Source organism: Ornithinimicrobium sufpigmenti, from assembly GCF_004322775.1.
In the GTDB taxonomy this organism is placed as follows: Bacteria; Actinomycetota; Actinomycetes; order Actinomycetales; family Dermatophilaceae; genus Ornithinicoccus; species Ornithinicoccus sufpigmenti.
The window spans coordinates 1,595,121-2,050,001 of record NZ_CP036403.1; the positions used below are offsets into that span (position 1 = coordinate 1,595,121).

Below are 454,881 nucleotides of genomic sequence, written 5' to 3' on the forward strand. Positions count from 1 at the left end.
TCGGTGTGATCAACCCGGAGACGGGCCTGCCGCTGGAGCTGTCCGGCCGCTCCTGGACCGACGAGGTCAGCGAGGAGATGGTCCGGCTGGGCAAGGAGCGCCCCGACATCGTGGCGATCACCGCCTCGATGCTCATCCCGGTGGGCCTGCAGCCGTTCGCCGAGCGCTTCCCCGAGCGGGTCTTCGACGTCGGGATCGCCGAGCAGCACGCCGTCGCCATGGCCGCCGGGCTGTCCTTCGCCGGCCTGCACCCCGTGGTCTGCATCTACTCCACCTTCCTCAACCGCGCCTTCGACCAGTTGCTGATGGACTGCGCCCTGCACAGGCAGGGGGTCACCTTCGTGCTGGACCGCGCCGGCATCACCGGCACCGACGGCGCGAGCCACAACGGGATGTGGGACCTGACCCTGCTCGGGATGGTCCCCGGCATCCACGTCGCCGCGCCGCGGGACGGGCAGCAGGTCGCCCTGGCCCTGCGCGAGGCGGTGGAGATCGAGGACGCCCCCTCGGTCCTGCGCTTCCCCAAGGGCACCGTCGGGGCGCCCCTGGAGGCGGTGCGCCGGCACGGCACGGTCGACGTGCTGCGGGACGTCGAGCGCAGCCAGGACGCCGACGGCGCCGAGGACCAGGAGATCGACCTGCTCCTCGTCGGCGCGGGCGCCATGGCGGTGACCGCCCTGGAGATCGCGGACAAGCTGTATGCCGAGGGTCGCTCGGTCATGGTCGTCGACCCCCGCTGGGTGCTCCCGGTGAGCCAGGACCTCATCGACCTGGCCCGCGGGGCGCGGCACGTCGGGGTCGTGGAGGACGCCCTGGTCGGCGGCCTGGCGGGGCGGATCGGCGAGGCACTTGCGGCGGCCGACGTCACGGTGCCGGTGCACGCCTACGGCATCCCGCACGAGTTCCTCGACCACGGCTCCCGGGGCCAGGTGCTGGACCGCATCGGTCTCGCGGCCGACCCGATCGCAACCTCGTTGGCCGCCCAGCTGGCGTGACGAGGGTCGCCCTCGTCCTCAACCCGGCCGCGCCGCGGTCCCGCGCGGCGCAGGAGGCGGTCGAGTCGGCGTGCGCGGAGCTGCACCTTCCCGGGCCCGTCCTGCTGCGCACCACCGTCGCTGAGCCGGGCGCGGACCAGGCACGGGAGGCGCTCGCGGGCGGTGCAGACCGGGTCGTGGTGGCCGGCGGGGACGGGACCGTCCGGCTGGTGGCCGGCGTCCTGGGCGAGGGTGTGAGCGAGGGCGTGCGTGGTCGTGGGCCGGCCGTGCTGGGGGTCGTGCCGTCCGGGACCGCCAACCTCTTCGCCCGGGGCCTCGGGCTGCCGCTGCGCGACCTGCGTGCCGCGGCCCGCGTCGCCGTCGGCGGCCACGGCCACCCCGTCGACCTGGGCCGGGCCGAGCTGACCGACGACGCGGGCGTGACCACCCAGCACCCCTTCCTGGTGGTCGTGGGGCTGGGCCACGACGCGGAGACCCTCGCGGCCCTCGACAGGAGGCTCAAGGAGCGGGTGCGCTGGCTGGCCTACTTCGAGCCCGGTCTGCGCCGGTTGGCCCGCCCGGGCCGGCCGGTCGTGCTGAGCCTGGACGGGGAGGTGGAACGCACGGAGCAGCTGTGGAGCGTCCTGGCCGTCAGCAGCGGCCGGCTGCCTCTCCGGGCCAGGCTCGTGCCCGGGGCGCGGCCCGACGACGGGCAGCTGCACGTGGTCCTCGTGGCCCCCAGCGGGCCGGCCGACTGGGTGAGGGTGGCGCGCACCGGTTTCGGCGGGCGGCATACCCCCCACCCGGCGCTGCGCTACCGGCGCGGGCGCGTGCTCGCGGTGCGGCCCGCTGAGCCGGCGCTGGTCCAGGTGGACGGGGACGTGGTGGCCGATATCGTGAGTGCCCGCGTCGCGCTCCTCCCCGGCGCGGTGCTCGTCGCCGTCCCCCCACCCGCCAGGAGCCCAGCCTCATGAACTCCGTCGTGTCCCTGGTCACCAGCCTCAACAACGGGCTGTTGACCCGCCTGAGGGACAGCGCGGCCCTGCTCGACGCGCAGAACCGGGCCCCCGTCGGCTCGCTGGACTCCGTGCTCACCACGGTCGACGTCAACAAGCTGTTCAACGCGCTGCGGGGGTGGCCCCTGGATCACCGGCGCCGGGCCGTCGAGGTGCTGCTGCGCGAGCGGGCTCCGGAGCTCTCGGCGCAGGCGCTGGCCGAGGTGATCTCCGCCCTGCACACAGGGCCGACGCCGCGCTACGCCCAGGAGGCCATCGTGGACCTGCTGACCTCGCGGACCGGCACGGCCTTCCAGGAGCTGAAGTACCGGCTCAACAACACCGGCGACCAGCACGACCTCGAGCACCTCGTCTTCACGGACCTGCAGGAGGACCTGCAGGAACGGCTGCTGGAGCACATCGCCGAGGAGGCGGCGTACGAGGGCAGCTCGGACCTGCGCGTGCTCTGCGACATCGACGACACGCTCAAGAGCGCGATCCACGACCGGCGCTACCCCCGAGGGGTCATCTACCCGGGCGTGATCACGCTGCTGACCCAGCTGGACGAGGGTGCTGCCGCCGAGCCCGGCCGGCCCGGCGACCTCACCTTCGTCACCGCCCGCCCGGGAGGGCCGAGGGGCCTGGTCGAGCAGTACACCCGGGGCGCGCTCGGCGGGCTGGGGCTGCCGCCGCACGCGGTCCTGGGCGGCTCCTTCCTCAACCTGCACACCAAGGCGGTCATCGCCGAGCGCAAGCTGCAGAACATGGACCGTGACCGTCTGCTCTTCCCGGAGTGCCGGATGGTCTTCGTCGGCGACAGCGGGCAGGCTGACGGTGCCGTCGGTGCCGAGATGCACCAGCGCGACCCCGGCCACATCGTCGGCACGCTGCTGCACAACGTGACCGACCTGGACGAGGCGGGCCGGGAGCGGTGGGCGCAGCAGGGCGGGCACGTCTTCGACACGTATGCCGGGGCCGCGGCCCATGCCGCCCGTCTGGGCCTGCTCCGCCCCGACCAGGCGCGGCTGGTGGCCGACGACGTCCGGGTCGGGCTCAACCTGCTCCACCTGTCCCGCGAGCAGCGCGACCGGGTCGAGCAGGACTACGCCGCCGACCTGGCGCTGGTCGAGGCCCTGGAGCGCGAGGCTGCCCAGCCACGGCCTGCGGGCGTCACAGCGCCAGGCTGACCGCCTCGGCGAGCAGGACGTCGGCGTCGGCCGGGTGGCCGCGCGAGATGAACCAGCGGGCGGCGTTGACGCAGTCGCGGTGCAGCAGTTCCGGGCCGCGGGGGTTGGCGACGACGTCCACCACCTGGGGCAGGTCGATCACCAGCACCACCTCGCCGTGCAGCAGCAGGTTGTACGGCGACAGGTCCCCGTGCGCCAGGCCGAGCCCGGCCAGGCCGAGCACGATGGCCCGCACCTGCTGCCAGCAGTGCTCGAGCAGCTCCGGGCCCGGCCGGGTCTCGGCCAGCCGCGGGGCGGCGTGCCCGTCCGGCCCGCCGACGAACTCCATGAGCAGCTCGGTGTCCTGCACCGAGACGGGGTAGGGGACGGCGACACCGGCCGACCAGGCCGTGCACAGGGCCGCCCACTCGGCAGCGGCCCACCGGCCCGCCGCGACCTGGCGGCCGTAGGCGGAGCGGCGCTCCAGGGCCCGTTGGTCGCGGCTGCGCCGCACGCCGCGGCCCTCCACGTAGAGGGAGCTGCGGCGGAAGCTGGTGTGCTCGGGGTCGCGGTAGCGCTTGGCCGCGAGCAGGCAGGACTCCACCGGCGTGACGTGCTCGGCGGCGCGCTCGAGCAGGTGGACGTCGGCCTCCTTGCCGGTCTTGAGGACGCCGAGCTCGGTGTCGACCGCGCCGGCGTCCAGGACCAGCCAGTCCGGGACCGGTCCCGGGCCGCGCGAGCTGCGGTCGACCGACCAGTAGGTGGTGGGGCGACGGTCCCCGGTGGCCGTCTCCGGCGCGTCGACGGGGACGTAGTCGAAGGTGAAGAACGGGTCGAGATCACCCGTGGGGGGAGGTGGTTGTACGTAGGGCACTGGTGCTCCTGAGCGGAAGGGTGGTGGTGCAGTAGCGGGGTGCGCGGTGGTGCATCTGCCTCTCCTTCCGCTCGGGCACGCGGTATGCCGTGCGTCCAGCCGATCGTGGCGGACCGGGCGGTGCGACGGCAAGCGGTTTCCCGGCTGGCCGGCCTCAGGCGTGCTCGGCCTGCTCCCGCTCCGGGATCTGCTCCTCCAGCGGGGTCATCGTCAGCTTCACGACCACGGTGACCACGGCCAGCCCGGCCAGGGCGGTCAGCAGACCCAGGACGCCGTTGCTGGTCAGGGCGAAGACGACATACCCCAGCAGCGCGATGGCGGCGCTGACCAGCGCATACGGCAGCTGCGTGGTGACGTGGGTGATGACGTTGGCCCCGGACCCGGTGCTGGACAGGATGGTGGTGTCGCTGATCGGCGAGCAGTGGTCACCGAAGACCGCGCCGGCCAGCACCGCGCCGAAGGAGGCCAGCAGCAGCTCGTCCCCGCCCTCGACGTTGGCCATGATCTGCCCCGCGATGGGCAGCAGCAGGCCGAAGGAGCCCCAGGACGTGCCTGTGGAGAAGGCCATCGCGCCGGCGACGAGGAACATCACCGGGATCAGCCAGGTGGCCGGGAGGGCGGCGGACTCGACCAGGCTGCCGAGGTACTCCCCGGTGCCGAGCTGGCCGATGAGGTCGCCGAGCATCCAGGCCAGCAGCAGGATCGAGACGGCCGGGAGCATCGACTTGATGCCCTCCCAGAAGCCGCCCGCCAGGGTGGCCGCCCGGAAGCGGGGGTCGCCTGAGGTGTAGCGCAGGTAGTAGTAGAGGGCGGCGGCGAGCCCGAGCCCGCCACCCCACAGCAGAGCGGTGCTGACGTCGGTGCCGGCGAAGACCTCGAGCACGTCCGTGCTCCCCGACTCCCGCCATCCCGTCCAGGCGATCCCCGCGAGCACCCCGGCGACGAGCAGCCCGAACGGGATGACCAGTGCCCGCTTGGCACCCGGATGGTGCACCGGCAGGTCCTCGGCCAGCTCGCCGGGGATGGTCTCCTGCGGGTCGTAGGTGCGTCCCTCGCAGATCGCCCGCCGCTCCTCGGCCCGCATCGGGCCGATCTCGACGTGCAGCACGACGGTGACCCACACGGTGAGCACGGCGACGATCGCGTAGTAGTTCATCGCCGCCGCGCCGAGGAAGGCCAGCACGTCGCTCTGGGTCAGCGTCGACGCCGCGAGCAGCGGCGCCATGATCCCGATGATGCTCGCGCCCCAGCTGGAGAATGGCACCAGCACCGCGACCGGGGCGGAGGTGGAGTCGACGATGTAGGCCAGCTTGGCCCGGGAGACGTTGTGCTTGTCGGTGACCGGGCGGGAGACCTGGCCGACGGCGAGGGCGTTGAAGTAGTCGTCGATGAAGATGACGATGCCCAGGATCGCTGGCAGTGCCTTGGCCCCCCGGCGGGTCCGGATCCGCTGCACGGCCCAGTCCGAGAAGGCCTGGGTGCCGCCGGACATCATGATCAGCGCGGCGATGATGCCCAGCAGCAGGGTGAAGACCAGGATGTAGACGTAGTAGGTGTTCACCGCCCCGTCCGCCCAGAAGATCGCGGCGAACGCGCCCCAGACCAGGCGCAGGGTCTCCATCGGGTTCCAGCCCGCGACCAGGAGTGCGCTGGCCACGACCCCGGTGCCCAGGCTGATCAGCACGCGCCTGGTGAGCAGCACCAGCGCGATCGCCAGCACCGGGGGAGCGATGGTCAGCAGCGGGTAGTCCTCGACCATGACGGGCACCTTCCGTGACAGGTGGCGATCAGCGTAGTGCTCTTCGGGGGGTGCGCGGGAGGGTGGCGACGACAGACGGCCCGACCGAGAGTCTCGGTCGGGCCGTCGGGGCGGCCGGTCAGCGCAGCCAGCTGTCGCCGACGATGCGGCTCCACCACGTGCCCAGTCCGAACGTGTCGCCGGCGCGGGTGGCGGCCACGGTGATCATGGCGGCGGCCTCCAGCCAGTGGGAGGTGGTGATCGGGTTGGTCTGGCCCTCCTGGCCCAGCGGGAAGGAGGCCAGGTACATCATGAACACCAGCAGGGTGCCGGCCACGGCAGCGACCTTGACCCCGGCGCCCAGGACCATCGCCACACCGATGCCCAGGAGACCGGCCATGAAGAGCCAGTCGAAGAAGGGGGCCGCGCCGGCCATCGCCTGGAACATGCCGCCGAAGGCGCCGCTGGCGTTGTCGAGGAAGCCGAACGTCGGGCTGCCGCCGTTGATCCAGGCGCGCTCGCCGGGGGTGGAGTAACCCAGGCCGAACAGCTTGTCCAGGAACGCCCAGAGGAAGATCCAGCCGACGACGATGCGCAGGAACGCCAGTGCCCCACGGGCGAAGGAGCTGCGCACGATGTCGGTCTGCATGGTCACGTGACCGTCCTGGGCCGTCGCAGCCCGGTCGCGCTCACGGGTGGGAGCTGTTCGCTCGCTCATGGCTAGAGCCTCTCTGTGGTGTGCCGAACTAGCACTACTAGGATACGTAGTAATTGCCTTCCCAGGCAAGTCCCAGGAGAGTGATCTTGGTCATCGCGGAGGGGGATGACAGGCTGACCGTCGTGATGACGGATGCGATCGACACGCCGGCCATGCTCACCCTCATGCAGGAGGTCGCCGCCGAGGTGATCGACCCGCGCTTCCGGGCCCTGAAGGAGGGGGAGATCGCCAGCAAGGCCCATCCCCGCGACCTGGTGACCGTGGCTGACCGGGAGGCGGAGGTGCTGCTGACCCGGGCGCTGCGGGCGGCCTACCCCGACGCGATGGTCCTGGGGGAGGAGGCCTCCGCAGAGGATCCCGGCCTGCTCACCGCGTTCCGCGCCGCCAGCGCCGAGCACGCCTTCACGGTCGACCCGGTCGACGGCACCCGCAACTTCGTGGCCGGCTCACCGGACCACGCGGTGATGGTGGGCGAGGTGCGTGGGGGTGAGGTGGTGCGCTCGTGGATCTGGCAGCCGCAGCACGGGATGGCCTACGTGGCCGAGCGGGGTGCCGGGGCCTGGTGCGACGGTCTCCGACTGTCGATCCTGGACGTCGCGCCGGACCCGGCCGGGTGGCGGGTGCGGACCTCCGACCCCCGTCAGGTCGGAAGGTCTCTGGGCCCCACGCCGCCGATGGAGCAGACCTGGATCAGCTGCGGCATCGACTATCCCCAGCTCGCCCGGGGAGCGTGCGACGCCCTCGTCTACCGTGGGACCCGACCCTGGGACCATGTGCCGGGCTCCTTGCTGCTGGCCGAGGTCGGCGGGGCGGTCGGGGACAGCCTGGGACACGGCTACTCAGCGGCGCGCGAGCACCGCGACCTCGTCGCTGCGGCCTCGCCGGCCGTGCTGGAGGTGCTGAGCACCGCAGCCCGGGAGGGGACCGGCTAGGGCGCGTCGGGGGCTGACCCCTTCGCGCGCTCGTCCAGCGCCTCCCGCAGGGCCAGCTCGCGCGCCAGCGTGGTGATCTGCAGGTCGGTGTGGCGGCTGCGGCGGTAGGAGGCCGCCACATACCCGAAGAAGAAGACCACCAGGCCGTAGAGCAGCAGGTCCGCACCGCGGCCTACCCCCAGGACCTGCGCGACCCGGGTGAGCAGGCCAGGGAAGAGGATCGCCAGGACGGCCACCGCGAAGAAGCCGGCCAGCATGAGGCGACGGACGGCCTGGTGCCGCGCCCCGGCGGTGGAACGGGTGAGCATCACCGTGATGCCCACGATCGCCACCAGCAGCACCACCTTGATCAGCGGCTGGTCCAGCATGGCGTCACCTCACTTCAGGATCGAGTCGACCAGGATGTTGACGGAGTTCATCAGCGACTGGCCCTTGGCGCGGCTGTAGTCGGTGTAGAGCACGTGCACGGGGTGCTCGGCCCAGGGCAGGCCCGTGCGGCCGATCTGCAGCACGATCTCGGTGGCGTGCGCCATCCGGTTCTGCCGCAGGTCGATCGCCAGGGCCGCGTCGCGGCGGAGCACCCGCAGCCCGTTGTGGGCGTCGCTGAGCTTCATCCCGGTCTGCTGGTTGGTCAGCCATACCGCCGCCTTGAGCACGACCTTCTTCAGCAGCCCCGGGCGGGTCCGGTCGTCGAGGAAGCGGGAGCCGAAGACCGCGCCCAGGTGCTCCTCGCGGGCCTTGGCCACCATCGCGGCCGCGTCCTCCACCCGGTGCTGGCCGTCCGCGTCGAAGGTGACCAGGTAGGCCGCCTCCGTCGGCTCCGTCGCCCGCAGCACGTAGTCGATGCCGGTCTGCAGCGCCGCCCCCTGGCCCAGGTTGATCGGGTGGCGGACCACCGTCACCCCGACCTCCCGGGCGATCCTCGCCGAGCGGTCGGACGAGGCGTCGTCGACGACCACGATGTGCGGGAAGACCTCCAGCGCCTCGTGCAGCACACCGGCGAGCACCTGCTCCTCCTCGAAAACGGGGATGACCAACCAGGCATCCTCGACGGGGGACGTTAGGCTCATGGCGTGCATTCTCCCGCATCCCGCATCGTCGACTCCGCAGACGTCTCGCCCGAGGCCCAGATCGGGGAGGGCAGTTCCGTCTGGCACCTGGCCCAGGTCCGTGAGGGGGCCGTCCTGGGCACCGGGTGCGTCATCGGCCGCGGCGCCTACATCGGCACCGGCGTGCAGCTCGGTGACCACTGCAAGGTGCAGAACTACGCGCTGGTCTACGAGCCGGCGCGGCTGGGCCAGGGCGTCTTCATCGGCCCGGCGGTCGTGCTGACCAACGACACCTTCCCCCGGGCGGTCAACCCCGACGGCACGCTCAAGAACGCCGACGACTGGCAGCCGGTCGGCGTAACCATCGGCGACGGCGCCTCGATCGGGGCCCGGGCCGTGTGCGTCGCCCCGGTGCGGATCGGCGCGTGGGCCACCGTCGCCGCAGGCGCCGTGGTCACCAAGGACGTGCCCGCCCATGCCCTGGTCGCGGGGGTCCCCGCCCGGCGGATCGGCTGGGTCGGGCACTCCGGCCGGCCGCTCGACGCGACCGGCACCCCGGGGGAGTGGCGCTGCCCGGCCGAGGGCACGACATACCGCGAGCACGGCGACTCCCTGGTGCGGGTGGACGAGGAGACCGGACAGTGAGCGAGTCGATGAGCGACCTCCCGATGATCCCTGCTGCGAAGCCGTTGATCGGTGAGGAGGAGCGGGTGGCGGTGGACCGGGTGCTGCGGTCGGGGATGGTGGCGCAGGGGCCGGAGGTGGCGGCGTTCGAGGAGGAGTTTGCTGCTGAGCTGGTGGGTGGGCGGACGTGTGTGGCGGTGAACTCGGGGACCTCGGGGTTGCACCTGGGGTTGTTGGCGTGCGGGGTGGGGCCGGGGGATGAGGTGATCGTGCCGTCGTTCACGTTCGCGGCGACCGCGAACTCGGTGGCGTTGACGGGTGCCACGCCGGTGTTTGCCGACATCAGCGCGGACACGTTCAACCTGGACCCGGATTCGGTGCGGTCGGTGGTGAGTGAGCGGACGGTGGCGGTGATGCCGGTGCACCTGTACGGGCATCCGGCGGACATGGACGGCCTGGCGGCGGTGGCGGCCCAGCAGGGGCTGGCGCTGTTCGAGGACGCGGCGCAGGCGCACGGTGCGATGTATGGCGGGCGGCCGGTGGGCTCGTTCGGTGCGTTCGGGATGTTCAGCCTGTACCCGACGAAGAACATGACCTCGGGTGAGGGTGGGATGGTCTCGTGCGCGGACGAGGAGATCGCGCGGGGGGTGCGGTTGCTGCGCAACCAGGGGATGGAGCGGCAGTACGCGAACGAGCTGGTGGGGTTGAACAACCGGATGACCGATATCCACGCGGCGATCGGTCGGGTGCAGCTGGGCAAGGTGGGGGCGTGGACGGCGCAGCGGCAGGCGAACGCGGCGGTCCTGGACGAGGGTCTGGGCGCGGTGGCGGGGGTGGTGACGCCGCCGGTGCGTCAGGGGTGCACGCACGTGTACCACCAGTACACGATCCGCATCGACGGGGCGACGGGTGCGGAGCGGGACGAGGTGGTGCGTGCGTTGCGGGAGGAGCACCGGGTGGGGTGCGGGGTGTACTACCCGACGCCGAACCATGAGCTGGTGTCGTTGGCGCGGTATGCCCCGTCCTGGGAGCTGCCGGAGACGGCGCGGGCGGCGCGTGAGGTGATCAGCCTGCCGGTGCATCCCTCGCTGAGCCAGGGTGACCTGGAGCGGGTCGTGGACGCGGTGGCGGCTGTGGTGGGGGCGGGTGCGTGAAGGCTTATGTGGAGGAGGGGCGTCCGGTCCGGATGGGGTTGATCGGGCTGGGGTCGATGGGTCGGCACCATGCGCGGGTGATCCGTGAGGTGGAGGGGATGGAGCTGGTGGCGGTGGCCGACCAGTTCGGCGACCGGCACGGTGTGGCGCAGGGGTTGGAGGTGCTGCCGGATGTGGGGGCGTTGATCGGGGCGGGGATCGATGCGGCGATGGTGGCGGTGCCGACGTACCTGCACGAGGAGGTGGCGTTGGCGTTGGCGGCGGCGGGGGTGCACGCGATGGTGGAGAAGCCGATCGCGGCGACCGCGGCCGAGGGTGAGCGGGTGGCGGAGGCGTTCGCGGCGGCGGGGTTGTTGGGTGCGGTGGGGTATGTGGAGCGGTGCAACCCGGCGTTGTTGGAGATGCGGCGGCGGATCGCGGAGGGGCAGCTGGGGGAGGTGTTCCAGATCACGACCTCGCGGCAGGGGCCGTTCCCGGGCCGGATCGCGGACGTGGGGGTGGTCAAGGACCTGGCCACGCACGATGTCGACCTGACCGCGTGGATCGCGCAGTCGCACTACGCGATGGTCTCGGGGCAGGTGACGCACCGGTCGGGGCGTGAGCACGAGGACATGGTCGTGGTCAGTGGCCGCCTGGAGAACGACATCATCGTGGGGCACGCGGTGAACTGGCTCTCGCCGTTGAAGGTGCGTGAGACGGTGGCGACGGGGGAGAAGGGGGCGTTCATCGCCAACACCCTCACCGGGGACCTGACGTTCGTGGCCAACGGTGACGTGCGCAGCGAGTGGGAGCGGTCCAGCCACTTCCGGGGGGTCTCGGAGGGTGACTCGGTCCGCTACGCCCTCGCGCGACGGGAGCCGTTGCGGGTGGAGCAGGAGAACTTCCGTGACGCCCTGTGGGGACGCCAGACCGAGGTCGTCTCGATGGAGGAGGGCGTGCACACCCTGCGCGTCGTCGAAGCCATCCTCGCCTCCGCGGCCTCCGGGCGCACCATCACCCTGTGACCGGCTCCGGGCCGAGCAGCTCCGGCCGCAGCCGGGTCCTGCTCGCGACCCGGATCTTCGCGCCGGAGGCGGCGGCCGCCACCTTCCGCCTCGGCGCGCTGGTAGGGGGGCTGGCCGAGCGGGCGGACGTGCACGTGCTGACCACGACAGCGCCGCCGGCCCTGCGGGGCGCCGCAGGCATGGAGCGGGAGGTCGATGGCCGGGTCCGGGTCTCGCGCTGGCCGGTGCTGCGCGACGCGACCGGCTACGTGCGCGGGTACCTGCCCTACCTCTCCTTCGACCTGCCGCTGTCGCTCCGGCTGCTGACCGCCCCCCGTCCCGACACCGTGGTGGTCGAGCCACCGCCCACGACCGGCGCGGTGGTGCGGACGGTGGCCGCCCTGCGCCGCATCCCGTACGTCTACTACGCCGCCGACGTCTGGTCCGACGCCACCGCCTCGATGGGTGCCCCGGCCCCCGTGGTGGCGGTGATGCGCGCGGTCGAGCGCTACGCCCTGCGCGGTGCCAGGGACGTCATCGCCGTCTCCGACGGGGTCGCCGACCGTGTCCGGGCCCTGCTCGGGCGCGCCAGCACCGTCCCGGTGACCGTCGTGCCCAACGGGATCGACACCGCCGTCTTCACCCCCGTGGGGAAGCGGCACCCGGAGTCGCCGGAGACGCCATACCTCGTGTATGCCGGGACAGCCTCGGAGTGGCAGGGCGCCGAGGTCTTCGCCGAGGCGATGCGCGAGGTGGTGGCCGCGGAGCCCACGGCTCGGCTGGTCTTCCTGGGCCAGGGCTCGAGCTGGCCCGCGCTCGAACGGCTGCGTGACGAGCTGCCGCTCGGGGCGGTCGAGCTGCGGCCGCTCGTGCCGCCGGCCGAGGCGGCGGCCTGGCTGAGGGGGGCCGCGGCGGCGCTGGTCAGCGTCCGCCCGGGCGTCGGCTACGACTTCGCCTACCCCACCAAGGTGATCGCCGCGCTGGCCACCGGGGCCCCCGTCATCTTCGCCGGCCCCGGACCCGCGGCCAGCGACGTCCGCGAGCACCGGCTGGGGGAGTCGGTGGGCCACGACGTCCCGGAGGTGGCGGCGGCGATGCTGGCAGCGGTGCGGGCGTCGCAGGACGCGGCGCAGAGTGGTCCCTGGTCGCCGCCAGAACGCGAGCGGCGGGTGGCCTGGGTGCGGGCGCACCGCAGCCTCAGCGCGACCGGCCACGCCGCCGCCGCCGTGGTGCTGGGCCAGGACGCGGTCACCGAGCCGGTGGGTTCACCGCTGCCATAGCTGCCAGAAGTGGTGCACGGGCCCCGGCCCCTGCCCCACGGACAGCTCGTGGCCGTGCGCGAGCGCGCCGACCAGCCAGGAACGGGCGTCGGCGACGGCGTCCAGCCAGCTGTCGCGACGGGGCCGCAGCGCGGCGATCGCGGAGGACAGCGAGCATCCGGTGCCGTGGGTATGCGGGGTCGCGACCCTCGGCCCGCCGAGCTCGTGCACCCCGTCCGCGTCGACCAGCAGGTCCAGGACGTGGTCTCCCGAGGCGTGGCCGCCCTTGAGCAGCACCCTCGGGCTGCCGAGCTCCAAGAGCGCGTGCGCCTCCTCCAGCATCCGGGCCGGCCCGTCCGCGGTGTCCTCGGGGTCCCGGCCGAGAAGGACCGCGGCCTCGGGCAGGTTGGGGGTGATGAGGTCGGCGTGGGGCGCCAGCGCGCGCAGCTCCTCGACGGCGTCCTCGTCCAGCAGGCGCGAGCCGGCGGTGGAGACCATGACGGGGTCGAGGACCAGGCCGGGCAGGAGCCCCTCCTGCGCGAGCTCGCGCACGGCCCGGACCACGTCGGCGCTGCCGAGCATCCCGACCTTGACCGCGGCCAGGGCGACGTCGGCGACCAGGGTCTCGACCTGCTCCCGGACGAACTCGGCGGGGATGGGGCGCACCCCGGTGACGCCCAGGGTGCTCTGCGCGGTGAGGGCGGTCAGCACCGCGCAGCCGTGAGCGCCCAGAGCGCCGAAGGTCTTCAGGTCGGCCTGGATGCCGGCCCCGCCGGAGGGGTCGGACCCGGCGACGGACAGGACGTTGGGGACGAGGCCCCGTGCCGGGCTCACCTGACTGGTCACGAGCTGACGGGCTGGTCGTCCCAGACGCCGCGCAGCTGGCGGGACGCCGCCTCGGGGTCGCTCGCCGCGCAGACGGCGCTCACCACGGCGACGCCACCCAGCGCGCTGTCGCGCAGCCGCTCGGCGACCGACACGTCGATGCCCCCGATCGCGACCGACGGAAGGGCCGCCGCGGCGGCGAGGTCGGCGAGGTCGGATACCCCGTCGGTGCCCAGGGGAGCCGCGTGGTCCGGCTTGGTCGCCGTGGCGCGGACCGGGCCGAGGCCGAGGTAGTCCACCGTGCCCGGCGGCAGCGCCGCCGCGGCCTGGACCTCCTGCGCGGTGGTGCAGGACAGGCCGAGGTAGGCGTGGCCACCGAGCTGCTCGCGGGCCACGAGCGGGTCGAGGTCGCCCTGGCCCACGTGGGCACCGTCCGCACCGATCTCCTCGACGAGGTGCACCCGGTCGTTGATGATGAACGGGACCCCGGTGTGCTGCAGGCACACGCGGACCAGCCGCCCCAGCGCGACGAACTCGTCGTCGCTGGCGTCCGGGTCACGCAGCTGGACCACCGTCGCCCCGCCGGCGACCGCGGCCCGGATCGTGGAGGTCAGCCCGTGCTGGGCGGTCATCTCGGTGTCGGTGACCAGGTAGAGCCGCAGGTCGAGGGGTCGCGGCCCGGGACGGGACTGCACGTCGAGCGTCATCGCAGCTCGACCCTCGCCGAGAGGTCCGCGGGTGCCAGGAGCGACAGCTCGTCGAGCAGCGCCGCCGCGAAGGTGCCCGGGCCGGCGGAGGCCTCAGCAGCCGTCTCCGCCGCGAGGGTGAGCGCCGCGGTGGCGGTGGCCGCGCCGACGAGCGGGCTCGGCGCCACGGCGGTGCCGGCCGCGATGAGCGCGCCCAGGGCGCAGCCCATCCCCGTCACCCGCGTCATCCACGGGTGGCCGTGGGACAGGCGCAGCAGAGCCCGTCCGTCGGTGAGGTGGTCGGTCGGTCCGCTCACGGCCACCAGGGCCCCGAGCTCGGTGGCGAGGTCGCCGGCGGCGGTGACGGCGTCCTCCACGGAGTGGGTGCTGTCGACGCCGCGGCCACCACCGGCACCGGTCAGGCCGAGGATCTCCGAGGCGTTGCCGCGGACCACCGTCGGTGGCGCCAGGTCGACGAGCTCCCGGGCCACCTGCGTGCGCCAGGGCAGACCACCGGCCCCGACGGGGTCCAGGACCCACGGGGTGCCGTGGTCGGCCGCCCCGCGGACGGCGGCCCGCATGGCGGCGACGGTGTCGTCGTACGGGGTGCCCAGGTTCACCACGACCGCGGCCGCGACGCCGGCGAACCCCTCTGCCTCGTGCTCGTTGTCCACCATCGCCACCGCCGCCCCCGCGGCGAGCAGGACGTTGGCCACGAACGGCGCCGCCACGATGTTGGTGAGGCAGTGGGTCAGGGGTGACTCCTCGCGCAGCGCCTGCCAGCAGTCGGCCAGCTCGTCGGCGGACACGCGAGCATCGGCTGAGACATCGGCTGGAGCATCGGCCGGAGCATCGGCCGGAGCATCGGCCGGGACATGGTCGGTCATCAGGACGTTCCCTTCGCTAGTGCGACCTAGATCAGGTTCGACGGGTCTGTTCTCAGCCACCCGGTCGGTGGCACCCCGCGTCGTCCTCGACGATATCTGGTCACTCCAGCACCGGCTTTCTCGGTAGCCCCGGTCGGCGGTCGCGGCATCGCAGGGCGGCGTGGCCCGTGCGACAGTGGAGCGAGAGGTAGGTGGAGCGGGAGGTATGACGATGAGCGCGGAGGACAAGCAGGGTCACGCTGGTGGGCCGACCTGGGGCAGGCCCGGTGCGCGGCCCGGTGCGCCCGACGCCGAGGAGCAGCTCGCCGACCAGGGGGTCGTGCAGCGGCGCCCCTCAGCGGCGGTGACGGCCCGGGCGGTGCAGACCTGGGTCGACCAGACGATCGCGCAGGCCGAGCGGCAGGGAGCCTTCGAGAACCTGTCGGGGGCCGGCAAGCCGTTGCGGGACGTCGATGTGCGCAGCGACCCGGACTGGTGGGTCAAGAGCCTCATCGAGCGCGAACGCTTCGACCTGTCCGCCGCACTGCCCGGCGTGATGCAGCTGCGCCGGGAGAAGGCCGCCTTCCCGGACTCGCTCCTCGACCTGCCCGACGAGGCCGCGGTCCGCGAGCGGCTCGAGGACTTCAACGAGCGGGTCCTGGCCGACCGGCGCCGGCCGCACGTCGGTGCCGGCTCACCCCCGGTCGTGGGACGGGTGGACGTCGAGGAGATGGTCGAGACCTGGCGTGACCTGCGTGCGCAGCGCGGGACGGGGGGCGAGGAGACGGCGCCAGGGGAGGAAGCGACCGTCGAGGCACGGGCGGGCGGTCAGGGCGACGGCGACGTCCGAGCGCGCAGACGCCGCTGGTGGCGGCGCAGACCCTGAGCGAAGGTAGGTCAGAGCCCCAGCCACGGCGAGAGCGCCCGGGCGGCGGCGCGGCCGTCGTGGTGCTCGCGGGCCCAGGCCGGGCCGCGGGCGGCCAGGTCGCGGTAGCCGTCGCGGTGGGCCACCACGTCGCGCAGCACCCCCTCCAGGGTGTCCGGCGCCGCCTCGAGCACGGGTAGTCCCGGCGTGCGCGCGCGGACGTGGTCGGGCACGTGCGCCACGACCAGCCGACCGGCGGCCATCGACTCGGCCGCCAGCGTGCCGACGTTGCCCAGCACGACCTGGTCCACCACCACGTCCGCGTCCGCGACGAAGCCCGGCATCTCGGCATGTGGCACGCCGCTGAGACGCCGGTAGACCACCAACCCTTCCTGCTGCAGCCGGGTCAGCACCTCCTCGACCACCGGTGTCCCCTTCAGCCGCGGGTTGCTCGGGGCGTGCAGCACGACCGGGCGGTCCCGCTCCAGCATCGGGCGCTCAGCTCCGGGGGTGAAGCGGTCGACGTCGGCGGTGACCGGCAGCAGGCTCGCACCAGGGACATGGTCGAGCATGTCCGCCGTGGTCACGAAGACCGGTACTTCGGCCCCCTCGAGCCGCCCCAGCACGGACCTCGTGCGCTCGACGGTCGCCTGCATCCGCTCCCACCGCTCGTCCCACTCCCCGCGAAACGGCGAGTGGGGGTATGCCGCGGCGTGCCGGTGCAGGTCCCTCAGCTCCGAGCCGTGGATCAGCACGGCGGCCTCCACCCCGGCTTCCCGCAGCCGCGGCAGGTCGTCGGTCACCCACCGGGTGAACGGGTCGTCCAGCAGGGACCGGGCACCCTCGGCCAGGACGTGCGTGGCGCCCGGCTCGCGACCCGTGCCGAGCACCCGGGCGGCGTGGCGCGGCATACCTCGGACCTGCACCGCACGGGAGAGGTGCCAGTCGCTGGGGAAGCCGAACCCGGCGGAGGAGCGGCGCTCCACCGACATGGCCCGCGCGTCGCACCCGGGCACCGCGCGGGCCGCCCTGGCCCAGCGCTCGCCCTGGCCGGCGGTGTTGAGGGGGCCGATGACGAGCCGGCTGCGGGCCCGGGGGTCGAGGCCGGGCTGCCGGGCGACCTCGCGCTCGGCCCGCAGGCGCAGCACGGTCCCGCCGACCCCGCGTACGGGGGAGGGCAGGGCGGTCCAGGCCTGGTAGGCCCAGCGGCGTGGACCCTGCAGCGACGGCATCCTGCGAGGGTAGTCGCCGTCGGTGGGCGTGAGTGGGACCTCCTCGCGGTTAGGCTGGGCCGCGATGCTCGCTCTGTGGCGCACCGTCCGCCAGCTCATGACGGTCCTGCCGGCCGGCACCCGACGGTTCATCGCCACCTTCGCGGTGCTGCAGAGCCTGCTCGCGGTGCTCGACGTCGCTGCTATCGGGCTGCTCGCCATCGTGCTGGCCCCCATGCTCACGGGCCAGGAGCTGACCCTGCCCGTGGTCGGCATCACGCTGGGCGAGCCGCAGGACTTCGGGATCGTCCTGCTCATCGTGGGCTCCCTCATCGTGCTGAAGTCGGTGCTGGCGATCGGCCTGCAGTGGTGGGCCACCCGGCGCTTCGCCCGGTTCGAGCAGGTGCTCGGGGCCCGGCTGCTGGAGGCCACCTTCAAGGCACCCTGGACCGAGCGGCTGAGCCGCAACTCCACCGACATCATCCGCTCCACCGACGTCGGGGTGGGTTCGACGGTCGCGGGGGTGCTCATCCCGTTCTGCCAGCTCAGCGGCGAGGTGTTCACCTTCGTGGCGGTGCTCACCGTGCTGCTCGTGGCGCAGCCGGTCCTGGCCACGGCGACGATCATCTACTTCGGTTTCGTCGCCTTCCTGCTCTACCGCGTCGTGCTGCGCCGGGCCGTGCGTGCCGGGCAGGACAACCGCAAGTTCTCCGCGCGGGCGATGCGGCTGGTCAGCGAGATGGTGCACTCGCTGAAGGAGGTCACCCTGCGGGACAAGTCGCAGGAGGTGGCCGACACCGTGCTGAAGGTGCGGCGCCGCGCCTCGATGGCACGGGCGAACCAGAACTTCCTCGGCGTCATCCCGCGCTACGTGCTGGAGGCCGGTCTGGTCGGCGGGCTGGTCATCGGCGGCCTCATCGGCTACCTGCAGAACGGTGTCACCGGCGCGGTCACCGCGATCGCGCTCTTCGGGGTGGCGGGCTTCCGGCTGGTGCCGTCGCTGACCCGGTTCCAGACGATCATGGGGCAGACCGGGGCCAACATGCCGTTCGCCGAGCAGGTGCTCGAGGAGATCGAGCGGGGCAAGGAGTATGTGGACGCCGAGCTCACCGGGGGGAACGAGCCGCTGCCGGAGGGGGCACGCACTCTCCGCCTCGAGTCGGTCACCTTCACCTACCCCGGCGCGGCCACCCCTGCGGTGAGGGACGTCAGCCTCACCCTGCCGTTCGGCCAGACCCTGGCCCTGGTGGGGGCCTCCGGCTCCGGGAAGTCGACGCTGGTGGACCTGATCCTCGGGCTGCTCCACCCCGACTCCGGCCAGATCCTCGTCGAGGACCGTCCGTTGTCGGACGTGCTCAAGGCCTGGCGGGCTCGGGTCGGCTACGTCCCCCAGGAGGTCACGCTCTTCGACGCGTCGGTGGCCCGCAACGTGGCGCTGGCCTGGGACGACGCCAACATCGACGAGGACCGCGTGCGGCGGGCCCTGGACCGGGCGCAGCTGCTCGACGTGGTCGAGGCCCGGCCGGACGGGATCCACGGCAAGGTCGGCGAGCGGGGGCTGCAGCTCTCCGGTGGCCAGCGGCAGCGCCTCGGCGTCGCGCGGGCCCTCTACACCGACCCCCTCGTGCTCGTGATGGACGAGGCCACGTCCGCGCTCGACACCTCCACCGAGGCGGCCGTCACCTCCGCGATCCGGGAGCTGTCAGGAGAGGTCTCGGTCATCGTCGTCGCGCACCGGCTGGCCACGATCCGGCACAGCGAGCAGGTGTGCTTCATGCGCGACGGCGAGCTGGTCGCCAGCGGCAGCTTCGCCGAGGTCGTCGCCGCGCAGCCGGACTTCGCCGCGCAGGCGGCCCTGGCGGGGCTGACGTGAGCGCGCTACCCACGGTCGCCGGCCGGGCACCCCGTGTGGTGAGCCTTGTCTACAACGACGCCAGCCGGGACTCGCGCGTGCTCAAGACGACCGCGACCCTGCGTGCAGCCGGCGCCGACGCCCGGATCGTGGCCTCGGCCCGTGAGCACGCCGGTCACCCGGCCGGCGTCGGGTGGGTCGGCGACCTGGAGGTGCACCGGGTCGCGGACCTGAGCCTGGTCCGCAGCTTCCCGCGGCTGGCCGCGGCGTGGCGCCGCTACCGGGGGAGGAACGCGGCACCGGTGACGGACGCCGCGCCGGTGACCGACGCGTCCCAGATCGAGCCCCAAGCCGAGGTGGAGGCTCGCGAGGCAACGGGGCCGGACCCGGCACCCAGAACCGGGCTCGAGCCGATGTCGACGGCATCGACGTCCGCCACCCCCGTCACCCAGGCCTCCACCGAGAACCTCCCCACCAAGGCCCTGGCCTTCGCCGCCGACGTGTGGATGCGCACCTACGGCACGGTGCGGCTGGCCTACTGGTGGCGGGGCGCTGTGCAGGAGACCCGCGCACTGGCGCCGGACGTGGTGCACGCCAACGACGCCAACGCCCTGGTCCCCGCGCTGCTCAGCACCGTCGGGACCCCGGCTCGCGTGGTCTACGACTCCCACGAGCTCTGGCGGCACCGCAACATCCTGCGGCGCAACCGCTGGCTGGCGCCCTACGTCGAGGCGACGATCGAGTCGGTCGGGATCCGGCTGGTCGCCGGGGTGATCACGGTCTCGCCCTCGATCGCCGACTGGCTGCAGGGCACCTACTCCCTGCGCGAGCGCCCGACCCTGGTCCGCAACATCCCCACCGCCCGGAAGCTGCCCGACCCCGCGCAGGGACGGTTGCGTGAGCTCGCTGGGCTCGGACCGGACGACAGGGTCGTCTCCTACGTCGGCGGCATCACCACCGGCCGCGGACTGGAGGAGACCGTCGACGCGATGGCGCTGCTGCCCGAGGACACGCACCTCGTCCTCCTCGGCTACGGCGAGCAGCGGTATGTCGACGCTCTGCTCGCGCGTGCCCGGTCAGCTGGGGTGGCGCACCGGGTGCACCTGGCCGGCAGCGTGCCCTCCCCGGAGGTGCCGCAGGCCTTGGCCGACGCCGACGTCGCCGTGGTCTTCGTCCGTCCGATCTGCCTGTCCTACCTCTACTCGTTACCGAACAAGCTCTTCGAGTCCATCCACGCCGGGCTGCCCATCGTGGCGGCCGACCTGCCCGACACCGCGGAGGTGGTCCGCCGGTACGGCGTGGGTGAGGTCTTCGACGCGAACACACCCGAGGACCTCGCGGCGGCGATCCGGCAGGTGCTGGCCGACCCGACCGCATACCGGGACGCGACCCGGGCCGCCGCTGCCGAGCTGACCTGGGAGCACGAGGCCGACCAGCTGGTCGAGTTGTACACCAGGGTCCTGGAAGGACAAGGACGCCGTGGCTGAAGCCGGCGAGGTGCTGGTGATGTCGTTCAGCCTGCTGCGCTCCGACGCGCGGGTGCTGCGCCAGCTCCGGCTGCTCACCGCCGAGGGCCACCGCGTGAGCACGCTCGGCTACGGGGAGGCTCCCGACGGCGTCGTCGAGCACCTGCGGATCCCGGACGACGTGGTGAGCTGGCACAAGGACCGGGCGCGCCTGATGACGCGAAGGTTCCGCGCGGCATACCGGACCGCGCCCGTCGTGCGGGCGGCGACGCGGCTGCTGGCCGGTCGGGAGGCCAGGTATGACGTGGTGCTCGCCAACGACATCGACACGCTGCCGCTGGCGCTCGACGTGGCGCCGCGTGGCGGGGTGCACGCGGACCTGCACGAGTACCACTCCCGGCAGCGCGAGGAGCTGCTGCGGTGGCGGCTCTTCGTGGCGCCGTACTACCGGTGGCTGGTGCGCACCTTCGGGCCGCGCGCGGACTCGGTGACGACGGTGGGGCAGCGGCTGGCCGAGCAGTACGAGCAGGAGTTCGGCCTGCGCTGCGGCGTGGTCTACAACGCGCCGGAGCGGTCCGACCTGCCCGTCGGCGAGGTCGGCGACCCGGTCCGGCTCGTGCACGCCGGCCATGCCACGCCTGGCCGGCTCGGGACGGTGCTGGAGGCGATGGAGCTGGTCACGTCGGGGGCCACCCTCGACCTCTACCTCGTGCAGGGCGGCGGGTATGCCGCAGAGCTGGCGGAGCGGTACGCCGACCACCCGCGGGTGCGGGTGCACGACGCGGTGCCCCCGGCCGACCTGGTGCGCACCCTGAACCGTTACGACGTGGGCATCCACATCCTGGCGCCGGTGTCCTTCAACCACCGCTACGCGATGCCCAACAAGCTCTTCGACTACGTCCAGGCCCGGCTCGGTGTGCTCATCGGGCCGAGCCCGGAGATGGCGGCGATGGTGCGCGAGCACGACGTCGGCTGGGTGACCGAGGATTTCACCGCTTCGGACGTGGCCCGCACGATCGACGGGTTGACCCGCGAGGACGTGGCCCGGGCGAAGGCGGCCAGCGACGTCGCGGCCGGCGTGCTGTGCGCCGAGGAGCAGGTCGCGGGGTGGGCGGAGCCGGTGGGTGAGCTGGTGAGGAAGGCTTACGGCAGTAGTTGACGCAGAGTGGCGTCAGACTGATCGTCCCGGCGCAGGGCTCTTGACGCCATAGGTAACTTAATGGTTACCTATGGAGATGGACGTGTTCTCGGCGATCGCGGACCCGGTGCGGCGCGGGCTGCTCGACCAGCTGGGGAGGTCAGGGCCGGCCCGGGTCGTTGACCTGACGGCCGGGCGCGGCATCTCCCGCCCCGCCGTCAGCCGGCACCTACGGGTCCTCGGGGAGGCCGGGCTGGTGACGGCGACCGACCGTGGACGGGAGCGGCACTACGAGCTGGTGCCCGAGCCGCTCCAGGAGGTCGTCTCCTGGGTCGGCGCGCTGTCCGAGCCGGCTCGACCCCCGGTCGCCGAGCACCACCTCGACGCCCTCGACCTCGAGGTGCGCCGCACCGTCCGGGACCACGGCGGCGACCGTGCCGCCCGACCGGGCGGACCACATACCGGAGCAGACACCCGGACCGCTCCCCGCACGGCAGGAGAGAGCGCATGATCACCGGACGACCCGAGACCCGCGACGGGCAGGACCACCTCGTGCTGACCCGCACCTTCCAGGCCCCCGTGGAGGACGTGTGGGCCGCGATCACCGAGCCGGAGCGGCTCGGCCGGTGGTTCGGCGTCTGGAGCGGAGATCCGGCAACCGGCCAGGTGCAGGTGCGGTGGGACTACGAGGACGACGTCGCGGAGGAGACCTACGTCATCGAGGTCTGCGAGGCGCCGCACCGGCTGCGCCTGCACAACCTGTCCGAGAAGCCGGCAGACGTCTGGACGCTCGACCTGCGGCTGAGTGAGGTCGAGGGCCGGACCGTGCTCGACTTCGCGCAGGTGATGAGCGACGGGCTGCCCGTCACCGAGGTCGGCCCCGGGTGGGAGTACTACCTGGACCGGCTGGCCGACAGCGTGCGCACCGGCGAGGTGAGCCAGGTCGGCTGGGACGGGTACCTCGACCTCGCGCCGGAGTATGCCGAGGCGTTCGGGAAGGCCGGCGGTCAGTCGTCCTGACCCGCGGTGGAGCCTCCAGTCGGCAGTTGCAACGCGGGACGCAGGCGCCCACCAGCTGCACGACGTAGGTCACATGACGGCTCGCTGGAACCCGCCAGGGTCCTGGTCAGACGGTTGCCGTCAGACGGGTTGCAGCGGCCGGTGCTGTCCGTCCGGGAGGCGGACCGAGATGGGCTGGCCGGGACGCACCTCGCCGCTGTGCTCGACCACCGCCATGACCCCGGCCTTGCGGACGACCCGGGCGCTCGCCGCCTCCGGGGAGGCGGTGGAGGGTGCGGGCTCCTCGCGTGGCGTCCCGTCCTGCGTGGTGAGGACCACCTTGATCAGACCCGGCCGGAAGTCGTTGATCTGCGCGCAGGGGTTGCGCAGCCCGGTGAGCCGGACCACGGCGTCGCCGAGGTGCAGCAGGGTCCCCGTGGGTAGGCCGAGAAGATCGATGCCGGCGGTGAGGATGTTCTCGCCGAGGTCGCCGGGGGAGAGCACGTAGCCCATCGCCCTCGCCTCGTCGAAGAGCTCGGCGTGGAGGAGGTGCACCTGGCGGAGGTTGGGCTGGTTCGGGTCGCGTCGGACCCGTGAGCGGTGCTGGACGAGGGTGCCGGCGTGGGCGTCCCCGACGATGCCGAGACCGGCGATGAGCTGGATCTGGTCGACCGGCACCTTGCTGAAGCGGTGCGTCTGGTCACGGCTGACGGCCACGACGCGGGGTGTGGGGAGGTCGGTCATGGTGGCTTCCTGGGGTCGGGCGGCCGGCTTCTGGCCGGCGTTGCTGCTACGGGCGTGAGGGCAGGTGCTCGTGCACCCAGTCGGCGAGCAGGCGGGCGCAGGCGTCGACGCCCTCGGACCAGGAGCGGCCAGCGTCCTCGTCGGCCTGGTCGGAGACGTGCTTGACCAGGCGCACCGGGACCCCTGCGGCCCGGGCCGCCGCGGCGACCGCATACCCCTCCATGTCCACGAAGTCGGCGACCTGGGCGACCCGGTCCCGCTCTGGGCCGCCGGCCACGAACCGGTCGCCGGTGGCCAGCACCAGGCCCTGGCCCGAGCTGACCGGCAGGGCCAGCGGTGGTCCGTCCGCGCGCCCGGTGACTGCCAGCACCGCCTCGCCGTCGTAGTCGTGCTGCACCACTCGGCATACCTCGTGGGTGCCGGCAACCCCGGGTCGAAGGCCGCCGGCTGTGCCGACGTTGACGACCTGCGCCGGAAGGGTCCCGGACGCGAGCACCTGGGTGACCGCGATCGCGGCCCGCACCTTGCCGACACCGGTGACGAGGACGGGGTGGTCGACGACGAAGTGACGGGCCTCCTGCTCCAGCGCCACGACGATCAGGGTCGAGGAGGGGGTGAGGCGTCCGGTGAGCTGCATGGGTCTACCTCGCGGGGTCGGCGCTTGTGGCATCGACGGTGCCGTTGAGGAGGGCGTCGAGGACGGCGTCGGCGGCGTGGCCGTCGCCGTAGGGGGCGGCGTCGGTGGGGGAGGGCTGCGGACGGGATGCGGCGCGGGCGATGTCGTCGGCGGTGGCGGTGCGGGGGTCGATGAGGAGGTTCCAGCCCAGCTCGACGGTCTCGACCCACTCGGTCTCGCTGCGCACGGTGGTGCACGGGGTCCGTAGGGCGAAGGCTTCCTTCTGCAGTCCGCCGGAGTCGGTGACCACGCCGCGGGCTGCACTGACGGCGCCGATGAGCGCGGGGTAGGGCAGGGGGTCGCGCACGGTCAGGGAGCCGCCCTGCAGGTCCAGGCCTTGGGCCTGGGCGCGGGCCCGCAGGCGTGGGTGGGCCAGCAGCACGACGGGGTGGTCGACCTGCTGCAGGCCGTGGATGATCCCGGCGAGCCGGGCCGGGTCGTCGGTGTTCTCGGCCCGGTGGATGGTGGCCACGGAGAAGGTGCCCGGTTCCAGGCGCAGGTCGGCCAGGACGCTGGTGGTGTCGGTGAGCTCGGAGCGGACCTTGAGCAGCACGTCGACCATGACGTCACCGACGAGGACCGAGCGGGTGGCCAGGCCCTCGGCGGCCAGGTGGTCCATCGCGACCTGGGTGGGGGCCAGGAGCAGGTCGGCGGCGTGGTCGGTGAGCACGCGGTTGTGCTCCTCGGGCATGGCCCGGTTGAACGAGCGCAGCCCGGCCTCCAGGTGCGCCACCGGCAGGTGCAGCTTCACCGCGGACAGGGCACCGGCCAGGGTGGAGTTGGTGTCGCCGTAGACGAGCACCCAGTCGGGCCGGTGCTGGGTCAGGACCTCGTCCATCCGAGCCAGGATCGCCCCGGTCTGGGCGCCGTGCCCGGCCGACCCGACGTCCAGGTGGACGTCGGGGTCGGGGATGCCCAGGTCGGTGAAGAACACGTCGGAGAGCATCGGGTCGTAGTGCTGCCCGGTGTGCACGATCACGTGCTCCACCCCGCGCTCACGACAGGCGTCGGCCACCGGGGCCAGCTTGACGAACTGCGGACGGGCACCGACCACGCTCAGGATCTTCACGGGCCCCAGGGTATGCGTCGGCGCCAGCGACTCCTTCAGGGCTCACTCCGTCGCCCCCGGGTCGGCTTGGTCGTCGGTGGGGATGCCCAGGACGTCTTGGGGGGTGGGGGTGTCGGGGTGGGGTCCTGGGTGGGTGTAGCCGGTGTGGGGGTCGGTGTGGGTGAGGTGGACCCAGGCTTCGTCGCGCAGGGCGGTGCGGTCGCCGGCGAGGTAGAGGGTGCGTTGGTGTTGGGTCTCGTGGGCGTAGATGGCTCGGGAGGCGAGGTCGCGGCGTTCGGCGAGGTCGTCGGGGGCATGGGTGCGTAGGTATTGGGTGTAGTTGTGGACGCGGGTGGTGCGGTGCTGGTTGAGCAGGGTGGTGAAGGTCAGGTCGCGGCGGGTGCCGATGTGGATGCGCCAGTGGCCGAGGGTCTTCTCGTGGTGGGGGCGTTTGTGCAGGGCGGCGAGGTTGGTCTCGGTGGTGGTGCCGCCGGGGGTGCCCCAGGGGGTGACGTGGTCGAGCTCGAGGGCTTGGCCGGTGAGGCGGGAGCCGGGGGCTCGGGAGTAGAGGTCGGCGGCCAGGACCTGGCGGCGCATGTCGACATCGGGTCGGTAGGTGGTGATGGTGCGTTCGATGAGGCGCCCGTCGGCGGGGTCGGTGAGGAGGCGGTGCAGGGTGGTGCCGGGCAGCAGGACCAGCTCTTGGGCGTGTCCGGGGGTGAGGAACATCGGGTGGGACCCGGTGAGCTCACCGACCATGCCCCGGCCCGGTGGTTCGCGGTCCAGGGAGGGCGAGCCGGAGCGCCCAGGCCTCGGCGCAGCTGCGGGTCCGGGTAGGCAGGCAGGATCTGATGCTGCTCGTGGGTCCGGACCTGGACCTGGGTCTGGACCTGGGTCGGGATTCGGGCCTGGACCTGGGTCTGGGTCTGGTGGGGTTTCGTCCGGCAGCTCCGGTTCCGGCGGCTCGTGAGCTTCGGGTGGGCTGGCCCAGGGTGGTGGCTTGGTGCTCGGGCCGGTCTGGCTCCACGGGGTAGCTGCGCTGGCATCGCCAGCGTCAAGGTCGGGGTCTAGCTTCAGTCCTTGGTCGGGGTTGTTGCTGTTCTGCAGGTCCGGCCCCGGTCCTGGTGGGTTGGATCTGTTCTGCGCAGGCGGGGCACAGGGGCAGTCCGGTTTTGAGGGCGTCGACGGGGATGATGATCTGGGCGTGGATCTTGGGTTGGGCGTGCAGGACGGCGAGCAGGTCGGTGAGGCGTTCGGGGGTGAGGACCTCATCCAGGGTGTCGGTGTCGGTGGTGGTGAGGTCGAGGATGCCGTGCAGGTGCAGGGCGGCGGCGAGGTCGAACCGCAGCTGGGTCAGGGTGCGTTCTTCGCCGGCGGCGCGTAGGGCGCGGGCGGCGACATCGAGGCGGTGCCGGATCCCGGCGATCATCACTGCTGGGCCGGTCATGGTGAGGGTGCCGGTGCCGTCGTCGTGCAGCCGGATCTCGACCCGCCGGTTCGTATAGGCCCGGCGGCGCCGCGCCGCGTCGGCGTCGGGGTCCTGGCCCAGGCAGGCGGTGATCTCCCGGGCCAGCGCGCCCTGGTAGGGGTGGTGGGCCCAGACCGTGTCGAGGTCGAGGTGGCCGTCGATGTCGAGGCGTTCCTCGCAGGCCAGGGCGGGGTCGGTCCCGAACAGGGCGTAGGCGACCAGGAGTTGTTGGTCGTGGGTGAGGTGGGCGCGGGTGGTGCGTTCCCAGAACGTCTTGACCTGTCCCCACCGTGCCTGGCCGCGGCGTAGCGCGGCGAGCAGCATCGACCGTAGCTCGCCACCGCAGGTGGCGACCGCGGTCAGGGTGGTGGCTTCGGTCGTGCTGGTGCCGGTGGCCAGGTCCAGCTCCATCACCGCGGCCTGGCGGACGGCGGCGTCCACGCTGCGCGCGGCCGCGGGCGAGAGGGACACGCCGGTGAGGCCGCGGCGGTTCAGGATCCGGGCCCGGCACTCATCCACCACCTCCGCGGCGGCCTCGAGCAGGTCCGCCTCCACGCCGCACCGGGCCCGGGCAGCAGCATCGACCGCGACCACCGACACGTGCGGGACCGGCACCGTACCGCCGGCGGCAGCCTGGCCCGCGGTGGAGGACTGGTCCTGGGTGGTCGCCTCGGTATCGACGGGCGGGGCAGCTGACTCGGTGAGATCGACAGGCTCGCTGTCAGCGGAGGGTTCTAAGCCACCGGACGGGGCGGTGTCCTCGCCGCTGCCGGGGCCAGCGTCAGCATCTGCGTCCTCAGGCTCTGGCCCGTCGCCGGCGGTAGGCAGCGGCGAGATCTCGACCTGGATCCTGACCAAGGCCGGCACAGGAGAGACCTGCAGAGCCCACCGCGCACGTCGCTCCGCCAACGCCGCCAGGTCGACCGCCGTGGCACCACGCAGGTCCCCGCGCAGCTCATCGAGCTGGGCGTACCCGATCAACCGCTGCTCAGCCGCTGACCACCCAGCCCCTGGCCCAGGCAGCGCTGCTGCAGGTGGTGCGTCCATCGTGTCCCCCTCCCCGGCGGCTCGACGTTCGATCCTTGCAAGAAGACTAGCACGTAGGTTCGAGGAGAGGAAGGGTTGTGGACAAGTGTCTACATGATTCTTCGTCGTCTGTCCGCCCCGAGCCTGCAGGGGACGGGAAGGTCGACCCGAGGACCACTCGGCTGCCTGAACGATCCCTGCCGCATAGGTTGGGCCTCATGCGCGTCCTCGCTGTCACCACCTGGCTGCCCACCCCCAGCCATCCATCGATGGGCAGCTTCGTGGTCAAGGACGCTCAGGCCATCGCCTCGCTGGGGCATCAGGTGCTGCTGATCCACCTGGTGCCGCCTCACCAAGGTCGGGTCGACAAGCGAGATCGGTCGACGGTGGGACAGCGGGATCAGGCAAGGACTGGTGGCCCGAGACGATCGGGAGAGCCGGTGCGGAGCGACCGCGCCGGGAACGACCGCGCCGGGAGCGAACGCGCCAGGAGCGACCCCGCCGGGAGTAACCCCCTGCCGCGCCGGGATGAGGTCGCGGGCCTCCCCGTCCTCCGCATCCCCATGTCCACGACCCGCCCCGACCACGTGCTCGCCGCGCGTCGGGCGCTGCGGCCGCTGGTGGAGAGTGCCGACCTTCTCCACACGATGGCCTTCTCCTCATTGCTGCCCCTCGCCGGCATGCGCGGCCGCATCCCGGTGCCCTGGGTGCACACCGACCACTGGTCCGGCCTGACCACTCCCGAATCGCTGCCTAAGGCCTGGCGCGTGGCCCTCCCCGGACTGCTACCTCTTCTGCGCGGCCCCGACGTCGCCACCGCGGTCGTCGAACGGCTGGCCGGGCCGATGCGTCACGCCCGAGGTGACCGGCCCACCCTGGTCGTCCCCTGCGTCGTCCCGGCACCGCCAAACGGCCCGCCCCCGAGGAAGGAGCCCGACGGCACCATCGACCTCGTCGACGTCGGCGGGCTCGTGGAGGGTAAGGACCCACTCCTCGCGGTTGATGTGGTGGTTGAGCTCCAGCGCCGCGGCCATCCCACCCGGCTCCGTCTGGTCGGCGACGGACCCCTCGCCGACGCAGTCCGCACCAGGGCCGCCCAGCATGGCGTCGCAGAGCAGGTCACCCTCGTCGGCACCCTGGACCGGCCTGGCGTGCTCGCCGAGCTCGCCCGTGCCGACCTCTTCCTGGGCCCCACCCGCAGCGACAACTTCTACGTCTCCGCCGCCGAGGCCGTCGTCTCCGGTCGGCCCGTTGTCGCCGGCGCCAACGGCGGTCATGCGGAGTACCTCGACCCCACGGTCAGCCGGCTCGTCCCCGTCCAGGACGCCGCCACCTATGCCACCGACATCCTCGATCTCCTCGCCGCCACGCAAGACCTCACCGCCGGTGACATCGCAACCACCCTGGGCGACCGCTTCGAGCCCGACCGCGTCGCCCAGGCCTACCAGCAGGCCTACGACCTCGCCGCCCAGCTGCACGGAGAGCGACGGACACTGTGACGGACCCATATACCCGCCCGGGCGAGGGCCGCACCATGCTCTTCCACGCGCCATACCCGCTCACGGGCGGGACCGGCTCGGCCGTCCGTCCCTTCCGCATGCGGCAGGCGTTCGAGGACCTCGGGTATGACGTGGTGGAGGTGACCGGCCGCGGCACCGACCGCCGCCGCGCGACCAGGCGCCTGGCCGGCCAGCTCGCACACGGCCGGCGCATCGACTTCGCCTACGGCGAGAACCACACCATGCCCACCGTCCTCACCGAGCCCCACCACCTGCCCACCCACCCCCTCGTCGACCTGAGGCTCCTGCACCTGCTGCGGCGGCACGGCATACCGACCGGGCTCTTCTACCGTGACGTCTACTGGCGCTACCCGGAGTATGTCGAGCGCGTGGGCCGCCCCGTCGCGACCGGGATCCGCAACCTCTACCACGCCGAGCTCCTCGCTTACGGCCGCTGGCTGGACCGCGTGTACCTGCCTTCGGAGCAGATCGCCCGCGTGGTCCCGCACCTGCGCCCGGGTCAGACGCAGGCGCTGCCGCCCGGCGGGACGGTCGTCGACCAGCCGCGCGAGGAGGGGCCGTTCACGATCCTCTACGTCGGCAACCTCGGCGCGTACTACCGGATGGACGCACTGATCGAGGCCGTCGACGCCACCCCCGACATCCACCTGATCCTCTGCACGCCGCAGGACTCCTGGGAAGCCACGCGTCCCACCCTCGAGCGCTGGCTCGGCCCCCGCGTCGAGGTCGTCCACGAGCGCGGCGACGGTCTCCTGCCGCTCTTCGCGAGAGCTGACGTGTGCTCGCTGCTGGTCGAGCCGTCGGAGTACCGCGACTTCGCCTCCCCGGTGAAGCTCTACGAGTACCTCGGCCACGGCAAACCCGTCCTCGCCAGCGCCGGCACCCTCGCCGGCCAGGTCGTGCACGAGGACGGTCTGGGCTGGCAGGTCGGGTATGACGTGCCGCAGGTGAGCGCGCTTCTCACCCGCCTGCGGGAGCAGTGGGCACGTCCCGACGGGGGAGAGGTCGCGAGCGTCACCGAGCGAGTCCGTACGGCCCGGCACCAGCACACCTGGGCCGCCCGGGCGCAGCAGGTGGCGCAGGACCTGACGACCCTGGCCCGGTGAGCGGGTGAGAACCGTGCGCTCGGTCGGGTCAGCGGGTGAGAACCTCGTCGATCCAGCCCACCAGGTGGTCCTCGACCTCGTCGCGGTTGACCTCGTTGAAGACCTCGTGCCGCGCCCCCGGCCAGACCTTCGTGTCCACCCGGGTCAGCCCCGCGGTCCGGAAGAGCCCGGCGACCTCCTCGACGGCCTGGGCGCCACCCACCGGGTCGACCTCGCCGGACACGATGAGCACCGGCAGGTCGCGCGGCATCCTGGCCACGGTCGAGGGTTCGCTCACCCAGCGCGTGCCAGTCAGCAGGTCGCGGTAGAAGCCCGCTGTGGCGTGGCCCCCGGAGAGCTCGTCGGCGACGTAGGCGTCCACCTGTCCCTCGTCCCGGGAGAGCCAGTCGAAGGACGTCCGGGCGGGGCGGAAAGGCCGGTTGTAGGGCCCCAGCACCAGCGCCTGCAGCAGGCGGCTGCGCACCCGTGGCCCCCGCAGCCGGCACTCGAGCCGGGCCAGCCGCTCCCCGAGCAAGCCGGCCAGACCCGGGTCGCCAGCCGTCCCGGACAGCACCAGCGCACTCAGCCGGTCGCCGTAGCGCGCCGCGAACGCCCGGGCCAGCAAGCTGCCCATGCTGTGCCCGAGCAGCACCAGCGGCACTCCCGGGTGGCGGGCCTGCGCGTCCTCGACGACCACGAGCAGGTCGTCCACGGCCGCCGCGAACCCGTGCGCGTCACCGAGGTGCGCCAGTCCCCGTGGCCCGCCCCCCGCGAGCGCCGTCCGGCCGTGCCCGCGGTGGTCGGCGGCGGACACGGCATACCCCGCGTTGGCGAGCTGCTCACCCAGGTGCGCGTAGCGCGCCGCGTGCTCCACCATCCCGTGCGCCACCACGACCAACCCCCTGGTCGACCGTGCGCCCTGCGGCTCCCACCGGTGCACGTGCAGGACCGTGTCATCGCTGGTGGTCAGGGTGGTGGTGCTCGCGTCCATCTGGTCAGGGTATGTCGTGCCGCGGCACGTATCCTGGGCCGGACCCCGCCGACCGGAGGGGCCCTCCACCACCGACCAGGACGGACCTGACTGAATGAGGATCGCGGTTGTCGCGCTGGGCAAGATCGGGCTGCCGTTGGCGGTGCAGTTCGCTGATGCCGACCCCTCGCACGAGGTGGTGGGGGTGGACGTGAACCAGCAGGTGGTGGACCTGGTCAACCAGGGGCGGGAGCCGTTCCCGGGGGAGGCCCACCTGGCCGAGAAGCTGGCGGAGCTGGTGCCGGCGGGCCGCCTGCGCGCGACGAGCGACTATGCCGAGGCGATCCCGGACGCGGACGTGGTCGTGCTGGTGGTGCCGCTGTTCGTGGACGAGGCCACCGGCCAGCCCGACTTCGGCTGGATGGACTCCGCGACCCGTTCCCTGGCCCAGCACCTGACCCCGGGCACCCTGGTCTCCTACGAGACCACCCTGCCGGTGGGCACGACGCGGGGTCGGTGGAAGCCGATGAGCGAGGAGATCTCCGGGCTCACCGAGGGCGAGGACTTCCATGTCGTGTTCTCCCCCGAGCGGGTGCTGACCGGGCGGGTGTTCGCCGACCTGCGGGCCTACCCCAAGCTGGTCGGCGGCCTTACCGAGGCCGGCACCGCCCGTGCGGTCGAGTTCTACGAGGCTGTCCTGGGCTTCGACGAGCGCACCGACCTGCCCCGTCCCAACGGGGTGTGGGACATGGGCAGCGCGGAGGCCGCGGAGATGGCCAAGCTGGCCGAGACGACCTACCGCGACGTCAACATCGGCCTGGCCAATCAGTTCGCCCGGTTCGCCGACACCGCCGGCATCGACGTGCACAAGGTCATCGAAGCCTGCAACTCCCAGCCCTACTCCCACATCCACCAACCCGGTATCGCGGTCGGTGGGCACTGCATCCCGGTCTACCCGCGGCTCTACCTGTCCACCGACGCCGACGCGACCGTGGTCCGCACCGCCCGTGAGGCCAACGCCGCCATGCCGGAGTACGCCGTCTCCCGCGCCGAGTCCCTCCTGGGCTCGCTGGAGGGGCTGCGGGTCGTGGTGCTCGGTGCCTCCTACCGAGGCCGGGTCAAGGAGACCGCGTTCTCCGGCGTCTTCGCCACCGTCGACGCCCTGCGCGAGCGGGGTGCGGAGGTGCTGGTCCAGGACCCCATGTACACCGACGAGGAACTGGCCGCCTTCGGCTGGGAGCCCTACACGTGGACCCCCGGCACCGCCGGCGAACCCGTCGATGTGGCCATCGTCCAGGCCGACCACCCCGAGTACGCCGACCTGTCCGCCGCCGACCTGCCCGGCCTGCGCGTCCTGCTCGACGGCCGCCGCATCACCGACCCCACCCGCTTCACCGGCGTCCCCCGCCTCACCATCGGCGGGGGCGAGACACCCACCGCATGAGCGAAGAACTGGGGGGCGGCGCCCGATGAGCTGGTGGCAGGTGCTGCCCGGTGTCCTCGGGACGGCCCTGCTGTGGATGCTGCCGGGGTATGCCGTGCTGCGCCTCCTCGGGGTGCGCGGCCTCCTCGCCTGGGGCGCCGGTCCGGCGGTGACGACCGGGCTGTCCGGCGTGCTGGCGATCGGCTACGACCTCCTCGGCGTGCCGTGGCGGCTGTGGACCCTGCTGCTGGGACTGCTGCTGGTCGTGGGCGTCGCCGCCGTGATCGGGCGGCTGCTCGGCAGCACGAGTGACCCCGCCGGGGTGACGGTGGCTGGCGAGCGGCGACTGCGCCCGGCGGAGCGGCTCTGGCTGGGCCCCACCTGGGCCCTCGGCGGCGGGGTGCTGGCCGCCGCGATGATGACCGGGATGGGCCGCGCCGACCAGCCCGGGCAGGCGTGGGACGCCGTCTTCCACTACAACGCGGTGTGGTTCATCCGGGAGACGGGCAACGCCTCCTCGATGGGCGGGCTCTCGCCGATGTATGCCGACCTCGCCGCACCCTTCTACCCGGCCGTCTGGCACGGCATCGTGGCGGTCGCGCCGGGGTTCGCGGGGGTGACGGAGGCGGCCAACGCCTCGTCGGTGGTCATCGGTGCCGTGATCTGGATCGCGGGGCTGGTCGCGCTGGCCCGCGTCGTCTGGCCGGCGCGGGCCCTGCCGGCCGTCCTCGTCCCGGTCCTGGCGGCCAGCTACGTCACCTTCCCGGCGATCGCGGTCTCGATGCTCGCGGTCTGGCCGTTCGCGCTGTCGACCGCGCTCGTGCCCGGCACGATCGCCCTCCTCATCGCCACCCTGCGCCGGGTGCTGTCCTGGCGGATGCACCTCTCGCTGGGGCTGGGGCTGGCGTGGGCGGTGACCGGGGTGGTGCTGGCGCACCCCTCGGGCCTGTTCAGCCTGCTGCTGCTCGGCCTGCCGCTGGTCACCGTGCTGCTCTTCCGGCAGCTGCGGCGCCAGGCCCGGGCCGGCCGTCAGGTGCGGGCGTGGGTGCTCGGCGTCGGGTGGGTGCTCGCGGTGGTCGCCGTGCTGACCTTCCTGGTGAACTTCGGGCCGGTGCGCTCGATCATGGACTACGAGCGCGGCGGTCAGGAGTCCTACCTGCCCGGGATGGGTTCGCTGGTCATCGACCACCCGCTCGTCTACGTCTACAAGACCACCTCGGTCAACCTCGTGGTGACCCTGCTGGTGTGGCTCGGGATCGCGCTGACCCTGCGCTGGCGGCACGCCCGCTGGCTCGTGGTCGCCCTCGCCGCCGCGGTCGTGCTCACCCTGCTCGCGGCCGGCCCGGAGGACAACCCGCTGCGGGTGCTGGCCGGCTTCTGGTACACCCAGGCCTCGCGGCTGAACCAGCTGGTGCTCGTCCCGGCGATCATGCTGGCCGCCGGCGCGGGGGCCTGGCTGGCCAGCCGCATCGCCCGCACGCTGGCGCTCCCGGTGCAGGTCGGTGCAGCCGTGCTCGTGGTGCTCGTCGTGGTGCTGACCTCCGGCCTGCGCTGGACTAGCCAGGTGCAGGTCATGGCCTCGACCTACACCACCTACCCCATCGCCTGGGGCACCATGCTGGAGCCGGAGGAGATCGAGATGATCGACCGGGCCGCCGAGGCGCTCCCCGACGACGCGGTGGTGCTCGGGGAGCCGGTCGCCGGGTCTCCCTACCTGTTGCACCGCTCAGGTGTGCAGGTGGTGTTCCCCCAGCTCAGCCCCATACCGAACAGCCCGGAGCGGGAGATCCTCGAGCAGCGCTTCGACCAGTGGCGCACCGACCCGGCCGTGTGCGAGGCCGTTCGCGCGCTGGGGGTCACCCACGTCTACGCCGACTCGCTGAGCTTCTACGACGAGGCCAACGCCAAGTACGAGCCGACCACCCAGGGCCTGTACCTGCTCGAACCGACCGAGGGGTCGGACTTCCGTCAGGTCGACGAGGGCGGCAGCGCCTCGCTGTGGGAGTTCCACGGCTGCGCCGGCGAGGACCGCTGAGGGTCCCCGCCGGCGCGTCACCGTGCGGCTCTCGCCGGCTCTCGCCGGGTGAGGCGCCCAGACGCAGAGGTCCCGTGGACATGGTCACGGATGGCCACGTCCACGGGACAACGTCGGCGTCCAGCGCCTCAGGACTGGCTGCCCTGGTCCTTGACCGTCTGTGCGGAGTCCTGCGCGGAGCCCTTCACCTGGTCCGCCTGGCTGGTGGCCTCGTCCTTGACGTGGGCCACGCCCTCCTGGGCGGTGCCCTTGAGGTCCTCGACCGCCTGCTCGGCCTGCGGGCGGACGTCCTCCACGATCTCCTTAGCCACGGACTTGGCCTCGTCCATGACCGGCTGGCTCGCCTCCTGCGCCCGCTCCTTGGCGGTGACGGCGAGCTCGCGCTCCTTGTCGCTGGCCGGGAGCAGCGAGCCGATCAGCCAGCCGACGCCGAGGGCGACCAGGCCGGCCGCCAGCGGGTTGCCCTGGGTCTGGCGGCGGGCCATCGCCGGTGCGTCGGAGACCGCCTGGCGGGCCGAGCCCGCGGCGTCGGTCACCGTGTCGCGGGCGGAGCCAGCAGCGCCGGTGACGGCCTGCTGGGCGTCGGCTGCGGCACCCTGGGCCCGCTCCCCGAGGCCAGGGCTGTTGTCGTACGGGTCGTTGCTGCCCATGATCTTCTCCTTCAGCGAGCGGCCGGCGTCCTTGACGCCGTCGGTCACCTTCTCGGCCTGGCGCTTGGCCACGTTGGACGGGCTCACGGCTTCGCCGAGGGCGTTGACGTCCCGGCTGAGCTCGGCGCGGGTCTGTGCGATTTGCGCCCGCAGCACCTCGGGGTCGTCACTGCTCGGCGGCGTGTTGGGGGTGGTGGTCATCGGTGGTCCTCATTTCCCTTCAGCGCGTCGGGCACCTTCTTGGCGGTCTCGACGGTGTTCGGCATACCTTCGACTTCCTTAAGCCGGTTGCGGCCGATGACGGCCAGCACCGCGGCGATGACGGCCCAGAGCAGGGCCACCACGACGGCGGACCAGCCCAGACCCATGAGGTCTCCGAGGGCCCACCACAGCGCGATGGACAGGAAGAGCAGGGTGAAGTGGCCGGCCACGCCTGCGCCGCCCAGCATCCCGGCTCCCACCCCAGCCTTGGTCGCGCTCTGCTTGAGCTCGGCCTTGGCCAGGGCGACCTCCTGCTGCATGAGGGTCGACAGGTCCTGGCTGATGTCGGAGACCAACGCCCCGACGGAGTCGAAGTCGCCCTTGGTGTAGTCGTCGTGGGCGCCGTGGATCTGCTCCGGGCCGGGCTCGGGGGCACGGTGCGCGCCACCATCACCGGGGAGAGTCACAGTCGGTCCTCCCGCGCGATCAGGTCATCGCCCACGGGCAGCTCGTCCACCGCGTCGACATCGCCGGGGTAGTCGCGGGTGGTGTAGGCCGTGGGGACACCGGTGGAGGCCGCGTAGACGCCGGCATCCGGTGCGTACTCATAGGTGGTGGGGCCCGGGCCTGTGGCGTAGCCGTAGCCGGTGCCGCCCTGCTGGTCCTGCTCGCGGCTGGACTCCTCGCGCAGGCTGCGGGTCAGCCGGCCGCCGACGAGCCCGACCAGGCCGCAGATGGCCAGGAAGGTGCCCGGGTTGCGGCGGGCGTAGCGCTTGACGTCCTCGAGCATGTCGGCCGGCTGGCGGTTCTCCAGCCATCCGGCGACACCGTCGATCCGCTGGGCGGCCTGGCTCACCAGGCCGGAGGCCATCGTGGAGCCCTCGCTGTTGCCCTGGGCGAGCTGGTCGAACTCCTGGGCCAGCCCGTGCAGGCCCTGGGCCGCGCGCTGCTGCTGGCCGTGGGCCTGGTCGGTGACGTCGCCGCGGACCTGCGACAGCAGGCTCTGGACCTGGCTCTTCGCCTCGCCGGCGACCTGCCGGGCCTCCTGGGCTGCGGTCTGGGCCACCTGGCCGGCGCTGTCCTTGACGTCCTGGCCGACGGAGGCGGCCTGTTCCTTGGCCACGTCGGCGGTCGAGGACTCGCCCTCGTCGTCGCCGACCTCGTCCCACGCGGCCGGCGGCGCCGCGGGCACGGGCGGCGGCGCTGGGGTGGTCGTCACCGGGGGTGGGGTGGTCGTCTGCGGGGTCGGCAGACCTGCGTCCAGCGGGTCTGCCGGGTCGCCGCCAAGGTTCTGGTCGAACGGTCGATCGCTCATCTGTGATCTCCCTCGTGTCGGTGATGGAGCGCCATGAAGCAGTTGGCGCACACTGAAACTGCCACGCCCCCCAGAGCCGTACCGGGCGAACCGTCACCACCACCCTTTCGGGTGTAGCGGGTCGAGGAGGGGCCTCGCGAGCGCCCACCAGCAGCTCACAGGCGGTTCAGCACCACTGTCCCCGTGCGACGAGGAGCTCGCGCAGCAGGTCGGCCCGGTCGGTGACGATCCCGTCGACCCCCATGTCCAGCAACCGGGTCATCTCGACAGGGTCGTTGATCGTCCAGACGTGCACGAAGGCGCCCACCTCCTGCGCCGCGGCGATGGTGGTGGGGGTGACGACCTCGATGCCCAGGTGCTCGGCCGGGACCTGCAGCCCGTCCACCCCACGAAGGGTCCGGGCCACGACCGAGGCGCGCACCAGGGGCGGCAGCGCGGCCGCGGCGCGGAAGGCGGTCGTCGAGCCCTGCCCGGCCGAGGTCACCACCGGCCGCGTGAGTCGCATGACGGCCGCCCTGCGCCGCTGGTCGGAGAAGCTGGTCACGCACACCCGGTCGTGCGCCCGCATCCGCTCGATGACGCGCACCAGCGGCACCACCGCGCCCGGGGTCTTGATGTCGATGTTGACGCGGAGGTCGGGCCACTCCTCGAGAAGGTCCTCCAGCCGCGGCACCGACTCCCCGGCCCCCACCCCGGCGCCCACCCGTGCGCGGCTCACCTCCCGCCAGACCAGCTCGGGAATCCGTCCCCGGCGGTCCGTCACCCGGTCCAGCGTCTCGTCGTGGAAGGCGAGCACCACGCCGTCGCGGGTCGCGTGCACGTCGGTCTCCACGTAGCGGTACCCGAGGTCCACGGCAGCCCGGAACGCGGCCATGGTGTTCTCCAGGCCGGTGCCCTCGGCGTCGTAGCCGCGGTGGGCCATCGGGATCGGCCCCGGGTGGTCCAGGTATGCCGTGCGCACGCTCCGAGCCTAGTCGCCCGACCCGGCGCCACGGGCCCTCTGCCAGACTGCGTGCCCATGCAGGGGCTCTACGCGCTCAAGCCGTGGTACACCCGCCGGCTGGGCGGTGCCGTCGGCGCCGCCACGACCCGCGGGCTCTCGCCCGACGTGTTCACGGCGGTCGGCGTCGTGGGCGCCGCCCTCGCCGGTGTCGCGCTGGCGCTCGGCTGGTGGTGGCTCGCGCTGCCGCTGCTCGCGTTGCGCCTGGCCGGCGCCAACCTGGATGGCGCGGTGGCGCGGGCACGAGGGGTCTCCCGTCCCTGGGGCTTCGTGCTCAACGAGATCGGGGACCGGCTCGGCGACCTGCTGATGTGGGCCGGGCTGGCCTGGTGGGCGGCCCAGCACTCGACGACCGCGCTCGTCTGGGTGCTCGTCGCCACCGTGGCCGCCACGCTGCCCACCTTCGCCTCGCTGTCCGCCGCCGGTGCGGGAGCCACCCGCCGCAACGGCGGCCCGCTGGGCAAGACGGAGCGGTGCCTGCTGGCCGTCGTGGGGTGCGCGGTCCCCTCCTGGCTGGTGGGGGTGTCCGCCGTCGTCGTCGCCGGTTCGGTCCTGACGACGGCCCTGCGGCTGCGGTCCGCGCACCGTGAGCTGGCGGCGCCGGCCGGGGCCGCGCAGTGAGTGGCCCGGCGCACTGGTGGGACCAGCTCCTGCACCACGACCGGGTGCTCACCCTGCCCGTCGAGCTGCCCTGGTTCGGCGAGGTCACCGGGCGCGGGGTCTTCAACCTCTACGTGACCCTGGTCGTGCTGGCGGTCGGCGGCCTGGCGGTGGCCGTGCTGCGCCAGCCCGAGCTGCGCACCCGCTGGACCACCTGGGTGCTCATCGCCCCGGTCGTCGGCATCCCCATCTGGCTGGGCCGCGGGTCGACCGCGCTGCTCGCCGTGGTGCTGGCGGTGCTGGCCGTGGTCGAGTTCGCCCGGCTGGTAGCTCTGCCGAAGCCGGAGACCTGGCTGTTGCTGGTCCTGGCGGTGCTCTACCCGGTGGCCGCCTGGCAGTGGCCTGACCTGCTGTTCCTGGCCCCCGCGATCGCGCTCGGCTGCGCGCTGCCCGCCATCCTGCGGGGCGACACCACCCTGGGCGTGGAACGCGCGGCGTTCACCGCCTTCGCCTCGATCTGGCTCTGCTGGTCCCTGGCTCACCTCGTGGTGCTGTGGGAGGACGCCTTCGTGGTGGTCTTCGCCGCGGCCGCGGCCGACGTCGCCGCCTACGTCGGCGGCAAGAGCCTGCGCCGCTTCCGCTGGGCCGCGCGCCCGTTGTCCCCGCTCTCGCCCAACAAGACGGTCGGTGGCCTCGTCGGGGCCGTGCTGGGCGCTGTGCTCATCCTGCTCGTGCTCGGGGAGCTCGGCGTCGGGATGGTGGTCGCGGTGGCCGTCGGCGGAGTGCTCGGCGACCTGCTGGAGTCGATGATGAAGCGGCGCGCCGGGGTCAAGGACGCCGGGGCCTGGCTGCCCGGCTTCGGCGGCCTGCTGGACCGCGTCGACTCCCTGCTCGTCGTGCTGCCGCTCGCGGCTGTGCTGGGATAGGCCCATGACGAGGCCCATGACAAGGGGGATCTGGGCGGCGCGGGCCAGGCACGTGCTGTGGCGGGCGCTGTCCACGCTGGTGGGCGGGGTGCGGATCGGCGGCAGCGTGGCTCCTGGTCCGAAGGTGCTGGTCGCCAACCACACCTCGCACGCGGACACCGCCGCACTGCTCGCCGCTCTCCCGCCGTCCTGCCGGCCGAGGTTCGTCGCAGCGCAGGACTACTGGTTCGACCGACCCTGGCGACGTGCCGTGGTGACCACGCTCGTCGGGGCCCTGCCGGTCGCCCGCACCGGCTCGGGCTATGACGCGCTGCGCGACGCCGCCCGCCCTGTCCTGGCCGACGGGGGGAGCGTGGTGATCTACCCCGAGGGCACGCGCAGCGCCCCCGGCACACCCGTGGGGGAGTTCCGCTCCGGGGCGCTGCGGCTGGCCGCGGACCTCGGCGTGCCCCTCGTCCCCGTCGGCATCAGCGGCACCGGACGGGTGCTGCCCAAGCACGGCCGGCTACGGCCAGAAGGAGTGGTCCTGCGCTTCGGCGAGCCCCTCCCGGCCACGCAGTGCCGGGACACGTCCCCGGAGGTCGTCCGGGCCGCCGTCCAGGCGCTGCGCGACGACAGCGAGGCGGTGCCGAGGCCCGACTCCCGGCTCTACACCTGGCTGGAGCGGCGCAGCGATGCCCAGCTCATGGGCGCCGGCTTCCTCTGGGGCGCGGCCGAGGCGCTGACCTGGCCGGTCATGGCCGAGGTGTATGTGGTGGCGGTCGGCGCGGCGCAGCCCGCACGGGCCGGGCGGGTCGCCGCCTCCGTGGCGGCCGGGTCGGTGGCGGGCGTCGTCGGCCACACGCTGCTGGCCCGGCGCGGGGTCCGCCTGCCCGCTCCGCTGACCCGGCCCCGCATGCACCGCAGGGCCCGCGCGGACCTGCGCCGGTGCGGACCGGCCGGGATCTGGCGGCAGTTGTTCAACGGCGTCCCGGTCAAGGTCTACGCGGCCGCAGCGGGGGAGCTGGGTACACCCTTGGTGCCGTTCGCGCTGCATACCGCCGGCGCCCGGCCCGCACGGATGGCGATGGCGGCTGCCGTGGTCGTGGTGGCCGGGAGGTGGGCGCACCCGCTGATGCGGCGCCGCTACCCCGAGTTCCTCATCGTGGGCTCGGCGTTCTTCGCCGAGGGCCTGCACCAGGTCATCCGGCGCTGGCGGTAGGACGGTAGGGGCGGCAGGGGCGGCGAGGAGCATGCTCAGCGCAGGCGGAGCACGCCGCTGTCCGGCGGTGGTGGGGACGGCTGACCGTCCGGCCCGAACGGTTGCACCCCCGCTTCCGTGCGCGCGGTGTCGGCGCTGGTGCGCCAGGTCGTCGGGAAGGTGGCCCGGGCAGCGACCCGGGTGAGCGAGACGTCGTCGAGGGGACGATCGGAGGCGACCACGACGACGTTGCCATAGCGGCGGCCCTTCGCCACCTCCCGCAGCACCAGCAGCCCCACGTGCGGCAGCGCCGTGCGCAGGGTCGCGGTGAACCGGGCCAGCCAGCGCAGGCCGGGCTCGTCGGCGGCGTTGACGACCAGCAGGCCGCCCGGGGCCAGGATTCGGGCCACCTGCCCGGCCCACCAGGTGCCGGTCAGCCGGGCCGGGACCTGCCCCTCGGCATACGCGTCCTGCACGACCACCTCCGCCGAGCCCTCGCGCAGCGTGGTGATCCCCTCCTCACCGCTGACCGGCCTTACCCGGATCCGGTGGCCGCGCGGCAGCGGAAGCTCGCGGCGGACCAGCTCGGTCAGGGCGACGTCCGGCTCCAGCACGATCTGGGGGGAGCCCGGGTGGACGCGGTGGATCCAGCGGGCCAGGGTCAGCCCGCCGCCGCCCACGTGGGTGGTCGCCAGCGGTGCCGGGTCCGGGCGCAGGGCCTGCAGGACGAGGCCGATCTGCTCGACGTACTCGAAGACGAGCAGCAGCGGGTCGTCGGGATCGACGTAGGACTGGGCGTGGCCGTCCCGCATGACGGTCGCCCCGCCCCGCTCGTCCCAGACGATGGACATCGGCAGGTCAGGAGTCGCGCTCAGATGTCGCGGAAGGTCTGGATCTGGGCGCCGAGGGCGTTGAGCCGCACGGCCAGGTCCTCGTAGCCGCGGTTGATCACGTAGACGTTGCGCAGCACCGAGACCCCGGGGGCGGCCAGCATCGCGAGCAGGATCACCACGCCGGGGCGCAGCGCCGGCGGGCACATGATCTCCCCGGCGCGCCACCGGGTCGGGCCCTCGATCATCACCCGGTGCGGGTCCATCAGGTGGACCTTGGCGCCGAGCGTGGTCAGCTCGGTGAGGTAGATCGCGCGGTTCTCGTAGACCCAGTCGTGGATGAGCGTCGAGCCCTGCGCGCAGGCGGCGATGATGGCGAAGAACGGCAGGTTGTCGATGTTCAGGCCGGGGAAGGGCAGCGGGTGGATCTTGTCCATCGGTGCCTTGAGCGGCCCGGGCCTGGTCGTCAGGTCGACCAGGCGGGTGTGGTCGTTGGCGGAGCGGTACTCCTCGGTGAGGTCGTACTCCATACCCATCGTGTCCAGCACCGCGAGCTCGATCTCCATGAACTCGATCGGCACCCGGCGGATGGTGATCTCGCTGCCGGTCACGACGGCGGCGGCCAGCAGGCTCATCGCCTCGATGGGGTCCTCGGAGGGGGCGTACTCGATGTCCTGCTCGATGTGCTCCACGCCGGTGACGGTCAGGGTGGTGGTGCCCAGGCCCTCGATCTGCACCCCCAGCTCGCGCAGGAAGACGCACAGGTCCTGGACCATGTAGTTGCTGGAGGCGTTGCGGATCACCGTGGTGCCCCGGTAGCGCGCCGCGGCGAGCAGGACGTTCTCGGTGACGGTGTCGCCGCGCTCGGTGAGCACGATCGCGCGGGTCGGCCAGACCGTGGTGTCGACGGTGGCGTGGTAGGACCCGGTGGTGGCGGTGACCTCGAGGCCGAACTGCCGCAGGGCGGTCATGTGCGGCTCGACGGTGCGGGTGCCGAGATCGCAGCCGCCGGCGTAGGGCAGCTCGAAGGTGTCGAACTCGTGCAGCAGCGGGCCGAGGAACATGATGATGGTGCGGGTCCGGCGTGCGGCCGTCTCGTCCATGGCGGCCAGGTCGATCTTCTCCGGCGGCACGATCTCCAGGTCCGAGGAGTCCGGGAGCCAGCGGATCTTGAAGCCGATCGAGGTCAGCACCTCGGTGATCCGGTTGACCTCCTCGATCCGGGCGAGGTTGCGCAGGGTGGTGCGGCCCTTGTTGATCATCGAGGCGCACAGGAGCGCGACCGCGGCGTTCTTGGAGGTGCGCACGTCGATCTCGCCGGAGAGCTTGACGCCGCCGGTGATCCGCAGGTTCTGGGGCACGCCGGAGGAGACCTGGACGATCTCGGAGTCCAGCTTCTCGCCGATGCGGGCGATCATCTCCAGCGAGAGGTTCTGCTTGCCCTGCTCGAAGCGCGCGACCGCGCTCTGGCTGGTCCCCAGCAGCTCGGCCAGCTCGGCCTGGGTGAGGTTCTTGTGGCGGCGGGCGTCACGGATGAGCGCGCCGATCCTGCTGAGGTAGCTTTCGGTCATGGTCGACAACTCTAGATCACATATATGAGATAACCATGTGAACGGGGCCGGGCCGCAGAGGCGTCCGGGCTAGGGGTGGCGCTCCACCGCGCTGACCAGCAGCGGGACCACCAGCTCGCGCTGCCAGGGCCGCGCGCCCTGCTCCGCCGCGGCGGCGTCCAGGCCCTCGGCGTCGCGCTGCGCGGGTGGGCGCCAGAGCAGCCGCCGCACGGTGTCGGGCTGCATGAGGTTCTCCACGGGAATGTCGACCTGTTCGGACAGCTCGACGAGCCCGGCCCTCACCTGGGTCAGTCGCGCGGCGGCCTCGGGGTCCCGGTCCGCCCAGGCCCGTGGCGGTGGTGGGCCTTCTCCGCGCTTCGTCGGCTCCGGCAGCTCCTCCTCCGTGAGTTCCTGGGCGGCGCGGATCGCGCCCAGCCACGCGCGCTGGTGCCGCAGCAGCCCCTGCTCGGCCCGCCGCTGCCGGCTGTGCGAGCGCTCGGCCCGCTCCGGCGCCAGGTCGGTGGCGTGCACCGGCTGGCGCAGCGCGAGGTCGACCAGCGTGCTGTCGGGCAGGACCCGCCCGGGGGAGACGTCGCGCTCGCGGGCGATGGCGTCCCGGACCTGCCAGAGCTCGCGCAACGCCGCCAGCGCGCGGGGCTTGCGCAGCCGGTGCATGCCGGAGGTGCGTCGCCAGGCGTCCGGGTCGTCGGGGCCGGGGGGACCGGTGAACCGGGTCAGCGCGTCGAACTCCTGCCGCGCCCACTCCAGCTTGCCCTGCTCGGCCAGGTCCCGCTCCATCCGGTCGCGCAGGTCGACGAGCAGCTCGACGTCGAGCGCGGCGTACCGCAGCCAGGGCTCGGGCAGCGGTCGGGTCGACCAGTCGACGGCGGAGTGCTCCTTGGCCAGGGTCACGCCGAGGTAGTACTCCAGGACCGCCGAGAGCCCTACGCGGGGCAGGCCGGCCAGCCGCCCGCCGAGCTCGGTGTCGAACAGCTGCGTCGGGCGCATGCCGACCTCGGCCAGGCAGGGGATGTCCTGGGTCGCGGCGTGCAGGACCCACTCGGTGCCCTCGAGCGCGTCGCCGACGGCGGTGAGATCCTCGAAGGCGACCGGGTCGATGAGCAGGGTGCCGGCGCCCTCACGGCGCAGCTGGACGAGGTAGGCACGCTGCCCGTAGCGGTAGCCGGAGGCGCGCTCGGCGTCGACGGCGACCGATCCCGCGCCGGAGCGCAGGGCGCCCAGCGCCTCCTGCAGGGCCGCTTCGGTGTCGACGACGCGGGGGACACCCTCGGCGGGCACGTCCAACGGTTCGAAGTCGCTGCTGGGATCGGCGTCCAGCGCCGGATCGACCGCCATCAGCGGCGCGTCCCGGAGAGCGCGACGACGCCCTCCGGCAACGGGGGCAGGCCGGCGAGCGTGCAGAGTAGGTCGCCCCAGGCCCCCAGGGTCGCAGCCAGCTCGGCGGGCTCGCGGTCGGGGGTCAGGACCGGGGTCCAGGACGCCCGGATCTCCAGCTCCACGCTGGGCTCCCGGTCGGCGAGCGCCCCGAAGCTCTCGGACGTGACGCAGGTGACGGTGCCTGCCGGGGCGGTGTACGCCAGGCCGGCCTCGTCGAGGGCGTCGATCAGCCAGGACCAGCCGGCCTGCCCGGCGAGGGGGTCGTGCCCGACCTCGGGCTCCATCTGGGCCTTGGCGTAGGTCACCGCCCGCCAGGTGCCCTCCCACGGCTCGGGCCCCTCGGGGTCGTGCAGCAGGACGAACCGCCCGGTGGCGGCCGCATCGTCGTCGTCGGTGAGGTGGGAGGGGATGACCTCGCCGGAGAGCGCGACCGCGTGCGGCGCCAGCCGCGAGGGCGCCGGCACCTCCTCCAGCACCAGCTCCGGGCGGACCTGCGCCTCGCGGATCCCGGCCAGGGCCCGGGTGAAGAGGGTGTCCTCCGGCGCGACAGGCGTGCCCGCCGACCGCTGTCGGGGGCGTGCGTCACTGATCCGGCTCACCACGCGTCCCACAGTAGGCCGGTTCGGCGCCCTCCGGCAGGATCGCAACGCCGACACGCGGGCCGGGCGCGAGTGACCCGGTCGGGCCGCCAGGGCCGGGCCGCACGACGCCGGGCTCCCTGCGCGCGACGTGGGATCAACGTTGTGCTGGGGACTCACCCCTGCGCGCGATGTCTCCGCGGCACAAGGTGGGACCCAGGTTGTGCGCGCCGGGGAAGACCCAGGTGATGGGGGGACGGAGGCTCACCCGTCGCTCTGGAGCAGGGACCAGCACTCGTCGTCCCACCAGGCCCCGCCCTCGGGTGCCAGCACCGCCGCGCGGTCCACCCCGTCCAGGTGGAACCCCAGGCGGCGCAGCAGCGCCGACGAGGGCCGGGCCGCCGCGAACACGCGGGCGGTGATCCGACGGACGCCGCCGGCGTCGAGGACCAGCTGCACGACCTCGCCCACCGCCTCCGTCGCCAGCCCCCGGCGCTGATGGTCGGGATGCAGGGCGTAGCCCAGACCGGCGTCGACCTCTTCCGTCACGGCGGGTGACATGGCCGAGGACCGCCGGAACCACAGCCGCATGTCGCCGATCACCTCGCCGCCGAGCTCGAGCGCCACGCTCAGCGCGGCCGGGTCTCCGAGCCACCTGTGGACCAGGTCCCGCGTCCCGTCCGGGTCGAGCGGGGGATGACCGAGGTAGCGCGTCACCTCCGGCAGCGAGCGGTAGGCGTGCACAGCCTCGATGTCAGCCAGGGTCAGCTCGCGCAGGACGAGCCGGGAGGTATGCCGTGGCAGTGCACCCACGATCCGGGCGCGGGCCGCGGCCACCGGTACCGGCGCGGCAGACGAGTCGTCAGAGGCGGAGGAAGGAGACATCGTTCCCAGTGTCGCAAGCGCCCCATGGGAGACTCGAAGGGTGACCATTCCCGTGCAGCAGACCAGCCCGACCTCGCCCGCCGACAGCCCTCTGGTGCGGGCCGCCCGCCGGCAGGAGGTGCCGCATACCCCGGTGTGGTTCATGCGCCAGGCGGGCAGGTCGCTGCCCGAGTACCGCACACTGCGCGAGGGCGTGCCGATGCTCCAGTCCTGCCGCACGCCGGAGCTGGTCACCGAGATCACCCTGCAGCCCGTGCGGCGGCACGGGGTCGATGCGGCGATCTTCTTCTCCGACATCGTCGTGCCGCTGCAGGCGGTGGGTCTGGACCTGGACATCGTCCCCGGCACCGGCCCCGTCGTCGCCGAGCCGGTGCGCACCCGGGCCGACCTCGACCGCATCCCCGAGCTGACGCCGGAGCACATCCCCGACATCGCCGAGTCGGTGCGCCTGCTCGTCGCCGAGCTGGGCGCCACCCCGCTCATCGGCTTCGCCGGGGCGCCGTTCACCCTGGCCTCCTACCTCGTCGAGGGTGGCCCGTCGAAGAACCACGAGCGCACCAAGGCGCTCATGCACGGCGACCCCGAGCTGTGGCACGACCTGTGCGCCCGGCTGGCCCAGATCTCCCTCAGCTTCCTGCAGGTCCAGGCCGCGGCCGGGGCCAGCGCGGTCCAGCTGTTCGACTCCTGGGCGGGGTTCCTGTCCCGGTCCGACTACGAGCGGTACGTCCTGCCGCACTCCCAGCGCGTCCTGCAGGACTTCGCGCAGGCGCACCCGGACGTGCCGCGGATCCACTTCGGCGTGGGCACCGGGGAGCTGCTGCCGCTCATGGCCGACGCCGGCACCGAGGTGATCGGCGTCGACTACCGGGTCAGCCTCACCGACGCGCTGGAGCGCACCGGCAGCCGGTATGCGGTGCAGGGCAACCTTGACCCCGCCCTGCTGTTCGCCCCCTGGGAGGCGCTGGAGCGTCGGGTCCGCGAGATCGTCGCTGAGGGGCAGGCGGCTCCGGGGCACATCTTCAACCTCGGGCACGGCGTCCTGCCGCACACCGACCCCGACGCCCTGACCCGGGTCACGGCGCTGGTGCACGAGCTCACCGGCTGAGGCGGGACTGCTGCGCGGAGGGTCCCGACCGCGCTACGTTGGCGCTCTGCCCAGGCCCGGGAGGCATCGTGAAGCTGCTGCTGACATCCGGTGGCGTGACGAACGCGAGCATCCACGCCGCGCTGGAGGCGCTGCTCGGCAAGGCAGTAGGGGAGGCGCACGCCCTCGTCGTGCCGACGGCCCAGTGGGGGCACCCGCAGTGCGGGCCGGCGTCGGTGCGCGGACTGGTCGCCGCCGAGCCGTCCTGGCAGCACTTCACCGGGTTGGGGTGGGCCTCCCTCGGCGTGCTGGAGCTCACGGCGCTGCCGACCGTGGGCGCCGAGCGCTGGGAGCCCTGGGTCCGGGCGGCGGACGCGCTCCTCGTGGACGGCGGCGACGCGACATACCTGCACCACTGGGTGCGGGAGTCCGGGCTGGCCGAGCTGCTGCCCAGCCTTCAGGACACGGTCTGGGTCGGGGTCAGCGCCGGCAGCATGGTGATGACGCCCCGGATCGGTGACGACTTCGTGGAGTGGGCCGGTGCGCCCGACGACCAGACCCTGGGTGTCGTCGACTTCTCGATCTTCCCGCACCTGGACGCCTGGCCCAGCAACAGCCTGGAGCACGCTCGCCGGTGGGCCGCCGACATCGGCGGGTCGGCCTACGCGATCGACGAGCAGACGGCGATCAGAGTCGTCGACGGCGTCGTCGAGGTCGTCTCGGAGGGCCACTGGGAGCGGTTCGAGGGCGGCCGGCCCGTCGAGTGACGCGGCTGTGCCCACGATCGGACTGGAATCCGGGCACGGCCGCGGCACTCGGTGACTTCGACCACGCACACGGACGTGATCTCCTGGGCCGGGGCCCCTACGCCCTCGTCCTGCTCATCACCGCGGCCGGTCAGCGGCGTCGCCGCACCCGGGCCTCGTCCCAGACCGGTTCGTCCGCCTCGTAGACGGTCCCGTCCGCGCCGAAGACCAGGAAGCGGTCGAAGCCGCGGGCGAACCAGCGGTCGTGCGTCACCGCGAGCACGGTCCCCTCGAAGCCGGCCAGTCCCTCCTCCAGCGCCTCCGCCGAGTGCAGGTCGAGGTTGTCGGTCGGCTCGTCGAGCAGCAGCAGCGTGGCGCCGGAGAGCTCCAGCAGCAGGATCTGGAACCGGGCCTGCTGGCCGCCGGAGAGGCTCTCGAAGGTCTGCTCGGCCGCCCGTGCCAAGCCGTAGCGGTCGAGCACCCGGGCAGCCTCGTCGCGCGTGCGCCCGTGCCGGTGCTCGTCCCCGCGGTGCAGGATCTCGAGCAGGGTCCGGCCCGCCTCGACGGACCGCAGCCCCTCGTGGGTCTGCGCGAACCAGCCCGGCCGCACCCGGGAGCCCAGCCTGGCCACCCCGGTATGCCGTACCGGCGCCGGCTTCCCCGCCTCACCGCCGACCGGCTGGTGCTCGACGTCGGGGTCGGAGCCGCCGGCGGCCAGCAGCCGCAGGAAGTGCGACTTGCCGGAGCCGTTCGAGCCCAGGACGGCGACCCGCTCGCCGTACCAGACCTCCAGGTCGAACGGCCGCATGAGCGCCGTGTCGGCCCTGCCCGCCTCGGCCGCCCTGCCTGTGCCGCGCGGCGCATCGGTCGTCCCCGCATCACCTTCCCCGGGGGCCAGCAGCTCCAGGCGCTCGCAGACGACCGCACGCTTGGCGGTGCGCCCACCGGTCAGCCGCATCCGCACGTTCTGCTCGTGGGCGACCTTCTCCGGCGGGCCGGCCTCCTCGAAGCGGTGCAGCCGGGTCCGGGCCGCCTGGTAGCGCGCGGCCATGTCGGCGTTGTAGGCCGCCTTCTGCTTATACATGAGCATGAGCTTGCGCAGCTTGGCGTGCTCCTCGTCCCAGCGGCGCAGCGCCTCCTCCAGCTTGGCGTTGCGCTCCTCACGCGCCTGGTGCCAGGTCGCGAAGCTGGCCGGGTGGGTCCAGGCGGTGGCGCCGGCCGCGCCGGGCTCGAGGGTGACGATGCGGGTCGCCGCGGTGCTCAGCAGCTCCCGGTCGTGGCTGACCAGCAGCACGGTCTTCGAGGTCTCCCGCAGCGCGGACTCCAGCCACTGCTTGCCGGGGACGTCAAGGAAGTTGTCCGGCTCGTCCAGGAGCAGCACCTCCTCGGGCCCCCGGAGCAGGGCCTCCAGGACGAGGCGCTTCTGCTCCCCGCCGGACAGGGTGGTGACCTTGCGCCACTGCGCCTGCTCGAACGGCATACCCAGGGCGGCGGTCGTCACCTCGTCCCAGCGCGTCTCCTGCTCGTAGCCGCCGACGTCGCCCCAGTCGGCCAGGGCCTGGGCGTAGGCCATCTGGGCCGGTTCGTCGTCGACCTCCATGATCGCGAGCTCGGCGTCGTCCAGCGCACGGGCGGCCTGCGCGATCCGCTCCGGGGCCACCGAGACCAACAGGTCACGGGCGGTGGAGTCGTCGCGGACCGCACCGATGAACTGGCGCATCACCCCGAGCCCGCCGGTGCGGGTGATCGAGCCGCCGTGCGGCTGCAGGTCGCCGGCGATGATCCGCAGCAGCGTGGTCTTGCCGGTGCCGTTGGGTCCGACGAGCGCCACCACGGCGCCCTCCCCGACCCGGAAGCTCACCTCGTCCAGCAGCGGGCGCCCGTCGGGCAGGACGAAGGAGATCTGGCTGAGGTCGACGTGTCCCACGTGGTGCGAGCCTGCCAGTCCCGCAGGTCAGACGTCTACCGGTTTGCCGCCGGCTGGTCTTAGGCGGACGGCCCCTGGGCCTCGGGCTCGTCCTTGATGACCTGCTGCGACATGGCGTCCCGACCGCCGGAGCGACCCAGGAAACCGTCGGGGGTGATCGGCAGCGCCCGCTTGTGGGCGGTACGGCGGTACCAGCCGACGATCGTCGCCTCGTCCTCCTGCGAGACCTCCTTGCCCTCCAGGTAGTCGTCGATGGCGGCGTAGGTCACCCCGAGAGCCTCCTCGTCGGCCAGCATCGGGCGGTCGCTCTCCAGGTCCGCGGTCGGCACCTTGTTGACCAGGGAGTCCGGTGCCCCGAGCCAGCGGCAGATGTCCCGCACGCGGCGCTTGGGCAGGCCGAACAGCGGCACCAGGTCGGCGGCCCCGTCGCCGAACTTGGTGTAGAAGCCGACCATGGCCTCGGCGGCCTGGTCGGTCCCGAGCACGGCCATGCCCCGCACGCCGGCGACGGCGAACTGCGCCACCATCCGCTCGCGCGCCTTGACGTTGCCGCGGTGGTAGTGGGCGGTCTCCTGGTCGCCGCCGATGCCGGCCCGCTCCAGCTCCTCCCACAGGGCGTCGGTCGCGGGGCCGATGTCGACGGTGAGGATCTCGTCGGCGCCGATCCACTCCACCGCGGCCTTCGCGTCGGCCTCGTCCTTCTGCTCGCGGTACGGCAGCCGGATCCCGACGAACCGCGCCTCGCCACCGGCCTCGCGCACCCGCTCCACCGCGAGCTGGGCCAGCCGCCCGGCGGCCGTGGAGTCCACCCCGCCACTGATGCCCAGGACGTAGCCGCGCAGCCCGGTCTCCTGCAGGTAGCGGGCCAGGAAGTCGACCCGGCGCTCGGCCTCGCGGGCGGCGTCGAAGGACTCAGGGTCAGTCACTTCCAGGGCGGTCCGGATCTCCTGCTGCAGCTGCTGGTCGGTCATCCTTGGATGCTAGCCCGGGCCTCGCGACGCCGGCCCGACGGGACGGTCCCTGCGTGGTGGTCGTGCGGGTCGCCGCACCGGACCTGGTCCGGCGGCGCCGCCACAGCAGCAGCGGTATGCCGACCAGCGCGGCGACCGCGAGGAAGGGCAGGAGCGCCCCGGCCGCGGTCAGCAGCACGGTCACCGAGGAGACGAAGGCCTCCCAGCCCGCGCGCAGGCCGGCCATGAAGCCGGTCTCGTCCTCTACCGCGAGCGCCTGCAGGTCATCGCTCTCCTCGGCCAGGTGCAGCGTGATCGTGGAGCGGCTGACGTCGGCCTCCAGCACCTTCATCCGCGCCTTCAGCGCGTCCAGCTCGGCCTCACGCGAGGTCAGCTCGCGCTCCAGGGAGGCGATCGACTCCACCGACGGCGCGTCGGCGATGAGCTCGCGCAGCCGCTCGGCCCCAGCCTCCAGGGTCTCGACCCTGGCCTCCACGTCGCGGTACTCCGCAGTGACGTCCTCGGCGGTGCTGCGGCTGAAGGTCACGTCGCCGAGCTCGCCGAGGGTGGTGATGATGCCGTCCAGGTCAGAGGTCGGCACGCGGAGCACCAGCGACCCGTGTCCCGGTCGGTCCTCGGTGCGGGGGACGACCTCCTCGGACTGCACCCAGCCACCGGCACCCGACACGGTGGCGCGGGCCTGGGTCGCCGCGGCGGCGACGTCCGCCACGAGAACCTTCAGCTCGACGCGGCGCACCATCATCGGCGCATCCTCGGCCGTCACCGCACCGGGCGCGGCGGCCGGGCCACCGGAGACGGTGCCCCCTTCGGCCGCGACCTCGTCCGCCGCGGCGGCGTCGGCTGCGGCGTCGTCGTCCATGTCCATCTCGCCGTCGGACTGCCCCTCGGCCGGCGCAGGGGCGTCCAGGGCGCTGTCGCTGTCCGCGCCGCCCCGGCTGGACACGCCGTCGTCGCCCGAGCTGGCCGAGCACCCCGCCAGCACCAACAGCAGCGCCAACACTGCCGCGATCCACTTCGTCCTCATCGTGCACTCCTCGGTCGGGCGCCGACCGACCCGGCGCGTGTGGGTGCGACCATGTGGGCCGCTGTGGGGTTCCGGGCCGGAGGTCACGAAGTGGTGACGATGCGGCATGAGATTCTGGGGGTATGCCCTCATACCTCGTCGTCGGCGGCGGGATCAGTGGTCTCGCCGCGGCCGTCGCACTTCTCGATGCCGACCCCGAGGCCCAGGTCACGGTGCTGGAGGGCAGCGACCGGGTCGGGGGCAAGCTGCGGGGGGAGGAGGTCGCCGGCCGGAGGGTCGACGTCGGGGCGGAGGCGGTCCTGGCGCGCAGGCCAGAGGCACTGGAGCTGATCGAGCGCGCCGGGCTCAGCGACGAGGTCGTGCACCCGACCGGGGCGTCGGCGCAGGTCTGGAGCCGAGGACGCCTGCACCCGATGCCGCGCCGCACCATGATGGGCGTGCCCGCGGACCCGGGATCGCTGCGCGGGCTGCTCACCGACGACGAGGTGGACCGCGCGCTGGCCGAGGTCGCGAGCCGCACGGATCTCGACGACATCTCGGTCGGCGACCTGGTCGCCGACCGGCTGGGCCCGGCGGTGCTGGACCGCCTGGTCGAGCCGTTGCTGGGCGGGGTCTATGCCGGTCACGCCCGGCTGCTGTCCGCTCGCGCGGCCCTGCCGCAGCTGCTGGCCGTCGCGCGGCAGGGCGGCTCGCTGACCGCGGCCGTGGACCGGATGTTCCCGGCGCCGACCGACGGCACCCAGAGCCAGGGCGCCAAGCCCGTCTTCGCCACCGTCCGCGGGGGTCTGCACCGCCTGCCGGAGGCGCTGGCCGAGCTGCTGACCGAGCGGGGCGTCACCATCCGGACCAGCACCCTGGCCCGGGAGCTGCGCGCGCTGCCCGAGGGTGGCTTCGAGGTGGTGACCGGCCCGCGGCCGGCGCCGACGGCATACCGGGCGGACCGGCTGGTGCTGGCCGTGCCCCCGGCACCCGCCGCGCGCCTGCTGGCCTCCCTCGCACCCGACGCCGCACAGCTGCTGCAGCAGGTGGAGACGGCGTCGATGGCGGTGATCACCCTGGCGCTGCCCAGCGCCGAGCTGGGGGACCTGACCGGACCGTCGCCCGAAGGGCAGTCCGGGGGGTTGTTGGGGGGCGGAGCCCCCCGACCGTCGCCCGAAGGGCAGTCCGGGGGGTTGTTGGGGGGCGGAGCCCCCCGACCGTCGCCCGAAGGGCAGTCCGGGGGGTTGTTGGGGGGCGGAGCCCCCCGACCGTCGCCCGAAGGGCAGTCCGGGGGGTTGTTGGGGGGCGGAGCCCCCCGACCGTCGGGCTTCCTGGTTCCGCCGGTCGAGGACCTGCGGATCAAGGCGGCGACGTTCTCGGCCAACAAGTGGGCCTGGGTCGCCGAGCTCGGCCGGGGTGCAGGGCCGGACGGGCAGGACCTCATCTTCCTGCGCGCCTCGATCGGCCGGCACCGCGAGGAGGCGACGCTCCAGCACCCGGACGACGAGCTCGTCGAGGTCGCGCGGGCAGACCTGGCCCGTGTCCTGGGTCGCGACCTCCCGGCCCACGTCGACGCGCACGTGCAGCGCTGGGGCGGGGGGCTGCCGCAGTACGCCGTCGGTCACGTCGACCTCGTCGCGCAGGTGCGCGCAGCCGTCGACCAGGTGCCCGGCCTCGCCGTCTGCGGCGCCGCCTACGACGGCGTCGGCATCCCCGCCTGCATCGCCTCCGCACGCCGGGCCGCAGATCAGCTCGCCCAGCAGGCCGCGCAGCCCGAGCGCGCGGCATACCCCACAGACCCCGCATCATCACCCGCACACGCAAGGAGCAGCACCCGATGAGCAACTACACCCACCCCACCCCTGAGCAGGTCGAGGAGATCAACACCGAGATCCGGTATGCCGCCTACTCGGTCTTCCGGGCGGCCGCTCCGCTGCCGCAGGACCGGGAGGGTCTGGCGCGGGAGGTGGACCAGCTCTTCGCCGAGCTGTCGGGCCAGGGGCTAGTCGTCCGGGGTGTGTACGACGTCGCCGGCCTGCGGGGGGACGCCGACCTGATGATCTGGTGGCACGCGAAGGAGGTGGAGCTGGTGCAGAAGGCCTACCAGCGCTTCCGCCAGACCCACCTCGGGCAGCACCTGGAGCCGGTGTGGTCCAACGTGGGCCTGCACCGCCCGGCGGAGTTCAACCGCGGGCACGTGCCAGCCTTCCTCTCCGGGCACGACCCGAAGAAGTTCCTGTGCGTCTACCCCTTCGTCCGGTCCTACGAGTGGTACCTCCTGGACCCGGCCGAGCGCGGCCAGATGCTGAGGGACCACGGCATGGCGGCGAAGGACTACAAGGACGTGCTGGCCAACACCATCTCCAGCTTCGCGCTCGGCGACTACGAGTGGCTGCTGGCCTTCGAGGCCGACGAGCTGCACCGGATCGTGGACCTCATGCGCGACCTGCGCAACACCCAGGCCCGGATGCACGTCCGCGAAGAGGTGCCGTTCTTCACCGGTCCGCGCGTGGAGGTCGGCGAGCTGGTGACCCGGCTGCCCTGAGGGTCGAGCCCCGCTGCCCTGAGGGCAGCGGGCTCCGGTCCGCCCGGAGTCAGCCCTCCTGCGGGACCAGCGTCATCGAGATGCTGTTCATGCAGTAACGCAGGTCGGTCGGGGTGTCGAAGCCCTCACCCTCGAAGACGTGGCCCAGGTGGGATCCGCAGGAGGCGCAGCGCACCTCGGTGCGGGTGCGGCCCAGGGAGTCGTCCTGGATGTACTGGACACGGTCCTCGGCGAGCGGGGCGTAGAAGCTCGGCCACCCGCAGTGCGCCTCGAACTTGGTCTCGCTGCGGAACAGCTCGGCGTTGCAGGCGCGGCAGGCGTAGACGCCCTCGGTCGTGGTCGAGTTGTACTCACCGGTGAACGGGCGCTCGGTGCCGGCCTCGCGCAGCACGTGGTACTCCTCGGGGCTGAGCTGCTCGCGCCACTCCTGCTCGCTCTTGGCCTGCGGGTATGCGGCGGCGGTGTCGGTGCGGGCGGAGTCGGTCGCGGGGGTGCTGTGCTGGGTGCTCATACCGTGAGTCAACCACGAGGTCGGCGCGATTGTTTCCGGCCCTCGCGGGGACGGAGCGCCCGACGGAGCGCCGGACGGGCCGGCCCCCACCGGGCTACATTGACGCCATGGCCGACGCCACGATGCTGACCGCGCCCGGACCCGACGGCGAGGACCGGGAGGTGCGGCTGAGCAGCCCGGACAAGGTGGTGTGGCCGGCCACGGACGGGGGTGCGGCGATCACCAAGGCCGCCCTGGCCGCATACCTCACCGTCGTCGCCGAACCCATGCTGCGCGGGCTGGCCGACCGCCCGGTGACCCTGCAGCGGGTGCGCGGCGGGATCGAGGGGGAGGTGTTCTACTCCAAGAACCCGCCCAAGGGGGTGCCGGAGTGGTCGCGGACGACGATGGTGACCTACCCCAGCGGGCGCAGCCACCCGCAGCTGGTGGTCGACGACCTGGCGACTCTGCTGTGGACGGCGCAGATGGGCACGGTGACGTGGCACCCGTGGCCGGTGCTCACCGGGGACAACGACCACCCGGACGAGGTGCGGATCGACCTGGACCCCCAGCCGGGCCGGGTCTTCGCCGACGTCGTCGAGGCGGCCCAGGGGCTGCGCGAGGTGATGCAGGAGGTGGGGCTGACGCCCTATGTGAAGACCACCGGCAACCGCGGCGTGCACGTCTTCGCCGCGATCGAGCCGCGGCTGGAGTTCCTCGACGTGCGGCATGCCGTGATCGGTCTCGCGCGCGAGCTGGAGCGGCGCCTGCCCGATTTGGTGACCACGGCGTGGTGGAAGGAGGAGCGGGGAGAGCGGATCTTCGTCGACTTCAACCAGGCCACCCGGGACCGGACGCTCGCGGCGGCCTGGAGCCCGCGCATCCAGCCGGGCGCGCCGGTGTCGGTGCCGGTCACCTGGGAGCAGCTGGGCGACGTGGTGCCCGGGGAGCTCACCGTGCACACCGTGCCGGAGTGGCTCGCCGAGCACGGTGACCCCTGGGCGGGACTGCACGAGGAGCCAGGCCGGATCGACGGTGCCTACGCCCTGTGGGAGGCCGACCTGGAGCGCGGTCTGGGCGAGCTGAACTTCCCCCCCGACCACCCCAAGATGCCGGGGGAGCCGCCGCGCGTGCAGCCGAGCAAGAAGGTCGCCGAACATTGGGACGAGCACGGCAACCGCGTCGAGGGTTGAGCGGGTCGCCCGTCGTCGAGGCGTGACGGGTGCGACGGGCGTGGCTGTGGTTGAGTGGGTTCCGTGGACCTGCCCGTGATGCCCCCGGTGAGCCCGATGCTGGCCAAGCCGGCGACGAGCCTGCCGGAGGGGTGGCTCTACGACCCCAAGTGGGACGGCTTCCGGTCGATCGTCTTCCGGGACGGCGACGATGTCGAGCTGGGCTCGCGCAACGAGAAGCCGATGACCCGCTACTTCCCCGAGCTCGTCGAGGCGGCCCGGGCCGAGCTGCCCGAGCGCTGCGTCGTGGACGGGGAGATCGTCGTCGCCGACGCGACGGGGGAGCGGCTGGACTTCGAGGCGCTCGGGCAGCGGATCCATCCCGCCGACTCGCGCGTGCAGATGCTGTCCCAGGCCACGCCCGCGGCGTTCGTCGCCTTCGACCTGCTCGCCCTGGGCGACGAGGACCTGACCGGTATGCCGTTCCGCGAGCGCCGCGCGCGCCTCGAGCGGGCGCTCCCAGGGACGTCAGCGGGGTCCTTCCACCTGTCCCCGCTGACCGACGACGCAGAGGTCGCCATGCGGTGGTTCACCGAGTTCGAGGGGGCCGGCCTCGACGGGGTCATCGGCAAGGACCCGGAGGCGACCTACCAGCCGAACAAGCGGGTGCTGACCAAGCTCAAGCACGTCCGCACGACCGACTGCGTCGTCGCCGGTTACCGCACGCACAAGTCCAGCGACGAGGCGATCGGCTCGTTGCTGCTGGGGCTCTACCGGCCGGACGGGCAGCTGGCCCACGTCGGGGTCTCGTCCTCCTTCCCGATGGCCAGGCGCAAGGCGCTGTTCGAGGAGCTGCAGCCGTGGGTGACCGACCTCGAGGGGCACCCCTGGGACTGGGCCCGGCACCTGGAGGGGGAACGCACGCCCAGCAAGAGCTCCGGCTCGCGGTGGGCGGCGGGCAAGGACCTGTCGTTCACGCCCTTGCGGCCGGAACGGGTGGTCGAGGTCCGGTACGACTACCTCGAGGGTGACCGGTTCCGGCACACCGCGCAGTTCGTCCGCTGGCGGCCGGACCGGGAGCCGCAGAGCTGCACCTACGAGCAGCTGGATCTGCCGACGGGCTACCTGTTGAGCCAGGTGCTGGGGGCACCGCTGACCGGGGGAGCGGCCCGATGAGCCGGGTGGCGCAGGTGCTCGCCGGCGCGGGAGGCGGTGCGGCGGGAAAGCTCCCGCGGGGTCGTCAGGGCGGCAGGCAGGCGGCGAAGAAGAACTCCTCGTCCGAGCTGGGCTCCTCCCTGGGCCGGGCCGCGGTGGCCGGCATCAGCGCGGCGGCCGGGGCAGCGGTCGGGGGCGCGGTCTCGATGGGGACCGCGACCTACTTCGCGCACCGCATCATCACGCCGGAGCACGAGAAGAAGGACGACACCGCGATCTTGGACGTCGACGAGGACGCCGGCACGGTGACCTTCCGGGCGACCCCGTGGACGAGTGCGCCGGGACGCTACGGGCTGTGGCTCGACCGGGGAGCTGGGCACGCCCGGGTGGGGCAGGTGCTGGCGGAGGACCACGAGCTCAAGCCGCCGACGGTGACGCGCGAGCTGCTCGGGGTGGACCAGGGGGAGCTCGCGCCTGGTCCGGCCCGCTGGAACAAGTACTTCTTTTGCGGCACACCAGGATCGGCGCTGGGGCTCGACTACGAGGACGTCGTGGTGACCTCCGACATCGGCGACTTGGGCGCGTGGCGGGTGCCGCCGCAGGAGGGCACCGACAACGGCGACTGGGCCGTCCTGGTGCACGGCCGCAGCGCCATGCGGGAGGAGACCCTCCGTGCGGTCCCGGTGCTGCACCGACTCGGTTACACCACCTTGATCCCGATGTACCGCAACGACATCGGCGCCCCCGCGTCCAGCGACGGTCGCTACAGCCTGGGGATGGCCGAGTGGCGGGACGTGGATGCCGCGCTGCGGTACGCCCTGGCCCACGGCGCCAGACGCCTGGTCCTCGTCGGCTGGTCGATGGGCGGCGCCATCGTGCTGCAGGCGCTCAACCGCTCCGACGTGGCACATCGGGTGCACCGGGTCATCCTCAACGGCCCCGTCATCGACTGGGGCAATGTGCTGGCCCACCAGGCCGACCTGCACTTCATCCCGCGCCCCATCGACCACCTCGCCCGGAGCCTGCTGCGCAGCCGGCTGTCCCGGCACCTGCTGGGGATCGCCGAGCCGGTGGACGTCGCAGCGACGAACTGGGTGGACCGGGCCGACGAGGTGACCCACCGCATCTTCATCATCCACTCGGCGACCGACGAGACCGTCCCCTACGGGCCGTCCCAGGACCTGGCCCGCCGCCGGCCCGGCCTGGTGCACACCTTCGTCTGGCCGCGGTCGCGCCACTGCCAGGAGTGGAACACCAACCCCTCGCTCTGGGACGACCTGGTCGCCAGCTTCCTGCGCTGACCCGACGCCACGCAGGCGGTGGGCACACGGCATACCCTGCGCCCGAACGGAACCGCTGGCAGGATGAGCGGATGGCCGAGGACAGACGCACCGTCGACAGCGACCGACCGTTCACCGAGGCGCTGCGCGTGCGCGAGGGCTTCGGGCTCTCTGACCTCGACCCACGGAGCACGCCCGCCTTCACGGGGAGGAAGGCGGACGGGAAGGCGGCGCTCCTGGAGCACGACGACGAGCTGTCAAGCCTGCAGGAGCAGCTGTATGCCGCCAGCGTGGGCGGCGACTCGCGGCGCCGGGTGCTGCTGATCGTGCAGGGGATGGACACCTCGGGCAAGGGCGGCATCATGCGCCACGTCGTCGGCCGGGTCGACCCGCAGGGGGTGCAGATCACCGCCTTCAAGAAACCGACCGAGGAAGAGCTGAGGCACCCGTTCCTGTGGCGCATCCGCAAGCGGCTGCCGGAGCCGGGCAAGATCGGCGTCTTCGACCGCTCGCACTACGAGGACGTGCTGGTGGTGCGGGTGCACGACCTGGTGCCACAGCAGGAGTGGTCCTCCCGCTACGCCACCATCAATGACTTCGAGCAGGAGCTGGTCGAGGACGGGATCACGGTGATCAAGGTGATGCTGCACATCTCCGCCGCCGAGCAGAAGGAGCGGCTGGGGAAGCGGTTGGACCGTCCCGACAAGCACTGGAAGTTCAACCCCGGCGACATCGACGAGCGGGAAAACTGGTCGGACTACCAGGAGGCCTACCAGGCCGCCCTGGAGCGGTGCAACATCGATGCGGCGCCCTGGTTCGTGGTGCCGGCCGACCGCAAGTGGTATGCCCGGCTGGCGGTCCAGCAGCTGTTGCTGGAGCACCTGCGGGCCCTGGACCTGCGGTGGCCGGTCGCCACCTTCGACGTGGAGGAGCAGAAGGCGCGGCTCGCGCGCACCTGAGCCGCGCCTGCGCCCACGTGCGGCGTCAGGCGCGGCGGCCGGACGGCATACCGCTCAGGCGAGTTCCTCGGCGGGGACGCCCTGCAGCACGACCACGGCCCGCGGCGGCATCTCGTAGGTCTTGCCGGTCTCCCACAGCACCCCGTTCTCGCGGGCGGCGCCGCTGGTGTCCACGACGGCGTCCCAGCTCGCGGCGTTGATCCCGATGGGCACGGTGAAGGGCACCGCCTCGTGGTGGCCGTTGAAGAGCAGCAGGAAGTGGTCGTCGATCAGCGGCTGGCCGCGCTCGTCCCGCTCGGTGATGGCCTCGCCGTTGAGGAAGACCGTCACCGCCTGCCTGCGCGAGTGCCAGCCCTCCTCGGTCATCGGGGTGCCGTCGGGGGAGTACCAGAGGATGTCGCCGAGGTCGCTCTGACCACCGTGGTCCGCGTCACCGGCGAAGAACCGGCGACGACGGAAGACGGGATGCTCGCGACGCAAGGTGATGAGGTCGGAGGTGAACTCGAGCAGCTGCTGCTGGTCGGTGGACAGGACCCAGTCCATCCAGGCCAGCTCGTTGTCCTGGGCGTAGACGTTGTTGTTGCCCATCTGGGTGCGGGCGATCTCGTCGCCGTGGGCCATCATCGGCACGCCCTGGCTGAGCATGAGCGTGGCCAGGAAGTTGCGGTGCTGGCGCTCGCGCAGGGCCAGCACCTCGGGGTCGTCCGTGGGGCCCTCGACGCCGCAGTTCCAGGAGCGGTTGTGCTCCTCGCCGTCCGCACCGCCCTCGCCGTTGGCCTCGTTGTGCTTGTGGTTGTAGGAGACGAGGTCGCGCATGGTGAAGCCGTCGTGCGCGGTGACGAAGTTGATCGAGGCGATCGGCCGACGGCCGCTGTGCTCGTAGAGGTCGGAGGAGCCGGTCAGCCGGGAGGCGAACTCGCCCATCGACGCCGGCTCGCCGCGCCAGAAGTCGCGGACGGTGTCGCGGTACTTGCCGTTCCACTCCGTCCACAGCGGGGGGAAGTTGCCGACCTGGTAACCGCCCTCGCCCAGGTCCCAGGGCTCGGCGATGAGCTTGACCTGGGAGATCACCGGGTCCTGCTGGATGATGTCGAAGAAGGCGGACAGCTTGTCCACCTCGTGGAACTGGCGGGCCAGGGTCGCGGCGAGGTCGAAGCGGAAGCCGTCGACGTGCATCTCGGTGACCCAGTAGCGCAGGCTGTCCATGATCAGCTGCAGCACGTGGGGGTGGCGCATCAGCAGGCTGTTGCCGGTGCCCGTGGTGTCGTAGTAGTGGGCCTTGTCGTTGTCGACCAGCCGGTAGTAGCTGGCGTTGTCCAGCCCGCGGAAGGACAGCGTGGGGCCCAGGTGGTTGCCCTCGGCGGTGTGGTTGTAGACGACGTCGAGGATGACCTCGATGCCCGCCTCGTGCAGCGCCTTGACCATCGACTTGAACTCGGTGACCTGCTGACCGCGCTGGCCCGACGCCGAGTAGGCGTTGTGGGGAGCCAGGAAACCGATGGTGTTGTAGCCCCAGTAGTTGGACAGTCCCTGATCCTGCAGGTGGGTGTCGTTGACGAACTGGTGGACCGGCAGCAGCTCGACCGCCGTGATCCCGAGGTCGACGAGGTGCTGCACCACGGCGGGGTGCGCCATCCCGGCATACGTGCCCCGGATGTTCTCCGGCACCTCGGGGTGGGTCATCGTCATACCCTTGACGTGCGCCTCGTAGATGACGCTGTCGTGGTAGTCGTGGTTCGGCGGCCGGTCGTGGCCCCAGTCGAAGTACGGGTTGGTGACGATGCCGAGCATCGTGTGGGGCGCGGAGTCCTCCTCGTTGTAGGAGGCCGGGTCGCCGAAGGTGTAGGAGAACAGCCCCTGGTGCCCCTGGATCTGGCCCTCGATGGCCTTGGCGTACGGGTCGAGCAGCAGCTTGTTCGGGTTGAACCGGTGCCCCTCGTCGGGTTCGTACGGGCCGTGCACCCGGTAGCCGTAGCGCTGGCTGGGCTGGCACGCCGGCAGGTAGGCGTGCCAGACGTAGGCGTCGACCTCGGTCAGCGGGATCCGGGTCTCCTGGCCGTCGTCGTCGATGAGGCACAGGTCCACTCCGGTGGCGTTCTCGGAGAAGACGGCGAAGTTCGTGCCGGTGCCGTCAAAGGTGGCGCCAAGGGGATAGGGGGAGCCGGGCCAAACATCCATGCGTGGGACTTTCAGGTGGGGGACAGGGGGTCGAATGACCCCGTCGTCGGCAACGGTCCATGATACGTCCCTTTCTCCGGTATGCCGCTCCGGTTCGCCTGCCCAGGCCCGCCCGCTACCGTGATCCGGGTGGCGAGTGCACCGGGGGTGAAGGAGCGTCTGCGGCGGCTGCTCGCGCCGGTCCCGGGAGCGCTCCCCGCCGCGCGTCTGGTCGCCGAGACCGCGTCGGTGGCCTTCCGCTACCGGGCGACGGGGCTGGCCGCGGAGGCGGCGTTCTTCCTGCTGCTGTCGCTGCCGCCCCTGCTCCTGGGCCTGGTGGCCGGCGCCGGGTTCTCCTCCCGGTGGCTGGGGGAGGGGACGCTGACCCAGATGCAGGAGGCGGTGGAGACCTGGTCGCTGCGGTTCCTCACGCCGGAGACGGTCGAGGAGGTCATCATGCCGACGCTGCAGCAGACGCTGAGCGCCGGACGGGTCGACGTCCTGTCGGTCAGCTTCGTCGTAGCGCTCTGGTCGGGCTCGCGCGCGTTGAACATCGTCATCGAGGCCATCGCGATCATGTACGGGCAGGGCGGTGACCGCGGCCCGGTGCGGGCCCGGCTGCTCTCCCTGTCCACATACCTGCTGGCGATCCTGGTGATGGGTCTGACGCTGCCCCTGCTGCTGATCGGGCCGGGATACCTGCGCAGCTGGCTGCCGACGCAGGTCGAGCCGCTGATCGGGCTCTACTGGCCGCTGGTGGCGGTGGTGGGCATCCTGAGCCTGACCGGGTTGTTCCACGTCGCCACACCGGACCGGTCCCCCTACTTCCGCGACCTGCCCGGCGCCTTGCTGACCGTGGTGATCTGGGTGGTCAGCTCGACCCTGATCCGGGTCTGGGCCGAGGTGGCCGTCGGGGGTGTCTCCGTCTTCGGCCCGCTGACCGCGCCGATCGTGCTGATGATCTACCTCTACTTCCTGGCCCTGGCCGTTCTCATCGGCGCCGCCCTGAACGCCGCGATCCGCCGCCTGTGGCCGCCGCCGGAGTATCGCGGACCGCGGGCGCGGGTCAACGAGTGGCGGGACGGGCGCCGCGACCGCGACGGGTCCGACCAGCGACGGGGTGGCGCGCACGTGTGGACCGGGGACGAGCAGGACGACGAGGGGCTGGAGCGGGCGGACGTGGACTGGAGGCGAGAGGACGAGGACCGGAGGCGAGAGGACGAACTGCCCGGTCCTCGCTGAGGGACACGCGGATTTGGCCCCGCCCGCACGGTCGGCTAATGTGTCATCTCGCGCCGCTGGTGACAGCGGAGCGACTTGCGGATGTAGCTCAGTTGGTAGAGCGCAACCTTGCCAAGGTTGAGGTCGCCGGTTCGAGGCCGGTCATCCGCTCGGAGGCACATCCACCTTGATGCCTCATGGTGGCGTGGCCGAGAGGCGAGGCAACGGCCTGCAAAGCCGTCTACACGGGTTCAAATCCCGTCGCCACCTCGCAACTCAGCAACGCACAGTTGTTCCGGGCGATTGGCGCAGCGGTAGCGCGCTTCCTTGACACGGAAGAGGTCACTGGTTCGATCCCAGTATCGCCCACCAGTTCGACAGGGCCTTGACCAGCGGAAATGCCGGTCAAGGCCTCTTGTTTTCCCCTCCCGTGGGGAATACGTGGGGAATCAAGTTGGGCGAGCGGGTGCCGGCAACACTGCGCGGGATAACCGGTCGCAGCCGGCGACCCCACCTCTCTGCCGCGTCCAGAATTTCGTGGACCCGGGGCGCGGTCGAGGTGCGCATGAGGGGGTATGACTACCACCACCCGAACCGAGACCAGTGCCCCCCGCCGGTACGAGACCTTGGCGGCAGCCGCTGACCGCACCGGCATCAGTACCAGGACCCTTCGACGACGAATCGCGGATGGCAGCCTGCCGGCGTACCGCACGGGCAGGCGGATCATCCGCGTCTCGCCCCAGGAGGTGGATCAGCTCATGGAACAGATGCCCTCCGGCGCGGAGTGGTCGTAGGGACGTTATCCACAGGCCGCCGCTAACGGGATCCATGAATTGGGGTCTGGCGCTACTGTGCCGAACGGGTGCAAGGTGAGACCCAGAGGACCCGCGACCTGCTTTTGGTCGGTGAGGGAAGGACGCGATGTGACGAGAACGCGATCCACGACGGTGAGCCTGACGGTAGCCACGATGCTGGTCTTGGCTGGGTGCAGCGACAACCCGGAGGGCCAGACGGGCACGCCCGCGCCGACCATCGACCCCGTCACGACGGCAGAGCCCGCCCCCACGGAGCCGGCTGCCACCACGCAGCCACCGGACGACCACCAGATCACGACCGCACCGCCTGAGCTATCGGCCGAGGAGCAGGACCAGGCCGACATCGAAGAGACACTGGTGCGGTACACCCGCGCCCTCGATGACGCCTTCAATGGGGATGCATCGGTGGAGGGGATCTACCCGTTCTCGCGGGACACCGCTCGCGAACAGTGGGTGACTCAGGTGATGTACTCCGAGACTCAGGGCTTCACATCCACGGGCCTCACCGAGCTCGAGATTGTCGAGGTCACCATCGACGGGGACACTGCCGCGGCAACCGCCTGCGCGGATGTCTCAGCCGTCGACGTGTTCGACGAGGACGGACAGTCGATCAACACCGAGGCCCGGCTGGATCAGACGCTCAACGACTTCATCCTGGAGCGAGACGACTCCGCCCAGGTGGGCTGGTACATCGTCGAGGACACGAACCGAGACGAGCCATGCGAGGGCTAACCCTCCTGTGGTGCGCCCTAGCCATGATCATGGGCACAGCCCTGATAACCCTCGCCGGCGCCCCGGCTCAGGCTGAACCGGAGTGCAAGCAACGCGATAGACGTAGCGGTCAGTGCATCATCTACGTTCCGCCGCCGCCGCCTGACTATCCCTCTCTTCCGGGGGAGGGGCCCGGGGACCCAGGCGAACCGGGTGATCCAGTCTGCGCCGATTACCTGACGGGTGAGGAGGTTCCGTGCATCGTCCATGACTGGTACTGGTCTTACGGGTGGGCTTGCTACACCAAGTACGCCGCGCCGCAGCCTGGCTGGACGGATCCGGTGTGGAACGGGCGTACGGATGGGGCGATCTTCTGGTGCTCGCGTGGTGTCACGTTGAGTGACCCGTTCCCGCCAGACACGATCCCGCGGTGGTCACTAGTTCCGCCGTGGGGGGCGCCGCCGGACCCGGCGGAGTTGGCTGCAGAGGCGGTGGAGTCGATGGACCTGCAGGCGATCGAGATCGGGATCGTCCCTGAGCAGGGCCCAGGCCGGGTGGGGTTGATCGGATTGCCGACGTGGATGTGGGTCCAGGACCTGGACGGTTCCACGTGGGGTCCGATCACCCGGACGGCCAGCAGCGGGCCGTGGTCGGTGAGCGCGACCGGGCAGGTGGACCGGATCGAGTGGGACATGGGGGATGGGACGGTCGTGGTCTGCACGACCCCAGGCACACCGTACGAGGACCGGTTCGAGGACCTGGACAGCCCGGACTGCGGCCACCGGTACCAGGAACAGGGCTACTACCCGGTCACGGCGACCTCGTACTGGGTCATCACCTGGGCCGGGATGGGCCAGTCGGGAACGATCGAGCTGGACCTGGTCCGTGAGGGCCAGATCGTGATGGGGGAGGCACAGGTGCTGAGCCAGTAGAGCCCGACAAGGGGCGGCACGCCCCGCTCGGGAAGGTGAGACCTGGAGCCACCAACCACAGTGATGGGGAGCAGGACATGGCCAAGAAGCAGGACACGGCGGACAGTCAGGGCGGCACCAGCGGGTCATCCCCGCCCGCTCTAGGAGCCCCCGGGATGTCGGTCGCTGCAGTCCCGGCGCCTCCGAAGCTGCGGCGCCGGCCGGTGATGGCCCTGGCTGGTCTTGGCCTGGTGGTGATGGGTGCCCTGCTGGTGGTCTGGGTCTACCTGTCCAGCACCGACACCACCAGCGCGGTCGCGGTGCGCGACACGGTGATGCGGGGCGAGACCATCACTGCCGCCGATCTGATGACGGTCCAGGTGACCGCAGATCCTGCGTTGCAGATCGTGCCGGCCGCCGACCTGGACGCTTTCATCGGTCAGCGCGCCGCCCGCGACCTGTCCGCCGGGACGTTGCTGACTCCTGCCGCGGCCGTGCAGGAGGTCCTGCCCGGTGCTGGGGAGTCTGTTGTAGGTCTGGCGTTGACGGCCGAGCTGATGCCGGGGGAACCGCTGGTGGTGGGGGACCGGGTACGGGTGGTCGCCACCCCCGGTCAGGCCGGTGACCCCGCGACCTTCGAGTCGGCCGACACCGTGTTCCCGGCCAACGTGGTCGGGGTGAGCGCCTCTGTGGAGTCCGCGCGGACCGTGGTCTCGGTCCTGGTTGCGGAGCAGGACGCGGCCCAAATCGCGCGGTGGGCCTCGACGGGCCGGGCGGCGCTGGTGCTGGACAGCCGGGAGGGGGACTGAGATGGCGGTCATCGCGCTCGCGTCAGCCTCTGGTTCACCGGGGGTGACGACGACCGCGCTGGGGTGGGCACTGTCGCGGGGGCGCCCTACCGTGCTGGTCGATGCGGACCCGACCGGTGGCGCGGCCATGCTGGCGGGGTACCTGCGTGGTCAGCTGGCGCCGCCGGATGCGCTGCTGGATTTGTGGACCGCTCACCAGCAGGACCAGTTGCGGTCCAGGCTGCCTGGTCTGCTCCTGTCCTTGCCCGGTTCTCAGGTGGGTCTGTTGCCGGGGACCCGGTCGCACGTCCAGGCCCGGAGCCTGGCCGGGCTGTGGGAGCCGCTGCTGGCGGCGTTGAAGGCGCTGGAAGGCACGGGCCAGGACGTCATCGTCGACGTGGGCCGTCTTGGCCTGGCCGGGTCACCGGCGCCGTTGCTGCACGGCGCTGACCTGGCCCTGGTGGTGTGCCGCTCGGACCTGGTGTCCCTGTCCGCGCTGCGTTCCTGGCTGACGAGCCTGCACACCGAGCTGGAGGACGTCGGCGGCGCGTCATCGCTCGGGGTCGTGATCGTGGGCCCGGGGCGGCCCTACAGCCAGGGCGAGGTGGGCAAGGTCCTGGCCCAGGTGTGCGGCGGCCGGTCCCCGGTCCTGGGGTCGGTGGCCTGGGACTCGAAAGCCGCTGCGGCGTTCTCTGCCGGCGCCCAGGTGCGGCGCCTGGAATCCAGCAAGCTCGTTCACAGCCTGGAGACCCTGGACGAGGCCGCCCGCCAACAGATTGTGAGCCATGCCCACGCCCTGACGGGAGCGTCATCGTGAGTATCGAGGACTACGATCCGGAGCCGGGCGGAGCCATCAGTTCTGATCCTGCTGGGCTGCCGCTATTCACCACACCATCCACCCCGGACGGCACGCCGGCGCAGGTGCACGGGCCGTCCCGGGGCCGCCGCCGCGGCGGGTTCACCTTCCCCCAGGCCACAGCCGTGGACGGTGCTCTCGGCGCGGGCGACGTCCTCACTCAGCCGCAGCCGGTCCCGTCGCAGTCGGAGCGGGTGGGCAATGTGGTGTCGTTGCCGGCCCGGGAGGTGCGCCGGTCGGGCGAGCACGGCTGGGGGCAGGACGGGGTGGACTGGGAGCTGGTGGCCAGCCTGCGGCAGCAGACCGCTGACCGGCTCAGCCAGGAAGGCACCCCGACGGGGGAGGATGACCGGCAGGCTCAGCAGGAGCGGGGACGGGCGATCATCACCGAGCTGCTGTCCCGGGAAGGCACTGAGCGGCTGCGGGCCGGCGAAGCCGCCTGGGATCCGCAGACGCAGGATGCCTTGGCCAGGGCCGTCTTCGATGCCGCGTTCGGGCTGGGACGGTTGCAGCCCCTGGTCGATGACCCGCAGGTGGAGAACATCATGATCTTCGGCCACGACCTGGTCACGGTCGAGCTGGTCGGTGGTCGGCAGGTGATGGCGCAGGCGGTGGCTGACTCCGACCAGGAGCTGGTCGACTTCCTGTCTTTCGTGGCCTCCCGCTCCGAGGTCAACGCTCGCCCGTTCTCCCCGTCCCATCCCGAGCTGCACCTGCGCCTGGACAGCGGTGCCCGGCTCGCGGCGCAGGCGTGGGTGACACCGCGCCCGCAGGTGGTGATCCGTCGGCACCGGCTCACCGAGGTGTCCCTGGAGGACCTGGTGGACCTGGGCACGTTGAGCCCCGTGGCGGCGTCGTTCCTGGCCGCGGCCGTCCGCTCCGGTCGCTCGATCGTGGTCTCCGGCGCCCAGGGCGCGGGGAAGACGACGATGGTGCGGGCGCTGTGCGGCGAGATCCCCAAGTACGAGGTGATCGGGACCTTCGAGACCGAGTACGAGCTGCACCTGCACCAGATGCCCGACCGGCACCCGTACGTGTTCGCCTGGGAGGCACGGCCCGGCTCCGGTGAGGTCGGCCCGGACGGCCGGCAGGCCGGTCAGTACAGCCTGGACCAGGCCTTGCACGGCAGCTTCCGGATGAACCTGAACCGGCAGATCGTCGGAGAGGTCCGCGGGCCCGAGGCAGCCGCGATGCTCAAGGCCGTCCAGTCCAGTTCGGGGTCGATCTCCACCACGCACGCCGCCCACGCCGTCGGTGCCCTGGAAAAGCTGGTGACCTGCGTGATGGAGTCCGGGCAGCACGCCACCCACGACTTCGCGCTGCGCGCCGTCGCCGCCGGTATCGATGTCGTGGTCCACGTCACCAAACAGACGCGACCCGCCGCGGACGGGACCGCTCAGGTGTCCCGGTTCGTCTCCGAGATCATCGCCGTCACATCCGGGGAGGAGCAGACCGGGTACGCCGTCACCCACGTGTTCAAGGCCGACGCCGGGGCCACCACGGCTCACCCGCACGTGCTGCCCGATGACTACCGCGACCTGGCCCGGTTCGGGTTCGACCTGGCCGCGTTCACCCAGGAGCAAGACGGGACCGGGGCATGACCACCCTGCTCGTGGCCCTGGCCGGTGCCCTCATCGCCGGCGGAACTCTCACCCTGGTCCTGGGCCTGCTGGCCCGCCCGGCACCACCGGCCCGGCCCCGTCGATCCAGCACGCGGCGTACCCGGGTCAGCCCGCGCACCCGGATGCTGCTGGGCATCGGGCTAGCCGTCGGTGCTGTGGTGGCGGTGTCGACGGGGTGGGTGATCGCCGTGGCGATTGTCCCGTTGGCCCTGGCCGGGATCCCGGTGCTGCTGGCTGCGCCCCCGGCGCAGCGGGAGGTGGCGCGTCTGGAAGCGATGGAGGAGTGGGTGCGCACCGTGGCCGGGACCCTGGGCGCCGGGGTCGGGCTGGAGCAGGCGCTGCTGCGCTCACTGCGCTCCACCCCCGAGCCGATCAAACCGGAAGTCACCCGCCTGACGGCGCGGTTACGGGCCCGGTGGGCCACCGAGGACGCCCTGCGCGCGTTCGCCGACGACCTGGACGACCCCACCGGGGACCTGATCGCCGCGAACCTGGCCCTGGGAGCTCGCCGCCGCGGCGGCGGATTGACCACGGTCCTGGCTGCGCTGGCGGAGTCGGTGGGACAGGACGTGCGGGCCCGCCGCGAGATCGAGTCCGACCGGGCCAAACCACGAGCCAACGCGCGCCTGATCACCGGCATCACCCTGGCCGTGCTGGCCTTCCTCGCCCTGTCCGGGGACTACATCGCCCCCTACGGCAGCCCCGTCGGACAGGTGCTGCTCGGCCTCTTCCTGGCCCTATACGCCGGGATGCTGATCTGGCTGCACACGATGGCCCAGGCCAAAGCCATGCCGCGCTTCATCGGCGCCACGGTCCGCGAAGGGGCGACATGAGCGTCCTGCACCTGTTGCTCACCGCTGGCGGCCTGGTCGGTGCTGGCCTCGCGCTGATCCTGCACCAGCTCACCCCCGCCCACCCGGACCTGGGACAGGCACTGACCCGGCTGTCACCCGCTGGCGCCCCGCAGGCCCAGGCAACGCAGGGCACTACCGCGTCCCGGCAGGTAGGGAGTGGTGACGTCCGTGACGTGCTGGGTTCCTGGGGTGCCCGGCACCTGCCCACCGGTCTGTGGGGCAAGGTCGTCGGTACCGACCTGACCGTGCTGGGGACGACACCGACGCGGTTCTACGGCGAGAAGCTGCTGTACGCCGCCATCGGCATAGTGGCCGGCCCGATCCTGGCCTGGACGCTCATGTTCTCCTTCTCTATCCCGGTGTACGTCCCCGTCCTGGCCACCCTGGTGCTGGTCGTGGTGCTGTGGTTCATCCCGACCTACAACGTCCTCACGGATGCTCGCGAGGCCAGGGTCGAGTTCGCCCGCGCGCTGGGGGCGTTCGTCGACCTGGTCGCCCTGGAGATGGTCTCCGGTTCCGGGCCGCGGCAGGCGATGGAGGCCGCGGCCGCGGCCGGCGACTCCTGGGTGTTTCGGCGGCTGCGGGAAGAGCTGGCCCGCACCCGCTGGTCCGGCATCACCCCCTGGGACGCGCTGCGCCACCTGGGCGATGAGATCGACCTGCCCGACCTGCACGAACTGGCCGACATCATGCGCTCCTCCGGTGAGGACGGAGGCCGGGTCTACCCCCAGCTGAAGGCCCGCGCAGTCAGCATGCGCGCCGCGATCCTGTCCGCGCAGAAGACCCGCGCCAACGAGGTCAGCGAACGGATGACGCTACCGATGACCCTGCTCGGGCTGATCTTCCTGCTCATCCTCATCACCCCACAGCTGCTGCGCATGGTGGGGAGCTGATCGACACGACACCACCGCGCTCGGCCGACCCAGAGAGTCACAACCAACATCAACTCGCCAAGAAGGGGAACACCATGAAGAAGTCCACACTCCAGCTCAGCGTCCAGGCCGCGACCTACCCGCAGCGCGTCCGGGCACAGATCCTGGCCCGCGGGGAACGAGGGGCGATCTCGGTGGAGACCGTCGTCATCGCCCTCGGCCTGTTCGCGCTGGCCACCGTGATCATCGGTCTGCTGACCACGTGGGCCACCGGCAAGCTGGCCGGCCTGAACTGATGACCCACCGGCTCAGGTCGCGGCCCCGACCGGTGGCGCGTGTCCAACGTGCCACCGGCCGGGACCGTGGCTCGAGCTCGGTCGAGGTCGTCGTCCTGCTGCCGCTGGTGCTCCTGCTGCTGTTCGCGATGGTGCAGGGCGGGCTGTGGTTCCACGCCCGCGCGGTCGCCCTCGGCGCGGCCCAGGAAGGAGCCCGCGTCGCCGCCGCCGAGAACTCAACAGCTGGTGCGGGGATCGCGGCAGCCACCTCGTTCGTCGCCGACGCCGGCCCCGGCGTCGTGCTCGACCCGGCCGTGGCCGGGTCCCGGTCAACCACGACCGCGACCATCTCCGTCACCGGCCAGGCCCAGAGCCTCATCCCGTTCCTCAACCCTGCCGTCGTGCAGTCCGCCAGCTTCCCCGTGGAGCGGATCTCGCCATGAGCACACGCAGCGGCAAGGGTGAACGGGGGGCGGTGTCGGTGGAACTGGTGATCCTCGGCCCGGTCCTGCTCCTGTTCGTGCTGGTTGTGTTCTTCGCCGGCCGGTACGCCTTGGCGCAGCAGGCGGTGCAGGCCGCCGCAGCCGAAGCGGCCCGGGCCGCGTCTATCGCCCGCTCCGCCGGCGACGCCTCCGGTGCCGCGACCGCGTCCGCGTCAGCATCGCTGGCCAACCAGGGCGTGCGCTGCGCGACGCAGTCGGTGACGGTGGACACCAGCGCCTTCGCGACCAGCCCCGGCACTCCTGGGCTGGTCACGGTGACCGTGTCCTGCCAGGTCGACATGACGGATCTGGCCTTCCCCGGCATCCCGGGCAACCGCACCCTGCAAGCATCCATGGCCTCGCCGATCGACACCTACCGCTCCCGGCAAGGGTGAGCCGTCCATGACCAGGCACAGACCGAAAGCGACCCGCAGGGACGCCACGGAGCGAGGTTCGGTCAGTGTGTTCGTGATCGTTTTGGCGACCTCGTTCCTGCTCATGGTCGGCCTGGCCGTCGACGTCGCCGGACACCTGCACGCCATGCAGGAGGCCCGCGCCACCGCCCGCGAGGCCGCCCGGGTCGGCGGGCAAGAGGTCCAGACACCGACCGGGGTCCGCGGCCTGGGTGTGGTGGCCGACCCCGGCCGCGCCGCAGCCGCCGCCGAGGCCTACCTCTACCAGGCCGGGGTCGCCGGGTCGGCATCCGTGACCGGCCCGACCAGCATCGCCGTCACCGTCACCTCCACCTACCCGACCAAGTTCTTGTCCATCATCGGCGTCACCAGCTTGAGTGCAACGGGCTCGGCGCAGGCACGGATCACCCGGTCCGTGGAAGGAGTAGAGCAATGAGAACCCGCCAACGCCTCACCGGTCTGGGCGCACTGCTCCTCCTGGCCGGCATCCTGGCCGGGCTACCCGCCCTGCTGCTGACTGTCGGCGGTAACCCGCTACCGGCCAGCGTCCCCAGCATCGACCAGATCCGTGGTGCACTGCTCGCACCCGACGACGGCACCCTGGCCCTGACCGGGGCCATCCTGCTCGGCTGGGTCGTCTGGGCCGCGCTCAGCGTCAGCATCGTCATCGAAGCGCTCTGCGCACTGCGTGGGGTGCGTGCGCCGGCCCTGCCCGTGCTGGCGCTGCCGCAGTTCGGGATGCGACCGGTAGTTATTGCGGCGCTGGCCCTGTTCATCGCCACCCCGACCGGCGTCAGTACAACGCCTGCCGCGGCCAGCATCGCTCGTGTGGCAGCGACCGCCCCCACTACGCCAGCTGCAGCACCGCTGGCCGCTGCCCCGACCCTCACGGACGTGCCCAAGACGCCAGCTCTCACGACAACAACCGCCCCGACAGCAACCGCCCCCGAACAGGAGCGGACGAGCAGGTACGTGGTCTGCCCGGGGGACACTCTCTGGTCGATCGCCGAGCGCCACCTAGGGTCGGGCCACGCCTACCCGCTCATCGTCGAGGCCAACCGGGAGCAGTTGACCCGTGGTGCGGACTGGGTTTTCCCGGGTCAGGTGCTGCAGCTACCGATCCTGTCCCAAGCCGCCGCCGACCAGGCCATGCAGCAACGCCAGCAGGTGGTCGTGCAACCCGGGGACACCCTGAGCGCCTTGGCTGCTGAGCACTTGAGCGAAGCCGCCCGGTGGCCCGAGATCTACCACGCCTCCAGCTCCATCGTGCAACCAGACGGGCGCCGCTTGCAGGACCCTGACCTGATCTACCCCGGATGGCAGCTGAACCTCTCCGCCCCCACCACTGGGTTCAACTTCCCTGACCACGAGGACAAGCTGCGTACCGCCACGGGCGATCAGGACAGGACCACCGGTCAAGACACCACGGGTGCCCCCGCCCGGGCCGGAACCACACCGCCGGCAGCCGCGCACACCGACACAGACCCGGGCGGGCCAGCAAAGGGCCCAGTTCTCACCGCCGCGCGAGCCTCGGCCGTGGCCGGGACGTCCCTTGGCCTGGTCGCACCTGCCGGACACGAAGCACCGTCTCCGTCCACGGATGGGGACGAAAGCGGGGACATGTCCGGGGAAGCGCAGGGGGTGCACCCCTCGTGGGTGCTGGACGGGATCGTGGGTTCCGGAGCGTTACTGGGCGGCGGACTGTTCATGGCCCTGACTCGCGCCCGCCGGACCCAGGCCCGAAAGCGGCGCCCCGGGCGTGCGCTGCCGCCGGCACCAGCGGTGCTGGCCCCGGTGGACAAGACCCTCCAGACCCAGGGCGCGGCCGCCGCACCCACACTGGAGCACCTCGATGAGGTCCTGCGCCGTCTGGGCGCGTCCCGCGCCCACGACGGAGCACCCGCTCTCGCCGCCGCCGAGCTCTCCGCGGCCGGCCTCCTGCTGCACCTGGCCTCCCCGACCAACCTGACCGCCCCGTGGCAGCCCAACGCGCACACCGACGACGACACGGGACTGGGCACCGACCAAGACACAGGGGAGGGTCTGGGGTGGCTCCTGCCGGCCGGCACACCAGTGGCAGAGGTGGGCCCGTTGCCAGCCGACGCGCCAGCGCCCTACCCCCTGCTGGTGACCATCGGCACCGAAGATGACGGAACGACCTGGCTGCTGAACCTAGAGGACTCGGTGGTGACCCTGACCGGGGCGGGTGAGTACGTAGCCGACCTGGCCCGATACCTGGCCGCCGAGATCGCGGTCAACCCCTGGTCGGTCGGGGTACGCCTGGACTGTGTCGGCATCGCCGAGCAGGTCACCGGGATGAACCCGGCCCGTCTGCGGGTGGGCGGCCCAGACGCCGTGGACAAACTGCTGACCGAGGCACTAGGGGTGTTCGACCGTCTCGGGCCCGACTGGAACGTACCCACCGCCCGGGTCCGACAGGAGGCCGAGGACACCTGGCCCGCCCGCGCCGTCCTGATCGAGGCCGCCACGGCTTTGGAACGTCCGGCGGGCCGGCACCTGGCGCAGTTGATCACCACTCACCCGGGACGCACCAGTACCAGCCTGCTGCTCACCGGTGCGACCCCGGTCGTGGCGGGCAGTGCCGGTGGCCTGAGTATCGAGGCGACCGCCACGGGCCGGGTCCTGGTGCCCTCCCTGGGCCTAGACCTCATCGGTGTCGGCCTGACCGATGACGAAGCCGCCGGATGCGCGGCCATGCTGGCCCACGCCCGGGACGAGTCGGACATCCCCATACCCCCAGCCGCACCCGCAAGCGCCGCCCCAGATGCCACGCGCGAGCAAGGATGGCGCACCTGGGCCGACCAGGCTGGCGCGCTGCTGTCCGAGCACACCATCGACCGCCACCGCCCCGACCCCACCAACACGCTCGACGCGGCCATCCTCGCCAACAGTTTCACCAAGGTCGACGACGCCGCCCATCCTGAAGACGCCACCGCCAACGCCGAAACTCACGAGGTGATTGCCGCCGCGCCGGCAGATGAGACCACCCAGATTCAACAGACGGGGGAGCCGCGGTACGAACGGCACGACACAGGGGAGAAAGTGGCGGCCACGTTGCTCGAGGCGGACGACGACACCTACCAGGACGAGGCGGCAACGACCGCCGCGGACCTGGCCGTGCTCTCCCCGGGGGTGCCGGACACGGTAGGTGAACAGCTGCTACAGGCCGACCCTGGGCTAGACGCGGACCTGGCCGCCTGGTGGGACGAAGAAGCACGGGTGCCGCGGCTGCGGCTGCTGGGGCCGGTGCGGGCACGGACGTGGGGCCGGCCGCTGGTTGAGCGCAAGGCCTACGTCACCGAGTTGCTGGCCTACCTGGCGCTGCACCCAGGCGGAGTCACCACCGCCGAGATCGCAGAGGATTTTGGCATCACGCAGGCCAAGACACGGGACTACATCAACCGCTGCCGCGAGTGGTTAGGCACCGACCCGGCTAACGGGACCCTTCACCTGCCGCACGCCCAAGACAGCCCAGCGGCACGAGAACGCGGCGGCAACGTCTACCAGGTCCTGGGGGTACTCGTCGACGTCGACCTTTTCCGCCGGCTGCGAGTCCGGGCCGAAGCCCGCGGCGGTCCCGCAGGGATCGCCGACCTCAAGGAAGCGCTGCGTCTGGTCGAAGGGACCCCGTTCGGCCAGTTGCGCCGCGGCGGGTGGGCCTGGCTGTACGAGGGTGATCGCATCGATCACCATATGGTCTGCGCGGTGGTCGACGTCGCCCATGTCGTTGCCACCCATGACCTCACCATCGGTGACCTGCCCGGTGCCCGAGCCGCAGCCCAGGTCGCGCACCTGGCAGCTCCGTATGAGGAGATCACTACCCTCGACCTGGCCGCCATCACCGCCCGAGAGGGCCACACACACCAGGCCGTCCAGCTTCTGAAGGAGCAGGTGTGCAACCGCACCGACGACCCCGACATGCCACCAGCAGACCTGCCAGAACGCACGCAGCAGATCATCGACCGACGCCGTTGGTTACAAGACCGCAGCCGAGCCGTCTGACGACGCCGACCAGCTCAACCGGCAAGCCGCGGAAGGGCGGTACATCACGACTCCGCCGAATAGAGGATGTGTAGGGCTGCCCTTCGCTACCGCCGGCCTGACCCCTGCGTTGCGCCTTGTGTCGTGCCCGGCTGGCCCGAGGGAGCGGGAGGAACACCTAGGGTTGGAATGGCATCTCCGACCGGTCCTTGCTGCAGGTCGCCTTACCGCCGTACTTAGCCCGTCTGGGCGCTCCGGTCAGGAACTGTGGCGCAGGGTGGACGCGTCGAAGGTGCTGGCCGTTCTTCCGGACGAGACACGGTCCGACGCTGACCTCCTGGCTCTGCATGGCCGTTCGAGCCAGTGGGCGGCGCCCCTGCGTCTACCCTGAAGACATGTTCCTGCTGGATACCAACTTCTTGTCTCCAGAACGGATCCAAGAGCACATCAACGGGCGCTGGTTCACGTCCTCAGTGTCGGCGCAGGAGCTGCTGGGCATGCAGAAGTCTGCCCACGAGACGGGCTACAGATACGCACTTCCTCTACTTATTCACACTCCCGGCCGCAGTTGGATGGTCGATCACGCGAAGAAGTTCCCTGTCTCGAAGGGGGCCGATCGTCTGGTTGTGCCTCGTTCCCTTCTTCGCCCTGAGTCGCTCGAATTGGGTCATGCAGCTCTCGCGATCGCACACGAACGTGGGCACGACGGCCTGCTACGCGTTTATGCCTCGCAGGGGCTCCATCGACGGATGCTGAAACCAGTGCTCGACAAGTGGGAGTTCCTGCGCAATCAAATCGATGCAGTCCTTCCGCTTGACGAGGAAATAGCCGCCCACGGCGTGCTTCTTGCGGACCTATTCGTCAAAGCGCAAATCCACGTTAAAGGGACGAGGCGAAACACCATGAACGATATGTTGGTGGCTGCCACCTCCCAAGTTACGGGGCTACCTCTGGTGACGGACGACAGCCAGCTAGGGAGGTTCTATCAGCAGCACGGCTGGTCGGTCGTCGTACGGAACTCAATCATGACAGCCACTCCGAGCGCGGCGGACATAGCAGGGAACGACTCTCAGGTGCGGCGCTCGGGATCGCGGGGGTACATCAATCGTCCTGTGCACATGAGGAAGCACATCGACTACAATCGACCCCCCGTCCGTTAGGACAGATCTCGGAGCGTCGCTTCCAGTGGGTGATGCAGCGGTTCAGGGGCAGCGGTGCCGGCTATGTTGTCGTGCAACGGAGGACGGGTTGGTCGTGAGATAGCCGCTGCATCTGGACGGACCTCTCTCGCCATCGATACACCCGCGCGCATGACTCGGCCGAGTCGTGCGCGCTCCCAAGCGCATGCCTGTGACCCGCACGGTGCCGTGGGCAGTACGTCTCGCATCCGCCGATGTCCGGAGGGTTGGCGGGCGCCCCAGTAGCGCCCGGCACGCCGAGTACAGGCCGACGGTCGCGTTCCGACGGAGCCCCGACACGGCGATGGGCGAAGGCTTAACGAACTGCTGCTCGCGGTCGGACATGCCAGTTGCAGACGGTGGGCGAGGTCGGTACGTCCCGACGGGTACCGGCGAGAAAGGGATCGACGCGCACGGAAACACGCTTGCCAGCCGACGTTTGGACGGCTGCAGAGTGCTTCTCCCCCCACGTGGCATAGTACGTGTGCAGGCGCACATGGAGCATGCGACCATTAGTGCCTTGCCTCTAAGGAACACACACCCGCCGCTCCACGCGCTTCGAGGGGGAAACTTGCAGAAACTGGAAGTGCCCGCGCCTGGGCAGGACGTCGTCCTACGGCTGCGCGGCAGCCAGCAGCAGTACACAGTCACTGGCCGTCTGAACTCCACATCGATCGATAAGGCATCCGTGACGCTGGAGGACGGGCGCGTGCTCCACATACCGTTCTCGGCGGTCCTCAGTATGCATGTGGCCAGTCGGCCCCCTGCGCCACCACTCCACACCGCTACAGCGAGCCGACCGGCGCTGACCAACATCGCTGGCATTCTCGACCTCCTTGAGAAGCGCACTGGGCGACTCCAGCCGGACTTCTTGCGGAAGGTGAATGAAGCGCTACTGGCTCTGGAGCACGAATCGGGCGGAGCCCTCTCTCCTCAAGTGAACAGCCTTCGCACCACAGTTGAGTTGATGCTTCGCCGTCGCCAAACACAGGGGGTCGAAAGGTCATGGCCGCTGCGCAGCGAGCTCGAACGGCACATAAGCAATTACCAGGGCCAGCGACCGAACCTGACTCCTGGATCCATAGAGGCACGCATTCATGCCATCATGCAGTCCTTAGCTGAAGCTGACGAGACAGCATGGACAAAATTTGCCATGCGATACGAACCTCAACCCCGAATCGTGGTCAAGCACACTGTACATGTGACCGTGGAAGCGGGGGGCGAGTTCGTCCTTCCTATTCGCGTGGCTCTAGACCGAGCGAGCGTTCCGGCACGACAGCTCGCCGTACGAATTGACCGCTGTCGCTCCCTTTCCGTCATCGGCACCTCGCCCGTTCTCGATGAACTACGCCCGGGCGACACCTCCGTGATCGAAATCCGCATGAAAGACAAACGGCGCCAGGGGGCGCGCGGCCAACTGAAAGTCACCGCCCATTTGATATATCAAGGCGTCGTGGCGGATGCGCTGGAAACACCGACCCAGGATCTCGCGATCCACATTCGCACACCTGAAGTGCACAAGCCTATTCATAACCCGTTCAGAGACTACGCGGGGGGCGTACCGGTCGACGACGCTCGCATGTTTTTCGGGCGCGACGGTCTTGTAGACGAGATAACCGATCTACTGAGCGAGCCGACATCTGGCCGCTGCTTCGCGCTCTACGGACAGAAACGCACAGGAAAGACCAGCCTGATGGAGCAGGTCAAGCGCCAGTTGGTAGAGCGCGGAGTCATCGTCGCGGACGTCTCAATGGGGACCATCGACCGGCATGACTTAACTGCGAGCTTCATCGCGGAGGTGCTCGACGAATACCGTCTGCAGGTCGGAGAAAAGCTTCGAGCCGATGTTTTTGAGAACCTGTTGACGCGCTGGCCCTCCCAAAGTGAGGTACAACGAGCACCATTACGGAGTTTCCGTCTAGCAGTCAGAGCGGCCAAGGGCCTGCTTATACAGTCGGGAATGGACTCACCCAAGTTCGCTATCGTTGCTGACGAATTCACGTACCTCTATGAGATTCTGCGGCGGCCGAGAGTCCAAGTCAGCGAGAATAACCAGTTGCGGGACTTCATGCGACAATGGAAGGGCCTCCTCGAGGCTCGCCTTTTCTCAGCGCTTCTTGTGGGCCAGGATACGATGCCGAACTTCCTCAGAGCTTTCCCCAACGAATTCAGTGTCATGCGCACGAGTCGACTGGACTACCTAACGCACGAAGAGACAATGAAACTCGCGGAACTTCCCACCCTCCACGAGGATGGTTCCTCGCGGTTTAACGGATATAGCCTTTCCTACGTTCCTTCCTATACAGATGGGCATCCGTTCTTCACACAGATACTCTGCGATCGGCTCATCGCAATCGCGAATGCCGAGAATCGTGTTGACTTCGCTGAGTCGGACATCGAGCGCGCCGTTGAATCACTGATTGAAGGGCCCCGCGCTTTGGACTATCACATCTTCGACTGTCTTCTATCCGCGGACAACACAGGAGTGCTCCTGGACGACCTCCGCGACGAGTTTTCCAGTCCGGATGAAGATGAAGTGAGCGACACATCCTTCGAGGTGCTCCGACGCATTGCTGTCGTGTCCGGTGGCCAAAACACCCCCGTGCCAGTTGATGAGCTGGCACTGTCGCACGACCAGGAACGGGCCTATAAGGACCTCTGCGTCCGCCATGTCGTCAATGAGAAGGACGGGCGAGCGCAGATTCGCGTGCTGCTCTTCGCCGAATATTTGAGGAGAAACTGCTCATGACTGGACGTCTGGACTCGGTAGAGCGGCTAGCTGGACTTCTACAAGGAGGCAACGTTGCGCTCCATGGTGGACCGGGGTACGGCAAGTCGCGGTTGGCCGACCTTGTCGAGGTGCGGCTGCAGAGCATGGAGCGCCAGGTGGCGCGGTTAGACATGTCTACCTTGACCTCTGGGTGTGCCTTCTTGAGCGAGCTGGCTAGCCATCTGGGGATGACGGTCACCGAAGCAAACGAAGGGCGCAGCTTACACGAAGCCTGGCGAAGTGTGCGCGCGGAGTTGACCCACCGGGAAGCGCTCTGGACTCTCATTCTGGATCAGTTCGATGCGGTTGGGAGATGGCCAGATGCGGCTCAATTCCTGCCTATCATGCGGGAACTTATTCACCGCCCGAGGATTCTCCACTGCAACGCAATGATTGTATCGAGGAGATCGCTCGAATCTATTGAGGTCGGGGTCGTAGGTATATCGACTTTGGCCAGCGTCTGCTTCGTGGAGTACCTGGGCCTTGTGGAGTTTGAAGACCTGACCGCAGATTGGGAGCAGGCGGGTGAGTGCTCACATGAGGATTTGCGAGCATGCCTCGAGTGGTCTGGCGGGCATCCCGTGCTTGTGAATTACTGGCTGGGAGCCCGCCCCGATAAGCATGGTGGACCTGCAGTTGACAATCAAGTGGCGCACGTTATGGGGCGCCTGGTGGGGTATCTAGATGAACTGGAACTGTTGGCACCTGCGGCCCAGTTGATCTTGGGCCCCGTGGTCGAGGATCTATTTCGAGAGCGTTTACGCTTGGAGTCCATGGGGATCGTTGGTACGGGTGAGGGTGGTAGGCCGGCGCTGGCCGAACATGAGGTCTTTTGCGATCTAGTCAGACTCAACACACGTGACATGAATCCGTGGGGCGTACTGGGGGCGGCAGAAGTTCGTGCGCGCTCAATAGTCGAATTCGTGTTCAGTTCTGCCCTGGGTTCAGATTGGGATGATGAGGTCAAAGCCAAGGACGGCATGGTCCGTCAGACCTTTGATCGCGCCGCAGTTCTTATGCAGGAGGACCAGAGGAAGTTTGGTCGGAGTGTGCATTGGTTGGCCTACACCTACCCACATGACTTGTGGGTGATAATCTCCCGGCACTGGGATTTGTTTGCCCCCGTTTTTACGGGAGGAGACAAGAAGTATTGGCAAACTCGGTTCGCCGCGCTGGCTAAATATCGTACCCCAGTGGCACACAATAGAAGCATTGTGTTGTCTTCAGACGAGCGTGTCCAGGGTCGCATTTACTCGAAGGAGATCGTGAGCCGAGTGGATGACTACCTTACTTCTAATTCAGTCAAGACGCTGGAGGTGTGAATTCGACCCACGCGCCAGCAGTCTAGGACGCGGCGTATGGCGAGTTGCCACTTGCAGAACCGTGCCACGGTTGCGGGTGTTCATGTCTACGCACCGGGCGCTCTTCGCAAACGCACGTCTGGCGAGGTGCCCCATCGAAGCGTCCCGGCCCCCTGGGGCCAAGCCTCAGATCAGAGCATCCGCAACTGCCGCGAGGGGTGAAGTGCCTAATTGGGGGGCTTGCCGGCGATGATGACGGCCTGAGGGCCTCCCTCACCTGCTAGAGGCTCGCGCTCCACCCGGGCCACGTGGGTCCGGAGTTCGGCCAATTTAGTGCGCTTGTGAGCGGTCCTTGATGCGGTCGAGGGCCTCGGCGAGGTCGTCGGGGACTGGGTCGACGGCGGTGATGGTGTGCTCGCCAGCGGCGATGGTGAAGGTGCGGTAGCGGCGGGCGGTCTTGACGAAGCGCTTGATGGACCAGCTGGTGGCCTGCTCGACCCAGTGCGCGACGGCCATGGCCGCGAACACGATGGTCAGGTGGGCGTCGATGGAGTCCTGCTTGCGGTGGTAGATCGGTCGGGCGCGCAGGTCGGACTTGGCCATGCGGAAGGACCGCTCGATCTGGAACAGGCGTCGGTAGGAGCCGATGACCTGCTCGGCGTCGGGGTCGGGCAGGTTGGTGACGTAGGCCTTCCAGCCCGCCAGGGCCTTCGCCTTCTCCTCTAGCTCGCGGTTCACCGAGCGGGTGCCACCAGCGAGCTGGACGAACCGGTTGCGCTTGACCGACGCCTTGCCGGCCACGGCTGCCTCAGCCTTGGCGACCTGGGCCTCGATGCCCTTGATCGTGCGCCGGCCACGGTCGTGGGCGTACTGGTAGAACGTCGTCGCGTCCCTCCCCTTGGTCGAGGGGCCGCCGGGCCAGCGGGCGGTCAGCGTGAGCCCGTCCGGGACATCCTGGTCGGCGTGGTCCTTGCGCCACTGCTCGAGCACGTACGGGACGCGGGGCATCTTGGCGCCCAGGATGTAGGACAGCCCGGCGGCTTCGATGGCGTCCATGTTGGACTCGGACACCATGCCGGCGTCGGCGACGATGACGACGTCGTGCAGACCGTGGGTTTCCATGAACGCACGCAGGGTCGGCAGCATCGTCTTCGTCTCTGCCTTGTTGCCCTCGAAGGCGTGCACCATCAGAGGGAAACCGTTGGCGTCGCTGAGGAGTCCGACGGTGATCTGAGGCTCCAGCCGTCGTTCCTTGCTGAACCCTGGCTCGCGAAACCCGTCGCCCTCGTCGGTTTCGAAGTAGAGCGTGGTCACGTCGTACAGCACCAACGTGGCCGGGCCGAGATTCACTTGGGCTGCGCACGCTGCGGCGAGCTGTTCACGAAAACCGATCGCCGAGTACAGGTTCAGCCGGCGGGTGATCGTGCGGTCCGAGGCCGGGGTGATGCCAGCCTCGGCGATCACGCGGGGAGCGTCGGCCTTGGAGGTGGGCTCGATGATCCGGGCCAGCACCAGCTGCCGGAAGACCTCATCCTGAGCCGCGGTGTCAAAGCCGAGCGCGTCGTACGCAGCAGACAGCGAGTCCCACAGGTGACTCATCCGCGAGGACGTGATGTGCAGCGGACCGCCGGCCTGCGGTGGCGGCTGGATCCCCAGGTCCAGCTCGCCCTGCCCGGCGAGCAGCTTCTGCCGCCCCGCGGCCTTGAGCAGCTCGACCTCAGCCTCAGTGGCGGCCGAGCCCAGGTGCTCGATCTGCCTCGAGCCCTTCGTCGAGGACCACACAATCTGCACGGCCGTCTTGCCCGAGGCAGTCTTCACCGTCCGGACGTAGGGCACCGGTCAAGGCTAGCCGCACAATTTAGTGCGCAACTTCCACCGGACCCCGCCCAGAACCTGCAGGTCAGCGCGCCGCCGAGTTCACCCGCCGACAGAAGTGGCCGAAGTCAGGGCTTGCCGGCGATGATGACGGCCTGAGGGCCTCCCTCACCTGCTAGAGGCTCGCGCTCCACCCGGGCCACGTGGGTCAGTCCGGCAGCCTGGAGTCGGCTGTGCAACGTGACGTCGAAGCCTCGGTCGCGAAATCCTTGACTACTTCCCTTCTCTCATCCCCGCACTGGAAAGCCAGCAAGAGGTAACCACCCGGTCGCAGGACCCGGCGAAACTCGCCGACCATCAGTTCCAGATCCTCATCGGGACTGTGAATCGTGGAGTACCAGGAGAAGACACCATCGAACGACGAGTCCCGGTACTTTAGCTTCGTCAGACTGCCGACCGTGGTGACGAAGCCTGGGTGGTCCCTCTGGGCACGACGGATCATCCCTACCGGCAGGTCGACGCCCTGCACCTCGCATCCGTAGGCAGCCAGGTGAGGCATCATGCGACCGGCCCCGCACCCGGCGTCAAGTACCAGCCGCGGCCGCGGAAGCAGGGCCGCGAAGTGCTCGATCATGGCAAGCTCCAGTGGCTGCTCGGCCTCCGTGCCCTTGAAGTGGTCCGCGTACACGTCCGCGACCACGTCGTAGGTCGAACCCGTCTCCAGCTCGTCCACAGCCATTTCCCATTGTGGCCCGTCGTCTCAGTGGCGCGTCCTGTCATGCCGCGGTCGTGTCGCTGCGCGGAGGGCCTGCCGCTGAGCCGGGGCGTGTTGGTGGCCCATTGCCTTGGGGGTGAGGCTCCCAGGTAAAGCAGTGGCTTGAACGACGGCCAGTCCGCGAGGATGCGGACATGAACGACCTCGACGGGGTGAGGAGCTGGTCCACGGAGGACGGAGCGGTCATGAGTGCCCTGCAGCGTCCTGACGGGGCCTGGTCGATCCGGTTGCCGGAAGACCATGTCACGGCATGGGCGGCTCTGCTGTCTATGGTGACCGCGGACCTCAGCGGTGCGCTGCTGGTGTCCCGGCCAGGCGGTCAGAGCGTTGAGGTCGATTCGGTGTTGCGCCGGGCCGGATTCACGCCCGCGAGGTCAGAGACAGTGTGGAGGCTACCGGTGGCGGGACTCCTGGCAAGATTGTCCGTGCGGACGGTGCATCGGATCGTCCCCGTGACCTCGTTGGAAGCGCACTCCGTCGCAGCCCTGGACAACAGCATCCGGCGCGACATTCCCGGAACTGGTGGGTGGGTGGGCACTGGTGCGCAGCTCACCGCATCGCTGGACGACCCAGAGTTCGATCCGGCCCTGTACCTGGTGGCTCAGCACTCGATGAGCGGAAGTCTGGACGGACTCATCCGCGTCTGGAACCGTTCCCCCGAGCCGAGACTAGGGTGCATCGGGGTCACGCGACCCTGGCGCCGCACCCGACTGGCGCTTGCCCTCGTCCAGCAGATCGCCGGGACTTTGCACGCCAGGGGCGTCACCCACATCACGGCCGAGACCGACGCGACCAATCACGATTCACACCTGATGGCCACCCACCACGGGGGTGAGCCCGTTCAGACGACCATCGAGTGGCAGAACACACGTCCCGGCCGCCCAGTCTGAGCGGAAAAGACGCACTACTTTGCCGCTGGTGGTAGGTCGCGCAGGGTTGGGGCGCTCCGCGGAGCACTTCTGCTCGAGCCGGCAATCACGTGTCCTTGGGCCGTGCGTTCTGGCAGGCTCAGTCCATGGGATGGATCTGTGGCCGGGACCTGCAGGTGCCGGAAGCGGCGAAGCGACTTCTGGCGGAGGTGCCTGAGTGGTTCGGTCTCCCGGAAGCGAACGCTGACTACATCGAAGCGGCTCGTACTAAGGAGACCTGGACGGTCCGCGATGACGACGGCAACGTCATCGGGCTCACCTTGGTCGATAGGCACTTCCCGCACGTGGCGGAACTCCACCTCATGGTCGTCGACCGCGACCGTCACGGTCAGGGTGTCGGAACCGCCATGGTCCGGGCCGTCGAGGAAGACGCAAGGGAGCGCGGTGTTCAGTTGCTCGAGGTGAAGACGTTGGGCAGCTCACACCCGGACCCCGGTTACGCGCGCACCCGTCACTTCTACGAGCAGGCTGGGTTCCTCCCGCTCGAGGAGACGAACCTTTGGGGTGAAGCGAATCCGTGCCTCTTCATGGTCAAGCCGGTCTGAGACCTGGGCCCGGCCAACTCGACAGCGGCATCCGGACTTGCCGCTGGTGGCTATAGGCGCAGTTTCAAGAACTCCCCTGCTCCGGTGGTGGATCTCAGCCGTCTGGTGGTGGATCGGTTCTGCCCGGCCTCGACGGAACCTGTGAGCCAATGGGTGCGTCAGAACGCCGAGCGAAGGGAGGGAGCATGGTCTGCTTCAGGGCTGGTGCAGTGCGCTGCTTAGGTGTCCTTCTCATGGCGACCCTCACTGCTGCCTGCGGTACGCAGGGTGGTGATACCGAGCGGTACAGCTCTCCTGAACGAGCTGCCGTCGCGACTGGAGGCGCACCCGCAGAACTGGGGTGCAGCGTCACCCAAACAATGGAGTTGCCAGAAGCTGGATCACCGGGAGCGCCCCTTGGCTATCCCGATCCGGAGCAAGCCGCGCTGGGTTACCTGAGGGAGATGATCCGCGAATTTGAAGAAGATCCTGACTTGCTCACTGCGGTAGAACAGGGCAGGCACCTGCTGGAGGAGCAAGCAGCGGCAGGGGGTCGACTAGAGAGCACGGTAGGGATGGTGGATGGCGTCAGGCTACAGGCCGCGACGCAATACGAAGCCATCAGCGTGTTGTTAGATTCCTTAGAACTAGGGACAGTAATCACGGAGGAGGACGAAGGCATGGTCGCCTTTCGCTCCCCTCACAGGGCTCGGTGGCCGGCCAGCGTGACGGCGACGCACTATGGCCCAGGCCGCTGGATCGTGGACACGTTCGCACACGCCCTGCCCGCCTCCGAGTGTCGCGAATGACGTCCGACTTTGCCGGTGTCGGCCTCTTCTACCCGGGCGGATCGGTGATCAGGCGAAGTCTTGCGGCTCGGCGCTGAGCCTCTTCGCCAGCGCTGTCGTCAGACGAGCCTCCACGTCAAGGGAGCCGTATGCTTGACTGCTGGACTGTGCGAGCCGTGTTTCTGCCGCGGTGTCCTCGCGTTCCCAGACCCCAAGTTGAGCGGAAAAGGTGCTCTCGATCAGGTCGGCTGCTGCGCCGAGGTCGAAGTAGCGGTAGGCCGCTAGTGCTTCGTTCAGGCCAAATTCGGTCTCGGTAGCAACCTGGATGGCTTCGGGAAGGCCGCCGTTCTCGGCGTAGCCATGGAACAGTAGGACGCGCGCCAGTGCGACGTCGCCGACCTTGGCGCTATAGGGGGTGCCGCTCGTTGCCCGGTTCCAGACGTCGAGCGGGTCCGCTTTGGGCTGCCTGGCCGACGCTTGGGCCTGTAAAGGATTCGCAGGCAGGCGGGTCAGGATCTGCAGGAGACGGAAGGAGGGCGAGTCGCTGTAAGAAGTGGTCTTCCGCGCGATCTGCGCCAATGCCCCCACGCGTGCGGCGTACTCCTCGTTCGCGACCAGTTCCACATCAACATGCTCGGACCACACGTCCTCCAACTTGCGGAGCATCGCGGGTCGCACCTTCGGTGACCACACCTCAATGTGCCGAGTGGCGCCAGGGTAGGTCGCGTCCGCATAGGCCTTCACCGACTCAATCTTCGTCCGGAACTTACCCGCGACATTCCCTTGATACCCACCTAAACCACTGGTGTGCGTACTGACCTCGCAGAGCCACACCTCCGTGACACGCCCACCGCTTAACTGAAGCGCGACGACATCGATCTCGCCCTGAGCGACCCCCGTCCGGACGTTGAACTGGATCACGGGACACCCCACGACCTCCCTCAGATAGGCACCAACCAGATCCTCACCGATGTCAATCACGAGGCGAACGGTAGCCGAGGACGGCGCCAACAACATCCGACTCTGCCGCGGTTAGTGAGCGCTCGCGTAGGCCTCGGCAAGCCACGCGGCTACTTGGTGGTCGACCTCCGTCGCCTCGTGGAGTTCGAGGTGGTGCATCCAGATGTTCGCGGAGGGGTGGACGACTTCTTTGAAGCGATCGGACGGCGATTCGTGAGGTAAGGCGATGGAGAGCACGGCAGGCACTTCGCTGTTGATGTACTGCCCCGGACGCCAGACGTAGGCAAAGCCGCGGCGGCGTCGGAACGCGATCTGGCTCTTGGAGACCCGGATGGTCGCGTCGCCAATTGTGGCTACTGCGTCCTGGACCGAGCGGTAGATCACAAGGGTCTCGGGGAAACCCGCAAAGAGCTCATCCGGGGTGACGGCGTCATCGTGCATCAGCCGAGCGTAGATCCACCGCTCATGACGGGCGGCGGCCCGGGCCAACGAGGTGACTGCCCAAGGGTCGGTCGCGACTCGGCAGTCAATCAGACGGCGCTACGAAGGAGCGCTGGCTCCGGGAGGGCGAACTAAGCATCCTGTTCTGCCGCAGCGGGTGGGCGGAGGTCAATCTGTAGTCGGGCACGCCGGCGCTGCGAAGGCGGGATTGCCCCGTCAATGCGATTAGTCTGACCGTGGTCGATGCGCCCGAAGACGCGAGCCGCGGCGGGACGGAGGCACCCTCTTTCGCCATCAGAGGGTGTACGGCTCGGAAGCGGTGTGGAGTGCGAGACACAGCCTGCTGCACCGCGGCCCCGGCCTGCGACGGACCATGGGTCGCTCACGCATCATGTCACCAGCCTCCCGCGACGAACTCCTAGCCAACCTGGGAAGCGAGGTCACGACGCCTCCCGCGGACAGTTGCGCTCTGCGGACACAGGCCGCCGAGGCTCTCAGCGAGCAGAGAGCTAACACGAGAAGAGCCAACACGTGAACGACACCATCGACGACATGTCACCCACGCGCAACATCCACCGGCCCTCGCCGCCCCGCTCCAGATGACAATCAACGTCCGCGTCAAACTCGACCGCGGCATCGCGCGCGGCTTGATCAGCATCGAGAACTACCGCCTCTGGATGCTCCTCATCGGAGCCGGCCTGAAACTATGACCCCACCTCCATCAGGCCCAAAATCGCGACCGTTTCCCCTACCATGAGCACCGTGACCCACAGCAGCGATGGCCTGGCCGGGGACGACGACGACCCAACTGAGAACCACGAGGATCTGGGCGACGGTAACGGCGGTCCAACCGAGTACGACGGTGACTCGGCCGAATACAGTGGCCCTACTGAGCACGACGCTGATCCGGCCGAATGTGATGATCCAACTGGGCACGAGGGTGACAAGAGCAACGGCGCGCAGACCGCGGGTTCACCGCGACTGAGTTCCTTCGCCAAACTCTTCGGCGGGGCCGTCGGTATCACGGCGGTGGCCGCTCTTGTGGTGCAATTTTGGGATTCGGGACTAAACCCCTGGGGTGAAGACGCGTCCGCCGTCAGTCACCCTGTGCACGTAGAAGCACCGGTGAATGTTGACTTGTCTGGGATGTCGGTGGGGCCGCTTACTCTCATGCAAGGACCCGCCCCCTTCGTGCCTAGCGTATACTGCCCCAGCGCACAAGAGGAGACTGAGTCAACCAATGAACAAATAGATGATTCGCAGAGGTTCTCGGTTTCCTGGCGGGATAGTGATTCTGTCCAGGATAGAAAGAAAGCGGTTGTGCATTTTTACGATCGAACTGAAGGCTATCTTCCATACCTGAAAATTCAGGGAGCTATGGGCCTCCGGGACTCATATGACTTCGCGTTCCTGGACGGAGATCCGTTGCCTACAGAAGGATACTGCGGCTCCTGGGGCCGCGCCAACCCCCATTCCTATGGTTGGTTCGCCGACACGATCGACGGATTATATCCTGACACTTTATACTGCTTCACGGGATACATCACTAGTCTAGACAGGGATGTTCCCGTACTCAACAAGGCTGTGGTGAAGACCTGCGAGCGGGCGCCGGTCCTGGGTGCTGAAGAAGGGGACCAGGCAAAGGCTACGAGTTAAGCCTAACTCGCAGAACTTGTCGTGTTGGGATGGGTGCCGTAACAGACCGCAGAGTGGATCGAGGACGCCAACCCGGTTCGCCTGCGGACCGCACTCGGGGCTGGAGTGGCACGAAGAAACCAGCTCAAGTCCGACCTATTGAATGGTACCCAGGGCTGGATGGGGTTGTCCCTTGACGACGTCCGCCGGAAGTGTCTCGACCTCGGCCTGCAACCTGCCGACGCCGACCCCATCCACGGGCTCATTCGGCTCGCCAAGACAGACGGCCATTCAACGTCTGTCACGGCTACAGGAACTTCTACCTCGATGGATAGAGCGACCACGTCGAGTAGTTGGCCTGTGCCGGAGGCCCCGTCCTCAAGAGGAATGGAGCCTGGTGTCGCAGGCCGCCCGAGTCTATTCGGACCTGGCCCTGGCCCACACGGGATTCTCGCACCATGACGGCGAGGCCTGCGTTGAGGCGGGCGATCTGAGGAACGATCGCCATCTCCGCGTCCGGTGCATTGACGCGAGTCCGTGCCAAGATTCAACCGTGGATCAGATGCGGTGGGTTCGGCAAAAGCGTTCCGTGCGCGGAAGCCTCGTTGACTCTGCGACCCTGCTCCTCGCCATCCTAATCGGGGGAATCGCCGCCCTCATACTGCATCTCCCCTGGTGGGGTGCCGGCCTCATCGGCGGGACGTTCTACTTACTGCTGATGGGGGTTACGTGGCTGATCAGCCGAGAGCGCAGTAAGTCGGCACCGCGGGAGTAAGTCGCTTTCAACGCAGTTGAGGGGGTTTGTCGCGCGAGGCGGGTGGCATCCTGCCATGCCAGGGGAGGAGGGCTACGCACGTCCGACTTTGAGTTCCTAAGGGGAAGTCAAGCCACCTGCGGCCTCCTAGAGTGGGTGTTGGCGGGCCGGGCTGTTGGAGCGCTTTGCGACTCCTATGACACCCGGCTCGTCCTATGCTTGAGCCGGGCGCGGTTGCGGCCGCGGGCGTTCTTCTTCCGGATGTCGGGGTCGACCTGGTGGTGGATCTTGACGATGGCCCGCCCTTGCGCCTCGGTGATCGGAGTGCCGCCGATGTCGCGGATGACGTAGTTGGTGCCGGTGCGCAGGCACGCGGCGAGGCGGGTGAGCAGGGTCGTGGCGACGTGGCAGATCGCGGTGTCGTGGTGGTGACCGGCGTTCATCAGCCGCACGTAGGTGGTGGCCAGCTGGGGGTCGGCGCGGCGAGCCATGTCGGCGGCCATCCACAGCGACTGCCGCACTAGCGGGTCACCGGCCTTAGTGCTGCCGCCGTGGTGCTCGGCCTGCCCGGACTGGGAGACCCTGGGCACCAGGCCGGAGTAGGAGCGGATCGCGGCCAGGCTGGCGAACCGGTGCGGGTCGCCCAGGCGGGCGGTGATCGCCGCACCGAGGACGGGCCCAACGCCGGGGGCGGTGCGGGCGATCTGCGCAGGGTCCAGGGCGGCGTAGAGGCCGGCGATCCGGGTGTCGAGGGCGCGGACCTGGCCGGTGAGCATGAGCGCCTGCTCAGCCTCGATCGCCAGGTCCTGGCCGAGCTGGCCCAGGTCGATCCCGTCGCCGTCCCACAGCTCGACCGAGGCGCGGGCGACGGCCAGGAGGTGGTCGGCCTTGTCGTGGCGCCACTGGCCGTGGGAGTGGCGGATCAGGAACTGCGCCAGCCGGCCCCGGCCCAGGCGCAGCAACGAGCGGGGGTCGCCGTAGCTTGCGAGCAGGTGCAGGGAGGCGTTGCCGTAGTCGGTGCCCAGCTCTTCGTACCAGCCCGGGCCCAGCAGCTCCAGCAGCGCGTCGATCCGGGCGAAGATCGCCGAGCGGCGCTTCATGATCGAGGAGCGTTGCTTGGTCGCCCGCCGCAGCGGGTCACCCGGCCCCTCGCCGACGTGGGTGCGCAGCCCTTCGGGGTGCAGCAGCGGCAACCGGGCCAGGACGGCGGAGTCGAGCCGGTCGTTCTTAGTGTGCTTGGAGTAGTAGTCGCGCAGGTCCGCCGACTGGGTCGTGGGCACCAGCACCACCTTGGCGCCGCGCCGCTTGAACCACGCCGCGACGGGCGCCCACGCGTTGCGGGTGGGCTCCATGACCGCGGTCAGCTCGGCCGGGTCGCAGTCCAGGTCCTCCCACAGGGCCTGCAGGTCGATCGCTCTGGTCCAGAACGTGCGCCCGGACCAGACCAACCGGCCCGTCTCATCGGCCAGGCTCGCGACGTGGGGGTGCGGCAGGCTAGGTCGATCCCCAGGGTCACGCTCACGGCGACCACCCTCTTTCCTCTCGAACGGGTGATGGTTGCTCGAGGGAAGAGAGACCGGCTGAGCCCAGACATTCTGCTAAGTAGGAGTCCCAGACGGGCTCCAAGTACCTGAACAGGGACACCGCCCCTTCCATCGGGCGTCCCCGCAGACGGCCCCTGAAAGCAAGGGATCACCAGGTGTCCCGGCCGCTTGGGTCAGACCGCCTACGGGAACACCACCGAACCTAAATGCCGCGTCTCGCGCCTCTCCGCAGTAGACCGCACTGAACGTCATCGGCTCCTTCCCGAACCGCGAGTTCATCATCCGCCTAGCCGCGTCCCGCGCAGCACGTCCACGTGCACGTGGTCGAGGTGGCGCAGGATTTCGTTGTCAGGGTCGGGTGCGTCGTAGGCCTGCCAGTGACCTCGTGAGTTGTGTGCGCTCCAGTACCGGTCATCGAAGATGACGTACTGGATGTCCAGGTCCTCGGCGTGCGCGACCAGCCAGTGGGCCAGCAGCCATCCCTGTCGCCGGTTCTCTTCGGTGACGGGGCGGAAGAAGATGTCGATGGCACGGCCGTCGTAGTGGGTCGACTCCGCCCCGTGCCCCTGGTCGATGCCGCCTGGTGCGAATCCGCCCAGGCTTTGGTCTCCGAACACCTGAGTCATCGCTTCGCGCAGCTGCTCAGCGCGGGGTGTCAGGCCGGTGGCAGTCAGCTGCTGTTCGGCCAGGTCGCGGGCGGCTGAGCCTGGGCAGGTCAGGCTCGGGGCAGCATCCTCGGGGGGCCCGTTGGCCAACCGCTGCAGCACCGCTTCGTCGAGGCCTGAGGTGTCCGGTGGCTCCATGCCGCGGGCCAGGAGCGCCACCGCCGTCGTCGCCAGCTTTGCTTCGTCTCGGTCGAGCTCGATCTCGCCGTCCGCGGTCTGCACCGCGCACTCTGCACCCCACCCCAGCGAAAAGGAGTTCTCTGCGGACAGGCTCCTGAGTAAACCCGGCCCGTAGAGCAACACAAGCACCCCGAGCAGGGCGACGCCCAGAAGCGCCAAGGTGGGTCGGCGCGAGCCACTGTGCTTCATGTGATGAGGCAGCGAAGCATCGTGCGGGTGAGCCCACGACGAACGACGACCGAGTCTTCCGGTACGTCCTTGGTGACCGCGCAGGCCGCGAGAGGGTCCATAGGCCCAGTCTGACTGGTCGGCCAGCTGGCGCACGCTACTGCCGCACTGAGCGTGGCCGCACGCTACTGCCGCGAGTCGCTTGCGCCGATGAGCGGTCGTTGCCCGTTGCGTAGCCGGAGCGTGGGGTGCGGTATCGCGACTGTGGATCGGCCTGCCGACAGACGTACCAGGTGCTTCGAACACGATACCGAGAGGCTGTCGGAGGTCAGTGTCAGGATGAGCGTATGGCAGGCGCAACGATCACCTTCGGCCACCCGGATGATTCGCAGCTCGATCCCGACCGACTCGTAGGTTTCCTCGCGCGGTTAGACGCGGCTGCCGGGCGCGCTCTGCGACGCAACCTGGATGACCGCGATGACTTTCAAGACAGGCTATGCCGCGATTACGGCCGTGGTCTGGATGGTATGGATCTACTCTACTTCTCCGCTTTGGAGGCGGCCGATTGGGCCAAGAACGTCGTCCATGCCCAAGACGAGGAAGACGAACGAGAGGAGTTCGAGGAGTATTACGCCGTCATCCGCGGATTGACTGCGCGTGCCCTATCAGCCTACGCGGAGGTCGCGTGGCTGCTTCGAGGTGGCTTCCCCCACGGATCTCTGACGCGGGTGAGGTTCCTACACGAGCTCTTCGTGACCGCCGGGGTGCTCGCCGAGTACGGGAGTCCAGGAGGGTCCCATCCTGAGCTTATTGAGCGGTACTTAGAGCACCGGGACGTCTTCACGCCTGCCATAGCTGACGACCTAGTGGCAACAGGGGCGCTCGATTCAACTGAGTACTTCGAAAAGGATGTGCTGGATGTCCTAGAGCGGAGGCGCGCAGAGTTGTTGACGCGCTACGGCAAGTCGTTCGCTGGCATGTGGGGATGGGCCGCACCACTCTTTCCAGGCGAGTCCCGTGTAACGATGCGGATGATGGGCAGCCTGGTCGCGCCAGAGGGGCACTACTTCTACGGAATGACCAGCGCACACGTGCATGCCGGGTCCGAAGGTTGGCATGAGACCGTAGTAATACGCGAGCATGAAACGAGCTTGGCGTCTGGGGCCACAAATTTAGGGCTAGCTCTGCCATCCGCCCTTGCGACGGCGTTCCTACTAGAGATAATCCAAATGGCCGTTCCTTCACGCGTTGAGCGCGACGACGTGGTCGAGGAGACGGGTGCGTATTTCCTGGTTGCCCTGGCTCGGATGAGCGGATCCATCAGCGATCACATGTGGCGTGGCGAGGAAACGGTCGAGCAGGCGGAAATCTCGTTTCAGGCAAGGGTACGGCAGGGTGTTGCCGAGGAGCGGCCTCCTGCACCGCGCGTTCGGGGACTTGCGCTGCGGGCGACTCACCGGCTCGAGCGGACATTACGTCGGACTCTATGAGGCGCTGTTCGAGCAAGCAGCGGCATCCGAACTCTGCCGCGGGTAGGTCGTGCGAGCCGTCGACACAGCTTCGTTTCGGGGCCGAGTCGGCGCCGAGGGTGAGTGCGAGCAGGTACGTTTAGTGGGCCCGCCGGCGACTGAACCGCCCCCTAGCAAGATGAGCGAGGACGCACATGCCGATTTTTGAGGTGAAGGCCGGTGGGCTGAACAAGCTCGATCAGACGACGTTGGCTGCTGAGCACCTGTGGGAACGTCGTGACCTACAGACGTTCCTGCGACAGCACCTGCACGAGATCGATGGCACGAAGGACCTGCTTGTCATTGCCGAGGAGTTCGCAGACTGGGCCGATTCGAAACGGCGAATCGACCTGCTGGCTGTTGACCGCCGAGGCAACCTCGTGGTGATCGAGCTCAAGCGTGGCGCCACCGGCGAACACATGGAACTGCAAGCAGTCCGGTACGCGGCGATGGTGTCGACACTGACGCTGGACCAAGCGGCACGAGCCTTCGCCCAGTTTCTTACGCAGACCGGCGAGGCGGTTTCGGTGGACATCGCCCGTGAGCGAATCGTCGAGCATATCGAGGCCGAAGATCCAGAGGAAGAGTTTGGCCGCGACGTGCGCATCGCGTTGGTGTCGGAGGACTTCTCGCTCGAGGTCACCTCAGCGATCATGTGGCTCAGCGCCAAGGGGATCGACATCACAGCGATCCGGCTCGCGGTGCACAGGCTCGAGGACCGGCTTCTGCTCGACTTCCTGCAAGTCATCCCCTTCAAGGGAGCGGAGGACTACCAAGTTCGCGTTCGCAACAAGGAGCAGGCAGAGCAAGAGATCCGCCGCAACAAGGTCGCGTGGAACGGAGAATGGTACATCGCCTACGGCGGTCGCCCGTGGGACGAGGCCCGCGACTACGGCTTCGTGAGCGCGGGTGGTAGGAGCGGGTCAGGTCGTCTGTACAGCCGCGGCCTTCATCGGTTGCCGGTTGGTGCCCGGATATGGGTGCATGCGCCTGGAACGGGCTACCTGGGCGTCGCTGGGGTCCTCGCGCGGCCAGTCTCCTACGACCATTTCGAGGTCACCGTCGACGGCATCAGCAGACGGTTCTCCGAGGTGACGAGCTACAGCTGGAACGGGCCGGAGGAGGGCGACGCGATCGAGCACTTCGTCCCTGTCAGATGGCTCGACAACGTCGCAACCGCGACTGATGCTTTCAACGAAGCGGGGCTCTTTGGGAACCAGAACATTGTGGTGCAACCGCGAGACCCCAAGTGGATCCACACCATAGAGCGTTTGCAGCAACGGTTCCCGTTGTGGGATGTCGGTTCCTGAGACGCGAACTGGCTTCCCATATCGGACCATCGGCCCAGTCACATCATGTCTCGGTCGACGCCCCGAACAGGAGGGGCCGAGCCCTGGGACGCCGCCTGGGACGGCGGAGCGGACATCCGCTCCTGCCGCTGATCGCTCGGAGAACGTGTGCCTCTCAGTGCACCTTTCTTCCGCCGAACGCTCGTTACATGTAACGTGGTAGGAATGACGGTGAAGCATCGAGTCAGTGAGTACCGGCGCCGGATGCGCGCACGCGGCCTGCGGCCGGTGCAGATTTGGGTGCCCGATGTGCGAAGTGAGCGATTCGTACAAGAGGCGCGCCGTCAGGCGGCGCTGGTCGCCAGATCGGACCAGCAGTCCGACGACCAGCAGTTCGTCGAGGCGGTTGCCGTCTCCTGGGATGAGGAGTGAGGCGCGGGGAGCTGTGGACCGTCGCCGGGGATGTGTACGCGTCCAAGCCCAGGCCCGCGCTGATCGTGCAAGACGACCTCTTCGCCGGCACCACATCGGTGACCGTGGCGCCGCTGACGACCACCTTGGTCGACGCCCCTCTGCTACGGGTGCCTGTCTCCGCCGACGACCGCACCGGCCTTCAACATGAAAGCCAGGTGATGATCGACAAGATCACCACAGTGCGCCGCGAGAACGTCGGTACCCGCGTCGGTCGGCTCGCGCCTGAAAACCTTGTGGAGGTCGAGCGAGCCCTTATGGCGTTTCTCGGCCTAGCCAGATAGACGCCGACAGCACCTCTACACGACATCCGCTCTTGCCGCGGGTCGGGCGGCTGCTCACGAAGACCTGACGGGACGTCGGCGGCCCGGCGGGTACCCCCACGCGACCGACCGGCCGGCCGGCCGGCCCGGCTCGGACCGGGGCTGTGCACATGAGTACGGGCGTGCCGGATGATGACCACAGTCCTGTGCACACGATCCCGAAAGCCCAGGTCGTCCGTGCACGCGACTTCGGACATTGACAGCGGAACCTCGACGTCGCCTGGCTCGGAAACGGTCGTCATTGAGTCGCCTACCCCTGGCTCCACTCTCAGCATTTCGGCGGGGTGGTGCCGGTCCAGCCTCGCGCTGGTCCAGGCCTATGCCACCCAGCACGTCAAGGCGTGCCCCGGTGTCGGAACGGTGTCCACCCGGATCGGCCCTGCGGGTTGCGGTCGTGTGTAGTGCAAGCCCGGGGGGACGCGGTCGTGGCGTGAGTGGGGTGCCGCCCTCGGCACGCATCGGGTTCTCGGTCACCCTCTTTGCCAATCCTTGACCAGAAGTTCACCCGAGTAGTTATAGAAGTGGTTGCACTTGAGCGCGCGGGGGTGGACACTCTGTGCTCACAGGAGTCCGATGGGGTCAGAGTCGTGGATCTCCCTGGGTCGGCTTGTGTCTGGCGGGAGACCGCTGCACCCCCTTAGTTCTTAGCCTCGTCAGAACGGATCCCCTCATGAAACGTCCTCACTTCTTCACTCTTGCCGCAGCAGCCCTCTTGGTCAATGGCATTCTGCTACCAGTGCCCGCTGTCGGTGTCGAGACGACGGCCCAAGAGGCGGCCTCCTACGAGATGATGGCGGTTCCCCCCCCGCCTGCGCCGGGGAACTGTGGGGCGCCTTACACCCTCAAGACCTCGGGAGCCGAGGCACAGGTCCGAGAGTGCCGTAAGAGGAGCGGTGACATCCGCGTCGACGGCAATGTCATGGACACCGACAACGACGGTCAGTGCGCCCAGGTGTACGCGACCTACAACGTCTCTACGGCGACTGACTACAGCCCGCGCGCCTGTCCGAAGGGAACGCGCATCTACTTCACGTTCCCTTGGCGAGCTGGCTCGGACGCGTTCATTTATCTGCGTGAGTTCGACGTCTGAGTTGCATGATTCCCAACAGCGGTCGGCAGGGGTCCATTGTCGGGGGGTGTCCAAGGCCTTTCGACACCGGCCCGTGCTGACCGGCATCTCCTTCTCAGTCGAGCCCGGGGAGGTGGTTGCCGTTACCGGCGCCAGTGGTTCGGGCAAGTCGACCCTCCTGCTCGTCTTGGCCGGGTTGCTGGTCCCGGACGGCGGGGAGGTCACCATTGACGGCACCGACATCTGGGGTCTCGGCGCGGACGAGCGCACTTCCTTCCGACTGGGCCACATCGGGCTGGTCTTTCAGTTCGGACAGCTCGTCGGCGAGTTGACGACGCTGGACAACATCCGACTTCCCCTCTTGCTCAGCGGCCGGGATCGGAGCCAGGCCACAGTCGCAGCCCAGGCACTGATCGAAGAACTCGGTATCGCGGAGGTGGCGGGGCACTATCCGCACCAGCTTTCGGGAGGACAAGAACAGCGAGCAGCTATCGCCAGGGCGCTGGTGCTGAACCCCTCGGTGGTCCTGGCCGACGAGCCCACCGGCGCCCTGGACTCCACAGCCTCCCAGGCCGTGCTAGGTCTGCTGTTGGATGCGGCCCGAGCGCGAGGCGCAGCGGTCGTCCTGGTCACCCACGACGACCGCGTTGCCAACACTGCGGACCGTCAGGTGCACCTGCTCGACGGGCGGCTCGTTCCGGTCGGCGGACGAAAATGACTGGCTGGCTGTTAACGCGATTGTGGCGGGGGTCCGGGCCGTGGCAGTGGGTGCTGGCTGGCATGCTCGTGTCGACGGTGGCGCTTGCGACCTTGGTCGTCCTCTTCCTTGCGAGCATCCCGGTGGCCCTGGACCGGCAAGAGAACCGTCTCGCCTGGACCCAGGCCGCGGACTGGACCCAACAGGCAGATCCGCAGCACAACTTGGACTACGTCTTCGTGCACTCCGTGCGGGACCGGGTAGGAGGGGAGGACGTAGTCGTCGTCAACACGGCCGTCCACGGTGCGGGCATACCTCCTCCGCCGGGCGTGGACGCTTTCCCTGCTCCCGGTGAGGTCGTGCTGTCGCCCGCGCTGCAGGGTTTGTTGCGGGAGCAAGACGACCTGGGACGCTACGGCCGCAGTGGCGGGACGCTCGGGCCCGAGGCGCTGGCGGGCCCCACCGCCCTGATGGCTGTCCGTGGCACAGAGACCGGTCAGCTTTCGCCCGTGGCTGTTCCGGTGCTCAGCCTGGCGGTGTCGCGTGCTTCGACTCTGGATGATCCCGTGCTGGCACTGCTGTTGGCGCTGGCCGGCGTGGCGATGCTGGCGCCGCCCCTGCTGCTGGCCTACGTGTCCACCAGGGCTGCGAGCCGGACTCGAAAACGCCAGGCAGCCGCGTTGGTCATCGCAGGAGCATCTCGACGTCTACTGACCCGAGTGGTTGCCATCGAAGCTGCCGTTGGTGCGCTGGTGGGCACACTCTTGGGTTTCGGCGTACTCCTGCTCCTGCGAGGGGCGTTGGCACCCCTTGTCGTCGAGCCGCCCGCGCCCTTCGCCTCCGATCTCAGGCCTCCCTGGGCGGTGGCCGTGCTCACGGTACTCGTCCTTCCGGTGAGCGTTGCGTTCATCGCCGTGCGCACAGCGCGGCGCACCGTCCGAGACCCGCTGGGGGCAACGGTCACCGCCCGCGAGGACGGAGGTACCTGGCGCTGGGCAGCACTGGGAGTGCTCTCCCTGCTCGTCGGCGTCGTAGCGGGCCTGTCAGGTGTGCTGTCAAGAAGCCAGGCCGTCGTAGCGGCGATGGTGACCGGCGCCGTGGCCCTGCTGCTGATAGGCCCTGCTGTGTGCCGCGTGATCGGCGCCGCCCTACTCAAGTCCTCGCGAGGATCGGTGGTGCTCGCGGGCGGGTCCTTGACAGCCGCCCCCCGGGCGGCAGCGAGAATGGTCTCGACCGCTGTGCTGGCCGTGTTCGTGGCAGCGACGTTCGTGATTGCCTTCCCGACGGCTGTCGAGGCGTCGTACCGCGACCAACCGGTGGTCGAGCAGTCGACCGGGGTAGTCGCGGTACGGCTGCCCGCTGCCCCGCCTGCGAAAGTAGAGCAGTTCGCACACCAAATCACCGGTCTGCCTGGTGTCGAGGCCGTGGCGACGGTGCTGACCGGGGAGGTGCAAACGGGCAAATCCGCGCTAACTGTGTGGATCGGCGACTGCCAGGCGATCGTCGATGCCGCGGGCATGGATCCCTCGTCCTGCTCCGGCGGGCACGCGGTCAGCCAGACGTCATTGGCGGAGTCAGAGCTGGCCGGCGCGAGTGAACTGGCGATCACCGGCCTGCAACCTCGAGAGGTAGCGGCTTTCACCGACGCCCCAGACTTCGATGCACCCTCCTCCCTGGTCCTCCCGCAACACCGTGCGGTCACCTTGCGGACATCTCCCGCAGCCATCGACCGACCGCAGATCATCGTGGACGCAGCAGTTTCCGGCTTAGATTCCTCGGCCTTCCGGCCGACGCTCGTCAACGTCAGGGTGAACGCATCCGATGTGGTGGAGGAAGTCAGCGAACTAGCACTTGCCGCGGATCCCACCGCGGAAGTGGCCACACGGGAGAGTTCGCAACAGGGCTTCGATGGTGGACTGAGACGTTATTATTTACTGATGAGCTGGGGGGCTGCGCTCACTCTGCTCACGGCCGCGGCCTCCGTGTTCACCGGCGCTGTCTCGGGCCACCTGGAGCGCGCTCGCACGACATCGGTCCTGTGGGCCGCCGGTGCGCGCGTGGTCACTCTGCGCCGAGCATCTCTGCTGGCCATTCTGACCCCACTCGCCTCGTTGTCCACCCTGGCCTTGCTGCTCGGGGTGCTGAGCGCCCTGCTGATCATCCCGGGTGCGGCCCCTGCCTGGGTGGCCCTCGGAGGGTTGTGGCCGGTACTCCTTGGTCTGGGATTGACTAGCGTGGCTGCCGCGGCAGCCAGTTGGCTGGTCGGCGCCACTTCAACCACGACGCAGATCCGCCACGAGTAAACGGCCCCCGGCCGTCCCCTTGACGCGCTGTGAGAGCCGCAGCCTGGTGAGCGAACCCGACCTGATCAGATTTGCACTTACATCTGTAGGGTGGCACACTTGCAAGCGCAACAGAAGGGAGAGTTCCATGGTTGCAACGCTCCAGCGCACCGACCAGATCGTGGCGCAGCCGGAGGTGACCCACCAGGCGAAGGCTGCCCTCGACCTGAGCCCTAAGAGCAGCTCACCCCTCCAGCCCACCAAGATCGGTGACGAGCTGCGCACTGTCCTTGAGCGTGTGGTCCAGAGCTTGGCCGAAGGGCACGCCGTGACGGTGTCAACGATCCCTGAGGTGCTCACCTCCACGATGGCAGCGGAGATCATCGGGATCTCGCGCCCCACACTGATGCGTCACGCGCACGCAGGAGAGATCCCGAGCCACAAGGTCGGAACCCACACACGGTTTCGGCGTGAGGACGTCCACCGCTTCAAGCGAGAGAAGCTGCAGCGGCAGCGGCAGGCGATGACCGATTTGCTTGCCCTTGAGGACGAGCTCGGCATCACAGACTGACTCGGTCAGCCACGGGGCCTATGGTTGGCCCCGTGGCTTACCGGGTACTAGTGGATGCTTGCGCGCTTGCTCCCAAGACACTTAGGGACTGGCTGCTTCAGCTCCGCCTGCACGGGAACGCGGACTTGTTCTCGCTGCACTACACCGAAGACACCCTCGCCGAAACGATCCATACGGTCCGGCGAATGTACCCTGACCTCCCCGGCGTCGACGTCACCAAGATTCGCGACAAGATTGTCAACATTATGGACGACAGAATCGATGACTACGGGCACGGCCAAGAGGAAACCACCATTAAAGACCCGTTCGACAGGCATGTCCATGCTGCTGCAACGGACGGCCAGGTTGACATCCTGGTAACAGCAGACACCGGCTTCCTCCAGCTCGACGAGGTCATCAGTGATCGGTTCCAGTACGAGATCTACCATCCCGATGACCTCTTTCTCCTCGTCGACGATGCGGATCCCACGCTGGTTCAGGTCGTGCTGCAGGCACAGATCGCACATCGCACGAAGGTCGGCACACCGGACTACGATTTCGCTGGAGCCCTCCGCAAGTCCAACTGTCCACAGTTCGCGGACCGCATCACGCGTAGGCTTCAGCAACTGGCTCTCATCCGCTAGTTGTACGTGGCTTTAACGGGCTCTCCGGGCTCTCGCCGTAGCGAAGTTTGGTTACGGACAGTCGAACATCGGTCACGAGTCGTTTGCCTCCTCCTGGTCAACCGGAGCGCGGTGCTGGCACGGACACGAGTCGTAAGTGCGCCCAGGGTGCTGAGCATCGTCACACTCCTGCGGCCCGTGACCTGGGTTGTTTTTGCATCCGTCGCAGACTGGCATCCTGGGCGCCTCCTCGTCCCTCTCGCGGTGGTTGGATCAGTTGGCGGGACGCCCGCGGGGGACGTCGCCGGCCTCGGCCGGCGGCCATGGCTGGCCGTCGTTGTGCTTGTCCTGGAGATCCTGGACCAGACGGGCCAGGGCGTCGGCCACGAGCTCTGAGACGTTGCGGTACCCGTGCACGGCCACGGGTACGTGCCGGATCGCTGCGCGGGCCTGAGCCGCAGTGTCCGCAGGTACGTAAGCGGTAATCTTCTGCCGATCGGTGGTCGTCTTGACGCTGGTCCGGGGCCTGACCGGAGCCGGTGTGACCGCTGGTGCTGTGTCGTGTGCAGGTCGCGGGGCTGCCGGGTGAACGGCGCTGAGGGTTGAGCGGCGTGGCTGGACGACCTGCGCAAGGGGCGACCCTGACCACGCACCTTCCAACGCGCCGAGACGCGAGTCGCGATCCCGACGCACTCATCTGCCGCGTGGAGGACGGCTACGCTCGTCCGACTTTGCCGCGGGTCGCGCGAGCCGGCGTAAGATCGCCTACTATCGGGCCCATGTTCCGTTCCTGATGACGCCCCGATCAACCTCCATCTACACGAACGGAACAATTATGCCCTCTGACCTCATGACGCTGTCCCTAACCGGGCGCACAACTACCCCCGTCAACATCGAGGCTGTCGAGTTGCGCGCGATCCAGACGTCTGATCGCGACCCCCTCGCCACCGCTTACCTCGCGGCATACCCGCCCGGTGTTGCAGCCTCCAACTTGAGCGATGCCCAACAGGAGGTGGACGATACCTTCGCCGGCGAATTCGGGACGCTTCGGCATGACCTCACCCGGGTCGCCACCCTCCAGGGTCGGCCCGTGGGGGCGATCCTGGTGGTCGAAAAGTCGATATGGGATCCAGAGTTGGATGGGCCCTTCATCATCGACCTCTTCGTCCATCCCGACGTACAAGGGATGGGCGTCGGTCAAGCCCTGCTCGACGAAGCGGTCCATGCCTGCGCCGCGGCCGGGGACGCCACCCTTTCACTGCGCTTCGGCGACGGCACTTCGCCGGCAGCCCATGCCCTCTACACCCGAGCAGGGTTCGAGCAGCACTGACAGCGACGCCCCTGGGTGGCATTCCTTCTTGAGCGTCACCAGGATCCTTCCGCGTTCTACGCTCGCTGGCAACGAGGTCCCTACTCTGCGCGGGCATCGGTCCTCTAGTACCCATCGTGCAAGCGACCCGCACGGACGCCCGCTTCTGCCGCGGGCCGCGATGTTCTGAGGCGCCCTGTGGCAGATTTGGCACATGAGCGCCAGCGAACCGGAGGTCCTACGGGACAGGATCTTCAAGAGCAGGAGCCTGCGGGGATCTCGGTTCGTGGGCTGCGACCTGGGCGACGTTGTCGTACGCGGAAGCGATGTCGCCGGAATGGAGATCGACTCTCCCTGGCTCCTGGAGGGCGACAGCAGGCTCCTCGTCAACGGTGTCGACGTTGTGCCCTTGGTCGACGCCGAGCTGAACCGGCGCTTCCCGGGCCGAGAGCTGCGCACGGCCGAAGATCCTGATGGCCTGCGCGCGGCGTGGGCCGCAATCGAACGGACCTGGGTGGCGACCCTCGACCGCGCCAGCGCGATGCCGGCCGGCGCCATCGACGCCTCCATCGACGGCGAGTGGTCATTGGCCCAGACGCTTCGCCACCTCGTCATGGCAACCGACACCTGGCTCGGTAAGGCCATTCTCGGGCAAGCGCAGCCTTACCACCCGGCAGGCCTGCCCGACGAGGACAACAACAGCGACGCTTACGCCGACGGCGTCTTCTCCGTCCAGGCGCCGTCACTCGCGGAGGTTATGGAGGCGCGCGGCGACCGGCAGAGGATGGTCCGCGAGTTCCTTGCCGCCGCGACTGCGGAGATCCTCGCGCAGCCTCGGAAGAATCCCCACGCACCGGACTACGAGGAGACGGTCCTCTCATGCCTGCGCACCATCCTGGAGGAGGAGTGGGAGCACCACCGCTATGCCGTGCGCGACCTGGACGTGATCTCCACAGCAAGTTCGGCAGACGAGTAGCGCCCCACAATCGCCGAATGCACGCCCTCGCCCCTGATACCTGCGCTGCGGCCATCCGGATCTGCCGCGCCCCGGATCTTGACTGTGGACCGCGGACACTCTCCCCAGCGACGCCGTCGAGGGAATGCGGTGGCGCAGTATCCGCTCCTGTGGGACCTTGGCCGCGTGATGCACGAGGGGCAGGTTCGGGTGCCGATCCCGGAGCTGTCTCGAGCTATCGCGAGCCAGTTTCCCGATCTGGCCGGTCAGCCCGTCTGGGCCGTGCCATCGGCTGGAACTGTCGTCGCACCGTTCCGGGTTGGTGACGACTTCGTGGCGCGCCTTCCTCTCGTCCCAGATGCCGGCCAAGTTCACCACGACCGCATCCGCCGGGAGGGCCGATACGCGCGCGCTCTGGCCGGCGTTCTGCCGGTCTGCGTTCCCGAGCTGGTCGGGGTGGGCAGGCCCTTCTCCGGGTACGAGGGGACGTGGTCCGTCTGGACCTGGCTGCCAGGCCGCTCGCTCGACCACGTCCTGCTCGAGGCACCCGGGTCATTCGACTCGGCGGCCCTCGCCGATGACCTGGCGCAACTGCTCCGCACCATCCGCATGTTGCCCGCCGAGCGGCCAAGATGGAGCGACAACGGTCGTGGTGGCCGGCCGCTCGCCGATTCCGAGTGGGTGCGCGCCTCAATCCAGCGAAGTGCCCACCTGGTCGACCAGGGCGCTGCCACGCACATCTGGGAGAGCGCACTGGCCGCCGCTCCGCACCAGGGGCACCCCGTGCCCATCCACGGCGACCCGATGCCCGGGAACCTCCTCCTTCACGGCGACAGGCTCAGCGGCCTGATCGACGTCTCTGAACCGGTGATGGGCGATCCCGCGGCCGACCTGCAGCCGGCGTGGACTGTCTTCGACGAACCGCAGCGGAGCCGGTTCCACGAAGCAATGGCCGTCGACGAGGACGCACGTCAACGAGGGCGTGGCTGGGCCTTCGAGATGGCCATCGGTGGCCTGCACTACTACGAGCACTCCAACCCGACCTTCTTCCGGCTGGCCCAACGAACCCTCCGCGCGCTGCTGCGCTCGGCGTGAGGCCTGGCTGCAGGAAGGCCAGACAAACGCACGGAAATGCCGCCTTTGGCATGGCTTGGCATACGTGAGCTTGAGCGCGGGTGCGCTCGGGCACGGATGTCCCTCGGGGGCCCGGTCTAGAAGCTTGTCCGGGGCTCGTCGGCTATGGCGAGTCGCTGACGGGCGCCGGCCGAGGTCGTTAGGACTCTCGCCAGATGCTGGACCGGCGAGCGGCCGGATGTCCTCGATAGGGTGCGGTACCGGCCGCGGTTCGTCAGGAGCTGGGCCCACGGCAAGGGAGCGACGATGACCACACGCACCGACACCGATTTCATCAACTTCCAGGAGTGGGCCGACGACGCCTACGAGAGCGGCCTGCTGGACAAGGGCGACGAGGCCTATGGCTACGGCGCGCTCGCGGCACTGCAGCGGTCGATCCGGGACACCGGAGGACTGATCCCGGCGACTTTCGACCTGCTCGGCGCCGGCTTCCACGAGCGCTACGACGACGTCGGCGTCGCGTTGCGCCAGTTTGACCGGCCTGACCTGGCTGCTCTCGTGGAGTTGGCGACCCGCGCCTTCGATGAGCTCGGCCGTGGCGAGGACCCGTCGCCCCGGCAGGAGAGGATGCACCGGGAGCTCGACCAGCGTTGGGTGGCAGAGGGTGGTGACCGGTTCATCGACGAACTCGGCCGCCGCCTGATGGAGCGTTCCGGCTGGGAGCCGGGCTAGGGGTAAGGCCGCACCCAACCACTCCGCGACGAATCACCGACTTGATGGTGGACCGTCCACTCGTTAGGAACTACGGATCGCGATCGCCACCTGGATCGAGCGGACCTACCGCCTCCGCCGACGCAAGGACGCCGGGGGCCAGGCGCCGCGCCTAACCCACCTGCTGAGAACTTAGGATGGCACAGGACTCTGTCGCGTCCCACTGGCCTCATTCGTGCGCTTGAAAAGCACCCTGTATTGCCGCATTGGGTCAGATCCATCACTGCAGTCGTCACCGTTCGGGCTGGGCTTGGCGCGCGGCCTTGTTGGCGGTGCGGACGAGCGGCACGCAGCCCAGCAGCAACCCGCCATAGCCGACCGCGAAGAATGCAACGGATAGCGGGTGGGGAACCTGTGACTTGGAGCCGCCAGCAACGGGCAGGAAGGCCGTGGCCACGAGCGCGACGCCCAGGATCATCCCGAACACTCCGATTCGACGTGCCCATGGGAGCGCGGCTCGGTGGCCAGCAGTCCACGCTTCGGATGACGCCGTGGTGGCTGCCGTGCGGATGCCGGCCACAGGGTTGCTCCCGAGCTGCTCACTAGCGGACCAGCGGGTCAAGACCCACAGAAGTCCGCTGGCCCAGATCAGCCCGAAGCCACCCATCAAACCCATCATCATCGAATCCGTGTTCAAAACTGCTTCCTCCCTACCCGCCCGTCTACGTCTCTCTCCGATGAAGACGACCACTCGCAGGTTCCATCCTGTATTGCCGCTGCGGGTGGTGACTAAACCACTGTCACCTGTCCGTGCAGCAGTCCCCCGGGTGCTCGTTTGGCTGACCGCAGCAGCGGGAGCGGGACAGGATCAACCAAAGGGTTGAGGTCCGCGGGCGGTGGCGGCGCCCACGCGACCGTAGCGTCGAAGACATGCTTCGACTCATCTACCGATTTGCCGTCGTCTGGACCGTGGTCGGGCTGGTCGGGGGCCTGGCCTACCGGGAGGTCACCAAACTCCTGGAGTTCACCGGCCGCACCCAGCTCGCCTTTGTCCACACCCACGCCCTCGTCTGGGGCACGGTCTTCATGTTCGTGCTGCTCGCACTCGCGGTCGTCCTGCCCGGGCTGACCGCCGACCGCCGCATGCGCTGGGGTCTGCACCTGTTCAACGCCGGTCTGGTGCTCACCGTCGGCATGCTTGCATTCAAGGGCGCCCTGCAGGCCATGGAGGTGTCCTGGGCCGACCACGCCGCCCTCGCCGGCGTCTCCGGCCTGGGTCACATGACGCTCACCGCCGCCCTCGTCCTGCTGCTGCTGGCGGTCGGCCGTTCCGTGCGGTCGGCCCAGGCCCGGTCTGAGGCCGGTCCGGCTGGCCGGGTCGAGGAGCCCGACAGCCTGGTCGAGACCCGATGATCGCCCGGCTGCTCACCGGACGCCGCAGCGCATGGATGTCCTTGCTACTCGCCGTCATCGTCGCCGCCGGCATGGTGGGCGGCCTCCAGGGCGCCGAGGTCACCAACGACCACAGCGCCGTCCCGCCCGCATCCGAGTCCGCCCAGGTCGAGGACCTCCTGACCGAGCTTCCCGGCAGCGACGTCCAGCAACTCGTGGTCGTCGTGACGCGCGCAGACGGGCAGGCGCTGACCGACGCGCAGTTCGGCGAGCTTGGTCAGCTGGGTGCCGGCCTGCCCAGAGCCGTCGTCGAGGTCGTCGGCCCGATCCCCAGCGTCGACCGTGAGGCCGCCCTGCTCCAGGTGCCGGTGCAGGTGGCGGGAGACGACAATGCCGCGTTGCGGGCCGTGACCGACGGTGTCCGCGACGCGGTCACAGTCGACCTCCCCGACGGGCTCATCGCCCAGACCACCGGCGGTCCCGCCCTTGGTGCCGACCTCGCCGCCTCCTTCGACGGCGCCGATACGCGCCTCCTGCTCGTCACTATCGGGGTGGTCGGGTTCCTGCTCCTGCTGACCTACCGCTCCCCGGTGCTCTGGCTCGTCTCGATCACCGTCGTCGGCCTGGCGGACCGGGTCGCGGCCGTGCTCACTGCCCAGCTGGGGGAGCGGCTGGGGCTGTCCTTCGACACCGGCATCATCAGCGTCCTAGTCTTCGGCGCAGGCGCCAACTACGCACTGCTGCTCATCTCCAGGTACCGCGAGGAACTGCGCCGACACACCGACCACCGGGACGCTCTCGCCGTCGCCTGGCGAGCCACCCTACCCTCCATCCTGGCCAGCAACCTGTCGGTCGTCGTCGCGCTCGCAACGCTCGTGCTGGCCGTGATCCCGGGCACCCGGGGCCTGGGGGTCGCCGCCGCGGCCGGTCTGCTGGTTGCCCTGGCGTTCGCCCTGTTCGTGCTCCCTCCCGCCCTCGCCGTCGTCGGCCGCGGCGCTTTCTGGCCCTTCGTCCCCCGCCCGGCCGGGTCCATGACCGAGCATTCGACGGACGCCCCGCACCGCCGAGGGGTATGGGGCTCAGTCGCCGCCGGCGTCGTCCGGCACCCGTGGCGCGTGCTCGCCGCCGGGGCAGTCGTGCTTGCAGTGATGGCCACCGGCCTGGTGGGCACCGAGGTTGGGCTCAACCAGACGGAGCGCTTCCGAGTCGCGGCGGAGTCCGGCGAGGCGCTGGAGACCATCTCCGCGCACTTCCCGGCCGGCGCGTCCGCCCCGCTCGTCGTTGTCACGGACGCTGCCCACCTCGAGGAGGTCGAGGCGACGGTCACCGCATACCCCGGAGTCGACCAGGTGCACCCGGGGCCGACCGGGAGGACCAGTGCCGGCGAGATCGCGACCCTGTCCGTGGTCGGCGATGCCACCCCCGGCTCTGACGCCGAGCGGGAGTTGGTGACCGGTCTGCGCGAGGCGGTGCATGCCGTGCCCGGGACGCACGCCCTGGTCGGCGGTGCCCCCGCAGAGGAGGTCGACGTCCAGGACGGGACCTGGCGTGACCTGCTCGTTGTCGCACCGCTCGTGCTGGCCGTGGTCGCCCTCGCGCTCGCCGCGCTGCTGCGATCGTTAGTGGCCCCGCTGGTCCTGCTCGCGATCAACGTGGCCAGCTCCGTGGCCGCCATCGGGGCCGGTGCCTGGGCCAGCCGGGAGATTCTCGGCCACCCCGCGCTCGACACCCCGGTGCCGCTGCTGGCCTTCCTGTTCCTGGTCGCGCTCGGCATCGACTACACGATCTTCCTCGTGCACCGGGTCCGCTCGGAGGTGCCGGTGCACGGCACCCGGGAGGCCACCGTGCTCGGGGTCAGCGCGACGGGCGTGGTCATCACCAGCGCCGGGATCGTCCTGGCCGGCGTCTTCGCCGCCCTCGGCGTACTGCCGCTGGTCACCCTCGGCCAGATCGGCCTGATCGTCGGCATCGGCATCGTCGGGGACACACTGCTGGTGCGGACCCTCATCGTGCCGGCCGTCATCACCCTGCTCGGTGACCGGTTCTGGTGGCCGAGCCACCCGCAGCGGCAAGAGCCCGGGGAGGCCGGCCGGTCAGCGCAGGCGAACCCCCGGCCGGCGCTGGCGCGGTGACTCCGCCATCGCTGGCACGATGATCAGGGTGAGCACCCCGACCATGAAGATCCGCGGCCTCGTGCTCGTGCAGCACGTCCTGCTCGCGGTCCTCGTCGTGGTCGGGATGGTCCGGGCACTCACCACCGGCGCCCCGACGCTGCCGCTCCTGCTCACCGTCCTGCTCCTGCTCGGCTGGTACGCCCTGGGTGCACGACTCGCCTCCGTCCGGCTCGCGTCGGTGGACGGGGGTGCACCTGGTGGTCGCTCCGGGCGGTGGGGTGGCTGGTGGCTGGTCGGGCTGGTGGCCTGCTGGCTGCTCACGGTTGTGGTCTCCGCAGACATGGTCTGGGTGGCCTTCAGCCTGTGGCTGCTCGCCGGTCACCTACTGCCGCTGCGCTGGGCCGTCGCGCTGAGCCTGCTCGTCCTCGGTGTCGTCATCGGGCGCGGCGGGCACGCGGACGGGTGGACGGCAGCCTCGGTCATCGGCCCCAGCGTCGGGGCGGGTTTTGCCCTGGCCCTCTCCCGCGGCATGGGGCAGGTCGTCCGGGACAGCATCGAGCGCCAGGAGCTGGTCGCCTCGCTCGTCGCGGCGCAGGAGGAGACCGAGCAGCTCCAGGCCGAACTGGCGCAGACCCAGCGCACGGCCGGTGTCATCGCCGAGCGGACCCGCCTCTCCCGGGACATCCACGACACCCTCGCCCAGGGCTTCTCCTCGATCCTGCTGCTGGCCCGGGCTGGCCGCGCGACCGACGACCTCGGCGCCCACCGCCGGCTGCTGGGGCAGATCGAGACCAGCGCCGCTGAGCACCTCGAGGAGGCGCGGCGGGTCGTCGGGGCTCTTGCCCCCGCCCCGCTGCAGTCCGGGCTGGCCGAGGCGCTGGAGCGGATCACCGCCCGATTCACCGACGAGACAGGCGTGGATGGGAAGGTGCGGGTCGAGGGTGACCTGACCGCGTTGCCGCCCGTGCTCGAGGTCACGCTGCTGCGGACCGCCCAAGCGGCGCTGGCCAACGTGCGCCAGCACGCCCGGGCCAGGCGCGTCGTGGTGACGCTGGCCGAGGCGGAGGACCTGGTCCGGCTGGACGTCGTCGACGACGGCGTCGGCTTCGACCCGGCCCGGGTCGAGCAGGAGGACGGCCGCGGCGGCGTGGCCCGCGGGGGCTACGGCCTGCGGGCCTCACGCGAGCGGCTCCGGGAGCTGGGCGGCGGTCTCGACGTCGAGTCCGACCCCGGCGCCGGCACCGCGATCAGCGCCTTCCTGCCCAGGGCGGCCGCGTCATGAACACGGTGAGGGTGCTCGTCGTGGACGACCATCCGGTCGTCCGGGCCGGGCTGACCGCCCTGCTCTCAGCGCAGCCCGAGATCGAGGTGGTCGGCGAGGCCGCCGACGGCTACCGTGCAGTGGAGCTAGCGGCAGAGCTGAGGCCGGACGTCGTCCTGTGCGACCTGCGCCTGGGGGACGGTCCAGACGGGGTCGAGGTGGCGCGGACGCTGCCCACCCCCCTGATCATCCTGACCACCTACGACCACGACGCCGACCTCGTCCGGGCGGTGGAGGCCGGCGCAGCCGGCTACCTGCTCAAGGACGCCGACCCGGCCGCCATCGTGGCCGCCATCCAGACCGCCGCGCGGGGCAGGTCGGTGCTCGGCCCGGACCTCCAGCAGCGCGTCGTCGAGACGATGCGCGTGCGCCGCGCAGAGCTCTCGCCCCGAGAGCTGGAGGTGCTGCGCCAGGTGGCCCAGGGGCGGTCCAACCGGGAGGTCGCCCGTGAGCTCATGGTCAGCGAGGCCACCGTCAAGACCCACCTCGTCCATGCCTTCGGCAAGCTCGGGGTGGACAGCCGCACGGCCGCTGTCGCCGCCGCGCGCCGGGCCGGGCTGCTCGACTGAATTCCCTGGAAGGTGCGCCCAGCCCCTTGGCAATCCGGCCCACTGTGGCGCGGTCCGCGATCCGAGGTCAAGCACTCACGTCACCACCGTGAATCATCGAGGCTCGTCCCCCAAGGGCGTCCCTCGGGCGTCCGATTCGCCGGCCTGTGTCACATGCCGCGTCGCAGGCTCCACAGCTCCCACGCCCTACTCATGAGACCCAGGGGATTCGACCAAACGTAGGCAAGCTGCGTCTCCACGCTCGCATCCTCCAGGACGCTGTCCCAGGCCTCCCATACGCCCGTGCGCCGCCTGGACGGGAACCATGCGGCCGCACCGTCCGTGGTTGTACGGGCCTGTGTCGAGGGGTGAATCCAGGGACGTCCAGGGACGCCCTGTGACCTGCGGTGATGTCGGCGTCTCTGGGCGTCGCTGGTGGGGGTAGGGACGTTTCCGGGGACGTTGCCGGGGACGTCCTGGTCCCAGCCTGCTCCTCGTGACCGCACAAAGACAGGAGCACACGATGAGCGTGGCACGACAACTGGGTCTGCAGGCACCCGAGGGCGAGCTGTACCTGCAGGCGTGTTCACGGTGGAACCGGTGGGTGGCGCAGGACCCGGTGCTGGGGGTGGGGGTGGACCTGCCCGGCCTGCGAGCCTGGGCGTTGGACGCGGCCCCGCCTCGGGCGAACGAGGTGTTGCTGGCGCTGGCCCGGCTCGGTGCCCCGGACGGGGGCGGGGACAGAACCGCCACCGGAGCGTTGCTGTGGGTGCTGATGCCGGGCGCGGTGCGGGTGGCCGCCCGGTTGGCGTCGTTCAGTGAGCAGGTCGATGAGCTGGTCGCCGCGCAGTTGTGGATCAGCGCCCGCACCCTGGCCTGGTCCAAGGGCGTGCGGGTCGCGCCCACGGTGCTGAGGAACACCCGCCGGGAGGTGCTGCGTGACCTGGGCATCACCACCACTTGCGCGCAGCGAGAGCGACCCACCCATGACCTGGACCTGCTGGCCGGCCCGTCCGGGGAGGGCACGTGCCCGGCTGCGGTCGACCGGCTGCACGGTCTGCTGGGCCAGGCCCGTCAGGCCGGGGTGGTGACCCCGGAAGAGTGCCACGTGCTGTTGGCCCTGTCCGAGCACGCTTGCACCAGGGCCATCAGCTACGGCCGGGCGGGGCTGCTGTCCCGGGCCTCCACCGCCCGGGTCGCGGCAGACCGGGGCATGTCGCACACCACGGTCGTGCGCCGGGCCCACCGTGCCCTGGAGGCGCTTCGCGCCACCTACGCACCCCAGGGCGTGAGCACGTGAACCCCGCACCCGTTCCCGGGACGCATCCGGAGCACATGGACCTCACCACCATCCCCTCCGGCCAGCACGCCGACCCCCGGAGTTCTCGGGGGGTGGTGTCGGTGCCTGAGCTGCGGGCGGCCTGGCACGCGGCTGCCGACGGATGCTTCCGGCACGTCATCACTACCGCCGGGTCGACCCCTCCTTGGCCCAGTAACCCGCAGGCTCTGATCGAGCCGTATGAGCCGGGGGGTGAGAACGGGACCGGCTGGTGCCCGCCGGTGCTGATCACCGTGCTTGGGTGCCACGGGTCGGCCGGGGCCAGCACGGTGGCCCTGGCGATGGCCACCGCTGCCGGGAGGCCGGTGCGGGTGGTGGACGCCGCCGGCGCCGGGAGCAGCGGACTGTCCGGGGCAGCGACCGCCGAGCTAGGCCCGGTCGGCGCCGGATGGGTCCGCGGTCACCGCGACCACGTCGTCATCGATCGGCTCGTCCAGGACCACCCCGGACCGGCGCACCTGCCGCCGCCGCAGCCCTACCCAGGCCCCGAAGCCGGCACGGGTGGTACGGGTAGCTTGAGGGAGACGGGGCAGGTGCCAGTGGTGCTGGACGCGGGCTGGGGCGTGCACGTGCTGGCCTGGGCGCACGGGTGGCTGACCGCAGCCCTGGCCGGGTCACGGGTGGTGGTGCTAGTCACCACCGCGACCGTACCCGGGATGACCCGCCTGGACGCGGCACTGCACATGCTGCAAGACCTGGGCCCCGGACCGGCGCACCGGCGGCTGGTCGTAGCCGTGCGCGGACCGGCCCGGCGTCGCTGGCCGCGGCAGGTGACCGGTACCCCCGGCCCGCAGGTCCAGGACCTGCTGGCCCGGTCCATGGTGATGGTGCCCCCCTGCTCGGCGTTGGCTGTGCGGGGCCTGGACACCTCACCCCTGCCTGCGTCCCTGGTGGACGCCGGTGCTCGCATTCTCGCCCTGGCAGGGCTAAGCGACACCTGGCCGGATGTCCGGCCCACCCCCCACGCGGCCCCCACGGCCGACGCGGCCGTTGACACCGCCCGCCCCCGTGCGGCACTGGTCGACCGCGAGGGATCCCACCACCACAAGGAAGGCGATAACCATGTTCGTTGAGGCCCCGACCGCCGCGCCGTTGCACGCAGCCACGATCCTCGCGCAGGTCTGCCCTCAGGCACCCCCGGGCGCACAGGTCCACGTCGACAACATCCTTGGCTACGTCCTGTGGGGCGTGGGCATCCTGTTCTTCCTCGGGGTCATCATCGCCGTCGGCGCTATCGCCGGCGGCCGCATGTTCGGTATGCCGCACGCCAGCACCGGCGGCATCATCGGGCTAGTCATCGTCTTCATAGCCGTGATCGCCTACCTGATCCTGCCGGGGATCCTGGACGCGATGATGGGCACCGGGTGCGTCTGAGATGTCCACGACGACACCGCATGGGTGGGGGAGGGGCAGGCTGCTGACCATCCTCGCCGGAGCCCTGGGTACCGGGTTGGCGGTGCTGGCCGGCCTGGGTTTTTTCATCTGGCAGGTCCTGACCGGTGACCAGCCCGAGACGGTGGGGCAGGACACGGCGTCGCTGCCGATCGTGCTGGAGGAGGCCAGCTTGCCGCAGGCCGGGCAGGTCCGGCGCGAGCTGATCGCCGAGGCGCAGATGCTGACCGTGGACGACCCGCGCGCCTACCGCGAAGGACAAGTGGCCACCAGCCTCGTCGAACCCCTGGCCATCCCTTCACCGACAGGGACAGGACCGCTGGGGATCCCGACCGGGTACCCCCAGACCCCGGAGGGTGCGTTGGCGCAGCTGGCCGCGATCGACGTCGCTGTCATCCAGGGCATGTCCGTGCCAGTCACGCATGAGGTCTACCGGTCCTGGTCCACCGGTGAGGCTGACCCAGCCGGTTGGGTGATGACCGGGAACGTCACCGACTTCCTCACCGCCGCCCAGCAGAGCGGACAGGTCAAGGAGAGCGGCCTTGTCGTGACCGCGACCCCGGCGGCCGGTCAGGTCAAAGGGACCGACGGGCAGGACTGGGTCTTGGCCTGCGTCCTGCTGGAACTGTGGGCACGCCTGGTGGAGGAGGCGCGGGTCGCCTACGGGCACTGCGAGGCCATGACCTGGACCGGTGACCGGTGGGTGATCGACCCCACGCACCCGGTCTCACCGGCCCCTTCGACCTGGCCCGGGACCGATCTGGCCGCGCGCGCCGGGTGGCGGCCCTGGGTCCACAACCACTGAGCAGACGACACAAGGAGGTGGGCCATGTTCGGTATCCCGAACCCGTTCGAGTACCTGGCGGGCAAGGCCGTCGGCGAGCTGGTGGCAGACGCCTGGACCTCCATCATGCTTGGGATCTGGATGGGCGGCCTATGGTTCCTGCGCACCGTCCTAGGTTTCGTGGACGCGATCCTCACCCCGGACATCACCGCTGCCGGCCCGGCCGGGGACGTGTACCGGATCACGTTCTGGCTGGCCCTGGCGCTGGTCCTGATCCTGGCTATGGCCCAGCTGGGCCTGGCCGCCTGGCGCCGGGACGGCGCAGACCTCGCCCAGGCCGCGGTCGGGGTCGCGCAGTTCGTCGTCGTTTTCGCCGGCTGGATCGGGTACTGCGTGATGATCCTGGCCGCCGCCCAGGGTCTGACCCGGTCCTTGATGCAGGCCATGTTCGGGGTGGAGCTGTTCGCCCACTGGGAGCCCTCCGAGGTCTTCATCATCGCCACCGAGGACATCACCGACACGGTGCTGGCCACCGTCCTGGGGTTCATGGGCCTGTTCCTGTGGCTGGCCGGGATCGGGTTCCTGCTGGTCATGCTGACCCGGGCCGGGGCCCTGCTGGTGCTGGTCGCCACCGGACCCATCGCCGCGGCAGGCCTGGCCAGCGGGTTCTCACGGTCATGGTTCTGGAAGTCGTTCCGGTGGTTCCACGCGGCCGCGTTCACCCCGGTGCTGGTCGCTCTGGTCCTCGGCCTGGGGATCTCGTTGACCACCGGCATTGTCGAAGGCGAGGCCGATGGGCTGGCCAGGACGATCGGCACCGCGATCCCCGGGGTGTTCCTGATCTGCATTGCCGCGTTCTCCCCCCTCGCACTGTTCAAGCTCCTGGCCTTCGTCGACCCCGGCACCTCCTCCGGGGCCGCGATGCGTGCCGGGTACGAGGCTCAGGGCGGGTTGCGTGGGTTAGCCGGCCGGGCCGTGGGGACGTCCAATGCCGCCTCGAGCGTGGACAGTCACGGCCGTTCGGCCAGCGAGGTCTCCGCCGAAGGAGAGGCCAACCAGCGGGCCGCCAAGGCCACGAGCAACGCGGCCTCCAAGGGCGGCTTCGCCATCGGCCCGGCAGCCGGCGCCGTCGGTACGGCGATCGGTCTCGGCGTCGAGGCGATGGTGTCCGCCGGCACCCGGGGCGCGGCCATCGGCGCGGACGTGTCCAACCAGATGGGTGCCGGGCACAACACCTATGTCCCCGACTTCCAGCCGGCCAGGACGGGCGGTGGCCGCCGACGAGCCAGCCACCCCGAACAACGCGGCGAGGACACCGGCGGTGGCAGCGGTGGCAGCGGTGAAGCCGGTGGGGGAGCAGTCCAGGCGCCACCCCCGGCGCAGACCAACCCGAGCACCGGCGCTGGTCCGCTCCCCCCGCCCAGCGGCGGCGGTGCGGCCGGTGCCGCCGGAGGCGCCGGCGGCACCGGAGCGGCCGGAGCGGCCGCAGGAGCAGCGAAGTGATGAGTCCCTGGTGGCTGCAGCGCCGCTTTAGGAAGCGACCCACCCAAGCCGCCCGCAGGAGGACCCCACGATGACCGTCTACCGCGACCACACCCGCGCCCGCATCGGGTGGTTCTTCGGCCTCACCGGCCTCCAGCTCGGCCTCCTGGCCGCAGCCGTCCTGCCGGTGGCCTGGTCGATCTCCAAGCAGGACTGGGCCGCGGTGGGCCTGTCCATCCTCGGCTGGGGGTTGCTGTTCGGTGTCGTGGCCGTCCCGGTCAGGGGTCGGTCGATGACCGGGTGGATCACCTCGACCGTGTCCCTGGCGGCCGGGACCCTGGCCGGGTGGACCCGGTTCCGGGCGCGGGCCACCACCGGGCAGGCCCAGGAGCAGGAGCAGGCGGACCTGCCGGGGGTCCTGGCCAGCGTCGTGATCCACGAGGGCCCACCGACAGGGCACTCCCACCGTCGGGTCGCGTTGATTCAGAACCACTCGATAAGGACCTGGGCGGTCACCGCCTCGATCGTCCATCCGGGGCTGGGCATGGCCGAGCTCGAGGATCGGCAGGTCTACGGGCAGGGCCTGGCAGAGCTGCTCGACGCGGCCGTGCGGGCCGAGCTGGTCTCCGAGGTCATCTTCATGGTCCGCACCGTTCCTGAGGACGGTGCCGAGCGGACCGACTGGGTGCGTCGCCACCGCACGGGCAACGCCCCAGCCCAGGTCACGGCGATCAACGACGACCTGCACGAGTCGCTGACCGCCGCGACGGTGCGTACCGAGCAGTACGTCACCGTCGTGGTGCCCGAGTCACGGCTGGGCAAGGTGGCCCGGGAGTACGGCGGGGGAGTCAACGGTCGCGCCAGGGCCCTGTACGGCGCGATCGCCGAGGTTGAGTCTCACCTGCGCGGCGGCCTGGGCGTCTCGACCGTGGAGTGGCTGACCAGCCCCCAGCTGGCTCATGCGTGCCGGACGGGGTTCGCCCCGGGGGACCGGGCGACCATCATCGACGCGCTGGCTGCCGGACAGACCGACGACGATGTGAACACCTGCGTGCCGTGGGAGCTGGCCGGCCCTTCCGGTGCTGACGCCGCCGTGCGGCACTACTCCCACGACGCCTGGAACTCGGTCTCCTCCACGATCAAGCTGCCGGTGAAGGGGGCTGCGATGGGGGCGCTGGCCCCGGTCCTGTCGGCGCACCAGGACGGGGAGCGGCGCAGTTTCATGGTCTGTTACCCCCTGGTGCCGCCGGGCCGGGCCGACCGGGCGTCGGCCAACAGCGAGTTCGGTGCCGACCTGGGGCAGTCGTTGCGGGTCGCGGCACGGATGAAGCGGCGCACCAAGAACATCGACGAGAGCGAGAAGGTGCGCCGCCTGGAGTCCAAGCTGGCCCGCGGCAACTCCCTGATCGTCCCCTACGCCGTCGCTACGGTCACGGTGCCTAAGACGGTCCGGGCGGCCGAGGCGGGCCGGCGCCTGGACTCGGCGATCCGGCGCGCCGGGTTCGCCCCGTTGCGCCTGGACCTGGCTCACGACGTGGCCTTCGCCGCCTCGGTGGTGCCGATGGGCATCAGCCTGACCCGGAAAGCGACCTGAGGATGGACACTCCACGCAGTCGCACCCCTCGCGCCCGCCGGGCGAGTACCGGCCGGGACGTAGCCACGCTGTTGGCTGACTTCGGTCACGACGCCCCGCCGGCACCCAGGCCGGTAAAGCCAGGGCGGGAGCCGCGGGTGTTCCGGCCCACCAGTCCCAAGGGGCAACGCGCCAAGGACCGGGGGTGGGCCCCGGCGCGGGCGCCGGTGGCGACCTGGCGGATGACCAGTGACCAGGCACCGGCGTTCTGGCCGTTCATCCCCGCCCCCGCATTGCCGCCGACCGGGGCGCAGATGGGCATCGACGTCGCCTCCGGGGCCGCGTTCCACTGCGACCCGCTCGGTTGGGTGGTCCGCCCCGACGTGCCGATTAGCAACCCCAACATCATGTGCTTTGGCAAACCGGGCATGGGTAAGTCCGGGACCACCAAGGCGTTCATCCTGCGGATGATGGACTTCGGGTACCGGGCCCTGATCCTGGGCGACACCAAGGACGAGTACGAGGGCGTATGCCGCTTCCTGGGGGTGGAGCCGATCGCCCTCGGCGCCGGCCTGGCGGCCCGGGTTAACCCCCTGGCTCTGGGGCCGCTGGGTCACGGATGGGAGCAGTTGGACGCCGTGGAGGCGCAACGTCGCGCCCAGTCCGTGTTCTCCCGGTGGCTGACCCTGATCCGGGCCTTGGTCGGCTCGGCGCAGATCGGAGAGGGCCTGGTCCCGTTCGGGCCCACTGATGAGACGGTGGTCCGCACCGCCTTAGCCGACCTGGTCGGCTACGCCGCTGGCGCCACATCTCTGACCGAGACGACGCTGCCCGGGTTGTGGCATGCCTTGGACAACCCCGCCCCCGAGCTGGTGGCGGCGACCCGGTACGAGACCCGCCGGCAGTTCACGGACGAGACCCGGCTGCTGCGCGATGCCCTGGGCCAGCTGGTCAACGGCGCCCTGGCCGGAATGTTCGACGCGCACACCAACTTCGACATCGACTGGCTCGCACCGATCCAGTCCCTGTCCCTGTCCCGGCTGCCCCAGGAAGCCGTGGGCATCGCCCTGACCTGCCTGGGCTCCTGGGGCGCCGGGCAGCGCGAAGTCGTCTCCCGGGCCGACCAGCGCGTGGTCGTCCGCGACGAGGCGTGGCGGCAGCTGCGGCTAGGCCCAGAAGCCGTCAAGGCCTTCGACGCCGACATGCGCCTGTCTCGCGGCTTCGCCGGCCAGGGCGGGGACATCCAGTACGCGGTCGCGCACAAACCCTCCGACCTGCTCTCCGCCGGTGACGAGGGCTCGGTGGCTCAGATGATCGCCCGGGACATGCTGCACCTGGCAGACATCAAGATCCTGCACGGCCAGGGCCCCAAGGTGGCTAAGGAGCTCGACGAGATCCTGGGCCTGGGCCCGTTGGCCGTGCATGCCATCACCACCTGGGCCCGGCAGGAACCGGGCCGTGCCGTGTGGCAGGTGGGGGACCGCCTCTACAAGGTGCAGACCGTCCTGCACCCCCTCGAGGCCGCACTGGCCAACACCAACACCGGTATCGAATCGACCCGGTGATCCAGCCGTGAAAGGTGCCCTCGCCGTCCTGGCCGCCCTCGCGCTGCTGGCCGGGGTGCCGCTGTCCACCGCGGTGCTCGTGGCCTCGGTGGCCACACCCGCGCTGGCCGAGGAGCACCGCACCCTCTTCTGCGAGGGGACCCTGCCCGTCACCGGGGACTGGCGACCACCGTACGAGACCGCCTATGCCCTGACCCCAGGCTCGGGGTTCGGACAGCGTTTCCACCCGATCCACAAGGAGTGGCTCCTGCACGCCGGGGTCGACATGACCTCCCAACCGGCGGGCGCCCCGGTGGTCGCCGCCGCGGCCGGCACGGTCACCGGATCCGGGTGGACCAGCGGGGGAGGAAACACCGTCACCATCGACCACGGCGGCGCGATCAGCACCCGGTACCTGCACCTGGCCACGCCCAGCCCGCTGACCGTCGGGCAGAGCGTCCACCAGGGTCAGCGGGTCGGCGTCGAGGGGTCCACCGGTGACTCCACCGGCAGCCACCTGCACTTCGAGGTGCGCTCCGCTGGGGAGCCGATCGACCCGGTGCCGTTCATGCTCGAGCGCGGTGCCCCCCTGACCGGTGTCGCCGTGGCTCCCTCCGCCCCGCCCGAGGTGGCCCCGGACCTGCCGCGGGACGGGGAGGGTGGCATCGGGTTCGAGCTCCCCGCCCCCGGGCAGCCTCGCCAGGACTCGCTGCACAACCGGCCGCTGCCGATCCCGCCGGGCATCCAGGAGCTGTACGAGCAGGCCGGGGCCGAGTACGGCATCCCGTGGGCCCTGCTGGCCGGGATCGGGATGGCCGAGACCGCGCACGGGGCCAACACCGGCACCAGCTCGGCGGGTGCGCGGGGCCTCATGCAGTTCATGCCGGCCACCTTCGCCGCCTACGGGGTCGACGGGGACGGGGACGGCTTGGCGCAGATCGACAACGATGCCGACTCGGTCCACTCCGCGGCCAACTACCTGACCGCCTCAGGGGTGCACCGTGGCGAGGAGTGGGTGCGTGTTGCGCTGTTCGCCTACAACCACGCCGACTGGTACGTCAACGACGTCCTGTACTACGCGCAGCAGTACGGGGGTGGTCTGGTCCTGGGAGACCCGCTGCACTGCGACGGCCAGGGTGGCAACCCCGACCTGCCACCGGTCAGCAGCGAGCGGGTCGCTCAGATGCTGTCCTTTGCGGCCGGACAGGAGGGGGACTCCTACATTCTGGGCGCTGCCGGGCCCGATGCCTGGGACTGCTCCTCCCTGGCCCAGACCGCGATGGCCCATGTCGGGATCACCTCCCCCCGCACCGCCCAGGCCCAGCGGGACTGGTTGGCGATGGGTAACGGGTTCCGCGTCCCGGTCGACCAAGCCCAACCAGGGGACCTGTTCTTCTTCGACTCCTACCTCGGACCGCACACGATCGGGCACGTCGGCTTTGTCTGGGACCCGGCCACCTACACGTCGATCGAGGCCGCCAACCCCGCCAAGGGGGTCGGCTTCTTCAGCTACGAGCCGTTGATGGACAACAACATCTTCGAGATCTGGCGTTTGGGCAACATCGACGACAACCCGAAGGCACCCAGTTGAGTCCCTGGGCCGTCCTCGTCCGCTTCAGGACGCAGAACGGTTTCCCCCGGTGAAGAGATGAGAGAAGCGATGCGACAGGACCGACTCAAGAACCCCCACCCGTGGACCTACGAGATCCCCCTGGCGATCGCGGCGACCCTGCTGTTGGCCGCCGTCCTGGGCGTGCACGCCGGGCGGGCCGTAGCCAACTTCTTCGCCGGCGGCGGCTGGGGGTGGCCTCCAGCTACTGAGCTGTTCACCAGCCTGCCCGGCCTCCTGCGCGGAGATGCCGGCGCAGGGCTGACCAATGCCGGCGACCTCGCCGGACCCGGCGCGCTGGCGACCTGGGTGCTCATCACCGGGACGCTCAGCTTGCTCGGCTGGCTGGTCGCCTCCGTGGTGGCCTATCGGCGCTGGGGACCGGGCCGGCTACGTGGCATGGCCTCCCGGTCAGAGGCCGCGGCACTGCTGGGACTACCCCGGCTGCGCAAGCACCGGGCCATCATCCGGCCCGACCTTCACGGAAAGGCGGCACAGTGAACCTCCCCACCAGCGTCTTCGGGCCACGTCGAGTTCGGTCCCCGGACGGGGTAAGTACCGATCCCGGTTCGGTGCGCACCAAGTTCGATCCTCGGGACGTGGGGTGGAACCTGGGACGGTCCACCGCCCCCGCGGGGGTCGACCTGTGGGTGCCGTGGGACCGCACCGCCGGAGTCATCGGACCGCAAGGTTCAGGCAAGACCTTGGACCTGCTTACCCCTGCCCTGCTCGATGCACCCGGGCCGGCGCTGGTCACCCTCACCAAACCGGATGACCTGCTCCTGACCTTCACGTCCCGCTCCATCGACGGGCGGCCCTGTGTCGTGCTCGACCCGTTCGGGCTGGTGCCCGGGCTGCCCGAGCTCGTGTGGGACCCGATCGACGGGTGCGTGGACGCGGTCGTGGCCGAGCGGCGGGCCAAGGCGTTCACCGCCGGGACGATCAAGGGTGCTGTGGCCGAGGGGTACGGGGACCAGGCCGCCCGGTTCTACGCCGCTGAGGCCGCCAAGGTCATCCAGGCCTACTTCCACGCGGCCGCGTTGACCAGCCGCACCCTGGACGACGTGCTGGAGTGGGTCGCCGACCCGCGCTCCACCGTCGAACCGTCGGAGATCCTGCGCACCCACCCCCAGGCTGCACGGTTCTGGCACGGGCTGCTGCACGGGGCCCTCCACGGAGACGAACGGACCGCCGGCAACACGATCACCACGGTGCAGCAGGCCCTGTCGCTGTTCTTCCAGGAACCGATGCGTCAACGGTGCGTCCCCGGACCCGGACGACCAGCGACCAATATCGGGCAGGTCTTGGCCGGCGGCGGCACTATCTACCTGCTCGGTCGGGAAGACCCCTACGCCTCCGCCTCACCGCTGATGACCGCCCTGGCCGAGCACGTCCTGGACACCGCCCTGGCCATGGCCCAGCACTCAGGCTGGGGTCGGCTGTGTCCACCGATGCTTGCCTGTCTGGACGAGCTGCCCTCCACCGCGCCCCTGCCCACCCTGCGCACCCGGATGGCCAACGAACGCGCAATGGGCCTGTCCTTCATCTGGGCCGCGCAGACCCGCGCCCAGCTGGACTCGATCTTCGGCCAGCAGGAGGCCCGCGCCGTGCTCGGCCTGACCAACAACCTGGTCCTGTTCGGCGGCTCCAAGGACGTCGCCTTCAACCAGGAAGTCTCCGACCTCCTCGGCAAGGTCCGCGTCGGCCGCGCCACCTGGAACGCCGGACATCGCAGCGGACGCACCTACACGGGCGAGGACATCCCCGTCCTGACCGGTTCCGAGATCCGCCAGATCAAGGAACGGCACGCCCTGGTCATCTCCGAGAACGGCAAACCGATCATGGCCCGGCTCCACCGCTGCATCGACGGCAAACCCGGTAAGCGGCTCCTGGCCGAGCAAGCCATGCTCCGAGACCAGATCGGTGGCCACCGGCGCGCCACCATCACCCCCGAGGCTCGCACCACCGCCGCCCTGGCCGCGGCCCGCCACCACGGCCTCATCGCAGCGGAGTACGACAGGTGAGCACGCCCACGCAGACAGGAGAACAGGGACGGGGACGCTACCCGCTGGCCAGGCCCTTCCCCACCCCCGGCCGCCTGATCGCCCTTGCCTACCGGGAGCTCGATCTCGCCCTCAACGGGGACGACGCCGAACGCCGGGCGTCCGGCGACCCCAGCAAGCTGCTCCGTCCGTGGGACCCCGGATCCATCGAGGACCCGCCCATGCGGGCCGAACTGTGGCAATGGCTCGAGGCGGTCGTCGAGTGGGTCAACACCGAGCACGTATGGGACCCCTGCCACCTCGTCCCACCGTGCTGGCCCGCCCACCCGCACCTGGTCCACGAGATCGCGGTCCTGGCCGACCAACGCCGGAAAGCCGGCCAGGCCCTCGCCAGCGACGCACTTGAGGAATGGCACCGCTACGCCCTGCCCGCCTTCTTCGACCGCCGCAAGACCAGGCTGCGCGCAGCTTGTGACAACCGCCACCACGACTGGCCAGCCCGCCCCGCCCACGTCCGCTTCCAGAACGACCACGGACACCGGACCCGGCACTACACCGGCGACGTCGATCACCACCGCCGGCTTCTCCAACCGCCCGACCAGACCCAGCCGGTCCCGCGCCTGCACGTCGTCGATGGCCACCAAGTCGACCCTCAAACCGGCGAGGTGTACTAAGTCACTCGAGATCCGCGACTTAGGAGCCGATGGGGGAGCGGGGCGCTGTGACTCGCGACCTGCGGCAGTCCAGGATGGTTCGTGCCTTTGGCGTGGTCGGCCGCCAGTGGCGTCGGCCTGGTCGGTGCCTTATGGCGGTGAGTACAAGTGCTCGGTGGCGCCTTCGCCGAGCTTGCCTGGTCTGCGTAGTTGGACGAGAGCCGCATGAGTGATCAGCAGGGGCAGTCCAGTTGTCAGGTAGTTCTTTGCGGAGATGGCCCACACGATGAGGCCAAGTGTTGCGAGCAGCGTATGCCAGTCCAGGGCTTGTGGACATCGGTTCTCCTCACTCGTTGTCGGCACTGTAGTTGGGCCGTTGGGGAGGCGTCTGATATGGCGCTGGTTATGAGCGCCCTCGCGTATAGCGTTCTCTCCCTCCGACCCGCGACTGGCGGGGTTCAGTTCTAGGGAGTCGTGATTCCGCCTTCGAGCGTCATGGCGGCCGGCCGTTCCTGGCTTTCGTGCTGGACGAGTATGCGCGGGCCGCTGTCCAAGAGGTTCTGCCAGGCGGATGGCTCTTGCCAGGGGAGGTTGGGGCAGTTCTGCTCGGTCTTCGTGTCTTCGGTGCCTGCCGTTGAGTGGATTTCCTCGGTGCTCCATGCGCCGGTGATCCTGACGTTTCCGTCAGCAAGGTCACCCGGGGCGTGCAACTCCTGGCGGCAGAGGTCCACCGTCCACGTGGTGCCGTCGTACTGCAGAACGGGCCCGTCCAGTGCAGGAGTGACGCCGCGTTGATCGAGGAGATACCAGGTGCCTCGTACCAGTTCAGCGGTGCCCGGCACCAGGCTGGCCTGCGGGTTGACGACGGATAGGTCCTCGAGCTGCTCGGGTGGAACGCTGGCAAGGGTCAAGGCGGTCAGCCCGGTTTCCTTCGGAAGGCCGGCGGAGGGAATGACGAGTTCCTCCACCACGGTGCCGGTGACGGCGAGCTGCCCGTCGGCCCAGGCCAGTGTCGGTAGCGAGGCCGCGCGGGCGTTGTCGCTGGAGATGGAGACATCGGGCAGGTTCAGCAGGAGGTCGCCTGGCTGGATCGCCGCTCTCGGCTGGCAATCGCTGCCCCGCTCCCGGGTCGGCAGGCCCATCCCGGACTGCAGCAGACCAGCCGAAAGGGTGGCGTCGGTGTAGGTCTCCACCGAGCAACCGTCGGAGACGACGATCGCCTGGTCGGCGGTGACCGTCACCGGGCCGCCCAGGTCCAGCAGCCCCGGGTTGGCGGCGCTGGCCACGCCGTGCGAGGTGTCGACGGTGAACACCACCGGCTCGAGCCTCCTTACCGACCACGAGAGGACCGGGCCATCGTGCCTGCCGTCCAAGAGCGGCGATAGCGTGACACCAAGCTCGTGGGCGGCATGAGCGTGCACCGCGCAGTGACGGGCGAGGCGCAGGCGACGGCCGTTCTGAGAGGATCGCGTCATGCCTTGGAAGCCACCGCTCGTAGAGGCGGGTGATGCGCGTATTGACCCGTTCCGTAATCGCGCAGGGCTCGTGCTTGAAGATGGCGGAGTGGAGTTCGCACGTCTCTACCTAGAGGCGGAGACGTACTTCGAGCAGGTGAGGGGCCACCTGTGGTGGCGAGCTTGGTCAGCGCCCTACGAGGTTATTCACGGCTACATGTTGTTGGTCGGTGGTCAGTTCACTGACTGGGTCTCAGACCGGGCCGAACTTGAGAAGGACTCTGCTGACTGGCTCAGCGGATGCTTCGAGTACGTAGGGGTCAAGTATCACGTCGTCTGGCTGAGCACGGAAGAGTCTCGACGCGTACGGGACGAGATCTTCGGAGACGGCCCCCTGCCGGACTGACGCAACCACACTCGCGAGCGGCATGTGCGTACTCAGACGCGGGTCCAAAGGCATCAGCTTTATCGGGCCACCTCCAGTGATCGCTATGGCTGGCCCGAGTGCCCCCACTGACCCCTTGCCCAGTGTTGGTTGTCGCCGCGCTGGGGGTGGTCACTTCCAGAGGGATCTCGGGGCTCACCCCGAGATCGCGCCATTCTCTCGCAGTTAGGCCCATGCACTGCCGAATGGCCGCGGCCTCCCGTCCACTATCGTCCCCGCATGGGCACCTGGGATGTAACCAGCGATCGTGGCCGGACCCGCGCCTGGCAAGCCCTATGCCATGAGTTGATCGGTGTCGCCGCGTCCCTCGAACTGCACGTGGATCGGACTCTTGCACTGGTCCACGGTCGAAGCCCCGAGGCGATCGAACGGCTAGAGACTGACGTCTTCGGCCGTGTTCCCGCGGACGTGAAGCTGAGCCTGCTTGAGACGGTTCTCGCGTCGACGACGCACCCGAGCACTCACTTGCCCGCAGAGGCGCACTTGCCGTTCTGCGTACCTGGCCTTCGGTTGATATCTCGCATGCGGAACGCCATGGCCCATGGGGAGGTCGATGCCGACTCCACAGGCGAGACACTAGTCCTCGTGGGCAGACACCGAGGCCGTCACCAGCGACACGAGGTCCCCCTCTCTAGGGTGCGCTACGCCCGCGGTCAGCTGGCGACGGCCTTGGAGCAAGACCTCATCCAGCTTGCTCTCTGGGCCGCCGACCGACGCGTCGCATGGGTCTACTGACGCTCGCACAACCAGCGGCATGAGCGGTGACCAGCATCTGAGATGCAGTGGATGGCAAGCTTGCCGTGGGAGGGTGAACCAGACTGAGGGAAGAGGCTATGAGGTCGGAGCTTATCTACACGGCGATCACCGCGGCAGGGATCATCTGGTTCATCGCCGACAGGTGGGAGGGCTCGCGCGCCGTAGCGGCCAGTCTCGTCCTGGGCGGTGCGCTGGCGCTGGCGCTGAGTGCAGCAACACGGGTGAGCCGATTCGCGTGGGCCCCTCCGCTCCTCGTCTTCAGCACGGTCACCTCCGGCGCTCACCTTCTCTATGTCCGGCTCGCCGAACTGGAAGAACCCGGCTCCACCCTCGGCGGGTCAGGGTCGGACCTGATCGTGCTCCTCCTCATGCCCGCGTGGCTCCTCGCGTTCGTCTTCACCATCGCATCCGTCGTCAAAAGCGGGGGCGCGACCCAAACGCGCGCAGACACGCCACCCTGACAACGCTACCCAGGCGCAACCTGGAGACTTCAGGCCGGAGGTCAGGTGACGCCCTGCGGCATGACAGTGCGTTTTCCCCAGGGTGCCAGGTGACGGGATGGCGTATGCCTTGCCTCGCGGTTCGTGGTCTGATCCAAGCCGCACGCGTCGCTATACACCTCAGGTATATAGCGTGTGTATAGTCAAGTCTCATGAGCGCCTCACACGCCCTTCTTGGGCTCCTGGAGCAGGGTCCGGCCTACGGCTACACCCTCAAGCACGACTACGACGAGCGTTTCGGGTACGAGAAGCCGGTGGCCTTCGGTCAGGTCTACTCCTCGTTGGGGCGATTCGAGCGGCAAGGCTGGGCCGAGGTGCTCGACATAGAGACCGGTGCTGGTCCGGACCGGAAGCGTTACCGGATCACGCCCGACGGGGTCGGGGTTGTCGACGAGTGGGTGCGAGAACCCCAGGCCCCCGGGGTCTTCTCGACCTCGACGCTGTTCGCGCGGGTGTCTGTCGCGCTCATGTCGGGCAGGAACGCGGTGGCGGTCCTGGAGTCGCAACGGCACAGCCACCTGGCGCGGATGCGTGAGCTGACTGCCCAACTGACTAATGCTGACGCTGCCCGGGTGTTGGCCCTGACCTACGAACTGGCTCACCTGGACGCCGACTTACGCTGGATCGAGGAGTCCGGCCAGCGGCTGGATGCTGCCCGTGCGGTGCTAGGTGGTGGCGCGTGAGCGCGGCGGTAGAGGCCCGCGGCCTGGAGCTTGCCTACGGACAGACTCCAGCGCTACGGGGGGTCGACCTGGAGATCGGGCTTGGGGAGAGCGTTGCTCTGATGGGGCCGTCAGGTTCGGGGAAGTCGACACTGCTCCACTGCGCGGCCGGGATCTTAGTTCCGGATGCGGGGACGCTGCAGGTGCTGGGCACCGACGTGGCCTCGATGGGGGAGTCGGCGCGGGCACGCTTCCGGCTGGAGCACCTCGGCCTAATCTTCCAGTTGGGTGAGTTGGTCTCCGAGCTGACCCTGGAGGAGAACGTCATGCTGCCCCTGCAGCTGCTCGGACGCTCACGGCAGGAGGCCCGGACCGAGGCCGCGGAGATGCTCGACCGTCTGGGCGTGGCCGAGGTCGCGGGACGTCGGGCCGGTGAGGTCTCCGGCGGTCAGGCTCAGCGGGGCGCGGTGGCCAGGGCCCTTGCCCCTCGCCCCCAATTGGTGCTGGCAGACGAGCCGACCGGGTCGCTTGACACGGTCGCGGCCGACGCCGTCATGGCCGCGCTGGTTGAGACCTCGCACGACCTGGGCTCCACCTTGTTGGTCGTGACCCATGACCACCGGGTGGCGGCATACTTGGATCGGCACGTGACGATCACTGACGGTCGAGTACTCACCACCGCGGGGACCCGGTGAGCCGGTCGCAGGAAGCCTTCGCCCTGGGGTGGCGCCTGGCGCTGCGCACGTCGGGGCACGCACGCCTACGTGCGGCCGCCCTGGCCGGGGCGGCTGCACTAGGCACGGTACTAACCCTGGCCGTGCTCATGATCGGCCGCGCCGTCCGACTGGCGCCCCCGGGCCCCATTGCTAACGACGGCGCCGGACCGTGGTGGCTGGCTGGTGCCGTGCTGGCCATCCTCCTTCCTGTCGTGGTGCTGGTCGCCACCGTGGCCAGGCTCAGTGCCGCCCTGCGCGAGCAGCGCAACAGCAGGCTGCGCCTGCTCGGTCTCACACCCGGACAGACCAGGCTGGTCAACCTAGGAGAGAGTGGTGTTCTCGCCCTCGCCGGGTGGCTTGCCGGCCTGCCCCTTACGTGGCTGGGTCGGCCTCTCCTGGCGGTCTCCGGGATCGGTGGGCGGCGATATCAGCTGACCGACCTCGGTCCGGGCTGGCTCGAAGTGCTCATCTCCCTGTTCGTGGTACCCGTCCTCGTGGCCGTCATAGCCACGTCCACCAGCACGCGGGGGCGACGGGCGCTCACTACTGCGCGAGGAGCTGGCGGAACGCGGCCCGGCTGGTGGCGGGTCGTGCCCCTGCTCGCCGGGGTGGGCATGCTGGTCATGGCCCGACGCAGTCCGAGGCCTACCGACCTGCAGCCCGGCATGCGGAACGAACTCGTCCTCGGTGGGATCGCCGTGCTGGCCCTGGGCATCATCCTGGTCCTGCCCGTGGTGGTGCGCTACCTGGCCGCCTGGCTGGTGCATCGAGGCGGGCCGGTCAGCACCGTCGCCGGACGTCGACTGCAAGCCCAGCCAGGGGCCCAAACCCGGGTGCTGTCAGCCCTGCTGGTCGCGCTGTTCCTCGCCACCGGCGCCCAAGGGGTCGTCGTGACACTCCAAGACGTGCCCCAATACGCCATACCCCGCCACCACGCGACCGTAGAGGCCAGCACAACACTGCACGTCCCAGCCGGTTCTACCGCAGAGAAGATCGCTGCCAGGGCCAGGACGGTGCCCGGGGTCCGGGACACGGTGGTCACGCACGTTATGACTGCCTCTTGCGACAGTAGCTCGCCGCTGTGCGACTTCCTCCAGGTCAACGTCGCCTCCTGTGAGGCGGTGCAGCAGCTGGCGCCCGGCACCACCGGCTGCCGCGACAACCGAGCAGCCTGGATCGATCAGCCCTTCGACATGCCCGGGCAGCCGGACGCGCTGACGATCAGCCTGCACCGTGAGGATGCCGACGGGTTTCCCACCGGGTCGCCGCTGGCCCAGGTGCCGCTTGCCCGCGCCGACGTGGTCCAACTGCCGGTCGACGCCTCAGACCGGCTCAACGGACCCATCCTCGTCCCCGCGGGACTCCCCGGCGTGCAGGAAGGGTTGGCAGCCGGCGGGTATGCCGAGGTCCACGTGACCTCCGACCCCCGCCGCGACCTCGTGGAGGCGATGAGGGCCGCCGACCTGCAGGTGTCGAGCTTCTGGGACATGGGCGAGATGGATCGGATCCAGCGGACGATCGACACGGTCCGTCTGGTCGGCGCGCTCGTCCTCGTCCTCGGCCTGACCAGCTGCGCGGTCGGTGCGCTGGACCGTGCCCTCGAGCGTCGCCGCGAAGTGGTGCGGCTCCAGCTGCTCGGTGTCCCAGCCCGCACCCTCACGTTGAGCCACTGGCTCGAGGTTGCCGTGCCGATCCTGCTCGGCGCTGGTCTGGCGCTTGGGCTCGGCTGGCTCGCGGGCGACAGCTACTTGCTGCTGGTCGGCGAGGACGAGCGTCTGCGCATCGCCCCCGACTTCATGTGGCCGATGATCGCAGCCGCAGGATTCGGCAGCCTCCTCGTCGCCTGGGCCACATCGCTCGCCGCCAACCCAAGAATCCGCCCCGAACTCATCCGCGCCGCCTGAACACCCCACCACCGAAGTTCCAGAGTCCATGCACCCCTGCTCAGGTAGGCCCTTCGGAAAAGCAGGCTCGCGGATCCCCACGCGCGCACATCGGCACGGCCGCCCGCGCGACCGGCGGCAGATGAGTGCGTCCAAGCAGCCCGCAAGCGCTCCGGCGGTGGGGCCCGGTGGCCATGTATGGCTAACGGGCGGGAGTCGAACCGTGACTGCTGTGTTGGCGAGGTCTGCTGGGCTACGCCCTCCCACCTTGAGGACGAAGTTTCAGGTAACTTAACTTTTCGTGGATCATAGGGCCGAGGTCGACGCGGCCGGGACCAGTCGCCGGGTGGGCGGGGGAGACGCGGGCTGGGTCGGTCGTCAGCCGCTGCCGTGGTTGTTGGGGCCGGCGTTCGTGGCGGCCGTGGCGTACGTGGACCCCGGGAACGTGGCGGCCAACCTCACGGCGGGCGCGCAGTACGGCTACCTGCTGGTGTGGGTGCTGGTGGCCGCGAACGTCATGGCGGTGCTGGTCCAGTACCTGTCAGCGAAGCTGGGTCTGGTCACAGGGTCGAGCTTGCCGGAGATGCTGGGCGAGCGGCTTCCGCGCGGTCGCCGGCTGGCGTTCTGGGCCCAGGCCGAGCTGGTCGCTGCAGCGACCGACCTGGCGGAGGTGATCGGCGGGGCGATCGCGCTGCACATCCTGTTCGGTATACCGCTGCTGGTGGGAGGGGTGATCGTGGGGGTCGTCTCGATGCTGCTGCTGGCCGTGCAGACGTACCGGGGCCCGCGGCACTTCGAGTTCGTCGTGACCGGGCTGCTGGCGGTCATCACGGTCGGGTTCGTGACCGGCCTGTTCTTCGGTCCGGTCGACTGGGGCGAAGCGGCCGCAGGCGTGGCGCCCAGGTTCGAGGGCAGCCAGACGGTGCTGCTGGCCGCCAGCATGCTGGGGGCCACCGTGATGCCCCATGCGATCTACGCCCATTCGGCTCTGGCGCGGGACCGGCACGGCCATCCACCGCCGCGGGCGGCTCTGCCGCAGCTGCTGGTCGCCACCCGGTGGGACGTGCTGCTCTCGTTGCTGGTGGCGGGGTCGGTCAACATCGCGATGCTGCTGCTGGCTGCGGGCAACCTGGCCGGGGTGCCGGGCACGGACACCATCGAGGGGGCCCACGAGGCGATCGTCTCGGCGCTGGGGCCGGGGGTGGGCATCGCGTTCGGCATCGGGCTGCTGGCCTCCGGGCTGGCGTCCACGTCGGTGGGCTGCTACGCCGGCGCGGCGATCATGGGTGGACTGATGCGCGTGCGGCTCAGCGTCTTCACCCGTCGACTCATCACCCTGATCCCGGCACTGGTGATCATCACCGCCGGTGTCGACCCGACCTGGGCGCTGGTGCTATCCCAGGTGCTGCTGAGCCTGGGTATCCCGTTCGCGTTGGTCCCGCTGGTCCGGCTGACCGGCGACCGGGCCGTGATGGGGGCGTTCGTCAACCGTGCGGCGCTGAGCTGGGCCGCCTGGGTCGTGGTCGTCCTGATCGTGGCGCTCAACCTCGCGTTGCTCGTGCTGACCGCGACCGGGTCCGGCTGATCCGGGGGACCGTGACTAGCCTCGTGCCATGCAGCTGAGCGAGATCACCCCGGTGGCCCAGGATTATCTGAAGGTCATCTGGTCGGCGACCGAATGGGCAGATGCGCCGATCACGACGACCGGCCTCGCGCGGCGCATGCGGACCACGGCGCCCAACGTGACCGACACCCTCAAGCGACTGGCTGCTCAGGGGCTGGTGGACTACACGCCGTACAGGCCGGTGGTGCTGACCTCTGTGGGGGAGCGGTATGCGGTCGAGATGGTTCGCCGTCACCGGCTCCTGGAGGCCTTTCTGGTCCGGTGCCTCGGTTACCGCTGGGAGGAGGTGCACGAGGAAGCGGAGCAGCTCGAGCATGCGGTCTCCGACACCATGATCGAGCGGATCTCCGAGCAGCTCGGCCATCCCGAGGTCGACCCGCACGGAGACCCCATCCCGAGCGCCACGGGAGAGGTGCACCGGCCCGCCGGGGCGGCTCCGCTGGCCGAGGTGGAGCAGGGCGAGTACGTCGTCGTCCGCGTCTCCGACAGCGATCCGGGAGTACTGGTCCGGATGCGGGAAAGGGGCATCGTCCCGGGTGCGCACCTGCGCGCGGGGACCGGTGGCGTCGTGCGCGCGGCCCAGCCGGGTCGGCGCCGGGCGGCGCTGGCGGCGGAGGAGGTCCGCGCGATCTGGGTGGTGCCCACCGGCCCGAAAGCTTGATCGGGCTGAGCTGGCCGTGGCCGGCCGGCACCTTGACTGGGCCTGGCTCTGATCAGAGGCTTATCAGCCTGAGCGGGTAAGGTCCGCGGCTGGCGGGTCGTCGGTTGCTCCGGTGCCGCCCTTGACCATGACCGTCGGTCGGTGTCTGTCCTTGGGAGTGTCTTGTGCGCAACGTGGTCGTCTCTGGCGTGTTGATCGCCGTCTTCGCGGCGGTGGTCGGCATCGCTGTTCTCCTCACCGGCTCCTCCGCCGGGTCCGGTGGTGCGGACGCGGCGGGTGCCGGGTCGGTTCCGGTGGTGCGCGAGGACGGCCATGTCGTCGACGATGCCGGTGAGGGGGCGCCGGTGCTGGTGGAGTTCCTGGACTTCGAGTGCGAGGCGTGCCTGGCGGCCTACCCGCTGGTGGAGCAGGTGCGGCAGGAGTACGCCGGGGAGCTGACGTTCGTGGTGCGCTACTTCCCGATCGATGGGCACCCCGCCCAGGCTGGGTGAGACATACAACCGAGTCTCCGGACATCCCGGGGCGGCTCATTCAGCTGCTGCTGGAGGCGCGGTCGGTCAGCTGGCTGGTCGGGATGGCATGGCAGACGTGCTGGGGGAGGCACTGGCCGGGATCCAGTGTGATCGCGCGTTGGCTGAGCCGGTGCACATGCTCGAGCAGGTCACTGAGGGCTGTGATGCGTGCTTGGAGGGCGGTGGCGTGGCTCTCCAGTATGGCAGCGACGTGCTGGCAGGGTGCTCCGCTGGCCTCGCGCGCTGAGATGATATCGCGGATCTGAGCGAGGGTCAGGCCGGCGGCCTGGGCTGCCTTGACGAACGCGAGACGGTCGACCGCACTGGTGTCATACGCCCGGTAGCCCGATGCTGTCCGGTCGGGCGCGGGCAGTACGCCGGCCGTCTCGTAGAACCGAATGGTCTTGGGGCTCACACCGGTGTCCGCGGCCAGCTCTCCGATTCGCATGTCTTGACCGTACGCCCTTGACCTCCCAGTGCGCTGGAAGGCTTACGGTCGAAGCGAGCGGGGTGTCACCGAGAGAGAGGTAGGCCATGGAGTACGACCTGATCGTGATCGGCACCGGAGGTGCGGCCATGGCCGCCGGGATCGAGGCGCGCTCCCGTGGCAGGAGTGTGCTGCTCATCGAGCATGGTCCACTCGGCGGCACCTGCTTGAACGTGGGCTGCATCCCGAGCAAGAACCTGTTGGCCGCCGCCGGTCAGCGACACCGCGCCTTGGCCAGCCGGTTTCGTGGCGTGCCCACCAGCGCTGAAGGCGCGGTGGTGGGCGAGCTGATGACCCAGAAGCAGGAACTCATCGAGCATCTGCGCCAGACGAAGTACGCCGACGTCGCCGAGGCCCACGGGTTTCCGATCATGTACGGGCACGCGCAGTTCCTCGACGAGCAGAGCCTCCAGGTCGGGGACCGGACGTTGCACGCGGGGGCGTACGTCATCGCGACCGGAGCAACCCCGCATGTCCCCGACCTGCCTGGTATCGGTGAGGTTGACTACCTGACCTCGACCACCGCCATGGAGCAACAGGACCTGCCCACCTCCATGGTCGTGCTCGGCGGTGGGTACGTCGGCTTGGAACAGGCCCAGCTGTGGGCACACCTGGGCGTCGACGTCACCCTCGTGGGCCGAGTCGCCCCCTACGCCGAACCCGAGGTCGCTGACGTGCTCCGCACCGCTTTCCAGCAGGAGGGCATCACGGTGCTCGAGGAATACGGGCGGGAAGTGGCGCCTCACGCCGGAGGGGTCATCGTCACCACCGACAGCGGCGTTCGAGTCGATGGCCAGCGGTTGCTGATCGCCACCGGCCGCCGCGCCAGCACCAGCGGTCTTGGGCTGCAGGCCGCCGGGATCGGCACCGACGCACGCGGATTCATCCTCGTGGATGAGAACCTGCGCACGACCAACCACCGCGTGCACGCCGCCGGGGATGTCTGCGGTGCCCCGCAGTACGTTTACGTCGCCGCGAGGACTGGCCGGGTTGCCGCGGCCGGTGCGCTGGGTGAGCCCTCCACGGTGGACTACCGCGGCCTGCCGGGGGTCACCTTCACCACTCCGCAGGTGGCCAGCGCCGGACTGACCGAAGCCCGCGCCCTTGAGCTTGGCCACGACTGCGACTGCCGAATCCTGGGCGCGCAGGACATTCCGCGCGCACTGGTCAACCAGGACACTCGGGGGGTGCTCAAGCTCGTCATCGACGCCCGGACCCGCAAGGTCCTGGGTGTGCACGCCGCACTTGACGGCGCCGGAGAGCTCATGCTCGCCGCGACGTACGCCATCAAGTTCGGGTTGACCGTCGAGGACCTGGCAGACACCTGGGCGCCCTACCTCACGATGAGCGAAGCCCTCCGCATAGCGGCCGGCCTGTTCCGGACCACCATCCCCACCAGCTGCTGCGCCTGAACAACGCTCACGCCGAGCGTGGACCCGTACCCAGGCACGAGTCGCCGGTGCGGGCCTCTTTACGCTGGCACCGTGCCGTTGACCCCCTTGATCCAAGCGATGGAGCGCCACCAGATTGGCCTGTATCTCCTCGCCATCGCAGGTGGAGCGATCCTTGGCTGGTCGCTGCCCGCTGCCGCCGCGCCTCTTGAGAACGCCATCACTCCCGTGCTCGGGCTGTTGCTGTTCGCCACGTTCCTGGGGATCCCGTTCTCGGCGATCGGTCAGGCCGTGCGCGATGTGCGCTTCATGGCCACGATCCTGGTCCTCAACTTCGTCATCGTTCCCGCCGTGGTCTTTGCCCTGTCGCGGTTCGTGGCCGACAGCCCGGCCCTTCTGGTCGGTGTGCTGCTGGTGCTGCACCCCGTGCATCGACTACGTGATCGTCTTCGCCGGGCTGGCCGGCGGCTCCAGTGAGCGCCTGCTCGCGACAGCGCCGCTGCTCATGCTGGCCCAGATGCTGTTGCTGCCCTTCTACCTGCTCCTCTTCGTCGGGCCGGAGCTCGTCTCGGCCATCGAGCCAGGCCCCTTCCTCGAAGCGCTCATCGGGCTCATCATCGTCCCGCTCACCTTGGCGGCTCTGACCCAGTGGTTGTCCCGCAAACAGGCAGCCGGCAAGACCGTGATGACCGTTATGCAGGCGATGATGGTCCCGTTCATGATGGCGACACTGGCCGTGGTGATCGCCTCGCAGATCCACGCAGTTGGGCAAGAGGTCACCGCCCTGTTGGCCGTCGTCCCTCTCTACGTCGCCTTTCTGGTGGTGATGGTTCCCCTCGGGATGGCGTGCGCACGAGTCGCGCGGCTCGACTCGGGAAGCACGAGGGCCGTGATCTTCAGTGGCGCCACCCGCAACTCCCTAGTGGTACTCCCGCTGGCGCTGGCCCTGCCGGCGCCCCTGAGCCTGGTTCCGCTCGTCGTCGTCACCCAAACCATGGTCGAGCTCCTCGGCATGGTGATCTACGTCAAGGCCATTCCACGCCTGGTCGCCTCGGAGCCGATTCTGCGGAACTGATCCAATGGTTGACGCGCCGTGAAAGTCCATGGGCATCCGTACCGCAACCGTTGCCATAGCGTGCTTGTCAGAAGCCAAAGGCTCCGCCACCGACCAGGATGGCGATGCCCAGCCCGATCAGGACAATGGGGAACAGGATGTGCTCCCACCGTTCGAGGACCTCCGCGATCGGGGGGCGGGTGGCCACGAACTTCGCCAGCACGACCAGGACCGCGACCAGCACGAGGAAGACGATGCAGTAAGCCACCACGGCCGCTGGTCTCACGCTGAGGAAGACCGGGACGTAGACGCCGATATTATCCCCGCCGTTGGCGAAGGTAACCCCGGCGACGGTCCACACCGCGACGTTCTTGCCGGCGACTTTCCCGGCGTCATCATCGTCCTCGTTCCCGCGCCAGGCCTCCCATGCGGCCCACAGACCCAGGGCCAACGGGATGAGTCCGAAGTACGGGATGACTGCCGGGGGCAGGAACGCGTCCGCGCCCAGGGTGACGAGCACTGCCGCACCGAGGATGCCGGCGAACCCCAGGTACTGGCCCAGCACGATCCGGGCCGTGGTCCCGGGCCGTCCTGCGCCCCGGGCGAAGAACAGCGAGAGCACGATGATGTCATCAATGTTGGTCGCGATGAACAGGCCGATCGCCTGCAGGACCCAGGACAGGATCATGCGCCTGCCTCGGTGGCGCAGCATCCGGTGATCGAGCAGGCCAGATCGAGACACGGGGCGTTCTCGTCCACTGCGAGGGTGACGTCAATCAGCGCGGTCAGCGCCCGCGCTAGGTGCGGGTCCGCGATCTCATAGCGTGTCCGGCGGCCTTCGGGCTCGGCGACCACGATGCCGCAGTCGCGCAGGCAGGTCAGATGGTTGGACACGTTGGAGCGCGTCAGGCCCAGGTCGCGCGCCAGCTCCGCCGGGTAGGCCGGCTGCTCGAGCAGCACCAGCAGAAGTCGTGACCGGGTGGGATCGGCCAGCGCCCGGCCCAACCGGTTCATCACATCCAGACGAGAAGCAATGGTCAGCACACGCTGAACCATACAGCAGAGACTGAATCGATACGGTGATTGCAGCACCTACCCGATGAAGCCCGAGACGCCGGCCGTCGCCACTGCGGAGTAACGGTGCACAACCGCGTGGTCTGCGTGTCCGCGCCTCGGTACGGGGCCTAAGGTCTGCAAGGGCACGACGGTTGTGCGCCCCTCCTGCAGCCCGAGCCTCACTGTGTGCCGAACCCAGCGCCGCATCGCAGGCGGTCTGATGATCCCCTTCGGTTCTGCCGCATCCGCCGTACGTTCTAGATCTGGGAGACAACGCCAGGCTTGCCGCCAGCCCTAGACGACGTCGACGTGCTGCGGGAAGCCGACGACCAGTGCGAACGCCTTCAGGCGTGGGCTGCATGCTCGCGTTCGGCGTGGCCCGGTGGTTGGAGCTGGAAGGTGGAGTGCTCGATGCTGACGGTGAAATGGGCCGCGACGCAGTCCTGGAGCGAGGCGAGCATCTCGGCGGCGTGACCGTCGGTAAAGCACTCATCGTCCAGGACGACGTGGGCGGTCAGCACGGGCAGACCGGTGGCGATGGTGGAGGCGTGCAGATCGTGCACGTCCTGCACGTGCGGGACGGTGAGCAGGTGTGCGCGCACGTCGTCCAGGTCCAGACCCTTGGGGGTCGACTCCAGCAGGATGTGCCCGGCCTGGCGCAGGATGGTGATCGCCCGGGGCACGATGAGAGCGGCGATGAGCATGCCGGCGATGGCGTCGATGCGGACCCACCCGGTGGTCGCGATGACCACCGCGCTGACGATAACGGCCACCGACCCGAGTGCGTCGTTAACGACCTCCAGGAACGCGGCGCGCATGTTCAGGTTCGCGTTCCGGCCAGAGCTGAGGGCGAGCATCGAGGCGATGTTGCCGGCCAGGCCGACGATGCCGAAGAAGAGCAGTACGCCGGTGGAGCTGATCTCCGGGGGGTCATAGAGCCGGCGGACGCCTTCGACGAAGGCGTAGACCCCGACCCCCAGGAGCACGGTGGCCTGGGCGCCTGCGGCGAGGACCTCGGCCCGGCGGAACCCCCAGGTCCGGGCCGGGGTGGGCGGGCGCAGCGCCAGCGACGCGGCGACCAGGGCCATGAGCAGACCGGCAGCGTCGGTCAGCATGTGCCCGGCGTCGACCAGCAGGGCCAGGGAGCCGGTCCACACCGCTCCGATCACCTCGGCGACCAGGATGGTCACGGTGATCGCGAAGGCGACCGCCAGCCGGCCCCGATGGCTGGCCGCCGACCCGTGGTCGTGACCTGCGCTCATGCGGTCGCTCCTTCCAGTGGGACGGGATCCGCCGGGGAGTGCGCTGGGGTGGCCAGGTGCCTGGCGCGGCCGGCACGGACGCCGTTGGCGATGACCAGGACCTCGGCCAGCTCGTGGATCAGCACCACGGCCGCCAGGCCGAGCACGCCGAGCAGGGCCAGCGGGATCAGGACCGCGATCAGGACCAGGGACAGCACGACGTTCTGCAGCATGATCGCCCGGGTGCGGCGGGCGTGGTCGAACGCGAACGGCAGCAGCCGCAGGTCATCGCCCATCAGGGCCACGTCGGCGGTCTCGATCGCCACGTCGGTGCCCATGGCACCCATCGCGACGCCGACGTCGGCGGTGGCCAGCGCGGGCGCGTCGTTGACGCCGTCGCCGACCATCGCCGTCGCGCCGTGGCCGCGCAGTCCGGTGACGACCTTCGACTTGTCCTCCGGGCGCAGGTCGGCGTGCACCTGCTCGATCCCAGCCTCAGCGGCCAACGCCGCGGCCGTGGCGTGGTTGTCGCCGGTGAGCATGGCCACGGTGTAGCCGCGGTCGCGGAAGCGGGCGATGACCTCGGCCGCCTCGGGCCGCAGCTCGTCCCGGACGGCGATCGCGCCGACCACGTGGCCGTCGACCTCGACCACGACCGCGGTCGCGCCCGCCTGCTGCATACCCCTCACGTGCCCGGTCAGCGCACCGGGGTCGACCCAGTCGGGCTTTCCCAGCCGGACCCGGGCCCCGTCCACGGTGCCGACCAGGCCCGCACCGACGACGGCTTCGACGTCCTGCGCGGCGGGCACCCGGCCGGTGGCGGCCAGGATCGCAGTAGCGAGCGGGTGCTCGCTGCGCGCCTCCAGCGCCGCGGCCCAGGCCAGCACCCGCTCACGGTCGGTCCCGGGGGCGGTGGCGACGTCGATCACGACTGGCTGGTTGCGGGTCAGGGTGCCGGTCTTGTCCAGGGCGACGGTGCGGACCTTGCCCAGGGCCTCCATCGCGGCGCCGCCCTTGACGAGGATCCCGCGGCGGCTGGCGGCGCCGATCGAGGCGACGCTGGTGACCGGCACCGAGATCGCCAGCGCGCACGGGGAGGCCGCGACCACCATGACCAGGGCCCGGTGCACCCAGACCGACGGGTCGTCCAGCAGCGCGCCCAGAACGGCGGTCGACGCCGCGGCGATCAGGATGCCCGGTACGAGCGGGCCGGCGATCCGGTCGGCCAGACGCTGGGTGGTGCCGCGGCGCGACTGCTCGGCCTCCACGACGTGCACGATCCGCGCTAGGGAGTTGTCCTGGGCGGTGGAGGTGACCTCCACCTCCAGTGCCCCGGTGCCGTTGATCGACCCGGCGAAGACGTCCTGGCCCGGCCCGGTCTCCACCGGCATCGACTCACCGGTGATGGCCGAGGTGTCCAGGGTGCTTCGGCCGGTCCGCACGGTCCCGTCGGTCGCCAGCCGCTGCCCGGGCCGCACCACCATCACGTCCCCGAGCACCAGCTGCGCCGGGTCCACCGCGAGTTCCTGACCGCCGCGGAGGACGCTCGCCTCCTTGGGTACCAGGTCCAGCAGGGCCCGCAGACCGTGCCGGGTGCGGGCCAGAGAGTACTCCTCCAGGCCTTCGCTCAGGGAGAACAGGAACGCCAGCGCCGCGGCCTCCTCGACCTGTCCCAGCAGGGTCGCCCCGACCGCGCCGATCGTCATCAGCAGGCCCACGCCGAGCTTGCCGCGCGCCAGGCGGCGCAACGCGCCCGGCACGAACGTGGAGCCACCCACGAGCAGCGCCGCCGCGGCGAGCACGAGACCGACGGTGTCCCATCCCGCGAGCCCGGCAAGAAACCCGGCCAGCAGCAGCGCACCCGAGAGCAGCCCCAGCTGGACCTCCCGCACCTGCCACAGCTTCGTCGCCGGCTCCTCGACCTCTCCTGCCCGAGCCGGCGGACCCGTGACCACCTCGCACCCGCACGCGTCCACCGCCACCTCCCGCTGCGGCGTCTTCGGTCCGCTCACGCCCCCGGCTCCTGCCCGGCGTGGGTGCGCAGCTGCTCGGGGGCCGGGTTCCCCCCGGTCCCCACGCCATAGTTCGGGCACAACGCGACGGCATACCCGGATGCCGCGAGCAACCGCTCCGCCGCGTCGAGCACGCCCAGCAGCTCCGGGGCGCTGGTCAGCGAGAACATCGAGGCCCGACCCTCCGGGCGCGAGACCACCAGGCCGCAGTCCCGCAGGCACGCCAGGTGCGCGCTCACCGTGGACTGCGCCAGCCCCAGGTGCTCCGTCAGGTCCCGCACCCTGTGCTCCCCCAGCGTCAGGTGCTGCAGGATCGCCAACCGCGACGGGTCCGACAGACCGTGGAACAGCGCCGCCGCCACGTCCAGTCCCTCGCCCCGTGAACTATCGTCCGGTATGCGCCCACTCGTTGATGTCATCGTCATAAGCCGATGATAAACCATGGCAACGGTCTGGTTCGGGGATCCGTCGGGCTACTCAGCTCAGATAAGCGTGACCCAGTACTCCCAGAACTGGACGCCTATCAGGGCTGCGATGACCAGCACCCAGGCCACCACGAGGCTGGTCGCATAATCCGCCACCCACCGCGGAAGCGCCCCTGCGCGGGACCACCGGGCCAGCACCGCGACGAACGCGGCCACGGTGACCACCCAGACCACCATGCAGTACGGGCACAGCGCGCCGATGCGGTAGACGCTCTGGAAGATGAGCCAGTGCACGAACACCGCCCCCAGCCCCGTACCCACGGTCAGGCCGACCCAGTACCAGGACGGCAGCCGGGCGCCGCTGAGGATCGTGACGGCGACGGTGACCAGCGCGGCGAAGCCGGCCACGCCCAGGATCGGGTTAGGGAACCCGAACACCTCCGCCTGGGCGGTGCTCATCACCGACCCGCAGCTCAGCAGCGGGCTGATGCTGCAGCTAGGCACGTAGCCCGGATCGGCGACCAGCCGGATCTTCTCCACCAGCAGCACGAACGCGGCCGACAGACCGACCCAGCCGCACACCAGCAGCACCCAGCCGACCGCCGGTGCCACCGGGCCGCCGTGCTCCTGGGGCGGGGCGGTGAGCTCACCCGGCTCAGCCGTTGAGAGCTGCATCGATCTGAGCCCGGAAGTCGTCCTCGGAGGTCGGCCGCAGAAGCTCACCGTCCAGGAAAAAGGTCGGGGTACCCTGCACGCCCAGTGCCATGCCGTCCTGCCGGTCCTGCTCCACGCGCTGCTGGGCCGCCGGGTCCGCGACAGCCGCGTCGTAAGCCTCCATGTCCAGCCCGAGATCCTCGGCGAACTCACGGAACAGCGGCGCCTTGGACTCCTGCTGCTCACCCCACTCGGTCTGCGTCTGGAACATCCGCGCGTACATCTCCTCGAACCGACCCTGCTGCGCCGCAGCCTCGACCGCCACCGCCGCATTCATCGAGTTGGCGTGGCTAGGAATCGGGAAGTACCGCACCACGAACGTCAGCTCCCCGGCGTACTCCTCACGCACCTGCTCCACGAACGGGTACGCGGCCCCACATGCCTCGCACTCGAAGTCGAGGAACTCCACCAGCACCGGCGCCTCTTCACCGGCATCCGAGAGCACGTGGCTGTCCTTCCTCACAACCGACACCGCCGAACTTGTCGAAGCAGCCTCCTCGTTGTTGCCCCCAGGAGAGGTGCGGGTCGCGAGGGCGACGACGACCACCACCAGGGCAAAGGCGGCGATCAGCACGCCGGAAACGACCACGTTGCGTCGCATGAGCACTCCTTCACTGACTGACTTGCTGACACCATCTGTTTGACACTGGCAGGTCCCGACCGGCGGAGTCTCGCGCTGCCAATGCTGGCGCAGACAGTACGGTGAGATCCTGGGAAGGGCCCGATGCGCGTCGGTGGTGCACCGTGCGCGCTTACAGGCCGAAGGCTCCGCCCTCGAGCAGGATCGCCACCCCAGGCCGATCAAGACCAGAGGGAAACAGGACGTGCTCCCAGCGTTCCAACACCTCGGCGACCGGCCGGCGGGTGGCGACAAACCTGGCCAGCATGACAAGCACCATAACCAAGGCCAGGAAGACCACGCAGTAGGCCATGATGGCCCCGGTGCCGACGGTAACGTAGACCGGGACGTAGACCCCGATGTTGTCACCGCCATTGGTGAAGGTGACGCCGGCGACCGTCAGGGCGCTGATCTTCGTGTCCGCTCCGAGGTCATCGTCACCGTCCTCGCTGTCGCGCCAGACCTTCCACGCTGCCAGCAGGCCGAGCAGCAGCGGGATGAGGCCGAAGTAGGCGATCGCCGACTCGGGCAGGAAGGTCACCGCGCCCAGCGCGACGAGCACGAGGCGACGAGTATGCCGCCGAAGCCCAGGTACTGACCCACGACGATCTTCCTGGTCGTTCCGCGCTGACCCGCCCCGCGGGCGAAGAACAGGGAGAGCACGATGATGTCATCGATGTTGGTGGCCATGAACAGCCCAACAGCCTGCAGGACAGAAGTGAACACAGGGGTGACTGTCTTCCGGTCGTGCGCGGTGAGTCAGGGGACGGTGGATCAAGGCGCGGCGGGTCCTGGTCAGGGGTCAGCCACGGGTGTCGGTTCGGACCGGGTGCCGTGGTGGGCGCAGCTCGAGCAGCACCAGCAGGACAGCCCCGGTGACGATCGCGGTGTCAGCCAGGTTGAAGGTGGGCCACCACCCGGTGTGCAGGTAGTCGGTGACCACACCGTCGAGTGCCCGGTCGATGAAGTTTCCGAGCGCGCCGCCAAGAACCGCCGCCACGGCGATGACCCGCCACGGCGTCCATGTCGGCGCGGCCCGCCAGGCCAAGGCCGCGATGGTGGCGATGACCAGGCCGGTGACGGTGAGCACCAGCGCGGCTGGCGCGTCAGCGCCCAGCGAGAACGCCACCCCGGGGTTGTAACCGAGAACCAGGTCCACCGGGCCGGCCTCGAGACGCCGGGTGGCCAACGCCCGCTCAGCCCACGCCTTCCCGCCCAGGTCGAGCACGGCCACAGCGCCCGCACCGACACACAGGGCCGCGCGCGTCCGGGCAGGCGTGCGCGCCGGCAGCTGTGCATCCATGTGCGCGCCGTGATTGCTCGGGGTAGATGTCATGCGGCGGCACCGGTCCGCTGCCAGACAGGGGCCGGTTCGGCGGCCGGTGGAGATAGGGGCTGCGCGTTGGTCCGCCCGCCGCGCGCACCGCTGCCGGGGCGAGGACCCGCAGCACGTAGCACTAGGGAGGGCCCGTCACGCTGCGTGGGCAACATCCCGAGCGGGAGGCCCCGGTAGGGTCGCTCGGGTGCTGGTGCCTGCGCCCGGCAAAGGGCCGCGCACCGACCGGGACGGGACCAGTCGCGCGCCGGGGAGCGGGTGCAAGATGTTCCCTGCCTGGACCGCCCCCCACCCCGCCCCCCGTCGCTCGCTCGCAGCGCCCGGCCCGCGGTCCACCCCATCACGACCGACGCCCGGGCTGCGGCCAGGCTATCGGGGCGGCCCACTGGCGACCGCGTGGTCCAGCCCTCCAGTCGCCGACAAGCAGCAACACCTAGGATCGTCACTGCGCGATTGTAGCGGCAGTACGTGATGACAACGGGAGGTAGGGTGACACCGGTGGCCAGGCGTCGGAGGGCCAATCCGCGCAGCGACAACCCGCGGCCTGAGAGGTGAGAGAAAGTGAGCAGCGTAGGCGACCCGCGGTCGACCGAGGGGATAGACGATCCAGAGAGCCGGAGCCCACAGATCGGCACGCTGCTCGACGTCGGGCATGCCGGTGGCTGCCGTGTTCGCGGCCGCCGCCTGGTGGCGTCCTGCCGCACTCGGAGGGTCGTGGACCGGACGTCCACCGCCTGGACTTCGGCGTGGCTGATCCTCGGCCATCCGCGGGTCCGACCACGGCGCGATGACCTCCCTCGCCGACGGCACCGGCACCGTCCTGCCGCCACCTCTCGCCGGGACGTTGATGCCGGTGGCGCGCCATCGGGCACATGTCGCGACGTGCCCGACGGTGAGGTCGTCCGGTGGCCCGCCCGCGCCTCGTAGCCCTTCTTGCCGCGGCGGCACTGGCCCTGACTGGTTGCAGCGGGGAGGGGTCGAGCATCAACGAGCAGATGCGCCAGGGCGACCAGAAGGGGTATGTCGCCGGTGACGGCACCATCCAGGCCTTGATGCCCGAGCAGCGCGAGACCGTGATCACGCTGGAGGGCACCACGTTGGAGGGTGAGCCGTGGTCCTCGGCGGATCACCGGGGCGAGGTCGTGGTGGTCAACGTGTGGGGTTCCTGGTGCGGCCCGTGCATCGAGGAGGCGCCCGCCCTGGAGCAGGTCGCCTCGGACCTGCGCGAAGCAGGTGAGCCGGTGCGGTTCATCGGCGTCAACAGCCGTGACTCGGTACCGAGCGCTCTCGCGTTCCAGCAGGCTTACGGCGTCTCCTATCCGTCGTTGCAGGACGACGGCGGGCGCACCCGTGCCCAGCTCGGTGGGCTGGCGGTGGCGACCCCGTCGACGATCGTGCTGGACGGGCAGGGTCGGGTGGCGGCCCGCGTCAGCGGCCAGGTGGACGCCTCGACGCTGCGCGGCCTGGTCGACGACGTGCTGGAGAGTGGGTCCGCCCGGTGAGTGAGGTCGTCCTCAGCGGGCCGCTGCTGCTGGCTGCGGCGATCGCGACGCTGGCTGGTCTGGTCTCGTTCGCTTCGCCCTGCGTGCTGCCGTTGGTGCCGGGGTATCTCGGTTACCTCTCGGGGATGACGTCGCCCATGTCGAGCGCTGCCGCGCCGGGGCGGTGGCGCCCGATGGTGGGGGCGGCGCTGTTCGTGGTGGGTTTCTCGGTCGTCTTCATCACGATGAGCGTGGTCATCTCCTCCCTGGGGGTGGCCCTGGCGCAGCATCAGGGCCTGCTGCTGCGGCTCGGTGGTGCGATTGTGCTTGCCCTGGGAGCGGTGATGGTGCTGCAGCCGACAGCGTCGGTGTCGGTGCGGTGGCGCCCAATGGCAGGGCTGCCCGGTGCCCCGCTGCTTGGGGTGGTCTTCGGGCTCGGTTTCTCCGCGTGCACCGGGCCCGCCCTTGCTGCGATCCAGACCCTCGGCACCTCGATCCTGCCCGGCGATGGTGCGGTCGGCCGGGCGGTCGTGCTCGCGATCGCCTACTGCCTCGGTCTGGGGCTGCCGTTCGTGCTGGTCGCCGCCGGCATGGGGTGGGTCAGCCGCGGGTCCTCCTGGCTGCGTGACCACCACCGGTTCGTGCAGCGGGTCGGCGGTGGGCTGTTGGTCCTCCTCGGCCTGCTCATGGTGGCCGGCGTATGGGCCGAAGCGATGGCATGGGTCCAGACCCGGCTGACCAGCAACTTCAGGACGGTGATCTGACATGGGCAGCACGCAGACCCCGCAGCGGATCGAGCCGCCCTACCCCAAGGACCGCACCACCTTGGGTGGTCCCCGGCTCGGCGCGCTCGGCTGGGCACGGTGGGCCTGGCGGCAACTGACGAGTATGCGCACCGCCATCTACCTGCTGCTCCTGCTAGCCGTGGCGGCGTTTCCCGGCTCGATCTTCCCGCAGCGCTCGGTCGACCCGGTGCAGGTGCGCACCTTCTTTGAGAACAACCCCGACGTGGCGCCCTGGCTGGACCGGTTCTTCCTCTTCGACGTCTTCTCCTCCCCGTGGTTCGCCTCCATCTATCTGCTGCTGGTGGTCAGCCTGGTCGGTTGCATCATCCCGCGGATGCGCCAACACTGGCAGTCGATCCGGGCCCAGCCGCCGCCGGCGCCACAGCGTCTTAACCGGTTGCCCGCCAGCGCCGACGGAACCCTCACCGCCGACGGCCCCGAGGCCCTGGCCGCGGCCCGGGCTGCGCTGAAGGCGAAGGGCTACCGGCTGCGCGACGCCGAGGACGGTGATCTGTGGGTATCCGCAGAGAAGGGGTACCTGAAGGAGACCGGTAACCTGCTCTTCCACATGGCCCTGCTGGGCGTGATCGTCGCCTTCGCCAGCGGTAACCTGTTCGGCTGGCGCGGGGAGATCATCATCAAGGAGGGGCAGTCGTGGACGGCCGGTGCCGGCGCCTTCGACACCCTCAACTTCAGTCCGCTGGCCGATGAGGGCGACATCCCCTCCTTCACCGTGGGGCTCAACCAGCTCGATGTGGCCTTCGAGAGCCAGAGCGAGGGTGCCCAGTTCGGGCAACCCCGCAGGTTCGACGGGTTGGCCACCGTCGAGGTCCCCGGCCGAGAACCGGAGCAGCAGGAGTTCGCGGTCAACCACCCGATCTCCGTAGCCGGGGACTCCATCTTCCTGCTCGGCAACGGCTACGCCCCCATCGTGACCGTCCGCGACCCCGACGGAGAAGTCCTCTACTCCGACGCTGTCACCTTCCTGCCGCAAGACAACAACTACGCCAGCGAGGGCGCCATCAAGGTCACCGGCCGCGACCCCGGCCTGGGCCTGGTCGGTGGCTTCCTACCGACCCTGCGGCTAGACCCCGAGCTGGGCATGACCTCCTCCTTCCCCGGTCTGGTCGACCCGGCGCTGGCACTGACCGTCTTCGAGGGAGACCTGTTCCCCGAGGGACGCCCGCAGTCGGTCTTCAGCATCGACACCGACCAGATGACCCAGCTCACCGATGAGGAGAACAACCCCGTCGCGATGCTGATCCGCCCGGGCGAGTACTTCGAGCTACCCGACGGCACCACCGTGGAGTTCGACGGGGTGATCCGCTGGGCCGGGCTACTGGTGCGGCACGACCCGGGCCGGATGCCGGCACTGGGGTTCGCGATCGCCTGCGTCCTCGGGTTGGCCCTGATGCTCGGCATCAAACGGCGCCGGATCTACGTACGGATCGACCCGACCACGGCGACCACAGGGTCGGTGCAAACTGTCGTGCGGGTCGCCGGCCAGCCCAAGGGCAGCGACCCCGGGCTGCAGGCCGTCGTCGACGACATACTTGTCCGGACCACCGCGACCGTAAGCGGCCAGACCCACGCCCCTGAAGCCCACCGTCGAGACAAGGACACAGTATGACCGACCCACAGCTGGCCCTGGCCAGCGACATCGCCATCTGGGCCAGCCTGGCCGTGCTCGCGCTGGCCCTCATCTTCTTCTCGGCGCACCTGGCTGTCACCGGAGCGGCCAGGGGCCACCCCGCCGACCTCAAGGCCCGCGAGAAGGCCCGCGTGAGTGTCGCCGGAGCCGAGGAGGTGACAACGGCCGTCGGGCGTGAGACCGGGCCCGCCGAACCGGCCACGCCGACCACCGCCGCCGTCCAGCCGCCGACCGTCAGCCACCCCACCGACGTCACCCGCCGCTGGGGCGTCATCGGGGTGCAGCTGACCTGGCTGGCTACGTTCGGGGTCGTCGGGGGCACAGTCCTACGTGGGTTGTCGGTACAGCGCTGGCCGCTGGGCAACATGTATGAGTTCGCGATCGTCGCCGCATCCTTCGCCCTGGTTCTCTTCTCCACGTGGAGCCTGAAGCGAGACCGGCTGTGGCTGGGTCCGTTCGTCGTGCTGCCAGTCATGGTTGTCCTCGTCGCGGGCAAGATCTGGTACACCGAGGCCTCCCAGCTCATGCCTGCCCTGGACAACACGATGTGGCTGTCCATCCACGTCACGCTCGCGACGCTGTCCGTGGCGCTGTTCATCATCGGTGCCGCCCTCGGCGTCGCCTTCCTGCTGCGCGACTCGGCCGAGCAGAGAAGCAGCGTGCGGGGCTGGCGGGCGGGCCTGCCCGAGGCCGACAAGTTGGAGTCGATGACCTATGGGGTCCACATCTTCGCCTTCCCGCTTTGGACCTTCACTCTCATCACCGGCGCGATCTGGGCCGAGGTGGCCTGGGGTCGCTACTGGGGCTGGGACCCCAAGGAAATCTGGACCTTCATCATCTGGGTCGTCTACGCCGCATACCTGCACTCCCGAGCCACCAGCGGCTGGACCAAGCGACAGGCCACCTACGTCGCGCTCGTCGGCATGCTGTGCGTCATCCTCAACTACACCGTCGTCAACCTACTCATCACCGGTCTGCACTCCTACTCCGGGGTGGCCTGATAGGCATCTCACGCTAAGCCGGCGCGCGGGTAGGGAATGCCCTCCCCAGATCAAGTTCAACGCGCTTACTGAGCTGAGGCGTCCCTGGCGTCTCCGGGGGGAGCCGATGCTCCTTACTGGTGTCAAGCCCGCATTGAGCCACTGGCGGTAGCCCTCGGCGGACGTCGCCGCGCCGACGAACTCGAACTCGGCAACCGGTCCCTCCTGCCCGCGCCAGCCGCTGATCCTACGCCGACTACCTGCACGAGGAGTATAGGGCGAGCATGGTCTGACCGGTCTCGAGGTCGATCTCGTGGGTGAGGTCGTATGCCGGTCCCCGCCATTGGGATTTGTGGCTGCGACTGCGAACGAGATCTCTTCCGGCTTGGCGACGGCCTGGTCGGCCCGCAGCAGGGCATGGTCCGCGAACCCGCACTGTCCCCGGCGCCACCGGCCCCAGGACCTCGTCGCCCACCGCATACTCCTCGACTCCCGGTCCGACCGCGACGCCGCCGCCTGGCGACCTCGCGGCCCATCGGGACCGGCAGGTGCCTCCCGCCTGAGGTAGCCCTCGCGGATCTTCCAGTCCACCGGGTTCACCCCGGCGGCGCGGACCTCGACGAGGATCTGGCCCGGCCCCGGTTCGGGGACGGGGCGCTCGATCAGCTTCCACCTTCGGGGCCGCCGTACTGGTTGAACACGTACACCCGCGACATCTCTGCTCTCCTACTGCGAATCTTGAGGTGAGGCGCTTGGAGTTGCTCAGTGCGCGGGGGGCTCGTCATGGTCCTGCGCATGGGCCCGGTCGGCCTCCTCCTTGGTGGCGAAGGCAGCCTGCGGGGCGTGCTCGGGCGGGGCGTAGATGGTGTAGAGCACCAGCGGCTCCTTGCCGGTGTTGCGGAAGTTGTGCTCCGCTCCCGCCGGGACGGCGCACTGGTCACCCGCCTCGACGGGGTGGGTGTGACCGGCGAGGTCCGCGTGCCCGGTCCCGCTGATGAAGGTCAGGATCTGGTCACCGTGCTCGTGCACCTCGGCACCGATCTCCTCACCCGGTGGGATGGTCATGATGACGATCTGGGCGTGCTCACCGGTCCACAGAACCCTGCGGTAGTCGGGGCTCTCCTGGGCGGTGTCGGCGATGGTGAAGTGCTCGATGTTCTGACCGAGGGAGAAGTTCTCCTGAGTCATGATGCTCCTTTCGTGTCCGTTCCGGACGTTGTTGTCGGTATGTGGCAGCCGCGCGAGGCCCTGATGGTCCGGGGCCGCCGCGCGGCAGCTGGTGGGTTCAGGCAGGCTGGGTCGCCCGTGCCTCCTGGGGGACCCCGGGCCGGCCGGCCCCGCCGGTGGCCCGGGCGGCAGGGTCCTCCTTGCGGCGCAGCAGGCGCATCGCGTTGACGATGACGACGAGCACCGAGAGCTCGTGGACGAGCATCCCGATGGCCATCGTGACGCCGCCGAACAGGACGCCCACCATGAGGACCGCCACGGTGGCCAGGGCGATGACGATGTTCTGCCGCATGTTGTTGACCGTGCGCTTGGCGAGCGAGACCGCCTCGGGCAGCTTGAGCAGGTTGTCGTTCATCAGGGCGATGTCAGCGGTCTCGATCGCGACGCCGGTGCCGGCGGCGCCCATCGCCACGCCGATGTCCGCGGTGGCCAGCGCGGGGGCGTCGTTGACGCCGTCACCGACCATGGCCACGGTGTAGCCCTTCCGGCGCAGCTCATCGACCGCCTCCAGCTTGTCCTCGGGCAGCAGCCCGGCGCGGACCTCGTCGATGCCGACCTGGGCACCGACCGCCTGGGCGACGGGCTCGATGTCGCCGGTGAGCATGACGACCTTCTTGACGCCGGCGTTGTGCAGCCGGCGCACCATCTCCGGGGCATCCGCACGGATCTTGTCCGCGACGGCGACCACGCCGATCGCGCGGCCGTCGCAGGCGACGACCATCGGTGTGCGCCCCTTGGCGGCCAGGTCGGCTACGACCTGCGCGGCGCGGCCGGTGTCCTCGATGCTCTGGACCTGCTCGGCGTGCTCATCACGGACCAGGGCCAGGTTGCCCACCGCGACGCGGTGACCATCCAGCGTGGCCACGATGCCCTTGCCGGGGACCGGCTCGGTGTGCTGGGGCAGGCCGAGCACCGGAAGACCGCGCTCTGCCGCAGCTTCCAGGATGGGGCGGGCCAGCGGGTGCTCGGAACCGGCCTCGGCGCGAGCGGCATACCGCAGCACCTCGTCCGCATCGACCGGCGGGTGGTCCGGACCAAGATCGGTGTCGAGCACCACCACGTCGGTCAGCTGCGGGCGACCCTCGGTGAGGGTGCCGGTCTTGTCCAGGGCGACGGCGTCGATCCTGGCGGAGGTCTCCAGGAACTCGCCGCCCTTGATCAGCATGCCGTCCCTGGCGCCGCGGCCGATGCCGGCCACGATCGAGACGGGGATGGAGATGACCAGCGCGCCGGGGCAGGCGATGACCAGCAGGGTCAGGGCCAGGACGACGTCCTGGGTGAACAGGCCGACCACGATCGCGAGCACGATGATCGCGGGGGTGTACCAGGCGGAGAAGCGGTCCATGAACTTCTGCGTCTTCGCCTTGGCGTCCTGCGCCTCCTCGACCCGGTGGATGATCCGGGCCAGGGTGGTGTCGGCGCCGACCCCGGTGGCCCTGACCTGCAGGAAACCGCCGGTGGAGATGGTGCCGGCGAACACCTGCTCGCCTGTCATCTTCTCCACCGGGATGGACTCGCCGGTGATGGAGGCCTCGTCGAGCGCGCCGGTGCCGCCGGTGACCTTGCCATCGACCGGGACCTTGGCGCCGTTCTTGACCAGCACGATCTCGCCCAGGCCCACCTCGTGGGCGGGCACCTCGACCTGTTCCCCGTCCCGCAGCACGATCGCTACATCGGGTGCGACCGCCACCAGTTCGGCCAGTGCCGAGCGGGTCCTGTTCAGCGTGGCATCCTCCAACGCATGCCCGATCGCAAACAGGAAGGTCACAGCGGCGGCCTCCCAGTACTCACCGATGATGACCGCGCCAATGGCGGCGATGGAGACCAGAAGGTCGATGCCGATCACCCTGGCGGTCAGGGCCGTCCAGGCCTTCCTGACCACCGGGGCGCCCGCGACCACCGCGGCCGCGACCATCAAAAGATCACCCCACAGCTGGTCCTCCCAGATCCGGCTGGTGGCCACCGAGGCCAGGATCAGCAGACCTGAGACCGCCGGGACCGCCCAGCGGCCGTAAAGCCAGCCTTGGACCTTGCTCATGCGTCTTTCCTCTCGCGAATGAAGTGTGTGGTGTCGGCTCCCGGATCAGCCTCAGAAGGCGGAAGGCGTGGACTTGTAGCCAGCCTTGTCGACCGCGGCCACCAGGTCATCCACGCTGGCCAGCTCCGGGTCGTGCGCGACCTCGACGCGGGAGGAGGCGAAGTGCACCTTCACCGACTCCACGCCCTTCAGGCGGCCGACCTGCTTCTCGATCTTGGCCACGCAGCTGGGGCAGGAGAAGCCCTCGGCCCGCAGGATGGTCGTGGTCGTGGTCGTGGTGGTGGTCACGCTCATCATGGTTTCCTTCCGTTTGTCCTCGAACCCCTAGTCCGGGGCTGTTGACTTCACGGTACGCAGAACCCGCCCCGGGTTCCTTGACCCAGATCAAGTGGTCGCAGGAGCAACACCCGGCACCCCCCACCACTGGGAGACTTCCGCAGATGATGAGCACACGATTCGGGCGAAACTGGCTCTGACGTGGGCGTATACCCGGGCAGTAGCGATTGGGGTCGTGTTACCTGCCTAGCGACACATAGCGAGACGAGGGCTGTCTCAGCAACCTGTCGGAATTCTCAAGCCAGAAGTGGACCGGCGTCGTCGTCGTGGCGGGGTGCTCTTCGGCTACGCCGACGTCCAGTCCCGTGCGAGGGCTGCGTGGCACGAGGCAATGGGACGAGGCCACGGCGTTCAGCGGGTCGGTAGGGACCTGCGCCAGGAACACCTCGGCCTGCGTCCAGGCTTCCCCGCTCGCTCGCCGGTTCGGTGCCTCTCACGCGATGAGCGCTGCCGCGGCCCTGGAGGCCCTCCCCGCGTCTGGCGCGGCAATGCCAACGCAGTCCTGGAGCTGGGCGAGCATCTCGGCGGCGTGCCCGTCGGTGAAGCACTCGTCGTCAAGGACGACGTGGGCGGTTAGCACCGGCTGATCGGTGGCGATGGTGGAGGCGTGCAGGTCGTGCACGTCCCTGCACGTGTGCGACGGCCAGCAGGTGGACGCGGACCTCGTCCAGGTCCAGTCCTTTGGGGGTTGCACTGTGTGACTTGAGGTGGCCTTCCTGTCGACCTCACACGCCGAGCGGGCGAGTGACACCTGCATATCTACATAGGTGTATGGTCCTGGTCATGAGTGTGACGCCACTGGATTCGTGTGAGGTTGCCGCCGTCCATCCGGAGAAGGTGGCGTTGACCCGGGAGAGGATCCCCGACGAGGGGGAGGCCGGCAGGTTGGCCGGGTTGTTCAAGCTCCTTGGGGACCCGCGACGTGCCCGGGTGCTGTATGCGTTGCTGGAGGCGGGGGAGCTGTGCGTGTGTGACCTGGCGGCGTCTGTTGACGTCGCGGAGGCGTCGGTGTCCCAGGTGCTGCGCCTGCTGCGGACCGCGGGGGTGGTTGAGAACCGGCGGGAGGGGCGGATGGTGTACTACCGGCTGGCTGACGGGCATGTGCGGATGCTGCTGGACGTCTCTCGGGAGCACGCCCGCCACGGGGGGCAGGGCTGATGGGCGCGGGACACAGCCACGCCCCCGCGCCCGGGCACGCCGGTGGCCGCTACCGTCGGCGGCTGGCTGGTGCGTTCGCACTGACGGCCAGCTTCTTCCTGATCGAGCTGGTCGCGGGGCTGGTGTCGGGGTCGTTGGCGCTGCTGTCGGATGCCGGGCACATGGCTGCCGATGTGGTGGTGCTGGGGGCGGCGCTGCTCGCGACCCGCATCGCGAGCCGGCCGGACTCCACGGGGCGACGCACCTATGGCTCCTACCGGGCGGAGGTGTTCGCCTCGGCGTTGGCGGTGCTGGCGATGCTTGCGGTCGGGGTGTACGTGGTGGTCGAGGCCATCAGTCGGCTGGGCGATGCGCCGGAGGTGGCCTCTGGTGCCATGCTCGTGGTGGGCTTCGCCGGTCTGGTGATCAACATCATCTCCATGCTGCTGCTGCGCAGCGGGTCGAAGGAGAGCCTGAACGTCAAGGGCGCCTACTACGAGGTGATCGCCGACGCCGCGGGGTCGGTGGGCGTCATGGTCGCCGGTGTGCTGATCATCCTCACCGGTCAGCCGATCTGGGACATCGTGGTCGCGGCCCTGATCGCGGTATTCGTCATCGTGCGAGCTATCGTGCTGGGCAGGCAGGTAGTGACTGTCCTGGCGCAGCACGCGCCAGTGGGAATCGAACCCGAGGAGGTCGCTAGCGTCCTGGAGGATATCGGTGGCGTTGGCGAGGTCCACGACCTGCACCTGTGGACGTTGACCTCGGGCATGAACGTGGCCACCGCCCATCTCGTGGCTGGGCAGGACGCTGACCACAACGCCGTCCTGATCACCGCACGGGAGGTGTTGCGCGACCGCTACGGCATCGAGCACGCTACCTTGCAGGTGGAGACCGCCGGCAGTGGCGGCTGTCACGACCTGAGCTGGTAGCACTCCACCCGCACACGCTCGCGAGATTCCGTGGGAGCCCGCCGCACATGCTCGAGCAACGTAGAGGAGCGCCCGATGACCGCAAAGCAGGGCAAGGGCCCCGGGCCCGACGAGGGCCAGCGGCGGGCAAGGCGCGGGGTCGTGCTCACGCTGCTGGGGTTCGGCCTTGTCGTCGCGGCTTACGCGGTGACGATCGTGGTCCATGTGGTCCTGTGACGTGGGCACGGGTCATGGTCATGGCGGCCCGGCCGTTAGCATCAGCAGGTGCCGATCCTGAGTACCGCGCGTAGGAAGGGGCCGCACGGCGAGACGCGTGTGAGCCGGGCTGTGAGGCCGGGATGGCTGTGGGCTTTTGGTGCCCTGCCGTTGCTCGTGCTTGCCATGGTGGCCGGATTGGCGTTCAGCGGAGCGGCCGCCCCACGTGAGCTGATTGACCCTGGCCCGCTGGTGCGGTGGGGACTGCCGGTGACCACGTCGCTGACCAGGGTGGCGGCAACGGTGACCATCGGCGCTCTGATGTTGTGCGCTGTGGTCCTGCCGCGCCTGACAGCCGCCACGACACCTTCGTCCAGCGGTAGCGGCGCTGTGGTGGCACTCGGCAGCAGCGGTACGTCTGGCCAGACCCGCCGCGAGGCTGGCCCCGCGGCCGTACCCGAGTCGGGTAGGGACCGCCCAGCGGCGCGGATGGTTGGGGCGGTCGAGGACCCGACGTGGCGGAGGGTAGCGAATATCGGTGTTGCCGCGGCAGCGGTGTGGGCGCCGGCGCAGTTGGCGCATCTGGTCCTGACCCATGCTGCGGCCCTGGGCACGGGGATCGGGGGACCGGGTTACGGCGCTGAGCTCCTCCAGTTCGCCACCCAGATCGACATGGGCCGGTATCTCAGTGGGGCAACCTTCTTGGCCGCGATCGCCGGGCTGCTGACCGCTGCAGTGGCCGGTTACGCCTCGGCGGCGTGGGCCGGCATCGTGGCGCTGGTCGCGCTCTTGCCAATCTCGGTGACCGGGCATGCGGCCGGCGCAGCGAATCACGACTTTGCCGTCACTTCGTGGTGGTTGCATGTGGCGGCGGTGGCGGTGTGGGTCGGTGGCCTGGGGGTCTTGTGTGTGGTGGCCTCCCGGGTGGGGTCGGGTCTGGCGGATGTTGCTCAGCGGTTCTCCCGCATCGCGGTGTGGGCGTTTGTCATCGCCACCGTGGCTGGGGTGGCCAACGCGTGGGTCCGGTTCTCCACACCGCTGGACCTGTTCGTGCATCCCTACGGTCAGCTCCTGATGATCAAGGTGGTCCTGACCGTGGCGCTGGGCCTGGCGGGCTGGGTCCACCGCACGATGACGATCCCGGCGATCCGTGCCCAGGCGCGGCCCGGTGGCGGGGCGGGGCGGGCGTTCTGGCGGTTGGCGGGGGTCGAGGTACTGATCATGGGCGCGGTGATCGGTGTGGCGGTCGCGCTGGGTTCCTCCGCGCCACCACAGCCGCAGGAACCACCGGTCGATGCGAGCCCGGTCTACCTGCTGACCGGCTACCCCCAGCCCCCGGCGCCGACGGCGTGGGCCTACCTCACGCAGTTGCGTCCCGACCCGATGACGGCCCTGGTGACGGTCGCCGCACTGGTGGTCTACCTGTCCTGGGTGTGGCGGCTGCGCAGCCGGGGACAGGCCTGGCCGGCTGCTCGCGTGGTCAGCTGGGTGGCGGGGGTGGTGCTGTTCGCGTGGGCCACCAACGGCGGCCCTGCCGTCTACGGCAGCGTCCTGTTCAGTAGCCACATGGCCCACCACATGCTCCTTGTGGTGGTGGTGCCGATACTTCTGGTGCTCGGTGCGCCCGGCGCGTTGGCGATGAGCGTCCTGCCGGCACGGGGCGACGGGTCGCGTGGCCCCCGAGAGTGGGTGGCGGCTCTTCAGAGTTCTGCGGTCATGGCGTTCCTCGCGCACCCCGTGGTGGCCACCGTCAACGTGGCCGTCTCCCTGGTCGTCTTCTACTACACCCCGCTGTTCGCGCGCGCCCTGGACAGCCCGGTCTGGCAGGCGCTGTTCGTCGTGTACTTCACCGCAGCGGGCTGCGTCCTGGTCCACGCCCTCCTGGCCGCCGACCGCCGATCGCGCCGGGTTCCCCTCGCCCTGCGCCTGGGGGCGGCGGTGGCCGCCATGGTCTTTTACGGCGCGTGGGGCATGGGCCTGGCCTCCAGCACCTCATTGCTGGCCGCCGACCACTTCGGCCGGCTCGGGCTGAGCTGGGGGGTCGACGCCCTGGCCGACCAGCGGACCGGGGCAGTGGTGGTGTGGGGCATCGGCCAGGTGGGCATGGTCGCCGTCGCCGTGGCGCTGATCATTTCCTGGGCCCTGACACCTGCTGCGCCCAGGCCCCCGTCCGGGCGCGCCCTTGAGCGCCGGACGGTCTCGGGCTGACTTCAGGTGTCGTGGTGCATGGTGGCCGTGCCCAACGCATCAGATGGCGCAGAGATGGGACCGCTGTGCGGCGGCCGCCACAGTAGAGGCGGCTGTGGGGTCGTCAGCGACCTAGCTTTCGCGTGATGAGTCAAGGGTGAGTCTGGGCGTGGGGTAACGGCCGGGCACGCTCGAGCGTCCGGTTCCGGTCCCGATGAAGGGGGGTGCTGTCGTGGGAGGTTGGTTCGGCTAGGCCGCCGAGTCGGCAGGCTGATCAGGCGCCGTCGAGCGGCAGGCTTTCGTGTGCGCCGTGAAGGGGCGGCCCAGTCCCGGACGGGCGGCAAGCTAGGTTGCGCCGTCGCACCCGAAGGGTGTGCGGCATAGCTAACGTGGCCGTCACCGTCCGGGGCTGAACCTTCCTCGACGATAGCGCTCCTCATCGAAAGGTTGTTGGGTCTCAGGAGCCGGTAGGCCAGCCGGCAGGCATGGCGTGCCAGGGCCACCCGGGCCTGGATCGGGGCCATCCCTCGGGCTCGGTACTCCGCGTCACGTTGGGCGAAGGAGGGGGAGTGCCGCGACAGGCCCCAGGCGATACCCATGAGCGCATCGCGGTGCTCGGACAGGCCCTGGCGGGAGATCCGGCCGCGTCGTCGCAGGGTCGCGGACCCATACATCGCCGGCGCCAGCCCGGTCGCGGAGTAGAGGTGCTCAGCGTCCGGGAACCGCGCGATCGGCAGGCTGTGTGCAGCGAACGCCGCGGCCCGGATCGTGGCCACGCCGGGCAGGCTGGTCAGCACCTGGCCGTCGGTGCGCGCCAGCAGGAGTGTGATCTCCTCCTCCAGTGCGGCGATGTCAGCCTGCAGGCTCCGGTAGCGCGCCAGGTCCCGGCCCAGCCGGCGGGTCCGTGCCTGGGCATCCGGCGGCGGGGGCAGTGCGCCGCGCCACCGGTCGGCCCAGTAGGTCGCCGTGGCCTTGCTCATCCGGCCCGGCGACCTGGCGATCAGGGAGCGGGTGGCCGGCGGGGCTCCAGCGAAGGCGACCGCGCAGGCCAGCACGGCTTGCCCGGTGGGTCCCTCGACCAAGGGAGCGTCCGTGCCCGGCCGGCGCCGACAGGCCGGGAACCAGGGCGTTGAGCTGGTCGTGCAACCGTTGCTGGGCGACCTTGCGGTCGGCGACCAGACCGCGTCGGTGACGGACCGCGGCCCGCAGTTCATCCACCACCGACTCCTCGGCCTGTGCTCGTCCGGCTCCCTGCCGGGCCAGGTAGGTCAGCGCGGCGCAGTCCCGGTCATCGGTCTTGAACCGGCCCGACCCCAACTGGGTCCGGGCCGACCTGGTCTCCGAGGGAGCGAACAACCGCACCGATCCGGGGTGCAGGCGCTCCAGCTCCGTGGCCCACGCACGGTGCAGGCTGCCGGTCGCCTCGATCGCGATCACCAACCCCTCGTGCCCGGCCGCGTGGCTGCTGACCGCACGTTCCAGACCCTCGATCCCGGCCCGGGAGACCGGCATCGAGACCGGGTCGCTCACCAGACCCCCGTAGTCACTGACCCAGACCCGGTTCATCACCTTCCCCGGGTCGATCGCCACCACCAGAGCCGAGGACCCCAAGGGAGTTTGAAGCAACATGACAGGCCTCCTCACCGCACAACGGTGCTTGAGCCCGCGTCACCAGCGTTCTCGCCAGTGATCACGGCAGGCCATCGCCCCGACGGCCCACCTTCAGCCTGCGCTCCTCGATGTCAATGTCGTTCATGCTCGCTGCGCTGCGCGTGCTCCACATTGACATCTCCCACGCGCCGGCAGGGCTGGCCGCCTACCGAGGCGATGACTCACTCATGCCTATCAGCTAGTTGAGAGGGAACGAGGTGTGCCCGGACGCGGAGGACCACCCGATTTGGTGATCCGCGTTGGCGGGTGAGCACGTCGAGCGTCAACCTCGCTCCTAGGGGGTGGGGAGCGGTGCGGTCGCCAGCGGGGACCGATGCCTACTCAACCGGCTGAGCTGGCCGTTGGATAGCTGCTGGCGGTCGGTGATTATCTCCATTCCCGCATCCAGGTGGGTCAGCACGATGATGGTTCGTTGTCGGGCGACGGCGTCGGCGAGCAGTTTGTGCATCAGTGCCTCCGCGGTGTCCTGGTCCAGGCCTTCGGTGGGTTCGTCAAGGACGAGGACATCTGAGTCGCGCAGCAGCGCCCGGGCGATGGTGAGGCGTCTTCGTTCGCCGCCGGACATCACTCGTCCGCCAGAGTCCAGCCAGGTGTCCAAGCCGTGTTCCAGGGAGGTGAACCAGTCACCCAGCTGGACCTGGGCGAGCACGTTCGTCAGTGCGTTGTCGGTGGCGTGCGGCTGTGCCAGGCGAAGGTTCTCTCGAAGGGTGGTGGCGAAGATGTGGTCGTACTGCCCGGCCAGGGCCACCCGCTCACGCACGGTCTGGCCATCGAGCTGTGTGGTGCGTAGGCCGCCGAGCGTGACCGTGCCCGCGACCGGGTCCAGCAGCCCGAGCAGAAGGGCGGCCAGGGTCGACTTGCCTGCCCCTGAGTTGCCGTGGACGAGCACCGCCTGGCCCGGTTCTAGGTGCAGGTCCAGGTCGCGCAGTGCGGGCTTTGCCGGGTCCCAGCCGGCGCGCACCGCCTCGAGGTCGACCGCTAGTGGAACGGCGGTGGCCAGCGTCCGGGGGTTGTCGGGGTCCGTGGCGGCTGGCGGGACGGAGCGTAGGGCGGTCAGCCGGTCGCGGGCGCACCGGCCCAGGACGATCGCCCGGACGGCCGGGGAGATAGCCAATGTCGCTTCACCCAGGGTGAGTGCTGCCAGGATGAGCACGCCCACGACCTCGGCGCTGATCTGTCCGTCTCGCCAGGCGGTGGCGGCCACCGCTGCCGTGGCGAGGATGGTGGCCGCGAGCCCGACTTGAGCGAGGCCGGCTGATAGACCGTGGGCGTGGGCCGCGCGCTGTTCGGCTGCGTCCAGCTGTGCTGCGCGGGTGGTCACGGCAGCACGGAGGTGTGCGCCGCGCTGTCCGTGGAGCTCCTCAGCGCCTTCCAGGGTTTCGACCACGGCCTCGAGGAGGTTGGAGCGGGCCTGCACGCGGGGGGTCTCGCTGCGGTGGGCCGTCCAGGCCGCGACCAGTGGTGCCAGCACGGCACTGACCAGCAGGCCACCGGCCAGCGGCAGGACCGCCTGCGGGAGCAGCCAGTACGTTGCCAGGGCGATGATCAGGAGGGCGATGGTGGCCGAGGCCAGCGGTAGACGGCCGCGGATCAGCCCCGATAGCCGCACGTCGACGTCATCGACCACCCGGCTCAGCAGTGCCCCCCGCCGGGGGGTCAGTGGCCCTGGCACGCGGGGAATCAGATCTGCCACGACCCCCGAGCGCCATTGGGCCAGGTGGCTCAGGCCGGTGTCGTGCGCGGTGAGCCGTTCCAGGTAGCGCAGCAGTGGTCGGGCGATCGCGCAGGCCCGCACCGCCACGGCGGCCAGCGACAGGGTCAGGATCGGTGGCTGGTCCGCTGCCCGCACGATCATCCAACTGGCAGCTGCGGTCAGGGCCACCCCGGCCAGCAGAGAGCCGGCCCCCAGGGCTGCTGAGATGACGTACCGGGCCTGGACTGAGCGGCGAGACCACCAGCCGCGGATACGGTGGGTCACCGGTGACGGACTGCTGTCCTGCTGCTCGGCGGGCGTGCCGGCTGTCTGGCCGTGATGAGCGGCTGGCTCCTCCACGGTGGGTGCGGAGTGTTGCAGGTCGATGACCCGCGAGGCCGCGCGGATCAGCGCAGCTCGGTGGGCAGCGGCCAGGATCGTGCCACCGCGGTGGGCAAGCTGTGCGAGCTCGTGGACGATGTTGCGTTCGGCCACCGGGTCCAGGTGAGCGGTGGGCTCGTCCAGCAGGAGGATGATGTCGCGCTGGCGGTCCAGGTGCTCCTTGGCCACCCGCAGCGCACGGGCCAGAGCGATGCGCTGAAGCTGGCCGGCCGAAAGGCCCTGGCCGTCGTCTCCCAACGGGGTGCTGAGCCCCTGGGACAGGTCCTCAGCCCGGAGCCCGACAACGCCTAATGCCTCGATGAGGTCCTGGTCGCCGACCACCTCGCCCGGTGCTTGCAGCAGTGCCTGAGCCACGGTGCGGGCCTGGGGCAGGGTGGGGCGTTGCGGAACGTACTCCACCGCCGGTTCGTCCCCGGTGCTGGTCACCACGTGGACCTGCCCGCTGCGGGTGTCCTGGGTTCGGGCCAGGACCCGCAGCAAGGTGGACTTGCCGCCACCGGAGGGCCCGGTCACCGCGAGCAGCTCACCACGGCGCAGCTCCAGCTCGGGCAGGTCCAGGGCACGTGTCCGCCGGCCCGGGTAGTGGACCACCAGGCCCCGGGCGCGCAGCAGCACCGGAGCCTGGTGCCCCGCCTGGCGGCCCTGCTGGACCGGGTTCGACGGACTGGGGCCAGCGCGGTGACCGACCACCGGTCGGGGGCGGGGGCCGTCAGGTGATCGGTCCTCGCCGTCCAGTTGCTCGAGCTGGTCAGCCACCGCACTTGCTTGGGCGCTGTCGTGGAACTGGGCCCCCGCCTCGCGCAGCGGCCGGTAGGCCTCGGGGGCGAGCAGGATGACGGCCAGGGCCGGCCATAGGCCCATCTGGTCTTGGGCCAGCCGCACGCCGGCCTCCACAGCGACCAGGCCCACGGAGAGGCTGGCGACCAGGTCCAGTGCGGTGGAGGACAGGAAGGCCACCGTGAGGACTTTCATGGTGGCGCCCCGATACTGCTCGGAGACCTCGCGCACGGCACCGGTCTGTCGCTCGGCCCGGTTGACCAGTCGCAGGGTGGGCAGGCCCCGGACCACGTCCAAGAAGTAGCCGGCCAGCCGCCCGCCGGTCTCGTACTGACGCTGCGCCTGGCGCTGGGTGGCCCACCCGAGGAGTGCGGCGAAGATCGGCACCAGGGGCAAGGTGAGCAGCACGACGAGCGCCGAGGGACCGTCGATGAGGGCCATGGCGGTCAGCACCCCGGCAGGAAGAACCGCGGCCACCACCACCGAGGGCAGGTACCCGGAGAACCAGGACCGCAACGGATCCAGCCCGGTCGATATCAGCGTGCCCACATCAACTGGGTCGGGGCCGGCACCGATGCTGGCCAACCAGGCTGGGCCGCGCTGTTCAACCCGGTCCAGGGCACGGCGCCGCACGTCTGCGATCACTCGACAGGACGCGGCGTGTGCCACCAGTGGCTGCAGCCAGTCGATCAGCACCCGCAGGGCCAGGCAGGCACCGAGCAGCACGAGCGCGGAGCCCGTCGCCTCGGCGCTTGCGGTCAGCACCTGCACGACGAGGTGGGCAGCAGCCAGCGCGGTGGCGACGGGCAGCGCCGCGGACAGCAAGGAGAGCACCGTCAGGACACCGATCGGGTCGGCGGCGGGACGCGAGAGCCGAAGCAGCCTCGTATCCAGCGGGCCGCGGCTCATGTCACCACCCGCTCGCTGCTCACCCGACGCCGGAAGACCCAGTAGGCGAAGGCCTGATAGGCCAGCACCCCGGGCAGGATGACCACACCTGCAGCCGTGATGGTGCCCAGCGCGGTGTCGCTGGCCGCGGCCCCCGGCAGGGTCAGCGACCACGCCGGGTCCAGTGTGCTGGGCATGAGCACCGGCAGGGAGGCGGTGAAGACGACCACCACCACGGCCGCGACCAGGACGCTGCAGATACCAAAGGCCCAGCCCTCACGCCGGTACCGGGCGGTGAGCGTGACCAGCAGAAGCGACGCGATCACCACCATGGCCGCCAGCCAACCGACCACCCCGGTCACTCCCCCCAGGGCCACCAGCGCGACAAGTACCGCTGCCAGTGGGGGCACGATCATTCGGGCCCGCTCACGAACGGGCCCGGTGGTGCGCAGCGCCAGGTAGGTTGCGCCCAGCAGGCAGGCAGCCGCCACCCCGGCCCCAGCTCCTACCAGTGCCCCAGGCTGGGCCACTACCCCCAAGGTGCGGGCTAGTGCGCCTCCCGCGCCGACCGCGACCTCGCCATCTGCTCCGATTGCCAGTCCACCGGGCAGAACGCCGAGCATGCCCCCGAAGGCGGCCGCGCACAGTAGTGAGCAGGCGGCCAGGATCCTCTCGCACCGGCGCCGCCAGATGGGGTCGTCCTTCTTTCCCCGGAACTCCAGGGCGACCCCGCGCCCGGCCAGGGCCAGCAGGATGATCACCATCGGCAGGTACAGGCCCGACAGCAATGCCGCGTACCAGTCGGGGAACGCGGCAAAGGTGGCACCGATGGCAGCGACCAGCCAGACCTCGTTGCCGTCCCAGACTGGGCCGATCGTGGTCAGGGCAGCGCCGCGTTGATGGGAGTCTCGGCCCACGACAGGGGTGAGTATCCCGACACCGAAGTCGAAGCCTTCCAGCACGAAGAACAGCACCCAGCACAGCACTATCAGCGCGAACCACAGGGTGGGCAGATCCATCGTCGTCCTCCGGGTCGATCAGTAGCTGGGCGCGGTCGGTGCGGGGCTGGGGTGTCGCCCCGCCGAGCCCGAAGTCCCCGCTGGATCCGGCGGTGGGTCGCTCTCGTCGAGGTGATCGGGTGGCGCGGAGAGGTCCAATCGCGCGAGATGACCCACCAGGCGCAGCCACACCACAGCGAGCACTCCGTATACCGCGGCGAAGCCGATCAAGGACAGGACTGCTTCGGTGGGGGTCAGGCCCGGGGAGACGCCATCCTGGGTGCGGAACAGGCCAAAGACCAACCAGGGCTGACGGGCGGTCTCGGTGAAGATCCAGCCGAAGGTGTTGGCGGCCATCGGCATCAGCGGTACCAGCGGCAGCAAGCGTAAGGTCCAGCGTCCCAGGAGTGAGGTTGGATCGAGCTCGCGTTGGCGCCGGGTCTTGGCCAGGACCAGCAGGGCGATCACTGCAGCCAGTACCCCGAAGCCGATCATCAGGCGGAAGCTCCAGTAGGCCACCGGTATCCACGGCATGTAGTCCCCGGGCCCGTACAGCTCGGTGTACTGACTTTGCAGCTCGGCAAGGCCCTGCACCGTCGCGTTGGGGTCACCGGCCGCCAGGATGGAGAGCAGGTAGGGGATGTCGATGGAGAAGAACGGCTCGGGTGAACCGGGAGCACCGATGGCGAATATCGAGAACGGTGCCCCGGTTTGAGTGGTGTACAGCGCCTCTGCGGCTGCCATCTTCATCGGCTGCACCTTGGTGATCACCTTGCCCAGCACGTCGCCGCTCACCGCTACCGCGGCCCCTCCCACCAGGGTGATCCATGCCCCCAACCGGGCCAGCACCCGCCACGAGGCGTGATCGCGGTGCGCCCTGTCGGCGCTCTTGCCCCAGGCCCGCCGTGCCCCGATGGCCAGCAGCAACGCCCCACCGACCATCGCCGCCCCGGCCATCGTGTGGGGAAACGCCGCCAAGTTCACCTCGTTGAGCAGCAGATCGACGAAGTTGCCCAGCTCGGCGCGCCCCGTTTCGGGATTGATCGTGTAGGCCACCGGGTTTTGCATGAAGGAGTTGGCCGCCAAGATGACGAACGCGGAGATCGCAGTGCCTACCGCGACGATCCAGATGGTGGCCAGGTGCACCTTCTTCGGCAGGCGGTCCCAGCCGAAGAACCACAGCCCGAGGAAGGTCGCCTCCAGGAAGAAGGCGAGCATCCCCTCGATGGCCAGCGTCGGACCGAACACGTCGCCGTAGAACCGGGCAAAAGCGCTCCACGACAAGCCGAACTGGAACTCCTGGACCAGTCCGGTTACCACGCCGACGACGAAGGTGGCCATCAACAGCTTGCCGACCAGCATCGTCATATCGCGGTAGGCCTGCCGCCCGGTACGCAACCAGGCAGTCTGCAGCCCAGCCGTCGTGACCGCCAGCGCGATCGAGAGCGGCACGAAGAAGTAGTGGTAGATGGTCACCACCGCGAACTGCAGCCGCGTGATGTCCACCGTCTCGATATCCATCGCGCACCTCCACTACCAGAGACCAACGTCCGACGGGGCCGTCGTAGACACTACACGCTGTCGTACTTCGATTCGTCGTAGGCCCGGGTTACGCTGCTCACATGGCGATGGGTGAGCTGGAGAAGGCCGTGATGGCCGAGTTGTGGGCTGCAGATGCGCCGCGCACCGTGCGTGAAGTTCATGCCAGCCTCAGCTCGCAGCGGTCGCTGGCGTACACGACCGTGATGACGGTGCTCGGGCGCCTGGCCAAGAAGGGCGTGGTTCACCAGGAACGCCACGGGCGCGCCTACCGGTACTCACCGGTGCGCAACCGCGAGGAGATGACTGCCGAACTGATGCTGGACGCGATGCGCACCAGCAGTGACCTGGGCAACAGGGAGGCCGCGCTGCAGCATTTCGTCGGGCAGGTGAGCCCCCGAGAGGCCGAAGTCATTCGCGCCGCGCTGTCCCGCGCACCGGCCGACCCCCACTCTTAGCCCGCACTCCGTGGCCGGGTTGCTGCTCGGCCTGCTGGCGATCGTCCTGTCCGGGCCGCTGCCCAGCGCACTGTCCCGCAGCCGGTGGCCCGAGCGGGTTCCACGCGCTGCGCTGGTGCTGTGGCAAGCGGTCGCTCTGGCGGCCGTCCTGGCCGCGATCGGTAGCGTGCTGGCCACCCCCGAGGAGCTGTTGCGGCACCTGAGCGGGCACGCCGAGATCGAACTGCGGGCCGGCGTCGTGGTCGCAGCGGGCATCGCTGTGGTGCTCGCCGCCACCATCGTGCTGCGGCTCGCGGTCGTGGTCATCAGGCTAGGGCTGGGAACCAGGCGCCGGCGCCAGCGCCAGCGCGACATGCTCGACCTGCTCCACACGGCCAGCTCGGCTGATCTTCACCTGCATGTGCTGTCCGGGGACGTGCCGCTGGCCTACTGCGTGCCTGGGCGCCAGCCGAAAGTAGTGGTCAGCGCGGCCACACTGAACCTGCTCTCACCGGAGCAAACCGCTGCTGTCGTGGCCCATGAGCGCGCCCACCTGCGGGCCCGCCACGATCTGGTACTCGAGGCGTTCAGCGCCCTGCACGTGGCCTTCCCACGGTTTGTCCGAAGCAAAGCCGCACTGGATGCGGTGAACCAGCTGTTGGAGATGCTCGCCGATGATGACGCCGCTCGACGAGTTGGCCCTGCTCGGTTGCACCAGGCACTGGAGAAGTTGTCGCACACCGCCGGCACCGAGGGGGTGGTGGTGCGTAGCCAGCGACTGCAGTCTTGCCTAACACCGACCGAGCAGGTTTCTTCCCGGCTGGTGAGCACGCTGGCCTACATTGGGGCGGTGGCGGTCCTGGCGGTACCGACCATCACGGTGGTCACTCCGTGGTTGACCGGCGCACTGGCCGCCGCGGGGTTCCTTATCTGATCGGCGTCATCGGCCCGGGCCCACGGTCTTGGAGACGTACTACAGGTCGTCGGCTGAGCACGACCCGGTCGTCGAGCCATTGGTGAAGGCGGAGCCCCAGCTGGAGCTACTCGCGGAACAGCGCCCCACCGAACCCGCCGAGCCGGCCGAACCCGCGCCGGCGTTCGTGCTGCCGCTGGCCCAGAACGTCTTTCGGGTGTCATCGTCCTACGGGGGACGGGCCGACCCGTTCAACGGGGCAGCGGCCTTCCATGAGGGAGTGGACCTGGCCGCGCCGATGGACACCCCGATCTACGCCGTCGCCGACGGGGGTGGTGGACTATGTGGGCCCGGGCAAGGACGGGCGGTCCAGCATGATCATCGTCATCGCCCACGAGGTCGAGGGGCAGCGGGTCTACAGCTGGTACAACCACATGTACGCCGATGACCTCTACGTCCAGGAGGGCCAAGAAGTGGCCGGCGGCGAGGTCATCGCCGGCGTCGGTTCTAACGGCAGGTCCACCGGCCCGCATCTGCACTTCGAGATCCACACCGACGACGAGCTGACCACCACAGACCCGCTGACGTGGCTGCAAGACCAGGGCGCAGTGGACATCAGCGCATTGCCGTGCTGCCCCTGACCCTGAGTCGGGACGGACAAACTTCTGGCAGTATCGGTTGGGCCTGCCCGGACCCGGACGTAAGTCTGCACCGCCAGGAGCTCAGGCGGCTGATGCTCACGTCGCATCTTGGAGGTGCCCCGATGCCAGGAAGGTCAGAACTGACCCGTCAGCAGCTCGCCGGTGGACCAGTGGCCAGTGTCATCACCACCGCGCAATGGCTGGCTATGAAGTCCTTTGTCGTCGTCGGAGTCTTTGCCATCATCGGTGGTGGACTTGTTGCCGCTGTTACCGGTCCCCTCGGCTTTGCCAACGGATCCTGGGTGGCGGCCTATCTGGTGTTGGTGGCCGGTGTCCCGCAGGTCGCGTTGGGCGGGGGACAGGCCATGCTCGCCGCTACTGTCCCCTCCGGTCGGCGTCGCGGCTGGCAACTGTTCTTCTACAACGCCGCCAACGTCGCAGTGCTCGCTGGCACCCTGACCGGTGCGGTGGTCGTGGTCATGGCAGGCGGGGCGATGCTGTTCGTTGCCCTCGTGCTGTTCCTCCTCGCAGTACCTCGCGGGCACACACGCCGGTGGCCCCTGATGATCTACCGGGGGCTCATCGTCGTGCTGGCAGTGAGTATCCCGGTAGGTCTAGTGCTGTCAGCTCTACGCCATGGCTGACCTGGGCTGAGTTGGCCGCGGGCCAGCTTTCCGGGATGAGCTGTACCGCGACCGTCATGGCGTGGTGCGCACTGGTTGGAAGGACCGGAGGGGAAAAGCACCTGGCGAGGGCTATGTGCGCGGATTGCCTGCGTGGCCGGTGGCTAGGTACTCGGGCGTCCGAAGGTGGGGGACCGTCCGGTGCACCGGGTGCGGCGGCCCAGTAGGCCGGCCGTCACGCCTGGCAGCAGCCAGCACCCAGGCGGTCACCTCGGGTGCCGCGCCGAGCCGCGCGGCTGGCGTCAAAGTGGTGCGCAGCGGCAGCGTGGCGGTCAGTTCCTCGGCGGTGAACAGTCCGCTGCGCTGGGTCATGGCCCCGTCGGGCATGATGACGCCGCTGATGCCGACGGTGGAGATCTGGATCGTTGCCCGGCCGTGCTCCACCGCGGAAGCGCGACATCGCCAGTCGCTGGGTCGACTCTGGGGAGTAACCGAAGGAGGCGTTGTAGTCGGAATGATGATGAGTTCTCCGCTGGCAAGAACCCCTTCGCGGATCAGGTCGGCATAGGCAACCTCGAAGCAGATGCCCACGGCGGCATCAACCACGCGCGAGAGTTCGACGGGCATGGACATGAGCGCCGGACCGGCCCCGGCTGCCATGTCGGTTCCGACCCGGTCGACCAGTGGGGTGATCTGCCGGAAGAAGTCCCGGTAGGGCACGTACTCCCCGAAGAGGACGGGATGCTACTTGGCGTGCCCAATAGAGGTGCGGAAGGAAGAACGCCAGACCCCATACCAGCCCACTCCCGCCCCTACCACCCCCACCACCCCCACCTCACGCGACGCGAGCAGCAGCAGCGCGACCCCGAGGTAGGCCAACGGCACCAGCCTCGATCAGGAAAAGCATGGTTGGTCAGCCAGCCACCCGCCGCAGCCATCACCAGCGGGTATCAGCACAACCGGGGAGGCAGGCGTCAGCGGTCAACGGGTATCGGTACCAGGTAACGGTTCACGTGCCACAGCACCTATGGTGCTGGCATGTCCGTCAAGATCCACACTTCCCGGAGCTCGCTGGCCCGATTGGCTGCGCTCGTATGCCTGCCGGCACTTGTCCTTGCTGTCGTCGTCGCCATGATGGTCGCGCTGGCCACGAGTGCGGCCGCGCACGACACCATCATTGATGCCGAGCCGGCCCGGGACGCGGTGCTGGAGGCCGCACCCACCGAGATTGTGCTGACCTACAGTGCCGAGGTCCTGGATCTGCCGGCGGCCATTATCGTCACCGACGCCACCGGCGACGTCGTCGTCGAGGGCGCGCCGCGGGTCGAGGGGCGGTCGGTGGTCCTGGACCTGCCCCCTTCCCTGGCGAGCGGGACCTATGAGGTGTTGTGGTCGGTGGTCTCATCCGACGGGCACCGCACCGAGGACACCTACAGCTTCACGGTGGCCGCCAGTGAGGCCGCCGGGGACCCGCAGGCCACCACACCCGGCGGGCCGGCCAGTGAGACTCCTACCGCGGAGGCAGCCGCAGAGCCGACCACACCGACACCCGACGCCGCCGACGCCGCGGACGCCGCGGACGCCGCGGACGCCGCGGATGTCGAGTCTGCGGGGTCGGGGTGGCCTATCGGCCTCGTCCTGGTGCCGGTCGCTATCCTGGTCCTCGCCCTGATCGGTGCCCTCGTCTACCGCCGCGGGCGACAGCGCTAGACGGCTCGGGTGTGGAGGCAGGCCGGCAGGTGCGAGTTGTTGCACGGCATAGAGGCGGGCGTAGGCGCCCAGCGCCGCCGTCAGCGGGGTGGGGCGCCGCAGTGCGGCGCGTTCGCCGGTGGGCAGTGGCCCAGACGGGTGGTGAAGCCGTTGACCCACACCTGAGTGTGCCAGTCTGAAAAGGCCCCACTTCAAGCCAGCACTACTGCTCCAAGTGGGGCCACTTCAGACTGGCACACTCAGGTGGGTCGGTGGCCTGGGGGTCTTGTGTGTGGTGGCCTCCCGGGTGGGGTCGGGTCTGGCGGATGTTGCTCAGCGGTTCTCCCGCATCGCGGTGTGGGCGTTTGTCATCGCCACCGTGGCTGGGGTGGCCAACGCGTGGGTCCGGTTCTCCACACCGCTGGACCTGTTCGTGCATCCCTACGGTCAGCTCCTGATGATCAAGGTGGTCCTGACCGTGGCGCTGGGCCTGGCGGGCTGGGTCCACCGCACGATGACGATCCCGGCGATCCGTGCCCAGGCGCGGCCCGGTGGCGGGGCGGGGCGGGCGTTCTGGCGGTTGGCGGGGGTCGAGGTACTGATCATGGGCGCGGTGATCGGTGTGGCGGTCGCGCTGGGTTCCTCCGCGCCACCACAGCCGCAGGAACCACCGGTCGATGCGAGCCCGGTCTACCTGCTGACCGGCTACCCCCAGCCCCCGGCGCCGACGGCGTGGGCCTACCTCACGCAGTTGCGTCCCGACCCGATGACGGCCCTGGTGACGGTCGCCGCACTGGTGGTCTACCTGTCCTGGGTGTGGCGGCTGCGCAGCCGGGGACAGGCCTGGCCGGCTGCTCGCGTGGTCAGCTGGGTGGCGGGGGTGGTGCTGTTCGCGTGGGCCACCAACGGCGGCCCTGCCGTCTACGGCAGCGTCCTGTTCAGTAGCCACATGGCCCACCACATGCTCCTTGTGGTGGTGGTGCCGATGCTTCTGGCCCTCGGCGCGCCGGTGGCGTTGGCCGTGCGGGCGCTGCCTGGGCGGACTGATGGGTCACGGGGCCCGCGGGAGTGGATCGCGGCCCTGAAGAGTTCTCACTCGATGCTGTTCCTCGCCCACCCGGCGGTGGCCACCGTCAACGTCGCCGCGTCCCTGGTGGTCTTCTACTTTTCTCCACTGTTCCGGCTCGCCCAGGACAGCCGCACCGTGCACGTGCTGTGCATCATGTACTTCACCGCCGCAGGCTATCTGCTGGCCCGCGCCCTGCTGGTAGCCCATCGCCGCCGGGGTCAGGCGCCGTTGGTGCGTCGCCTCGCACCGGCGATCGCGGCCATGTCGTTCTACGCGGTTCTGGGCATGGTGCTCGTCTCCAGCACCTCACTGTTGGCAGCCGACCACTTCGGCCGCCTGGGGTTGAGCTGGGGCGTCGATGCCCTGGCCGATCAGCGAACGGGCGGCCTGGTGGTGTGGGGCATCGGCCAGGTGGCCATGGTCTCCGTCGCCGTGGCGTTGATCATTTCCTGGACCCGGACACCTGCGGCGCGCCCAAGCCACGTCCGGGCGCGCCCTTGAGCGCCGGACGGTCTCGGGTTGACTTCAGGTGTCGTGGTCCATGGTGGTCGGTGCCAACGCATCAGATGGCGCAGTGATGGGACCGCTGCGGCGGCCGCCACAGTGGGGGCGGCTGTGGGGTCGTCAGCGACCTAGGCGACATCGTCGCGGTGCCGCCGGTACGCGCCGCCCGCCAGGCCGGTCACCTGCGACGGCTACCGATGTTCGAGCGGTTCACCAAGGACGGCGTCGTCTGGCCGGACGGCACCATCTGCTCGGTCGACGTCGTGGTGTGGTGCACCGGCTTCCGTCCTGCACTCGGCCACTTGGCCCCGCTCAGGCTACGCCGCGACAACGGCCTGCCCAGCAGGGTCGGGCCTCTCGCCGCCGGCGCCCCGGGCCTCGCCTTCGGTGGGTACGGGGACTGGTGCGGTGTCGCCTCGGCCACGCTCATCGGTGTCGGCCAGTGGGCGAGGCAGGCTGTCGGCGGAGCCTTTCCCTAGCATCACCAGACACCCCTACCGAAATGCTGTGCCATGCCTGACAAGCCCACTGTCCTGTTCGTCTGCGTCCACAACGCGGGCCGCTCGCAGATGGCAGCCGGCTACCTGCAGCACCTAACAGACGGGCAGGTGCAGGTCCGCTCCGCCGGGTCCGCGCCCGCCGACGAGGTGAACCCGGCTGCGGTGCAGGCGATGGCCGAGGACGGCATCGACATCACCGCCGAGCAGCCCACGCTGCTCACCGGCGGCGCGGTCCAGGCCTCGGACGTGGTGATCACGATGGGCTGTGGCCGGCACCTGCCCGGTCTACCCGGGGAAGCGCTACGAGGACTGGGGGCTGGACGACCCGGCCGGTCAGGGGCTCGAGGCCGTGCGCCCGATCCGCGACGAGATCAGGGCCCGCGTCACCGCGCTGATCACGTCACTGGGAGTGCCGGTTCGCGCTGAGCCGCCCGAGGGCTGGTGCCGGCTGCGTCAGCAGCAGCGGGCTGCGGCGGTGTCGACCTGCAGGTCGAGGAAGCCACGCACCCGCTCCAGGGACTCGGGCCGCACCGTGTAGTGCACCCACCGGCCCCGCTTGTCCCGATCGACCAGCCCGGCGTCATGCAGCTTGCGCATGTGGAAGGACAGCGTCGGCTGGCTGATCCCCAGCGCGGTCGGCAGGTGGCACGCGCAGGCGGTGCCGGACTCCGACTCGGCCAGGTACTGCAGCAGCCGCACCCGGGTCGGGTCGGCCAGCGCCTTGAACACCTGCGCCAGGTCCTCGGCCAGGTCCCTGGCCAGCAGCACGCAGTCGGTCCCGGGGCAGCAGACGTCGCCAGCGGTAGGCAGCGTGGCGGACTCAGGCATCTCCCCAGGCCACCCCTCGCATAGGCGATCGTCCATACAACGGTCGGCTTTCGCGACAGATACCCCTGACAGTGGGGCGCTCCGAAACATCCGACTCTCGGCGGATCCGGTCTGTCACGCACCTCCGGTGGGGGGTGGTGTGTGGCGGGAAGTCTGGGTAGTCAGCGTCTAGGGCGTCGGTCCTTCGTGCCTTTCTGGGGCTTGACCGGCCCATCGTTCGTCTTCAGGCCGTGACTGTGTTCTGTGGTTCGGGGCGTTGCTCTGCTTGAAGGGCATTGCATTGGAGGGATCGGGGACGGCCGCGGCGGGGGCCGGGAGCCGTGGTCTGCCGGCGGCGTGCGCGGTGGCGGCCAGAACGAGAAGGAGCAGTTCGTCGTCTAGGCCGGACAGGTCGTTGGACAGGTCTACCGGATGCTTGCTCGTGCCCATGGAGACTGCGATGTTCAGGAAGCGTCTTTCGCCTCCGGAGAAGACGCCGAGCTCGTCGTGGAGTCGGTCCCAGTCGACGCAGCAGAGTGAGGAGGAGGGCCAAGGGCGCTCGATCCACGGCTGTGTCTCGCGGGCGAAGCGTCCGCCTTTGGCTCGGATGAGTAGTTCGACGGCTGCCTCGGTGGGGTAGTCGCCTTTGGCCCATGCCCTGAGCTCTGGTGCGGGGACAGTCATGATGGTGACTCCTTACTGGGTGGGGGGTTTCCTGGTCACCGCGGTACGCCCCTGGAGCGGTCTTGTCCGAGGGTGAGGATGCGGTGGTCTTCGTCTCGGTGGGTAGGTCTGCTGCTCTTCGGGGCGAGGAGGGGGCCTGGCGCCGTTGTGGTGGCGTAGGTGGCGAGGCGGTAGCGCAGCGCCTGTGCCGGGCGGGAGGACACCAGGGGCTCGTCGGTGATGCTGGCTCGGGCCAGGGCCTGGACGTCGTGGCCTTCGTCATGCAGGTGCTGCATGACGTGGGCCAGGGCCGGCCAGTCCTCCTGGGCGGCGAGGCGGGGGTCCAGCCGGGCGGCGGTGGCGGCCCAGCGCCGTTCCGGGGTCTGCAGCGCGGCTGCCTCGAGCCGGGCACGCACATCGCGGGTGGTGTCCAGCTGCTGTGTGGCCACCGCGTGCGGGTCGTCGTGCCAGGCGCGGATGGCCTGGTGCAGGGCGCGGCGGGTGGTCTCCTCGTCGATGCCGAGCCGGTCGGCAATCTCGATACAGGTGCGGTCCCAGCTGGACGGGTCGGCGGTGGCCAGCACCCGCGCGGCCGGCTCGAGTGCCTCGTCGGCGGGCAGGTTGGTCAGCCGCTCTTGCAGCAGGACCTCGGCCAGGTGGGAGGAGCCCAGGATTACGCCGGTCACGGCGGCGGCGCCCTGGTCGTGAAGCATGTCTGCGGGGTCCGTGCCCTCGGGCAGGGCCGCGGCGAAGGTGGGGATGTTGTGCTGGGCGAGGAGCCAGTGGGCCCGCTCGGCGGCCAAGCGGCCGGCCAGGTCGGCGTCGGTGGCCACGATGACCGGGCCGCCGAACTGGGCCAGCTGCGCGGCCTGGTCAACGGTGAGGGCGGTGCCCAGCGGAGCCACCCCGACGTACATCCCGCGGGTGGCCAGGGTGATGGCGTGCGCGTCCATCGGGCCCTCGACGAGCACCGCGGTGCCCCCGCCCGCCAGAAGACCGGCGTCGGCGACGTAGAGCTGGTGACCCTTGGCGAACAGGGGCGTGGTGGGGGTGTTGAGGTACTTCGGTCCCGCGTGCGGGGCACCCTCACCGACGGAGGGGTTGCGGCGGCCGACGAAGCCGAGCACCTGCCCGCGGGTGTCGGTGATGGGGAAGACGGCCCGGTCGCGGAACCGGTCGATGAGGCGGCCGTCCTTGGTGGTGGTGGCCAGCCCGGTGGTGAGCAACTCGGTGTCGGTGACGCCTCGGGCGCCCAGATGGTCGGCCAGCCGGGTCCACCCGGTCGGGGCGTACCCGGGGCGGACGTGCGGGTGGCCGGCCACATCGCGACCGAACCGGCTGGCGAGATAGTCGCGGGCCCAGCCACCGGCGGTCAGCTGCTGCTCGTAATAATCGAGCGCCATCGCGTTGACCTGCGCCAGCCGGTCCACCGGAACCGGTGACTCCTGCGCCCGCGCCCAGTGGTCGTAGGCCCGGTCCAGGTCCGCGTCGTTCGGGTCCAGCGGCCCCACGAACCGGCGGTACTGCGCGGCCAGAGCCAGGCCGACGTTCACCTCTGCCTGGGCCAGGTCGTCCTGCTGGTCGGAGGAGCCGCTGGCGGGGGTAGCGGCGGTCATGGTGTCGAGGTGCTCGCGGTACTCGGCGTCGGTGGCCTGCACCGAGACTGGGTGCGGGTCGAGGGCGGCTGCGGCCAGTTCGAGGTCCTTCTCCTGGGGACCGAGGCTCTGGTGCAGGTGGGTCGGGTCGTCCAGGAGGGTGCTGATGGTCCAAGTCATGGCCGCGGCGTCGTCGACGTCGGCATCGGCGGCGGGGGCGGTGGCGACCAAATCGTCCAGGGGCCAGCCGCGCTGCAGGGCGTGGTCGACGGTGGTGACTAGGACCGGCCACCAGGGGCTGGCCTGCATCGCGCGGGCCCGGTCGTCCCCGAGCTTGCTGGCCAGGGCCGGCACCCATTCGGTGGACAGGAGCTGGTCGGCGCCGACGGTGGTGTCGACGGCCGGGGACAGGTGCTCGGCGACGCGCCACCAGAGCGCGGCCGCGGCGTGGTCGTCGGGCACTGCCCGGGTGGCGGCGGCCGCCCTGACCAGGGTGGCGGCGTCGACGCCGGCCCGGGTGGCTGCGGCCAGGCGCTCGGCCAGGATCGGGGCGAAGGCGTCCTTGACCGCGCCCGGGGCGACATCTGCCAGCAGCGGACCCCACTCGGTCAGGGCGGGGGAGCGGTCACCTTGGATCTGGGACCGCAACTTCCGCTGGTAGGTGGCCGCTGCCTTGGCGGCGTGGGCCGGGCCGGTGGGCCGTAGGTCCGTGGCCTCGACCTGGTTCGCCGCCCGCCAGACGGCGACCTTGGCGAACACGTCGTCGGGCGGGCGAGCAGTTCCTTGTGCAGCCCACGCGGGCGCGGGTGCGGTGACCGCGTGCTCGGCGACGTCCTGGGCGAGGTCGGTGACCCGCTGGGCGCGGGCGACCAGGTAGGGCCCCCAGGTCGGGTCGGAGGACAAGGTGGCGGGGATGCCGGGGATCCATGGCAGCGGCCCGCGGGCGGTGTTGCGCATCCCGGAGTCGTCCAGGCGCCAGTCAACCGTGGCGGCGGGGTCGGCGGCGGTGTCGACCTCCCGCGCGGTCGTCGCGCCGGTCAACACCTGCACCGGGTCCTGTCCACCGGCGGCGATGAGGGTCAGGTGTGCCCGCAGGGTCGGCCACGCCGGCGCGTCCGTCATGCCGGGCACTAGGTGCTCGGCGGCCTCGTCGAGCTGCTGGAGGCGCTCGGTGCCGACCGTGGTGGCGGCGGCGGTGTAGAGCGCGTCGACGTACCGGGCGGTCGACTCACCGAGCAGCACGGCTGGGTCGTCGGCCTCGCGCAGCAGGGTGGACGCCGAGGCCGGTGCCTCGTCCCGGGCCAGGATGGCCTCGAGCAGGTCGGTGGCGGTGCGCGGACTGACCGTGGACGGCTTGACCGCGTCGTGCTCATCCCCGGTGCCAACCACCTCCAGGTAGACGTGGTTGGCGTCCCGGCCGCGGGTCATCATCGTGTACAGCTGCTGCCGCGACTCCGCGCCCGTAGCGAGCCCGTGGGTGACGTCGACCGACACTCCTTGCGCGGTGTGCACGGTGGAGGCGTACCCGAGCTCGACGTTGGCAGCGACGTAGTCGGCCGGCAGGACGATCTTGCGGTTGGTGCGGGTGTGCTGCACGACCAGGGCGCGGTCGTCGGTGTCCAGCACGGTCCACCGGTCACCGTTCTTGACCCAGTCGGTCGGGGCCGTCTGCAGGCGGCGGTCGTTGCGGCGGGTGATCACGGTGTCCCCGACCGAGGCGTGGTTGCCGTCGGACAGGGCGACCTCGCCGGTCGGCCGGGGTGATCCTTGCAGGCGGTGGTCACGGGCACGCTGGTTGAGGTCGGCGACCAGCTCCCGGGTGGGGGCCAGCATGATCGCGTCCTTGCCCTTCGCGCGGTCGGCGGACCAGGCACCGAAGACCTCTTCGGTCATGGTGGCCAGGTCACCGACGTGCACCCGCCCGGCATCCAGGTAGAACCCCAGCGCGGAGGGGCGACCGTCGCGCAGCTCCAAGGAGGCGCCGCCCTCGGCGACCCCGCTGAAGCGCATCAGCTCCGTCAGGTGCAGGGCACCGTGGGTGGCGCGGATGTCCCGCAGCACCCCTCCGGCGCCGACCGCCGCCAGCTGCTGGTCATCCCCGACCAGCCGCACAGACGCACCCCGGGAGGTGATGAACTGCACGGCCTTGTCCAGGGACAGGGTGTCGACCATCCCGGCCTCGTCGACGACCACCAGGGTCGACTCGTCGACGTCCGTGGCCCACTGCGGCAGGTGCTCGGGGTCGTGCTCGAGGTGCCAGACCAGCTTGGCCAGGGTGTCGGCCTGGGTGCCGGCGTTCTCCCGCAGGACCGCGGCGGCGGCCGCGGACGGGGCGAGCCCGACGACGGTGCCACCGGAGGACTCCCAGGCCCGGGCCAGGGCCCGCATGGCGGTGGTCTTGCCCGACCCGGCCGGCGCGATCGCCAGCTGCAGCCGCGCCCCGGAGGCTGCCATGCCCTTGACCAGGGCGGCCTGGCCGGCGTTGAAAGCCACCCCGTTGGCGACCGACTCCAGCAGAGCCATGTCGATGTCCTGCTCGCAGGCGCGGCCCCCGTCGAACCGGCCGGCGGCGGCGACCAGGCGTTGCTCGGCCTCCAGGATGGCGGTGGAGGTGAACAGCTGTGATCCGGCGACGGTGTAGACGCTGGCCCCGTTGGCCCGGCGCAGCGGCTCCGGCTCGCTGATCGGATCGGCTTTGGCCGACGTCATCGCCGTGCTATGCGCCAGCGCCGCCTGCGTGAGCTGCTCGACCAGGTCCTCGACCTGCTCGAGCGGGACGTCCGCGGCGCGGACGCGCCGCTGGGCCTCGGCGCGCACGTGCCACACCTGCCACGTCGACCGGGCCCCCTGCACGGTGTCCACCACACGCGCTGCGGCCCGCTCGACCCACGCCTCGTCGACGCTCTCACCGAGCCCGTGCGTGCCGGCCCCGGACAAGGCCGCATCCACCATCGAGGCCAACGCATCCTGGCCGCCGAGCACGGCCAGAGCCTGCACCTGCCAGGTCTGGCGCTGCTGCGCTTCGGAGCGGGGTTCGTGCTTGGCGTCACGGGTCTCCAGGGTGGCCTGCTGCGCCAGCTGAATGGACTCGATCGGGGTCGGCGGCCGGCCGTGCTGGGCCTGGAACGCCTGGGCCAGTTCGCTGCGCCGCGCCTGGATGCTGGCCCGCCGGGTCGACCACACCTCGTTCAGCCGGTCATCGACACCAACGACCTCGCGCACCGGCCGCTTGCGGGCCTCCGGTCCCGTGGTCGGGGTCCTCGGGGCGAAGGTGAGCCCCAGCGGGCGCAGGTGCTTCTCCAGGGCCGTGTTGTACGCCTCGGAGGCGGAGACCATCGCCTTGAACAGGACCCGCCCATCGATGGACAACCACCGTCCATCGGTCACGGTCTGCACCTTGTTCGCGACCGCGACGTGGGTGTGCAGGTCCGGGTCCCCCGCGCGGGAGTCGCGGTGGGTGAACGCCGCGGCGACCAAGCCGCGCACGTCCACCTGCTGCACGCCCTGCTTGCCGGTGCGGGTGAACAGCGCGTGCTTCTCGACATAGTCCAGGGCGTCCCGGACAGACGCCTGGTGCGCGGCCTCGATCTGCAGGGCCAGGGGACGATCAGCCACCGCCCACAACGTGGAAACTGACTTCACGGGGGAGAAGGTCAGGTCGAACCCGGCGACGGCGGTGGTCCGCGGTCGCGACTGCTTGGCGATCAGCCCGGCCAGCTCCCGCTCATCGAAAGGCTCGCGTCCGTGCTCGGCGCCGAACATCTCCAGGGCCACCTGGGTCCGGATCCTCGCCCGTTCCTCAACCGGGATCGAGTGGTCCACCGGCAACCCGAGCGCCGTGTTGTGCTTCTCGAACCGGCGCGCCACCTCGATCCGGAACGGGGTCACGTCACCCCGTCCTGCGTACACGGGAAATGGCTGTCCCAGGCTCTGCCCGGCAGCATCGCCGAGGGGGTGCTCCCCGGTGCCAAACAACCGAGTCATCTGCTCGGGCGTGACCTCATCCGCGGCCTTCAGTCCGTGGAGGCCCGCCACCCCGGTACCGACCCAGACGCCCGGCGCCTCGCCCTTCGCGGCGTAGTACCCGGCCAGCCCGGAGTGACCGACTTCGGTCGCGTCCTGCCTAGCGACCTGCCGGGTCAGGTAGTCATACCCCGACCCAGCCGTCAGCTTGTGGATCGACGCGGTCACACCCCCGTATGCGCCATCGACCCGCCCGCCGGGTCCACGAGTACCCCGGTCCTATGACCGCCACGATGCCAAGACGACCGCACAGGACGCCCTGCTGGCGACCGTTTCAGGACCGTCGACCGGCCAGGGACGCAGTCGCATCAGATGCAACTCCTACCGGATCGGGCCGCTGGTGCAAGAGGTGTATCGGTGTTGAGCGCAGCAAAGCAGGGGGAGGGACGTTGAGGCCTGAACGCGTCGATCGAGGGGAGCATGCTCGGACTCGTGGGCCCGGGACAGGTCCGTGCTTCGCATAAGGGGTATGGAAGCTCGAACCGAGAGGGCGTGGTGAGGATGTCGGATCAGGGGGCCGCTCAGCTGGCGCGACTGGCAGCACGGGAAGCACGAGCTCGCGTCCGGGCCGAACGTGCAGAGAGGGAGAAGCGTCTGGCGCGGGCCGGCGAGAAGGTGGCCGTCGAGCTCGCCCGACGAGACGCAGCCGTCGCTGAGCATGAACTACGCGCAGGGGAGGCTCTGCGACTCATGGTCGAGGATGAAGGGCTTTCGGTGCGAGATGCCCTGGCGTGGTGCGGCGTGGCCGGACTGTCCTCACGGCAAGCACTCCGGATGATGCGCCAGCTTCAAACCGGCGGCATGAATCGTGGCGGAGTTGAGGCGCGAGACGGGAACTCGATGACGCCTCGTGAGGGCCCATGAGGCAGTTGCCACCATTCGGCCCGAGGCGTCAATGGCAGAAATCCGCGCACCTGTACTTGCGGGATCGGGGGTGGGAGGATCTGGCTGGTGACGGTCCCGGTCTGTGGACGACCGCAGGTCTATGCTTCAGACGAAGGATGATGACGAACGTGAGCACAGGTGATGACGACGTTGTGAAGATCGGCGCCTCCAGGAGCCACGAGCGGATTAAGCTGAATGCTGTGGAGGATGCTGCGGCTGTCCTAGAACGTGCAGTCGCCCAGGAGCGCCAGGCACGTGATGCCCGTGATCGAGCAGTTCGTGCCGCTGTCAAGGCCGGCGTAAGACCCTCGGCGGTTGCCCGTGCTGCCGGCATCACTCCTGGACGGGTAACGCACCTAACCCTGGCTCCGCGCCCCTGACCGGTGCCCGCCGGCCGTATCGGCTGCAGGAACTCAGGTGGTGGTCGCCGCCGGTCAATCCGAGTCAGAACCGTGAAGAACCAAGATTGTCGCCCGTCAGGGGGTCTACGCGACGCGTCGGACTGTGAGATTGGCGTGAGACGGGGCAGCGTTGCCGCACGTCGGGGCATTCAGGATCGGAGGTGGTGTCCGATCCTGGACGGCGTTCACTCCCGCTGCCTGCTCGCCCCTGGGAACGGGGCTGTCAGCGGCCGCAGGTAGTTTAGGTGGTCTGAGAGAGCCCGACGCTGCAGCGGAGCACGTCGGCACCGTATGAGGGAGATGGATGAGCCAGCTGGCCAACTTCGTGTGGAGCATCGCTGATCAGCTCAGAGGGGTGTACAAGCCGAACCAGTACGGCAACGTCATCCTGCCGATGACGATCCTGCGCCGGATGGAGTGTGTCCTGGCCCCGCACCGGGACACCATCGGCAAACTGGCTGGCCTGGCTCAGGGCGAGACGCTCGAGCTGTTGGTGCGCGACCGGACCGGGTTGTCGTTCTACAACACCTCCCCGTACACGCTGGCCACGATCCTGGAGGAGCCGGAGAATCTGCGGAACAACCTGCGGGCCTACCTGGACGCGTTCTCGGGGAACGTGGCCGACCTGTTCGGCAACTACAAGTTCGACCAAGAGATCGACACCCTGGACACCAACGACCGGCTCTACCTGGTATTGGACCGTTTCGCCACGATCGACCTCGGACCCCAGGCCCTGACGAACGCGCAGATGGGCACGATGTTCGAGGAGCTCATCCGTCGCTTCGCCGCCGCCTCGAACGAGACCGCGGGCGAGCACTTCACACCCAGGGACGCGGTCCGCCTGCTCGTGGACCTGCTGGTGGAACCGGACGGCGATGTCCTGACCGGGCCGGTCGTGCGGACCGTCTACGACCCCACCGCGGGAACCGGCGGCATGCTGTCCGTCCTTGATGAGCGGCTGACCGAGATGAACCCCGCGGCCGAGGTGGTCATGTACGGCCAGGAACTGAACGCCCAGTCCTACGCCATCTGCAAGTCCGAGCTCATCGGCAAGGGCCAGGACGCCAACAACATCGCCCTGGGTGACACCCTGGCCAACGACCACCACCTGGAGCGCACCTTCGACTACGTCCTGTCGAATCCGCCCTACGGGGGCGACTGGAAGGCCTCCCAGGCCGCTGTCCGCTCAGAGGCGCAGAACATGGCCGGGGGTGGACGGTTCCCCGGTGGCCTGCCAGCCGTCAGCGACGGGCAGATGTTGTTCCTGCAGGTGGTCGCCTCCAAGCTGCGACCGGCCTCCGAAGGTGGTGGCCGGGCCGGGATCGTGCTCAACGGGTCACCCCTGTTCACTGGAGGAGCCGAGTCAGGCCCGTCCAACATCCGCCGGTACCTGCTCGAGGCGGACCTGGTCGACGCCATCGTGGCCTTGCCGACCGACATGTTCTACAACACCGGCATCTCGACATACATGTGGGTACTCGACAACGCCAAGTCGGAGGAGCGTCGCGGCAAGGTTCAGCTCATCGACGCACGGACCTTTTACACCAAGCTCCGCCGCAACCTGGGGTCGAAGAACAGGGAGATCGGCGACCAGGACCGAGAGCGCATCCTGCGCATCTACAGCGCCTTCGACGACCAAACCGAGGACGACGAGCGCTACTCGAAGGTCCTCGAGCCGCGGGACTTCGGGTACCACGAGATCACCGTCGAACAACCCATGCAGCTACGCTTCGAGATCACCGATGAGACCCTCGCCGTGGTTACCGCCACGCAGCAGGTGCAGAAGCTCTCGGAGGAGAACCGGTCCGCGCTCCTGGCCGCCCTGGAGTCACTGCGGGGGCAGGTATGGATGGACCGCGCCCAGTTCGTATCCGCCCTTCGGAAGGCAAGCAAGAACGCCGGGTTCGTTCTCACCACGCCCCTGGTCAAGGTCCTCTGGCAGAGAATCGGCGTCCACGACGAGACGGCTGTAATTACACGAGACAAGCACGGCAACCCCGAGCCCGACACGGCCCTGCGCGACACCGAGGTGGTGCCGTTCGACCGCGACATCGATGAGTACTTCGATATGGAGGTCAAGCCGCACGTTCCGGATGCCTGGATCGACCACGCCAAGACGAAGGTCGGATACGAGATCCCGTTCACCCGGTTGTTCTACACCTACGTCCCGCCCCGCTCGCTTGAAGAGATCGACGCCGAGCTCGACCAGCTCGCCAAGGACATCGTCGAACTGCTGCAGGTGGTCGAAGGATGAAGCCGAGGAGCCGAGAGACCGGTCATGAGTGGCTGCCTCGTGTCCCCGAGAACTGGGGCTTCGTTCCCATCACTGCGGCCTTCTCACCGCGAAACCAGTCGAGCAGGCCGGAAGATGAGCACCTGACCCCATCGCAGAGGCACGGCGTGATGCCGCAAAGTGAGTACATGGCGCTCACCGGCGGCAGGGTAGTCCTGAATCTCACTGGCGCAGACAAGATGAAGCACGTCGAGCCCGGCGACGTGATCAGCCACCTGAGGTCGTTCCAGGGAGGCTTGGAGACAAGCGCTGTGAGGGGGAAGGTGAGCCAGGCGTACACCGTTGTCTCACCCCGACCAGGCATCCATAGCGGTTACTTCCGGCACCTGTTCAAGTCGGACAGGTACATCCAAGCGCTTAGGGTGACGACCAACCAGTTGCGAGACGGCCAGTCGATCCGCCTGAACGAGCTCCGGAAGGTCCCGCTGCCCCTCCCTCCATACGCCGAGCAGGTCGCCATCGCGGACTATCTGGATCGGGAGACGGCGCAGATCGACGCGCTTATCGAGAAGCAGCACGCGCTGATCGACCGACTGCGCGAGCGGCGGCAACTCACCGTCTTCCGTCTCGCCCTCGGGCAGGAGAACACTCAAGAGGAGGGCGATGCCTGGTACCTGTCGCCCCCCGCCCACTGGGCCATCGACAAGCTCGGGCGGCACGCTTTGATCAGGAACGGCTCCACGCCAAGGCGCGATGAGCATCGCTACTGGGCCGAGGGTCACCACCCGTGGCTGAACAGTTCGTTCGTCAACCTCGACGAGGTCGTTGAAGCCGATCAGTTCGTTACTGACGCTGCGTTGGAGGAGTGCCATCTTCCGATGCTCGCGCCGGGTGCGGTTCTCATTGGGATCACGGGCCAGGGCAAGACGCGGGGGATGGCTGCGCTCCTTCAGATGCGTGCCACCATCAACCAGCACGTCGCCGCAGTCATCCCGGATGAGTCCTACTGGGACTCCCGATACCTCACTCACCTGATGCGGGCCGCGTATGGCGAACTGCGGTTCATGAGCGATGAAGGCGGGAGCACCAGGGGTGCAATCACCTGTGCCGATCTTCACGCCTTCCGCGTGCCACGTCCACCACTCGATGAGCAGCGGGACATCAGTAGGCGTATCGATCAAGAGACCGCCCGGACCGACGCTTTGATGGCGAAGGCGGAGCGGTTCATCGAGCTGGCGCGGGAGCGTCGCTCGGCGCTCATCACTGCGGCCGTCACCGGTCAGATCGACGTGGAGAACGCGAGGGCTGCCTGATGGCTCAGCACAAGGAGAGCGTGTTCGAGGCCGAGTTGTGCGAGCATCTGGCAGCCCACGGCTGGCTCTACTCATCGAACGACGCAGGGTATGACCGTGACCGGGCACTGTTTCCGGACGATCTGCTCGGGTGGCTCGAGGAGACGCAGCGGGAGACGTACGAGTCGATCGTCAAGCCATCGATGTCGGACAAGCAACGTAGGGGTGCGCAAGAGAAGATTTTGGACCGGGCGGTCAAGGTTCTCGACAGCCCATTGACCCACGACGGGGGGACGCTGAACCTGCTGCGTGGTGGGTTCAAGGTCGGCACTTCGAAGCGTCTGGACATGTCCTATCCGCGACCGGCGACGTCGTTGAACCCGCGGGCTGCGCAGTTGTACGGCCTGACGCGGGTGCGGGTGATGCGGCAGGTGCACTTCTCGCCCCGTGGTAATGAGACCGTGGATCTAGTGTTGTTCGTCAATGGGGTTCCGGTGGCCACGGTGGAGCTGAAGACGGACTTCACGCAGAGCGTCCAGGACGCGATGGCGCAGTACCGGGCGCGTGACCCGAAGTCGTCACCGTTGTTCGAGTGGGGGACCCGGGCCGTCGTGCACTTCGCAGTGTCCAACGCCAAGGTGTGGATGACGACCAAGCTGGCCGGGAAGGACACCCGGTTCCTACCGTTCAACAGGGGCGACCAAGGACGGTCGGGCAACCCGGTCAACCCGAACGGATCGGCTACGTCCTACCTGTGGGAGCAGATCTGGAACAAGGACACGTGGCTGGACATCATTCTGAGGTTCGCGCACGTGGAGACCTCCACCCAGCTGGATCCCACCGGACGTCCACGCAGGTCCTCCACGTTGATCTTCCCGCGGTACCACCAGTGGGAGGCCGTTACGAAGATCCTGGCTGACGCCCGGGCTTTGGGGGCGGGACAGTCGTACTTGATTGAGCATTCGGCCGGGTCGGGCAAGACCCGCACGATCGCCTGGACGGCGCACCGGCTTCTGTCCCTGCACGACGAGCACGACGAGAAGATCTTCGACTCGGTGATCGTGGTGACCGATCGGACCGTGCTGGATGACCAGCTGCAGGCGGCGATCAAGGAGATCGAGCGGACGACCGGGACGGTGCTGGCGATCGACCGGCAAGCCATGGGAGCGCACGGGGCGACGTCGAAGTCTCAGTTGCTGCGCCAAGGTCTGCTCGGTGGTCGCAAGATCATCGTGGTGACCTTACAGACGTTCCCGGCGGCGCTGGAGCTGCTGCACGATGACGACACACTGGCCGGGCGCAGGTACGCGGTGATCGCCGACGAGGCGCATTCGTCACAAACGGGGTCAGCTGCCGCCAAGTTGAAGAAGGTGCTGTCCCCGACTGAGCTGGCTGACCTGGATGACGGGGGTGAGGTCGACACCGAGGACTTGCTTGCTGCGGAGATGGAGGGGCGTGCCCGACCCGAGCACGTCAGTTTCCTGGCGTTCACCGCCACCCCGAAGGGCAAGACGTTGCAGCTGTTCGGCCGTCCCGGACAGGAGCGGGATGAGAAGTCAGGGGAGCCGATCCCGGTCTCGTTCCACCTGTACCCGATGCAGCAGGCGATCGAGGAGGGGTTCATCCTCGACGTGCTGCGTAACTTCACCAACTACGACACCGCGTTCGAGCTGGCGATCAAGGTGGAGAAGAGCGGGCAGGAACTCGTGGGGCAGGACCCCGAGGTCGAGGAGGTGCTGGTCGACCAGCACGCCGCGACCAAGGGCCTGATCCGGTGGGTCAAGCTGCACCCGACCAACATCGCGCAGAAGGTGCAGATCATCGTCGAGCACTACCGGGCCAACATCGCCCACCTGCTGGAGGGCAAAGCCAAGGCCATGGTGGTCACCGATTCGCGCAAGGCTGCCGTCCGGTACAAGGTCGCGATGGACGCTTACATCGCAAAGATGGGCTACCAGGGTCTGGCGACCCTGGTGGCGTTCTCCGGCGAGGTTGACGACCCCGAGACCGGCCCAGAGAAGTTCACCGGGGCCAACATGAACCCCTTGGTGAAGGGCAACCTGGCTTCAGCGTTCGCCGGGGACGCGTTCCAGGTGATGATCGTGGCCAACAAGTACCAGACCGGGTTCGACCAGCCGTTACTGTGCGCGATGTACGTGGACCGGCAATTGTCCGGAGTGACGGCCGTGCAGACCCTGTCCCGGCTGAACCGGACCTTCCCCGGCAAGAGCGACACCTACGTCCTGGACTTCGTCAACACCGAGCAAGACATCCTGGACGCGTTCCGTCCCTACTACGCCGGTGCCCGCCTGGAGGCGGTCACCGACCCCGACCTCATCCACGACCTGCAGAACAAGCTCGACATCTCCGGCATCTACACCACCGAGGAGGTCGATGCAGTGGTCGAGGCGTGGGTGCACCAGAAGGGCAACAACGCCCTCAGCGGTGCCCTGGCACCGGTCGTGCACCGGTTCAAGTCGGACTACGCCGCGGCGATGCGGGCCGATGACCGGACCCGGCTGGATGAGCTGGACATGTTCCGCAAGGACATGCGTTCCTTCATCAACCTGTACGACTTCATGTCCCAGATCGTGGAGTTCGGAGACACCGAGCCGTTCCGCCGGTCCATCTTCTACCGGCTGCTCGAGCCCCTGATCCACGTCGACAACCACACCCCCACGACCGACCTGTCCGGTATCGACCTGGTCGCGATCAAGCAGAAACACCAGGGCACCACCGACCTGGTCATCGACGAGACCAAACCGGTCAGGCCCACCACCGCTGCCGGGTCCGGCAGTGTGCGGGAGATGAAGAAGGGGCCATTGGCCGAGGTGGTCGCCCGACTGAACGAGCTGTTCGGTGATGAGGACTTCACGATCGAGCAGCAGGAGACCTGGCTGGAGGGGTTGATCCGGACCTTGCTGGAGGACGAGCAGGTACGGGAGCAGGCCGAGCACAACACCAAGGGACAGTTCCTGGCCAGCCCGACCCTGCGGACCAAGGTTCTGCTGGCGGTGCTGGACAACCAACAGGCACACGCCAAGATGAGCGACATCATCCACCAGGGCGGCCGACCAGAGAAGGTTCTCGTCGAGATGACCGGCGAGCTGGTCCACCATATGGTCAATGACCCGGCCCTCGCCGGTGATCTCGCGTGAGGCCCCTGGTGCGAGGAGCCTGCATCCGGGGTCACGACTACCGGGTGAGAGGGCAGCGAGGATGAGCTTGCCGAGCGCGGGCAAACACCGCTGTGGCTGGTGCGGGGTCCATCTAACCGCCGGCGAGTAGGTCAGGGTGGCGGGACATGAGGGCCTGGACCACCTCTTCGGCCGCGTAAGGGGTGACCACCATCGTGGTCAGGTTGTCGTCCCGGTCGATGTAGAACAGGCCGCCGGTGCCATGCATGGGACCGGGATGCCAGCCAGGGTCCAGGGCAGTCGCAGCGGTAGCCGTGGAGAGCTGATACAGACACGCCGCATGGGCCGGGTCGCTGACGGGGCCTGGCATGCTTAGGGGCGTGCCCGACTGCGGTAATTTCAGGCGCTACCGCGGCGCGCGGCGCAATCGGGCTGCCGTCGGTTAGCGGCCGGGGGTTGCGCTGTCGACGTTGCGGGGGATGGACGTCAAGTGTAGTCGTTCGTGGTCTTGGCTGCGGTCAAGCCGGGTGGTCGCGGGGTGGTGCCGGCTGGTCCAGCTGGAGGGGACGTGCATGGTTCCTGTCTTCTGGTCGCTGGCGGTCATGGTGGCGCGTAGGGCGGACCGGGTCGCGACAGCGGCCTGTCGTGCGGGCTCCTGGAGCAGGGGGCGAAGGACCTCGGGCAGTGGGACGGGTCTGCGGAGCAGGACGTCGCGGGGTGAGAGGACGGCGGTGTTGGCGGGGGTGGGCTGTGGCCATCCCTCGGGCAGAGCATGTGGGTTCTCCGCTGAGGGGATGAGCTGTCGGGTGAGGTCGTTTGCGGGTCGGGCGTTCACGGTGAGCTGGGCGTGCCGGGCGGTCTCGTGGAAGAGGTCGCCGATGCCGGCGGTGACAGCGTGGAATCGGTGCAGGGACCGCACCAAGCTGGCCATGTCGATGCGATCAGAGATGGTCTGGGTGTTGGCGGGACCGACCCGGTCGCGGGTCACCTCGCGCATGGCGTTGACCAGTTCCCAGGACGCCTCGCGTAGCTCGCTGGCAGGTGGGACCTGTGGGTGGTGCAGGTCGGCCCAGGCTGTGTTGGCGTGGCCCCAGCGTTCGGTCATGGTCTCGAGTGCGGGGGCGATGTCTTTGGTGAAGACGTCGGGGCGGACGAGCCCGGAGTCTGCTGCGGCGCGCCAGAGGCGGTGGGCGTGGATGGTTGCGGTGAACGCGGCGCCGGCGACCTGGGTCATCGCGTCGGGAGTGGGTGTACGGGTCAGGGCCTGGTGGGCGTGCACGTCCCAGGTCGCGATCGCGGTATCGAGGCGGGTGTCGTCCACGGGGTGGCGGTACCTGCCGTGCAGTGCGGTGGGGTAGTGGCCGTGCAGGTAGGAGTGGGTGAGCGCTTCGACGTCGGCGACCTGGTGCTGCAGCTCTTCGGCGGTGATGTTGTGGACCCGGAGCCGTGCGTCCCAGCGTTCGGCGTGGGCGGTGGCGGCCAGGGAGACGGTGATGGCGTGGGCGCTGACGTACAGGGTGTGCATGATGTTGATGCGGGCGGCGAATGCGTCCTGGGTCTGCCGTGCGGTCCACCGGGTTCCAGGTGAGCGCGCGAGTCTGTCGGCAGAGTCGATGAGACCGGCGGCGCGGGTGAACAGGTTGCCGATGTGGATCAGGGTGGTGTCGACCTGGTTGGCCTGGCCTGCGGCGCGGTGCAGGGTGCGGGCGGAGCGTTCCAGCTGGGTGATGATGTCGGTCCCGGTGCCGGGCAGGTCCGAACGTCGGGGGAGGCGGTTCCACAGGTCGGCGGCGCCTTCGACGACCTCTCCCCAGGCGCGGACCATCGCGCGGCCGTCGCGTTCGGGTGCGTCGTAGAGCAGGGCCCGGGCCAGCAGGTCGGCTCGGTCCATCAGTTCGCCGGTGCTGGGCGGGTAGATCGAGGGTGCCCGGCGGCGGCTCACGCCTGGTCCCGGATGGTGTCGATCAGCCGCACGACCAGGGTCGCTGCACCGGGGGGCAGCTGGTGGGCGGGCAGGGACCGGGTGGCGCGTTCGGCGGCCCTGGCCAGGTTCAGCGGGTCTGCCCCGGTCGCGGCCGGGACCTGGGATAGCAACCCGCGCACTGTCAGCGGCAGCAGCTCCAGTGCCTGCGTGTGAAGGCAGGTCAGCGCGAACGCCAGGTGCACCGTGTCGGGGTCGGTGGTGCTGCGTGCCCGGGCGGTGGCCTCGGCACGGGCCTGGGCGAGCAGGTGATGCACTTCCAGCAGCACTCCGACGGGCGTCGGGGGGCCCTCCTCGTCTGTGGTCATGGGGGGTCCTCCTGCGGGTTCGTCGGCTCCTTCCTTCGTGGGTAGGCCCAGTGGGGGTGTCGGTGCCGTGGCCTCTTCTCTGGCCGGGGATACCGGTGGTGTGGGCGAAGGGGTTGTGGACAACGTGGGCGGGGTGTCGGCGGTGGAGGGCATGGTGGTCATGACCCCGGAAGCGGACCGGCGGCCCGTGCGGGGTCCACGAACCGCGGCGGTTGCCGTGTGCGGGCGCTACCAGGGCAGTGGCTCAAGGAAGGTGAGGAGGTGGGGCCGGGTGGACGTCGTCTCTCGTGCGCGCACGGCCCGGGTGCGGGCCTTGGTCGTGCCGGTGGTGATGAGTGTGGGCCTATGGGTCGTGGCCGGTTCCTTGGCCCTGTCCGTGGTGGCGTGGCCGGTCCTGCTCGTCCCGGTGGGCCTCGCCGCCGTGGTGTGGGTGGCGGGGGTGGGGGAGCGGTGGGTCGCCGCATCAGTGCTGTTGGCCAGGAAGCCGCGGCTGCACCAACGGCACACGTTGGCTCCGGTAGCCCAGGTGCTCCTGGACTGCCGGGCCGGCGTGCCTGGTCTGGTACTGCTGGTGGGGCATGGGGGCCACGTGGGCGTGAGCGCGGTGGGCTCTCGGACGGTGGTGGTCACCCGGGGCCTGGTGGACGCGGTTGCCTCGGGCCGGTTGGGTCCGGTGACGGCGGCCGCACTGGTCGGCCACGAGCTGGGTGTGGTGCGGGCGGGGCTGACCCGGCGCCAGGTGGCTCTAACGGTCTTCCTGGCGCCGTGGTCGGTGTGGCTCGTGGTCGTCCTGGGCCTGTGGGAGGCCGCGGCCACGATCCTGCCTCGCCGGCTGATGGTCGCCTGCCTGGTGATCAACGGCGGTGTCGGACTCTGGCTTGGCGTGACTGTCCACCCAGCCCATCACGCCGGCGTGCTGTTCGTCAGTCTCGTGCTCTGGGCGTGGTGGGCGTTCACGTCCTGGGGACGGGCCCGTACCGATGTCGGCGACGCCTACCTGGTGCAGGTCGGGCTCGCCGCGGCGTACGCCGACTGGCTGATCGCCAACTGTGGTGACGACCACAGCCGGGACCGGGCCGTGACCCTGAAGCACCCCCACGTGGAAGGCAATTCACCCACCGGTCCGGTAGCGCCCTCACGTGACGTCCGCACGCCGGTGGCGCGCTGACCACGGCGGTAGCGACCGGGTAGCAGCCCACCCGCACACTGCGGGTACCGGTCAGGCGGCGCATGGAGAGGGCAGCCAGGGCCGAGCGGAGGTACACCCTCGAGTCGTCTCCTCCCAACTCGGGATCGCTGATGGCGCAGTCGGCCTTCCCCGGCTAGCCACTCCCCTGGGGGCTCTTCTGTAGGTGCCGCTACCCACCGGGGTTGGCCGGTGGCGCTGGTGTTGATCGTCGCCAGTATTTGTCCTGGTCGCACAGGGACGTCGCGGCCGGGCCCGACCGCGTGCGCTGCGGCGTGCAGCGACGTGGCTGCCACCGCCAGTGCTGCCCTCCCACGGACCGCGCCGATCGGTCGAGCCCGTACGTGTCCGGCACCCTTGCCGGTGGTGAGCCTGTCCGAGCAGGCGGCGGCGGGCAGCACCGGACTGTTGCAGGCGACGCCGTGGATCCTCGGGCTGTGGACGAAAAGACCCGCACACCTAACGCGTCGGGGGCCTGGTCCAGCAGCTCGGCCCCGGCGCCAGAATGTGCCGCAAGCGGGACACCTCGAGAAACGACCGGGCCACAGGCCCTCACCGGCCCGGTCGCCGGGCGGGAGGGGTCAACGGTTCCCTGTCCTGCGCTGGTTCACCGGGAGACAGCCATTGGCGGGGCCAATGCGCTGGGCGAGTGGTCGCGGTGGGCGCACATCCGCTTCCTGGCAGACGGGAGGAGGGTGTCCACCTGAGTGCCGATCCGGTCGGTGAGCACATGGGCGTGGTCCAGCTGATGGTCGATGTGCCGGGTCTGCCCCTGGGCGGTTTCCACCCGACCGGTGAACTGCTGGAGGCGCAGATCCCGCACGGTCCAGGCACCCGGTGGGTACGCCCGGCGGACCAGCTTGGCCACCCGTCGCAGGGCGCCGGTGGTGCGTGCCAGCAGTGACTGGGCCGCCTCCAAATCGCCCTGCAATGTGGAGAGCTGGCGGCGCAGCCGGATCGCTTCGAGCTGGTCTTGGGTGTCCTCGGCGGCGGGGACCTCGAGCAGGAGTCCGGCGGCCTTGACCCCCGCGAGGGCTTCCCGCATCCGGCGATCGACCCGCCCACCCGCAATGGCCCCGGCCTGGCAGGAGGTGATCACGCCCCGGACGGCCTCACCCGGCGTGAGGCCATCGACCTGCAGTTCGGTGCCCAACCTGAGGCATAGGTCCGCGTCCAGCACGTCAAGTCGCATCCGCGACAGCTCCCAACGAGCCTGCGGCAGCACCCGCGCCACATGGTTCAGCACCCCCCGGGCCTCGGCCAGTTCCACCGCATCCGCCCTGCTGTGCTCATCCACGACAGACCACCCCCCGGACAGCATGTACAGCTGAGTGGCCCGGCTGGCTCGCGCAGCCTCGCGCCTTGTGGGCTCCGGGCTTCACCGACACCCTCCGCCCTCCTGGAGGCGTGTGCCTCAGTGTCGGTTGACCTACCGGCGGGGCGGGTGCCATGTCATCCGTCATGTCCTGCTCCCTTGCTCGACACCCCCACCTGGCGGGTCAGGGCCATCTGGGCACCACATGCGGGACAGTGACCGGCGCGGGGTCCACCAGCCTCCAACAAGCGGTGGGCCCTAGGCGCAGTGCGACGGCTGCGGCCCCCGGCAGCCGAGGCTGCCGGGGCTGCGGTGACGGTGTCAGGACCTGTGGGCGGCCTCCCATTTCTCAACCAAGTCCTGGGAGAGTCGGCCCCGCTGGGGGTAGTCGATGCCCTGCTCGGTCGCCCATGCCTTGATGGCCTTGGTCTGGGAGGGGTCACGACGGGTGGTGCTGCCCGCCCCGCTCTGGCGGCGGCCACCGACGCGACGGCCGGCGTCTACGTACTTCTGGATCGTGCTGGCGAACACATCGGACTCGGTCTGGGAGAGATCGATTTCGTAGTCCGCGCCGAGGAACCCGAACTTGACGGTCTGGCCGTCCTCACCGAGTTCTTCGCCGGACAGGTCCGAGATCAGGATCGTCTTCATCTTCTGCGCCACGGTGACTCCTACAGGGTTGGGTGGATCGCAACGCCTCATCGTAGACGGCGATTCACTGCCCCCCGCCCACAATTTTCTCAGCGCCCGATCGTCTCTGGAATAGTGAGAGCTCCGAGTTGCTTGAACGGCGCATCACGTCCCCCACCTTTGACCCAGACCAGGGAGCAGCCTTCGAAGGAGCCGCTGCGCCATCTCAGCCAGGAGCACGCAGCCCTGGCGCGACTCTGGCGCCTGACTGCCGACATGACAATGCTTGGCGAGGCTCCGCGGGACTCCAACTGATGAGCACGATCCCGAAGGGCAAACGACCGCCTTCGAGCGCGCCCAGCTGGCGGCCATGACCGACCAGGCACGGGAACATCTGAAGGAAGCGGACGCTGCGCCCGAACGCCTCACGGACGCGACGTACGGGATCTGCGAGCACTGCCATACGCCCATCAACCCGGCCCGGCTGGGAACAAGACCAACCGTACGTACCTGCGTCCAGCACGCACCAACCCGTGGCAGCCAGGCCATGACTGCCACGCCGAGCCAGGGGCCGAATTTGCCCCACGACCAGCCACCCATGACCACAGGGATATGACCCCGCGCGGGAAGACAAGATGCCAGTGGTCAGAGCTGCGGTCTGGCGGACAGTCCCGGGGAGTGCGTCACTAGCGGCGGAACGACGCACAGAGGGTGACTCACCCCACGGCAGCGTCGGGCGCTGCGGCGTCCCCGAGCTGCAAGACCGCACGCGCAAAGGGGCAACGCCGGGGCTGGTGTCCGACATCCTCGGACGCCGAGCGAACTACCGGTGTGCGCGCCTACAGTGTTAGCGACCAGCTACTCGTCGAGCACGGAGAGACCTCATGCCACCCGCCCCCACGTGTGCAGCGTGCATCCAGCTCAACAGGTGGCGAGCCCCGCGGGAGTCCGTCACCGTGATCGCTGGCATCCCACTGTGTAAGGAGCATCTCGATGAAGCGCATCGTGATGCAACATCGGCGGCAGGTCGCTTCCTCAAGAGCATGAGCCATCTCACCCGGGAGTAGCACCGCCAGTCTTGGGAGGTCGGGTTCGGCCGCGCCGACAACTCGCGGGAGCGTTGACACTTCTTGGCTCCTCGCAAGATGCGTCGACCAGGCACCCAGTCGACTGGCGGCGGTAAGACTTAGGTCCCCGGGCCGCAGACGCAACTCGCCCTCAAGGCGCGTTGTCGGTGGCTCGTCCTAGCATCCGGCCAAGGGTTCTGATCGGGAGGTCGTGCGGATGTCTGGACGCCGTGATCCACTTCGGCGTGTCGTGGGTTCGTTGGATCGATCCGACCTCGGGGATCCCGTTCACGAACTTAGACTCTTCCGAGGCTGCGGGTCGATCTTTGATGTCCGTGCGGTGCTCCGTGAGCAGGTGGAGGCCGAGGTGGCCCTCATGTCGCTAGCGGTGGCGGACGCAGACGCATTCGATGTCATCGAGCTAATGCGGATGCGAGAGTTCCCGCCCGTCCCTGACCCAAGCGTCGTAGTGGGGGACGGGACAGCCTTGGCAGTCGAGATCGTCACGGCCGTCCTACTAGCAAGGACATCCCGCAAGCCGGACCCCACTCCACGGATCGACACCCGACCACACGAGAAGATCGAGGAGCTCCACCAGAGAGCACGACGCTTGGCACGCCTGGCGACTTACTGCCACCAGTACGAGGCGCACTTCAGCGAAGACCCGCTGGCGCACCTTGCCGCCGAGTACCGATCCGGCGTTCTGAACATCCGGAACATGCAGTACGACACCGTCCGTGACGACCACGAGGCTCAACTGCTCGGCCACCCCATCGTCGCTGAGATGATGCGCAACCACCTCGGGTACACGTACTCCGACGTAATAGCGGTACGCGAGGCGATGGGTCAGATCGCCGGTGACCGAATGACAAAGTTGCGAGACGGCAGCGGGGACATCCTCATGCGGTACCCCGACACTCCGCCCGAAGAAGTCCCCGCCCATGAGGTTCAGGCATTCATGGACCTGCTCATCCCTTTCATGTTCCTCCCCGCCGACAGGGCAGTCATCCGCGCAGACGCGGTCGCTGAAGAGGCAGGCCTGACGTCCGAAACCGCCGAAGCTGTGCTGGCTTCGTACGCTCAGTCCTTCGATGACGCCCACCCGGCAGGCAGGCGGGTCTACGACATGCTGGTCGGGGAGAACCCCTTCCTTACCACGCCCCTAGTCTCCGACGGCGATGGCAACTTCGTGGCGACCACGAACGACGTGGGGTTGGACTCGCTCCGCCGCATCTTTGAGGCCGCACTGCCGCGGAATTCGAACGAAGTCCGTCGTTACGACAAGAAGGTGCGTCAAGTTGTAACCGAACGTCTCGCGATCGAGCACCTTGAATCCATCCTTCGCACCCCACGCTCACACGAAGGATTCAAGTATTTCGCACCTCTCGGGGACGGAGCCGTCTCCGCACTGAGCGCTGAGTGCGCAGAGCTGAATCGGGTTGGGAAGCTAGTCGAGGGAGACGGGCTCTTCCTGATCGATGACGTTGCGATCTGCGTAGAGGTCAAAGGCAAGTCGATAGCCGCCCAAGCTCGCCGAGGCGACGTCCGGCGTCTGTCTCGCGATCTGAAGTCGACCATCGGTGACGCTTCCGACCAGACCCTGAGGCTGCAGAGCCTCATCGAAACCAACGGGGGGCTGTGGTTGGAAGGCTGCACATGGTTGGATCTCAGCCACATCCGAGAGGTGCGGTCGGTAGTCGCCCTCTTGGACGACATCGGGCCCCTCGGCACTGCCATCGGCGAGCTGCAACGGGTCGGGGTTGTCCCAGAAGTGCGTCCACCTTGGATCACGTCTCTGCACGACCTCGCCACCATCGCGGAGGTCTGCGATCGCCCGGGAGAGTTTCTCCTCTACCTCAGGCGCCGCACGGACAGTGGGGTGACGACCCACTACCGGGCGGCCGATGAACTCGACCTTTACATGCTGTTTCGCAGCGGGGGCCTCTACGTCGAGCCGGATCCCGATCAGACTAGGTTCGAGATTCCTTCTGCGCCTCCGGCCAAGCGCCGTGACCGGCGCAAGCACGCCCAAGAGGCCGTCGGCACCTTGGTCGCGGACCACTGTTGGGAGCTCAACGCCTGGATGCAACGGCACCAGTTCGAGGAGCACAACGCACAACCGACCAAGCCGACCTTCAACACCGCCAGCCGGCTGGTGCCGCTCATCGATGTCCTGACCGAGCAGCGTCCTCCGGGCTGGCTTCGCAGCACTGCCGACCTCCTCGGGCTGGCCGGCGAGACTCAGACGAAGATCGCCAAGACAGTAGCCGAGTTGGGACGTATGACCCGCCGAGACGGTCAGTACCACGAGGTGGTCCTTTCGTTCGCCGGGCTGTGGGGGCACCCGACCCTGTTCGCGGCCACCAGGCCGCGAAACGCAGAGCTGGCCGCGGTTCGAGAACGTCTTCTGACGTACATGCGAGCAAAGCGGTATCAGTTGCGCTCGGACCGCGCCCTGGGCTTGCTGTTCGACGAACGCCTCAACCTCGAACACGCCTTCTACCTCAATGCGCCTCACGTCGACAGCCCGGACCTAGATGCGGTGGTCGAGGCCATGCAACTCCAGCCCATCGGGGACAAGACTCTCCCACCGATGCCGCCCTCTGCCCGTCGACCCACCAAACGGCTACGCGGCAAGAGCGCCAAACGCTCGAAGCGTTGAGTACGCGGTTCGGACCCGCGCGACAAGAGCAGACAACGGATTGGGTCTGCTGCAGACGCACGTCCTCACCCAGCAACGGTGGGCAACACGTCAGGAACTGCGGCTCGCGATCGTCGTCTGGATCGAACGGAAGTATCACCGCCAACGAACCCAGGACACACGCGGCGGTAGGTCGCAGCCCCCACCGCGCGACCGCCACTCCCCGCAGACCGCGTCATGCTTCTCTGCGTCAGCGGCCGAGAACAATCTGACTCGTCAGGTCAGTGCTACCCAGAGCAGGTAGCGTGCTGACCCTGCCGCAGCGAGTGCATCGGAGGGGCTAGGTGGAGCGAGATCCGTGGGACTACCCGGAGTGGCACGGCTTCAATCGGGAGACCTCTCTCGCGGCCGGTCTGATTTGCGCGGGAGTTAACTCGATCGGACGGGCAAACTACGCGGATCTCGGTGACTACTACGTCGCGCTGTTCGGGCTCGCGAATGGAATTGAGCGTCTCGGGAAGTTAATCTGGGTTGTCGACTTCCGCACTACGCAGGGTCGATCACCGACTGACGGAGAACTCAGGAAGCTGGGTCACAAGCTTCCAGAAATCGTGAACGCCGTTCGAGCGATCGATCGAAAGTGCGGGCTGAATCTCAAGTACCCGTATCCTGACGACGACATGACTAGGGCCGTGCTGGACGCGCTCACGATGTTCGCAGACGCTTCGCGAGGACGCTATGCAAACTTCGAGACGATCAGCGGAGCGAGCAGTCCGCATGATCCCGTCATCTACTGGTGGAGCCATGTCGTCGAACCGATCTTGGCCACGCATTTTCACGGGACAGAACGGCAGAAGCGGGCTCGGCGCGATGCAGCCATCGTTGACGCGCTCATCGGTAAGGACTCGATCGTCTTCCACCTGGACGAGAGCGGCAATCGCATCAGCGACGTCGCGCGGGGAAGTTACCGGACATCAGAGAACGAGCTGGCGCAAAAGTACGGGCGCTTCTACACGCTGAGGATTGTCAGGTGGATGAGCGAGGTCTTCGCCAAACTCACGGCACCGATCTCCGGGCCGAACGGCGACCCTGCATTGTTCGGTCACCACGAGGTCGTGGGGACCTTTGTCGCTCCTGACCACTATTTGCGGAACCGAAAGCGATGGCCGCTTTGAGCGCTTATCGTGGGACCCCCAAATAGGCAGCCCGGTGAGCGAGTCCAATAGCTTCGCTGGTCGCCAACAATCCCGGCGCTCGGGACGCTTGCGGACCGGATTTACCGCGGCTCATGTCGCTTCGCTTCGGAAAGCTTCACCATCCGCTCACCGGCGTAGCGCTCGAAAAGCTCGTTGACCCGAGGTTGCGGATGTAGAGCTCGACGTGTGCTCGTTGTATCCCCACCAATGGGTTCAACCCGTTGGTCTCCCACCAGGTGAACCAGCGGGCCAGTTGTGTCCGGTAGATAGCGTGGGTGGCTCCGGAGTACCGGGCGAGGCACGAGACAGCCGCGAGCTGTGCGGGGCTCATCGAGGACGGCTGGAACGGCAGTGTCGCCGTGGGGCTGGTCGCGGTGGACATGGTCGCCTCCTGCGGCGACCTGGATCCGGGCCAAGTCGGTGCCCGCCGCCAGCGCGACGAGGCTGTCGACGGCCGGGACGCTACGCCGAACCCAGGACCCCATGCGGTCGCGGCGGATTGACGCGGGTCGCCTGGTTAGCCAGCCCATGGGCACAGGACACGTCCCTCATGATCGCTTCCGAGTACAAAGTCAGTTTCTGTTGTGTCCCAACGACCGCGCATGGAGCACGTCCTTCCAGTACGACTCACGTTGCAGGATGTGGCCGTCGTCGGTACGCATCGACCAGTACTCGAGGAGTGCAAACCGCATGTTTGTCCGGTAGTACTCATCGCCCATCTTCTCGAGGTGCGCCTTCAATCCGGCGTTGCCACCGTGCAGCGTGGTCGCATAGGTCGTCTAGTCCAGCGTTGCCAGATGCCTGTGTCGCCGTACGCGGAGCCGACATACCGCTGCCCGGTCTGCTTGTCGTGGATGACGTACACGCCCTTCATGCTCTCCAACGCGATCCGCCAGTCAGCCCGAGCCTGGGTGACGACCGCCTGAAGGTCGGCGAGGCTGTGATTGATCCGATCGTGCCCCGGGAAGGGGTCACCGGCGAACGGTTCCTCGAGGATCGACGAGACCGTCATCGCGGGTAGGGCAGTCTCCATCTTCTGGCGAATGTTCCGCCCCGACCTCTTTTGGCGGACCCAGAGGCGGCGGATGAACGGGCCCAGCAGGTCCTCTCGGAGCGCCACCGTGTACGAATGTGCCTGCTGTTCGGACCTTCGTTCCAGGACCTCCCAGATCCCGCCGAAGAGCCAGAGGGTCGCGTCGTGCTTGTCCTGGGCCATCGAGAAGATGAATTCGCGATTGAAGTCGTTCTTGACGCTTCGCCATGAGTTCCACTCCTGCCATTCCTCGTGGTTGGTCGCTAGAACGTCAATCGGATGCTTGATCTGGCTCCAGACGGCGAAGTGGACCTTGTGCTGCTTCGGATCGAAGCCCTGGGGCAGCAGACACGTCAGCGGGATGGCCTCCATGAGGAGACCCTAGCCGGGTGGAGATCGCGAAGATGATGGCTAGATCGCGGCGCTACAACGCCCTCCCTGACACGCTTTGACCTGGACACCGGCCAGCGTTCGCAAGCGGCCGGGGTAGTGACTGGGTCAGTCGGTCTGCACCAGCAACTCGCGGTGTTCGCAGCTGACGTGGATCCACCCCTCTCGCCGTGCCGCCGCGACTTCGTCGTCCGGCGGACCAATGGTCAGTTCGAGGTCGCGTGCCCTGGCAACCAGGGCGCACACGACGGCGTCGCACACGTCGTCGCTGACAAACCGGGAGAGTAGGTTTTTGTCGGCGGTGAGGAACGCGAAGTTGGACTGCAGCTCGGACCAGGTCTGCTTCGCCTTGCCGAGGCCCCACGCGGCCAAGGCCGCTGATGGATAGGTCTCGCACACCGTTCCATCTAGGCCCGCGCGGTCGACCCGGACACCGAGGGAGACCAACTGTGCCTCGACCAGCACCCACATCGCAGCGGTCGCCCCGAGCAATTGGAACGACGCTGGGAGGGGGCGCGTCTTGATGTGAGGATCGTCAGTCAAGAACCGATCAGTGCGCCGCTGCGCGACCTCCCGGGTCCGCCACTTTTCCCAGGCCGCTGCAGCGGGCATGGCATGGGCGGGCAGCGGCGCGTGGTGTCGATCAGCCATGAGTGCGACGAACAGGTCTGGCCATCCGAATGGTACGTCGACGGCCCATCTGTTCGTCTTGTGCTCGGCGATCAGGGGCGCGATGTCTGTTGCGGGGAGTGGGTGGCGTACGTCGACGACGCGCGCCTCGCCGGGGTTGGACCAGTCGATGGCGACGGCGGCTGTCTTGGTCTTGTTCGTGGAGACGTCGAGCCCCCAGCTGAGCGCGCTCATGGGCACATTCTCCTTGCTCGGCGGATATTCGCGACCGGCCAGTCGCGGCGGTATGACGCAAGACAAGCAGGCATGCTTGACGCGTGAGCAACGATCTGATGGACAAGCTGTATCAGTGGCTCGAGGACAGTGGGCGCGCGCTCGAACTGCGCGCCGCGAGGTCCCTCGTGGGCACACCCGGCTGCAGGATGGCTCTTCCCGCGTACCAGTACGAGGACGGGTTGACACAGAAGCAGCGTGAGGGAGACGTAATGGCCCTCTTTGGAGGCCCGAACCTGTCAAGGACACTCAGCACCTCCTTCCGACTTGCTGTCGAGTGCAAGTCCGGACGCGACAAGCCCTGGATCGCCTTCTATGACCAGCGCCGCTCCATGCACCCTGCCAAACTCAACGACTGGTGGCTGCCGTGCGGGAAGGACTGGACCGAGGATCTGCATGTCAAGGTCGTCGGGGCGTTCGAATGGGAAAATGGCCTCCTCACAGACCGGCTAGCCTCGCACACGGTGTCCGCGCTGGGGAAAGAATCCATCAACAGCGCTCAGGATGCCGTCATGCAGGCGATGAGCTTTGCTCGAGCACTCGCGGAAAAGGGGGCGCTAACCCTAGTTGGCGACAACACCAGTACGGTCCTGGGCGGCGTCATGCCCGTGGTAGTAACCCAGGCGCCGCTGTTCGCGTGCGAGCTGGGCCACGACAACCAGCCGACTCTGACTGCCGTAGAGCGGTTCGACGTCTCTGTCCAGTTTGGCAAGTCTCCGCGACGACGCGTCTACGTCGTGTCCGAGGCGGGTCTCGCCAAGTTCGCACGGTCCCTGGGGCGCGCCTTGGACCGCGTGACTGACTAAGCCTCGATCCACCGACTGACTTTGGTAAGTAGGGCGTCGCGGGCAGGGCGGGCGACTCTGAGGAGCGGGCATGGGTGGTCTCCCGACCTCGCTGTCGGGGTGTTCCACGTGCAGGTTCCTGGGGTCGTGCCGTCGCCGGCCGGGTGGTCAGGTCGTGGCCGGCAGGGGTGGTCCGCAGACGGTGGCGAAGAGTCGCTTCCAGGCTTGTTGCCAGGGCCAGTTCGTGGGCAGGTGCAGGCGGAGTCGCCGGGCCGAGGACGCTGCCCGTGCGGGCACGGCGACCAGGGTCCGGCGGATCGTGGCGGTGGTCGCCCGGGCCAGCTGGGGCCCGGTCAGGGTGGCGGCGGCGCGGGTGAGGTTGAACGCGATCACCGCCAGCACCAACCAGGCGGCGTTCGCGGCGAACTTGCCCGAGGGCGGGTGCGCCAGGGCCGAGTTCTTCAGGTCGGCGTTGACGTTCTCGATGATGGCGTGGGCGCGGTGGGTCTTGTCCGCGGCGACGGTGCCGAGCACGTCGGGGTCGGTGGTGGTGAAGAACGCGTGGAAGCGCCAGGTGTCGAACAGCTGGTCCGGGCCCTCACCCTTCCTGGGGTTCAGGTCAGGGATGCGGCGCACGACCAGGCGGCCGGGCACGTGCCGGGAGCGGGCCTGGGCGGTGAACGCGGTGAAGGGGATCTCGGCGACCTCGGCGCGGGAGATCCACGCCCCGGTGGTCTCGTCCTTGATCGCGTCGGTGTACTCGATCGGGGTCCACGCCTGCTCGGTAATGGTGGCGATCGCGGCCTTGATGTTGCTGGTCAGCCGCACGGTGACCGACACCTGCGCTCCGGCGCGGACGGCGGCACCGAGGGTGGGGTGTCCGTAGAACGCGGAGTCCGCGCGGACCAGCACCGGTCTGCTCACCTGGTTGCTGTTGCGCATCCTGGCCACGGTCGCCAGGGCGTCGGCGATGAGGCGGTCCGCGCCGCGCGGGGAGCCGACCGAGCCCTTGCGCAGCCGTTGGGCCACGATCACCGGGGCAGCCTGGTCGGTGCTCACGGTGGCCAGCAGCGCGTTCAGCCCGCGCACCTTGCTGTACCCGAACCCGGCGCCCTGCTTGGCGTACCCGTGGACCTCGATGATGGTGTCGTCCACGTCGAGGACGGCGTACTCACCGATGCCCTTGACCACCGGGGTGGTGCAGGAAAGGTTGACCAGGACCCGGGAGGCGACGGCGTCCAGCTGGCGGACGTGGCCGAAGGTGAACGCCCGCAGGAACGAGCCCAGGGTGGAGGGCGCGTAGCACCCGGCGAAGACCTTCTTCATCGCGCCGTGGCGAAGTAGCGCCATGTTGTCGATGCTGTCCGCGCCGGCGGCCATGCCGGCGACCAGCGCGGCCACCTTCGCCCCCGCGTTGGCGCCCTTGTCCGTGGGCACGCTCAGATGCTCCTTAGCCAGCTCACCCAGGCCGGCGTGGTCGGCCAGGCCCATCACCGGCACCAGCCCCGCGGCCGACACCAGGTTCGGGTCGTCGAACAGCGCCGAGCCAGCCGTGAACCTGTGAGAGAGTTTCATCCCAGAGATGCCCTTCCGGGTCGGAGTGTTGGAACAGTCGCAAGTCCCAACCTCCCAGTACGGGAGGGCATCTCCGTGTTACGGCACGCTCAGACCCTCAAGCCCATCGGTGGATCGAGGCTAAGACCCGGTCCCCCCTACCAGTCCGCTTGCTCTTCGCCGAGCGCACACGCAGCCTCTCGCGGCGGAATGACGCACCCGGAACAACCGACTCGGTTGGGGGCCGTCGCGACAGGGGCCACCGCGATGAGAAGTACAGGGGGGTGGCAGTGTCGGTGCGGTGCGCCATGATCGGGGTAGACGCGAAGTGAGAGGGAGAGATCGTGATCAGCGCACAGGCAGCGAAGAAGCAGGCGAGCGCGTACTTGCGCGATGAGGGGTCGGGCCTGTCGGCGGTTCACGCCTCCCGGGACAAGAAGCACGGTGTCTGGGTGGTCGGTTACCGCGACCCGAAGCAACCGGACGAGACGCTGGACGGGGGCGCACTGGTCGTCACGGACGAGGGTGAGGTCCACAGCATCGGATCGACACCCGATGCGGTGGACCATCTCATGGAGTCGCTGGGGCGGGGCCCCTGGGGGGCGGAGGAAGGCGTGTGGTCACGCGAGGACGAGAGCCTCGCGCTGCTTGCCGACGAGGACACTGAGGAGGCGGCAGGTCTGGTGGCACTTGCCGCCTCGCGCCGTCCGTGGCCGGCCGTGCTGGGCGAAGAGCTCGAGAAGCCGTACTTCAGGGAGCTCATGCGGTTCATCGACCTAGAGCGGCTTCGCGGTGCTGTCTACCCGCCGCCGGGCGACATGTTCGCGGCCTTCCACCTGACCCCGTACGAGAAGGTCAAAGTAGTCATCCTCGGGCAGGACCCCTACCACCAGCCGGACCACGCGAGCGGCCTCTGCTTCTCGGTCCCCCGCGACATCGCCAGGCTCCCAACGTCCTTGCGGAATATCCAAGCCGCGATGGTTCGCGACGGGTTCACCCCGCCACCCCACGGAGACTTGACCAGTTGGGCGCGGCAGGACGTCTTGCTCCTTAACACCGCACTCACCGTGCGTGACGCCGAGCCCAACTCGCACGCGAAGGAGTGGCGCGAGTTCACCGCTGCGGTGATCACCAAGCTCAACGAGCGACGACGTCCCATCGTCTTCGTCCTCTGGGGCAACCCCGCACAGAGCACGCGGGACCTGATCGACGAGGACCGACACGAGGTCATCACCGCCCCGCACCCGTCCGCGCGGGGACTCGCCCAAACGCAGTTCCGCGAGGCAGGGACCTTCGCGGAGGTCAACCGTCGGCTCAAGGCCCTCGACGCGGGAGATGTCGACTGGGGCATCGCATGAGCCCCTCCAGTCATGGCCCAGCGGACGTCGCCGACAACAATCGGCATGCACCGTGGCAGTCTGGCGCAACTGTCAGTCGCGGGCAGTGATCCGTCAGGAACGAGACCGGTCGCAGCGGCGAGCGTCGAAGCCAGAACCCGCGCCGCAAGGCATCCGTTCGCGGCGAAAGGACGCGCTGAAGCGCGGGTGCCGATCGTCCGGGGGGAAATTGCTTCTTCGGGTGAGACAAATCATTCTGTCGCTGAACCATTCGCGTCCAAGCCCAGCCGAACACGCCGAAACGCGCCCAGCCCAAGATGATCGTACCTCCCTTTCTTGGGGCCAAACTGCACGGCAATCACACCGGCACCATGGGCACTAGCGCTTGATCTAACTATAGCCTCATGCAGGTTCCCGATCTCTGCTTCTAGCAAGTCAGCATGCGGAAACGCGTAGGAGCATTGAATCCTCACGCCCCTAACCTCCAGAGATTCTCGAACCAGGCCGGGCTTCCATCCGTTCGGCAGACGAGGCCGCTGGACCCGTTCAAGGAGTTCTTCCAGCGACGCGACAGGGACAGGTCCGTCTACGAGATACTCCAGAACGTTAGCACTCGTGGCAATGAGAGCAGCCCCCGAATTCTTTCTCTTTCGCGGAACGCCACTCGATCCAACAACGATCCAACGCCAATCAATGGACCCAAACTCTGGAAGAGACTCAGGCCACGCCATCGACCCTTCTTCAATGCTGAACCGGCGACTGGAAAGCTTCTGTTGCGCCTTCGCCAGGACATCGTCTCGACGACCAACTTGCGCATAGCCATCCACATCCGCCGTCCACTTAACCTCAAACACGCATCCCACCCTTGTCTGGAGGTCCCAAACCACTACGTCTAGCTCGCCGGCGGTACCATCTGTTCCTCGGATCGAAGAATTCAAAGCTAGTTCGCACCCTGGGATGCTTCTGAGCAACCGCCCGATCGTCTCCTCGCCAAGGCGACCAATCTGCCGCCCTGGGCTTGTCTCAAGTCGTCTACGCAGAAGATTTCTTTCCCCGTTCCACAGCCAAATCAGCGCGGTGGAGGTGTGCAGGGCGTCACCGAGTCGAAAAAGTGGCGTAACCCCAAGATCGGTGTTAGGGGCATCTCGCCCCGGGAACGTCAAGAGATCCAAAAAGCGTTGACACGCTGACCTTCGGATCCCGGTCCGTTCATGTAGCACCTGGGCTGCTTCCCCTGGGGCATCCTCTAGCTTGAACAACGATCCCGCGCCGACCTTCTTGGACTCCAGATACTGATACATGCAAAGGAAACGCAACGTCAGCGTTAGTTCTCGGGCTTCCTTCACCTTCAAGCCGCCAAAATCCATCGCATCAGGCGCGGAAGGGATTGAGGCTAGAGCCTGGAGTCCCGATAGCAAGAGTACGGACGTTTCGAACTGTTTCTGTTGAACGGCAGTCGGCTGCTCACTCGAAAACCATTCATCTATCCCCGACTGAATTTCCTTCAGTACTGCTGGGTCCGGGGGCTTCACACCTCGGCCTCGTAATAGTGAGTCGAGGCACTCCAGCTCAAGATCTACCGGCTCAATCGCAACGTTGCCCAAGAACGTTGAGCCGCTGATGCGGTGATAGCCCTGCTCGACTGCTGTCAAAGAGTTCCTTAAGGTCCAGTAGACGTACGCTGTGTCTAGTAGTTCCTGGATCTGCCCTCGGTCGTATGAGGAGTTGCCGTTGCTCGAGAGTCTTTCCAGGCTCCACTTTGAGGCGAGAGAGACTGCGTTGTGAACATCGCTGGGTTGGGGTGAGTAGGAGCGAGAGGGAGCGTCGAAAGGCGTGGCGGGGTCCTCGAGGTCCGACCACCACGCCATGGCTGCGTGGTTGAGACCCTCTAAGCAGACGCTCACATCAGTGTCTGCGCGCACCCAGATGCTCAGCGAGTCCCGCTCGGCATTCAGCATCCGAAGGAGTTCGTCTGCAGTTCGCTTAGCCCTAGCGTGCTGATCCAGCCTCATGGCCACCTCGAAGACACATAAGCGTTGAGTGGCTGACTCTAGCGGGGCCAAGGCAAAGGCGGGCAGCGAATGTGGAGGTGCCTAGATGCTCTCAAGACCGTCGCGGCCCGGCCGTGGGCGCGCCACCCTCCGCCATCGGGAATCTTGCCCAGCTTCTTGACGTCCACGTGAACCAGCTCCCCGGGGCCGCTCACGCTCGTACCGGACCGCGGTGGCCCTAGACGAGCGCATGACCTGACCGGTCATCGGGTCCAGGCAGGACAGGTGGCGGCACGCCTGCGCGGCGCAGCACCCGCGACACGGTGCGCGGGGCCCGGCCGAGCTCGGCGGCGATCCAGTCCTACCCACGCCGGTGCTGGCGACGGCAGGCCAGGATCGCCTCCTCCACGTGCGCCGGGGTGCGCCCGCGGACAGCGGCGCGGCCGGCTGGAGCGTTCGCCCAGGCCGGCAACCCCGTTCTGGTCGTAGCCGGGCAGCCAGCGGTGCGCACACTGGCGAGAGATGCCCATCGCCTTCGCAGCGTCAAGGACGGCCCAGCCCTGCTCCCGGACGCGTTGCACGAGCAGCAGACGACCACGAACGGTCAGGCGGGCATCAGCGTGGGGCATGAGGATCTCCGGGCTCTGGGTAGTGACTCTCGACAAGCCACACCTCACTCACAGGTCCTCCTCACGTCGACACCCCACTGTCACCATCCTCCTGGCCGGGTACACCTAGACTCAGGAGCCAGCGACGCGCCATCGACTTCGGAAGGCCGAAAATGGACTGGCTGAACCATTCGTTTCAACAATATACCATCGCATGGTTGCTGCTTGCTTCCACCATAGGCGGTGTTATAGGAGCGGCGATCAAGTTTGGCTTTGAGGATCTTCTGCGCCCAGCAGTGAACGCGCGTCGTGAGACCCGTGCCATAACCGCGAAGTACACGCCTCCGCTCGTCCGCTCGGCAGAGAGGCTTGAGAGGGGCATTAACAACTTCGTGCGCAGCGTCGCCAATAAAGAAAGATGGTACTCGGAGTCAGAATACTACAGACTTAGCACGCTCCATAAGTTCGCGGAGTACTTGTCCTGGACAGTAATTCTCGAGCGGGAGTATGGCTTCCTGCCCTTCGAATCCTTCAGCGAGGGGCGAGCATTCCAGCAACGTATAGATTCAACCATAGGCGGACTTTCAAGTTTCGGAACCTTCCCATGGATTGACGACATCACTCTAAAGGAACAGAGTCGCGTGAACCGTGACATTTTGAGAGCCATGGGGGAAGTGGCCCGTGCCGAAGACGGAAAGCCGATGGACTTCACGACCTTTTCCCTGCGTTACAGCAAGGATCCGCAATTTCGCGCCTGGTTCACGGAGTTAGACCAGCTTCTGCAAGCGGCAGGGAAAGCTCAAGACGCCGCGAGTGTTGGCGTACATGCGCTTTCCCTTGACCGGTTAATTTACACTGGCGGATCACTACGGGCTCTCGTCCATACTTTAGACCCTAACCATAAATTGACGAAGAAGCGTGTCATCGTAAATCTGGACAGATTAAGTGACCGTCGAGTGGCGGAACAATTGCAGGAGAAGTTTCCGGCGCTAGTAAGGCCGAGCCATATCAAGCCTCCCCGATCTTCAGTAACGGACCAACCTTGACAACCACTCCCCGCAGTTGCTATCCGGTCGATACATCGCGAACTGTTCTGTCTGAATAATCAACCGCTGAGGTCAAATACGAGCCCTCCGTGGATCCTGTAACCAGCGCCGCAGTTCTGCGAGGGTCGGCGCGAGCGCCAAGCCGGGGTGGATCTCTAGAGCAGAGACACACACGGGTCTCCGCACCAGCGCTTCCTCGACGTAAACGGCCGAGGCGGTCACGACCAAGGGAATCACGTTGTTGTAGGTGGAGAAATCCCAATTATCTCCACGCTGGCCTGGCAGTACTGTGATCTTCTGCAGCCATCCACCACCGCGACCAGCTACATCGCCCCCGACCTTGTCTTCCAAGCGGCTGGCCATGTTCCGGTATGCTTTGTAGTCGCCGGTGAAAGCCGCTTCTTCATCACGCACATTGTCCAAGCAATCAACTAAGAGGAGTGTGCCCTCATGGGCTCCGATGGCATCGACGTCTGTGATAGCCCTCCCATGTTTGAGTAAACGTCGTCCACGCATCGCACGCAAGCCAGCATCCGGCGCCCAAATTGAATCGTCGATCGCCGACTGCACGGCATATTCGAAGAGCGAACTGCGGTGATTCGCAAAGGCGCCAGAAATGAGAGGCATGCGAGTGGCCACATTAAACGCATTAGTGACCGCGCAGAGGTCCACCCCCACGGTTTCGCCATGCTGGCGGAAGAAGGCTCCTGGCCTAGGCGGCCAAAGAGAACCCTGAACATCCTTTAGCTCATCGTGAAGGGATCTGACCTCGCGTGGCATAGCGGCCCCCGGGAAGACGCATCGCGCAGCTCCCAGAGCGTCGTCAAAGTATCGGGCTAATGTCTCCATCAAGAGCGCTTCATTAGTAAAAATAAACGCCCCTTTCTGCCTTAGAGCTTCAACGGAGGGGGGAGTCGCGTTCACCATTTCTAGAGCCATGCTCAGGAGCAAGAAGCAGGGCACAGCCGTCCGGCTGTACCATGGCCCAAAACCGTGGCTCTGGGCCTTCGTGTTGAAGCCGAATAAGTCAGACAGGTTGGTGACACCTACCTCAAAGTACTGAAGCGGGTCCGCGTGTGGCCCATCCCCCGCTTGTTCGCGTCTCCTTGGGAGCCGGCCAACTTTGAGGATGTCTAGATCGGGGGGGCCAGTTTTCCGAGTCTTCTCGGGGCGTAGCGTTGAAGGACGCCATATTAACTCGAGTTCCGTGTTAAGACGGCGGTCATACCTCGCTATTGCATTCCTCTGTGGGGACGTTGGCTGCGGAAGCGGTGGAAAATCAGGGGTCCCTGCAAAACGTACTCCCTTGGCCGCCATTCGCGCCAGCGCGAGCAATCGCCCCACTATCCGCGTGGCGGCAATCACTTCGAGGAGTGCCGTCAGGCCCGGCGGAGAGACACGCACTCTGAAATCGCGGGGAGGCAGCTTCGGTTCGTCCTCCGATCTTCTTCTGGGTGGTGCGGTCGCGGTGCTGCGTTCTGCTAGCTCTCTAAGGTTGAGGGAAGTCGCTGGTGTCCCTGGTGAACCACCGAACAAGACGTCGGGGCATTCGCGAAGTAGGAACAGCCAGGCGAGTGAAGAGTGCATTGATAGATTAACTTCTACGACGAGACGAAAGGCGTCACGAGCCTGGTTCAGGATCTCGTAAGCGACCTTCGGATCGCTCAAAGAGTTGTAGTCGACCGATTGCCATTCGTTGCTCTCGGTGTATGTGGTCAGGAGCTCTTCCTCTTTCTGGGCAAGCACGTCTAGAAGCCACTCCGGGTTGAACTCTGAAACCCTAAGACCCGTGCCCTCTATAGCCATGTCGACCTCCCGCCGAAACACATACTAGCGTGGTCTGTATGGTGGCGGAAGGGTTCTGTCCCTGGCAGCAGGGTCTCGTCGCAATCAGCGAATGAGATGCGCTATAGCTACTGCAGCGGCCTGTGACCGAGTGGCCCCTCGAGGCGTCCTATACTCGCCGAAGTCGTGATGTCACGAGTCTCCGGTGCATGGCCGAGGCCCTTGGGGGTGTGGAAACCACCGGACGCGCCGGTGACCCATTCTGGGCTACTAGAGACTGGACGCAGGGTCGGTGTCTGGCCAGACTCGATCCAGGTGCTCGACGGGACGCTCTCTTTTGGGCTGCCCACCCCGGTGAAGAGCAGGGGTGTGGCTCGCTTTCGGTCTGCTGCCCGTCGGGCACCGCTGACGAGGCGTGGCTCAAGAAGGGACTGCCCTGCTCGTAGTAGCACTGCCCACCTCGCCGACCACAGTTGGTACGAGCGTCAGGTAAGGCAGGAACATGGGACAGGTCATCATCGGGGTCGATCCCCACAAGCTGTCGGCCACCATCGAGGCCGTCGACCAGAAGGAGCAGCTGCTCGGCACGGGCCGGTTCAGCACCGACCAGGCCGGCTACGCGGCGATGCGCAAGTACGCGAAGTCGTGGCCCGATCGTCTCTGGGCGGTGGAGGGCGCCAACGGTGCCGGCCGCCCGCTCGCGCAGCGGCTGCTGGAGGCCGGTGAGCACGTCCTGGATGTACCTGCTAAGCTCGCCGCCCGGGTCCGGTTATTCGACACCGGGCACAACCGGAAGACGGACGCCCTGGACGCGCACTCCATCGCGATCGTCGCGGTCCGCACTCAAGGGCTGCGGGTCCTGAGGGTCGACGGCGAGCTCGAGGCGTTGCGGATGCTGGTCGATCGGCGCGAGGCACTGACCCGCAGGCGCGTGGCAACCGTGAACCGGTTACAGGCGCTGCTGGCTGAGCTGCTTCCCGGACAGGCCAAGAAGAACATCACCACAGTTCAGGCCAAGAGACTGCTCGCCTCAGTGCGACCGCGTGACATCGCTGGAAGGACCCGCCGGCGCATCGCGGCCGAGGAGTTGGCCGAGCTGGTCGCCGTTGAGGCCAAGATCAGGAAGGCCACCGCCGAGCTCAAGACCTTGGTTCTGGCACGGGGCTCGACGCTGATGGATCTGCACGGTGTCGGGCCCGTGGGTCGCCGCCCGGATCCTGGCCGATGTCGGCGACGTCGCCCGTTTCGTCGACCGGAACCGGTTCGCGTCCTGGACCGGCACCGCACCGCTGGATGCCTCCTCCGGGGAGCAGAACCGACACCGCCTCTCCCGGGCGGGGAACCGGCGGATGAACCACATGATCCACATCGCCGCGGTCACCCAGCTACGCCTGGACACCGACGGCCGGGCCTACTACCGGCGCAAGAGAGCCGAGGGCAAGAAGCCGATGGAAGCACTGCGCTGCCTCAAGCGCCGGATCTCTGATGCCATCTATCGCCAACTGGTCGCCGACGCCCAAGGCGTGGGCGACGAACACCTCGAGGCGGGTCACTGCGGGGCGTCACTTGATTCCAGCGCGGTCGACCTGCCCCCGCACATCGACACTTCGGATCAGCCACTTCCCGGACCCGCACCCACGACGCTACCGCTTAGCGCGACCCCTGCACAGCCCCGACCGGGACCGGCTCCCCAGCCGCCGCGCCGACGCACCGGAGCCGTCAAGGTGCAGCGCCCCACCAGACGAACGACCTTGACGGCGACAAGCGTCGACGCACACTCAAGAGAGCCGATCCCGACCACTTGACAACAGAAGGGAGCCGGAATGACGCCGCCCAGAAGACCCGGAGGACGACCGTCCATCGGCGGCGTCCGGATGTCACGCACTCCAGCGCGGTCGCTGGGCGCCCGGCGCCTGGGGGAGTGTCAAGGGGGCGAGCAACCCGTCATCCTCAACAGCCGGCAGACTGGGATGGGGTGGCCGCACTGCATGCTCAAGCAATTTGCAGGCGTCGCGTTCGTGTCGGGCGAGGTGCTAGACCTCGGTCCGGACATCGTCACCCACGTCGATACCGAGCGCCGGCGCGGCGTCCGGGCCGGGCTGGTGCTGCCGCGGCCCACATGGCGGGCGCGACCACAAACATCACCCTCCTCGAAGCTAAAGGGGGACATGCACGCTCGCGCGGGCACAGGCGCTGATCTGCGACTATGCGCCGATCTGGACCTGGAGGGCGTGTGTCCCATGTGGGCAAAGTCCCCCTTCCGAGCTCACAACATCAGACACGCACGGTGGGGTCTGTCCTGATTTGCTTAAGGACGGGGGGATAGGGCCATGGTGGAGAGTGCCTGGGCGATCTCTGCGTCGCGGCCGCCTGCGACATGTTGATACCTCAAAGCTGCCTGCGGAGAGGAATGTCCGAGGCGTCCCATGAGCTCGGCCAACGTTGCGCCGGTCTGGGCAGCCAGGACCGCGCCGGTGTGCCTTAGGTCGTGCCACCTCAGGTCTGGCCGGCCGGCCGCGTCCCGGGCCCGGTAGAAGACTTTGTATAGCGAGGCCGGCGCCAGATGTCTGGTCGGGTCGCCGGCCGCGGGAAAGACCAGAGCGTCGGGACCCGCCGCAATGGTGCGCAGGTGCTCTCGAATAACCGGGAGCAGGTGCGGAGGCACCGCGACGTCCCGCACCCCAGCCTCGGATTTGGGCGTGCCGACGACGTAGGACCCCTCGACCCGGGTCACCGCGCGCCTGACACGAATGACTCCCTTCGTCAGGTCTATGTCGCGACGGCGCAGCTCGGTCAGTTCACCAAAGCGCAGGGCGCACCAGGCGGCGAGCACCGTCATTGCCCGGTACCGCTCGGGCATCTCGCAAACCAGCACCTCCAGCTCGCTCAGGGTGAGGGGTCGAATCTTGTGCACTCGCTTGGCGTTGCCCGCGCCGCGGATGTGGACGGGGTTGGCGGTGATCTCTCCGTCGTGGAGCGCGGTCTGCATGATCGTCCGCAGCAGCCCGTAGGCGTGTGCGCGCAATGTCGGCCGGCTGGGGGGGAGTGTTGCGTGCCACTTGCGCACCGCGGCGGGCGTGATCGCTTTCAGCGGGGCGTTCTCGAAGGTAGGAAGGATTTGGTTGTCAAGAAGGCTGCGGTAGTGAGAGCGCGTCGTGGGCTTGAGCTGACGGTCGGAGAGCCATGTCTGGGCATAGTCGCCGAAAACGGTGCGAACCCTCTGTGCAGGAGTCCACTCCTCACGGAGAACCTCCGAGCGGCGAAGGGTCAGCCAGGCGTCGGCGTCGCCCTTGGTCTCGAAGGTTCTGGGTGCTGAGTGGCGCTCCCCGTCCGGCCCGGTGTACCGAGCGCGGAACCGGCCTGAGGGAAGCTTGCTGATCTCACCGAAGGAGCGCTTGTGGCCCTGCATGCGACTGTCTTTCGTGGGGAATCGTGGGGAATCAGATGGCGTTTCGTGTCCACATGCGACCATACGTGGCAAGCGATAGTGGGTGACATATCTGCTGGTCAGGACCATGTTACCCCTGGTCCACCCACTATCACCTAGGTCGAGTCAAAGTGGTTCGATCCCAGTATCGCCCACCCACACGAAACTGCCTCCGACCTGCACAGCCAGGGCGGGGGCATTTTTCTTAGGCCAGCCTGACTCACCCTGTTCTTCTCCATGTAGCAGTCCGAGACAAGGCGTTACCGGCTCTGGACGAGCGTGGGTTTGAACTGCAGCAAGCGTCCGCGGGGAGTGGCCTGACCTGCAGCTCGCTCCGGTGAACCGTTTCGTATGAGGTCCAGGATCGATGCGCACATGTCCTCGACCGGTTGGCGGACGGTGGTGAGCGGGGGGTGCGCGAAGGCGGCTGGCCCGATCCCGTCGAAGCCGATGACGCGGAAGTCTCCCGGAACGGCGATCCCGTGGCTGCGCAGCCCTGAGATGAGCCCCAAGGCGATGATGTCGGCGGCTGCTACCAAGGTCGCCCCGCGGATGCCCTCGTTGATCAGCTGCTCAGCGGCGCTGATTCCCCAGTCGAGGGTGAACTTGCCCAGCATGGTGCGGGCGCCGGCGAAGTGTCTCTCGAAACCCTGGAGGCGCTCCCTGGCTGAGGACGACTCAGCCTGGGCGCCGACGAAGATGAGCTCCTCCGCCTGTCGTGATGTCTTGCGTATGTGCTCAGCGATGAGGTCCATGCCGTGCTGGTTGTCGCAGCCGACGTAGGTTGCCGGAGCTCCGTCGACCCTGCGGTCCAGCTGGATCGTGGGCGCTGTGGATGAGGCGAAGTGGACGGTCTGGGCACTGAGGGCCTCATCGCAGGCGATGATCACGACGGCGTGGACCTGGCGTCCGAGGAAAGGCCCGGACGCCTTCGGCCTCGGCCTCCACTGACCCGCCAGCGCTGGAGACGAGCAGCTCGAAGCCAGCGGAGCGCATCGTGCGGCTCATGTGCTCGGTGAGGGCCGGGGCGCCTCGGGGCCGCTGACCGGGGAACTGGCGCTGGGCAACTACGTCCACGGCGTCTCCGGTCTGGACGGCCCTGAGCTGCCGGAACCGGCTATGGGCGTGGTCGCCGAGGACGCCGTAGAACTCCTCGCTGACGTGCTGCGGGAGGAGGACGAGCAGGTGACACTGGCGGTCACCGGACCGATGACCAACGTGGCCCGACTACTCCAGCAGCACCCCGAGCTCACCTCCCGCATCGCCGAGGTGATCTTCATGGGCGGCTCGACCGAACGCGGTAACCACACACCGACGGCAGAGTTCAACACCTACGCCGACCCCGAAGCACTTCACGTTGTGCTGCACAGTGGCGTGCCCGTACGCATGGTCGGGCTGAACCTGACCCACCAGGCCCTGGCCACCCCCGCTGTGGTGCAGCGGATGTCCGACATGCAGCACGGCGTCGGGCAGGTCTGCGCGGGGTGGATGGGCTTCTTTCGCAACTCCTATCGCGAGGTCTGGGAGTTCGAGGCCCCGCCGGTACACGATCCCTGCACGATTGTGGCCCTCCTCGACCCCGAGGTCATCACCTGGCGCGAGGCCTTCCTGGCAGTTGAGCTCGAGGGTCGATGGACCCGTGGCACCACGGTGGTCGACCTGCACGGCCGCTACCCCGACCAGGCACCTAACGCGCAAGTCGCCATGCACCTCGACCGCGACCGCTACTGGGAGATCGTGCTTGAGGCGATCGAACGACTGGGGGGCAAGGAGTGAGCACGCACGCCGATGTCATCGTGATCGGCTCGGCGAACCTCGACACCACGCTGCGTGTGGCGCGCGTGCCGGTAGCTGGTGAGACGCTGCTCGCGAGTGGGAGCAGCGTGACACCGGGGGGCAAGGGAGCCAACCAGGCGGTCGCCGCGGCTGCGACCGGCGGCAGGGTGCGCTTCATCGGCGCTCTGGGTCGTGACGCTGCCGGCGAAACGGTGCAGCGCAGCCTGCGTGGACACGGCGTGGACATCTCGGCGGTGCAACTTCTCCAGCAGACCCCCACCGGCACCGCCACGGTGATCGTGGACGACTCCGGAGAGAACGTGATTGTGGTCAACCCTGGCGCCAACGGCTGCCTGTCTGTCGGCCGCGTGCAGCAGACCCTGGCCGGACTCGACGCGCCCGTGGTGTTGTGCCAGCTCGAGGTGCCGCTGGAGACGGTCCGGGCTGCAGCCGAGGAGAGTGCGGAGCGCACCTTTGTGCTCAACCCCGCGCCCATGATGCCCGCAAGAGAGCTCGCGCCCCTTCTGGCCATGACCGATGTGCTTGTGCCCAACCAGTCCGAGCTCGCCCAGCTCACCGGTAGGCAGGTTCCCCAGACGCTGGAGGAGGTCACGGACTGCGTGGGCAGACTGGACTACCGAGGGGCCGTCGTCGTGACTCTCGGCGCGCAGGGTGCCGCCGTGTTCAAGACCGTTGACGCCGATGCTGTGCACGTCCCTGCGCCTGCAGTGCAGACTGTCGACACCAGCGGAGCTGGCGACGTCTTCTGTGGCGTGCTCGCCCACGAGCTCAGCCAGGGCGGTGATCTTGTGGACGCTACACACCGCGCCGTCGTCGTGGCCGCGGAGAGCACGACCTTCCCAGGCGCCCAGATGCAGACCCAGGAGCCGGTATGAGTTCAGCCAGCAGCGGCGCGGACACCGCCTGGGTGGACGAGGCCATCAAGCACCTGTCCACCCTCGTCGACAGTGACCTGCCCGGGTGGTCCCGGATTGGCTTCAGCGAGCAGGACGCCGCCGCCCGCGACTGGATCCACCAGCAGATGCTGGAGCTGGGACTCGACGTACGTACGGACCCGGTCGGCAATGTCATCGGCCGTCTGGAGGGGCAGGACCCGAACGCGCCGGACATCGTGATCGGCAGCCACAGCGACACGGTCCCTGGCGGTGGCCGGTTCGACGGCATCGTCGGAGTCGTCGGGGCCCTTGAGGTCGTCCGCGTCCTCCAGCGCTCAAACATCCGCCTTCGTCACGGCCTCAGAGTCGTCGACTTCTCCAACGAAGAGGGCAACCCGCAGGGGATCAAGCTGGTGGGCTCCCGAGCCGTCGCCGGGACTCTGGGGCCCGAGGCTCTGGCCGCCAGTGACGAAGAAGGGCGCACGCTGGCCGCGCTCATGGCTTCCGGAGGGCGGTCGCCGCAAGAGGTTGGATCCGCCCGGTGGAACCGCCGAGACATCGCGGCATACCTCGAGCTCCACATCGAGCAGGGACCGCGACTTGAAGCAGCTGGCGCCAGTATCGGCGTCGTCACCCGCATCTGCGGGATCAGTACCTTCGTTCTTGACGTTCACGGCCGCCGGGACCATGCCGGCACGACACCGATGTCCACTCGGGCTGATGCACTGTGTTGCGCCGCAGATGCAGTCCTCGCCGTCCAACGCATCGCAGCGAGCAGTGACGACGGCGTCGGCACGGTGGGTGCGGTCACGACCACCAGCCCCTTGACGAACACCATCTCTGAAGAGGCACGGGTCACCGGGGAGTTCCGCAGCGCCGACGAGACAGACCTCGAGGAGTTGCTGCAGACCTTTGCCGGGACACTCCCCGCCCTTGACGCAAGGCATGGGACGCGCACCGACCTGGCCTGGAAGATGGACCCCCCGGCGATCATGGACGAGGCGCTCTCCGACCTCGTGGCCGAGGCAGCACGCAGGGCGGGGCACGACGCCTTGCGGCTCTATTCAGGGGCGACGCACGACAGTGTCGAGATGTCTGCCATGGCGCCCAGCGCGATGATCTTCGTGCCCTCCGTCGGGGGACGCAGCCACTGCCCCGAAGAATGGACCGACCTGGCCGATATCGGCCGCGGCATCGACGTGCTCACCCAAGCAGTCCGGCTACGCGACGACCTTCCCTGACCAAGAGGCGAGCAACCGACCCGTCGTAGCCACACCGGTAGGCGGACCCTCCGCGCACCGAACCTGCGACGCTTCATCTCAAGCGGGCCCGAAAAGACGGTCGGTCCTCTGACCGTCGTGCACCGAGCCCCAGGCTGAGGCATACCCTCGCCCCTATGCCCGCTCTAGCCCTGCTCGTCCTCGCGACGCTGTTCTGGGCCGGGAACTACGTCGTGGGGGAGCGGGTGGTCTCGACCGTCGACCCCTTGTCACTGACGTGGTGGCGGTGGGTGCTGTCGGTCGTTCCCCTGCTGGTGCTGGCCCAGGTGGTCGAACGGCCGGACTGGTCGGCGGTCGCTCGCCGATGGCGTGTCCTGCTGCTCATGGGCTTGATCGGCGTCGCCGGCTACCCGCTGCTGCTCTACGCCGCGCTCGTCCACACCACGGCAGCGAGCGCGTCCATCATCAACGCCATCAACCCGGTGGTCATCGTCGTCGCGGCAGTGCTGCTCGGTCAGGCCACCGCCACCTGGCGGACCTGGATGGGCCTGGCGCTCGCACTCGTGGGAGTGCTGCTCGTCATCACCCAGGGGGAGCTGGCACATCTCCTGGCCCTGCGACTCAACACGGGCGACCTGCTGATGATCCTGGCCGTGCTGGCGTGGACGGCATACACGCTGATCGGGCGACGCGTCGGCATACCACCGCTGACGTCAACGGCCGTGCAGGTCCTCCTCACCGTGCTCGTGCTCACGCCGTTCACTCTCGCCTCGGGCGTGGACGTGCCGCAGGACCCGCCCAGCTGGGTCGGCGTGGTCTACATCGTGCTTGGCCCCTCCATCGGGTCCTACGTGTGCTGGAACCTCGCCGTGCCCAAGGTGTCGGCGACCGTGTCCGGGGTCTCGATGAACCTCGTGGCTGTCTTCACCCTGGCGATCGCCGCAGTGATGGGTCAGTGGCCGACCACGCTGCAGCTGGTCGGCGCAGCCCTGGTCATGGGCGGCACCCTGCTCACCCTGCGCGGCAGGGGCGGGCGAGGACCGTCGCTGCGATCCCGGGCAGTGTGACCGACGTCTCACGCCTGGGGCACCCCCCTGCTTCCCACACCCCTTATAGTCAACCTAGATATATTCACTGTGACGATAACGAGGGTGACGAGATGGGCACAAGCACAGCGCTGAAGACGGACCGTTACGAGCTCACCATGCTCTCCACCCTGATCGAGTCCGGCCGCGCCGAGCACCCTGCCGTCTTCGAGCTGTTCGCCCGTCGCCTACCCGCTGGTCGCCGGTTCGGGCTGCTCGCGGGCCTGGGTCGCCTGCTGGAGGAGCTGGACGGCTTCCGCTTCGACGCCGACGAGCTCGACTGGCTCGCCGCCGAAGGAGTCATCACCCCCGCCGTGGCGAGGTACCTGGCCGACTGGAGGTTCACCGCCGACATCGACGCCTACCCGGAGGGCAGCGTCTACTGGCCGCACAGTCCCGTCGTGCAGGTCCGCGGCCGCCTCGGCGACGGCCTCGTCCTGGAGACACTGGCCCTGTCCATCCTCAACCACGACACCGCCGTCGCCTCCGCCGCGGCCCGCATGGTCCTGGCCTCCGGTGGCAGGCCGATCATCGAGATGGGCAGCCGGCGCGTGCATGAGGACGCCGCGATCGCTGCCGCCCGCGCCGCCTACGTGGCCGGCTTCTCCTCCACCTCCAACCTGGCTGCCGGCCGGCGCTACGGCGTCCCCACCGTCGGCACCGCCGCACACGCCTTCACCCTGGCGCACGGCTCGGAGATGGACGCCTTTCGTGCGCAGATCGCCACCCACGGCACCGACACCACGCTGCTGGTCGACACCTACGACATCGAGCAGGGCATCAGCAACGCCGTCGCCGCGGCCCGCGAGGCCGGCGCACCCGGTCCCCGCGCGGTCCGCCTGGACAGCGGCGACCTGGAGATCGAGGCTCGGCGCGTGCGGGACCTGCTGGACTCCCTGGGCGCCTGGTGCACCTGGATCACCGTCACCAGCGATATCGACGAGTATGCGATGACGGCGCTGGCAGCGGCCCCCATCGACGGCTACGGGGCAGGCACCCGGGTCGCCACCGGCTCCGGGCACCCCACCGCAGGCTTCGTCTACAAGCTGGTCGCCGTGGCCGACAGTCCTGCGGCGAACGCACCACTGCGGCCGGTCGCGAAGAAAGCCGCCGGCAAGGGGAGCACCGGCGGACGCAAGACCGTCTACCGGCACGGCGACGGCACCGAGCACTGGACGCTCGACGGGACCATCCCGACCGGCACCAGCCCCGTCCCGGTCCCGGTCGTCCGCGCCGGGCGGGTCGTCCACCGGCCCACCCTGGAGCAGGTCCGCGAGTATGCCGCCGGGCAGCTGGCCGCGCTGCCGCACGAGGCCCGAGCCATCAGCGACGGACAGGCCTACCGTTCCGCCGCCCCCGCCCCTCAGCACGAGAACCCGCCGGCCACCCAGGCCGTCGCATGACCACCACCAGTACCGACCCCCACCGTCCCGAGGAGGACACCATGGCCAAGGCCCTGCTGATCGTCGACGTCCAGAACGACTTCTGCGAGGGAGGAGCACTGGGCGTGACCGGCGGCCACGACGTCGCCAGCGGCGTCACCGAGCACCTGGCCGCCCGCCGCGGCGAGTACGACCTGGTCGTCGCCTCGCGCGACTGGCACCGCGGCGACACCGACAACGGCGGCCACTTCGCACCCGAGGGCACCGATCCGAACTACGTCGACACCTGGCCGGTCCACTGCGTGGCCGACACCCAGGGCGCCGCCTACGCGCCCGATCTGGACGCCTCCGCCGTCGACGTGCACGTCGTCAAGGGATACGGCACGCCGTCCTACTCCGCCTTCGAGGGCGTCACCGCCGTCGAGGACGGCGCCGCGGACGTGCTGACGCTGCACCAGGTGCTGACCCACCGCGGCATCACCGCGGTCGACGTCGTCGGCATCGCCACCGACCACTGCGTCCGCGCCTCGGTCCTCGACGCACTGGGCCACGGGTATGCCGTCACCGTGCTCACCGATCTGGTCGCCGGCGTCGACCCGGCCGCCTCGGAGAGGGCCGTGGTGGAGATGGAGCAGGCCGGGGCCGAGATGGCGGTGATGTCTCGATGAGCAAGGCGCCGCAGGGCTACGACCCCTCCGCGTACCCGGCCTTCGCCGTCACCGTCGACCTGGGCATCTTCACCATCCGGGACGGGGCCCTGAAGATCCTCCTGGTGCAGCGATCCGACGATCCGTACGCCGGTGCGTGGGCGCTGCCAGGTGGTTTCATCAACCCGGACGAGGACTCCCGTGCCGCCGCGGTCCGCGAGCTGGCCGAGGAGACCGGCCTCGGCCAGCTCGACGCGGTCCACCTGGAGCAGCTGGCCACATACTCCGACCCGCATCGCGACCCCAGGATGCGGGTCGTGTCCGTCGCGCACGTCGCGCTCGCCCCGGACCTGCCGGACCCGGTCGCCGGCTCGGACGCGGCCGACGCCCGCTGGTGGAGCATCGAGGACGTCACCGGGGGCGACCTGCCGCTCGCGTTCGACCACGACCAGATCGTCGCCGACGCGCTGGAGCGGGTCCGGTCCAAGCTGGAGTACACGACCCTCGCGACCCGGTTCGTCGCCGAGCCGTTCACCCTGGCCGAGCTGCGGTCCGTCTACACCGCCGCCTGGGGGACACCACCGGAGCTGAACAACTTCCGCCGCAAGGTGCTCTCCGTCGAGGGTTTCGTCGAGCCGGTCGACGCGACCGTTTCCCACGGCCCCGGCCGTCCCGCGATGCTCTACCGGGCGGGTCCGGCGATCGCGATCCAGCCGGCGATGATGCGCCCCGGCAACGGTTTGAAGTGAGGAGACCTGATGGACGCCACCGACAGTTCCGGAGCTCGCCGTGGCTGACCTGAACGCGTCGTGGACCGTTCCAGATGCGGGTGACCCCCCTGATCTCGAGAAGGCCGCCGCCCTACGCCGGATGAGGGAAGGCTTCATCCGTATGCAGATGGAGCACCAGTTCGCGGCGGACGAGGTGCTCACCAAGGTCTCGATCCTGCGCTAGGAGTTCCTCCACCTGCACCGGTACAACCCCATCGAGCACGTCCTCTCCCGGATCAAGCCGACCGCCAGCATCCTGGACAAGGCCATGCGTCTCGAGTTGGAGCTGGATCCCGAGGTGATCCGCGCGAACATCACCGACATCGCCGGCGTCCGGATCACCTGCAGCTTCATCGCCGACACCTACCGCGTGCTCGACGCCCTGACATCGCAGTCGGATGTCAGGACGGTCACGATCAAGGACTACATCGCCAACCCCAAGCCCAACGGCTACAAGAGTCTGCACGCGATCATCGAGATCCCCGTGTTCCTCTCCACCGGAGCGGTGCCGGTCACCGTCGAGGTGCAGATCCGCACGATCGCCATGGACTTCTGGGCGAGCCTCGAGCACAAGATCTACTACAAGTACGACGGAAGAGTCCCCCAGCACCTCACGACCAGCCTGTCCGAGGCGGCCGACGCTGCGGAGCAGCTGGACCGCCGCATGGAGCAGCTGCACCACGAAGTTCACGGCGTCGACGCCGGCCGCGATACCGCCCCCGGGGTCATCGATGGGATGGACGAACAGCTCCTGCTCCGGCTGTGGGAGCATTCGCGCGGCGGTCCGCCACCGACCCCTGAGGGCTGACCTGTCGATGGCGGAGCGGCGCAGACGCAATGCGTACTTCCACGCATATCCGCCTCGAGAGCGCCGTCCTACGGTGAGAGGAGGACCGGGACGGCCCGTGACCAGGGCGGGCGCCGGTCATCCACGGAGGTGTGCGCCATGCCACGACGGGACCTGCTCAACAACCTCGGCGACCGCGGCCGCATCGACCTGTCGCCCGTGATCACGCGTCGGGTCCAGGTGGAGGCCGTCGAGGACACCATCCACAAGGACATGGTCGCGTCGGTCAAGGCGCGCCTGGGACTGCAGGGGGACCTGCCGGCCGAGGTCACCGAGGTCGTCAAGACCGCGGCCAGCGCGGCGGCCGCGTCAGCCGTGGAGCTCACCGTCGCAGACGCGGCGCAGCAGGCAGCCCGGGACGTCGGCCGGGCCAGCATCACCAGCCGGTTCGACGACAAGATCAAGGTGGCCGCGGACAGCCTGGCCCACATCAGCGCCTCCAACGAGGTCGACGAGGTGCTGCGCAAGCGGTCCGAGCTGCTCGCCAAGAAGCGTGACTCGCTGGTGGCGGCCGGGTTCTCGGGCGAAGAGGCCATGCAGATCCTCCTGGCCGACATCGCCGCACGGGCCCACTGAACCCACCGCACCGCAACCGGGTGAGGAGACATGGGCTGGGGCATCATCGGCGACATCGTCGACGCCGCCGGTGACGCGATCGAGGAAGGCGCCGACTGGGTCGCCGGGGCGGCCGAGGACGCCGCTGAGTGGGTCGCGGACACCGCGGAGGACATCGTCGACGGCATCGAGGACGCGGCCGAGGCGGTCGTCGACGCTGTCGAGGACGCCGTGGATGCCGTGGTGGACACCGTGGAGGAGGCTCTCGACGACATCGCCGAGGCGGTCGAGGACGCGCTCGAGGCGCTGGGGGACGCCGCCGCGGACGTCTGGGAGGCCGCCGAGGAGGTGTGGGACCACGTCACCGACGCTGCCGAGGACGCCTGGGAGACCATCGCGGACGGAGTCGAGCAGCTCTGGACCACGGTCAGCGATGCCGTCGAGGACGCCTGGGACGCTGTCGCCGCGGCGGCCGACGATGCCTGGGAGGCGGTCAGTCAGGCCGCTGAGGATGCCTGGGACGCGACCGTGGACGCCGCCGAGGACGCGTGGGAACGCGCCGAGGCCGTCGTGATGGCCGGCGTGAACGCCATGGTCGCCGCCTACGAGTGGGCGATCCAGGCGGCCGGCGACGCCATCGAGTGGCTCGGCGGCCTGCTGGTCGACATCGGCGAGCTCTTCCTCCAGCTCGGGGCGTGCCTGGCGGGCCAGGTGGTGTACCGCGTCGCCAAGTGGGGCAACATCATCGGCAACATCTACCGGCCGCCGAAGCTCCTGCCGGCCGGGTTCCGCGACGACATGGTCGACGTCTTCGACGGCGGCACCGCAGCCCGGGTCATCAACACGGCCGACTTCGCCATGGTCCTGTATGTCGATGACGCGCTGCTGAGCGCGAACTGGTTCGCCAGCGGCACCGACGCGATGACCTTCGGGGCGACGTCATACCTCGGGGTGACCCTCGGCGGTCTGATCTACCTCGACGAGCCGTGGGACCCGAACGACGACGCCGACCGACAGCTCATGGCCCATGAGCTGGTGCACACCACGCAGTACCGCCGGTTCGTCAACGAGACCGGGTTCGCCTGCGCCTACGGCATCGGCTTCGCCAAGGCCGGGTTCGACTACCGCACCAACCCTCTGGAGGACGAGGCCTTCACCTTCGAGCGCGACAACGCCGCACTGATCTGAGGTTCCGGAACCCCGTCCTGGATCAGCCCCGCGAGGCAGGCCCGGCGCACGGCCGAGGCCCGGTCATGGACACGCAGCCGCTCGTAGATGTGGTGCAGGTGCTGCTCCACCGTCCTGGAGGAGACGTGGAGTCGATGCCCGATCGCCACCGCGGTCAGGCCCTCCGCCACCAGGGTCAGCACGGCCACCTGCCGAGGCGTCAACCCCAGCTCGGCGGCTGCCACCACCCGTGCCTCCTGCCGCGGGGAGCCGGCCTCGCCGGACAGGGTGAGGTAGTGCCGGTGCAGGGCGGTGACGACCTGCTGCCCCAGGCGGGCCAGCTCCAGGGCGCCCTCCTCGAAGGGCGTGCCGTCCCGGCATACCCCCACCACCAGCCAGTCCCGGTCACCGAGGCTGACCGGCACCCACAGGTGCTCGTCCATCCCCGCTGCCCTGCACTGGGACCAGTACTCGTGCGTCGGCCCGTCGGCGGCGAACGGCACCTGCGTCGTGCTCAGCGGGCGCCAGGACCGGGTGGTCGAGTAGTGCCGCGCCAGTGGGTGGAGACGCGGCGCCCGGGAGACGACCTCGCGCAGGTCGCCTTCGTCGGGACAGGGGTAGCCGTGCGCCTCGACGGTGCCCTCCTCGTCCCAGCGGAACCGGCCGACGACGGGCGCGCCGAGCTGGTGCCCCAGCTCGTGGCAGATGCGCTCCCACGGCATCCACGGCGTCGAGCTCTCCAGCACCTCGACCAGCAGCTCCAGCCACCCGGCTCGCGCCGTCTGCAGTCTGTCCATCGCCGCCCCGATTCCGGCAGGTTCACGCACCTGCCCCCAGTGTGGACCTGCCGGACCTGACCTGTCAGCAGTCCGGTGCTGCAGAGCCCTGCGGTCCAACGACCAGGCGCTTGAGGGGGATCGGTCGGCGTCGGTAGGTCCGGGCGGCGGCGCCGGGCCCCTGGGGTCAGTATGGGGTGATGGCAGCCCAGGTGCTCAGGACCCGCGGATGACCCCCGCACCGCTGCGCGCCGAGGCCGACTGGCTCGAGCTGCGCGGTGCGGCCGACGAGGAGGCCAGGGACAGGGGGGCGGCTGGGCTCCTGCAGGTCCTGACCGAGTCCCTCGCCGCCCGTGGTGCGCACCTGGTGCAGGTGATCGACCTCGGCGCCGGGACGGGCGCCAACCGACGCTACCTGCAGCCCCGGCTTCCCTTCCGCCAGCAGTGGGTCGTGGTCGACCAGGACGCCGAACACCTGCGCCACCCCGCCCACGAAGGGGCTGTCCGCGTCCGGGCAGGGATCGCCGAGCTGCCGGCGACCCTCGAGCGCCAGCGGGTGCCGACCGACGCGGTGCGGCTGGTCACCTGCGCGGCACTGCTCGACGTCCTGACCGAGGACGATGTGGCGGTGCTGGCTGCGGTCATCCTCGACGGGAGGTCGCCGGCGCTGCTGTCCCTGTCCGTCGACGGCCGAGTCGCATGGTCGCCGCCCGACCCGGTCGACGTGCAGGTCGCCCGCAGCTTCGACACCCACCAGCAGCGCGACGGGCGGCTCGGCCCCACGGCGGCCCGGGTGCTGGAGCGCCTCCTGTCCGCGACGTCGGCCACGGATGGGCTGTCGGTCCACACCGCCCGGACGGACTGGCTGCTCGGCCCCACCACCCCGAGGCTGCTGAGCCGCTGGTTGGACGAACGGGTGGCGTCGGCGCTCGAGCAGGAGCCACGCCTCGGACGCGCCTTCACCGACTGGCACGGTCGCCGACTGGCCCAGCTCCGGGCCGGTCACCTGCACGTGCGGGTCGGTCACGTCGACCTGCTGGCGATGCCACGCTAGGTCGGCCTGCTCAGGGGCCCTCGGCGACGATCGCGACCCGGAGGCGCCCGGCGAAGCCGGTGCCCTCCACGTCGAGGAACCACCCGGGCCGGGACCCGGTCTCCGTCAGGTGCTGGACCGGCGCCTTGCCCCCCAGGTGCTCGTCCGCCCTGGCGATCTCGCGCAGCCCCTCGACGTCCTGGGCGTCGCAACGCCCGAGGTACTGCTCTCCGGTATGGAGAAAGACCTCGGCACGTGTCTCGCCGGGGAAGACCTGGACGTAGTACTGCTTGCGGAAGATGACGTTGTCGGAGAAGCCCAGACCGTGGCTGTCGCGCTCCCCGACGTAGACGTCCAGACGGAACACCAGGCCCTGCGCCTCGGCCTCCGGTCTGACGCGCCCGTCCACCCAGCCCTCCCAGATGAGCCGGTCGGGACCGGCCCAGACCGTGGTCCGGTCCGACGGTCCGACAGCGGTCGGCGCAGCTCCGCCTCCAGGTCGGGCAGCTCGTCGCCGAGGTCATCCTGGCGGAACGGGCCGTAGCAGTTCTCCGCCTCGACGCTCTGGTGGAAGAGCTCGAAGTCGACATACCGAGGCTTGATGCTGACGCCGAAGTAGAACTCGCTCTGACCGATCCAGTCCCTGCCGCGCGTGATCCTGGCCCGATCCAGCCAGAGCGAGACCTTGTGCGTGCCGTGGAGGAAGCGCATGGCGATCTCGTACGTCTCCCGCGAGTTCACCACCGAGTCCATCCCGCCGTGGCTCTTGTGCACGAAGGTGCGCGGCGCCCCGGGGAGCTGTGCCGAGGCGTGCTTGACGAGCCCGTCACTGCGGTTGGTGGCCAGGGTGCCCTCGTCGAAGAGGCTGGAGAGGCGGTTGAGCGCACTGGCCGGTGCCACCGAGTAGCTGCGGTAGTTGGTGCCGACGACGGTCAGGATCCGCTCGACCGGGAAGACCTTCTCGATCTCCAGGAAGCGCCGGCTGTCGGGCGAGAACGAGTCCAGCTCGTCGGACCCGGCCTGTGCCCCGGGCAAGGACTCCAACAGCCAGCGGGGCAGCCGCTGGAAGGAGATGCCGCGGTGCGGCGTCCCCAGGGTGACGATGCGGTGCACCAGCGTGGGTGCCGACCCCGGCTCGCTCTCGTCCATGGCGAGCAGGGCCTCTCGCATGACCAGACCGCCCATGCTGTGGCAGACCATGTCGACCCCCCGGAACGAGTCCGGGTCCCGCCGCTCCACGGCCTTGCGGATCAGGGTGATGAGCTGCACGAGCCCTGCGCCGTAGCGCTGCAAGAGCGGGGGGACAGGTCGTAGAACCGGTACACCCACAGGGTGCCCGCCGCGGCCTCGCGCAGCACCCGCCGTGCGACACCGTGGTCGACGACCACGGTGCCCTCCGTGTCGGCGGGGTCCCAGCCGTCGAGGTCACCGCCGGGCGAGGAGACCGGGCTGGCGTAGTACCCGACGACGTTCGTCGCGTCGGTGTAGGGGTAGTCCAGGGACTTCAGAGCGCGCAGCAGGAAGCCTTCGTAGATGTAGTTGTCCCCTCGTCGTCCGGGGTAGACCGTGCCCTCGTTGAAGCCCTGGTAGGCGTTGGCCTGCTCCGCGCTGACGTCGAGACCACCGAACCCTCGCACGAGGATCAGCGGGCGGGGGAGACCCACCTCGTTCATGCCGCTTTCACGGGCATCACGCCCTCCTCTGCGTCGAGCCCCGGACCGTGCCCGCAGGCGACCGTCTGAGTGTCCTCCCCGCCCCAGAGTCCCGTCAACGGGCGGCGTGCGGCCCGCTGAAGGGCGGCTTTCAAGGGCTTCGCCGACCCTTGACATGCAAGCGACCACTTGCCTATTATCACGGAGTGGGTGATGTGTTCAAGGCGCTCGCCGACCCGACGCGCAGGACGATCCTGGACGAGCTCGTCCTCTCTGACGGGCAGTCGCTGTTCGAGATCTGCAGCCGGCTGGCGATGCGGCACGGCAGCACCTCCTCACGGCAGGCCATCTCCCAGCACCTGGCCGTGCTGGAGGAGGCCGGCCTGGTCCGTTCCCGACGCGAGGGCCGGACGAAGATCCACCACGTCAACACCGCGCCGCTGCGCTCGATCCTCGAACGCTGGCCCATCTGAAGGAGACGCCCATGCCCAGGATCCACGTCACGAGCGTGCTGGTCGACGACCAGGCCAGAGCACTCGCGTTCTACACCGAGAAGCTCGGCTTCGTGCCCAAGACCGATGTCCCGGCCGGGGAGTACCGCTGGCTCACCGTCGTGGGCCCGGACGAGCCGGACGGGGTCGAGCTGCTGCTGGAGCCCAGCGCGCACCCGGCGGTCACACCGTTCAAGGAGGCCCTCGTCGCCGACGGTATCCCGTTCACCTCGTTCGCCGTCGACGACGTCAGGGCCGAGCATGAGCGGCTGAGCGGGCTGGGCGTGCGCTTCACCCAGGCGCCGGCCGAGATGGGTCCGGTGGTCACCGCCGTGCTCGACGACACCTGCGGCAACCTGATCCAGCTCGTCAGCCCCGCCTGATCCACCTGAGTCCACTCCACGTGGCTCCTCGGCACGGGCGCCGGCCTACCGGATCTCCAGGATCGTCCACCAGTCGTTGGAGTCACGGTCCCGGAAGGCGGTCACCTCCTGCTGCCCGGCCGTCCACTGCGGGTGCGAGTGCCCGGCGTGGGAGTGCAGGGCATGGTTGGTCGGCTGGTGGATGAGCCGCACCCTGGCCTGCGCCGTCCACTCGCCGGGGCGCTCGAGCTCGACCCGCCAGTTGTCGTTGCCGTCGCCGACGCCGCCCTGGCCGAAGCAGGTGACCTCCTGCTGACGGGTCACGGGGGAGGGGTGGCCGCTGTGGCTGTGCAGGTTGCGCCGGGTGAGGACGTGCTCCAGACGCACGGTGTCACCGTGGCGGACCGGCTGCCCGTCCTGGTGGTTGTCGGGCTGCCCGTGGGCCGCCTTGACGCGCCACAGGTCGTTGTCGTCGGCGCCCTCGAACGCGGTGACCTGCTGCTGGCGCGAGCTGCCCGGGTGGCCGTAGTTGAGCGCGTGCGAGTGCAGGGTGCGGCCGGTCCAGGTGTGGCTGAGCTTCACCGTCGAGCCGTAGAGGACCCGGCTGTGCATCGCGGCGGGGCTGCGGGTGAACACCGGCGGGTTGCGGTGGCTGTAGTCCTGCACGAAGAAGCCACGCCAGACCTCCCCGGTCGAGGCGACGAAGTGCGCCTGTCCGCGGTGGGACCGGAGCGCGACCTCCTGCCCCGGGTGGTTGTTGTCATAGATGTAGACCGTCTGCGTCCCGGCGGCGTCGTGCGACTCGTACCCGTAGCCCACCACCTGGTGGTTGGACCCGATGTCGGCCAGGTTCGTCGCCCTGATCAGCCCGAGGACCACCGGTTGCCCCGCGTTGATGCGGGACCGCAGGAGCGGGAACTGCTCCTCCTTGGTCCACCGGGTCACGCCCTTGTAGAACCACGTCTCGTGGTCGGAGTGCACGGTCCACTCGGCGAACTTCAGCGCGGAGCCGGTGAAGAAGCTGTTCATCAGGCGGGCGTAGATGTAGTCGGCCAGCCAGTGCCGGTCGGGCGGGACCTTGCTGGGCGTGAAGTGTCCGGCCTGCTGGGCCGGCACGGGCACCCCGGCGAGGAAGTAGTCGAGCGCGGCGTACGCCATACCTCCACAACGGCCACGGGTGGTGACCTGGCCGTGGCCGGGGATCGTGGCCACGTTGTTGACGAACTGGTTGCTGAAGGCGAAGCCGTGCGTGGCTGGCACAAAGGGGACGCGGCCGGTGCGGCGGTAGGTGTTGGGCGACCACAGCGCACGCCCGTCGGGCGCGTAGACGACGAGGTTGCCGTCGTCCTGCAGGACCAGCGCGGAGCCCGGGTTGCCCCAGGTCCCGGAGTCCCAGCGAGGGGTGTTGCCGGCGTCGATCACCACGAGGTTGCCGTCGCCCTGCATCACCACCCGGGCCCCAGACCGGCCGTCGGTGGCCGACGCCCAGACCGCGACCCTGCCGGGTGGGACGGACTCGTAGAGCACGAGGTTGCCGTCGCCCTGCATGACCAGGCTGGTCCTGCCGTTGGGGGAGGTGAGCTGCTGATCCTGGGTCAACGACTGACCAGGCTCGAGTCGGTGGGCCATCGGGTGCTCCTGCTGACGTCTCGTGCGGGTATGCCGTGGCGGCGGCATCGCCGCGGCGCCTCGGTGAGACCTCCCGGCAGCGGACCCCGCGTCGGACTCGTCGGTCAGACCACGAGGGCCACCGGAAGGCTCTGACGTCAAGAGACGTCGAAGGCCTCCCTGATACACAGGACGCAGCCCTGAGGACAGGCCGAGCGTCGGAGGGGTAATAGCGCGACTCGGTCTCCGCGACGGGCCCGAGCAGCTGCGGTGCAAGCGGTCGCCTCCCGCCTCAGCGGATGAACGGTGCCTGACGGGCCAGGCGGGCCTGCTCCTCGCGCAGACGTTCCTCGATCGGGTCCATCGTGCGTGGCTTGGCTCTGCCGAGGTCCAGCCACACGCTGAGGGCGGCGAGACCCATGGCACCACCTGCCGCGGCGCCGGTGCCGGCGGCCCGGCGCAGCCAACGCCACCTCTTGCGGCGCGCGGCGGCCCGCGATGACCTGCCCATGACGACCTCCCATCTGTATCGCCCGACAGGAGTATGGCGTCCCGCCACCGCTTCTGCACTCCTCCGGACGCAAGACCACCGGGTGGTGAGCTGCGCTCACCACCCGGTGGGGCAGGCCGGGGTCAGCGGCGCTTGGGGTAGTGGTACTTCACCACCGCGCCGCTCTCCCCGAAGACACCGGTCGTGGCATACAGCCACGGCCCGTTCACAGTGACGTCCGAAGGCGAGCCGGCCTCGAAGACGGTGCGCACCCGGCCCCGGTCCTTGATCACCGACACCTTGCCGCCGAAGAGCTCGGCCACGAAGATCTGCCCGTTGGGCGCGATGGCCAGCCCGGTCGTGCCGTGCATGCCGCTGGCGATCACCTGGTGGAGCCGGACCGTGGGCTGACCCGGTAGACCTTGCTCAACGGCAGGACCTCACCGGCCGAGCCCTGGATCGATCTTCGACAGGACTCCCATGAAGTTCTGGGTGACGTAGAGGTCCTTGCCCTTGCCCACGTCGAGGGAGAGGGGACCGACCAGACCCCAGGCGATGACCTCGGGGTCGTCGTGGTGCCGGGCCTGGGTCGGAGCCGCGGCCATGGTGCCGACGAGAGCCAGGCCGCTGGCTGCGACCAGGATGGACTTGAAGGGTTGACGCATGGATGTGCCTCCGAGGTGAGAAACCCACGGCGCCCCTCACGGAAGGGCGTCTCGGCTTCGGGACAGCCCCGAGTCTGAGGGAAAGAAGGGCTGGATTCGTGGGGACGTCTACGGCCCGATCCCGGCCTCCAAGGACGTCTTAAGGTGCAGGGCATGCTTGCTCTCCAGGTCCGCAGAACCGCGCTCCGCGATGTCTACCCCGGCGGCGTGGCTTACGTGGCCCCGCACTTCCCGGTCGAACGGAGGTGGTCACCCTTCCACCGGCCCGTGCACGCCATCGAACGCGGCGAGGACGTCGAGCTCAACGGAGAACTGACCATCGTCGGGCCGCGCACCCAGTTCGGCGGCCAGCAGCTGCGGGGCCGCTACGAGACGTACTGGTTCACCGGGGACGAGGTGGCCGGTCTGTCGGTCCTGGCGCAGGGCGCCGAACCGGTCGGGGCGGTCTTCGGCAGCTTCTGCACCGCCCGGGACGGGTTCGTCGACCTCACCACTCGCGAGGGCCTTGGTCTGAGAGTTCCTGGTCCGCCGCGGCCGGAGCGCAGGTACGTCACGGGGAGCCACACGACGCTGATCAGGATCCCGGTCGGGGACGAGAACCCCATCAGGGTCGACATCCTCCTCGATGCGGGGCACCGACCCTGCGGCTACATCGTCGGCGGCGAGGTGGAGATCCTCAGCTGGGGACGGCGCATCCTGCCGGGGGAGACCGGCCGGGTCAGCGCCCAGGACCTCCTCGCTGCTCTCGGGTCCGTCCCGGCTGACGACCGACCGGAGGTCGTCCGTCGCAGCTCTGGCTTTCTCGGGCGACGCAAGGAAGAACCGCTGGGGTATGTCGTGGACCTGGACTTCTACTCTGCCTGGGCGCTCGTCGTCGAGGACGCGCAGGAGGCGCTCACGGCGGGGGACGCACTGACGGCGGGAGAGATGCGAGACCTGTTGGTGGATTCGCTCTACCGGGCAGGGTCCGACCTGGGGGTTGAGCTGGAGGCCGCGGCGAGCGAGGGAGGTCCCTCCTGGCTCGTCGAGGTCGACAGCGCGGCCGGCCACCTGCGGCTGGTGGTGGCCGAGGTGTCGCTGCCGGACGGCTGACCTGCGGGACGCCGCGCCTCGAGCCGGGCGGGCTCAGCCGTGGCTGCCCTCTTCGACGCTGGTCACGGTGGTGAGCAGGAAGACGCTGTCCTCCAGGGCCAGGACGCCGTGGCGCTCCTTGGTCAGCTGGCTCAGCTGGCCCTGGGTGAGCCGCGCGTCGGACCCGGAGTCGGTGGTGACCTCGATCGCGCCGCGCAGGACCTGGAGGGTCGCCGCCGGAGGTGCGTTGTGGTCCGACAGCCGGGAGCCGGACGCCAGCGCGATCACCGTCTGGCGCAGGTGGCCGTCCAGGACCAGGAGCTCGGCATGCCGGCCGTGCTCGCTCTGCAGGGCGGTCTGCAGGATGTCGTCGGCGGCGGTGTTCAGGTCGTGCGGTGCGCTGGGCGAGGTCATGCCAGCACAGTACTCACGACAGCGGTCTGCCACCTCGCGGAAGGAGCCGGGGACGACGGCTCCTTCCGCGGGTCTCATCCCTACGTTCCAGCAGCGGCTCTACGACGGGCGCGGCGCGGCATACCCCTCGGATCGCGCGCCGGGCACCCGTCGGTGGCGCGGATCACTCCCGGTGGAGCTTGTCCTGCACGGCGCTGGCCATCTTCTCGACGCTGTTCGGCAGGTCGGTGGTGCCGAAGAGGCGCGAGTCGGGACGGGTGGGGGGCGGCATGGGGGCCGAGGTGGTCGGGCCGTCGTGGTAGCTGAACTCGCCGTTGCCGTCGGGTGTCGGCCCGGAGGCCCACGGGCCCTCGCTGGCCGCGGCGCCGTCGGAGAAGTTGAGGTACTGGTAGGAGACCTCCGTGACCTCCTTCTTCTGCGGGAAGTTGCTCGGCACGGGCAGCTCCTCCAAGCCGTCCTCCTTGAGCTGCTCGATCGCCCGCAGCCACTGGTTCTGGTGCATCGTGTCGCGCGCGAGCAGGAAGGCGAGCAGGTCACGCACGCCGGCGTCGTCGGTCATGTGGTAGAGCCGCGCCACCTGCAGGCGGCCCTGGGCCTCGGCGTTGGCGTTGGACATGAAGTCGGCCATCAGGTTGCCGCTGGCGGTGACGTAGGCGCCGGTCCACGGGTTGCCGTTGCTGTCGACGGGCCGGGCACCGGCACCGGCCACGATGGCGTGCTGCACGTCCATCCCACCCATCACCGCAGCCACGGTCGGGTCCGCCTGCACGGCGTCCTTGGTGATGCCGAGCGGGGCGTCCTCGAGCAGCTGGCAGATCATCGTCGCCAGCATCTCCACGTGCCCCATCTCCTCCGCGCCGATGCCGAAGAGCATGTCGCGGTACTTGCCGGGAAGGTGGGTGTTCCACGACTGGAAGCCGTACTGCATCGCGACGGTGATCTCGCCGTACTGCCCTCCGAGCACCTCCTGCAACTTGCGCGCGAAGACGGCGTCGGGCTTGTCCGGGGTGGACTTGAACTGCAGCTCTTGGCGGTGGAAGAACATGCCGGGAACTCCTTGGGGAGGGGAGGACGACGCGCCGGGAGGGCCCCTCGCGTCGACGGTGACCATGACGACCCGTCCCTCGAAAGTAGGAGCGTCACCCCGCCCCGGCAAGGTGAACGGTCACCCACCGTTGGTCGTGCGCCCGGGCCTTGCTCGACGTACGGTGCTGTGATGGTCCGTCCCCGCCCGACCGGTGCCGATCCGCGTCGATCCCTGCTGGTGGGGGGCATGATCGGGGTCGCCGTCATGGCGGCCGTGGACGAGATCGTCTTCCACCAGATCCTGGCCTGGCACCACTTCTACGACCGCTCCACCACCCGGGTCGGCCTGCTCTCCGACGGGCTGCTGCACGCCGTCGAACTGCTCCTGCTCGTGGCCGGATTCTTCCTCCTGGCCGCTCTGCGGCGGCGAGCCGCACTGCATACCCGCCGTGCGTGGGCCGGCTTCCTCCTGGGCGCCGGCGGCTTCCAGCTGTTCGACGGGGTGGTCAACCACAAGGTCTTCCGGCTGCACCAGATCCGGTATGACGTCGTCGACCTGGTCGTCTACGACGCGGTCTGGATCGGCGCGGCGGTCCTGCTGCTGGCCGCAGGTGCCGCCGTGGCGCTCACCGGCCGTGGCCCACGCACGCCCGCCACCGCCTCCTCCTGACGTCGCCGACCCCGTCCGACCATGCCGATCGTCGACCTCATCGCCGAGGCGCGGGTGCTGCTCCTGGCGGGTCTGGTGGGAGTCGCCTACCTGGGTATGTCGCGCCGCTGGGCGGAGCGCCGGGGCAAGCGGTGGACCCGCTGGCGCACGACCTCCTGGATGGCCGGGCTCGTGCTGCTGGCCGCCGGGCTCTCGCCCTCCCTGTCCGCTGCGGCCCACCACGACCCGGTCGCGCACATGGCCCAGCACCTCCTGGTGGGCATGTATGCCCCGATCGGTCTGGTCCTCGCGGCGCCCGTCACGCTCGTCCTGGGCGCCACGCAGACCTGGACGGCCCGGCGGGTCACCGGCCTGCTGCGCACACCGGTCGTGCACCTCCTCAGCCACCCGGCGACGGCGACCGTCCTGTCGGCCGGTGGGCTCTGGGTGCTCTACGGCACTTCGCTGTACGCGCTGACCGCCGAGAGTGCGGTCGTCCACCATCTCGTCCTGGTCCACCTGGTCGCAGCCGGGGTCCTCTTCACCTGGGCGGTCGCCGGCCCCGACCCCGCGCCGAGGCGTCCGGGCCTGCCGACCCGGCTCGGGGCCCTGCTGGTCGCGGCGGCCAGCCACGCGGTGCTGGCCAAGACGCTGTACGCCCGAGCGGGGCACTGGCCGCCGGGCGGGCACGGCCCGACCGACCGGGCCGAGACGGCCGCGATGCTCATGTACTACGGCGGCGACGTGGCCGAGCTGCTGCTGGCCGCCATGCTGCTGGCCGGGTGGTACGTCCGCTCGGCGCCGAGGACACGGCAGGTCCGGCCGGCCGGGGCGGCCGCGGCAGGGTGAACTGGCAGGAGGGGCGGGTCCAGCGTGGGGCTGGCGCGCGGCCCTGTGGGCGCGGACCTACGATGACGCGATGACCCGAATCACGGACCTGGCCGAACAGATCGCCGACCTCGCGAGCTCCCGCGGCCTGTGGGTCGCCGCCGCGGAATCGCTGACGGGTGGCGCCGTCTCCTCGGCCCTGGCCGCCGCCCCCGGGGCGAGCGACTGGTACCACGGCGGTGTCGTGGCCTACTCGCCCCGCATCAAGCAGCACGTCCTCGGCGTCACGCCGGGATCGGTCGTCACCGCCCAGTGCGCGGACGAGCTGGCGGCCGGGGTCGCGCGGGTGCTGGAGTCAGAGGCTGCCGTGTCCACGACCGGTGTCGGTGGCCCCGACCCCGAGGAAGGGGAGGAGCCGGGCACCGTCTACCTCGGCGTCGTCGCGCCCGGATATCAGGACTGCCGCCGGGTCGAGCTCGAGGGCTCTCCGGACGAGGTCGTCGAGCAGGCCACCGAGCAGGCCCTCGAGCTCTTGCTGCACGCGCTGCAGCAGGGGGGCGAGCAGGCCGAAGACGCGCAGCAGGAGCACGCCCGACAGGCGTGACCGGCAGGGGCGGCTCCCGGCCGACGGTGGGGCGGTCAGTCTGGTCGGCGTGAGCCCTGGGCCGACGCGCCCTCCTTGCCGCGGCGGCTGGCCTACGTCCCTGTTCACGACGCACTGTGGCCGGACACCGGACGTCGGTTTCCGCGATGTTGTCCTGGACCGACGGTCACCCTGGCCCTTGACTGCTCCTGAGTGCGGAGGTGCGCAGGCCCGGGGCGAGCACGTCAGGGTCCGTCACGACCTCGATCAGCACCGCCTTCCCCCGACCGGTCAGCGACTGCCACGCCTCTGCGAACTCTGCCACCGTGCCAACGCGTCTGGCCTCCAACCCGAACGCGCGCGCCAACGCGACGAAGTCCGGACCGTGCACGTCCGTTCCGCTGGTACGGCCGGGGAACGTCCGTTCCTGGTGCATCCGAATAGTCCCGTAGATGCCGTTGTTCACCACCACGATGACTGGAGTGAGGCCGTGCTCAGACACAGTGGCGAGCTCTTGGACGCTCATCAGGAGGCACCCGTCGCCGCCGAAGACCACCACGGGCCTGTCGCGGTCGAGGAGCGAGGCCATGGTGCCGGCCGGCAGGCCGTAACCCATGGCCCCGCTGGCAGGGGCGAGCTGGGACCCGAAGCGCCGGTAGGGCATGTACCGATGGACCCACACCGCATAGTTGCCCGCTCCGCTGCACACGACCGCCTCGGGCGGGAGCACCTCAGCGAGGTAGGCCATCATCCCGCCCAGCACGTCGTCGACCGCCGGGACCGAGCGAGCCGCCTGCTCCGACCGTGCCCGTTCCAGCCAGGCAGGGTGCCGGTCGACGGTCAGGCGGGCGCCCTCGAGCGCGCGCACGAGAGCCGGGCCCGAGGCGAGGATCAGGTGCTCGGCGGGCAGGTGCCGGTTCGCGTCCACCGGGTCAGTGACCGCGTGCAGGAGGCGCGGTCGGGAACGTGGGTCGGACCACAGCCCATACCCCTGCGTGTCGACGTCACCCAGCTGGCCTCCGATGGCAAGCACGAGGTCAGCCTCGCTGGTCAACGCCTGGAGGGTGGGGTCGAGGGTGAAGCTGAGGTGCCCGCAGTAGGCGGGTGAGTCGGTGCCGATGTAGTCCTGGCACCGGAATGCCGCCAGGACCGGTATGCCGTTGCGCAGGGCGAAGGTCTCCAGCCCGAGGCGCGCGTCCTCACTCCACGGCCCTCGCCCGACCACGATGAGTGGGCGCTCAGCCTTGCGCAGGACGTCGCTGATGGCTGCGAGGTCGGCCGTCGACGGTCCCGCCTCCAGGGGCGGCAGGCGAGGCCACACCTCGAGCTCGACCTGCGCGTGCAGCACGTCTTCGGGGAGCTCGACGACCACGGGACCTCGGCGTCCGGACTCGGCGACCCGGAACGCCCGGGCAACAATCTCGGGAATCCGGTCGGCTGTCTCCAGCCGCAGGACCGCCTTGGCCATGGACCCGAACACCGAAGCGGCGTCGTGCTCCTGAAAGCTACCGCGCCCGCGAGTCCGCGATGACACCTGCCCGATCATCAGGACCAGCGGGGTGGCATCCTGCTGCGCGGTGTGCACGGCGACGGCGGCGTGCATCGCACCGGGGCCGCGGGTGACCAGGCAGACGCCGGCCCGCTGGGTGAGCTTGCCGTAGGCCTCGGCCATCGAGCCTGCCCCGCCCTCGTGCTTGGCGACCACCAGCCGGATGCGGTCGCTGACGTCGTGCAGACCGTCGAGGACCGGCAGAAAGCTCTCGCCGGGGACACAGGTGACCACCTCGACGCCCTGCTCGAGGAGTGCCTGGACCAGAATGTGTCCACCGTGCCTGCTCATCGTCCGTCCTTCGTCGTGTCGTCAGGGTCGTCGCCGTGGGTGTCGACGTGGGGGGGCGAGGGTGGGCGGGACCCGGCCGGTGAGCACGGCGGTCACCCCGTCGGCGACCGACCGCGCCATCGCGTCGAGACCGTCCACGGTCATCGCCGCCATGTGCGGGCTGGCCAGCACCCGCGGGTGGTGCAGGAGAGGATCGTCCCGCTCCGGTGGTTCCAGGTCGTAGACATCGACCGCATAACCGCCGAGTGCGCCGCTGTCCAGAGCTGCGAGGACTGCGGGGCTGTCCACCACCCCGCCGCGGGCGGTATTGACGAGCAGCGCCCCTCGTGGGAGTCGGGCCAGAGCCGCCGCGTCGATGAGCCTCGTCGTGGCGGGAACGAGTGGCACGTGCAGGCTCAGGACGTCGCTACGGCTGAGCACCATGGCGAGGTCGGCGAGCTCGACATGCTCCGGAGGATGGGTGAGCGCTGGGTCCGTCGCAATGACAGAGGCACCGACGCCGTGCGCCAGGTGGGCGACTCGCTGGCCGATGGCACCCAGGCCGACGAGCCCGACCGTGCGGCCGCTGAGCATCGACCCGACGAGCCCCGCGCCGACGACGGCACCCGGCAGGCTGCCACGGTCGTGCAGCGCGCCCCGGGCGAGGGCGTCCCGTGCGGGCAGAAGCCGCCGGCCGAGGGCCAGTGCGGCGAGCAGGACGAACTCCGCCACGGAGGCGGCGTTGGCGGCGGGGGTGTGCACGACAGCCACCCCCTGCCGCCGGGCTGCGACCAGGTCGATGTTGTCCAGGCCGGCACCGTGTCGCCCGACCACACGCAGGCCCGGGGTTTTGTGGAGCAGCGCGGCGGGGACGGGCGAGCTGCGCACCACAAGGGCGCTTGCCCCGGCGAGGTGGGGGAGCAGCCGGCCCGGGTCGGTCTCGTGGGCGATGTGGACCCGTCCGGCGGCGCGGAGGATGCACAGGCCAGCCTCGGCGATCGGTTCGCTGAGCACGATGAGCGGCTCGCGCTGCAGCCGGTCTGCGGCGGTGAGGGTCACCATGCCGTGTAACAGGTGACCGGCTGCGTGTAGAAGTCACGGGCGTAGCGGCCAGCCTCGCGAGGCCCGTGGTTCGAGCCGCGCATGCCGCCGAAGGGCAGGTGCAGCTCGGTGCCCGCGGTCGGCAGGTTGACCGAGATCACCCCGGCACGCACGCGGCGCTTGAACTCCGTGGCGTGGCGCAGAGAGGTGGTCACGATGCCGGCGGAGAGTCCGAAACTCGTGTCGTTGGCCAGGGCGATGGCCTCGTCCAGGTTCTCTGCGCTGATCACCGCAGTGACCGGGCCGAAGATCTCCTCCTGGGCGATGCGCATGTCGTTGCGGACCCCGGTGAAGACGGTGGGTCGCATGAACCACCCGTTCCCGGCCTCGTCGACGCGCGCCCCTCCGGCCGCGAGCTCGGCGCCCTCCTCACAGCCGATCCGCACGTAGTCCAGGTTGCGCTCGAGTTGCACCGCGTCCACGACGGGTCCGATCTGGCTGTCGGGGGCCAACGCCGGACCGACCCGCAGCGCCTCGGCACCTGACACGATCCGGTCTACGAAGGCGTCGTGCACGCGTTCGTGCACGATCAGCCGGCTTGAGGCCGTACACCGCTGGCCGGTGCTGAAGAACGCCCCGTCCAGGGCGCATCGCGCTGCCACGTCGAGGTCGGCGTCGTCCATGACGATCAGCGGGTTCTTGCCGCCCAGCTCGAGCTGGAAGCGTTTGTTGCCGTGCTCCAGGCACTGTCGGGCGACGTGCCGCCCGGTCGCCGCCGAGCCGGTGAAAGAGATGCCGTGCAGCCGCACGGAGGTCAGCAGCGTCTCACCGACGACCGGACCAGGGCCGAGCACCATGTTGAAGACACCGGGGGGGATCCCGGAGTCGTGAATGATCGAGCTGAGCTCGCCGGCCAGGGCCGGGACCAGTTCGGCTGGCTTGAAGACCACGGTGTTGCCGTGGGCCAGAGCCGGCGCGATCTTCCACGCGGGGATGGCGATGGGATAGTTCCAGGGGGTGATGATGCCGACGGCACCCAGAGGGCGGTGCCGCACCTCGGCTTCCACCCCGGGACGGGTGCTGAGGTAGCGCTCGCCCTGCGGCTGGAGCAGCTCGTGGGCGTGATAGCGGAAGGTCTGGCCGGCCCGGGCGACCTCGCCGCGGGCCTCGGCCAGGAGCTTGCCCTCCTCGCGGGACAGCAGGGTCGCCAGCTCCTCGGTGCGCTGCAGGATCTGGGAACCGATCCGGTCCAGGATCGCGATCCGTTCCGCGACCGGGAAGGCCTGCCACACGTTCTGGGCCTGGACCGCGGCCTCTACCGCCGCTTCGGCCACCGCGGCGTCGGCGAGCGCAGAGTGACCCACCACGTCGTCCAGGTCGGACGGATTGAGGTGGGGGGAGGGCTGGCCCCCGATCCACTCTCCGGCCACGAGGCTGCGATAGGTCGTCATGGTGCTCCTGCTCGGTCGGGGAGGGTTCGCCAGAAGGGATGCCGGGGCACGGTTCAGCCGCGCAGCCGCAGACGGGGATCCAAGGAGTCGCGCAGGGAGTCGCCCAGCAGGTTGAAGCCGAGCACCGCCAGCATGATGAACATCCCGGGCACCACGGAAGGCCACATCGTGACCTCGATGAACGCCTTGCCGCTGGCCAGCATCCCGCCCCAGGAGGGGGTCGGCGGCGGCACACCCAGACCGAGGTAGCCGAGCGAGGCCTCGACGAGGATGGCGTTGGCGATGCTGATGGTGAACTGGACCGCGATGGGGGCGAAAGCGTTGGGCAGGACGTACTTCCAGATGATCCGCGCGTTGGACACCCCGACGGAGCGGGCGGCCTCGACGTAGGGCTCCGCGCTGACGGTGAGGGCCGCACCCCGGGTGACCCGCGCGAAGCTGGGGATGAAGACGACGGTCAGGGCCAGGATGAGGTTCGGCACCGCCGGCCCGAGCGTCGCCACGACAGCCAGCGCCAGCAGAAGGGTGGGGAAGGCGAAGAGGATGTCCATAAAGCGCATGGTCACGCCGTCCAGCAGACCCTTGTAGAAGCCGGAGAGCAGCCCCAGGGTCACCCCGATGAGAGCGGCGAGGAGCACCACGGTGATGCTGACTGTCAGTGAGGTCCGCGCGCCGTAGATCGCCCGGCTCAGCAGGTCCCGTCCCGCTTCGTCCGAGCCCAGGGGAAAGATCTGACCCGGACCGACCAGGCGGTTGCCGGTCGACATGGCCAGGGGGTCGTAGGGCGCGATCCACGGCGCGAAAAGTGCTGCGACGACGCTGGCGACCACGATGACCAGGCCGAGCAGGCCGATCTTGTCGTGTCGCAGCGTGGACAGCAGGTTCCACCGGCCGCGGGGGCGCAGAAAGCGCATCCGTTGGGTCAGGGCTCGGGTCTGTTCAGCCACGGTTGCGCAACCTCGGGTCCAGGTAGACGTACAGGATGTCGACGATGAGGCTCACCACGACGTAGAAGGCGGCCAGGAAGAGCACCGTGCCCTGCACCACGGTGTAGTCCCGGTTGCCGATGGCCTGCACCACGAGCGTGCCGAGGCCGGGCCAGGAGAACACCTGCTCGACCACGACCGTGCCCCCCAGGAGGGCGCCGGCCTGGATCCCCACCACGGTGACGACCGGGATCAGTGCGTTGCGCAGGCCGTGCAGGCCGATGACCGTCCGCGGAGCCAGGCCCTTCGACTCCGCGGTGCGGATGTAGTCCTGGCCAAGGACCTCCAGCAAGGAGGACCGGGTCATCCGCAGGGTCACCGCGGCCAGGCTGGTGCCCAGGGTGAAGGCGGGCAGGATGAGGAACTTCAGGTAGTCCCAGCTCCACTCGAAGTGGATCGAACCGCCCGAGGGCAGCCAGCGCAGCTGGACCGCGAAGACGGAGATCAGCAGGATGCCCAACCAGAAGTTCGGGATGGACAGGCCCAGGAGGGAGATGAAGCGGGCGCTGGCGTCCAGGACGCCGTTGCGCCGGACCGCGGACAGCACGCCCAGCGGGATGGCGGCGAGCACGGAGACGACCAGTGAGCTCAACGCCAGTTGGGCCGTGGCCGGAAAGCGCACCATGATCTCTTCCAGCACCGGTCGCCCCGTGCGATAGGAGTAGCCCAGGTCACCCTGCAGGAGGTTGCCGAACCAGTCGAGGAACTGGAGGGGGACCGGCTTGTCCAGCCCGTAGTAGGCGCGCATCTGCGCCTCGACGGCCGGGTCGCCGTACTCGGCCCCCAGGATCGAGTCCACCACGTCGCCCGGGACGAGCCGGATCATGAAGAAGGAGATGACGCTGATCCCGATGAGGATCGGCACCGTGGCGAGCAAGCGGAGACCGATCGTGCGGATCATGCCTTCACCTCGTCACGATCGGCCTCGCCCGCTGCTGCGGGCCGCACCGTTTCGAGCACCAGTTCCGACTGCATCTCCACCACTCCCGGGATGGCACCGAGCCGGCTGGTCACGAACTCTCGCAGTTCCTGCGTGGAGGTGAAGTGGCCGACGGTGGTGATGTCGAACTGGCCGGTGCACAGGTAGACGGTCTCCAGCTCGCGCATCTGCGCCAGCGCGTCCATGACCTCCCCGATGAGGTGGGGTGCGCAGCGCAGGCGGGTCAGGGCGTGCGATGTGCGTCCCTCGAACGCGGGGTCGACCTCCACGGTGAACCGTAGGTGGCCCGCGGCCAGCAGGTTGTCTATGCGCCGGCGCACGGCCCCCTCTGACAGCTCCACTTTGCGGCCGATGGCCACGTTGCTCTGGCGAGGGTCATCGCGCAACTCCTGCAGGATGCGCTCGTCGAGCTCCCTGGATCTGTCGGACACCGAGGACACCTCTCTGGCGGATATCTGTCTGAATTGGACACTACCCTACGAAAATCGTCGAAACTAGTCTAGGCTGCGTCGAGATTCGTCAGACGTGCTCCGATCGAAGGGTCACCAGATGTTGCTCGAGGTGCGCAACCTCCATACCGAGTTCCGGACGCGGTCCTCCACCGTCCGGGCCGTCGACGACGTCAACTTCACCGTGAGCGAGGGTGAGACGGTCGCGCTGGTGGGGGAGTCCGGCTCCGGCAAGTCCGTGACCGCGCTGTCCATCATGGGTCTGATCAAGGGTCCCTCGGCCCAGGTCACCGAGGGTGAGGTGCTGCTGGAGGGCCAGGACCTGCTGCGGATGAGTCCGGCGAAGGTGCGTCGGCGGCGCGGGTCGGACATCGCCATGGTGTTCCAGGACCCGATGACGGCGCTCAACCCGGGCCTGACGATCGGACGGCAGCTCACCGAGTCCTTCCGCGTGCACACCGGCGCCTCACGCGAGCAGGCCCGCCGGCGCGGAGTCGAGCTGCTCGGCCTGGTCGGCATCCCCGAGCCGGAGAGTCGCCTGAAGGCCTACCCGCACCAGTTGTCGGGAGGTATGCGCCAGCGCGTCATGATCGCCATCGCCCTCTCCTGCGAACCCAAGCTCATCGTGGCCGACGAGATCACCACCGCGCTCGATGTCACGATCCAGGCCCAGATCCTGGAGTTGCTGAGGCAGCTCGCGAGGGAGACCCGGACCGCGCTGATCCTCATCACCCACGATCTCGGCATCGTCGCTGGCATGGCGGACCGCGTCAATGTCATGTACGGAGGCCAGGTCGTCGAGTCCGCTCCCACCGAGGCGCTGTACGAGCGACCCCGGATGCCCTACACCTGGGGCCTGCTGAGCTCGATCCCGCGCCTGGACCGGCCCCGGCCGGACAAGCTGGTGACCATCAAAGGCTCACCCCCCGACATGTCCCGCCCGTCGGTCGGCTGCCGCTATGCACCCCGGTGCCCCTTCGTGCGCGACGTATGCCGACGGCACGTTCCGCTCCTGGCGCACAGCGACCCATCGACGCCGGGCCACCTCTCCCGGTGCTGGGGAACTGCGGACGTGCCCGACGGCGGCTGGCTGAGGGGTGTCGACTGGCGAGTGGCCCAGGCGCAGGCCCAGCCGCAGGACCGGTCGGAACTCGCCGGGGACCTGCCCGAGGGGGACGGGGACGACCTGCGGGTCGAGCCGGAGCTCCGTGTCGACAGCGAGGCCCACGATGACTGACACAGCACTGACCCCGCGTCAGGTCGACCTACCCACCCGTCCGCTCATCGAGGTCTCCGACCTCAGCGTGGACTTCCGCGTACGGGGCAGCCGGCGCGGCGCCCGGTTGCGCGCGGTCGACGGGGTCAGCTTCGACATCGACCGCGGCCGGACCCTCGGCATGGTGGGGGAGTCGGGCAGCGGCAAGTCCACCATGGGGCGTGCCATCCTGCAGCTGGAGCGGGCCGCTGAGGGCTCGGTGCGCTTCGAGGGCACCGACCTGACCACGCTCTCCGGGGGCCAGTTGCGGTCTTACCGACGCCGGATGCAGATGGTGTTCCAGGATCCGTTCGCTTCCCTCAACCCCCGGATGACCGTGGGGGACACGGTCGGCGACTCCCTGCTCGCGCACGACATCGGGACCCGCGCTGACCGGCGCGAGCGCGTCGGGCAGATGCTGGAGACCGTCGGGCTGGATCCCTCCTGGGCCGGCCGCTTCCCGCATGAGTTCTCCGGGGGGCAGCGTCAGCGGATCGCCATCGCCCGCGCCCTGGCGGTCGACCCGGACTTCGTCGTTGCCGACGAGCCGGTCTCCGCACTTGACGTCTCGGTCCAGGCGCAGACGATCAACCTGCTGGGGTCGCTGCAGGAGGACCTCGGTGTGACCTTCCTCTTCATCGCCCATGACCTTGCCGTCGTGCGGCAGCTCGCGCACAGGGTGGCCGTGGTGTACCTCGGCAAGGTGGTCGAACTCGCCGACCGGGATCAGCTCTACTCCTCCCCGGCGCACCCCTACACCGTCTCCCTGCTCTCGGCCGTCCCGATCCCCGAGCCCGCACTGGAGCGGCGGCGGGAGCGGATCATCCTGCGCGGGGACATCCCCAGCCCGATGTCTCCCCCGTCCGGGTGTCGCTTCCGCACCCGGTGCTGGAAGGCCCAGGAGGTGTGCGCCGAGGTAGTTCCCCCGCTGGTGACGCTGCGGCCGGGACACACGGCGGCCTGCCACTTCCCGGAGGCCTAGATCATGGTCAGCCGACGTTGGTCCGACAGCAGCCTCTTGACACAGGACAATTGTATCGGTGTACTGATCAACCAACACAGCGATACGCGCGATCGTCCCCGAGAGGTCCCCATGCCACGTAGTGCGAAGGTCGAGGTGCCGCCGGTCGCCGTCAGCGCTGAGGAGCTGCTGCTGAGACTGGTCGACACGGAGGCCATGCCCCTGTACCTCCAGGTCGTGCACCAGGTGAAGCAGCGCATCATGACCGGCGAGCTGGCGGACGGCGTGCAGCTGCCCGCGGTCCGGGCGCTCGCCGCCCATCTGGGGATCAACCCGGGCACGGTGGTCCAGGCCTACCGCCAGCTGGCGTCCGAGGGCTTGATCGAGTCCCTGCGGGGCCGTGGCTCCGTGGTGCGTCCCCTGAGCGGGCGGGTCTCGGACACCATGGCCCGGGAGCGGTTGCTGGATTCAGCCATCGACCGTCTCGTCGCCCGTTCCCGCGCCCTCGGTATTCCTGAGAACCAGACCCTGCAGCGGGTCAGCGCGGCCCTGCTCGACGCCCGGACGGGCGTGCCCGTTCTCTTCCTGGGGCAGACCGCCGAGCAGGCCACCCGGTTCGTCGGTGACCTGCAGCGACGCTATGAGAGCCACAAGGCCACCTTCCAGCCCTTGAGCATGGAGGAGCTGAGGACAAAGGGCACCGAGAGCATGGAGCGCGCACTCGAGGTCTCCTACACCATCCTCACCTTCGCCACCCTGGTCCCCGAGCTGGAGCGCCTGCTCGACCAGCGTGGGGTGGAGGCGGAGATCATCGGCGTACGAGCAGAGCTGACCCAGGCCTCGCTGGGACGACTGGGTGAGCTGTCGACCCAGGGCAGGTGCGCCGTGGTCACAGAGTCGCATGCGATCAGCACCGTGCTGGCGGAGGTCGAGCGTCTCGCCGGGATCGACCGTCACGACGTGCAGGTGGTGCACCGGCTCCCCGAGGGCGGTCTCGCTGTGGACGAGCTGCGCCCGACGCTCGACAGCGGCTGCACGCTGGTCTACACCTCCGGGGTGAGGGCCGAGGTCGCAGCCCTCGGCCTGCCGCCCGAACGCCTGGCCGAGCTGAGCTTCCGCCTGACCCCAGCCACGCTGCGCAAACTCGACCGGCGGTGGCGCACGGCCAAGGGGGAGGAGGCGTGAACCCCGAGCGCTATGTCCTGGCCGCCCGGCTGGTCAGCTACCTGGGCGAGCGGTACAGGGCCCTGGAGATCCTGAGCGAGGGACTGGATGCCTTCCCGGGCGACCTGCGGCTGCTCCATCAGCGCGGGACCATGCGTCTCATCACCCGGGCGATCCCCGAGGCCAGGGCTGACCTGGAAGCCGCTGTCGCGCACGAAGGATGGGACGCACCCGACACCTACCGCGAGCAGGTGGTGGGCGACGTGCTGGCCCTGGTCCTCGACCGCCAGGACGCTGAACCGACGCACGCCGCCCACGGCTCGGTCCGTGCCGGCGCCTGGCTCCACCTCGGACTGACCCACTACCTGCTGGGCGACCTCGACGCGGCGGCGCAGGCCTTTGCCCGCTCCCGCGAGCTGGCGCACGAGCCCTACCAGGAGCTGGCCGCGGTGGACTGGGGGTACCTCTCGCTCTACCGGGCGGGCCGGCCGGAGGAAGCCCAGTCGCTGGTGGACGACCTGGTCTGGGACGACTATCGCCTCGGTGGGGCGGCGTCCACGACGGGCAGGTCGTTGGAGCGGTGCTACGTGCAACGGCTGCAGCTCTACCGGGGCGAGGCCCGCCCGGAGGAGCTGCTGCGGGCCACGAGCACCGAGGGCATCGACGTCGCCACCCTCGGGTACGGCGTCGGCGTCTGGTATCTCTGCCACGGCTACGACGCGGCCGCAGCACGCACATTCGAGCGGATCCTCGAGGTCGGTGACCCCACCACCATGGGCTACCTGGCCGCGGAGTCCGAACGTGCCCGCCCGACCGAGCCCTCACCCGGCCCGGCCTGAGCCGGCAGCACGACCGTCGGTCGGCTCGCAACCTCGGAGCCCTGACGCCCCACCCACCTAACGAAGTGAAGGACGAGGTCACATGAAGACACTGCGTGCCCGACTACTGGTCGGGGTCACCACAGCACTCGCGCTCACCGCCTGCTCCAGCGGTGGCGCACCGCCGGCGAGCACCCCCTCGGCCGCGCCGAACACCCAGGCCTCATCGCCGACCGACGGGAGCGTCTCCACCACCGGCGCCGAAGCACCCAGCGGCCCGGCCACCTACGTGGGCGAGATCCGCTACGAGGACGAGGACCAGAGTGCAGAGCCGCAGCACGGCGGCACCCTGCGGTTCCTGGCCCGCCTCGACGCCGACGAGCTGGATCCGCACGTGGGCACGGACACCACGTCCATCATCGCCGGTGCTCTGGTCTACGAGGGCCTCGTCGAGAACGTCCGTGGCGAGATCCAGCCGCTGCTCGCCGAGTCCTGGGACATCTCCGAGGACGGCCTGACCTACACCTTCCACCTGCGCGACGACGCCGTCTTCCACAGCGGCCGCCCGATGGTGGCCGAGGATGTGGTCTATTCCCTCGAGCGGGTGATGGACCCAGACACCCTCGCCCCGAACGCGGCCAGCTACCAGGACATCGAGTCGGTGGAGGCACCGGACGACCAGACCGTCGTCATCACGCTCTCCCAGCCGTTCGCGCCGATGCTGTTCCAGCTCAGTGCACTGTCCTCCGTGGTCGTGGACCGTGAGGTGGTCGAGGCCGGCGGCTTGTCGGCTCCGCCGAGCGGCGGAACCGGACCGTTCATGCTGGACGAGCACAACGTCGGACGCAACCTGACCCTAGAGGCCCACCCGGACTACTGGCACCCCGAGCTCCCCTACCTGGACGCGATCGACTTCACCTGGAACCCCGACGACAACGCCCGCGCCGCGGCCATCCGCAGCGAGAGCGTCGACCTGCTGTTCCAGCCGGCGCCCACGTTCATGGAGACCCTAATGAACGACGAGAACCTGAAATGGTACGGCGGGTCCGGCAGCCTGTCCCTGCACCTGCTGCTCAACACCCAGCGTGAGCCGTTCAACGACGAGCGCGTGCGTCAGGCGATCTTCCACGCCCTGGACCGTCAGGAGCTGCTCGACGTGGCCAACGAGGGCTACGGCATCCCGCTCAACGGTGGATACCTGCCGCCGGACCGCTGGGGTGGTCTTCAGGAGCCGGTGTACGGCGAGCCGGACCTGGAGAAGGCGCGCGAGCTGCTCGCCGATGCGGGTTACCCGGAGGGTTTCGAGGCCGAGCTGACGGTCATCGGCAGCTCCGCTTTCCAGCTGCGGCAGGCCGAGGTCGAGCAGGCCCAGCTGGCCCAGATCGGCATCGACATCACGCTCAACCCGGTGGACGCCCAGGTCTCGCGTGACCTCACCGAGTCCGGAGAGTTCGACATGTATCAGAGCGGTTTCGGGCTGCGGGCCGACCCGAACGAGCGGTTCACCGCGGCCTTCCACTCCGATGGTGGGTTGAACTGGGCCAAGTGGAGCGACGAGGAGTTCGACCGACTCATCGAGGAGGCACGGGCGATCGGCGACCAGGAGGAGCGGGCGGAGCTCTACCAGCAGGCCGACCGCATCCTGGCCGAACGCGGCCCCGCCGCCTTCACCATCCTGACGGCCAGCTACGACGTGGTGCGCAACAACGTCATGGGGTACAGCTACGACCCGACGCCGAGCTTCTCCATCTACAAGCACCTCTGGCTCGCCGACTGACCGCCTGACCCGACTCCGCGCGGCCGCCCAGCGGCGGCCGCGCGGACCGGCCTACCGAAACGGACCCCCTCATGCTCCGCTATGGCGCCACCCTGCCCATCTCCAGCCTCGACGGTGTGCGGTCCTCGGCCAACGAGGCCACCTCCCTGCTCTACTCCCGACTCGTCACGGTCGACGCGTTCGGCGAGATTGCCCTCGACCTGGCCGGCTCGCACGACGTCAGTCCCGACGGGCTGCAGCACACCTTCCGACCACGTGGCGACGCGACCTGGTCCGACGATCGGCCGGTGACGGCAGAGGACCTGACGCTGGCGCTGCGCCTCGTGTCAGACCCTGGCTTGCGGGCCCGGTCCGCGTTCCGGCTGGTGCACGTGCGGTCCGTGGAGTCGGTCGGCGACGCGACCGTGGTCACCCTCACCCGGCCCATGCCGTCCTTCCTCCACGCACTGAACAAGGTCCGGGTGGTGCCCGCCCACCGGCACACGGCGGAGGAGTACGCCGAGGGCGCCTGCGACGCGGACCCGGTGGGCAGCGGGCCGTACCGGCTGGTGGAGCGTACCGAGGGGGGCTGCACCTTCGAGGCGCGCCAGGACTACTTCGGCACCGTTCCCGGCATCGGAACCATCAGGATGCAGCAGATCGCCCAGGACCGGGACCGCGCTCTGGCGCTGGCACAGGACGAGATCGACTTCGGCCAGATCAAGGCCCAGGACGTGGACGTCCTCACCGAGGACGTCCGGGCCCACTCCATCCGCACCCGGGTGTGGAGGGCGCTGTCCTTCCGGCTCAGCCACCCCCTTCTCGCCGACGCTCGGGTCCGGCGAGCCCTCTCGGAGCTGGTCGACCGGGAGGAGGTGGTGCTCCGCGCCTTGGGCGGTTACGGCCTCCCGCAGTACTGGCCTACCCCACCCAGCTCCTGGGCCAGCCCTCAGGACGTCCCCCCCACCGGGGTCGAGCAGGCCGCCGAGACCCTGACCGAAGCCGGGTGGGAACGGTCCGCCGGGGGATGGTGGAAGGACGGGCAGCAGCTGGTCCTGAGGCTGGCCTACCTGGAGTCCGAGACGTTCCGTCGGGTGACCAGCGAGGTGATCGCGGAGCAGTTCGGTCGCTTCGGCATCCCCGTACAGCTCACGCCCATCACCTGGGAGGCCTACCGCGACATGGACGCGCACGGGCTTCGGGACACCGAGCACGACGGCATGGTGGTGGGCTGGAGCGGAGGCGTGGACCCCTACGAGAACCTGGCGAGCCGCTACCGCTCCGACGGGGTGTACAACCGCGACGGCTACCGGAACCCGCGTCTCGACGACGTGCTGGACCGGGCCGTGCAGGCCCCCGAACGTGCGGAGGCCCGCGACCTCTACCACCAGGTGATGCGGATGACCCATGAGGACTCGATCATGGCTCCGCTCGCCAACCCCATGTACCTCTTCGGCGCCAGGTCGCACCTGACCGGCTTCGAGGACTTCGAGGTGGACAGCTTCTACGAGCTGCCGCAGTACGCCAATCTCATCCGATCCACCACCTGACTAGGAGACCCATGCCTACCCCGTCCACCCAGGACCGCCACATCATCGCCGCGCGGCTCAAGGGTTATCTGAACAAGCCGCACGACGCTATCGACCTCCTCACCGCCGCGCTGGAGGAAGACCCGGGGAGCATCCGGCTGCTGCGCTTCCGCGGTCACCGGCGTATCTCGGTGCGCGACTTCGAGGGTGCCATTGCCGACCTGACCACGGCCGCAACGCACCTGCCCGAGGTGCCCGACGAGTTCGAGCTGTACCAGAAGGATGTCGAGCCGGACGCGATCGCCCTCATCCTGGGCGCCACCGACATCCAGGACCACCACCCCAGCGTCCAGTCGCTGGAGGGTTCGCCGGAGGCTGACCGATACATGACGACCCTGCACTCGGCCGTCTGGTACCACCTGGGCGTCGCCCTGTACCTCGACGGGCAGCTGAGCGAGGCGGTCGAGCCGTTCCGGAAGGCCTACGAGACGGCACGGCACTACGAGAGCAAGGTCGCCAGCCTGGACTGGAGCTACATGATCCTGCGCCGGCTGGGTCGCGAACAGGAGGCGGAGCAGCTACTCACGACGTTCGCCGGGTTGGTCGACGAGTACGACGCGCAGGCTGCCGGCTACCACGAACGGATGGAGCTCTACTCCGGTCGGCGCAGCGGCGACGACCTCCGCGACACGATCCTCGGCGACCCGATCCAACTGGCCACCGTGGGCTATGGCCTGGGCAACTGGTACCTGTACAACGGCGAGCCGGACAAGGCCGAGACCGTCTTCGACGAGGTGCTGTCCGCCGGGGCCCGCTACGCCTTCGCCTACCTGGCCGCCGAGTCCGAGCGTGAGCGCCGCGGCGAGCTCGCCGCCGCCTACCGCTGAGCCGCTGCCGAGCGCAGCAGCATGTCACCATCCCGCACCACGTACCGCACCCCCACCACCACACAGTAGGAGCACAGTCATGGCTATCGTCCGGGTCGAGATGGGCAAGCGCCCCCAACCAGAACGCGAGTCGATCATCGCCGGGATCACCGATGTCCTGGTGGCCCACGGGTCACCCCGGGAGAACACCCACGTGATCCTCTATGAGATCGACTACGACGTCTGGGCCAAGGGCGGTCTGCCCTACAGCGTCCGCGCCAAGACCGTCCCCCAGCCGTCCGGCACTCATCCGGGGTCGGCCGGCGAGGTCGCCGGTCAGCACGAGGCCTCCGACTCGTGAGCGATCCACGCGCGACGGTCCTGATCAGCGAAAACCTGGCGGAGGCGATGCCGCAGCTGCCAGAGCGCTATCCAGACGTGGAGTTCCTGCGAGTGCCGCTACGCACGAACGCGTGGGACGACGGTTATGCACGGGCCAACGCCGTCTTCCGCAGCGCCATGGACGAGGACCTGTTCGAGGAGGTCCTGCGGACCGCTGAGGACCTGCGGTGGGTGCAGATCTCCGCGGCAGGGTTCGACTGGATGGGAGGTGACCTTCTCCAGCAGCGGGTGCGCCAGGGGCTGCAGGTCACCCGATCCTGGAATTCCTACAACTCCTCGATGGCCGAGTACGTCATCGGTGCCATGCTGCTCATGGCGCGTGACTTCCCGGGGATGGCACGGGCCCAGGAACGCCGCGAGTGGGTCCGGGTGACCGGCCGGGAGGTCCGCGGCTCGACCGTCGGCATCTTCGGCACCGGCGCCATCGGCCGGGAGGTGGCCTGGCGCACGACCGCCCTTGGGGCGACCACCATCGGAATCAGTCGCAGCGGTGCCCCCGCGGAGGGCTTCCACGAGACCTTCCCCCGGGAGTCGATCGAGGAGGTGCTGCCCCGCTGCGACTACGTCGTCCTGGCGATGCCCCTGACGCCGGAGACGCGCAACACCTTCACCGCTGAACGGTTCGCCCTGATGAAGCAGGGGGCCATCCTGGTCAACGTGGGGCGCGGCGCCCTCATCGACGACCAAGCGCTCATGGATGCGACGAGCTCCGGACAGATCGCAGGGGCCGTGCTGGACGCCTTCGTCGAGGAGCCCCTTCCCGAGGACAGCCCCCTGTGGTCTGCGTGCAACATCGTGGTGACCCCCCACTGCTCCTTCCGGACCGACCGCATCATGGACCGTCTGTGCGCCGACTTCACCGAGAATCTGGATCGCTACCTCTCGGGACAGCCGCTCGAGGGGACCATGCGGGAGCCAGCGCTCGGCTACTGAGGCGGGCACGCGACCGGCGGTTGCCGTGCGGACGGCACTTCTTGTGATCACCGACCGCGCGGCACCGTCGTGGGCGGTCCTGTCGAGGTGTCAGCTCGACCCTGGCCGGCGAGCGCCCAGCGCAGCGCGATGAGCACCGCCAGGCCGAGGGCGGGGAGCTCGCCCAGGGCCCACACCAACGCACCACCGAGCTGCTGGTCGGCGAGAGGATCTGCCAGCCAGGGCAGACCCGTTCCGGCGTAGTAGCCCGGCCCCGCCAGGTCCGCGCCGGTCCGGAGGGAAAGTCCGAGGACGCCGTAGAACAGCACCGAGGGCAGCAGCAGGACCAGACGGATGCCGGGAGGAGGCCGGAGGGGGCCGGGGTCGGTGCCGATGAGCGCGTTGGTGAGGAGGTACCCCGCGAGGGAGAGGTAGAGCACGACGACCAGGTTGGTCACGGGGCTGGCAAGGGCCAGCCCGTGGAGCGGGGTGAGGTAGAGCAGCGCCACCGCGGCCACGATGTGCACGGCGGCCACGAGCGGGGTGACCAGCACCCGGCCGACCCTGCTGTGCAGGAGGGCCAGCAGCCACTCGCGCGGGCCGTCGGAGCCGTCGTCCCGACGGGGCAGCGCCCGCAGCGCCAGCGTGACCGGCGCGGCGCCTGCATAGGCGACCGGCAGCACGACCGCGAGCAGCAGGTGCTGGGCCACGTGCGCGCTGAACTGGACAGAGCCGTAGACCGCCAGCCCGCCATTGGTCGCCCACGCGAAGCCGACGATCCCGACGACCGCGCTGGTCGTGCGGCGCACCGGCCAGGCCTGGCCGCGGGACCGGAGGGTGAGCACCCAGCGCAGGTAGACGACGAGCGCAGACCCGGCGATCAGCAGGGTGACCGGTTCGATGCGCACCTGCGTGAGGTAGGTCAGGACGCCGGGAGCCGGCGGAGCGGCATACCCGGTCAGCTGTCCAGACACATCGGTCGCGGGCACGCTGGCGGTCTGAGGGGGGTCGGTGCGGGCCAGCGCGACCGACAGGCCCATCACGGCAGCCATGAGCACGACCTCGCCGGCGGCGAGCCGCCCGAAGGCACGGGGCCGTCCACGCTCCAGCAGCGGCAGGGTCAGCCGTCGGTGCGCCGTCCCCAGGACGCCCAGCCACCCGAGCAGGACCACCTTGGTGAGCACGATGAGGCCCCAGCCGGAGCTGAAGATGTCCCCGGGGCCGTCGATGCGGACGACCAGGCTGACCACCCCGGAGTAGGTCAGGACGGCGTAGGACCACAGGGCGAGGGTGGAGTATCGCGTCGTCCACGGGACCAGCTGCTCCGCGTCGTGGCCCCGCGCGAGGACCAGCACGAGGACGAGCAGGCCTCCGACCCAGACGCAGGCGGCGCCGGTATGCAGCCACATCCCCAGCACGGCCGTGCCGTGGCCCTGCGTGCCCCCGGCGTGCCCCAACCCGGCCAGCTGCAGCAGCGCCACACCGGCCAGCAGGAGCGCGATCCATGCCTCGCCGGGGCCGCGGGCGACGAGGGCGGCGACGGCGACCAGGGCGGTGGTGAGGGTGGCCGCGGCCAGCGTTCGACCGCTGCTCAGGTCGAGGAAGTCGGTGAGGTGCACCATCACCTCGCTGGTCGGCCAGCCACCGGCCACGTCCAGGAAGGTCAGCAGCAGCTGGCCGCCCTGGAGCACCGCCCACGCCGCGGCGGCGCAGGTCGCCAGGTTGCGCAGCCTGACCCAGGTCGGGGCGGGCGGATGGGCCGCCGGCACCACCGTGATGCCGACGACCAGGGCGCCGACGGCCAGCGCCGCCGCGGCCCGGGACAGGGCGGTGACGGCCGGCAGCCCCCAGCGGACGACCGGCCCGGGGTCGCCGAGAACGGGCGGGGCAGCGGCCCCGGTGGCCCAGACGGCCAGGACGAGCGACCCCAGCAGGGCCACCCCCGCGGCGACCACGAGGGTGCGCCCTCCGGCGTCCCCGCTGCCGCCGGCTCTGGTGACCACGACGTCGACCGTACCTGCAGTCACCGCCGCGTCGCGGGCCGACGTCCGCATGGAAAAGCCGTGGACACGACGCGTCGGGCCGACCATGCTGGGGCGGCCCGCGTGCGCCATGAGCGCTCCGGCGCGGGCCGACCACTTTCCCTGACAGGAGTTTTCCATGCCCACCGCCCCCAGCATCGACGTCCAGACCCTCACGGCCGCCGCCGAGCGTGGCAGTTTCAGCGGCCTGGTGGCGCTGGACGTGCCGGGGCGCGAGCCCGTCATCCACGCCTTCGGCCACGCGCACCGGGGGCTGGCGGTGCCCCATACCCGCTCCACCCGCTATGCGCTGGCCAGCGGCGGCAAGACCTTCACCGCGCTCGCGGTCCTGCGCCTGGTCGAGGACGGGGCGCTGCGGCTGGGCGACCCGGTGCGGCCGGTCCTCGGCTACGACCTGCCCCTCGTCGACGACGCGGTGACGGTCGAGCACCTGCTGACGCACACCTCCGGCATGGGTGACTACCTGGACGAGTCGGCGGGGTGGGAGAGCGACGACTACGTGCTCCAGGTGCCGGTGCACACCCTGACCGACACCGAGGCGTTCGTCCCGGTGATCGACGGGGTCGAGCAGGCCTTCGCGCCGGGGGAGCGGTTCGCCTACTGCAACGGCGGCTATGTGCTGCTCGCCCTCGTCGTGCAGCGGGTCAGCGGGCAGTCCTACCACTCCTACGTCGAGCAGGAGGTATGCCGTCGCGCCGGCCTGGGTGCGACCGGGTTCCTGCGCAGCGACGAGCTCCCCGGTGACGCGGCGCTCGGCTACCTCTACGACGACGGCCTGCGCACCAACGTCCTGCACCTGCCGGTCGTCGGCAACGGGGACGGTGGCATCTACTCCACCGCCGAGGACCTGCACCGCTTCTGGGGCGCCCTCGCTGACGGCAAGGTGGTGGGGGAGCAGATGCTGCAGGCGTTGACCGCGCCGCGGCACGACGTGCCCGACGAGGGCCTGCGCTATGCCGCCGGACTGTGGCTGCACGAGTCGGCGCCGCTGTGGGTGATGGAGGGCGCCGACGCCGGCGTCTCCTTCCGCTCCACCCACGACCCCGCCACCGGCGCGACCCTCAGCGTGCTCGGCAACACCTCAGACGGCGCCTGGCCGGTCATCGGCGAGCTGGCGGACCTGCTCGCCGGCTGACCGGCAGGTGAGGAACGTGCGCCTGGTCGTGTGAGGAACGTGCGCTCGGTCAGCGGAGGTACTCGGAGAGCAGCTCCAGCGTCGCGTCCGTCACCACGGTGGAACCGCCCAGCACGTAGATCGACTGCGGGTTCTGGCGGGTCAGCGCCGCCGCGGTCGCACCACGCACCCGGTCGTTGGCGGTGAGCACCATGGCCACCCCGTGCAGCCCGCCGGCGACGGCCGCGCCGACGAGGGCGTCGGGGAAGTCCTGGGCGGAGGCGACGTAGGCCGGCGTCCGGCCGGCGGGGAACTGCGCGGCGATCCTGGCCATGGTGGCGTAGCGGTCGTCGCCGGCCAGCCGGCGGTAGGTGCCGCTGGTCGAGTGAGAGGCCGCCTGCTGGGCCACGGCGTCCGAGACCGCGCCCGAGCCGCCGAGCACGACGATCTCCTGGGCGTCCAACCGGCGCAGCTGGTCGACGGTGGCCTGGTCGAGCCGGTCCTGCCGGGTCAGCAGCAACGGCATGTGCTCGTGCCCGGCCAGGGCCGCGCCGGCCAGCGCGTCCGGGTAGTCCTCGCCGCTGGCCAGGTAGACCCGCGCCCGGCCGGCGGGGTAGTACGCGGCCATCGCCGCGGCCGTCGCGTAGCGGTTCGTGCCGCCGACGCGGGTCAGGTCGCGGTTGCGGGTGAGGTCGCGCAGCTGGTCCGCCACCTCCGTGGCGACCGCGCCCGGTCCGCCGACCACCACGACGCGGGCCGGGTTCAGGCGCTGCAGCGCGGACAGGGTCGGCCCCGGGAGGCCGTCCGGACGGGTGAGGAGCACCGGCGCGTCATACACGCCGGCCCGTGCGGCGGCAGTCAGCGCGTCGGGGTAGTCCCGCCCGCTGACGACGTAGACGACGCTGACGTTCCTGCCCCACGCGCGGCTGGCCTCGGCCGCGGTGTCGTACCGGTCCTCGCCAGAGATCCGCTCCACGGTGCCGCTGGCGGTCGGCTCCAGGGTGAAGTAGTGCGAGGACAGCCCGTTGGCGTTGGCCGGCCACGGGTTGGACATCTGCAGCCCGCCGCCGGAGGCGTAGGCCCAGGTGTAGTGGCCGGCTGCCGTGAAACCCTCGACCCGGGCATCCAGCACCCGGCCGCCCCACTCGCCATGCCCGTCGCGGCGCAGGATCTGGACCCGCTCGACACGGTGGATGTTGTAGCGCTGCTCCAGGTTGCGGACCGGCAGCTGAGCCGTCCAGGAGCTGCGGGGGTTGTTGACGACCGCGTCGTACGGGTCGTCCTGGGCCACGAGGTAGCCGTGCCCCGCGCCGCCCACTGTGGTGTGCCCACCGGTGGAGGAGGAGTACATGGTGGTGGCCAGCTGCGGCGCGCCACCGCCGAAGTTGTAGGTGAGCACCTGGCCCTGCGTGGCGTTCACCGCGGCCGTGCTGTTGGCGTGCTCGTACCAGGTCAGCGTGCCGTCGGCGTTGCGCGCACCCATGCCGCGGTAGGCCTGGCAGGCGGTGGTGTCGCAGGTGTCGTAGTGGGCGGTGCCGCCCGCGCCGCGCAGGGCGTAGGAGCGGGCCGCGACGGCCTGGGCCTTGAGCGCCTCCGCGTGGAAGGACACCGGCATCTCGGCCATCGTCACCGAGCGCAGGTAGTGCTGCATCGGCAGGTGGTTGACCGTGATCAGGCTGGTCGTCCCGCGGAAGGTGGCGGTCAGCGTGCCGCGGTAGGCGCGCACCGAGCCGCCCGGCAGGTAGAGGTCGACGCTGCCCTCGGTCGGTGAGCTGAACGACACGGGGCAGGACTGCGACATACCCGACGGCCAGGCGGCGCGCCAGGTGCCGCCGCTGTCCAGGCCCTCGAGCGTGCACCCGGCCGCGGACGCGCTGGTCGCACGCACCCGCCACTGGCTGAAGCCAGAGGGCAGCTGGTATGTCGTGCCGCCGGGGGCGCTGCTCACCACCAGTCCGGGCCGGTGGGCGACGCGCGTGACGCCGTCGTTGTCGATGGTGATGCCGATCCGGATGGTGCCGGTGGAGCGGGTCTCCAGGTTGGTGCCCGGGTAGTAGAACGCGAGGATCTGCTGGTGCGTCAGCCCGGCCAGGCCGGCGCCGTGGGCGCCGTACTGGGACATGCCGATCCCGTGGCCGAAGCCTCCGCCGGTCACCTGGTAGACGCCGTCGGCCGGACGCGGGTAGACCTCGGCCCCCGGCTGCGGGGCGGGCAGGGAGGTGATCCCGCTCTCGACGACGGGCTGGGGCGTGCCGATCAGGTCGTCTCCTTGGGTGAGGACGCCGTGCCGCTGGTCGATCTCGAGCACCGGCGCGCCGTCGTCGAGGACGGGGCCCGCGTCAGGGGAGGGTGGCTGGTCGGGGGACGGCTGCTGGTCAGGCGAGAGCTGGTCTGGCGTGACCTGCTCCGGCGCAGCCGGCGCAAGGGTCTCCGGGGCGGCGGTCGCGGTCGCGGCGTCCTCGCCGTCGGCGGCGACCACCGTGGGGGTCAGGACCAGAGTGAGGGCGGTGCAGAGGGCAAGCAGAGAGCGGCGCATGGTGATGGGACTCCTGGGACTGGGCGCGACCGGGACAGGGTCGACCGGAACAGCATGCGCTAGCCGTGACGGATGTTGCAAGAGTGACCGGCGAAATACACCGCCGTAGTTCGAGGCCAGCGTGTGCGGGCGACCGGCGCCCGGTAGCGCTGCGTGACGCCCGGTGGCGTGGCCCGCGGCATACCCTGGCCGCATGAGCGTCGGTCGCGCGCACGAGCTGGACGCGGTGATGCAGCGCGTCTGGGCGGGCTCTCCCGCGTCCGGTGCGGTGTGGGCGGTCGCCTGGGGGCCTCGGGAGACCCGGCAGGTGGTCACCGGATCGGCCGGCGGGCTGTCGCAGGATGCGATCCTGCGCCTCTCGTCGGTCACCAAGCTCATCGGAACCGTCGCGACACTCGCCCTCGCAGACGCTGGGGTGATCCAGCTCGACGACCCGATCGCTCGGTGGGTGCCGGCCTGGGCGGACCGTCGGGTGCTCCGCGAGCGGCACGCGCGGCTGGACGACACCGTGCCCGCGGAGCGCGACGTGACCGTGCGGGACCTGCTGCTGATGGGGTTCGGTCTCGGCTACGACCTGGCCGCGGACGCCGACGACGAGCTGGCCCGGGCCAGCGAGCGCGGGGGGATCCTGTCCTCGTGGCTCTGTCCCGGGATCGACCGGGCGGCTTGGGTCGAACGCACCGCCGCGCTGCCGATGGCCCACCAGCCGGGTGCCGGATGGCTCTACCAGACCTCCTACGACGCCCTCACCCTCGTGCTGGAGGCGGCGACCGGGCTCCCGGCGGAACGTCTGCTGCGGGATGCGGTCCTGGACCGGCTCGGGATGGGCGAGACCGCATACTCCCTGCGCGAGGACCAGCTGCCGCGCGTGCCCGCGCTCTTCTTCCCCGACGACCAGGGAGGTATGCAGCTCGCGGCCCCGGCGGGGGACCGGTCGCTGCTGACAGCACCGGACTTCCCCAGCCTGTCCACCGGGCTGCTGTCGACGGTGGGGGACATGGCCGTCTTCGCCCAGCTGCTGCTCGACGGCGCGTTGGGTGCCGACGGGCGCGTGGTGTCGTCCTCGGCCGTCCGCTCGATGGCCAGCCCAGCCCTGATCGGGGCGGCGCGGGAGATGGCTGGCGAGTTCCTCGACGCCGGCCTGGACTGGGGTCTGGGCGCCGCCGTCGACGACGAGGGGCGGTTCGGGTGGGACGGGGGCACGGGCACCTCGCTGTGGGTCGACCCGACGGCGGGGACCGCCGCCGTGCTGCTGACCGGGTTGGGTATGGGAGGCCCCACGCCACCGGTGTGGCTGACGCAGTTCTGGGAGGCCGTCCGTTCGGCGCCGTGGACGTGCGCTGGAGGTGACTGAGGTGTCCGCCGGGTGAACCTTGCGGGTGTCAGCACCGGTTTGGGCACCAGGGGCAATACGGTGGGGGCCGTGACGACCAACGACGACGATCACCTGTCGCGACCGCGCCGCTCCGGTGAGCCCGGGAACAGCCCCGCCGGAGGTGCGGTGGCCGACCCGGTCGGTCCGGCGACGATGGACCCCGAGAAGGTGACCACCTCCCTGGAGGCGTCCAAGGGCGCGGGCATGGGCAAGATCACGGCGTGGGCGTTCTACGACTGGGGCAGCCAGCCGTGGAACACCGTCATCACCACCTTCGTGTTCTCCGTCTACATCGTCAGCGAGAGCTTCGGCTCGACCAACTACACCTCCCAGATGCTGGCGTGGTCCACGGCCCTGGCCGGCCTCTTCGTGGCGGTGCTGGCGCCGGTCCTGGGGCAGAACTCGGACCGTTCGGGTCGCACGGTGCGCAACCTGCGCTGGCAGACCTGGCTCCTCGCGGCGATCGCGGCGAGCCTGTTCTTCGTCCAGCCCTCGCCGGAGTACCTCGTCCTGGGGCTCGTCCTGCTCGGGATCGGCTCGGTGGTCTCCGAGATCGCCGGCGTCAACTACAACGCCACCATCGAGCAGGTGGCCACCCCGAGGACGGTCGGCCGGGTCTCCGGCTACGGCTGGGGGTTCGGCTACCTCGGCGGCATCGTCGCGCTGCTCGCGATCTACTTCCTCTTCGTCCAGCCCGACGTCGGCCTCTTCGGCGTGACCGGCGAGAACGGCATGGACATCCGGGTCTCGATGCTCATGTGCGGCATCTGGATCGCGGTGTTCACCGTCCCGGCGCTCGTCGCTCTCAAGGACCGGCCGGTGCCGCGGGCGCCGCGGGTCGGGATCATCGACTCCTACAAGCTGCTGTTCGGGACCGTGCGGCGGCTGTGGGGGACCTCACGGCATACCGTGTGGTTCCTGCTCGCCTCGGCGCTCTTCCGCGACGGTCTGGCGGGCGTCTTCGCCTTCGGTGCGGTGCTCGCGGCCGGCACCTTCGGGATGAGCGCCGGTGAGGTGATCATCTTCGGGGCGGCGGCCAACATCGTGGCCGGCGTCTCGACCATCATCTTCGGCCTGGTGGACGACTGGATCGGCCCCAAGAAGGTCATCCTCATCTCGCTGTTCAGCCTGGTCATCCTCGGTCTGGTGATCTTCTTCCTGCACGACGGCGGCAAGACCGTCTTCTGGATCGCCGGCCTGGGTCTCACCGCCTTCGTCGGTCCTGCCCAGGCGGCCTCGCGGTCGTTCCTGGCGCGGCTGATCCCCGAGGGCAAGAGCGGGGAGATCTTCGGCCTCTACGCCACCACCGGCCGCGTCGTCTCCTTCCTCTCGCCCGCGGCCTTCGGCGTGGGCATCTGGATCGGTGCGCGGGTCACGGGGGAGGAGAACACGCAGTACTGGGGCATCCTCGGCATCGTCCTCATCCTCGCCGCGGGCGCCCTCGCGATGCTGCCGGTCAAGGAGCACAGCCAGCACCGGATCTGAGCGGCCCGACGTAGCGCATCACCCCGACGCCCGTGTCGTCCTCCTGTCTGAGCGGCCCCGCCGTGTAGTCATGTGCTGAAACGGTGTGTCACATCCGTGGTCTCCATGACGGATGTGACACACCGTTGACGCACAAGGGTGCGTCACCGTTCAGTGGCGCGTCACCGCTCAGCTGTCCGCGATGAAGGCCTCGGCGCGGTCCTTGGGCCGCCCGATGATCGCCCGGTCGCCGCGCACCAGCACCGGGCGCTGCATCAGGCGGGGATGCTCGACGAGCAGGTCGGCCACCTGCTCAGGCGTGGTGCACTCGTCGGCGGACAGGCCGAGCCCGGCGAAGAAGGCGTCCTTGCGGACCAGGTCGGCGGGCGGGTCCTCCAGCTTGGCGATGAGGTCGAGCAGCTGCTCGCGGTCGAGCGGGGTCTTCAGGTAGTGCACGACCTCGACCGGCAGCCCGGCCGCCTCGACGGTCTCCAGCGCGTGCCGCGACGTGGAGCAGCGGGAGTTGTGCAGGACGGTGAGCTCGGCCATGACCGCGACCCTACTCGCCGAAATTCCGGGTCCGCGGATCGCGCGCTCGGTCGGTGGCTCAGGCGGCGCCGAGCAGGTGGCGCAGCGCGAGCTGGTTGAGGTGCACGTGGCCGTAGCCGCGCCCCGCGAGCCGGTCGGCCTCCTCGGCCAGCTCCACCCCGAGGTCGCCCTCGGTCTGCAGCAGCGAGGCCGCGGTCTCGCCCTCGGCCAGGGTCGGCACGGCGAGCTCGTCCAGACCCGAGGCGCGCATCGCCTCCTGCACCTCCGGGTCGGCGCGGAAGGCACGGGCCCGCTCGGCCAGCAGGGTGTAGGTCTCCATGTTGGCCGCGGCGGAGCGCCAGACCCCGTCCAGGTCCTCGGTCCGGGACGGTTTGTAGTCGAAGTGGCGCGGGCCCTGGTAGCGGGGTCCGCCGCCGGCGAAGCCGTTCTCCAGCAGGTCCACGGTGAAGAACGCCGAGAGCAGGTCGCCGTGGCCGAAGACGAGGTCCTGGTCGAAGCGCGGTCCGTGCTGGCCGTTGAGGTCGATGTGGAAGAGCTTGTCCTGCCACAGCGCCTGGGCGATGCCGGAGGTGAAGTTGAGGCCGGCCATCTGCTCGTGCCCGACCTCGGGGTTGAGCCCGACGATGTCGCCGTGCTCCAGCATGGCGATGAAGCCCAGGGCGTGGCCGACCGTCGGCAGCAGGATGTCGCCGCGCGGCTCGTTGGGCTTGGGCTCCAGCGCGATCCGCATCCCGTAGCCGCGCTCCTTGATGAAGGCGGCCACGCTGTCCAGACCCTCGGCATACCGGTCCAGGGCGGCCTTGTGGTCCTTGGCGCCGTCGTACTCGGTGCCCTCGCGCCCGCCCCACATGACGAAGGTGCTCGCGCCGAGCTCGGCCCCCAGCTCGACCTGACGCAGCACCTTGCGCAGCGCCAGCCGCCGGACGCCGCGGTCGTTGCTGGTCAGCCCACCGTCCTTGAAGACCGGGTGGGTGAAGGTGTTGGTCGTCACCATGGGCACGGTCAGGCCCGTCTCCTCCAGCGCCGTGCGGAAGCGGGCGATGACCGCGTCACGGTCGGCGGCGCTCGCACCGGGCGGGACCAGGTCGTCGTCGTGGAAGGTCACCCCGGCTGCACCCAGCTCGGCGAGGCGATGGACGGACTCCACCGGGTCGATCGGGGCCCGGGTCGCGTCCCCGAACGGGTCTTGGGCGGACCAGCCGACCGTCCACAGGCCGAAGGTGAACTGGATGGGCGCGGATGGGGTGGGCGTCGGCACGAGGACCTCCTGAGTTGGTTGTGGCGTAAAACTATCGGGTGCCCGACCGGCCCGCAACCCTGCCACCGCCGCGACGAAATCGTTATCGATAACGATTGACACGCGGCGCAACATACTGGCAGATTCGGGTGCACCGACCTCTCACTCAACGCTGAGGAGCAGACCATGACCACCATCCGTGCACTGAGCCTGATGGCCTCGGGCAGCCTCGTCCTCACCCTTGCCGCGTGCGGCGACGGCGATGGCGGCGAGGGTGGCCAGGGCGCCTCCGACGGGGAGGACGTCACCCTCACCTGGTGGCACAACTCCAACACCGGTGACGGGCTGGAGTACTACCAGCAGGTGGCCGAGGACTTCCAGGACGCCAACCCGGGCGTGACCATCCAGATCGAGGCCATGCAGCACGAGGACATGCTGACCCAGCTGGACGCCGCCTTCCAGGCCGGCGACGCGCCGGACGTCTACATGGAGCGCGGCGGTGGTGAGCTCGCCGACCACGTCGCGGCCGACCTGACCATGGACCTCACCGAGGTCGCCGCCGAGGAGATCGAGATGCTCGGCGGGACCGTACAGGGCTGGACGGTCGACGACCGAGTCTACGCCCTGCCGTTCTCCATCGGCGTCGTCGGGTTCTGGTACAACACCGAGATGTTCGAGGAGGCCGGGGTCACCGAGACCCCGACCACCTGGGAGGAGATGTATGCGGTGATCGACCAGCTCAAGGCGGCCGGGATGGAGCCGCTCTCGGTCGGCGCCGGCGACGGCTGGCCGGCGGCGCACTACTGGTACCAGTTCTCGCTGCGCCACTGCGCCGAGGAGACCCTGACCGACGCCGTGCAGTCCCTGGACTTCTCCGACCAGTGCTTCATCACCGCCGGCGAGGAGGTCGAGCGCCTCATCGACGCCGAGCCGTTCAACCGCGGCTTCCTGTCCACCCCGGCGCAGTCCGGCCCGTCCAGCGCCTCGGGGCTGCTGGCCACGGAGCAGGTGGCCATGGAGATGCAGGGCCACTGGGAGCCGGGCGTGATGGCCGGGCTGACCGAGGACGGCGAGGGTCTGGGCGACAAGCTGGGCTGGTTCCCCTTCCCGCAGGTCGAGGGCGGCCAGGGCGACCCCGAGGCCCAGCTCGGCGGCGGCGACGCCTGGGGCGTCTCGGCGGACGCGCCGCCGGAGGCCGTGGAGTTCGTGCGGTACATGCTCTCCGAGGAGGTCCAGCGCGGGTTCGCCGAGCGGGACATGGGCCTGCCGACCAACCCGAACGCCACCGACGCGGTGGCCGACCCGGCGCTGGCCGGCCTGATCGAGGTGCGGGACAGCGCCCCCTACGTCCAGCTCTACTTCGACACCGCCTTCGGCCAGTCGGTCGGCGGGGCGATGAACGACACGATCGAGCTGATGTTCGCCGGGCAGGCCGGCCCGCAGGACATCGTCGACGCCACGCAGGCCGCGGCCGACGCCGAGGGCTGAGCCGCTCGCGATGACCAGCCTGTCCGTCCCGCCCAGGGGCGCCACGACCCAGCCCACCGGCCGCACCGCGCGGCCGGTGGGCGGGGGGCGCGACTGGCGGATGGCGGGGGAGATCCTGCTCTTCACCGCCCCGGCACTGACGATCTTCGGGCTCTTCGTCGTCTGGCCGATCCTGCGCGCGGTCCAGTTCTCGCTCTACCGCTGGAAAGGCTTCGGCCCGCTCGTCGACTTCGTCGGCCTGCAGAACTACGTCGCCGTCCTGACCAACGAGGTCTTCCGGGGCGCCGTCGGGCACAACCTGTTCATCGTCGTCGCCTCGATCCTCATCCAGCTGCCGCTCGGCCTGGGGATCGCGCTGCTGCTCAACCGGCGCATCCGCGGCCGCGGACTGCTGCGCACGATCATCTTCGTCCCCTACGTGCTGGCCGAGGTCATCGCCGGCGTGGTCTGGTTCCAGCTCCTGCAGCCGGGCCGCGGCGTCGTGGAGACCCTGCTCGGCACGGTGGGCCTCGACGGGCCCTACCAGGGGTTCCTCGGCACCCCCGAGCTGGCCATGCCGACCCTCATGGTGGTCCTGACCTGGAAGTATGTCGGGCTGGCGGTGCTCCTCTTCCTGGCCGGCCTCCAGGGCGTGCCGGACGAGCTGACCGAGGCCGCCCAGATCGACGGCGCCACCTGGTGGCAGATCCAGCGGCGGGTCACCATCCCGCTGCTCGGCCCCACGATCCGCACGTGGGCCTTCCTGTCGATGATCGGCTCGCTGCAGCTCTTCGACATGGTCTGGATCCTCACCGGCGGCGGCCCGGCGAACGCGACCACGACGATGGCGACCTTCCTGGTCAACGAGGGCACCAAGCGGCAGAACTACGGCATCGCCGCCGCCGCCTCGGTCGTGCTCTTCGTCATCGCCCTGACCATGGCCGTCCTCTACCAACGCTTCGTGCTGCGCCGGGACACCTCCGACGCCGACGTCCTGAGGGGGGTCCGATGAGCACCCCCATGAGTATGCGCGGCAGCATCCACGAGAGCAGCGACAGGAGCAGCCGGAGCACAGGGGCAGCCCTGGCAACCCCGTCGACGTCGACGGTGACGGACCAGCCCACCGGGCAGGCGACCGGCGACCGGCATACCCCTGGGTCAGGACGGCGCCGTGCGCCCGCTGAGCGCAACGGCCGCGGCGAGGGCGGGGTGCTGGTCTACCTGGCTGCCCTCGTCGTGGTCGCGCTCACCCTGGGACCCGTCCTGTATGCCGTGCTCGGCGGCTTCCGCACCAACGCCCAGCTCGCCGCGGACCCGGCCGGCCTGCCCGACCCGTGGGTCCTGGACAACTACCGCCGGGTGATCACCGGGAGCACCTTCTGGACCTACGCGCTCAACTCCGTGGCGATCGCGGTCATCACGACCGTGGTCACCGTGGTCGCCGGGCTCATGGCGGCCTACCCCCTGGCCCGCTACCAGTTCCGCTGGCGGGAGCCGCTGTTCATGGTCTTCGTCGTCGGCCTGCTCTTCCCCGCGACCGTGGCGATCATCCCGCTGTTCATCCTGGTCACCCGCGACCTGTCGCTGGGCAACACCTGGTGGGGCGTCGCGCTGCCGCAGGCGGCGTTCGCGCTGCCGATGACGATCGTCATCCTGCGGCCGTTCCTGATGGCGATCCCGCGGGAGATGGAGGAGGCCGCGATCATGGACGGCGCCTCCCGCCTGCAGTTCTTCTGGCGGGTGCTGCTCCCGCTGTCGGCACCGGGCGCTATCACCGTCGGGGTGCTCGCCTTCGTCGGCTCCTGGAACGCCTACTTGCTGCCGCTGCTCCTGCTGCGCGGCGAGATGAAGACGCTGCCGCTGGGCGTGGCCGACTTCTCCTCGCAGTACTCCTCCGACACCGCCGGCGTCTTCGCCTTCACCACCCTGGCGATGATCCCCGCGCTGATCTTCTTCCTCGCGATGCAGAAGCGCATCGTCAACGGGCTCCAGGGGGCGGTCAAGGGCTGACCCGCGCGACCACCACCACGACCGTGCTCGCCGGAGTCCGCGCGAGTCACGCCCGAGCGCTCACCCGACCCCTCGCCCCGAAAGGCACCCGTCATGACCCAGACCACCCGCGCCGCCTCGCTCCAGGAGGCGGCCCCGGCCACCGACGTGGCCGGGCTGCTCGCCTCCATGACCCTGGAGGAGAAGCTGGCCCAGATCGTGGGCTTCTGGGACAAGGGGGACGGTGAGGCGGTCGCCCCGCTGCAGGGCGCCTTCGTCGAGGCACAGGGACTGTATGACGTGGCCGCCCAGGGGCTGGGCCACCTCACCCGCGTCTACGGCACGCGTCCGGTGGACCCGGTGGAGCGGGCCAGGTGGCTGTGGGACTTCCAGCGGTGGCTGGTCGCCTCGACGAGACACGGCATACCCGCGCTGGTGCACGAGGAGTGCCTGACCGGGCTGTCGGCGTGGAAGGCCGCCACCTACCCCACACCGCTGGCCTGGGGCGCGTCCTTCGACCCCGTCCTGGTCGGGGAGGTGGCCGGCCTGGTGGGGGAGACGATGCGGCAGCTGGGCGTGCACCAGGGCCTGGCGCCGGTGCTCGACGTGGTGCGCGACCCGCGGTGGGGCCGGGTCGAGGAGGCGATCTCCGAGGACCCCTACCTGGTCGGCACCATCGGCACCGCCTACGTCGAGGGTCTGCAGGGCCAGGGCGTGCACGCGACGCTGAAGCACTTCGTCGGCTACTCGGCCTCGCAGGCGGGCCGCAACTTCGCGCCGGTGCACGCCGGACCGCGTGAGCTTGAGGACGTGCTCATGGTGCCGTTCGAGATGGCGCTGCTCGAGGGCGGGGCGCGCTCGGTCATGCACTCGTACAGCGAGATCGACGGCGTCCCCGTCGCGGCGGACCCTGACCTGCTGACCGGGGTGCTGCGCGACCGGTGGGGCTTCGACGGGACCGTCGTGGCCGACTACTTCGGCGTCGCCTTCCTGCACGTTCTGCACCGGGTGGCCGCAGACCTTGGGGAGGCTGCCGGGCAGGCGCTGCTGGCCGGCGTGGACATCGAGCTGCCCACCGGGGACGCCTACCTGGCACCGCTGGCGGCAGCCGTCCGCGCCGGCCAGGTCGACGAGGCCCTGGTGGACCGGGCCTGCGCCCGGGCGCTGGAGCAGAAGGCCGAGCTGGGGCTGCTGGGCGCGACCTTCGAGGACGAGCCGCCCACGCAGGTCGACCTGGACGGGCCCCGGCACCGGGCCGCGGCGCGGCGGCTGGCCGAGGAGTCGGTGGTGCTGCTGGCCAACGACGGGACGCTGCCGCTGACGGACCCGGCGCGGGTCGCGGTGATCGGGCCCAACGCGGACCGGCTGGAGGCGCTGTTCGGCTGCTACTCCTTCGTCAACCACGTCATCGCCCAGCATCCCGACGTCGAGGCGGGGATCCTCGCGCCGACCGTGCTCGAGGCGCTGGACGCCGAGTGGCCCGGAGCGGCGCTGCGGCACGTGCGCGGCTGCGACGTCGACTCCGAGGACGTCTCGGGGATCGGGGAGGCCGTGGCGGCGGCGCGGGAGGCCGAGGTCGCCGTTGTCGTCGCCGGGGACTCATCGGGCCTGTTCGGCCGGGCGACCTCGGGGGAGGGGTGTGACCGGGACGACCTGGAGCTGCCGGGCGTCCAGCGGCAGCTCGTCGAGGCGGTGCTGACCACCGGCACCCCCGTGGTGCTCGTGCTGCTCACCGGGCGCCCGTATGCCGTGGACTGGGCGCTGGAGGCGTGCGCCGCGGTCGTGCAGGCGTTCTTCCCCGGCGAGGAGGGCGCCGGGGCCGTCGCCGGTGTCCTCTCCGGACGGGTCAACCCCTCCGGCCACCTGCCGGTCAGTCTGCCCCGCTCCGCGGGCAGCCAGCCCTACACCTACCTGCACCCGCCCCTGGGTGGCGACAGCGACGTCACCAACCTCTCCAGCCGTCCCGCCCTGCCCTTCGGCCACGGGCTGTCCTACACCACCTTCGAGCTGTCCGACCTGGGGGTCCGGGCGGGCACGACGGCCGAGCCCGTGCAGGTGCGGGCGCGCCTCGCCAACACCGGCGACCGGGTGGGGGCGGACGTGGTCCAGGTGTACGCCCGCGACCTGGTGGCGTCGGTGACCCGCCCAATGGCCCAACTGGTCGGCTATGCGCGGGTCGTGCTCGAGCCGGGTGAGTCGCGCGTCGTGACGTTCAGCGTGCCGCCCACCCGGCTCTCCTTCACCGGTCGTGACCGCCGGCGGGTCGTCGAGCCCGGCGAGTTCGAGATCTGGGCCGGGGACTCGTCGGCCGACCGCCGGCTGGTGCGGATGGTCACCCTGGGCGGGGACGTGCACGAGGTCGGCCTGCACGAGCCGCGACGGACCAGCGTGGAGGTCGGTCCGCGCGAGGCCGGCGACGTCGGCTGAGAGCCGGGCGCGAGACCGAGGTCGAGCAGGCCCCGGCCAGGCGCTCGGGCTCAGCTGACCGCAGCCGCGGCAGTCGGGGGCGGTGCCGTCGAGGCCCGCTCGACCAGCGTGGTCTGCAGGCGCACGTGGGTCTGCTCCAGCTTCTTCCCGGCCAGGAGGGTGAGCAGCAGGTGCAGGGCGGTGCGGCCGAGCTCGGCGAGCGGCTGGGCCACGGTCGTCAGGGCCGGCTGCGCCAGGGCCGACTCGGGGACGTTGTCGAAGCCGATCACGGACACGTCCTCGGGCACGCGCAGTCCCAGCGACCGGGCGACCTCCACCGTGCGGATCGCCATGAGGTCGTTGGCGGCGAAGATGGCGGTGGGCCGGTCCCGGCGATCGAGCAGGAGGCGCGCCGGGGCGACGGCGGACTCGGCCCGGTAGGAGCCGGTGGCCAGCAGCGTCTCGTCGACCTCGACCCCCGCCGCGGCCATCGCCTGGCGGAAGCCCTTCTCCCGCAGCCGCGCGGACTCCAGGTCCTCGCGACCACGGATCATGCCGATCCTGGTGTGCCCCAGCGAGATCAGGTGCTCGATCGCGGTCCTGGCACCACCGACGTTGTCCGAGTCGACGGTGGGCACGTCGCCGTTGCCGGTGTGCGGGTCGATGGCGACCACCGGCACGGCGGCACCCGGCTCGATGACGGTGGGGGTGACGATGATCGCGCCGTCGACCAGGGTGCCGCCCAGGCGCCGCAGGGAGCGACGCTCCCACCCCACCGTCTCGCCGTGGATGGCGCCGGCGAAGGCGAGCAGCTCGTAGTCGGTCGTGGCCATCGCGCTGGAGACGCCCTTGAGCAGCTGGGTGCTGAACGGCTCGAACTCGGCGACCAGCACCCCCAGGATGCCGGTGCGCGAGCTGCGCAGGGCGCGGGCGCCCAGGTTCGTCTCGTAGCCCAGCTCGGCGATGACCTCGTGGACCCGGGCGGTGGTGCTCGCCGCCACGCCGTAGCGGCCGTTGACCACCTTGGAGACGGTCGCGACCGAGACCCCGGCCTGGCGCGCGACGTCCTCCATCCGGATCCGCCCGTGCGTCATCATGGCGGCCATTATCGCTGCTCAGGCTGTCCTGGTGGGGAACGCGGCGGCGGTCGACGTGGCGGGATCGGGCCCTGAGGACGGATCTAGGCTCGGCGGGAAACAAACCGGATCCGGATGTCGGCCCCAGGACCGGTCGAGCCGTAGCCTGAGCGGCATGCCCCTCGTCCCCACCCCGGCCGGACCCGGCGTCGTCCTGGCCCACCAGTCCTCGGTGCGGGAGGCGAACCTCGGGGTCGTGATGCGCAGCGTCTGCGCGACCGAGGAGCCGCTGTCGCGCGCCGGCGTCGCCGCCTCGACCGGGCTGACCCGCTCCACCGTCTCCCGGCTGGTCGACGAGCTGGTGGCAGGCGGCCTGGTCGACGAGGGCCAGGCGCGGCTCGCCGGCCCGGGGAGACCTCCTACCCCCCTGCGTCCGACCGGCCGGGTCGGCGCAGTCGGCCTCCAGGTGAACGCCGCGCACGTGGCCGCTCGCCTGATCGACCTGCGGGGACAGGTGGTCGCCGAGTCCCGCTCCGAGCCCGACCTCGTCGGCTCCCGTCCGGAGGAGGCGCTCTCGCTGCTGGCCGGCCACCTGGCGGAGGTCCTCAAGGGTCTGCCGGAGGATGGACGGGTCGTCGGGGCCGGGCTGGCGCTGCCCGGGATCGTGGACGGCGCGGGCGAGCGGCTCCTGCGCGCACCCAACCTCGACTGGCGCGACGTCGACCCCGCCACGGGGCTGCGGGAACAGCTGCACGGCATACCGCTGAGCCTGGGCAACGAGGCCAACCTCGCCGCGCACGCCTTCGCCCAGCCGGCGCCAGGGCGGCTCGGCGCGCACAGCCACTTCGTCTACGTCTCGGGCGAGATCGGGATCGGGGGCGCGGTGGTGACCGGCTCCCGCGTCCAGGCCGGCCTGCACGGCTTCGCCGGCGAGATCGGCCACCTGCCGTTCCGCCCGGGCGGTGAGCCGTGCGCCTGCGGGTCCGACGGGTGTCTGGAGCGGTATGCCGGGCGTCTGGCCATGACCCGCCGCGCCGGTCTGCCCCAGGCCACGACGCTGGCGGAGCTCGGCAGGCGCGCCGGGGCCGGGCACCGGGAGAGCCAGGAGGCGATCGACCTGGCCGCCGAGGCCCTCGGCGTGGTGCTGGCGGGTGTGGTCAACCTGCTCGACGTGCCGACGGCCGTGCTGGGTGGCGAGATCGGTGACCTGGCCGGGCAGCTGGCGCCCACGGTCCAGGAACGCCTGCGGACCCGGGTGATGGCGGCAGACTGGATGCCGGTCGAGGTGGTGCGCGACGCCGACGACGTCGCCGGTGCGACCGGTGGTGCACTGCTGCCGCTGAGCGAGGTCGTCAGCCGTCCTGCGGAGTACCTGACCCCGTGAGCTGCTCCCCCCACGGAGGCAGCGTGCTGATCCGCAGCGACAGGGTGCGGGTCTGCGCCGGCGGCAGGAGCACCCCCTCGGGGTCGCGGTTGAAGGCGTCGGGCGGGCAGGTCATCGGCTCCACCGCGGCGGCCACGCGCCCGATGCGGTCACCGGTGTAGAGCTGCACCCACGGGGCGTCGCTGTCCATCCGGACGCCGGGCGTCTCGGGGTGGGTGAGCTCGACGGCCCAGGAGGCGGGGAGATCGGTGAACGCGTGGTCGACCTCCAGCCCGGCCAGGGAGGTGCGCCGGGAGAGGTCGAGCTCAGCGTCGGCGACGGGCACCAGCGTGGTGGGGGAGGAGCGGTCGTCGGTGAGCAGCACGGCACCGGCCGGCAGGCTCACGTGGCACTCGTCGACGGGGCGGCCGTCGCAGGTGAGGTAGGGGTGGACGGAGGCGCCGAACGGGGCCGCGACGTCACCGAGGTTCGTGCCCTCGATGCGCACGCTCAGCCCCTCCTCGCCGAGCGTGTAGGTCGTGCTGCAGCGCACCTGGAAGGGGTAGCCGTAGGACGGCGGCAGGTCCAGCGCCCACGCGGCCATGGTGCCGGTGTGCTCGAGCAGGTCCCACCGCTGGAACGCGCCCAGGCCGTGCAGGGCTGCGCCGGTCTCGTGCTCGTTGACCGGCAGCTCGTAGGTGCCGCCGGCCACCTCGTACCGCCCGCTCACCACCCGGTTCGGCCAGGGGACGAGGGTCCGGCCGCGCCAGGCGTCGTCCAGCCGGTCCGGGGCGACCGGGTCGACGAGGTGGTGTCCCCGGTAGGTGAGGCTGAGCAGGGTCGCGCCGACCTGACCGACCTGGGCGGTGTAGCCGCCGCCCTGGAGGGTGAGCACGGTGCCGTGGACAGTCATGGTCAGCCAGTGTAGGAGTGTCCCGACGGGGCCAGCGTCGACAAGGCATGTGCGGAAACGGTGTGTCACCTCCGTCGCGTGCAGGACGGATGTGTCACACCGTCGCGCACATGGGTGAGCCCGCAGGCTCCTTGCCGAACTGTTCGTCAGCGAGGGCACGGTCAAGGCTCAGCTGGCTGCCGTCGAGGGGCCCTGCAGCAGAGAGGTGACCACCGGCCGCGACGGCGACTCAAGCGTTACCGTGGCGCATGGCCACCCACGAGGTCACCAACCAGCCCCCGCCGCGCGTGGAGCTGGACGAGTATGCCGAGAACCGCCCGCTCACCGAGGCGGTCGCCGCGTTCGGTGCGGACTGGGCCACAGCGCACCTGCACCGTGTCGGGCGGCATGTCGGGTCGGCGCCGTTCCAGGAGGATGCGGCGGCGGCGCACCGCATACCCCCGACCCTGCGCAGCCATGACCGGTGGGGCCGGCGGATCGACGAGGTCGACTACGACGCCGCCTACCACCGCATCATCGGTGCCGCGGTCGCGGACGGCGCACACACCTCGGTCTGGGCCGAGCCCCGGCCCGGTGCGGCGGTGGCCAGGGCCGCCACGTTCATGCTCTACGCGCAGGTCGAGCCGGGCCACGCCTGCCCGGTGTCGATGACGCACGCCGCCGTGCCCAGCCTGGGGCACGACGTGCAGCTCGCCGACCGGTGGCTGCCGCGGCTCCTCTCCCGCGACTACGAGCCGCGGCTGGAGCCGGGCAAGACCTCAGCGCTGTTCGGCATGGCGATGACCGAGAAGCAGGGGGGCTCGGACGTGCGCGCCACCACGACGCGGGCCGTCGATGCCGGGGACGGGAGCCACCGGCTGACCGGGCACAAGTGGTTCTGCAGCGCGCCCATGTCCGACGCCTTCCTGGTGCTGGCCCAGGAGCCACGAGGGCTGAGCTGCTTCCTGGTGCCGCGCGTGCTGGAGGACGGCACCCGCAACGCGTTCGCCATCCAGCGGCTCAAGGACAAGGTGGGCAACCGGTCCAACGCCTCGGGTGAGGTGGAACTCGACCAGACCGTCGGCTTCCGGGTCGGGGAGGCCGGGCGCGGGGTGCGCACGATCATCGACATGGTCGCGCACACCCGCCTGGACTGCGTGCTCGGCTCGGCCGCCGGCATGCGTCAGTCGGTGGCCGAGGCGGTCTGGCACGCCCGGCACCGGCAGGCGTTCGGCGCCCGGTTGGTCGACCAGCCCGTGATGACCGCAGTCCTGGCCGACCTGGCGCTGGAGTCCGAGGCCGCGACCTGGACGGCGCTGCGCCTGGCCCGGGCTCACGACACGGACGCCGACGGGCAGGAGCGGGGCTTCCGCCGCATCGCGACGGCCGTCGCGAAGTACTGGGTCTGCAAACGCGGGCCCGGTCACTCCGTGGAGGCGATGGAGTGTCTCGGTGGCAATGGCTACACCGAGGACTTCCCGCTGGCGATGCGCTACCGCGAGCAGCCCGTCATGGCGATCTGGGAGGGCTCGGGCAACGTCATCGCCCTCGACGTGCTGCGGGCGATCGGGCGCGACCCGCACTCCCTGACGGCCTTCTTCGAGGAGGTCTCGGCAGCCGGCGGCGCGCACCCCGTGCTCGACGCCCACCTGACCCGCACCCGCGAGCTCTCCCGCGCCGCCGACCCGAGCACCGCCCGACGCCTGGTGGAGGCGCTCGCGCTGGCGCTGCAGGCGTCGCTCATGCTCCAGCGCGCGCCGTCGCCGGTGGCGGAGGCGTTCGTCGGGTCGCGCCTCGACGGGCAGGGCGGGCACCTGTATGGCGTGCTCTCGCCCGGCGCCGACGTGGCCGCCATTCTCGAGCGGGCGTGAGGCGGCGGGCCCGTTCGGCTCAGCTGATGATGCCGTGCCGGGCGTTCCAGTCGCGGGTCGTGCGGTGTGCGTCGTAGATCCCGAACGCCCAGCCGACGAACCACAGCGGGATGAACAGCAGGCCCAGCAACGGGACGAACCTCAGCACCCCGGTGATGGCCAGCACGAGGAAGATGACGATGCCGCGCCCTGGAGCACCGCCCAGCAGGGTCCCGAGCCCGGGGATCACCGCGGAGGCGATCGCGTACAGCGCCGGGTTGCGCGGCCTGACGTGCGGGTACGCCCGCGGGGGCCAGGAGCCTGCAGGGGGTGCCCACTGCCGCTGGGGCGGTAAGGGCGGAGGTGCCCACGGCGGACCGTGCGAAGGCTGGTTGTTCCATGGTGGCGGATAGGTGTTGTTCATCCTCGGGCCCCTTTGCTCGGGTGGATGCCCGGGTGGGGTCGTCAGGAGATCCGCGCCGGGCAGGCCGCTGGGCCGGACTATAGCGCCACCTTCCAGCATGTGGCTTGCGAGAGCGGGTCCTACCCTTCCCCATCCACTGCTGGCGTGGCTCGTAGGTGGTGGTGCACGTAGCGGCGTCCGGCGGTGGAGTAGAAGGTGACCGGCGCCCAGGTCTGCTGCCCCGGTGCCTGGATGAGTGCCGTGCGCTCGTCGAAGGGGTGCAGCTCGAAGGTCTGCACCGGGTCTCGTTCCTCGGTCAGCGGGTGCAGGTCCGTGGAGACCAGGGTGGCCAGCCCGTCCACCTCCTCGACCTCGATCCGCTCCGCGCCACGCTCGTAGGTCCCGGAGGCGCCGTCGAGACTCACCTCGCCCTCGCGAGGTGCCAGGGCGGCCGGCAGGTCCACGCCGGCGAGCTGGTCGAAGACCTCGCCGTACAGCGAGCGGAAGAGGTCGGTCGTGTTGCCGCCGTTGGTCAGCAGCGCGACGACGAGGCCTGCCCGGGGCAGCACCCTCAGGAAGGCCGACTGGCCGATGGTGTTGCCGTCGTGCCCGATGAGCCGCTCGCCGTTCCAGTCGAAGCGGATCCAGCCCAGGCCCCAGGAGTCACCGAGGTCGAAGCGGCCCGGCAGGCGGACCTGCTCCTCCTGCATCGCCCGGACCTGCTCCGCGCCGAGCACCCGTGTCCCGTCGGCTGCCACGCCGTCCCGCAGGTGGGTCGCGGCGAAGTCGAGCAGGTCCCGGATCCGGGCGTGGATGAGACCAGCCGGTCCGGAGGAGCGCGGGATGCCCCAGACGGAGACCGGCCGCACCTGCTGGTCCTCCCCGCGCTCGTGCCCGAGCGCCGCGTCGTAGAGCAGCGCCTCCTCGGGCAGGGTGCCGGTGCGGGTGAGCCCCAGGGGCGCGATGATCCGCTCGCGCAGGACCTCGTCCCACGTCTGGCCGGTGACCTTCTCCACGACCCGGCCGGCGAGGTTGAAGCCGGAGTTGCAGTAGGAGAACGTCTCGCCGAGCGGGTGCAGCTGGGCGGCGTCGGCCAGCCCGGCCACATACCGCTCCAGGCAGTCGTCCCCGCGGCCGGTGTCGGTGAAGATGTCCCCGTCGATCCCGCTGGTGTGGGTGAGCAGGTGGCGCAGCGTGACCCGCGCGGCGACGTCCTCGTCGGCCAGCCGCAGCTCGGGCAGGACGTCCCGCACGGGTGCGTCGAGGTCGACCAGCCCCTCCTCGACCAGCTGCATCACCAGCGTGGCCGTCCAGACCTTGGTGATCGAGCCGATCTGGAAGACGGAGTCAGGGGTGACGGCGTGACCGGTCGTGCGGCTGAGGACCCCGTGTGCGGCGGCCGCGACCTCGTCCGAGCCGTCGGGCGCCGCACCGAGGCGGAGGATGCCGAGCACGGCACCCGGGACCTCGTGCCGGTCCGCCAGCACGGAGAGCCGGTGCTGCCAGTGGTCGGCATCGAGCGCCGGGACGGCGGAGCCGGTCGCGGAGGCGTGGCGGTTGACCCAGTCCACGACCCGGCGGTTGTAGTCGGCGCGGTGCGACGGCCGGCCGCTGAGGATGAAGAGGTGTGCCGCACCCGGGTAGAGCACCAGCTCGGCGGGGACGTGACGGGCCCGCAGCGAGCCGAACCAGCGCTGTGCCTCGCTCACGGGGCAGCGGACGTCTGCCGCGCCCTGCAGGATGAGCGTGGGCGTGCGCACCCGGTCCACGAGGTGGATCGGCGAGGACCGGTCCAGGTGCTCCCCGTCCGTCCAGGGCAGGGCCCCCATCTCCAGGTCGGCCAGGAAGTAGCCCATGTCGGAGGTGGTGGCGATGCTGCGGCCGTCAGCCACGATCCCGCCGGGCACCGCGGCCGCGAAGCGGTCGTCGCGAGAGGTCAGGTAGCAGGTCATGTAGCCGCCGTAGCTGTAGCCGGTGACCGCGAGCCGGCCCGGGTCGGCGACACCCTCGGCCACCAGCGCGTCCAGCGGTGCCAGGAAGTCGTCGGCGTCGGCGACGCCCCAGCCGCCGACGGCCGCGGTGTAGAACGCCTCCCCGTAGCCGTCGCTGCCCCTCGGGTTGAGCAGGAGCACGCCCCACCCCGCCGCAGCCAGGGCCTGGTGGTAGAGGTGTTCGGCGTCGGCGACGCCGGACCAGGCGTTGTGCGGGCCTCCGTGGATGTCGAGCAGCAGCGGCCCCGCGCCCTCGACGTCGTCCCGGCGCAGGAGCCAGCCGTGCACGGTGGTGCCGTCCGGGGCGGTGAAGGTGCGCTCCTGCGGGGCGACCCAGTCCAGCTCGCCGAGCAGGTCGGCGCGGTAGTCGGTCAGCTCGGTGACGTCTCCGGTGGTCAGGTCCAGGAGCGCCACCTCGCCGAAGGTGTCCGGCGTGCTCAGGACCACGGCGGCGCGCTCACCGTCGGGCGTCACCGACATCCCGGCGACGGTGGTGGTGCCGCCGATGAGCACCTCCGGCTCCCTGCCCGCACGCAGTCGGTAGAGGTGGGTGTAGCCCTGGTCGCGGAAGCAGACCAGCAGGTCGCCGTCGGCCAGGAGCGCCGGCGTCGCCCCCGGGTAGCCGGGTGCGCCGCCCATCACGTTGCGGTCCACCTGCGTCGTGAGGTCCCGTCGCTCGCCCCCTGTCAACCCCCGCAGCCACAGCTCGGCGTGCCCACCGCCGGGCTCGGCCGAGCCCAGGCACAGCAGCTCGCCCCCGGGGGCGAAGGCGACCGGCACCTCATACCGGCGGTCGACCCCGGGCAGCTCGCGGACAGCACCGGGTGCCTCGAGAGCGACCACGTGCGTGGTGGTGGTCATCGTCAGGTCGTTGTCCGGTCCGCTGCCGGTCGCGAAGACCACCGAGCGGCCGTCCGGCGTCCACACGGGGGAGGCGCAGTGCAGCTTGCCCGAGGTCAGCTGGGTCACCTCGCCGGAGTCGATCTGCACGGTATGCACGTGCTCCCGGACGCCGCCGATGAAGCCGGCGCCGTCGGCCTGGTAGAAGAGGTCGCGGGCGACGACCGGGGCGGACGCGCTGGCCTCGGGCGGCATACCGGTCGGCGAGACGGCGGCACTGAAGGCGATGCTCTGCCCGTCCGGGCTCCAGACCGGCTCGCCGGCGCCCCACTCCAGGTGGGTCAGCTGCCGGGCGTCGCCACCGGCCGCCGGCAGCAACCACACCTGCGGCGGCCCGTCCGTCGCCCGTAGGAAGGCCAGCTGCGAGCCGTCGGGGGAGAAGACGGGGGAGCTGTCGCCCGGCCCGGAGGTCAGGCGCCGCGGAGCCGACCCGTCCGTGCCGACCTCCCAGAGCTCGCTGTGCGACCCGTCCTCCTCGCGGTCGACGCTGGTGCGGACGTAGACGACCCGGTCGCCGCCCGGGGCCACGGCGGGCTGCTGCGGCTTGACCACCGCGTAGAGGTCCTCGATCTGCGGCGCGCGGGTCATGGCAGTTCTCCTCAGGCTCGACGTCCGGTCCACGGGCAGCCTTGCACCGCGGCCCGCGCTGGGACTTCGTCGGGACGGACGAAGCGGGCGGCGACGGTTGGTGATTCTGGCCACCGCGCACCGGTCGCACCCCGCCCTAGCCTGAGTGGGCCCGGCGCCGCGAGGCGTCTCACCGCCGCGTCGTGGACGGGCAGACCTGGAGGACGGAGATGTGATGGGCAGCCAGGCGATGGCCACCGGACTGATGGACACCGAGGCGATGGTCCAGGACCTGCGCACTCTGGTGGAGTGCGAGTCGCCCTCGGGCGACGTCGCCGCCACGAGGCGCTGCGCCGAGCTGGTGGCCGAGCTGGGGGAGCGGTGGCTCGGCGCGGCACCCCGGGTGGTGCGCACCGGCGAGCGCGTCGCCCTGCTGTGGTCGTGGGAGGGACCGCGGCGCCGGCTCGTCCTCGGGCACCTGGACACCGTGTGGCCGATCGGCACCCTGGCCAGGTGGCCGTTCACCCACGACGCCGACCGGGCCTCCGGCCCGGGGTGCTTCGACATGAAGGCCGGGATCGTCCAGGCCATGCACGCGATCGCCAGCCTCGAGGACCCCTCCGGCCTGCAGCTGCTGCTCACCTCCGACGAGGAGATCGGCGCCCCCGACTCCCGACCCCTCATCGAGCAGGTCGCCCGGGAGGTGGACGAGGTGTTCGTCCCCGAGGCCAGCGCCGCCGGTGCCCTGAAGGTGGAGCGCAAGGGTGTCTCGCTGTATGCCGTGCACGTCGCCGGCCGCGCCGCGCACGCCGGCCTGGAGCCCGAGCTGGGCGTCAACGCCAGCATCGAGCTGGCGCACCAGGTGCTGGCGATCGCCGCCCTCCAGGACGCGTCGGCCGGCACCACCGTGACGCCGACCGTGCTGTCGGCCGGCACCACGACGAACACCGTCCCGGCGGCGGGCCAGATCCGGGTGGACGTGCGCGCCCGCACGGAGGCGGAGCAGGACCGGGTCGATGCGGCCATGCGTGCCCTGACGCCCGTGCTCGACGGTGCCGCGCTGAGCATCGGGGGCGGGAAGAACCGGCCACCACTGGAGCGACGACGTTCCGAGCAACTGCTGGCCCGGGCGGTGCAGGCCTACCGCGACCTCGGGTACGGCGAGCTGGCCGGGGTCGCGGTCGGGGGCGCGTCGGACGGCAATTTCACCGCCGGGCTGGGGATCCCCACCCTGGACGGCCTCGGCGCGGTGGGCGACGGGGCGCACGCCGAGGGGGAATGGGTCTCGGTGCCCGACCTGACTCGCCGGGCCGCCCTGCTGGCGGCGCTCGTCCGACCCGACGACCCGGCCCGCTGACTTTGTTGCCGCCGCACGATTCCCGCCCGGTCAGCCTCGACCACGCTCAAGAGGTGGGTACGACAGTGGACGCGACCGCCGCCGCCGCGGGTGAGCTCGCCGAGCAGGCAGCGCGGCGCTGCCGGCTCACGGTCGAGCTGATCCACGAACCTGCGGACGCGGGCGAGGCGGCCCAGCTGCTCCAGCAGATCTGGCGCACGCCGCACGGGGCACCGATCGCCCCCGAGCTGTTCGTCTCCCTCGAGCACACGGGCAACTACGCCGCCCTGGCCCGGCAGGACGGCCGGGTCGTCGCGGCCTCGGCCGCCTTCCGCGCCGGCGACGGGTCTCCGCACCTGCACTCGCACATCACCGGGGTGGCCGCCAGCCACCGGGGCCGGTCCGTGGGGTATGCCATGAAGCTGCACCAGCGGGCGTGGGCGGTCGACCACGGCTACGAGGTCATCTCGTGGACGTTCGACCCGATGCAGTCGCGCAACGCCTACTTCAACGTGGTCAAGCTCGGCGCCAGGTTCGACCGCTACCTGCCCGACTTCTACGGACCGATGGGGGATGCGATCAACGAGGGCGGGCTCAGCGACCGCGGTCTGATGAAGTGGGGCCTCAGCACGCCCGCTGCCGCCCATACCTCCGCCGCCCCCGATACCTCCGGCCCCATGCCGGTCGTGCTCCCGCTGCTGGCGGTGGAAGACGGCCGGGCCGAGCTGCACGTACCGGCTCTCGACGCGCCGCTCGTCAGCATCACCGTCCCCACCGACGTGGGCAGCCTGCGCCGGAGCGACCCGGACCTGGCCCTGCGCTGGCACCACGGTGTCCGGGACGCCTTCCTCGCCGCCCTCGGCCAGGGCTACGAGGTCTTCACCTTCGACCCCCACCACCACGCCTACATCCTGCGGAGGCCCGACGCCCATGCGCCTGCACCGAGCTAAGCTCTTCACCCTCGAGATGCCCCTCGTCTCACCCTTCGCGACATCGTTCGCGGTGCAGACGCACCGACAGCTGCTCCTGCTGCGGGTCGAGACGGACGCCGGCGTGGGCTGGGGCGAGTGCGTCGCCATGGCCGACCCTCTCTACTCCTCCGAGTACCTGGCGTCCGCGGGACAGGTGATCACCGACTTCCTGCTGCCCAGGCTCACCGGCAGGTCCCTGTCGGCCTCCGCCGTCAGCCACCTGCTCGGGCCGGTCAAGGGACACCGGATGGCCAAGGCGGCCGTGGAGATGGCCCTGCTGGACGCAGAGCTGCGCGGAGCCTCGATGAGCCTGAGCGACTACCTCGGCGGCGTGCACGACCGCGTCCCCAGCGGGGTCAGCGTCGGCATCATGGGCAGCGTGGAGGAGCTCCTGGCCGCGGTCGCGGGCTACCTCGAGGAGGGGTACCGGCGGATCAAGCTCAAGATCCAGCCCGGCTGGGAGATCGAGCCGGTGCGGGCGGTCCGCCGCGAGTTCGGCGACGACATACCGCTGCAGGTCGATGCCAACGCCGCCTTCACCACCGCCGACCTGCGTCTCTTCCAGCAGCTGGACGACTTCGGGCTGCTGCTGGTCGAGCAGCCCCTGGAGGACGAGGACCTCACCGACCACGCCTGGCTCGCCGAGCGGATCAGCACCCCGGTCTGCCTCGACGAGTCGGTGGTCAGCGCCAAGTCGGCGGCCGACGCCATCGGCCTGGCCGCCTGCTCGGTGGTCAACATCAAGGCCGGCCGCGTCGGCGGCTACCTGGAGGCCAGGCGGGTGCACGACGTCTGCGCCGCCCACGGCGTCCCCGTCTGGTGCGGCGGCATGGTGGAGACCGGCCTGGGCCGAGCGGCCAACATGGCGCTCGCGGCCCTGCCCAACTTCCGCCTCGTCGGGGACACCTCCGCCTCCGACCGCTTCTTCACCACCGACATCATCACCGAGCCGTTCGTGCTCCAGGACGGGTACGTCGCGGTGCCCACCGGCCCGGGCCTGGGGGTCGAGGTGGACGAGGACGCACTCGCTGCCGTGACCGTCGCCCGTGCCGAGGTCGTCCTGGGCTGATCGCGCCGGATAGGTCGGTGTCCGGCCGGAGTCGGGTCTCTCCGGACGGCCCGACCGGACAGGCGTGGGCGCCCTGTCTCAGGCGGGCGCCCCGCGGACGGCCCGACCCGGCAGCGCCTCCTGAAGCAGACGGTCCGTGATCACCGGGACGCCACCGACCAGCAGGTGCACCACGCCCTGGCTGGGGCGGGTCGGATCGAGGTATGTCGCGGCGTCGGTGAGCGTGGCCGGGTCCAGCACCACGATGTCGGCGTCCGCCCCCTCGCCCAGGTGGCCCTTGGTTCGGCTGGCTGGACTGGCCTCGTCGAGCACGCGCGCAGGCAGGTAGGAGCAGCGGCGGAAGGCCTCGAGCCAGCTCCACGACGCGGTCTCCAGCACCATCCTGCGCAGCGAGCGGGCGAAGGTTCCCGCGGTCCGGGGATGGGTCAACCCACCCTCCGGCAGCGGCCAGGTCCGGGACTCCCACGACTGGTCCGGCCAGATGATCGGCATGGCGTCGCTGGCGACGATCGCGTCGGGGTAGCTCAGGGAGCGCAGCAGCAGGTCCTGGTCCCGGGGGTCCTGCTCGTCGAGGAACTCCACGACGCAGGGGGCTCCGGGATCCTGCGCGCGGACCTCGGCCAGCCGTCGGGCGTCCTGGATCCGCTCCCCGGTGGCGACCAGGACGATGTTCTGGGGGGTGAGGTCCCAGCGGTGCAGGACCTCGGGTGCCAGGAAGGCGGCTCCGACCGCGGTGGAGCCGGCGCCGTAGGGGTAGCACTCGACGGTGACCCGGCTCCCCGCGGCCCGGTGTCCCTCCAGGCTGGTGAGCACCCTGTCCACGTGCCGCCGCGAGGTGCTGTTGACGTGGCAGTGGTGCATGGCGGCGCCGGTCTCGGCCGCCACGATCCCGATCTCGTCGGAGCCGTCGACGGGGGTGGTCGGGTCGGACTCCACGATCTCGCGCACGTGGGTGTAGACGGGTGTCCCCGCCTCGGCGGCGAGGTGGCCGACACCGAGGAACTCGGCCGGGTCGCTGTGGGGTGCGTACCCCAGGAGCACTCCGATGCCGAGGGCACCGTCGGCCAGCTCCTCCCGCAGCAGCTGCAGCCAGGTCTGCAGCTCGCGCGGGCTCGAGGACCGCTGCCAGTCGGGGCGGCCCAGGAGCCGCAGCGACGCCTGGATGTCGGCGGTCGGGGTGATGCCCTCGTGAGCCGCCGCCCTGGCCGAGGCCCAGGAGGCGGAGAAGCCGTAGTTGAGCGGCCGGCCCTGAGCCGCCGCGTCGGCGTAGGCCTTGGCCACCGGCATCAGACCCGACTCCAGGTCGAGCGCCGTCGTGACCCCGTCCATCGCCTGCAGCCGCATACCGGCCACCGAGTGGACGTGGCTGTGCAGGTCCACGAAGCCCGGCCCGACGACCAGGCCGGCGACGTCGACCACCGTGGCGCCGTCGACCGGTGGGGCCGCCCCTGGCCCATCGACGGGGACCACACTGAGCACGCGCCCGTCCTGGACGTGCACGTCGGCGACGCCGTCGAAGCCGCTGCCGGGGTCGATGACCCGTCCGCCGCGCAGGATCAGTGTGGTGCTCGGTCTGGTGCTCATCGTCGGGCATCCCTCATCCGGATCTCCAGCATGGCGGCGAACCGGGCGTCGGCGTCGCCGAGGTCGAGGTGGGCGATCTCGGAGAGGCGGCGCAGCCGGTAGCGGAAGGTGTTGGGGTGGACGTGCACCCGCGTGGCCGCCAGGGCCACGTCGCCGAAGGCGTCGAGCCAGGCGGCCAGGGTGTCGACCAGCTGGGACTGGTTCTCCTCGTCGTGCTGCTGCAGCAGCGCGATGGGTCCGCGGGGGACGTCGTCCCGGGCGTCGGCCAGGTCGGCGAGGTCCATCAGGACGGTGTCCACCGAGACGGCGCCGATCCGGGCCACCTGGGGGCGGTCGGAGCCCCGGCGCAGCAGCGCCCGCGAGGCCCGGTCGGCCTGGGACCGGGCGCGGGGCAGTGCGTCGACGCCGCGCGCCGGATCGCTGACGCCAATGACGGTGACGTGCTTGTCGGCGACGCGGAGGGCGAAGTCGTGCACGATCGCCTCGACGCGGTGCGGGTTGTCGGAGGGGACCAGGCCGTAGACGACCTTGCCCACCAGGGCCGCGGCGCTGCGGGGGCTGGAGGAGACCAGGTGGACGGCGAGGGTGTCCGCGAGCCGGGCGCTGTCGGCGCGGTGCTCGGCCTCCCTGAGGCTGTCGGTGCCGGGCTCGGCGCCCACGACCAGGCGGACGGCCACGACGCAGACGGTGCTGGCCTGCAGCCCCAGCCGGTCGAGGGCCTCGGCCGCGTTCGGCCCGCCCTCGAGGGCGGTGGACACCAGGTCGGCGCGCAGCCGCCGCTCGACGTCGGCGCCGGCGCGCAGCCGCAGCAGGTGCAGGGCGACGATGCTGGAGGCGTCGATCATGGCCCGGGTCCGCGCCTCGTCCAGTGGGCCGGGGACCGCCGCCCAGATCGAGCCCAGCACCTCGTCACCGGCCCGGACGGCCATCGCCACCCGCGGCCGGATGAAGGCGTCGTCGGGCTGCTGGCCGGGCTCGATGTAGACCGGGACGGTGGAGCGGTAGAGCTCGGCGAAGACGCCCCGCTCCGCCAGCAGCGCCGCGAACCGCTCGGGCACCTGTCGACCCAGGATGGTCTCGATGCGGGAGGGATCGGCCTCGTCCTGGGCGCCGGAGAAGGCGAGCACCTTGGAGCTGCGGTCCTCGATGGTGATCGGTGCCCCGAGCAGCGAGCCGATGGCGTTGGCCACCGAGAAGAGGTCGCCCGAGGGCAGGCCGCCGAGCGTCTCGGAGTCGACCTTGCCGAAGTCGTCCTGCGAGAGCAGCGAGCCCAGCAGGGTGGCCAGCTGGCTCCAGGAGGCGCCACGCCGCAGGGTCAGCAGCGCGACACCGGACTCCTGCACCGCCGACTCGAGCGGGGGGCTGACCTCGACAGGGCTGCGGACCACGACCGCGGTGGCCCGCGCGGCCCGTCCCGCCTCCAGCAGCTGGTGGACGTCCCCACCGCTGACACCGACGCCGAGGAGGATCGCGTCCTCCCGGGTCGGGGCGTCGTCCAGGGGGTCGTGGATGACCACGGAGGAGACCTTGCGGTCCAGGCCCACGGCGATGACCTGGTCGGTGAAGGTGGCCCCCAGGTCATCGAGGATGCGACCGAGCGTGGCGCGCGGTCTGCTGCTCATCCCGGTGGGCTCCCAGGGCACGGTGGTGGGCTCGGACCGACCCGACGATAGCAACGAGACCGTCAGGTCGGTCGGGTCGGTCCGAGAGGCCGCACGTGGTTTACGCAGGGTCACGCAGGGTCACGCTGGGTGAGCCGTCCGCCGAAGTGCATGGCCGCCACCTGGCCGTCCGCGCCCCGCTGGAAGGAGCCGCGGTGGCCGGACTCGCCGTCCTCCACGACCACGAACATGTCGCCGTCCTCACCCACCATCTTGATGGGGGTGGGCGGACCCTCGAAGGCCTCCGCCGGGGCGCCGACCATGTCCAGGAAGTCCTGCGTCGGGACACTGTCGATCTGCAGACCGTCGTCGGTGGTGGTGACGGTGCAGACGATGGAGATGTTGCGGTAGACGCCCTCGTACTGCCGCAGCGCCTCGGCCGGCCGGTCGGTGGCCGCGAGCGTGGGCCACTGCAGGCCCAGGTACTCCGTGATCGCGGCGCGCACGACGGCCCGGTGCAGGTCACCGCCGCCGGAGGCGTTGGTGAGCACGGCGATGCCGAAGCCGCGGCTGGGCACCAGGTCCAGGGCCGACTCCTGGCCGATCGTGGTGCCGCCGTGGCCGACGACCTGGGTGCCGTCGACGTCCTGGATCAGCCAGCTGATGCCGACCGCGTCGCCGAGCGTGCTCCCGGGGGTCTCGACGGTGGGGACCTTCATCCGCTCTAGGGTCTCCTGCGGCAGGATGCGGGTGCCGTCGGCCGCAGTGCCGTCGCCGAGGTGGAACTTCATCCAGGTGATCTGGTCGGTGATGGGCGCCGACATGCCGCCGGCCGGTCCACCACCCCGGGGCATCGCCCAGGGCCGGGCGACGGAGAACTCCCCGGTCTCCTCGTCCTTGAGGTGGCCGACGGCGAACCGACGGGTGATGACGTCCTCGGCGAAGAAGAAGGTGTCGTCCATGCCCAGCGGCGCCAGGACCAGCTCGGCCATCGCCTGGTCGAAGGTCTTGCCGGTCACCACCTCGATCACCCGACCGGCGACGGACAGGGCGGCGTTGTTGTAGCTCATGCCCTCGCCGACCGGGAAGTCCTGCTTGAGCTCGGCCATGTGCTCGACGAAGTCCTCCAGGGCGCGGTCGCCGCGCTCCGGGGTGCCGAGGTAGTCACCGGACCAGCCGGCCGTGTGGTTGAGCAGGTGCTTGACCCGCACCGCGGCCGACGCCTCCTCGTCGGCGACGGTGAACTCGGGCAGGTAGTCACGGACCGGTGCCTCGAGGTCCACCAGGCCCTGCTCGACCAGGATCAGCATCGCCGTGGCGGTGTAGGTCTTGCCGGTGGAGCCGAACTGGAAGAGCGTCCTCTCGTCCACCTCGAGGGGGTTCTCGACGTTCGTCACGCCGTGGAAGGCGTAGGTCACCTCACCGTCGTGCACCATGCCGACCGCCACGCCGGGCACGGGGTGGCGGGCGACCTGCTCGTCGAGGATCTGCTGCAGGGTCTTGCTCATCATCGGTTCCTTTCGGAGGGCGGGGCGGACCCCGGTACGGGGGAGAGTGAGGTCGTGAGGTCGCGCACGAGGTCGGGTATGCCGACCGGCCGGGCGAAGTGGCAGGCGGCCCGGTGGCGACGGCCGTCCGCGCCGTCGACCGGGTCGTCGGTGAGGCACACCGGGCGGTCCAGGACGAGGGGCCCGACGGGGCACCGCGGGTGGAAGCTGCACCCCGCCGGCACGTGGTGCGGGTCGGCGGGCTCGGCGAACCGGACGGGTTCCGGCGCCGACGACTCCTCCAGGAGGGTGTCGCCGACCGAGAGCGTGGAGCCCAGCAGCATCTGGGTGTACGGGTGCTGGGGGTCGCTCATCAGCTGCTCAGTGGGGGCGGACTCCACGATCCGGCCCATGTACATCACCGCGATGACATCGCTCACGTAGCGGACGACAGACAGGTTGTGCGAGATGAAGAGCATGGACAGGCCGAGGTCGCCGCAGACCTCCTTGACCAGGTTCAGCACCGCACCCTGCACCGAGACGTCCAGGGCGCTGGTGATCTCGTCGGCGATGATCACCTCGGGCCGCGCCGCCAGGGCGCGGGCGACGGCGACCCGCTGCCGCTGGCCGCCGGAGAGGCTCCCCGGCAGCCGTGAGGCGACCGACGGCTCGAGGTGCACCTGCTCGAGCAGCTCGGCGACGCGAGCCCGGCGGTCGGTCCGCTCCCGAATCGCCTCGGCGATGCTGGCGCCGATGCTCATCCGCGGGTCCAGCGCGCCGGAGGGGTCCTGGAAGATCATCTGCACCGGCCGCCGCCGCCCCCGGGTGGGCACCGGCCGACCCCCGAGCAGCACCTGCCCGCCGCTCGCCGGCGCGAGCCCGACCGCGGCCCGGCCCAGGGTGGACTTGCCGGAGCCGCTCTCGCCGACCAGCCCGACCACGCTGCCCCGGGGGACCGCCAGGCTGACCCCCTCGACGGCGGTCATGGCCGTCGGGCCGCGGCCGTAGCGGACGGTGACGTCCACGAACTCGAGCGTCGTCATACCTGCACCTCCTCCTGCGGCTGGGTGAGGCCGACCGGCCCCTTCTGCGGGTGGTGGCAGGCCACGCTGCCGCCGGTCGGGGAGGGCGCCAACGCCGGGTCCACGCGGAGGCAGACATCGGTCGCGAAGGGGCAGCGCGCGGCGAACGCGCAGCCCTGCGGCAGGTCCGCGGGGTGCGGCGGCCGGCCGAGGATCGTCGCCAGGGGGCGGGACCGGTCGGTATGCATGTCGGGCAGGGTGGCGAGCAGCCCGCGGGTGTAGGGGTGGGCGGGGCCGGTGGTGAGCCCGGCGACGTCGACGACCTCGACGACGCGTCCGGCATACATGACCAGCACCCGGTCGCACATGGCGGAGATGACCGACAGGTCGTGGGAGATGAGCAGCAGGGCGGCGTCCTGCTCGCGCTGGGCCCGCTTGAGCACGCGCAGGACCTGCTCCTGCACCGTGACGTCCAGGGCGGTCGTCGGCTCGTCGGCGATGATCAGTGCCGGCTCGCCCATCAGACCCATCGCGATCATCGCGCGTTGCCGCATGCCGCCGGAGAGCTCGTGCGGGTACTGCCGGGCCCGGCGCCCGGGGGAGGGGATGCGTACGGCCCGCAGCCGGTCGACCGCGCGGTCCCAGGCGGCGCGGCGGGTGGTGCCCTGGTGCTCGCGGCTGTGCTCGGCGAGCTGGGTGCCGGTCCGCATCGTGGGGTTGAGCGAGCTCATCGGGTCCTGGAAGACCATCGACAACCCCTGGCCCAGGTGCCGCCGCCGCGCCTTGTCCGACGGGGTCGTCAGCTCCAGCCCGTCCAGCTCGAGCCGACGGGCACGCACGACGACCGGCGGGTCGGTCAGCTGGGACACGGCCATGGCGGTCAGGGTCTTGCCGGAGCCGGACTCGCCCACGATGCCCACGGCCTCGCCGCGGCCGACCGCGAAGCTGAGGTCGCGGACCGGGGTGGCCACGGTGTCGTCACCGAGGGGGATGGCCACGCTCAGCCCCTCGGCGCGCAGCACGGCGTCGTCCGGCACGGGGACGTGGTCGTCCCGGACGTGGGTGTCGGCAGCGATGGCCTCGTCCACCAGACGGCGGGCGCGGGCGGGGGAGAGGGACACTCTGCGCCCCAGGAGCTGAGCCCCTGCCTCACCGGTGAGGTTGAAGGCCAGGCTGGCCAGCACGATGGCCAGGCCGGGGGCCAGGGCGGCGAGCGGGTTGGTGTAGATGGCGTTGAGCCCGTCGCTGAGCATCCGGCCCCAGTCGTAGTCGGGCAGCTGCACGCCCAGCCCCAGGAAGGACAGGCCGGCGAAGGCGAGCAACGAGCCGCTGGCCGCCAGGGTGCCGTTGATGATCAGCGGCTCGCCGATGTTGGGCAGCACGTGCCGGAAGAGGATGCGGGCGCGGGAGATGCCCAGGGTGCGCGCGGCGCTGACGTAGTCCCGGCCGACGACCCCGGCCGCCAGGGTGTAGGTGAGGCGGGCGAAGGCCGGGGTCATCGCGGTGCCCAGGGCCAGCACCGCACCCTGCGGCCCGACGCCGAAGATGATGGCGAAGAACAGGGCGAGCAGCAGGCCGGGGAAGGCGACGAGGATGTCGATGAGCCCGGTGATCAGGCGGGCCAGGGGCGGCGGGGACAGCGCGGCCACGCACCCCACGACGATGCCGATCGCCATACCCATCGCGGTGGCTGCCAGGGCCAGCCCGACCGACAGACGGGTCGCGACGAGGACCCGGGCCAGGATGTCGCGGCCCAGGGCGTCGGTGCCGAACGGGTGGTCGGGGGTAGGACCTGAGCCCAGCGCCTCGATGTTGTTGGTGTTCGCGGCCTCGCCCCAGATGGCTGGGCCGAAGAAGAGCAGGAAGAGGATGAGGAGGTTGACCGCCAGCGCGGCCAGGCCGAGCGGGCTGACCAGCATGCGGCGCATGCTGGTGCCGCGACCCTGCCTGCGGACCGGGCGCTGGGGCAGCATCGTGCTCATGCTGCCTCCCGGATCGTGGAGCGTGGGTCGAGCAGGGCCAGCGCGAGGTCCACCCCGAGGTTGATGAGCAGCACCATCGTGCCGTAGACGAGGACGATGCCCTGGACCATCGGGTAGTCCTTGGCCAGGATCGAGCTGACCATCGTCGGGCCCAGGCCGGGCCAGGCGAAGATGGTCTCGACCAGGACCGATCCCACGACCAGCCCGGCGAGCAGCAGCCCGGAGACGGTGAGGGTGGCGGTCAGGGCGTTGGGCAGGGCGTGCCGCAGGTAGATCCGGCTGGCGCGCAGCCGCTTGGCCCGGGCCGTGCGGATGAAGTCCTGGCCGAGCACGCCGAGCACCTCCACCCGCACCAGGCGGGCCAGGGCCATCGCCGAGCCGAGCGTCATCGCCGCCACCGGCAGCACGTAGGACGAGGGCCCCGACCTGCCGGCGATCGGCAGCACCCCCAGGTTGACCGCGAAGACGTAGACGAGCAGCACCGAGAGCAGGAACTCGGGGATGGCCGAGACGACCATCGAGCCGGAGGTGAACCCCAGCTCCAGCGGCCGGCGACGCCCGTCCCGGGTGAGGATGGCCATCACCAGGCCGAGCGGGATCGCGATGAGGGTGACGGCCACGAAGGCGAGCAGAGCCAGGGCCAGGGTGTTGGGCAGCCGCGTGCCGATGGTGTCGATGACCGGGAGCCGGTTGAGCATCGAGACGCCGAGGTCGCCCCGGGCCAGGTCGGCGAGGTAGCTGCCGTACTGGACGTGCAGCGGGTCGTTGAGCCCGAGCGTCTCGCGCTGACGCTCGACCAGGTCCTGCGGAGCGGTCAGACCCAGGGCGTTGCGGACCGGGTCACCGGGGATCAGGTGCAGCAGCAGGAAGGCGAAGGTGACGAGCAGCCACAGCGAGACCACGAACCGGCCCAGCCTGCGCACCAGGAAGACCACCCACGGGTTGAGGCTGCGTGCCGCCATCTGGGGACCGTCCACCGTCACGGCGCTCCCGGCGTGATGGCTCATCGGTGCAGACCTTTCCTTCTCACGGGTGGGGTATGCGGACACGGGTCGAGGTCTGCGGGCCGGCCGGGCAGGTGCGCCCGGCCGGCCGGGGATGTCACTGGGTGGACCGGACCGAGGACCCGTCGATCTCGCCGCTGGAGGCCTCGAGGGTGACCCCGTTGAGGTAGTTCGAGGCCACGATGTCGAACATGGGGGCGACGTCGACGTTCTCGATCAGGGCGGTCTCCGCCTCGGTCCACAGGGCGCAGGCCGCCTCGATGTCGCCCTCGGCGTTGGCCTCGGCGCTCTTGGTCGTGTAGGTCTCGTTGTCGATGTGGGCGAAGTTGGTGCCGTCGGGGACAGCCGGTCCGGACAGGAAGGCCATCAGCTGCGGGGGCAGGCTGACGGTGACCGGGATCCAGCCGGCGTCCCAGTCGCCGGAGCCGAAGATGACCTCGTTGAGCTGGGTGGCGGCGATCGTGGACGGGCTCACCTCGGCCCCCACCTCGCGCCACTGCTGGGAGAGCAGCTCGGCAGCGGCCGACAGCTCGTCCCCGCCGCGCTGGGGGAAGATGAACTTCAGGCTCAGCCGGTTGCCCTCCTTCTCCCGGATCCCGTCGGCGCCCCGGACCCAGCCGGCGTCGTCGAGCATCGTGTTGGCTGCCTCGACGTCGTAGGCGGGCAGGTTTCCGGTGACGGTGTCGCCGGGGCACACCTTGGGCTCCAGGGTGACCAGGCCGGTGGAGACCTGGCCGGCGGCGCCGGCGCCCACGGCCGTGACCATCTCGATGTCGGTGGCCGCGACCAAGGCCTTGCGCACGGCCGGGTCGGCGCCCGGGTGGCCCGGGCCCTGGTTGAAGAAGGTCTCGCCCAAGGGGGAGGCCGCGCCGTACCGGTCCAGGCCCGCGGCCTGCACCCGCTCCTCGTCACCGGGGCCGACGGAGGCGATGTTGATCTCGCCGTTCAGCAGCAGGTTGGCGGTGGTCGTCATGTTGGGGATGACGCGGAAGACGAAGGTGTCCGGGACGCCCTCGCCCTCGAAGGGCTCCTGGCTGGGGCCCCAGTGGTAGTTCTCGTTGCGGACCAGGGTGTAGCTGTCGTTGGGCACGACCTCCTCCAGCACCCAGGGACCGGTGCCGGCGGTGGCCTGGGCCAGCGTCTCCCGGTCGTCCAGGCCGGAGCGGCAGACCATGAAGACCGAGGTGAGGTTGCTGAGCAGGAAGGCGTTGGGGGCGCTGACCTCGACGGTGACCGTGCCGGCTTCGTCGTCGGCGCTGGCGGTGGCGTCTGGCGGCACCATGACGCCCAGGAGGGGGGAGGCGTTCTCCGGGTCGGTGATGAAGGAGATGTTGTCTGCGGCATCGGTCGCGGTGAACGGCGTGCCGTCGGCGCAGGTTGCGTCGGGGTTGAGGGTGAAGGTCACCGAGGTGGGCGTGACCTCCCACTCGGTGGCCAGGTTGGGCACCATCTCACCCTCGGGGCTGGTGCGGACCAGTGAGTCGTAGGCCATCCGGCCCACCCCTCGTGTGGTCTGCAGCACCGTCATCGACGGGTCCAGGTTGCCGGGGTCGTCGGTGATGGCCATCGTGACGGTGCCGCCGGCCTCGCCGAGCTCCGGGGTGCCGCCGCCCGGGGTCTGGGTGCTCGCGCCGGTGCTGCTGCCGTTGTCGGCGCCGGGGGAGTTGGAGCCGTTGCTGCACGCCGACAGCACGAGGGCTCCGCCCATGGCGATGGCGACGAGCGGTCGAGTGGTGCGCATGTCCAACCTCCTGGGGTCGTGGGATGCAGTCATCGTCGCCCTCGGTGCCCCGCCCGTTCATCGTCCGATCCGACGAGTGGGGGTGCCTACGTTGGTCCACGCGCACAGCAGGCCCACCCCGTGGGACGCGGCGGGCGTGACTCCTCGTCGTGAGATAGTTCGTGCACCTATGTGGGACACGGTCGGGAGGCGCAGTCGTTCTCGGACCAGACGTCGGCGCGTCCTGCTGGGTGGCGGTCTGGCCCTGGTCGCGGCGGCAGCAGTAGCGTCCGCGGTCATCGGCTCCGACTCAGGTCTCCAGGCCGACGCCCCGCACGCGAGCGACCTGCCCGCGGCACTGGTGCCGGAGGTGGGATGGGATCCGATCGCAGCCCTCGGCTCCCTGACCGTCATCGATGACGGCACCTCGCTGGCGAGGACCGCCTACGACCGGGACTTCTTCGGACAACGCTGGCTGGACGTCGACCGCAACGGCTGCGACACCCGCAACGACACCCTGCGCCGGGACCTGGATGACCTGGCCGTGCGGGAGGGCACCCAGGGCTGCGTCGCCCAGTCCGGGGTCCTCGTCGACGCCTACACCGGCGAGGAGTTTGTCTTCGAGCGCGGTACGGCCCACGCCGGTGAGCTGCACGTCGACCACATCGTCGCCCTGTCCGATGCCTGGCACAAGGGGGCGGAGGGCTGGAGCGAGGACAGGCGGGCTGAGTTCGCCAACGACCCGACCAACCTCGTGGTGACCTTCGGCCCGGTCAACCTGAGCAAGGGGGCCAACGACGCGGCCTCCTGGGTGCCGCCCGACGAGGATGCCTGGTGCGGCTTCGCCGTCCACGTGGTCTGGGTCAAGGAGGAGTACGACCTCGCGGTCACCGAGGACGAGGTCGACTCCCTCGGGCAGCTGCTCTCGACCTGCCACCCGTCGTCGCCGGCGCTGGTCGGGGTCGGGTCAGCCGGACCCTGACCTTGTCCAGGGTGGCGAAGGCGGTGGCGGTGGCGGTGTCCATCGCCCGCTCCAGCCGCGTGATGATGCTGCACGGGCCCACCTGTCGGCAATGGGCGGGCGTGCCTTTCTCCCGCCGTGGCGAGTAGGGAGCGGCACACACTTGGCCGGTGTCCTTGACCCGCAGCAGGACCCGGTGGGAGTGTCCCGATGTCGGGGACGGACCCCAGGAACGAAGAGGGCAGATGGCGACCGAGGGGGCGAGGCACCGAGGCACGTCCATCCTGGGCACCGAGGTCCGCCGGGTAGAGGACCCCGACCTGCTGACGGGTCGCGGCCAGTTCGTGGACAACCTCGACATCCGGGATATCGAGATCCTGCACGCGGTCTTCGTGCGCAGTCCGATCGCACACGCCCGCCTGCTCGACATCGACACCTCGGCTGCCTTGGGGGCGCCCGAGGTGGTCGAGGTGTTCACCGGCGCGGACATGGGGAGCGCTGCGGTGCCGCAGTTCCGGCAGCTGAGCGAGGGCATCCCGAGACCGGCCCTGGCCCTGGACCGGGTGCGCTTCGTGGGAGAGCCGGTGGCGATGGTGCTGGCGACCTCGCGAGCAGCCGCCGCGGACGCAGCGGACCTGGTCGAGGTGAGCTACGACCCGCTTGCTGCCGTCGTCGACATGGAGGCCGCTCTGGAGCCGGGCGCACCGCTGCAGTTCCCCCACCGGGGGACCAACATCGTCCTCGCTGCTCGCGACGACGACCACGACGTGCTGGCCGGGGCGGCCACCGTCGCTCGGCTGCGCCTCGAGAACAACAGGCTGGCGTCGAGCCCCATCGAAGGGCACGTGATCCTCGTGCGCCCCCACGTGGACGAGTCACTCTCGTCGACCTCGGGAGCCCAGGCTGCGGTGCACGGGCTGGACGTGTGGGTCGGTACCCAGCACCCCCACATCTCCCGCAGGTTTCTCGCGCAGTGGACCGGGCTCGCGGAGGCGTCGATCCGGGTGCGCGCGCCACACGTCGGCGGGGCGTTCGGCGGCAAGGCCGGGGTGACCGCCGAGCATTGCGCCGTCGTTCTCGCCGCGCAGCGACTGGGGAAGCCCGTGCGGTGGGCGGAGACCCGGAGCGAGTCGATGCTGTCGATGACGAGCCGTGGACAGGTCCAGTACGTCGAGCTCGGGCTCGACGTGGACGCCAGGATCGTCGGGATGCGGGCCCGCGTCGTGGGTGACTGTGGTGCGTACGCGGGCTTCGGCGGCTCGTTCGCCACCGGGTCCACCCGGACCATGTCCGAGGGGAGCTACCGGATACCGCGCCTGCGGTACGACGCGGTGGCCGTGACGACCAACACCGCCCCCACGAACGCCTTCCGCGGGGCTGGACGACCGGAGGCCGCAGCCATGATCGAGCGCGTGATCGACCACGCAGCGCGTGTGGTGGGTCTGGCGCCGGAGGAGCTGCGGCGACGCAACTTCCTGACTCCAGACGAGTTCCCCCACACCACCCGGTTCGGTGCGACCTACGACTCGGGCGACTACGCCCTCGCCCTGCAGGCCGCACTGGACGCGGCCGGCGTCGAACAGGTGAGGGAGGAGCAACGGCGGCGGCGGGAGGAGGGGTCCGCGTGGCAGCTCGGGGTGGGGATCGCCAGCTATGTCGAGATCACCGGGTTCGGCGGCGCTGAGTACGCTGGGATACGCGTCGGCGATGACGGGCAGCTGACCGTGATGGCGGGTACGTCCGCTCACGGGCAGGGACACGCCACGACCTTCTCCATGCTGGTGGCCGAACAGCTCGGTGTGACCTTGGACCGGATCACCTACCTCCAGTCGGACACCGCGGTGGTCCGCTCCGGGGGAGGGACCGGAGGTGCCCGCTCGGTGCAGCTGGGTGGCAGTGCAGTCCGTCAGGCCGCGGTGCTCCTGCGGGAGAAGGTCCTGGCCCTTGCGGCCGACCTGCTCGAGAGCTCACCCGACGACCTCGAGCTCGCCGATGGGCGGGTCGAGGTGCGCGGGGTCCCCGGGCACGGCGCGTCCTGGGACCAGGTGGTCGCCCACGCTGGTCAGCGGGGGGTCGACCTCTCCGTCGACACCGATTTCCAGCAGGACGGGTCCACCTTCCCGTTCGGCACGCACGTCTGTGTGGTCGAGGTCGATGTCGAGACGGGCCGCGTGCGACTGCTGAGGCACGTGGCCGTCGACGACTGCGGCACCGTGATCAACCCTCTCCTCGTGCGCGGCCAGCAGCACGGGGGCGCCGCGCAGGGGATCAGCCAGGCGCTGTGGGAGGAGGTCCGCTACGACGCCGCGGGAAACCCGCTCACCGCCACCCTCGCGGACTACACCCTCCCCTCCGCCGCCGACCTCGTCATGCTGGACACCGTCTCGACGGTCACGCCGACCGACCGGAATCCGCTGGGCGCCAAGGGGATCGGTGAGGCTGCCACCGTCGGGTCCACGCCTGCGGTGCAGAATGCCGTGATCGACGCCGTCGCCCATCTGGGCGTCCGTCATGTCGACATCCCGTGCACCCCCGAGCGGGTGTTCACCGCCATCCAGGACGCCCGACAGGGATGTCACCTGCCCTGGCACGAGCCGCCAGCAGTCTTCGACGCGCTGCCGGACCTCGAGAAGATCGCCGACGTCGAGGTCTGAGGCATAAGCGGAAGCACATAGGAGCACGCCGTCCCATGTGTGTAGTCACATTGTTGCCACGGCGTCGGGCTGAGTAGCGTGCAGGGGACGGGCATGGGCGCTCCGGCCACGGACGCTCCGGCCACACCCAGTACCGAGCCGAGACGAGAGTTGCCGATGACGCCTAGCTCAGCATCCAGACCGGCCGTGACCGCCACCGGGGAGTCGTTGCAGGCCCACGGGCCCGACGCCACCACGTTCCGAAACGTCATGGGTCGGTACCCGACGGGTGTCACTCTCGTGGCCGGCCTCGACGAGCAGGGGGAACCACTGGGCATGGTCGTCGGAACGCTCACGTCCGTCTCCCTCGACCCGCCCCTGGTCGCGTTCCTTCCCTCCAAGACGTCGTCCAGCTGGGCCAAGATGAGGCATCTGCGACGCGTGTGCATCAATGTGCTGGCCGCCGATCAGGAGGCGTTGTGCCGGACCTTTGCCTCCAAGGCGGTGGAGGATAAGTGGGCCGGGGTCGCGTGGCACCCTGCGCCATCCGGCGCGCCCGTCATCGAGGGCTCGGTCGCTTGGATCGACTGCGAGATCGAGGAGGTCCTCGAGCGGGGTGACCACTACATCGTCCTGACCCGGGTGGAGGGTATGGCAGCCGCCCGCTCGGTCTCGCCGCTCACCTTCGTCCGTGGGGGGTACGGACGGTTCAGCATCGACTCCCTGGTGGCGGAGGAACAGCCGGGGCTGATGGATCAGCTCAGGATCGCCCAGCTGGCCCGTGGCCTGATGGAGCACCTGGCTCAGGAGACCGGGTACGAGAGCACCATCCAAGCCTCCGTCGGGGACGAGCTGGTCATCCTGGCTGCGGCCGGCGGTGACGACCCCGACTGGGCGGGGGAGAACCACGTCGGGATCCGACTCCCCTTCATCCCTCCCTTCGGGGGCATCTTCATGGCGTGGTCCTCCACCGAGGCCGTCCACGAGTGGATCGAGCGGCGCTGGGCTCCCTCGACGGACCAACGGGACCAGCAGGTGGCCGCACTGCAGGACATCCGCGACGCGGGGTATGTCGTGGTCACGCCGATCGATCCGCAGGTCGACGCAGTGCTCGACAAGGTCTTCGACGGTGATGCTCCCGAACCAGAGGAGATCCAGCAGCTGCGGGACCGTATCCAGGCCCTGGACCCGTACTACGTCACCCAGTTCAGCGACGACGAGGAGCTCACCGTCCGGTACCTGGGCGCCCCCGTCTTCGACCGGCGGGGCCGGGTCGTGGTCGTGCTGCGCCTCATCGTCGGCGAGGTGCTCTCCGGGGCCCAGACCAGGCCGCTCGTACGGCGGCTCGTCGAATCGGCCGACGCCATCACCGCCCTGATCGGGGGCGTGCGGCCGGAGACAGACCAGGACGTCGCCGAGCTGAAGGGAGACGGTCAGTGACCGACAACAAGAACCGGATCGTCGTCCAGCACGCGCTGGGGGAGCCAGCCCACGCACTCAGGGTCGACCGTGAGGATGTCCCCGAGCCCGGGCCGGGGGAGGTCCTGGTCGAACTGGTGATGGCGCCCATCAACCCGGCCGAGCTGCTCATGCTTCGGGGGCAGTACGGCTACCGGGACACGGTGCCACCCGTGCCCCGCAGGACCGGTGTCGAAGGTGTTGGTCGGGTCGTCGCCGGCGCCAGCGACGCGATACCGGAGGGCACCTCGGTGCTCCTGAGCGGGCTGCCTCCGGTGATGGCCGACTACCGCGTGGCGCCCGCCGACCGTCTGGTGCCCCTACCACCCGGAGCCGTGGCCGAGCAGGTGGCTGTCAGTTTCATCAACCTGCAGTGCGTGCTGCTCAACCTCCGTCACCCGTCGTTGCGGGCCGGCGGCTGGCTGATCCAGAACGCCGCCAACTCGGCCTACGGACGGGCCGTGGACAAGGTCGCCCACCGTCAGGGCTACCGGGTCATCAACGTGGTGCGTTCTCGCCAGGCAGCGGCCGAGATCGCCGACGCCAGCGGACCGGTCCTGCTCGGGGGACCGGATCTGCGCCAGCAGGTCCTGGAGGTGACCGGTGGCGTCGAGCCCACCCTGGCCCTGGACGCGGTGGGGGGCGAGAGCACCGGACACCTGGCAGACACCCTCGCCGCCGGATCTACGGTGCTGACCTACGGGTTGCTGTCCGGGCAGCCCTGCTCGGTCGACACCAGGCTTGTCGTCTTCCGGGGGATCACCCTCACCGGCTTCTGGCTCCCCAAGGCGCGTGCGGAGACTTCACCGGACCTGCTCTCACAGATCTCCCGGGAGGCACTGGAGCTCGCGGCGCAGGGGGTGGCCGCTGTGCCCGTCGCCGCGCAGTACGGACTGGACGAGGCGGTGCGGGCGTTCGAGCACGCCGACCGGTCGGGGCGCAACGGGAAGATCGTCGTCGTCCGATGAGGGGCGACCAACCGAAGGGATGTATGACGTGACACAACTCAGTGCGCTGGTGACCGGGGCGACCCGGGGCATCGGGCGTGGGATCGCGGACCACCTGGCCGGGGCGGGCTACGCCCTCACGATCGCGGCCCGTCGTGCGGATGCCTTGGCGGCTGCCGCCGACGAGCTGCGGGACCTGGGCGCACCGCGCGTGGAGACGGTCGCGGCCGACATGGCCGACGCGGACGCCGTGGAGACGGTCCTGGCCAGGCACCGCGAGGCGTACGGGTCCCTGAACGCACTCGTCCTCGCCGCCGGAGTCGGGTCGGCGGCCCCGCTGGAGGGCTACCCCATGCGGCGGTACGACAAGCAGCTCGCGGTCAACGCACGGTCGGCGTTCCAGCTGGTCACCGGCGGCATGGACCTCCTTCGCGCCGGCGCCCAGAGCGAGCCGGAGCGGGCATCACGCATCCTCGCGCTCAGCTCGGTGGAGGGCCTCTACCCCGAGGAGGGACTGGCTGCGTACGGGGCGAGCAAGGCGGCGCTCATCGCCCTCATGCAGTCGGTGAACGTCGAGGTCGGCCAGCACGGCGTGACGGGCACCGCGATCTCCCCGGCCTACGTCGACACCGAGATGTCGGACTGGGTCGCCGACCGCGTCCCCAAGGAGTCGATGATCCGGGTGGCGGACGTGGTCGCCGTGGTCAGCATGGTCCTGGCGGCCTCCCGCACCGCGAGCTTCCCGCACATCGTCATCAACCGCACGGGCGCGAGCCCGTACCAGGCCTGAAGGAGAAAACGTGGACAAGGTGTACAACAGCGCGGCAGAGGCGGTCGCCGACATCCCGGACGGAGCACGGCTCTCGGTCGGCGGGTTCGGTCTGTGCGGCATCCCCAGTGTGCTGATCGGGGCTCTCCTGGACGCCGGAACAGCCGACCTGGAGGCAGTGTCCAACAATGCCGGCGTCGACGACTGGGGGCTAGGTCTGCTGCTGCGGGAAGGACGCATCCGGCGGATGGTGGCCTCCTACGTGGGGGAGAACAAGACCTTCGAGCGGCAGTTCCTGCAGGGCGAGCTCGAGGTCGAGCTGATCCCGCAGGGCACCCTGGCCGAGAAGATGCGGGCGGGCGGTGCAGGTCTGGCGGCCTTCTTCACCCCCACCGGCCGCGGTTCCTGGGTCAGCGAAGGTGGTCTGCCATGGCGGTACGGCCAGGGAGGCCAGGTGCTCAAGGAGTCCCCGCCGAAGGAGACCCGCGTGTTCACCTTCCGCGGCGAGGAGACCGAGTTCGTCATGGAGGAGTCCATCACGACCGACTTCGGGCTGGTGCGGGCCTGGAAGGGCGACCGGCACGGCAACCTGGTCTTCCGCCAGAGCGCCGGCAACTTCAACGCCCCGGCAGCCATGTGCGCGCAGGTCGTGGTGGCCGAGGTCGAGGAGCTGGTGGAGGCCGGTGAGATCCCGCCGTCGGAGGTCCACCTGCCCGGCATCTACGTGCACCGGGTCGTCCCGCTGACACCCGAGCAGGCGGCCGACAAGCGTATCGAGGTGCGCGCCGTCCGGTCCGCCGCGGACTCTGCCGAGGTTCCTGCTGCACCCCCACGGGAGGAGGGCCGCCTCGGGCTGACGCGCGAGGAGATGGCCGCCAGGGCAGCCCAGGAGCTCAGCGACGGTGACTACGTCAACCTGGGCATCGGCCTGCCCACCCTGGTGCCCAGTCACGTGCCGGACGACGTGGAGATCGTGCTGCACTCCGAGAACGGGGTGCTCGGCACCGGGCGCTACCCCACCGAGGACGAGGTCGACGCCGACCTCGTCAACGCCGGCAAGGCGACCGTCACCCTGCGTGCCGGTGCGAGCCTGTTCGACTCGGCGACGAGCTTCGCGATGATCCGCGGCGGCAAGATCGACGCGGCGATCCTGGGGGGTATGCAGGTCAACGCCTGCGGTGACCTGGCCAACTGGATCATCCCTGGCAAGATGGTCAAGGGGATGGGCGGCGGTATGGACCTGGTGCAGGGTGCCAAGAAGGTCGTCGTCCTCATGGACCACGTCGCCAAGGACGGTTCCCCCAAGGTCGTGGACGAGATCAGCCTGCCGCTGACCGGCAAGGGCGTCGTCGACCGGATCATCACCAACCTGGCCGTCTTCGACGTCACCGAGGACGGTCTGGAGCTGGTCGAGCTGGCGCCAGGGGTGAGCCAGGCGGACGTGGCAGCGGCGACGACCGCTCCATACCGGGTCAGCGACGACCTGCAGGAGATCCAGACCGACGCCTGAGACAACGGCGAGGTCCCGCACGACGGCACCAGCGTGGGCCGCACCCTCCGAGGGTGCGGCCCACGCTCGTGCTCGAGGTCGACGGACGGACTCGGTGACCCCCGGACCTCAGTCGGTCACGACGTGGGCGCGCACCCAGGTGCGCTCCTCGTCCGTCCAGCCCTTCCCGAAGGCGTAGTCGACCATGGCGTCGAGCTTGCTCAACCACGCATCGTCCGGCGCCTGCGCACGCAACCAGGCGGTGGACACCTGGACGTGGTCCTCGACCAGCCGGCCTGCGCCCTGCTCCTGCAGGGCCGCGGCGAAGGGCTCCGGAGGAACGTCCGAGGGGCGCACCACGTGAAAGCTGTCGAAGGTCCGGGCGTCGGCCAGGACGACCTGGCCGCGGTCGAGCTCAAGATGCATGGAGGCTCCTCACGGGGGTATGCCGGATGTCGGGCCGCGGTCCGGGCCCGACGACAGGTGGGTCCCATCCTGCCCGGAACACGACTGGTAGAGCGCACACACCTCGACGGGACATCGTGTGTCCGCCGCCATTCCGGGGGCTGCGCCGGTTCCCTAGCCTCCGATCATGACGACAACCTACGCAGTCCACTACACCTACGGCATCGACAGCGCAGACGCGCGGCTCGAGCACCGCGACGCGCACGTGCAGTTCCTCCTCGGGCTGCAGGAGCAGGAGGCCCTCCTGCTGTGCGGCGCCTACTCCGACGACCAGCACCCCGGAGCGTTGCTCGTGGTCGCGGCCGAGAGCGCCGATCAGGCGCGGAGCACCGTCGAGCAGGACCCCTACCACCAGCGCGGCCTGATCGACGACATCGCCGTCCGCGAGTGGGTGAGCCGGCTGGGCTCCCGGTCGGAGGCACTGCAGTGACCTCCACGCAGGCAACCGTCGGCGTCGCGGACCAGCAGATCGACGCCGCTGTCTGGATGGAGGTCGGCCGCATCGACCTGGTGCCGGTCACGCCGCCCGCGGTCGGGCCCCGCGACGTCGAGATCGAGGTGGGGGCCTGCGGCATCTGCGGCTCCGACGTGCACCGCTTCCTGGAGGGCCAGTGGTCCACACCCGGCCAGCGGCTCGGTCACGAGTTCGCCGGGACGGTGACCGCACTCGGTCAGGAGGTCGAGGGACTCTCGGTGGGTGACCGGGTCGCGGTGAACCCTGCCGTCCCCTGCCTCGAGTGCGACCGCTGCCGCGAAGGGCGGACGAACCTCTGCTCCGGACTGCGTGGTGCCGAGGGCGGCCTCGCCCAGCGCGTGCGAGTCCCGGACGCGCAGCTGGGCCGACAGATCTTCCTCATGCCTGACTCGATGACGATGGAGGAGGGTGCCTTCCTCGAGCCCCTCTCGGTCGCCGTGCGTGCCGTCCGCAGGGAGCAGCTGCCTCCGGGCGAGCCGGTCCTGGTCGCGGGCCTGGGCACGATCGGACAGTGTGTGGTGAGGGTCCTGCTGGACGCTGGTGTGGAGACCGTCATCGGCGTCGACACCTCACCCGTGCGGCGTCGTGCGGCGGAGGAGGCGGGCGCGCTGGTCCTGGCGCCCGACGAGGTCCGGCCCGTGGTGCTGGAACGGTGGGGTCAGACCGTCTCCCCCTATCAGACGTCCGGGGCGCTGGGCGGCGTCTTCGAATGCTCGGGCGCCCCGTCGGCGCTGGCCCAGGCCCTCGAACTGGTGCGCGCGGGTGGGTTTGTCTCCCTCGCGGGTCTGTTCGCGACGCCCCCGGCGGTCGACGTCAACGCCGTCGTGCAGAAGGAGCTGCTCCTGCGCGGAGCCTTCGCCTACACGATGGACGACGTGCAGGAGGCCTTCGCCCTCGCCAGCTCCGGGCGTCTCGGGCTGGCGGAGCTGGTCTCGGACAGGTTTCCCTTGGCCCGGGTGCAGGAGGCGTTCCAGCGGCAGGCAGACACCCATTCCACGATCAAGGTCGTGGTCCACCCCTAGCGTGAGCGCGTGTGTGCATGCACAGCCATTAGCGGCTTCTGGTGTGCGCACGCCCGTTGAACGCCGACGATGATCCAGCGACGCTGGGACCGAGGTCGGCGAGCGACCTGTTAGTTCAGAGAGGAACTACTGTGAAATTCCACTGGTTCGCCGAGGTCACCTACGAGGACCTCCCTAAGGACTGGCCGCCGCCCGGGAAGGGCGGGTGGATGGACAGCGACATCGCGCTGATGGATCCGCGGCGCATGGGCGAGAACTACCGATCCTTCATCCGGCTGATGCAGCAGGCGGACCGTCTGGGCTTCGACGGGCTGGCGGTCAACGAGCACCACCAGACCCCGTTCGCGGTGACACCGTCGCCGAACCTGCTGGCCGCCAGCCTGGCCAGCTCGACGGAGAACGCGGCCATCCTGGTCATCGGCGACTCCCTGGCACTGTACAACCCGCCGACCCGGGTGGCCGAGGAGCTGGCCTACCTGGACTGCCTGTCCGACGGTCGCGTCATCGCCGGCATGGTGTTCGGCACCCCGATGGACTCCACCTTCGCCTACGGCACCCCGCCCTCGGAGGTGCGCGAGCGTTTCCATGAGGCCCGGGAGCTCATCCTGCGCTCGTGGAAGGAGCCCAAGCCGTTCGCGCACAACGGCAAGTACAACAAGCTGCGCTACGTCAACGTGTGGCCGCGGCCCGTCCAGGAGACGCCGCCGGTCTGGGTGCCCGGGTCGAGCAGCATCGAGACGTGGGAGCTGGTGACCGAACAGAACTACTGCTACGGCCACCTGTCCTTCTCCGGTCTGCAGGCTGCCCGCCCCATCGTCCAGGGCTACTGGGACTACGTGGAGGCCAACGGCGGCGACATGAACCCGCACCGGATGGCGTTCACCCAGCTGATCTGCGTGGCCGACAGCGACGCCGAGGCGGAGAAGAAGTACTACGAGGCGGTCAAGTCGTTCAACCGGATCCGCAACCCCGAGGCGCGCTGGGCGCTCGCCCCGGGCTACAACACGGTGAAGTCGATGACCACGCAGATGAAGCGTGACGGCACGGCCGGGATGGACCCGGAGGACGCGCGTCGTGCGGTCAGCGGCGAGATGAGCTTCTGGGAGTACGACGAGAAGGGCTTCATCATCGCGGGCACCCCGGACCGCGTCGCCCAGCGCGTGCGTGAGCTGGCCACCGAGCTGCGCATCGGCCAGCTCATCACCAGCCTCCACATGGGCAACCTCAACGAGGAGACGGCGGCGGAGAACACTCACCTCTTCGGCACCAAGGTCGCACCCCAGCTGCGCGACCTGTGGAGCGAGTACGACGATCACTGGACCCCGAAGGCCAGCCAGGAGCGGGTCGCCGCTGTCTCGGCCGGCCTCGGCGCGACGCAGGGGAGCTGACGATGACGATGCAGAAGCAGCAGGCCGGTCCGTTCGAGGTGCGGGTCTGGCAGCAGGGAGAGGGCCCCGGGCTGCTCTACCTGCACGGCGTGGAGCGGCACGCGGGTGACGCACCCTTCCTGACCCGGCTGGCGCAGAAGCGCGATGTCCGCGCACCGGAGTTCCCGGGGTACGGGGAGTCGACGGGTTTCGAGGCCATCCACGACCTGCAGGACGTGACCCTCGCGCTGCGGGCCATGGTCGAGGACTGGGGCTGGGGCAGCGTGGACATCATCGGGCACTCCTTCGGCGGCATGCTCGCCGCCGAGCTCGCCGTGGTGGCCCCCCACCTGGTCCGCAACCTGGTTCTGGTCGACTCCTACGGGTTGTGGTCGGACGAGGAGCCGGTGGCGGACGTCTTCGCCCTCATGCCGCCGGAGCTGGACGAGGCCAAGTGGCACGACACCACCAACAAGGGCAGCGAGACCAACGTCGCGGCTTCGGGGCTGGAGGCCGCGATCGAGCGGACCACCAACTTCGGCTCGAGCACGAAGTTCCTGTGGCCGATCCCCGACCGGGGTCTGAGCCGGCGACTGCCCTACCTGCAGGCGCGGACGCTCATCGTCCACGGCGCCTCCGACGGCATCGTCCCCGTGTCCTACGCCCACGCCTTCGCGGACGCCATCGACGGCGCGCAGGTGCACGTCGTCGAGCAGGCCGGGCACCTTCCCATGTTCGAGCGCGAGGACGAGTTCCTCACGGTCGTCACCGAGTTCCTTGACCAGGAGGCATGACATGAGCACCGTTGAGCTGCACCACGACATCCAAGGGGAAGGTCCGCCCCTGCTTCTCATCGCCGGTCTGGGTCTCAGCTCCGGCGCGTGGGCCACCGTGGCTCCCGCGCTCGCGCAGTCCTACACCGTCATCACCGTCGACAACCGGGGGACGGGCCGCAGCCCGGTGCCGGAGGGTCCCTACACCATCGACGGCATGGCCGACGACATCGCGGCCCTGCTGCGGTCCCTCGACCTCGGGCCGGTGTCGGCGGTGGGCTGGTCGTTGGGCGGCTCGCTCCTGCAGTCGCTGCTCATCAACCACGGCGAGCTGATCGACAAGGCGGTCCTGCTCAACGCCTTCCCGTCCTACACCAAGGTGCAGGACGCGTGGCTGGACGCCGGTCTCATCCTGAGGCAGTCCGGCCTGGAGCCCGCGGCCCTCGCCGTCCAGGGTCTCGCCTGGGCGCTGACGCCCCGGGCGCTGACCAACCACGAGGCGCTCTACGAGACGCAGCGGATGGCGGCCGAGATGGATCCGCACCCCACCTCCTACGAGGGGTATGCCGGGCAGGCCGCCGGTCTGCGCGTGTACGACTCCCGGGAGCAGCTGCCGACGGTGACCAACAAGGTGCTGGTGCTGGCCGGGGCCGAGGACACCCTCACCCCGCCGTGGCAGTCGGTGGAGATGGCCGAGCTGATCCCCAACGCCCACCTGCAGATCCTGCCGCGCGGGAACCACGGCATGATCCTGGAGTACCCTGACGACACTCTGGCGGCCATCACCGCCTTCCTGAGCCGCCCGGCCTGACCGGGGACCACGGCCACGGGGCACGACGCCCCTGGTGATCGCGCACGGACGGCGGGCCCGGCCATTTGGCCGGGCCCGCCTGTATAGAAGGAGTCCAACGGTGGACGACGTGACAGAGATGCCGGTCAAGGCGCTGGGCGAGCGGCTTTCCGCCCTCATCGGCAATCCCGACGAGCAGCTGGTCGACGAGGTCGTCGCCCAGGTGCAGCAGCTCCCGCCCGGTCCCACCCAGGAGCTGGTCTCGGCCTTGCTGGGTGCGGCGTTGCGAGCGCGCGAGGAGGTGGCCGAACACCGTCAGCGGGAGCGCGAGCTGCACGCGTTGTTCGACACCGCACGGGACCTCACCTCTTTCACGGATGTGGACGAGGTGCTCCGGGCCATCGTGGACCGGGTGCGGCGCCTGCTCATGGCTGACTCGTGCTACGTCGCCCTGAAGGACGAGGCAGCTGGTGACGCCTACATGCGCATCACCGCCGGGACGCTCAGCGCCTCCATCGAGTCGGTGCGCCAGAAGCCGGGTCAGGGTATCGGAGGCAAGATCATCTCCAGCGGCCGGCCGTTCTGGACCGAGAGCTACCTGGAGGACCCGGACATCGAGCGGGTGCCGTCCGTCGCGGCCGCCGTCGAGGCCGACGGCATCCAGAGCATCGCGGGTGTGCCGATCAGCTCCGGCGGGGAGACCATCGGCGCCCTCTTCATCGCCAACCGGAGGAAGCACCGGTTCAGCGCCTCCGAGATGGCGTTGCTGGCCTCGCTCGGTGACCAGGCAGCCATCGCCCTAGCCAACGCCAACCTGATCGAGGAGCTGGAGCGCAACGCGCGGAGCTTGCGCGAGACCAACGACTCCTTGAGGCAGCGAACCCTGGCGCTGCAACGCTCGGCGCACACTCATGCCCAGCTGACCTCCCTGGCCCTGGACCGGGCATCGGCCCACGACTTCGTCGCCGCGGTGTGCGAGCTCCTGGGGGCCGACGTCCTGGGCCAGGTGAACGAGCAGGGGGACGTCGTCGCCGTCCACGCACTGCCGTCGGCACAGTTCGTCGTGCCGGAGCTGACCCAGGAGGCGGGCGCGCTCGCGTCAGGATCCGGTACGTCGACCGAGCGGTTGTCCCAGCAGGACTCGGTCCTGCGCGAGCGGTGGTTCGTCCCCGTCCGCGCAGGCAACTCCCGGCTGGGTTACCTCTTCGCAGCCTTCAGCGAGGCACAGACCGCGGTCGTGGTGCAGAACCTGGAGCAGAGCGCCCAGACCGCCGGGGTGCTGGAGCTGCTGGAGCGGCAGACCTTCTTCGTCGAGCAACAGCTGCGCGGTGAGCTGATCGACGACCTGCTGAGTGACCGGGCGCCATCCCCAGCCGTCGTCGAGCGGCGTGCTCAGCGTTCCGGCCTGCTGGACCCCTACGCCCCCCACTGGGTGTTCGTCCTGAGCGCCAGCGGTGAGATCACCCGTAAGCAGCTTGCTGAGCTGTGCGCCCGCATCACCGGACCCGTGCGCGGACTGGCCTCGGAGTACGCGGGTGACATCGTCGCCGTCGTCCCCCTGTCCGCCTTCGCCGACCCCCAGGGGTTCATCAAGCAGGTGCGCGACGCACTGCGTCGAGCAGCCCCGGGATCGGTGCTCAGCGGCGGCGTCGGCGGGCTGGCTGCCGACTACTCCCAGTTGCGCGCGACCCACGCCGAGGCGTCCCGGTGCCTGCGCATCGTCCTCGCGCTGGGTCGGTCCGGCGAGGTCCTGTGCCGCGACGACCTCGGAGCCCTGGGGCTCGTGCTCGAGGGCACGACCCGGGCTCGGGTGGACCGGATGCTCGACCGGCTCCTCGGCCCACTGATGCGCTACGACCGCGACCATGGCGCGATGCTCGTGGAGACCCTCGAGGCCTATTTCGAGGCTGGTCAGAACCCACGCACCGCCGCGACGACCCTCTTCGTCCACCCAAACACCGTCTACCAGCGGTTGGCGCGCATCGACCACGTGCTCGGGACCGAAGCGTGGCGGGAACCGGCCGGATCGCTGGAGATGCAGCTGGCCCTCCAGTTCTACCGGCTGACCCAGCACCTACCCCTGGAGGAGCTGCTGGCGGAGCCGCCCGCGGCGGGACCGGCCCGCGCGGTGAGCTGACGGTCAGCCGAGAGGGTCGCCGACGGCGTCGGCAGGGTCCGCACCGCGGCCAGAGCTGCCGGCCTCGCGCTCGGCAATGCCCTTGATCGCCTGGAGCGTCAGCGGCATGTCATGGTGCGCAGACGCGGTCCGGACTGCCACCTGGGCGGGAGCTTCCTCCCCGAAGCGCTCGCGGAAGTACTGCTGTCCTGCCTCGGTGAACTCCCACGTGTGCGTCAGCTCGCAGCCGCCGTCGGACCGGGGGGTGAGCAGGTACCCCCACCGCACATACCCGAGGCCCACCCCCCAGACGAACTCGCGCCCCGGGTCATCGGCGACCACGGTGGAGGTGGTCGTCCATTCGCGGCTCGGGCTGACGTTGTGCCCGGTGAAGCGGCCCCCGACCCCGGTGATGCTCGGGTCCTCCCACTGGCAGGATCGACAGGTCGGGCTCCACTCACCGGTGCGGGTGACGTCACGGACGATCGCGTAGACGGCCTCGCAGGGCGCGTCGACGGTCACGCTCTCGCGGTGGGCCAACAACATGCGGGTTCTCCTAGGTCTCGTCGGACAGGGCTCGCCCCCGTCAGAAGGTCAGGACGATGCGTCCGCGCACCCCGCCGGCTTCCAGCATCCGGTGCGCCTCGGCCGCCTCGGTATAGGGCAGCTCGGCAGCCACCTTGAGCGGAAGCGTGCCGTCCTCGGCGTAGGCCGCAAGCTGCTGCAGCCGGTCCTGGGCGAGGTACTCGTCGCGGACCCGCACCGGGAACGTCTGGATCCCGCGCTCGTCCGGCCCCTCCCAGAAGCGGACGGTAGCCAGTCGCCCACCGTCGCGCAGGGCGGGAACGATCTGCTCACCCTGGACCGAGCCATCCACCAGGCCATCGACACCGTCGGGGAAGAGCTCCCTGATCGCCTGCGCGACGTCCGGCCCCCGCTCCACCACGTGGTCCGGGCGGAGGCTCATGACGAGCTCACGGTCCTTGGCCGCGGCGTCGGCGACGACGACCAGGCCCGCGGCGCGGGCGAGGCTCACGAGGTAGGTGCCCAAGGTGCCGGCGGCGCCCGTCACCGCCAGCGTGCTGCCCGGGGCCAGATCCAGCAGTGCCAAGGCCTGGAGTGCGGTCAGGCCATTCATCGGGACGGTGGCCGCCTGGGCGAGCGAGACGGAGTCGGGAACCACCGTCATCGATTCCCAGGGGCCGACGAGGTGCTGTACGTAGGCGCCACCGGGTTGCCCGGTCGGCAGCGCGATCGCCATCAGCCGCTGCCCGACCTGCCAGGGAACATCCTCCCCGACGGCGTCCACCACGCCGGCCGCATCCATGCCGGGGACGTAGGGAGGCTGCGTGCCGTAGGTCCCGTAGGTCCCGGCCCGCAGGTGGGTGTCGGTCGGGCTGACCGCAGCGGCCGCCACACGGATGCGGACCTCTCCGGGGCCGGGCAGGGGAGCCGGGACCTCGTGGACGCCCAGCTGGTCAGGACCGCCGAAGTCCGTGACGCCGACGACGTGATGGTTCTGGGTAGCGGTGGGGGTCATGCGCATTGACGCTACGGGACCTGCCGTCAGCGTGATGTGGACTTTGCACCACACTGACTCCCACAGATGGGTAGGTCTCTCCATACCCCTCGCGGGCGGCCCTGCTCCATTGTGGTCGGCAACCCAGTAGGAGGATCAATGACGATAGACCTGGGCGGTCGCAGCGCTTTTGTCACCGGCGCTGGCAGAGGTCTGGGCCGGGAGATTGCTGTGCACCTCGCCGGTCGAGGTGCCTCTGTCCTGGTGGCCGACCTCGACGAGCAATCAGCGCATGAGGTCGCGGCGCACATCACCAACCACGGGGGCAGGGCCGAGTCCTGCCACCTCGACGTGCGGGAGCCCGCCAGCGTGCAGGCTGCCGTCGAGCAGGCCACCGCACTGGGCCCGCTGCGTATCGCGGTGAACAATGCCGGTGTGGCCGGGGCCGTGGTGCCGGTGGCCGACTATCCACTCGCCGAATGGCGCCGGATCCTGGACACGAACCTCGACGGGGTCCTCCACTGTCTGCAGGCCGAGCTGCCCGTCATGCAGCGGGCCGGCGGCGGCTCGATCATCAACATGGCCTCGGTCCTGGGCACGGTGGGGCGGCCGCACGCCTCCGCCTACGTCGCGGCCAAGCACGCAGTGATCGGGCTGACCCGCAGCGCCGCCATGGAGTACGGCCACGACGGCATACGGGTGAACGCGGTGGCTCCTGGCTACGTCATCACCGACCTCAACCGCGAACGACTCACACCCGAGATCCAGCAGGCCATCGCCCAGGACACGGCGCTGGGCCGTCTGGGCACCATCGAAGAGATCGTCGGCATCGTCGGCTTCCTCGCCAGCGACGCCGCGTCGTACGTGACCGGCAGCTGCCAGGTCGTCGACGGGGGCTACTCCGCGCACTGACGTCCGTCCCCGGCGCCGCGACAACCCATCCACATCCACCCCTTATGGAGTAGGCACTTGAGCAAGTTTCTCTTGACGCGCCTCATCACGACGTTACCCGTCCTCCTGATCGTGACCTTCGTCGTCTTCGGCCTCGTCCTGCTCATCCCGGGTGACCCGGCCGTGACCATCGCGGGACCGGACGCCACGACCGAGCAGGTCGCCGCGGTCCGCGAGCGCCTCGGGCTGAACGACCCGGTGCTGATCCAGTACTGGAACTGGCTGGTCTCCGCGGTCCAGGGCGACCTGGGGACGTCCCTGTTCACCAGCCGCCCGGTGGCGCGCAGCATCGCCGACAGTCTGCCGGTCACGCTGGCGCTCACGGCGGCTGCCGTGCTGGTCTCGCTGGTCATCGCCATCCCGCTGGCCATCGTCGCCGCCCTGCGTCAGGGCTCCTGGATCGACCGGCTCGCCAGCCTGGGATCGTCGGTCGGTATCGCGCTGCCCTCGTTCTGGCTCGGCATGATGCTGGTGCTCCTGTTCAGCATCAACCTCGGCGTCCTGCCGGCCACCGGGTACGTGCCGCTGGCGGACGACCCCGGGCAGTGGGCGCGTCACCTGATCCTGCCGGCCATCACCCTCGGTGTGGCCGCCGCGGCGGAAAGTGCGCGTCAGCTGCGGGGCTCGATCATCGAGGTGATGAAGCAGGACTACGTGCGCACCGCCCGCGCCAAGGGCCTGCAGGGCTGGGTCGTCATCGGCAAGCACGTGATGAAGAACGCGAGCGTGCCCCTGGTGACCGTCCTGGGTGTGCAGATCACCTTCATGCTCGGAGGCGCGCTGCTGGTGGAGCAGGTCTTCGGCATCCCGGGGATGGGCATGGTGGCCATCAACGCCGTGACCCAGCGCGACATCCCCGTCATCCAGGGCATCGTCCTGATCGCCGTCCTCGTCGCCATGATCGTCAACCTGCTGGTCGACGTCACCTATGGCTTCCTCAACCCGAAGGTGCGCCCCCGATGAGCATCCCTCCCGCAGAAGAGACTGTGCAGCCGACCGCCACCCGTGTCGACGGCGCAGCCGAGGCGAGCTCGGTCGCGCCGATCGCCGGCAAACGACCGGGCGCGCTGGGGGACTTCCTCCGGCGTGTGCGCAGCAACCGTTCCGCGGTCATCGCCCTCGGCGTGCTGCTGGCTCTCACCCTCCTGGCGATCGTCGCACCCTGGATCACCCCCCACGATCCGACCCAGCAGGACCTCACCAAGGTGCTCCTGCCGCCCGGGTCGGAGGGCCACCTGCTGGGAACCGACCAGCTCGGACGGGACATCCTGTCCCGCCTGCTGACCGGCACGAGCACCAGCATGTTCGCCGTCGTCATCGCCCTGGCGGTGGCGCTCGCCATCGGGCTCCCCGCCGGTTTCGTGTCCGGCTACTTCGGCGGACCCGTCGACACCGTCATCATGCGGCTGAACGACGCCGGCATGAGCTTCCCCCCGCTGCTGCTCGCGATCGCCCTGGTGGGCATCCTCGGTCCTAACCTCGTCAACGCGATGATCGCGGTCGGTCTGCTGCTGGCACCGCGGTTCATCCGGCTCATGCGCGGGGTCGTGATGGGGCTGAAGGAAGAGACGTTCATCGAGGCGTCCCGGAGCATCGGCACCCCCACCTACCGCATCATCCTGCGCCACATCGTCCCGAACGCCATGTCGCCCCTGACCGTCGCCATCGCGGTCACCTCCGGAGCCGCCATGCTCTCGGAGGCGGGCCTGTCCTTCCTCGGGCTCGGAGTGCAGCCCCCGGACACCAGCTGGGGCTCGATGATCCGCGACGGCTTCCTCTACTTCAGGCGGGCCCCGCACCTGGGCATCTACCCCGGCATCCTCATCTCCCTGACCGTCCTCACCTTCGTCATCCTCGGCGACGGGCTCCGGGACGCTCTGGGTCGCGAGGAGCGCAAGGAGTGAGCCGCGCGAGCACCCGACCCCGTACGCCATACCCACCAACGCAGCCCACAGGAGGCCCCATGAGCCCGCAGGAGCACGCCGAGGACGTCCTGCTCGATGTCCAGGGACTGGAGGTCGAGGTCCTCACCGGAGACGGATGGGCCACCGTCGTCGACGGTGTCAGCTTCTCGCTCCGTCGCGGTGAGACCCTGGGCCTCGTCGGCGAGTCCGGCAGTGGCAAGAGCGTCACCTGCCTGTCGATCGCCCAGCTGATGCCCCGGCGCCAGACCCGGATCCGGGCCGAACGGCTGACCCTCGGCGGGGAGAACATCGCCGGCCTCGACGAGCGGGCGATGTCGGCCTTCCGGGGCGAGCGCATCGCGATGATCTTCCAGGAGCCGATGAGCAGCCTCAACCCGGCCTTCACCGTGGGGGACCAGATCGGTGAGCCCTTGCGTCGGCACCGAGGCCTGTCCCGCAAGCAGGCCCGCCGGGAGGCGATCGAGCTCCTGCGTCGGGTCGGTGTCCCCGTCCCGGAGCGCCGGGTGGACCAGTATCCGTTCGAGTTCTCCGGCGGTATGCGGCAGCGCGTCATGATCGCCATGGCGCTCTCCTGCGACCCCGAGGTGCTGATCGCCGACGAGCCGACCACGGCGCTGGACGTGACCGTCCAGGCGCAGATCCTCGACCTGATCAAGAGCATCCAGGAGGAGCGGGGGATCTCGGTCATCTTCATCACCCACGACCTGGGCGTGGTCGCAGACATCTGCGACCGCGTGATGGTCATGTATGCCGGACAGATCGTCGAGGGGGCGGAGGTGCACCGTGTCTTCGAGGAGCCGCAGCACCCCTATCAGGAGGGCCTCATCGCGGCGATGCCCCGGCTGGACAACAAGGGGGAGCTGCGCAGCATCCCGGGATCCCCGCCCCGGATCGGGCGGTTCCCCCAGGGGTGCCGCTTCCACCCCCGGTGCCCGTATGCCGTCGAGGCCTGCAAGGAGGGAACCATCCCCCTGCTCGAGGTCCACCCCGAACACACCTCGCGGTGCATCCGCGCCGACGAACTGATCCTGGAAGGAACGTCGTGATGAGCGAGCCGACGACACTCGAGCCGACCACACTCGAGCCGCAGCCGCTGCTGTCGGTCCGGGACCTGCGGGTCACCTTCCGCGGCCGGCGACAGCTCTTCAGCCGCACCCCCGCACCGGAGGTGCACGCCGTCGACGGAGTCTCCTTCGACGTCTATCCGGGCGAGACCCTGAGCCTGGTGGGGGAGTCGGGGTGCGGAAAGTCGACGACGGCCCGCGGCCTGATGCGACTGGTCGAGCCGGACGCCGGCACGGTGCACCTCAACGGCCAGGAGCTGCTGAGGCTGCCGGCGAAGCAGCTGCGATCAGCCAGGCAGAACATCCAGATGGTCTTCCAAGATCCGTACTCCTCCCTCGACCCGTCGATGCTCGTGGGTGCCTCGATCGCCGAGCCTCTGGACGCGCACACCACCCTGACCCGGGCCGAGAAGGCCGAGCGGGTCGCCGAGTCGCTGCGACAGGTGGGTCTGGAGCCGGACTACGGCAACCGCTACCCGCACGAGTTCTCCGGCGGCCAGCGACAGCGCATCACGATCGCCCGCGCGATCTCGATCAAGCCCCAGCTCCTGATCCTCGACGAGGCGGTCAGCGCCCTGGACGTCTCGACGCAGAACCAGGTGCTGGAGCTGCTGGAGCAGCTGCAGGCGGAGCTGGGGCTGGCCTACCTTTTCATCGCCCACGACCTGTCGGTCGTGCGGCACATCTCCGACCGGGTCGCCGTGATGTACATGGGGCGGGTCGTCGAGCACGGGGACGTGGACCAGGTCTTCGAGAGCCCGACCCACCCCTACACCCAGGCGCTGCGCAGTGCCGTACCGGTGCCCTCGCCGCGTATCCAGCGGCAGCGCAAGCGGATGGTGCTGCAGGGCGACCCGCCGGACCCGTCCAACCTGCCGCCGGGGTGTCGCTTCAGCAGCCGTTGCCCGTACGTCATGGACGTCTGCGTGCAGGTCGACCCCCCGGCCTACCCGCTGCCCGGGGGAGGGGCCTCCGCGTGCCACCTGGTCCCGGACCGGGCAGACAGCGGGTTGGTGAAGACCCCCGGCTGAGCACCCCCCGGGGGCGGGTCAACCGACACCACGGAGCCGGAGGTTGTGTGCGCCCGTCCGTTGTCCGCCTGCGGCTCCCCGGACAGGATCGAACCATCGTCAACGTCGACCGAGAGAGAGAACGCTCATGGCACAGCTGCTGAAGGACCGAGTCGCGGTGGTCACCGGTGGGGGTGGGGGGATCGGTGGAGCCTCTGCCCGTCGCCTGGCCGAGGAGGGCGCGAGCGTCGTGGTCGCGGACTACGACATGAACGCCGCCGAGGCGGTCGCGTCCTCGATCGGAGACGCCGCCCTGGCGGTGCGCTTCGACGCTCGCGACCCGGAGTCGGTCCGGGCCGTCATCGCCAAGGCCGTGGACACGTACGGCCGGCTCGACGTGCTGCACAACAACGTCGCCATCACCTCCACCGCCTGGGGCACCGACGGCACCGTCCTGAGCAACGACCTGTCGATCTGGGAGGCGGCGTGGGAGGTCAACCTGCGCAGCTTCGTGGTCGCCACCCAGGCTGCGCTGCCACACCTCATCGACTCCGGCAACGGCTCGGTGATCAACATGGCCTCCCAGGCCGCCCTGCGCGGCAGCCCCGGGCTCACCGCATACGGCACCACGAAGGCCGCGGTCGCCCACCTGACCCGATACCTGGCGGTGCAGCACGGCCGCGACGGGGTCCGGACCAACTGCATCGCGCCCGGGGTCATCCTGACCCCCCAGCTCATCGCGAACGCCCCCCAGCTCGAAGAGATCACCCTGCAGACCCTGCCGTACTACCGTGTGGGCACCTCCGAGGACGTGGCCAACCTGGTCGCCTTCCTGGCCTCTGACCAGGCCGCCTTCATCAACGGCCAGGTCATCAGCATCGACGGGGGTTCGACCGCGGGGGTGAGCCCCAAGCCCGCCGACGAAGGGTGACCCCCCGGCAGCGGCTCCTCCTGGGTGTCCTCAGCGGGGTCCAGTTCGTCCTCATCGTGGGCTCGACCATCGTCATGGTCTCGCTGCCACAGATCCGCGAGGACCTGGGGATGACCCCCGCAGGGCTGCAGTGGGTGGTGACCGTCTACGTCCTCACCTTCGGCGGTTTCCTGCTGGCCGGAGGCCGCGTCGTCGATCTGCTCGGCGGCCGCACCGTGCTCCTGATCGGGATGGTGGTCTTCGGTGCGGCCTCCGTCGGCTGTGCGGCCGCCGCCTCGGGAGAGGTGCTCATCCTCTTCCGCGCGCTGCAGGGGGTGGGTGCGGCGATGGCCTCACCGGCGGCGTTGTCGCTGCTGGCCGGTCAGTTCAGCGAGCCGCGACCTCGGCGCATGGCCCTTGGCATCTGGGCGGGGGCGGGAGCGATCGGAGGAACCCTCGGCAACGTCATCGGCGGGCTCATCACCACGGTCTTCAACTGGCACTGGATCTTCCTCTTCAGCGCACCCGCCATCGTCCTGCTCCTGGTGGGGGTCCTCTGGGTCGTCCCCCGGAGCCCTCGCACGGCACGGGTGCACAGCGGGGTGCTCAGCGCCGTCGCGGTGACCACCGCCATGGGCCTGTTCCTGCTGGCCCTCTCCCAGGCGCCGCAGAGCCTGCCGAGGATCTCTGTCGTGACGATCACGGGGTTCGTCGGAGCCCTGCTGATGGCAGGGGTGTTCCTGCTCGTGGAGCGACGGTCACCGGCCCCGCTTCTCCCTTGGTCGACCCTCATGCAGGGGCACGCGGGCATCGGCTACCTCTTCATCGTCCTGGCCAGCACGGGCATGGGTGTCTACTACCTCTGCTCGATCTTCATGCAGGACGTCCTGAGCTACTCGGCGCTGACCGCCGGCCTGCTCTTCCTCCCCTGGACCGCCACGATCGCCCTGGGGGCGCAGCTGGGACCCCGCTTGCTCGACCGGCTCCCGCTGAGGCCGACGCTGCTGCTGGCGCTGGTCGGCCTGAGCCTCGGGCTGGGTCTCCTGGCCTGGGCCATGACCCCCGAGATGACGAAGGCGTCCTTCGTCGCCCCGTTCGTCCTCATCGGCCTCGGGCAGGGGATGATGGGCGTGATCGCCACCAGCCTGGCGCTCTCGTCGTCGAACTCCGGGGGGCACGGGCTGGCAGCCAGCGTCGTCAACACCAGCCAGCAGGTCGGCGGCGCCTTCTTCATCAGCGTCTCCGGCGCCGTGACCATCCTCGTCGCCTCGATGGCCCGGCGGTCCGGCACCCTCGGCGGTGCCGCCGAGCTCGCGGGCGTGCGGGCCAGCCTGGTGCTGTGCTTGGTCGTCTGTGCCCTGGGTCTGCTGGTGGCCTGGTTCGGCCTCGGGGGGCACGGTCTGACGCGCCCGGCGGGCGGTGGACCACGACCCGCAACCCCACCCCCAGACATGGGCGGCACCACATTGCGTCCCTGAATGGGGCACACCAGCCTGGGGTGATGGGTGGCGACGAGGCTGGCCCGGAGAGCGCAAGGAGCATCGATGCCACGGAGAAGAATCCTGACCAGCCTGATTGCTGCCGCATTGCTGGTGGGTGCCTGCGGCGGGGGTGACGGGGGTGCCGACGCTGAGACGAGCACCGGTGTCTCGGGGGCGACTGGGGAGATCGACCGGGACGGCACGTTCCGGTACATCTTCGTGCAGAACCCTTCAACGCTGGACCCCCACCGCTCCACCAACCCGTGGGACATGATCTTCTTCAGGTTGGCCTACGACCAGCTGATCTGGAAGAACCAGTCCGGGGACCTGGAGCCGATGCTGGCCACGGAGTGGGAGTTCGTCGACGACGGGGCTGCTTTCGAGCTGGCGCTGCGGGAGGACGTGACCTTCATCGACGGTGAGCCGTTCGACGCCGAGGCGGTCAGGGAGAACCTGGAGCGGGCGATGAGCTTGCCCGAGTCGGCCCACCGTGGCTCGCTGGCTCGGGTGGAGTCGGTGGAGGCGGTCGAGGAGCACAGGGTCCGCGTCAACCTCAGCGGACCAGGGGGCAACCTGCCTGACCTCTTCTCCTCCACCGTGGGTTCGATGATCAGCCCCGCCGCGTTGGACAACCCGGACCTGGACCAGAACCCGGTCGGCTCGGGGATGGCCAAGCTGGTGGAGTACATCCCCGGGCAGGTGAACCGGTGGGAGCGCAACGAGGACTACTGGGACCCGGAGGCCGCGCAGGCCAAGACCTACGAGATCTACGCCCAGACCGCCTCGCCGACCCGCGTCAACATGCTGGCCGCGGGCCAGGGCGAGCTGACCTACCTCATGCCGCAGGACCAGGAGTCCGCCGAGGCAGCTGGGCTCACGGTCGCGCCCTCGCTCAGCACGACGATCTTCTCGCTCTACCTCAACGCAGGCAAGGAGGGCCTGGACGATCCGCTCGTGCGTGAGGCGATCGAGCACGCAGTGGACCGCCAAGGCCTCATCGACGGGGTGTTCTTCGGCGCGGGCAAGCCGCTCGCCCAGATGCTGCCGCCCGACCACTGGGCCTACCACGCTGAGGTCACCCCGGACAACACCGACTACGGTTACGACCCGGAGAAGGCCAGGGAGCTGCTGGCCGAAGCCGGCCATGCCGACGGCCTGGAGCTGGAGATGATCATCCCCAGCCTGGACGACCACCGTGCCCTGGCGGAGGCCTTGGTGCCCATGCTGGCCGAGGTGGGGATCACGGTGTCCTCCCGGGTGGTCGAGTCACCCACCACGGCGGTCACCTTCTTCTCGCGCCAGGAGGGTGACTTCTACCCGGGGGCCGGCGCGCCGATCGTCGACCCGACGAACCAGTATCAGCGGAACCTGCCGGGCCAGTTCGCCAATCCCTGGGAGAACACCTCCGAGGAGTTCGTCGAGGCCTGGAACGCCTCGCTGGAGGGGACCTCCCGTGAGGAGCGACTCCCGGGCGTCCACGCGATGATCGAGCAGGACAAGGAGCTGCGCAACGTCATCCCCATCATGCTCTTCACCCCGCCTTCCGCATGGAGCGACAACGTGGTCCTGCCCGAGGGCTACGTGCCCGCGTACGCGCCGCACTTCCGCGGTGTGGGCGTGACCGGCGACTGACATGGTCACGCTGGCCTAGGTGCATCTCAACCCCCTGGCTTCCCGAGGCTAGAGGGAACCTCCCAGGCTCAACGTTTCCTTTGTGGCTACGCGCACATTGTTGCTCCTCGTGATCCACGTCACGGTAGAACGCACCAGTGCAGACCTGACCGCACGCCGGAAAGGCCCTGTCTGGATGTCCAGAACCCCGCACTGCGCCACACGCGGTGCCAGCGGAACGGCCGTGGTCGTGCCGCCTTCGACACGAAGGAGTGTTGATGTCTCAGATCCGTCCGATTCTTGGACTTGTCCTCGCAGGATCCCTGGTACTCGGTGCTTGTGCTGGCGGCGACGCCGGCTCGGGCTCCGCTGCCGCCGACGACGGGGCTGCGAAGGAGATCGACCGGGACGGGACGTTCCGGTACATCTTCGTGCAGAACCCCTCGACGCTGGACCCCCACCGTTCGGCCAATGCCTGGGACATGATCTTCTTCTCCCTGGCCTACGACCAGCTGATCTGGCGCAACGCCGAAGGCGACCTGGAGCCGATGCTGGCCACGGAGTGGGAGTTCGTCGACGATGGGGCGGCCTTCGAGCTGACGTTGCGGGAGGACGTGACCTTCATCGACGGCGAGCCGTTCAACGCCGAGGCGGTCAGGGCGAACCTGGAGCGGGCGATGACCCTGCCCGAATCTGCTCACCGTGGCTCGTTGGCCCGGGTCGAGTCGGTGGAAGCGGTCGAGGAGTACACGGCCCGGATCAACTTGAACGGGCCCGGAGCCAACCTGCCAGACCTGTTGTCTTCGACCGTGGGCTCGATGATCAGCCCGGCCGCGCTGGAGAGCCCGGACCTTGACCAGAACCCGGTCGGCTCGGGGATGGCCAAGCTGGTGGAGTACATCCCGGGGCAGGTGAACCGGTGGGAGCGCAACGAGGACTACTGGGAGCCGGAGGCCGCTCAGGCCAAGACCTACGAGATCTACGCCCAGACCGCCTCCCCAACGCGGGTCAACATGCTCTCCACCGGGCAGGGTGAGCTCGCCTACCTCATGCCGCAGGACCAGGATCCTGCGAGTGCTGCTGGTCTCAACGTCGCGCCCTCCCTGAGCAGCAACATCTTCTCCATGTCCTTCAACCTGGACAAGCCACCATTCGATGACATCCGGGTCCGGCAGGCGGCGGAGCACGCCATCGATCGGCAAGCCCTGATCGACGGGGTCTTCTTCGGTGCGGGCAAGCCCGTGGCGCAGTCGCTGCCGCCCGACCACTGGGCCTACCACCCTGAGGTGACACCGGACAATGACGACTACGGCTACAACCCGGACAGGGCACGCGAGCTCTTGGCGGAGGCCGGGTACCCGGACGGGGCGGACTTCGAGTTCCTGATCCCGAGCCTGGATGACCACCGATCCCTGGCGGAGGCCATGGTGCCGATGCTCGAGGAGGTGGGACTGAGGGCGTCAACCCGCGTCATCGAGTCGCCCACGACGGGAGTCACCTTCTTCTCCCGCAAGGAGGGCAACGCCGTTGTCGGTCTCTCGGCACCAGTGGTCGACCCCACGAACCAGTACCAGCGCAACCTCCCCGGCCAGTTCGCCAACCCCTGGGAGAACACCTCCGAAGCCTTCACCGCAGCCTGGAATGCCTCGGTGGAAGGCACTTCCCGCGACGATCGGCTGCCGGGTATCCACACGATGATCGAGGAGGACAAGAAGTTGCTCAACAGCTTCCCCATCATGCTCTTCACCCCTCCCTCCGCGTGGAGCGACAACGTCGTCCTGCCCGATGGCTACGAACCCGCCTATGCGCCGCACTTCCGCGGCGTCGGCGTGGCGGCCGACTGACGCGTGATGACCTGACGACTGCGCCTAGGGAGAAGACCCCACTAAGGTCCACCCCTTTGTGGCTACGCGCACATTGTCGCCTCGCGTGATCCACGTCACGGTAGATCCACCGTGCAAGCCTCACGGAATGGCAACGAGGCTCGCACGAACTTTCCACCCGGCGCTGCACCGCACGTGGCGCCAGCGGAACGGCTGTGGTCGTCCGCCCTTCGACACGAAGGAGTGTTGATGTCTCGAATTCGTTCATTACTGGGTCTTGTGCTCGCCGGATCCCTGGTGCTCGGTGCCTGCGGTGGCGGCGGTAACGTCAGCTCAGACGCGGCGGCCGCCGACGACGGGGCCGCCAAGGAGATCGACCCGGACGGCACGTTCCGGTACATCTTCGTGCAGAACCCCTCCACCCTGGACCCGCACCGTTCGGCCAACCCCTGGGACATGATCTTCTTCTCCCTCGCCTACGACCAGCTGATCTGGCGCAATGACGCGGGCGACCTGGAGCCGATGCTGGCCACGGAGTGGGAGTTCGTCGACGATGGGGCGGCCTTCGAGCTGACGCTGCGGGAGGACGTGACCTTCATCGACGGTGAGCCGTTCAACGCCGAGTCGGTCAAGGCCAACCTGGAGCGCGCCAAGACGCTGCCGGAGTCGGCCTTCAAGGGCTCGCTGGCGAGGGTCGAGTCGGTGGAGGCGGTGGACGAGTTCGAGGTGCGTATCAACCTCAACGGACCCGGCGCCAACCTGCCCGACCTGTTGTCGTCGACGGTCGGTTCGATGATCAGCCCCGCCGCCTTCGACAACCCGGACCTGGACCAGAACCCGGTGGGCTCGGGGATGGCCAAGCTGGTGGAGTACATCCCGGGGCAGGTGAACCGGTGGGAGCGCAACGAGGACTACTGGGACCCGGAGGCTGCTCAGGCCAAGACCTACGAGATCTACGCCCAGACCGCCTCGCCGACCCGCATGAACATGCTGTCCACGGGGCAGGGTGAGCTGACCTACCTCATGCCGCAGGACCAGGAGTCCGCCGAGGCAGCCGGCCTGAACGTCGCTCCCTCGCGCAGCAGCAACATCTTCGCCTTCTACTTCAACGCCGGCAAGGAGCCCTTCGACGACCCTCGCGTCAGGAAGGCTGCGGAGCACGCGATCAACCGGCAGGCCCTCATCGACGGGGTGTTCTTCGGCGCCGGGGAACCAGTGGCTCAGATGCTTCCCCCGGACCACTGGGCCTACCACCCTGAGGTGACACCGGACAATCCCGACTACGGGTACGACCCGGAGAAGGCCAAGGAGCTGCTCGCCGAGGCTGGCTACGGTGACGGCGTCGAGTTCGAGCTGCTCATCCCCGGTCTCGACGACCACCGGGCCCTCGCGGAGGCGATGGTGCCCATGTTCGCCGAGGTGGGGCTGAAGGCGGAGACCCGCGTCATCGAGTCACCGACAACGTCGGTCACCTTCTTCTCCCGCCAGGAAGGGCACGCCTTCCCAGGGCTCAGCGCTCCAGTGGTGGACCCGACCAACCAGTACCAGCGCAACCTCTCCGGTCAGTTCGCCAACCCCTGGGAGAACACCTCGGAGGCGTTCACCGACGCGTGGGACCAGTCTCTCGTGGGCACCTCTCGCGAGGAACGGCTTCCGGGTGTACACGCAATGATCGAAGAGGACAAGGAATTGCTGAACATGTTCCCGGTCATGCTCTTCACCCCACCGTCAGCCTGGACCGACAACGTCGTCCTCCCCGAGGGATATACCCCCGCCTATGCGCCGCACTTCCGCGGCGTCGGTGTGACGGGTGACTGATTCCTCGGACCGTCTTTGTCCATCCATTTTCACACCTCGTCACCACAAGGAGAATCCCCCATGGGAGCACTGACCGGAAAGGTCGCCCTCATCACCGGCGGCGCCAGCGGCATCGGAGCGGCCTGCGCCGTGCGATTCGCCCGTGAAGGCGCTGACATCGTCATCGCCGACCTGCAGCCCGGCGACGACGCTGTCGCCCGCGTGGAGGCGGAAGGCCGCCGCGCCGTCTATGTGCAGGTTGACACCACCAGCCAGGAGGACACCGACCGGATGCTTCAGGTCACGGTGGACACCTTCGGGCGTCTCGACGTGGCGGTGGCCTCCGCCGGCGTGACCGTCGCCGGAGCTCCGCAGGAGCGGGTGGAGCGGGTCGAGAAGGACACCTTCCACGTGCACAACCTCGACCCGGCGATCTTCCGCCGGGTGATCGACATCAACGTCACCGGCGTGATGCTCACCGGCCAGGCGGCCGCCCGGCAGATGCTCAAGCAGGGCAGCGGTGGATCGATCATCAACATCGCCTCCTCGGCCGCGAAGATCCCGCTGGCCGGCGCCTCGCCCTACTGCGTCTCCAAGGCCGGCGTGCACATGCTGACCAAGGTCATGGCCCTGGAGCTGGCCAAGACCGGCATCCGGGTCAACGCGGTGGGCCCCGGTTACACCACCACCCCCATGTGGGACGTGCCGGAGGACAGTCCCGCCCACGCCCAGGCGATGAGCATCACCCCGATGGGTCGCAACGGCACCCCGGAGGAGCAGGCGGCAGCCTGCTTCTTCCTGGCGACCGATGAGTCCTCCTTCATGACCGGCCAGATGCTGCACCCGGCCGGCGGTCAATTCACCGGCTGACCTGGGACGCTGCCGGCGTCCCGGGCGCAGGCAGCTCAAGGCCCCGGCCACGCGGTGGATTCATGACTACAGATGCTCGCGACCTTGTGTGCTTCTCCCCATTGGCGTCGCGGGTGATCCGCGCTGTACTCGCAGAACACCGCGTGGCCCGGTCGGCCACCTGATGACCCGAGGTAGACAGTCCGGGTCCCGCACGAAGGAGTGTGTGTCTTGACGTCACGACGCAGGATATTGAGTGTGGTGCTGGTCGGCACCCTGGCCCTGACCGCGTGCGGCGGGGGCAACGGCGGAGGGTCCGAGGAGGGTGCCTCGACGGGTGGGGTGACCGGCGCGACCGGAGAGATCAACCCTGACGGCACGTTCCGCTACATTTTCGTCCAGAACCCCTCCACCATGGATCCTCACCGCTCGGGGAACGCCTGGGACATGATCTTCTTCTGGCTGGCCTACGACCAGCTCATCTGGAAGAACGAGGCCGGTGAGCTGGAGCCGATGCTGGCGACCGAGTGGGAGTTCGTCGACGACGGCACCGCGCTGGAGATGTCGCTGCGGGATGACGTGACCTTCATCGACGGGGAGCCGTTCAACGCCGAGGCCGTCAAGGCCAACCTGGAGCGGGCGATGACCCTGGAGGAGTCGGCCATCAAGGGGTCCCTGGCCCGGATCGAGTCCGTGGAGGCACCGGAGGAGTTCAAGGTCCGCATCAACCTCAACGGACCCGGCGCCAACCTGCCCTCGGTCCTCTCCGAGCGGGCCGGCTCGATGATCAGCCCGGCCGCCTTCGACAACCCGGACCTGGACCAGAACCCGGTCGGCTCCGGTATGGCGAAGCTCACCGAGTACATCCCGGGCCAGGTCAGCCGGTGGGAGCGCAACGAGGACTACTGGGACCCCGAGGCAGCCAAGGCGAAGAACTACGAGGTGTACGTCCAGACCGCCTCCCCGACGCGCGTGAACATGCTGTCCACCGGGCAGGGTGAGCTGACCTACTTCATGCCGCAGGACCAGGAGTCCGCGCAGGCCTCCGGGCTCAACGTCGCGCCGTCGCTGAGCACCACCGAGTTCCGGTGGACGTTCAACAGCGGTGAACCGCCCTTCGACGACCCCAAGGTCCGCCACGCGGTCGAGCTCGCCGTGGACCGGCAGGCCATCATCGACGGCGTCTTCTTCGGCGCGGGCTACCCCATCGCCCAGCACCTGCCGCCCGACCACTGGGCCTACAACCCGGACGTCACGATCGAGAACCCCGACTACGGGTATGACCCGGAGCGCGCCAAGGAGCTGCTCGCCGAGGCCGGGTATGAGGACGGGGTCGAGTTCGAGATGCTCATCCCCGCGCTCGACGACCACAGGGCGATCGCCGAGGCGGTCATCCCCATGCTGGCCGAGGTCGGCCTGACCGCCGAGACGCGGGTGGTGGAGTCGCCCACGACGCCGGTCACCTTCTTCTCCCGCCAGGAGGGCAACGCCTACATCGGCGCCTCGGCGCCCCTGCTGGACCCGACCAACCAGTACGAGCAGAACCTCGAGGGTCAGTTCCGCAACCCGTGGAACAACACCTCGGAGGAGTTCCAGGACGCCTGGGAGCGCTCGCTGGAGGGCACGACCAACGAGGAGCGTCTGCCCGGGATCCACGACATGATCGCCGAGGAGAAGGACCTGCGTCGCGAGGTGCCGGTCATGCTCTTTACCCCGCCCAGCGCGTGGACCGACAACGTCGTCTTCCCCGAGGGCTACACCCCGGCCTACACCCCGCACTTCCGCGGTGTCGGGGTGACGGACTGATGGTCGCCGAGCGTCCGGAGCACCAGCTGCCCACCCACGTCACCTCGATGATCCCCGACGTGGTCGGGAGGGTGGTCCCCGGTGACCAGCGCGGCCGGACGCTCGGCTTCCCCACCGCCAACGTGCTCCTTGGCCCGGACGACGACCAGGTCTGTGACGGGGTCTACGTGGGCGCCGTGGCGGTCCGCTCGGGCGAGCTCCGCTGGGCCGCCGTCTCCGTCGGCACCCGACCCACCTACTACGGCAGCCAGGGGGTGCGCCTCCTCGAGGCGTTCGTCCTGGACTACGCCGACGACCTGTACGACCACCTGCTGCCGGTGTGGCTCCTGGCCCCGATCCGCCTGCAGGTGGCGTTCGTCGACGAGCAGAGCCTGGTGGACAGGCTCCGCAGAGATGTCCAGCACGTGCGCCGGTACGCGGCGCGCTGCCGGTGGACCGACATGGTCGGTCCGGATGGCCGGACCGGGTCCCGGGCCGGCACGACAGAACAAGGAGGTTCCTGATGCACATCCTGACCATTCCGCACGTCGGCACCTATGAGGTGGACGTGTGGGAGAGCGGCTCCGGAGCGCCGCTCGTCTATCTGCACGGCTTCGAGCGCCATCCCGGCGGTGCCTCGTTCCTGCAACGTCTTGCCGAGAGCCGGCGGGTCCTGGCCCCGGAACTTCCCGGATACGGCAGCTCGACCGGTTTTGAGCACTTCCGTGACATCCACGACGTCGCGTACTTCCACCGGGCCCTGGTCCGTTCGCTCGGCGCCGAGCAGATCGACCTCGTCGGCCACTCTCTGGGCGGCATGTTCGCCGCGGAGCTGGCCGCGCTGGCGCCCGAGCTGGTCCGTTCGCTGGTGCTGGTAGACCCCTTCGGCCTCTGGGACAACAACGAGCCGGCGCAGGATCCCTTCGGGGACCGAGCCAGCGTGGCCGCCGCCCTGTGGCACGGCGACCGGCCGGCGACCGAACCGACCAACCTGGCCGACCCGAGCGACAAGCAGGAGGCCATCCTGTTCTCGGCCCGCAACCTGGGCACCGCGTCGAAGTTCATGTGGCCGATCGCGGAGCGCGGCCTACGTCGGCGTCTCCCCTACGTCCAGGCACCCACCCTCGTGGTGCGCGGCGCGTCGGACGGCCTGGTCCCCGCGTCCTACGCCGAAGCCTTCGCCAGCCTCATCCCGAACGCCCGGACGGTCACCATCCCCGAGGCCGGGCACTATCCCATGATCGAGCAGGAGGACGCCTTCCTGCAGGCGGTCGGCGACTTCCTCGCCGACCCGGTACCCGCCGAGGCGGGGAAGGAGTCAGCATGAAGTTCCACTGGTTCGCGCAGCAGTACTACACCAAGCTCCCCGAGGACTACGGCGACACCGTTCACAGCTCCTGGGTGACGCCGCCGGCCTCGATCGCCGATCCCGAGCAGGTCGGCCGCGACTACCACATGTACATCAAGCTGATGCAGCAGGCGGACACCCTGGGCTGGGACTCCCTGCTGCTCAATGAGCACCACCAGACCTCCCTGGCGATGACCCCATCGCCCAACCTCATCGCCTCCATCCTGGCGGCGACGACGGAGAACGCGGCCATCGCCCTGTGCGGCAACTCCCTGGCGCTCTATAACCCGCCGGTCCGGGTGGCCGAGGAGATGGCGATGCTCGACACCCTCTCCGGCGGACGAGTCATCGCCGGGATGGTCTTCGGCACCCCGATGGACAGTGCCTTCTCCTACGGCATCCCGCCGATCGAGCTGCGGGACCGCTTCCACGAGGCCCGGGAGCTCATCCTGCGCGCGTGGAAGGAGGAGGAGCCCTTCGCCTTCAGCGGTGACTACACCCAGCTGCGCTACATCAACGTCTGGCCCCGTCCGGTGCAGGAGCAGATCCCGATCTGGATCCCCGGCAGCGGCAGCGTCGAGACCTGGGACGTCGTCAACGAGTTCGACTACTGCTACGGCTACCTGTCCTTCTCCGGGCGACAGAGCGCCGAACCCATCGTCAAGGGCTTCTGGGACTACACCGAGAGCCAGGGCGCCAACATGAACCCCAACCGGATGGCCTTCACCCAGGTCATCTGCTGCGCCAACAGCGACGAGGAGGCCGAGCGGCTCTACTCCGACGCGGTGAAGTACTTCTACCGCCAGAACCCGACCGCTCTGGAGTTCGCCACGCCGCCCGGCTACAACTCGCAGGCCTCCATCAAGGCCAACCTCAACCGGGAGAAGACCATCTCCGACGAGGAGCGCGCCAAGGCGGCCAAGGGCGAGCTCTCCTTCTGGGAGTACGACGAGCTGGGCTACATCATCGCCGGCACGCCCGAGCGGGTGGAGCAGCGCGTGCGCGAGCTCGCGACCGACCTGCGGATCGGTCAGCTCATCACCTGCATGCACGTCGGCAACCTGCCCGAAGAGGTGGCCATGATGAACAACGAGCTGTTCGGGACACAGGTCATCCCCAAGCTGCGGGACCTCTGGTCCGACCAGGAGGACCGCTGGACCCCCAAGGTGAGCCAGGAGAGGGTCGCCGCCAAGTTCGGCACCGGTGCCTGACCTGCACCCGACCCGCACCGCGAGGACCGTCCCCGGCCACTGCCGGGGGCGGTCTTCTCGGTATGCCGTGCGGTCCGGCGTCTAGCGACTGGTCACCTGGTCCGGGGCAAGGTGCTGGTGCTCGTTGAACGAGAGCATGGTGAGCCCCGATCGCCCCACGACAACTCGGCTCTGCGAGCTGTTCACCAGCACCCGGTTCAGGGCGGGCCAGAGCCGCAGCGTGGCCTCGTCGGGGGCGCCGTCGGCATCGCCAGGGGGCGGGGCCACGGCCAGCCGCGCGCAGGCGAGCGAGATCGGTCCGGCGGAGGTGACGACGACGACCCAACGGCCCGGCCCCGCCTCGGCCGCGGCCCGGTCCAGCCCGGCCCGGTTGCGTGTGTGGAACTGCGTCCAGGTCTCTTCCCCGAAACGTCCGCCTCGGGTCGCGCGTGTCCACAGCACGAGCGCCGCGTCGAGCCTCCGCTGGAAGGTGACGTTGTCGCCGGTGGCGACGGTGCGACCTGGGGCCGACACCGGGGACTGGCCAGGGTCGGCCGGACCTGGCCGTTCGGCCCCGGAGACGATCGCCTCGTGGTCGTACTCGTCCCAGGCCGGGTCCTCCCGCACGGGGACGTGGTCCCACCCGGCCGCGTCCGCCAGGGCCTGGTAGGTCTCGTGCTGGCGCCGCATCCCGCCGACCAGCACGAGGTCAGGAAGGCGGCCGGCGTGACGCAGGTGGGCGCCGAGCGTCGCGGACTGCGCCTTGCCCAGCGAGGAGAGCCGGTCGTAGTCATCGGTACCGAACGACGCCTGCCCGTGGCGGACCAGGGTGATCATGCCCATGACGAAATCTCTTCTCCTGACGCAGGCGCAGGCGCTGGGCCGCCGCACCGCAGCATGCCCTGCACGAGGTCGACATACTCGGCGGCGAGCTCATCGGGGGACAACGGGCCGTCTGCCCGGTACCACTGGGCGACCGAGACGCACAGGGTCGTGATCGCACGAGCTGCCTCCTTGGGCCGCCCGGCGCGGAACACCCCCTCGGCGGCGCCGCGCGCGACGATCGCGTCCACCACGGCCTGCTGCCGGTCCCTGCGCTCGATGTGGGCGACCCGGTGCTCGGTCTCCAGGCTGCGGATCTCGCTCCAGGAGATGAAGGCCAGATCCTGACGGCGGGAGTGGAAGAGCACCAGGCACTCCACCTGGGCGGCCAGCTGCTCCCACTGGGTGGGTCCTGCCTCCTCGGCCGCGGCCTGGCTGCGCCACCACAGGTCCTCCATCGCGTGCTCCATCACGGCCGCCAGCAGCGCCTGCTTGGAGGCGTGGTGGTGATAGACCCCCGGGACGGAAAGCCCGGACCGGCCAGCGATCTGCCGCGTGGTGGTGCCGTGGTAGCCCTGGCTCACGAAGCAGTCCAGCGCGGCGCGCAGGATGACGGGGAGGTCGTCCTCGTCGTGCTGCCGCCACGGCCCGCGGCCGGGTGGGGTGGAGGTCATCTGGACTCCTCATCTTGACAGGGCCTCACGGGCGGCCCCAGACTACGTCATAGAGGCGACCGAGCGCTCGCTCGGTCGATCAACTCAGAGGAGTCGTCGATGTTGACCAGCCCCGGTGCCGCGCCCCACAGGCTCGAGAGGGCGGTGGGCCCCCGTGCGTCCTGACCAGCTAGAGCCCGAGCTCGCCGAGACCGTCGCCAGGGTCCGTCGCTTCGTCCGCGAGGTCATCGTGCCTGCAGAGCCTGCGCCGGGGGATGCCCTGGCGCCGGAGGAGCTCACGCGGTTGAGCCAGCTGGCCCGCGAGGCGGGCGTCTACGCGCCGGTGTCCAGCGCGGCGTACGGCGGGCTCGGACTGGCCCTGAGCGCCTGGTCGCCGGTGCTGCAGGAGGCGGGGTACTCGCCCATCGGCCCGGCTGTCCTGAACTGCATGGCGCCCGACGAGGGCAATATGCACATGCTTTCCCTCATCGCCACCGAGGAGCAGAAGGAGGAGTTCCTCGGCCCGCTGGTGCGGGGAGAGGTGCGGTCCGCCTTCGCGATGACCGAGCCGCACCCCGGTGCGGGGTCGGACCCTGAGGCGTTGAGCACCGTCGCTCGCCCCGACGGGGACTCGTGGGTGCTGGATGGTACGAAGCGGTTCATCAGCGGGGCCAACGACGCCCAGATCGCGATCATCATGGCGCGGACGCCGGAGTGGACCGACGCCCAGGGGGCGACCCATGCGCCGGGGGCGACGATGTTCCTCACCCGGACCGACGTGCCCGGGTGGCGTGTCGGTGCCCAGATCGAGACCACCGAACGCGCGATCGCGGGCGGCCACCCCTACGTCCATCTCGAGGGGATGCGGCTGCCCCAGTCCGCTGTGCTCGGCGAGGTGGGCCAGGGATTCCGCTACGCCCAGGTGCGACTCGGTCCAGCGCGGCTGACGCACTGCATGCGCTGGCTCGGGCTGGCGCGGCGCGCCCTGGACACGGCGCTGGACCGCGCCGAGCACCGCGAGCTCTTCGGTGCGCAGATGCGCAACCTGGGCCTGGCGCAGGCGCTCATCGCCGACTCCGTCATCGACATCGAGACCTCCGACGCGATCATCGACCGCACGGCACGGCTGCTGGAGAGCGACCCCAAGGCGGGGTCCGCGATGTCCTCGATCGCCAAGGTGCACTGTGCGGAGGCCATCTACCGCGTCGTGGACCGCAGCATCCAGCTGTGCGGGGGCGACGGCGTCTCCGAGGCGCTGCCGCTCATGCAGTACCTGCTGGAGGTGCGGCCCTTCCGCATCTACGACGGGTCCAGCGAGACCCACCGGTGGGCCATCTCCCGCCGCGCGTCCTCGGCGCGGCGCAAGCAGGTGGAGGCCGGTGCCGCCCGCCTGGACGTCGTGACCCCTGGGGAGGGGAGCTGATGACCGTCACCGTGCCGGACGGCGTGGACGTCGTCGCCACCTCCAGCCAGGCCGAGGCGATGCCGGTGCCACCGGTGCTCGTCGTCGACACGGTCACCGGCTGGCTCGATGAGCGCGGGCTGGGCGCCGGCGCGCTGAGCTGGCGACGGATCGGCGACGGTCAGTCGAACCTCACCTTCCTGCTGCAGCGGGGGGAGGGCGAGAACGCCCGGCGCATGGTGCTGCGCCGCGGACCACGGCCGCCGTTGCCCCCCTCGACCCACGACATGATGCGCGAGGCCCGCTTCCAGGCGGTCCTGGGCCCCCGGGGGGTGCCGGTGCCCACCATCGTCGACGTCGAGGAGGACGCCTCCCTGCTCGGCGTGCCCTTCTACGTCATGGACCTCGTCGACGGTCTCGTCGTCACGGCCGAGGAGCCGCAGGCGCTGCGGGACCGACCGGAGGACCGGGCGCGCGCCTCGCGGGCCGTCGTCGATGCCTTGGTGCGGCTGCACTCGGTCGACGTGACCGACCCCGCCGTCGCGGCCCTGGGTCGCCCGGAGGGCTACCTGCGCCGTCAGGTGCGACGGTTCTCCGAGCTGTGGCCCCAGGTGTCCACGCGCGAGCTGCCGGAGTTCGAGCCGTTGACCCGCTGGTTGCAGGACAACTGCCCCGAGGAGTCGTCCTACGCGGTCGTCCACGGCGACTTCCGTCTGGGCAACGTCATGCTGGACCCCACGGACCTGAGCCGCGTGGCCGCGGTCCTGGACTGGGAGATGGCGACCCTCGGCGACCCGCTGGCCGACCTCGGGTATCTCACCGCGACCTGGAGCGACCCGGATTGGGAGCCCACCGTGATGGATCACTCGCCGGTCACCACGCGCCAGGGCTGGTGGCGGCGTCAGGAGCTGGTGGAGCACTACGGGCGAGCCACCGGAGCCGACCTGTCCGGACTGCCCTTCTACCAGGTGCTGGCCCTGTGGAAGTCGGCCGTCTTCTGCGAGGCCATCAGGACCCGGTTCCTCAAGGGGGAGCGCCCCGGTGACACCTTCGGGCCCCTCCTCGAGGAGGGCGTGCCCGGACTGCTGCGCGCCGCGCAGCGGTACATCACCTCCTAGCCGGAGGGCGGCGGCTGGGGACCAGCGCCTCGGCACCGCAACTGAGCCAACAACAACGAGAGGTATGTCGTGGAACCAGAAAGTATCGTGCTGCTGGACGGCGCCAGGACGCCGGTGGGCAGCTTCGGCGGGACCCTGAAGGACGTGCCCGCGCACGAGCTGGGCGGTGAGGCGACCCGGGTCGCGCTCGAGCGGGCCGGTGTCTCCGGCGACCAGATCGACGAGGTCGTGATGGGCTGCATCGGCCAGGTGGGCCCCGACGCCTACAACGCCCGCCGGGTCGCCCTCGCTGCGGGGCTGCCGACGCGTACCCCCGCCTATACCGTCAACCGGCTGTGCGGCAGTGGTCTGCAGGCCATCTGGTCGGCGGCGATGCAGATGCGCTGGGGAGGGGTGGACTTCGCCGTGGCCGGCGGTGACGAGAGCATGACCCGGATGCCGTTCTACGACTTCGGCGCCCGCAACGGCATGCGCCTGGGCGACCGCACCCTCGTCGACGGCACCGTGATGATGCTGACGGACCCCTTCCACGGCATCCACATGGGCGTCACCGCCGAGAAGGTGGCGGAGAAGTACGAGGTCTCGCGGGCCGAGCAGGACGAGTTCGCCCTGGAGTCCCAGCGGCGAGCGACGAGTGAGCGCGCCCGGGCGGTCTTCGCGGAGGAGATCACCCCCGTGACGATCCGCAGCCGACGCGGCGAGAGTGTCGTCGACGTCGACGAGCACCCCAAGCCGGGCACCACCCTGGAGACCCTCGCGGGGCTGCGGCCCGCTTTCGCCTCCGGCGGGACCGTGACCGCCGGCAACGCCTCCGGGATCAACGACGGTGCGGCCGCCGTGGTGCTCGCCACCGAGTCAGCAGCCCGGGAGGCGGGGCTGAGCGGCCTGGTCACCCTCGAGGCGGTGGCGACGGGGGCGATGGAGCCCGAGCTCATGGGTTACGCGCCGGTGATCGCGCTGAAGAAGCTGTTCGAGCAGACGGGCCTGGGTCCCCGCGATGTCGACACCGTCGAGCTGAACGAGGCCTTCGCCGCCCAGGCCGTCGCCGTCATCCGGGACGCCGAGCTGGATCCTGAGCGGACGAACCCCTACGGCGGGGCGATCGCGCTGGGTCACCCGGTCGGTGCAACCGGCGCCATCCTCTCGCTGCGGGTGGCCAAGGACCTCGTGCGCCGTGACCTGGAGACGGGGATCGTCTCCATGTGCATCGGCGGCGGACAGGCTCTCGCCGCGCTCTACCGGCGGGTCGCCTGACGCCTGAGGCGACCGGGAGTCTGCCGGCCCCGCACCACGGCCCCGCGAGACGCGGGGGCCGTGGTGTGTCGGTCACGGCTGGTGCAGCAGACCCTCCACGTCGACCTCGGCCGACAGCAGCCCGTGCTGCCCCATGAAGTCGGCCATCTGCGTCCAACGCTCCGGGTCCAGCGCGCCGATCTGGTCGCCGGTGCCGTAGAGCGGGACGGTGGCCTCGACCGTGGCCAGCGCGGCGGACCGGGCCTCGTCCAGCCCCAGGTCCGGCACGTACTGCTCGGCGGCGTCGACGGCCACCTGCGGGTCGGCCACGATGTCGGCGACGGCACGCAGCACGGCGTCGTTGACCGCCTGGACCGCCTCGGCGTCCTCGTCGAGGGCCGGGCCGGTGGCGATCAGGCTGATACCCACCAGCGGCACGTCGTCCTCGAGGGGGATGGTGCGCGTCGCCACCCCCTGCTCCTGCAGGCGCACCGGTTCGTTGTTGACGAAGCCCATCACGGTGTCGACGTGGCCCGAGGTGATGGCGGCCAGCTGGGTGAAGCCGATGGTCTCCACCTGCACCTCCTCGGCAGCCGGCCCCAGCTGGTCCAGGAGGACCTGCAGGCCGAACCAGGTCTGGCCGAACTCGCCGGGGACTCCCACGCTGTGGCCGGGCAGGTCCGTCAGGCCCTGGATGTCGGAGTCCTCGGGGACGACGAGCACGACGGGGTAGTCCTGGTAGAGGGTCGCCGTGGCGACGAGGTCCGCGCCCTCGGCAACGGCCTGCAGCATCTCGTCGCCACCGGCGACGACGAGGTCCTCCTCGCCGGAGATGGCCGCGCTGAAGAGGCCCTCGGAGGCACCGTGGTGCCGCAGCTCCACCTGGACGCCCGCGTCCTCGAAGTAGCCCCGCTCCTGGGCCACGTAGAACGGGGAGAACTGCACGTCGGGGGTGTAGGTCAGCCCGATCGTGAACGTCTCGGAGGCCGCGGCCCCGGCTGGGGGGGAGACAGTCGCGGCCTCGGGCTCCGACCCACCCTGGCCGCAGGCGGCGAGGAGGGCGGTCGCGATGAGGGTGGCGGTGAGGGTTCTGCGAGTGGACATGAGATGGGCTCCTGGCGGGAAGGGAAGGAGGGTGGTGGTCAGTGCTGGGCCAGGCGGCGCGCGGCGGCGCCGATGGTCGCGTAGACGACGACGGCGACGAGGCACAGCAGGACGAGCGTGGAGAAGATGCCGACGGTGTCGGCGGACGCGGCGCGGGCGGACAGGAGCAGGCCGAGGCCCCGACCCCCGGTGACGATCTCACCGACGATGGCGCCGGTGATGGAGATGGTGAACCCGTTGCGGACACCGGTGAGGATGGCCGGGAGCGCGAGCGGCAGCTTGATGGCGGTGAGCATGCTCCAGTGCGAAGCTCCGTCGAGGCGGGCGGCGCCCACCAGGTCGGGGTCGATGTGGGTCAGCGCGTGCGTGGTGGCCACCAGGATGGGGAAGAAGACCATCAGCGCGCAGAGCACGATGACGGGCGGCAGGCCGTAGCCGAGCCAGACGACGAGCAGGGGAGCGACGGCCACGGCCGGCAGGGCCTGCGAGGCGGCGATGGACGGCTCGAGCGTGACCCGAGCCGTCGAGGAGTGGGCGATCAGCACACCCAGCGGCAGTGCCACGACGAGGGCGACCAGGCTGCCGATGGTGGCTGCGGTCAGGGTCGGCCACGCGTAGCTGAGGTTCGGGCCAGTCACGTCGTGCACCACCCTCTGGAGGATGGCCAACGGTTGGGGGAGGAAGAAGGGGTTGACGGCACCCAGCCGCACGGCCGCCTCCCAGAGCGCGACCACGACGACGCCGAGGAGCACCGGAGCCAGCACCCGGCCGCGCGTGCTCTGGAACATGTGGTCCTTGTCGGGTCGTGTCAGGTCGTGGGCGATGGTGGTCGGGTCTCGTCGGCTTCCCGCCGCCGTCTCGTCGTAGCTTGGGCAGGCCTGGACCGAGCGGTGATCCGACCAGTATGTCGCCGCGCCGGGTACGCCCCAAATGTGCACCGCCCCACCGAAACCGCCCGGAGGCCGGAGCAGACCCCATACCCGGGCTCGTCACCCTGCACTAGCGTCGCTGTATGCCGCGCCAGTACCAGTTTCGCACCGTCGAGGGGGAAGAGACGGTGCAGATCGCCGTCCGAGGACGTCAGGTCCTGGCCCGGCCCATGCTCAACTTCGGACCCGGTTTCACCCCGGAGCAGCGGCGTGCCCTGGGCCTGACCGGTCTTCTGCCGCCAGCCGTGAACACGCTCACCGAGCAGGTGCGACGTACCTACGACCAGTTCCGGGGGCAGCCGGACGCGCTCAGCAAGTACGTCTTCCTCAACGCGCTCCAGGACCTGAACGAGATCCTCTACTACCGCCTCGTGGCGGAACACCTGCCGGAGATGCTCCCGATCATCTACACGCCGACGGTGGGCGAGGCGATCCAGAAGTTCAGTGCCACCTTCGACCGGCCTCGCGGGATCTACCTGTCGATCGACGACGCCGACGGCATGGACGAAGCACTCGCCGCGCACGGTCAGGGACCCGAGGACGTCGACCTGGTCGTGGTCACCGACTCCGAGGGGATCCTCGGGATCGGGGACCAGGGGGTCGGCGGCATCCGGATCGCCGTCGGCAAGCTGGCCGTCTACACCACGGCCGCTGGCATCCATCCGCTGCGCGGCGTCCCGATCGTGCTGGATGTGGGCACCGACAACCTTGACCTGCTCAACGACCCCAACTACCTGGGAGCGCGGCATGCGCGCGTGCGGGGTGAGCGTTACGACCAGTTCGTCGCTCAGTTCGTCGACGCCGTCACGCGGCACTATCCGCACGCACTGCTGCACTGGGAGGACTTCGGGGCCGACAACGCCCACCGCATCCTGGCGACCTACCAGGAGGAGCACTGTTCCTTCAACGACGACATCCAGGGCACCGCCGCGGTCGTGGCCGGTGCCGTCCTGGCCGCGGTGAGGGCCAAGGGGGAGCGGCTGCGCGACCAACGGATCGTCGTGCACGGTGCCGGGACCGCCGGCATCGGGGTGGCGGACCTTCTGCGCGACCTCATGGTGGACGAAGGCCTGTCGACGGCGGAGGCCGAGCGGCGGTTCTGGGGCCTGGGCAGCCGTGGGCTGCTGCACGCGGGGACCACCATGCGCTCCTTCCAGCGACGCTACGCGCGACCGGAGTCGGAGGTCCTGAGCTGGCAGGTCGAGGTGGCGGGCCGGTATGACCTGGCCGAGGTCGTGGGGCAGGTGCAGCCGACCGTCCTCATCGGCGCATCCGCACAGCCCGGCGCCTTCACGGAGGCGATCGTCCGCGACATGGCCGCAGGATGCGACCGGCCGGTCATCATGCCGCTGTCCAACCCGACCGCGCGTGCGGAGGCCGACCCGCAGGACCTGCTGGCCTGGACGGACGGGCGGGCGATGATCGCCACCGGCTCCCCCTTCGGGTCGGTCAGCCACGGCGGCGCCACCTACGAGATCGCCCAGGCCAACAATGCCCTCGTCTTTCCCGGCATCGGCCTGGGCGCCGTCGCCGTACGCGCCACCCGTGTCACCGACGGGATGGTCGCGGCGGCCGCTCGTGCTGTGGCCGAGCGCGCGCCAGCGGGACGCGGGGCCGCGCTCCTGCCCCCGATGAGCCAGCTGCGCTCGGTCTCCGCTGCGGTGGCGATCCGGGTCGCCGAGGCGGCGATGGCCGAGGGGGTCGCGACCCGGGAGCTGGCCAACCCTCTGCACGACATCCACCAGCTCATGTGGCAACCGGTCTACCCCCGGGTCGAGGCCGTGTCGCACATCGAGGAGCCGACGGCTCGGCCGGTCGAGCAGATCGAGGCCGGCGTCGGCTAGGCCCGACCGCTGCCGACGAACCGCAGCTCCTGCCCCGGCCGCAGCTGTGCGCACCGGTCCACGTCGAGGTCGTCGACGTAGCCGATCACCGGGTAGCCACCGGTGACGGGGTGGTCGGCCAGGAACAGGACCGGAAGCCCGGAGGGCGGCATCTGGATCGCGCCGCGCAGCATGCCCTCGCTGACCAGCTCGCCCTCGCGCAGCCGCTGCAACGGCTCGCCGGTGAGCCGGACCCCGACCCGGTTGGACTGGCTGTCGACGGTGTAGGTCTGGCTGGTCAGCAGCGCCCACGCCTCGTCGTCGAACCAGTCGCGTCGCGGACCGGCGCTGACCGGGACCTGCATCAGCTCGTTCGTCGGCTCCGGCACGGGCGCGACGTCGACGCCGGGCACGGGACGCTCCGTGGTGCCGACCGGCAGCACGTCGCCGGCGCTGACTACGGACGGACCGAGACCGGACAGGATGTCGGTGGCCCGGCTGCCCAGCACCGGCTCGACGTCGATGCCGCCGCGCACCGCCAGATAGGTGCGCAGGCCGGCCTGAGGTATGCCGAAGGTCAGGGTCTCCCCGGCGCGCAGCTGGAAGGGGGTCAGGTGCGGCACGCCGGGGCAGCGGGCGCCGCTGGTGGCCAGGGTGATGTCGGTGTCGGAGCGCAGGGACAGTCCGCCCAGGGTCAGCTCGAGCGTGGCCAGGGTCGGGTGGTTCCCGATGAGCGCGTTCGCCAACCGGTGGGCGCCCCGGTCGCACGCGCCGGAGCGGCCGATGCCCAGCGCGGACTGGCCCGGCCGGCCGAAGTCCTGCACGGTGGTCAGCGCACCGGGCTCCAGGATGGTCAGCTCGGTCATGACTGCTCCACGAACCGGACGGCGGCGCCGGGGACGAGCAGGGCCGGCGGGTCACGGTCCAGGTCGAAGACGTCGACCAGCGCGGTGCCGACGAGCTGCCAGCCGCCGGGAGACTCGCGCGGGTAGACGCCGGTGAACTCCCCGGCGAGGGCGACGGCGCCGGCCGGGACCTTGGTCCGCGGGCTGGAGCGACGGGGCGTGTCCCAGTCGAACTTCGACCCCGCCAGGTAGCCGAAGCCGGGCGCGAAACCGCAGAAGGCGACCGTCCAGTCCTCCTCCAGGTGGCGCTGGACCAGCTCCTCCGGCGAGCACCCGAGCAGCTCGGCCGCCTCGGCCAGGTCCTCCCCGTCATACCGGACCGGGACCTCGACGGTGGAGCCCTCCTGCTGGCCGTGCTCGGCGGGCGGCACCTGCTCCAGCCGGGCGCGCAGGTCCGCCAGGTCGGTCTCCCGGTCGGCGACGACGAGGATCGTCCGCCCGGCCGGCACCAGGTCGAGCACCGGCAGGTCAGCGTCCTGCAGCGCCGCATACTGCCGCAGCACGTCCTCCAGGGTGTCCAGCTCCAGCAGCAGCCCTCTCGAGCCGCTCGGCCGGATCCGCATCGTCCCGCCCATGCTCACCCCGTGATCAGCTCGATGGCCGGGCGGACGGAGTTGACCGCCAGGTAGATCGTCACCAGCCAGGCGATGGTGCCGATACCGGCCAGCCACTTGGGGTAGTCGTAGCCCTGCAGCAGGTCCCGGCGGCGCCAGGCGACCCAGAGCATGACCCCGATCCCGACCGGCAGCAGGATGCCGTTGAAGGCGCCGGCGAAGACGAGCAGCTGGGCCGGGGCAGCGCCGATCGACAGGTAGAGGACGAGGGAGACGACGATGAAGCCGATGACCATGAAGTTGGTCGTGCGCGGCGTGGTCTTGGCCTTGGAGGTCAGGAAGGTGACCGTCGTGTAGGAGACGCCGATGACGCTGGTCAGCGCCGCAGCGGCGAAGACCACGCCGAAGAGCCGGTAGCCGACGGCCCCGGCAGCGGCCTGGAAGGCGCTGGCGGCCTGGCGCTCCGGGTCCAGGGCGTGGCCGGCGCTGACCACGCCGAGGATCGCCAGGAAGAGGATCACCCGCATCACCCCGGTGACGATGATGCCGGTGACCGCCCCCTGGGTGAGCGTCCTGAGGTGGCCCGGGCCGGAGATCCCTGCGTCCAGCAGGCGGTGGACGCCGGCGTAGATGATGTAGCCGCCGATCGTGCCGCCGACCAGGGTGGTGATCGCCAGGGCGTCGATCTGCTCGGGCAGGACGGTGTTCCGCAGCGCGTCGCCGACCGGGGGACCGGAGGTGATCGCGATGTAGAGGGTGAGCAGGATCATCACGGCGCCGAGGAGGACGACGATGCGGTCCATCGCCACGCCGGCCCTCTTGGACAGGAAGATGCCGATGGCCAGGGCCGAGAGCAGCACGGCCCCCAGCCACATCTCCATGTCGGTCATGATGTTCATGCCGAGCCCGGCACCGCTGATGTTGCCGATGTTGAAGACGAGCCCGCCGACCAGCAGCAGGAAGGCCATCAGGTAGCCCAGGCCCGGCAGGGCCGCGTTGCCCAGCTCCTGCGCCCGCATGCCCGAGACACCGATGACCCGCCAGACGTTGGTCTGGATCGCGATGTCGACCAGGATCGAGATGAGGATGGCGAAGGCGAAGGCCGCCCCGAGCTGGACCGTGAAGTTCGTCGTCTGGGTGATGAAGCCCGGCCCGATCGAGGACGTGGCCATCAGGAAGATGGCACCGAGCAGGGTGCCCCGCCCGGTGGCCGCCTTGAGGGCGGACGTCCCGTCGACCTTCGGGTCCGGGGTGGTGTCGTGCGGCATCGTGCCTCCAGGCGGATAGGGCGAATTGACGCGAGGTGAACTCTAGTCCGGTCGGGGCCGGTCCGGGCCGGGACTCAGGGCACGGCGTACATCGTGTCCTTGATGTCGGTGACGAGCATGTAGCCCGGCGCGTGGGTGATCGCGATCTCCGGCCGGGACTCCAGCACCATCGCCTGCGGGGTGACGCCGCAGGCCCAGAAGACCGGCACGTCGCCGTGCTCGATCGTGGGCGGCTCGCCGTAGTCGGGGGAGTACAGGTCGTCGATGCCGAGCGCCGACGGGTCGCCCACGTGCACCGGCGCGCCGTGCACCGCCGGGTAGCGCGAGGTGATGCGCACCGCGTCCGCGACCTGGGCCGCGGGGATGGGGCGCATCGAGACCACGAGCGGCCCGCCCAGGCCGCCGGCAGGCAGGCACCGGGTGCTGGTGCGGTACATCGACACATTGGTCCCCGCGTCCTGGTGGCGCATCGGGATCCCTACCTCCAGCATGGGGTGCTCGAAGGTGAAGGAGCAGCCGATGAGGAAGGTCACCAGGTCGTCGCGCCAGTGCTCGCGCACGTCACTGACCTCCTCGGCCAGCTCCCCGTTCTTCCAGACCCGATAGCGCGGGACGTCCACCCGGATGTCCGCCGCCGGGTCGCCATACACGGCCGAGCCCTCCGGTGCGCGGACCTGCCCGGCCTCGAGCACCTCCAGGATGGGGCAGGGCTTGGGGTTGCGGGTGGCGAAGAGCAGCATGTCGAAGGCCAGGGCCTGGGGCACGCTGATGATGTTCGCCTGCGCGTAGCGGGCGCACCAGCCGGTCGTCGGCACCTGCAGCCCCTGGGCGTAGAGGGCGCGGGCCTCGGCGGGCGCCATCGCGGCCCGCTCGGTGCGGTCGGGGACGGTCTGCACGTCCATGGTCCTCATCTCTCGGTATGCCGTGCCGGCCGGAGCCGGTCGCGTCCGGTCGGTCGTCGGCCGGGCGGGTGGGTCAGGTGATGGTCAGCCGTCAGCCGGCCTCGGCGAGCCGGGGGCCGATCGTCGACGCCCAGGCCCGGACCACATCGTGCGGCAAGTCGTAGCTGCCCGTCCAGGCGTGCGCGGGGAAGAGGAAGGCCCGCTGCAGACCGAGCTCGTCCCGGGCGCGGAGCAGCCGGTCGGCGCACTGCTCGGGCGACCCGAAGAGGCCGTAGGCGTCGAGCAGGTCGTCGACCAGGGCGTCCGGCAGGCTCGCCGGGTCAGTGGCGTCGGGGCCCGCGCCGAGCTCGGGCAGGTCGATGCCGGAGGCGGACAGCCAGCGCAAGTTCGAGCGGCTCGGGTAGTGCAGCCAGGGCTGACCGTCGCGGAACCAGCTGCGCGGCCAGGCGTGGACCTCGTCCTGGGTGCCCAGGCCGATCGGCACGATGAGGGTCTCGACGAAGTCGCTGTCGGGTCCGTAGGGGTCGGGGCGGCCGGCCTGCGCGGCCCCGGCGCGCACGTGCGCGCGGGCGGCCTCGACCCCCTCGGGGTGGAGCCCGACCAGCATCAGCACGCCGTCTCCGACCGCGCCGGCCAGCTCCAGCAGGCGCGGGCCTGAGGCCAGCACGTGCACGAGGCCGGGGCGGCTGCGCGGGTGGTGGAAGAGCTGCAGCTCGCGCTCGCCGTGCTGGGCGTGGCCCTCGTGCAGCAGCCCCCGCAGGGTCCGCACGGCCTCACCGAGCACGGCCCGCTTGGCCTGCGCCTCGCCGGCCTTCTCGACCGACAGGAAGCCGGGCGCGACGGTCAGCTCCGCGCGGCCGGGGGCGAGCTCGTCGAGGGAGTGCACCAGCGACGCCAGGACGATCGGGTGGCGGGTGACCACGTTGGAGGTGGCGGGGAAGAGCCGCAGCGTGCTGGTGGCCATCGCCATCGCCGCCAGGGTCAGGTAGGAGTCGCGGCCGGTGTGGTGGTGGTCGGGCACGCCGATGCCGTCCAGGCCGGCGCGCTCCACCTCGGTGGCGAAAGCGGCGAGCTCGGGCAGCGGTGCGCCCAGCGGGACGCGCAGCGCGACCTCGAGCGGACGGGATGGGACTGACGGGACTGACAAGGGGCCTCCTCGCGACGGACACTAACATCGAGAGAAGACGGCCTTGGATCGAGCATAAGGAGAACCTATGAGCACCGACACGCAGATCGCACAGACCACCGGGAGCCCTCAGCCCGGCGCGAACGCGAGCATCGACCTCAACGCCGACCTCGGGGAGGGCCTGGGCAGCTGGTCGATGGGGGACGACCTGGCCCTGCTCGACATCGTCACCAGCGCCAACGTCGCCTGCGGCTTCCACGCAGGCGACCCCTCGATCATGCGCTCGGTGACCCAGGCCGCCGCCGACCGGGGCGTGGCGATCGGCGCGCACGTGGCCTACCGCGACCTGCACGGCTTCGGGCGCCGCTTCATCGACATGGAGCCCGACGCCCTGCGCGACGAGGTGCTCTACCAGATCGGCGCGCTGGAGACCTTCGCGCAGCGGGCCGGCACGACGATCGCCTACTGCAAGCCGCACGGCGCGCTCTACAACACGATCGCCAAGCACCCCGAGCAGGCGGCGGCGGTCGCCGAGGCGCTCAGCGAGTTCCGCGCCGGCCTCCCGGTCCTGGGCCTGCCCGGGTCGGTGTGGCTCGGGGCCGCCCAGCAGGCCGGCCTGACGCCGGTGGGGGAGGCCTTCGCCGACCGCGCCTACACCCCCGACGGCTCGCTGGTCTCCCGCCGCGAGAAGGGCTCGGTGCTGCACGACGCCGAGACCATCGCCGAGCGCTGCGTGGCGATGGCCAAGGGCGAGCCGATCACCGACGTCCAGGGCGGTGAGCTCATCCTCGACGCCCGCTCGATCTGCGTCCACGGCGACACCCCCGGCGCCGTCGATATCGCCCGCACCGTCCGGGACGCCCTCACCGGCGCCGGCGTCCAGGTCGAGCCCTTCACCGCCCAGGCCTGACCCCGACCGGCGACACGCTCTGCTGCTGACCGGCGACACGCTTTGCTGCTGACCGGCGACACGTTCTGGCCCTGGCCGGGCGCGACATGACCGGGCGCGCGAGATTCCGTGCGCTCGGTCGCCGCAGGTGGTGCGCCGGTCGTGGAAGTCACGCGCTCGGTCGCCGCAGGATGGCGAGCCGACTGGCCGGTCAGGCGTCCTTCGGCTCCGGCTGCCGCAGGACGTGCACCGAGCAGTGCGCCTGCCGGACGACGCCGGCGGCGGTCGAGCCGAGCAGGTAGTGCTCCCAGCCGGGCTGGGCGGAGGGGATGACGATGCAGTCGTGCCCGCCCCTTCTCGCCTCGTCCAGGATGGCCCGGGTCGGGTGACCGTTGCGCGTGACCACCTCCACGTCGTCCGTGGTGAAAGCCTCGACGATGCTCTCGCCGACCCTCATCTGGTTCTCCCGCACCGAGGGGTCCACCGCGTAGTAGATGTCCATGGTCAGGTAGGCAGGGAGCTCCTCGATTACCGAGATCACGGTGATCCTGCCGTGAGGGGTGAGCAGCGACCGCGCCACCTTCAGGGCCCGATGGGCCTCCTCGCCGTAGCCGGGGGCGATCGGCACGAGGATCTTGGCGTAGACCATGACGTCTCCTTCCGGTGCTCCGGCGACGACCGGGCGGGGATGCCGGACGCACCAGGTCATCTACGCACCAGTGTAGTAGAAAGCCGGCCGGAAAAGGGGGTTGCGTGCGGATCAGGTTCTGTGGTTCATTAGTCATGTAACGAACCACTGAACCGCTCTTCAGATCGGAGAGACCATGGCCACCCAGGCCGGGCCGCTGCAGGGCGAGCCGTTCGACGAGCGCACGCCGATCTACCAGCAGATCGCCGACCGGATCCGGCAGTCCGTCCTGGTCGGCGACCTCCCGGAAGGGGCCCAGGTCATGTCGACCACGCAGTACGCGACCACCTACCGCATCAACCCCGCGACCGCCGCCAAGGCGATGAGCGCCCTGGTCGACGAGGGCCTGCTGCACAAGCGGCGCGGGGTCGGGATGTTCGTCTCTCCCGGCGCGCGGGAGCTGTTGCGCAAGCAGCGCCGCGCCACCTTCTGGGACGACACCCTCGGGCCCGTCCTCGACGAGGCCCGTGCGCTGGGCATCACCACCGACCAGCTCATCGAGCACCTCAAGGAGCAGCCGTGACCACACCGCTGGGCGTCGAGATCGACGCCCTCACCCACCGGTTCCGGGGTGCCGAGGCACTCTCGGACATCACCGTGGCCATCCGACCGGGCACCATCACCGGTCTCGTCGGGCGCAACGGCGCGGGCAAGACGACCCTCCTCTCGCTCATCGCGGCGCTGCGACCGGCGCAGACGGGCACCGTCCAGGTCGGCGGCCGCGACGTCTGGGAGGACCCCTCGGTCACCTCCCGCATCTGCCTGGTCCGCGAGCGGGGAGGCATCTTCGAGGACCTGCGCATACGCCATACCCTCCGCCTGCAGGGGGCGCTGCGCCCACGTTGGGACGAGGAGTATGCCGTGGAGCTGCTCGGGCGGTTCGGGGTGCCGCTGAAGAAGACCCCCGAACAGCTCTCCCGGGGTCAGCGCTCGACCCTCGGCGCGGTCGTCGCGCTGGCCTCGCGCGCGGAGCTGACGCTGCTGGACGAGGTCTACCTCGGGATGGACGCCGTCGCCCGGAGGATGTTCTACGAGGAGCTGATGGCCGACTACATCGCCCACCCGCGCACGATCGTGCTCTCCTCCCACCTGCTCGACGAGGTGGAGGACCTCCTGGAGGACGTGATCGTCCTCGACCGTGGGCGCGTCGTCGCAGCCGGGGAGACCGACGCGGTGCGCCAGCAGCACTCCACCGGCGGCTCGCTCGCCTCGCTCACCGACGTGCTCATGCACCTCAGCACAGAACGGACCCCGTCATGACCGCCCCAGCCATGAAGTCCACCACGACCTCGTCCGCGCGGCGCGACGGCCACCCCGCGCAGTGGGCCGTGCTGGCCCGGCTGCTCTCGGCCGAGGCGCTGCGCAGCCTGCTCATCACCGCGGGCGTGATGCTCGTCGTGCTGGTGGTGGGTTCGCTGATCGCGCGCTGGCGGGGCTGGCGACTGGTGTCGATGACCGAGCCCAGCCTGGTCACGATCGAGGTTGTCGCCGACGCTGACGGCGTCACCCTCATCGCCTCGCTGTTCATGCTGCCGGCTGCCGTCGGCATCGCGGCGCTGGTCATGGCGATCGTCCTGGCGGCCCGCACCCGCGTCTACGTCGCCACCGGAGCCACCCGTCGCAACGTGGCCCTGGGGCACCTGCTGACCGTTCTGGTGATGACCGCCTGCGTGCTCCTCGCAGCCGTCGTCGTGCTGCTCGTCGTCGGTCGGGGGCCCGAGGGCGCGCGTGAGCTGCTGCAGGCGGGCAGCGCCAGAGACGTGGCGCTGCTCAGCGTGCGGGGTCTCGGCGCGGTCGTCCTCGCGCTGACCGCGGGCAGCGCGATCACCGTGCTGTTCCTGCGCTGGCCCTGGTGGGTCGGCGTCGGGATCCTCACGCTGCTCTTCGTGGTCCTGCCCCTGGTCACCCGCTTCCTCCTGCCCGAGGTGGCCGAGGCGGTCACGGCGGCGTCCGCCCGGTGGGGCTGGGGCCTGGCCGGGGCAGTGGTGGCGGCGGGGGTCTACTGGTGGCTGATGCGGCGGGTCCCCGTGCGCTGACCCCTGTGCAGGAACGGTGCGTCGGATCCGCTGCGGGAGCCACGGCTGCGTCACACCGTTCCTGCACCAGGGTGCCGAGCCGTTCAGCACACCATCGACGTTCTGCGCAGATTGCTTGCCCGGGGGGGTTGACAACCGCTCGATGTTCACTTCATGCTTGCGTGAGAGCGCTCTCACGACAGCGACGGAGAAGTCGGGTGCTCCACAGGGACAAGGAGTTCGGCATGCAGAGCAGCAAGCACATCTACTACCTCCTCGCGTCGGGCACCGCGCTGACGCTGGCCCTCACTGCCTGCAGTGACGGCGGCGGCACCGGGGCCTCGGCGGACGCCGGCGACGGCGAGGAGATCGAGCTGAGCGTGGCCACGTTCAACGAGTTCGGCTACGAGGAGCTCCTCAAGGAGTACGAGGACGCCAACCCCGGCATCAAGGTCACCCACGTCAAGGCAGACACCGCGGACAACGCCCGGGCCGCCCTGCGCAACAGCCTGGGCGCCGACTCGGGAGCCTCCGACATCGAGGCGATCGAGGTCGACTGGGTCGTGGAGTTCAAGCAGTACCCCGACAAGTTCGCCGACCTGACCGACCCCGAGGTCGAGGACCGCTGGTTCGACTGGAAGACCGAGGCGGTCACCCTCGAGGACGGCAAGCTTCTGGGCTACGGCACCGACATCGGCCCGGAGGCGATCTGCTACCGCGCCGATCTGTTCGAGGAGGCCGGCCTGCCGACCGACCGCGAGGAGGTCGCCGAGCTGCTCGAGGGCTCCTGGGACGACTACTTCGAGGTCGGCAAGAAGTTCGTCGCGAACTCCGAGGCCGCCTGGTACGACTCCGCCGGCGCCTTCTGGCAAGGCATGGTCAACCAGATCGACTACGCCTACGAGGATGCCGACGGCAACATCGTCGCCACCACCAACCCCGAGGTGCGGGCCATCTACGACCAGGTCCTCCAGGCCTCGGTCGAGGACGAGCTCTCGGCCGGCCTCGCCCTGTGGAGCCCCGACTACACCGCCTCCTTCCAGAAGGACGAGTTCGCGACGATGCTCTGCCCCGGCTGGATGCTCGGCATCATCGAGGGCAACGCCGAGGGCGTCGAGGGCTGGGACGTGGCCAACGTCTTCCCCGGCGGCGGTGGTGTCTGGGGCGGCTCCTACCTCACCGTCCCCGCACAGGGCGACAACATCGAGGAGGCCAAGAAGCTGGCCAAGTGGCTCACCGCGCCGGAGCAGCAGATCAAGGCGTTCGAGTCCAAGGGCACCTTCCCGAGCCAGCTCGAGGCCCTGGACTCCGAGGTCCTGCTGGAGTCCACCAACGCCTTCTTCAACGACGCCCCGACCGGTCAGATCTTCGTCGACCGTGCCGAGGCGGTGACCTCGCAGCCGGTCAAGGGCCCGCGCTACTTCGACATCAACACCGCGATCCAGGACGCCATCACGCGGGTCGACGTGGACAAGACCGATGACCCGGACAGCAGCTGGGCGAAGTTCGTCTCAGCCGTGGAGGCACTGGGCTGATCGTGGGCGCCACGACCACGGCCCCGCCGGCCACCACCGCAGGACCCCTCCCGACCCCGGCCTTGCCGAAGCGCAAGCGCCGGGGTCGGCGGGCAGGGGTCGACGTCCGCCTCTCGCCCTACCTCTACATCGCCCCGTTCTTCGTCCTCTTCGCCATCACCGGCCTCTTCCCGCTGCTCTACACCGGGTGGGTCGCGCTGCACGACTGGGACCAGATCATGGGCCAGGGCGAGTTCGTCGGGATGGACAACTTCGTCGCCGTCCTCACCGGGGGCGCCTTCTGGAAGGCCTTCACCAACACGGTGAGCATCTTCGTGCTCTCCTCGGTGCCCCAGATCGCGGCGGCCCTGCTCATCGCCACCGCACTGGACCGCAACCTGCGGGCCAAGACCCTCTGGCGGATGGGTGTGCTCCTGCCGTACGTCGTGGCCCCTGTGGCCGTGGCCCTCATCTTTTCCAACCTCTTCGCCGACCGGTTCGGGCTCATCAACTCGCTGCTGGAGACGGTCGGCATGGAGCCGGTGCGCTGGCACTCCGACCGCTTCGCCAGCCACCTGGCCATCGCCACCATGGTCAACTTCCGGTGGACCGGCTACAACGCGCTGATCCTGCTGGCCGCCATGCAGGCAGTGCCCCGGGACCTCTACGAGCAGGCCGCCATCGACGGCGCCAACGCGTGGCGGCAGTTCTGGTCGATCACCGTGCCGATGCTGCGCCCGACGATCATCTTCGTCATCATCACCTCCACCATCGGTGGCCTGCAGATCTTCGACGAGCCGCGGATGTATGACCAGTACGGCCGCGGCGGCGCGGACCAGCAGTGGCAGACGCTGACGATCTACCTCTACGAGCTGGGCTGGACCAGGTCCGACTTCGGGATGGCCTCGGCCGTGGCCTGGCTGCTCTTCCTCATCATCGTCGGCTTCGGCATCGTCAACTACCTGTTCACCCGGCGCATCGCCACGGCCGAGGGAAAGAAGTCATGAGACGCCCGTCCTGGATCGTCTACGGCCTGCTCGCGGCCGTCGTGCTCGGGGGCATGTTCCCCCTGTGGTGGTCCTTCCTCATCGCCAGCCACGACGCGACCATCCTCTCCCGAGAGCGGTTCCCGCTCATCCCGGGCGGCAACTTCCTGACCAACGCGGCCACGGTGATCAACACGGTGCCGTTCTGGCGGGCGACGATGAACTCGATCATCGTCTCCACCACGGTCTCGGCGTCGGTGGTCTTCTTCTCCACCCTCGCGGGGTATGCCTTCGCCAAGCTGCGCTTCCGCTTCTCCGGGCCGCTGCTGGTCTTCGTCATCGCCACCATGGCCGTGCCCACCCAGCTCGGCGTGGTGCCGCTCTACCAGGTGATGGCCAAGCTGGGCTGGACCGGTGAGCTCACCGCGGTGATTGTGCCCGGCCTGGTCACGGCCTTCGGGGTGTTCTGGATGACGCAGTACCTCAGCCAGGCCGTGCCGACCGAGCTCATCGAGGCGGCGCGCGTCGACGGGGCCAGCATGATCCGCACCTTCTGGCACGTCGGCCTGCCGGCCGCCCGACCGGCGGCCTCCATGCTCGGCCTGTTCACCTTCGTGGCGACCTGGACCAACTTCTTCTGGCCCTTCATCGTCCTGGGACCGCGCAACCCCACCCTTCCCGTGGCGCTGCAGCAGCTGCAGGCCGCCCACTTCGTGGACTACTCGCTGGTCCTCGCCGGGGCCGTGCTCGCCACTATCCCGCTCATCCTGCTGTTCGCCGTCGCCGGTCGCCAGTTGGTCTCCGGCATCATGCAAGGAGCTGTCAAGCAATGACCCCCGACCTGACCTTCCCCGAGGACTTCCTCTGGGGGGCTGCCACCGCCTCCTACCAGATCGAGGGCGCCGGGGACGCCGACGGACGCTCCGACTCCATCTGGGACACCTACGCCCACACCCCCGGGCGGGTGCTGCACGGCCACGACGGGTCGGTCGCCTGCGACCACTACCACCGGTACCCGCAGGACGTGGCGCTGATGCGTGAGCTCAACCTGTCCTCATACCGTTTCTCCGTGGCCTGGCCCCGGGTCATGCCCGACGGGCGCACCCTCAACCCGGCCGGCCTGGACTTCTACTCGCGGCTGGTCGACAAGCTCCTCGAGGCCGACATCGTCCCGTGGCTCACCCTCTACCACTGGGACCTGCCGCAGGTGCTCGAGGACGCCGGCGGCTGGCCGGAGCGGGACACCGCGCTGCGCCTGCTCGACTACGCCGGCGCCGTGCACGACGCGCTGGGCGACCGGGTGCGGCACTGGACCACGCTTAACGAGCCGTGGTGCTCGGCCTTCCTCGGGTATGCCCAGGGCCGGCACGCGCCCGGGCGCACCGAGCCCACGTCGGCGCTGCGGGCTGCCCACCACCTGCTCCTGGGCCACGGCCTGGTCGTCGAGGAGCTGCGGCGGCGCGACCCCTCGCTGGAGCTGGGGCTGACCCTCAACTTCACCGACACCCGTCCCCTGGACCCGAGCTCCCCGCGCGACCTGGACGCCGCGCGCCGGATCGACGGGCTGGCCAACCGGTTCTTCGTCGAGCCGGTGACCCTGGGTGCCTACCCGGCCGACGTGCTGGAGGACCTGGGGGAGCTGTGGCCGGACGACCTCGTCCACGACGGCGACCTGGCCACGATCAGCACGCCGATCGATGTCCTGGGCGTCAACTACTACGCGACCCAGACGGTCACCGCCGGGTGCGACCCCGAGCGGGCGTCGGTCGCGGCGGCGCAGGCACGGCGCCACGACTCGCCCTCGCCGTCGGTCGGGTCCGAGCACGTCGTCACCGTGCGGCGCGGCGTCCCGGTCTCCGACATGGGCTGGGAGATCTCCCCGACCGGGCTGAGCGACCTGCTGCTGCGGCTGCACAAGGACTACACCGGCCCGGCGGGCGTGCGGCTCTACGTCACCGAGAACGGCATGGCTGACGACGACATGCCCGACGCCAACGGCTATGTCGACGACCCGGCGCGCGTGGACTACCTCGACCACCACCTGCGGGCCGTGCACGACTCGCTGCAGCGGGGCGCGGACGTCGGCGGCTACTTCGTCTGGTCGCTCCTCGACAACTTCGAGTGGGCCTGGGGCTACACCAAGCGGTTCGGGATCGTGCGGGTCGACTACGACACGCAGGAGCGCACCCCCAAGGCCAGCGCCCGGTGGTATGCCGACGTGGCAGGATCGGGGCGCATCAGGCACAACGGGGCGGGAGCCTCGGCGGAGTGAGGAGTCAGGTGAGCGAGCGGCGGCCCCCCACGCTGGAGGACGTCGCCGCCCGGGCCGGGGTCTCACGGGCCACCGCCTCGCGGGTCGTCAACGACGACCCGCGGGTGCGGCCCCAGGCCCGAGACGCGGTGCACGCGGCCATCGCCGAGCTGGGCTACCTGCCCAACAGGGCGGCGCGTTCGCTCGTCGTGCGGGAGCCGGACTCGGTCGCCGTGCTCATCCACGAGCCGGACCAGCGGATCTTCGCCGACCCCTTCTTCAGCGGTATGTTGCGCGGCGTCAGCCAGCGGCTGGCCGACACCCCGCTGCAGATGGTGCTGCTGATGGGCGAGCCGGCGCGCGACGCGGGCCGCATGGAGCGCTACCTGCGCGCCGGGCACACGGACGGCGTGATCGTGGTCAGCGCCCACCGCGGCGACGGCCTCATGACGGCGCTGAGCGAGACCCGGTTGCCGACCGTCTTCGTCGGGCGCCCGCTCGACCCCGACAGTCAGTTCCCGTTCGTCGACGTGGACAACCGCGAGGGTGGCCGACTGGCGGCCTCGCGGCTGCTGTCCCGGGGGTGCCGACGGATCGGCACCGTCACCGGCCCCCTGGACATGGCCGCTGGCCTGGACCGGTTCTCCGGCTGGTCCGAGGTGCTCACCGAGGCTGGCGTGCCCATCGACGCTGTCGAGCACGGCGACTTCACCCCGCAGGGAGGGGCTCAGGCGATGCACCGGCTCCTGGCCGCCCACCCGGACCTCGACGGCGTCTTCGTCGCCTCCGACCTGATGGCACTGGCCGCGATGGGGGAGCTGCAGGCGGCCGGTCGCCGGGTCCCCGAGGACATCGCCATCGTCGGTTTCGACGCCTCGGCCACGGCCTCGATGACCCGGCCGCCGCTCACGACGGTGGCCAACCCCGTCTCGCAGATGGCGGTCCGCGCCACCGACCTGCTCCTGCAGGTCCTGCGGGGGGAGCGGGCCGACTCCGAGGTCTTCCCCACCCACCTCGTCGAGGGTGGCACCGCCTGAGCCGGCCCGTCCGCAGCCGTCCGCAGGGCGGTCAGGCCGCGGCGGTCAGGCCGCGGTGGCCGGGCGCGGTGGTCGGGGTCAGCCGACCCGCGGCTGACTCCATGGCGCACGCAGGGTGAGCCACAGGCTCAACCCCGTGTAGTACACGAGGTAGGCCCCGGACAGGGCGACCAGCCACGGGCTGGGCGAGGGGTGCTGCAGGAGGATCACGGCATACAGGGCCAGCCAGGCCACGGTCAGCGTCATGGTCAGCCCCCAGGCGGCCTCGGTCCGCGAGGGGTAGACGTAGCGGACCGGGACGAACACCAGCACCGACAGGACCAGCAGCAGGGCCGTGGTCAGCCCCGTCCCGGTGTCGAGCACGATGATGTAGAACGCGGCGACGTTCCAGTAGCTGGGGAAGCCGAGGAAGAAGTGGTCCTCGGTCTTGGCGTCGGCGCGGGAGAACTGCACGCAGGAGGCGAGCAGGGGCACCGCGGCCACCACGCCCCCGAGCCAGCCGTCCGGCAGGTAGCCCGCGCTCCAGAGCAGCACCATCGGCGCGAAGGCGTAGGTGAGGTAGTCGACGATGTTGTCCAGCAGGGCCCCGTCGAAGCCGGGCAGCACCGTGGCGACGCGGAAGTGGCGAGCGAGGAACCCGTCGGTGCCGTCGATGACCATCGCGAGCAGGAAGAGCCACAGCACCGCGAGGACCTCGCCCGCGTAGGACAGGTGCACCATCAGCAGCGCCAGCACCGCTCCCGTCGCGGTGTAGGCGTGGACCGTGCCGGCGGCCACCCGATCCCACGGGCTCGGGTCCGGGCTCTGGCTCGGGTCCGGGCTCGGGTCCGGGTGCGGTGTGGGCATGGGCGAAACCCTATGTCGGCGCGCGCGGTCGCGAGGACGAGGCGCGGGGGCCCGACGGCGGCGGGCTCGGCTCCTGCCGGGACTGGCCGCTAGCGCCGTACCCGTGGTGCCGGCAGTGTGGGGGCGGTCGCTGCGGGCCGCTCCTCCAGCAGGCGCAGGGCCTCGGCCATCGCGCGGTCCAGCTGCGGGTCGTCCGGGCCGAAGAAGTCCGCCGGCGTGTGCTCGACCTTGATGTCCGGGTCGACGCCGTGGTTCTCCACGCCCCAGTCCTTGCCGGCCAGCCAGAACGCGTAGCGGGGCTGGGTGATCGAGGTGCCGTCGACCAGGTCGAAGCGGCCGTCGATGCCGACCACGCCGCCCCACGTGCGCATCCCGACGACAGGCCCGAGGCCCATGGCCTGACCTGCGGCGTTGACAATGTCCCCGTCGGAACCGGAGTTCTCGTTGGCCACGAGCACGACGGGGCCCCGTGGGGCGATCGAGGGGTAGCGGCCGGCCTCGGCATAGTGCCGGGCCGGCGCCCACCCGACCGTCTGCGCGGCCAGCCGGGCCAGGACCAGCTGGCTGGTGTGGCCGCCCCGGTTGTATCGCACGTCCGCGATCAGGCCTTCGCGGGCGCTGGCGTGCCGCAGGTCGCGGTGCAGCTGGGCCCAGCCGGAACTCATCATGTCGGGTACGTGCACGTACCCCAGCCGGCCGCCGGAGCGCTCGCGGACGTAGTCGCGCCGCGAGCGCACCCAGTCCTGGTAGCGCAGCACCTCCTCGTCGGCGAGCGGGACCACGACGACGCGGCGGTCGTTGCCGTCGCGGCGCAGGGTCAGCTCGACCGGCTTGCCGGCGGCTCCCATCAGCCGCGTCGCCGGTCCGTAGGCGGGATCGACAGGCGCGCCGTCGACAGCGACGATGAGGTCACCGGCCTGGGCACCGACCCCGGCGGCGGCCAGCGGTGAGCGGGCCTCGGGGTCGCTGGACTCACCGGGCAGGATGCGCTCGATCCGCCAGCCGTCCTCGCTGCGGGCCAGGTCGGCGCCCAGCAGGCCCAGCTTGCGGCGAGCCATGGCTGGGTTGTTGGCCTCTGGCGCGGTGACGTAGGCGTGCGAGGTGTTGAGCTCCCCCACGGTCTCCCAGAGGAGGTCCACGAGGTCGTCGTGAGTGGCGACCGCGTCGACGAGCGGCCGCCACCGCTCCAGCACGGCGTCCCAGTCGACGCCGTCCATGTCGCTGCGCCAGTAGTGCTCGCGCATGATGCGGCCGTTCTCGTCGAACATCTGGCGCCACAGCTCCCGCGGTGACACCTGTCGGCGCAGCCGCTCCAGGTCGACGGCCACGACCGCCGGGTCCTCGTCCTCGGGCTTGCGGTCCGCCGGGGTCACGGTGACCGAGTCCTTGTGCCGGACGACGAGCCGTTTGCCGTCGCCGGAGACCTCGAGCGTGTCGACCTTCTCCACGATCGTGGTCAGGGAGCGCTTCGGGAAGGACCACAGCTCGACGGTGTCGGTGCCCGGCTCGGCGGTGACGCCGGCGCGACGAGCACCCAGCTGCCCGGCCTCCCCGGCCTCCCGCACCCAGACCACCCCGTCCTTGACCACCCGCAGGTCGCGGTAGCGCCCGCTGGGCACCGGGAAGGGCACGATGCGCTGCTCGGCGCCGGCCGCGTCCAGGTCGGGAGAGGCAGCGGGTATGTCGTCCGTCTCCGGCGCGTCCCCGCTCGGCGCGCCGGACCCGCGCTGGTCCTTCTTCACGTCGACCTCGCTCAGCCGCCACCCCTGGGCGGTAGGCCCGAACGGCGGTGCCTGGTCGGCGGCCAGCGGGATCAGCCACGGCCGGGTGGAGCCGGAGAAGGAGAGGGCGAACTCGTGGGTGTCGTAGTCGGGGTCGAAGGTCCGGTCCGACAGGAAGACCACGTGCCGGCCGTCCCGGGTGAACGCGGGGGAGTGGTCGTGGAAGGTGCCCGACGTCAGGGCCACCGCCTCAGCCGCGGAGTCGCGCGTGTCGAGCACCATCAGCCGGTGCAGCTCGGCCTCGCCGCTGCTGGGCTGCGACCACAGCAGGTAGCGGCCGTCCGGGGAGAACGACGGGTGCAGCGCCTCGCCCTGCTCCGAGCGCGCCACCTCCCGCACGGCGCCGGCGGCCTGCTCGGGGCCACCGCCGGAACCGACCTCGGCACCGGCCTGGGAGCCCTCGGCCGCTGGTGACCTGCCCACGTCAACCAGCCGGACCGCCCCGTCGTGGGAGATGGTCGCGACCCGCTCGCCGGCCGGGTCCGCGGCCAGGTGCAGCACCCGGCCGAGCTCTCCGGAGGCGACCACGCGTGGCCCCGCCCCTGCGTCTGCCGCGAGGTCGTGCACCTCCAGCCGGTCCTCACCGGCTGCGTCCGTCACCATGACGACGCGGCCGGTGCGCCCCAGGAACCGCGGCTCCCGCGCTCGCACCGCGTCGTCGGCGGCCAGTGCCCGGGCCGGTCCCTCGCGGTGCGCCAGCCAGTGCACCGCGCCGTGCCAGCTCACCAGGCTCGCGTCGCCGCCGTGGTCGGGTCGCACCGGGCCCAGCCGGGTGGTGGGTTCGAGGGAGTATGGCGAAGCGGCCGCCCCGGGCAGGCTCACCTCGACGTGGCGCGGGGTCCCGTCCAGCCGGTCGAGCAGCCAGATCCGGCCGCGGCTGTGCCACACGACCCGGTGCCCGTCGGTGGTGGCGTCCCGGACGTAGCCGAGGTCCGGTCCCTGGTCGGTCAGCTGCTCAGGGGTTGCGTCCTCGGAGATGCCACGCCCGACCACACCCTCGCCGAACGCCCACAGGTTGGCCTGCCGGTCTGCCTCCTCGGCCGTCCCCGGCAGGAGGGCAGCGCGGTCGGAGACGAGCAGCAGGCGGCCGTCCACCCACATCGGGTCCACGATGCTCGCCGTGTCTTCTCGCAGCAGCCGCTGCCAGGCCAGTGCATCGCCGCCCTCGTCACGGCCGAGCCACAGCCGGGGCGCGGTGCCGCCGCGGTAGCGCTTCCAGTGCGCCGGCGGCCGGCTGCCCGGGGTCACCAGGGCGACGAGGCCGTCCTCGCGCACCGACACACCCCACGCCGGTCCCCACGGCGGCGTGCGCACCGACCCGTCGAGCCCGACCGAACGGACCACGAGGTGACGCAGGTTGGCCTGACCGGCATGTGAGGCGACGAGCACCCGGTCCGGCCCGTCCCAGCCCAGGACCCGTGTGTTCTTCGCGCCCCACCAGGTGAGCCGCCGCGGCGCACCGCCCGCGACGGGCACGGCATACACCTCGGGGTGTCCGTCGCGGTGCGAGACGAAGGCGACGTGCGCGCCGTCGGGTGCGAAGCGGGGGTATGCGGCCGGCACGGAGTCGTGCGTCAACCGCCAGGCGCGGCCGCCGTCGACCGGAGCGATCCAGACGTCGTCCGCGGCGACGAAGGTGAGCAGGTCCTCGTGCAGGTGCGGGTAGCGCAGGTAGGTCGTCACCCGACCGACCCTAGTCCTCGAGCCAGACCGCCGCCTGTGCTTCCGGACGTCGCCGCGAGCGCTGCTCCTGGGGGAGGACTGCTCCTCCTCCCAGGGCAGGCTCGGTGAAAGGAGTGCCAGCGGATACCCGTCACTCCCCGGCGTAGGTGCCCATCGACCAGGCATTGCCCTCGGGGTCCAGCACCGCGGCCGCGCGGCCGCCGTAGTCCTGGTCCTCGGGCTCGCGCAGCACCGTGGCACCGGCGGACACGGACCGCGCGAAGACCTCGTCGCAGTCGTCACAGACCAGGTAGGCCGCGGCCGTGCCGGGCTGCACCGGCCAGTCCGGTTGGTCGCGGAAGGTCGAGCACATCACCCCGCCACCGCGAGGCCATCGCAGCTCGGCGTGCACCACCGTGCTCGGGTCCTGCTCGTCGCGGTAGACCGCACTTTCCTGGAAGCCGACCGCACGCAGCCAACCCATCATCGCCTCTGCGTCGCGGAACGCCATGCTGCACCACATACCCACGCTCATCGGTCCTGTCCTTTCGCGTCGCGGACGGTCCTTGGTGCCGTCCGGTCAGTAGGCGTCAGTCTGCTCCCGCAGGGCGGGCGAGTCTTGAAGGAATGGGAACTCCTCGGCCAGCCACTGCACCGCGGTGCACCCGGCGAGGGTCACCCACTCGCGCGTCAGGTGCGCCTGGTCGGCGTAACCGGCGTCGACGGCGAGGGTGGCGAGCGCGGGACGACCGTGGCGGGCGGCCCGGGCCAACCGGTGCTGGGCGGCCTGGAAGCGGGCGACGCGCTGGTAGGTCTTCGGCCCCAGCCCGAGCTCAGCATGGACCTGGGCACCGAGGTGCCGGCGGCTCCAGCCCACCTCCTCGGCCACGGACGCCACGGACCGGCCCCGGGCAAGGCGATCGAGGGCCTGCGTGACCTCTGGCCGGGCGCCAGGAGCAGTGCCGCGGGACAGCGCCGACAGGAGCAGGTCGTGCGTGAGCCGCAGCCGCTCCGGCCAGTCGTCGCACTCGTGAAGGCGTTCGGGCAGGTGCCGCAGACCGGTGACCTCCCGGGCGTCCAGCTCATCGAGCCCGGCCAGCTGTTGGCGCAGCGCTGCGGCAGGGATTCCGAGCAGCGCCCGCGCCCCGGCGGGGGTCAGCCCCACCTGGATGCCGGCCTGGTGCCCGTCGTGGTGGATCGACGCCGGTGCTGCGTGCAGGCCGGAGACGACCGACCACCGGCTCACCCGGGACGACGGGTCGTCGGACCAGCTGACGTCCAGCGGGTCGCGGAGGGGCAGGGTGAGGGTGAGGGAGGTCGAGGGCAGCCCCCGGTGCACACCCGGGGCACCCATCACCACGTCATACCCGACCAGGGCGGTCAGGTATGGCGAGAGCGCCGGGTGCAGCGCCCGGGAGTGGTACGGCGCCTGCCTGCTCACCGTCCTAGGTTAGCCAGCGGCCCGCAGCGCCGGGAGGCCTTTCGGCGAGGCGCCGAAAGCTCTTCCGGGTGGTCTCGTCAGCGCCAGTGGGCGAGATTCGCCAGCGCCTGTTCGTCCCCGGTCGACGAGTCCGTGATCACGCTGAGCGTTCCGTCGCTCTCCAGCACGACGGCTGCCACGCTGCCCAGGCCTCCGTGCCCGGAGGAGCGGATGGCCTGCAGCACCTCGTCCCGGGTGAGCCGCGCCGAGGTCATCGCGGGCTCGAGGAACTCTCCTCGCCGGACCAGGAGAGTCGGCTCCGCGGTGATGAAGCGACGCTGGACCGGCAACGAGACGGTGAGGCGGGTGACCAGCCACTGCGTCAGGATGAGCAACCCCATCCCGACGAGCACATCGGCATACCGGATGTCCTGGGTCAGCACTGCGCTGGCCAGCATCGAGCCCAGCGCGACGGTCACGACGAAGTCGAAGGCGTTCAGCTTGGCCAGGACGCGTTTGCCCGAGATGCGCAGCAGGACCACGAGGGTCGCGTAGGAGGCCGCACCGACCAGGACGATGCGCAGGAGGGCGGACCACGAGTCGAACCACATAGGAGGTGAGCCTTCCGGATGAGCGAGCAGTCACCCCGAGATTGGCACGCGAAGGATCACCATGCGAGGTCGTGCACGTCCGTATGCAACTCATGAGTCCGGATGAACGTCTCTCTGAACCTGCGGGACAGTAGTGACGTGATTGCATACGATTCCTTGACAGGTGCATCGGTGCTGAGTACGGTCACGACACATCACGACGAGGCCAGGCGATCCTGCCGGCCACCCCAACATTGCCAAAGGAGGCTAGATGGGTACCCACTCGTCACCGCGCGTGGTCGGACATGGTCCGGTCCGCGTCATTGCTCTACACGGATGGTTCGGATCGTCCAGCGGATGGGGCTCGTTCCCGGAGTTCATCGACCAGGAGCAGTTCACCTACGCGTTCGTCGACTACCGCGGCTACGGACACCGACAGGACGTGGAGGGTGACTACTCCATGGCCGAGATCAGCAGCGACGTCCTCGCCGTGGCGGACTCGCTGGGCTGGGACACCTTCCACCTGCTCGGCCACTCGATGGGCGGCCTGGCGATCCAGCACGTCCTGCGGGATGCCCCGCAGCGGGTGCTGTCGCTGGCTGCGCTGAGCGGGGTCCCGGCCACAGGCTCCCAGTTCGACGACGACACCTTCGCACTCTTCTCCACTGCCCCCGAGCAGGATGAGACGCGCGAGCAGCTCACCCACTTCTCGACAGGGTTCCGGCTCAACAAGACCTTCGGCCACAGGATCAGGCAGGAGTCCCGTGACAACTCCACGGTCCAGGCCTTCGGTGGTCACCTCCCCGGCTGGGTGCGCACCGACATCTCCGCGGACATCACGGGTATGGAGCACCCGGTCAAGGTGATGGTCGGCGAGCACGACCCCTCGATGAGCGCCGAGCTCATGCAGCAGACCTGGCTGACCTACTACCCCAACGCCGAGCTCGAAGTCATCCCCAACGCCGGCCACTACGCCATGTTCGAGACCCCGGTCTGGCTCGCCACGACGGTCGAGAACTTCTTCAGCCCGCCAGCCGGCGCCGACGGCGCCCCGGAAGGACACTGACCGTGACGACTGTCGACACGACTGCCGCCAGCCACGATCTCGCCCAGACCCGTGAGGAGGTGCTCGCCTCCGTGCGCGAGATCCTCCCGCTGCTCGCCTCTCGCGCCGACGAGGCCGAGCGCAACCGCCGGGTCGACCCCGAGGTTTTCGCCGCGCTGGTCGACTCCGGCGCCCTCCGGCTGTTCGTCCCGCGCCGCTTCGGAGGCCTGGAGGCGGGGTACCGCACCTACCTCGAGGTCGCCATGGAGGTGTCGGCGGCCTGCGGGTCCTCCGGCTGGTTCACCTTCATCCTCAACCACGGCGACTGGCACATCGGCCAGATGGCCGAGGCCGCGCAGAACAAGGTCTGGGCCAACGGCCCGGGCGAGAAGGTCATCGTCCCGCTGACCCCGGCCCCGGGCTTCACCGCCGAGCGCGTCGAGGGCGGCACGGTGCTGAGCGGGCAGTGGCCCTACTCCTCGGGCAGCGACCATGCGGTCTGGGGAGCGATGGGCTTCCCGGTCTTCGGCGAGGACGGGGCGCCGGTCGACAACGCGATCGGCCTGGTCCGGCTCGCCGAGGCCGTCGAGGTCAAGGACACGTGGTTCGTCTCCGGGATGGCCGGGACCAGCAGCAACACGGTCGTGCTCAAGGACGTCTTCGTCCCCGACGAGCTGACCATCACCTTCTCCGAGCTCATGAGCCACCAGTTCCGGACGCCGTTCACGGAGGAGAGCCAGTACCAGCAGGATGCCGGCGTCGTCTTCCACTTCGCCACCCTCGCCCCGGTGATCGGGCTGGCCAGGGGCGCCTACGAGTCGGTGCTGAAGCGGATCACCTCCTCGCCCAAGCCGATGGCCTACACCTTCTACTCCGACACCACGAAGTCTGCTGCGACGCAGGCCGCCATGGCCCGCGCCTCGTGGCTCATCGAGACCGCGCTGCAGCAGGCCCGGGCGACGGCGGACGCGATCGACGCCCAGGCCGCGACCGGGACACCGTTCTCCAGCCTCGAGCGCGCCCGGTTCGCCATGGCCGCGGCAGAGGGCCACAAGCTGTGCCGCGAGGCGATGGACCTGGTCCTCGACGTCAACGGCGCCGGCTCGTTCGCCCTGGTCAACCCGCTGCAGCGGATGTTCCGTGACCTGCACGTCGCGAGCCGGCACGGCATGTCGGTCCCGGGGCTGAAGCACGAGGTCTACGGGCGGGCGCTGCTCGGAGCCTCCGAGCAGCAGATGACGCCGATGGTGTGACAGGACACCACCACCAGCACCCGCCACTCATGTCGGCGAGGCTGGTGTCTCCGCTCGGGGCTGCGCAAGGTGTTCGCGCAGTCCCCGAGCGGGGTGGTCGTGGTGTGTGGGACGGCACCAACCGCCACGTCGGGATGGTGATGTCATCGATCACCTCGGTTCGCTGAACCCCCTCAGGTGTCCGTCTGAGTCGACCACCGCTCCTAGACCTGGCGGTGACAGCTCACGCCTGGCGGATCGAGGGTCTCTGCCTCACTCGTCCCGGGCGACGACCTTCGGCTCGCCGATCTCGACGCCCGGGACAGTCAGGTCCCTGAGTGCCTTGGAGATGCCGGCCACGAGGCTGGAGGCGGCGCGGTCCTCCTCGCGAATGTCGTCAGGTGACAGGGAGTCCTCGGGGGTGTCGGCCTGGACCGCCTGGACGAGGGCGTCCTCGTCGGTGATCTCCGCGTCGAGCCTGATGGTCAGCGTGTGCTTGCTCATGGCAGCAGACTTGCTGATGCAGCGCCGGCTGGCGACCTGAAGGTGTGCGGAGGAGCGGTCAGCCCTGCTGTGCCGCGGCGCCCGGCGCGGACTGGCGCGCGGGAGACGGTCAGGTCTTGGTGCGCCGCAGCGCGGAGACGGCCACGAACCCTACGGCCGCCACCGTCGTCAGGCACCCGATCGGGAGCGGCAGGCAGCAGCCCCCGACGACGACGCGGCTGTTGCCGCGCGTCCACGTCCGGGACGGCAGGGGGCCCATACCCCCGCTCTGGGACGCCCACCGCCCGTCGTCCTGGGCGAGCTGCTCCTCCGCCCACGGGTCGGCCGGCTCGGAGCCCGGCGCTGCGTCCGGACGGGGCAGGTCGTCCGGCCCTGGGCCACCCTGGAAGGTCATGGGTTCGATCCTGACAGCGGCGCGGCCGCAGCGCACCGCGGAGGGACGGGGCCGCACCCGGCATCCAGCGCACCGCGGCTGCCACCGGGTTCGGTCATCCGGCTCACCCCGCCTGCCCGCCTGCAGCGCGGCTGAGACGTGGGTGGGTCTTCCGGTGAGTGTGTGCCCGCCTATTCTCGGACGGGTGAGCGACGACGACCGCAAGCAGAACATCCGCGAGTGGGTCAAGGGGCTCTCCTCCGACGAGCTGCAGCACCTGCTCGCGGGCATCCTCGACGGAGGACTGGCCGACGTCGCCCCTGAACCGCCGGCCCCGGCGATGCCGCAGGTCCCCGACCCGCCGGCCGAGCAGCTCGCGCTCACCGTCCGGGTGGACGTCGACGGCACCAAGCCGCCGGTGTGGCGCCGCCTGGTCCTGCACGGCGACCTGACGCTGGACGAGGTCCACGCCATCCTGCAGGCGGCGTTCGGCTGGCAGGACTACCACCTGCACCGGTTCTGGCCCGGGCCGAAGAAGGAGCTGTGGACGGGCCCGCACTTCGTCACCGAGGCCGACGTCGAGGAGGGGGAGGAGGGCATCCTGGAGTCCACGGTCCGGCTGGACCAGATGCTGCGCTCGCCCGGCGACCGCTTGTTCTACACCTACGACTTCGGTGACGGCTGGCACCACACGCTGCGGCTGGAGTCGCTCGCCCCGCTGGAGGACGACTCGCCGCCGGCCGCGTGCACCGGGGGCCGGATGGCCGGCCCTCTGGAGGACAGCGGCGGCCCGACCGGCCACAACCGGCTCGTCGAGGCCTTCCGCACCGACCCGAGCCTGGCCGCCCTGGACGAGGAGCAGCGCGACTGGCTGCCGCCCGACTGGGACCCGGGCGAGTTCACGGTCGAGGAGGTGGGCGAGCGCCTCTCCTACATCGGTCTGTCCACCGAGGAGCTGCTCGACCTGCTGTCCGACGCGCGTCCGTCCGGGGTCGCCATGCCTGAGGCGCTGATGCCGCTCGTCGAGATCGCCACCCCCATGGTCGCGGCCGAGCTCGCGGAGCTCGTGGTCGCTGCCCGCACGGAGCACAACGGTGAGCTGTCGCCCGAGGACCTGGCAGCGATCGCCCGGCCCTACCGGTATGTGGTGGACCTGGCCCGGGAGGACGGCATACCGCTCACCTCGGCGGGGTGGATGAAGCCGGCCTACGTGGAGCGCATCTACGTCGACCTGGACCTGCGGCAGGACTGGATCGGCAAGGGCAACCGGGAGGACCTCACCCTGCCCGTCGCCCAGCTGCGCGAGGCCTGTCAGGAGCTGGGTCTGCTGCGCAAGTACAAGGGACGTCTGCTGCCGACGCGCCTGGCCCGGGGGTTGGGCACGGACGAGGAGTATGTGGACGCGGTGGCCCGCGGCCTGCTGCGCCACCGGGACAGGTACGTCCAGGCCGCGAAGGCACTGTTCGCACTTCTCACCGCCGCGACCGGGCGGCCGGTGTGGGACCACACCGCCGACATCGCCCGGATCCTCACCGACTGCGGGTTGCGGACCGGGCCGGACGGGGTCGAGCGGCAGCACGCGACGGAGTGGGTGCGCGAGGTGTGGCACGTCCTGGAGCGAGCCTCCGCCGCCTCGTGGTCCTGGGGAGCTGGTGACCGGGACGGCCACGAGGCGGTGGGCATGGCCCGGGCCGCGCTGTGGCCGGACGGCTGACCCGCGAGAGACGGGTCAGCGGCCGGTGTGAGCCTGGGCGCCGTCGGCGCTCAGCCCATCATGCATTCCATCAGCGGCTCGATGAGGCTGTTTCCGGCCTCGTCCTCACGCCCCTGGAACATCAGCGAGAAGACCTCGGCGAGGGCATCGTTGTCCAGCACCTCGTTGATGCACTCCTGCTCCTGCTCGCCCATGGTGTCGTCCGCGGCGAACTCCTCGGCCAGCAGCGCCTGGGCGTCGACACAGTTGACGAAGACGTCGGCGGCGCTGTCCGCGTCCGCCTCCTCCATGGTGACGTCGGTGACCTCACCGTCGACCTCCATGTCGTCGGTGATCAGGCCGTACTCCTGCAGCTTCTCCACGCCGATCTGGTCGACCATGCCCTCGCCGACGCAGTCCGCCTGCTCCTGCTCGACGGGGAACTCGTCGTCCGTCTGCTCCATCATGGACTCCGAGATGGCCTCGGCCGCCTGGGCCTCGTCGTCGTTGCCGCACGCGGCAAGCGACATGGTGAGCGCCAGGCCGCCGGCAAGAAAAAGTGCTCGGGTCTTCATCTGAGTTCTCCGTATCCGGCGGCGCTCCGGCCCCCCGTGTCATGGTCGGCCCCTCCGGCCGGCGGGCCGACGCCGGCACGCGGCCTCGACGGTAGCAGGCGGCCGCTCAGTTGAAGGACGTGCCTCATCCGTGGCGCTTCGCGAAGGCCTCGCGCACCTCGGCCGGGATCCGCCCCCGGGTGGACACGGCATACCCCTGCGCGGTTGCCCAGGCCCGGATCTCGGCGGGGGAGGGCGGCATGGCCGAGGTGAGCGGGGAGACGGTCGAGGCATGCTCGGCCTCGCCGGCGTGACGGAGGGCGGCGGCGAGGAAGCGGTAGGTCCACTCCTGAGCCAGGGCGCGCGTCTCGCAGAAGACGATGGGCACGGAGGGGAAGCGCGCCTGGCACTCACCGAGGGCGTCGGCGACGACGGCGGGACGGACACGGTCGAGCTTGAAGACCGCGGAGTAGCGGTCCTCGACCACGACGGCGGCCGCGGGCAACGACGCGAGCTCGGCGAGAAGGTAGCGCATCCGGCCGCTGGTCAGCGTGGAGACGAGGTCCTGCAGCGACTTGCGCTCCACGGAGGCGACGAGCTGGTCCCCGGCCATGACGCCGTAGTCGCCCGCCGGCAGTGCGCGCCTGGTCGTGCTGGCCTGCTGGTGCTCGAACCTCCACGGGTACCGCTCGTGGCTGTCGACGACGATCTCGAGGTCGGCGAGCCCGGCGGCGCGGGCCGTCGGGATGCTCACCGCCGGCCGCGCCTGCTTGGCGGTGCGGGCGGTCTGCCAGAAGATGGCCTCGCGACCGCCGCGGATGCGGGTGAGGACGAACTGCGACCGATTCTCCCGTCCGCGGTCCAGCACCAGGTCGATCGCGGCGCCGCGCTGGACGCACGAGCGCGTCCCGACCTGCTCGACGATCTCCGGCTCGGGCGGCCAGCCGACGGCCCGGTGACAGTAGACCTTGCCCGTGCGCGGCCACATCTCCTTCGCCTTGAGCACGATGCCGTCCGGCCCGAGCGGGATCCGCAGCAGGTAGGGCAGCGTCGTGCCCTCCTCCGGGTTGCGGGCGATCAGGAAGTCCTCGGGCACGGGATCAGGGTATGGGGCAACGACCGCGGTGGGCCGGTCACGGCCTGGGTGTCAGGCCTTGGGGCGACGCAGGAGCAGGATGCCGATGACGAGGGGGACGGCGATGGCGAGGACCACCCCGACGATCGCCCCCAGCATCTCGGCGGTGCCGCTGGCGCCGTCGTTGAGGCTCGACAGTCTGGCCAGGTTGCCCAGGAGCGCCAGGCCGGCGATGACGATGAGCAGCCAGCCCAGGACGGTGCGCACGCCAGAGCGCTTCGGCGGGTTCTGCGCGGGGGTGGTCTGGGGGGAGGAGTTCGACATGATCCTGATTCTGTGGGTAGTGGGTGGAGCGGCTTCATGCTAGGCGCGAGTGGCGGCCGGCCGCTGCACGAGGTATCCATGCACGATGGATCCGCAACCGCCGCTACTGGTCTTCCTCGACCTGGCAGGGGTGTTTGTGTTCGCGGTCAACGGGGCGATGACCGCGATCCGCGCCACCCGGTTGGACATCGTCGGTGTGGTGACCCTCGGGATGCTCACCGGCCTGGGTGGGGGCACGATCCGCGACATCCTGCTCGACGCGCTCCCGCCGGCAGCCTTCGTCGACTGGCGGTACCTGGTCACTGCGGCAGGTGGTGGCCTGGTCGCCTTCGCCCTCAGCCAGCGGCTGGACCGGCTCGGGAGGCCCATCGTGGTGCTGGACGCGATCGGGTTGAGCGTGTTCGCCGTCATCGGCGCGAGCAAGGCGGTGGCGCTGGACTTCGGCTACCTGCAGGCGGTCCTCGTCGGCGTCATCACCGCGTGCGGCGGCGGCACGCTGCGCGACGTCATGATCCTGCGGGTGCCGACCGTGCTGCGCAGTGAGCTCTACGCGATCCCGGCCCTCGTCGCCGCGACGATCACGGTCGGCCTGCTCCACCTCGACATCTACTCACTCTGGGCCGCGCTCGGTGCCGCAGCGGCCTGCTTCCTGATCCGCATCGTCGGGCTGCGCTACGACCTCAACGCCCCCGAGCCGCCCTACCACCACCGCCGCAGCCGTGAACGCGAATGAGCACAGGTCCTCCTGAGCCTGCCAGCCAGGAAGCAGTCCCGGTCCGTGGTAGTTCGGTGTCGCTCTGGCGACACCTAGCTACCGCAGTCCTGGTCGAGATGCCGTGTCGACGGCGACCTGGACCGGCGTCAGACGTCGGCGATAGCCCCTAGCCCTCGCCCGCCGCGGTCACCAGCTGCTCCCAGGTGATGCTGCGGGGAGGGGAGTGCCGGTGCTGGGTGGCCAGGGCAGCGACGGCGCGGCTGAGGGCCTCGCGGCCCAGCTCCTCGCCGAAGCGGTCGACCACGAGGATCGCCCGCGGTCGGGCCAGGCCGCCGAGGGCCTCGCGGACCGCGTCCATGAGCTCCACGGCGACGGCGTCGAGGTCCGTGCCGCGGGCGCTGTCGGCCATCTCGGGCGTCAGCACCACCGCGGCGACGAGCGAGCGGCCCAGCTCGACGTCCTTGCGAACCGTGACGCGCGCCTCCGCGACGAACGGATGGTCGATGAGCACGTCGCGGACCTCGCGCAGCGAGACCAGCTGGCCGGAGACCGAGACGACCTCGTCGGTGCGGCCGAGGAAGACGACCGTGCCGTCCTCGGCACGTAGCGCCAGGTCGCCGGTGGCGTAGACGCCGGGGTGCCGGCTCCAGTGCTCCCACGGGTCCTGCGAGACCTCCTCCGAGCCGTCCACGCCGATCATCAGGCCGGCCCACGGGCGGCGCAGCACCACCTCGCCGGTCTCGCCCGGCGCGACGATGCGCCCGTCCCGGTCGACGATCTCCAGGCCGCAGTCCGGCATGGCGAGAGCCGCCGCGTCGGAGCCGGCCTTGCCCGACTCGACGACGTCGGCGGCGCCCGACCCAGCACCGCCGACCTCGCCCGACGTCGCGCCAGCAGCACCCGCGCCACCAGCAGCAGTCACGCGCACCACCCCGCCCAGCTCCAGCTGGCCCCACGCGTCCAGCAGCTCCAGGTCGGCGCCGAAGGCGTCCCGGATCCACCCGGCCAGCTCCGGCTCGACCGGCTCGCCCGCGGTCGCCAGGCGGCGCAGCGACGGAGCCGCGTCCACGCGCGGCATGTCACGGTCCCAACCACGCAGGGTCCGCATCACCGACGGGCTGGTGATCAGCGTCTCCACCCCGTAGTGCCGCACGATGTCCCAGGCCCGGCGGTGGTGCGGCACGTCGAGCGTCCCCTCGTACATCACCGAGGCATCGCCCCAGGCCAGCGGCCCGTAGATGGCGTGGAACTGCGTCACCGCCCAGGCGATGTCACCGGCGCACCAGAACGGTCCACCAGTCCGCAGCCGTCCGTGCACCGCGATCGCGTTGCCCAGCACTGACGCCGTCCCGTGCAGCACGGACACCGGCTGCCCACCCCGTCGCGCGATGGGTACCGACGCCACGGGATGGTGGCTCTCGAGTGCCAGCACCTCATCGCGCACCCGCCCCTTGCCGCGCTTGGCGGCCACCACGTCGTGATACCACCGGTCACCCTCGTACCACGCCACGTCCATCCCCGTGCGCCGCACCACGATCGTGTGCTCGATGCTGCCCACCGCTGACAGGGCGTCGTCCAGCCGGGCCTTGAGCGGCAGCACCGTCCCGTGCCGCCAGGCCCCGTCCTGGGTGAAGATCACCTTGAGGTCGAGCAGGGCCAGCCGGTCGGCCAGCGGCCCCGGCGGCAGCGTCGAGGGGATGATGCTGTGCACCGCGCCGATGCGAGCGCACGCCAGCATCACCACGACCGTCTCGGGCAGCCAGCCCAGGTGCAGCCCGACCCGCTCACCCGGCCGCACGCCCATACCCGTCAGCGCCCGCGCCAGGGTGACGACCTGCTCGTGCAGCTCACGGTAGGTCAGGTCCCGCCGGTCGCCCGGCTCACCCTCCCAGTGGATCGCGACCTCGTCGCCACGGTCCTGCAGGTGGGCGTCCAGGCAGGTCACCGACAGGTTGAGCCGCGTCCCCGGGAGCCAGGCCGCGCCGCGCTCTGCCTCGCCCCACAGCTGCGGTGCGGGGGAGAGCAGGTGCAGCCGTCCGGCAACCTCCTCCCACCGCGGGTCGGGGGGAAGCGGGGTCACCCGGTCAGCCATGGCCCAGCGTCCTTCCTGCCGCCTTCGCGGCCCGGCCCAGGTATGCCGCGACCTGGGCGGTGTGCGTCTCGTCGCCCGGGTCGGGCAGGTCGGCGGCGATCGCGCCGACGGCCGCGCCGCTGGCGTCCAGCACCGGCACCGCCACCTCCGCGGGCAGGGCGATGTCGTCGGGCTCGTGGGCCAGCCACTCCGCGGCGGCCCACTCGGCGCGCGCCGCCTCGGCCGCCTCCCGCTCCTCGGGCACGGCCAGGCGCAGCACCTGCTGCCACTGCTGCTCCTCGCTCGCCCGCGCGGCCAGCAGCCGGCCGCCGGCGGTGTCGATGGCGCGGTGCACCCGGTTGCTCTCCCGGTAGGGCCCCACGACACCCCCGTCGACACGATCGACATACACGACCTCGCCGTGCACGAGGACCTCCACGTGCACGGTCGCCCCGACCTTGTCCCGGACCTGGGCGAGGTAGGGCGAGGCGGCACCGATCAGCGGCAGCCGGGTCAGGTAGTGGTGGGACAGCCGGGCCAGCTCCGGCCCGAGTCCGTAGCGCGAGGTCGCCGGGTCCTGGACGGCGAGGTCAGCCAGGACCAGCGAGCGCAGCAGCCGGTGCACGGTCGGGATCGACATCGACGAGCGCTCGGCGAGGTCGGTGAGCTGGTGGTAGGCCGGACCCTGGGCCAGCAGCTCCAGCAGCGTGACCGCGTTGCGCACGGTCCCCAGACCGCCCCGCCCGCTCTCGATGGTCGCCATCCGACCTCCTTCCTCTGCGCCTCGCATCATTCCCCAACGGCGGCGCGGTTCGACATCCGGGTTGCGACATGCGGGGAAAGTTTCCTGCAGCACATGCTTGCTTTTCAGATAGTGGAACCCTACTGTCATTCCAGCCAGCATGTCACCGACGACCTGCAGGGAAGGACCGACCTTGCTCACCCGCGCATACCAACACTCCCTCAACGGCAGCCATCTGCCCGCCGGGGAGCCGCTGCTCGAAGTGGAGGGCGTGTCGTTGCGCTTCGGCGGGGTCACCGCCCTGAGCGACATCAGCTTCACCGTCACCCAGGGTCACGTGCACGCCATCATCGGCCCCAACGGCGCCGGCAAGTCCTCGATGCTCAACTGCATCAGCGGGATCTACCACCCGCAGGAGGGCCAGGTCCGGCTGCAGACCGCCTCGGAGTCGGGGGAGCGCAAGATCTCGACGCTGACCCAGCTGCCGCCCTACAAGATCGCCCGTCTCGGCGTGGCCCGCAGCTTCCAGAACATCGAGCTCTTCTCCCACCTGACCGTGCTGGAGAACCTCATGCTCGGTCGGCACATCCACATGAGGCACAGCGTCGCCGCCTCCATGCTGTGGTTCGGCCCCGGCCGCAGGCAGGAGATCGCCCACCGCCAGCTCGTCGAGGAGGTCATCGACCTGCTTCAGCTGCAGGCCTTCCGCGCCAAGCCGGTCGGTGCGCTCGCCTACGGCATCCAGAAGCGGGTCGAGCTGGGGCGGGCCCTGTGCATCCAGCCTGCGCTGCTGCTGCTCGACGAGCCGATGGCCGGGATGAACGTGGAGGAGAAGGAGGACATGGCCCGCTACATCCTCGACGTCCACGAGCTGGCCGGCGTCAGCGTGGTCCTCATCGAGCACGACATGAACGTCGTCATGGACATCTCCGACCGGGTCAGCGTGCTCGACTTCGGCCGGCTCATCGCCGACGGCACCCCCGACGACGTCAAGACCAACCCTGCGGTGATCGAGGCCTACCTCGGCTCCGACGAGGAGGACTCCGCCGTCAGCGAGGCGCTGCAGACCATGCAGGAGCAGGTCGAGCACGAGCAGAGCGAGCAGCACCAGCCCGAGCAGGACGACCTCGCGCAGAACCGGCTGAAGGGCGACGCCCGTGGCTAGCCGCACGAAGAGTGCTGACCCGAAGGGGACAGGAGGGTCTCCGGGGGGTGAAGCCCCCGAGATGGCTACGTTCCCGCGACTGCTGCGTCAGCTGGCCGAGCAGCGCCCCGACGACGTGGCGATGCAGGAGAAGCTCTACGGCATCTGGCAGCCGATCACCTGGGCCGACTACGCGCGCCGCGTCCAGGACTTCGCCCACGGTCTGGCCGGCTTCGGTGTCGAGCGCGGCTCGATCGTCGCCGTCCTGGGCGACAACCGCCCCGAGTGGCTCATCGCCGAGCTCGCCGCCCAGAGCATGGGCGCGGCCGTCGTCGGCATCTACCCCACCTCCATCGGCGAGGAGCTCGAGCACATCCTGACGATGTCCGCGGCCCGTGTCGTGGTCGTCGAGGACCAGGAGCAGGTGGACAAGCTGCTGCGGCTCAAAGAAGGCCCGCTCGGCCGGCAGATCCAGCACGTCGTCTTCTACGACCCGCACGGGCTGGAGCAGTATGACGATCCCTGGCTGATCGACTTCACCGAGGTCGAGCGGCGCGGCCGGCAGCGGGCCGAGCAGCAGCCGCGGTGGTTCACCGAGCAGGTCGATCAAGGTCGCCCCGACGACATCGCGGTGATCTGCACCACCTCCGGCACGACCTCCAAGCCCAAGCTGGGGGAGCTGTCCCACCACAACCTGCTGGCGATGGCCCACAACCTCACCCAGATCGACCCGGCCGACAGCTCCTTCCGCTACGTCTCCTTCCTGCCGTTCGCCTGGATCGGCGAGCAGATGCTCGCGGTCGCGATCGGGCTGAGCCGCGGGCTGACCATCAGCTTCCCCGAGGACGCCTCGACGCAGCGCTCGGACCTGCGGGAGATCGGCCCGGACGTGATGTTCTCCCCTCCGCGGATCTGGGAGTCGATGCTCTCGGAGGTGCAGGTCCGCATCGACGAGGCCGGTTGGCTCAAGCGCAAGATCTTCGGCTGGGGCTACGACATCGGCGACAAGGCCGCCCGGGCCCGCGTCCAGGGCAAGAGCGGAGGCGGGGTGCTGACCAAGCTCGCCGACGCGGTCTCGACCCGCCCGGTCCGCGACCAGCTCGGGCTCGCGCGGGTCCAGCGCGCCTACACCGGCGGAGCCCCGCTCGGCCCCGACGTCTTCCGCTTCTTCCACGCCATCGGCGTCAACCTCAAGCAGATCTACGGCCAGACCGAGATCTGCGGGATCGCCGTCGTCCACCGCGACGACGACATCGCCTTCAACACCGTCGGCACCCCCATCCCCGGCACCGACCTGCGGATCAGCGAGGACGGCGAGATCCTCCTGCGCTCGGCCTCGGTCTTCCGCGGCTACCACCGCCAGCCCGAGGAGACGGCGAAGGCGGTCGACGAGCAGGGGTGGCTGCATACCGGAGACGCGGGATATCTGGACGAGGACGGGCACCTGGTCGTGATCGACCGCGCCAAGGACGTCCTCACGGCACCGGACGGCAGCCGCTACTCCAGCCAGTTCATCGAGAACAAGATCAAGTTCAGCCCCTACGTCGAGGAGGCCGTCGTCTTCGGGCCGGAGAAGGCCGGCCAGGGCATGACCGCCATGGTCATCCTCGACCCGGGCACCGTCGGGTCCTGGGCCGAGCACGAGCGGCTGTCCTACACGACCTACACCGACCTGGCGGCCAAGGACGAGGTCTACGAGCTCATCGCCGAGGAGATCGTGCACTCCAACGAGGACCTGCCGGAGGCGATCCGGGTCCAGCGGTTCGTGCTGCTGCACAAGCAGCTCGACCCCGACGACGACGAGATCACCCGCACCCGCAAGGTCCGGCGCAACGTCATCGACGAGCGCTACGCCGCCATCATCGCGGCCCTGCGCGCCGGCGAGAACGAGGCCCGGATCAGCAGCCGGGTCACCTATCAGGACGGCACGTCCGTCGTCCGGGAGCTGGCCCTGCGCATCTTCGACCTGACCACCTACGCGATCCCGCAGGGGCGGGGCAGACGACCGGTATGGAGTGGGCGCCGATGAGCGACAGCGTCGTGAGGACACGAGCGTGCGAGGCCCGCAGCGGCGCGCGGAGCTCAGCGAGGGAGGCGCGATGAGTACGTTCGTCAGTGTGCTGGCCTACGGGCTGGCCGACGGGGCGATCCTGGCGCTGGCCGCGCTCGGCTTCGTGCTGATCTACAAGGCCACGTCCGTCATCAACTTCGCCCAGGGCGAGTTCCTGCTGGTGGGCGCCTACATGTTCTACACCGCGTTCGTGGTGATGGGGCTGCCGCTGCTGGTGGCCGTCGTCGTCGGGGTCGTGGTCGCCACCCTCATCGGCGTGCTCGTCGAGCGGCTCATCCTGCGGCCGATGATCGGCGAGAGCGCTATCAGCATCATCATGGTCACGATCGGGCTGTCCTCGCTGCTGCGGGCGCTGGTGCAGATGTTCTACGGCACCAACCCGCGGTCGATGCCGGCGATCCTGCCCCGTGGGTCCGTGGACATCCTGGGTGCCACGGTTCCGCTCAACCGGCTGCTCGTCATCCTCGTCGCCGCGGTCGTGCTCACCGCGTTCACGCTCTTCTTCCGCAAGTCCCGGCACGGCATCGCGATGCGCGCCGTGGCCGACGACCAGCAGGCGGCGATGACGCAGGGCATCTCGGTGCGACGCATCTTCGCCATGTCCTGGGCGCTGGCCGGCGTCAGCGCGCTCATCGCCGGCGTCCTGCTCGCCGACATCTCCACGGTCGACCAGAACATCGCGGCGTTCGGCCTGCTCGTCTTCCCCGTCGTCATCCTCGGCGGCCTGGACTCGGTGCCCGGCACGATCGTCGGCGGCATGATCATGGGCCTGCTCATCCAGGCCACGGGCACCTACTGGGAGGCCGGGCTGGCCACCGTCGTCCCCTACATCGTCCTTGTCCTCATCCTGCTGGTGAAGCCCTACGGGCTGTTCGGCGAGACCCGTATCGAGAGGGTGTGAGCAGACCATGGCCATGACCGCCACCGGCGTGCACCACCGGTCCTACACCTCCGAGCTGAAGCTGCGGGCGACCCGGGCGGAGTACGTCCGGCTCGCGCTGATGGGCGTGCTGCTCGTCGTCCTGCCGTTCGTCCTCGACAACTACTGGATGTCGATCGCCAACACGATCCTCATCGCCGTCATCGGCGCCGTCGGCCTCAACATCCTGGTCGGCTACACCGGCCAGATCTCCCTGGGCCAGGGCGGCTTCCTCGCCGTGGGCGCCTACACCTCGGTGATCCTCTCGGACCGGATGGGTATGCCGACCCCGCTCGCCATCGCCTTCGCGGTGATCATGACCGCGGTGGTCGGCACCTTCTTCGGCCTGCCCGGCCTGCGGCTCAAGGGGCTGTACCTGGCGATCGCCACGCTGGCCAGCCAGCAGATCATCGAGTTCCTCATCCGCCGCGACATCGGTGACTTCCTCACCGGCGGGCTGGGCTACATCAACGTCGAGCGCTTCGGCTTCCTGGGCTTCCAGGTCGGCGGCCGGGACGTCTTCGAGCGGCAGTGGTACGTCATCCTCGCGATCCTGGCCGTGCTGTCGGTGATGGCCGCCCGCAACCTCTTCCGCACCGGCCTGGGCCGCTCGTTCATGGCGGTGCGCGACCAGGACATCGCGGCCGAGGCGATCGGTGTCAACCTGACCCGGGCCAAGCTGACGGCCTTCGCCGTCTCCTCCGGCTTCGTCGGCCTCGCCGGCGCCCTCACGGCGCACTACAGCGAGGTCGTCTCGTGGGAGAAGTTCACCCTGCAGGTCTCCATCACCTACCTGGCCATGATCATCGTCGGCGGCCTCGGCAGCATCGCCGGCTCGGTCTACGGGGCGATCTTCATCACCCTGCTGCCGGTGGTCATCCGCAACGTCGCCAACGCCTTCGAGTCGGCCGTGCCGTTCCTGAGCAACCAGCTGCCCGCGGTGCAGAACGCCATCTTCGGCCTGGTCATCATCCTCTTCCTCATCATCGAACCCAGAGGGCTGAACCGGCTCTGGGAACGGATCAAGGAGTACTTCCGGTTCTGGCCCTTCCGCTACTAGCCCCCGTGACCGACCCACCACCCGCACCTCCGTTGCCACCCATCCCGACCCAGCGCACGACATACCTGCTCAACACCCTCAAGGAGAGACCCATGAACCGCACTCGACGTGGCGCCCTGATCGCCTCACTCGCTGCTCTGACGCTGGGGCTGTCGGCCTGCGGCAACGGCGACGGCGGAGGTGGCGACGGTGAGGCCAGCCCGATCCCGATCGGCATCATCGCGGACCTGACCGGCGCCACCGGTGACGTCGGCACGCCCTACAACGAGGGCATGCTCGCCTACATCGACCACCTCAACGCCGAGGGCGGCATCGACGGCCGGCAGATCGAGGCCGACTCCAACGACTACGCCTACGAGGTGCCGCAGGCCGAGGACCTCTACCGCCAGTACCTCAACGACGGCGTCGTCGCCGTCCAGGGCTGGGGTACGGGCGACACCGAGGCGCTGCACACGCGCGTCGCCCAGGACGAGCTGCCGTTCATGTCCGGCTCGTTCGCCGAGTCGCTCACCGACCCGAACGAGGCGCCCTACAACTTCGTCGTCGCACCCACCTACTCCGACCAGATGCGCGTCGCCCTGAACTGGATCAACGAGGACTCCGGCGGCGAAGCCGAGGTCGCCGTCTTCCACAACGACAGCCCCTTCGGTACCGCCCCGGTCGCCGACGGCGAGGCGTGGATCGAGGAGAACGGCTACGGCCTCGGCTACCAGGCCTACGCCATGCCCGGTGGCCAGCAGAACTACGTCGGCCTGCTCAACCAGGCGCAGAGCCAGGGCGCGCAGTACATCGTCATCCAGAACGTCGCCAGCCCGGCCGCGCTGGTCGCCAGGGACATCGCCGACCAGAACCTCGACATGACGATCGTCTGCCTCAACTGGTGCGGCAACGAGCTGTTCATCGACACCGCCGGCGAGGAGGCTGCCGAGGGCCACATGCTGATCCAGCCGTTCGCCCCGCTCGGCGTGGAGAAGGAGGGCCACGGCGTCATCAACGAGTACCTCGAGGAGGAGGGCATCGACCCCGAGACCATCGGCACCTCGTGGGTGCAGGGCTGGTACGTCATGCACATCATGGCCGAAGGCATCCGGCACGCGGTGGAGAACAGTGACGGTGAGGACATCACCGGGCCGATGATCCGGGAGGCCCTGGAGACGATGGGCGCGATCGACACCGGCGGCGTCGTCGGTGAGGGCAGCGTCGAGTTCTCCGCCGACAGCCACCGCGGCTCCACCGGCACCGGTGTCTACCGGGCCGAGGGCGGCCAGATGGTCGAGGTCGAGGCGGGCGCCACGCCATGAGCACCGCTGCGACTCCGGCGGGGGCGGCCCAGCACACCAGGGCCGCCCCCACCGGGGCCGACCCGGCCATGCTCGTCCTCAACAACGTCGAGGTCATCTACGACGGCGTGATCCTGGTGCTGCGGGGCCTGTCCCTGGCGGTGCCGGAGCACCAGATCGTGGCGCTCCTGGGCTCCAACGGGGCGGGCAAGTCGACCACCCTCAAGGCCGTCTCCGGGCTGCTGCCCAGCGAGCGGGGCGAGGTCACCGACGGGTCGGTCCTGTTCAAGGGTGAGGACATCACCAGGATGGACGCCCCCGCCCGGGTCAAGCGCGGCATGAGCCTGGTGATGGAGGGGCGGCACGTCTTCGAGCACCTCACCATCGCCGAGAACCTCGTGGCCGGCGCCTACACCCGCAGCGGGAAGGAGTCGGCCGAGGACCTGGACACGGTCTACGAGTTCTTCCCGAAGCTGGCCGACATGCGCAACCGGGTCGCGGGCTACCTCTCCGGCGGCGAGCAGCAGATGCTGGCCATCGGGCGGGCGCTGATGTCGCGGCCGCAGCTGCTCATGCTCGACGAGCCGTCGCTGGGCCTGGCACCGCTGCTGGTGCAGGAGATCTTCGGCTACGTCAAGCGCCTCAACGAGGAGACCGGGCTGACCGTGCTGGTCATCGAGCAGAACGCTCGCCGGGCCCTGGAGGTCGCCGACCACGGCTACATCATGGAGCAGGGCCGGATCGTGCTCGAGGGCCCGGCCGCCGAGCTGCGGGAGAACCCGGACGTCAAGGAGTTCTACCTCGGTCTCGGGGACGAGGGCGGCCGCAAGTCGTTCCGGGACGTCAAGCACTACAAGCGGCGCAAGCGCTGGTTGTGACCGACCCGCGGTGCCCGGCACGAGGACGCACGGCCGGCACCGCCTACCGCATACCGAACTGCAAGGAAAAGAGGACCCATGTCGATCGAGGCTGCCCTGCAACAGCGGGCTGAGGCCCTGGCGCCGGCGCTGGCGGAGGTGGTGCGCGGCGCGGCCGAGCGTGTGTCGGGTTTCGCGGCGCGCCTCGCGCAGGCGGGCACGGACGTGGAGGCGGTATGCGGCTCGCCCGGCCTGGGTGCGCTGCCGGTCCTGTCCAAGGACGACCTGGTCGAGCGGCAGCGCACCGAGCCCCCGCACGGTGGGCTGCTGGCGGCTGAGGCGCAGGTCGCCCGCTGGTTCCAGTCGCCGGGGCCGCTCTACGAGCCGCAACTGGTCGACGCCGACTGGCGCTGGGGCCAGGCGCTGGGTGACCTGGGCGTGGGGTCGGGTGATGTGGTGCTCAACTGCTTCGGCTACCACCTGTCGCCGGCGGGGGCGATGCTGGAGCAGGGTGCGCGCTCGGTCGGCGCCTCGGTGCTCCCGGGCGGCATCGGCAACCAGGACCTGCAGGCCCGGGCGATCGCCGACCTGGGGGTCAGCGCCTACACCGGGCTGCCGTCCTACCTCAAGGCGCTGACCGAGGCCTTCGACAAGGCCGGGCTCCCTGCGGAGCGGTGGCGGTTGGAGCGGGCGCTGGTCACCGCCGAGCCGCTGCCGGACTCGCTGCGGGCGGTGCTGAGCGAGCGGGTGCCGCACCTGCGGATGGCCTACGGCACGGGCGAGACGGGGCTGCTGGCGTGGGAGCCTGCGGGGGAGGAGCCCGGCCAGGGGCTGGTGCTCGCCGACGGGGTCGACGTGCAGGTGTGCGCGATCGGCACCGGGGAGCCGGTGACCGACGAGACCGAGGGCGAGGTGGTCATCTCGTTGCTGCGCGCCGACTACCCACTGATCCGCTTCGGCACCGGTGACCTGTCCGGCTGGATGCTCGGTCCGGACGGCACGCCGCGCTTGCGCGGTGTGCTGGGCCGCGTCGGGCAGGCGGTCAAGGTCAAGGGCATGTTCCTGCACCCGCGCCAGGTGGTGGCCGTGATGGACGGCGTGCCCGGTGTGCGGGACTACCGCTTCGTCATCGACCGCGTCGACCACGTCGATCAGCTGGCCTGCCACGTCGTGGTCGACGGCAGCGTGGCGTCGGAGGAGCTAGCGTCCTCGCTCACCACGCGGATCCGCGACGGCCTGCGCTTCCGCACCGACGTGCAGGTCGTGGACGACCTGGGCGAAGGCGAGGGCTCCATCGTGGACCGCCGCGACTGGAGCTGAGGCGCGGCGGCCACCCGCAGGCTGTCTTGCCTCGGAACTTCTGGATCTCCAGCCACTCGCGCCTCAGCAGCCTCACCTGCCGGCCCTGCACGATCTGGGGTCAAGGTTGTGCTGAGGACTCACCCCTCCGCGCGTTGTCTCCACCACCAGAACGTGGGATCCAGGTTGTGCGGACGCAGCGGCCAGCCGGCATGTCCTCGCCGACGGCAGCGTGGTGGGAGGCATCGGTTCCTCCTCAGGGTGACTCACCATCTGCTCAGAGGAGGGTCATCACACCGAGGGGGAGGAGGTTCGCGGCTCTGCGCGCGGCGATCACCGCCAGGATCTACTCGGTCTGTGCCGTCAGCCCGAGAGCCTCGATAGCGGCCACCGCCGCGGCCTCGTCGTTGTCCGAGCTGTCCCCGGTGATGCCTACGGCCCCCAGGAGGGTGCCCTGGCCGTCACGGACGAGTACCCCGCCAGGCACCGGCACGAGCGCACCCCCGATCGCGGAGGTGGCTGCGGCGATGAAGTACGGCTGCTGCTCGGCCCTGGCCATGAGGGCACGGGAGCCTAGACCCATGGCGATGGCCCCGTGCGCCTTGCCGTAGGCGATGTCGAAGCGCCTGGCGGACGAGCCGTCTTCACGCTCGGCCGACACCACGTGGCCGCCCGCGTCGAGGACGACCACGGTGAGGGGCTTGAGCCCGCGGTCCTTGGCCGCGGCACGCGCTCCGGCGATGAGGCGACGGGCCGCCTCCAGATCAATTGTCATGACAGTGCTCCTGGTGCTTGAAGAGTCAGGGCATGCGCTCGTCAGCGGCGGTACGGTCCGCGCTCCGGCTACCCGCCGCCACCAGCGCCTCGCGGACCAGCTCGACGGGGTGCCAGGCGCTGCGCTCAGTGCCGTGGAAGATCTGCTCGCGGCAGGAAGTCCCCGTCGCGCAGATGACGGTCTCGGCCGTCTCAGCCCGGACGGCGGGGAAGAGCCGGTCCTCACCGATCTGCATGGAGATCTCGTAGTGCTCAGCCTCGTAGCCGAAGGACCCCGCCATGCCGCAGCAGCCGGCGTCGACCTCGATCACCTCGGCGCCGGGGATCCGCCGCAGCAGCGCCACCGTCGCGGCCGTGCCGACCTCGGCCTTCTGGTGGCAGTGGCCGTGGTAGAGGATGCGCCTCCCAGCGAGCCACGAGTCGGCGGCCAGCTCGAGCGCGCCGGAGTCGATCGCCTCGGTGAGCAGCTCCTCTACCTGTCGGACGCGGCCCGCCACCGATACCGCCCGGGCGTCGCCAGGCAGCATTGACAGCGTCTCGTCGCGCAGGGTGAACAGGCACGAGGGCTCGCACCCCACGATCGGCGACTCCTGCGAGCCGGCCGCCAGTGTCGATATCAGGTCCGCGGCGCTGGCCTTCGCCTGGTCGACGAGCCCCTTGGACAGGGCTGAGCGCCCGCAGCAGCCGGAGCTGACCAGGTCGACGCCCCAACCAGCGCGCTCTAGCAGCTCGATCGCCGCCCGCCCGATGTGCGGCTCGGTGAAGGAGGTGAACGAGTCGGCGAGGAAACGGACGGTCCCAGCGTCGGCCGGCGCAGGCTGCACGGGACTCCCGGGACCGCGCCGGTCGAACCACCTGATCAGGTTCTTGGAGTGGAAGGTCGGCAGCGGACGCTGGTGGGCGATGCCCAGCGCCTTCTCCATCGCCTTGCGCCCGGGCCCTACCTTGCCCGCCAGGTTCGCGGCGGGAGCCATGCGGGAGCCGAGCTTGTTGAGGCTGCGGATCGAGCCGAACACCCGCGAGCGGGGAGGTATGCCGTGCACGTCGTGGCGGTGGGAGAGCGTCTCGCTCTTGAGCTTGGCCATGTCGACGCCCAGTGGGCACTCCGACTTGCAGGCCTTGCACATCAGGCAGAGGTCCAGCACCTCGTGCAGCCGCTCGTCGCCGAGGGCCGCCTTGGGGTCGGCCTCGGACAGCGCCTTGACCAGGGCGTTGGCCCGACCTCGGGTCGAGTCCTCCTCCTGCAGGGTGGCCATGTAGGAGGGGCACATCGCCCCGACGTGGGTCTTGCGGCAGACCCCGATGTTCATGCACCGGTCCGCGGCCCCGCGCATGCCGCCGTTGACGGAGAAGTCCAGGCGGGTCCGAAACATCGGCGCCGGCGGCAGCGCCGCGTCGCGCAGGTTGTCGGTCATGGGGGGCGCGTTGACGATCTTGCCGGGGTTGAGGGTACCGGCCGGGTCGAAGAGGGCCTTGACCTCGCGCATCGCCTCGTAGAGGTCGTCGCCGAAGATCTCACGGTTGAACTCGCTGCGGGCCAGCCCGTCCCCATGCTCAGAGGAATTGACTCCGCCGAACTCCCGGACGAGGTCCTTGACCTGGACAGCGACTCGGCGCATCTTGGCCACCTCGTCAGGGTCGGCAAGGTCGACGAAGGGCCGGATGTGCAGGCAGCCGACGGACGCGTGCCCGTAGAAGCCGGCCGTCATGCCCTCGGCGTCGAGGATGTCCTTGAAGCGGGTCGTGTAGTCCGCGAGCACCTCCGGCGGCACCGCAGTGTCCTCGACGAAGGCGAGCGGGCGGTTGGTCCCCTGGCTGGCAGCCATGAGCAGGCCAAGGCTCGACTTGCGCACCTTCATCAGGGACTGCTGCTCCGCGGGCGTGATGAGGCGCAGGGTGGCGTAGCCATGCCCGTGCTGCTCCCAGATGCGCGAGACGGCGTCGACCTGCGCGCCGAGCTCGTCGAGGTCCTCGCCGGTGAAGGAGACGAAAAGCAGCGCGTCGGGGTCGCCCACCAGCACCTCGCCCAGGCCGGCGTACTCGATCTTGCTGCGTGACAGGTCGAGAATTGTGCGGTCCATCAGCTCGACCTGCGCTGGGTCGAGCGCCAGCGCGTCGGTCGTGGCCTCGATGGCGGCCTGCGGACTGGTGAAGTGGCCCACGGCGAAGACGGTGTGCCTGGGCTTGGGCACCAGGTCCACCTCGGCCTCGGTCACCACGACCAGGGTGCCCTCGGCGCCGACGACAAACTTGGCGAGGTCGAAGGGCTGAGGGACCTCGTCGGAGACCAGACGGTCCAACCGGTAGCCGCAGGCACGGCGCCAGAACGGCGGGAACCCCTCGTCGATCGAGGGTCGGTACGCCTGGACGATGTCGGGCAGTCCGCGGTGAATTGCGCCGGCGAGACCGGGCTCCTCGGCGCGGCGCGCCCGCTGCTCCTCGGTGAGCGGTTCGAGCCGGGTGACCGTGCCGTCGGCGAGGACCACCTCCAGGGAACGGACGTGGTCGATCGTCATGCCGTAGCGCACGGACCCCGACCCGGCCGAGTTGTTGCCGATCATCCCGCCGATGGTGGCGCGGTTGGAGGTCGAGGTGTCCGGTCCGAACATCAGCCCGTGGGGGGCCGCTGCCCGGTTGAGGTCGTCCTGCACGACGCCCGGCTGGACGATGGCACGCCGACCCTCGGGGTCGAGGCTGCGGATCTGACGCATGTGGCGCGACAGGTCCAGGATCAGGCCCTCGCTGGTGGTCTGCCCGGCCAGGGAGGTGCCGGCCCCACGTGCAGTGACGGGTATCCCGTGCCGTGCCGCGATCTTCACCGCGGCCGCGACGTCGGCGGTGTCGCGGGGGAAGACCACACCCTCCGGCATGAGGGTGTACATGCTCGCGTCCCGCGAGAACAGGTGCCGGGTGTAGTCGTCGAAGGCGACCTCCCCGGAGAGAGCCTCGCGCAGCTCGCGCTCGAGGTCGGAGGGGGCAGCGGGCGCGGGTGACGGTGGAGCGGTGGTGCTGGTCATGCGCGGGCACCCTCCTCGAGGACGGCCATCGCCGCCACGACGCCGTCGTCGGCGACCGGGACGTCCGAGAGGCGCAGTCCCATCTGCACGCCGGCGAGGGCGCCCAGCAGCGTGAGGTCGTTGATCCAGCCCAGGTGGCCGATGCGGAAGACGGTGCCGGCCAGCTTGCCCAGGCCCGCGCCGAGCGACATGTCGAACCGGTCCAGGATCAGCGCCCGCAAGGCGTCGGCGTCGTGCCCCTCGGGCATGAGGACGGCGGTGAGGACGGGGGAGTGGTAGCGCTCGTCGAGGCAGAGCACCTCCAGGCCCCAGGCGTTGACCGCGGCGCGGGTGGCAGCCGCGTGGCGCTGGTGCCGGGCCAGGACGTTCTCCATCCCCTCCTCCTGGAAGATCTGGAGGGCGACCTCCAGACCGAAGAGCAGGTTGGTGGACGGCGTGGTGGGCCAGAAGCCCCGCTCGTTGGCGGCCAGGATCGGCTCCCAGTCCCAGTAGGACCGAGCTGCACCTCCGCGCCGGGAGGCCTCGATCGCCTTGTCACTGACCGCGTTGAAGCCCAGGCCCGGCGGGAGCATGAGGCCCTTCTGGGAGCCGGCGATGGTGACGTCGACACCCCACTCGTCGTGCCGGTACTCGGCCGATCCCAGGCCGGAGATGGTGTCGACCATGAGCAGCGCCGGGTGACCGGCTGCGTCGATGGCGTCGCGTACGGCGCGGATGTCGCTGGTCACGCCGGTAGAAGTCTCGTTGTGGACGCAGCACACCGCCTTGATGGTGTGGTCGGTGTCCTGCTCCAGTCGCTCCCCGATCGCCTCGGGGTCCACCCCGTGGCGCCAGTCGGAGTCGATCACCTCTGGCTTCAGCCCGAGGCGTGAGGCCATCTCGACCCACAGGCTGGCGAAGTGGCCGGTCTCGTAGAAGAGCACCTGGTCACCGGGAGACAAGGTGTTGGCTAGCGCGCCCTCCCAGGCGCCGGTGCCGGAAGAGGAGTAGATGATGACCGGGTTGGTCGTGCCGAAGACCGGCTTGATCGCCTCGAGCACTCGCCGCCCGAGTTGCTGGAACTCGGGGCCTCGGTGGTCGATCGTCGTCGCGGAGATCGCGCGCAGGACGGCGTCTGGCTCGGGTGAGGGACCGGGGATCTGAAGGAAGTGACGACCCATGAGGGGGAGACCTCTCTGTCTGGATTTTCAGCGGAGCTCTGTCCGGTCACCGCTTGACGCGGCGGGCGACATGGGGGCAGCGTATAACATCGAACGAAACTTTTATTCCGCCAGATGGAATCTGGCTTTCACACGCGACATCCCACTGAGTAAGGAGCCGTGCATCCATGGTGGCACCGCTGGCCGGCATCACCGTGGTGGAGGTCGGGGTGTTCATGGCGGCTCCGTTCGCCACCATGCAGCTCGCCGACCTCGGGGCGCGAGTGATCAAGGTGGAGTCGCCGACCATGCCGGACCCCACCCGTCAGGTCGGCCCGATGGTGCAAGGACGCTCCTCACCGTTCCTGCGGCTAAACCGCAACAAGGAGTCTGTGACGGTGGACTACAAGACGGCCGAGGGGCATGCGGCGATGCTGGCACTTCTGGACGATGCCGACGTGTTGGTCGAGAACCTGCGCCCCGGAGCGCTCTCCCGCGCCGGGCTCGGCCCTGACGTGCTCCTGGAGCGCAACCCCCGGTTGATCTACTGCTCCGTCTCCGGCTGGGGCCAGACAGGTCCCCTAGCCTCGCACCCAGGGCTGGACATCATGGCCCAGGCGCGCTCGGGCCTGATGAGCATCACCGGCGAACCCGACGGCGAGCCGGCCAAGCTCGGCATACCCGTCGCCGACCTGTCCGCAGGGCTGTACTCCACCATCGGCATCCTGGCGGCGCTGCGCGACCGTGAGCGCACCGGCCGCGGCGACGTCATCGACGTCTCGCTCTACGAGTCGGCGGTGTCACTGGCGGTGTGGGAGGCGGGCAAGCACTTCGGCGGTGGACGGGCTGGCGGAAGGCACGGGTCGGCCCACCAGTCGCAGGCGCCCTACCAGGCGATGCCGACCCAGGACGGCTACGTCACCTTCGGCGCGATCACGCCAGCGACATGGCAGGCGCTGTGCGAGGTGCTCGACGCGGAGGAGCTTCTGAACGACGAGCGCTACGCGACTTCACAGACGCGTTTCGACCACCGGGACGAGCTGATCCCGGCACTGGAGCGGCATACCCGCGGGCTGACCTCCGCCCAGCTGCTGGAGCGCTTGGAGGAGGCTGGCGTGCCCTGCGCACCGGTGGCTGAGTTCGACGAGGTCTTCGCCTCCGAGCACCTGCGCGCGCGGCAGTTCTTCTGGGACGCGGAGTCCGAGGAGCTCGGGCCGCAGCGGCAGCTGGGCAGCCCGGTGCACTTCCGCCGCCTGCGGACCAGGCGCGACGGCCCCGGCCCCGACCTCGGCGCCGACACCGAACGCGTGCTCGCCCCCCTCCTGCGGGACCCGCAGGACCCCTCCCCGAACCATCGTGAGGCCCCGGCGGAGGAGGACTGATGACACAGTTGACGACGAACGTCGACGGTCCGGTCCTCACCGTCACCTTCGACCGCCCGGAGGCGCGCAACGCCATGACCTGGGCGATGTATGAGGAACTGCTCCAGACCTGTGGCCGGGTCAACGCCGATGAGAGTCTGCGGGTGCTGCTGCTGCGCGGCTCTGGCGGGGCGTTCGTGGCCGGGACCGACATCAGTCAGTTCCTGGAGTTCGAGGACGGCTCGGACGGGGTGCGGTATGAGGCGCGCGTCGAGGAGATCGTGTCGACGCTGGCTTCCGTCGACGCCGTCACCGTCGCGGCGGTCGAGGGGGCGTGCGTCGGCGGAGGGCTCGCGCTCGCGGCCGCGTGCGACCTGCGGGTCGCCGATGAGTCGGCGGTCTTCGGCGTGCCGATCGCCCGCACCCTGGGCAACTGCCTCTCCGCCGCCAACGTCGATCGCCTGGTTCGGCTCATGGGTCGCGGGACCGCGGGTGAGCTGCTCCTCCTCGGCCGCTTGCTTCCCGCTACCCGCATGCTGGACGTCGGCTTCGTCCAGGAGGTGGCGCCGACGGAGGGTTTCGACGCGATGGTCTCCGAGGTGGTGGGTCGTCTCGCCGCGCACGCCCCGTTGACCCTGTGGGCCTCGCGCGGCATGCTGCGGGCGACCGCGGGCGTGCCGCTGCCCACCAGCGAGGAGCAGATGATCGCTCGGGTCTACGGCAGCGAGGACTTCCGCAGCGGTGTCCAGGCGTTCGTCGACAAGACCCGTCCGGTTTGGCGGGGGGCGTAGTGAGACCATCCCAGGGGGCCTGCGACCGATCCGGTTCTGGCCTCCTGGGGCCATTGACAGCCCGGTCAGGGGCTGCCCATACTGGGCCTGCTCCGCCCGAGTCTTCCACTTGGTGGAAGACTCATACCGCTGTGCAGAAGCTCAGCAATGACCGGGGTCGAGACTCAAGGAGGAGTCCATGGACGACGTCATCCTCGAAAGTGTGCCGCTCACACTGATCGGGTTCGGCGCGGTGATCATCGTGCTGTTCTTCCTGATCGCGCGGTACAAGTGGCACGTCTTCACGGCTCTGCTGCTGCCGATCATCCTGTTCGCGTTCCTGCCCGGGGTGGACCGCGGCGCGTTCGTCGATGCCTTCGTCGCCGGCTTCGGCGGGACGATCGAGGAGATCGCGGTGGTGATCGTCCTCGGCTCGCTGATCGCTGAGATGCTGAAGCGTTCGGGCGGTGTCGAGCGCATCACGGACTCGATGATCAAGCTCGTCGGACGGCAGCGCATGCCGCTGGCGTTGACCTTCGCCGGCTTCATCATCGGCATCGCCATCTTCTCCGACGTGGGTTACGTGATCCTCAACCCGCTGGTCCACGGGGCGGCGATCGCCAGCGGCGCGTCGATGGCCACCATGGCGACCGGGCTCGTCGGTGCGATGCAGACCACCCACGCCATGGTGCCGCCTACCCCGGGTCCGCTCGCGGCGGTCGCGCTGCTCGAGGCCGACCTGGGCAGGGTCATCCTCATCGGCTCCGGGGTCACCTTCGTGGCATCGCTCGCCGGGTGGGGCTACGCCATGCTCATCGGCAGCAAGGTCACCTCTCCGCCGTCGGAGGAGTTCCTCGGCCAGTCGTTCACCGAGCAGGGCAAGAAGCTCCCCCCGATCGGCCTCTCCTACGCGCCCATCATCGTCCCGCTGATCCTGATCGCCGGCGGCAGCTTCGCCAACCTGCTCCTGGACGAGGGCACCTTCGCCCACGAGATCATCACGTTCATCAGCTGGCCCGTCTTCGCCCTCGGCGTGGGCGTCATCATCGCCTACATCCTGTCCATCAAGATGACCGGCAAGGAGGACTCCGAGAACCGACGGGACGCGTGGGTCGAGGAGGCGCTGCGCGGATCGGCCATGATCATCATGGTGACCGGACTGGGTGGCTCGCTGAGCCAGATCCTGCGCGGTACCCCTGCCGTCGACGTCATCGCCGAGGGCGTGGCCGCGACCGGCCTGCCCATCATCTTCCTGCCCTTCGTCCTGGGCATCGTCGGCAACATCATCACCGGCTCGACCACGGTCGGTGTCATCACGGCGGCCTCCATCACCGCACCCCTGCTGGGACAGGTGGACCTGTCGCCCGAGGCAGCGATGCTGGCCGCTGCGTCCGGCTCGATCATCGTCAAGTACGTCAACTCCAGCTATTTCTGGGTCTGCACGTCGCTGTCCAGGATGCCGCTGAAGTCCGCGCTCATCTCCTACGGCGGCGTCACGCTGGTGAACGGCGTCGTGGCCATGGCGTGCGTCGTCATCCTGTGGGCGACCGGCATCGTCTGACCCTTGCGCGCGGTGACCGGGTCGTGGTGTGCTCCAGGTCACAGCGCTGTGACGGAAGGAACGACCATGACCCGGACCCTTGAGCCCACCGCGAGCTCGCAGCCCACCGACCCGCAGTCGCGCGTCGACGCGTGGTTCTCCGCTTTCGAGGAGGCACTCACTTCGGGCGACGTCGAGCGGGCGGCAGAGATGTTCGCGCCCACCTCGTTCTGGCGGGACCTCATCGCCTTCACCTGGAACATCACCACGGTCGAGGACCGCGACGGGGTGAGCGACCTGTTGCGCCACACCCTCGAGGGCACCAAGCCGTCGGGCTTCCGCACCACGGAGCCGCCCGCGGAGGAGGACGGGGTGGTCACGGCCTGGTTCGAGTTCGAGACCGCCGTGGGTCGTGGGCAGGGTCACCTGCGGCTCAAGGACGAGGGGGCCTGGACCTTCCTCACCGCGCTGCAGGAGCTCAAGGGCCACGAGGAGCCGCGCGGGACCCGCCGGCAGATGGGTGCCGAGCACGGCGCGGACAAGGGTCGGCTGACCTGGAAGGAGAAGCGCCAGCAGGAGGCCGAGAGCCTGGGCAGCACCGAGCAGCCCTACGTCCTCGTCGTCGGCGGCGGCCAGGGGGGCATCGCGCTCGGCGCACGTCTGCGGCAGCTGGGTGTCCCGTCGCTGGTGATCGACAAGCACCCGCGGCCGGGGGACCAGTGGCGCAGCCGCTACAAGTCGCTGTGCCTGCACGACCCGGTCTGGTACGACCACCTGCCCTACCTCAAGTTCCCCGACAACTGGCCGGTGTTCGCGCCGAAGGACAAGATCGCCGACTGGCTCGAGTCCTACACCACGGTCATGGAGGTGCCCTACTGGGGCAGCACGGTGGCGACGAGCGCGGCATACCACCAGGAGGCCGGGCAGTGGGTGGTCGAGGTGGAGCGGGAGGGCAAGCCGCTCACCCTGCGACCCCGGCAGCTGGTGCTCGCCACCGGGATGTCGGGCAAGCCGAACGTCCCGGACATCCCGGGTCAGGACGTCTTCCGCGGCGACCAGCACCACTCCTCGGCCCACCCGGGACCGGACGCCTACGCCGGCAAGAAGGTCGTGGTCATCGGCAGCAACAACAGCGCCTTCGACATCTGCGGGGCGCTGTGGGAGCACGACGCGGACGTGACGATGGTGCAGCGCAGCTCCACCCACATCGTCAAGAGCGAGACGCTGATGGACATCGGCCTGGGGGACCTCTACTCCGAGCGCGCCCTCGCCGCGGGGGTCACGACCGAGAAGGCGGACATGACCTTCGCCTCGCTGCCCTACCGGATCATGCACGAGTTCCAGATCCCGCTCTATGAGCAGATGAAGGAGCGCGACAAGGACTTCTACGACCGGATGGAGAAGGCCGGGTTCTGGCTCGACTTCGGCGACGACGAGTCAGGGCTGTTCATGAAGTACCTGCGCCGCGGCTCCGGCTACTACATCGACGTCGGCGCCGCCGAGCTGGTCGCCGACGGCGAGGTCAAGCTCGTGCACGGCCAGGTGGACCACCTCACCGAGGACGCGGTGGTGCTCGAGGACGGCACCGAGCTGCCTGCCGACCTGGTCGTCTACGCCACCGGCTACGGGTCGATGAACGGCTGGGCCGCGGACCTCATCAGCCAGGAGGTCGCCGACAAGGTGGGCAAGGTATGGGGTCTGGGCTCGGACACCACCAAGGACCCGGGCCCGTGGGAGGGCGAGCAGCGCAACATGTGGAAGCCCACCCAGCAGGAGGCGCTGTGGTTCCACGGCGGCAACCTGCACCAGTCCCGGCACTACTCGCTCTACCTGGCGCTGCAGCTCAAGGCGCGGTTCGAGGGGATCGACACGCCGGTCTACCGGCTGCAGGAGGTGCACCACACGGCGTAGGTCGACATCCGCCCGGCGCCGGCTCGCGCGGGGAGGCCGCTCGACGACGACGATGCGTTCGGGATCGTTCGGGATCGATGCCTACCTCCTCCGGCCCTGGTCAGGATGTCGGTCGACGGGGTGCCCCGTCACCACGGCGGATCTCGCGCAGAGGCGGCTCGACCGTGGCTCACCCACATGAGAAGGAAGCACCATGAAGCGCATCGTTCGTACGCTCCTCGTCGGCACGGCCACCGTCGGCATCGCGGTCGGCATGGCCATGCCCTCCAGTGCCGTCACGCTCCTCCCGGGGGGCTGCGACATCATCCTCGGACAGGTCTACTGCCACATCCGCTGACCCACCTCGCACGTCCCGGCACCGGGGCCTGAGCCGCAGGGAGGCTCAGGCCCCGGTGCCCGTGCTGCAGGGGTCGACCCGTCCGGCAGGAGCCAGGTGCCGACGTGCGAGCGACCTGCCGTTACGACGAGGGGCGCAGCGGCAGCAGGACCGTCAGCACGAAGGTGCCGTCCTCCTGAGGCCCCGACTCGAGCCGGCCGCGGAGCAGCTGCACCCGCTCCCGCAGGCCGATGAGCCCGAAGCCGGAGCGCCCGAAGTGGCGCAGGGTGCGCTGGTCGCTCACCTCGGGCAGTGCGCTGGTGATCGTGGTGACGACCTGCTGGTCCTGGACCACGGTCGAGATCGAGACCTCGGAGCGGTCGGCGCCGTGCTTGAGCACGTTGGTCGTGCCCTCACGCAGGACGCGGCGCACGGTGGTGCGCACCCCGTCCGGTATGGCGGACAGGTCGCCGCCGACGTGGGTGGTGACACGGTGGCCGAGCTCTTCGAGCTGGCCCGCGACCTCGGCGATCTCGCCGGCCAGGTCGATGCCGGCGGCCGGCGGGTCGATGTCCCCGCCCTGGCGGGGCTCACGCATGATCTGCAGCAGCAGGCGAAGGTCGTCCAGCGCGGAGCGGGCCGAGTCGCCGATGACGGTGAAGGACTCCCGCTCGTCCGGGTCCTTGGTCCGGATCGCCCCGGCGCTGGCCTGCATGGCGATGACCGTGAGGTCGTGGGCGACGATGTCGTGCAGCTCACGGGCCAGCCCGTCGCGCTGCTCCTTCAGGGCCGCCCTGGTGGAGGTCTCGAAGTCGGCGATCGTGGCGGTGTCCTGCTCGCGCCTGGCCAGCAGGTAGCGCAGCGACAGGCCGATGACGACGGGGACGACCAGGAGGGCCAGGTAGGCGACGACCAGGGCGGTCCCGACGCCGTCGGCGGTCCGCGGCAGCATCAGCGTCCACAGGACCGTGCTCACCAGGGGGATGACGAAGGCGTGGCGGGAGGCGGCGAAGGCGACGAACCCCATCATCACCAGCAGCTCGATGGTGAACGAGCCGGGGTCGGCGCCGGTGAGGAGCAGGAAGGCCTGCAGCAGCAGCGCCGGGATCCAGGCGCGGCTGGGGGCGAAGGCCACGGTGGCCCAGAGGAAGACGTCCAGGACGCACAGGGCCAGCTCGGCCTCGACCGTCCCGAACCCGTCGGGGCCCTGGTTGGTGACCCGCCAGGCGGTGACGCCGTTGCCGACGAGGGCGATCGCGAGGATGACGAGACGAAGGGCCTGCGGGAGCCGTCTGGCTCGCCACAGGCCCTCGGGAAGGCTCGTCGTCGACCTCAGCAGAACCACGGGAAGATGTTACAGACTCCCGGGACGCGGAACATGGGATCCATGATGTCGACGAGGAGGGCGACGAGTGCGGGGAACGAGAGCATGAGATCTCCTGTGATCTGCGCTAACGGTCAGCCGGTGCGTGACCTGGTGCCACCATCCTGGCCCCGCCCGGAGGGTCGCCGCCTCCACCTTCTGTCGCCCGCTGCATGAGACAAAAGTCGTATGTGTACCATGCAGCCTCATGGGGGAGGCACCCGCGAAGATGCGACTGCTCCTGGTCGACGACCAGCAGCTCATGCTCCAGGCGCTGCGCGTCTTCATCGAGAACGAGGACGACCTGGAGGTCGTGGGAGAGGCCTCCGACGGGATCGTCGCGATCCAGCAGGCCCGGGCGCTGCAGCCCGACGTCGTGGTGATGGACCTGCAGATGCCGCGCATGGACGGCGTCGAGGCCACCCGCCAGCTGCTGGAGACCGTGCCGGACGTCAAGGTCGTCGCCGTCACGGCGTTCTACTCCCAGGAGTACGTCATCCCGGCGCTCAAGGCCGGCGCCAGCGGCTACCTCGTCAAGGACTCCAGCCCGGCCGACATCATCGCCGGGATCCGTGCGGCGGTGGCCGGTGAGTTCGTCGTCTCCCCCCAGGTGACCGAGATCCTCGTGCGCAGCGTCGTGGACCACCCCGAGGCCGACCTGCGCGAGACCTCCTCGGCGGAGGAGCTCGGCCTCACCGACCGGGAGATGGACGTCGTCCGGCTGCTGTGCGAGGGCTGCTCCAACCGCGAGATCGCCCAGCAGCTGCACCTGGCCGAGCCGACCGTGAAGTCGCACATCGGGCGCATCATGGCCAAGCTGGGCGTCCGCGACCGGGTGCAGATCGTGATCGCGGCCTACCGGCTGGGGCTCGCCGAGCTGTAGCGCCGGGTCAGCGGCGCTCGAGCCGCTCGATCCGGTCCTCGAGGGCCACGAGGCGTGAGCGCATCTCGGGGGAGGCGTCGGGGTCGTCACCGCGGGTCAGGCGGACCAGCTGGACCACGCCGGCGACGACGATCGCGACGAGGACGATCCAGGCGTACCAGGGGATGTATTCCATCGGGGTGTCCTTTCGGCAGCGCCGGCACGGAGAGGGCGCAGGGGTTGTGCGGCTACCCGTCGGGTGGCGGGCGACTCTTCACCAGTTCCCATTGAGGCACGCCCACGAGCGCGACGGATCATCCGAAGGTCGCTGATCGAGGGGTCCTTTGGTGGGGGTCCTCCTCGTCCCGAAGCCGCACGGCCGGGCCGTCCAAGGTCTCCCCGGCGGGAGACGAGCGGTGGATGCCCGGGACCGGCCGGGTCCACCACGCTCAGGGGGTCGGTGCCAACGCCGGCATCCATCCAATGAAGGAGAAGCACATGTCCGCTCCCACCCTCACCACCACCATCGAGCTGCCGGACCTCGACTTCGACGGGCTGGAGGTGATGTCGGTCCGTGAGGCCGTCGCAGTGCCGGAGACCGGTGCGACGAGCGGTTCCAGCTCCTGCACCTCGACGTCCTGCTGCGGTTCCAGCTCCTGCTGCTCCTCGGGGTCCTGCGGCTGACGACGCCCGCTCCGCCCGGCCGGGGCGTTCGTCAGGACGCCCCGGCACGAGACCCACCACAGACCCACCACAGACCAAGGAAGGAACCCGTCATGACCGCGATCCGCGCGACGAACGTGACCAAGTCCTACGCCGAGCGCCAGGTGCTGCGCGGCGTCGATCTCGCCGTGCCCGACGGCGCGATCATCGCGCTGCTGGGCCCCAACGGCGCCGGCAAGACGTCCCTCGTCGAGATCCTCGAGGGGCACCGCCGTCGTGACGGAGGCGAGCTGCAGGTGCTGGGGTACGACCCCGGCAGCCGCTCGGACTTCCGCCGGCTGCGCCGACAGATCGGCGTGGTGCTGCAGCAGACCATGCTCGAGCCCGGCCTGCGCGTGCAGGAACTGCTCCGCCGACAGGCCGCCTACTACCACCAGCCGCTGGACTGCCCTGCGCTGATCTCCCTGCTCGGCCTGGACGACCACGCCACCAGCCCGGTGCGCGTGCTCAGCGGGGGCCTGCGCCGCCGGCTCGACATCGCCCTGGCGCTCGTCGGTCGCCCGCGGGTGCTCTTCCTCGACGAGCCGACGACAGGGTTGGACCCGCTCTCCCGCCGCAGCATCCGCCAGCTCGTCCGCGACGTGCGCAGCGAGGGCACCACGGTGGTGCTCACCAGCCACGACCTGGAGGAGGTCCAGGAGCTCGCCGACACGGTGCACGTGCTGCACGGCGGGGTCTTCGTCTCCGAGGGCTCGCCCGACGAGCTCATCTCGGCCAACGGCGGCCTGGTCCGGGTGGAGTTCGCCCTCAGCACCGGCGACCCGGCGCGGCTGCCCGCCGGCGCGACCCTCGTCGGCGACACCGTCCACTACGAGGTCGGCGACCAGGCGGTGCTGCTCGCCCAGCTCGGCGTCTGGGCCCAGCAGCAGGACGTCCCGCTGGGCCAGCTGCGCATCACCCAGCCCACCCTGCACGACGCCTACGCGGCGCTCGTGACCTCCTCCAGCACCTCCTCGAGCACCACCTCGAGCACCACCGCCACCACGGGAGTGAAGTGAGATGACGACCGCACCCGACCACCTCGACCACCTCGACCTGTCCGCCCCGGTGGACCGCGACCGGCGACCGCCCCTCTGGGCGCCGTTCGCGCGGCATACCGAGCTGGACCTCAAGGACTTCTGGCGCTCGCCGATCCAGCTCGCGTTCATCGTCGCCATGCCGGTGATGTTCTACGTGATCTTCGGCTTCGCCTTCCGCGAGGCAGCCGGGGCGCAGGTCGTCGCCGGCGAGCACACGCTCACCCAGGGCAACCGCAGCTTCGCCGGTGTCCTGGCGTTCGGCCTGCTGTCGGTCGTCTTCGCCAATGTGGCGATCTCGCTGGCGGTCAAGCGCCACCACGGGCTGTTCAAGCGGTTCCGCACGACGCCGGTCTCCCCGCTGTCGGTGATGGGCGGCTACCTGGCCAACATCTTCGTCAGCCTGATGCTGGTCGTCGGCGTGCTGACCCTCATCGGGGTCACCTTCCTGGGCGTGAGCCTGCCCGCCGAGCGGATCCCTGCCCTCCTGCTGATCGTCGTTCTCGGCTTCCTCTGCATCGCGCCGCTGGGGGTGGCCTTCTCCCTGGTCCCGCCGAACGCCGACTCGGCCGTGCCGCTCGTCAACGCCGTCTTCTTCCCCGTCGCCTTCCTCTCGGGTGCGTTCATGGCCATGCCGTTCCCAGGGGCGATCCAGGCGGTCGTCGACCTGCTCCCCGGCACGCCGCTGGTCCAGCTGCTCACCGGCAGCGTCGCCAGCACCGGCCCCGTGTGGGACGTCCCCGCACTGCTGCTGCTGGCCGCCTGGGGCGTCGTGGGCGTCATCGCCTCGGTCCTGTGGTTCTCCTGGGCCTCCGAGTCCGAGCCCCGCGGCTTCTCCCGCGGCCGTGGCAGCGAGGACGCATGAGCACCACCGCCCGGGACCCCTTCGTGCCGGGGTCTCCCTGCACGGACAACGACCGGATCCGCACCGCGCTGACCCCCGTCTGGGTCTCCCGCGTGAACCTCTTCCCCTACCTGTCGCTGTCCGACTCGGACCGGGTCGCCGCCGACGAGGAGGCCCTGGAGCAGCTGGCCGCGCTGGAGCGGCTGCGGGCAGGGCTGGCCGAGGAGGTCGACGCCGAGCTCACCGAGCTGGTCGACCTGGACCGGGAGCGGGCCAGCCGCGACTGGCTGCCCCTGCGGCGGGCCGCCCGCGCCGGCCGCCGGCCCAAGGACCGTCAGGTCCACGACCCGGACCTGCGGCAGCGGCCCTCGCTCGGGCACTGGCTGGCGAGCTGGCAGCGGCAGGACGCCGTCCTGGTCGACCTGGACGGCTCCTTCGACGCGGCGGTCGCCCGCGAACGTCTGGTCGTGACCGCCTGGGCGCAGGACGAGGACGTCCAGCGCAGCACGGTGATGACCAGCCGGTCCCTCTTCCGGGCGGTCCAGTCACGGGCCGGGGCGGTGGACGGCCTGACCAAGCGGCAGCGCAAGTCCGAGTCCTCGCTGGTCACCTACGTCGGGCGCTCGACCAGCAAGGTCAGCCCGTTCTCCCGCTACACCGGCACCGCCTTCCACCAGCTCGGTGAGGCTGCGGGCGCCCTGGGGGAGGAGCACCGCAGCGTCGTGGCGCTCCGCCGGCTGCTCGTGCGCCGGGCCGCCCGGCGGCTGGCGCAGGACCCGGTCGCCCGGCGTGCCCTCTCCTGGCGGGTCTCCGACGCCGTGCGCACCGAGGACGACGTGCTCGTCGTGCACCGGCGCGACTACGTCACCCAGGCCGCCAACAAGTCCGACGTGGTCTCCGAGAGCGACGTCCGGCTGCCCCTCAGCGGCTCCTGGGGCGCGGTATGGAGCGAGGTCCGGACCGTCTCCGGGCGGCCCTGGGCCGACCTCGTCACGGCCCTGACCGACCGGTTCGGCTGGGGCGCAGACCGCGCCGACGACATCATCGCGGCGCTCGTCGACCTCCAGGCACTGACGCCGGACATCCCCATCCGCGAGCAGGAGGACGACTACCTGCCCCGCTGGGGGCGCTTCCTGCAGGACATCCCCGGCGAGGCCGCAGCGACGATGGCCGCCGCGGTGCAGGCCGGGCTGGAGGGCGAGCGCCTGCTGGCCGCAGCGCCCGCCGCGGACCGCGTGCACCAGGTGGAGCGGACCGAGGCCGCCTGGACGGCCGCCGTCGGGGAGCCGGTCGAGAACCCCTTCGCCGAGGACTGCTACGTCTCCACCGGTGCCCCGGCCGACGGGGCCCGCGTGCAGACGTGGGCGCAGCAGGTGGACGACCTCGCCCCGATGCTGGTGGTGATGGACGACCAGCGGCTGCTGGCCGCTGCCCTCGAGGCGACCTTCGTCGACCACTTCGGTGCCGGCGGCACGTGCCACGACCTGCGCCGCTTCGCCCGCCAGGCCTACGACACCTTCCCGCTCACCCAGCAGCTCCTCGCCGGCTCGGTCCCCGCGCCGATCCGGCACATCGTCCAGCCGCTGCTGGAGGCGCGGACCATCGTCGCCGACCACCTGGTGGAGCTGGGCCGCAGCGGCGGCGAGTCGGTGTCCGTCGACCTCGACGAGCTGGCCCGCGCCGCCGACCGGGTCCCGGACCGCGAGTGGGACCTGTCCCGGTCGACGACCGCCTTCGGCCAGCCTGCAGGGGAGCAGTTCGTCCTCAACCACCTCTACGGCGGCCGCGCCCGCTACTTCAGCCGGTTCCTCGCCGAGCAGCCCCCGCAGGTGCAGGAGCAGCTGCGGCAGGTCATCGAGCAGGGCCGCCCGGCCGACGCCCGCCACCTGCACCTTCGCCCGGCGCTGGGCTTCAACGCCAACCTCGGGCCACTGCTCACCGAGCACGAGATGCGGCTCACCGACGAGCCCGCCGGCCCGCGGGCGGTGCTCTCGATCGACGACCTGGCCCTCCTGCACCGGCCCTCCTCGGGGCTGCGCCTGGTCCACCGTGCGAGCGGGGACCCGGTCGAGGTCCTCTACACCGGCTTCCTCGTCCCGCACGCCCTGCCCTCCGAGGAGATGCTCCTGGCCATGGTGTCCGGCGCTCCATACTTCTCCTTCAGCGAGCTCACCCTCGACCTGCACGCGCGGCTCCAGCAGCTCCCGGCCGGCACCGCGTCGTCCGCGCCCCGCATCCAGCACCGCGACCTGCTGCTGTTCCGGCAGCGCTGGGCGGTGGACGCTCAAGACCTTGCACCACCCGCCATGTCGAGCGACCCGGCCGAGCACTTCCGGGCCGTCACCGCCGCCCGCCTCGCCCTCGGCCTGCCTGCGCAGGTCTTCGCCCGCCCGCTGTTCGGGCGGCAGGTCAGCCCGATGGAGCGGGCGATGAGCGCCCGCCCCCAGCTGCTCGACCTCGGCTCCCGGCTGCACGTCGGCACCCTGCCGCGGCGGCTGGAGCCGCTGGGCGAGCACGTCCTCCTCGAGGAGTACCACCCCCATCCCTCGGTCCACGGCGTCCCCTCGCCGCGCGGCCGCCACGCCACCGAGCTGTTCTTCGAGATCGCTCTCGCCCCAGGAGGTCACCGATGACACCCCTTCCCAGCACCGTCATGCGCTCGCTGCGCGTGAACTACCACGCACCCGACAAGACCGCCTTATTGCACGACTGCCTCCTGCCGCTGGCGCGCGCGGCGCGGTCCCGGCCCGGGGTGCACTCGGCCTGGGTCCAGTCGCACTGGCGCTTCGGCCCGCACGTGTCCTTCTACGTGCACGGCGAGCGGGGCACGGTCGACCAGCTGCTCACCGAGGTCCGGTATGCCGTCTCGCACCTCGTCCAGGCAGTCCCGTCCGAGCAGCCGGTCACCGACGAGGAGTGGGGCGCAGCCTCCGTCGAGCTGGGCCGGCTCGAGCTGGTCGAGCCGCCCTACGTCCCCGTCCGTGCGGACAACACGACGGAGCTGGTCGACGGAGGGCCGACCGACACCTTCCTGCGCACGACCCGGGCCGTGGAGGTCAAGGGCCGGGTGCTCGGGGCGGGGCTGGACTGCCTGCTCGACGACGAGGGCCAGCCGCTGCAGGGCCGGGCAGCGACGGACGCCGCCTTCCGCGGTATGGCGGCGCTGGCCTCCAGCTACCCGACCTGGGGTCTGGTCTCGGGCTACCAGGCCTTCCTGTCCCACTGGAAGGAGTACCTCTACTGGGTCGACGAGGACGCCCGGCTGAGCTCGCCGCTGATGCAGGCCTGGCAGGAGCAGAGCGTCAACCTCAACGCCCTCGTCCAGCTGGCCCACGAGCGACGGCCCGGGACCAGCACGGGCGACCACGTCCTGGACCGGTGGTTCGCCTGGATCGACGCCGAGCTGCCGGACGCCGAGGCGCTGGCGGCGACCGGCGACGTGCTGCCCTACCCGCACTCCTCCCGGCTGGAACGGGCGGCCACCTTCGGCGACGCCACCCGCATCCAGTGGTCCGGCTCCGACGAGCGCGAGTACAGCGACTTCCACACCGCCTTCCGACAGCTGGACTTCTCCAAGCTCGGCAACGGCACCGACTTCGCCGCCTACCGCTTCCTCATCAACACCTTCTTCGAGCTGCTGCCCCTGATGGGCATCACCCCGATGCAGCGCTACTCCCTGGCGTTCATGTTCACCGAGTCGGCCCAGGCCGTCGTCGGGGAGCGCTGGGAGGAGACGATCGCCAAGGCGGTCGCCCGGCAGAAGGCCGCCGACCCCGAGGTGGAGCCGACCCTGCCCTGGAGGGGCGAGCATGTCTGAGACCACGCTCGTCCGGCCGGCAGTCCTTCCTGACATCGACATCCCGGCATCGCCGGTGATGCGCCTGCGACGGTCCGTGCACGTGCGCACCCTGGAGCACCGCGGGGTGGCGGTGAGCGCCGGCCACGACGCGGTCGTGCTGGACGGCGCTGCGGCCGAGCAGCTCTGGCTCGCGCTCGAACCCCGGCTGCGGCAGGGCGTCAGCGCCGAGGCGCTGCTCGCCAGCGTGCCGGAGCGTGCCCGCCGGGTCACCGACGGCCTGTGGCAGCAGCTGGTCGACCACCGGCTGCTCTGCGTCGCCGGGTCGGTGGGGGAGGAGACCGTGTTCGCCGCAGGCCCGTTGGCGGAGCACTTCGAGCGCACGGCCCAGGACCCTGGTCGAGCGATGGCCCGCGCCCGGGTTGCCACCGTCCAGGTGGCCGGCGACCCCGCTCTGGCCGAGGCACTGCGCGGGGTACTGACGGAGACGGGCATCCTCGTCGACGCACGGACCGACGCGCAGGACCTTCCCCTTGCCGGGCTGACCCGGGAGTATGCCGTCCTCACCCTCCGGCTCGCTGCCGAGCGGCACCACGTCCTGGTGGCGCGGGCGGGAGGGTACCGGCTCGTCGGCCCGTTGCCTGCCGGCGAGGCCGAGCGGGCAGCACTGCGCCGCTGGCTGGACCTGCGTGCTGGTGAGGCGGTGACCCCGCTGTGGTCACGCGACCGGGTCGCCGACTCGCTCGCGGCGGCGCAGGCCGTGCTGGTGCTGCTGGAGATCCTCGGTGAGGCCTCCCCGGCCGGCCCGGCGCCGGTCTTCCACGTCACCTCGCCCGACGTGGTGGCCGAGCGGCATCCTCTCGCCGTCCTGCCCTCGCTGGGCCCGGCGGACCACGTCGTCGACCTCGACGAGGTGCTCACTGCCAGCGATGCTGCCGTGCCGGTGGACGACGTCCTGCGGGCGGCCGAGCCGCTCTGGTCGGGCCCGCTGACGACGTGGCGCGGACCGGTGCCCGGCGCCCTGCCGCAGCTGCCCATCGGGCTGGCCATCGCCGGGACCGGTGCAGGTGCGGCTCCTGCCGGACCGGCGAGTACGGGCGCGACCGAGGTGGTGGGCGTGGGTCTCGACACGGCCGATGCCCGTCTCTCCTGCGTGGAGCAGCTGGTCGAGCGCGAGACCGGCCTGTCGGTCGGGCGCTCCGCGGCTGCAGCTGTGGCCAGGGCGGTGACGCGGGCCGTCATGGACGGCCTCTGGCTACCGGACCGCCAGGCTCCAGCAGTGACGACGCCGCTGGCGCGCCGCCTCCTGCAGGCGCTCACCCTGCGCGAGGGAGTGCCGGTGACCCTGCGCTCCGGCTCGACCCGGGGGCCGCTGCCGCTCACCCGCGTCGAGGTGCTCGACGAGCGCGGCAGGCGCCTGGCCACCGGTCTGGCGGCCGAGCCCGATCGGGCGGTCGAGGAGGCGCTGCTGGCAGGGCTCGGGGCGGTCCAGGCGGCCCCGCACGGGGTCAGCGTGAGCACCGCTCCGATGCCACGGCTGCCCAGCACCCAGGAGAACCTTGTCCGCTGGGCGTTGGCGTCCGGTCCGGTGGTCCGTCGCCCGGCCGGCTCGCCGCTCTGGTCCGCACTCGGGCTCCATGCCTGCATCGCCGACGGTCCGGAGGACCAGGCATGACTGCCCTCGCGGCAGCGCCGCCGCAGCCGGTGGACGCGCTGCTCCTGACCCTCATCCGGGCCGGCCGTGCCACCGAGACGTCGGGCGCCCGCACCGTCGAGCTGTTCGCCGACGATTCCGAGCTGCTCCTCGGCGTGCCACCGGCGACGGAGCAGCACGGCTGCCTGGACTGCGCGACCCTGTGGCGTCAGGACACCAGCGCCCTCACGCCCGGCACCGGCGCCCGTGACTGGCTGACCACACCGCCGTGGTCGGATCTGGTCCACGCCCTCCTCGGGCACCACACCCGGGCGCTGCAAGGTCCAGCAGCAACACCGCATACCTTCACCACAGCGCTCCAGACCGCCGTCACCACGCCCGTTCCTGGCGCGACCGTGACCGTCCTGCGCCGCGACGACGCCACCGTGGACTCCTACCGGTTCCTCCGGCACCCGGCCTGCCTCCGCTGCGGCCCCCTGGCGGACCGCTCCACCGCCACCGCGCTGGACCTTCGCAGTCCGCAACCCGCCCTCGCGGGCACGCTACGCGTCCGGCCGCTGGAGACCGAGCGCTGGCTGGAGCGGATCGCCGACCCGCGACACGGCCCCGTGCCGCTGTCCTACCGCGACGAACGGTCGCCGCTGTCGCTGGTCACGGCCGAGTTCGTGGCTCCGGGCTCCCGGATGCGCGAGCACGGGTACGGCCGGGCCAGTGACTTCGCCGCCTCGGTCGGGCCGGCCCTGCTCGAGGGCATCGAGCGGGTGCTGGGCGCTCGTCGGGCGCCGGGCGTGCCGATCCGGGTCGCCAGCGCCCGAGAGCTCGGCGCCGACGCCCTGGACCTGGCCTCGATCGGCCTGCACGAGCCGGAGGCGTGGGAGTCCGGGGACCTGCGGCAGTGGACGCCGGACACCGTCACGACCTGGGTAGGGGCCTGGTCCGTGGGCACCGCCCGGCCGGTGTGGGTGCCCGAGCAGGTGGCGTACTGGCGGGCACCGCACGGGCAGGGCCGGTTCATCTACGAGTCGTCCAACGGGTGCGCCGTGGGCGGTTCGCTTGAGGAGGCCGCGCTTCACGCCTACTACGAGGTGGTGGAGCGGGACGCCTTCCTGCTCACCTGGTACTCCCGGACCCGGTTGCAGCGGATCGAGGGCATCGGAGAAGACCCGCAGGTCGGACACCTGATGGACCTGCTCGAGGCCGAGGGACTCGACGTGCAGGTGCTCGACATGACCACCGACCACGAGGTGCCGACCGCGCTCGCCGTCATCACGGCTCCGGACCGGCTCGCCCACGAGGACCTTTTCCCCTCGCTGAGCCTCGCCTCCGCCACGCACGCCGACGGTCGCCAGGCGGTGCGCACGGCGCTGGAGGAGGTGGCGACCAATGTGCTGATGTACCGCCGCTGGACCGACCTGCGGCCGTCGGTGTCGATGCGCCGCTGCCGCCCGATGCTGGACGACTTCGACCGGGTGGAGGTGCTGGAGGACCACACGGGTCTGCACAGCCTGCCAGAGGCCCGCCCGCTCAACGAGTTCCTGCGGTGCTCCGCCGGAGTGGTGGGTATGGAGCAGTTCTGCGGCTCCCCGGTCGCCGACGACGTCGCCGCGCAGCTGACGGGGCACGTCGACCGGCTGCGCGCCCTGGGCACGGACCTCATCGTGGTCGACCAGACCGACGACACCTTCACCTCCCAGGTCCCGGTGCACGCCGTCAAGGCGGTCGTCCCGGGCGCGGTGCCGATGACCTTCGGCCACCGTCACCGACGGCTGCGGGGCCTCCCGCGGCTGCGCCACGCCGCCGAGCTCCTTCGAGGAGGTGTCCCATGGCACGCAGCCGGCGAGATCGTCCCGACCCCGCACCCGTTCCCGTGATGACGCGGTCCGCTCCGGTGATGGCCGAGCCCAGCCTGGTGAGCAGGCATACCGCGAACGAGCCCGGTCCGCTGCGTGCGCTGTGGGACTCGTCCTGGGGCAAGGCGGTGGGCGAGGTCACCACGATCCTGGGTACGGACCCGCTCCCTGCCGGGCTTCCGTCTGGCGAGGGCCACCCGGACCTGGTCGAGCGGGTGGACGCCACCGCCGTGGGTCGCACGGTCGACCTCGCCGTCGACGAGCACGAGCGGCTGGCAGTCGCCGGATCGGTGGCGGTGCGGACGCGCCGCATCGCCGCGATCGACCGGTATGCCCTGCACCGCGCCTACCCCTCGCCCCGGGCGCTCTTCGGCGTGGACCTGGAGCACCGCCATCCCGACGGACGACGCAGCATCCTCACCCCGTGGGACGGGGCGGTGCTCGAGGCGACCGGGCCGGCGCAGCGACCCGCCGTCGACGAGCCGTCAAGAACCACCTCGGCGAGGGGGACCGGCGACCGCCGCGCCGCTGACGTTGCGGGCCTCGTCGCCCTCGCCACTCCGGGCCGTTACCCCACGCCCTACGGCGACCTGCGCCCGACCCTGACCCTGCTGGAGGCGGGCCACCTGCTGGCCACGGTCCTCGCCGTGGCCCACCACGTCGACGTGCAGCCGACGACAGTCCTCGGCGGCTGGGACGGGGTCGCCGGCCGGATGACCCTGGGCGCCTGCGTCGAGGAGGGTCTGGAGCTGCCGGTCGCCTCCGCGACCCGCCTCGTCGACACGGCGACGGCGGGGACCGACGTCCGGTCGGTGGGGGACTGGTTCGCCCGGCGCACCAGCGGCCCGTCCGGTGCCAACCTCATCACCTCGGGCGAGCCGACCGCCGACGTCATCGCCCGGCTGGACGAGGTGGTGGCGATGGGGCTCGAGCTGGCGGCTGCGTCCTGCCCGCCCGGCGCGCTCACCGTCCACCGGACCATCCTGCGCGGACGGGGTATGACGGACCGCACCGTCGCCCAGGTGCACCCGGTCGGAGCGGGCACCACGAGCGCGCTCGCCGCGCGGGCACCGTGGTCGTCGGCCCTGGGCTACACCTGGTCGATCGACCCGCTCGTCTGGGAGCGCGAGCACGCCGCCGTCGGCAACGGCGCGGTGCAGGTGCTCCTGGGCTGGCTGTGCCAGTGGGTCTGCCTCGCCGCTGCCGCACTGGGGGTTGCCGCGCGCCCGATGCGCAACATCGACGAGGCGCTGTGGGCCAGCGACCTGCAGCTGGAGAGCCAGGCCATGCCGGCATACCAGGTCTGGATCCGCCCCCTCCTGCCTCACGACCGCACCACGTCCGCCTGGACCAACCAAGGAAGAGCAGCATGAGTGCACCGACCCGAGACCCCGTCCTGGCTGCGCCGCCACGCGCGCCGAACCCGCACACGTCGGGCGCCCACGCGGCAGGCGCGCACACACGGCCCTCCCATACATCCAGCCAGCACCCACCCGAGCCGCAGGCCGACCCCGCCTGGACGACGGTGTGCGTCTACGCCCACCTGGACGTAGCCGGGCACGACGCCCTCATCCGCGACTGCGTGGTGCCGCTCGCCGAGACGGCCGTCGAGGACGGCGACGCCGAAGGCTGGTTCTTCCTGCGCTACTGGCACGGCGGCCCGCACGTCCGCCTGCGGCTGCGCGGTGCCGGACCGGAGGTGCTCGACCACGTCGAGTCCGAGGTCAGCGCGTGGCTCCGCGAGCACGGGTCGCGCCGCACCACCATCAAGGAGGAGTCGTTCCGGGGGCAGTTCGGCGTCACCGACCCGCGGCCGTGGCGCGCGCACGGCGAGCTGGTGCGCGAGGACTACCTGCCGGAGACCGACCGGTACGGCGGCCCAAAGTCGATGGCCGCCTGCGAGCACTTCTTCCAGACCAGCAGCCGTGTGGCCGGCGCGGCCCTGCGGCTCGGCGACCGGGACAAGGTCTTCGCCCTCGCGCTGGACCTGATGGTCCTGGCGCTGAGGGAGCTCCAGCCCGACGACCTGGCAGCCGCCCGCTCCGCCCGCCGCTACTTCCTGTCCTGGGACTTCGTGGCCGAGACCGCGCCGAACCGCTCGGCCGCGCTCCAGCACGCCGAGGCGTTGCAGCGGGGCTTCGCCCGGACCTGGGGAGTGCGCGAGGAGCGGGTCCTGCAGGCGGCCGCCACCGCGCCCGGGTCCACGCACGGCATCTGGCGCGACAGCGTGCGCGAGCTGGTCGGCCAGCTGCGGACGCTGGACGGCGCCGGCGCCCTGACCCGGCCGCCCGAGGCCGTGCTCTGGTCCCTGGTGCACATGATGAACAACCGGCTCGGCCTCTCCGTCCACGAGGAGCGCGTGCTGAGCTGGCTCGCCTCCCGCGCCTGCACCCGCTGGTGGGTGCCCGAGGACTACTTCGCGGACGAGGCCGATGCCGCCGACCGCGCCTACCTGGAGCGGAGCAAGTATGCGGTGCCGGTGGCCGGCGCCGACCAGCAGCCGCGCTTCGCGGCCCTGTCCGCAGACAGGACGTCGTCACCGGTCCGCGGGTCGGACGCCGCCCATGCCCCGCACACCACCCCGGTGCCGCTGCCCGGCCCGTCCCCGCTCTTGATGCCGCTCGACGACGTCCTGGCCGCGAGGGAGAGCAGCTACGGCGACTACGGCGGCTCGATGGCGCTCGACGACCTCGCGACCGTCCTGGCCCACGGCGCGGGCGCGAACCCCCGGCGCCCGGTCGAGACCCCCTACGGCACCTTTCACCGCCGGGCCTATCCCAGCCCCGGTGCGCTCTACGCCACGGGAGTGCTGGTCAACGTGTGGGACGTCACCGGGCTCGATCCGGGCCTTTACCTCTACCGTGCCGAGGGACACGAGCTGGTGCCGATAGGTCCGCCGCTCGCCCGGGCGACCCTCGCCGGCGCCTCGCCCGGCTTCCTGCCTGGCGGGTCCGCAGACCACACAGACGGCATACCGAGTGCACCCGGCACGATCCCCGTCGACACGGTGCCGGTCGTCCTCCTTCTCGTGGGCGACCTGCCGGCGCTGCGGCCGAAGTACGGGCTGCGCGCCCTGCGGTTGCTGCTGCAGGAGGCGGGGCACCTCGCCCAGAACCTGGTGCTGGCCGCCACCGCGCTGGGCTGCCCGTCGGTGCCGGTCTCGGCCTTCTCCGACGACGACCTCAGTACCGCCGTCCACCTTGACGGCATCGACCGGTTCGTCGCCACGGTGGTCCCGCTCGGGACCGCCCGGCCCCCGGTCACCCCCAGACCCCCGGACAACCGGTCCGGGACACGGCATACCGCCGATCTCCACCCTCAGGAAGGGACCTCCTCATGACGAACACCATCACCCCCGCCGCCCCGGCCACCTGGTCGCCCGCCTACGAGTTCGCCGCACTCTCCGGCGCTGCGTGCGCCGTGCTCGGCCTCGGCGCCGGCATGTACTTCAACCGTCCCGGCATCGGCGCGGTGCTCGGCGCTGGCGCCGGCCTCGTCGTGCGGGCCGCGGCGGTCACCCAGCGGCACCGCTTCGGCAAGTGACAGAGCTGGACGTGCGGCCGCCCCCGGGCGGCGGTGCCCCGGCGCGGGTGCTGCTGCCCGGGGAGGAGGTGCTGCGGGGGTGGTACGACCACCTGCACGCCCATCCCGAGCTCTCCGGCCAGGAGGTGCAGACGGCCCGCTGGGCCGCCGAGGTCCTGGCCGGTGCGGGGATGACGGTGCGCACCGGCGTGGGCGGGCACGGCGTGGTCGCGACCGTGCGGCGGGGCAGCGGCCCCAGCGTCGTCCTGCGCGCCGAGCTGGACGCGCTGCCCGTCCGGTCCTTGCCTGACACGCACAGGGACGGGTATGGCGTGCCCGTCTCCCACGCGTGCGGCCACGACGTGCACCTGACCGCGGTCCTGGGGGCGGCGGCCGCGCTGGCCGGGGCGCCGACGGCCTGGCGCGGCACCCTGGCGGTCGTCCTGCAACCGGCCGAGGAGACCGGCACCGGCGCGCGGGCGATGCTCGCCGACGGGCTGGCCGGTCTGCTGCCGGACGTCTCGCAGGTCCTCGCCCTGCACACCAGCGCCCTGCCGACCGGCATGGTGACCTTCCGGCCGGGGGTCATGACCCGGGCCGGTGTCGACCTGAAGGTGGTCTTCGAGGGCGAGGGCGGGCACGCTGCGTTCGCGGGGGAGCGCGACGGGCCGCTGGACGCCGCCGTGGCGTGGGCACACTCTGTGCGAGACGGCATGGAACCGGGGGTCGACGTCACCGTCGGCTCGCTCCGGTCTGGTCACTGCGCCAACGTGGTCGCCGACCGGGCCGTCGTGCTGGTCAGCCTGCGGGCAGACCTGCTCGAGAGCTGCCGCGAGCAGGTCCGCCGCATCCGGACCCGGCTGCACGGCTTGGCGGGGGAGCGCGGGCGGAGCGCCCGCGTCAGGGTGCGCGGCGAGTTCGCCCCTGCGGTCAACGGTCCGACAGCTGGCGCGTCCGTCTTCGAGGCACTGCGCTCGGCGGGGGAGGAGGTCTACCTCCTGCGCGCTCCCTCTCGTGCCTGCGACGACGTCGGGACGCTGGCGGACGGGCTGGGTGCCGAGCTGGGCTACTGGTTCGTCGGCGCCAACGCGCCGGAGCGTTTTGACGCCGCGGACCGGGGCCGGGTGGCGCGCGGCGAGCAGCCCCAGCGGGTCGCGGGCAACCATGCCCCAGGGTTCAGCCCCGACCCCAGGGTGCTGGGCGTCGCGGCCCGGCAGCTGGTGCTGAGCGCGCAGCGCGGGTTGATGGCGGAGGGTGGTCAGGCGTAAGGGACGGGTTGCGGGGCGTTGACGACCGCCCGCGGCGGCTCCCCACTGCCCAGCACCGTCGCGACCGATCTGGCGGCGGCCAGCTCCGGTGTGGGCGCGCCGCCTGCCTTCCTCGGGACTGGAGGAAGCCGGGGTAGCACCCGGGCTCGCGGAGTAGACGCCGACGTGCCGCAGGGTGCTGGGTGCGCAGAGGTCGAGTCAATTGGTGACCATGCCGACTGCCGTCCCGATGGCCGCCCTGACTGGCCAGGACCTCGCTGGCGTCTTCCACCTCTGGCCCGGTGATGTCGCAGGCCCCGCACGCGAGGACAGAACCGCGACACTCTGTCCTCCGCGAGCCGCAACGAGTCCGTCGACGAGACTCTTGTCGTGATCGACCACCTCCGCACAGGGTGTGAGTGACATCGCGACTCCGCCGAGAGTCGGATGTTCCGACGGCCCCCGGTAGCGCTCCAAACCCGACACGCCCACCGGTCACTTCACTGGTGCCCGGTGTCCGGACCCACGTCGAGGACTGACCCGCAGGGACGCGACGCCCTGCGCACGAGGCCAGATGTCCATGCGCCTGCTGACCCCCGCGATGATGCCGCAGGTGTCGATCACCGTCTCGGGCTGAGGTGCGCCAACCGGCACAGCGTGAGGCACGTGGGAACGGACGAACCTCGCCTATCCGGCGTTGCCCTGGGTAGATGCTCCATCCAGGGGGAGCGTGTTAGTGGCGTAACCCAATTGTTGCTTGACTGCGTCCAAAGGCGAGGGAGTAGTTGCGCAACGGCTAGAACCTCACAAGCGCCCCCGCCGCCAGACCAGTTGGGTGCTCCGGATGCCCGGCCCGCAGGACGGGAGCCCAGAGGAAGTGCGGGGGGGGGGGGGGGGGGGGGGGGGGGGGTACACCGGTGCCGAATCCTCACCGCCTCTTGCGGCCTAAGGGGATCGTAGGCTAGCGTCGACGCCTGTCCCAATGTTGAACAATCTGACAATCCTGGAGTTAGCACCTACACGCAGCTGCCAACGACAGAGCCAACGGAGTCAGGAGCCACCGTGCCCGAAGCAGTGCACCGATCCCCGCTAGCCCTCTCCGAGCGGGAGCAAGAGGAGGCGCTCCACGTGGTCTCCCACATGGTCAAGTTCGATAGCCAGACGGAGACCCCCGGCGAGACGGAGCTCGCGGTGTGGCTCGTGGACCATATGCGGTCGCTTGGCTTGGAGGCAGATCTTCACGAGGTAAGCCCCGGGCGATACAACGCAGTTGGTACCTGGCGTGGCACCGGTGAAGGACAGAGTCTGCTCTTCAACGGCCACCTCGACACCAACCCCGTCACTGAGGGTTGGACTGTTGACCCGTGGGGAGGTCACATCGACGAGCAGTTCATCTATGGACTCGGCGTGTCCAACATGAAGGCGGGCTGCGCGTCCTACCTCCAAGCTGTGTCCAACTTGATGAGCCAAGGCGTCAAGTTGCCAGGCGACGTCGTCCTGACCTTCGTAGTTGGAGAGCTTCAAGGGGGCGTGGGTACCTTGAAGCTCCTAGAGGATGGCCTTACTGCCGACTGGTTCGTCAACTGCGAGCCGACCGACCTGTCCGCCCTTACACTGCATGCCGGCGCATTCGACTACATTGTGGAGTTGGTCGGCAACACCCGACATTCATCCAAGCGCGAAGATGCCGTTGACGCTCTAGCCGCGGCCGCCGCATTGGTCCCCAGACTAAACGCCCTCAAACTGAATGGTGCCAACAGCGAAGACCATGAGCGGGTCAATCGCGTGCACGCGGGCGTACTCCACGCCGCCCTCGGCAGGGATCTCGCTGAATGGCGTCCTCCACAGGTTGCCGACTACGCCAAGATCTTGGGTACTTGTCGTTACGCGCCCAGCCAGTCCGTGGAGGGGGTTCTCACTGGACTCAGGACACTGGCCGAGGAACTGGTCAAAGACTTCCCAGGGCTACAAGCAGAAGTCAGACGACATGATCGCCAGCAAGATCGAGCTCACATGCCGCCTTTCGAGGTGGACACTGATAGTCATATCGTGCAAGTGCTCAATCGAGCTCACACGGCTATCGGCCGGGGGCCGCAGCAGACGGGGGCAATCCGTCCATACTGCTTCTACGGCTCCGACGCAGCCCACTTGCAACATAGGGCCGGAATTCCAGGCGTCGTCTGTGGACCGGGCGGCCGGTACAACACTATGCCGGACGAGCGTGTAGACATCGCAGACTACTTCGACATGATCAAGATGCACATGATGACCATCCAGGAAATCTGCTCTCTCAAGAAGGAGGAGCAACCATAATGGCGCATGAGAAGGATGGCCCACATTCGGCTAGTACCGAGTCCGCGCGCAATTACATCGAGCCGGATTTCAACGGTGCCGCCGTGAAGATATCTGGCGTCAGCAAGTCCTATGGCTCAGTGAAAGCCGTCGATGACGTATCCCTCGACGTTGCCGGAGGGGAGTTCTTGTCCCTTCTTGGCCCCAGTGGTTCTGGGAAGACCACCCTGTTTATGACCATCGCTGGCTTTGAGAAGGCCCAAGCTGGGCGTATCCAAGTTGCGGGACGCGACGTGACCAACGCGCCGCCCTACAACCGGGGCTTCGGAATGGTCTTCCAGCGCTATGCGCTCTTCCCCCACATGACAGTAGCGCAGAACGTCGCCTATGCCCTCAAGATGCGAGGCATTAAAAGCGTCGAACGGGAGCGTATGGTCAGCGAGGCGCTTGAGATGGTCGACCTCATCGGGTATGGACCGCGGCGCCCCGACCAGCTGTCGGGCGGCCAACAGCAGCGTGTAGCCCTTGCGCGGGCTCTCGTGTACCGGCCAAAGGTCCTCCTCATGGATGAACCTCTCGCGGCCCTTGACCGCAAGCTCCGGGAGCAGGTGCAACTCGAACTTCGACGATTGCATAAGGAACTGGGTATTACAGTGCTATACGTCACCCACGACCAGGAAGAAGCGATGGTCATGTCCGATCGTGTTTGCGTCATGCGCGACGGGAGACTGCTGCAAGTGGGCCGGCCCACGGAACTTTACGACGACCCGATCGACTCCTTCGTCGCCGGGTTCCTCGGAAGAAGCAACTTCTTGCCAGCCACACTAATAAACGTGGCCGACGGACGGGCGACGGTCAAGCTTGGTGATGCAACCGTGCCAGTGCATATACCGAGCAGCGGGTCGTTGCCCAGCGTCGGATCGCGGGTGCATGTCGCGGTCAGGCCTGAACACGTCAACCTGACCGCAGGATCAGGCATACCGGGGCAGATCGCCGAAACAATCTTCACGGGGGCGACGACCAGCATCCGCGTCGATCTCGGCTTCGGCTTTATCGACTCGACCATGGTCACCGACAGTAGGACCCGCGCGTTCCGCGAGGGGGACTCCGTGACCGTCACCTGGGCAGATGGCGCCGCCAAGGCCTATCCCCTAGAAGAAATTGACAAAGAACAGACCCATAAGGAGCGAGCAGCATGAGATCGACGAAAAACTACCGCACCGGCGCCGTCCTAGTCCTCTTGGCCAGCCTCACGGCTGTCGCCGCTTGCGGCGGGTCTGGAGCAGAAGAAGAGGGTGGAGCTGGAGAAGTCGTTGTATATGACGGAGGCGGCCCTTGGGGCGAGGCCCAGCGCAAGGCGTACTTTGAGCCGTTCGAGGAAGAGACGGGCATCCGAGTGATTCCCGCCCCGCAACCGGATGCGGCGCAGGTCCGTACTGAAACGGAGGCGGGGCGGCCCAGCGTCGACGTGATGAACAATGACGGCAGCCGGCTGGAGGCATGGAACAAGGCCGGGCTGATCGAACCCATCGACTACAGCGCCTGGCCGGATGGCATGCAGGACGACTTCGATCCGTACCCCACGCGACCCGAGGCCGTGCCGAGCCTGATCTTCGCCGTGAAGATCGCCTTTGATGAGAGTGCAACCCAGGGCGCGATGACCTCATGGACAGACTTTTGGGACACGGAGCGCTTCCCTGGACCGCGATCCTTGGGAGACACAGCGAGCAGTCTAGCTGCGGGGACGATGGAAGCCGCCCTCCTCGCCGACGGCGTCGCGCCGGAAGAGCTTTACCCCTTGGATATCGACCGGGCCTTCAACAAGCTGGACGAGTTGCGTCCCGATATCGTCAAGTTCTGGGGTTCTGGCGCGGAATCCGTCCAGTTGTTGATCGATGGTCAGGTCAGCGCCGTAGCGGCCTGGGACGGGCGGATCAATGACGCGGTCGACAATGGGGCCGAGATCCAGTCCACCTGGGACGAAGCCATCTTGCAGGTCAACTACTGGATGATCCCCAAGGGCGCCGAGAACGCTGAGAACGCACAGAAGTTCATCGAGTTCGCATCGCGTCCTGACCGTCAGGCCGAGTTCAGTGAACTGGTGACTTACTCTCCGGCCAACATCGAGGCGTTTGACATGCTTTCCGAGGAGAGGCAAGAGGTTCTCTCTACCGCACCGGCCCACCTTGAAAACGCCATCGTCGTCAACAACGACTGGTGGAACTCGGAGGCACCCAGCGGTGATGCCTGGAACGTCGAGATCATCAATAGGTGGCAGGCATGGCTCGCAGGGCGGTAGGAGAGCCACGTACAAGATGGAGGGAACCAGGCGTTCTGCTCCTACCGGGTCTGGCGGTGATTGGTCTCCTCTTCGTCGTTCCATTCGGCTTTCTTATTTACCAAAGTTTTCACACGGCTGATGGCTTCAGCACGCGTGCGTACACTGACCTTTTCTCTGCTGGGAACATCTTCACTGACGTAGTAGTGAGAACTGCCTGGATCGCCGTTCTCGTGGCGCTACTCACCCTCCTGCTGGGCTACCCCATCGCCTATGCAGCGGTGCGCCTGCCCAAACTTTGGAGCGGCCTGCTCTTGACGGCCGTCGTCCTGCCATTTTTCACCGCCGCCCTTGTGCGCACATACGCGTGGCAAGTGCTGTTGGCCAACAATGGTCCGATAAATGAGTTCCTCTTGTCGCTCGGGGTCATTTCAGCTCCGCTTAAGTTGGTGTACAACGATATTGGCGTGGTCATAGGCACCACCCAGGTGCTGTTACCCATGATGGTGTTCCCGCTGTACAGCGTCATGCGCCGCATCGACAGGTCCGGAGTCTTGGCGGCGCAAAGCATGGGCGCTCACCCCCTGCGGGCCTGGCTGACAGTATTTGTTCCACAGACTGGAGCGGGTATCGCATCTGGGTTGAGCTTGGTGTTCCTGTCGACGTTGGGCTACTTCATCACCCCTATGCTACTGCAAGGCCCGGCGACGCCTATGCTCGCGCAGCGAATTTTCAGTCTGATTAGCCTCCCCGGTCAAAGCGCAACTGTTGCGGCTCAGGCAACGCTCGTACTCATCGCCTCGGTCATTTGTATGTATGTCCTCCGTAAGCGCTTGGGCATCGTTCTTGAGGCCCCTAGTGAGGGGTCTCCCCCCCGATCGGGGCTTCGTGGCGTGCGTGACAAGGTGCGAAACGTTCAGCCTTTTCGTGACGGCATTGGTGTCGTGCCCGGCCTGGGTCGTGTCGTGGACTATGGAGGAAGACTCCTGAGCGCGATAAGGTACCCGGCGCTAGCGGTACTCGTGGTATTCGGCGTTGCACTGCTCTTGGCGCCGATGGTAGTCATCGTGGCGGTGGCCTTCAGTGATTCTGCATTCTTGACCTTTCCCCCGCCTGCTTACTCAACGCGCTGGTTCGAATGGTATTTCAACAACGACGCATGGCTCGGCTCCACGTGGCTTAGCTTTTGGATGAGCATCATCGGTGCCACCATAGCGACGATTGTCGGAAGTTTGGCGGCTTTCGGCATCGTGCGATCCACACGTCGGACTCTTTCGACGACCGGCTACCTCCTATTAGCAGCCCCGCTGGTCATGCCGCAGATCATCTTCGCTACCGCACTCTTCTACACGGTGGCACCCACGGGCCTCTTGGGGACCCCGGCAGCGCTCATCCTGTCGTACATCGTCCTGGGCATTCCCTTCGTTGTCATCATCATGACCGCCACGTTCCGAGGCCTGGACCCAGCGTTGGAACGCGCAGCAACCAGCATGGGCGCCAAGCCGCCGGTGGTCGCGCGCACTGTTATCGTGCCCCTAGTAATGCCCGCCATCTTTGGAGCTCTCCTCTTCGCCTTCATAACAGCTTTCGATGATCTCGTGATGTCGCAGTTCCTCGGCAGTTTCAGCGTAGTCACCTTGATGCGACGCTTGTTTGAAAACATTCTTTTCGAGGTCAGTCCGGCAGTCGCCTCCGTCGGGGTGCTCCTGATTGGGTTCGTCGCCACACTCGGTGCCGTGGCGTACGTGCTCACTAGGCTACGCTCGCGCACGGTCAACAGGAGTCTCCCAGAAGGGGCGTGAGGTAATGGGCACCCCGGTGCTTGGTCGTGTGAGCGTCGTGGACGAGGTCGCCCGGCTCCTTCGCGACCGTATCGCCCACAGAGAGTTCATTCCCGGTCAACGGCTTCGCGAAATAGACCTTGCTGCAGAGTACGGTGTATCGCGCAACACTTTGCGCGAGGCCGTCCGCATCTTGATGCACGAGGACCTCCTCGTCCGCGAGAACCATCGCGGTGTCGTCGTCCGCAACATGGGAGTCGAGGATATCTCGCAAATCTACTTGTCGCGCAGAATCATCGAGTGCGCAGCGATCCGTGAAATCGGGCTGCAATCCGAGCCCGTTCTCGACGGTCTACGCAAAGCCGTCTCTGATGGCAAGAGTCTGGCGCACACCGATGGTTGGGTCGCGGTGGGATCAGCGGACATCGTCTTCCACCGAACGTTGGTAGCAGCGGCTGGAAGCAGACACCTTGACCGGTTGATGACTGCTATGGCGGCAGAGTTGCGCCTAGCCTTTAGCTTGATTCCCGACGAGGACCTAGAAGATTTCCACCTGCCCTTTTTGGGACTCAACCAGCAAATGTGCGAAATGCTTGAACTTGGCAAGACAACAGAAGCGGAAACGTTCATGATTGAGTACCTGCGTCTTGCAGAACAGCGCCTGCTAGACGCGACGGCGGCTGGGTAGACAGACGGGGAGCCGCTCGCTATGCGACCAACCACGATGGTGCCCAGACATTCTGCAAGTAGGAGTCCCCACACGTGTGGGGCTTCAAGTTCCCGAACAGGGACACCGCTCACGATCGAGAGCCCCTGCGGGAGCCTCTCAGTACAAAGGGATCACCGGGTGTCCCAGCCGCTAGATTAGACCCCCCGCAGGGATGCCAATCAACTTGGATGCCGCTGTCGGCACGCCTATCGAGGCCCTTCTCTTAGGGACCTTGCCGCCAGTGTCATGGTGAAGTGCGCCTCGGCCCTGCGTTCGACGAACCCCCACCGACCATCCCTGAGTTCGAGCACGTCATCCTAGTGGCCCGCGTTTGAAGTTGCTTGACGGTTCGCTTTCTTGAGAATCTCGTCGGCGGTCTTGGTCCACACGAACGGGTGGCACCGGTCGTTCCAGCCGTCTATGAAGGCGCGGATCTTGGCGTTGAGGTCCTTGACGGAGCCGAAGCTGCCGCGGTGGATGGCCTGGCGCTCGATGATGGAGAACCAGACCTCGACCAGGTTGAGCCAGGAGCCAGAGGTTGGGGTGTGGTGGACGTGGATGCGTGGGTTCTTGTCCAGCCAGGTCCGGACCTCGGCCTTCTTGTGGGTGGCGTAGTTGTCCATCACCAGGTGCAGCTCGCCTTCGGGGTAGGCGCGGGCGACCTGCTTGAGGAACGCGAGGAACTCCTGGTGCCGGTGCCGGGGCTTGCAGGCGCCGGTGACCTTGCCGGTGGCGATCTCCAGCGCCGCGAACAGCGTGGTCGTCCCGTGCCGCTTGTAGTCGTGGGTGCGCCGCTGGGGCAGGCCGGGTTGCATCGGCAACATGGGCGCGGTCCGGTCCAGCGCCTGGATCTGGGACTTCTCGTCCACGCAGAGCACGATCGCGTTCTCCGGCGGTTCCAGGTAGAGACCGACCACGTCGGTGACCTTGGCCACCAGCTCGGGGTCGGTGGAGAACTTGAACGTCTCGACCCGCCACGGTTGCACCCCGTACTCGCGCCAGGCCCGCGCCACGGTCGCGTCCCCGATCCCCAGGTGCTTGGCCAGCAACCGGGTCGACCAGTGCGTCACCCCCAACTTCTTGGGCGGCGGCGTCAGCGTGGCCGCGACCACGTCACGGTGATCCACCTGCCGGGGCCGGCCCGACCGTGGTTCGTCGAGCAGCCCGTCCAGTCCCTTGTCCTGGTACCGGGCCCGCCACTTGATCACCGTCGTCCTGCTCGTGCCCAACCGGTCCGCGATCGCCTCGTTCGCCTCACCGGCCGACGCGGCCAGCACGATCCGGGCACGCAACACCAGCCCGGCACGCGTCGCCGTCGACCGGGTCCACCGCACCAATTGATCTCGGTCGTCCTCGCGCAGCATCAGGGCCGGGGCAGGTCGATTCGCCATACTCCATGATCCCAGCCCAACAACCGTTTAGGAACTAACGACGCGCCGCACTAGGTGCCCGCCGACTGAGGCCAGTCCCCTGAGGTCAGTTGAGTCAGGGTGTCCGTATCGACTTCCGCGTGGGGCTCAGGTGCTCCCAAGTGCAAGGTCGACCGAGATGTTCGCCGTCCAGTGGGTCATCACAGGTTGCGCGGCCCGATGCCGCTGGATCGCCATGGAGATCTCCTCTATCCCCCCGAACCTGGCGACGCCAACGTCCCAGACGGCGTGCTCATGCCAGACGGCGAGAAATCAACTGCAGCTCTCGCTTGTCAGCGCCGTGGCTGTACTCGGCGATGAGCCGGTGTACCTCCAGCAGGTCCTCGAGCCTGAGTAGCCGGTCCTCAAGCATCGGTGTGTCATCCATCGACACATCGTGTAGTAGGGCGCCGACACAGCCGCGCGCGACGTCCTGTATTGGCACCCCTCTGTGTCAAGAGGCGGCTGGGAGGGTGGTCGTAGGCTTGGTGGTGGCGGGTCCGGGAAGTGGCTTGTCCGAAGAGCCGGCAGCGGGTTGTGAGCCGGTCGCGCTGGAGTCAGAGTCGTCACCCTTGTGCCCTCCCGGGCCCGTCTTTGTGTGCCCGGCGAGGTCGTCGAGCATGGCCTTGTACACCAGGTCGGACCTGAGTTGGGTCAAAAGGCTTAGTGCCTAGGTCGCGCCGTTCTTGAGGTCGTTGAGGACGGCTTGATCGCTGGAGCTGAGGGCTGGTGGCAGGGTCTGGACGGCGCCGTTGGCCTCGATGGTGGCTGAGCGCAGTGGGCGGATCTGGCGCAGGAATCGGCGCAGGGACAGTCCGGTCCGGGCCTGGACGGTGCGAGCGATCGCCAGGGCGGTGAACACGATGGTCAGGTGCGCCTCGATCGAGTCGCGTCGTCGGGCGAACAAGGGACGGGCTCGCAGGTCGCTCTTGGACATCCGGAACGTTTGCTCCACGTGCCATAGGTCTCGGTAGGAGTCGATCACCTCGGCCGCGGGCAGGGCCGTGGCCGGGATGTTGGTGACGAAGCCCTTGAGCCCGGCCAGCCGGCGGGCTCTGGCCAGCGCCGCTTCGTCCAGGACCAGGCCGTCGCTCTGGGTCTTGACGAACCTGGGGGTGCGGGCTGGTTTGTCGCCCTCGATGGCCGCGCGGGCTCGGTTCTCCTGGGCGGTGAGGGTCTTGTTGTCCCTCGCGAACCGCTTGGCCGAGTAGGACCACACCGCCCGCCAGGAGCTGGGGTGCTGCTCGGGGTCCCAGGCCGGCTCGCGACGCAGGGCGGGGTCGTTGTCGGTGTTCTTGCCGACCTTGGGGGTCACGGTGTCGATGATCTGGCCATCGGTGAACGCATCCCCGTGCCAGCGGAAGTGAGAGATCAGGTCGATCGGGGCCTTGGCGGTCTTGGACCCGACGATGAAGGTGTGCCCGGCCTCGTCCAGGGCTCTCAGGTTGGCCGCGGACAGCATCCCGGCATCCGCGACAACGACCAGGTCGGTGATGCCGTGCCGCGCGGCGAACGCCTCGATGATCGGCACGATGGTGTGGGTCTCGGCCTTGTTGCCCTCCCAGCAGCCGATCTCCAGAGGGAAGCCGTGTCGGTCGACCAGCAGGCCGACGATGATCTATGGGTCGACCCGACGCTCCTTGGAGTAGCCGACCTTGCGCAAGGCGTCTTCCTCGGCGGCTTCGAAGTGCAGCGTGGTCACGTCGTACAGACACAGCGACACGTCTCCGCTGGCCCGGGCGTGCTGGAAGCAGAGCTCGGCGATCTGGTCACGGTAGGCCCGTCCTGGCAACGGCCCAGCGTGCGTTTGCGGGTCGACAGGCTCGCCGAGGTCCGGCCCAGGTCGGCCAGCACCCGGTCGACGTCCAGCAGGCTGGTCGGCTCCACCACCCGGGCGATGACCAGGTCGCGGAACACCTCATCCTCCAGGGCGTCGAGGCCCAGGTCGGTGTACACCCCGGCCAGGGCGTCATACAGCACCGCCGAAGACGTGCGCAGCACCTGCGGCGCGGCCACCACCGGGCGCCGTGCCGGGACGGTGGCTGGCTCGTCGAACAGCGTCTGGGTCGGGGCCGGCACCATGGCCGCCCTGGTCACCGGCAGCGACAGTCCCAGGTCCAGCTGCCCCTGGGCGTCGTCCTCGAGCAGCTTGCGCGCCCGATCCATCAGCAGCCCGAGCTCGGTCTCATCGTGCGCCGACCCCACGTGCCGCACGATGCGCCGCCGCCCGCCCACGGACTCGGCGATCTGCACCGCGGTCGCACCCGAGGCCGTCCGCACCCGCCGAATCCACGCCATCACCCGATCCTAGGGCCCCGGTTAGTGCCTAAACGACGCACCAAGCCACTACATCACCGCAGGTCACAGCCCCGCGCCCCGAAGAATCAGCGACTTGTGACCCAACTCAGGTCGGACAGGCGCCGTTTGAGGCAGCGCAGCGCTTCCATCGACGTCTTCCCGCCGGCCTTCTTGCGGTCGTAGTAGGCGCGGCCCTCGGTGGTTCTGGTGCGCAGCTGCACCACGGCCATGATGTGTAGGACACGGTTGATCTGCCGGTTCCCGCCTCGGGAGAGCCGGTGGCGGGTGTGCTCCCCGGAGGAGGCGTCGATCGGGGCGGTGCCGGTCCAGGACGCGAAGTGGTTGCGGTCGGGGAACCGGGTGACGTCACCGACCTCGACCAGCAGCCGGGCCGCTCCCGAGGGGCCGATGCCGTGCAGGCTCATCAGGGTGGTGCCGGTCGCCTCGACGAGGGCCTTGAGCTCCTTGTCGGCGGCCTTGGTGCGGGCGTAGATCTTCGCCAGGTCCTCGGCCAGCTCGACCGCGTGAGCCTTGCGCACCTTGCCCGCCGCGGTGGTCGGGCGGACCTTCTTCAGCAACTCCTTGGCCTGGGCCGCGGACAGGGACGTCTTGGCCCCGCCAGGGATCAGCTCAAGCAGCAGCTTGTGCAGCTGGCACACCTTGCGGGTGTGCTCCTCGCCCAGGGAGCGGCGCCGATCCACGCACATCCGCAGCACTTCCAGTTGGTCATCGTTGATGACGGGGCGCAGCCCGGACATGCGGACCCCGACCAGGGCGATGGAGTGGGCGTCGGTGGCGTCGGTCTTGCGGCCCTGCCCGGTGGTGAAGATCCGCACCCGGGCCGACATCTTCGCCGGCACGTCGACCACGTCCTCACCGTCGGCGACGAGGCGGTCGGCGACATGCTTGCCGATGCCGGCGCAGCCCTCGACCGCCCAGACCCGGTGCGGCCACGCCCGTGCGTAGGCCAGCAGCCGGGCGTACCCGTCGGCGTCGGTGGAGAACCGGCCGCCACCGAGGATGGACTCATCAGCGGTCATGACCTCGATCGTGACGCTGCGCTTATGCGGGTCCATCCCGATGACGACCCGCAGGGGCTCCTGCTCGTTCATTGCTCGTGCTCCCTTTGCTCGCGACAACATGTGGTGTCGAGCTGGGAGGGCACCGCTACGTACGGCTGGGCATACCCCTCTTGAGCCTCTCGCAGCCCTGGCGGTGACCGGGACGACGCACGCCAATTGTGAGCCTCACGCCAGGGGCGTGGGCAGCCGCAAAGAGAACGACCGTCCCGGTCACCTGGGACCGAGCCTGGCCGGGCCCGATCCTGCAGTCAATGAAACACGTAGCCGCTGACCGCATCCCTGGCCAGGACCGGGCCTCACGGCGTACGGTGAGGACCTGAGGAGGGACTGATGATTCCCACAATGCTGTTGTTCGGGCTGGTCCTCGGCCGCTGGTGGAAGACCTGCCTCGTGATCGCGACCCTGGGCTGGCCCCTGCTTCTGTGGTCCGAGAACATCATCGAGTCACCCAATGACTTCCTCGGAGCGGCCGGCCTCGCTGCCTTAAATACTGCTGTCGGAGTTGCGATCCACCAGTCGCTGCTGCATCTGTTCAGATGGTTACGTAAGGACCGTCGGGCGCCGGACCACGCACCCGCCTGACGCACTTTTCTGCCGCAGGTCGCCCGGTTGCCGCACCTCGCCTGGCCTTCCCCGTGCCATGTTTTCGTTATACGATTTGATCATGGAAGGTGACGACCGAGTGACGGATGAGCAGATCCAGAGGTGGGCCGACGAGGCCGAGACCGGGTACGACGTTGAGGAGCTGAACCGCCGCGGGCGAGGGCGTCCCGGGCGTGGAGCGGAGCCGATGCAGGTGATTGCGGTGCGCCTCACGGCCGAGGAGATCGCGGCGCTGGACGCCTACGCTGCGCGGGAGCACCTGTCGCGCTCTGAGGCGATTCGACGGGCGCTGGCCGGCTACGCCGCGTGAAGGTTCACCGCAGCGCCCGCAAGCACGGGGTGCTGCCCGAGGACGCGGTGCAGGCTGCGGACCTGGCGTTGTGGGTCGAGCCGCTCGAGGAGGAGGAGTGGCCGGGCAGCGAGCTGCGGCTGGGCTTCGACACTCAGGCGCGGCTCCTGGAGACCGTGGTGCTGATCTTCCGCAGCGGCGAGGAGATGGTCATTCATGCGATGCCGGCTCGTCGTAAGTACGGGGACCTTCTGCCCTGATCAAGCGCGCGGATCTGCCGCGGGTCGGTCGGTCGGGACCGACTCAAGGTGGTCTGCGGAAAGCTCTGCGGGCCGCTAATCCTGTGTCGTCGCGGTCGTGCGTTCTGGCAGGCTTAGGCCATGGGATGGATCTGTCGTCCGGACTCGCCGGTGCCGGACGCGGCGCAGCGACTTCTCGCGAAAGTGCCTGAGTGGTTCGGCCTGCCCGAGGCGAACGCTGACTACATCGAAGCGGCTCGTGTCAAGGAGACGTGGACGGTGCGCGATGACGGCGGGAACGTCATCGGGCTCACTCTGGTTGATCGTCACTTCCCGCACGTAGCCGAGCTCCACCTCATGGTCGTGGACCGTGACCATCACGGGCAGGGTGTCGGATCCGCCATGGTCAAGGCCGTCGAGGAGGACGCCCGGGAGCGCGGTGTTCGGCTGCTCGAGGTGAAGACGTTGGGCGGTTCACACCCCGACCCCGGTTACGCACGCACCCGCCAATTCTACGAACAGGTGGGATTTCTTGCGCTTGAGGAGACGGAGCTTTGGGGAGAGGCGAACCCCTGCCTCTTCATGGTCAAACCGCTCTGAATCCTGGGCATGGCCAGCTCGACATTGGGCATCCGGGTTTGCCGCTGTGAACGCGTAGCGTCCGACCATGCCGCTGTGAACGCGTAGCGTCCGACCATGCCGCATGCTGCAACTTCGTGCTGGAGGGCATCTTCCTGATGCCGGGTTTTCGTTATACGATTTTGCCATGGCAGACGACGACCAGGTGACGGACGAGCAGATCCAGAAGTGGGCTGACGAGGCCGAGGCTGCCTATGACGTCGAGGAGCTCAAACGCCGCGGCCGGGGCCGTCCCGGGCGCGGGGCCGAACCAACGCAGGTTATCGCCGTGCGGCTCACGGCCGAGGAGATCGCGGCGCTCGACGCGTACGCCGCCCGGGAGCACCTGTCTCGATCCGAGGCGATCCGACGTGCGCTGGCCGGCTACGCCGCGTGAAGGTCCACCGCAGCGCGCTGAAGCACGGGGTCGTTCCCGAGGACGCGGTCCAGGCTGCGGACCTGTCGTTGTGGGTCGAGCCGCTTGAGGCCGAGGAGTGGCCGCACCGCGAACTGCGGCTCGGCTTCGACACTCAGGCGCGGCTTCTGGAGACCGTGGTACTGATCTTTCGCAGCGGCGAAGAAATGGTCTTTCATGCGATGCCGGCTCGTCGTCAGTATTGGGATCTTCTGCCTTGAACAAACACGCGGATCTGCCGCTGTGCTCGCGTAGCGTCCGACCATGTCGCACCTGCAGGGTGTCACTCTTGTCGCGAAATACACGTCGGCCGCGTGGGCTGCCGGCTAGTTCTCTCACACTCGCCATCAACGAAGGAGGCCAGGAGGAGCGGTGTGATCGCCACGGGCGCACGTCATCCCAGGCCGATCATCGGGTTCGGAGTTTCTTGCGCTGGCGGCCTTGCGCGTCGAAGTTGGCGGGGTTGAGCCACGTCTCGAATGCAGTGCGAACGGCGGGCCACTCCTTCTCAGTAAGGGCGAACCACGCCGTGTCGCGATTGCGGCCCTTGTACACAAGCGCCTGTCGAAAGGTCCCTTCGTATGTGAACCCTAATCTTTCGGCAGTTTTCCGCGACGGTTCGTTGAGGCTGTCGCACTTCCACTCGTAGCGCCGGTATCCCAGGTCCTCGAAGACGTAGCGCATGAGGATAAACTGCGCCTCAGTCGCCGCTGCTGTGCGTTGCAAAACTTGGGACAAGACGATAGAGCCGACTTCGATGACTCCATTTGCAGGGTCATGACGCATGAGCGCGAGGGTGCCGAGTGCCCTACCAGTTGCTGCGTCGGTGAGGGCGTAGTGCCGGGGATCGGGGCTAGCGGCGGCAGCGACCGACCACCGATAGTAGCTCTCAAACGATGGAAACGGTCCGAAAGCCATGTAGGTCCAAGCACGGTCATCGGTAGCCGACGCGAATGCGGCATACAAATCCACCGCGTGCCGGTCTGGGTCGAGACGTTCGAGTGCGCAGAGCCTCCCGCTCAGCACATCCGCCGATGGGGGCGGGGCCGCTGCCCAGCCAGGCACAGGGTCGCCGACGGGCTGTCCGAACTCGTTCATCCTGGGCAAGGAAGATCCTTCCGGTGCGGAGGTATGCCAAAAGCGCCTAGTTGCCTATTCTAGGCTCGCGGATGCACGGTCCTGCCGCGCGTCGGTCGGCTCGAGTTCGCATCGATCATCTACGGGTCACGATGGTTCATGAACAACTTCCAGATCACCTCCGCCCTTGTTCCAATGTCGACCGACGACCCCTCCGTTGCCGCGCTGCGCCAGGCGGTGGCCGCGCACCTTGCCCGTTACACCGGGCAGACGCGCACGCACACCGAGTCGGACCTGCGCGCCTTCCTGGCCTGGTGCGCCGAACGTCGGCTGGACCCGCTGGCCGCCCACCGGGTGCACGTCGAGCTGTACGTGCGGTGGATGCAGGAGAACCGCCGGTACAAGCCGTCCACGATCTCCCGGCGGCTGTCCGTCGTGATCGGGTTCTACCGCACGGCCGTCATCGACGGTGTCCTGACCGCCTCCCCGGCCGACCACGTCCGCCGGCCGCACGTGCCACCCGAATCACCCACCCTGGGCTTGTCCCACCTGCAGTTCGAGGCGATGCTGCAGGCCGCACGGGTTAGCGTCAACATCAACGACTTCGCACTGGTCACCATGCTCGGGCTGCTCGGACTGCGGATCTTCGAGGCGTGCGGGGCGAACATCCAGGACCTGCGCGAGGAGCACGGCCACCGGGTGCTGAAGGTGCGCGGCAAGGGAGGCAAGGTCGTCCTGACCCCCCTGCCCCCAGCCGTGCAGCGCGCGATCGAGCGCGCCGTCGACCGCCGTGAAGAAGGACCGATCCTGCGCAACAGGCAGGGCGGGCGGATGGACCGGCACGCCGCGACCCGCCGCCTGCACCACCTGGCCGACGACGCCGGGATCAACCTTCCCCGGATGCACCCGCACATGCTCCGGCACACGTTCGTCACCACCATGCTCGACGCCGGCGTCGACCTGCGCGACGTCCAGATCGCCGCCCGCCACGCCGACCCCCGCACCACCATGCGCTACGACCGAGCCCGCAAGAACCTCGACCGTCACCCCAACTACATCCTCGCCGCCTACATGGCCTCCGGCACCTGACGAACGGCCGGTCCTTGTTCGACCAGCCCAGCTCTCGGGGGCGAATCCCCTTGTTATGTGGTACTGCGGGCAGTACCATCGAGTTGTGCCGTCAGTTGCGAAGATCCTGGCTCAGATGAGAGTTAACCCGGCCAACATTCGGTACGAGGACCTCGCGAAAGTGTGCGAGCACTACTTCGGACCGCCCAGGACAAGCGGCGGCTCCCACGCCGTGTACAAGACCCCCTGGCGCGGGGACCCCCGAGTGAACATCCAGAACGACCACGGCAAGGCCAAGCCGTACCAGGTCCGCCAGGTCCTGGCAGCGATCGACAAGAAGGAGGCAGCCCAGTGAACACCACGATCCCCGATGTCACCCACTACACCTACCGCGTCACCTGGTCGCCCGAGGACCAAGAGTTCGTCGCCGCCTGCCTCGAGCTGCCCTCCCTGTCCTGGCTGGCACCCACTCAGGACGAAGCCCTGCACAGCCTTCGCGATCTGGTGGACGAGGTCGTTGAAGACATGCACCGCAACGGTGAGCCGATTCCCGAGCCATTCTCCTCACGGGCCTACTCGGGCAAGTTCAACCTCCGCGTCGGCGAACGACTCCACCGCCAGCTCGCGATCAAGGCAGCCGAAGAACACCTCAGCCTCAACCAGTACGTCATTCGCAAACTCGGCGACGCGTCCTGAGCTGACACATCCTGTATTGCCGCGCTGAGGACGGCTACGCTCGTCCGATCATGCCGCGAGGGGTTGATCGACTGAGCGCGTCAATCCGCCGCCTACGGACTAATCTGTCTTCCGCACTCGGCCAGCCTTCCTGTTTGCGAATGGGCGCTTCCCCCAGTCGGCGACGAACTGTGTGATCAGCTCAGACTCGACGTCTTCTGGGTCGTCGTCGGGCGTTTCGAGCCAGGCCACGAGGAAGATCGGGCTCTCGGCCAACTGCCAGATGTACCTCCCATCCCAGTGCCCGACAGGGACGCCGGCGCCGTGCTTACGGAACTCATCGAGGCGCGTCGACAACCCTCGCCCGCCAGAGGCCCCGGCGCTGGCCTTGCCGATGTAGAGAACGTGTGCTCCATTTACCCAAGCCCCGTCAAGGAGGTCCCGCGTGACGGAGGGGTCCTTGCCCTTGAACCAACCCGCGGGGCTGGTGTCAAGGAAGGCGGGGTCCCCCAGTTGTTCGCGCAGCACGACGTACACCCCTTGTCCGCGAGGTACGCGTGCGGCAGGGAGGTCGACGAAATGGACGAACCCTTCGAAGCCCACGGTGCTCAGCCCGTCGCGCGACCAGTCCATGCCCCTGAGTCTGCATCAGGACGGGGCACCGCGCCCAAGCGTGGCGGGACGCGGGTGCGTCAATCCGCCGCAAGTGACGCGGGCTGCGGACGCCCGGATATGCCTCCAGGAGGACGGCTTGGTTCGACTCGTCACAGTCGTCACAAGGACCTTCTTGGCGCTCGGCTTGGTGGAGGTCGACGGGGGTAATCTTAAAGCGTGTCGCACAGGGCGGAGCGGCGAGCTGCACGGGAGGCCGTCAGTGCCTACCACGAGGCCGAGCTGGCCAAGCTTGTGGAGCGGGTCGGTCAGGGGATAGACGGTTTCCGGTCGGGCCAGCTGGACGCCTTCGAGGTCGACCAAGTTCTCTTTCAGTACTCGCGCGCTGCCAAGGAGTTGTGGAAGTTCTGCAACCTCGGGTCGGTCGAACTGACGGCGTCTCTGATCGCCCGCGACTAGCCTTCGGTCGATTGGTGGGAGCGCGGCGTGCCCAGACGGCAGTGATCGCCGCTGGTCTGCGGGTTAGGCCTCATACCCAGTCACCTTGATGACTTTGGCCGGGACGCCGGCGACGATGGCATTGGGCGGTACGTCTTTGGTCACCACGGCGCCTGCGGCGATGATCGCGCCGTCGCCGATGGTGACGCCGGGCACGACGGTGACGGCCGCTCCGAGCCAGGCCTTGCGGCCGATGTGGATGGGGGCGGGCAGCATGTCGGCCCGCCGCGACGGGTCGACGTGGTGGTTGAGGGTGGTCAGGGTGCTGCCGTGCCCGATGAGCGTGCCCTCGCCGATGGTGATTCCGCCGGTGTCCTGGAAACGGCAGCCGAGGTTGATGAAGACGCCCGGGCCGAGGGTCAGGTTCTTGCCGAACTCGCTGTAGAAGGGCGGAAACAGGGCAACGGACTCCTCGACCGGCCTGCCCGTCAGCTCCTCGAGCAGAGCACGGACCTGCTCGGGGGTGGTGTACCCGGTGTTGAGCCTGGCGGTCACCTTGAACGCTTCTTGCGCGGCGGCGTGCATGAACCTGTGTTCCTCCGAGCCGCCGAGCACCGGGGCACCACTGTTGACGTGGTCGAGGAAGTCCTGGAGGTCCATCGCTTTCACCTTCCCTCGACAGTGGTGGTGACTGAACCGCTCAGGTTGGCGATCCGCTCGGCGGCGTCGCCGTCGAGCTGGCCCAGGACGACGATGCCCGGGACGTAGGACTGGTCCCCGTAGTAGAGGACCAGGTCGTTGCCGGGGGCGTAGTAGCCCAGGTCTCCCACGTCGGGGTCAGCGCCCTGTGGTTGCCCCTGCAGGGACAGCGCCGTTGGCAGGCGGCCGGTCTTCTCGACCCCGCCGTGGTCGACCATCTCGACCGTCACCGGCAGTTGCGCCAGGAGGTCGTCGGCGGTTGGACTGTCGGCCAGGGTGGCGGTAAAGGTCTGGTCTGCGATGGTGATCTGGATCTGCATCTCTTCTCCTGACGTCGCATCGGGTTGGGGCGTTCGCTGGTCGGCGGTGTTGTCTGAGGGCTCCTGTGGCGATGCCGCCGGGAGAAACGGCTCCGTGTCCGGGGCGCTCTGGTCACCCGGTCGTAGCCCGTTGCCGCACCCGGTGGTGAGGAGGACGGCCCGGCCGATCGCCGTCAGCGTTGTCTGTCGTGGACGCATCACGGCTCAGGGGGTGAGCAGGACCTTCGTGGCGGTGCGCTGGTCCATGGCCTGGTAGCCCTCGGCGGCCCGGTCGAGCGGGAGGGTGAGGTCGAAGACCTTGCCGGGGTCGATCCTGCGGTCCCAGATGAGCTGGACCAGATCGGGCAGGAACCGTCGGACCGGGGCGGGCCCGCCGTGCAGGTGCACGCCGGCCATGAAGAGGTCCCCGCCGGGGATAGTGACGTCGTGGGAGACGCCGACGAACCCGACGTGCCCACCGGGGCGGGTCGCTCCGATGGCCTGCATCATCGCCTCCTGGGTGCCGACGGCCTCGATGACCGAGTGGGCGCCGAGCCCGCCGTTGAGCTCCTTGACCCGGGCCACGCCTTCCTCGCCGCGCTCCGGCACGATGTCCGTGGCGCCGAACTCGCGGGCGAGGGCCTGCCGGTCGGGGTGGCGGCTGAACGCGATGATCCGTTCGGCGCCCAGCTGCTTGGCCGCCAGGACGCCGAGCAGGCCGACTGCACCGTCGCCCACGACGGCCACGGTCTTGCCCGGTCCGGCCTGCGCCGCGACAGCGGCGAACCAGCCGGTGCCGAGAACGTCGGAGGCCGCCAGCAGGGAGGGGATCAGGTCCGCATCGGGCATCCCGGGCGTGGCCACCAGGGTGCCGTCGGCCAGGGGGATGCGCGCCAGCTCGGACTGGGTGCCGAGGGTGCCCATCAGGACCCGGTGCACGCAGTAGGCCTGGTAGCCGGCCAGGCAGATCTCGCAGGTGTTGTCCGAGGCCCAGAACGACCCGACGACGAAGTCGCCGACCTTCACGGTGGACACCTCAGGCCCGACCTGCTCGACCACGCCGACGTACTCGTGCCCCATCACCTGGTGGGTGACCGGCTCGGCACCGCGGTAGGGCCACAGGTCGCTGCCGCAGATGCAGGTCGCCGAGACCCGGACGATGGCGTCGGTGGGCTCGATGATCGTGGGGTCCTCGCGGTCCTCGACCCGTACGTCCCCGGGGGCGTGCATGACAACCTGGCGCATGGTGGTGCAGCCTCTCTCTCGTCCGGTCCGCGGGCCGATGCCCGCACTCGATCCAGTGAACCCGCCCCGCACCGGATGAGGGAGTCCCTGTCAAGGGGTGCAGCGACAGGGCACCCCTCAGGCCAGCGGTGGGGCCTAGTTCGCCCTACGCTCGAGAGCGTGGACAACCGTCAGGAGGTGCGCCAGTTCCTCACCACCCGCCGCGCCCGCATCACCCCCGACCAGGTCGGCCTTGCCACGACCGGGGCCCGTCGCGTCCCCGGGCTGCGCCGCAGCGAGGTCGCTACGCTCGCCGGGCTCAGCGTGGAGTACTACGCCCGGCTCGAGCGCGGACAGATCGCCGGCGCCTCCTCCAGCGTCCTGGAGGCCCTCGCCCGAGCCCTGCAGCTCGATGAGACCGAGCGCGCCCACCTGTACGACCTGGCCCGTGCCGCCGACGGCGTCCCCACCTCAGGCCGACCCCGCCGCCGCTCCCCGACCAAGGCAGCCTCACGTTACAGCCTGCAGTGGGCGCTGGAAGCCATCACCGACGCCGTCGCGTTCGTGCGCGACCCCCACCAGAACCTGCTGGCCACCAACACCCTGGGTCAAGCGTTCTACTCCCCGGTCATCGGTGACGGCGGACGCACCCCCAACCTCGCCCGCTTCCAGTTCCTGGACCCCGCCTCCCACGACTTCTACCCCGACTGGGACCGCTTTGCCCAGATGTGCGTCGGCATCATGCGCGCCGAGGCCGGCCGTGACCCCCACGACCGTGGCCTGCAGGACCTCGTCGGCGAGCTGTCCACCCGCAGCGAGACCTTCCGCCAGCTGTGGGCCGACCACGACGTCCGCACCCACGGGGCCGGCACCAAACGGTTCCACCACCCCGTCGTCGGCGAACTCACCCTCGTCTACGAAGAGCTCGCCATTACCGCCGAACCCGGACTCGCCCTGCTCATCTACACCGCCGAACCCGGCTCGCCCTCCGCCGAACGACTACGACTCCTCGCCTCCTGGGCCGCATCGAAGGACACACCCGTCAGCACCGAATGAGGCACAGCAATGCGTGCCGGTCTTGTCCCGGAATGAAAACGCCCTGAATGACCCGTCGAGCAAGAGAATCCCAGAACGAAGTTTGGCGAACCACCCTGAGGAGAAAAGCGTCGACACGACGATGGAACGAGAACTTCCACTGACCCACGGGCACGCTGCCTACCGCAGCAGAGCCCTCGGCGGACGCACCTCAAACACACTCAATTGCCGCCCGGCGGGCGGACTTAGCGTCCGAACTTTGGGCAGTGAGTGGCCGATTTGCACGGTCTTCGACTCAACGTTGACCGTGCAGGGTTTGACGTCTCGAAGCGAGGAGCGCTGCGTGCGTCTCAAACAGTTGGTCTACGGCAACTTGGTCAGGGCGTCTGCGAACTCGACGACGGAACTAGCCTGGGGCCAGTCCTCATGCATTTGGTCGTAGCGGACGTACGGGCCGGCAATGCCCCCGGGGACGTCGAACCAGGCGCCGTCGACGTGGCTATACGCAAGGCGAGGATTGTCAGAGCCGTCTGGCGGCAAGAGGTTGCCCACCACGAGGAGCACGGGTCCGCGGACCTCGTCAAGCTCGCGTTGGGCGAGGTCGAACCCGTTGCCAATGTTGAACGCGGTTTCGACGGTGCTCAGATGCTCATCCCCGGCCACGTGGCGGGTCACGTCCACCACTAACCGGACCTCCGGCCCGGCGTCTCCTGATGTGACCCGGGCCGAGCGGATTTGGCCGACCACCACGAGGGGGGCCGCCATGGCCTCCTGCGGCGAGGCGAGGGGGTGGTAGTCCAACTGGATGCCGCTGGTGAGGATCGCCTCCACCAACCGCTCATTTGCCTTGAGCTCCTCAGCCGCTGTCTCCTCCAGGGGCGACTGAGTCCTCCCGGCCTGATCTGCAGTTCTATTCGGGCTTTGGTGGCTCGCGGTGATCTCCGCGTCACCGCCGCTGCAGGCCGTCAGCATGAGACCGAGGACGACAAGCGTCCCCGTGGCGGCGGTGTGCATCTTCATCGGGTGCTCCAGGTTGAGGTCGACTCCGTGTTAGACGCCGGCTCAGCTGCCAGAGTTCCACACCACCCCGCACACCCTGTACTGGCACCCCTCTGTGTCAAGAGGCGGCTGGGAGGGTGGTCGTAGGCTTGGTGGTGGCGGGTCCGGGAAGTGGCTTGTCCGAAGAGCCGGCAGCGGGTTGTGAGCCGGTCGCGCTGGAGTCAGAGTCGTCACCCTTGTGCCCTCCCGGGCCCGTCTTTGTGTGCCCGGCGAGGTCGTCGAGCATGGCCTTGTACACCAGGTCGGACAGGCGCCGTTTGAGGCAGCGCAGCGCTTCCATCGACGTCTTCCCGCCGGCCTTCTTGCGGTCGTAGTAGGCGCGGCCCTCGGTGGTTCTGGTGCGCAGCTGCACCACGGCCATGATGTGTAGGACACGGTTGATCTGCCGGTTCCCGCCTCGGGAGAGCCGGTGGCGGGTGTGCTCCCCGGAGGAGGCGTCGATCGGGGCGGTGCCGGTCCAGGACGCGAAGTGGTTGCGGTCGGGGAACCGGGTGACGTCACCGACCTCGACCAGCAGCCGGGCCGCGCCCGAGGGGCCGATGCCGTGCAGGCTCATCAGGGTGGTGCCGGTCGCCTCGACGAGGGCCTTGAGCTCCTTGTCGGCGGCCTTGGTGCGGGCGTAGATCTTCGCCAGGTCCTCGGCCAGCTCGACCGCGTGAGCCTTGCGCACCTTGCCCGCCGCGGTGGTCGGGCGGACCTTCTTCAGCAACTCCTTGGCCTGGGCCGCGGACAGGGACGTCTTGGCCCCGCCAGGGATCAGCTCAAGCAGCAGCTTGTGCAGCTGGCACACCTTGCGGGTGTGCTCCTCGCCCAGGGAGCGGCGCCGATCCACGCACATCCGCAGCACTTCCAGTTGGTCATCGTTGATGACGGGGCGCAGCCCGGACATGCGGACCCCGACCAGGGCGATGGAGTGGGCGTCGGTGGCGTCGGTCTTGCGGCCCTGCCCGGTGGTGAAGATCCGCACCCGGGCCGACATCTTCGCCGGCACGTCGACCACGTCCTCACCGTCGGCGACGAGGCGGTCGGCGACATGCTTGCCGATGCCGGCGCAGCCCTCGACCGCCCAGACCCGGTGCGGCCACGCCCGTGCGTAGGCCAGCAGCCGGGCGTACCCGTCGGCGTCGGTGGAGAACCGGCCGCCACCGAGGATGGACTCATCAGCGGTCATGACCTCGATCGTGACGCTGCGCTTATGCGGGTCCATCCCGATGACGACCCGCAGGGGCTCCTGCTCGTTCATTGCTCGTGCTCCCTTTGCTCGCGACAACATGTGGTGTCGAGCTGGGAGGGCACCGCTACGTACGGCTGGGCATACCCCTCTTGAGCCTCTCGCAGCCTTGGCGGTGACCGGGACGACGCACGCCAATTGTGAGCCTCACGCCAGGGGCGTGGGCAGCCGCAAAGAGAACGACCGTCCCGGTCACCTGGGACCGAGCCTGGCCGGGCCCGATCCTGCAGTCAATGAAACACGTAGCCGCGAGGCGCACCAAGTTGACGAACTTCGGTTCCTGCAGAACAACCTTTGATGGTGCACGGCTTGCCTGGACGGCGCCGTGCCGCCTCCTCTGCATCTCGTCACCAGGCGGGCCGCCAGCACCGTCAGGAAATGTAGACCGGCTTGTCGACACGGACACGGTGAACGAGGGGCCGGGTTCTTGCTCCCCTCCCCAGGACTCTCCCTCAGTGTCAGGGTCGAAGTACCAGTAGTCGACCACGACCCATCGCTGCTCGCCTGCCGGCAGGTCGAAGGCCTGCTCGACTACAGCTCCGCTGTCGGACACCACGGTGAGCGTGTGCGACCCCGGTTCCACTTCAACGCCGAACAAGGTGACCGCGTGCTGACCCTCGACCGCGAATACCTCATCGAACAGGGCCACACCGTCAAGAGTCGCGCTCAGATTCAGGTCCGGGTCGTCGAAGGACTGATTGCTGACCCTCACGATCAGCGGTTGCACTGCCTTGTCCCAGGACTCACCAGGAGAGACTTTCTGGACCGTGAAGTCACCCGCAGGGCTACCGGTGGCCGTCGGGACGTTCTCGTCCGCGACGGTCTGCACTACCGGGTCGGAGATGTTCGCGGACTGCGGGGCGTCGCACCCGGCCATGAAGATGAGGATGCCAGCAACACCCAGGACGCAAGGAACGCGCACGTTCGTCGTCACGCAGCTCCCCTCCTATCGCTGTGGGGGTTCCCGAACTCAGACGCCCATCCGGCTGCAATGGTTCCCTAGGAAGCTGAAGGACGCACGGAGCCTACGCCACGATCAACAGAACTCCCGCGGGCGACGTGCGCAACAGTTGTACGCGCTCATGCCGCGAGTCGGTCGCGCCGATCACAGGGCCTTGGGCGTCGGCCCTTCGGGGCGTCCACACACACCGATGAGGGCGCATTCAGCAGTCCTGCACCTTCTCGGGGCCCTGGCTGCGTGAGGGAGCCTCATGCGATGATGAGGGCACCCAGGGCACAGGAGGTGTCCTCGTCGATGGCTTGACGCTGCCGCATAAAGGCGTTACCCAATGACCTCCCTACCGGGCACAGTTCTCATTTACATCGAGCAATGGGAATACCAATGCTGTGGAACTCCCATCAACGTTGGCGACACAGTCGCACTTACTGTTCACCAAAGTGATTGGTCACAGCCTTGGTGGCCGGCACTCGGCCAGCCAGTCAGCCTGATCGCCGGTCACCATGAACCTAGGACGGGCAGTATTCACGTCCGCGTGCGCGTCGAGCGACTATGGGAAGCCAGTGCGTACCGAGAACAACAGTCTGGCGATGACACGTGGTATCTCGTCCCTGACTCGGGGCAGATCGCCGGAATCACGAGCATGAAGGTGTGGGATACGGACTGGCAGCCCACCCAAGATGGCGCCTGGCCAGAAGGCTGGATAGTACAGGCAACGATCTTAGGTGAACTTCCCCCACAGCCAGATGGCAGTCCGTACGGAGCCCGCTGACAGCGGGTCTTGGTACGGGTTGGCGATGGGAATGATCGCGGGCACCAGCAGCAGTCAGAGCTCGCCGGGACATCCGGTACTGCCGCATTGGGGCAGAACCATCACGGCAGTCGTCACCGTTGCGGCTGGGCTTGGCGCGCGGCCTTGTTGGCGGTGCGGACGAGCGGCACGCAGCCCAGCAGCAACCCGCCGTAGCCGACCGCGAAGAATGCAACGGATAGCGGGTGGGGAACCTGTGACTCGGAGCCGCCAGCAACGGGCAGGAAGGCCGTGGTCACGAGCGCGACGCCAAGGATCATGCCGAACACTCCGATTCGACGTGCCCATGGGAGCGCGGCTTGGTGGCCAGCAGCCCACGCTTCGGATGACGCCGTGGTGGCTACCGTGCGGATGCCGGCCGCAGGGTTGCTCCCCAGCTGCTCACTGGCGGACCAGCGGGTCAAGACCCACAGAAGTCCGCTGGCCCAGATCAGCCCGAAGCCACCCATCAAACCCATCATCATCGAATCCGTGTTCAACGCTGCTTCCTCCCTACCCGCCCGTCTACGTCCCTCTCCGATGAAGACGACCACTCGCAGGTTCCATCCTGTATTGCCGCGAGTCACTCGCGTCGATGTTGAGATGTCTCCTGCCTGGTTCCTGCTCGATGGACGGTTCCGTCACATCACCTCAGGTGAGTCGATGCCCAACAGCCCCAGCCCGGTGACGAGCACGTCGAGCGTCACGGCGCACAGGGCCAGGCGTGAGTCCCGCACGTGCAGGTCTGCGGCCTGGAGGACCGGGCAGTTCTCGTAGAACGCCGAGAACGCCTGCGCCACCTGGAACAGATGACTGCACAGACGGTGTGGCTCGAGCGCCGTGCCCACGTGTGCGACGACCTCACCGAACTCGATGAGCTCGAGGGCAAGCTCCCGCTCGGCCGGCTCACTGACCACAATCTGGCTCCGTGCCTGCCCAGGCGCCATGCCGGCGGTGCGGAAGATGGAGCGCACCCGGGCGGCGGCATACTGCAGATAAGGACCCGTGTTGCCGGTGAGCGCGGTCATCCTCTCCAAGTCGAAGACGTACTCGCTGTCGTGCGCGACCGACAAGTCGGCATACTTCACCGCCCCGATGCCGATCTGCGGGGCGATCGCCGCACGGGTCTCCTCCGGCAGGTCGGGCCGGGCCTCGTCGATGACCGCTCGCGCCGCCCCAACAGCCTCCTCCAGCAGTGCCATCAGCCGGAGCGGAGCACCAGAACGCGTGCGCAGGATCTTGCGGTCCTTCCCCAGCACGTTGCCGATCTGAACATGGACGACCTCGACCGACTGCGGTAACCAGCCGGCCAGCCGAGCGGTGTCCCACACCATGTTCAGGTGCAGCGCCTGCGGGGCGCCGATGACGTAGAGGATGCGGTCGGCCCCCAGAGCGCGCACGCGGTGCCGGACCGTAGCCAGGTCAGTCGTGGCATAGCCATAGCCCCCGTCGGACTTGCGGATGATCAGCGGCACCGGCTTACCGTCGCGACCGCTGTAGCCCTCGAGGAAGACACACAGGGCGCCGTCGCTCACCGTGGCGATCCCGGCCGCCTCCAGCTCGGCACAGATCGCCGCCAGGTCGTCGTTATAGGTCGACTCACCGGCCAGGTCGGCATCGGTCAACGTCACGCCCAGGGCGCCATAGATCCTGTTGAAGTAGTGCTTGGACAGCTCCACCAGGCCGTCCCACAGCCTCAGCGTCTCCTCGTCGCCGGCCTGGAGCGAGACGACCCTGGCACGGGAACGGGTCGCGAAGTCCTCGTCGGACTCGAACCGGCCGCGAGCAGCCTGGTAGAAGGCATTGGGGTCGCTCTCCAAGCGCCGTGCCTCTTCGCCGTCCTCACCGACTTCAAGCAGGTGCTCGATCAGCATGCCGAAAGGCGTGCCCCAGTCCCCGATGTGGTTCTGCCGGATGACGTGGTGCCCCAGGTGCTCCAGCGTGCGGGCAAGCGCGTCGCCGACCACCGTGGTGCGCAGGTGTCCGACATGCATCTCCTTCGCCACGTTCGGCGCGGAGTAGTCGATCGGGACCTGCTGCGTATCCTGCCGGGGTACACCGAGGCGGTCGTCGGCAGCCATGGCACTCACCTGGTTGCTGATCCAGTCGCCGGCCAGAGTCAGGTTGATGAAGCCCGGACCGCTGATCTCAACCTGCTCGAACGTCCCGTCCGTGGCCAAGTGCCCCACGATCTCCGCGGCGATGTCGCGCGGTGCCCTACCCACGCGCTTGGCGAGGCCAAGCGCTGCGTTGACCTGAATGTCTGAGAACTGGCTGGGCCGCAGCACGGGATCAGCTCCTGAGAGCTCCGAACCAAGTGCCGCCTCAATAGCGGCAGAGACAAGCGGAGCTAATTCCGACTGAAGCGACATGAGCCACAACCTAACGCCACCAGCCATCGATGCCCCGGCCGGTGGCGAGACCCCCCACGCGGCACCCCCACCGCACGCACTCATCTAATGGGTTCTACCGATCCTCTGACAGGCTCGGTTCCGGTAGCGGCCGGCGGGTCAGCACTCCACTCATCTGATCGTTGAGGTCTTGCGGCAGACCGTGCGCCCGCTGGTCGTGAGGAGGCGTGACCGCTGCTGGGATGACGTGCCCCCAGATCGTCCGGGTGAGCACTTGACCATTAGATCGCCGGAAGTCCTCCTCCACGCTGCTGCAACGATCGCAACCAGGCGAAGGAGGAAGTGCCGATGTTGTTCATAGGTGATGACTGGGCCGAGGACCACCACGACGTCGAGCTGGTCGACGACCAGGGACGGATCCTGGTGCGACGACGCCTGCCCGAGGGTCTTGGCGGGGTGACCCGGCTGCACGCACTGGTCGCCGAGCACGCACCGCAGGAATGGGCCGACCTGGACCCGGCCGAGGCGGCCGCCCAGGTGGTCGTCGGTATCGAGACCGACCGCGGCCCCTGGGTCGGGGCGCTGGTCGCGGCCGGCTACACCGTGTACGGGCTGAACCCGATGTCGGTCGCCCGGTACCGGGAGCGGCACTCCACCTCCGGTGCGAAGTCGGACACCGCCGATGCGCACCTGCTGGCCGAGATCGTGCGCCTGGACCGGGCCCACCACCGCCAGGTCGCCGGTGACAGCCCGACCGGGGAGGCGGTCAAGGTCAGCGCCCGGGCACATCAGTCGATGATCTGGGACCGGACGCGGCACGTGCTGCGGCTGCGCGCGGCGCTGCGGGACTTCTTCCCCGCGGCCCTGACCGCGCTCGGCGACCTGGACGAGCCCGACACCCTGGCTCTGCTGGCGCAGGCGCCGGACCCGGACACCGCCGCCAGGCTGTCCAAAGCCAAGATCGTCCGCGCCCTGACGGCGGCGAACCGGCGCGACGTACCCGCCCGGGCCGACAAGATCCGCCAGGTGCTGACCGCACCAGAGTTGCGGCAACCGGGGCCGGTGCAGGACGCCTACGCCGCGATCGTGACCTCCGAGGTGGCGCTCATCACCGTGCTGAACGCTCAGATCGAGCGGCTCGGGCAGGTGGTGGCCGAGCATTTTGGCCGGCACCGGGACGCTGACATCTACACCAGCCTGCCCGGTCTCGGTGTGATCCTCGGCGCCCGGATCCTGGGTGAGTTCGGCGACGATCGCCACCGGTACGCCGACGCCAAGGGTCGCAAGGCCTACGCCGGCACCGCCCCCATCACCAGAGCCTCAGGCACACGAAAAGTGGTCCTGGCCAGGTACGCCCGCAATCGCCGCCTGGGCGATGCCCTGCAGCAGTGGGCCTTCTGCTCCATGCGCGGCTCCGCCGGCGCCCGCTCCTACTACCAGGCGCTGCGATCCCGCGGCGTCGGTCACCAGGCCGCACTGCGCCAGCTCGCCAACCGCTGGGTCGGCATCCTGCACGGCTGCCTACGCCACGGCACTCTCTATGACGAGAACACCGCCTGGGAGCACCACCTCGACAATGCCGCTTGACAGACCCAGAACCTGGGATGTCTGCCGCCGAGCGGGTGGACGTGTCAGTAACGATCGTCGCTGCACTTCGACCTCGGGCAGATCTGGCAGTCCTTGGAGCCGAGGCAGGGCAGGGACGGCTCTGGTGGATTCTGCTGGGCGGGGTCATAATGACATATGGTCCTGCAGCGCATGCCCAGCACCGGGACGGTCTTCCCCGACCTTCGCGGAGATGCCCGCTTGCTGCGTGCGACCTGGCACCAGGAGCGGCAGGTCGTCGTTTTTTCGGTCTGGCGCGACAACGTCTGCGTCAGCACCTTCCGGCTCGCAGCCGACGAGGTGCCCGACCTCATCGCCCTACTCCACGACGGGCTCGACGAGGCATACGCCGCTGCCCGCGAGCGGGTCGAGCGGGTCGAGCACCTCAGGCGGCCCTCCCAAGCGGGCTGACGGGGCGATCGGAATTACCCGCGGGTTGGCCGCCCGGGCGTTGCACTTGCTGCGATGTCGTAGCGGCTCGATTCTGCGCTAGCCCCTTCACTCGATCGAGGCCGCCGACACATGCGTGGAGGTCACTCGGTCGTACAACGTCCGCTCTTGCCGCTGCGGGTGCACGCGGGTCTCGGGTGACGTTAGCGCGCCCCTGCGCTGCGCCTCATCACGATGAGCGGGGTGAACAGGTCCCTGACCTGTGCGGTGGTCAGCTCAATGGTCCACGCGAACTCTTCGACGTGGGCGGTGACGAAGTGCCCGCTGGCGGTCAGCCGGCGAACCCACGAGGCAGTGTCCGTCTCGCCGGGTCCTGCTCGGCCCGGCGCCTGCGTGCGACGCGCCACGATCTGGCTGACGCGCTCGCGGAATGCGGTGACGGGCGCCGCGGGATTGCCGAACGCGGTCCGCCACACCGCGAGGTGACCACCGAGAACAAGGGTGCGGTGCAGCTTCGGCAGGACCACCGGAAGGTCGAACCAGTGGACCGCAGTCGCGACGACGGCCAGGTCGAAGGCAGCATCTGGCAGTTCCACAGCTTCCGCCGTGCCCACGTGCACGGTGACCTCAGGCCACCGCTCCTGCAGAAGCGCGGCCAGAGCAGGGCCGGGCTCGACCGCTGTGACCGTGGCGCCGGCGCTCACCATGGGTCCGGTCGCCTGTCCGGAGCCGGCACCCAGCTCCACGACCCGAGTGCCGGCGCTCAGCACGCCCAACTCACCCAGGCGGTCCCACAGCACCTGCGGATATGGTGGCCGCCCGCGGTCATAGACCGCGGCATGAGCGTTGGAGTGCCTCGGGTCGGGACCTGTTCGATCGGGCACACGAGCAGCCTACGCATCGGCCGTCGGTTCCGGTCTGCGGCCGGGACGCGCTCAGCGCCCGTCCGTGGTTCAGAGGCCTCGCCCTAGGCACAGAAGTCATCCGGTCTTGCCGCGTGGAGGACGGCTACGCTCGTCCGACTTTGCCGCGTGCGCGCGGTCTTGAGCGTCTGCTCAAAGTGGCTCTTCAACTTTGAGCGTGGTGGGGCCCTGAAGGAGGGCTCGCGGCCCTGCGCCAACATGGGTGTTGTCTAGACATCTCATGAGCGAGGACCGCGAGCGTGCACCAGCCTACGTTCGACGTCGATGCGGCGTCGATCCTGTTCAACCTGTCCGGTTACCGAGTCGTGTCGGCCAGCCCTGCCGTCGCCGATGAGCAACCGAGGCAGGTGCTCATCGAGACGACCGCGACCGAGGCCGCGTGTCCGTCCTGTGGGGTGCTGTCCAGTCGGGTCCAGGCCCGACCCACTCAGCGGGTGAAGGACGTGCCGTGCGGCGGGGAAGCGCTCGAGGTGGTGGTGCGCAAGCGGCGCTACGCCTGCCGCGAGCCGCTGTGCCGGCGACGGTCGTTCACCGAGGAGACCGAGCAACTGCCGGCCCGGGCCCGGGTCACGACGCGGCTGACCGAGCAGGTCATCACCGCCTGCCGGGCCGAGCCGCGCGCGGTGTCCCGCGTCGCGGACGAGGCGGGCCTGTCGTGGCCGACGGTGATGCGGATGCTCACCACCACCGTGGACCTGGACACCGGGGTCGACCGCCGGCACGTGCGCCACCTGGGGATCGATGAGCACCGGTTCCGCACCGTGCGCTACCTGCGCGACCCAGACACCCACGCGGTGAAGCGGGTCGAGCCGTGGTCGATCGTGTTCACCGACACCGGCGACGGCGCGATCCTGGACGTCGTCGACGGCCGCCGCGGCAAGGTCGTCACCTCCTGGCTCGCGGCGCGGCCGCGGTGGTGGCGCCGGCGCGTGCAGGTCGTCGCCCTCGACATGTCCAGCGAGTTCCGGGCAGCCGTCCGCAAAGCACTGCCGAAGGCGCGGGTCAGCGTCGACCACTGGCACGTGGTGCGGCTGGCGAACGAGATGGTCACCAAGGTCCGCCGGCGCCGGGTGTGGGAACTGCACGAGCGCCGCGGCCGCGCCACCGACACACCGTGGAAGTACCGCAAGCTGCTCACCTGCGCCGGTGACCGGCTCACCGTGCGGCAACGGACCAAGCTGCAGCAGATCCTTGGTGAGGACGTCGAGCTGGCCGTGGCGTGGGGCATCAAGGAGCACGTCCGCCAAGTCCTCGCCGCCACCGACACGTCCTCCTTCCAGCGGCACTGGGCCCACCTCGAGCGCGCCGTGCGAGCCACCCGCCTACCCGAACCAGCCGCGCTCTTCCGCACGCTGCGGGCCTGGCGGCGAGAGCTGCTCACGTTCTGCCGGACCAGGGTGACGAATGCGCGTACAGAGGCAGCGAACCTGACCGCCAAGACGATCAAGCGGGTCGGACGCGGGTACCGCAACCATGACAACTACCGGTGCCGCATCATTGGCTACGCGCCCCGACCGATCGCGGCGTGAACACCCCGCACCACGCTCAAAGTCGAAGAGCCCTCAAAGTGGTCAGACAGATAGTTCACAGTGGCCCCTGCCCATCGCCTCCCCTGTCCCCGCATCTTCCGGTCGCGCGCGACCGGGCCTGGTCACCTGAGCGCCGTCATGGCCAGTATGAACCGGTTAGAAGGAGGTGTCCGGGGTGCCTTGGCTGAGGCGAAATTCCTCGGCGGCGGGTGCCTCGACGAACTCGGTGACAGCACCGACCTGCTCGCGCAGGGCGTCGAGCACCTCGTGCGGGGTGACGTAGAAGAACTCGCGACGGGTGTTGATCTTGTTGACCCGTTGTGCGGCGAAGCGCTGGTGTAGTGCTGTCTCGACGCCGACGGCGTCGGGCGAGAAGAACATCGCGTGGACGTCGAACCGGAACGGTACGGAGGCGTCGCCGAGCTCGTTGACTCGGTCCATCGGCTCGAGTCGGCGGGTCATTCCGATCTTCACCATGCGCTCTCCGAAGGCGCCGATGTTGGAGATGACGTAGACGTAGCCGGCTCGCTGGTTCGCGGCCCGGTAGTCGACGGTCTCGATGGCCTGCTCGGTTTCTGCGAGCTGGGCACGGACCCTTTCGGCGCCCTCGCTGTCACCCCGGGCCTCTAGCGCCGCGAGTGCGGCTCGGTAGTGCTGGCGCTCTTTCTCCAGCTTCTCCCGCTCGCGGGCGAGTTCCTGCTCGGCTTTTCTCTGCTCGCGTAGCTCTTCACGACGGGCGCGGTCGGCCTCCTTCTCCTGCTGCTTCATCATCCAGTAGTCAGCGGCGAGCTCGAGTTCGCGGATCCGTAGCCGGTGATAGGCTGGGGTGATGGCTACGTCGACCATCTTCCCGCGCTTGGCTATGCGATCCGCCGCCTTCTCCAGCCGGGCCTTCGCGGCTGACAGGTTGCCGGCCTTGACCGACTTCACCGCGTTCTCGGCCTCGGCGTTGTAGGCGGTCAGCATCATGTCGTGCAGGTCGTTGACGAACTTCTTCCCTTGGCTGGCGGAGTTGTTGTAGGTGAACTTGGTCGAGCGGGTGGCGGCCTTCTTGTCCCGCTGAATCTGTTTCATCCGTTCACGCACCGAGGCGATCTCGTCCGCGAGTTTGACGGAGTTCTCGGCCGGATGGTGGAACCGGTAGTAGCCGACCTCTTGGAACTCGACCTGCTCGCGTGAGTCGACGAGATTCCGCTCGATGTCGAGGACCTGGGCAGCCGTCTCGGCCGCCTGCGCCTGTAGGCGGGCGATCTCGCCTTGAAGTTCAGCGCGGCGGGCGTTCATCTCCGCGACGTCCAGGGCGCCCATCTCCGCAATGACCCGCTCCAGATGTGCGTTTCGCTCCAAGAGCCCTTCGGCTTGCTTTCGTGCCCCGAACAACTTCACCTTGGGCTTCTCGGGCATCGGCTGGTGCGCGACGGACTGACCTTGCCGCTGCTCATCGGCGTGCGGCTGAGCCGGCGGGGAAGGTACCTGCTGAGGTGGGATCTGCGGCTGGACGTGCTCGGTCCATCGAGCGCCGTCCCAGTATCGGACCGTGCCGGGTTGCTGCGGGTCGGGGTACCAATTCGCCGGTGCTGTGCTCATCCCTTATCCGATCCGATCATGCTAGTCGACGCCAAAGGGCCACGATAGCCGACGCCGATGGGCGGCCGTATCGAGGCTTCGATTCACACGCGCCCTTGAACTCGGAGGTAGGGCCGTACTGTTGTCGCCCAAGTCAAGTGACTGCAGCGGTGCTGGTCACTGAAGTGTTGCGTTTCGTCGAGGCTCCCCGGCCGTGCATCGGATAGGGAATCGACACAAACGTGGCCTAGCCAAAGAAGGTGGTCGCTTGATTCATCCAGCCGCGGCCAGCGCACGAGCCGGAAGAGGGGTCGGGATGCCGCGACATTTTGCGTAGTGCTTCCTAGGTGCGTAGTACTCCCCGGGTCTGGCAGCAGTCCCCAGCGACATCCTGTATTGGCACCCCTCTGTGTCAAGAGGCGGCTGGGAGGGTGGTCGTAGGCTTGGTGGTGGCGGGTCCGGGAAGTGGCTTGTCCGAAGAGCCGGCAGCGGGTTGTGAGCCGGTCGCGCTGGAGTCAGAGTCGTCACCCTTGTGCCCTCCCGGGCCCGTCTTTGTGTGCCCGGCGAGGTCGTCGAGCATGGCCTTGTACACCAGGTCGGACAGGCGCCGTTTGAGGCAGCGCAGCGCTTCCATCGACGTCTTCCCGCCGGCCTTCTTGCGGTCGTAGTAGGCGCGGCCCTCGGTGGTTCTGGTGCGCAGCTGCACCACGGCCATGATGTGTAGGACACGGTTGATCTGCCGGTTCCCGCCTCGGGAGAGCCGGTGGCGGGTGTGCTCCCCGGAGGAGGCGTCGATCGGGGCGGTGCCGGTCCAGGACGCGAAGTGGTTGCGGTCGGGGAACCGGGTGACGTCACCGACCTCGACCAGCAGCCGGGCCGCGCCCGAGGGGCCGATGCCGTGCAGGCTCATCAGGGTGGTGCCGGTCGCCTCGACGAGGGCCTTGAGCTCCTTGTCGGCGGCCTTGGTGCGGGCGTAGATCTTCGCCAGGTCCTCGGCCAGCTCGACCGCGTGAGCCTTGCGCACCTTGCCCGCCGCGGTGGTCGGGCGGACCTTCTTCAGCAACTCCTTGGCCTGGGCCGCGGACAGGGACGTCTTGGCCCCGCCAGGGATCAGCTCAAGCAGCAGCTTGTGCAGCTGGCACACCTTGCGGGTGTGCTCCTCGCCCAGGGAGCGGCGCCGATCCACGCACATCCGCAGCACTTCCAGTTGGTCATCGTTGATGACGGGGCGCAGCCCGGACATGCGGACCCCGACCAGGGCGATGGAGTGGGCGTCGGTGGCGTCGGTCTTGCGGCCCTGCCCGGTGGTGAAGATCCGCACCCGGGCCGACATCTTCGCCGGCACGTCGACCACGTCCTCACCGTCGGCGACGAGGCGGTCGGCGACATGCTTGCCGATGCCGGCGCAGCCCTCGACCGCCCAGACCCGGTGCGGCCACGCCCGTGCGTAGGCCAGCAGCCGGGCGTACCCGTCGGCGTCGGTGGAGAACCGGCCGCCACCGAGGATGGACTCATCAGCGGTCATGACCTCGATCGTGACGCTGCGCTTATGCGGGTCCATCCCGATGACGACCCGCAGGGGCTCCTGCTCGTTCATTGCTCGTGCTCCCATTGCTCGCGACAACATGTGGTGTCGAGCTGGGAGGGCACCGCTACGTACGGCTGGGCATACCCCTCTTGAGCCTCTCGCAGCCCTGGCGGTGACCGGGACGACGCACGCCAATTGTGAGCCTCACGCCAGGGGCGTGGGCAGCCGCAAAGAGAACGACCGTCCCGGTCACCTGGGACCGAGCCTGGCCGGGCCCGATCCTGCAGTCAATGAAACACGTAGCCGCTGATCGCTCGGAGAACGTGTGCCTCTCAGTGCACCTTTCTTCCGCCGAACGCTCGTTACATGTAACGTGGTAGGCATGACGGTGAAGCATCGAGTCAGTGAGTACCGGCGCCGGATGCGCGCACGCGGCCTGCGGCCGGTGCAGATTTGGGTGCCCGATGTGCGAAGTGAGCGATTCGTGCAAGAGGCGCGCCGTCAGGCGGCGCTGGTCGCCAGATCGGACCAGCAGTCCGACGACCAGCAGTTCGTCGAGGCGGTTGCCGTCTCCTGGGATGAGGAGTGAGGCGCGGGGAGCTGTGGACCGTCGCCGGGGGTGTGTACGCGTCCAAGCCCAGGCCCGCGCTGATCGTGCAAGACGACCTCTTCGCCGGCACCACATCGGTGACCGTGGCGCCGCTGACGACCACCTTGGTCGACGCCCCTCTGCTACGGGTGCCTGTCTCCGCCGACGACCGCACCGGCCTTCAACATGAAAGCCAGGTCATGATCGACAAGATCACCACAGTGCGCCGCGAGAACGTCGGTTCCCGCGTCGGTCGGCTCGCGCCTGAAAACCTTGTGGAGGTCGAGCGAGCCCTTATGGCGTTTCTCGGCCTAGCCAGATAGACGCCGACAGCACCTCTCCACGACATCCGCTCTTGCCGCTGCGGGCGTCCCTTGCGGCGTCGAGAGGACAAGGCTGCCCAGGTGTGGACTATGCGTCGGGGAACACGATGACGCCCGGAGAGCCGGTGTGTTGGGTACCCCTGTGGAGCCGGGTGCTGTATGTCAGGTCGATCCCGTCGACCACGACTACGGTGCCCGCCTGCAGGGGCGTGACCTTGAGGACGACCTGGTCCCACCCGCGCCCCTCTCCGTGCAGACGCGGCCAGAAGCACGGTCGCTCGGTGGCGTCGCCGTAAACGATGCCGATCCGGGCGTTGTCACAGAGCAAAAGCTCAGCCTGAGCTTCGCCGAAGACGCGCACGCGCGGTTCTGCGTCGATGACCTGGACACGACTGACGTCGTGCTCTTCCACCATGGCGATGTAGACCGGCACAAGCCGGTCGGGGCGCGCGCCGAACTCGTTTCCGACGCCGCCGTAGACGGTCGGATGCGACCACCACCACCCGGCCCCGACCACCACGGCTGCCAGGAGCAGCGCAACAACCGGCTTGTACCGTCGCCGGCGCGTCGAGATTGGAGGCGTGTCGACCTGGCCCCCCGGAGCACATACCCCGCTATAGTGTGCGCCATCGTCGGTGACGGTCATGGCACAGTGTGCAGCCGGTGGCGTGCCAGCACAAGCACCAGGGTCGCTACGCATGGCCTTCCTATGCCGCCGTCGCGCTGCGAGGCAGACGGAAGGTCGGGCTAGACGGCCGGACTGCGATCGGCCCGGTTCAGGTTCTTAGGGTGGTTCCATGAGGAGCACGTTCATCACGGTGCGCGACCTGGAGCTGAGGGTCACGGAGGGCACCCTCCCGTGGGATGAGTCGATTCGCTACGACACCGTCGACCTCATCCTGGACGGCACGAACGTGGTCGACTGGCTGCGCCCTTACGCACGACCCGGGATCGACCCGCCCGAGTACCTCGGTCACCCCGTCGGGACCAACATGACCGAGCTTCTCCTTGGGCAACGCCACGAGGATGAGTCCGGGCGCACAGCGCTGCTTGGATGTACGTGCACCGTCATCGGCTGTGGCCCACTCCTCGCCCGCATCGACATTGGCTCCGAGACTGTGACGTGGTCACACTTCGGACGGGGGCCTGGCGAGGAGTACGACGGGCTCGAGCTGCAGTTCGACCGAGACACCTACATGGACGCGCTCACCCATTACGAGGAGACCACCTGATCCGGGGGCGTAGCCGCACTGGAGGACGCGCGCATCTGCCGCTGGCCAGGTGCTGCGCTCAAGTGGTCAGGCGGGGCGGACAGCTCGCGCTCGACGGCTCGGCGGATCAGCGAATGTCAGGGGGCGTGCGGTGTGCGTGTCCTTGCCCGACAGTTGTGTCGCGGATTCCCCGAGCCAGACCATTCCTATAGGGTTCGGGAGCCCGGCCAAGAGGAGCTTCGGTGCAAAGCTGGTACGTGTGGATGTTCCTGATCATGCTGACCCTTGTCGCATTGGGCGGGCTGCTCATCCACACCTATGCAAGCCGTGGCACGGTGCACCGAGCGTATGGCCGCGACTCGGCCGTCAGCCGACGTTCCCTGACAGACCAAGATGTCGTGCAGGTCAACCGTGACGTGCGGCACAGGGCCAACCTCAGCATCTCGTCTGCGCTGCTGGGCGTCCTACTGCTGTGCTGGTTCGTGATTCCGGGCGTCGCAGTCCCGCCGTGGGCGGTGTCGATCGCGGCTCTGCTTCTCTTCGCCGCTTTCATCCCGCTGATGCGCAAAGAGGACATCATCAACTCGGTCGGAAAGTAGCTCCAGTTCCCGGACTGAGACCGACCTCGACCCCACACCCCAGGCATCCGGTCGGCAGACCCAGGCGAACCGACCTGCTGCGACACTGTCTTCGGTGTGGCGCGCCTCGCGCGTCGGACCAGGCACGCCGCACCCTCACCTCCGGCGGCTCGGCAAGGGTCCGCGCGACGACGGAGCCCGACGGGCGCGTCCCGGTCGACGGCCAGCGTGACGCCGGCGCACGCGACCAGCGCCTGCAGGATGATGTCGCCCGCGGTCAGCCCACGAGGTCGGCGACCGCCCCCCACAGTTGGTTGACGCCCAGCACCAGGAAGATCAGCGTCGTGATGCCCAGCGCCACGTTGAGCCACCACTTGTTGGCCCACTCCGTCGGGATCCGGCGGCCGTTGAGCAGGCCGAGCAGAGTCACCGCCAGGAAGGGCATGAAGAGGGCCCCGAGCACCCCATACGCCAGGATCAGCCCGATCGGGCGACCGAGGAAGAGGAGCAGCATGGGCGGGAACGTGAGCCACAGCAGGTAGAACTTGAAGTACTTGCCACCGACCCGGGTGTCGGGGTGACCCGACTCCACCCCTCGCATGTTGCCCCAGAAGTCGGCGAACATCAGCGAGACGCCGTTCCACACGCCGATGATGGAGGAGAAGGCCGCCGCCCAGAAGCCGACGAGGAAGAAGGTGCCGATGACGTCGCCGTAACGATCCTTGAGGACGTCGTACAGGTCGAGCAACCCCTCGTCGCCCGCGCCGACCGCGGCACCGGCGGCGCGGACAACCTCCGCCCCGACGATGAGCATCGAGATGACGAAGACGCCGGTGAGGACGTAGGCCGTGGTGTTGTCGATGCGCATGACCCGCATCCACTTGGGGGTGTACCACCCCTTCTCGCGCAGCCAGTACCCGTAAGCCGCGAGTGTGATCGTGCCACCGACCCCGCCGGCGAGCGCGAGGGTGTAGACCAGGCCGCCGTCGGGGATCCGCGGCACGAGCCCGGTCAGCATCTCCGGCACGTTCGGCAGAGCTATCACCGCCAGCCCCACGACGGTCACGAACATGATGCCGACCAGCGCGGCCGTGATCTTCTCGAAGACGGCGTACCGGTTGAACCAGACCATGACGAAGCCGAGCAGCCCCATGAGGATCGCCCACAGCGTCAGCGGCACCTGGGGGAAGAGCGCCGCGAGCGGGAGTGCCGTCGACGACATCGCCGAGGCCCCGTAGACGAAGCCCCAGATGATGATGTACGGACCGAAGTACCACGTCGTCCACCGCCCCAGGCTGCGCCATCCCTCGAAGATCGTGTATCCCGTGGCCAGCGTGTAGCGCCCTGCGCCCTCCACGAGGACGATCTTGAGGATCACGCCGACGATGACGGCCCACAGCAGCGTGTAGCCGTAGCGCGACCCCGCCGCCAGGGTGGCGACCATGTCCGCCGCGCCCACACCTGGCCGGCCCTGCGTCCTGAGTCCTGGGTGCTCATGGGTCTCCTCAGTGTGCAGCGCGCCTGGCTCCGCCGCGTGGCACCCTATTCCGGACGCGGCGTGGGCGCTCGACGAATCGCGCAGCGAGCTGTCCGCAGCGCCCGCCAGGATGGGGGTATGCAGCACCGCACCGTCGCCGAGCACCTCGCCGGCCTGCACCGCGCGGTGGACGCGTGCGCACGGTCCGCTCAGGAGGCGGGTGGAAACGAGCGACGGTGCGCTGGGGCGGCTGAGACAGCCCGCTCCAGCGCTCGTCATACCCACGAAGGCCTCGACCGCCGTCGGCACGTCGCAACCGCGTGCCGTAGGTCAGCTGGGTCCGGTTCTCACCCGCGTCGCACTCTGACCTCCGGTGGCTCGGCAAGGGTCCGCGCAACGACGCAGTACCGCTCGGTCAGCTCCAGCAGCCGTGCGACCTTCTCCTCGTCCGCATCGGTGTCGACGTCCACAACCAGCTCGATGTCCGTGAGTCCGACGGGTGCGTCCCGGTCGACGGCCAGGGTGCCGCGGGCGTCCCAGGTGCCGTTGGCGGTGACGCTGGCGGAGCGCACCTCGATCCCGAGCGCGGTGGCGACCGAGGCCAGCGTGACGCCGGCGCAGGCGACCAGCGCCTGCAGGATGATGTCGCCCGAGCAGGCCTCTGTGCCGTCGCCACCCGTGGCAGGGTGCAGCCCGGCCACGACGTCGCCGGCCCAGGTGCCCACCGTGGCGGTCAGCGCCTGCTGGTCCACGACCGCGGTCGCGGTGCTGGTCTGCACGGCCGAGGCGGGGTCCTCGCGGTAGGCGGCCTTGAGCGGCCGCTGCCGCTCCCGCAGGTCCGCGGCCGACATCACGCCACCGCCCCGACGCTCGCGCCGGTGCGGAGCGCACCCGCTTGCGCGGCCTCATACCCCTGCTCCTCCAGCTCGCGGACGAGCGGGATGACCTGCTCCCCGAAGCGCTGCACGTCCTCGTGCACGTGCAGGAAGCCCAGCAGGAGCAGGTCGACGCCGACCGCCTTGTAGTCGAGGATGCGGCGCGCCACCTGCTCGGGCGTGCCCACGAGGCCGGTGCGGAAGCCGTCGTTGTACTGCACCAGGTCGCGGAAGTCGGAGTCGGCCCACATCCCCTTCTGGTCCAGGGTCGAGCGCCCGGCCTGCTTGACCGCCTCGCCGAAGTCGCGCACCTTGTCGGCGTCGGCGCGGGCGATGATCTCCTCCACCACCTCGACGGCCTCCGCCTCGTTGTCCCGGACGACGGCGAAGCCGTTGAGGCCGAAGCGGACCGCTCCGGCGCGGCCGTGGCGCACGGCTCGCTGGCTCACGTCGAGGATCTGCTCGCGCGCGCCCTCGAGGGTGTTGCCGTTCATGAAGTAGAAGTCCGACAGTCTGCCGGCCATCTCGCGGGCGGAGCTCGAGTTGCCGCCCTGGAAGACCTCCGGCGGACGGCTGGGGGAGGGGCGGAAGACGACGTCGCGGGTGCGGTAGAAGTCGCCTCGGAAGGTGAACGGGTCCTCGTCCCACAGGCCGCGCAGCACCTCGATGAACTCCTCGGCGCGGCGGTAGCGCTCCTCGTGGTCGAGCCAGTCGAGGCCCAGGCGGGTGTACTCGTCCTTGAACCAGCCGGAGACGACGTTGAGCGCCAGCCGGTTGCCGTGCAGCTCCTGCGCGGTCGCGGACAGCTTGGCGAGCAGGTGCGGCGGCCACTGGCCCGGGTGGACCGCGGCGATGACGCGCAGCCGCTCGGTCGCGGACAGCAGCCCCAGGGAGAAGCTGACCGACTCGTGCTGGGCGTCGGCGCCGTAGCTGGCCAGGTAGCGCACCTGGGTCAGCGCGTAGTCGAAGCCGACCCGCTCCGCCGTGCGGGCGACGTCGACGTTGTAGGCGGGGGTGTGGTTGGTGCGCTGCTCGATCGTGGACACGACGAGTCCACCGGAGACGTTGGGCACCCAGTAGGCGAAGGACAGGGGAGCGGTGAGGGTGTGGTCAGTCATCGGTCAGGCTCCGATCTGGGCGAGCGGTGCGAAGCGCCCGGCGTGGTGGATCAAGGGGTATGCGGTCTCGCCGTCGGTCGCGCGGTCGACGCGGGCGATGGCCAGGTGGGAATCGCCGGCGTCGACGAGGTCGACGACGGTGCTGACGAGGCGTAGGGCCGTGCCGTGGACCTCCGGGAGTCCGTCGGCCCAGCCCCAGGAGCTGTCGTCTGCGAAGCGACGGGCGCGGTCGGCGGCGAAGCGGGTGGCCAGGTGCTCCTGGTCGTCGCCCAGCAGGTGCAGGGCCGCGCGGCGGGTCCGGGCGAGGACGGGCAGGCTGGAGGAGGTCTTGGCGATGTTGAAACTGACGAGCGGCGGGGTGAGGCTCACCGAGACGACGGAGATGGCGGTGAAACCGACGGGGTCGAGGTGCGGCGCGCGGGCACCGGTGACCACCCAGGTGCTCGCGGCGGCGCGGCGGAAGGCGCTGCGCAGGTCGGTGGGCTGCGCCTGCAGGGTCGATGTGGACATGGCTGTGCTCCTGAAGATTCTGCGGAAAATGCCGGGCACGGCCCAGGGAAGGGCGGCGGCGGGAAGTGGCGGGGCGGCGGCCAGCGCGCGGGTGTCGGGCTCAGCCCGAGACGGCGGTGGCCGCCGAGCGCATCAGCCTGTTCCTACAGAACATCAAGGATTCCTCCATCGGTCCTGGCGTGAGCACCCTGCCCCCCGCAAGGGGGTGGTTGCTGCGGCGTCGGTGAGCCAGGTCTCTCGGCCGCTCTGGATGGTGAGAGGACTGAAACACAGATTCTTCGGATAAGTCAAATGCGAGGTTGGGTTCAGGTCGACGAACCCGCCGCCTCGTCTGCCACCGAGAGGGCGGCATCGAGCACCGACAGGCCCTCAGCCGCCTCACTCGGCGACATGGTGCATGGCGGGACCACGTGGATGCGGTTGTAGTTGACGAACAGCAGCAGCCCGTTGGCCCTGCACTCGGCGACGACGGCGTTCATTGCCTCGCTGGTGCCTCCGTACGGAGCGAGCGGCTCGCGCGTCTGCCTGTCCTTGACCAGCTCGACGGCCCAGAACGCCCCGGTCCCGCGGACCTCGCCGACACTCGGGTGCGACTGAGAGATCTCGTGCAGGCGAGGGCCGATGATCTCCGCACCCAGCAGGGCGGCTCGGGTCACGACGTCCTCGTCGTGCATCACCTGCAGGGTCGCGACCGCAGCAGCAGTGGCCAGAGGGTGCCCGGAGTAGGTCAGCCCGCCAGGGTAGACACGCTCGTCGAACGTCGCCGCGATCTGGGAGTTGATCGCCACCCCGCCCAGGGGGACATACCCGCTGGTCACTCCCTTGGCGAAGGTGAGGAGGTCCGGCACGACGTCATCGTGCTCGATGGCGAACCACCGACCCGAGCGGCCGAAGCCGGCCATCACCTCGTCGGCGATGAAGACGATGCCGTACCTGTCGCACAGCTCGCGGACTCCCGTCAGGTAGCCCGGCGGCGGGACCATGATGCCTGCGGTGCCCGGGATGGACTCCAGGAGGATGGCGGCGATCGTGTCCGGCCCCTCCATCCGGATCGTCTCCTCGAGGTGCTCCAGTGCCCGGGCGCACTCCTCCTGCTCGGTGGCCGCGTGGAACCGGGACCGGTAGAGGAACGGGCCGAAGAAGTGCACGACACCGCTGTTGCCGTAGTCGTTCGGCCACCGTCGCGGGTCACCGGTCAGGTTGACCGCGGTGTCGGTGCCGCCGTGGTAGGAGCGGTAGCGGGTCAGCACCTTGTAGCGGCCGGTGTGCAGGCGTGCCATGCGGACCGCGTGCTCGACGGCGTCGGCGCCGCCGTTGGTGAAGAAGATCTTGTCCAGGTCACCGGGCGTGACCTCCGAGACCATGCGTGCCGCCTCCGACCGGGCGTCGTTCGCGTGCTGGGGTGCGATCGTGCACAGGCGGGCCGCCTGCTCCTGGATCGCCTGAACCACCCGAGGGTGCTGGTGCCCGATGTTGGTGTAGACCAGCTGTGAGGAGAAGTCGAGGTAGCGGTTGCCCTCACCGTCCCAGACGTGGCTGCCGCTGGCAGACACCAGCGTCATCGGGGTGATCCTGGCTTGCGCCGACCAGGAGTGGAACACGTGCTTGCGGTCCAGCTCGTAGGTACGGTCAGGCTCCAGCAGCGGCTGGGGTCCGGTCGGGAGGGAGCGGTTCTCGTCGTTCGTGGCCACGTCCTGAGTATGGCCCGCTCGGTACACCCCGCGGGCCGGTGTCGGGCACCTGGCGCACAGGCAGCTTGGCCGCGCAGTCCGGCTGCAGGTGAGGTTGCATGGAGGTGTTCCTGATTCACCGACACACGGAGGTATGCCCATGGCTCAGGTCACCGAGTCCGTCGACGTCAACGTCCCGATCCGGGTCGCGTACGACCAGTGGACCCAGTTCGAGACCTTCCCCGAGTTCATGGAGGGTGTGGAGTCCATCACCCAGGAGACCGACACCCGCAACCGCTGGAAGGTCAAGGTCGGCGGGGTGGAGCGCGAGTTCGTCACCGAGATCTCCGAGCAGCACCCCGAGGAGCGCATCGCCTGGACCACCGTGGACGGCGACCTGCAGCAGGCGGGCGTGGTCACCTTCCACAAGCTGGACGACAGCACCACCCGCGTCACCATCCAGATGGACTGGGACCCGAAGGGTCTGGTCGAGAAGGCTGGCGCCGCCGTCGGCGTGGATGACCGCCGCGTGAAGGCCGACGCCGCGCGGTTCAAGGAGTTCATCGAGTCCCGCGGCGTGGAGACCGGCGCCTGGCGCGGCGACGTGCCGCGCGACTGACCCGCAACCCACTCACGCACAAGGAGGACCCGGCCGCCACCGAGGCGGCCGGGTCCTTCGCTGCGCGCCGCACCTGACGTCTCCCTGTGACCCTTCCCGAGCCAGCTGGGCGCGGCGGACCCGAGGGCGCAGGGGGAGCAGACGGCATCTCCCGTGGCAGTCACGCTGCATAGGATGCGCCGGTGCCCGACTCTCCGCGCCTGTCGTCCCACCCAGCTGCGCGCCGCACCGGGCGGCCGACCAGCCGACAGCTGCTGTGGCCGGCGCTGGTCTTCGCCCTGGTGCTGGTGGTCGTCGGGACCTGGGTGGTGCAGTGGCTCACCGCTGACGACGCAGGGCCACCGCCCCCGTCCTTCGCCGACCAGGTCGACGCTCTGCCCTTCGTCGAGGAGGTCCGGACCGAGAGCAGCCGGGTCGCAGGGTCGAACGCGACCCGGACGCTGGAGTCCTGGGTCACCCTGTCCGGCGAGGACCTGACCTCGGACCCGGCTGCGGTCGCGGAGGGGCTGGCGGGCGTGACCTGGGGCTACCAGCAGTCGCACTGGAGCGTCGCCGGGCTGCCCTCGACGGCAGAGGTTCGCGACCTCGGCCCGGTGGCGCAGGAGCCCGTGCGGTGGTGGGTCCACGCGACGGTGGCCCTTGCGCACGCCGACCCCCGGGCGGCGCTGGCCTGCCGCATCACTGAGGCAGCCCTGGGGTGCGAGGTGGACGCCGCCGACCTCGGACGGGTGGTCGAGGCGCTCGCCGCCGTCGACGGTTCGGGCATCGAGCCGTGGCTGTCAGGCGTCAGCGCCGAGGAGGGCGAGGAGACCGGCTTCTCGCTGCGGGTGGGTGGGCGCACCTACACCGAGGCGACCAGGATCGGCTGAGGTGCACGCCGACAGGGACGGCTTCAGGGTGAGCCTCCGTAGACACGGCAACCACCTCACGGAACGGCCTACCGGACCTGGCCGGCCTCACACCCTTGGCGAGAACCTGCCAGAGTCGGCCCACCTGAAGGGTTGCTGAGCCGCGCCTTGCAGACCGTGGCGCGCCAGTGCGGCACGGGTCTTCAATGAGGTATGCCGCGCACCCGCCCTCGCGTCGTCGGGGCGCCGGTCCGACGGCTGCCCACCTCCGTCATCGGCTTCGTCGGCGCCGCTGAGGCCGGTCCAGTAGGAACACCCGTCGCGATCCGGAGCGCCGAGGAGTACCACGCGACCTTCGGGCCCAGTCTGGACGCCGACCAGCCGCTGGGGCATGCCGTCGACCTGTTCTTCGCCAACGGCGGCAGAAGCGCCGTGGTCGTCCGTGCGGAGGGAGCGGCACCGGAACAGCTGGTGCCGGACGAAGGCCCGGGTGGGGTGCACGCTCTGGGGGACTCAGGCGTCACGGTGCTGGTGGCACCCGGCCTGACCGCCGCTCACCCGGCACAGGTGCGCGGCGCGCTGAGCTGGTGCGCGGCATACCGGGCGATCCTCCTTATCGACCTGGCTCACGGCCCGTGGACGGCGGCGACCGGGGTAGCCCTGGAGGAGATCGAGGAGCACCGGGAGCGAGCGGCGGCCTACCACCCCTGGGTCGTGGTCGACGGGATGTCGGTGCCGGCGTGCGGTGCGGTGGCGGGTGTCGTCGCGCGGTCGGACACAGAGCGCGGGGTCTGGCAGGCGCCCTCGGGTGTCGGATTGACCGGTATCGACGGCCTCGGCGAGGTGGTGGCTGGCCGCCAGAGCGAGGAGCTCGCCCGGCTCGGGGTCAACACGCTCCGCGAGTTCGTCGGCCGCGGGCCGCTCGTCTGGGGCGCGCGCACGCTCGCCGCGGGACGGACGGCCGAGCCGGCGCAGCGCTACCTCAACGTGCGACGGTTCACCGACCACGTGCTGGCCTCGCTGACCGCTGGGCTGACGTTCGTGCAGCCGGAGCCGAACGACGCGGCGCTGTGGTCGCGGGTGCGGCAGCTGACCGGGGACTTCCTGCACGAGCTGTGGTGGCGGGGAGCGCTGCAGGGCAGCAAGCCGGAGCAGGCCTACCTCACCCGCTGCGGGCTGGGGGAGACGATGACGCCAGACGACGTGGCCGCGGGGACGTGCGTGCTGCTGGTGGGGCTCGCTCCGGTCCGGCCGGGCGAGTTCGACACCCACACGCTGCGCCTGCAGGCAGGTATGCCCGTTGATCTGGATGGGGTGGTCTCGCGCTACATCGGCGAGACCGAGAAGAACCTCAGCCGGCTCTTCGACCGTGCCGAGGAGTCCGGGGTTGTGCTTGTCTTCGACGAGGCGGATGCGCTGTTCGGCCGGCGCACCGAGGTGCAAGAGGCCCACGACAGGTACGCCGGCCGGGAGGTCAGCGTGCTGATCGAGAGGATGGCGCGCGAGCGGGGTGTGCCGGTGCGGTGGCGGCGCGGGGGACCGCCGCCACCGCCCTGAGGGCCTGCGTCAGGCGACGGTGAGGGTGACGTCGATGTTGCCGCGGGTGGCGTTGGAGTAGGGGCAGACCTGGTGCGCCTGCTCGACGAGCTTCTCCGCCTCGGCGCGCTCGACGTGGGGCAGGGTGATCTCCAGGCCGACGGCCAGACCGAAGCCACCGGCGTCGTGGTGACCGATGGAGACGTCCGCGACGACCTCCGACTCCGAGACGTCCGCGCCCGAGCCCTTGGCGACCGAGCGGAGGGCGGAGTGGAAGCACGCGGCATACCCGGCGGCGAAGAGCTGCTCGGGGTTGGTCGCACCGCCGGGGCCGCCCATCTCCTGCGGGGTGCGCACGTCGGTGGCGAGCAGGCCGTCGCTGGTCTCGACGCGACCGTTGCGGCCGTCACCGGTGGCCAGGGCAGTAGCGGTGTAGAGGGAGTTCATGCAGACAACTGTATTGTGCACAATCGATTTGCGCAAGCGCTATGCTGGGTGGGTGGACAGTTACCCTCAGCTCGCCCTCGACCAGCAGATCTGCCTGCCGCTGTATGCCGCATCGCGCGCAGTGACCCGACGCTACGGAGAGCTGCTCGCCGAGGTCGGTCTGACCTACCCGCAGTACCTCGCCCTGCTGGCGCTGTGGGAGGCGGAGGGACCGCTGAGCGTGCGCGAGCTGGGTGATCTGCTGCACCTGGACTCCGGCACCTTGACGCCGCTGCTGAAGCGGATGGAGAGGACCGGCCTGCTCACCCGGGTGCGCGACGAGCGCGACGAGCGGCGGGTCCTGGTGTCGCCGACCGACCAGGGATGGGGCCTGCGCGCCCGCGTGGCCGACATCCCGGCCCAGCTGGCCGGGGGGATGGGCATGACCGTGGCGGAGGGGCGCACGTTGCGTGGCCTGCTGGACCGGGTGATCGGCCAGCTGGAGCCGGAGCGCGGCGGCGGAGGGGCGGCCGCCCGCTAGGGCCGCGGGCAGATCCCTCTGGTGCGACGCGGCGTACCCGAGCCTGGACGGCCACGGCCGACCAACTCCCAGCACCGGGGCGTAGGGTGCCAAGATCGGGACCGTTCAGGTCCTGCCACCAAGGGGCACACCATGGCTGACAAGTCTCCGCGCAACTCCCTCTCCAAGAAGTCCGGCAAGTCCATCAAGGAGAAGCGGGCCGACAAGCGGGCCAAGACCGAGCAGGCATCCGCCGTCGAAAGCACACTGCATCCCAAGAAGCGCTGACTCGGAGTCTGGCTTCCAGCGGGACCGGCCTGCTCCCGCCGGGCGAACGGGCGCTGGCCACCATCCCGCTCGGGCGCTATGGCACCAGAGGACCGGTGCCGGCTCAGTCGAGATCGCGGTAGATCCCGACCAGCCGCTCGGCCGCCGCGGAGCTGTCGAAGCGCTCCGCGATCTGCTCTGACCTCTGCCGCCATCTCGCGCGCTCGGACTCGTCCTCGCGCAGGAGGTTGATGGCGGCGGCGAACGTGTCGTCCTCGCAGCGGAGGACGTCGTCGCCGAAGGTGTCGTCGTACTCCGCCAGGTTGCGCGCCACGATCGGCAGGCCCGCACCTGCCGCTTCGAGGATGCACATCGGGTGGTTCTCCTGCTCGGCCGGCAGGCAGAAGACGTCGGCCGCCTGCAGGTACGCCTTGACCTCCGGGTGCGGCAGCACGCCGGGGAAGAGCAGGTTGTCAGGTGCCCGGTCCATCAGCCGCCGCATCAGGCCGTGCTCGGCCCCCAGGTGCTTGAAGGGGATGCCGCCCACCCAGACGAAGGTCGTCTCGGGATCCTGGCGCGCCAGCTGGTCGAAGACGTCGACCCGCTTGCGCGGTTGCACCTGTCCCACCCCGACCACGACGAAGGCGTCCTGCGGGATGTCCAGGCGCCGGCGCGCTGCGGCCCGGTCGTCCGGTGTCGTCCGGTAGGCCCGCATGTCGATGGTGTTGTGGAAGACCTCGATCCTGTCCCCCGGCACCTTGAGCTCGTCCTCCAGCGCCCGCGCGACCGTGCCCGACACCGCCAGGACCTTGTCGGCCTTGCCGTAGAACCACTGCATGTAGCGCCGCGCGACGGGCCGCCAGTACCTCGCCAGCCGGATCGAGCCGACCAGCGAGTCGGGGATCAGGTGCGCCGACACGACTTTCTTCGCCCTCGGGTCGCGGATCTTGGGCCACATGCCCGCCCCGACGGTGTGCAGGTGGTAGACGTCGCAGTCCACCTGCTCGCGGTAGCGCCCGCGCACCAGGGCGATATCGCCGCGCCGCTCCAGCGCCTCGGCCAGCTCGACGTATGCCGTGTGCACGCCGTGCCCCTGCACCGAGACGTCGCTCTCGCTGGCCATGTTGACGACCAGACGCCGGCTCAGGCCGCCCACCTCGCGGTGCCGTTGGAGCCGCGGGCGCGGTCGTAGGTGGCACAGACGGCGTCGACGAAGGCCGCCCGGCCGAACCCGGATGCCGTCTGCTGCGCTCCCGCGCCCCACCGGCGGCGCAGCTCGGGCTCGCGCAGCAGCTGGGTCATCACCCGCGTGAACTCCTCGGGCTCGCGGTAGCGGTAGCCGTTGTGGCCTCCCTGCACCATCCCGTCCAGGGAGGCGTCGTCGCGGCACAGCACCGGGACACCGCTGGCCAGGGCCTCCAGGAAGGTCAGGCCCTGGGTCTCGCTGCGGGAGGCGGACACGAAGACGTCGGCCAGGCGGTAGTAGTCGGGCACCTGCGCCGGGGCGACGGCACCGACGAACCGGACCCGGTCGGTCATGCCGTGCCGCTGCACCTGCTCTCGCAGCATCCCGGCCTGCGGCCCGTCACCGGCCAGCACCAGCTGCCACGGGGTGTCGCGGACGGGGGCCAGCAGGTCGATGGTCTCGGTCACGCTCTTCTCGGCGGCCAGCCGGCCCAGGCTGAGGATGACGGGTATGCCGTGGGTCAGGTTGAGCTCTGCCCGCAGACTCTCCGAGGGCGGCCCGGGCGTGAACCGGGTCAGGTCGATCCCGGTCGGGACGACCGAGATGGGGACGTGCACGCCATACCTCAGGAGGAGTTTCTCGATCTTGGCGGTGGGGGCGATGACGGTGGTCGTCCGGTTGAGCGTCTGCCGCGTGAAGCCGGCGCAGATCGCCCGGCCTGCGCCCTTGTGCGGGAAGAAGTAGTGGGTGTAGTCGGCGTAGAGCGTGTGGTAGGTGTGCACGTGCGGCGCGCCGAGCCGGTTGGCGAGCCGCAGGGCCCACCAGAACGCGGAGAACTCGGTGTGCGAGTGCAGCACGTCGGGCCGCCACGCGACCAGCTCGGCGAAGGTCGCGGGGGCGACGAGGCGCCCGACCCTGGCGTGCGGGTAGATCGGGCTGGCGTCCAGGGACGGGAGCCGGTAGACGCTGCCGTCGAAGGTGGTGCGCCGGCCGGGACCGACCGTCAGGACGCGGACGTCGTGCCCGGCCTCCAGCAGACCCTGACGCAGCTCGTCGATGGAGGTGACCACGCCGTTGACGGTGGGCCGGTAGGAGTCGCTGAGCAGCAGCACACGGCGCGGCCGCGCACCGCGTCGGCGCGCGTCGAGACTGCTCGATGTCCCCATGCACTGATGGTGTCGGAAAAAAGCCGGTTTCACCATGATCCCCTGCGGCGCGTCCGCAGGCAGCTACAGCAGCAGCACGTTCCACAGCCCCAACGCCAGCACGATCGCGATGTCGATGAGCAGAACCTCGCGGGTGACCTTGGACAGCGAGGCGGGCCGCGTCGCCGCTGTCGCATCCGAGGTGGCCTGGGGCGGCACGCTCCGCACCGCCAGCAGCACCCGCGCCGGGGAGGCCATCGTGAGCAGGCCGGCCGCAGCGTTCTGCACGCCGACGAAGGCCAGCACGGAGACCCCGAGCCCTTCCGCCACGGCCCCCTGCGCTGCAGCGAACATCGAGTTCGCGCCGGCGCCGGAGCCGGTGATGAAACCGCCGAAGGCGCCGAGGGCCGGCCCGAGCACGAGCGCCACGGAGCCGGTGGCCTGGATCGCCTCGCCGATCGGCACGGTCAGCCCGCCCAGGACCATGAGGACGCCGAGCAGCAGGAAGGCAGCGGTCGGCAGCGCGGTCGCCCGACCGAGGTGTCTGACGTCGACAGCCAGCTGCCGGGTCGTCTCCCGGTCGACGTCCAGCCAGCGCAGGGCGACCAGGCAGGTGAGGACCAGCCAGACGGCGGGGGAGGCGACGGTGGCCCACGCGCCGGTGATGTCGAGCGCAGTGACGGTCACCGTGCTGGCGAGGATGCCGCCGAGCAGCAGGAGGTACGGCCCCACCGCGTGCCGTACCTCCCTCGGCAGCGTGATGCGGGTGCCGTGCACTCGCCGCCACGCCAGGTGGACGACGACGGCCAGCAGACCGCCCAGGGCGCCGGAGGGCGCCATACCGATGAGCAGGCTGGAGGCCAGGATCCCGGCCCCGAGCACCAGGCCCGAGACGATCCCGGCCGCCACCGCGCCGGGGGAGCGGCCGCCCGGGACCATCAGCACCGCGGCGATCCCGACACCGACGGTGACCACCAGGTTGGGCCAGGCGGTGGCGATGCCGACCGCCTCCGTCGTCTCGCCGATGAGCCGCCCGGCGATGATCGTGCCCGGCCCGAGCGCGCCCCACGGCACGGCACACAGCCCGAGCAGGCCCAGCACGGCCGACCGGTGCGGACTGAACCCGGCGGCGGCCAGGAGGGGCACCCCGACCAGGACGCCGACGCCGAAGCCGGTCACCGACTCGGCGAATGGTGTCACCCCGTGCACCACCAGCAGGGCCGTCGCGACCTGTCCTCCGGTCATCCGCCCCAGCCACCCGGCGAGCACACCCTGCGCGCCGGACGCGGAAAGGATGCGGGCCAGCGCGATGCCGGCCGCGATGATGACGATCACTTCTACGGCGGTCGGCAGCCACCGCAGCAGTCCGGGCAGGACGTCACCGGCGCCGTCCGAGAAGACGGTCGCGATGAGCACCCCGGCGACCACGATCCCCGCCGTGGCCGAGCGCATGGCCGACACCCGCAGGGCCAGCAGCACCGAGACGACGACCAGCGGCAGGCTCGCCAGTGCCGCCTGCATCAGCGTTGCCTCCCGGTCACCCCGGGACCATAGCCAGCGGCACGCTGCGGGCGACGGCCCGGTCCGGAATCGAGGTTCGAAGGAGAGGTCTTTCAGGCAAGGGGGACGTCGAGAGAGACCTTCGTGCGGTCCAGGACGACGAGCGTCTTGAACCGTCGGACGTTGGGGTTGCCGTAGAACAGCTCCCGGGTCAGCTGCAGGTACTGGGGCATGTCCCGCAGCAGGAACACCAGGACGAAGTCGCAGTCACCGGTGACGTTGTAGCACTGCTGCACCTGGGGGCAGGACAGGAAGGCTGCCTGCACCTGGTCCAGCGGCGTCGCCTGCTCGCTCTCCACCTCGACCTGAGCGATGACCGTGAGCGCGTGCCCCAGCAGCTCCGGCGCCAGGACGGCGGCCGTCCCCGTGACGTAGCCCTCGTCGGTCAGGCGACGGAGTCTGCGGTTGACCGCGGCCGCGGACAGACCGACGCGTGCACCGAGCGCCGCCTGGGGGAGCCGAGCGTCGGTCTGGATCGCCGCGAGCAGCCGGCGGTCGATGTCGTCCAGGGGAGTGGCCATGCCTCGATGATCGACCTTCGGTCGCTACTCACGCAACGTCGTTGCGTGATCCGCGTGGTTTCGCGACCGGTTGTTCCGCGCAGGTGGACGACCTTGCACTGGGCGGAGAGGATCAGGTGGTGACCACCAACCTGGGGACGGCGAACGCCTCCTGCCCGGTATGTCGATGACGACAACCATGCAGACCACGACGACGTGGGACGTCGCCCAGCTGACGGCGGAGCTGGTGTCCGTCGACAGCGTGAACCCCGGACTGGTGCCGGGCGCGGCCGGAGAAGAGCCCATCGTCGACCTGCTGGCCTCGCGACTTGGGCAGGCGAGTTTCACGGTGACGGTTGTCCCGGCCCGCGGGCGTGGGGGGCGACCGAGCCTGATCGCTGCTCCTCCGGTCACTGGAGACGGTCCGACCATCGTCCTCAACGGGCACCTCGACACCGTCGGCGTCGACGGCATGACGGACCCGTTCGTGCCGCGCACAGAGGACGACCGGCTCTACGGCCGCGGCGCAGCCGACATGAAGGGCGGCGTCGCCGCCCTGGTCGTGGCCGCGCGGCGGCTCGTCTCGGCCGGCTCGCCCGTGCGACCCGTGCTCGCGCTGGTCGCCGACGAGGAGGACGCCAGCGTGGGGAGCGAGGCGGTCATCGCCGCGCTGCCGGAGCTCGGCATACTCCCCGACGCCTGTCTGATCGCTGAGCCCACCGACCTCGCGCTGGCGCGGTCGCTCCGTGGCTTCGTCGTCGTCCGGGTCCGTTTCCCAGGACGGGCGGCACACAGCTCGCAGGCCGAGCTCGGCGTCAATGCGGTGACCCACCTCGGCCGCTTCCTGCACGCGATCGACGAGCGGTCCGCAGACGTGCGTGCTCGTGGCGGCGACCTGATGGCGACGCTCGTGGCCGGTGGCTCCTCCGCCTTCGTGATCCCGCACCAGGCCGAGTGCCTCGTGGAGATGCGGCTGACCCCGGAGCAGGAGAGCGGCGAGGCGATGGACGAGATCCGCGCGCTGCTCGACGCGGCCTGGGGCGCCGAGGTCGAGCTGGTCGGTTCCCGCGAGGGGTGGAGCCTCGACGAGGAGGGTATGGCGGCTCGGCTCGCCACCGCCCTGGGCGAGCGGCTCGGCACCCACGCGACTTTCGACGCGCCGTACTGGATGGAGGCGCCGCTCTGGCAGCAGGTGTGCCCCACGCTGGTCTGCGGGCCGGGCGGCGGTGGCCTGCACGCGGTCGACGAGTGGGTCGACCTCCGTCAGCTCCGGACCTTCACGAGCGCGCTCGTGGAGGTCCTCCAGAACTGGTCGGTCGACGACCGCCCCTGAGACGCCATCACACGACATACCAAGGAGAGCCTGATGACAGCCACGAACCCGTACCGGCCCGGCCGCGACCACACCTCGCGGACCTACCCGGTAGTTCCCCCGATCTACCAGACGACGACCTTCGAGCTGGACGACACGTCCTACGACGACATCCAGGGGACCGGTGGGCTGCGGGAGACGTGGTACTCCCGCTTCAACAACCCGACCGTCGACGCGGCGGCGGCGGAGGTGGCGCGGCTGCACGGGGCGGCGCGGTCGATGATGACCGCGAGCGGGATGGCGGCCATCGCGACGACCCTCGTGACGCTGCTGCGCAGCGGGGACACCGTCATCGCCTCCAAGCAGGTCTACGGCGACACCGACGACCTGCTGCAGCGCGACCTGCCCGCGCTCGGCATCAACGTGGTGCGGGTCGACGCCTTCGACACCGCCGAGTGGGAGCGCGCCGCGCAGGAGCACCGCCCGGCGGTCCTGTATGGCGAGACGTTGTCCAACCCGCAGCTGCGGCTGATGGACATCCCCGCCGTCGCCAAGGTCGCGGCCAGCGTCGGGGCACGCCTCGTGGTGGACAACACCTTCGCGACGCCGTTCTGCACCCGCCCGCTGGCGCTCGGTGCTGACGTGGTCGTGGAGTCGGCCACCAAGTTCCTGGCCGGACACTCCGATGTCGTGGCGGGGGCGGTGACGACGGACGACGAGGAGCTCATGGAAGAGGTGCAGCGCCGTCTCATCACCTTCGGCGGCTGCATGGACCCGCACGCGGCGTTCCTGGCGTGGCGCGGGATGCGGACGTTCGGGGTGCGGCTGGCCGAGGCGTGCCAGGCGGCCGACATCATCGCCACCAAGATGGCGGACGAGCCCGGCGTCGAGCACGTGCGCCATCCCAGCCGGATGGACCACCCGGACGCCGGCCCGGTCATCGATGCCGTGATGCCGCACGCCAAGGGCGCGATGCTCAGCCTCGCCCTGGAAGGCGGGGACGAGCGGGCTCTTGCCGTGCTGCGCCGGCTCCGGGTGGGTGTCGAGGCGACGAGCCTGGGGGGCGTGGAGACCCTGGCGAGCGTCCCGTTCAACTCCTCCCACTTCAACATGACCCCCGAGCAGCGTCTGGATGCCGGGATCCCGCCCGGGCTCCTGCGCCTGTCCGTCGGGCTCGAGGGCGCGGACGAGCTCATCGAGGACCTGCGGCAGGCGATCGCGGGGACGGCGAGCGGCTGACGAGGGGTGGGCTGCGCGCCGCAGGGCCAGGGTGCGGGCCGTCCGGCTCCTGAGCACGACCTCGCTGGTGGCGCTGGTTCAGGGCGAACTTCGTCATGGACCTGGGGTGAGGTCCGGAAGTACGGTCGATGTATGGAGACGGCCCGCGTGCAGGGCCTCCGCCTCGCCTACCGCAGGAGCGGTCGCGGGCGGACGGTGTTCTTCGTCCACGGCGGCGCCCAGGACGGCCGCGCCTGGACGCCGCAGCTGGAGGCACTGTCCGACGAGTTCAGCGTGATCGCGTGGGACGAGCCGGGCGCCGGCGGATCCGATGATGTGCCGGACGGGTTCGGCCTGGCCGACTATGCCGACTGCCTTGCGGGCTTGATCAGGACGCTCGGCGCGTCGCCTGCGTCGATCGTCGGGCTCTCCTGGGGCACGACCGTGACCCTCGAGCTGTACCGCCGCCATCCCGAGGTGGTCCGCAGCATGGTCCTGGCTGGTGGGTATGCCGGGTGGCGGGGCTCCCTGGGGTCTGAGGAGGCAGAGGCGCGGCTCGCCGCCCTCCGCCCAGGATCGTCTCGGGCCTCGTCGGCCGCGGCGCGGCTCGATGACGCCTCCGGTGACGCCACGCCGGGGCTCTTTGCCGGGGATCCACCAGCCGACTTCGTGCCGCTCATGCGAGCCATGGCGGCGCAGGTCCGGCCCCAGAGCGCATCGACGGCCCTCGTGGCGATGGCGCAGGCCGACCTGACCGACGTGCTGCCGACCATCCGGGTGCCCACGCAGCTGATCTGGGGCGCGCGTGATGCGCGGTCGCCGCTGTCTGTCGCGCGCGAGTTCGAACGCCGGATCGCCGACGCGCGACTCGACCTCATCCCTGGGTGCGGGCACGTCAGCAACCTGGAGGCGCCCGAGAGTTTCACCGACCTGTTGCGGGCCTTTCTTCGCGAACATGCGTGAGCCACCATCAGTCCTCGATGGTGGCCTCGCCACGCCGCTCCAACGCCTCCAGCCCCTCGCGCATGGCCTGCAGCTTCTCGGGCGAATGACCAACCCAGTCCGCGAGCTCGCCCACCACGCGCAAGGGCTCGCGGGACCGGAAGGACCGCGTCGGGTTGCCGGGGAACTTCTTGTCCGTGACGTTGGGGTCGTCCTCGAACTCGCCCAGCGGCTCCACGATGTAGATGTGGCCTCGCCCGTCACCGGCCGCCAGCTCGGCACCCCAGGTGGCCGCGTCCAGGGTCTGGGTGAAGTAGACGTAGTTCATCCTCCGACCGGCCTCGAAGTTGGACTGCCGGCCCGGCACGAGCAGGTCACCGATGGACAGGTCGGCCTTCGTGCCGTGGAGATAGACGCCTGGCTCGTGAACCTCGAACGGGACCGGCTCCCGCGCCTCGCTCATGGACGCGACAATACCGCCGCCAGCACAATGGAGGGCGTGCCTCTTCGTGAGTTTCGTACCGCGTTGCGCGGAGCCACCTACCGCGGCGACGTGCCGGAGATCATCCGGCTGCTGGAGGAGAGCACCTGGCCGGAGGAGGTACTGCAGCTTGTCGGTGGCGCACTTCTCGTCGCACTGAGCTCTTCTTCGCCGGAGTGCCACGACCTGGCCCATCGCTGTGTCGCGAGGCTGCGAGATCGTGCCTGGGATGGTGACGCCGACCTGGCGGAAGCGATGTGCGCGCGGCTCGGCGAGAGCCCTCAGCCGATGCTGCGCCCCATACCCGTCGATCTGGCAGAGCTGGCCGACGTCCGCGAGGGCGACCCCGCCCACGGCGGTGGCCGAGTCGACCTCAGGACGGGCGAGGTGTGGCCGGAGATGTCCTTCGACGACGACCTCGAGGACAGCGACGACGAAGAAGACGACGACGATGAGGACCGTGAGGACTCGAGGTGGCTGTGGGTCGACCCTGTCGGCTCGCGTCCCGGCTACCGCGACATGGAGATATTCATCGACCGGCTCGACGACGCCCACGACGCCGAGCTCCTGACGGTCGCGATCAGCGGGCCGGGTGCGTTCCGTCGGTTCAAGCAGGTGCTCGCGTCTCGACCGGAGGCCGCGGACCGGTGGTACGCGTTCAGTGAAGACCGCACTCGCGGTCGCGCTCGCGCGTGGTTGGCTGCTCAGGGATACACGCCGGCCCCGCGACGGGCAGCGCCAGGGCACTGACGGTGAGGAGCCGCCGGGCGAGCCCTGGCTGCACGTCCACCGGCCAGCCTAGGAGTCGGCGTCTCGTTCTCGACCCGTCGACCGTGACCGTAAGCGGCGGCGCAGCACGAGTCGGGCCGCGCGAGAGGCGTGACCAGGACGGGTCACCAGGGAGCGCAGGCGGTTGGCTCGTGAGGTGGTGATCATGTCGCGGAGGAGCACATTGCCCGGGTGGGGCAGGCGTGGCTTGCGCGACTGCTGCTGCTCGCGGAGCCGGGCGCGGTCCTCGAGCTTGAGCGGGACCAGCACATGGTCGACCGCGGTGAGGATGGATCCTCGGAGCAGCCACAGCGTGGTCTCCTGTCGCGGGTCCACCAGGAGCAGCTCGGTGAGGATGGCACGGGCCTCACCTGCGTCGTCCAGGCTTTCGGAAAGGTTTCGCTCGACCTCCGCCTCGGACTTCTGCGCCTCGGCCACCACGAGCGCCCCGAACGCGTCCAGGCTGTCCGCGACGTAGTCGAGCAGGACAGCGAACGCGGGGCGCACCTCCTCGCCATAGCCGTCGTCGGGTGTCTCGTGGTCGGGAGCCTCCGTGAGCATGGTGGCGAAGAGGGTGCGGATCGCGAGCAAGGACCGGTCCAGGGAGGCCAGACCAGTCCGCAGAACAGGCTCCACCTCCGGAGTGCCGATCGCCCGCGGGTTGAGCCGCCGCAGGTCGGTGACGGTGCTGATCGCCTGTGCCGTGCGGTCCGCGACCTGCGCGACCGCGCGTGCCTGGTCGAGCCAGGTGCTCACCGCGTCCTTGGTGATCGGCCTTTCGGTCATCGACGAGGCGGCTGTGCGCAGGCACTCAGCCTCGAGGCTGGCGACGGTGCGCAGATCCGCCACCGCCGCCCGGATCGGCACCGGCGGGGGGAGAAGGAAGTTGAACGCCATACCCACGCCTGCACCGATGAACGTCGTGAAGATGCGGGTCTCCGCGGCGATCTCCTGGCCGCCCGTGCCCAGGATGAGCATCGCGCTGATCGCTGCCTCCAGCCGCTGGTCGCCCAGCCGCAGGATGGCGGCGAGCAGCAGCGCCGCCGCGATCGCCGCTCCCAGGCTCCACCAGGTCAGACCGACCCATGAGGACAACGTCACCGCCACCAGCACCCCGGTCAGCACGGCGCCCACGCGGACGACGCCCATCTGCAGGCTCGCGGAGGCCGACGCCTGGACCACCAGGAGG

414 protein-coding genes, 3 tRNA genes, 11 pseudogenes and 2 riboswitches (2 of these 430 running past the window's edge) are annotated in these 454,881 nt (G+C 69.7%); of the genes and pseudogenes, 262 read left to right on the forward strand and 166 right to left on the reverse strand.

From position 1 onward, the window contains the following. The 3 genes in view from dxs to ESZ52_RS07270 are tightly spaced (each overlapping or abutting the next) and all read left to right on the forward strand, a layout consistent with a single transcriptional unit that may run on beyond the window. Nucleotides 1-995: the 3' portion of a 1-deoxy-D-xylulose-5-phosphate synthase gene (gene dxs, locus ESZ52_RS07260; RefSeq protein ID WP_202865423.1), read on the forward strand. The gene continues 898 nt to the left of window position 1, outside the view; the window shows 995 of its 1,893 coding nt (coding positions 899-1,893); the start codon falls outside the window, past its left edge; the stop codon is at nt 993-995. After that, the gene (locus tag ESZ52_RS07265) at nt 992-1,948 is read left to right on the forward strand and encodes a diacylglycerol/lipid kinase family protein (RefSeq protein WP_131104345.1); all 957 of its coding nucleotides are present in this window, start codon (nt 992-994) and stop codon (nt 1,946-1,948) included. Before dxs ends, ESZ52_RS07265 begins: the two co-directional genes overlap by 4 nt. Beyond that, on the forward strand, nt 1,945-3,156 hold the full coding sequence (locus ESZ52_RS07270) for a hypothetical protein (protein ID WP_131104346.1): 1,212 nt from the start codon (nt 1,945-1,947) through the stop codon (nt 3,154-3,156). The genes ESZ52_RS07265 and ESZ52_RS07270 overlap by 4 nt, the downstream gene beginning before the upstream one ends. On the opposite strand, the gene ESZ52_RS07275 is transcribed toward ESZ52_RS07270, so the two are convergent. From ESZ52_RS07275 to ESZ52_RS07285, 3 genes are all read right to left on the reverse strand, one after another. After that, the gene (locus ESZ52_RS07275) at nt 3,140-4,009 is read right to left on the reverse strand and encodes a serine protein kinase RIO (RefSeq protein ID WP_131104347.1); all 870 of its coding nucleotides are present in this window, start codon (nt 4,007-4,009) and stop codon (nt 3,140-3,142) included. The genes ESZ52_RS07270 and ESZ52_RS07275 overlap by 17 nt on opposite strands. A 154-nt stretch (nt 4,010-4,163) precedes the next feature. Continuing rightward, nucleotides 4,164-5,768: a Na+/H+ antiporter NhaC family protein gene (locus tag ESZ52_RS07280; RefSeq protein WP_131104348.1), complete on the reverse strand. Its 1,605-nt coding sequence runs from the start codon at nt 5,766-5,768 to the stop codon at nt 4,164-4,166. A 118-nt stretch (nt 5,769-5,886) separates the two neighbouring features. Next, nucleotides 5,887-6,465, reverse strand: a complete 579-nt coding sequence (locus tag ESZ52_RS07285; RefSeq protein ID WP_202865424.1) for a DoxX family membrane protein — start codon at nt 6,463-6,465, stop codon at nt 5,887-5,889. A 125-nt stretch (nt 6,466-6,590) separates the two neighbouring features. Between ESZ52_RS07285 and ESZ52_RS07290 the strand changes: the two genes are divergently transcribed. Then, nucleotides 6,591-7,397, forward strand: coding sequence for an inositol monophosphatase family protein (locus tag ESZ52_RS07290; protein ID WP_131104349.1), 807 nt, complete (start codon nt 6,591-6,593; stop codon nt 7,395-7,397). On the opposite strand, the gene ESZ52_RS07295 is transcribed toward ESZ52_RS07290, so the two are convergent. Next, on the reverse strand, nt 7,394-7,765 hold the full coding sequence (locus tag ESZ52_RS07295) for a DUF2304 domain-containing protein (RefSeq protein ID WP_131104350.1): 372 nt from the start codon (nt 7,763-7,765) through the stop codon (nt 7,394-7,396). The two genes, ESZ52_RS07290 and ESZ52_RS07295, sit on opposite strands and share 4 nt — an antisense overlap. 9 nt (nt 7,766-7,774) lie before the next feature. Then, nucleotides 7,775-8,467 (reverse strand): glycosyltransferase family 2 protein, encoded by a 693-nt coding sequence (locus tag ESZ52_RS07300; RefSeq protein ID WP_238154495.1) that lies wholly within the window; start codon nt 8,465-8,467, stop codon nt 7,775-7,777. A gap of 3 nt (nt 8,468-8,470) precedes the next feature. On the opposite strand from ESZ52_RS07300, the gene ESZ52_RS07305 reads away from it, so the two are divergent. From ESZ52_RS07305 to ESZ52_RS07320, 4 genes are read left to right on the forward strand one after another with little or no spacing between them, the layout of a single operon-like run. Beyond that, nucleotides 8,471-9,091 carry an acyltransferase gene (locus ESZ52_RS07305; protein WP_131104352.1) on the forward strand — a complete coding sequence of 207 codons (621 nt, stop codon included), beginning with the start codon at nt 8,471-8,473 and terminating at the stop codon, nt 9,089-9,091. An 8-nt stretch (nt 9,092-9,099) separates the two neighbouring features. Continuing rightward, on the forward strand, nt 9,100-10,224 hold the full coding sequence (locus ESZ52_RS07310; protein ID WP_131106497.1) for a DegT/DnrJ/EryC1/StrS family aminotransferase: 1,125 nt from the start codon (nt 9,100-9,102) through the stop codon (nt 10,222-10,224). Nucleotides 10,225-10,256: 32 nt separating this feature from the next. Continuing rightward, nucleotides 10,257-11,228 carry a Gfo/Idh/MocA family protein gene (locus ESZ52_RS07315; RefSeq protein ID WP_131106499.1) on the forward strand — a complete coding sequence of 324 codons (972 nt, stop codon included), beginning with the start codon at nt 10,257-10,259 and terminating at the stop codon, nt 11,226-11,228. Further along, nucleotides 11,225-12,487 (forward strand): glycosyltransferase, encoded by a 1,263-nt coding sequence (locus ESZ52_RS07320; RefSeq protein WP_131104353.1) that lies wholly within the window; start codon nt 11,225-11,227, stop codon nt 12,485-12,487. Before ESZ52_RS07315 ends, ESZ52_RS07320 begins: the two co-directional genes overlap by 4 nt. Here ESZ52_RS07320 and thiD read toward each other — a convergent pair. Genes thiD through thiM form a run of 3 tightly spaced genes read right to left on the reverse strand, consistent with a single transcriptional unit; the run spans nt 12,473 to nt 14,786 of the window. Beyond that, nucleotides 12,473-13,312 carry a bifunctional hydroxymethylpyrimidine kinase/phosphomethylpyrimidine kinase gene (gene thiD / locus ESZ52_RS07325; RefSeq protein WP_238154494.1) on the reverse strand — a complete coding sequence of 280 codons (840 nt, stop codon included), beginning with the start codon at nt 13,310-13,312 and terminating at the stop codon, nt 12,473-12,475. The genes ESZ52_RS07320 and thiD overlap by 15 nt on opposite strands. Next, the gene (gene thiE, locus ESZ52_RS07330; RefSeq protein ID WP_131104354.1) at nt 13,309-13,998 is read right to left on the reverse strand and encodes a thiamine phosphate synthase; all 690 of its coding nucleotides are present in this window, start codon (nt 13,996-13,998) and stop codon (nt 13,309-13,311) included. Before thiE ends, thiD begins: the two co-directional genes overlap by 4 nt. Then, a complete protein-coding gene (gene thiM, locus ESZ52_RS07335; RefSeq protein ID WP_238154493.1) occupies nt 13,995-14,786 on the reverse strand; it encodes a hydroxyethylthiazole kinase in 792 nt (263 codons plus the stop codon). The genes thiE and thiM overlap by 4 nt, the downstream gene beginning before the upstream one ends. Nucleotides 14,787-14,854: 68 nt before the next feature. Further along, nucleotides 14,855-14,952: riboswitch (TPP riboswitch) on the reverse strand. A gap of 117 nt (nt 14,953-15,069) precedes the next feature. On the opposite strand from thiM, the gene ESZ52_RS07340 reads away from it, so the two are divergent. Continuing rightward, nucleotides 15,070-15,729: a DnaJ family domain-containing protein gene (locus ESZ52_RS07340; protein WP_238154492.1), complete on the forward strand. Its 660-nt coding sequence runs from the start codon at nt 15,070-15,072 to the stop codon at nt 15,727-15,729. Between the two features lie 11 nt (nt 15,730-15,740). On the opposite strand, the gene ESZ52_RS07345 is transcribed toward ESZ52_RS07340, so the two are convergent. Next, nucleotides 15,741-16,940, reverse strand: coding sequence for a glycosyltransferase (locus ESZ52_RS07345; protein ID WP_131104356.1), 1,200 nt, complete (start codon nt 16,938-16,940; stop codon nt 15,741-15,743). A 64-nt stretch (nt 16,941-17,004) separates the two neighbouring features. On the opposite strand from ESZ52_RS07345, the gene ESZ52_RS07350 reads away from it, so the two are divergent. The 5 genes from ESZ52_RS07350 (at nt 17,005) to ESZ52_RS07370 (ending at nt 22,395) form a co-directional block, all read left to right on the forward strand. Next, nucleotides 17,005-18,792, forward strand: coding sequence for an ABC transporter ATP-binding protein (locus ESZ52_RS07350; protein WP_131104357.1), 1,788 nt, complete (start codon nt 17,005-17,007; stop codon nt 18,790-18,792). Further along, on the forward strand, nt 18,789-20,258 hold the full coding sequence (locus ESZ52_RS07355; protein ID WP_131104358.1) for a glycosyltransferase: 1,470 nt from the start codon (nt 18,789-18,791) through the stop codon (nt 20,256-20,258). The genes ESZ52_RS07350 and ESZ52_RS07355 overlap by 4 nt, the downstream gene beginning before the upstream one ends. Then, a complete protein-coding gene (locus ESZ52_RS07360; protein ID WP_238154491.1) occupies nt 20,251-21,396 on the forward strand; it encodes a glycosyltransferase in 1,146 nt (381 codons plus the stop codon). The genes ESZ52_RS07355 and ESZ52_RS07360 overlap by 8 nt, the downstream gene beginning before the upstream one ends. A gap of 70 nt (nt 21,397-21,466) precedes the next feature. Continuing rightward, nucleotides 21,467-21,886, forward strand: coding sequence for an ArsR/SmtB family transcription factor (locus ESZ52_RS07365; protein ID WP_238154490.1), 420 nt, complete (start codon nt 21,467-21,469; stop codon nt 21,884-21,886). After that, entirely contained in the window at nt 21,883-22,395 is a 513-nt protein-coding gene (locus tag ESZ52_RS07370; RefSeq protein ID WP_131104359.1) for an SRPBCC domain-containing protein, read from the forward strand. The genes ESZ52_RS07365 and ESZ52_RS07370 overlap by 4 nt, the downstream gene beginning before the upstream one ends. Before the next feature lie 120 nt (nt 22,396-22,515). Here the strand turns inward: ESZ52_RS07370 and ESZ52_RS07375 are convergent, their stop codons facing one another. The 5 genes from ESZ52_RS07375 to ESZ52_RS07400 form a co-directional block, all read right to left on the reverse strand. Further along, entirely contained in the window at nt 22,516-23,118 is a 603-nt protein-coding gene (locus ESZ52_RS07375; RefSeq protein WP_131104360.1) for an MOSC domain-containing protein, read from the reverse strand. 46 nt (nt 23,119-23,164) lie between these two features. Further along, the gene (locus ESZ52_RS07380; RefSeq protein ID WP_131104361.1) at nt 23,165-23,755 is read right to left on the reverse strand and encodes a nucleosidase; all 591 of its coding nucleotides are present in this window, start codon (nt 23,753-23,755) and stop codon (nt 23,165-23,167) included. Between the two features lie 4 nt (nt 23,756-23,759). Then, nucleotides 23,760-24,863: a non-hydrolyzing UDP-N-acetylglucosamine 2-epimerase gene (gene wecB, locus ESZ52_RS07385; RefSeq protein WP_131104362.1), complete on the reverse strand. Its 1,104-nt coding sequence runs from the start codon at nt 24,861-24,863 to the stop codon at nt 23,760-23,762. 42 nt (nt 24,864-24,905) lie between these two features. Continuing rightward, nucleotides 24,906-25,601 carry a hypothetical protein gene (locus tag ESZ52_RS07390; protein WP_131104363.1) on the reverse strand — a complete coding sequence of 232 codons (696 nt, stop codon included), beginning with the start codon at nt 25,599-25,601 and terminating at the stop codon, nt 24,906-24,908. Between the two features lie 295 nt (nt 25,602-25,896). Continuing rightward, complete coding sequence (locus ESZ52_RS07400) at nt 25,897-27,357, reverse strand: hypothetical protein (protein WP_131104364.1); 1,461 nt, start codon at nt 27,355-27,357, stop codon at nt 25,897-25,899. Between the two features lie 542 nt (nt 27,358-27,899). Between ESZ52_RS07400 and ESZ52_RS07405 the strand changes: the two genes are divergently transcribed. Continuing rightward, the gene (locus ESZ52_RS07405) at nt 27,900-28,835 is read left to right on the forward strand and encodes a glycosyltransferase (protein WP_181009898.1); all 936 of its coding nucleotides are present in this window, start codon (nt 27,900-27,902) and stop codon (nt 28,833-28,835) included. After that, entirely contained in the window at nt 28,832-29,962 is a 1,131-nt protein-coding gene (locus ESZ52_RS07410; RefSeq protein ID WP_131104366.1) for a glycosyltransferase, read from the forward strand. Before ESZ52_RS07405 ends, ESZ52_RS07410 begins: the two co-directional genes overlap by 4 nt. A 28-nt stretch (nt 29,963-29,990) precedes the next feature. Here the strand turns inward: ESZ52_RS07410 and ESZ52_RS07415 are convergent, their stop codons facing one another. Beyond that, nucleotides 29,991-30,932 carry an alpha/beta hydrolase gene (locus ESZ52_RS07415; protein WP_131104367.1) on the reverse strand — a complete coding sequence of 314 codons (942 nt, stop codon included), beginning with the start codon at nt 30,930-30,932 and terminating at the stop codon, nt 29,991-29,993. Nucleotides 30,933-31,026: 94 nt separating this feature from the next. Here ESZ52_RS07415 and ESZ52_RS07420 point away from each other — a divergent pair, with 94 nt between their 5' ends. Further along, nucleotides 31,027-32,355, forward strand: a complete 1,329-nt coding sequence (locus ESZ52_RS07420) for a nucleotide sugar dehydrogenase (RefSeq protein WP_131104368.1) — start codon at nt 31,027-31,029, stop codon at nt 32,353-32,355. Between the two features lie 25 nt (nt 32,356-32,380). After that, nucleotides 32,381-34,369, forward strand: coding sequence for a DUF6541 family protein (locus ESZ52_RS07425; protein ID WP_131104369.1), 1,989 nt, complete (start codon nt 32,381-32,383; stop codon nt 34,367-34,369). Nucleotides 34,370-34,497: 128 nt separating this feature from the next. On the opposite strand, the gene ESZ52_RS07430 is transcribed toward ESZ52_RS07425, so the two are convergent. From ESZ52_RS07430 to ESZ52_RS07445, 4 genes are all read right to left on the reverse strand, one after another. Further along, complete coding sequence (locus ESZ52_RS07430) at nt 34,498-35,220, reverse strand: DUF3618 domain-containing protein (protein ID WP_131104370.1); 723 nt, start codon at nt 35,218-35,220, stop codon at nt 34,498-34,500. Further along, nucleotides 35,217-35,630: a phage holin family protein gene (locus tag ESZ52_RS07435; protein WP_238154424.1), complete on the reverse strand. Its 414-nt coding sequence runs from the start codon at nt 35,628-35,630 to the stop codon at nt 35,217-35,219. The genes ESZ52_RS07430 and ESZ52_RS07435 overlap by 4 nt, the downstream gene beginning before the upstream one ends. Nucleotides 35,631-35,683: 53 nt before the next feature. Further along, complete coding sequence (locus ESZ52_RS07440) at nt 35,684-36,535, reverse strand: hypothetical protein (RefSeq protein WP_131104372.1); 852 nt, start codon at nt 36,533-36,535, stop codon at nt 35,684-35,686. 166 nt (nt 36,536-36,701) lie between these two features. Continuing rightward, nucleotides 36,702-37,496 carry a glycerophosphodiester phosphodiesterase family protein gene (locus ESZ52_RS07445; RefSeq protein ID WP_131104373.1) on the reverse strand — a complete coding sequence of 265 codons (795 nt, stop codon included), beginning with the start codon at nt 37,494-37,496 and terminating at the stop codon, nt 36,702-36,704. 57 nt (nt 37,497-37,553) lie between these two features. On the opposite strand from ESZ52_RS07445, the gene ESZ52_RS07450 reads away from it, so the two are divergent. From ESZ52_RS07450 to ESZ52_RS07460, 3 genes are read left to right on the forward strand one after another with little or no spacing between them, the layout of a single operon-like run. Further along, nucleotides 37,554-38,156, forward strand: a complete 603-nt coding sequence (locus ESZ52_RS07450; protein WP_131104374.1) for a CDP-alcohol phosphatidyltransferase family protein — start codon at nt 37,554-37,556, stop codon at nt 38,154-38,156. Continuing rightward, nucleotides 38,153-39,061 carry a phosphatidate cytidylyltransferase gene (locus tag ESZ52_RS07455; RefSeq protein ID WP_131104375.1) on the forward strand — a complete coding sequence of 303 codons (909 nt, stop codon included), beginning with the start codon at nt 38,153-38,155 and terminating at the stop codon, nt 39,059-39,061. The genes ESZ52_RS07450 and ESZ52_RS07455 overlap by 4 nt, the downstream gene beginning before the upstream one ends. Nucleotides 39,062-39,077: 16 nt before the next feature. Next, nucleotides 39,078-40,262, forward strand: a complete 1,185-nt coding sequence (locus ESZ52_RS07460; RefSeq protein WP_181009897.1) for a lysophospholipid acyltransferase family protein — start codon at nt 39,078-39,080, stop codon at nt 40,260-40,262. Nucleotides 40,263-40,297: 35 nt separating this feature from the next. Here the strand turns inward: ESZ52_RS07460 and ESZ52_RS07465 are convergent, their stop codons facing one another. The 5 genes from ESZ52_RS07465 to ESZ52_RS07485 all read right to left on the reverse strand — a co-directional run bounded on the left by ESZ52_RS07465 (nt 40,298) and on the right by ESZ52_RS07485 (nt 45,482). Further along, nucleotides 40,298-41,092 carry a spermidine synthase gene (locus tag ESZ52_RS07465; RefSeq protein WP_131104377.1) on the reverse strand — a complete coding sequence of 265 codons (795 nt, stop codon included), beginning with the start codon at nt 41,090-41,092 and terminating at the stop codon, nt 40,298-40,300. A gap of 20 nt (nt 41,093-41,112) precedes the next feature. Next, nucleotides 41,113-42,642 (reverse strand): helix-turn-helix domain-containing protein, encoded by a 1,530-nt coding sequence (locus tag ESZ52_RS07470; RefSeq protein ID WP_131104378.1) that lies wholly within the window; start codon nt 42,640-42,642, stop codon nt 41,113-41,115. A 69-nt stretch (nt 42,643-42,711) separates the two neighbouring features. Continuing rightward, nucleotides 42,712-43,977, reverse strand: a complete 1,266-nt coding sequence (locus tag ESZ52_RS07475) for an HRDC domain-containing protein (protein WP_131104379.1) — start codon at nt 43,975-43,977, stop codon at nt 42,712-42,714. After that, nucleotides 43,977-44,621 carry a DUF3000 domain-containing protein gene (locus ESZ52_RS07480; RefSeq protein WP_131104380.1) on the reverse strand — a complete coding sequence of 215 codons (645 nt, stop codon included), beginning with the start codon at nt 44,619-44,621 and terminating at the stop codon, nt 43,977-43,979. Before ESZ52_RS07480 ends, ESZ52_RS07475 begins: the two co-directional genes overlap by 1 nt. A 240-nt stretch (nt 44,622-44,861) precedes the next feature. Continuing rightward, entirely contained in the window at nt 44,862-45,482 is a 621-nt protein-coding gene (locus ESZ52_RS07485; RefSeq protein WP_181009896.1) for a GNAT family N-acetyltransferase, read from the reverse strand. Between the two features lie 40 nt (nt 45,483-45,522). Here ESZ52_RS07485 and hemE point away from each other — a divergent pair, with 40 nt between their 5' ends. Together hemE and ESZ52_RS07495 are read left to right on the forward strand one after the other, a co-directional pair. Next, the gene (gene hemE, locus ESZ52_RS07490; RefSeq protein WP_238154420.1) at nt 45,523-46,587 is read left to right on the forward strand and encodes a uroporphyrinogen decarboxylase; all 1,065 of its coding nucleotides are present in this window, start codon (nt 45,523-45,525) and stop codon (nt 46,585-46,587) included. Nucleotides 46,588-46,655: 68 nt separating this feature from the next. Further along, on the forward strand, nt 46,656-47,333 hold the full coding sequence (locus ESZ52_RS07495) for a Type 1 glutamine amidotransferase-like domain-containing protein (protein ID WP_131104383.1): 678 nt from the start codon (nt 46,656-46,658) through the stop codon (nt 47,331-47,333). Between the two features lie 130 nt (nt 47,334-47,463). Here ESZ52_RS07495 and ESZ52_RS07500 read toward each other — a convergent pair whose 3' ends face one another. From ESZ52_RS07500 to ESZ52_RS07510, 3 genes are read right to left on the reverse strand one after another with little or no spacing between them, the layout of a single operon-like run. Further along, nucleotides 47,464-49,239: an ABC-F family ATP-binding cassette domain-containing protein gene (locus ESZ52_RS07500; protein ID WP_131104384.1), complete on the reverse strand. Its 1,776-nt coding sequence runs from the start codon at nt 49,237-49,239 to the stop codon at nt 47,464-47,466. Nucleotides 49,240-49,298: 59 nt separating this feature from the next. After that, nucleotides 49,299-50,210, reverse strand: coding sequence for an ammonia-dependent NAD(+) synthetase (gene nadE / locus ESZ52_RS07505; protein ID WP_131104385.1), 912 nt, complete (start codon nt 50,208-50,210; stop codon nt 49,299-49,301). Then, on the reverse strand, nt 50,158-51,234 hold the full coding sequence (locus ESZ52_RS07510; RefSeq protein ID WP_181009895.1) for a DUF4349 domain-containing protein: 1,077 nt from the start codon (nt 51,232-51,234) through the stop codon (nt 50,158-50,160). Before ESZ52_RS07510 ends, nadE begins: the two co-directional genes overlap by 53 nt. A 122-nt stretch (nt 51,235-51,356) precedes the next feature. Here ESZ52_RS07510 and hemG point away from each other — a divergent pair, with 122 nt between their 5' ends. Continuing rightward, the gene (hemG, locus tag ESZ52_RS19660; RefSeq protein WP_238160632.1) at nt 51,357-53,054 is read left to right on the forward strand and encodes a protoporphyrinogen oxidase; all 1,698 of its coding nucleotides are present in this window, start codon (nt 51,357-51,359) and stop codon (nt 53,052-53,054) included. Beyond that, nucleotides 53,051-53,758 carry a hydrogen peroxide-dependent heme synthase gene (gene hemQ / locus ESZ52_RS07520; RefSeq protein WP_131104387.1) on the forward strand — a complete coding sequence of 236 codons (708 nt, stop codon included), beginning with the start codon at nt 53,051-53,053 and terminating at the stop codon, nt 53,756-53,758. Before hemG ends, hemQ begins: the two co-directional genes overlap by 4 nt. A gap of 49 nt (nt 53,759-53,807) precedes the next feature. On the opposite strand, the gene msrB is transcribed toward hemQ, so the two are convergent. After that, nucleotides 53,808-54,269 (reverse strand): peptide-methionine (R)-S-oxide reductase MsrB, encoded by a 462-nt coding sequence (msrB, locus tag ESZ52_RS07525; RefSeq protein WP_131104388.1) that lies wholly within the window; start codon nt 54,267-54,269, stop codon nt 53,808-53,810. Between the two features lie 107 nt (nt 54,270-54,376). Between msrB and ligD the strand changes: the two genes are divergently transcribed. The 4 genes from ligD (at nt 54,377) to ESZ52_RS07545 (ending at nt 58,814) form a co-directional block, all read left to right on the forward strand. Next, nucleotides 54,377-55,441: a non-homologous end-joining DNA ligase gene (ligD, locus tag ESZ52_RS07530; RefSeq protein WP_131104389.1), complete on the forward strand. Its 1,065-nt coding sequence runs from the start codon at nt 54,377-54,379 to the stop codon at nt 55,439-55,441. 63 nt (nt 55,442-55,504) lie between these two features. Continuing rightward, nucleotides 55,505-56,596, forward strand: coding sequence for an ATP-dependent DNA ligase (locus ESZ52_RS07535; protein ID WP_131104390.1), 1,092 nt, complete (start codon nt 55,505-55,507; stop codon nt 56,594-56,596). Continuing rightward, nucleotides 56,593-57,876: an alpha/beta hydrolase family protein gene (locus ESZ52_RS07540; protein ID WP_181009894.1), complete on the forward strand. Its 1,284-nt coding sequence runs from the start codon at nt 56,593-56,595 to the stop codon at nt 57,874-57,876. Before ESZ52_RS07535 ends, ESZ52_RS07540 begins: the two co-directional genes overlap by 4 nt. Before the next feature lie 71 nt (nt 57,877-57,947). Then, entirely contained in the window at nt 57,948-58,814 is an 867-nt protein-coding gene (locus ESZ52_RS07545) for a polyphosphate kinase 2 family protein (protein WP_131104391.1), read from the forward strand. 54 nt (nt 58,815-58,868) lie between these two features. On the opposite strand, the gene glgX is transcribed toward ESZ52_RS07545, so the two are convergent. Continuing rightward, nucleotides 58,869-60,992, reverse strand: coding sequence for a glycogen debranching protein GlgX (glgX, locus tag ESZ52_RS07550; RefSeq protein ID WP_131104392.1), 2,124 nt, complete (start codon nt 60,990-60,992; stop codon nt 58,869-58,871). A gap of 129 nt (nt 60,993-61,121) precedes the next feature. On the opposite strand from glgX, the gene ESZ52_RS07555 reads away from it, so the two are divergent. The 20 genes from ESZ52_RS07555 to ESZ52_RS07650 all read left to right on the forward strand — a co-directional run bounded on the left by ESZ52_RS07555 (nt 61,122) and on the right by ESZ52_RS07650 (nt 80,063). Next, nucleotides 61,122-62,213, forward strand: coding sequence for a YihY/virulence factor BrkB family protein (locus ESZ52_RS07555; RefSeq protein WP_181009893.1), 1,092 nt, complete (start codon nt 61,122-61,124; stop codon nt 62,211-62,213). A gap of 77 nt (nt 62,214-62,290) precedes the next feature. Further along, a tRNA-Gly gene (locus tag ESZ52_RS07560) sits at nt 62,291-62,363 on the forward strand. Between the two features lie 28 nt (nt 62,364-62,391). After that, a tRNA-Cys gene (locus tag ESZ52_RS07565) sits at nt 62,392-62,462 on the forward strand. 27 nt (nt 62,463-62,489) lie between these two features. Next, a tRNA-Val gene (locus ESZ52_RS07570) sits at nt 62,490-62,564 on the forward strand. Between the two features lie 203 nt (nt 62,565-62,767). After that, nucleotides 62,768-62,986, forward strand: a complete 219-nt coding sequence (locus tag ESZ52_RS07575) for an excisionase family DNA-binding protein (RefSeq protein ID WP_131104394.1) — start codon at nt 62,768-62,770, stop codon at nt 62,984-62,986. A gap of 129 nt (nt 62,987-63,115) precedes the next feature. After that, a complete protein-coding gene (locus tag ESZ52_RS07580; RefSeq protein WP_132974521.1) occupies nt 63,116-63,739 on the forward strand; it encodes a hypothetical protein in 624 nt (207 codons plus the stop codon). A 479-nt stretch (nt 63,740-64,218) separates the two neighbouring features. Then, a complete protein-coding gene (locus tag ESZ52_RS19665) occupies nt 64,219-64,650 on the forward strand; it encodes a hypothetical protein (protein ID WP_238154419.1) in 432 nt (143 codons plus the stop codon). Between the two features lie 77 nt (nt 64,651-64,727). Further along, nucleotides 64,728-65,438 (forward strand): SAF domain-containing protein, encoded by a 711-nt coding sequence (locus ESZ52_RS07590; RefSeq protein WP_238154418.1) that lies wholly within the window; start codon nt 64,728-64,730, stop codon nt 65,436-65,438. 1 nt (nt 65,439) lies between these two features. Then, complete coding sequence (locus tag ESZ52_RS07595; protein ID WP_131104397.1) at nt 65,440-66,234, forward strand: CpaE/TadZ family protein; 795 nt, start codon at nt 65,440-65,442, stop codon at nt 66,232-66,234. Then, nucleotides 66,231-67,874, forward strand: coding sequence for a TadA family conjugal transfer-associated ATPase (locus ESZ52_RS07600; RefSeq protein WP_238154417.1), 1,644 nt, complete (start codon nt 66,231-66,233; stop codon nt 67,872-67,874). Before ESZ52_RS07595 ends, ESZ52_RS07600 begins: the two co-directional genes overlap by 4 nt. Next, the gene (locus ESZ52_RS07605) at nt 67,871-68,728 is read left to right on the forward strand and encodes a type II secretion system F family protein (protein ID WP_131104398.1); all 858 of its coding nucleotides are present in this window, start codon (nt 67,871-67,873) and stop codon (nt 68,726-68,728) included. The genes ESZ52_RS07600 and ESZ52_RS07605 overlap by 4 nt, the downstream gene beginning before the upstream one ends. Further along, the gene (locus ESZ52_RS07610; RefSeq protein ID WP_131104399.1) at nt 68,725-69,642 is read left to right on the forward strand and encodes a type II secretion system F family protein; all 918 of its coding nucleotides are present in this window, start codon (nt 68,725-68,727) and stop codon (nt 69,640-69,642) included. Before ESZ52_RS07605 ends, ESZ52_RS07610 begins: the two co-directional genes overlap by 4 nt. Before the next feature lie 74 nt (nt 69,643-69,716). Continuing rightward, a complete protein-coding gene (locus ESZ52_RS07615; RefSeq protein WP_131104400.1) occupies nt 69,717-69,917 on the forward strand; it encodes a hypothetical protein in 201 nt (66 codons plus the stop codon). 32 nt (nt 69,918-69,949) lie between these two features. Further along, nucleotides 69,950-70,339, forward strand: a complete 390-nt coding sequence (locus ESZ52_RS07620) for a TadE/TadG family type IV pilus assembly protein (protein ID WP_238160633.1) — start codon at nt 69,950-69,952, stop codon at nt 70,337-70,339. Further along, nucleotides 70,336-70,773, forward strand: a complete 438-nt coding sequence (locus tag ESZ52_RS07625) for a TadE/TadG family type IV pilus assembly protein (RefSeq protein ID WP_131104402.1) — start codon at nt 70,336-70,338, stop codon at nt 70,771-70,773. Before ESZ52_RS07620 ends, ESZ52_RS07625 begins: the two co-directional genes overlap by 4 nt. A gap of 67 nt (nt 70,774-70,840) precedes the next feature. Next, the gene (locus ESZ52_RS07630) at nt 70,841-71,227 is read left to right on the forward strand and encodes a pilus assembly protein (protein ID WP_238160634.1); all 387 of its coding nucleotides are present in this window, start codon (nt 70,841-70,843) and stop codon (nt 71,225-71,227) included. Continuing rightward, on the forward strand, nt 71,224-74,814 hold the full coding sequence (locus ESZ52_RS07635; RefSeq protein WP_131104403.1) for a LysM peptidoglycan-binding domain-containing protein: 3,591 nt from the start codon (nt 71,224-71,226) through the stop codon (nt 74,812-74,814). The genes ESZ52_RS07630 and ESZ52_RS07635 overlap by 4 nt, the downstream gene beginning before the upstream one ends. A 374-nt stretch (nt 74,815-75,188) precedes the next feature. Beyond that, nucleotides 75,189-75,953 carry a PIN domain-containing protein gene (locus tag ESZ52_RS07640; RefSeq protein ID WP_131104404.1) on the forward strand — a complete coding sequence of 255 codons (765 nt, stop codon included), beginning with the start codon at nt 75,189-75,191 and terminating at the stop codon, nt 75,951-75,953. A 589-nt stretch (nt 75,954-76,542) separates the two neighbouring features. Next, a complete protein-coding gene (locus ESZ52_RS07645) occupies nt 76,543-78,720 on the forward strand; it encodes an ATP-binding protein (RefSeq protein ID WP_181009892.1) in 2,178 nt (725 codons plus the stop codon). 209 nt (nt 78,721-78,929) lie between these two features. Then, nucleotides 78,930-80,063, forward strand: coding sequence for a hypothetical protein (locus tag ESZ52_RS07650; protein ID WP_131104406.1), 1,134 nt, complete (start codon nt 78,930-78,932; stop codon nt 80,061-80,063). Between the two features lie 309 nt (nt 80,064-80,372). On the opposite strand, the gene ESZ52_RS07655 is transcribed toward ESZ52_RS07650, so the two are convergent. Both ESZ52_RS07655 and ESZ52_RS07660 read right to left on the reverse strand, forming a co-directional pair. After that, nucleotides 80,373-81,878: an IS1634 family transposase gene (locus ESZ52_RS07655; RefSeq protein WP_425600040.1), complete on the reverse strand. Its 1,506-nt coding sequence runs from the start codon at nt 81,876-81,878 to the stop codon at nt 80,373-80,375. 187 nt (nt 81,879-82,065) lie between these two features. Continuing rightward, entirely contained in the window at nt 82,066-82,590 is a 525-nt protein-coding gene (locus ESZ52_RS07660) for a class I SAM-dependent methyltransferase (RefSeq protein WP_238154415.1), read from the reverse strand. 176 nt (nt 82,591-82,766) lie between these two features. Between ESZ52_RS07660 and ESZ52_RS07665 the strand changes: the two genes are divergently transcribed. The 3 genes from ESZ52_RS07665 (at nt 82,767) to ESZ52_RS19230 (ending at nt 84,894) form a co-directional block, all read left to right on the forward strand. Beyond that, a complete protein-coding gene (locus ESZ52_RS07665; protein ID WP_131104407.1) occupies nt 82,767-83,522 on the forward strand; it encodes a GNAT family protein in 756 nt (251 codons plus the stop codon). Between the two features lie 125 nt (nt 83,523-83,647). Continuing rightward, nucleotides 83,648-84,106, forward strand: a complete 459-nt coding sequence (locus ESZ52_RS07670) for a GNAT family N-acetyltransferase (protein WP_131104408.1) — start codon at nt 83,648-83,650, stop codon at nt 84,104-84,106. A gap of 233 nt (nt 84,107-84,339) precedes the next feature. Next, the gene (locus tag ESZ52_RS19230; RefSeq protein WP_132974520.1) at nt 84,340-84,894 is read left to right on the forward strand and encodes a hypothetical protein; all 555 of its coding nucleotides are present in this window, start codon (nt 84,340-84,342) and stop codon (nt 84,892-84,894) included. 48 nt (nt 84,895-84,942) lie between these two features. On the opposite strand, the gene ESZ52_RS07675 is transcribed toward ESZ52_RS19230, so the two are convergent. Then, on the reverse strand, nt 84,943-85,854 hold the full coding sequence (locus ESZ52_RS07675; protein WP_131104409.1) for a hypothetical protein: 912 nt from the start codon (nt 85,852-85,854) through the stop codon (nt 84,943-84,945). A gap of 51 nt (nt 85,855-85,905) precedes the next feature. Continuing rightward, entirely contained in the window at nt 85,906-86,274 is a 369-nt protein-coding gene (locus ESZ52_RS07680; protein WP_131104410.1) for a DUF5655 domain-containing protein, read from the reverse strand. A gap of 762 nt (nt 86,275-87,036) precedes the next feature. Here ESZ52_RS07680 and ESZ52_RS07685 point away from each other — a divergent pair. Continuing rightward, nucleotides 87,037-87,930: a hypothetical protein gene (locus ESZ52_RS07685; protein ID WP_131104411.1), complete on the forward strand. Its 894-nt coding sequence runs from the start codon at nt 87,037-87,039 to the stop codon at nt 87,928-87,930. A gap of 927 nt (nt 87,931-88,857) precedes the next feature. Here ESZ52_RS07685 and ESZ52_RS07690 read toward each other — a convergent pair. Together ESZ52_RS07690 and ESZ52_RS07695 are read right to left on the reverse strand one after the other, a co-directional pair. Next, a complete protein-coding gene (locus ESZ52_RS07690; protein WP_131104412.1) occupies nt 88,858-90,156 on the reverse strand; it encodes an IS110 family RNA-guided transposase in 1,299 nt (432 codons plus the stop codon). A gap of 329 nt (nt 90,157-90,485) precedes the next feature. Then, complete coding sequence (locus tag ESZ52_RS07695; RefSeq protein ID WP_238154414.1) at nt 90,486-91,376, reverse strand: VldE C-terminal domain-containing protein; 891 nt, start codon at nt 91,374-91,376, stop codon at nt 90,486-90,488. Nucleotides 91,377-91,567: 191 nt separating this feature from the next. Here ESZ52_RS07695 and ESZ52_RS07700 point away from each other — a divergent pair, with 191 nt between their 5' ends. The 9 genes from ESZ52_RS07700 to ESZ52_RS07735 all read left to right on the forward strand — a co-directional run bounded on the left by ESZ52_RS07700 (nt 91,568) and on the right by ESZ52_RS07735 (nt 100,053). Beyond that, nucleotides 91,568-92,710, forward strand: a complete 1,143-nt coding sequence (locus ESZ52_RS07700) for a DUF5677 domain-containing protein (RefSeq protein ID WP_131104414.1) — start codon at nt 91,568-91,570, stop codon at nt 92,708-92,710. 173 nt (nt 92,711-92,883) lie between these two features. After that, nucleotides 92,884-94,038 (forward strand): PDDEXK family nuclease, encoded by a 1,155-nt coding sequence (locus ESZ52_RS07705; protein ID WP_131104415.1) that lies wholly within the window; start codon nt 92,884-92,886, stop codon nt 94,036-94,038. Nucleotides 94,039-94,242: 204 nt separating this feature from the next. Beyond that, complete coding sequence (locus ESZ52_RS07710) at nt 94,243-94,449, forward strand: antitoxin MazE-like protein (protein WP_131104416.1); 207 nt, start codon at nt 94,243-94,245, stop codon at nt 94,447-94,449. Next, nucleotides 94,446-94,772 carry a type II toxin-antitoxin system PemK/MazF family toxin gene (locus tag ESZ52_RS07715; RefSeq protein WP_131104417.1) on the forward strand — a complete coding sequence of 109 codons (327 nt, stop codon included), beginning with the start codon at nt 94,446-94,448 and terminating at the stop codon, nt 94,770-94,772. The genes ESZ52_RS07710 and ESZ52_RS07715 overlap by 4 nt, the downstream gene beginning before the upstream one ends. A 709-nt stretch (nt 94,773-95,481) precedes the next feature. Continuing rightward, a complete protein-coding gene (locus ESZ52_RS19675; protein ID WP_238154412.1) occupies nt 95,482-95,901 on the forward strand; it encodes a hypothetical protein in 420 nt (139 codons plus the stop codon). 73 nt (nt 95,902-95,974) lie between these two features. After that, on the forward strand, nt 95,975-96,598 hold the full coding sequence (locus ESZ52_RS07720) for an ABC transporter ATP-binding protein (RefSeq protein WP_238154411.1): 624 nt from the start codon (nt 95,975-95,977) through the stop codon (nt 96,596-96,598). 62 nt (nt 96,599-96,660) lie between these two features. Beyond that, the gene (locus tag ESZ52_RS07725; RefSeq protein WP_131104418.1) at nt 96,661-98,880 is read left to right on the forward strand and encodes an FtsX-like permease family protein; all 2,220 of its coding nucleotides are present in this window, start codon (nt 96,661-96,663) and stop codon (nt 98,878-98,880) included. Between the two features lie 127 nt (nt 98,881-99,007). Further along, nucleotides 99,008-99,430 carry a helix-turn-helix domain-containing protein gene (locus ESZ52_RS07730; protein ID WP_131104419.1) on the forward strand — a complete coding sequence of 141 codons (423 nt, stop codon included), beginning with the start codon at nt 99,008-99,010 and terminating at the stop codon, nt 99,428-99,430. Between the two features lie 32 nt (nt 99,431-99,462). Beyond that, nucleotides 99,463-100,053, forward strand: a complete 591-nt coding sequence (locus tag ESZ52_RS07735) for a PIN domain-containing protein (protein ID WP_131104420.1) — start codon at nt 99,463-99,465, stop codon at nt 100,051-100,053. Nucleotides 100,054-100,305: 252 nt separating this feature from the next. Here ESZ52_RS07735 and ESZ52_RS20085 read toward each other — a convergent pair whose 3' ends face one another. Beyond that, complete coding sequence (locus ESZ52_RS20085; protein WP_181009889.1) at nt 100,306-100,455, reverse strand: hypothetical protein; 150 nt, start codon at nt 100,453-100,455, stop codon at nt 100,306-100,308. A 427-nt stretch (nt 100,456-100,882) separates the two neighbouring features. Here ESZ52_RS20085 and ESZ52_RS07740 point away from each other — a divergent pair, with 427 nt between their 5' ends. From ESZ52_RS07740 to ESZ52_RS07755, 4 genes are all read left to right on the forward strand, one after another. Continuing rightward, complete coding sequence (locus tag ESZ52_RS07740; protein ID WP_238154410.1) at nt 100,883-101,362, forward strand: GNAT family N-acetyltransferase; 480 nt, start codon at nt 100,883-100,885, stop codon at nt 101,360-101,362. A gap of 193 nt (nt 101,363-101,555) precedes the next feature. Continuing rightward, nucleotides 101,556-102,317 carry a DinB family protein gene (locus ESZ52_RS07745; RefSeq protein ID WP_131104422.1) on the forward strand — a complete coding sequence of 254 codons (762 nt, stop codon included), beginning with the start codon at nt 101,556-101,558 and terminating at the stop codon, nt 102,315-102,317. 129 nt (nt 102,318-102,446) lie between these two features. Further along, nucleotides 102,447-103,391 (forward strand): phosphotransferase, encoded by a 945-nt coding sequence (locus tag ESZ52_RS07750; protein ID WP_131104423.1) that lies wholly within the window; start codon nt 102,447-102,449, stop codon nt 103,389-103,391. 285 nt (nt 103,392-103,676) lie between these two features. Next, nucleotides 103,677-104,102, forward strand: a complete 426-nt coding sequence (locus ESZ52_RS07755; RefSeq protein ID WP_131104424.1) for a hypothetical protein — start codon at nt 103,677-103,679, stop codon at nt 104,100-104,102. Between the two features lie 271 nt (nt 104,103-104,373). Here the strand turns inward: ESZ52_RS07755 and ESZ52_RS07760 are convergent, their stop codons facing one another. Next, entirely contained in the window at nt 104,374-104,778 is a 405-nt protein-coding gene (locus ESZ52_RS07760; protein WP_131104425.1) for an SdpI family protein, read from the reverse strand. A gap of 233 nt (nt 104,779-105,011) precedes the next feature. Here ESZ52_RS07760 and ESZ52_RS07765 point away from each other — a divergent pair, with 233 nt between their 5' ends. The 15 genes from ESZ52_RS07765 (at nt 105,012) to ESZ52_RS07835 (ending at nt 121,856) form a co-directional block, all read left to right on the forward strand. Further along, nucleotides 105,012-105,494 (forward strand): DUF2871 family protein, encoded by a 483-nt coding sequence (locus ESZ52_RS07765; RefSeq protein ID WP_131104426.1) that lies wholly within the window; start codon nt 105,012-105,014, stop codon nt 105,492-105,494. Further along, nucleotides 105,491-107,605, forward strand: coding sequence for an MMPL family transporter (locus tag ESZ52_RS07770; RefSeq protein WP_131104427.1), 2,115 nt, complete (start codon nt 105,491-105,493; stop codon nt 107,603-107,605). Before ESZ52_RS07765 ends, ESZ52_RS07770 begins: the two co-directional genes overlap by 4 nt. A gap of 19 nt (nt 107,606-107,624) precedes the next feature. Further along, complete coding sequence (locus tag ESZ52_RS07775; RefSeq protein ID WP_131104428.1) at nt 107,625-108,869, forward strand: sensor histidine kinase; 1,245 nt, start codon at nt 107,625-107,627, stop codon at nt 108,867-108,869. After that, nucleotides 108,866-109,477 (forward strand): response regulator, encoded by a 612-nt coding sequence (locus ESZ52_RS07780; protein WP_131104429.1) that lies wholly within the window; start codon nt 108,866-108,868, stop codon nt 109,475-109,477. The genes ESZ52_RS07775 and ESZ52_RS07780 overlap by 4 nt, the downstream gene beginning before the upstream one ends. A 502-nt stretch (nt 109,478-109,979) precedes the next feature. Continuing rightward, entirely contained in the window at nt 109,980-110,756 is a 777-nt protein-coding gene (locus ESZ52_RS07785) for a hypothetical protein (protein WP_131104430.1), read from the forward strand. 35 nt (nt 110,757-110,791) lie between these two features. Further along, on the forward strand, nt 110,792-111,868 hold the full coding sequence (locus tag ESZ52_RS07790) for a hypothetical protein (protein WP_131104431.1): 1,077 nt from the start codon (nt 110,792-110,794) through the stop codon (nt 111,866-111,868). Further along, complete coding sequence (locus ESZ52_RS07795; protein ID WP_131104432.1) at nt 111,858-112,169, forward strand: hypothetical protein; 312 nt, start codon at nt 111,858-111,860, stop codon at nt 112,167-112,169. Before ESZ52_RS07790 ends, ESZ52_RS07795 begins: the two co-directional genes overlap by 11 nt. Before the next feature lies 1 nt (nt 112,170). Continuing rightward, nucleotides 112,171-112,992 (forward strand): hypothetical protein, encoded by an 822-nt coding sequence (locus ESZ52_RS07800; RefSeq protein WP_131104433.1) that lies wholly within the window; start codon nt 112,171-112,173, stop codon nt 112,990-112,992. A gap of 24 nt (nt 112,993-113,016) precedes the next feature. After that, the gene (locus tag ESZ52_RS19880) at nt 113,017-114,474 is read left to right on the forward strand and encodes a TrbL/VirB6 family protein (protein ID WP_131104434.1); all 1,458 of its coding nucleotides are present in this window, start codon (nt 113,017-113,019) and stop codon (nt 114,472-114,474) included. A 70-nt stretch (nt 114,475-114,544) separates the two neighbouring features. Next, on the forward strand, nt 114,545-116,047 hold the full coding sequence (locus ESZ52_RS07810) for an SCO6880 family protein (protein WP_131104435.1): 1,503 nt from the start codon (nt 114,545-114,547) through the stop codon (nt 116,045-116,047). 137 nt (nt 116,048-116,184) lie between these two features. Next, the gene (locus ESZ52_RS07815) at nt 116,185-117,591 is read left to right on the forward strand and encodes an ATP-binding protein (RefSeq protein ID WP_238160635.1); all 1,407 of its coding nucleotides are present in this window, start codon (nt 116,185-116,187) and stop codon (nt 117,589-117,591) included. Nucleotides 117,592-117,598: 7 nt separating this feature from the next. Then, nucleotides 117,599-119,161 carry a peptidoglycan DD-metalloendopeptidase family protein gene (locus ESZ52_RS07820; RefSeq protein ID WP_131104437.1) on the forward strand — a complete coding sequence of 521 codons (1,563 nt, stop codon included), beginning with the start codon at nt 117,599-117,601 and terminating at the stop codon, nt 119,159-119,161. Nucleotides 119,162-119,230: 69 nt separating this feature from the next. After that, complete coding sequence (locus tag ESZ52_RS07825) at nt 119,231-119,680, forward strand: hypothetical protein (RefSeq protein ID WP_131104438.1); 450 nt, start codon at nt 119,231-119,233, stop codon at nt 119,678-119,680. Nucleotides 119,681-119,778: 98 nt separating this feature from the next. Continuing rightward, nucleotides 119,779-121,203: a type IV secretory system conjugative DNA transfer family protein gene (locus tag ESZ52_RS07830; RefSeq protein WP_238154408.1), complete on the forward strand. Its 1,425-nt coding sequence runs from the start codon at nt 119,779-119,781 to the stop codon at nt 121,201-121,203. After that, nucleotides 121,200-121,856: a hypothetical protein gene (locus ESZ52_RS07835; RefSeq protein ID WP_238154407.1), complete on the forward strand. Its 657-nt coding sequence runs from the start codon at nt 121,200-121,202 to the stop codon at nt 121,854-121,856. The genes ESZ52_RS07830 and ESZ52_RS07835 overlap by 4 nt, the downstream gene beginning before the upstream one ends. A gap of 443 nt (nt 121,857-122,299) precedes the next feature. On the opposite strand, the gene ESZ52_RS07840 is transcribed toward ESZ52_RS07835, so the two are convergent. Next, complete coding sequence (locus tag ESZ52_RS07840) at nt 122,300-123,151, reverse strand: hypothetical protein (protein WP_131104440.1); 852 nt, start codon at nt 123,149-123,151, stop codon at nt 122,300-122,302. A gap of 157 nt (nt 123,152-123,308) precedes the next feature. Here ESZ52_RS07840 and ESZ52_RS07845 point away from each other — a divergent pair, with 157 nt between their 5' ends. The 9 genes from ESZ52_RS07845 (at nt 123,309) to ESZ52_RS07885 (ending at nt 131,027) form a co-directional block, all read left to right on the forward strand. After that, nucleotides 123,309-123,695, forward strand: coding sequence for a hypothetical protein (locus tag ESZ52_RS07845; protein WP_131104441.1), 387 nt, complete (start codon nt 123,309-123,311; stop codon nt 123,693-123,695). A 258-nt stretch (nt 123,696-123,953) separates the two neighbouring features. Next, nucleotides 123,954-124,469 carry a hypothetical protein gene (locus tag ESZ52_RS07850; RefSeq protein ID WP_131104442.1) on the forward strand — a complete coding sequence of 172 codons (516 nt, stop codon included), beginning with the start codon at nt 123,954-123,956 and terminating at the stop codon, nt 124,467-124,469. 98 nt (nt 124,470-124,567) lie between these two features. Next, nucleotides 124,568-124,951, forward strand: coding sequence for a hypothetical protein (locus ESZ52_RS07855; protein WP_131104443.1), 384 nt, complete (start codon nt 124,568-124,570; stop codon nt 124,949-124,951). A gap of 191 nt (nt 124,952-125,142) precedes the next feature. Next, a complete protein-coding gene (locus ESZ52_RS07860; RefSeq protein ID WP_131104444.1) occupies nt 125,143-125,673 on the forward strand; it encodes a PadR family transcriptional regulator in 531 nt (176 codons plus the stop codon). Next, nucleotides 125,670-126,347, forward strand: coding sequence for an ABC transporter ATP-binding protein (locus tag ESZ52_RS07865; RefSeq protein ID WP_131104445.1), 678 nt, complete (start codon nt 125,670-125,672; stop codon nt 126,345-126,347). Before ESZ52_RS07860 ends, ESZ52_RS07865 begins: the two co-directional genes overlap by 4 nt. Continuing rightward, nucleotides 126,344-128,272, forward strand: a complete 1,929-nt coding sequence (locus ESZ52_RS07870; RefSeq protein ID WP_131104446.1) for an FtsX-like permease family protein — start codon at nt 126,344-126,346, stop codon at nt 128,270-128,272. Before ESZ52_RS07865 ends, ESZ52_RS07870 begins: the two co-directional genes overlap by 4 nt. Nucleotides 128,273-128,597: 325 nt before the next feature. Further along, nucleotides 128,598-129,836: an Nramp family divalent metal transporter gene (locus tag ESZ52_RS07875; protein ID WP_131106510.1), complete on the forward strand. Its 1,239-nt coding sequence runs from the start codon at nt 128,598-128,600 to the stop codon at nt 129,834-129,836. 28 nt (nt 129,837-129,864) lie between these two features. Beyond that, entirely contained in the window at nt 129,865-130,536 is a 672-nt protein-coding gene (locus tag ESZ52_RS07880; protein ID WP_131104447.1) for a metal-dependent transcriptional regulator, read from the forward strand. A gap of 188 nt (nt 130,537-130,724) precedes the next feature. Then, the gene (locus ESZ52_RS07885; protein ID WP_238154406.1) at nt 130,725-131,027 is read left to right on the forward strand and encodes a DsbA family protein; all 303 of its coding nucleotides are present in this window, start codon (nt 130,725-130,727) and stop codon (nt 131,025-131,027) included. 40 nt (nt 131,028-131,067) lie between these two features. Here the strand turns inward: ESZ52_RS07885 and ESZ52_RS07890 are convergent, their stop codons facing one another. Next, nucleotides 131,068-131,496: a heavy metal-responsive transcriptional regulator gene (locus ESZ52_RS07890; protein WP_131104448.1), complete on the reverse strand. Its 429-nt coding sequence runs from the start codon at nt 131,494-131,496 to the stop codon at nt 131,068-131,070. Between the two features lie 86 nt (nt 131,497-131,582). Here ESZ52_RS07890 and merA point away from each other — a divergent pair, with 86 nt between their 5' ends. Both merA and ESZ52_RS07900 read left to right on the forward strand, forming a co-directional pair. After that, nucleotides 131,583-132,947, forward strand: coding sequence for a mercury(II) reductase (merA, locus tag ESZ52_RS07895; RefSeq protein WP_131104449.1), 1,365 nt, complete (start codon nt 131,583-131,585; stop codon nt 132,945-132,947). Between the two features lie 99 nt (nt 132,948-133,046). Further along, nucleotides 133,047-134,001: pseudogene (locus tag ESZ52_RS07900) on the forward strand (arsenic resistance protein). Nucleotides 134,002-134,068: 67 nt separating this feature from the next. On the opposite strand, the gene ESZ52_RS07905 reads toward ESZ52_RS07900, so the two are convergent. The 9 genes and pseudogenes from ESZ52_RS07905 to ESZ52_RS07945 all read right to left on the reverse strand — a co-directional run bounded on the left by ESZ52_RS07905 (nt 134,069) and on the right by ESZ52_RS07945 (nt 141,350). Further along, a complete protein-coding gene (locus tag ESZ52_RS07905) occupies nt 134,069-134,668 on the reverse strand; it encodes a cadmium resistance transporter (RefSeq protein ID WP_131104450.1) in 600 nt (199 codons plus the stop codon). Then, on the reverse strand, nt 134,665-135,024 hold the full coding sequence (gene cmtR / locus ESZ52_RS07910) for a Cd(II)/Pb(II)-sensing metalloregulatory transcriptional regulator CmtR (RefSeq protein WP_131104451.1): 360 nt from the start codon (nt 135,022-135,024) through the stop codon (nt 134,665-134,667). The genes ESZ52_RS07905 and cmtR overlap by 4 nt, the downstream gene beginning before the upstream one ends. 356 nt (nt 135,025-135,380) lie before the next feature. Next, nucleotides 135,381-136,298 (reverse strand): cation diffusion facilitator family transporter, encoded by a 918-nt coding sequence (locus ESZ52_RS07915; RefSeq protein WP_131104452.1) that lies wholly within the window; start codon nt 136,296-136,298, stop codon nt 135,381-135,383. Next, nucleotides 136,295-138,289 (reverse strand): heavy metal translocating P-type ATPase, encoded by a 1,995-nt coding sequence (locus ESZ52_RS07920; RefSeq protein ID WP_131104453.1) that lies wholly within the window; start codon nt 138,287-138,289, stop codon nt 136,295-136,297. Before ESZ52_RS07920 ends, ESZ52_RS07915 begins: the two co-directional genes overlap by 4 nt. After that, on the reverse strand, nt 138,286-138,714 hold the full coding sequence (locus tag ESZ52_RS07925; RefSeq protein WP_131104454.1) for an ArsR/SmtB family transcription factor: 429 nt from the start codon (nt 138,712-138,714) through the stop codon (nt 138,286-138,288). Before ESZ52_RS07925 ends, ESZ52_RS07920 begins: the two co-directional genes overlap by 4 nt. Before the next feature lie 57 nt (nt 138,715-138,771). After that, nucleotides 138,772-139,389 carry a vitamin K epoxide reductase family protein gene (locus ESZ52_RS07930; RefSeq protein ID WP_131104455.1) on the reverse strand — a complete coding sequence of 206 codons (618 nt, stop codon included), beginning with the start codon at nt 139,387-139,389 and terminating at the stop codon, nt 138,772-138,774. Then, nucleotides 139,370-140,029, reverse strand: a complete 660-nt coding sequence (locus ESZ52_RS07935) for a DsbA family protein (protein WP_131104456.1) — start codon at nt 140,027-140,029, stop codon at nt 139,370-139,372. The genes ESZ52_RS07930 and ESZ52_RS07935 overlap by 20 nt, the downstream gene beginning before the upstream one ends. Nucleotides 140,030-140,180: 151 nt before the next feature. Next, a pseudogene (locus ESZ52_RS07940) lies at nt 140,181-140,737 on the reverse strand (cadmium resistance transporter). A gap of 112 nt (nt 140,738-140,849) precedes the next feature. Beyond that, nucleotides 140,850-141,350 (reverse strand): signal peptidase II, encoded by a 501-nt coding sequence (locus tag ESZ52_RS07945; RefSeq protein ID WP_131104457.1) that lies wholly within the window; start codon nt 141,348-141,350, stop codon nt 140,850-140,852. Nucleotides 141,351-142,288: 938 nt separating this feature from the next. Between ESZ52_RS07945 and ESZ52_RS07950 the strand changes: the two genes are divergently transcribed. Genes ESZ52_RS07950 through ccsB form a run of 4 tightly spaced genes read left to right on the forward strand, consistent with a single transcriptional unit; the run spans nt 142,289 to nt 146,301 of the window. After that, the gene (locus ESZ52_RS07950) at nt 142,289-142,885 is read left to right on the forward strand and encodes a TlpA family protein disulfide reductase (protein WP_131104458.1); all 597 of its coding nucleotides are present in this window, start codon (nt 142,289-142,291) and stop codon (nt 142,883-142,885) included. Continuing rightward, nucleotides 142,882-143,628, forward strand: a complete 747-nt coding sequence (locus tag ESZ52_RS07955) for a cytochrome c biogenesis CcdA family protein (RefSeq protein ID WP_131104459.1) — start codon at nt 142,882-142,884, stop codon at nt 143,626-143,628. Before ESZ52_RS07950 ends, ESZ52_RS07955 begins: the two co-directional genes overlap by 4 nt. A 1-nt stretch (nt 143,629) precedes the next feature. Continuing rightward, complete coding sequence (resB, locus tag ESZ52_RS07960) at nt 143,630-145,279, forward strand: cytochrome c biogenesis protein ResB (RefSeq protein WP_131104460.1); 1,650 nt, start codon at nt 143,630-143,632, stop codon at nt 145,277-145,279. Continuing rightward, nucleotides 145,276-146,301: a c-type cytochrome biogenesis protein CcsB gene (ccsB, locus tag ESZ52_RS07965; protein WP_131104461.1), complete on the forward strand. Its 1,026-nt coding sequence runs from the start codon at nt 145,276-145,278 to the stop codon at nt 146,299-146,301. The genes resB and ccsB overlap by 4 nt, the downstream gene beginning before the upstream one ends. Before the next feature lie 741 nt (nt 146,302-147,042). Here ccsB and ESZ52_RS07970 read toward each other — a convergent pair. The 4 genes and pseudogenes from ESZ52_RS07970 to ESZ52_RS07985 form a co-directional block, all read right to left on the reverse strand. Then, on the reverse strand, nt 147,043-147,468 hold the full coding sequence (locus tag ESZ52_RS07970; RefSeq protein ID WP_131104462.1) for a cupin domain-containing protein: 426 nt from the start codon (nt 147,466-147,468) through the stop codon (nt 147,043-147,045). Between the two features lie 97 nt (nt 147,469-147,565). Beyond that, on the reverse strand, nt 147,566-149,545 hold the full coding sequence (locus tag ESZ52_RS07975; protein ID WP_131104463.1) for a heavy metal translocating P-type ATPase: 1,980 nt from the start codon (nt 149,543-149,545) through the stop codon (nt 147,566-147,568). Between the two features lie 51 nt (nt 149,546-149,596). Next, nucleotides 149,597-149,839, reverse strand: coding sequence for a heavy-metal-associated domain-containing protein (locus ESZ52_RS07980; protein ID WP_131104464.1), 243 nt, complete (start codon nt 149,837-149,839; stop codon nt 149,597-149,599). Nucleotides 149,840-150,374: 535 nt separating this feature from the next. After that, nucleotides 150,375-150,570, reverse strand: a pseudogene (locus tag ESZ52_RS07985) (cation transporter dimerization domain-containing protein); the annotation flags it as partial. Between the two features lie 94 nt (nt 150,571-150,664). On the opposite strand from ESZ52_RS07985, the gene ESZ52_RS07990 reads away from it, so the two are divergent. The 4 genes from ESZ52_RS07990 to ESZ52_RS08000 all read left to right on the forward strand — a co-directional run bounded on the left by ESZ52_RS07990 (nt 150,665) and on the right by ESZ52_RS08000 (nt 154,353). After that, nucleotides 150,665-151,039: an ArsR/SmtB family transcription factor gene (locus ESZ52_RS07990; protein ID WP_131104465.1), complete on the forward strand. Its 375-nt coding sequence runs from the start codon at nt 150,665-150,667 to the stop codon at nt 151,037-151,039. Beyond that, entirely contained in the window at nt 151,039-151,950 is a 912-nt protein-coding gene (locus tag ESZ52_RS07995) for a cation diffusion facilitator family transporter (protein ID WP_131104466.1), read from the forward strand. Before ESZ52_RS07990 ends, ESZ52_RS07995 begins: the two co-directional genes overlap by 1 nt. Nucleotides 151,951-152,025: 75 nt before the next feature. Next, nucleotides 152,026-152,166 carry a hypothetical protein gene (locus ESZ52_RS19240; RefSeq protein ID WP_181009887.1) on the forward strand — a complete coding sequence of 47 codons (141 nt, stop codon included), beginning with the start codon at nt 152,026-152,028 and terminating at the stop codon, nt 152,164-152,166. A 552-nt stretch (nt 152,167-152,718) separates the two neighbouring features. Then, entirely contained in the window at nt 152,719-154,353 is a 1,635-nt protein-coding gene (locus ESZ52_RS08000) for a bifunctional copper resistance protein CopD/cytochrome c oxidase assembly protein (RefSeq protein WP_181009886.1), read from the forward strand. A 2-nt stretch (nt 154,354-154,355) separates the two neighbouring features. On the opposite strand, the gene ESZ52_RS20090 is transcribed toward ESZ52_RS08000, so the two are convergent. The 5 genes from ESZ52_RS20090 to ESZ52_RS08025 form a co-directional block, all read right to left on the reverse strand. Continuing rightward, complete coding sequence (locus ESZ52_RS20090; RefSeq protein WP_425600050.1) at nt 154,356-155,129, reverse strand: transposase; 774 nt, start codon at nt 155,127-155,129, stop codon at nt 154,356-154,358. 55 nt (nt 155,130-155,184) lie between these two features. Further along, entirely contained in the window at nt 155,185-155,961 is a 777-nt protein-coding gene (locus tag ESZ52_RS19685) for an IS110 family transposase (RefSeq protein WP_131104469.1), read from the reverse strand. Between the two features lie 316 nt (nt 155,962-156,277). Then, nucleotides 156,278-159,784 carry a thiol reductant ABC exporter subunit CydC gene (gene cydC, locus ESZ52_RS08015; protein ID WP_131104470.1) on the reverse strand — a complete coding sequence of 1,169 codons (3,507 nt, stop codon included), beginning with the start codon at nt 159,782-159,784 and terminating at the stop codon, nt 156,278-156,280. Beyond that, nucleotides 159,781-160,782, reverse strand: a complete 1,002-nt coding sequence (gene cydB, locus ESZ52_RS08020; protein WP_202865425.1) for a cytochrome d ubiquinol oxidase subunit II — start codon at nt 160,780-160,782, stop codon at nt 159,781-159,783. The genes cydC and cydB overlap by 4 nt, the downstream gene beginning before the upstream one ends. An 18-nt stretch (nt 160,783-160,800) precedes the next feature. After that, nucleotides 160,801-162,282 (reverse strand): cytochrome ubiquinol oxidase subunit I, encoded by a 1,482-nt coding sequence (locus ESZ52_RS08025; RefSeq protein WP_131104471.1) that lies wholly within the window; start codon nt 162,280-162,282, stop codon nt 160,801-160,803. Nucleotides 162,283-162,383: 101 nt separating this feature from the next. On the opposite strand from ESZ52_RS08025, the gene ESZ52_RS08030 reads away from it, so the two are divergent. From ESZ52_RS08030 to ESZ52_RS08045, 4 genes are all read left to right on the forward strand, one after another. Next, nucleotides 162,384-162,758, forward strand: coding sequence for a BlaI/MecI/CopY family transcriptional regulator (locus tag ESZ52_RS08030; protein WP_131104472.1), 375 nt, complete (start codon nt 162,384-162,386; stop codon nt 162,756-162,758). A 10-nt stretch (nt 162,759-162,768) separates the two neighbouring features. Then, entirely contained in the window at nt 162,769-163,671 is a 903-nt protein-coding gene (locus ESZ52_RS08035) for a M56 family metallopeptidase (RefSeq protein WP_131104473.1), read from the forward strand. Nucleotides 163,672-163,922: 251 nt separating this feature from the next. Further along, entirely contained in the window at nt 163,923-164,291 is a 369-nt protein-coding gene (locus ESZ52_RS08040) for a M23 family metallopeptidase (RefSeq protein ID WP_131104474.1), read from the forward strand. A gap of 122 nt (nt 164,292-164,413) precedes the next feature. Further along, a complete protein-coding gene (locus ESZ52_RS08045; protein WP_202865426.1) occupies nt 164,414-164,935 on the forward strand; it encodes a hypothetical protein in 522 nt (173 codons plus the stop codon). A gap of 111 nt (nt 164,936-165,046) precedes the next feature. Here ESZ52_RS08045 and ESZ52_RS08050 read toward each other — a convergent pair whose 3' ends face one another. Beyond that, nucleotides 165,047-165,634: a carbon-nitrogen hydrolase family protein gene (locus tag ESZ52_RS08050; protein WP_131104475.1), complete on the reverse strand. Its 588-nt coding sequence runs from the start codon at nt 165,632-165,634 to the stop codon at nt 165,047-165,049. 318 nt (nt 165,635-165,952) lie between these two features. Here ESZ52_RS08050 and ESZ52_RS08055 point away from each other — a divergent pair, with 318 nt between their 5' ends. The 4 genes and pseudogenes from ESZ52_RS08055 to ESZ52_RS08070 all read left to right on the forward strand — a co-directional run. After that, on the forward strand, nt 165,953-166,624 hold the full coding sequence (locus ESZ52_RS08055) for a copper resistance CopC family protein (RefSeq protein WP_131104476.1): 672 nt from the start codon (nt 165,953-165,955) through the stop codon (nt 166,622-166,624). A gap of 271 nt (nt 166,625-166,895) precedes the next feature. Then, nucleotides 166,896-168,173: a bifunctional copper resistance protein CopD/cytochrome c oxidase assembly protein gene (locus ESZ52_RS08060; RefSeq protein ID WP_131104477.1), complete on the forward strand. Its 1,278-nt coding sequence runs from the start codon at nt 166,896-166,898 to the stop codon at nt 168,171-168,173. A gap of 149 nt (nt 168,174-168,322) precedes the next feature. Then, nucleotides 168,323-168,655: a hypothetical protein gene (locus ESZ52_RS08065; RefSeq protein ID WP_131104478.1), complete on the forward strand. Its 333-nt coding sequence runs from the start codon at nt 168,323-168,325 to the stop codon at nt 168,653-168,655. Nucleotides 168,656-168,688: 33 nt separating this feature from the next. Further along, nucleotides 168,689-169,097 (forward strand): annotated as a pseudogene (locus ESZ52_RS08070) (arsenate reductase ArsC); the annotation flags it as partial. 32 nt (nt 169,098-169,129) lie between these two features. Here ESZ52_RS08070 and ESZ52_RS08075 read toward each other — a convergent pair. Together ESZ52_RS08075 and mobF are read right to left on the reverse strand one after the other, a co-directional pair. Further along, nucleotides 169,130-169,504: an ArsR/SmtB family transcription factor gene (locus tag ESZ52_RS08075; protein WP_131104479.1), complete on the reverse strand. Its 375-nt coding sequence runs from the start codon at nt 169,502-169,504 to the stop codon at nt 169,130-169,132. 698 nt (nt 169,505-170,202) lie between these two features. Beyond that, a complete protein-coding gene (gene mobF / locus ESZ52_RS08080; protein ID WP_131104480.1) occupies nt 170,203-175,932 on the reverse strand; it encodes a MobF family relaxase in 5,730 nt (1,909 codons plus the stop codon). 1,422 nt (nt 175,933-177,354) lie between these two features. On the opposite strand from mobF, the gene ESZ52_RS08085 reads away from it, so the two are divergent. The 3 genes from ESZ52_RS08085 (at nt 177,355) to ESZ52_RS08095 (ending at nt 183,733) form a co-directional block, all read left to right on the forward strand. After that, nucleotides 177,355-179,304: a type I restriction-modification system subunit M gene (locus tag ESZ52_RS08085; RefSeq protein WP_131104481.1), complete on the forward strand. Its 1,950-nt coding sequence runs from the start codon at nt 177,355-177,357 to the stop codon at nt 179,302-179,304. Nucleotides 179,305-179,471: 167 nt separating this feature from the next. After that, nucleotides 179,472-180,596, forward strand: coding sequence for a restriction endonuclease subunit S (locus ESZ52_RS08090; protein WP_181009884.1), 1,125 nt, complete (start codon nt 179,472-179,474; stop codon nt 180,594-180,596). After that, the gene (locus ESZ52_RS08095; protein ID WP_131104483.1) at nt 180,596-183,733 is read left to right on the forward strand and encodes a type I restriction endonuclease subunit R; all 3,138 of its coding nucleotides are present in this window, start codon (nt 180,596-180,598) and stop codon (nt 183,731-183,733) included. Before ESZ52_RS08090 ends, ESZ52_RS08095 begins: the two co-directional genes overlap by 1 nt. Before the next feature lie 112 nt (nt 183,734-183,845). Here the strand turns inward: ESZ52_RS08095 and ESZ52_RS19885 are convergent, their stop codons facing one another. The 3 genes from ESZ52_RS19885 to ESZ52_RS08105 all read right to left on the reverse strand — a co-directional run bounded on the left by ESZ52_RS19885 (nt 183,846) and on the right by ESZ52_RS08105 (nt 186,001). Further along, nucleotides 183,846-183,980: a hypothetical protein gene (locus ESZ52_RS19885; protein ID WP_272948409.1), complete on the reverse strand. Its 135-nt coding sequence runs from the start codon at nt 183,978-183,980 to the stop codon at nt 183,846-183,848. 174 nt (nt 183,981-184,154) lie between these two features. After that, on the reverse strand, nt 184,155-185,654 hold the full coding sequence (locus tag ESZ52_RS08100; RefSeq protein WP_131104484.1) for a hypothetical protein: 1,500 nt from the start codon (nt 185,652-185,654) through the stop codon (nt 184,155-184,157). Beyond that, the gene (locus ESZ52_RS08105; protein WP_131104485.1) at nt 185,651-186,001 is read right to left on the reverse strand and encodes a hypothetical protein; all 351 of its coding nucleotides are present in this window, start codon (nt 185,999-186,001) and stop codon (nt 185,651-185,653) included. Before ESZ52_RS08105 ends, ESZ52_RS08100 begins: the two co-directional genes overlap by 4 nt. A 271-nt stretch (nt 186,002-186,272) precedes the next feature. Between ESZ52_RS08105 and ESZ52_RS08110 the strand changes: the two genes are divergently transcribed. Beyond that, a complete protein-coding gene (locus tag ESZ52_RS08110) occupies nt 186,273-187,169 on the forward strand; it encodes a hypothetical protein (protein ID WP_131104486.1) in 897 nt (298 codons plus the stop codon). 625 nt (nt 187,170-187,794) lie between these two features. Here the strand turns inward: ESZ52_RS08110 and ESZ52_RS08115 are convergent. Beyond that, nucleotides 187,795-188,484, reverse strand: a complete 690-nt coding sequence (locus ESZ52_RS08115) for a hypothetical protein (protein WP_131104487.1) — start codon at nt 188,482-188,484, stop codon at nt 187,795-187,797. Between the two features lie 339 nt (nt 188,485-188,823). Further along, nucleotides 188,824-189,165 carry a histone-like nucleoid-structuring protein Lsr2 gene (locus ESZ52_RS08120; RefSeq protein WP_181009883.1) on the reverse strand — a complete coding sequence of 114 codons (342 nt, stop codon included), beginning with the start codon at nt 189,163-189,165 and terminating at the stop codon, nt 188,824-188,826. A 337-nt stretch (nt 189,166-189,502) separates the two neighbouring features. On the opposite strand from ESZ52_RS08120, the gene ESZ52_RS20095 reads away from it, so the two are divergent. The 5 genes and pseudogenes from ESZ52_RS20095 to ESZ52_RS08140 all read left to right on the forward strand — a co-directional run bounded on the left by ESZ52_RS20095 (nt 189,503) and on the right by ESZ52_RS08140 (nt 194,539). Further along, nucleotides 189,503-189,748 (forward strand): TraR/DksA family transcriptional regulator, encoded by a 246-nt coding sequence (locus ESZ52_RS20095; protein ID WP_202865427.1) that lies wholly within the window; start codon nt 189,503-189,505, stop codon nt 189,746-189,748. Nucleotides 189,749-190,539: 791 nt separating this feature from the next. Next, entirely contained in the window at nt 190,540-192,861 is a 2,322-nt protein-coding gene (locus ESZ52_RS08130) for a hypothetical protein (protein ID WP_131104489.1), read from the forward strand. Nucleotides 192,862-192,907: 46 nt separating this feature from the next. Beyond that, a pseudogene (locus ESZ52_RS20100) lies at nt 192,908-193,027 on the forward strand (IS3 family transposase); the annotation flags it as partial. 157 nt (nt 193,028-193,184) lie between these two features. Further along, nucleotides 193,185-194,015: a hypothetical protein gene (locus ESZ52_RS08135; RefSeq protein ID WP_131104490.1), complete on the forward strand. Its 831-nt coding sequence runs from the start codon at nt 193,185-193,187 to the stop codon at nt 194,013-194,015. A 296-nt stretch (nt 194,016-194,311) separates the two neighbouring features. After that, the gene (locus tag ESZ52_RS08140) at nt 194,312-194,539 is read left to right on the forward strand and encodes a hypothetical protein (RefSeq protein WP_131104491.1); all 228 of its coding nucleotides are present in this window, start codon (nt 194,312-194,314) and stop codon (nt 194,537-194,539) included. Nucleotides 194,540-194,772: 233 nt separating this feature from the next. On the opposite strand, the gene ESZ52_RS08145 is transcribed toward ESZ52_RS08140, so the two are convergent. Beyond that, entirely contained in the window at nt 194,773-195,441 is a 669-nt protein-coding gene (locus tag ESZ52_RS08145; RefSeq protein ID WP_131104492.1) for a GIY-YIG nuclease family protein, read from the reverse strand. 126 nt (nt 195,442-195,567) lie between these two features. Continuing rightward, the gene (locus ESZ52_RS08150; protein WP_131104493.1) at nt 195,568-196,323 is read right to left on the reverse strand and encodes a DUF429 domain-containing protein; all 756 of its coding nucleotides are present in this window, start codon (nt 196,321-196,323) and stop codon (nt 195,568-195,570) included. Between the two features lie 83 nt (nt 196,324-196,406). On the opposite strand from ESZ52_RS08150, the gene ESZ52_RS08155 reads away from it, so the two are divergent. After that, entirely contained in the window at nt 196,407-197,168 is a 762-nt protein-coding gene (locus ESZ52_RS08155; RefSeq protein ID WP_131104494.1) for a hypothetical protein, read from the forward strand. Between the two features lie 147 nt (nt 197,169-197,315). Here the strand turns inward: ESZ52_RS08155 and ESZ52_RS08160 are convergent, their stop codons facing one another. Continuing rightward, on the reverse strand, nt 197,316-198,722 hold the full coding sequence (locus tag ESZ52_RS08160; protein ID WP_131104495.1) for an IS1380 family transposase: 1,407 nt from the start codon (nt 198,720-198,722) through the stop codon (nt 197,316-197,318). A gap of 323 nt (nt 198,723-199,045) precedes the next feature. On the opposite strand from ESZ52_RS08160, the gene ESZ52_RS08165 reads away from it, so the two are divergent. Next, nucleotides 199,046-200,059: a uracil-DNA glycosylase gene (locus tag ESZ52_RS08165; protein ID WP_202865428.1), complete on the forward strand. Its 1,014-nt coding sequence runs from the start codon at nt 199,046-199,048 to the stop codon at nt 200,057-200,059. A gap of 230 nt (nt 200,060-200,289) precedes the next feature. Here the strand turns inward: ESZ52_RS08165 and ESZ52_RS08170 are convergent, their stop codons facing one another. From ESZ52_RS08170 to ESZ52_RS20110, 3 genes and pseudogenes are all read right to left on the reverse strand, one after another. Then, complete coding sequence (locus ESZ52_RS08170; protein WP_131104496.1) at nt 200,290-202,050, reverse strand: hypothetical protein; 1,761 nt, start codon at nt 202,048-202,050, stop codon at nt 200,290-200,292. A gap of 119 nt (nt 202,051-202,169) precedes the next feature. After that, nucleotides 202,170-202,354: pseudogene (locus ESZ52_RS20105) on the reverse strand (IS481 family transposase); the annotation flags it as partial. A gap of 109 nt (nt 202,355-202,463) precedes the next feature. Then, a pseudogene (locus ESZ52_RS20110) lies at nt 202,464-202,658 on the reverse strand (leucine zipper domain-containing protein); the annotation flags it as partial. Between the two features lie 152 nt (nt 202,659-202,810). Here ESZ52_RS20110 and ESZ52_RS08180 point away from each other — a divergent pair. Continuing rightward, nucleotides 202,811-203,683 carry a hypothetical protein gene (locus tag ESZ52_RS08180; protein WP_131104498.1) on the forward strand — a complete coding sequence of 291 codons (873 nt, stop codon included), beginning with the start codon at nt 202,811-202,813 and terminating at the stop codon, nt 203,681-203,683. 72 nt (nt 203,684-203,755) lie between these two features. Here ESZ52_RS08180 and ESZ52_RS08185 read toward each other — a convergent pair whose 3' ends face one another. Then, on the reverse strand, nt 203,756-205,489 hold the full coding sequence (locus tag ESZ52_RS08185) for a hypothetical protein (RefSeq protein ID WP_131104499.1): 1,734 nt from the start codon (nt 205,487-205,489) through the stop codon (nt 203,756-203,758). A 481-nt stretch (nt 205,490-205,970) separates the two neighbouring features. Between ESZ52_RS08185 and ESZ52_RS20150 the strand changes: the two are divergent. After that, nucleotides 205,971-207,273, forward strand: a pseudogene (locus ESZ52_RS20150) (IS110 family RNA-guided transposase). A 503-nt stretch (nt 207,274-207,776) separates the two neighbouring features. On the opposite strand, the gene ESZ52_RS08195 reads toward ESZ52_RS20150, so the two are convergent. Next, the gene (locus ESZ52_RS08195) at nt 207,777-208,877 is read right to left on the reverse strand and encodes a tyrosine-type recombinase/integrase (RefSeq protein WP_131104500.1); all 1,101 of its coding nucleotides are present in this window, start codon (nt 208,875-208,877) and stop codon (nt 207,777-207,779) included. 278 nt (nt 208,878-209,155) lie between these two features. Then, nucleotides 209,156-209,785: a substrate-binding domain-containing protein gene (locus ESZ52_RS08200; protein WP_131104501.1), complete on the reverse strand. Its 630-nt coding sequence runs from the start codon at nt 209,783-209,785 to the stop codon at nt 209,156-209,158. 118 nt (nt 209,786-209,903) lie between these two features. Between ESZ52_RS08200 and ESZ52_RS08205 the strand changes: the two genes are divergently transcribed. From ESZ52_RS08205 to ESZ52_RS08250, 11 genes are all read left to right on the forward strand, one after another. After that, nucleotides 209,904-210,671 (forward strand): nucleoside hydrolase, encoded by a 768-nt coding sequence (locus ESZ52_RS08205; RefSeq protein ID WP_131104502.1) that lies wholly within the window; start codon nt 209,904-209,906, stop codon nt 210,669-210,671. Continuing rightward, nucleotides 210,668-211,567 (forward strand): ribokinase, encoded by a 900-nt coding sequence (locus ESZ52_RS08210; RefSeq protein ID WP_131104503.1) that lies wholly within the window; start codon nt 210,668-210,670, stop codon nt 211,565-211,567. Before ESZ52_RS08205 ends, ESZ52_RS08210 begins: the two co-directional genes overlap by 4 nt. Further along, nucleotides 211,564-212,808: a M20 family metallo-hydrolase gene (locus ESZ52_RS08215; protein ID WP_131104504.1), complete on the forward strand. Its 1,245-nt coding sequence runs from the start codon at nt 211,564-211,566 to the stop codon at nt 212,806-212,808. The genes ESZ52_RS08210 and ESZ52_RS08215 overlap by 4 nt, the downstream gene beginning before the upstream one ends. Before the next feature lie 155 nt (nt 212,809-212,963). After that, on the forward strand, nt 212,964-213,854 hold the full coding sequence (locus ESZ52_RS08220; protein WP_131104505.1) for a DMT family transporter: 891 nt from the start codon (nt 212,964-212,966) through the stop codon (nt 213,852-213,854). Between the two features lie 92 nt (nt 213,855-213,946). After that, the gene (locus tag ESZ52_RS08225) at nt 213,947-215,275 is read left to right on the forward strand and encodes a nicotinate phosphoribosyltransferase (RefSeq protein ID WP_131104506.1); all 1,329 of its coding nucleotides are present in this window, start codon (nt 213,947-213,949) and stop codon (nt 215,273-215,275) included. A gap of 41 nt (nt 215,276-215,316) precedes the next feature. Further along, nucleotides 215,317-215,922, forward strand: a complete 606-nt coding sequence (locus ESZ52_RS08230) for an isochorismatase family protein (protein ID WP_131106514.1) — start codon at nt 215,317-215,319, stop codon at nt 215,920-215,922. After that, nucleotides 215,919-216,650, forward strand: coding sequence for an NUDIX hydrolase (locus ESZ52_RS08235; RefSeq protein WP_131104507.1), 732 nt, complete (start codon nt 215,919-215,921; stop codon nt 216,648-216,650). Before ESZ52_RS08230 ends, ESZ52_RS08235 begins: the two co-directional genes overlap by 4 nt. A gap of 40 nt (nt 216,651-216,690) precedes the next feature. Next, nucleotides 216,691-216,855 (forward strand): hypothetical protein, encoded by a 165-nt coding sequence (locus tag ESZ52_RS20010; RefSeq protein ID WP_337590196.1) that lies wholly within the window; start codon nt 216,691-216,693, stop codon nt 216,853-216,855. A 51-nt stretch (nt 216,856-216,906) separates the two neighbouring features. After that, nucleotides 216,907-217,479, forward strand: coding sequence for a GTP pyrophosphokinase (locus ESZ52_RS08240; protein ID WP_337590197.1), 573 nt, complete (start codon nt 216,907-216,909; stop codon nt 217,477-217,479). Nucleotides 217,480-217,617: 138 nt separating this feature from the next. Next, a complete protein-coding gene (locus ESZ52_RS08245; protein WP_131104508.1) occupies nt 217,618-218,094 on the forward strand; it encodes a hypothetical protein in 477 nt (158 codons plus the stop codon). A gap of 30 nt (nt 218,095-218,124) precedes the next feature. After that, nucleotides 218,125-219,261, forward strand: coding sequence for an eCIS core domain-containing protein (locus ESZ52_RS08250; protein ID WP_131104509.1), 1,137 nt, complete (start codon nt 218,125-218,127; stop codon nt 219,259-219,261). On the opposite strand, the gene ESZ52_RS08255 is transcribed toward ESZ52_RS08250, so the two are convergent. After that, nucleotides 219,195-220,037 (reverse strand): response regulator transcription factor, encoded by an 843-nt coding sequence (locus tag ESZ52_RS08255; protein ID WP_131104510.1) that lies wholly within the window; start codon nt 220,035-220,037, stop codon nt 219,195-219,197. The two genes, ESZ52_RS08250 and ESZ52_RS08255, sit on opposite strands and share 67 nt — an antisense overlap. 208 nt (nt 220,038-220,245) lie before the next feature. On the opposite strand from ESZ52_RS08255, the gene ESZ52_RS08260 reads away from it, so the two are divergent. Further along, complete coding sequence (locus ESZ52_RS08260) at nt 220,246-221,070, forward strand: SAM-dependent methyltransferase (RefSeq protein WP_131104511.1); 825 nt, start codon at nt 220,246-220,248, stop codon at nt 221,068-221,070. Between the two features lie 10 nt (nt 221,071-221,080). Here the strand turns inward: ESZ52_RS08260 and ESZ52_RS19695 are convergent, their stop codons facing one another. From ESZ52_RS19695 to ESZ52_RS19245, 3 genes and pseudogenes are all read right to left on the reverse strand, one after another. After that, a complete protein-coding gene (locus ESZ52_RS19695; protein ID WP_238154425.1) occupies nt 221,081-221,458 on the reverse strand; it encodes a hypothetical protein in 378 nt (125 codons plus the stop codon). Nucleotides 221,459-222,186: 728 nt separating this feature from the next. Next, a pseudogene (locus ESZ52_RS20015) lies at nt 222,187-222,378 on the reverse strand (hypothetical protein); the annotation flags it as partial. Further along, nucleotides 222,300-222,722 (reverse strand): hypothetical protein, encoded by a 423-nt coding sequence (locus ESZ52_RS19245; protein ID WP_181009880.1) that lies wholly within the window; start codon nt 222,720-222,722, stop codon nt 222,300-222,302. The gene ESZ52_RS19245 and the pseudogene ESZ52_RS20015, both read right to left, overlap by 79 nt. Before the next feature lie 185 nt (nt 222,723-222,907). Here ESZ52_RS19245 and ESZ52_RS08270 point away from each other — a divergent pair, with 185 nt between their 5' ends. Continuing rightward, the gene (locus ESZ52_RS08270) at nt 222,908-223,174 is read left to right on the forward strand and encodes an ArsR/SmtB family transcription factor (RefSeq protein WP_131104512.1); all 267 of its coding nucleotides are present in this window, start codon (nt 222,908-222,910) and stop codon (nt 223,172-223,174) included. A gap of 11 nt (nt 223,175-223,185) precedes the next feature. Next, nucleotides 223,186-223,575, forward strand: a complete 390-nt coding sequence (locus ESZ52_RS08275) for a VOC family protein (RefSeq protein ID WP_131104513.1) — start codon at nt 223,186-223,188, stop codon at nt 223,573-223,575. Nucleotides 223,576-223,620: 45 nt separating this feature from the next. Here ESZ52_RS08275 and ESZ52_RS08280 read toward each other — a convergent pair whose 3' ends face one another. The 4 genes from ESZ52_RS08280 to ESZ52_RS08295 all read right to left on the reverse strand — a co-directional run bounded on the left by ESZ52_RS08280 (nt 223,621) and on the right by ESZ52_RS08295 (nt 226,317). Further along, nucleotides 223,621-225,183 (reverse strand): MIR domain-containing protein, encoded by a 1,563-nt coding sequence (locus ESZ52_RS08280; RefSeq protein WP_181009878.1) that lies wholly within the window; start codon nt 225,181-225,183, stop codon nt 223,621-223,623. Nucleotides 225,184-225,454: 271 nt separating this feature from the next. Further along, a complete protein-coding gene (locus ESZ52_RS08285) occupies nt 225,455-225,673 on the reverse strand; it encodes a hypothetical protein (RefSeq protein ID WP_131104515.1) in 219 nt (72 codons plus the stop codon). A gap of 122 nt (nt 225,674-225,795) precedes the next feature. Further along, on the reverse strand, nt 225,796-226,023 hold the full coding sequence (locus ESZ52_RS08290) for a hypothetical protein (RefSeq protein ID WP_181009877.1): 228 nt from the start codon (nt 226,021-226,023) through the stop codon (nt 225,796-225,798). Between the two features lie 69 nt (nt 226,024-226,092). After that, nucleotides 226,093-226,317 carry a hypothetical protein gene (locus tag ESZ52_RS08295; protein ID WP_131104517.1) on the reverse strand — a complete coding sequence of 75 codons (225 nt, stop codon included), beginning with the start codon at nt 226,315-226,317 and terminating at the stop codon, nt 226,093-226,095. A 153-nt stretch (nt 226,318-226,470) separates the two neighbouring features. Between ESZ52_RS08295 and ESZ52_RS08300 the strand changes: the two genes are divergently transcribed. Then, on the forward strand, nt 226,471-227,409 hold the full coding sequence (locus tag ESZ52_RS08300) for a hypothetical protein (protein WP_131104518.1): 939 nt from the start codon (nt 226,471-226,473) through the stop codon (nt 227,407-227,409). Between the two features lie 33 nt (nt 227,410-227,442). Here ESZ52_RS08300 and ESZ52_RS08305 read toward each other — a convergent pair whose 3' ends face one another. Further along, nucleotides 227,443-227,802, reverse strand: coding sequence for a cupin domain-containing protein (locus tag ESZ52_RS08305; protein ID WP_131104519.1), 360 nt, complete (start codon nt 227,800-227,802; stop codon nt 227,443-227,445). A 163-nt stretch (nt 227,803-227,965) separates the two neighbouring features. After that, nucleotides 227,966-228,847, reverse strand: a complete 882-nt coding sequence (locus ESZ52_RS08310; RefSeq protein WP_131104520.1) for a manganese catalase — start codon at nt 228,845-228,847, stop codon at nt 227,966-227,968. 171 nt (nt 228,848-229,018) lie between these two features. Between ESZ52_RS08310 and ESZ52_RS08315 the strand changes: the two genes are divergently transcribed. The 3 genes from ESZ52_RS08315 (at nt 229,019) to ESZ52_RS08325 (ending at nt 230,909) form a co-directional block, all read left to right on the forward strand. Then, complete coding sequence (locus ESZ52_RS08315; protein WP_131104521.1) at nt 229,019-229,498, forward strand: DUF2243 domain-containing protein; 480 nt, start codon at nt 229,019-229,021, stop codon at nt 229,496-229,498. Between the two features lie 21 nt (nt 229,499-229,519). Then, nucleotides 229,520-230,326, forward strand: a complete 807-nt coding sequence (locus tag ESZ52_RS08320; RefSeq protein WP_131104522.1) for a cytochrome c oxidase assembly protein — start codon at nt 229,520-229,522, stop codon at nt 230,324-230,326. Between the two features lie 70 nt (nt 230,327-230,396). After that, on the forward strand, nt 230,397-230,909 hold the full coding sequence (locus tag ESZ52_RS08325) for a CinA family protein (protein WP_131104523.1): 513 nt from the start codon (nt 230,397-230,399) through the stop codon (nt 230,907-230,909). 166 nt (nt 230,910-231,075) lie between these two features. On the opposite strand, the gene ESZ52_RS08330 is transcribed toward ESZ52_RS08325, so the two are convergent. The 6 genes from ESZ52_RS08330 to ESZ52_RS08355 are packed head-to-tail and all read right to left on the reverse strand — an operon-like array spanning nt 231,076 to nt 237,565. Then, complete coding sequence (locus ESZ52_RS08330) at nt 231,076-232,728, reverse strand: thiamine pyrophosphate-dependent enzyme (RefSeq protein WP_131104524.1); 1,653 nt, start codon at nt 232,726-232,728, stop codon at nt 231,076-231,078. Nucleotides 232,729-232,749: 21 nt separating this feature from the next. Next, complete coding sequence (locus ESZ52_RS08335; protein WP_131104525.1) at nt 232,750-233,769, reverse strand: NAD(P)-dependent oxidoreductase; 1,020 nt, start codon at nt 233,767-233,769, stop codon at nt 232,750-232,752. Then, nucleotides 233,763-235,199: an aldehyde dehydrogenase family protein gene (locus ESZ52_RS08340; protein WP_131104526.1), complete on the reverse strand. Its 1,437-nt coding sequence runs from the start codon at nt 235,197-235,199 to the stop codon at nt 233,763-233,765. The genes ESZ52_RS08335 and ESZ52_RS08340 overlap by 7 nt, the downstream gene beginning before the upstream one ends. A 53-nt stretch (nt 235,200-235,252) precedes the next feature. Continuing rightward, entirely contained in the window at nt 235,253-236,146 is an 894-nt protein-coding gene (locus ESZ52_RS08345; protein WP_202865429.1) for an ABC transporter permease, read from the reverse strand. Then, entirely contained in the window at nt 236,139-237,086 is a 948-nt protein-coding gene (gene nikB, locus ESZ52_RS08350) for a nickel ABC transporter permease (protein WP_131104527.1), read from the reverse strand. Before nikB ends, ESZ52_RS08345 begins: the two co-directional genes overlap by 8 nt. After that, nucleotides 237,083-237,565: an Lrp/AsnC family transcriptional regulator gene (locus ESZ52_RS08355; protein ID WP_131104528.1), complete on the reverse strand. Its 483-nt coding sequence runs from the start codon at nt 237,563-237,565 to the stop codon at nt 237,083-237,085. Before ESZ52_RS08355 ends, nikB begins: the two co-directional genes overlap by 4 nt. 109 nt (nt 237,566-237,674) lie before the next feature. Between ESZ52_RS08355 and ESZ52_RS08360 the strand changes: the two genes are divergently transcribed. From ESZ52_RS08360 to ESZ52_RS08395, 9 genes are all read left to right on the forward strand, one after another. Then, on the forward strand, nt 237,675-238,811 hold the full coding sequence (locus ESZ52_RS08360) for an ABC transporter ATP-binding protein (RefSeq protein ID WP_131104529.1): 1,137 nt from the start codon (nt 237,675-237,677) through the stop codon (nt 238,809-238,811). After that, entirely contained in the window at nt 238,804-239,811 is a 1,008-nt protein-coding gene (locus ESZ52_RS08365; RefSeq protein WP_131104530.1) for an ABC transporter ATP-binding protein, read from the forward strand. Before ESZ52_RS08360 ends, ESZ52_RS08365 begins: the two co-directional genes overlap by 8 nt. Nucleotides 239,812-239,922: 111 nt before the next feature. Next, on the forward strand, nt 239,923-240,975 hold the full coding sequence (locus ESZ52_RS08370) for a GntR family transcriptional regulator (protein ID WP_181009876.1): 1,053 nt from the start codon (nt 239,923-239,925) through the stop codon (nt 240,973-240,975). Next, nucleotides 240,972-241,793, forward strand: coding sequence for a hypothetical protein (locus ESZ52_RS08375; protein WP_131104532.1), 822 nt, complete (start codon nt 240,972-240,974; stop codon nt 241,791-241,793). The genes ESZ52_RS08370 and ESZ52_RS08375 overlap by 4 nt, the downstream gene beginning before the upstream one ends. 82 nt (nt 241,794-241,875) lie before the next feature. Beyond that, nucleotides 241,876-243,549 (forward strand): ABC transporter substrate-binding protein, encoded by a 1,674-nt coding sequence (locus ESZ52_RS08380; protein WP_131104533.1) that lies wholly within the window; start codon nt 241,876-241,878, stop codon nt 243,547-243,549. Between the two features lie 71 nt (nt 243,550-243,620). Continuing rightward, on the forward strand, nt 243,621-245,078 hold the full coding sequence (locus tag ESZ52_RS08385; protein ID WP_131104534.1) for an ABC transporter substrate-binding protein: 1,458 nt from the start codon (nt 243,621-243,623) through the stop codon (nt 245,076-245,078). 11 nt (nt 245,079-245,089) lie between these two features. Further along, a complete protein-coding gene (locus tag ESZ52_RS19250; protein WP_181009875.1) occupies nt 245,090-245,944 on the forward strand; it encodes a tetratricopeptide repeat protein in 855 nt (284 codons plus the stop codon). A gap of 79 nt (nt 245,945-246,023) precedes the next feature. Then, nucleotides 246,024-246,284 (forward strand): tautomerase family protein, encoded by a 261-nt coding sequence (locus ESZ52_RS19255; protein WP_181009874.1) that lies wholly within the window; start codon nt 246,024-246,026, stop codon nt 246,282-246,284. Next, nucleotides 246,281-247,258 carry a D-2-hydroxyacid dehydrogenase gene (locus ESZ52_RS08395; protein ID WP_131104536.1) on the forward strand — a complete coding sequence of 326 codons (978 nt, stop codon included), beginning with the start codon at nt 246,281-246,283 and terminating at the stop codon, nt 247,256-247,258. The genes ESZ52_RS19255 and ESZ52_RS08395 overlap by 4 nt, the downstream gene beginning before the upstream one ends. Before the next feature lie 47 nt (nt 247,259-247,305). Here ESZ52_RS08395 and ESZ52_RS08400 read toward each other — a convergent pair whose 3' ends face one another. Further along, complete coding sequence (locus tag ESZ52_RS08400; protein WP_181009873.1) at nt 247,306-249,240, reverse strand: bifunctional copper resistance protein CopD/cytochrome c oxidase assembly protein; 1,935 nt, start codon at nt 249,238-249,240, stop codon at nt 247,306-247,308. A 157-nt stretch (nt 249,241-249,397) separates the two neighbouring features. Here ESZ52_RS08400 and ESZ52_RS08405 point away from each other — a divergent pair, with 157 nt between their 5' ends. After that, entirely contained in the window at nt 249,398-250,414 is a 1,017-nt protein-coding gene (locus ESZ52_RS08405; protein WP_131104538.1) for a serine hydrolase domain-containing protein, read from the forward strand. A 49-nt stretch (nt 250,415-250,463) separates the two neighbouring features. On the opposite strand, the gene ESZ52_RS08410 is transcribed toward ESZ52_RS08405, so the two are convergent. Further along, nucleotides 250,464-252,929 carry a cell wall-binding repeat-containing protein gene (locus ESZ52_RS08410; RefSeq protein ID WP_131104539.1) on the reverse strand — a complete coding sequence of 822 codons (2,466 nt, stop codon included), beginning with the start codon at nt 252,927-252,929 and terminating at the stop codon, nt 250,464-250,466. Between the two features lie 193 nt (nt 252,930-253,122). On the opposite strand from ESZ52_RS08410, the gene ESZ52_RS08415 reads away from it, so the two are divergent. Then, nucleotides 253,123-254,283 carry a serine hydrolase domain-containing protein gene (locus ESZ52_RS08415; RefSeq protein ID WP_131104540.1) on the forward strand — a complete coding sequence of 387 codons (1,161 nt, stop codon included), beginning with the start codon at nt 253,123-253,125 and terminating at the stop codon, nt 254,281-254,283. A gap of 69 nt (nt 254,284-254,352) precedes the next feature. Further along, nucleotides 254,353-255,789, forward strand: a complete 1,437-nt coding sequence (locus ESZ52_RS08420; RefSeq protein ID WP_238154403.1) for an MFS transporter — start codon at nt 254,353-254,355, stop codon at nt 255,787-255,789. A gap of 168 nt (nt 255,790-255,957) precedes the next feature. Here the strand turns inward: ESZ52_RS08420 and ESZ52_RS08425 are convergent, their stop codons facing one another. Then, nucleotides 255,958-256,317, reverse strand: a complete 360-nt coding sequence (locus ESZ52_RS08425; protein ID WP_131104541.1) for an ArsC/Spx/MgsR family protein — start codon at nt 256,315-256,317, stop codon at nt 255,958-255,960. 58 nt (nt 256,318-256,375) lie between these two features. Continuing rightward, nucleotides 256,376-257,575 (reverse strand): xylose isomerase, encoded by a 1,200-nt coding sequence (xylA, locus tag ESZ52_RS08430; RefSeq protein WP_238154402.1) that lies wholly within the window; start codon nt 257,573-257,575, stop codon nt 256,376-256,378. 165 nt (nt 257,576-257,740) lie between these two features. Between xylA and ESZ52_RS08435 the strand changes: the two genes are divergently transcribed. From ESZ52_RS08435 to ESZ52_RS08450, 4 genes are all read left to right on the forward strand, one after another. Further along, on the forward strand, nt 257,741-259,042 hold the full coding sequence (locus ESZ52_RS08435; RefSeq protein ID WP_131104543.1) for an ABC transporter substrate-binding protein: 1,302 nt from the start codon (nt 257,741-257,743) through the stop codon (nt 259,040-259,042). A gap of 10 nt (nt 259,043-259,052) precedes the next feature. Beyond that, nucleotides 259,053-260,033 carry a carbohydrate ABC transporter permease gene (locus ESZ52_RS08440; RefSeq protein ID WP_131104544.1) on the forward strand — a complete coding sequence of 327 codons (981 nt, stop codon included), beginning with the start codon at nt 259,053-259,055 and terminating at the stop codon, nt 260,031-260,033. Then, a complete protein-coding gene (locus tag ESZ52_RS08445) occupies nt 260,030-261,031 on the forward strand; it encodes a carbohydrate ABC transporter permease (protein ID WP_238154401.1) in 1,002 nt (333 codons plus the stop codon). Before ESZ52_RS08440 ends, ESZ52_RS08445 begins: the two co-directional genes overlap by 4 nt. A gap of 93 nt (nt 261,032-261,124) precedes the next feature. Continuing rightward, entirely contained in the window at nt 261,125-263,437 is a 2,313-nt protein-coding gene (locus ESZ52_RS08450) for a beta-xylosidase/alpha-l-arabinosidase (RefSeq protein WP_131104545.1), read from the forward strand. Nucleotides 263,438-263,487: 50 nt separating this feature from the next. Here the strand turns inward: ESZ52_RS08450 and ESZ52_RS08455 are convergent, their stop codons facing one another. Further along, the gene (locus tag ESZ52_RS08455; RefSeq protein WP_131104546.1) at nt 263,488-264,513 is read right to left on the reverse strand and encodes a LacI family DNA-binding transcriptional regulator; all 1,026 of its coding nucleotides are present in this window, start codon (nt 264,511-264,513) and stop codon (nt 263,488-263,490) included. Between the two features lie 154 nt (nt 264,514-264,667). On the opposite strand from ESZ52_RS08455, the gene ESZ52_RS08460 reads away from it, so the two are divergent. After that, nucleotides 264,668-265,876: an ROK family transcriptional regulator gene (locus ESZ52_RS08460; protein WP_131104547.1), complete on the forward strand. Its 1,209-nt coding sequence runs from the start codon at nt 264,668-264,670 to the stop codon at nt 265,874-265,876. Here the strand turns inward: ESZ52_RS08460 and ESZ52_RS08465 are convergent. Next, a complete protein-coding gene (locus tag ESZ52_RS08465; protein ID WP_131104548.1) occupies nt 265,845-266,768 on the reverse strand; it encodes an aldose-1-epimerase in 924 nt (307 codons plus the stop codon). The two genes, ESZ52_RS08460 and ESZ52_RS08465, sit on opposite strands and share 32 nt — an antisense overlap. 248 nt (nt 266,769-267,016) lie before the next feature. On the opposite strand from ESZ52_RS08465, the gene ESZ52_RS08470 reads away from it, so the two are divergent. After that, nucleotides 267,017-268,618: an acyl-CoA dehydrogenase family protein gene (locus ESZ52_RS08470; RefSeq protein ID WP_131104549.1), complete on the forward strand. Its 1,602-nt coding sequence runs from the start codon at nt 267,017-267,019 to the stop codon at nt 268,616-268,618. Nucleotides 268,619-268,637: 19 nt separating this feature from the next. On the opposite strand, the gene ESZ52_RS08475 is transcribed toward ESZ52_RS08470, so the two are convergent. Next, a complete protein-coding gene (locus ESZ52_RS08475) occupies nt 268,638-269,021 on the reverse strand; it encodes a hypothetical protein (RefSeq protein WP_131104550.1) in 384 nt (127 codons plus the stop codon). A gap of 119 nt (nt 269,022-269,140) precedes the next feature. Next, nucleotides 269,141-272,479 carry a serine hydrolase gene (locus tag ESZ52_RS08480; protein ID WP_131104551.1) on the reverse strand — a complete coding sequence of 1,113 codons (3,339 nt, stop codon included), beginning with the start codon at nt 272,477-272,479 and terminating at the stop codon, nt 269,141-269,143. Nucleotides 272,480-272,693: 214 nt separating this feature from the next. On the opposite strand from ESZ52_RS08480, the gene ESZ52_RS08485 reads away from it, so the two are divergent. Genes ESZ52_RS08485 through menC form a run of 3 tightly spaced genes read left to right on the forward strand, consistent with a single transcriptional unit; the run spans nt 272,694 to nt 275,834 of the window. Then, complete coding sequence (locus ESZ52_RS08485; RefSeq protein WP_202865430.1) at nt 272,694-273,815, forward strand: M20 family metallopeptidase; 1,122 nt, start codon at nt 272,694-272,696, stop codon at nt 273,813-273,815. A 53-nt stretch (nt 273,816-273,868) separates the two neighbouring features. Further along, nucleotides 273,869-274,744, forward strand: a complete 876-nt coding sequence (locus tag ESZ52_RS08490) for a GNAT family N-acetyltransferase (RefSeq protein WP_131104552.1) — start codon at nt 273,869-273,871, stop codon at nt 274,742-274,744. Continuing rightward, the gene (gene menC, locus ESZ52_RS08495) at nt 274,725-275,834 is read left to right on the forward strand and encodes an o-succinylbenzoate synthase (protein ID WP_131104553.1); all 1,110 of its coding nucleotides are present in this window, start codon (nt 274,725-274,727) and stop codon (nt 275,832-275,834) included. The genes ESZ52_RS08490 and menC overlap by 20 nt, the downstream gene beginning before the upstream one ends. A 78-nt stretch (nt 275,835-275,912) precedes the next feature. On the opposite strand, the gene ESZ52_RS08500 is transcribed toward menC, so the two are convergent. The 7 genes from ESZ52_RS08500 to ESZ52_RS08530 all read right to left on the reverse strand — a co-directional run bounded on the left by ESZ52_RS08500 (nt 275,913) and on the right by ESZ52_RS08530 (nt 286,255). Next, on the reverse strand, nt 275,913-277,418 hold the full coding sequence (locus ESZ52_RS08500; protein ID WP_131104554.1) for an amidohydrolase family protein: 1,506 nt from the start codon (nt 277,416-277,418) through the stop codon (nt 275,913-275,915). Next, on the reverse strand, nt 277,415-279,040 hold the full coding sequence (locus ESZ52_RS08505) for a PucR family transcriptional regulator (RefSeq protein WP_131104555.1): 1,626 nt from the start codon (nt 279,038-279,040) through the stop codon (nt 277,415-277,417). The genes ESZ52_RS08500 and ESZ52_RS08505 overlap by 4 nt, the downstream gene beginning before the upstream one ends. 110 nt (nt 279,041-279,150) lie before the next feature. After that, a complete protein-coding gene (locus ESZ52_RS08510) occupies nt 279,151-280,527 on the reverse strand; it encodes a serine hydrolase domain-containing protein (protein WP_181009872.1) in 1,377 nt (458 codons plus the stop codon). Further along, entirely contained in the window at nt 280,527-281,549 is a 1,023-nt protein-coding gene (locus ESZ52_RS08515) for an ABC transporter ATP-binding protein (RefSeq protein WP_131104557.1), read from the reverse strand. Before ESZ52_RS08515 ends, ESZ52_RS08510 begins: the two co-directional genes overlap by 1 nt. Then, nucleotides 281,546-283,510: a dipeptide/oligopeptide/nickel ABC transporter permease/ATP-binding protein gene (locus ESZ52_RS08520; protein WP_202865431.1), complete on the reverse strand. Its 1,965-nt coding sequence runs from the start codon at nt 283,508-283,510 to the stop codon at nt 281,546-281,548. Before ESZ52_RS08520 ends, ESZ52_RS08515 begins: the two co-directional genes overlap by 4 nt. Next, entirely contained in the window at nt 283,507-284,517 is a 1,011-nt protein-coding gene (locus ESZ52_RS08525; protein ID WP_131104558.1) for an ABC transporter permease, read from the reverse strand. The genes ESZ52_RS08520 and ESZ52_RS08525 overlap by 4 nt, the downstream gene beginning before the upstream one ends. Before the next feature lie 94 nt (nt 284,518-284,611). Beyond that, nucleotides 284,612-286,255, reverse strand: a complete 1,644-nt coding sequence (locus ESZ52_RS08530) for an ABC transporter substrate-binding protein (protein ID WP_181009871.1) — start codon at nt 286,253-286,255, stop codon at nt 284,612-284,614. 169 nt (nt 286,256-286,424) lie between these two features. Between ESZ52_RS08530 and ESZ52_RS08535 the strand changes: the two genes are divergently transcribed. The 7 genes and pseudogenes from ESZ52_RS08535 (at nt 286,425) to ESZ52_RS19455 (ending at nt 294,512) form a co-directional block, all read left to right on the forward strand. After that, on the forward strand, nt 286,425-287,216 hold the full coding sequence (locus ESZ52_RS08535; RefSeq protein ID WP_181009870.1) for an HNH endonuclease family protein: 792 nt from the start codon (nt 286,425-286,427) through the stop codon (nt 287,214-287,216). A gap of 224 nt (nt 287,217-287,440) precedes the next feature. Beyond that, the gene (locus ESZ52_RS08540) at nt 287,441-289,849 is read left to right on the forward strand and encodes a xanthine dehydrogenase family protein molybdopterin-binding subunit (RefSeq protein ID WP_131104561.1); all 2,409 of its coding nucleotides are present in this window, start codon (nt 287,441-287,443) and stop codon (nt 289,847-289,849) included. 186 nt (nt 289,850-290,035) lie between these two features. Next, complete coding sequence (locus ESZ52_RS08545) at nt 290,036-291,268, forward strand: flavin reductase (protein WP_181009869.1); 1,233 nt, start codon at nt 290,036-290,038, stop codon at nt 291,266-291,268. Then, nucleotides 291,265-292,254, forward strand: coding sequence for a zinc-dependent alcohol dehydrogenase family protein (locus ESZ52_RS08550; protein ID WP_131104563.1), 990 nt, complete (start codon nt 291,265-291,267; stop codon nt 292,252-292,254). Before ESZ52_RS08545 ends, ESZ52_RS08550 begins: the two co-directional genes overlap by 4 nt. A gap of 28 nt (nt 292,255-292,282) precedes the next feature. Then, entirely contained in the window at nt 292,283-293,023 is a 741-nt protein-coding gene (locus tag ESZ52_RS08555) for an SDR family oxidoreductase (protein WP_202865432.1), read from the forward strand. A 10-nt stretch (nt 293,024-293,033) separates the two neighbouring features. After that, nucleotides 293,034-293,810 (forward strand): annotated as a pseudogene (locus tag ESZ52_RS19450) (CoA transferase subunit A); the annotation flags it as partial. A gap of 60 nt (nt 293,811-293,870) precedes the next feature. After that, the gene (locus ESZ52_RS19455; protein ID WP_202865461.1) at nt 293,871-294,512 is read left to right on the forward strand and encodes a 3-oxoacid CoA-transferase subunit B; all 642 of its coding nucleotides are present in this window, start codon (nt 293,871-293,873) and stop codon (nt 294,510-294,512) included. 108 nt (nt 294,513-294,620) lie between these two features. On the opposite strand, the gene ESZ52_RS08565 is transcribed toward ESZ52_RS19455, so the two are convergent. Then, nucleotides 294,621-294,917 (reverse strand): hypothetical protein, encoded by a 297-nt coding sequence (locus ESZ52_RS08565; protein ID WP_131104566.1) that lies wholly within the window; start codon nt 294,915-294,917, stop codon nt 294,621-294,623. A gap of 166 nt (nt 294,918-295,083) precedes the next feature. Here ESZ52_RS08565 and ESZ52_RS08570 point away from each other — a divergent pair, with 166 nt between their 5' ends. The 6 genes from ESZ52_RS08570 (at nt 295,084) to ESZ52_RS08595 (ending at nt 301,520) form a co-directional block, all read left to right on the forward strand. Next, nucleotides 295,084-295,386, forward strand: a complete 303-nt coding sequence (locus tag ESZ52_RS08570) for a YciI family protein (protein WP_131104567.1) — start codon at nt 295,084-295,086, stop codon at nt 295,384-295,386. Then, the gene (locus ESZ52_RS08575; protein WP_131104568.1) at nt 295,383-296,453 is read left to right on the forward strand and encodes a zinc-dependent alcohol dehydrogenase; all 1,071 of its coding nucleotides are present in this window, start codon (nt 295,383-295,385) and stop codon (nt 296,451-296,453) included. The genes ESZ52_RS08570 and ESZ52_RS08575 overlap by 4 nt, the downstream gene beginning before the upstream one ends. Nucleotides 296,454-296,584: 131 nt before the next feature. Further along, nucleotides 296,585-297,841, forward strand: coding sequence for an LLM class flavin-dependent oxidoreductase (locus tag ESZ52_RS08580; RefSeq protein ID WP_131104569.1), 1,257 nt, complete (start codon nt 296,585-296,587; stop codon nt 297,839-297,841). A gap of 2 nt (nt 297,842-297,843) precedes the next feature. Next, a complete protein-coding gene (locus ESZ52_RS08585; protein WP_131104570.1) occupies nt 297,844-298,614 on the forward strand; it encodes an alpha/beta fold hydrolase in 771 nt (256 codons plus the stop codon). A 1-nt stretch (nt 298,615) separates the two neighbouring features. After that, on the forward strand, nt 298,616-299,404 hold the full coding sequence (locus ESZ52_RS08590) for an alpha/beta fold hydrolase (RefSeq protein WP_131104571.1): 789 nt from the start codon (nt 298,616-298,618) through the stop codon (nt 299,402-299,404). A gap of 100 nt (nt 299,405-299,504) precedes the next feature. Next, nucleotides 299,505-301,520 (forward strand): helix-turn-helix domain-containing protein, encoded by a 2,016-nt coding sequence (locus ESZ52_RS08595; protein WP_131104572.1) that lies wholly within the window; start codon nt 299,505-299,507, stop codon nt 301,518-301,520. 3 nt (nt 301,521-301,523) lie between these two features. Here ESZ52_RS08595 and ESZ52_RS08600 read toward each other — a convergent pair whose 3' ends face one another. Further along, nucleotides 301,524-302,045, reverse strand: a complete 522-nt coding sequence (locus ESZ52_RS08600; RefSeq protein ID WP_131104573.1) for an SRPBCC family protein — start codon at nt 302,043-302,045, stop codon at nt 301,524-301,526. A 40-nt stretch (nt 302,046-302,085) separates the two neighbouring features. After that, entirely contained in the window at nt 302,086-303,039 is a 954-nt protein-coding gene (locus ESZ52_RS08605; RefSeq protein WP_131104574.1) for a quinone oxidoreductase family protein, read from the reverse strand. Nucleotides 303,040-303,177: 138 nt separating this feature from the next. Between ESZ52_RS08605 and ESZ52_RS08610 the strand changes: the two genes are divergently transcribed. From ESZ52_RS08610 to ESZ52_RS08680, 15 genes are all read left to right on the forward strand, one after another. Continuing rightward, nucleotides 303,178-303,930: an SDR family NAD(P)-dependent oxidoreductase gene (locus ESZ52_RS08610; RefSeq protein ID WP_131104575.1), complete on the forward strand. Its 753-nt coding sequence runs from the start codon at nt 303,178-303,180 to the stop codon at nt 303,928-303,930. A 57-nt stretch (nt 303,931-303,987) separates the two neighbouring features. Next, nucleotides 303,988-304,932, forward strand: a complete 945-nt coding sequence (locus ESZ52_RS08615; RefSeq protein WP_131104576.1) for an ABC transporter permease — start codon at nt 303,988-303,990, stop codon at nt 304,930-304,932. Next, nucleotides 304,929-305,873 (forward strand): ABC transporter permease, encoded by a 945-nt coding sequence (locus ESZ52_RS08620; RefSeq protein ID WP_131104577.1) that lies wholly within the window; start codon nt 304,929-304,931, stop codon nt 305,871-305,873. The genes ESZ52_RS08615 and ESZ52_RS08620 overlap by 4 nt, the downstream gene beginning before the upstream one ends. A gap of 59 nt (nt 305,874-305,932) precedes the next feature. Then, nucleotides 305,933-306,940, forward strand: a complete 1,008-nt coding sequence (locus tag ESZ52_RS08625; RefSeq protein ID WP_131104578.1) for an ABC transporter ATP-binding protein — start codon at nt 305,933-305,935, stop codon at nt 306,938-306,940. Next, a complete protein-coding gene (locus ESZ52_RS08630) occupies nt 306,940-307,989 on the forward strand; it encodes an ABC transporter ATP-binding protein (protein ID WP_131104579.1) in 1,050 nt (349 codons plus the stop codon). Before ESZ52_RS08625 ends, ESZ52_RS08630 begins: the two co-directional genes overlap by 1 nt. 127 nt (nt 307,990-308,116) lie before the next feature. Next, complete coding sequence (locus tag ESZ52_RS08635; RefSeq protein ID WP_131104580.1) at nt 308,117-308,899, forward strand: SDR family NAD(P)-dependent oxidoreductase; 783 nt, start codon at nt 308,117-308,119, stop codon at nt 308,897-308,899. Then, the gene (locus tag ESZ52_RS08640; RefSeq protein ID WP_131104581.1) at nt 308,896-310,356 is read left to right on the forward strand and encodes an MFS transporter; all 1,461 of its coding nucleotides are present in this window, start codon (nt 308,896-308,898) and stop codon (nt 310,354-310,356) included. Before ESZ52_RS08635 ends, ESZ52_RS08640 begins: the two co-directional genes overlap by 4 nt. A gap of 66 nt (nt 310,357-310,422) precedes the next feature. After that, nucleotides 310,423-311,991 carry an ABC transporter substrate-binding protein gene (locus ESZ52_RS08645; RefSeq protein WP_131104582.1) on the forward strand — a complete coding sequence of 523 codons (1,569 nt, stop codon included), beginning with the start codon at nt 310,423-310,425 and terminating at the stop codon, nt 311,989-311,991. Between the two features lie 257 nt (nt 311,992-312,248). Continuing rightward, entirely contained in the window at nt 312,249-313,814 is a 1,566-nt protein-coding gene (locus ESZ52_RS08650; protein ID WP_131104583.1) for an ABC transporter substrate-binding protein, read from the forward strand. 258 nt (nt 313,815-314,072) lie between these two features. Next, on the forward strand, nt 314,073-315,611 hold the full coding sequence (locus ESZ52_RS08655) for an ABC transporter substrate-binding protein (RefSeq protein WP_186364095.1): 1,539 nt from the start codon (nt 314,073-314,075) through the stop codon (nt 315,609-315,611). Nucleotides 315,612-315,671: 60 nt separating this feature from the next. Further along, nucleotides 315,672-316,460, forward strand: coding sequence for an SDR family NAD(P)-dependent oxidoreductase (locus tag ESZ52_RS08660; RefSeq protein WP_131104585.1), 789 nt, complete (start codon nt 315,672-315,674; stop codon nt 316,458-316,460). Between the two features lie 237 nt (nt 316,461-316,697). Further along, on the forward strand, nt 316,698-318,245 hold the full coding sequence (locus ESZ52_RS08665) for an ABC transporter substrate-binding protein (RefSeq protein ID WP_131104586.1): 1,548 nt from the start codon (nt 316,698-316,700) through the stop codon (nt 318,243-318,245). Next, nucleotides 318,245-318,748 carry a riboflavin kinase gene (locus ESZ52_RS08670; protein WP_131104587.1) on the forward strand — a complete coding sequence of 168 codons (504 nt, stop codon included), beginning with the start codon at nt 318,245-318,247 and terminating at the stop codon, nt 318,746-318,748. Before ESZ52_RS08665 ends, ESZ52_RS08670 begins: the two co-directional genes overlap by 1 nt. Continuing rightward, nucleotides 318,748-319,551, forward strand: a complete 804-nt coding sequence (locus ESZ52_RS08675) for an alpha/beta fold hydrolase (RefSeq protein WP_131104588.1) — start codon at nt 318,748-318,750, stop codon at nt 319,549-319,551. Before ESZ52_RS08670 ends, ESZ52_RS08675 begins: the two co-directional genes overlap by 1 nt. After that, nucleotides 319,548-320,783, forward strand: coding sequence for an LLM class flavin-dependent oxidoreductase (locus tag ESZ52_RS08680; protein WP_131104589.1), 1,236 nt, complete (start codon nt 319,548-319,550; stop codon nt 320,781-320,783). The genes ESZ52_RS08675 and ESZ52_RS08680 overlap by 4 nt, the downstream gene beginning before the upstream one ends. Before the next feature lie 81 nt (nt 320,784-320,864). Here the strand turns inward: ESZ52_RS08680 and ESZ52_RS08685 are convergent, their stop codons facing one another. Together ESZ52_RS08685 and ESZ52_RS08690 are read right to left on the reverse strand one after the other, a co-directional pair. Further along, a complete protein-coding gene (locus ESZ52_RS08685; RefSeq protein ID WP_131104590.1) occupies nt 320,865-321,605 on the reverse strand; it encodes a histidine phosphatase family protein in 741 nt (246 codons plus the stop codon). Further along, entirely contained in the window at nt 321,596-322,258 is a 663-nt protein-coding gene (locus tag ESZ52_RS08690; protein WP_131104591.1) for a TetR/AcrR family transcriptional regulator, read from the reverse strand. The genes ESZ52_RS08685 and ESZ52_RS08690 overlap by 10 nt, the downstream gene beginning before the upstream one ends. Before the next feature lie 154 nt (nt 322,259-322,412). On the opposite strand from ESZ52_RS08690, the gene ESZ52_RS08695 reads away from it, so the two are divergent. The 3 genes from ESZ52_RS08695 to ESZ52_RS08705 all read left to right on the forward strand — a co-directional run bounded on the left by ESZ52_RS08695 (nt 322,413) and on the right by ESZ52_RS08705 (nt 326,011). Beyond that, nucleotides 322,413-323,660, forward strand: a complete 1,248-nt coding sequence (locus ESZ52_RS08695) for an acyl-CoA dehydrogenase family protein (protein ID WP_131104592.1) — start codon at nt 322,413-322,415, stop codon at nt 323,658-323,660. After that, nucleotides 323,660-324,757 carry a phosphotransferase family protein gene (locus ESZ52_RS08700; RefSeq protein WP_131104593.1) on the forward strand — a complete coding sequence of 366 codons (1,098 nt, stop codon included), beginning with the start codon at nt 323,660-323,662 and terminating at the stop codon, nt 324,755-324,757. The genes ESZ52_RS08695 and ESZ52_RS08700 overlap by 1 nt, the downstream gene beginning before the upstream one ends. Nucleotides 324,758-324,826: 69 nt before the next feature. Continuing rightward, entirely contained in the window at nt 324,827-326,011 is a 1,185-nt protein-coding gene (locus ESZ52_RS08705) for a thiolase family protein (RefSeq protein ID WP_131104594.1), read from the forward strand. Nucleotides 326,012-326,083: 72 nt separating this feature from the next. Here the strand turns inward: ESZ52_RS08705 and ESZ52_RS08710 are convergent, their stop codons facing one another. After that, nucleotides 326,084-327,094 (reverse strand): ABC transporter substrate-binding protein, encoded by a 1,011-nt coding sequence (locus tag ESZ52_RS08710; RefSeq protein ID WP_131104595.1) that lies wholly within the window; start codon nt 327,092-327,094, stop codon nt 326,084-326,086. A 38-nt stretch (nt 327,095-327,132) separates the two neighbouring features. Then, complete coding sequence (locus ESZ52_RS08715; protein ID WP_202865433.1) at nt 327,133-327,882, reverse strand: ABC transporter permease; 750 nt, start codon at nt 327,880-327,882, stop codon at nt 327,133-327,135. A 224-nt stretch (nt 327,883-328,106) separates the two neighbouring features. Between ESZ52_RS08715 and ESZ52_RS08720 the strand changes: the two genes are divergently transcribed. Then, on the forward strand, nt 328,107-329,867 hold the full coding sequence (locus ESZ52_RS08720; protein WP_131104596.1) for an NAD-dependent malic enzyme: 1,761 nt from the start codon (nt 328,107-328,109) through the stop codon (nt 329,865-329,867). Here the strand turns inward: ESZ52_RS08720 and ESZ52_RS08725 are convergent. From ESZ52_RS08725 to ESZ52_RS08745, 5 genes are all read right to left on the reverse strand, one after another. Then, on the reverse strand, nt 329,864-330,712 hold the full coding sequence (locus ESZ52_RS08725) for a 5-oxoprolinase subunit C family protein (protein ID WP_131104597.1): 849 nt from the start codon (nt 330,710-330,712) through the stop codon (nt 329,864-329,866). The genes ESZ52_RS08720 and ESZ52_RS08725 overlap by 4 nt on opposite strands. Then, a complete protein-coding gene (locus ESZ52_RS08730) occupies nt 330,709-331,326 on the reverse strand; it encodes a 5-oxoprolinase subunit B family protein (RefSeq protein ID WP_238154400.1) in 618 nt (205 codons plus the stop codon). Before ESZ52_RS08730 ends, ESZ52_RS08725 begins: the two co-directional genes overlap by 4 nt. 2 nt (nt 331,327-331,328) lie before the next feature. Beyond that, nucleotides 331,329-332,573 carry an NRAMP family divalent metal transporter gene (locus ESZ52_RS08735; RefSeq protein WP_131104598.1) on the reverse strand — a complete coding sequence of 415 codons (1,245 nt, stop codon included), beginning with the start codon at nt 332,571-332,573 and terminating at the stop codon, nt 331,329-331,331. Between the two features lie 74 nt (nt 332,574-332,647). Continuing rightward, nucleotides 332,648-333,475 (reverse strand): putative hydro-lyase, encoded by an 828-nt coding sequence (locus ESZ52_RS08740; protein WP_202865434.1) that lies wholly within the window; start codon nt 333,473-333,475, stop codon nt 332,648-332,650. 91 nt (nt 333,476-333,566) lie between these two features. Then, entirely contained in the window at nt 333,567-334,622 is a 1,056-nt protein-coding gene (locus tag ESZ52_RS08745; protein ID WP_131104600.1) for an LLM class flavin-dependent oxidoreductase, read from the reverse strand. A gap of 67 nt (nt 334,623-334,689) precedes the next feature. Here ESZ52_RS08745 and ESZ52_RS08750 point away from each other — a divergent pair, with 67 nt between their 5' ends. After that, entirely contained in the window at nt 334,690-335,511 is an 822-nt protein-coding gene (locus ESZ52_RS08750) for a LamB/YcsF family protein (RefSeq protein WP_131104601.1), read from the forward strand. A 190-nt stretch (nt 335,512-335,701) separates the two neighbouring features. On the opposite strand, the gene ESZ52_RS08755 is transcribed toward ESZ52_RS08750, so the two are convergent. After that, nucleotides 335,702-336,199, reverse strand: a complete 498-nt coding sequence (locus ESZ52_RS08755; RefSeq protein ID WP_131104602.1) for a universal stress protein — start codon at nt 336,197-336,199, stop codon at nt 335,702-335,704. A gap of 115 nt (nt 336,200-336,314) precedes the next feature. On the opposite strand from ESZ52_RS08755, the gene ESZ52_RS08760 reads away from it, so the two are divergent. From ESZ52_RS08760 to ESZ52_RS08795, 8 genes are all read left to right on the forward strand, one after another. After that, nucleotides 336,315-336,701 carry a GntR family transcriptional regulator gene (locus tag ESZ52_RS08760; RefSeq protein ID WP_131104603.1) on the forward strand — a complete coding sequence of 129 codons (387 nt, stop codon included), beginning with the start codon at nt 336,315-336,317 and terminating at the stop codon, nt 336,699-336,701. After that, nucleotides 336,698-337,438 (forward strand): ABC transporter ATP-binding protein, encoded by a 741-nt coding sequence (locus tag ESZ52_RS08765; RefSeq protein ID WP_181009868.1) that lies wholly within the window; start codon nt 336,698-336,700, stop codon nt 337,436-337,438. The genes ESZ52_RS08760 and ESZ52_RS08765 overlap by 4 nt, the downstream gene beginning before the upstream one ends. Beyond that, nucleotides 337,435-338,214, forward strand: coding sequence for a hypothetical protein (locus ESZ52_RS08770; protein ID WP_131104605.1), 780 nt, complete (start codon nt 337,435-337,437; stop codon nt 338,212-338,214). Before ESZ52_RS08765 ends, ESZ52_RS08770 begins: the two co-directional genes overlap by 4 nt. Nucleotides 338,215-338,438: 224 nt before the next feature. Continuing rightward, complete coding sequence (locus tag ESZ52_RS08775; RefSeq protein ID WP_131104606.1) at nt 338,439-339,728, forward strand: ABC transporter substrate-binding protein; 1,290 nt, start codon at nt 338,439-338,441, stop codon at nt 339,726-339,728. A gap of 2 nt (nt 339,729-339,730) precedes the next feature. Beyond that, nucleotides 339,731-340,714, forward strand: a complete 984-nt coding sequence (locus tag ESZ52_RS08780; RefSeq protein WP_425600041.1) for a carbohydrate ABC transporter permease — start codon at nt 339,731-339,733, stop codon at nt 340,712-340,714. After that, nucleotides 340,711-341,526 carry a carbohydrate ABC transporter permease gene (locus tag ESZ52_RS08785; protein WP_131104608.1) on the forward strand — a complete coding sequence of 272 codons (816 nt, stop codon included), beginning with the start codon at nt 340,711-340,713 and terminating at the stop codon, nt 341,524-341,526. Before ESZ52_RS08780 ends, ESZ52_RS08785 begins: the two co-directional genes overlap by 4 nt. Beyond that, on the forward strand, nt 341,523-342,965 hold the full coding sequence (locus ESZ52_RS08790; protein ID WP_131104609.1) for a GH1 family beta-glucosidase: 1,443 nt from the start codon (nt 341,523-341,525) through the stop codon (nt 342,963-342,965). The genes ESZ52_RS08785 and ESZ52_RS08790 overlap by 4 nt, the downstream gene beginning before the upstream one ends. A gap of 8 nt (nt 342,966-342,973) precedes the next feature. After that, nucleotides 342,974-343,981 carry a LacI family DNA-binding transcriptional regulator gene (locus tag ESZ52_RS08795; RefSeq protein ID WP_131104610.1) on the forward strand — a complete coding sequence of 336 codons (1,008 nt, stop codon included), beginning with the start codon at nt 342,974-342,976 and terminating at the stop codon, nt 343,979-343,981. Between the two features lie 78 nt (nt 343,982-344,059). On the opposite strand, the gene ESZ52_RS08800 is transcribed toward ESZ52_RS08795, so the two are convergent. The 5 genes from ESZ52_RS08800 to ESZ52_RS08820 all read right to left on the reverse strand — a co-directional run bounded on the left by ESZ52_RS08800 (nt 344,060) and on the right by ESZ52_RS08820 (nt 350,301). Then, on the reverse strand, nt 344,060-344,827 hold the full coding sequence (locus tag ESZ52_RS08800) for a CDP-alcohol phosphatidyltransferase family protein (RefSeq protein WP_238154399.1): 768 nt from the start codon (nt 344,825-344,827) through the stop codon (nt 344,060-344,062). A gap of 89 nt (nt 344,828-344,916) precedes the next feature. Further along, entirely contained in the window at nt 344,917-348,291 is a 3,375-nt protein-coding gene (locus tag ESZ52_RS08805) for a S41 family peptidase (protein WP_238154398.1), read from the reverse strand. A gap of 130 nt (nt 348,292-348,421) precedes the next feature. Beyond that, the gene (locus ESZ52_RS08810; RefSeq protein WP_131104612.1) at nt 348,422-348,805 is read right to left on the reverse strand and encodes a VOC family protein; all 384 of its coding nucleotides are present in this window, start codon (nt 348,803-348,805) and stop codon (nt 348,422-348,424) included. Nucleotides 348,806-348,850: 45 nt separating this feature from the next. Further along, complete coding sequence (locus tag ESZ52_RS08815; protein WP_238154397.1) at nt 348,851-349,711, reverse strand: helix-turn-helix domain-containing protein; 861 nt, start codon at nt 349,709-349,711, stop codon at nt 348,851-348,853. A 77-nt stretch (nt 349,712-349,788) separates the two neighbouring features. Further along, nucleotides 349,789-350,301, reverse strand: coding sequence for a DUF421 domain-containing protein (locus ESZ52_RS08820; protein WP_131104613.1), 513 nt, complete (start codon nt 350,299-350,301; stop codon nt 349,789-349,791). Nucleotides 350,302-350,551: 250 nt separating this feature from the next. Here ESZ52_RS08820 and ESZ52_RS08825 point away from each other — a divergent pair, with 250 nt between their 5' ends. Both ESZ52_RS08825 and ESZ52_RS08830 read left to right on the forward strand, forming a co-directional pair. Then, nucleotides 350,552-351,346: an alpha/beta fold hydrolase gene (locus tag ESZ52_RS08825; protein WP_131104614.1), complete on the forward strand. Its 795-nt coding sequence runs from the start codon at nt 350,552-350,554 to the stop codon at nt 351,344-351,346. A 2-nt stretch (nt 351,347-351,348) separates the two neighbouring features. Next, complete coding sequence (locus ESZ52_RS08830) at nt 351,349-352,578, forward strand: acyl-CoA dehydrogenase family protein (protein WP_131104615.1); 1,230 nt, start codon at nt 351,349-351,351, stop codon at nt 352,576-352,578. Nucleotides 352,579-352,830: 252 nt separating this feature from the next. Here ESZ52_RS08830 and ESZ52_RS08835 read toward each other — a convergent pair whose 3' ends face one another. Further along, nucleotides 352,831-353,061 carry a hypothetical protein gene (locus ESZ52_RS08835; RefSeq protein WP_131104616.1) on the reverse strand — a complete coding sequence of 77 codons (231 nt, stop codon included), beginning with the start codon at nt 353,059-353,061 and terminating at the stop codon, nt 352,831-352,833. Nucleotides 353,062-353,170: 109 nt separating this feature from the next. Then, nucleotides 353,171-353,455, reverse strand: a complete 285-nt coding sequence (locus tag ESZ52_RS08840; RefSeq protein ID WP_131104617.1) for a hypothetical protein — start codon at nt 353,453-353,455, stop codon at nt 353,171-353,173. Between the two features lie 184 nt (nt 353,456-353,639). Here ESZ52_RS08840 and ESZ52_RS08845 point away from each other — a divergent pair, with 184 nt between their 5' ends. After that, a complete protein-coding gene (locus ESZ52_RS08845) occupies nt 353,640-355,148 on the forward strand; it encodes a plasmid pRiA4b ORF-3 family protein (RefSeq protein WP_181009867.1) in 1,509 nt (502 codons plus the stop codon). Between the two features lie 50 nt (nt 355,149-355,198). Here ESZ52_RS08845 and ESZ52_RS08850 read toward each other — a convergent pair whose 3' ends face one another. The 3 genes from ESZ52_RS08850 to ESZ52_RS08860 form a co-directional block, all read right to left on the reverse strand. Next, nucleotides 355,199-355,702, reverse strand: a complete 504-nt coding sequence (locus tag ESZ52_RS08850; RefSeq protein ID WP_131104619.1) for a hypothetical protein — start codon at nt 355,700-355,702, stop codon at nt 355,199-355,201. Nucleotides 355,703-355,826: 124 nt separating this feature from the next. After that, nucleotides 355,827-356,777, reverse strand: a complete 951-nt coding sequence (locus tag ESZ52_RS08855; protein ID WP_131104620.1) for an Lsr2 family DNA-binding protein — start codon at nt 356,775-356,777, stop codon at nt 355,827-355,829. Between the two features lie 51 nt (nt 356,778-356,828). Next, nucleotides 356,829-357,080 carry a hypothetical protein gene (locus tag ESZ52_RS08860; protein ID WP_131104621.1) on the reverse strand — a complete coding sequence of 84 codons (252 nt, stop codon included), beginning with the start codon at nt 357,078-357,080 and terminating at the stop codon, nt 356,829-356,831. 85 nt (nt 357,081-357,165) lie between these two features. Between ESZ52_RS08860 and ESZ52_RS08865 the strand changes: the two genes are divergently transcribed. Further along, complete coding sequence (locus ESZ52_RS08865; RefSeq protein WP_131104622.1) at nt 357,166-357,813, forward strand: trimeric intracellular cation channel family protein; 648 nt, start codon at nt 357,166-357,168, stop codon at nt 357,811-357,813. A gap of 148 nt (nt 357,814-357,961) precedes the next feature. Here ESZ52_RS08865 and ESZ52_RS08870 read toward each other — a convergent pair whose 3' ends face one another. After that, nucleotides 357,962-359,887 carry an acetate--CoA ligase gene (locus tag ESZ52_RS08870; protein ID WP_131104623.1) on the reverse strand — a complete coding sequence of 642 codons (1,926 nt, stop codon included), beginning with the start codon at nt 359,885-359,887 and terminating at the stop codon, nt 357,962-357,964. Then, nucleotides 359,880-360,629: an IclR family transcriptional regulator gene (locus ESZ52_RS08875; protein WP_181009866.1), complete on the reverse strand. Its 750-nt coding sequence runs from the start codon at nt 360,627-360,629 to the stop codon at nt 359,880-359,882. Before ESZ52_RS08875 ends, ESZ52_RS08870 begins: the two co-directional genes overlap by 8 nt. Nucleotides 360,630-360,801: 172 nt before the next feature. Between ESZ52_RS08875 and ESZ52_RS08880 the strand changes: the two genes are divergently transcribed. The 7 genes from ESZ52_RS08880 (at nt 360,802) to ESZ52_RS08910 (ending at nt 369,259) form a co-directional block, all read left to right on the forward strand. Continuing rightward, nucleotides 360,802-361,773 carry an ABC transporter ATP-binding protein gene (locus ESZ52_RS08880; RefSeq protein WP_238154396.1) on the forward strand — a complete coding sequence of 324 codons (972 nt, stop codon included), beginning with the start codon at nt 360,802-360,804 and terminating at the stop codon, nt 361,771-361,773. 61 nt (nt 361,774-361,834) lie between these two features. Next, nucleotides 361,835-363,781 carry an AMP-binding protein gene (locus ESZ52_RS08885; protein ID WP_131104626.1) on the forward strand — a complete coding sequence of 649 codons (1,947 nt, stop codon included), beginning with the start codon at nt 361,835-361,837 and terminating at the stop codon, nt 363,779-363,781. 70 nt (nt 363,782-363,851) lie between these two features. Next, a complete protein-coding gene (locus ESZ52_RS08890; RefSeq protein ID WP_131104627.1) occupies nt 363,852-364,724 on the forward strand; it encodes a branched-chain amino acid ABC transporter permease in 873 nt (290 codons plus the stop codon). 7 nt (nt 364,725-364,731) lie between these two features. Next, nucleotides 364,732-365,802, forward strand: coding sequence for a branched-chain amino acid ABC transporter permease (locus ESZ52_RS08895; protein ID WP_131104628.1), 1,071 nt, complete (start codon nt 364,732-364,734; stop codon nt 365,800-365,802). Between the two features lie 92 nt (nt 365,803-365,894). Continuing rightward, nucleotides 365,895-367,103, forward strand: coding sequence for an ABC transporter substrate-binding protein (locus tag ESZ52_RS08900; RefSeq protein WP_131104629.1), 1,209 nt, complete (start codon nt 365,895-365,897; stop codon nt 367,101-367,103). Beyond that, the gene (locus ESZ52_RS08905; RefSeq protein WP_425600042.1) at nt 367,100-367,960 is read left to right on the forward strand and encodes an ABC transporter ATP-binding protein; all 861 of its coding nucleotides are present in this window, start codon (nt 367,100-367,102) and stop codon (nt 367,958-367,960) included. The genes ESZ52_RS08900 and ESZ52_RS08905 overlap by 4 nt, the downstream gene beginning before the upstream one ends. A gap of 78 nt (nt 367,961-368,038) precedes the next feature. Continuing rightward, complete coding sequence (locus tag ESZ52_RS08910) at nt 368,039-369,259, forward strand: phenylacetate--CoA ligase family protein (RefSeq protein ID WP_131104630.1); 1,221 nt, start codon at nt 368,039-368,041, stop codon at nt 369,257-369,259. A gap of 325 nt (nt 369,260-369,584) precedes the next feature. Here the strand turns inward: ESZ52_RS08910 and ESZ52_RS08915 are convergent, their stop codons facing one another. Genes ESZ52_RS08915 through ESZ52_RS08925 form a run of 3 tightly spaced genes read right to left on the reverse strand, consistent with a single transcriptional unit; the run spans nt 369,585 to nt 374,189 of the window. Beyond that, complete coding sequence (locus tag ESZ52_RS08915; protein WP_131104631.1) at nt 369,585-370,013, reverse strand: GlcG/HbpS family heme-binding protein; 429 nt, start codon at nt 370,011-370,013, stop codon at nt 369,585-369,587. A 25-nt stretch (nt 370,014-370,038) separates the two neighbouring features. After that, nucleotides 370,039-373,029, reverse strand: a complete 2,991-nt coding sequence (locus ESZ52_RS08920) for an FAD-binding and (Fe-S)-binding domain-containing protein (RefSeq protein WP_131104632.1) — start codon at nt 373,027-373,029, stop codon at nt 370,039-370,041. Then, nucleotides 373,026-374,189, reverse strand: a complete 1,164-nt coding sequence (locus tag ESZ52_RS08925; RefSeq protein WP_131104633.1) for a pyridoxal-phosphate-dependent aminotransferase family protein — start codon at nt 374,187-374,189, stop codon at nt 373,026-373,028. Before ESZ52_RS08925 ends, ESZ52_RS08920 begins: the two co-directional genes overlap by 4 nt. 167 nt (nt 374,190-374,356) lie before the next feature. Here ESZ52_RS08925 and ESZ52_RS19460 point away from each other — a divergent pair, with 167 nt between their 5' ends. The 5 genes from ESZ52_RS19460 (at nt 374,357) to ESZ52_RS19265 (ending at nt 380,087) form a co-directional block, all read left to right on the forward strand. Continuing rightward, nucleotides 374,357-375,550, forward strand: a complete 1,194-nt coding sequence (locus tag ESZ52_RS19460) for a CaiB/BaiF CoA transferase family protein (protein ID WP_131104634.1) — start codon at nt 374,357-374,359, stop codon at nt 375,548-375,550. Beyond that, entirely contained in the window at nt 375,550-376,320 is a 771-nt protein-coding gene (locus tag ESZ52_RS19465) for an enoyl-CoA hydratase (RefSeq protein ID WP_131104635.1), read from the forward strand. The genes ESZ52_RS19460 and ESZ52_RS19465 overlap by 1 nt, the downstream gene beginning before the upstream one ends. Before the next feature lie 178 nt (nt 376,321-376,498). Beyond that, complete coding sequence (locus ESZ52_RS08940; protein WP_131104636.1) at nt 376,499-377,860, forward strand: GntP family permease; 1,362 nt, start codon at nt 376,499-376,501, stop codon at nt 377,858-377,860. Nucleotides 377,861-377,926: 66 nt separating this feature from the next. Continuing rightward, nucleotides 377,927-379,750, forward strand: a complete 1,824-nt coding sequence (locus ESZ52_RS08945; protein ID WP_131104637.1) for an NAD(P)/FAD-dependent oxidoreductase — start codon at nt 377,927-377,929, stop codon at nt 379,748-379,750. Between the two features lie 193 nt (nt 379,751-379,943). Further along, nucleotides 379,944-380,087: a hypothetical protein gene (locus ESZ52_RS19265; protein ID WP_181009865.1), complete on the forward strand. Its 144-nt coding sequence runs from the start codon at nt 379,944-379,946 to the stop codon at nt 380,085-380,087. A gap of 121 nt (nt 380,088-380,208) precedes the next feature. On the opposite strand, the gene ESZ52_RS08950 is transcribed toward ESZ52_RS19265, so the two are convergent. Then, nucleotides 380,209-381,411, reverse strand: a complete 1,203-nt coding sequence (locus tag ESZ52_RS08950) for a sensor histidine kinase (protein ID WP_131104638.1) — start codon at nt 381,409-381,411, stop codon at nt 380,209-380,211. A gap of 226 nt (nt 381,412-381,637) precedes the next feature. On the opposite strand from ESZ52_RS08950, the gene ESZ52_RS08955 reads away from it, so the two are divergent. Continuing rightward, nucleotides 381,638-382,312 carry a response regulator gene (locus tag ESZ52_RS08955; protein WP_131104639.1) on the forward strand — a complete coding sequence of 225 codons (675 nt, stop codon included), beginning with the start codon at nt 381,638-381,640 and terminating at the stop codon, nt 382,310-382,312. A 7-nt stretch (nt 382,313-382,319) separates the two neighbouring features. Here ESZ52_RS08955 and ESZ52_RS19270 read toward each other — a convergent pair whose 3' ends face one another. After that, nucleotides 382,320-382,487 (reverse strand): hypothetical protein, encoded by a 168-nt coding sequence (locus tag ESZ52_RS19270; protein WP_181009864.1) that lies wholly within the window; start codon nt 382,485-382,487, stop codon nt 382,320-382,322. Between the two features lie 302 nt (nt 382,488-382,789). On the opposite strand from ESZ52_RS19270, the gene ESZ52_RS08960 reads away from it, so the two are divergent. The 16 genes from ESZ52_RS08960 (at nt 382,790) to ESZ52_RS09030 (ending at nt 403,982) form a co-directional block, all read left to right on the forward strand. After that, entirely contained in the window at nt 382,790-382,975 is a 186-nt protein-coding gene (locus ESZ52_RS08960; protein ID WP_131104640.1) for a thiazolylpeptide-type bacteriocin, read from the forward strand. Nucleotides 382,976-383,067: 92 nt separating this feature from the next. Then, nucleotides 383,068-384,012, forward strand: a complete 945-nt coding sequence (locus tag ESZ52_RS08965; protein WP_131104641.1) for an ABC transporter ATP-binding protein — start codon at nt 383,068-383,070, stop codon at nt 384,010-384,012. A 1-nt stretch (nt 384,013) separates the two neighbouring features. Next, nucleotides 384,014-384,895 carry an ABC transporter permease gene (locus ESZ52_RS08970; RefSeq protein ID WP_131104642.1) on the forward strand — a complete coding sequence of 294 codons (882 nt, stop codon included), beginning with the start codon at nt 384,014-384,016 and terminating at the stop codon, nt 384,893-384,895. Beyond that, nucleotides 384,892-387,507, forward strand: coding sequence for a lantibiotic dehydratase (locus ESZ52_RS08975; RefSeq protein WP_131104643.1), 2,616 nt, complete (start codon nt 384,892-384,894; stop codon nt 387,505-387,507). Before ESZ52_RS08970 ends, ESZ52_RS08975 begins: the two co-directional genes overlap by 4 nt. Next, a complete protein-coding gene (locus ESZ52_RS08980; RefSeq protein ID WP_131104644.1) occupies nt 387,504-388,691 on the forward strand; it encodes a lantibiotic dehydratase C-terminal domain-containing protein in 1,188 nt (395 codons plus the stop codon). The genes ESZ52_RS08975 and ESZ52_RS08980 overlap by 4 nt, the downstream gene beginning before the upstream one ends. Next, nucleotides 388,684-390,345, forward strand: a complete 1,662-nt coding sequence (locus ESZ52_RS08985) for a hypothetical protein (protein WP_131104645.1) — start codon at nt 388,684-388,686, stop codon at nt 390,343-390,345. The genes ESZ52_RS08980 and ESZ52_RS08985 overlap by 8 nt, the downstream gene beginning before the upstream one ends. Next, entirely contained in the window at nt 390,342-392,195 is a 1,854-nt protein-coding gene (locus tag ESZ52_RS08990) for a YcaO-like family protein (protein WP_131104646.1), read from the forward strand. Before ESZ52_RS08985 ends, ESZ52_RS08990 begins: the two co-directional genes overlap by 4 nt. A gap of 20 nt (nt 392,196-392,215) precedes the next feature. Beyond that, nucleotides 392,216-393,547 (forward strand): hypothetical protein, encoded by a 1,332-nt coding sequence (locus ESZ52_RS08995; protein ID WP_131104647.1) that lies wholly within the window; start codon nt 392,216-392,218, stop codon nt 393,545-393,547. Between the two features lie 152 nt (nt 393,548-393,699). Beyond that, the gene (locus ESZ52_RS09000; RefSeq protein WP_186364096.1) at nt 393,700-395,514 is read left to right on the forward strand and encodes a thiopeptide-type bacteriocin biosynthesis protein; all 1,815 of its coding nucleotides are present in this window, start codon (nt 393,700-393,702) and stop codon (nt 395,512-395,514) included. After that, entirely contained in the window at nt 395,511-395,717 is a 207-nt protein-coding gene (locus ESZ52_RS19275) for a hypothetical protein (RefSeq protein WP_181009863.1), read from the forward strand. The genes ESZ52_RS09000 and ESZ52_RS19275 overlap by 4 nt, the downstream gene beginning before the upstream one ends. An 11-nt stretch (nt 395,718-395,728) precedes the next feature. Next, the gene (locus tag ESZ52_RS09005) at nt 395,729-396,964 is read left to right on the forward strand and encodes an amidohydrolase (protein ID WP_181009862.1); all 1,236 of its coding nucleotides are present in this window, start codon (nt 395,729-395,731) and stop codon (nt 396,962-396,964) included. Nucleotides 396,965-398,005: 1,041 nt separating this feature from the next. Further along, a complete protein-coding gene (locus ESZ52_RS09010; RefSeq protein WP_202865435.1) occupies nt 398,006-399,256 on the forward strand; it encodes a M20 family metallopeptidase in 1,251 nt (416 codons plus the stop codon). Next, nucleotides 399,256-400,434: an ABC transporter ATP-binding protein gene (locus ESZ52_RS09015; protein WP_131104650.1), complete on the forward strand. Its 1,179-nt coding sequence runs from the start codon at nt 399,256-399,258 to the stop codon at nt 400,432-400,434. Before ESZ52_RS09010 ends, ESZ52_RS09015 begins: the two co-directional genes overlap by 1 nt. Next, nucleotides 400,431-401,534 carry an ABC transporter substrate-binding protein gene (locus tag ESZ52_RS09020; protein ID WP_131104651.1) on the forward strand — a complete coding sequence of 368 codons (1,104 nt, stop codon included), beginning with the start codon at nt 400,431-400,433 and terminating at the stop codon, nt 401,532-401,534. Before ESZ52_RS09015 ends, ESZ52_RS09020 begins: the two co-directional genes overlap by 4 nt. A 56-nt stretch (nt 401,535-401,590) precedes the next feature. Continuing rightward, on the forward strand, nt 401,591-403,315 hold the full coding sequence (locus tag ESZ52_RS09025; RefSeq protein ID WP_181010109.1) for an ABC transporter permease subunit: 1,725 nt from the start codon (nt 401,591-401,593) through the stop codon (nt 403,313-403,315). A 37-nt stretch (nt 403,316-403,352) separates the two neighbouring features. After that, nucleotides 403,353-403,982 carry a GntR family transcriptional regulator gene (locus ESZ52_RS09030; RefSeq protein WP_186364097.1) on the forward strand — a complete coding sequence of 210 codons (630 nt, stop codon included), beginning with the start codon at nt 403,353-403,355 and terminating at the stop codon, nt 403,980-403,982. 338 nt (nt 403,983-404,320) lie between these two features. Here the strand turns inward: ESZ52_RS09030 and ESZ52_RS09035 are convergent, their stop codons facing one another. From ESZ52_RS09035 to ESZ52_RS09050, 5 genes and pseudogenes are all read right to left on the reverse strand, one after another. Then, nucleotides 404,321-405,394, reverse strand: a complete 1,074-nt coding sequence (locus ESZ52_RS09035; protein WP_131103283.1) for an IS630 family transposase — start codon at nt 405,392-405,394, stop codon at nt 404,321-404,323. 126 nt (nt 405,395-405,520) lie between these two features. Beyond that, nucleotides 405,521-405,625 carry a hypothetical protein gene (locus ESZ52_RS20115; RefSeq protein WP_425600051.1) on the reverse strand — a complete coding sequence of 35 codons (105 nt, stop codon included), beginning with the start codon at nt 405,623-405,625 and terminating at the stop codon, nt 405,521-405,523. 40 nt (nt 405,626-405,665) lie between these two features. Continuing rightward, nucleotides 405,666-405,800 (reverse strand): hypothetical protein, encoded by a 135-nt coding sequence (locus ESZ52_RS19890; protein ID WP_272948410.1) that lies wholly within the window; start codon nt 405,798-405,800, stop codon nt 405,666-405,668. A gap of 282 nt (nt 405,801-406,082) precedes the next feature. Then, a pseudogene (locus tag ESZ52_RS09045) lies at nt 406,083-407,710 on the reverse strand (IS1634 family transposase). A gap of 86 nt (nt 407,711-407,796) precedes the next feature. Continuing rightward, the gene (locus tag ESZ52_RS09050; RefSeq protein WP_238160638.1) at nt 407,797-408,822 is read right to left on the reverse strand and encodes an IS110 family RNA-guided transposase; all 1,026 of its coding nucleotides are present in this window, start codon (nt 408,820-408,822) and stop codon (nt 407,797-407,799) included. A 300-nt stretch (nt 408,823-409,122) separates the two neighbouring features. Here ESZ52_RS09050 and ESZ52_RS09055 point away from each other — a divergent pair, with 300 nt between their 5' ends. The 6 genes from ESZ52_RS09055 to ESZ52_RS09080 all read left to right on the forward strand — a co-directional run bounded on the left by ESZ52_RS09055 (nt 409,123) and on the right by ESZ52_RS09080 (nt 411,177). Next, nucleotides 409,123-409,374, forward strand: coding sequence for a hypothetical protein (locus ESZ52_RS09055; RefSeq protein ID WP_131104654.1), 252 nt, complete (start codon nt 409,123-409,125; stop codon nt 409,372-409,374). Nucleotides 409,375-409,456: 82 nt separating this feature from the next. Beyond that, on the forward strand, nt 409,457-409,705 hold the full coding sequence (locus ESZ52_RS09060) for a ribbon-helix-helix protein, CopG family (protein WP_131104655.1): 249 nt from the start codon (nt 409,457-409,459) through the stop codon (nt 409,703-409,705). After that, complete coding sequence (locus ESZ52_RS09065; RefSeq protein WP_131104656.1) at nt 409,702-409,944, forward strand: toxin; 243 nt, start codon at nt 409,702-409,704, stop codon at nt 409,942-409,944. The genes ESZ52_RS09060 and ESZ52_RS09065 overlap by 4 nt, the downstream gene beginning before the upstream one ends. Before the next feature lie 120 nt (nt 409,945-410,064). Further along, nucleotides 410,065-410,523 carry a GNAT family N-acetyltransferase gene (locus ESZ52_RS09070; protein WP_131104657.1) on the forward strand — a complete coding sequence of 153 codons (459 nt, stop codon included), beginning with the start codon at nt 410,065-410,067 and terminating at the stop codon, nt 410,521-410,523. Nucleotides 410,524-410,689: 166 nt separating this feature from the next. Beyond that, the gene (locus ESZ52_RS09075) at nt 410,690-410,938 is read left to right on the forward strand and encodes a ribbon-helix-helix protein, CopG family (protein WP_131104658.1); all 249 of its coding nucleotides are present in this window, start codon (nt 410,690-410,692) and stop codon (nt 410,936-410,938) included. Continuing rightward, nucleotides 410,935-411,177, forward strand: coding sequence for a toxin (locus ESZ52_RS09080; RefSeq protein ID WP_131104659.1), 243 nt, complete (start codon nt 410,935-410,937; stop codon nt 411,175-411,177). Before ESZ52_RS09075 ends, ESZ52_RS09080 begins: the two co-directional genes overlap by 4 nt. Before the next feature lie 187 nt (nt 411,178-411,364). Here the strand turns inward: ESZ52_RS09080 and ESZ52_RS09085 are convergent, their stop codons facing one another. Next, nucleotides 411,365-412,054, reverse strand: a complete 690-nt coding sequence (locus tag ESZ52_RS09085) for a GNAT family N-acetyltransferase (protein ID WP_202865436.1) — start codon at nt 412,052-412,054, stop codon at nt 411,365-411,367. 138 nt (nt 412,055-412,192) lie between these two features. On the opposite strand from ESZ52_RS09085, the gene ESZ52_RS09090 reads away from it, so the two are divergent. The 3 genes from ESZ52_RS09090 (at nt 412,193) to ESZ52_RS09100 (ending at nt 413,797) form a co-directional block, all read left to right on the forward strand. Beyond that, on the forward strand, nt 412,193-413,122 hold the full coding sequence (locus ESZ52_RS09090) for a tyrosine-type recombinase/integrase (RefSeq protein WP_131104661.1): 930 nt from the start codon (nt 412,193-412,195) through the stop codon (nt 413,120-413,122). 115 nt (nt 413,123-413,237) lie between these two features. Next, nucleotides 413,238-413,456 (forward strand): toxin HicA, encoded by a 219-nt coding sequence (locus tag ESZ52_RS09095; RefSeq protein ID WP_202613766.1) that lies wholly within the window; start codon nt 413,238-413,240, stop codon nt 413,454-413,456. Beyond that, a complete protein-coding gene (locus ESZ52_RS09100) occupies nt 413,453-413,797 on the forward strand; it encodes a type II toxin-antitoxin system HicB family antitoxin (RefSeq protein WP_131104662.1) in 345 nt (114 codons plus the stop codon). The genes ESZ52_RS09095 and ESZ52_RS09100 overlap by 4 nt, the downstream gene beginning before the upstream one ends. Nucleotides 413,798-413,896: 99 nt before the next feature. Here the strand turns inward: ESZ52_RS09100 and ESZ52_RS09105 are convergent, their stop codons facing one another. Continuing rightward, a complete protein-coding gene (locus tag ESZ52_RS09105; RefSeq protein ID WP_131104663.1) occupies nt 413,897-414,409 on the reverse strand; it encodes a hypothetical protein in 513 nt (170 codons plus the stop codon). A 198-nt stretch (nt 414,410-414,607) separates the two neighbouring features. On the opposite strand from ESZ52_RS09105, the gene ESZ52_RS09110 reads away from it, so the two are divergent. Next, entirely contained in the window at nt 414,608-414,847 is a 240-nt protein-coding gene (locus ESZ52_RS09110) for a hypothetical protein (RefSeq protein WP_131104664.1), read from the forward strand. 63 nt (nt 414,848-414,910) lie between these two features. On the opposite strand, the gene ESZ52_RS09115 is transcribed toward ESZ52_RS09110, so the two are convergent. From ESZ52_RS09115 to ESZ52_RS09125, 3 genes are all read right to left on the reverse strand, one after another. Next, the gene (locus ESZ52_RS09115) at nt 414,911-415,486 is read right to left on the reverse strand and encodes a DapH/DapD/GlmU-related protein (protein ID WP_131104665.1); all 576 of its coding nucleotides are present in this window, start codon (nt 415,484-415,486) and stop codon (nt 414,911-414,913) included. A gap of 5 nt (nt 415,487-415,491) precedes the next feature. Beyond that, nucleotides 415,492-415,845, reverse strand: a complete 354-nt coding sequence (locus tag ESZ52_RS19705) for a cyclophilin-like fold protein (protein ID WP_238154725.1) — start codon at nt 415,843-415,845, stop codon at nt 415,492-415,494. A 204-nt stretch (nt 415,846-416,049) separates the two neighbouring features. Next, nucleotides 416,050-417,069, reverse strand: a complete 1,020-nt coding sequence (locus ESZ52_RS09125) for a zinc-dependent alcohol dehydrogenase family protein (RefSeq protein ID WP_181010105.1) — start codon at nt 417,067-417,069, stop codon at nt 416,050-416,052. Nucleotides 417,070-417,228: 159 nt separating this feature from the next. Here ESZ52_RS09125 and ESZ52_RS09130 point away from each other — a divergent pair, with 159 nt between their 5' ends. Next, nucleotides 417,229-418,104, forward strand: a complete 876-nt coding sequence (locus ESZ52_RS09130) for a helix-turn-helix transcriptional regulator (protein ID WP_131104666.1) — start codon at nt 417,229-417,231, stop codon at nt 418,102-418,104. Between the two features lie 342 nt (nt 418,105-418,446). Here the strand turns inward: ESZ52_RS09130 and ESZ52_RS09135 are convergent, their stop codons facing one another. The 3 genes from ESZ52_RS09135 to ESZ52_RS09145 form a co-directional block, all read right to left on the reverse strand. Continuing rightward, entirely contained in the window at nt 418,447-419,103 is a 657-nt protein-coding gene (locus ESZ52_RS09135) for a hypothetical protein (RefSeq protein ID WP_131104667.1), read from the reverse strand. 97 nt (nt 419,104-419,200) lie between these two features. Beyond that, entirely contained in the window at nt 419,201-420,385 is a 1,185-nt protein-coding gene (locus tag ESZ52_RS09140) for an IS110 family RNA-guided transposase (protein WP_131104668.1), read from the reverse strand. Between the two features lie 55 nt (nt 420,386-420,440). Further along, the gene (locus ESZ52_RS09145) at nt 420,441-421,307 is read right to left on the reverse strand and encodes a hypothetical protein (RefSeq protein WP_131104669.1); all 867 of its coding nucleotides are present in this window, start codon (nt 421,305-421,307) and stop codon (nt 420,441-420,443) included. Between the two features lie 355 nt (nt 421,308-421,662). Here ESZ52_RS09145 and ESZ52_RS20120 point away from each other — a divergent pair, with 355 nt between their 5' ends. Continuing rightward, on the forward strand, nt 421,663-422,103 hold the full coding sequence (locus ESZ52_RS20120; RefSeq protein WP_425600043.1) for a DUF6578 domain-containing protein: 441 nt from the start codon (nt 421,663-421,665) through the stop codon (nt 422,101-422,103). Between the two features lie 113 nt (nt 422,104-422,216). Here the strand turns inward: ESZ52_RS20120 and ESZ52_RS09150 are convergent, their stop codons facing one another. Both ESZ52_RS09150 and argS read right to left on the reverse strand, forming a co-directional pair. After that, nucleotides 422,217-422,621 (reverse strand): SdpI family protein, encoded by a 405-nt coding sequence (locus ESZ52_RS09150; protein WP_131104670.1) that lies wholly within the window; start codon nt 422,619-422,621, stop codon nt 422,217-422,219. Between the two features lie 141 nt (nt 422,622-422,762). Further along, nucleotides 422,763-424,493: an arginine--tRNA ligase gene (argS, locus tag ESZ52_RS09155; protein WP_131104671.1), complete on the reverse strand. Its 1,731-nt coding sequence runs from the start codon at nt 424,491-424,493 to the stop codon at nt 422,763-422,765. Nucleotides 424,494-424,820: 327 nt separating this feature from the next. On the opposite strand from argS, the gene ESZ52_RS09160 reads away from it, so the two are divergent. Both ESZ52_RS09160 and ESZ52_RS09165 read left to right on the forward strand, forming a co-directional pair. Continuing rightward, on the forward strand, nt 424,821-426,059 hold the full coding sequence (locus tag ESZ52_RS09160) for an IS110 family RNA-guided transposase (protein WP_131104672.1): 1,239 nt from the start codon (nt 424,821-424,823) through the stop codon (nt 426,057-426,059). 171 nt (nt 426,060-426,230) lie between these two features. Next, the gene (locus ESZ52_RS09165; RefSeq protein ID WP_238154721.1) at nt 426,231-426,488 is read left to right on the forward strand and encodes a hypothetical protein; all 258 of its coding nucleotides are present in this window, start codon (nt 426,231-426,233) and stop codon (nt 426,486-426,488) included. A 182-nt stretch (nt 426,489-426,670) separates the two neighbouring features. Here ESZ52_RS09165 and ESZ52_RS09170 read toward each other — a convergent pair whose 3' ends face one another. Continuing rightward, on the reverse strand, nt 426,671-427,351 hold the full coding sequence (locus tag ESZ52_RS09170; protein ID WP_131104674.1) for a class I SAM-dependent methyltransferase: 681 nt from the start codon (nt 427,349-427,351) through the stop codon (nt 426,671-426,673). Between the two features lie 278 nt (nt 427,352-427,629). On the opposite strand from ESZ52_RS09170, the gene ESZ52_RS09175 reads away from it, so the two are divergent. Continuing rightward, nucleotides 427,630-428,919 carry an ISL3 family transposase gene (locus tag ESZ52_RS09175; RefSeq protein ID WP_131104675.1) on the forward strand — a complete coding sequence of 430 codons (1,290 nt, stop codon included), beginning with the start codon at nt 427,630-427,632 and terminating at the stop codon, nt 428,917-428,919. Nucleotides 428,920-429,075: 156 nt separating this feature from the next. Here the strand turns inward: ESZ52_RS09175 and ESZ52_RS09180 are convergent, their stop codons facing one another. Both ESZ52_RS09180 and ESZ52_RS09185 read right to left on the reverse strand, forming a co-directional pair. Further along, nucleotides 429,076-430,506 (reverse strand): SNIPE associated domain-containing protein, encoded by a 1,431-nt coding sequence (locus ESZ52_RS09180; RefSeq protein WP_131104676.1) that lies wholly within the window; start codon nt 430,504-430,506, stop codon nt 429,076-429,078. Between the two features lie 391 nt (nt 430,507-430,897). Further along, on the reverse strand, nt 430,898-432,082 hold the full coding sequence (locus tag ESZ52_RS09185; RefSeq protein ID WP_131104668.1) for an IS110 family RNA-guided transposase: 1,185 nt from the start codon (nt 432,080-432,082) through the stop codon (nt 430,898-430,900). A gap of 313 nt (nt 432,083-432,395) precedes the next feature. On the opposite strand from ESZ52_RS09185, the gene ESZ52_RS09190 reads away from it, so the two are divergent. Both ESZ52_RS09190 and ESZ52_RS09195 read left to right on the forward strand, forming a co-directional pair. Continuing rightward, nucleotides 432,396-432,602 (forward strand): antitoxin MazE-like protein, encoded by a 207-nt coding sequence (locus ESZ52_RS09190; RefSeq protein WP_131104416.1) that lies wholly within the window; start codon nt 432,396-432,398, stop codon nt 432,600-432,602. Further along, complete coding sequence (locus tag ESZ52_RS09195) at nt 432,599-432,925, forward strand: type II toxin-antitoxin system PemK/MazF family toxin (RefSeq protein ID WP_131104677.1); 327 nt, start codon at nt 432,599-432,601, stop codon at nt 432,923-432,925. Before ESZ52_RS09190 ends, ESZ52_RS09195 begins: the two co-directional genes overlap by 4 nt. Before the next feature lie 88 nt (nt 432,926-433,013). Here the strand turns inward: ESZ52_RS09195 and ESZ52_RS09200 are convergent, their stop codons facing one another. Further along, a complete protein-coding gene (locus ESZ52_RS09200; RefSeq protein WP_131104678.1) occupies nt 433,014-433,571 on the reverse strand; it encodes a hypothetical protein in 558 nt (185 codons plus the stop codon). 151 nt (nt 433,572-433,722) lie between these two features. On the opposite strand from ESZ52_RS09200, the gene ESZ52_RS09205 reads away from it, so the two are divergent. Together ESZ52_RS09205 and ESZ52_RS09210 are read left to right on the forward strand one after the other, a co-directional pair. Then, on the forward strand, nt 433,723-434,157 hold the full coding sequence (locus ESZ52_RS09205; RefSeq protein ID WP_131104679.1) for a hypothetical protein: 435 nt from the start codon (nt 433,723-433,725) through the stop codon (nt 434,155-434,157). Nucleotides 434,158-434,378: 221 nt separating this feature from the next. Further along, nucleotides 434,379-434,735, forward strand: a complete 357-nt coding sequence (locus ESZ52_RS09210; protein WP_131104680.1) for a hypothetical protein — start codon at nt 434,379-434,381, stop codon at nt 434,733-434,735. A gap of 256 nt (nt 434,736-434,991) precedes the next feature. On the opposite strand, the gene ESZ52_RS09215 is transcribed toward ESZ52_RS09210, so the two are convergent. From ESZ52_RS09215 to ESZ52_RS09235, 5 genes are all read right to left on the reverse strand, one after another. Then, the gene (locus ESZ52_RS09215) at nt 434,992-436,230 is read right to left on the reverse strand and encodes an Nramp family divalent metal transporter (protein WP_238154588.1); all 1,239 of its coding nucleotides are present in this window, start codon (nt 436,228-436,230) and stop codon (nt 434,992-434,994) included. Between the two features lie 308 nt (nt 436,231-436,538). Then, entirely contained in the window at nt 436,539-437,042 is a 504-nt protein-coding gene (locus tag ESZ52_RS09220) for an OsmC family protein (RefSeq protein ID WP_131104682.1), read from the reverse strand. Continuing rightward, complete coding sequence (gene sfnG / locus ESZ52_RS09225) at nt 437,042-438,184, reverse strand: dimethylsulfone monooxygenase SfnG (RefSeq protein ID WP_131104683.1); 1,143 nt, start codon at nt 438,182-438,184, stop codon at nt 437,042-437,044. The genes ESZ52_RS09220 and sfnG overlap by 1 nt, the downstream gene beginning before the upstream one ends. A 3-nt stretch (nt 438,185-438,187) precedes the next feature. After that, nucleotides 438,188-438,694 carry a flavin reductase family protein gene (locus tag ESZ52_RS09230; RefSeq protein WP_131104684.1) on the reverse strand — a complete coding sequence of 169 codons (507 nt, stop codon included), beginning with the start codon at nt 438,692-438,694 and terminating at the stop codon, nt 438,188-438,190. Nucleotides 438,695-438,856: 162 nt separating this feature from the next. Next, nucleotides 438,857-438,951, reverse strand: a riboswitch (SAM riboswitch). Nucleotides 438,952-438,999: 48 nt separating this feature from the next. Continuing rightward, on the reverse strand, nt 439,000-440,385 hold the full coding sequence (locus tag ESZ52_RS09235; RefSeq protein WP_425600044.1) for an aspartate aminotransferase family protein: 1,386 nt from the start codon (nt 440,383-440,385) through the stop codon (nt 439,000-439,002). 139 nt (nt 440,386-440,524) lie between these two features. Between ESZ52_RS09235 and ESZ52_RS09240 the strand changes: the two genes are divergently transcribed. The 3 genes from ESZ52_RS09240 to ESZ52_RS09250 all read left to right on the forward strand — a co-directional run bounded on the left by ESZ52_RS09240 (nt 440,525) and on the right by ESZ52_RS09250 (nt 443,388). Then, nucleotides 440,525-440,983: an SRPBCC family protein gene (locus ESZ52_RS09240; protein WP_131104686.1), complete on the forward strand. Its 459-nt coding sequence runs from the start codon at nt 440,525-440,527 to the stop codon at nt 440,981-440,983. 182 nt (nt 440,984-441,165) lie between these two features. Beyond that, entirely contained in the window at nt 441,166-441,852 is a 687-nt protein-coding gene (locus tag ESZ52_RS09245) for a hypothetical protein (RefSeq protein WP_131104687.1), read from the forward strand. A gap of 192 nt (nt 441,853-442,044) precedes the next feature. Continuing rightward, the gene (locus ESZ52_RS09250; protein WP_131104688.1) at nt 442,045-443,388 is read left to right on the forward strand and encodes a phage tail sheath family protein; all 1,344 of its coding nucleotides are present in this window, start codon (nt 442,045-442,047) and stop codon (nt 443,386-443,388) included. A gap of 9 nt (nt 443,389-443,397) precedes the next feature. On the opposite strand, the gene ESZ52_RS09255 is transcribed toward ESZ52_RS09250, so the two are convergent. After that, nucleotides 443,398-443,814 carry an organic hydroperoxide resistance protein gene (locus ESZ52_RS09255; RefSeq protein WP_131104689.1) on the reverse strand — a complete coding sequence of 139 codons (417 nt, stop codon included), beginning with the start codon at nt 443,812-443,814 and terminating at the stop codon, nt 443,398-443,400. 52 nt (nt 443,815-443,866) lie between these two features. Between ESZ52_RS09255 and ESZ52_RS09260 the strand changes: the two genes are divergently transcribed. Together ESZ52_RS09260 and ESZ52_RS19895 are read left to right on the forward strand one after the other, a co-directional pair. Beyond that, complete coding sequence (locus ESZ52_RS09260) at nt 443,867-444,334, forward strand: MarR family winged helix-turn-helix transcriptional regulator (RefSeq protein WP_238154579.1); 468 nt, start codon at nt 443,867-443,869, stop codon at nt 444,332-444,334. Between the two features lie 132 nt (nt 444,335-444,466). Further along, nucleotides 444,467-444,601, forward strand: a complete 135-nt coding sequence (locus tag ESZ52_RS19895; protein WP_272948411.1) for a hypothetical protein — start codon at nt 444,467-444,469, stop codon at nt 444,599-444,601. A gap of 103 nt (nt 444,602-444,704) precedes the next feature. On the opposite strand, the gene ESZ52_RS09265 is transcribed toward ESZ52_RS19895, so the two are convergent. The 4 genes from ESZ52_RS09265 to ESZ52_RS09280 all read right to left on the reverse strand — a co-directional run bounded on the left by ESZ52_RS09265 (nt 444,705) and on the right by ESZ52_RS09280 (nt 448,992). Continuing rightward, nucleotides 444,705-445,703: a glycosyltransferase family 4 protein gene (locus tag ESZ52_RS09265; protein WP_131104691.1), complete on the reverse strand. Its 999-nt coding sequence runs from the start codon at nt 445,701-445,703 to the stop codon at nt 444,705-444,707. Nucleotides 445,704-445,723: 20 nt separating this feature from the next. Further along, nucleotides 445,724-446,932, reverse strand: a complete 1,209-nt coding sequence (locus tag ESZ52_RS09270) for a glycosyltransferase (RefSeq protein WP_238154578.1) — start codon at nt 446,930-446,932, stop codon at nt 445,724-445,726. A gap of 63 nt (nt 446,933-446,995) precedes the next feature. Beyond that, a complete protein-coding gene (locus ESZ52_RS09275; RefSeq protein WP_131104692.1) occupies nt 446,996-448,432 on the reverse strand; it encodes an L-lactate permease in 1,437 nt (478 codons plus the stop codon). 92 nt (nt 448,433-448,524) lie between these two features. Continuing rightward, the gene (locus ESZ52_RS09280) at nt 448,525-448,992 is read right to left on the reverse strand and encodes an Lrp/AsnC family transcriptional regulator (RefSeq protein WP_131104693.1); all 468 of its coding nucleotides are present in this window, start codon (nt 448,990-448,992) and stop codon (nt 448,525-448,527) included. A gap of 160 nt (nt 448,993-449,152) precedes the next feature. Here ESZ52_RS09280 and ESZ52_RS09285 point away from each other — a divergent pair, with 160 nt between their 5' ends. The 3 genes from ESZ52_RS09285 to ESZ52_RS09295 all read left to right on the forward strand — a co-directional run bounded on the left by ESZ52_RS09285 (nt 449,153) and on the right by ESZ52_RS09295 (nt 452,464). Next, nucleotides 449,153-450,304 carry a M20 family metallopeptidase gene (locus ESZ52_RS09285; protein WP_131104694.1) on the forward strand — a complete coding sequence of 384 codons (1,152 nt, stop codon included), beginning with the start codon at nt 449,153-449,155 and terminating at the stop codon, nt 450,302-450,304. 33 nt (nt 450,305-450,337) lie between these two features. Then, nucleotides 450,338-451,522, forward strand: a complete 1,185-nt coding sequence (locus ESZ52_RS09290) for a trans-sulfuration enzyme family protein (RefSeq protein WP_131104695.1) — start codon at nt 450,338-450,340, stop codon at nt 451,520-451,522. 132 nt (nt 451,523-451,654) lie between these two features. Further along, on the forward strand, nt 451,655-452,464 hold the full coding sequence (locus ESZ52_RS09295; RefSeq protein ID WP_131104696.1) for an alpha/beta fold hydrolase: 810 nt from the start codon (nt 451,655-451,657) through the stop codon (nt 452,462-452,464). A 7-nt stretch (nt 452,465-452,471) separates the two neighbouring features. Here the strand turns inward: ESZ52_RS09295 and arr are convergent, their stop codons facing one another. Beyond that, nucleotides 452,472-452,906, reverse strand: coding sequence for an NAD(+)--rifampin ADP-ribosyltransferase (arr, locus tag ESZ52_RS09300; RefSeq protein WP_131104697.1), 435 nt, complete (start codon nt 452,904-452,906; stop codon nt 452,472-452,474). Nucleotides 452,907-452,942: 36 nt separating this feature from the next. On the opposite strand from arr, the gene ESZ52_RS09305 reads away from it, so the two are divergent. After that, complete coding sequence (locus ESZ52_RS09305; protein ID WP_181010012.1) at nt 452,943-453,674, forward strand: UPF0158 family protein; 732 nt, start codon at nt 452,943-452,945, stop codon at nt 453,672-453,674. A gap of 48 nt (nt 453,675-453,722) precedes the next feature. Here ESZ52_RS09305 and ESZ52_RS09310 read toward each other — a convergent pair whose 3' ends face one another. Continuing rightward, nucleotides 453,723-454,881: the 3' portion of an FUSC family protein gene (locus ESZ52_RS09310; protein ID WP_238154577.1), read on the reverse strand. 203 nt of this gene lie beyond the right edge of the window; the window shows 1,159 of its 1,362 coding nt (coding positions 204-1,362); its start codon lies beyond the right edge, outside the window; the stop codon is at nt 453,723-453,725.

Bases quoted from the DNA above. Each gene is read 5' to 3' on its own strand.
- ESZ52_RS08465 (WP_131104548.1), bottom strand. From the start codon at position 266,768: ATGACTGTCCACGGCACCGTGCTCACCCTCCAGGGCGGCGGCTACACC.
- ESZ52_RS08620 (WP_131104577.1), top strand. From the start codon at position 304,929: ATGAGCATCCCTCCCGCAGAAGAGACTGTGCAGCCGACCGCCACCCGT.
- ESZ52_RS08260 (WP_131104511.1), top strand. From the start codon at position 220,246: ATGACCCCCGCACCGCTGCGCGCCGAGGCCGACTGGCTCGAGCTGCGC.
- ESZ52_RS08955 (WP_131104639.1), top strand. From the start codon at position 381,638: ATGGGGGAGGCACCCGCGAAGATGCGACTGCTCCTGGTCGACGACCAG.
- ESZ52_RS08975 (WP_131104643.1), top strand. From the start codon at position 384,892: ATGAGCACCACCGCCCGGGACCCCTTCGTGCCGGGGTCTCCCTGCACG.
- ESZ52_RS07770 (WP_131104427.1), top strand. From the start codon at position 105,491: ATGATCGCCCGGCTGCTCACCGGACGCCGCAGCGCATGGATGTCCTTG.
- ESZ52_RS08980 (WP_131104644.1), top strand. From the start codon at position 387,504: ATGACACCCCTTCCCAGCACCGTCATGCGCTCGCTGCGCGTGAACTAC.
- ESZ52_RS07825 (WP_131104438.1), top strand. From the start codon at position 119,231: ATGCGACAGGACCGACTCAAGAACCCCCACCCGTGGACCTACGAGATC.
- ESZ52_RS08295 (WP_131104517.1), bottom strand. From the start codon at position 226,317: ATGCGTCAACCCTTCAAGTCCATCCTGGTCGCAGCCAGCGGCCTGGCT.
- ESZ52_RS07775 (WP_131104428.1), top strand. From the start codon at position 107,625: ATGATCAGGGTGAGCACCCCGACCATGAAGATCCGCGGCCTCGTGCTC.
- ESZ52_RS07425 (WP_131104369.1), top strand. From the start codon at position 32,381: ATGAGCTGGTGGCAGGTGCTGCCCGGTGTCCTCGGGACGGCCCTGCTG.
- ESZ52_RS08220 (WP_131104505.1), top strand. From the start codon at position 212,964: ATGCCCGCTCTAGCCCTGCTCGTCCTCGCGACGCTGTTCTGGGCCGGG.
- ESZ52_RS07485 (WP_181009896.1), bottom strand. From the start codon at position 45,482: ATGTCTCCTTCCTCCGCCTCTGACGACTCGTCTGCCGCGCCGGTACCG.
- ESZ52_RS08445 (WP_238154401.1), top strand. From the start codon at position 260,030: ATGAGCACCCCCATGAGTATGCGCGGCAGCATCCACGAGAGCAGCGAC.
- ESZ52_RS08280 (WP_181009878.1), bottom strand. From the start codon at position 225,183: ATGGCCCACCGACTCGAGCCTGGTCAGTCGTTGACCCAGGATCAGCAG.
- ESZ52_RS08335 (WP_131104525.1), bottom strand. From the start codon at position 233,769: ATGGTGACCCTCACCGCCGCAGACCGGCTGCAGCGCGAGCCGCTCATC.
- ESZ52_RS08385 (WP_131104534.1), top strand. From the start codon at position 243,621: ATGCTCCGCTATGGCGCCACCCTGCCCATCTCCAGCCTCGACGGTGTG.
- ESZ52_RS09285 (WP_131104694.1), top strand. From the start codon at position 449,153: ATGTCGATGACGACAACCATGCAGACCACGACGACGTGGGACGTCGCC.
- ESZ52_RS08610 (WP_131104575.1), top strand. From the start codon at position 303,178: ATGACGATAGACCTGGGCGGTCGCAGCGCTTTTGTCACCGGCGCTGGC.
- ESZ52_RS07400 (WP_131104364.1), bottom strand. From the start codon at position 27,357: ATGGACGCACCACCTGCAGCAGCGCTGCCTGGGCCAGGGGCTGGGTGG.
- ESZ52_RS19460 (WP_131104634.1), top strand. From the start codon at position 374,357: ATGGTGGCACCGCTGGCCGGCATCACCGTGGTGGAGGTCGGGGTGTTC.
- ESZ52_RS08540 (WP_131104561.1), top strand. From the start codon at position 287,441: ATGGCGACCGAGGGGGCGAGGCACCGAGGCACGTCCATCCTGGGCACC.
- ESZ52_RS08915 (WP_131104631.1), bottom strand. From the start codon at position 370,013: ATGACAATTGATCTGGAGGCGGCCCGTCGCCTCATCGCCGGAGCGCGT.
- ESZ52_RS08425 (WP_131104541.1), bottom strand. From the start codon at position 256,317: ATGGCCGAGCTCACCGTCCTGCACAACTCCCGCTGCTCCACGTCGCGG.
- ESZ52_RS07510 (WP_181009895.1), bottom strand. From the start codon at position 51,234: ATGAGGACGAAGTGGATCGCGGCAGTGTTGGCGCTGCTGTTGGTGCTG.
- ligD (WP_131104389.1), top strand. From the start codon at position 54,377: ATGGCCGACGCCACGATGCTGACCGCGCCCGGACCCGACGGCGAGGAC.
- ESZ52_RS07300 (WP_238154495.1), bottom strand. From the start codon at position 8,467: ATGAGCCTAACGTCCCCCGTCGAGGATGCCTGGTTGGTCATCCCCGTT.
- ESZ52_RS08565 (WP_131104566.1), bottom strand. From the start codon at position 294,917: ATGCATCTTGAGCTCGACCGCGGCCAGGTCGTCCTGGCCGACGCCCGG.
- ESZ52_RS08315 (WP_131104521.1), top strand. From the start codon at position 229,019: ATGGTCCGTCCCCGCCCGACCGGTGCCGATCCGCGTCGATCCCTGCTG.
- ESZ52_RS08860 (WP_131104621.1), bottom strand. From the start codon at position 357,080: ATGTCGAACTCCTCCCCCCAGACCACCCCCGCGCAGAACCCGCCGAAG.
- ESZ52_RS09255 (WP_131104689.1), bottom strand. From the start codon at position 443,814: ATGAACTCCCTCTACACCGCTACTGCCCTGGCCACCGGTGACGGCCGC.
- ESZ52_RS07595 (WP_131104397.1), top strand. From the start codon at position 65,440: ATGGCGGTCATCGCGCTCGCGTCAGCCTCTGGTTCACCGGGGGTGACG.
- ESZ52_RS08505 (WP_131104555.1), bottom strand. From the start codon at position 279,040: ATGAGCAGCAGACCGCGCGCCACGCTCGGTCGCATCCTCGATGACCTG.
- ESZ52_RS09015 (WP_131104650.1), top strand. From the start codon at position 399,256: ATGGCGCATGAGAAGGATGGCCCACATTCGGCTAGTACCGAGTCCGCG.
- ESZ52_RS08480 (WP_131104551.1), bottom strand. From the start codon at position 272,479: ATGACCCGCGCGCCGCAGATCGAGGACCTCTACGCGGTGGTCAAGCCG.
- ESZ52_RS07280 (WP_131104348.1), bottom strand. From the start codon at position 5,768: ATGGTCGAGGACTACCCGCTGCTGACCATCGCTCCCCCGGTGCTGGCG.
- ESZ52_RS07995 (WP_131104466.1), top strand. From the start codon at position 151,039: ATGGGCGCGGGACACAGCCACGCCCCCGCGCCCGGGCACGCCGGTGGC.
- ESZ52_RS08090 (WP_181009884.1), top strand. From the start codon at position 179,472: ATGGCGCTCACCGGCGGCAGGGTAGTCCTGAATCTCACTGGCGCAGAC.
- ESZ52_RS07800 (WP_131104433.1), top strand. From the start codon at position 112,171: ATGTCCACGACGACACCGCATGGGTGGGGGAGGGGCAGGCTGCTGACC.
- ESZ52_RS07665 (WP_131104407.1), top strand. From the start codon at position 82,767: ATGAACGACCTCGACGGGGTGAGGAGCTGGTCCACGGAGGACGGAGCG.
- ESZ52_RS08760 (WP_131104603.1), top strand. From the start codon at position 336,315: ATGGCCACCCAGGCCGGGCCGCTGCAGGGCGAGCCGTTCGACGAGCGC.
- msrB (WP_131104388.1), bottom strand. From the start codon at position 54,269: ATGAGCACCCAGCACAGCACCCCCGCGACCGACTCCGCCCGCACCGAC.
- ESZ52_RS08690 (WP_131104591.1), bottom strand. From the start codon at position 322,258: ATGACCTCCACCCCACCCGGCCGCGGGCCGTGGCGGCAGCACGACGAG.
- ESZ52_RS07915 (WP_131104452.1), bottom strand. From the start codon at position 136,298: ATGAGCGCAGGTCACGACCACGGGTCGGCGGCCAGCCATCGGGGCCGG.
- ESZ52_RS07730 (WP_131104419.1), top strand. From the start codon at position 99,008: ATGGTTGCAACGCTCCAGCGCACCGACCAGATCGTGGCGCAGCCGGAG.
- ESZ52_RS07850 (WP_131104442.1), top strand. From the start codon at position 123,954: ATGGGCACCTGGGATGTAACCAGCGATCGTGGCCGGACCCGCGCCTGG.
- ESZ52_RS07450 (WP_131104374.1), top strand. From the start codon at position 37,554: ATGCAGGGGCTCTACGCGCTCAAGCCGTGGTACACCCGCCGGCTGGGC.
- ESZ52_RS08890 (WP_131104627.1), top strand. From the start codon at position 363,852: ATGAGTACGTTCGTCAGTGTGCTGGCCTACGGGCTGGCCGACGGGGCG.
- ESZ52_RS19250 (WP_181009875.1), top strand. From the start codon at position 245,090: ATGCCTACCCCGTCCACCCAGGACCGCCACATCATCGCCGCGCGGCTC.
- ESZ52_RS08485 (WP_202865430.1), top strand. From the start codon at position 272,694: ATGGGCAGCCAGGCGATGGCCACCGGACTGATGGACACCGAGGCGATG.
- ESZ52_RS07990 (WP_131104465.1), top strand. From the start codon at position 150,665: ATGAGTGTGACGCCACTGGATTCGTGTGAGGTTGCCGCCGTCCATCCG.
- ESZ52_RS08535 (WP_181009870.1), top strand. From the start codon at position 286,425: ATGTGGGACACGGTCGGGAGGCGCAGTCGTTCTCGGACCAGACGTCGG.
- ESZ52_RS08030 (WP_131104472.1), top strand. From the start codon at position 162,384: ATGGCGATGGGTGAGCTGGAGAAGGCCGTGATGGCCGAGTTGTGGGCT.
- ESZ52_RS07350 (WP_131104357.1), top strand. From the start codon at position 17,005: ATGCTCGCTCTGTGGCGCACCGTCCGCCAGCTCATGACGGTCCTGCCG.
- ESZ52_RS08900 (WP_131104629.1), top strand. From the start codon at position 365,895: ATGAACCGCACTCGACGTGGCGCCCTGATCGCCTCACTCGCTGCTCTG.
- ESZ52_RS08460 (WP_131104547.1), top strand. From the start codon at position 264,668: ATGCCCCTCGTCCCCACCCCGGCCGGACCCGGCGTCGTCCTGGCCCAC.
- ESZ52_RS08775 (WP_131104606.1), top strand. From the start codon at position 338,439: ATGCAGAGCAGCAAGCACATCTACTACCTCCTCGCGTCGGGCACCGCG.
- cydC (WP_131104470.1), bottom strand. From the start codon at position 159,784: ATGAGCCGCGGCCCGCTGGATACGAGGCTGCTTCGGCTCTCGCGTCCC.
- ESZ52_RS09050 (WP_238160638.1), bottom strand. From the start codon at position 408,822: ATGAACGAGCAGGAGCCCCTGCGGGTCGTCATCGGGATGGACCCGCAT.
- ESZ52_RS07845 (WP_131104441.1), top strand. From the start codon at position 123,309: ATGCCTTGGAAGCCACCGCTCGTAGAGGCGGGTGATGCGCGTATTGAC.
- ESZ52_RS08195 (WP_131104500.1), bottom strand. From the start codon at position 208,877: ATGCAGGGCCACAAGCGCTCCTTCGGTGAGATCAGCAAGCTTCCCTCA.
- ESZ52_RS08630 (WP_131104579.1), top strand. From the start codon at position 306,940: ATGAGCGAGCCGACGACACTCGAGCCGACCACACTCGAGCCGCAGCCG.
- ESZ52_RS09020 (WP_131104651.1), top strand. From the start codon at position 400,431: ATGAGATCGACGAAAAACTACCGCACCGGCGCCGTCCTAGTCCTCTTG.
- ESZ52_RS19465 (WP_131104635.1), top strand. From the start codon at position 375,550: ATGACACAGTTGACGACGAACGTCGACGGTCCGGTCCTCACCGTCACC.
- ESZ52_RS07540 (WP_181009894.1), top strand. From the start codon at position 56,593: ATGAGCCGGGTGGCGCAGGTGCTCGCCGGCGCGGGAGGCGGTGCGGCG.
- ESZ52_RS09070 (WP_131104657.1), top strand. From the start codon at position 410,065: ATGGGATGGATCTGTCGTCCGGACTCGCCGGTGCCGGACGCGGCGCAG.
- sfnG (WP_131104683.1), bottom strand. From the start codon at position 438,184: ATGACTGACCACACCCTCACCGCTCCCCTGTCCTTCGCCTACTGGGTG.
- ESZ52_RS07650 (WP_131104406.1), top strand. From the start codon at position 78,930: ATGACGGTCACCGAAGCAAACGAAGGGCGCAGCTTACACGAAGCCTGG.
- ESZ52_RS19895 (WP_272948411.1), top strand. From the start codon at position 444,467: ATGGCTGACAAGTCTCCGCGCAACTCCCTCTCCAAGAAGTCCGGCAAG.
- ESZ52_RS09200 (WP_131104678.1), bottom strand. From the start codon at position 433,571: ATGACCGTCACCGACGATGGCGCACACTATAGCGGGGTATGTGCTCCG.
- ESZ52_RS07970 (WP_131104462.1), bottom strand. From the start codon at position 147,468: ATGACTCAGGAGAACTTCTCCCTCGGTCAGAACATCGAGCACTTCACC.
- ESZ52_RS07755 (WP_131104424.1), top strand. From the start codon at position 103,677: ATGACCACACGCACCGACACCGATTTCATCAACTTCCAGGAGTGGGCC.
- ESZ52_RS07440 (WP_131104372.1), bottom strand. From the start codon at position 36,535: ATGAGCGATCGACCGTTCGACCAGAACCTTGGCGGCGACCCGGCAGAC.
- ESZ52_RS07860 (WP_131104444.1), top strand. From the start codon at position 125,143: ATGAGCGCCTCACACGCCCTTCTTGGGCTCCTGGAGCAGGGTCCGGCC.
- ESZ52_RS19255 (WP_181009874.1), top strand. From the start codon at position 246,024: ATGGCTATCGTCCGGGTCGAGATGGGCAAGCGCCCCCAACCAGAACGC.
- ESZ52_RS09105 (WP_131104663.1), bottom strand. From the start codon at position 414,409: ATGGACTGGTCGCGCGACGGGCTGAGCACCGTGGGCTTCGAAGGGTTC.
- ESZ52_RS19890 (WP_272948410.1), bottom strand. From the start codon at position 405,800: ATGGATGACACACCGATGCTTGAGGACCGGCTACTCAGGCTCGAGGAC.
- ESZ52_RS07785 (WP_131104430.1), top strand. From the start codon at position 109,980: ATGAGCGTGGCACGACAACTGGGTCTGCAGGCACCCGAGGGCGAGCTG.
- ESZ52_RS07290 (WP_131104349.1), top strand. From the start codon at position 6,591: ATGACGGATGCGATCGACACGCCGGCCATGCTCACCCTCATGCAGGAG.
- ESZ52_RS08835 (WP_131104616.1), bottom strand. From the start codon at position 353,061: ATGAGCAAGCACACGCTGACCATCAGGCTCGACGCGGAGATCACCGAC.
- ESZ52_RS08940 (WP_131104636.1), top strand. From the start codon at position 376,499: ATGGACGACGTCATCCTCGAAAGTGTGCCGCTCACACTGATCGGGTTC.
- ESZ52_RS08275 (WP_131104513.1), top strand. From the start codon at position 223,186: ATGCCCAGGATCCACGTCACGAGCGTGCTGGTCGACGACCAGGCCAGA.
- ESZ52_RS08790 (WP_131104609.1), top strand. From the start codon at position 341,523: ATGACCCCCGACCTGACCTTCCCCGAGGACTTCCTCTGGGGGGCTGCC.
- ESZ52_RS08185 (WP_131104499.1), bottom strand. From the start codon at position 205,489: ATGGCTATAGAGGGCACGGGTCTTAGGGTTTCAGAGTTCAACCCGGAG.
- ESZ52_RS09165 (WP_238154721.1), top strand. From the start codon at position 426,231: ATGCCCAGCACCGGGACGGTCTTCCCCGACCTTCGCGGAGATGCCCGC.
- ESZ52_RS07295 (WP_131104350.1), bottom strand. From the start codon at position 7,765: ATGCTGGACCAGCCGCTGATCAAGGTGGTGCTGCTGGTGGCGATCGTG.
- ESZ52_RS08435 (WP_131104543.1), top strand. From the start codon at position 257,741: ATGACCACCATCCGTGCACTGAGCCTGATGGCCTCGGGCAGCCTCGTC.
- resB (WP_131104460.1), top strand. From the start codon at position 143,630: ATGGGCAGCACGCAGACCCCGCAGCGGATCGAGCCGCCCTACCCCAAG.
- ESZ52_RS07545 (WP_131104391.1), top strand. From the start codon at position 57,948: ATGGCCGAGGACAGACGCACCGTCGACAGCGACCGACCGTTCACCGAG.
- ESZ52_RS07380 (WP_131104361.1), bottom strand. From the start codon at position 23,755: ATGCAGCTCACCGGACGCCTCACCCCCTCCTCGACCCTGATCGTCGTG.
- ESZ52_RS08990 (WP_131104646.1), top strand. From the start codon at position 390,342: ATGACTGCCCTCGCGGCAGCGCCGCCGCAGCCGGTGGACGCGCTGCTC.
- ESZ52_RS07710 (WP_131104416.1), top strand. From the start codon at position 94,243: ATGACGGTGAAGCATCGAGTCAGTGAGTACCGGCGCCGGATGCGCGCA.
- ESZ52_RS08785 (WP_131104608.1), top strand. From the start codon at position 340,711: ATGAGACGCCCGTCCTGGATCGTCTACGGCCTGCTCGCGGCCGTCGTG.
- ESZ52_RS07610 (WP_131104399.1), top strand. From the start codon at position 68,725: ATGAGCGTCCTGCACCTGTTGCTCACCGCTGGCGGCCTGGTCGGTGCT.
- ESZ52_RS08230 (WP_131106514.1), top strand. From the start codon at position 215,317: ATGGCCAAGGCCCTGCTGATCGTCGACGTCCAGAACGACTTCTGCGAG.
- ESZ52_RS08510 (WP_181009872.1), bottom strand. From the start codon at position 280,527: ATGAGCAAGACCCTGCAGCAGATCCTCGACGAGCAGGTCGCCCGCCAC.
- ESZ52_RS08045 (WP_202865426.1), top strand. From the start codon at position 164,414: ATGCCAGGAAGGTCAGAACTGACCCGTCAGCAGCTCGCCGGTGGACCA.
- ESZ52_RS08895 (WP_131104628.1), top strand. From the start codon at position 364,732: ATGGCCATGACCGCCACCGGCGTGCACCACCGGTCCTACACCTCCGAG.
- ESZ52_RS08255 (WP_131104510.1), bottom strand. From the start codon at position 220,037: ATGGACAGACTGCAGACGGCGCGAGCCGGGTGGCTGGAGCTGCTGGTC.
- ESZ52_RS20120 (WP_425600043.1), top strand. From the start codon at position 421,663: ATGACCTCCCTACCGGGCACAGTTCTCATTTACATCGAGCAATGGGAA.
- ESZ52_RS08590 (WP_131104571.1), top strand. From the start codon at position 298,616: ATGAGCACCGTTGAGCTGCACCACGACATCCAAGGGGAAGGTCCGCCC.
- ESZ52_RS19245 (WP_181009880.1), bottom strand. From the start codon at position 222,722: ATGAACGAGGTGGGTCTCCCCCGCCCGCTGATCCTCGTGCGAGGGTTC.
- ESZ52_RS08600 (WP_131104573.1), bottom strand. From the start codon at position 302,045: ATGTTGTTGGCCCACCGCGAGAGCGTGACCGTCGACGCGCCCTGCGAG.
- ESZ52_RS08285 (WP_131104515.1), bottom strand. From the start codon at position 225,673: ATGGGCAGGTCATCGCGGGCCGCCGCGCGCCGCAAGAGGTGGCGTTGG.
- ESZ52_RS19665 (WP_238154419.1), top strand. From the start codon at position 64,219: ATGGACCTGCAGGCGATCGAGATCGGGATCGTCCCTGAGCAGGGCCCA.
- ESZ52_RS08025 (WP_131104471.1), bottom strand. From the start codon at position 162,282: ATGGATATCGAGACGGTGGACATCACGCGGCTGCAGTTCGCGGTGGTG.
- ESZ52_RS07670 (WP_131104408.1), top strand. From the start codon at position 83,648: ATGGGATGGATCTGTGGCCGGGACCTGCAGGTGCCGGAAGCGGCGAAG.
- ESZ52_RS08410 (WP_131104539.1), bottom strand. From the start codon at position 252,929: ATGCGCCGCTCTCTGCTTGCCCTCTGCACCGCCCTCACTCTGGTCCTG.
- ESZ52_RS08105 (WP_131104485.1), bottom strand. From the start codon at position 186,001: ATGACCACAGACGAGGAGGGCCCCCCGACGCCCGTCGGAGTGCTGCTG.
- ESZ52_RS08920 (WP_131104632.1), bottom strand. From the start codon at position 373,029: ATGACCAGCACCACCGCTCCACCGTCACCCGCGCCCGCTGCCCCCTCC.
- ESZ52_RS09275 (WP_131104692.1), bottom strand. From the start codon at position 448,432: ATGCAGGCGGCACTGGCGAGCCTGCCGCTGGTCGTCGTCTCGGTGCTG.
- glgX (WP_131104392.1), bottom strand. From the start codon at position 60,992: ATGGATGTTTGGCCCGGCTCCCCCTATCCCCTTGGCGCCACCTTTGAC.
- ESZ52_RS09205 (WP_131104679.1), top strand. From the start codon at position 433,723: ATGAGGAGCACGTTCATCACGGTGCGCGACCTGGAGCTGAGGGTCACG.
- ESZ52_RS19880 (WP_131104434.1), top strand. From the start codon at position 113,017: ATGTTCGGTATCCCGAACCCGTTCGAGTACCTGGCGGGCAAGGCCGTC.
- ESZ52_RS08290 (WP_181009877.1), bottom strand. From the start codon at position 226,023: ATGCACGGCACGACCGGGCTGGCCATCGCGCCCAACGGGCAGATCTTC.
- ESZ52_RS08300 (WP_131104518.1), top strand. From the start codon at position 226,471: ATGCTTGCTCTCCAGGTCCGCAGAACCGCGCTCCGCGATGTCTACCCC.
- ESZ52_RS07635 (WP_131104403.1), top strand. From the start codon at position 71,224: ATGAGAACCCGCCAACGCCTCACCGGTCTGGGCGCACTGCTCCTCCTG.
- ESZ52_RS08870 (WP_131104623.1), bottom strand. From the start codon at position 359,887: ATGGCTGACCGGGTGACCCCGCTTCCCCCCGACCCGCGGTGGGAGGAG.
- ESZ52_RS08750 (WP_131104601.1), top strand. From the start codon at position 334,690: ATGAGCACCGACACGCAGATCGCACAGACCACCGGGAGCCCTCAGCCC.
- ESZ52_RS08850 (WP_131104619.1), bottom strand. From the start codon at position 355,702: ATGAAGACCCGAGCACTTTTTCTTGCCGGCGGCCTGGCGCTCACCATG.
- ESZ52_RS07975 (WP_131104463.1), bottom strand. From the start codon at position 149,545: ATGAGCAAGGTCCAAGGCTGGCTTTACGGCCGCTGGGCGGTCCCGGCG.
- ESZ52_RS09185 (WP_131104668.1), bottom strand. From the start codon at position 432,082: ATGAACGAGCAGGAGCCCCTGCGGGTCGTCATCGGGATGGACCCGCAT.
- ESZ52_RS08150 (WP_131104493.1), bottom strand. From the start codon at position 196,323: ATGAGCGCGCTCAGCTGGGGGCTCGACGTCTCCACGAACAAGACCAAG.
- ESZ52_RS09135 (WP_131104667.1), bottom strand. From the start codon at position 419,103: ATGAAGATGCACACCGCCGCCACGGGGACGCTTGTCGTCCTCGGTCTC.
- ESZ52_RS07810 (WP_131104435.1), top strand. From the start codon at position 114,545: ATGACCGTCTACCGCGACCACACCCGCGCCCGCATCGGGTGGTTCTTC.
- ESZ52_RS09160 (WP_131104672.1), top strand. From the start codon at position 424,821: ATGTTGTTCATAGGTGATGACTGGGCCGAGGACCACCACGACGTCGAG.
- ESZ52_RS08675 (WP_131104588.1), top strand. From the start codon at position 318,748: ATGCACATCCTGACCATTCCGCACGTCGGCACCTATGAGGTGGACGTG.
- ESZ52_RS07930 (WP_131104455.1), bottom strand. From the start codon at position 139,389: ATGCAGCTCTCAACGGCTGAGCCGGGTGAGCTCACCGCCCCGCCCCAG.
- ESZ52_RS07765 (WP_131104426.1), top strand. From the start codon at position 105,012: ATGCTTCGACTCATCTACCGATTTGCCGTCGTCTGGACCGTGGTCGGG.
- ESZ52_RS08770 (WP_131104605.1), top strand. From the start codon at position 337,435: ATGACCGCCCCAGCCATGAAGTCCACCACGACCTCGTCCGCGCGGCGC.
- ESZ52_RS07470 (WP_131104378.1), bottom strand. From the start codon at position 42,642: ATGACCGAAAGCTACCTCAGCAGGATCGGCGCGCTCATCCGTGACGCC.
- ESZ52_RS08225 (WP_131104506.1), top strand. From the start codon at position 213,947: ATGGGCACAAGCACAGCGCTGAAGACGGACCGTTACGAGCTCACCATG.
- ESZ52_RS07625 (WP_131104402.1), top strand. From the start codon at position 70,336: ATGAGCACACGCAGCGGCAAGGGTGAACGGGGGGCGGTGTCGGTGGAA.
- ESZ52_RS07315 (WP_131106499.1), top strand. From the start codon at position 10,257: ATGGGGTTGATCGGGCTGGGGTCGATGGGTCGGCACCATGCGCGGGTG.
- ESZ52_RS07745 (WP_131104422.1), top strand. From the start codon at position 101,556: ATGAGCGCCAGCGAACCGGAGGTCCTACGGGACAGGATCTTCAAGAGC.
- ESZ52_RS09220 (WP_131104682.1), bottom strand. From the start codon at position 437,042: ATGTCGGCCGCGGACCTGCGGGAGCGGCAGCGGCCGCTCAAGGCCGCC.
- ESZ52_RS08735 (WP_131104598.1), bottom strand. From the start codon at position 332,573: ATGCCGCACGACACCACCCCGGACCCGAAGGTCGACGGGACGTCCGCC.
- ESZ52_RS07310 (WP_131106497.1), top strand. From the start codon at position 9,100: ATGAGCGACCTCCCGATGATCCCTGCTGCGAAGCCGTTGATCGGTGAG.
- ESZ52_RS07790 (WP_131104431.1), top strand. From the start codon at position 110,792: ATGGACCTCACCACCATCCCCTCCGGCCAGCACGCCGACCCCCGGAGT.
- ESZ52_RS09280 (WP_131104693.1), bottom strand. From the start codon at position 448,992: ATGGCCACTCCCCTGGACGACATCGACCGCCGGCTGCTCGCGGCGATC.
- ESZ52_RS09125 (WP_181010105.1), bottom strand. From the start codon at position 417,069: ATGCGCCAGGTTGTCATGCACGCCCCCGGGGACGTACGGGTCGAGGAC.
- ESZ52_RS08450 (WP_131104545.1), top strand. From the start codon at position 261,125: ATGACCCAGACCACCCGCGCCGCCTCGCTCCAGGAGGCGGCCCCGGCC.
- ESZ52_RS07700 (WP_131104414.1), top strand. From the start codon at position 91,568: ATGGCAGGCGCAACGATCACCTTCGGCCACCCGGATGATTCGCAGCTC.
- ESZ52_RS08700 (WP_131104593.1), top strand. From the start codon at position 323,660: ATGACCGTCACCGTGCCGGACGGCGTGGACGTCGTCGCCACCTCCAGC.
- ESZ52_RS08470 (WP_131104549.1), top strand. From the start codon at position 267,017: ATGGCCACCCACGAGGTCACCAACCAGCCCCCGCCGCGCGTGGAGCTG.
- ESZ52_RS08810 (WP_131104612.1), bottom strand. From the start codon at position 348,805: ATGAGCGTGGGTATGTGGTGCAGCATGGCGTTCCGCGACGCAGAGGCG.
- ESZ52_RS08310 (WP_131104520.1), bottom strand. From the start codon at position 228,847: ATGTTCTTCCACCGCCAAGAGCTGCAGTTCAAGTCCACCCCGGACAAG.
- ESZ52_RS09055 (WP_131104654.1), top strand. From the start codon at position 409,123: ATGATTCCCACAATGCTGTTGTTCGGGCTGGTCCTCGGCCGCTGGTGG.
- ESZ52_RS07615 (WP_131104400.1), top strand. From the start codon at position 69,717: ATGAAGAAGTCCACACTCCAGCTCAGCGTCCAGGCCGCGACCTACCCG.
- ESZ52_RS08585 (WP_131104570.1), top strand. From the start codon at position 297,844: ATGACGATGCAGAAGCAGCAGGCCGGTCCGTTCGAGGTGCGGGTCTGG.
- ESZ52_RS08170 (WP_131104496.1), bottom strand. From the start codon at position 202,050: ATGAGGCTGGATCAGCACGCTAGGGCTAAGCGAACTGCAGACGAACTC.
- ESZ52_RS08875 (WP_181009866.1), bottom strand. From the start codon at position 360,629: ATGGCGACCATCGAGAGCGGGCGGGGCGGTCTGGGGACCGTGCGCAAC.
- ESZ52_RS08865 (WP_131104622.1), top strand. From the start codon at position 357,166: ATGGATCCGCAACCGCCGCTACTGGTCTTCCTCGACCTGGCAGGGGTG.
- ESZ52_RS08680 (WP_131104589.1), top strand. From the start codon at position 319,548: ATGAAGTTCCACTGGTTCGCGCAGCAGTACTACACCAAGCTCCCCGAG.
- ESZ52_RS08710 (WP_131104595.1), bottom strand. From the start codon at position 327,094: ATGTCCACTCGCAGAACCCTCACCGCCACCCTCATCGCGACCGCCCTC.
- ESZ52_RS08370 (WP_181009876.1), top strand. From the start codon at position 239,923: ATGCCACGTAGTGCGAAGGTCGAGGTGCCGCCGGTCGCCGTCAGCGCT.
- ESZ52_RS07420 (WP_131104368.1), top strand. From the start codon at position 31,027: ATGAGGATCGCGGTTGTCGCGCTGGGCAAGATCGGGCTGCCGTTGGCG.
- ESZ52_RS07270 (WP_131104346.1), top strand. From the start codon at position 1,945: ATGAACTCCGTCGTGTCCCTGGTCACCAGCCTCAACAACGGGCTGTTG.
- ESZ52_RS09270 (WP_238154578.1), bottom strand. From the start codon at position 446,932: ATGGGGACATCGAGCAGTCTCGACGCGCGCCGACGCGGTGCGCGGCCG.
- ESZ52_RS09250 (WP_131104688.1), top strand. From the start codon at position 442,045: ATGCCGCGCACCCGCCCTCGCGTCGTCGGGGCGCCGGTCCGACGGCTG.
- merA (WP_131104449.1), top strand. From the start codon at position 131,583: ATGGAGTACGACCTGATCGTGATCGGCACCGGAGGTGCGGCCATGGCC.
- ESZ52_RS08040 (WP_131104474.1), top strand. From the start codon at position 163,923: ATGAGGGAGTGGACCTGGCCGCGCCGATGGACACCCCGATCTACGCCG.
- ESZ52_RS08160 (WP_131104495.1), bottom strand. From the start codon at position 198,722: ATGAAACTCTCTCACAGGTTCACGGCTGGCTCGGCGCTGTTCGACGAC.
- ESZ52_RS08330 (WP_131104524.1), bottom strand. From the start codon at position 232,728: ATGAGCAGGCACGGTGGACACATTCTGGTCCAGGCACTCCTCGAGCAG.
- arr (WP_131104697.1), bottom strand. From the start codon at position 452,906: ATGAGCGAGGCGCGGGAGCCGGTCCCGTTCGAGGTTCACGAGCCAGGC.
- ESZ52_RS09085 (WP_202865436.1), bottom strand. From the start codon at position 412,054: ATGAACGAGTTCGGACAGCCCGTCGGCGACCCTGTGCCTGGCTGGGCA.
- ESZ52_RS08250 (WP_131104509.1), top strand. From the start codon at position 218,125: ATGGGCTGGGGCATCATCGGCGACATCGTCGACGCCGCCGGTGACGCG.
- ESZ52_RS08525 (WP_131104558.1), bottom strand. From the start codon at position 284,517: ATGAGCCATCACGCCGGGAGCGCCGTGACGGTGGACGGTCCCCAGATG.
- ESZ52_RS07375 (WP_131104360.1), bottom strand. From the start codon at position 23,118: ATGACCGACCTCCCCACACCCCGCGTCGTGGCCGTCAGCCGTGACCAG.
- ESZ52_RS07740 (WP_238154410.1), top strand. From the start codon at position 100,883: ATGACGCTGTCCCTAACCGGGCGCACAACTACCCCCGTCAACATCGAG.
- ESZ52_RS08055 (WP_131104476.1), top strand. From the start codon at position 165,953: ATGTCCGTCAAGATCCACACTTCCCGGAGCTCGCTGGCCCGATTGGCT.
- ESZ52_RS09140 (WP_131104668.1), bottom strand. From the start codon at position 420,385: ATGAACGAGCAGGAGCCCCTGCGGGTCGTCATCGGGATGGACCCGCAT.
- ESZ52_RS09075 (WP_131104658.1), top strand. From the start codon at position 410,690: ATGGCAGACGACGACCAGGTGACGGACGAGCAGATCCAGAAGTGGGCT.
- ESZ52_RS08605 (WP_131104574.1), bottom strand. From the start codon at position 303,039: ATGACCCCCACCGCTACCCAGAACCATCACGTCGTCGGCGTCACGGAC.
- ESZ52_RS08095 (WP_131104483.1), top strand. From the start codon at position 180,596: ATGGCTCAGCACAAGGAGAGCGTGTTCGAGGCCGAGTTGTGCGAGCAT.
- ESZ52_RS08305 (WP_131104519.1), bottom strand. From the start codon at position 227,802: ATGACCTCGCCCAGCGCACCGCACGACCTGAACACCGCCGCCGACGAC.
- ESZ52_RS07945 (WP_131104457.1), bottom strand. From the start codon at position 141,350: ATGGATGCACAGCTGCCGGCGCGCACGCCTGCCCGGACGCGCGCGGCC.
- ESZ52_RS20095 (WP_202865427.1), top strand. From the start codon at position 189,503: ATGACCGACCAGGCACGGGAACATCTGAAGGAAGCGGACGCTGCGCCC.
- ESZ52_RS07680 (WP_131104410.1), bottom strand. From the start codon at position 86,274: ATGCACGATGACGCCGTCACCCCGGATGAGCTCTTTGCGGGTTTCCCC.
- ESZ52_RS08180 (WP_131104498.1), top strand. From the start codon at position 202,811: ATGGACTGGCTGAACCATTCGTTTCAACAATATACCATCGCATGGTTG.
- nadE (WP_131104385.1), bottom strand. From the start codon at position 50,210: ATGACCGACCAGCAGCTGCAGCAGGAGATCCGGACCGCCCTGGAAGTG.
- ESZ52_RS07905 (WP_131104450.1), bottom strand. From the start codon at position 134,668: ATGATCCTGTCCTGGGTCCTGCAGGCGATCGGCCTGTTCATCGCGACC.
- ESZ52_RS07465 (WP_131104377.1), bottom strand. From the start codon at position 41,092: ATGTCCATCGTCTGGGACGAGCGGGGCGGGGCGACCGTCATGCGGGAC.
- ESZ52_RS08635 (WP_131104580.1), top strand. From the start codon at position 308,117: ATGGCACAGCTGCTGAAGGACCGAGTCGCGGTGGTCACCGGTGGGGGT.
- ESZ52_RS08440 (WP_131104544.1), top strand. From the start codon at position 259,053: ATGACCAGCCTGTCCGTCCCGCCCAGGGGCGCCACGACCCAGCCCACC.
- ESZ52_RS08380 (WP_131104533.1), top strand. From the start codon at position 241,876: ATGAAGACACTGCGTGCCCGACTACTGGTCGGGGTCACCACAGCACTC.
- ESZ52_RS07925 (WP_131104454.1), bottom strand. From the start codon at position 138,714: ATGACGATGACATCAACGAGTGGGCGCATACCGGACGATAGTTCACGG.
- ESZ52_RS08925 (WP_131104633.1), bottom strand. From the start codon at position 374,189: ATGGGTCGTCACTTCCTTCAGATCCCCGGTCCCTCACCCGAGCCAGAC.
- ESZ52_RS08360 (WP_131104529.1), top strand. From the start codon at position 237,675: ATGTTGCTCGAGGTGCGCAACCTCCATACCGAGTTCCGGACGCGGTCC.
- cydB (WP_202865425.1), bottom strand. From the start codon at position 160,782: ATGGATCTGCCCACCCTGTGGTTCGCGCTGATAGTGCTGTGCTGGGTG.
- hemQ (WP_131104387.1), top strand. From the start codon at position 53,051: ATGAGCAACTACACCCACCCCACCCCTGAGCAGGTCGAGGAGATCAAC.
- ESZ52_RS08515 (WP_131104557.1), bottom strand. From the start codon at position 281,549: ATGACGACGCTCGAGTTCGTGGACGTCACCGTCCGCTACGGCCGCGGC.
- thiE (WP_131104354.1), bottom strand. From the start codon at position 13,998: ATGACGCTCGACGTGCAGTCCCGTCCCGGGCCGCGACCCCTCGACCTG.
- ESZ52_RS07370 (WP_131104359.1), top strand. From the start codon at position 21,883: ATGATCACCGGACGACCCGAGACCCGCGACGGGCAGGACCACCTCGTG.
- ESZ52_RS08405 (WP_131104538.1), top strand. From the start codon at position 249,398: ATGCCCACCGCCCCCAGCATCGACGTCCAGACCCTCACGGCCGCCGCC.
- ESZ52_RS08245 (WP_131104508.1), top strand. From the start codon at position 217,618: ATGCCACGACGGGACCTGCTCAACAACCTCGGCGACCGCGGCCGCATC.
- ESZ52_RS07365 (WP_238154490.1), top strand. From the start codon at position 21,467: ATGGAGATGGACGTGTTCTCGGCGATCGCGGACCCGGTGCGGCGCGGG.
- ESZ52_RS07780 (WP_131104429.1), top strand. From the start codon at position 108,866: ATGAACACGGTGAGGGTGCTCGTCGTGGACGACCATCCGGTCGTCCGG.
- ESZ52_RS07980 (WP_131104464.1), bottom strand. From the start codon at position 149,839: ATGAGCGTGACCACCACCACGACCACGACCACGACCATCCTGCGGGCC.
- ESZ52_RS08325 (WP_131104523.1), top strand. From the start codon at position 230,397: ATGACCCGAATCACGGACCTGGCCGAACAGATCGCCGACCTCGCGAGC.
- ESZ52_RS19885 (WP_272948409.1), bottom strand. From the start codon at position 183,980: ATGCATGGCACCGGCGGCCTGTTCTACATCGACCGGGACGACAACCTG.
- ESZ52_RS07460 (WP_181009897.1), top strand. From the start codon at position 39,078: ATGACAAGGGGGATCTGGGCGGCGCGGGCCAGGCACGTGCTGTGGCGG.
- ESZ52_RS09265 (WP_131104691.1), bottom strand. From the start codon at position 445,703: ATGGCCAGCGAGAGCGACGTCTCGGTGCAGGGGCACGGCGTGCACACG.
- ESZ52_RS07725 (WP_131104418.1), top strand. From the start codon at position 96,661: ATGCTCGTGTCGACGGTGGCGCTTGCGACCTTGGTCGTCCTCTTCCTT.
- ESZ52_RS08365 (WP_131104530.1), top strand. From the start codon at position 238,804: ATGACTGACACAGCACTGACCCCGCGTCAGGTCGACCTACCCACCCGT.
- menC (WP_131104553.1), top strand. From the start codon at position 274,725: ATGCGCCTGCACCGAGCTAAGCTCTTCACCCTCGAGATGCCCCTCGTC.
- ESZ52_RS07705 (WP_131104415.1), top strand. From the start codon at position 92,884: ATGCCGATTTTTGAGGTGAAGGCCGGTGGGCTGAACAAGCTCGATCAG.
- ESZ52_RS07855 (WP_131104443.1), top strand. From the start codon at position 124,568: ATGAGGTCGGAGCTTATCTACACGGCGATCACCGCGGCAGGGATCATC.
- ESZ52_RS19685 (WP_131104469.1), bottom strand. From the start codon at position 155,961: ATGTTGCTTCAAACTCCCTTGGGGTCCTCGGCTCTGGTGGTGGCGATC.
- ESZ52_RS08625 (WP_131104578.1), top strand. From the start codon at position 305,933: ATGAGCCCGCAGGAGCACGCCGAGGACGTCCTGCTCGATGTCCAGGGA.
- ESZ52_RS19265 (WP_181009865.1), top strand. From the start codon at position 379,944: ATGAAGCGCATCGTTCGTACGCTCCTCGTCGGCACGGCCACCGTCGGC.
- ESZ52_RS07605 (WP_131104398.1), top strand. From the start codon at position 67,871: ATGACCACCCTGCTCGTGGCCCTGGCCGGTGCCCTCATCGCCGGCGGA.
- ESZ52_RS08645 (WP_131104582.1), top strand. From the start codon at position 310,423: ATGCCACGGAGAAGAATCCTGACCAGCCTGATTGCTGCCGCATTGCTG.
- ESZ52_RS08085 (WP_131104481.1), top strand. From the start codon at position 177,355: ATGAGCCAGCTGGCCAACTTCGTGTGGAGCATCGCTGATCAGCTCAGA.
- ESZ52_RS09095 (WP_202613766.1), top strand. From the start codon at position 413,238: ATGAGAGTTAACCCGGCCAACATTCGGTACGAGGACCTCGCGAAAGTG.
- ESZ52_RS09035 (WP_131103283.1), bottom strand. From the start codon at position 405,394: ATGGCGAATCGACCTGCCCCGGCCCTGATGCTGCGCGAGGACGACCGA.
- ESZ52_RS07430 (WP_131104370.1), bottom strand. From the start codon at position 35,220: ATGACCACCACCCCCAACACGCCGCCGAGCAGTGACGACCCCGAGGTG.
- ESZ52_RS09180 (WP_131104676.1), bottom strand. From the start codon at position 430,506: ATGAGCACAGCACCGGCGAATTGGTACCCCGACCCGCAGCAACCCGGC.
- ESZ52_RS08945 (WP_131104637.1), top strand. From the start codon at position 377,927: ATGACCCGGACCCTTGAGCCCACCGCGAGCTCGCAGCCCACCGACCCG.
- ESZ52_RS07345 (WP_131104356.1), bottom strand. From the start codon at position 16,940: ATGCCGTCGCTGCAGGGTCCACGCCGCTGGGCCTACCAGGCCTGGACC.
- ESZ52_RS09115 (WP_131104665.1), bottom strand. From the start codon at position 415,486: ATGGACCTCCAGGACTTCCTCGACCACGTCAACAGTGGTGCCCCGGTG.
- ESZ52_RS08720 (WP_131104596.1), top strand. From the start codon at position 328,107: ATGCCGCGCCAGTACCAGTTTCGCACCGTCGAGGGGGAAGAGACGGTG.
- ESZ52_RS09240 (WP_131104686.1), top strand. From the start codon at position 440,525: ATGGCTCAGGTCACCGAGTCCGTCGACGTCAACGTCCCGATCCGGGTC.
- ESZ52_RS19675 (WP_238154412.1), top strand. From the start codon at position 95,482: ATGAAACGTCCTCACTTCTTCACTCTTGCCGCAGCAGCCCTCTTGGTC.
- ESZ52_RS08455 (WP_131104546.1), bottom strand. From the start codon at position 264,513: ATGATGACGCACGGGCGGATCCGGATGGAGGACGTCGCGCGCCAGGCC.
- ESZ52_RS07880 (WP_131104447.1), top strand. From the start codon at position 129,865: ATGCAGCTGAGCGAGATCACCCCGGTGGCCCAGGATTATCTGAAGGTC.
- ESZ52_RS19270 (WP_181009864.1), bottom strand. From the start codon at position 382,487: ATGGAATACATCCCCTGGTACGCCTGGATCGTCCTCGTCGCGATCGTC.
- argS (WP_131104671.1), bottom strand. From the start codon at position 424,493: ATGTCGCTTCAGTCGGAATTAGCTCCGCTTGTCTCTGCCGCTATTGAG.
- ESZ52_RS07640 (WP_131104404.1), top strand. From the start codon at position 75,189: ATGTTCCTGCTGGATACCAACTTCTTGTCTCCAGAACGGATCCAAGAG.
- ESZ52_RS19230 (WP_132974520.1), top strand. From the start codon at position 84,340: ATGGCGACCCTCACTGCTGCCTGCGGTACGCAGGGTGGTGATACCGAG.
- ESZ52_RS19275 (WP_181009863.1), top strand. From the start codon at position 395,511: ATGACGAACACCATCACCCCCGCCGCCCCGGCCACCTGGTCGCCCGCC.
- ESZ52_RS08995 (WP_131104647.1), top strand. From the start codon at position 392,216: ATGGCCGAGCCCAGCCTGGTGAGCAGGCATACCGCGAACGAGCCCGGT.
- ESZ52_RS09190 (WP_131104416.1), top strand. From the start codon at position 432,396: ATGACGGTGAAGCATCGAGTCAGTGAGTACCGGCGCCGGATGCGCGCA.
- ESZ52_RS07415 (WP_131104367.1), bottom strand. From the start codon at position 30,932: ATGGACGCGAGCACCACCACCCTGACCACCAGCGATGACACGGTCCTG.
- ESZ52_RS08215 (WP_131104504.1), top strand. From the start codon at position 211,564: ATGAGTTCAGCCAGCAGCGGCGCGGACACCGCCTGGGTGGACGAGGCC.
- ESZ52_RS08725 (WP_131104597.1), bottom strand. From the start codon at position 330,712: ATGACCGAGCTGACCATCCTGGAGCCCGGTGCGCTGACCACCGTGCAG.
- ESZ52_RS08075 (WP_131104479.1), bottom strand. From the start codon at position 169,504: ATGCCTGAGTCCGCCACGCTGCCTACCGCTGGCGACGTCTGCTGCCCC.
- nikB (WP_131104527.1), bottom strand. From the start codon at position 237,086: ATGATCCGCACGATCGGTCTCCGCTTGCTCGCCACGGTGCCGATCCTC.
- ESZ52_RS08985 (WP_131104645.1), top strand. From the start codon at position 388,684: ATGTCTGAGACCACGCTCGTCCGGCCGGCAGTCCTTCCTGACATCGAC.
- ESZ52_RS08820 (WP_131104613.1), bottom strand. From the start codon at position 350,301: ATGTGGTTCGACTCGTGGTCCGCCCTCCTGCGCATCGTCCTGGTCGGT.
- ESZ52_RS08235 (WP_131104507.1), top strand. From the start codon at position 215,919: ATGAGCAAGGCGCCGCAGGGCTACGACCCCTCCGCGTACCCGGCCTTC.
- ESZ52_RS08800 (WP_238154399.1), bottom strand. From the start codon at position 344,827: ATGCCCACACCGCACCCGGACCCGAGCCCGGACCCGAGCCAGAGCCCG.
- ESZ52_RS08825 (WP_131104614.1), top strand. From the start codon at position 350,552: ATGGGTACCCACTCGTCACCGCGCGTGGTCGGACATGGTCCGGTCCGC.
- ESZ52_RS08570 (WP_131104567.1), top strand. From the start codon at position 295,084: ATGACGACAACCTACGCAGTCCACTACACCTACGGCATCGACAGCGCA.
- ESZ52_RS07795 (WP_131104432.1), top strand. From the start codon at position 111,858: ATGTTCGTTGAGGCCCCGACCGCCGCGCCGTTGCACGCAGCCACGATC.
- ESZ52_RS19705 (WP_238154725.1), bottom strand. From the start codon at position 415,845: ATGCAGATCCAGATCACCATCGCAGACCAGACCTTTACCGCCACCCTG.
- ESZ52_RS08415 (WP_131104540.1), top strand. From the start codon at position 253,123: ATGAGCGTCGGTCGCGCGCACGAGCTGGACGCGGTGATGCAGCGCGTC.
- ESZ52_RS08660 (WP_131104585.1), top strand. From the start codon at position 315,672: ATGGGAGCACTGACCGGAAAGGTCGCCCTCATCACCGGCGGCGCCAGC.
- ESZ52_RS08520 (WP_202865431.1), bottom strand. From the start codon at position 283,510: ATGAGCACGATGCTGCCCCAGCGCCCGGTCCGCAGGCAGGGTCGCGGC.
- ESZ52_RS08340 (WP_131104526.1), bottom strand. From the start codon at position 235,199: ATGACGACCTATCGCAGCCTCGTGGCCGGAGAGTGGATCGGGGGCCAG.
- ccsB (WP_131104461.1), top strand. From the start codon at position 145,276: ATGACCGACCCACAGCTGGCCCTGGCCAGCGACATCGCCATCTGGGCC.
- ESZ52_RS08650 (WP_131104583.1), top strand. From the start codon at position 312,249: ATGTCTCAGATCCGTCCGATTCTTGGACTTGTCCTCGCAGGATCCCTG.
- ESZ52_RS08715 (WP_202865433.1), bottom strand. From the start codon at position 327,882: ATGTTCCAGAGCACGCGCGGCCGGGTGCTGGCTCCGGTGCTCCTCGGC.
- ESZ52_RS09090 (WP_131104661.1), top strand. From the start codon at position 412,193: ATGAACAACTTCCAGATCACCTCCGCCCTTGTTCCAATGTCGACCGAC.
- ESZ52_RS08740 (WP_202865434.1), bottom strand. From the start codon at position 333,475: ATGGACGTGCAGACCGTCCCCGACCGCACCGAGCGGGCCGCGATGGCG.
- ESZ52_RS07405 (WP_181009898.1), top strand. From the start codon at position 27,900: ATGTCCACGACCCGCCCCGACCACGTGCTCGCCGCGCGTCGGGCGCTG.
- ESZ52_RS07340 (WP_238154492.1), top strand. From the start codon at position 15,070: ATGACGATGAGCGCGGAGGACAAGCAGGGTCACGCTGGTGGGCCGACC.
- ESZ52_RS07590 (WP_238154418.1), top strand. From the start codon at position 64,728: ATGGCCAAGAAGCAGGACACGGCGGACAGTCAGGGCGGCACCAGCGGG.
- ESZ52_RS09060 (WP_131104655.1), top strand. From the start codon at position 409,457: ATGGAAGGTGACGACCGAGTGACGGATGAGCAGATCCAGAGGTGGGCC.
- ESZ52_RS07935 (WP_131104456.1), bottom strand. From the start codon at position 140,029: ATGCGACGCAACGTGGTCGTTTCCGGCGTGCTGATCGCCGCCTTTGCC.
- ESZ52_RS08670 (WP_131104587.1), top strand. From the start codon at position 318,245: ATGGTCGCCGAGCGTCCGGAGCACCAGCTGCCCACCCACGTCACCTCG.
- ESZ52_RS08685 (WP_131104590.1), bottom strand. From the start codon at position 321,605: ATGGGCATGATCACCCTGGTCCGCCACGGGCAGGCGTCGTTCGGTACC.
- ESZ52_RS08755 (WP_131104602.1), bottom strand. From the start codon at position 336,199: ATGACCTGGTGCGTCCGGCATCCCCGCCCGGTCGTCGCCGGAGCACCG.
- ESZ52_RS08905 (WP_425600042.1), top strand. From the start codon at position 367,100: ATGAGCACCGCTGCGACTCCGGCGGGGGCGGCCCAGCACACCAGGGCC.
- ESZ52_RS08530 (WP_181009871.1), bottom strand. From the start codon at position 286,255: ATGCGCACCACTCGACCGCTCGTCGCCATCGCCATGGGCGGAGCCCTC.
- ESZ52_RS07890 (WP_131104448.1), bottom strand. From the start codon at position 131,496: ATGCGAATCGGAGAGCTGGCCGCGGACACCGGTGTGAGCCCCAAGACC.
- ESZ52_RS08320 (WP_131104522.1), top strand. From the start codon at position 229,520: ATGCCGATCGTCGACCTCATCGCCGAGGCGCGGGTGCTGCTCCTGGCG.
- ESZ52_RS08500 (WP_131104554.1), bottom strand. From the start codon at position 277,418: ATGAGCACCAGACCGAGCACCACACTGATCCTGCGCGGCGGACGGGTC.
- ESZ52_RS07285 (WP_202865424.1), bottom strand. From the start codon at position 6,465: ATGAGCGAGCGAACAGCTCCCACCCGTGAGCGCGACCGGGCTGCGACG.
- ESZ52_RS19240 (WP_181009887.1), top strand. From the start codon at position 152,026: ATGACCGCAAAGCAGGGCAAGGGCCCCGGGCCCGACGAGGGCCAGCGG.
- ESZ52_RS08730 (WP_238154400.1), bottom strand. From the start codon at position 331,326: ATGGGCGGGACGATGCGGATCCGGCCGAGCGGCTCGAGAGGGCTGCTG.
- ESZ52_RS08145 (WP_131104492.1), bottom strand. From the start codon at position 195,441: ATGGAGGCCATCCCGCTGACGTGTCTGCTGCCCCAGGGCTTCGATCCG.
- ESZ52_RS08840 (WP_131104617.1), bottom strand. From the start codon at position 353,455: ATGACCTTCCAGGGTGGCCCAGGGCCGGACGACCTGCCCCGTCCGGAC.
- ESZ52_RS07475 (WP_131104379.1), bottom strand. From the start codon at position 43,977: ATGGCGGTCGATCCGGCGCTGGACGCCGATCCCAGCAGCGACTTCGAA.
- ESZ52_RS09290 (WP_131104695.1), top strand. From the start codon at position 450,338: ATGACAGCCACGAACCCGTACCGGCCCGGCCGCGACCACACCTCGCGG.
- ESZ52_RS08885 (WP_131104626.1), top strand. From the start codon at position 361,835: ATGGCTACGTTCCCGCGACTGCTGCGTCAGCTGGCCGAGCAGCGCCCC.
- hemG (WP_238160632.1), top strand. From the start codon at position 51,357: ATGCCCTCATACCTCGTCGTCGGCGGCGGGATCAGTGGTCTCGCCGCG.
- ESZ52_RS08970 (WP_131104642.1), top strand. From the start codon at position 384,014: ATGACGACCGCACCCGACCACCTCGACCACCTCGACCTGTCCGCCCCG.
- ESZ52_RS09230 (WP_131104684.1), bottom strand. From the start codon at position 438,694: ATGTCCACATCGACCCTGCAGGCGCAGCCCACCGACCTGCGCAGCGCC.
- ESZ52_RS07390 (WP_131104363.1), bottom strand. From the start codon at position 25,601: ATGGTCGGTGAGCTCACCGGGTCCCACCCGATGTTCCTCACCCCCGGA.
- ESZ52_RS19455 (WP_202865461.1), top strand. From the start codon at position 293,871: ATGGCCGCCAGGGCAGCCCAGGAGCTCAGCGACGGTGACTACGTCAAC.
- ESZ52_RS07575 (WP_131104394.1), top strand. From the start codon at position 62,768: ATGACTACCACCACCCGAACCGAGACCAGTGCCCCCCGCCGGTACGAG.
- ESZ52_RS08475 (WP_131104550.1), bottom strand. From the start codon at position 269,021: ATGAACAACACCTATCCGCCACCATGGAACAACCAGCCTTCGCACGGT.
- ESZ52_RS09295 (WP_131104696.1), top strand. From the start codon at position 451,655: ATGGAGACGGCCCGCGTGCAGGGCCTCCGCCTCGCCTACCGCAGGAGC.
- ESZ52_RS08910 (WP_131104630.1), top strand. From the start codon at position 368,039: ATGTCGATCGAGGCTGCCCTGCAACAGCGGGCTGAGGCCCTGGCGCCG.
- ESZ52_RS08965 (WP_131104641.1), top strand. From the start codon at position 383,068: ATGACCGCGATCCGCGCGACGAACGTGACCAAGTCCTACGCCGAGCGC.
- ESZ52_RS08960 (WP_131104640.1), top strand. From the start codon at position 382,790: ATGTCCGCTCCCACCCTCACCACCACCATCGAGCTGCCGGACCTCGAC.